General features: G+C 57.4%; 314 protein-coding genes, 5 tRNA genes and 1 pseudogene (1 of these 320 cut by a window edge). 160 read left to right on the top strand and 160 right to left on the bottom strand.

Annotated features, from left to right (window positions below; all coding sequences use genetic code 11):
• The 3 genes from ACGY09_RS14910 to ACGY09_RS14900 form a co-directional block, all read right to left on the bottom strand.
• Nucleotides 1-1,529, bottom strand: the 5' portion of a protein-coding gene (locus ACGY09_RS14910) for an AAA family ATPase (protein WP_397568348.1). The gene continues 88 nt to the left of window position 1, outside the view; the window shows 1,529 of its 1,617 coding nt (coding positions 1-1,529); its start codon is at nucleotides 1,527-1,529; its stop codon lies off the left edge, out of view.
• A gap of 496 nt (nucleotides 1,530-2,025) precedes the next feature.
• A complete protein-coding gene (locus tag ACGY09_RS14905; protein WP_397568347.1) occupies nucleotides 2,026-2,964 on the bottom strand; it encodes a hypothetical protein in 939 nt (312 codons plus the stop codon).
• Between the two features lie 178 nt (nucleotides 2,965-3,142).
• Nucleotides 3,143-3,769, bottom strand: coding sequence for a DUF1016 N-terminal domain-containing protein (locus tag ACGY09_RS14900; RefSeq protein WP_397568346.1), 627 nt, complete (start codon nucleotides 3,767-3,769; stop codon nucleotides 3,143-3,145).
• A gap of 2,715 nt (nucleotides 3,770-6,484) precedes the next feature.
• On the opposite strand from ACGY09_RS14900, the gene ACGY09_RS14895 reads away from it, so the two are divergent.
• Nucleotides 6,485-7,003 (top strand): hypothetical protein, encoded by a 519-nt coding sequence (locus tag ACGY09_RS14895; RefSeq protein ID WP_397568345.1) that lies wholly within the window; start codon nucleotides 6,485-6,487, stop codon nucleotides 7,001-7,003.
• Between the two features lie 167 nt (nucleotides 7,004-7,170).
• On the opposite strand, the gene ACGY09_RS14890 is transcribed toward ACGY09_RS14895, so the two are convergent.
• On the bottom strand, nucleotides 7,171-7,497 hold the full coding sequence (locus tag ACGY09_RS14890) for a hypothetical protein (RefSeq protein ID WP_373649452.1): 327 nt from the start codon (nucleotides 7,495-7,497) through the stop codon (nucleotides 7,171-7,173).
• A 529-nt stretch (nucleotides 7,498-8,026) separates the two neighbouring features.
• Between ACGY09_RS14890 and ACGY09_RS14885 the strand changes: the two genes are divergently transcribed.
• From ACGY09_RS14885 to ACGY09_RS14845, 9 genes are all read left to right on the top strand, one after another.
• The gene (locus ACGY09_RS14885; RefSeq protein WP_397568344.1) at nucleotides 8,027-11,206 is read left to right on the top strand and encodes a DUF1553 domain-containing protein; all 3,180 of its coding nucleotides are present in this window, start codon (nucleotides 8,027-8,029) and stop codon (nucleotides 11,204-11,206) included.
• On the top strand, nucleotides 11,203-12,648 hold the full coding sequence (locus tag ACGY09_RS14880; RefSeq protein ID WP_397568343.1) for a DUF1501 domain-containing protein: 1,446 nt from the start codon (nucleotides 11,203-11,205) through the stop codon (nucleotides 12,646-12,648). The genes ACGY09_RS14885 and ACGY09_RS14880 overlap by 4 nt, the downstream gene beginning before the upstream one ends.
• 569 nt (nucleotides 12,649-13,217) lie before the next feature.
• Nucleotides 13,218-13,289, top strand: a tRNA-Phe gene (locus ACGY09_RS14875).
• Between the two features lie 127 nt (nucleotides 13,290-13,416).
• Nucleotides 13,417-13,501, top strand: a tRNA-Ser gene (locus ACGY09_RS14870).
• A 70-nt stretch (nucleotides 13,502-13,571) separates the two neighbouring features.
• A tRNA-Ser gene (locus tag ACGY09_RS14865) sits at nucleotides 13,572-13,657 on the top strand.
• Nucleotides 13,658-13,739: 82 nt separating this feature from the next.
• Nucleotides 13,740-13,829, top strand: a tRNA-Ser gene (locus ACGY09_RS14860).
• A gap of 480 nt (nucleotides 13,830-14,309) precedes the next feature.
• Complete coding sequence (locus tag ACGY09_RS14855) at nucleotides 14,310-14,903, top strand: HNH endonuclease (RefSeq protein WP_397568342.1); 594 nt, start codon at nucleotides 14,310-14,312, stop codon at nucleotides 14,901-14,903.
• Between the two features lie 123 nt (nucleotides 14,904-15,026).
• Entirely contained in the window at nucleotides 15,027-15,557 is a 531-nt protein-coding gene (locus tag ACGY09_RS14850; protein WP_397568341.1) for a GNAT family N-acetyltransferase, read from the top strand.
• Nucleotides 15,550-15,621: transfer RNA gene (locus tag ACGY09_RS14845), tRNA-Cys, on the top strand. Before ACGY09_RS14850 ends, ACGY09_RS14845 begins: the two co-directional genes overlap by 8 nt.
• A 199-nt stretch (nucleotides 15,622-15,820) precedes the next feature.
• Here the strand turns inward: ACGY09_RS14845 and ACGY09_RS14840 are convergent.
• Entirely contained in the window at nucleotides 15,821-16,123 is a 303-nt protein-coding gene (locus ACGY09_RS14840; protein ID WP_397568340.1) for a hypothetical protein, read from the bottom strand.
• 107 nt (nucleotides 16,124-16,230) lie between these two features.
• Between ACGY09_RS14840 and ACGY09_RS14835 the strand changes: the two genes are divergently transcribed.
• Nucleotides 16,231-17,337: a slipin family protein gene (locus tag ACGY09_RS14835; protein WP_397568339.1), complete on the top strand. Its 1,107-nt coding sequence runs from the start codon at nucleotides 16,231-16,233 to the stop codon at nucleotides 17,335-17,337.
• 189 nt (nucleotides 17,338-17,526) lie between these two features.
• Here ACGY09_RS14835 and ACGY09_RS14830 read toward each other — a convergent pair whose 3' ends face one another.
• The 3 genes from ACGY09_RS14830 to ACGY09_RS14820 form a co-directional block, all read right to left on the bottom strand.
• Complete coding sequence (locus tag ACGY09_RS14830) at nucleotides 17,527-18,030, bottom strand: carboxypeptidase regulatory-like domain-containing protein (protein ID WP_397568338.1); 504 nt, start codon at nucleotides 18,028-18,030, stop codon at nucleotides 17,527-17,529.
• A 217-nt stretch (nucleotides 18,031-18,247) separates the two neighbouring features.
• On the bottom strand, nucleotides 18,248-19,306 hold the full coding sequence (locus tag ACGY09_RS14825; protein ID WP_397568337.1) for a DUF1559 domain-containing protein: 1,059 nt from the start codon (nucleotides 19,304-19,306) through the stop codon (nucleotides 18,248-18,250).
• A gap of 1,215 nt (nucleotides 19,307-20,521) precedes the next feature.
• Nucleotides 20,522-24,691, bottom strand: a complete 4,170-nt coding sequence (locus ACGY09_RS14820; protein WP_397568336.1) for a protein kinase — start codon at nucleotides 24,689-24,691, stop codon at nucleotides 20,522-20,524.
• Between the two features lie 1,333 nt (nucleotides 24,692-26,024).
• On the opposite strand from ACGY09_RS14820, the gene ACGY09_RS14815 reads away from it, so the two are divergent.
• The gene (locus ACGY09_RS14815) at nucleotides 26,025-26,816 is read left to right on the top strand and encodes a WecB/TagA/CpsF family glycosyltransferase (protein WP_373649461.1); all 792 of its coding nucleotides are present in this window, start codon (nucleotides 26,025-26,027) and stop codon (nucleotides 26,814-26,816) included.
• Nucleotides 26,817-27,275: 459 nt separating this feature from the next.
• On the opposite strand, the gene ACGY09_RS14810 is transcribed toward ACGY09_RS14815, so the two are convergent.
• Complete coding sequence (locus tag ACGY09_RS14810) at nucleotides 27,276-28,202, bottom strand: glycosyltransferase family 2 protein (protein WP_373649462.1); 927 nt, start codon at nucleotides 28,200-28,202, stop codon at nucleotides 27,276-27,278.
• A gap of 451 nt (nucleotides 28,203-28,653) precedes the next feature.
• Between ACGY09_RS14810 and ACGY09_RS14805 the strand changes: the two genes are divergently transcribed.
• From ACGY09_RS14805 to ACGY09_RS14790, 4 genes are all read left to right on the top strand, one after another.
• Nucleotides 28,654-31,644 (top strand): DUF1553 domain-containing protein, encoded by a 2,991-nt coding sequence (locus tag ACGY09_RS14805; protein WP_397568335.1) that lies wholly within the window; start codon nucleotides 28,654-28,656, stop codon nucleotides 31,642-31,644.
• A gap of 189 nt (nucleotides 31,645-31,833) precedes the next feature.
• Entirely contained in the window at nucleotides 31,834-33,294 is a 1,461-nt protein-coding gene (locus tag ACGY09_RS14800; protein WP_397571879.1) for a DUF1501 domain-containing protein, read from the top strand.
• A 20-nt stretch (nucleotides 33,295-33,314) separates the two neighbouring features.
• Nucleotides 33,315-34,475, top strand: coding sequence for an ROK family protein (locus ACGY09_RS14795; RefSeq protein ID WP_397568334.1), 1,161 nt, complete (start codon nucleotides 33,315-33,317; stop codon nucleotides 34,473-34,475).
• Nucleotides 34,476-35,141: 666 nt separating this feature from the next.
• Nucleotides 35,142-35,591: a hypothetical protein gene (locus ACGY09_RS14790; protein ID WP_397568333.1), complete on the top strand. Its 450-nt coding sequence runs from the start codon at nucleotides 35,142-35,144 to the stop codon at nucleotides 35,589-35,591.
• Nucleotides 35,592-35,829: 238 nt separating this feature from the next.
• Here ACGY09_RS14790 and uvsE read toward each other — a convergent pair whose 3' ends face one another.
• Nucleotides 35,830-36,759: a UV DNA damage repair endonuclease UvsE gene (gene uvsE / locus ACGY09_RS14785; protein WP_397568332.1), complete on the bottom strand. Its 930-nt coding sequence runs from the start codon at nucleotides 36,757-36,759 to the stop codon at nucleotides 35,830-35,832.
• Between the two features lie 386 nt (nucleotides 36,760-37,145).
• Here uvsE and ACGY09_RS14780 point away from each other — a divergent pair, with 386 nt between their 5' ends.
• On the top strand, nucleotides 37,146-38,252 hold the full coding sequence (locus tag ACGY09_RS14780) for a hypothetical protein (RefSeq protein WP_373649468.1): 1,107 nt from the start codon (nucleotides 37,146-37,148) through the stop codon (nucleotides 38,250-38,252).
• Between the two features lie 185 nt (nucleotides 38,253-38,437).
• Nucleotides 38,438-38,896 carry an SET domain-containing protein gene (locus tag ACGY09_RS14775; RefSeq protein WP_373649469.1) on the top strand — a complete coding sequence of 153 codons (459 nt, stop codon included), beginning with the start codon at nucleotides 38,438-38,440 and terminating at the stop codon, nucleotides 38,894-38,896.
• A gap of 237 nt (nucleotides 38,897-39,133) precedes the next feature.
• Here ACGY09_RS14775 and ACGY09_RS14770 read toward each other — a convergent pair whose 3' ends face one another.
• The 4 genes from ACGY09_RS14770 to ACGY09_RS14755 all read right to left on the bottom strand — a co-directional run bounded on the left by ACGY09_RS14770 (nucleotide 39,134) and on the right by ACGY09_RS14755 (nucleotide 44,004).
• Nucleotides 39,134-39,658 carry a hypothetical protein gene (locus ACGY09_RS14770; RefSeq protein WP_373653833.1) on the bottom strand — a complete coding sequence of 175 codons (525 nt, stop codon included), beginning with the start codon at nucleotides 39,656-39,658 and terminating at the stop codon, nucleotides 39,134-39,136.
• 436 nt (nucleotides 39,659-40,094) lie between these two features.
• Nucleotides 40,095-41,237 (bottom strand): hypothetical protein, encoded by a 1,143-nt coding sequence (locus ACGY09_RS14765; protein ID WP_397568331.1) that lies wholly within the window; start codon nucleotides 41,235-41,237, stop codon nucleotides 40,095-40,097.
• Between the two features lie 108 nt (nucleotides 41,238-41,345).
• Nucleotides 41,346-42,443 (bottom strand): pyridoxal-phosphate dependent enzyme, encoded by a 1,098-nt coding sequence (locus ACGY09_RS14760; RefSeq protein ID WP_373649472.1) that lies wholly within the window; start codon nucleotides 42,441-42,443, stop codon nucleotides 41,346-41,348.
• A 148-nt stretch (nucleotides 42,444-42,591) separates the two neighbouring features.
• Complete coding sequence (locus ACGY09_RS14755) at nucleotides 42,592-44,004, bottom strand: dipeptidase (RefSeq protein WP_397568330.1); 1,413 nt, start codon at nucleotides 44,002-44,004, stop codon at nucleotides 42,592-42,594.
• A gap of 402 nt (nucleotides 44,005-44,406) precedes the next feature.
• Between ACGY09_RS14755 and ACGY09_RS14750 the strand changes: the two genes are divergently transcribed.
• Both ACGY09_RS14750 and xylA read left to right on the top strand, forming a co-directional pair.
• On the top strand, nucleotides 44,407-46,917 hold the full coding sequence (locus ACGY09_RS14750; protein WP_397568329.1) for a hypothetical protein: 2,511 nt from the start codon (nucleotides 44,407-44,409) through the stop codon (nucleotides 46,915-46,917).
• 458 nt (nucleotides 46,918-47,375) lie between these two features.
• On the top strand, nucleotides 47,376-48,686 hold the full coding sequence (gene xylA / locus ACGY09_RS14745) for a xylose isomerase (RefSeq protein ID WP_397568328.1): 1,311 nt from the start codon (nucleotides 47,376-47,378) through the stop codon (nucleotides 48,684-48,686).
• 305 nt (nucleotides 48,687-48,991) lie between these two features.
• Here xylA and ACGY09_RS14740 read toward each other — a convergent pair whose 3' ends face one another.
• From ACGY09_RS14740 to ACGY09_RS14730, 3 genes are all read right to left on the bottom strand, one after another.
• A complete protein-coding gene (locus tag ACGY09_RS14740) occupies nucleotides 48,992-49,990 on the bottom strand; it encodes a hypothetical protein (RefSeq protein WP_397568327.1) in 999 nt (332 codons plus the stop codon).
• Nucleotides 49,991-50,018: 28 nt separating this feature from the next.
• Entirely contained in the window at nucleotides 50,019-52,001 is a 1,983-nt protein-coding gene (locus ACGY09_RS14735) for a hypothetical protein (protein ID WP_397568326.1), read from the bottom strand.
• Between the two features lie 439 nt (nucleotides 52,002-52,440).
• Nucleotides 52,441-53,901: a DUF1501 domain-containing protein gene (locus ACGY09_RS14730; RefSeq protein WP_397568325.1), complete on the bottom strand. Its 1,461-nt coding sequence runs from the start codon at nucleotides 53,899-53,901 to the stop codon at nucleotides 52,441-52,443.
• Between the two features lie 481 nt (nucleotides 53,902-54,382).
• Between ACGY09_RS14730 and ACGY09_RS14725 the strand changes: the two genes are divergently transcribed.
• On the top strand, nucleotides 54,383-56,284 hold the full coding sequence (locus ACGY09_RS14725; RefSeq protein ID WP_397568324.1) for a M48 family metalloprotease: 1,902 nt from the start codon (nucleotides 54,383-54,385) through the stop codon (nucleotides 56,282-56,284).
• Between the two features lie 114 nt (nucleotides 56,285-56,398).
• Here ACGY09_RS14725 and ACGY09_RS14720 read toward each other — a convergent pair whose 3' ends face one another.
• Complete coding sequence (locus ACGY09_RS14720) at nucleotides 56,399-59,866, bottom strand: mechanosensitive ion channel domain-containing protein (RefSeq protein ID WP_397568323.1); 3,468 nt, start codon at nucleotides 59,864-59,866, stop codon at nucleotides 56,399-56,401.
• A 684-nt stretch (nucleotides 59,867-60,550) separates the two neighbouring features.
• Here ACGY09_RS14720 and ACGY09_RS14715 point away from each other — a divergent pair.
• Nucleotides 60,551-61,342, top strand: a complete 792-nt coding sequence (locus tag ACGY09_RS14715; RefSeq protein ID WP_373649483.1) for an MBL fold metallo-hydrolase — start codon at nucleotides 60,551-60,553, stop codon at nucleotides 61,340-61,342.
• Nucleotides 61,343-61,648: 306 nt separating this feature from the next.
• On the opposite strand, the gene nadC is transcribed toward ACGY09_RS14715, so the two are convergent.
• Complete coding sequence (nadC, locus tag ACGY09_RS14710; RefSeq protein WP_373649484.1) at nucleotides 61,649-62,542, bottom strand: carboxylating nicotinate-nucleotide diphosphorylase; 894 nt, start codon at nucleotides 62,540-62,542, stop codon at nucleotides 61,649-61,651.
• Nucleotides 62,542-63,171, bottom strand: a complete 630-nt coding sequence (locus ACGY09_RS14705; RefSeq protein ID WP_397568322.1) for a hypothetical protein — start codon at nucleotides 63,169-63,171, stop codon at nucleotides 62,542-62,544. Before ACGY09_RS14705 ends, nadC begins: the two co-directional genes overlap by 1 nt.
• 240 nt (nucleotides 63,172-63,411) lie before the next feature.
• Here ACGY09_RS14705 and ACGY09_RS14700 point away from each other — a divergent pair, with 240 nt between their 5' ends.
• From ACGY09_RS14700 to ACGY09_RS14690, 3 genes are all read left to right on the top strand, one after another.
• Entirely contained in the window at nucleotides 63,412-64,224 is an 813-nt protein-coding gene (locus tag ACGY09_RS14700) for a sugar phosphate isomerase/epimerase family protein (protein ID WP_397568321.1), read from the top strand.
• 455 nt (nucleotides 64,225-64,679) lie between these two features.
• Nucleotides 64,680-65,126 (top strand): transposase, encoded by a 447-nt coding sequence (locus ACGY09_RS14695; protein ID WP_397568161.1) that lies wholly within the window; start codon nucleotides 64,680-64,682, stop codon nucleotides 65,124-65,126.
• Nucleotides 65,120-65,518, top strand: coding sequence for a transposase (locus ACGY09_RS14690; protein WP_397568160.1), 399 nt, complete (start codon nucleotides 65,120-65,122; stop codon nucleotides 65,516-65,518). The genes ACGY09_RS14695 and ACGY09_RS14690 overlap by 7 nt, the downstream gene beginning before the upstream one ends.
• 1,044 nt (nucleotides 65,519-66,562) lie before the next feature.
• Here ACGY09_RS14690 and ACGY09_RS14685 read toward each other — a convergent pair.
• On the bottom strand, nucleotides 66,563-66,985 hold the full coding sequence (locus ACGY09_RS14685) for a DUF2784 domain-containing protein (protein ID WP_397568320.1): 423 nt from the start codon (nucleotides 66,983-66,985) through the stop codon (nucleotides 66,563-66,565).
• Between the two features lie 173 nt (nucleotides 66,986-67,158).
• Nucleotides 67,159-70,710, bottom strand: coding sequence for a DNA polymerase III subunit alpha (gene dnaE / locus ACGY09_RS14680; RefSeq protein WP_397568319.1), 3,552 nt, complete (start codon nucleotides 70,708-70,710; stop codon nucleotides 67,159-67,161).
• Between the two features lie 683 nt (nucleotides 70,711-71,393).
• Between dnaE and ACGY09_RS14675 the strand changes: the two genes are divergently transcribed.
• From ACGY09_RS14675 to ACGY09_RS14655, 5 genes are all read left to right on the top strand, one after another.
• The gene (locus tag ACGY09_RS14675) at nucleotides 71,394-71,909 is read left to right on the top strand and encodes a sigma-70 family RNA polymerase sigma factor (RefSeq protein WP_397568318.1); all 516 of its coding nucleotides are present in this window, start codon (nucleotides 71,394-71,396) and stop codon (nucleotides 71,907-71,909) included.
• Nucleotides 71,906-72,886, top strand: coding sequence for a hypothetical protein (locus tag ACGY09_RS14670; RefSeq protein ID WP_397568317.1), 981 nt, complete (start codon nucleotides 71,906-71,908; stop codon nucleotides 72,884-72,886). The genes ACGY09_RS14675 and ACGY09_RS14670 overlap by 4 nt, the downstream gene beginning before the upstream one ends.
• Nucleotides 72,887-72,969: 83 nt before the next feature.
• Nucleotides 72,970-74,379, top strand: a complete 1,410-nt coding sequence (locus tag ACGY09_RS14665) for an efflux RND transporter periplasmic adaptor subunit (protein WP_397568316.1) — start codon at nucleotides 72,970-72,972, stop codon at nucleotides 74,377-74,379.
• A gap of 42 nt (nucleotides 74,380-74,421) precedes the next feature.
• Nucleotides 74,422-77,934 (top strand): efflux RND transporter permease subunit, encoded by a 3,513-nt coding sequence (locus ACGY09_RS14660; protein ID WP_397568315.1) that lies wholly within the window; start codon nucleotides 74,422-74,424, stop codon nucleotides 77,932-77,934.
• 285 nt (nucleotides 77,935-78,219) lie between these two features.
• On the top strand, nucleotides 78,220-79,794 hold the full coding sequence (locus ACGY09_RS14655) for a TolC family protein (protein WP_397568314.1): 1,575 nt from the start codon (nucleotides 78,220-78,222) through the stop codon (nucleotides 79,792-79,794).
• A gap of 282 nt (nucleotides 79,795-80,076) precedes the next feature.
• Here ACGY09_RS14655 and ACGY09_RS14650 read toward each other — a convergent pair whose 3' ends face one another.
• From ACGY09_RS14650 to ACGY09_RS14640, 3 genes are all read right to left on the bottom strand, one after another.
• Nucleotides 80,077-82,521, bottom strand: coding sequence for a DUF1549 and DUF1553 domain-containing protein (locus tag ACGY09_RS14650; RefSeq protein WP_373649494.1), 2,445 nt, complete (start codon nucleotides 82,519-82,521; stop codon nucleotides 80,077-80,079).
• Nucleotides 82,522-82,711: 190 nt separating this feature from the next.
• The gene (locus ACGY09_RS14645; protein ID WP_373649495.1) at nucleotides 82,712-85,012 is read right to left on the bottom strand and encodes a PPC domain-containing protein; all 2,301 of its coding nucleotides are present in this window, start codon (nucleotides 85,010-85,012) and stop codon (nucleotides 82,712-82,714) included.
• A 377-nt stretch (nucleotides 85,013-85,389) separates the two neighbouring features.
• Nucleotides 85,390-85,536, bottom strand: coding sequence for a hypothetical protein (locus ACGY09_RS14640; RefSeq protein WP_397568313.1), 147 nt, complete (start codon nucleotides 85,534-85,536; stop codon nucleotides 85,390-85,392).
• On the opposite strand from ACGY09_RS14640, the gene ACGY09_RS14635 reads away from it, so the two are divergent.
• The 6 genes and pseudogenes from ACGY09_RS14635 (at nucleotide 85,523) to ACGY09_RS14610 (ending at nucleotide 90,993) form a co-directional block, all read left to right on the top strand.
• Entirely contained in the window at nucleotides 85,523-86,122 is a 600-nt protein-coding gene (locus ACGY09_RS14635; RefSeq protein WP_397568312.1) for a Uma2 family endonuclease, read from the top strand. The genes ACGY09_RS14640 and ACGY09_RS14635 overlap by 14 nt on opposite strands.
• A 147-nt stretch (nucleotides 86,123-86,269) precedes the next feature.
• A complete protein-coding gene (locus tag ACGY09_RS14630) occupies nucleotides 86,270-86,740 on the top strand; it encodes a MarR family winged helix-turn-helix transcriptional regulator (protein WP_397568311.1) in 471 nt (156 codons plus the stop codon).
• Between the two features lie 403 nt (nucleotides 86,741-87,143).
• The gene (locus tag ACGY09_RS14625) at nucleotides 87,144-87,554 is read left to right on the top strand and encodes a DoxX family protein (RefSeq protein WP_397568310.1); all 411 of its coding nucleotides are present in this window, start codon (nucleotides 87,144-87,146) and stop codon (nucleotides 87,552-87,554) included.
• Between the two features lie 390 nt (nucleotides 87,555-87,944).
• On the top strand, nucleotides 87,945-89,726 hold the full coding sequence (locus ACGY09_RS14620; RefSeq protein ID WP_397568309.1) for an amidohydrolase: 1,782 nt from the start codon (nucleotides 87,945-87,947) through the stop codon (nucleotides 89,724-89,726).
• A gap of 180 nt (nucleotides 89,727-89,906) precedes the next feature.
• Nucleotides 89,907-90,332: pseudogene (locus ACGY09_RS14615) on the top strand (endonuclease/exonuclease/phosphatase family protein); the annotation flags it as partial.
• Between the two features lie 106 nt (nucleotides 90,333-90,438).
• Entirely contained in the window at nucleotides 90,439-90,993 is a 555-nt protein-coding gene (locus tag ACGY09_RS14610) for an endonuclease/exonuclease/phosphatase family protein (protein ID WP_397568308.1), read from the top strand.
• Nucleotides 90,994-91,273: 280 nt separating this feature from the next.
• Here the strand turns inward: ACGY09_RS14610 and ACGY09_RS14605 are convergent, their stop codons facing one another.
• Together ACGY09_RS14605 and ACGY09_RS14600 are read right to left on the bottom strand one after the other, a co-directional pair.
• Complete coding sequence (locus ACGY09_RS14605; protein ID WP_397568307.1) at nucleotides 91,274-91,843, bottom strand: putative toxin-antitoxin system toxin component, PIN family; 570 nt, start codon at nucleotides 91,841-91,843, stop codon at nucleotides 91,274-91,276.
• Nucleotide 91,844: 1 nt separating this feature from the next.
• On the bottom strand, nucleotides 91,845-92,318 hold the full coding sequence (locus ACGY09_RS14600) for an excisionase family DNA-binding protein (RefSeq protein WP_397568306.1): 474 nt from the start codon (nucleotides 92,316-92,318) through the stop codon (nucleotides 91,845-91,847).
• Nucleotides 92,319-92,598: 280 nt separating this feature from the next.
• Here ACGY09_RS14600 and ACGY09_RS14595 point away from each other — a divergent pair, with 280 nt between their 5' ends.
• From ACGY09_RS14595 to ACGY09_RS14580, 4 genes are all read left to right on the top strand, one after another.
• On the top strand, nucleotides 92,599-93,942 hold the full coding sequence (locus tag ACGY09_RS14595) for an MFS transporter (protein ID WP_373649500.1): 1,344 nt from the start codon (nucleotides 92,599-92,601) through the stop codon (nucleotides 93,940-93,942).
• A complete protein-coding gene (locus tag ACGY09_RS14590) occupies nucleotides 93,939-94,514 on the top strand; it encodes a peroxiredoxin family protein (protein WP_373649501.1) in 576 nt (191 codons plus the stop codon). Before ACGY09_RS14595 ends, ACGY09_RS14590 begins: the two co-directional genes overlap by 4 nt.
• Nucleotides 94,515-94,775: 261 nt before the next feature.
• Entirely contained in the window at nucleotides 94,776-95,780 is a 1,005-nt protein-coding gene (locus tag ACGY09_RS14585) for an LLM class flavin-dependent oxidoreductase (RefSeq protein WP_397568305.1), read from the top strand.
• 109 nt (nucleotides 95,781-95,889) lie between these two features.
• Nucleotides 95,890-96,312 carry an EamA family transporter gene (locus ACGY09_RS14580; protein ID WP_373649503.1) on the top strand — a complete coding sequence of 141 codons (423 nt, stop codon included), beginning with the start codon at nucleotides 95,890-95,892 and terminating at the stop codon, nucleotides 96,310-96,312.
• Between the two features lie 70 nt (nucleotides 96,313-96,382).
• Here ACGY09_RS14580 and ACGY09_RS14575 read toward each other — a convergent pair whose 3' ends face one another.
• Both ACGY09_RS14575 and ACGY09_RS14570 read right to left on the bottom strand, forming a co-directional pair.
• The gene (locus tag ACGY09_RS14575) at nucleotides 96,383-96,964 is read right to left on the bottom strand and encodes a cob(I)yrinic acid a,c-diamide adenosyltransferase (RefSeq protein ID WP_397568304.1); all 582 of its coding nucleotides are present in this window, start codon (nucleotides 96,962-96,964) and stop codon (nucleotides 96,383-96,385) included.
• Between the two features lie 52 nt (nucleotides 96,965-97,016).
• Nucleotides 97,017-98,234, bottom strand: a complete 1,218-nt coding sequence (locus tag ACGY09_RS14570) for a cyanophycinase (protein WP_397568303.1) — start codon at nucleotides 98,232-98,234, stop codon at nucleotides 97,017-97,019.
• A gap of 792 nt (nucleotides 98,235-99,026) precedes the next feature.
• On the opposite strand from ACGY09_RS14570, the gene ACGY09_RS14565 reads away from it, so the two are divergent.
• Nucleotides 99,027-100,589, top strand: coding sequence for an FHA domain-containing protein (locus ACGY09_RS14565; RefSeq protein WP_397568302.1), 1,563 nt, complete (start codon nucleotides 99,027-99,029; stop codon nucleotides 100,587-100,589).
• Between the two features lie 245 nt (nucleotides 100,590-100,834).
• Here ACGY09_RS14565 and pheT read toward each other — a convergent pair whose 3' ends face one another.
• Nucleotides 100,835-102,859, bottom strand: a complete 2,025-nt coding sequence (pheT, locus tag ACGY09_RS14560) for a phenylalanine--tRNA ligase subunit beta (protein ID WP_397568301.1) — start codon at nucleotides 102,857-102,859, stop codon at nucleotides 100,835-100,837.
• A gap of 600 nt (nucleotides 102,860-103,459) precedes the next feature.
• Between pheT and ACGY09_RS14555 the strand changes: the two genes are divergently transcribed.
• From ACGY09_RS14555 to ACGY09_RS14545, 3 genes are all read left to right on the top strand, one after another.
• Nucleotides 103,460-106,030 carry a PQQ-binding-like beta-propeller repeat protein gene (locus tag ACGY09_RS14555; protein ID WP_397568300.1) on the top strand — a complete coding sequence of 857 codons (2,571 nt, stop codon included), beginning with the start codon at nucleotides 103,460-103,462 and terminating at the stop codon, nucleotides 106,028-106,030.
• Nucleotides 106,031-106,238: 208 nt separating this feature from the next.
• Nucleotides 106,239-107,954: a PQQ-binding-like beta-propeller repeat protein gene (locus ACGY09_RS14550; protein WP_397568299.1), complete on the top strand. Its 1,716-nt coding sequence runs from the start codon at nucleotides 106,239-106,241 to the stop codon at nucleotides 107,952-107,954.
• Between the two features lie 323 nt (nucleotides 107,955-108,277).
• On the top strand, nucleotides 108,278-108,760 hold the full coding sequence (locus tag ACGY09_RS14545) for a VOC family protein (protein WP_397568298.1): 483 nt from the start codon (nucleotides 108,278-108,280) through the stop codon (nucleotides 108,758-108,760).
• A gap of 54 nt (nucleotides 108,761-108,814) precedes the next feature.
• Here the strand turns inward: ACGY09_RS14545 and ACGY09_RS14540 are convergent, their stop codons facing one another.
• From ACGY09_RS14540 to trpC, 3 genes are all read right to left on the bottom strand, one after another.
• A complete protein-coding gene (locus tag ACGY09_RS14540) occupies nucleotides 108,815-109,420 on the bottom strand; it encodes a DUF6940 family protein (protein WP_397568297.1) in 606 nt (201 codons plus the stop codon).
• Between the two features lie 242 nt (nucleotides 109,421-109,662).
• Nucleotides 109,663-112,065 (bottom strand): zinc-ribbon domain-containing protein, encoded by a 2,403-nt coding sequence (locus ACGY09_RS14535; protein WP_397568296.1) that lies wholly within the window; start codon nucleotides 112,063-112,065, stop codon nucleotides 109,663-109,665.
• Nucleotides 112,066-112,095: 30 nt separating this feature from the next.
• Nucleotides 112,096-112,893 carry an indole-3-glycerol phosphate synthase TrpC gene (gene trpC, locus ACGY09_RS14530; RefSeq protein ID WP_397568295.1) on the bottom strand — a complete coding sequence of 266 codons (798 nt, stop codon included), beginning with the start codon at nucleotides 112,891-112,893 and terminating at the stop codon, nucleotides 112,096-112,098.
• A 492-nt stretch (nucleotides 112,894-113,385) separates the two neighbouring features.
• Between trpC and ACGY09_RS14525 the strand changes: the two genes are divergently transcribed.
• Together ACGY09_RS14525 and ACGY09_RS14520 are read left to right on the top strand one after the other, a co-directional pair.
• Nucleotides 113,386-114,537: an SMP-30/gluconolactonase/LRE family protein gene (locus ACGY09_RS14525; RefSeq protein WP_397568294.1), complete on the top strand. Its 1,152-nt coding sequence runs from the start codon at nucleotides 113,386-113,388 to the stop codon at nucleotides 114,535-114,537.
• Between the two features lie 278 nt (nucleotides 114,538-114,815).
• A complete protein-coding gene (locus ACGY09_RS14520) occupies nucleotides 114,816-115,538 on the top strand; it encodes a pyridoxine 5'-phosphate synthase (RefSeq protein ID WP_397568293.1) in 723 nt (240 codons plus the stop codon).
• A 196-nt stretch (nucleotides 115,539-115,734) separates the two neighbouring features.
• On the opposite strand, the gene ACGY09_RS14515 is transcribed toward ACGY09_RS14520, so the two are convergent.
• Nucleotides 115,735-116,955: an aspartate carbamoyltransferase gene (locus ACGY09_RS14515; RefSeq protein WP_373649516.1), complete on the bottom strand. Its 1,221-nt coding sequence runs from the start codon at nucleotides 116,953-116,955 to the stop codon at nucleotides 115,735-115,737.
• A 516-nt stretch (nucleotides 116,956-117,471) separates the two neighbouring features.
• Here ACGY09_RS14515 and ACGY09_RS14510 point away from each other — a divergent pair.
• The 4 genes from ACGY09_RS14510 to ACGY09_RS14495 all read left to right on the top strand — a co-directional run bounded on the left by ACGY09_RS14510 (nucleotide 117,472) and on the right by ACGY09_RS14495 (nucleotide 120,843).
• The gene (locus ACGY09_RS14510; RefSeq protein ID WP_373649517.1) at nucleotides 117,472-118,056 is read left to right on the top strand and encodes an RNA polymerase sigma factor; all 585 of its coding nucleotides are present in this window, start codon (nucleotides 117,472-117,474) and stop codon (nucleotides 118,054-118,056) included.
• 287 nt (nucleotides 118,057-118,343) lie between these two features.
• Nucleotides 118,344-119,045 (top strand): 5-oxoprolinase subunit PxpB, encoded by a 702-nt coding sequence (pxpB, locus tag ACGY09_RS14505; RefSeq protein ID WP_397568292.1) that lies wholly within the window; start codon nucleotides 118,344-118,346, stop codon nucleotides 119,043-119,045.
• Nucleotides 119,042-120,043, top strand: coding sequence for a biotin-dependent carboxyltransferase family protein (locus ACGY09_RS14500; RefSeq protein ID WP_397568291.1), 1,002 nt, complete (start codon nucleotides 119,042-119,044; stop codon nucleotides 120,041-120,043). The genes pxpB and ACGY09_RS14500 overlap by 4 nt, the downstream gene beginning before the upstream one ends.
• 26 nt (nucleotides 120,044-120,069) lie before the next feature.
• Nucleotides 120,070-120,843: a LamB/YcsF family protein gene (locus ACGY09_RS14495; protein WP_397568290.1), complete on the top strand. Its 774-nt coding sequence runs from the start codon at nucleotides 120,070-120,072 to the stop codon at nucleotides 120,841-120,843.
• A gap of 97 nt (nucleotides 120,844-120,940) precedes the next feature.
• Here the strand turns inward: ACGY09_RS14495 and ACGY09_RS14490 are convergent, their stop codons facing one another.
• The 4 genes from ACGY09_RS14490 to ACGY09_RS14475 all read right to left on the bottom strand — a co-directional run bounded on the left by ACGY09_RS14490 (nucleotide 120,941) and on the right by ACGY09_RS14475 (nucleotide 125,863).
• The gene (locus tag ACGY09_RS14490) at nucleotides 120,941-122,344 is read right to left on the bottom strand and encodes an MFS transporter (protein WP_397568289.1); all 1,404 of its coding nucleotides are present in this window, start codon (nucleotides 122,342-122,344) and stop codon (nucleotides 120,941-120,943) included.
• A 171-nt stretch (nucleotides 122,345-122,515) separates the two neighbouring features.
• Entirely contained in the window at nucleotides 122,516-123,715 is a 1,200-nt protein-coding gene (locus tag ACGY09_RS14485; RefSeq protein WP_397568288.1) for an amidohydrolase family protein, read from the bottom strand.
• Nucleotides 123,712-124,923: an aminotransferase class V-fold PLP-dependent enzyme gene (locus tag ACGY09_RS14480; RefSeq protein ID WP_397568287.1), complete on the bottom strand. Its 1,212-nt coding sequence runs from the start codon at nucleotides 124,921-124,923 to the stop codon at nucleotides 123,712-123,714. The genes ACGY09_RS14485 and ACGY09_RS14480 overlap by 4 nt, the downstream gene beginning before the upstream one ends.
• Nucleotides 124,913-125,863 carry a phosphotriesterase gene (locus tag ACGY09_RS14475; RefSeq protein ID WP_397568286.1) on the bottom strand — a complete coding sequence of 317 codons (951 nt, stop codon included), beginning with the start codon at nucleotides 125,861-125,863 and terminating at the stop codon, nucleotides 124,913-124,915. The genes ACGY09_RS14480 and ACGY09_RS14475 overlap by 11 nt, the downstream gene beginning before the upstream one ends.
• A 405-nt stretch (nucleotides 125,864-126,268) precedes the next feature.
• Between ACGY09_RS14475 and ACGY09_RS14470 the strand changes: the two genes are divergently transcribed.
• The 3 genes from ACGY09_RS14470 to ACGY09_RS14460 all read left to right on the top strand — a co-directional run bounded on the left by ACGY09_RS14470 (nucleotide 126,269) and on the right by ACGY09_RS14460 (nucleotide 131,297).
• On the top strand, nucleotides 126,269-127,204 hold the full coding sequence (locus ACGY09_RS14470) for a LysR family transcriptional regulator (RefSeq protein WP_397568285.1): 936 nt from the start codon (nucleotides 126,269-126,271) through the stop codon (nucleotides 127,202-127,204).
• A gap of 212 nt (nucleotides 127,205-127,416) precedes the next feature.
• Nucleotides 127,417-129,642, top strand: coding sequence for an aminotransferase class I/II-fold pyridoxal phosphate-dependent enzyme (locus ACGY09_RS14465; protein WP_397568284.1), 2,226 nt, complete (start codon nucleotides 127,417-127,419; stop codon nucleotides 129,640-129,642).
• A gap of 245 nt (nucleotides 129,643-129,887) precedes the next feature.
• On the top strand, nucleotides 129,888-131,297 hold the full coding sequence (locus tag ACGY09_RS14460; protein WP_373649526.1) for a DUF1501 domain-containing protein: 1,410 nt from the start codon (nucleotides 129,888-129,890) through the stop codon (nucleotides 131,295-131,297).
• A gap of 210 nt (nucleotides 131,298-131,507) precedes the next feature.
• Here ACGY09_RS14460 and ACGY09_RS14455 read toward each other — a convergent pair whose 3' ends face one another.
• The 3 genes from ACGY09_RS14455 to ACGY09_RS14445 all read right to left on the bottom strand — a co-directional run bounded on the left by ACGY09_RS14455 (nucleotide 131,508) and on the right by ACGY09_RS14445 (nucleotide 134,501).
• A complete protein-coding gene (locus tag ACGY09_RS14455) occupies nucleotides 131,508-132,593 on the bottom strand; it encodes a serine/threonine protein phosphatase (protein WP_397568283.1) in 1,086 nt (361 codons plus the stop codon).
• Nucleotides 132,594-132,607: 14 nt separating this feature from the next.
• Nucleotides 132,608-133,060: a hypothetical protein gene (locus tag ACGY09_RS14450; RefSeq protein ID WP_397568282.1), complete on the bottom strand. Its 453-nt coding sequence runs from the start codon at nucleotides 133,058-133,060 to the stop codon at nucleotides 132,608-132,610.
• Between the two features lie 325 nt (nucleotides 133,061-133,385).
• Nucleotides 133,386-134,501 (bottom strand): DUF1559 domain-containing protein, encoded by a 1,116-nt coding sequence (locus tag ACGY09_RS14445; protein WP_373649529.1) that lies wholly within the window; start codon nucleotides 134,499-134,501, stop codon nucleotides 133,386-133,388.
• Between the two features lie 490 nt (nucleotides 134,502-134,991).
• On the opposite strand from ACGY09_RS14445, the gene ACGY09_RS14440 reads away from it, so the two are divergent.
• From ACGY09_RS14440 to ACGY09_RS14425, 4 genes are all read left to right on the top strand, one after another.
• The gene (locus ACGY09_RS14440; protein WP_397568281.1) at nucleotides 134,992-135,606 is read left to right on the top strand and encodes a hypothetical protein; all 615 of its coding nucleotides are present in this window, start codon (nucleotides 134,992-134,994) and stop codon (nucleotides 135,604-135,606) included.
• Nucleotides 135,593-135,982: a transcriptional regulator gene (locus tag ACGY09_RS14435; RefSeq protein WP_373649531.1), complete on the top strand. Its 390-nt coding sequence runs from the start codon at nucleotides 135,593-135,595 to the stop codon at nucleotides 135,980-135,982. The genes ACGY09_RS14440 and ACGY09_RS14435 overlap by 14 nt, the downstream gene beginning before the upstream one ends.
• A gap of 315 nt (nucleotides 135,983-136,297) precedes the next feature.
• Nucleotides 136,298-136,600: an indolepyruvate ferredoxin oxidoreductase subunit alpha gene (locus ACGY09_RS14430; protein WP_397568280.1), complete on the top strand. Its 303-nt coding sequence runs from the start codon at nucleotides 136,298-136,300 to the stop codon at nucleotides 136,598-136,600.
• 54 nt (nucleotides 136,601-136,654) lie between these two features.
• Entirely contained in the window at nucleotides 136,655-136,870 is a 216-nt protein-coding gene (locus ACGY09_RS14425; RefSeq protein ID WP_397568279.1) for a hypothetical protein, read from the top strand.
• 62 nt (nucleotides 136,871-136,932) lie between these two features.
• Here the strand turns inward: ACGY09_RS14425 and ACGY09_RS14420 are convergent, their stop codons facing one another.
• The gene (locus ACGY09_RS14420) at nucleotides 136,933-137,949 is read right to left on the bottom strand and encodes a cell division protein FtsQ/DivIB (protein ID WP_397568278.1); all 1,017 of its coding nucleotides are present in this window, start codon (nucleotides 137,947-137,949) and stop codon (nucleotides 136,933-136,935) included.
• Nucleotides 137,950-138,554: 605 nt separating this feature from the next.
• On the opposite strand from ACGY09_RS14420, the gene ACGY09_RS14415 reads away from it, so the two are divergent.
• The gene (locus ACGY09_RS14415; protein ID WP_397568277.1) at nucleotides 138,555-139,385 is read left to right on the top strand and encodes an LCCL domain-containing protein; all 831 of its coding nucleotides are present in this window, start codon (nucleotides 138,555-138,557) and stop codon (nucleotides 139,383-139,385) included.
• 105 nt (nucleotides 139,386-139,490) lie between these two features.
• Here the strand turns inward: ACGY09_RS14415 and ACGY09_RS14410 are convergent, their stop codons facing one another.
• Complete coding sequence (locus ACGY09_RS14410) at nucleotides 139,491-140,123, bottom strand: nucleoside 2-deoxyribosyltransferase (RefSeq protein WP_397568276.1); 633 nt, start codon at nucleotides 140,121-140,123, stop codon at nucleotides 139,491-139,493.
• 534 nt (nucleotides 140,124-140,657) lie between these two features.
• Here ACGY09_RS14410 and ACGY09_RS14405 point away from each other — a divergent pair.
• From ACGY09_RS14405 to ACGY09_RS14395, 3 genes are all read left to right on the top strand, one after another.
• On the top strand, nucleotides 140,658-141,101 hold the full coding sequence (locus ACGY09_RS14405) for a hypothetical protein (protein WP_397568275.1): 444 nt from the start codon (nucleotides 140,658-140,660) through the stop codon (nucleotides 141,099-141,101).
• A 140-nt stretch (nucleotides 141,102-141,241) separates the two neighbouring features.
• Nucleotides 141,242-141,688: a hypothetical protein gene (locus ACGY09_RS14400; protein WP_373649538.1), complete on the top strand. Its 447-nt coding sequence runs from the start codon at nucleotides 141,242-141,244 to the stop codon at nucleotides 141,686-141,688.
• Between the two features lie 341 nt (nucleotides 141,689-142,029).
• Nucleotides 142,030-145,089 carry a WD40 repeat domain-containing protein gene (locus ACGY09_RS14395; protein ID WP_397568274.1) on the top strand — a complete coding sequence of 1,020 codons (3,060 nt, stop codon included), beginning with the start codon at nucleotides 142,030-142,032 and terminating at the stop codon, nucleotides 145,087-145,089.
• A gap of 564 nt (nucleotides 145,090-145,653) precedes the next feature.
• Here the strand turns inward: ACGY09_RS14395 and ACGY09_RS14390 are convergent.
• The 4 genes from ACGY09_RS14390 to ACGY09_RS14375 form a co-directional block, all read right to left on the bottom strand.
• Nucleotides 145,654-146,055, bottom strand: coding sequence for a hypothetical protein (locus ACGY09_RS14390; RefSeq protein ID WP_373649541.1), 402 nt, complete (start codon nucleotides 146,053-146,055; stop codon nucleotides 145,654-145,656).
• Between the two features lie 281 nt (nucleotides 146,056-146,336).
• Nucleotides 146,337-147,116 carry an amidohydrolase family protein gene (locus tag ACGY09_RS14385; protein ID WP_397568273.1) on the bottom strand — a complete coding sequence of 260 codons (780 nt, stop codon included), beginning with the start codon at nucleotides 147,114-147,116 and terminating at the stop codon, nucleotides 146,337-146,339.
• Between the two features lie 16 nt (nucleotides 147,117-147,132).
• A complete protein-coding gene (locus ACGY09_RS14380; protein WP_397568272.1) occupies nucleotides 147,133-147,927 on the bottom strand; it encodes an amidohydrolase family protein in 795 nt (264 codons plus the stop codon).
• Nucleotides 147,927-152,480 (bottom strand): PVC-type heme-binding CxxCH protein, encoded by a 4,554-nt coding sequence (locus ACGY09_RS14375; protein WP_397568271.1) that lies wholly within the window; start codon nucleotides 152,478-152,480, stop codon nucleotides 147,927-147,929. Before ACGY09_RS14375 ends, ACGY09_RS14380 begins: the two co-directional genes overlap by 1 nt.
• A 64-nt stretch (nucleotides 152,481-152,544) precedes the next feature.
• Between ACGY09_RS14375 and ACGY09_RS14370 the strand changes: the two genes are divergently transcribed.
• From ACGY09_RS14370 to ACGY09_RS14360, 3 genes are all read left to right on the top strand, one after another.
• Nucleotides 152,545-152,784 (top strand): hypothetical protein, encoded by a 240-nt coding sequence (locus tag ACGY09_RS14370; protein ID WP_397568270.1) that lies wholly within the window; start codon nucleotides 152,545-152,547, stop codon nucleotides 152,782-152,784.
• Between the two features lie 67 nt (nucleotides 152,785-152,851).
• Nucleotides 152,852-153,490, top strand: a complete 639-nt coding sequence (locus tag ACGY09_RS14365) for a hypothetical protein (RefSeq protein ID WP_397568269.1) — start codon at nucleotides 152,852-152,854, stop codon at nucleotides 153,488-153,490.
• Nucleotides 153,491-154,139: 649 nt separating this feature from the next.
• Complete coding sequence (locus ACGY09_RS14360; protein ID WP_397568268.1) at nucleotides 154,140-157,391, top strand: spermidine synthase; 3,252 nt, start codon at nucleotides 154,140-154,142, stop codon at nucleotides 157,389-157,391.
• Nucleotides 157,392-157,417: 26 nt separating this feature from the next.
• On the opposite strand, the gene ACGY09_RS14355 is transcribed toward ACGY09_RS14360, so the two are convergent.
• Complete coding sequence (locus ACGY09_RS14355; RefSeq protein WP_397568267.1) at nucleotides 157,418-157,837, bottom strand: hypothetical protein; 420 nt, start codon at nucleotides 157,835-157,837, stop codon at nucleotides 157,418-157,420.
• 473 nt (nucleotides 157,838-158,310) lie between these two features.
• Here ACGY09_RS14355 and ACGY09_RS14350 point away from each other — a divergent pair, with 473 nt between their 5' ends.
• Nucleotides 158,311-160,224, top strand: a complete 1,914-nt coding sequence (locus ACGY09_RS14350) for an ABC transporter ATP-binding protein (protein WP_397568266.1) — start codon at nucleotides 158,311-158,313, stop codon at nucleotides 160,222-160,224.
• A 228-nt stretch (nucleotides 160,225-160,452) separates the two neighbouring features.
• Nucleotides 160,453-160,749, top strand: coding sequence for a zinc-ribbon domain containing protein (locus ACGY09_RS14345; protein ID WP_397571878.1), 297 nt, complete (start codon nucleotides 160,453-160,455; stop codon nucleotides 160,747-160,749).
• Nucleotides 160,750-160,859: 110 nt separating this feature from the next.
• Here ACGY09_RS14345 and asnS read toward each other — a convergent pair whose 3' ends face one another.
• The 6 genes from asnS to ACGY09_RS14315 all read right to left on the bottom strand — a co-directional run bounded on the left by asnS (nucleotide 160,860) and on the right by ACGY09_RS14315 (nucleotide 169,015).
• On the bottom strand, nucleotides 160,860-162,251 hold the full coding sequence (gene asnS, locus ACGY09_RS14340; protein ID WP_397568265.1) for an asparagine--tRNA ligase: 1,392 nt from the start codon (nucleotides 162,249-162,251) through the stop codon (nucleotides 160,860-160,862).
• 162 nt (nucleotides 162,252-162,413) lie between these two features.
• Nucleotides 162,414-163,676: a twin-arginine translocation signal domain-containing protein gene (locus ACGY09_RS14335; protein WP_397568264.1), complete on the bottom strand. Its 1,263-nt coding sequence runs from the start codon at nucleotides 163,674-163,676 to the stop codon at nucleotides 162,414-162,416.
• A gap of 89 nt (nucleotides 163,677-163,765) precedes the next feature.
• Entirely contained in the window at nucleotides 163,766-166,729 is a 2,964-nt protein-coding gene (locus tag ACGY09_RS14330) for a PQQ-dependent sugar dehydrogenase (protein WP_397568263.1), read from the bottom strand.
• Nucleotides 166,730-166,923: 194 nt separating this feature from the next.
• Nucleotides 166,924-168,072, bottom strand: a complete 1,149-nt coding sequence (locus ACGY09_RS14325; protein ID WP_397568262.1) for a PKD domain-containing protein — start codon at nucleotides 168,070-168,072, stop codon at nucleotides 166,924-166,926.
• 279 nt (nucleotides 168,073-168,351) lie between these two features.
• Nucleotides 168,352-168,840, bottom strand: a complete 489-nt coding sequence (locus ACGY09_RS14320; RefSeq protein ID WP_397568261.1) for a hypothetical protein — start codon at nucleotides 168,838-168,840, stop codon at nucleotides 168,352-168,354.
• A 16-nt stretch (nucleotides 168,841-168,856) separates the two neighbouring features.
• The gene (locus tag ACGY09_RS14315) at nucleotides 168,857-169,015 is read right to left on the bottom strand and encodes a hypothetical protein (protein ID WP_397568260.1); all 159 of its coding nucleotides are present in this window, start codon (nucleotides 169,013-169,015) and stop codon (nucleotides 168,857-168,859) included.
• Nucleotides 169,016-169,368: 353 nt separating this feature from the next.
• Here ACGY09_RS14315 and ACGY09_RS14310 point away from each other — a divergent pair, with 353 nt between their 5' ends.
• On the top strand, nucleotides 169,369-169,746 hold the full coding sequence (locus tag ACGY09_RS14310) for a hypothetical protein (RefSeq protein WP_397568259.1): 378 nt from the start codon (nucleotides 169,369-169,371) through the stop codon (nucleotides 169,744-169,746).
• A 129-nt stretch (nucleotides 169,747-169,875) separates the two neighbouring features.
• Nucleotides 169,876-170,748, top strand: coding sequence for a WD40 repeat domain-containing protein (locus ACGY09_RS14305; protein ID WP_397568258.1), 873 nt, complete (start codon nucleotides 169,876-169,878; stop codon nucleotides 170,746-170,748).
• A gap of 151 nt (nucleotides 170,749-170,899) precedes the next feature.
• On the opposite strand, the gene ACGY09_RS14300 is transcribed toward ACGY09_RS14305, so the two are convergent.
• From ACGY09_RS14300 to ACGY09_RS14285, 4 genes are all read right to left on the bottom strand, one after another.
• A complete protein-coding gene (locus ACGY09_RS14300; protein WP_397568257.1) occupies nucleotides 170,900-171,757 on the bottom strand; it encodes an SDR family NAD(P)-dependent oxidoreductase in 858 nt (285 codons plus the stop codon).
• A gap of 103 nt (nucleotides 171,758-171,860) precedes the next feature.
• Nucleotides 171,861-173,219 (bottom strand): hypothetical protein, encoded by a 1,359-nt coding sequence (locus tag ACGY09_RS14295; protein WP_397568256.1) that lies wholly within the window; start codon nucleotides 173,217-173,219, stop codon nucleotides 171,861-171,863.
• A gap of 142 nt (nucleotides 173,220-173,361) precedes the next feature.
• Entirely contained in the window at nucleotides 173,362-174,339 is a 978-nt protein-coding gene (locus tag ACGY09_RS14290) for an RluA family pseudouridine synthase (RefSeq protein WP_373649558.1), read from the bottom strand.
• A 115-nt stretch (nucleotides 174,340-174,454) separates the two neighbouring features.
• The gene (locus ACGY09_RS14285; RefSeq protein WP_397568255.1) at nucleotides 174,455-177,571 is read right to left on the bottom strand and encodes a hypothetical protein; all 3,117 of its coding nucleotides are present in this window, start codon (nucleotides 177,569-177,571) and stop codon (nucleotides 174,455-174,457) included.
• Between the two features lie 44 nt (nucleotides 177,572-177,615).
• Between ACGY09_RS14285 and ACGY09_RS14280 the strand changes: the two genes are divergently transcribed.
• Nucleotides 177,616-177,894, top strand: coding sequence for a hypothetical protein (locus tag ACGY09_RS14280; RefSeq protein ID WP_373649560.1), 279 nt, complete (start codon nucleotides 177,616-177,618; stop codon nucleotides 177,892-177,894).
• On the opposite strand, the gene ACGY09_RS14275 is transcribed toward ACGY09_RS14280, so the two are convergent.
• Nucleotides 177,888-179,048, bottom strand: coding sequence for a hypothetical protein (locus tag ACGY09_RS14275; protein ID WP_397568254.1), 1,161 nt, complete (start codon nucleotides 179,046-179,048; stop codon nucleotides 177,888-177,890). The genes ACGY09_RS14280 and ACGY09_RS14275 overlap by 7 nt on opposite strands.
• A gap of 195 nt (nucleotides 179,049-179,243) precedes the next feature.
• Between ACGY09_RS14275 and gltX the strand changes: the two genes are divergently transcribed.
• The gene (gene gltX / locus ACGY09_RS14270) at nucleotides 179,244-180,809 is read left to right on the top strand and encodes a glutamate--tRNA ligase (RefSeq protein ID WP_397568253.1); all 1,566 of its coding nucleotides are present in this window, start codon (nucleotides 179,244-179,246) and stop codon (nucleotides 180,807-180,809) included.
• A gap of 292 nt (nucleotides 180,810-181,101) precedes the next feature.
• Here gltX and ACGY09_RS14265 read toward each other — a convergent pair whose 3' ends face one another.
• Nucleotides 181,102-182,166 (bottom strand): helix-turn-helix domain-containing protein, encoded by a 1,065-nt coding sequence (locus ACGY09_RS14265; RefSeq protein WP_397568252.1) that lies wholly within the window; start codon nucleotides 182,164-182,166, stop codon nucleotides 181,102-181,104.
• A 604-nt stretch (nucleotides 182,167-182,770) separates the two neighbouring features.
• On the opposite strand from ACGY09_RS14265, the gene ACGY09_RS14260 reads away from it, so the two are divergent.
• Nucleotides 182,771-183,055, top strand: a complete 285-nt coding sequence (locus ACGY09_RS14260) for an antibiotic biosynthesis monooxygenase (RefSeq protein WP_373649564.1) — start codon at nucleotides 182,771-182,773, stop codon at nucleotides 183,053-183,055.
• A gap of 48 nt (nucleotides 183,056-183,103) precedes the next feature.
• Here the strand turns inward: ACGY09_RS14260 and ACGY09_RS14255 are convergent, their stop codons facing one another.
• A complete protein-coding gene (locus ACGY09_RS14255) occupies nucleotides 183,104-184,579 on the bottom strand; it encodes a DUF1570 domain-containing protein (RefSeq protein ID WP_373649565.1) in 1,476 nt (491 codons plus the stop codon).
• Between the two features lie 55 nt (nucleotides 184,580-184,634).
• A complete protein-coding gene (locus ACGY09_RS14250) occupies nucleotides 184,635-185,927 on the bottom strand; it encodes a hypothetical protein (RefSeq protein ID WP_397568251.1) in 1,293 nt (430 codons plus the stop codon).
• A gap of 419 nt (nucleotides 185,928-186,346) precedes the next feature.
• Between ACGY09_RS14250 and ACGY09_RS14245 the strand changes: the two genes are divergently transcribed.
• Both ACGY09_RS14245 and lipA read left to right on the top strand, forming a co-directional pair.
• On the top strand, nucleotides 186,347-187,051 hold the full coding sequence (locus ACGY09_RS14245; RefSeq protein ID WP_397568250.1) for a lipoyl(octanoyl) transferase LipB: 705 nt from the start codon (nucleotides 186,347-186,349) through the stop codon (nucleotides 187,049-187,051).
• A gap of 252 nt (nucleotides 187,052-187,303) precedes the next feature.
• On the top strand, nucleotides 187,304-188,215 hold the full coding sequence (gene lipA, locus ACGY09_RS14240; RefSeq protein WP_373649568.1) for a lipoyl synthase: 912 nt from the start codon (nucleotides 187,304-187,306) through the stop codon (nucleotides 188,213-188,215).
• Nucleotides 188,216-188,428: 213 nt separating this feature from the next.
• On the opposite strand, the gene ACGY09_RS14235 is transcribed toward lipA, so the two are convergent.
• The 4 genes from ACGY09_RS14235 to ACGY09_RS14220 form a co-directional block, all read right to left on the bottom strand.
• Nucleotides 188,429-189,355 (bottom strand): sugar nucleotide-binding protein, encoded by a 927-nt coding sequence (locus ACGY09_RS14235; protein ID WP_397568249.1) that lies wholly within the window; start codon nucleotides 189,353-189,355, stop codon nucleotides 188,429-188,431.
• Between the two features lie 331 nt (nucleotides 189,356-189,686).
• On the bottom strand, nucleotides 189,687-190,259 hold the full coding sequence (locus ACGY09_RS14230) for an HD domain-containing protein (RefSeq protein ID WP_397568248.1): 573 nt from the start codon (nucleotides 190,257-190,259) through the stop codon (nucleotides 189,687-189,689).
• Nucleotides 190,260-190,485: 226 nt separating this feature from the next.
• Nucleotides 190,486-192,252, bottom strand: a complete 1,767-nt coding sequence (locus ACGY09_RS14225; protein ID WP_397568247.1) for a cation acetate symporter — start codon at nucleotides 192,250-192,252, stop codon at nucleotides 190,486-190,488.
• Nucleotides 192,253-192,340: 88 nt separating this feature from the next.
• Complete coding sequence (locus ACGY09_RS14220) at nucleotides 192,341-192,643, bottom strand: DUF485 domain-containing protein (RefSeq protein WP_397568246.1); 303 nt, start codon at nucleotides 192,641-192,643, stop codon at nucleotides 192,341-192,343.
• A 209-nt stretch (nucleotides 192,644-192,852) separates the two neighbouring features.
• Here ACGY09_RS14220 and ACGY09_RS14215 point away from each other — a divergent pair, with 209 nt between their 5' ends.
• From ACGY09_RS14215 to ACGY09_RS14175, 9 genes are all read left to right on the top strand, one after another.
• Nucleotides 192,853-194,226 carry a DUF1501 domain-containing protein gene (locus ACGY09_RS14215; RefSeq protein ID WP_397568245.1) on the top strand — a complete coding sequence of 458 codons (1,374 nt, stop codon included), beginning with the start codon at nucleotides 192,853-192,855 and terminating at the stop codon, nucleotides 194,224-194,226.
• 85 nt (nucleotides 194,227-194,311) lie between these two features.
• The gene (locus tag ACGY09_RS14210; protein ID WP_373649574.1) at nucleotides 194,312-194,695 is read left to right on the top strand and encodes an NUDIX domain-containing protein; all 384 of its coding nucleotides are present in this window, start codon (nucleotides 194,312-194,314) and stop codon (nucleotides 194,693-194,695) included.
• Nucleotides 194,696-194,862: 167 nt separating this feature from the next.
• A complete protein-coding gene (locus ACGY09_RS14205) occupies nucleotides 194,863-195,309 on the top strand; it encodes a hypothetical protein (protein ID WP_397568244.1) in 447 nt (148 codons plus the stop codon).
• A 378-nt stretch (nucleotides 195,310-195,687) separates the two neighbouring features.
• Nucleotides 195,688-197,172, top strand: a complete 1,485-nt coding sequence (locus ACGY09_RS14200) for an efflux RND transporter periplasmic adaptor subunit (RefSeq protein ID WP_397568243.1) — start codon at nucleotides 195,688-195,690, stop codon at nucleotides 197,170-197,172.
• 196 nt (nucleotides 197,173-197,368) lie between these two features.
• Nucleotides 197,369-200,533, top strand: coding sequence for an efflux RND transporter permease subunit (locus ACGY09_RS14195; RefSeq protein ID WP_397568242.1), 3,165 nt, complete (start codon nucleotides 197,369-197,371; stop codon nucleotides 200,531-200,533).
• Nucleotides 200,534-200,940: 407 nt separating this feature from the next.
• The gene (locus ACGY09_RS14190) at nucleotides 200,941-202,074 is read left to right on the top strand and encodes a tetratricopeptide repeat protein (RefSeq protein WP_397568241.1); all 1,134 of its coding nucleotides are present in this window, start codon (nucleotides 200,941-200,943) and stop codon (nucleotides 202,072-202,074) included.
• Nucleotides 202,075-202,293: 219 nt separating this feature from the next.
• Nucleotides 202,294-203,049: a class I SAM-dependent methyltransferase gene (locus ACGY09_RS14185; protein WP_397568240.1), complete on the top strand. Its 756-nt coding sequence runs from the start codon at nucleotides 202,294-202,296 to the stop codon at nucleotides 203,047-203,049.
• Between the two features lie 63 nt (nucleotides 203,050-203,112).
• The gene (locus ACGY09_RS14180) at nucleotides 203,113-204,399 is read left to right on the top strand and encodes an ArnT family glycosyltransferase (RefSeq protein WP_397568239.1); all 1,287 of its coding nucleotides are present in this window, start codon (nucleotides 203,113-203,115) and stop codon (nucleotides 204,397-204,399) included.
• 14 nt (nucleotides 204,400-204,413) lie between these two features.
• Complete coding sequence (locus ACGY09_RS14175) at nucleotides 204,414-207,704, top strand: hypothetical protein (RefSeq protein ID WP_397568238.1); 3,291 nt, start codon at nucleotides 204,414-204,416, stop codon at nucleotides 207,702-207,704.
• Between the two features lie 20 nt (nucleotides 207,705-207,724).
• Here the strand turns inward: ACGY09_RS14175 and ACGY09_RS14170 are convergent, their stop codons facing one another.
• Together ACGY09_RS14170 and ACGY09_RS14165 are read right to left on the bottom strand one after the other, a co-directional pair.
• Nucleotides 207,725-208,507 carry a glycosyltransferase family 2 protein gene (locus ACGY09_RS14170; RefSeq protein WP_397568237.1) on the bottom strand — a complete coding sequence of 261 codons (783 nt, stop codon included), beginning with the start codon at nucleotides 208,505-208,507 and terminating at the stop codon, nucleotides 207,725-207,727.
• 350 nt (nucleotides 208,508-208,857) lie between these two features.
• A complete protein-coding gene (locus ACGY09_RS14165) occupies nucleotides 208,858-210,999 on the bottom strand; it encodes a BatA domain-containing protein (protein ID WP_397568236.1) in 2,142 nt (713 codons plus the stop codon).
• Between the two features lie 392 nt (nucleotides 211,000-211,391).
• On the opposite strand from ACGY09_RS14165, the gene ACGY09_RS14160 reads away from it, so the two are divergent.
• Complete coding sequence (locus ACGY09_RS14160) at nucleotides 211,392-212,228, top strand: sugar phosphate isomerase/epimerase family protein (RefSeq protein ID WP_397568235.1); 837 nt, start codon at nucleotides 211,392-211,394, stop codon at nucleotides 212,226-212,228.
• Between the two features lie 51 nt (nucleotides 212,229-212,279).
• On the opposite strand, the gene ACGY09_RS14155 is transcribed toward ACGY09_RS14160, so the two are convergent.
• The 7 genes from ACGY09_RS14155 to ACGY09_RS14125 all read right to left on the bottom strand — a co-directional run bounded on the left by ACGY09_RS14155 (nucleotide 212,280) and on the right by ACGY09_RS14125 (nucleotide 221,404).
• Nucleotides 212,280-214,445 carry a carboxypeptidase regulatory-like domain-containing protein gene (locus ACGY09_RS14155; RefSeq protein ID WP_397568234.1) on the bottom strand — a complete coding sequence of 722 codons (2,166 nt, stop codon included), beginning with the start codon at nucleotides 214,443-214,445 and terminating at the stop codon, nucleotides 212,280-212,282.
• 320 nt (nucleotides 214,446-214,765) lie between these two features.
• Nucleotides 214,766-215,209, bottom strand: coding sequence for a hypothetical protein (locus tag ACGY09_RS14150; RefSeq protein ID WP_397568233.1), 444 nt, complete (start codon nucleotides 215,207-215,209; stop codon nucleotides 214,766-214,768).
• On the bottom strand, nucleotides 215,199-216,104 hold the full coding sequence (locus tag ACGY09_RS14145; protein ID WP_397568232.1) for a DUF1559 domain-containing protein: 906 nt from the start codon (nucleotides 216,102-216,104) through the stop codon (nucleotides 215,199-215,201). The genes ACGY09_RS14150 and ACGY09_RS14145 overlap by 11 nt, the downstream gene beginning before the upstream one ends.
• Nucleotides 216,105-216,568: 464 nt before the next feature.
• Nucleotides 216,569-217,555, bottom strand: a complete 987-nt coding sequence (locus ACGY09_RS14140; RefSeq protein WP_397568231.1) for a DUF1559 domain-containing protein — start codon at nucleotides 217,553-217,555, stop codon at nucleotides 216,569-216,571.
• Nucleotides 217,556-217,727: 172 nt separating this feature from the next.
• Nucleotides 217,728-218,123, bottom strand: coding sequence for a hypothetical protein (locus ACGY09_RS14135; RefSeq protein WP_397568230.1), 396 nt, complete (start codon nucleotides 218,121-218,123; stop codon nucleotides 217,728-217,730).
• A 297-nt stretch (nucleotides 218,124-218,420) separates the two neighbouring features.
• Nucleotides 218,421-219,488: a tRNA preQ1(34) S-adenosylmethionine ribosyltransferase-isomerase QueA gene (gene queA, locus ACGY09_RS14130; RefSeq protein WP_397568229.1), complete on the bottom strand. Its 1,068-nt coding sequence runs from the start codon at nucleotides 219,486-219,488 to the stop codon at nucleotides 218,421-218,423.
• Nucleotides 219,489-219,811: 323 nt separating this feature from the next.
• Nucleotides 219,812-221,404: a sensor histidine kinase gene (locus ACGY09_RS14125; protein ID WP_397568228.1), complete on the bottom strand. Its 1,593-nt coding sequence runs from the start codon at nucleotides 221,402-221,404 to the stop codon at nucleotides 219,812-219,814.
• Nucleotides 221,405-221,628: 224 nt separating this feature from the next.
• Between ACGY09_RS14125 and ACGY09_RS14120 the strand changes: the two genes are divergently transcribed.
• Nucleotides 221,629-224,367: a M16 family metallopeptidase gene (locus tag ACGY09_RS14120; protein WP_397568227.1), complete on the top strand. Its 2,739-nt coding sequence runs from the start codon at nucleotides 221,629-221,631 to the stop codon at nucleotides 224,365-224,367.
• Nucleotides 224,368-224,558: 191 nt separating this feature from the next.
• Here ACGY09_RS14120 and eboE read toward each other — a convergent pair whose 3' ends face one another.
• The 4 genes from eboE to ACGY09_RS14100 all read right to left on the bottom strand — a co-directional run bounded on the left by eboE (nucleotide 224,559) and on the right by ACGY09_RS14100 (nucleotide 230,211).
• Entirely contained in the window at nucleotides 224,559-225,722 is a 1,164-nt protein-coding gene (gene eboE, locus ACGY09_RS14115; RefSeq protein WP_397568226.1) for a metabolite traffic protein EboE, read from the bottom strand.
• Between the two features lie 110 nt (nucleotides 225,723-225,832).
• The gene (locus ACGY09_RS14110) at nucleotides 225,833-227,680 is read right to left on the bottom strand and encodes a cytochrome b N-terminal domain-containing protein (protein ID WP_397568225.1); all 1,848 of its coding nucleotides are present in this window, start codon (nucleotides 227,678-227,680) and stop codon (nucleotides 225,833-225,835) included.
• Nucleotides 227,681-227,682: 2 nt separating this feature from the next.
• Nucleotides 227,683-228,249 carry a ubiquinol-cytochrome c reductase iron-sulfur subunit gene (locus ACGY09_RS14105; protein WP_373649600.1) on the bottom strand — a complete coding sequence of 189 codons (567 nt, stop codon included), beginning with the start codon at nucleotides 228,247-228,249 and terminating at the stop codon, nucleotides 227,683-227,685.
• A gap of 678 nt (nucleotides 228,250-228,927) precedes the next feature.
• Nucleotides 228,928-230,211: an MFS transporter gene (locus ACGY09_RS14100; RefSeq protein WP_397568224.1), complete on the bottom strand. Its 1,284-nt coding sequence runs from the start codon at nucleotides 230,209-230,211 to the stop codon at nucleotides 228,928-228,930.
• Between the two features lie 662 nt (nucleotides 230,212-230,873).
• On the opposite strand from ACGY09_RS14100, the gene rpsT reads away from it, so the two are divergent.
• Nucleotides 230,874-231,167 carry a 30S ribosomal protein S20 gene (gene rpsT / locus ACGY09_RS14095; protein ID WP_375314943.1) on the top strand — a complete coding sequence of 98 codons (294 nt, stop codon included), beginning with the start codon at nucleotides 230,874-230,876 and terminating at the stop codon, nucleotides 231,165-231,167.
• Between the two features lie 419 nt (nucleotides 231,168-231,586).
• Here rpsT and ACGY09_RS14090 read toward each other — a convergent pair whose 3' ends face one another.
• From ACGY09_RS14090 to ACGY09_RS14080, 3 genes are all read right to left on the bottom strand, one after another.
• Nucleotides 231,587-231,796, bottom strand: coding sequence for a hypothetical protein (locus ACGY09_RS14090; RefSeq protein WP_373649603.1), 210 nt, complete (start codon nucleotides 231,794-231,796; stop codon nucleotides 231,587-231,589).
• Between the two features lie 12 nt (nucleotides 231,797-231,808).
• On the bottom strand, nucleotides 231,809-232,699 hold the full coding sequence (locus ACGY09_RS14085) for a DUF6677 family protein (RefSeq protein ID WP_397568223.1): 891 nt from the start codon (nucleotides 232,697-232,699) through the stop codon (nucleotides 231,809-231,811).
• Between the two features lie 336 nt (nucleotides 232,700-233,035).
• Entirely contained in the window at nucleotides 233,036-234,085 is a 1,050-nt protein-coding gene (locus ACGY09_RS14080; protein WP_397568222.1) for a DUF6655 family protein, read from the bottom strand.
• Between the two features lie 292 nt (nucleotides 234,086-234,377).
• On the opposite strand from ACGY09_RS14080, the gene ACGY09_RS14075 reads away from it, so the two are divergent.
• Nucleotides 234,378-234,617 (top strand): GlsB/YeaQ/YmgE family stress response membrane protein, encoded by a 240-nt coding sequence (locus ACGY09_RS14075; protein WP_373649606.1) that lies wholly within the window; start codon nucleotides 234,378-234,380, stop codon nucleotides 234,615-234,617.
• A 172-nt stretch (nucleotides 234,618-234,789) separates the two neighbouring features.
• On the opposite strand, the gene ACGY09_RS14070 is transcribed toward ACGY09_RS14075, so the two are convergent.
• Nucleotides 234,790-237,219: a helicase HerA domain-containing protein gene (locus ACGY09_RS14070; protein ID WP_397568221.1), complete on the bottom strand. Its 2,430-nt coding sequence runs from the start codon at nucleotides 237,217-237,219 to the stop codon at nucleotides 234,790-234,792.
• Between the two features lie 504 nt (nucleotides 237,220-237,723).
• Here ACGY09_RS14070 and ACGY09_RS14065 point away from each other — a divergent pair.
• Nucleotides 237,724-240,981: a DEAD/DEAH box helicase gene (locus ACGY09_RS14065; RefSeq protein ID WP_397568220.1), complete on the top strand. Its 3,258-nt coding sequence runs from the start codon at nucleotides 237,724-237,726 to the stop codon at nucleotides 240,979-240,981.
• Between the two features lie 30 nt (nucleotides 240,982-241,011).
• Here the strand turns inward: ACGY09_RS14065 and ACGY09_RS14060 are convergent, their stop codons facing one another.
• Entirely contained in the window at nucleotides 241,012-241,866 is an 855-nt protein-coding gene (locus ACGY09_RS14060) for a CPBP family intramembrane glutamic endopeptidase (protein WP_373649609.1), read from the bottom strand.
• A 687-nt stretch (nucleotides 241,867-242,553) separates the two neighbouring features.
• On the opposite strand from ACGY09_RS14060, the gene ACGY09_RS14055 reads away from it, so the two are divergent.
• The 7 genes from ACGY09_RS14055 to ACGY09_RS14025 all read left to right on the top strand — a co-directional run bounded on the left by ACGY09_RS14055 (nucleotide 242,554) and on the right by ACGY09_RS14025 (nucleotide 250,626).
• Entirely contained in the window at nucleotides 242,554-243,486 is a 933-nt protein-coding gene (locus ACGY09_RS14055) for a serine acetyltransferase (protein WP_373649610.1), read from the top strand.
• Nucleotides 243,487-243,896: 410 nt separating this feature from the next.
• Nucleotides 243,897-245,336, top strand: a complete 1,440-nt coding sequence (locus tag ACGY09_RS14050) for a DUF1501 domain-containing protein (protein WP_397568219.1) — start codon at nucleotides 243,897-243,899, stop codon at nucleotides 245,334-245,336.
• Between the two features lie 16 nt (nucleotides 245,337-245,352).
• Complete coding sequence (locus ACGY09_RS14045) at nucleotides 245,353-245,616, top strand: hypothetical protein (RefSeq protein ID WP_373649612.1); 264 nt, start codon at nucleotides 245,353-245,355, stop codon at nucleotides 245,614-245,616.
• A 255-nt stretch (nucleotides 245,617-245,871) separates the two neighbouring features.
• Complete coding sequence (locus tag ACGY09_RS14040) at nucleotides 245,872-246,816, top strand: protein-signal peptide and transmembrane prediction (protein WP_397568218.1); 945 nt, start codon at nucleotides 245,872-245,874, stop codon at nucleotides 246,814-246,816.
• Nucleotides 246,817-246,959: 143 nt separating this feature from the next.
• Nucleotides 246,960-247,550, top strand: a complete 591-nt coding sequence (locus tag ACGY09_RS14035; RefSeq protein ID WP_397568217.1) for a DJ-1/PfpI family protein — start codon at nucleotides 246,960-246,962, stop codon at nucleotides 247,548-247,550.
• Complete coding sequence (locus ACGY09_RS14030) at nucleotides 247,547-248,749, top strand: lysostaphin resistance A-like protein (protein WP_397568216.1); 1,203 nt, start codon at nucleotides 247,547-247,549, stop codon at nucleotides 248,747-248,749. Before ACGY09_RS14035 ends, ACGY09_RS14030 begins: the two co-directional genes overlap by 4 nt.
• 338 nt (nucleotides 248,750-249,087) lie before the next feature.
• Nucleotides 249,088-250,626 (top strand): hypothetical protein, encoded by a 1,539-nt coding sequence (locus tag ACGY09_RS14025; RefSeq protein ID WP_397568215.1) that lies wholly within the window; start codon nucleotides 249,088-249,090, stop codon nucleotides 250,624-250,626.
• A gap of 201 nt (nucleotides 250,627-250,827) precedes the next feature.
• On the opposite strand, the gene ACGY09_RS14020 is transcribed toward ACGY09_RS14025, so the two are convergent.
• Nucleotides 250,828-252,825: a hypothetical protein gene (locus ACGY09_RS14020; protein ID WP_397568214.1), complete on the bottom strand. Its 1,998-nt coding sequence runs from the start codon at nucleotides 252,823-252,825 to the stop codon at nucleotides 250,828-250,830.
• Between the two features lie 356 nt (nucleotides 252,826-253,181).
• Here ACGY09_RS14020 and ACGY09_RS14015 point away from each other — a divergent pair, with 356 nt between their 5' ends.
• The 3 genes from ACGY09_RS14015 to ACGY09_RS14005 all read left to right on the top strand — a co-directional run bounded on the left by ACGY09_RS14015 (nucleotide 253,182) and on the right by ACGY09_RS14005 (nucleotide 255,492).
• Nucleotides 253,182-253,469: a 4Fe-4S binding protein gene (locus ACGY09_RS14015; protein WP_373649618.1), complete on the top strand. Its 288-nt coding sequence runs from the start codon at nucleotides 253,182-253,184 to the stop codon at nucleotides 253,467-253,469.
• Between the two features lie 393 nt (nucleotides 253,470-253,862).
• Nucleotides 253,863-254,777: a sugar phosphate isomerase/epimerase family protein gene (locus ACGY09_RS14010; protein WP_373649619.1), complete on the top strand. Its 915-nt coding sequence runs from the start codon at nucleotides 253,863-253,865 to the stop codon at nucleotides 254,775-254,777.
• A 214-nt stretch (nucleotides 254,778-254,991) separates the two neighbouring features.
• A complete protein-coding gene (locus ACGY09_RS14005) occupies nucleotides 254,992-255,492 on the top strand; it encodes an NUDIX domain-containing protein (RefSeq protein WP_397568213.1) in 501 nt (166 codons plus the stop codon).
• Nucleotides 255,493-255,569: 77 nt separating this feature from the next.
• On the opposite strand, the gene ACGY09_RS14000 is transcribed toward ACGY09_RS14005, so the two are convergent.
• The 3 genes from ACGY09_RS14000 to ACGY09_RS13990 all read right to left on the bottom strand — a co-directional run bounded on the left by ACGY09_RS14000 (nucleotide 255,570) and on the right by ACGY09_RS13990 (nucleotide 259,148).
• On the bottom strand, nucleotides 255,570-257,033 hold the full coding sequence (locus ACGY09_RS14000; RefSeq protein ID WP_397568212.1) for a sodium:solute symporter family protein: 1,464 nt from the start codon (nucleotides 257,031-257,033) through the stop codon (nucleotides 255,570-255,572).
• Between the two features lie 111 nt (nucleotides 257,034-257,144).
• Nucleotides 257,145-258,593: a cation:proton antiporter gene (locus ACGY09_RS13995; protein ID WP_397568211.1), complete on the bottom strand. Its 1,449-nt coding sequence runs from the start codon at nucleotides 258,591-258,593 to the stop codon at nucleotides 257,145-257,147.
• 204 nt (nucleotides 258,594-258,797) lie between these two features.
• Entirely contained in the window at nucleotides 258,798-259,148 is a 351-nt protein-coding gene (locus ACGY09_RS13990) for a hypothetical protein (RefSeq protein WP_397568210.1), read from the bottom strand.
• 264 nt (nucleotides 259,149-259,412) lie between these two features.
• Between ACGY09_RS13990 and nhaR the strand changes: the two genes are divergently transcribed.
• On the top strand, nucleotides 259,413-260,312 hold the full coding sequence (gene nhaR, locus ACGY09_RS13985) for a transcriptional activator NhaR (protein ID WP_397568209.1): 900 nt from the start codon (nucleotides 259,413-259,415) through the stop codon (nucleotides 260,310-260,312).
• Between the two features lie 98 nt (nucleotides 260,313-260,410).
• Here the strand turns inward: nhaR and glnA are convergent, their stop codons facing one another.
• Together glnA and ACGY09_RS13975 are read right to left on the bottom strand one after the other, a co-directional pair.
• On the bottom strand, nucleotides 260,411-261,823 hold the full coding sequence (glnA, locus tag ACGY09_RS13980; protein WP_373653837.1) for a type I glutamate--ammonia ligase: 1,413 nt from the start codon (nucleotides 261,821-261,823) through the stop codon (nucleotides 260,411-260,413).
• Nucleotides 261,824-262,019: 196 nt separating this feature from the next.
• Complete coding sequence (locus tag ACGY09_RS13975; RefSeq protein ID WP_397568208.1) at nucleotides 262,020-263,003, bottom strand: hypothetical protein; 984 nt, start codon at nucleotides 263,001-263,003, stop codon at nucleotides 262,020-262,022.
• A 507-nt stretch (nucleotides 263,004-263,510) separates the two neighbouring features.
• On the opposite strand from ACGY09_RS13975, the gene ACGY09_RS13970 reads away from it, so the two are divergent.
• The 10 genes from ACGY09_RS13970 (at nucleotide 263,511) to ACGY09_RS13925 (ending at nucleotide 276,504) form a co-directional block, all read left to right on the top strand.
• A complete protein-coding gene (locus tag ACGY09_RS13970; RefSeq protein WP_397568207.1) occupies nucleotides 263,511-266,420 on the top strand; it encodes an Hsp70 family protein in 2,910 nt (969 codons plus the stop codon).
• Nucleotides 266,421-266,479: 59 nt separating this feature from the next.
• Entirely contained in the window at nucleotides 266,480-266,722 is a 243-nt protein-coding gene (locus ACGY09_RS13965) for a MoaD/ThiS family protein (RefSeq protein WP_397568206.1), read from the top strand.
• Between the two features lie 65 nt (nucleotides 266,723-266,787).
• On the top strand, nucleotides 266,788-267,216 hold the full coding sequence (locus tag ACGY09_RS13960; protein ID WP_397568205.1) for a molybdenum cofactor biosynthesis protein MoaE: 429 nt from the start codon (nucleotides 266,788-266,790) through the stop codon (nucleotides 267,214-267,216).
• 149 nt (nucleotides 267,217-267,365) lie between these two features.
• Entirely contained in the window at nucleotides 267,366-268,376 is a 1,011-nt protein-coding gene (gene moaA / locus ACGY09_RS13955) for a GTP 3',8-cyclase MoaA (protein ID WP_373649629.1), read from the top strand.
• A gap of 101 nt (nucleotides 268,377-268,477) precedes the next feature.
• The gene (locus tag ACGY09_RS13950) at nucleotides 268,478-270,907 is read left to right on the top strand and encodes a carboxypeptidase-like regulatory domain-containing protein (RefSeq protein ID WP_397568204.1); all 2,430 of its coding nucleotides are present in this window, start codon (nucleotides 268,478-268,480) and stop codon (nucleotides 270,905-270,907) included.
• A 42-nt stretch (nucleotides 270,908-270,949) separates the two neighbouring features.
• Nucleotides 270,950-271,708 carry an SDR family NAD(P)-dependent oxidoreductase gene (locus ACGY09_RS13945; RefSeq protein ID WP_397568203.1) on the top strand — a complete coding sequence of 253 codons (759 nt, stop codon included), beginning with the start codon at nucleotides 270,950-270,952 and terminating at the stop codon, nucleotides 271,706-271,708.
• Between the two features lie 179 nt (nucleotides 271,709-271,887).
• Nucleotides 271,888-273,243, top strand: a complete 1,356-nt coding sequence (locus ACGY09_RS13940) for a DUF1501 domain-containing protein (protein ID WP_397568202.1) — start codon at nucleotides 271,888-271,890, stop codon at nucleotides 273,241-273,243.
• A gap of 626 nt (nucleotides 273,244-273,869) precedes the next feature.
• Entirely contained in the window at nucleotides 273,870-274,313 is a 444-nt protein-coding gene (locus ACGY09_RS13935; RefSeq protein WP_397568201.1) for a hypothetical protein, read from the top strand.
• Between the two features lie 355 nt (nucleotides 274,314-274,668).
• Entirely contained in the window at nucleotides 274,669-275,796 is a 1,128-nt protein-coding gene (locus ACGY09_RS13930) for a DUF3592 domain-containing protein (RefSeq protein ID WP_397568200.1), read from the top strand.
• Between the two features lie 240 nt (nucleotides 275,797-276,036).
• Nucleotides 276,037-276,504 carry a hypothetical protein gene (locus ACGY09_RS13925; protein WP_397568199.1) on the top strand — a complete coding sequence of 156 codons (468 nt, stop codon included), beginning with the start codon at nucleotides 276,037-276,039 and terminating at the stop codon, nucleotides 276,502-276,504.
• A 1,127-nt stretch (nucleotides 276,505-277,631) separates the two neighbouring features.
• On the opposite strand, the gene ACGY09_RS13920 is transcribed toward ACGY09_RS13925, so the two are convergent.
• Complete coding sequence (locus tag ACGY09_RS13920) at nucleotides 277,632-278,435, bottom strand: hypothetical protein (RefSeq protein ID WP_397568198.1); 804 nt, start codon at nucleotides 278,433-278,435, stop codon at nucleotides 277,632-277,634.
• Nucleotides 278,436-278,693: 258 nt separating this feature from the next.
• Here ACGY09_RS13920 and ACGY09_RS13915 point away from each other — a divergent pair, with 258 nt between their 5' ends.
• Nucleotides 278,694-279,698 (top strand): DUF1559 domain-containing protein, encoded by a 1,005-nt coding sequence (locus tag ACGY09_RS13915; protein ID WP_397568197.1) that lies wholly within the window; start codon nucleotides 278,694-278,696, stop codon nucleotides 279,696-279,698.
• 193 nt (nucleotides 279,699-279,891) lie between these two features.
• Here the strand turns inward: ACGY09_RS13915 and ACGY09_RS13910 are convergent, their stop codons facing one another.
• The 3 genes from ACGY09_RS13910 to ACGY09_RS13900 form a co-directional block, all read right to left on the bottom strand.
• Nucleotides 279,892-280,932, bottom strand: a complete 1,041-nt coding sequence (locus ACGY09_RS13910) for a hypothetical protein (protein WP_397568196.1) — start codon at nucleotides 280,930-280,932, stop codon at nucleotides 279,892-279,894.
• A gap of 74 nt (nucleotides 280,933-281,006) precedes the next feature.
• Nucleotides 281,007-282,095 carry a DUF1559 domain-containing protein gene (locus tag ACGY09_RS13905; protein WP_397568195.1) on the bottom strand — a complete coding sequence of 363 codons (1,089 nt, stop codon included), beginning with the start codon at nucleotides 282,093-282,095 and terminating at the stop codon, nucleotides 281,007-281,009.
• Nucleotides 282,096-282,380: 285 nt separating this feature from the next.
• Nucleotides 282,381-282,998, bottom strand: coding sequence for a hypothetical protein (locus tag ACGY09_RS13900; RefSeq protein WP_397568194.1), 618 nt, complete (start codon nucleotides 282,996-282,998; stop codon nucleotides 282,381-282,383).
• A 430-nt stretch (nucleotides 282,999-283,428) separates the two neighbouring features.
• Here ACGY09_RS13900 and ACGY09_RS13895 point away from each other — a divergent pair, with 430 nt between their 5' ends.
• From ACGY09_RS13895 to ACGY09_RS13880, 4 genes are all read left to right on the top strand, one after another.
• Nucleotides 283,429-283,575, top strand: coding sequence for a hypothetical protein (locus ACGY09_RS13895; RefSeq protein ID WP_397568193.1), 147 nt, complete (start codon nucleotides 283,429-283,431; stop codon nucleotides 283,573-283,575).
• 334 nt (nucleotides 283,576-283,909) lie between these two features.
• A complete protein-coding gene (locus ACGY09_RS13890) occupies nucleotides 283,910-284,803 on the top strand; it encodes a ThuA domain-containing protein (protein WP_397568192.1) in 894 nt (297 codons plus the stop codon).
• Between the two features lie 192 nt (nucleotides 284,804-284,995).
• On the top strand, nucleotides 284,996-286,645 hold the full coding sequence (locus ACGY09_RS13885) for an NAD(P)/FAD-dependent oxidoreductase (protein ID WP_397568191.1): 1,650 nt from the start codon (nucleotides 284,996-284,998) through the stop codon (nucleotides 286,643-286,645).
• 273 nt (nucleotides 286,646-286,918) lie between these two features.
• Complete coding sequence (locus tag ACGY09_RS13880; RefSeq protein ID WP_397568190.1) at nucleotides 286,919-291,475, top strand: PQQ-binding-like beta-propeller repeat protein; 4,557 nt, start codon at nucleotides 286,919-286,921, stop codon at nucleotides 291,473-291,475.
• Between the two features lie 58 nt (nucleotides 291,476-291,533).
• Here ACGY09_RS13880 and ACGY09_RS13875 read toward each other — a convergent pair whose 3' ends face one another.
• From ACGY09_RS13875 to lysS, 5 genes are all read right to left on the bottom strand, one after another.
• Nucleotides 291,534-292,913: a hypothetical protein gene (locus ACGY09_RS13875; RefSeq protein ID WP_397568189.1), complete on the bottom strand. Its 1,380-nt coding sequence runs from the start codon at nucleotides 292,911-292,913 to the stop codon at nucleotides 291,534-291,536.
• Nucleotides 292,914-293,104: 191 nt separating this feature from the next.
• Nucleotides 293,105-293,968 carry a branched-chain-amino-acid transaminase gene (ilvE, locus tag ACGY09_RS13870; protein ID WP_397568188.1) on the bottom strand — a complete coding sequence of 288 codons (864 nt, stop codon included), beginning with the start codon at nucleotides 293,966-293,968 and terminating at the stop codon, nucleotides 293,105-293,107.
• Nucleotides 293,969-294,064: 96 nt separating this feature from the next.
• Nucleotides 294,065-294,775, bottom strand: a complete 711-nt coding sequence (locus tag ACGY09_RS13865) for an ABC transporter ATP-binding protein (protein ID WP_373653838.1) — start codon at nucleotides 294,773-294,775, stop codon at nucleotides 294,065-294,067.
• A 193-nt stretch (nucleotides 294,776-294,968) separates the two neighbouring features.
• Nucleotides 294,969-296,483 (bottom strand): ABC transporter permease, encoded by a 1,515-nt coding sequence (locus ACGY09_RS13860; protein WP_373649650.1) that lies wholly within the window; start codon nucleotides 296,481-296,483, stop codon nucleotides 294,969-294,971.
• A gap of 43 nt (nucleotides 296,484-296,526) precedes the next feature.
• Entirely contained in the window at nucleotides 296,527-297,984 is a 1,458-nt protein-coding gene (gene lysS, locus ACGY09_RS13855) for a lysine--tRNA ligase (protein WP_373649651.1), read from the bottom strand.
• A 483-nt stretch (nucleotides 297,985-298,467) separates the two neighbouring features.
• Between lysS and ACGY09_RS13850 the strand changes: the two genes are divergently transcribed.
• Complete coding sequence (locus tag ACGY09_RS13850) at nucleotides 298,468-298,800, top strand: ArsR/SmtB family transcription factor (protein WP_397568187.1); 333 nt, start codon at nucleotides 298,468-298,470, stop codon at nucleotides 298,798-298,800.
• A 116-nt stretch (nucleotides 298,801-298,916) separates the two neighbouring features.
• On the opposite strand, the gene ACGY09_RS13845 is transcribed toward ACGY09_RS13850, so the two are convergent.
• The 7 genes from ACGY09_RS13845 to ACGY09_RS13815 all read right to left on the bottom strand — a co-directional run bounded on the left by ACGY09_RS13845 (nucleotide 298,917) and on the right by ACGY09_RS13815 (nucleotide 307,670).
• Nucleotides 298,917-299,777, bottom strand: a complete 861-nt coding sequence (locus ACGY09_RS13845) for an endonuclease/exonuclease/phosphatase family protein (protein ID WP_397568186.1) — start codon at nucleotides 299,775-299,777, stop codon at nucleotides 298,917-298,919.
• Nucleotides 299,778-300,062: 285 nt separating this feature from the next.
• A complete protein-coding gene (locus tag ACGY09_RS13840; protein WP_397568185.1) occupies nucleotides 300,063-300,743 on the bottom strand; it encodes a hypothetical protein in 681 nt (226 codons plus the stop codon).
• A gap of 1,005 nt (nucleotides 300,744-301,748) precedes the next feature.
• On the bottom strand, nucleotides 301,749-303,299 hold the full coding sequence (locus tag ACGY09_RS13835; RefSeq protein ID WP_397568184.1) for a metallophosphoesterase: 1,551 nt from the start codon (nucleotides 303,297-303,299) through the stop codon (nucleotides 301,749-301,751).
• A gap of 270 nt (nucleotides 303,300-303,569) precedes the next feature.
• The gene (locus ACGY09_RS13830) at nucleotides 303,570-304,010 is read right to left on the bottom strand and encodes a hypothetical protein (RefSeq protein ID WP_373649656.1); all 441 of its coding nucleotides are present in this window, start codon (nucleotides 304,008-304,010) and stop codon (nucleotides 303,570-303,572) included.
• Nucleotides 304,011-304,114: 104 nt separating this feature from the next.
• Nucleotides 304,115-305,158, bottom strand: coding sequence for a DUF1559 domain-containing protein (locus tag ACGY09_RS13825; RefSeq protein WP_373649657.1), 1,044 nt, complete (start codon nucleotides 305,156-305,158; stop codon nucleotides 304,115-304,117).
• Nucleotides 305,159-306,354: 1,196 nt separating this feature from the next.
• Nucleotides 306,355-307,140 (bottom strand): hypothetical protein, encoded by a 786-nt coding sequence (locus tag ACGY09_RS13820; RefSeq protein ID WP_397568183.1) that lies wholly within the window; start codon nucleotides 307,138-307,140, stop codon nucleotides 306,355-306,357.
• Nucleotides 307,137-307,670, bottom strand: coding sequence for an RNA polymerase sigma factor (locus tag ACGY09_RS13815; protein ID WP_397568182.1), 534 nt, complete (start codon nucleotides 307,668-307,670; stop codon nucleotides 307,137-307,139). The genes ACGY09_RS13820 and ACGY09_RS13815 overlap by 4 nt, the downstream gene beginning before the upstream one ends.
• A 361-nt stretch (nucleotides 307,671-308,031) precedes the next feature.
• Between ACGY09_RS13815 and ACGY09_RS13810 the strand changes: the two genes are divergently transcribed.
• Nucleotides 308,032-309,525: a DUF1501 domain-containing protein gene (locus tag ACGY09_RS13810; RefSeq protein ID WP_397568181.1), complete on the top strand. Its 1,494-nt coding sequence runs from the start codon at nucleotides 308,032-308,034 to the stop codon at nucleotides 309,523-309,525.
• Between the two features lie 144 nt (nucleotides 309,526-309,669).
• Here the strand turns inward: ACGY09_RS13810 and ACGY09_RS13805 are convergent, their stop codons facing one another.
• A complete protein-coding gene (locus tag ACGY09_RS13805; protein ID WP_397568180.1) occupies nucleotides 309,670-311,859 on the bottom strand; it encodes an Hsp70 family protein in 2,190 nt (729 codons plus the stop codon).
• A gap of 215 nt (nucleotides 311,860-312,074) precedes the next feature.
• On the opposite strand from ACGY09_RS13805, the gene ACGY09_RS13800 reads away from it, so the two are divergent.
• Nucleotides 312,075-313,259 (top strand): hypothetical protein, encoded by a 1,185-nt coding sequence (locus ACGY09_RS13800; RefSeq protein ID WP_397568179.1) that lies wholly within the window; start codon nucleotides 312,075-312,077, stop codon nucleotides 313,257-313,259.
• 180 nt (nucleotides 313,260-313,439) lie between these two features.
• On the opposite strand, the gene ACGY09_RS13795 is transcribed toward ACGY09_RS13800, so the two are convergent.
• From ACGY09_RS13795 to ACGY09_RS13780, 4 genes are all read right to left on the bottom strand, one after another.
• Nucleotides 313,440-313,835, bottom strand: a complete 396-nt coding sequence (locus ACGY09_RS13795) for a hypothetical protein (RefSeq protein ID WP_373649663.1) — start codon at nucleotides 313,833-313,835, stop codon at nucleotides 313,440-313,442.
• Nucleotides 313,836-314,049: 214 nt separating this feature from the next.
• Entirely contained in the window at nucleotides 314,050-314,838 is a 789-nt protein-coding gene (locus tag ACGY09_RS13790; RefSeq protein WP_397568178.1) for a glutamine amidotransferase, read from the bottom strand.
• 62 nt (nucleotides 314,839-314,900) lie between these two features.
• On the bottom strand, nucleotides 314,901-315,083 hold the full coding sequence (locus ACGY09_RS13785; protein ID WP_397568177.1) for a hypothetical protein: 183 nt from the start codon (nucleotides 315,081-315,083) through the stop codon (nucleotides 314,901-314,903).
• A gap of 44 nt (nucleotides 315,084-315,127) precedes the next feature.
• Nucleotides 315,128-316,633 (bottom strand): sodium:solute symporter, encoded by a 1,506-nt coding sequence (locus ACGY09_RS13780; protein ID WP_397568176.1) that lies wholly within the window; start codon nucleotides 316,631-316,633, stop codon nucleotides 315,128-315,130.
• 525 nt (nucleotides 316,634-317,158) lie between these two features.
• Between ACGY09_RS13780 and ACGY09_RS13775 the strand changes: the two genes are divergently transcribed.
• Nucleotides 317,159-320,575 carry a PD-(D/E)XK nuclease family protein gene (locus tag ACGY09_RS13775; RefSeq protein WP_397568175.1) on the top strand — a complete coding sequence of 1,139 codons (3,417 nt, stop codon included), beginning with the start codon at nucleotides 317,159-317,161 and terminating at the stop codon, nucleotides 320,573-320,575.
• 11 nt (nucleotides 320,576-320,586) lie between these two features.
• Here ACGY09_RS13775 and ACGY09_RS13770 read toward each other — a convergent pair whose 3' ends face one another.
• The 3 genes from ACGY09_RS13770 to ACGY09_RS13760 form a co-directional block, all read right to left on the bottom strand.
• Nucleotides 320,587-320,970: a hypothetical protein gene (locus ACGY09_RS13770; protein ID WP_397568174.1), complete on the bottom strand. Its 384-nt coding sequence runs from the start codon at nucleotides 320,968-320,970 to the stop codon at nucleotides 320,587-320,589.
• A 57-nt stretch (nucleotides 320,971-321,027) separates the two neighbouring features.
• Nucleotides 321,028-322,086, bottom strand: coding sequence for an AAA family ATPase (locus ACGY09_RS13765; RefSeq protein ID WP_397568173.1), 1,059 nt, complete (start codon nucleotides 322,084-322,086; stop codon nucleotides 321,028-321,030).
• Nucleotides 322,087-322,240: 154 nt separating this feature from the next.
• Nucleotides 322,241-323,497, bottom strand: a complete 1,257-nt coding sequence (locus ACGY09_RS13760; RefSeq protein WP_373649669.1) for a sorbosone dehydrogenase family protein — start codon at nucleotides 323,495-323,497, stop codon at nucleotides 322,241-322,243.
• A gap of 237 nt (nucleotides 323,498-323,734) precedes the next feature.
• Between ACGY09_RS13760 and ACGY09_RS13755 the strand changes: the two genes are divergently transcribed.
• A complete protein-coding gene (locus ACGY09_RS13755; RefSeq protein ID WP_373649670.1) occupies nucleotides 323,735-324,553 on the top strand; it encodes an HAD family hydrolase in 819 nt (272 codons plus the stop codon).
• Nucleotides 324,554-324,793: 240 nt separating this feature from the next.
• Here ACGY09_RS13755 and ACGY09_RS13750 read toward each other — a convergent pair whose 3' ends face one another.
• From ACGY09_RS13750 to hpnH, 4 genes are all read right to left on the bottom strand, one after another.
• Nucleotides 324,794-326,830, bottom strand: a complete 2,037-nt coding sequence (locus ACGY09_RS13750) for a hypothetical protein (RefSeq protein ID WP_397568172.1) — start codon at nucleotides 326,828-326,830, stop codon at nucleotides 324,794-324,796.
• Nucleotides 326,831-327,349: 519 nt separating this feature from the next.
• Nucleotides 327,350-328,165, bottom strand: a complete 816-nt coding sequence (locus ACGY09_RS13745; RefSeq protein WP_397568171.1) for a hypothetical protein — start codon at nucleotides 328,163-328,165, stop codon at nucleotides 327,350-327,352.
• A 179-nt stretch (nucleotides 328,166-328,344) separates the two neighbouring features.
• Nucleotides 328,345-328,821 (bottom strand): tRNA (cytidine(34)-2'-O)-methyltransferase, encoded by a 477-nt coding sequence (locus tag ACGY09_RS13740; protein ID WP_397568170.1) that lies wholly within the window; start codon nucleotides 328,819-328,821, stop codon nucleotides 328,345-328,347.
• Complete coding sequence (gene hpnH, locus ACGY09_RS13735) at nucleotides 328,821-329,933, bottom strand: adenosyl-hopene transferase HpnH (RefSeq protein ID WP_397568169.1); 1,113 nt, start codon at nucleotides 329,931-329,933, stop codon at nucleotides 328,821-328,823. The genes ACGY09_RS13740 and hpnH overlap by 1 nt, the downstream gene beginning before the upstream one ends.
• A gap of 582 nt (nucleotides 329,934-330,515) precedes the next feature.
• On the opposite strand from hpnH, the gene ACGY09_RS13730 reads away from it, so the two are divergent.
• Together ACGY09_RS13730 and ACGY09_RS13725 are read left to right on the top strand one after the other, a co-directional pair.
• Nucleotides 330,516-331,397, top strand: a complete 882-nt coding sequence (locus ACGY09_RS13730) for an endonuclease/exonuclease/phosphatase family protein (RefSeq protein ID WP_397568168.1) — start codon at nucleotides 330,516-330,518, stop codon at nucleotides 331,395-331,397.
• Between the two features lie 156 nt (nucleotides 331,398-331,553).
• Nucleotides 331,554-333,533: a GDSL-type esterase/lipase family protein gene (locus ACGY09_RS13725; protein ID WP_397568167.1), complete on the top strand. Its 1,980-nt coding sequence runs from the start codon at nucleotides 331,554-331,556 to the stop codon at nucleotides 333,531-333,533.
• 17 nt (nucleotides 333,534-333,550) lie between these two features.
• Here the strand turns inward: ACGY09_RS13725 and ACGY09_RS13720 are convergent, their stop codons facing one another.
• From ACGY09_RS13720 to ACGY09_RS13710, 3 genes are all read right to left on the bottom strand, one after another.
• Nucleotides 333,551-334,477, bottom strand: a complete 927-nt coding sequence (locus ACGY09_RS13720; RefSeq protein WP_397568166.1) for a phosphatidate cytidylyltransferase — start codon at nucleotides 334,475-334,477, stop codon at nucleotides 333,551-333,553.
• 7 nt (nucleotides 334,478-334,484) lie between these two features.
• Nucleotides 334,485-335,294 (bottom strand): isoprenyl transferase, encoded by an 810-nt coding sequence (locus ACGY09_RS13715; protein ID WP_397568165.1) that lies wholly within the window; start codon nucleotides 335,292-335,294, stop codon nucleotides 334,485-334,487.
• A 63-nt stretch (nucleotides 335,295-335,357) separates the two neighbouring features.
• The gene (locus ACGY09_RS13710) at nucleotides 335,358-335,600 is read right to left on the bottom strand and encodes a carbon storage regulator (protein WP_373649678.1); all 243 of its coding nucleotides are present in this window, start codon (nucleotides 335,598-335,600) and stop codon (nucleotides 335,358-335,360) included.
• Between the two features lie 223 nt (nucleotides 335,601-335,823).
• Between ACGY09_RS13710 and ACGY09_RS13705 the strand changes: the two genes are divergently transcribed.
• Nucleotides 335,824-336,825, top strand: coding sequence for a D-2-hydroxyacid dehydrogenase (locus ACGY09_RS13705; RefSeq protein WP_397568164.1), 1,002 nt, complete (start codon nucleotides 335,824-335,826; stop codon nucleotides 336,823-336,825).
• A 40-nt stretch (nucleotides 336,826-336,865) separates the two neighbouring features.
• Here ACGY09_RS13705 and ACGY09_RS13700 read toward each other — a convergent pair whose 3' ends face one another.
• Together ACGY09_RS13700 and ACGY09_RS13695 are read right to left on the bottom strand one after the other, a co-directional pair.
• Nucleotides 336,866-337,519, bottom strand: coding sequence for a metallophosphoesterase family protein (locus ACGY09_RS13700; RefSeq protein ID WP_397568163.1), 654 nt, complete (start codon nucleotides 337,517-337,519; stop codon nucleotides 336,866-336,868).
• Nucleotides 337,520-337,625: 106 nt separating this feature from the next.
• Complete coding sequence (locus tag ACGY09_RS13695; protein WP_397568162.1) at nucleotides 337,626-338,234, bottom strand: nitroreductase family protein; 609 nt, start codon at nucleotides 338,232-338,234, stop codon at nucleotides 337,626-337,628.
• A 154-nt stretch (nucleotides 338,235-338,388) separates the two neighbouring features.
• On the opposite strand from ACGY09_RS13695, the gene ACGY09_RS13690 reads away from it, so the two are divergent.
• The 3 genes from ACGY09_RS13690 (at nucleotide 338,389) to ACGY09_RS13680 (ending at nucleotide 340,783) form a co-directional block, all read left to right on the top strand.
• Entirely contained in the window at nucleotides 338,389-338,835 is a 447-nt protein-coding gene (locus tag ACGY09_RS13690; RefSeq protein WP_397568161.1) for a transposase, read from the top strand.
• Nucleotides 338,829-339,227, top strand: a complete 399-nt coding sequence (locus ACGY09_RS13685) for a transposase (protein WP_397568160.1) — start codon at nucleotides 338,829-338,831, stop codon at nucleotides 339,225-339,227. The genes ACGY09_RS13690 and ACGY09_RS13685 overlap by 7 nt, the downstream gene beginning before the upstream one ends.
• Nucleotides 339,228-339,550: 323 nt before the next feature.
• Nucleotides 339,551-340,783, top strand: coding sequence for a M16 family metallopeptidase (locus tag ACGY09_RS13680; protein ID WP_397568159.1), 1,233 nt, complete (start codon nucleotides 339,551-339,553; stop codon nucleotides 340,781-340,783).
• 185 nt (nucleotides 340,784-340,968) lie between these two features.
• Here the strand turns inward: ACGY09_RS13680 and ACGY09_RS13675 are convergent, their stop codons facing one another.
• Nucleotides 340,969-342,243, bottom strand: coding sequence for a hypothetical protein (locus ACGY09_RS13675; protein WP_397568158.1), 1,275 nt, complete (start codon nucleotides 342,241-342,243; stop codon nucleotides 340,969-340,971).
• A 255-nt stretch (nucleotides 342,244-342,498) separates the two neighbouring features.
• Entirely contained in the window at nucleotides 342,499-344,862 is a 2,364-nt protein-coding gene (locus tag ACGY09_RS13670; protein ID WP_397568157.1) for an alpha/beta hydrolase family protein, read from the bottom strand.
• A gap of 504 nt (nucleotides 344,863-345,366) precedes the next feature.
• Between ACGY09_RS13670 and ACGY09_RS13665 the strand changes: the two genes are divergently transcribed.
• Both ACGY09_RS13665 and ACGY09_RS13660 read left to right on the top strand, forming a co-directional pair.
• Nucleotides 345,367-347,625 carry an RND family transporter gene (locus ACGY09_RS13665; RefSeq protein WP_397568156.1) on the top strand — a complete coding sequence of 753 codons (2,259 nt, stop codon included), beginning with the start codon at nucleotides 345,367-345,369 and terminating at the stop codon, nucleotides 347,623-347,625.
• A gap of 314 nt (nucleotides 347,626-347,939) precedes the next feature.
• The gene (locus ACGY09_RS13660; RefSeq protein WP_397568155.1) at nucleotides 347,940-349,085 is read left to right on the top strand and encodes a sensor histidine kinase; all 1,146 of its coding nucleotides are present in this window, start codon (nucleotides 347,940-347,942) and stop codon (nucleotides 349,083-349,085) included.
• Nucleotides 349,086-349,198: 113 nt separating this feature from the next.
• Here the strand turns inward: ACGY09_RS13660 and speB are convergent, their stop codons facing one another.
• The 6 genes from speB to ACGY09_RS13630 form a co-directional block, all read right to left on the bottom strand.
• On the bottom strand, nucleotides 349,199-350,131 hold the full coding sequence (gene speB / locus ACGY09_RS13655) for an agmatinase (protein WP_397568154.1): 933 nt from the start codon (nucleotides 350,129-350,131) through the stop codon (nucleotides 349,199-349,201).
• A gap of 142 nt (nucleotides 350,132-350,273) precedes the next feature.
• Entirely contained in the window at nucleotides 350,274-351,341 is a 1,068-nt protein-coding gene (gene mtnA, locus ACGY09_RS13650; protein ID WP_397568153.1) for an S-methyl-5-thioribose-1-phosphate isomerase, read from the bottom strand.
• Between the two features lie 21 nt (nucleotides 351,342-351,362).
• A complete protein-coding gene (locus tag ACGY09_RS13645) occupies nucleotides 351,363-351,806 on the bottom strand; it encodes an NIPSNAP family protein (RefSeq protein ID WP_373649689.1) in 444 nt (147 codons plus the stop codon).
• A 199-nt stretch (nucleotides 351,807-352,005) separates the two neighbouring features.
• On the bottom strand, nucleotides 352,006-353,562 hold the full coding sequence (locus ACGY09_RS13640; RefSeq protein ID WP_397568152.1) for a hypothetical protein: 1,557 nt from the start codon (nucleotides 353,560-353,562) through the stop codon (nucleotides 352,006-352,008).
• Nucleotides 353,523-356,243: an ABC transporter substrate-binding protein gene (locus ACGY09_RS13635; RefSeq protein WP_397568151.1), complete on the bottom strand. Its 2,721-nt coding sequence runs from the start codon at nucleotides 356,241-356,243 to the stop codon at nucleotides 353,523-353,525. The genes ACGY09_RS13640 and ACGY09_RS13635 overlap by 40 nt, the downstream gene beginning before the upstream one ends.
• A 327-nt stretch (nucleotides 356,244-356,570) precedes the next feature.
• On the bottom strand, nucleotides 356,571-358,772 hold the full coding sequence (locus ACGY09_RS13630; RefSeq protein ID WP_397568150.1) for a glutamine synthetase III: 2,202 nt from the start codon (nucleotides 358,770-358,772) through the stop codon (nucleotides 356,571-356,573).
• Nucleotides 358,773-359,182: 410 nt separating this feature from the next.
• On the opposite strand from ACGY09_RS13630, the gene ACGY09_RS13625 reads away from it, so the two are divergent.
• Entirely contained in the window at nucleotides 359,183-360,250 is a 1,068-nt protein-coding gene (locus ACGY09_RS13625) for an Mrp/NBP35 family ATP-binding protein (RefSeq protein WP_397568149.1), read from the top strand.
• A gap of 154 nt (nucleotides 360,251-360,404) precedes the next feature.
• Here the strand turns inward: ACGY09_RS13625 and ACGY09_RS13620 are convergent, their stop codons facing one another.
• From ACGY09_RS13620 to ACGY09_RS13590, 7 genes are all read right to left on the bottom strand, one after another.
• The gene (locus ACGY09_RS13620) at nucleotides 360,405-361,628 is read right to left on the bottom strand and encodes a GspE/PulE family protein (RefSeq protein ID WP_397568148.1); all 1,224 of its coding nucleotides are present in this window, start codon (nucleotides 361,626-361,628) and stop codon (nucleotides 360,405-360,407) included.
• Nucleotides 361,629-361,985: an STAS domain-containing protein gene (locus ACGY09_RS13615; protein WP_373649695.1), complete on the bottom strand. Its 357-nt coding sequence runs from the start codon at nucleotides 361,983-361,985 to the stop codon at nucleotides 361,629-361,631.
• 580 nt (nucleotides 361,986-362,565) lie between these two features.
• Nucleotides 362,566-363,015: a DoxX family protein gene (locus tag ACGY09_RS13610; protein ID WP_397568147.1), complete on the bottom strand. Its 450-nt coding sequence runs from the start codon at nucleotides 363,013-363,015 to the stop codon at nucleotides 362,566-362,568.
• Between the two features lie 38 nt (nucleotides 363,016-363,053).
• Complete coding sequence (locus ACGY09_RS13605) at nucleotides 363,054-363,752, bottom strand: pirin family protein (RefSeq protein WP_397568146.1); 699 nt, start codon at nucleotides 363,750-363,752, stop codon at nucleotides 363,054-363,056.
• Between the two features lie 427 nt (nucleotides 363,753-364,179).
• Nucleotides 364,180-365,646 carry a cation:proton antiporter gene (locus tag ACGY09_RS13600; RefSeq protein ID WP_373649698.1) on the bottom strand — a complete coding sequence of 489 codons (1,467 nt, stop codon included), beginning with the start codon at nucleotides 365,644-365,646 and terminating at the stop codon, nucleotides 364,180-364,182.
• A gap of 165 nt (nucleotides 365,647-365,811) precedes the next feature.
• Entirely contained in the window at nucleotides 365,812-368,646 is a 2,835-nt protein-coding gene (locus ACGY09_RS13595) for an FG-GAP-like repeat-containing protein (RefSeq protein ID WP_397568145.1), read from the bottom strand.
• Nucleotides 368,647-369,227: 581 nt separating this feature from the next.
• Nucleotides 369,228-370,271, bottom strand: a complete 1,044-nt coding sequence (locus ACGY09_RS13590; protein ID WP_397568144.1) for a DUF1559 domain-containing protein — start codon at nucleotides 370,269-370,271, stop codon at nucleotides 369,228-369,230.
• A gap of 508 nt (nucleotides 370,272-370,779) precedes the next feature.
• Between ACGY09_RS13590 and ACGY09_RS13585 the strand changes: the two genes are divergently transcribed.
• Together ACGY09_RS13585 and ACGY09_RS13580 are read left to right on the top strand one after the other, a co-directional pair.
• Nucleotides 370,780-374,043 (top strand): PSD1 and planctomycete cytochrome C domain-containing protein, encoded by a 3,264-nt coding sequence (locus tag ACGY09_RS13585; protein WP_397568143.1) that lies wholly within the window; start codon nucleotides 370,780-370,782, stop codon nucleotides 374,041-374,043.
• Between the two features lie 68 nt (nucleotides 374,044-374,111).
• Nucleotides 374,112-375,581, top strand: a complete 1,470-nt coding sequence (locus ACGY09_RS13580; RefSeq protein WP_397568142.1) for a DUF1501 domain-containing protein — start codon at nucleotides 374,112-374,114, stop codon at nucleotides 375,579-375,581.
• Between the two features lie 571 nt (nucleotides 375,582-376,152).
• Here ACGY09_RS13580 and ACGY09_RS13575 read toward each other — a convergent pair.
• Entirely contained in the window at nucleotides 376,153-377,244 is a 1,092-nt protein-coding gene (locus ACGY09_RS13575) for a hypothetical protein (protein ID WP_397568141.1), read from the bottom strand.
• Between the two features lie 445 nt (nucleotides 377,245-377,689).
• On the opposite strand from ACGY09_RS13575, the gene ACGY09_RS13570 reads away from it, so the two are divergent.
• The 4 genes from ACGY09_RS13570 to arsA all read left to right on the top strand — a co-directional run bounded on the left by ACGY09_RS13570 (nucleotide 377,690) and on the right by arsA (nucleotide 382,832).
• Nucleotides 377,690-379,402 (top strand): thioredoxin family protein, encoded by a 1,713-nt coding sequence (locus ACGY09_RS13570; protein WP_397568140.1) that lies wholly within the window; start codon nucleotides 377,690-377,692, stop codon nucleotides 379,400-379,402.
• Nucleotides 379,403-380,104: 702 nt separating this feature from the next.
• Nucleotides 380,105-380,431, top strand: coding sequence for an ArsR/SmtB family transcription factor (locus ACGY09_RS13565; RefSeq protein ID WP_373649707.1), 327 nt, complete (start codon nucleotides 380,105-380,107; stop codon nucleotides 380,429-380,431).
• Between the two features lie 155 nt (nucleotides 380,432-380,586).
• Complete coding sequence (arsD, locus tag ACGY09_RS13560) at nucleotides 380,587-381,024, top strand: arsenite efflux transporter metallochaperone ArsD (RefSeq protein WP_397568139.1); 438 nt, start codon at nucleotides 380,587-380,589, stop codon at nucleotides 381,022-381,024.
• A 14-nt stretch (nucleotides 381,025-381,038) separates the two neighbouring features.
• Nucleotides 381,039-382,832 carry an arsenical pump-driving ATPase gene (gene arsA, locus ACGY09_RS13555; RefSeq protein WP_397568138.1) on the top strand — a complete coding sequence of 598 codons (1,794 nt, stop codon included), beginning with the start codon at nucleotides 381,039-381,041 and terminating at the stop codon, nucleotides 382,830-382,832.
• A 304-nt stretch (nucleotides 382,833-383,136) separates the two neighbouring features.
• On the opposite strand, the gene ACGY09_RS13550 is transcribed toward arsA, so the two are convergent.
• The 6 genes from ACGY09_RS13550 to ACGY09_RS13525 all read right to left on the bottom strand — a co-directional run bounded on the left by ACGY09_RS13550 (nucleotide 383,137) and on the right by ACGY09_RS13525 (nucleotide 395,641).
• Nucleotides 383,137-383,958, bottom strand: coding sequence for a hypothetical protein (locus ACGY09_RS13550; protein ID WP_397568137.1), 822 nt, complete (start codon nucleotides 383,956-383,958; stop codon nucleotides 383,137-383,139).
• 101 nt (nucleotides 383,959-384,059) lie between these two features.
• Nucleotides 384,060-385,757 (bottom strand): ATP-binding protein, encoded by a 1,698-nt coding sequence (locus ACGY09_RS13545; RefSeq protein WP_397568136.1) that lies wholly within the window; start codon nucleotides 385,755-385,757, stop codon nucleotides 384,060-384,062.
• Nucleotides 385,758-385,896: 139 nt separating this feature from the next.
• Nucleotides 385,897-386,553, bottom strand: coding sequence for a response regulator transcription factor (locus ACGY09_RS13540; protein ID WP_373649712.1), 657 nt, complete (start codon nucleotides 386,551-386,553; stop codon nucleotides 385,897-385,899).
• An 828-nt stretch (nucleotides 386,554-387,381) separates the two neighbouring features.
• Nucleotides 387,382-388,410 (bottom strand): hypothetical protein, encoded by a 1,029-nt coding sequence (locus tag ACGY09_RS13535; protein WP_397568135.1) that lies wholly within the window; start codon nucleotides 388,408-388,410, stop codon nucleotides 387,382-387,384.
• Nucleotides 388,411-388,458: 48 nt separating this feature from the next.
• Entirely contained in the window at nucleotides 388,459-392,775 is a 4,317-nt protein-coding gene (locus ACGY09_RS13530; protein WP_397568134.1) for a secretin N-terminal domain-containing protein, read from the bottom strand.
• A gap of 496 nt (nucleotides 392,776-393,271) precedes the next feature.
• Entirely contained in the window at nucleotides 393,272-395,641 is a 2,370-nt protein-coding gene (locus ACGY09_RS13525; protein ID WP_397568133.1) for a hypothetical protein, read from the bottom strand.
• Nucleotides 395,642-396,221: 580 nt separating this feature from the next.
• Between ACGY09_RS13525 and ACGY09_RS13520 the strand changes: the two genes are divergently transcribed.
• Together ACGY09_RS13520 and ACGY09_RS13515 are read left to right on the top strand one after the other, a co-directional pair.
• Complete coding sequence (locus ACGY09_RS13520) at nucleotides 396,222-397,376, top strand: lactonase family protein (RefSeq protein WP_397568132.1); 1,155 nt, start codon at nucleotides 396,222-396,224, stop codon at nucleotides 397,374-397,376.
• A 378-nt stretch (nucleotides 397,377-397,754) separates the two neighbouring features.
• Nucleotides 397,755-398,699 carry a hypothetical protein gene (locus tag ACGY09_RS13515; protein WP_397568131.1) on the top strand — a complete coding sequence of 315 codons (945 nt, stop codon included), beginning with the start codon at nucleotides 397,755-397,757 and terminating at the stop codon, nucleotides 398,697-398,699.
• A gap of 134 nt (nucleotides 398,700-398,833) precedes the next feature.
• Here the strand turns inward: ACGY09_RS13515 and ACGY09_RS13510 are convergent, their stop codons facing one another.
• Complete coding sequence (locus ACGY09_RS13510) at nucleotides 398,834-399,286, bottom strand: low molecular weight phosphatase family protein (protein WP_397568130.1); 453 nt, start codon at nucleotides 399,284-399,286, stop codon at nucleotides 398,834-398,836.
• A gap of 406 nt (nucleotides 399,287-399,692) precedes the next feature.
• Here ACGY09_RS13510 and ACGY09_RS13505 point away from each other — a divergent pair, with 406 nt between their 5' ends.
• The 4 genes from ACGY09_RS13505 to ACGY09_RS13490 all read left to right on the top strand — a co-directional run bounded on the left by ACGY09_RS13505 (nucleotide 399,693) and on the right by ACGY09_RS13490 (nucleotide 406,411).
• The gene (locus ACGY09_RS13505) at nucleotides 399,693-402,128 is read left to right on the top strand and encodes a trypsin-like peptidase domain-containing protein (protein WP_397568129.1); all 2,436 of its coding nucleotides are present in this window, start codon (nucleotides 399,693-399,695) and stop codon (nucleotides 402,126-402,128) included.
• Nucleotides 402,129-402,602: 474 nt separating this feature from the next.
• On the top strand, nucleotides 402,603-403,205 hold the full coding sequence (locus tag ACGY09_RS13500) for a peroxiredoxin (RefSeq protein ID WP_397568128.1): 603 nt from the start codon (nucleotides 402,603-402,605) through the stop codon (nucleotides 403,203-403,205).
• Nucleotides 403,206-403,872: 667 nt separating this feature from the next.
• A complete protein-coding gene (locus ACGY09_RS13495) occupies nucleotides 403,873-405,114 on the top strand; it encodes a type II secretion system F family protein (RefSeq protein WP_397568127.1) in 1,242 nt (413 codons plus the stop codon).
• A 223-nt stretch (nucleotides 405,115-405,337) separates the two neighbouring features.
• Complete coding sequence (locus tag ACGY09_RS13490) at nucleotides 405,338-406,411, top strand: hypothetical protein (RefSeq protein WP_397568126.1); 1,074 nt, start codon at nucleotides 405,338-405,340, stop codon at nucleotides 406,409-406,411.
• A 523-nt stretch (nucleotides 406,412-406,934) separates the two neighbouring features.
• Here the strand turns inward: ACGY09_RS13490 and ACGY09_RS13485 are convergent.
• The 3 genes from ACGY09_RS13485 to ACGY09_RS13475 form a co-directional block, all read right to left on the bottom strand.
• Complete coding sequence (locus ACGY09_RS13485; RefSeq protein WP_397568125.1) at nucleotides 406,935-407,810, bottom strand: AAA family ATPase; 876 nt, start codon at nucleotides 407,808-407,810, stop codon at nucleotides 406,935-406,937.
• Between the two features lie 369 nt (nucleotides 407,811-408,179).
• A complete protein-coding gene (locus tag ACGY09_RS13480) occupies nucleotides 408,180-409,286 on the bottom strand; it encodes a DUF444 family protein (protein WP_373649731.1) in 1,107 nt (368 codons plus the stop codon).
• A gap of 226 nt (nucleotides 409,287-409,512) precedes the next feature.
• Complete coding sequence (locus ACGY09_RS13475) at nucleotides 409,513-411,561, bottom strand: PrkA family serine protein kinase (protein ID WP_373649732.1); 2,049 nt, start codon at nucleotides 411,559-411,561, stop codon at nucleotides 409,513-409,515.
• A gap of 508 nt (nucleotides 411,562-412,069) precedes the next feature.
• Here ACGY09_RS13475 and ACGY09_RS13470 point away from each other — a divergent pair.
• The 5 genes from ACGY09_RS13470 to ACGY09_RS13450 all read left to right on the top strand — a co-directional run bounded on the left by ACGY09_RS13470 (nucleotide 412,070) and on the right by ACGY09_RS13450 (nucleotide 419,762).
• The gene (locus ACGY09_RS13470) at nucleotides 412,070-414,430 is read left to right on the top strand and encodes an ABC transporter permease subunit/CPBP intramembrane protease (RefSeq protein WP_397568124.1); all 2,361 of its coding nucleotides are present in this window, start codon (nucleotides 412,070-412,072) and stop codon (nucleotides 414,428-414,430) included.
• Between the two features lie 934 nt (nucleotides 414,431-415,364).
• Nucleotides 415,365-416,714, top strand: coding sequence for a DUF1501 domain-containing protein (locus tag ACGY09_RS13465; RefSeq protein ID WP_373649734.1), 1,350 nt, complete (start codon nucleotides 415,365-415,367; stop codon nucleotides 416,712-416,714).
• A gap of 342 nt (nucleotides 416,715-417,056) precedes the next feature.
• Nucleotides 417,057-417,806 (top strand): ribonuclease III, encoded by a 750-nt coding sequence (rnc, locus tag ACGY09_RS13460; protein ID WP_375314948.1) that lies wholly within the window; start codon nucleotides 417,057-417,059, stop codon nucleotides 417,804-417,806.
• Between the two features lie 196 nt (nucleotides 417,807-418,002).
• Nucleotides 418,003-418,389 carry a hypothetical protein gene (locus tag ACGY09_RS13455; protein ID WP_397568123.1) on the top strand — a complete coding sequence of 129 codons (387 nt, stop codon included), beginning with the start codon at nucleotides 418,003-418,005 and terminating at the stop codon, nucleotides 418,387-418,389.
• Nucleotides 418,390-418,436: 47 nt separating this feature from the next.
• Nucleotides 418,437-419,762, top strand: coding sequence for an ArnT family glycosyltransferase (locus tag ACGY09_RS13450; protein WP_397568122.1), 1,326 nt, complete (start codon nucleotides 418,437-418,439; stop codon nucleotides 419,760-419,762).
• Between the two features lie 114 nt (nucleotides 419,763-419,876).
• On the opposite strand, the gene ACGY09_RS13445 is transcribed toward ACGY09_RS13450, so the two are convergent.
• From ACGY09_RS13445 to ilvB, 4 genes are all read right to left on the bottom strand, one after another.
• Nucleotides 419,877-420,605: a CvpA family protein gene (locus ACGY09_RS13445; RefSeq protein WP_373649738.1), complete on the bottom strand. Its 729-nt coding sequence runs from the start codon at nucleotides 420,603-420,605 to the stop codon at nucleotides 419,877-419,879.
• Nucleotides 420,606-420,692: 87 nt separating this feature from the next.
• A complete protein-coding gene (locus tag ACGY09_RS13440; RefSeq protein WP_397568121.1) occupies nucleotides 420,693-422,516 on the bottom strand; it encodes a GspE/PulE family protein in 1,824 nt (607 codons plus the stop codon).
• Between the two features lie 200 nt (nucleotides 422,517-422,716).
• Nucleotides 422,717-423,103 carry a hypothetical protein gene (locus tag ACGY09_RS13435; protein ID WP_397568120.1) on the bottom strand — a complete coding sequence of 129 codons (387 nt, stop codon included), beginning with the start codon at nucleotides 423,101-423,103 and terminating at the stop codon, nucleotides 422,717-422,719.
• Nucleotides 423,104-423,318: 215 nt separating this feature from the next.
• Nucleotides 423,319-425,109: a biosynthetic-type acetolactate synthase large subunit gene (gene ilvB, locus ACGY09_RS13430; protein ID WP_373649741.1), complete on the bottom strand. Its 1,791-nt coding sequence runs from the start codon at nucleotides 425,107-425,109 to the stop codon at nucleotides 423,319-423,321.
• 507 nt (nucleotides 425,110-425,616) lie between these two features.
• Between ilvB and ACGY09_RS13425 the strand changes: the two genes are divergently transcribed.
• Nucleotides 425,617-426,087, top strand: coding sequence for a hypothetical protein (locus ACGY09_RS13425; protein WP_373649742.1), 471 nt, complete (start codon nucleotides 425,617-425,619; stop codon nucleotides 426,085-426,087).
• A 100-nt stretch (nucleotides 426,088-426,187) separates the two neighbouring features.
• On the opposite strand, the gene rpmA is transcribed toward ACGY09_RS13425, so the two are convergent.
• Nucleotides 426,188-426,457, bottom strand: coding sequence for a 50S ribosomal protein L27 (rpmA, locus tag ACGY09_RS13420; RefSeq protein ID WP_373649743.1), 270 nt, complete (start codon nucleotides 426,455-426,457; stop codon nucleotides 426,188-426,190).
• A 159-nt stretch (nucleotides 426,458-426,616) separates the two neighbouring features.
• Complete coding sequence (locus ACGY09_RS13415) at nucleotides 426,617-428,632, bottom strand: TolC family protein (RefSeq protein ID WP_397568119.1); 2,016 nt, start codon at nucleotides 428,630-428,632, stop codon at nucleotides 426,617-426,619.
• Nucleotides 428,633-429,056: 424 nt separating this feature from the next.
• Here ACGY09_RS13415 and sppA point away from each other — a divergent pair, with 424 nt between their 5' ends.
• Complete coding sequence (gene sppA, locus ACGY09_RS13410) at nucleotides 429,057-430,088, top strand: signal peptide peptidase SppA (RefSeq protein WP_373649745.1); 1,032 nt, start codon at nucleotides 429,057-429,059, stop codon at nucleotides 430,086-430,088.
• A gap of 87 nt (nucleotides 430,089-430,175) precedes the next feature.
• Here the strand turns inward: sppA and ACGY09_RS13405 are convergent, their stop codons facing one another.
• Nucleotides 430,176-430,889 carry an endonuclease/exonuclease/phosphatase family protein gene (locus tag ACGY09_RS13405; protein ID WP_373649746.1) on the bottom strand — a complete coding sequence of 238 codons (714 nt, stop codon included), beginning with the start codon at nucleotides 430,887-430,889 and terminating at the stop codon, nucleotides 430,176-430,178.
• Nucleotides 430,890-431,162: 273 nt separating this feature from the next.
• Between ACGY09_RS13405 and ACGY09_RS13400 the strand changes: the two genes are divergently transcribed.
• Nucleotides 431,163-433,673, top strand: a complete 2,511-nt coding sequence (locus tag ACGY09_RS13400; protein WP_397568118.1) for a ComEC/Rec2 family competence protein — start codon at nucleotides 431,163-431,165, stop codon at nucleotides 433,671-433,673.
• Nucleotides 433,674-433,782: 109 nt separating this feature from the next.
• On the opposite strand, the gene ACGY09_RS13395 is transcribed toward ACGY09_RS13400, so the two are convergent.
• Together ACGY09_RS13395 and ACGY09_RS13390 are read right to left on the bottom strand one after the other, a co-directional pair.
• Nucleotides 433,783-435,291 (bottom strand): DUF1501 domain-containing protein, encoded by a 1,509-nt coding sequence (locus tag ACGY09_RS13395; RefSeq protein ID WP_397568117.1) that lies wholly within the window; start codon nucleotides 435,289-435,291, stop codon nucleotides 433,783-433,785.
• Between the two features lie 400 nt (nucleotides 435,292-435,691).
• Complete coding sequence (locus ACGY09_RS13390; RefSeq protein ID WP_397568116.1) at nucleotides 435,692-438,217, bottom strand: hypothetical protein; 2,526 nt, start codon at nucleotides 438,215-438,217, stop codon at nucleotides 435,692-435,694.
• Between the two features lie 474 nt (nucleotides 438,218-438,691).
• On the opposite strand from ACGY09_RS13390, the gene ACGY09_RS13385 reads away from it, so the two are divergent.
• Complete coding sequence (locus ACGY09_RS13385; RefSeq protein ID WP_397568115.1) at nucleotides 438,692-439,150, top strand: SRPBCC family protein; 459 nt, start codon at nucleotides 438,692-438,694, stop codon at nucleotides 439,148-439,150.
• Nucleotides 439,151-439,527: 377 nt separating this feature from the next.
• Here the strand turns inward: ACGY09_RS13385 and ACGY09_RS13380 are convergent, their stop codons facing one another.
• On the bottom strand, nucleotides 439,528-439,677 hold the full coding sequence (locus tag ACGY09_RS13380; protein ID WP_397571877.1) for a PEP-CTERM sorting domain-containing protein: 150 nt from the start codon (nucleotides 439,675-439,677) through the stop codon (nucleotides 439,528-439,530).
• A 59-nt stretch (nucleotides 439,678-439,736) separates the two neighbouring features.
• Between ACGY09_RS13380 and ACGY09_RS13375 the strand changes: the two genes are divergently transcribed.
• Entirely contained in the window at nucleotides 439,737-440,909 is a 1,173-nt protein-coding gene (locus tag ACGY09_RS13375; protein WP_397568114.1) for an ISAs1 family transposase, read from the top strand.
• On the opposite strand, the gene ACGY09_RS13370 is transcribed toward ACGY09_RS13375, so the two are convergent.
• A complete protein-coding gene (locus ACGY09_RS13370) occupies nucleotides 440,889-441,734 on the bottom strand; it encodes a hypothetical protein (protein ID WP_397568113.1) in 846 nt (281 codons plus the stop codon). The two genes, ACGY09_RS13375 and ACGY09_RS13370, sit on opposite strands and share 21 nt — an antisense overlap.
• 1,451 nt (nucleotides 441,735-443,185) lie before the next feature.
• Between ACGY09_RS13370 and ACGY09_RS13365 the strand changes: the two genes are divergently transcribed.
• From ACGY09_RS13365 to ACGY09_RS13315, 11 genes are all read left to right on the top strand, one after another.
• Nucleotides 443,186-445,444 carry an ATP-binding protein gene (locus ACGY09_RS13365; protein WP_397568112.1) on the top strand — a complete coding sequence of 753 codons (2,259 nt, stop codon included), beginning with the start codon at nucleotides 443,186-443,188 and terminating at the stop codon, nucleotides 445,442-445,444.
• A gap of 15 nt (nucleotides 445,445-445,459) precedes the next feature.
• A complete protein-coding gene (locus ACGY09_RS13360) occupies nucleotides 445,460-445,924 on the top strand; it encodes a response regulator (RefSeq protein WP_397568111.1) in 465 nt (154 codons plus the stop codon).
• Between the two features lie 33 nt (nucleotides 445,925-445,957).
• Nucleotides 445,958-449,590: a response regulator gene (locus ACGY09_RS13355; RefSeq protein WP_397568110.1), complete on the top strand. Its 3,633-nt coding sequence runs from the start codon at nucleotides 445,958-445,960 to the stop codon at nucleotides 449,588-449,590.
• A gap of 83 nt (nucleotides 449,591-449,673) precedes the next feature.
• A complete protein-coding gene (locus tag ACGY09_RS13350) occupies nucleotides 449,674-450,186 on the top strand; it encodes a PRC-barrel domain-containing protein (protein WP_397568109.1) in 513 nt (170 codons plus the stop codon).
• 823 nt (nucleotides 450,187-451,009) lie between these two features.
• Nucleotides 451,010-451,282: an SDR family NAD(P)-dependent oxidoreductase gene (locus tag ACGY09_RS13345; RefSeq protein ID WP_397568108.1), complete on the top strand. Its 273-nt coding sequence runs from the start codon at nucleotides 451,010-451,012 to the stop codon at nucleotides 451,280-451,282.
• Nucleotides 451,283-451,460: 178 nt separating this feature from the next.
• On the top strand, nucleotides 451,461-454,448 hold the full coding sequence (locus ACGY09_RS13340; protein WP_397568107.1) for a thioredoxin-like domain-containing protein: 2,988 nt from the start codon (nucleotides 451,461-451,463) through the stop codon (nucleotides 454,446-454,448).
• 581 nt (nucleotides 454,449-455,029) lie between these two features.
• Nucleotides 455,030-455,779 carry a hypothetical protein gene (locus ACGY09_RS13335; protein WP_397568106.1) on the top strand — a complete coding sequence of 250 codons (750 nt, stop codon included), beginning with the start codon at nucleotides 455,030-455,032 and terminating at the stop codon, nucleotides 455,777-455,779.
• A gap of 826 nt (nucleotides 455,780-456,605) precedes the next feature.
• Nucleotides 456,606-457,136, top strand: coding sequence for a hypothetical protein (locus tag ACGY09_RS13330; protein ID WP_397568105.1), 531 nt, complete (start codon nucleotides 456,606-456,608; stop codon nucleotides 457,134-457,136).
• Nucleotides 457,137-457,235: 99 nt separating this feature from the next.
• A complete protein-coding gene (locus ACGY09_RS13325; RefSeq protein ID WP_397568104.1) occupies nucleotides 457,236-457,676 on the top strand; it encodes a hypothetical protein in 441 nt (146 codons plus the stop codon).
• A gap of 63 nt (nucleotides 457,677-457,739) precedes the next feature.
• Nucleotides 457,740-459,131: a hypothetical protein gene (locus ACGY09_RS13320; RefSeq protein WP_397568103.1), complete on the top strand. Its 1,392-nt coding sequence runs from the start codon at nucleotides 457,740-457,742 to the stop codon at nucleotides 459,129-459,131.
• A 440-nt stretch (nucleotides 459,132-459,571) separates the two neighbouring features.
• Entirely contained in the window at nucleotides 459,572-460,717 is a 1,146-nt protein-coding gene (locus ACGY09_RS13315) for a leucine-rich repeat domain-containing protein (protein ID WP_397568102.1), read from the top strand.
• Nucleotides 460,718-461,373: the final 656 nt, after the last annotated feature.

The following is a 461,373-nucleotide window of genomic DNA, read 5'->3' as shown; positions in this document are numbered from 1 at the left end:
ACAGCAGCTTCGTATTGGGCACGATTCGCGAAAGAAAGCGTTCTAACGATGGCATCAATCGCGGGTGACTCTCTAATTGGATACCGCTTCAGAACTCCAACAAAGTCGGATGCGTCTATCAACGTTTGTAAGCGGGTGGCTTCTTCTTCTGCGATTTTCTGAAAATCAAGCACAACGGTGCGTTCTCTCCCCGCACCAATTTCGCCCTTCTTTGGGAGAAGCGAAAAAACCTGCGCTCGTGCCGCCTTCTCGGCGATCCGGTTACTGAGATGTCCAGCATTTTGTCGAATCGCTTGCATTGCAGCATCGTTTGCATGCCTGAGTTTCTCAATCACATCGCCACCGATCACGGTTGCGTGTTTTTCGGCGACTAGTCTCTGCACGTCAGGATGGAAATAAATGGATTCTACGGAATAGACATTGAGTGGAATCACACCTTTGGCTTGAAGATCCGCGATCCTCTCAGGTTCGGAAGAATCGTTGTCGACAAGGCCGAATGGCTTCACCCAATGAAGTTCTGACGTGCCTTTGATGCCAACAACCGCGTTTTCCACGTCTCGGCAGCTAGCCTTCGCGACAATTGATGCGTTGGGGAACAGTAGGCTGTAGAGTGGTTTATCGAGACTGTGCTCGACTCCTTCGACGAATACGATTTTTCGGCGTTCTCCAAGAATCGTTCGTTTCAGATCGTCGTCAATTGCGTCGGTGCTGTCCAGCAAGTCGATGTCGTATGAAGTGGCACTGTCGCCCTCATATACACAACCTCGCGTCAACAAGACCCTCGATTTCGGATTATCTACAGGAAGCAGTGGTTCGTGAGTGGACACAACGAAGGCGCAATCTTGTCTTTCTTTAAGCAGAAGCGACAGAAGTGGCGAGACAATTGAGCGATGCAGATGCCGTTCCGGCTCGTCTATTAAAAGAAGCGTTCCCGGAGGTATGGTCAGCACATTTGCGGCAATGAGGATCGCATTGCGCTCACCGTCAGATAGTTTCGCGATACTGTAAGGCTTGCTGTTGCTCCGGACAGCCATGATCTGGTCGTTGGCTTCGACAGATAAAGCGATGCCCAGATTGGCAAGCCGCAACATTCGATTCATCACTTTGAATGCGCCCTCTCGTTCAGCCAAATTGGCGACGTCCTCTTTTCTTCCCTCATCCACGGCGCGTGTAATATCGCGAGCACGCACGTTCTCAGAATTGACCAGATCGTAGATCGCCATCTGAGCGCGTTGCGGTGCGTAATCGTCCATCCACCTTGCGTTTGCATGGCGGTCGTAACTAACAACGCTCCGCTCATAGTCTTGACGCTGCTGGCCGGTAAACTCGGGTGACCCCGATCGAAACCATGTTTGTCGATGCGCGGCGATCCGCCTCGTGTTCTCTGGGCTCGCTGACGAGAATCCCTGCATCAGGCTAGATTTGCCAGTTCCATTCGCACCGAGAATGAACAGCATTTCCCCGACGGCTACGGTCAAGTTTAAAGCCCCGTTCGGTTCACCACGCGGAATCGACAATGAAAATGCCATATAATGATTTCACGACCCTAGACGATTTGGAGAAAGCCACCCCGAAATGCCCTTATAGACTTCTGCCATCTTATGGGCAAACAAATCATCCTCGCCAGTTTGCTAGACGCGGGATTTCCGGACGGGGCTGTTGCAATGACTCGTTCCAAGTTTCGTGACGCAGATGAGAAACCTGTGAGCGTTGTCAGGAGTGACGAAAACCCTGTGAAACAAGATTTTTCTTCGAACTCCTTCGACTTTTGACTACTGGCCTACGGAACAGAAGGTTGCGAGGTCGCACCCAGGTGGAGTCTTCTTAAGAAAACGAAAAAAGGGCTGGCTTCGTCTGCGGAGCTAATCCCTTTTTTTCGTCTTCGCATCAGGCTTCCCGAGTCTTCCCCATTCTACCTCATATTCAGATTACGCTGCCCCTGGGTCCGCAGACTCGACACCAAGCCGTAACGCGTCCGATGTCCTTGCCCGCCAATCCGAGTCGGCAACGACTGCCCGGACTTTGTCATTCCTCGGCTTCCTTCACGAGGCTGTGGGGGTAGTCGGTTACGGTTTCCCAGGCCAGTTCTTGTAATGCGTGGTTGAACTTGTCGTTCCATGCTTCGCGCTTGGCGTTTTTCAGCATTTCCGGCAGGGGCAAGCCTACGGGGCTCTTTCCGTAGAGCACGGCGAAGTGGAGATAGGAATTCAGGGCTTCCAGTGGCGCGGACGGGTGGACCGGGTCTACGAATAGCTCACTTTGTTTGGTCAGGCCGGGCCATTGCTGCTCGGCGATTTTGCTTCGTAGCGTCACCATCGCTTGAACGCTGGGGACGAGGGCGAGAATTTTCTTGCCGTTACCAAACTTCTCGTTGATGGCGTCGGCCTGAGCTTCCCCCGCCTTGATGTTTCTCTGGTTGTATCGCTTGAGCTGCTCCGTTGTTTTTTCTTTGTCGACGTTGTCGAAGGCCCCGTTGGGGAAGTCCTGGTTATCGATGTCGCCACCGCCCCAGGAGAGCTGGACGATGAATCGCATGTGGGGATTATGTTCCAACCCCAGCTTGACGAAATTCTCGATCCCTTCATCGGGGAACGAAATGGGCGACATCACGAAAACATCGACTTCGCCGGTTTTCAGAGCCTTTTTGGCATCATTCTTGTCGTCGGCCAGGTTCCAGTGCTGAAGGGTCCGGGATGCACCGAGGGATTGCAGCCCGACCAGTTGATGGCCCTCGATCCCTGCCGCTTCAGCCATCTCTCCCAGAGGTTTCGGAACGTACCACATCAAGCTGTGCGAAGCATAGAAAACACGCAAGCCCTTCGGTGCCGCCGCTGGCGGATCTTGCTGGGTAACTCGTTCACTGCTTCCCACCTGCGCTGACAGTGGGCCGGGCAGCGTGGCTGTCCACCCGATGAGGGCGAACGCCGCGAAGACGCCCTGAGTGAGTCGGTTGAACTTCTTCATTCCGTTCCCCAATTGTGCAGGTTTCAGGATTGTTGTTCGCTGCTATGCTATGAATCCATCTCACTGAGGAACAGGATTCGGAAGGAATTCGCTGAGACGCATTTTCCCGGTCGGCTGCTGCGGCTCGGATTTCGGCCTGATACCAAAAGTACCCGTACCCCGTGCATTACTCAGGATTTCAGGTCCTCGCGTTGCCGATGGAGTGCGGCAGTGGTCGGTCAAGAAACTTCACAAGGTAGCTGTCTTTGAAAACTGTCGCAGCATCTGGATGGATTTCTCTCAGCGGTGCTGAGAGTTTTGTCGGCGTAAGAACGACACGTTCGAACAAAGCACCCGCAAACTGTCGCTCGAGTTCCCGACTGGACCACTTTTGCTCGCAAGCCATCTGGAGATAAAACTCACGTTCCTCTGCCCGCTTCGACTTTGACAGAATCAACAGATTGTGAGTCCAGGACAATTCTCTCAGCAGTGTCGCAACTTTCGGTCGGTGGCGATATGTCTCATAGAATTGTCGCATTCTCCAAAGATTTTGGGGCGAGTATCCCCGTTGCGTGGGATAGCGTTTCTTGATTGCTTCGGCGAGGTTTTCAACGGTTCCCTTGCCCCAGCCGTCTTCATCAGTTTTGCGACTGATATATTGACCGATCGTCCAGTAGAGTTCGATAAGAGTTGTGTTAACGACGGAAGTTGCACGGAGCCGTGCAGCATCGATCCACTGCATCACCTCATCGAAATCGACAGTGAGGCGAGCGTTGGAATTGGACCCCACCGTGGATTTACGGAGTCGATTCGCGGCCTTCTTCAACTGACCCTCCGTGGCGATGGGGCCTGTCTTGAGCGGGATGGGACAAGCATTTCACGGGGCTCCAAGTGGTGATTCAATAGTGTCTAACTCGACTGCTGCGACACTGTCAACGTTGTGATCAGTGGAAATGGAAGTCACATTCAAGTCAGGTGCCGGGGCCTGAGCCGTTGGTCGTATGGCACGCCCGGTCCAGAATGCTTTTCTACCTCAAGCCACTTTCTTGATCTGAAGGGGTGTGACCGCACTTCCGGAGGGTTATGCAGCGATGGCGCAGTTTTGTCGGAGGAATTTCTGGAAGTCGTCCCCGAGACACCGGCCGGGGGACATCTCAGATCCTGTTGCACTCAATGCGGTTCAGCATTTGATTCTGATGCCTGAAAGGCATCCACAAGCCAGCCCAGGGCAGAGCGCCGCGGCAAAGCCGCAAGCGCCGCCCTGGGTTAGTGGCATGATTTGTTGCCAGCCCTGTTCAGGGTGACACATTCTTTCGCGGCCTGTCTGCGTGTCGGGAGCAGGGGCTTTCAGTCCGAACGTCTTGTTTGTGGGATTCGGTGGCGTGACGTTTGAATGGTTGTTGTGCCCTTAACAGGGCGGAGGAGACGCAACTCTTCGCCAACCCAGGGCGGCGCTTTGCGGCTTCGCCGCAGCGCTCTGCCCTGGGCTGATCTCTGATGGCCTTTCAGGCCGGGGCTAGGCGGTGCGCTCGGGTCCGGGGGACACAGCAGATCCAAGTTCATACGCTCGGGGGTGGGTCCGGCTGGGGTAACCTCTTGCAACTGACGCCGACAAACGGGTTGCACCGGTTGACCGGTCTTCCGGGCTACCAGTGTGCGCAGCACAAGAGGTTTTTCCCAACACGACCGAATGCTGCAGAAAGACATTTCGCTCGGGGGGTGGGTTCGGCTGGGGCAACCTCTTGCGGCTGACGCCGGCAAACGGGTTGCACCGGTTGACCGGTCTTCCGGGCTACCAGTGTGCGCAGCACAAGAGGTTTTTCCCAACACGACCGAATGCTGCAGAAAGACATTTCGCTCGGGGGGTGGGTTCGGCTGGGGCAACCTCTTGCGGCTGACGCCGGCAAACGGGTTGCACCGGTTGACCGGTCTTCCGGGCTACCGGTGTGCGCAGCACAAGAGGTTTTTCCCAACACGACCGAATGCTGCAGAAAGACATTTCGCTCGGGGGTGGGTTCGGCTGGGACAACCTCTTGCGGCTGACGCCGGCGAACGGGTTGCACCGGTTGACCGGTCTTCCGGGCTACCGGGCTACCGGTGTGCGCAGCACAAGAGGTTTTTCCCAACACGACCGAATGCTGCAGAAAGACATTTCGCTCAGGGGTGGGTTCGGCTGGGGCAACCTCTTGCGGCTGACGCCGCCCCGGTAGCCGCGAAGCCCCGGCAACCGGGGCTACCCGGTGCGCTCGGGGCCGGGGAACACAGCAGATCTAGCTCTGGTGGCCTTTCAGGCCGGGAAAGAGGCTGGCAAAGAAGCTGGGGGCGGGTCCATTGTCCGCACTTGTCCCTTATTCCAAACGTCTGGATGTTTGGGCTCGTCGGGTTGCTGTCGGTGATTGAAACTACCCGCATTCCAAATCCGACATGGAATGGCGACGAGACCAGAGCGAGGGGATTCAAAATTGAAGAACTTTTTTCGTCAGCGATTTCGGTCAGCGAATAAGGGCGAAGCCCAGCGAGGCGTGGTTCGTCTGGCGGACGCTGCACCTCGTCGTCGAGACTCGAGTGGCGAGGGTACAGAGCGTCCATTATTGCGCGAGGTCTTGGGGATCTGGGGCAGGGAGACACAATTCTTGCGACAGGGCGACGTGTCTGCGTGCGGAGCGATCGGGACGTGGGATGATTGCAAGATTGCTGGGGACGACTTGTGTCGAAGCGTTGTTTCGAGCAGCGAGGGGACGTTTGCCGCGACGGGAACTTTCAACGGGATTTTTCAACCCTGTTCAGGGCCTGCTGGGGGGCACTCAGGAAGACGATTCGGGGTGCTGCCGGAGGGGGACGGGGGGGGCGGGGCTGGCCAGGCTGGCCAGCCCTTGGCCAGTCGGTGGCCAGTCCCATGTGTTATCGCGATCACGGGTTACGTATTTTTGAGGGACTGGCCAGAGTGGCCAAGGGATTTCTGCTGAGGGCCTTTTCCGCCACTTCACGCGTTGATGAGCGAAAACGCTGAATGAGCGGGGATCACAGCACACAGCGGCATCTTGAGAGCCGCAGGCCGGATCGATGGATTGACTGATCTTTGACAATTCGGAGCAAGAACGCGTCGTACCAAAAGCGGGGCTTCATGTGGAACCGGCATTCTGCCGGTTTCTGGGGACTTTGTGGGTCCGCGTGAAAGGGGGGGGAGCCTTGGAATTGGCCGGACTGGGGAACGGAACCGGCAGGATGCCGGTTCCACGGGAGCTGTCATGCTCATCGTCGGCCTCCTTGCCGTTAATGCCATGGGTCTACTCTCTACCCAAAGCATGGCATAGAGGCCGCTTTCTTGCACCGTCAGTTTCTTACTCAGACAATTCCGGAAGTCCGGTCACACCCGATCTGAAGAGTGCTCTGGGGGGTGAGCACCCAACTTGATATTGCTCAAAATCGGGCGGGGGACTTCAATGCGGCGCCTTGCGAGCGACTGTCTTAACTATTTGAGGCTTGGGCTGGCCGTGGCGGTCTTACTCGACGGGCGATTCCCCTTTCAGGTGTGCGTAACATGAGTTTTCGAATTTCTCGGTGGGCGACGGGTGGCCTGGCCCTCGTGGCTGTCCTGGTGATGGCGGGACTTGGTTGGTCGCATTTTTATGACCTGGGGCCTTCCAAGGACGAGTGGGGGCTGAAGTATGAGGCGGAGGTCGTCCCGCAGGGGGACGTGCTGAATGTCTCGTTCACTCTGGCCGATCAGGGACGGCTGAAACCGATCTACTCCGTCAGCGTGGTGGCGTTCAGCGATCCCAGACCGGGGGGAGGACGAGCTTACCTCTTGAATGCCACGATCGATCTGAAGCCGACCGCAGATGGGAAGCTGGCAGGAACGCTGCAGGTCGATAAGAAATTTGCCGATCGGGCTCTTCTGCGGATCATGACGCTCACCTTCGACGGCAAGCCGCAACGAGATGGGGCGCGGTACTACCAGATGCCGCTGAAACAGTTCACCAAGAAGACACCCGCCTTGGCGATTGGTCCCAAACCGACGGCTCTCGCCGCTCCCATTCCATCGAAGGTTGCGCGGTAAAAGAGACAGGTCGTCCTGCGTCGCTGCGGCCAGCCGCCATGGCGACGTGCACTGCGAAACAGCGGTGACGGGCGGAATGAGAGACGGGCCAGGAAACCGCTGGTGGCGAGCGCCACGCAGTCCCCGCGCGGAGACGTCAATCGGGGATATCGGTTGGCTGGCAGTCTTTAGACGGGCTTCTGATTTTGCGGGTCTGATTCCTTCGGAGGGGCGGACATCAGGTCGGTGGCGTGCTTTGAGAGATGAATTCCTCGTTGCTTTGACGTCTTGACCAGTCCCATTTCTTCGAGCGTGGAGACAAGGGATTCCAGTTTCGGTCCCAGGTCCGCGAGACGAGCTTCCAGATCCTGCAAGGAGAGTGGTGTGTCTGGGTTGTGGGCGAGAAACATCAGCAGATTGAGGCTGTCCACGCGGTTGAAGGTGGGATCGGCTGGCAGGGCGTCCTTCAACGCCTGACGAATTCTGCCCCAATCTCGTTTTCCTGACTTAGCCATTCCGGTTTCCCGCCATCCACGGTGCCTGACGTCTTTCGTATCCCCACTCGGTTCAACTGCGCCCGCAATGTTATGCGAACCCGGAGGAATGTCCACCAGCAATTTGCGAGTGGCAGAATGTGAGGATCGCACTGAGAATTCATTCTGAGAATTCGCTTCACGGACCCAGCCCCTGACCCAGCCCCTGACACAGCCCCTCAAACAGCCCTTGTGCCGAGGTCAGACCGATCAGGCATCGATGTCGGAAACGAGGTAACGAACCGGGCGAACCACTCAGACGGGATCAGGTCAGGTCCTCGCGATGGCATGCGGTGACTTGCCACGTTTTCCGAAACGTGCCACAGTCGAGAGGCTCGACGTGTCCAAATTTCTCGAACGGGTTTCTCTCGCAGTTGGTTTCTCTGTTTAGCGGCACTGTTGAGACGATCGCCGAGAGACGGACGCCGGGCAGATCTGTGAGCGTCGACGCCGTTGCGGGTGACTGGTTTCGGATGGGGTTGCTCGGAGGCTTCTCAAAGCGAGTTCCTCGATGATGTTAACGATGCGAGCCTGGTTCATTGTCTGGATGATTACTTGTTTGAGTTTCATCACAGCCGGGTTCGCTGGGGCAGCGTCGGCCGACGAAGCAGCAGACTCAAGGGGTCTCGCTGCCCCGCTCGCAGATCAGGAAATCGACTTTAACCGGGATATCCGCCCGCTCCTCTCGAAGAACTGCTTTCAATGTCATGGATTTGATGAGCAGGGACGGCAGGGGGGATTGCGACTGGATCGAGCCGACGGAGCGACGGCCGTCACGGATTCCGGGTCCCGGGCGATCGTGCCGGGGAAGCCGGACGAGAGTGTGCTGCTGCAACGGCTGCGGAGCACGGATCCGCAGTTGAGGATGCCACCCGAGTCGAGCGGAAAGAGTCTCTCCGGTGCACAGATCTCCCTGCTACAGCGTTGGATCGAAGCCGGGGGACGCTATGCCGATCACTGGGCGTTTATCCCCCCTGCCCGGCCGAAGGTGCCGGACACGGCACGTGACGACTGGTCGCGGAACGCCATCGATCGATTCGTGCTTCACAGGTTGCGGCAGGAACGGTTGCAGCCGACCGTGGAGGCAGACCCGGCCCGCCTGTTGCGGCGGGTTTCTCTCGATCTGGTAGGACTGCCGCCAACTTCCGAAGAATTGGACGAGTACCTGAATCAGGCTCAGGAGGATCCCGATGCCGCTTATGAGCAAGCGGTGGATCGCTTGTTGAATTCACCTCATTTTGGGGAACGAATGGCGATCGACTGGCTGGATGCGGCGCGGTACGCGGACACCAACGGCTACTTCGGAGATCGACCACGGCAAGCCTGGCCCTGGCGGGACTGGGTGATTGCTGCGTTCAATGCGAATCTTCCGTTTGATCAGTTCACGATCGAGCAATTAGGAGGAGACCTGTTGCCCGCAGCCACGCGCGAGCAGCGCGTTGCGACAGGATTCCACCGTAACTCGATGGCGAACAACGAAACCGGTATCACGGATGAAGAATACCGTGTTGAAGCCGTAGCGGATCGCGTCGAGACTACGGCGAGTGTCTGGCTGGGAATGACGGTCGGGTGTGCTCAGTGCCACGATCATAAGTACGACCCGGTCTCGCAGCAGGAGTATTATCAGCTCTTCGCTTATTTCAATAATTCGGTCGAGCCGGGACTGATCTATGCTGATTCTCCCCCACCGACGGTCGAGGTCCCGACGGTCGAACAGGTCGACGAACTGGCACGCCGGCAGCAACGACTGACCGAACTGGAAGCGAGGTTCTCGAGCTTCGCGAGTAATCTGGAGAGTGAGTTGAACCAATGGCAGCAGTCGGCATTGAACGAGCTGCGTCCGCCGGTTGAAGGTTCGGCTCTGTCCTGCGACTTTGATCAGGCTCACAAGAATGCGCTCTCGATCGGCACAGCGATCAAAAAGCAGCCGGGAATTCGAGGCGAAGCGGGTCAGTTCGACGCCACGCAGCATGTTGAGGTGCCGCTCGACTTTCAGGCCGACGCCCCGTGGACAATCTCTGTCTGGTTTAAGTCGACCGGCTCGGTCGGCTGCCTGATTTCAAAGATTGAACCGGTCGGGCGACGTCGGGGGCTGGAGGTACTCTGGCAGAAGGGACAGCTGCATCTCCACCTGGTCTATCAATGGGGTGTTGATGAGATTGTGGCAGTCACGCAAGAGAAGTTCTCGCAACATGAATGGCACCACGCCGTGATCCAGTATGATGGATCTCATCAATCGACGGGGCTGCGGCTGATTCTCGACGGCCACCCCGCTCCGTTGACGATTCGTCGAGATCACCTGACCGGGAGTATCGAGTGTGCCGAACCTCTGAGGATCGGGCGACGCGATCCGGGTCTGGGATTCTACGGATTACTTGATCAGATCACCGTCGTCCCGTCGCTCGTCAGCGAAGGGGACGCGGAGACGTGGTACGACAACGAACGACTGCGAGGAATTCTCGAACGCCCTGTCGAAAAACGGGTCGCCGCAGAGACGAACTTTCTCAAGCAGTACTACATCGACCATCGAGCGGCTCCGGAAATCAAGACGGCCCATGTCGACTTGCAGCGGGGGCGGGAGAGTGTTGCAGCGCTGCGTCGTCAGATTCCAACAACGCTGGTCATGGAAGACCGCAAGGAACTCCGCCCGACCCACGTCCTGCTGCGAGGTCAATATGATCAGCCGGGAGCGGAAGTGCATGCGGGAGTTCCTGCGATCTTCCCCCCGGTCGAGGCAGACGCGCCACGGAGCCGGCTGACGCTGGCGAAGTGGCTGGTCTCCGGACGGCATCCGCTCACGGCGCGCGTCACGGTGAATCGGCTGTGGCAGCAATTGTTCGGTGAGGGACTGGTGCGGACCGTGAATGATTTCGGCTCACAGGGAGATCTACCGACTCACCCCGAACTGCTGGACTTTCTGGCAGTGGAGTTCGTCGACAGCGGCTGGGACATCAAGCGGATGTTGCGGTTGATCGTGACCAGCGCCACGTATCGGCAGTCGTCGAACGGGACTGAGGAACTGCTGCAGCGTGATCCGGAGAATCGACTGCTGGCGCATGGCCCCCGGTTTCGTCTCCCTGCGGAACTGCTCCGTGATCAGGCTCTGGCAGCCGCAGGACTGCTGACGCGAACGCTGGGTGGCCCCAGCGTCAAGCCGTATCAACCGGAAGGACTGTGGGAGGAAGTCTCTTACAACGGAGACGATTCGTATGTCGAAGAGACCGGCGACAACTTGTGGCGGCGCAGTCTTTATACCTACCACAAACGACAGGCACCGCCCCCGGCGCAGTTAACCTTTGATGCGGGGACGCGGGAGAAGTGTCAGGTGCGACGATTGAGGACCAACACACCGCTGCAGGCGCTGCTCACGTTAAACGATCCGACCTGGATTGAGGCTTCACGGGTGCTGGCGGAAGCGGCGACGGCCAGTTCGCGTGATGACCTGCGACGGCTGAGCTCGCTGTTCCGACGGATTGTTTCCCGGAGCCCGGATTCTCAAGAGATCCCGTTGCTGATCGGCCTGCTGGAACGACAGCGTGCTCGCTTCGGAGATGATCTGCCAGCCGCGGAGCAGCTCGTTCGCGTCGGCACGGCGCCCGGAAATTCCCAGCTTGATGCCCGGGAAGTGGCGGCCTGGACGATCGTGGTACACACACTTTTCAATCTCGATGAAGTGATCACACGCCGATGAACAGACTCGATGAATTCCTGCCACGTCGCGAGCTTCTCAGACGCGCCTGTCTCGGGGCGTGCGGGGTCAACCTGGGTGGAATGGCCCTCGCGTCTCTGTTGGGCAATGAAGCACGGGTGGTCACGGAACGGCAGTCAGGCCCGCACCCGGTCGCAAAAGCCAAACACATCATCTATCTGTTCATGCATGGAGGCCCATCGCAACTGGACCTGTTTGATCACAAGCCGGATCTGAAACAACTGCATGGGCAGGAGCTTCCGGCGTCGGTGCGGGGAACTCAGCGACTGACGGGGATGACCAGTGGTCAGGCGTCGTTTCCTGTGACATCCTCGCTCTTCTCGTTTGAACGTCAGGGTCAATGCGGAATGTGGGTCAGTGATGCCCTGCCCCGCACGGCCCAGATCGTCGACCAGCTTTGCTTTATCCGGTCGATGCATACCGAAGCGATTAATCACGATCCGGCAGTGACGCTGCTTCAAACGGGGCATCAGCAACCGGGCCGCCCGAGTTTTGGTTCCTGGTTAAGCTACGGGCTGGGAAGTGAGAATCAGAATCTTCCCGTGTTCATGGTGCTGCTTTCACGCGGGAGCGCCGCACGTCCAGCAGACCCGCTCTATGCCCGGCTCTGGGGATCTGGCTTCCTTCCCTCCAATCATCAAGGGGTCGCCCTGCGGAGTTCCCGCGATCCGGTGCTGTACCTGAACAACCCGCCGGGAGTCGATCAGGAGGTTCGGCAAGATCAGTTGGAAACGCTGGCGGCACTGAATCGAAAGGCCAACCTGGCCGCCGTCGATCCCGAGATTGACACACGCATCGCTCAATACGAGATGGCGTTTCGGATGCAGTCTTCTGTCCCCGATCTGATCGATCTGAAAGGAGAATCTCAGGAGGTACTGAAGTCCTATGGACCGCAAGTTCACCAGCCAGGCTCATTCGCGGCGAACTGCCTGCTGGCCCGCCGCATGGTGGAACGGGGAGTTCGATTCATCCAGCTCTATCATCGAGGCTGGGACCAGCACTACAACCTTCCCAGCGATCTACGGCTTCAGGCGGGCGATGTCGATCAGCCGTGTGCCGCCTTGATTCAGGACCTGAAGCAACGAGGATCGCTCGACGAGACACTGGTGGTCTGGGGAGGCGAGTTCGGCAGGACGACCTACTCCCAAGGGAGCCTGGAAGCGACGAACTATGGCCGCGATCACCATGGGCGCTGCTTCACCATGTGGCTGGCGGGGGCTGGGATTAAGCCGGGGACCATCTACGGGGCAACCGATGACTTCAGTTACAACGTCGTCGATCGCCCGGTCCACGTGCATGACCTGAATGCGACGCTGCTGCATCTGCTGGGGATCGACCACCAGCGACTGACGTTTCACAATCAGGGTCGAGATTATCGCTTGACCGATGTCAGTGGCGAAGTGGTGTCGGGGATCCTTGCCTAGCGACTGCAGATCACAGCAGCTCACTGGAAGTAATTCCATCGTACCCGGTCCGTGGGGCGCGCCGCTGACGACGGGGATTCACGGCTGACCGGCAGCCGATGACGGTCGCTTTGGAATTCAACAAAAAATTCTGCGAACCTTCTACTGCTCGACGGGTCCTTGTCGATGGCGGTGATCGAGTTGATCATCGTGTCACTGGTGTTCGTGAAGGAACACCGACTCGGTCTGGCGGAAGATCATGCTTTCCACACTGAAGTACGAAATCAACCTCAGCAACCCTTTGGGAGTGGGCGGTTCCATAAGTGGTTCCGTGGCAGGCTCCCTGCATCTTGTGTCCAGCAAGCCCTTTGCCGGCATCGGCCACACCCGTCTGGGAAGGGCGTTGATCAGTATCGAGGAGACCGGATCTCGAAGTAGCGAGTCGTCGTTTCCCTTGCGCACGTGACAGAGGCGGTATGCTGCCATCAGCAGAAAGCCCGGTGTCACACCCAGACACCGGGCTTTCTTTTTTTGAGGGTTCAATTACCCGCGGAAGCCCTCCCGGACGAATTCACGGAGGGCCGAGGTAAGGGCTGGTAGCTGAGACGGTTTAGCGCCTGGCTGAAGACCAGGAGAGAAGGATTCGAGCGCCTTCCAGCCCACATCCTGTCTTGGAGTGTGCCACAAAGACATCTTCATCGAGGACGAAGAGTTGACGTGCTCGTGGGTCGATTTCGGGACGACTTCGCGCCAGTCCCCGTTCTCTAACTAACTATGTAATAACCGGAAGGAAGTCACCCGGCTGGATCAGGGACCTGTCTTGAAAACAGGCGGCGGGGAAACCCGCTTGTGGGTTCGAGTCCCACGGCTTCCGCTGACCATGGAATGACGGAAACAAGTGATCGAGGATTGCGCAAGCGCCCGATCGGTCGCGTGTGAGATGAGGAAGGTAGCCGGATAGGGTTTGCCGGGCCGGTTTGCTAAACCGTGCGGCCTTCGGGTCGTGAGGGTTCGAATCCCTTGCCTTCCGCCTGGAAAAGTTGACTTGGGGTCGGTGCCTGATGTCACCGTTCCAAGATCCGACGGAATTTCTAAACTGGACAAGTCACAAAGGAAGGGCCACCCGAATGGCGACGGGAGCCGGTTGGAAGCCGGTCGAGTATTTTTTGAATGCCTTGCGGGTTCAACTCCCGCCCCTTCCGCTGAGTGAACGAAACGGGATTACACACGGACAGATATCTATGACAGGGAGGTGAATTGCTTGTTTGTGGTATTAAGCGCGCTTCAAAGATAAGAATAAGGGAGACTGAGAAACTCCCCGAGAATAGATTCTCGTGTTCGCCTTTGCTTTCGGCGATGGGGGGTTCGGTCCGGCGGTTGTTGCGGTTGCGGGAAACCTCTTGCGGCTGTTGCCGCCCCGGTAGCCGCGAGGACGCGTCAACCGGGGCTATCAGTGAATGCGTAGCAACTCCTTAAATTCGCTTCTGGTGATTTCGTAATGAATCGGGATGGATTGAGTTGCGACCGAACGTATTGTTTCTTTGAGTGAATTCTTGCTTTTTGCGATTCCTGTGATTTAGTGGATAGATTGTGGCTTAGCTGTCCGGCTTTCCTGCCGTGGTTTGGCGGAGTTACTTTGATGATTCCGTTTACGCTCCCGGATCGAAACGAAGGAGGTTGTTGTGGTCGCTGTGTTGAGTCGGCAAACGCTGGTGCTGAACCGCAACTGGCAGCCGGTGGGCGTGGCTTCGGTCGCTCGTTCACTGACGCTCGTCGTTGCGGAGCGGGCTCGGATTGTCGACCCGGCCAACTTCCAGCTTTACACCTGGTCTGACTGGTCGCGACTGATCCCGCACGACGATGAGCTGTTCGTGCAATCCGTCGCGTTCCGGATTCGCGTTCCTGAGGTGATCACGCTGACGGAATATGACCGCGTTCCCGTGAATGTGGTGACATTCAGTCGACGGAACATTTATAAGCGGGACCGGTACACCTGTCAGTACTGCGGAGTGAAACCCGGAAGCGAGGAACTAACACTCGACCACGTCCTGCCTCGTTCGCGAGGGGGAACCAGCTCCTGGGAGAACTGTGTCCTGGCTTGCCTGGCCTGTAACAACCGGAAGGCGGACCGGACCCCGGGCGAGGCCGCAATGCCTCTGCGAAAAGCCCCGGTCCGGCCGGCCTGGAAGCCTCTGTACGCTCAGCAGGCTGTCCGGATCGAAAACTGGTCTAAGTTCCTCAGCGAAGCCTACTGGACTGTGGAACTCTCCGAATGATGTTCTTGTCCGTCGCTTGAGGAAGTGGCTTCGCAGCGACTCACTCAAGCGACGCTCGTGGATCGAAGATGTTGTCGTTGCTGTCGATAGAGAACAAGGATGGTCTGCGAGGTGGAGGTCAAAATGAAGACGCCGGTCCGGATTCGAACCTATCGGCCCGAGGATGTGGAAGGAATCTACTCGGCCGTGATGGCGTCGCGGCGTGAGCTGTCTGAGTGGATGCCCTGGTGCCATGAGACATATTCCCGTCAGGATACGACGGGGTGGGTGTCGAGCCGTACGTCCGCCTGGGAACGGAATGTAGAATGGAGTTTTCTGATCATTGACGGGGATGAGACGGTCGTGGGGGGCTGCGGCCTTCATCGTCTGGACTTGAAGAATGGAGTTGCTGAACTGGGCTATTGGGTCAGGACGGAATCGACTGGTCAGGGAGTTGCCACGGAAGCAACAAGACAGCTTTGCCAATGGGCATTTCAAGACGGGGGTCTTGAGCGAATCGAGATACTCGCGTCTGTCGACAATCGTGCCAGTCAGCGTGTCGCGGAGAAAGTGGGAGGGGTTCGCGAAGGAGTGCTCAGGCGACGCATCCGACTGGGGGGACGATCGCACGACTGCATTTTGTATTCGATCCTGAAAAAGGATCTACGACACTGATGTCGCTCGGAGTGGCGGCGGCCTGCAAAACCGCCCTCAGTGGGTTCGACTCCCACCAGTGTCACTTTGAAGGAAAGCATTGTTGCCGGGTCCAGCGGCGGTTGGGTCACTCAGTCGAGTTTGGCCTCAACTGTTCCGAACATGGGTTCTGACGAATGGCAATCAATGTCGATAGCTCAACGGACAGAGCACCAGCCTACCAAGCTGGAGGTTGCGGGTTCGATTCCCGTTCCTCGTTGGTCAAACCCAACGCTGGCAGGTCGTCAGACCTGTCCCACATGACCAAGGAAGGTGAGCGATTGTTTGATCGGCCATGGCAGTGGTTTTCCACCGCCATGACAACCTGCGAAGTCACCCTGCAGGACATGGATTCCGCCAAGGTTGCCCACCAGGCAACGGTGCGAGAACAGGAGGACTGAGGAATTCAGAAGTTCGCTTCTGAATGAAGGTCCCCCGTCGCTCGCATCGACGCCCGGCCCGGCCCCTGACGGAAGTGTCTCTCCGTGGCTTTCCGGGTGATCGGCAAACGCTTCACCTTCTGCGGACTTTTTTGTTTTCCGTTTCATTTTTCATTCTGAAGTCATTGCGTCTGCGATGAGCCGGTCGGAAGCCGTCTCTGCGGGGTGACCCGGTGCAGACTGATCTGGTTGATCCTCCAGAAAGGAGGTACGTCGTGTTTCCGTTTAAGCGTTATCAGATTCGTTCCTATGAGGTAGGCCTGCTGTTCCGTGAGGAAGAGTTCCAGGGATTGCTCAAGGCGGGAACTTACACGTTCTTTGACCCGCTGGGAAAAGTCTCCGTGGATGTTGTCTCACAGCGTGAGCCTCGCCTGGACCATGAAAAGCTGGACCTGATGATCCGATCGGGTGCACTGGCCGATCAGGCGATCGTGCTGGACTTGAAGGACAATGAACGGGGACTTGTCTGGATCGAAAACCGGTTCAGTCACATCCTGCCGCCGGGACAGTACGCCTTCTGGACGACACAGAAGCAGGTCCGTGTCGAGATCGTCGATACGCGGACGGTTCGTTTCGAGCACGACCAGTTTAAGACGATCGTCCGTTCCAAACTGGCTCCTCTCACCCTGAATGTCACGACTGTGCGACGTGATCAGGTGGGGGTCCTGTTTATCGACGGTCGGTATGTCGATTCACTGCCACCTGGCGAATACGCCTTCTGGAAGGATGCGGCGGAAGCCAAGGTCGTGGAAGTCGACATGCGTGAAACGATCGTTGATGTGGGTGGTCAGGAAATTATGACGGCCGACAAGGTCACTTTGCGGTTGAACGCCGTGGTGACTTACAAGGTCGTTGACGCACGAAAGACGGTGAGTCAGACGGACGATGTCCGGCAGGCTCTTTACCGAGACACCCAGCTTGTGTTGCGGAGTGTCGTGGGAGCCCGCGAACTTGACGCTTTCCTGACGGACAAGGATGCCGTCGCGAAGGACATCAAGGACAGCGTTCGACGCCGTGCCACGGAACTGGGTCTGGAACTTGCGTCTGTGGGGATCCGCGACGTCATCCTGCCTGGTGACATGAAAGAACTGATGAACAAGGTGACCGAAGCGCATAAGGCGGCCGAGGCCAACCTGATCTCCCGACGTGAAGAGACGGCGGCGATCCGTAGTCAGGCCAACACCGCGAAGTTGCTGGCGGACAACCCGACGCTCATGCGACTGCGTGAGCTCGAAGTCCTGGAAAAGATCGCGGCCTCTGGAAAGCTCAATATCATCGTGGGTGATAAAGGGCTGTCAGACAAAGTGATCAATCTGTTGTAACGCGACCGTGTCCCCTTCCCTCAATCGCGAGGGAAGGGTTTGACCCCGTCATGCTGTGTGGATTCCTCTAGGACTGAAGGCCCCTCACCTGATTTTTCAGGGCGAGGGGCCTTTTGCGTTCAGCCTCTGATCCCGACAGAAGGACCCGTGCGCACCTGCCTGAGGCAGGAGAAAGGGAGATCAATTCCCTTACATCCGACGGGTGACGGTATGGGATTTGGCCGCCCTCAGCGTGGGCCGCTTGGGGAGGGGACCGACCTTGGAATCGAGTTCAAAGTCGACCACAGCCACCTTTCCTTTCACGGTCTTCTTCATGACAGCAGTCTCTTCTGCCTTGTCGTTGTAAGCCGCAGGAACTTTCTCATCGCTGCCCGGGCTGGTGGTCTTTCCGTCATCGACCGGCGGCGACCATGTCGAGATTCGGACCAGGTGATCACCCTCCAGACTTCCGGAACGATCCTGGGTGAACTTCAGACTATAATTCCCACTCGCATCCGTGATGCCATAGGACGGACGGCTGCCGGAAACGGGGTGGAACGTGACCTGCGCCCCCGCTAGCGGCTTGCCGTCGAGTTTGATCGATCCCTTCACATCCGTGAGCGATGGACCGCTTTTCCCGCACCCGGTGACCACAAAGCCGGTCACGAGAAGAGCCATCACTCGTACAGAATTCGTCATTCGCAAAAACTTCATTTCATAAAATCCTTTCGTTTCTGAGCGACGGTCATGGAGGATGCCCCACTGACCTCGGGGAACAGATGACTGCAACACCCGCGGTGACTTCCCAGCAACTGAATTTGCAGTGAGAGATCTCGCTCTGATCATCCAGAGGGGGGTCACAAGAACAACTCTTCACGCAGGGATGCAGCTTGGCCGGGAGGTACGTCCTGCATACGCGCCAATTTCCGATTCAGAACTCGCCCACGGACTGGCGGTCGTCACGGATACCGAGCTTGTTGTAGACACCGAGGTTCTTCCAGATTCGTCCGCAGACGTCGCCACTGTTGAATTCAATATTGTCGCTGATGAATCGGACGGTGCCGTCGCCGAACAGGAAATGAGCACCCCCTGTGTGCTGACTTCCCAACCCTTGCGAGCAGTTGTTCTGGCGCTGTGCGACGGTGGTCCAGGGTGCGTTCAGGGGCGCGGCGTTGCCGGTCGCTCCTCCCCCACAGGTGGTCGCATCACCGACGCGGGCGAGCGTATAGTACTGTCCCCACATCCCCGTTCCCGGTGGATTGCGATTTCCGACCCACGAACCCGCATTGCACAGCCAGGACCGCTCTCCCACGAGGAAGGTATTACTCAGTCCATCGGGGAAGTCCGACATCCGGGTCCCTTCATTGTTCATGAAGGCCCCTTCCTCGACACGATCTCCCGTGCTGAGCCACCAGTTCCAGGCGCGCGACTGCCGGTTCCCATGGATCCCAACATAGTTTGATGTCGCTGTGTATTCGGCGGGCCAGTTTGTGCCCTGGAAGTGGCGGTCGTCCGGGGTCCCCTGCAGAGTGTTCTTCGATCCCGTGTCAGAAGGGCAACGGAAGACTTTCAGTACCGTTCGCGTGAGTGGACGCAAGTTTTCATAGGCCGGAGATCCATACTCACTCAGTCGAATCGTGTTCGGACTAAGCTGATTGAACAGCGGCCCCTGCTCAAGTTGCGGCAGAATGAACGTCGGCCACCCCCATTGAGGTCCAGGGTCGACGAAGGGGACATTATTATTCCAGTTCGCCGAGTAATCCATATTGCCCGGCGGGAACGCATTATAAACATCGTGGTAGTTATGGAGCGCGAGTCCAATCTGTTTGAGATTACTCTTACATTGCGTTCGACGGGCGGCTTCTCGCGCTTGTTGTACGGCGGGTAAAAGCAGCGAGATCAGGATGGCAATAATCGCAATCACCACCAGCAATTCAATAAGTGTAAATCCATAACTGATTCGACGTCTGCGACCTGATTGATTTGGCACGGGACTCCCCTTACGAACAAAACCTTCTCATAGAAACGAACTGTGTACGAAGACACGCCGGGTACGCTGTGCGCAGAGCCTGGGCAGCAGCCCCCCTGCTTGTCCTGAGCGGCAAAATGCGAACTGTGGTGTGTGCAGTAGCAGAGTTGTCACGGTGACAACGGATCACGAGCGCAAGCCGTTCCGCTGCGCTGGTTGACAGTCAGGACTGCGAGCATGCTTCGTTTACGAGCGATGACGTCAACAAACCTGTGTGCGGCCTATGGCCTGCAACTGTTGAAAGAACCGCACAGGGGTCACGACCAAATGCGGTGACATCCGTACGGCGTGCTGCCGCCCCATGCATGAGGTAAACAGCATGATGAGACCGGGCATGCTGTGTGATGCCCTACGCAAGGGTGCAACAGGACACTTGCGTGAGCACACACGGAGATCGCATTCTCCTGTAGGAGCGGAGACCTGATGCCGGTCCAGAGTTTTCGAGAAGCACTTTAGTACGAGTTAGCCACCACAACAGCGCGTCACGACCCTCAGATCCTGAATGAGCATCTGACAACGCTCGCATGGGAATCGGTCAACTGTGCCGTTAAGAGCATTCAACCCGGAGTAGTTCATGAGACCTCCATGGCCTCGGCAGCCGCCTCCAGTGACAAATGGTCAGCGCTGCAATGACAAAACGGTTGATGGGCTTCAGGCCGCATTCATATATCACCTATTCGGTGCGGATTTATCTTCGTCATTCAGGCCGGTTCCGTCAATGGAATTTCAAGGCAACACCTGAATTTCTCATTAACGGGAACTGCGGTGATCGATTCATTGCGGACGAGCGACTTCACCGGGTCTGCGAAGAAGTCCCATGGATGGACGAAGGACGGCAAAAAGGATCGAGGGTCGAAACAAGTCTTTCGGTCACTTCATCAGATGCAATACTTCGGAGACGGTGCCCGGGATTTTCGTCGGTACGGGCATCGTCATTTGCGCATCCGAAATGCCGGGGACGAGTCGATTCATGACCTGCATGCCGCCGGTCAGCAGAACTTCTACGTGTTCTTTCTGGAAAATCCTTTGCGCCCCGAATCTGCGAACAGCCTGTCTCATTCAACACGGCTGACCCGGGGAAAATCACCATTGAGAACGCGCACGGTCAACATGGCGAACCATAACACCGCAGAGAACGAATGCGTGCGTGCCACCCGACGGTGCCGCTTGAGCGACTCATGCAAGCGCATCCTGTTCCAGAAAAGCTCTCGCCCGAATCAGATCGGTCGTGGTGTGCCCTTCTGTGAAAGAAGTGTAAACTGGCGCGAGCATCTGCCGGGCTTCCTCCATATTTCCTTGAGATTTTTTGAGCTCGGCCAGACTGATCGTCGCGCGAAGTTCCCAGGATCGAGTTCCCTGCAGCCGCGCGACGTCCACCGCGTTCTGCAGATACTCTTCGCCCGCAGCAAGGTGATCCTCGGCGATCGCGACCAGTCCCTGCAGTCGATAGAACTCACTCTCTTTACGCCGCAGGTTCAGATCATTGATTAGTTCAAACCCGCGGCGCAGCCATTCATGAGCGTCTTCCAGAAGCCCTGCCTCCAGATAAGCCTGTGCAACCATGCTGAAGGGATGGTCCATCGACAAATGTCCGCCGGTGGTCTTCAGCGTGGCCAGTCCATGTTGAAAATACTTGCGGGCTTCATCGGTTCTCCCTTGTTTCAGTGACCGGATTCCCCGCCCCAGGATGGAATGAACACCCACAAACGTGAAGCCGTTCTCCTGGCACAGTCGGTATTCCTCGTCCAGTGCCCTGTGAGCTTGATCCGTGAATCCGCAGTAATCCAAGACCTGCCTGCGGAAGAAGAGGGCCATCGCGTAAGTGAAGGGGTGGTTCTGGGCCTTTGCTATCCGCACCGCTTCTTCTGAGCGTCGCAGGGCCTGATCGGGGAACCCCAGTTCCCACAGCGCTAAAGCGGAATGGGTACGACACATGGTGCCACAGCGCTGTCCGGTCTTCAGTGAGTGAGTGCGATCCTTCTCCTCGTCGAACAGTTTCAGCCCCTGGTCGAGCATCTTCAGACCGGACTGGGTTTGACCTCGATAGTATGCCGTGCAACCGACCGTCCAGTATGCCTCCGGCAGCAAGCCCGAATCGGCCGGAGCAATCCCTGCCAATTCAACCAGTTCTGCGGCGAGTGGAGTCGCAAAGTCCATCTCTGCTCGAATGAGTCGCCAGCTCCACAAGCCCCACTCAACAAAGAACCGATCTTCGATCGATTCGAACCGGGCTACCAGTTGACTGGCTCGCTGGATCGCGGTGCCGACCTCGGAATTTGACCAGCCGCGTGCCGCCATCAGGACGGGGGCCAGAACCTGCTGGAAGTTCAGTTCCCGCTGATCCCGCTCGGGTGATTCCGGAATCGACGCGAGGACGATTAGTCCACGATTCAAGTGATTAATCGCTTCAATATTGGCGAACTGGGCCTGCGACTTTCTCCCGGCCTTCAGCCAGTACTCCGCCCCCTTTTCCGGCATATCGGCTTCCGTGAAATGGTGAGCGACCAGTTCCGGCTGGTGCTGGGCGAGATCGGGGAAATGGGCTTCAATCGCCGCCCCGATCGACGCGTGAACGGCGCACCGACGTTTTTTAATCATCAAGCTATAAGCGGCATCCTGTAACAAGGCGTGTTTGAAGAGGAAGCTCGCATCCGGAAAATTCCCTTTTTGAAACAGCACTTCGGCCGTGACAAGCTTGATCAGTTCTGCCTGAAGATCCTGTGGCGACATTGACGTCGCCGCGGAAAGTAGTGAGTAGCTGAATTCGCGTCCGATCGCCGCGGCCAGTTGAATGACACTCGGGTCGCTCGCCATGCGGTCCAGCCGCGCCATGAGCAAGTCTTGCAGCGATTCCGGGATGGCCTGACCAAGCGACGATCGGGAGCTGGTGGTCTCCTGCAGCGATCCACTTTCCTCGAGCAGCTTCGAGAATTCTTCGATGAACAGAGGGATGCCGTCCGTTCGCTGGACCAACTGTTCAACAAGACGTGTGGGAAGATCTTGTCGGTGGAGCCGCCGATGAAGCATGTCCCGGATCTGGCGGTGATTCAGGCGATTCAAAGCGATTTGCGTTTGATGCGGCTTACTTCTCCAGGGCGTTTCAAACTCGGGTCGGAACGTAAAGATGCTCAGCGTGCGATGTTGATCAAAATTCTCAACAATGGCTGTCAGCAGATCCAGCAGCGTTGGATCCACCCAGTGCAGGTCCTCAACGATGAACAGCACCGGCCTGAGAATGGCTCTGCTTTTTAACACAGACAGCAGCAAAGCCGTCGTCAGTTCGCGTTTCTTACGACCATTCCCTTCCAAAGGGGCCAGCTGGGGGGCATCAACCTCAAGCAGTCGGGCCAACAGGATTCGGTTCAAGTCCGTCAAGAGGTTCAGAGATTGCAGATAGCGATCAATGGCCTGCAGCCGTGACTCGGCCGAAACGTGTCTGTCGAACTGCAACAGATGCGTCAGATGCTCAATCATCGGGTGCAATCCCGTCGACTGATGATTCTGCGAACAGCGCAATTCAATGATGTCGGGATTCACGCTCAGGGCCGTGACGCCTTCGCGAATTTCGCGAATCAGGCGTGACTTGCCTAATCCTGCCTCACCGATCAGCAGGACGATCTGGCCCATCCCCTCCACCGCCTGTTCCCAGCGGTCTTTCAGAATCGCGACCTCGGTGTCTCTCCCGACGAGCGGTGTCAGATTGACCAGATCGACCAGTTCGACACGATTGAGCGTAACGGGGGCTTCTTTGATGACCCGGTACAGCGAAAGTGGTTCTGCCAGATTCGGGACGGGAACAGCCCCCAGCGAATCCTGCTGGAAGTAGACACGGCTGGATCGGTGCACACCTTCCGTTACCGTCACTTCAGCAGACGGGACCACTTGCAGCAGGCCTTTCAGAATTTTCCCCGGCTCGCCCAGTATCTCGATCCCATCCACCGTTTCTTCCGCCACAGCGAACCCGGAATGAACGGCAATTCGCAGCTGGTGTCGCTGCGGAAACACTTCAATCCCTTCTCCGAGCTTCAGAATCTGCATCCCACAGCGAATCCCCCGTAAGAGACTGTCTTCGTAAGCCACCGGGAACCCGAAACAGAGGATGATTTCGAATTCCGAGCAACTGCTGATGCACCCGCCAGCCTTTTCCGCAACAGCAGCGACAGCGGGGGTAAACCCCCTGAGAAATTCCAGTTGAGTGCCGGGCTTTCGATTCTGCTTTCCGAGACTCAGCCGAACACCGACAAGTGTCACAAGCCGGAACTGGGCTTCCTTCAGGGGGCGTAACGGGGAGGAATCTCGAGCGAAATTGCTGGGAGGAATCAGAGGCGCCGTCAGGGGGCCGCCAGCAGAGGGATTCGTGTCCGGTTTCCGCAGAAGACTCTCTGGTGCGAACACCGCTTTTCTGGTGCCGATAACACTACGCAGCGCTTCTGCCAGTTCGTCCGCCGTCGAAAATCGATCTTCCCGTCTCTTGTTCAGTGCCTTCCGACAAATCGACTCAACCGTGACCGGAACCAGCGGATTCCATCTGCGAATTGGTACGGGGTCTTCTTCCTGGATCTTGCGGAACAAGGCTTTTCGGTCGGGAGAAGTAAATGGCTGTCGACCGGTAAGCAGTTCGTACAGGATCACACCGAGAGAGAAAATATCAGACCTGCCATCAATCTGATGCGACTCACCCCGGATCTGTTCCGGCGACATGTAAGAGGGAGTCCCGGCGATTTCCGATCGACTCGGCTCCAGATCATGTACAGCCAGTCCGAAATCCAGCAGCACGCATCGTCCGTCGACCGTCAGCATGATGTTGGACGGCTTGATGTCGCGGTGCATGATCCCCCGGGAATGGGCATGCCCCAGAGCATCGGCCAGGTGACTGACAATTTCGACACAGCGCTGCCAGGGAGCGGGGCTGCCTCCCGGCTGGACATCAAGGATCTGCCCCTCCAGAAACTCGGTCACGATGTAGCAACGGTCGTCAACTCGCCCGATATCGTAGACTGCGACGATACCCGGATGCTGCAACTGAGCCAGCCGTTGCGCTTCGCCCAGGAACGTCTGAAGAGCGGCCTCAGAGAGCGAGTCTTTGGGATACTTAATCGCTACGAAGCGTTTAAGAGTGGCGTCAAACCCCAGAAAGACGTCACCAAATCCCCCCGTCCCCAATTGTTTGCGAATTTCAAAACGCCCAAGCTGCACCGGAACGGGGGAGGTAGGTTGGGGGGCCGCCTGTGCCAAATTCGCGGGAAGTGACACAACTTCTGAAACGAGATTGCGAGGAGTTCCCTCAACGGATTGCGAAGGGGGCGTCGTGCTCTGAGTGCCATCGATGTCTTTTGCGTTTGACACTTCCTCATCGCCCGCTGAACTATGCTGCTGAAACCTGGCGGTCGAACTTTGCGGCGTCGATCCCGTGAGTCGCTGACTCGTGAATACGGATGCGCCCCAGGCCCTTTTCATCAGACGAAACGAAATCCGTACAGGCCATCAACAGCAGCAAATCGTCGCGTGACGTCCGATCCGTTTTTACTCCATGTGGTGACAGACTTTTGTCACCACGCGGCTGATCAAGAACTACCCGAACTCCAACGACCTCAGATAAATCTGATCCGCGCCTGACGTTCAACCGGTTGCATTGAACTGAAGTCACATTTGAGATCGTTCCAGACGTAAATGCAACCCTGCTAAAATCGTCGAGCCGCCGGGAATTGCTGGGACAGCAGAGACAAAACGGAGAAATCTCGGTCCCTCGGCTCCCACTTCGCGTCCGCAATTAAGGGGCATTCCCCGACATCTGCCGTCGCGAGCAGGGAGATGTCGGTTGCAAAACCGGGCCGCCCATCTACCAAAAAAGCTCGACGAAGTAGCCACTCGCCAACATATTGCAACATTTTCGTACAAACAGATTGACTACCCCAAGCGGGAACAGCCGATAACACCTCGACTGTACACTATTCCCATTCCATGCGATGCATACCGCATCATCCATACATACCCCTGCCCGCTCCACCTTCGCAAACCCATTACCGCTGAACTTTGGGACGTAGCCGTGTCGGCAATCCGCACCCATTAAGGAAGAGAGCCATCAATCGCTACCAGAACAAATCGCTCTCTTGCATTCCCTTAACTTGAGAAGATTTAAGTCAACGTAGCGCGCTGCACTCAACGGTGGGGACTTCCATTTTTCCCTTGATTCTGTGGTCCGAAAGGTCTTCGGGGACGCTCCCTGGCAGCAGGTTCGTCTTTGTCGCCGGCGAAAAAAATTTGTGATTGAAAGTTAGAAGTACCCCGCCTATCATAGAACAGAAGTACACGATACACCCGTATTGTCTGCGGCAAACTTTCGTGTACATGACTTTGTGAACACAGAGCAGCTTCCATGTTAGCTCGATTCTGGCTACCCGGCTCGATGACCCAAATCCTCTTCACCAGCAGAACCGGGTGTCACAATTTGTCACATTGGTTTCTGCCACACATATTCTGGCATTTTCCGGGGCAGGCTCAGCATTCGGAAAGCGTTCGATCTTTCTCCCGTCCCCTAGGCGGACCTGGGCGTCAATGACCCCAGCATTGGGACCAATAAAGATAGCCCAGCAACGCTCAGCCTGGCTGCTTTACCGCAGTACACACACGCACAGATTACGTCCGTACCGGCAGCGGCTTTCTACAGGAGGCATGCCCCATGCTTCACACATTTGACGACTATGACATTACGCAGTTTCTGGACGTTGTTGCCTCTTTCGGCGATAGCCGGTACGGGTTCGTCGTAACCCCCAATACGGATCATCTGATCCGCCTGAATGACGACGAAGCGTTTCTCACGCTTTGCCAGAACGCGACGTACCTGCTGCTTGACAGCCGCTTTCTGTCACTCGCATTCTTCCTGACGAAGGGAATGCACATCCCCGTTTGCCCGGGAAGCGACCTGACCGAATCGCTGTTCGAAAAGGTGATCAAGCCCGACGATCCCGTCCTGATCGTTGGCGCGACCCCTGAACAGGCCCGCTTTCTGGAAAACAAATACAGTCTCACGAATCTGTCACAGTACACCCCCCCAATGGGGTTTATTAAGTCGGAAGAAGAAGTTCTGAAGTGCCTCGAATTCGTCGAAGCACACAGCCCCTTCCGCTACTGCCTTATCGCTCTGGGATCACCCCAGCAGGAAATCCTCGCGAGTCGATTAGCAGAACGGGGGGTTGCCCGAGGACTGGCCCTGTGTATCGGTGCTTCGGTCAACTTCCTCACCGGGACCGAACAACGCGCACCGGTGTGGATGCGGGCCATGTGTTCGGAGTGGATGTACCGCCTGCTTCAGAACCCCCGCCGCATGTGGTGGCGTTATCTTGTCCGCGGCCCCCGAATCTTCTGGCTGATGACAAATCTGCAGATCAAACTTCGGACATCAAGTCCACCGACACCGAAAGTCGCGCGCAGACCTGACTCGGGCAGTATTGCCGTCTACGACCACGTTTGATCGACACACCCGTCTCGACCCCAAGCAGGCTCGGACACCCATCCGCCCGCTCGGCGAGCGAGAACTCGGATGGCGGCGAGAGCTTGAGCAGTTACGTTCAGACACCTGCCAATGCAGGTACCCTCGAGGCCGGATGGGGGTCGCAACGAATCGACAGCCAAAACACCGACTCTTAAGAGAGGGGCCCGCAGGGCTGCCAAGCTGTGATTGCACGGAGATTTGCGGAGGCGAACGCGAGCTTCAGCGTTCAGCCCCGCAGGGGCCGCTGCCTGAGCCGGACCTTCACCCTGTCCTGATTCGCACCGCGTTCATTTTCGGAGTTCCGGCGCGTCCGCAGATTCTTCAAGCCCTTCTCACACCCACACCTCGCCCACATCCCTCTCAGCGCCAACACCTTTCCCGCCGACGCGCCTCGATGAAGGCTCCGGACGGAGCTCACTCACACACGACGGCATGCGGTCACGAGCGATTGTTCGCGTGAAAGCCCCACCACCATTTTCCCGGCATAAAGACGACCGGCGCATAGGCCTCCACGAGATTTCTCGGCCACTTTTTTCCCGTAAAGGGAAAGGCCGCGACCCCAATCGCGACTCGAATCAGTCCATGCAGCCAGGTGAGAAACCCGGCCAGCCAGACTTTGGGAAGCGCCCAATACTTGCGGATGAAATGCATTCGAGAAGTCGTCAGTAACCGGACTCGCCGCGGTGTATTCCCCTGCCCTCCGGCGTCCAGGTGAATCACCTGGGCTTGAGGGGTCATGATAATGGACCAGCCGAGTCCCCGTAGACGATAGCAAAGATCCATTTCCTCGGAATACATAAAGAAGCTGGGATCAAAGCCACCAATCTCTTTCCAGACATCGACCCGGACGAGCATGAATGCGCCGGACAAAGTTTCCACTTCCCGGGCTTTCACTTCCCCCTCTTTCAAAGCACCATTGAGGAACCTCGCCCCTCCCAGAGCGGTCACCAGAATCCGAGAAATTGTCGGTAAAAACTGGCGGCAGCCGGGATCTCGTTGCCCGTTCGGTAACTGATTCCAGCCCCCGACGGCCCCGGCACGGGGCATCGCGATGGCAGTTCGATAAAGCTCACCGACTGCGTCGTCAGAAATGATCACGTCGGGATTCAACAGAAGGATGTACTTGCCGCTCGCATGCGCTGCGAGAACATTGTTCCCCAGTCCATAACCAAGGTTCTGATCATTATCAATAATAATCGCCTTGGGATACTCCTGCCGCACGAGATCCATCGTGCCGTCGTTCGAGCAATCGAGCAGCAGGACCTCGTAGTCGACTCCTGTCGTGTGGTTGTAGACCCCATCCAGACACTGGCGAATGAGGTCCTTCGATTTATAGCACACGATCAGAATGCTCACTTCGGCCATGCAAAATTTCTCCGCAGTTTCAATCGGCTTTGCGCATGCGACCACTGCCGCAGCGATCCACTCCCGGACCTGATGAGAGATGCGTGGCCGGAGCTGGTTGAGAAAACCATGGTCGTATCGTACCCGCCCCTTGAGAGAGGGGTCAACACACTTGTACAGGTCGCCCACGACTGTGAAATCGCAGCCAAAATCATCCCGGAACCGAGCTTCGATTGGGCCTTCATCCCCCTGCCGTTCGGCACCCTGAAGAGCGTGGAGCGGGCCACCCATCGTCGCGGTGTGAAATCGGATTGCTCGCCACTCCGGACAAACTCTCTCATTGCCACCTCCGTCGTAACCGGCAGTTCAGCTCACAGAAACTCTGCGCATCACTGGGGCGTTGACTTTAATTTCTAAACTTTCTTAAATATATCCCTCTTGAGTTTCCCGCACGCTTGATGAGGCTCCCATCATGTCGCCGCTCTCTGATTTTCGTGGGCTTTCGGGCCGTTTCAGGTGGCTCTTCCTGTCTGCCCTCCTGTTCGTGCTGACGGGCTTGAGCGGTCAGGGCGAATTGAAGGGGGCGTCCGAATCGTTTGAGAAAGTCGCGGATGTCCTCGTCCGACGATGTCTCGAATGTCATTCTGATCACGATAGTTCAGGATCGCTCTCGCTGACGAAACTGGGAAACATCGTGAAAGGGGGCGATAGCGGTCCCGCATTCGAACCGGGACTTCCGATTGAAGAGAATCTCATTCTGAGTCGTGTCCGCAGCGGCGAAATGCCTCCTCCCTTAAAAGGTCAGCCCCGCCCGCTGCCGCCGGAGGAAATCGAGATTCTGACCGCCTGGATTTCGTCGGGCGCCGCGTGGCCCGAAGGACGTGTCCTCGACCCGTACGAACGGACGACGGACGTGCGAGGGGGGCGTGACTTCTGGTCACTCCAACCCGTCCGTCGACCGTCAATTCCCGGCGTCAAAGCCCCGCACTGGGTTGCGAATCCCGTCGATGCATTCATCCTGGCCCGCCTGGAGGCAGCCTCCTTCTCTCCCGCTCCCCCTGCGCCGCGTGCCGTTCTGATTCGCCGACTCTACTTCGACCTCATCGGTCTTCCCCCCACGGCGGAAGAAATTACGGACTATGTCGAAGACCCTCGTTCAGACGGGGTCGTTAAAGCCGAGCTTGTCGAACGACTGCTCAACTCGCCCCATTTCGGTGAGCGGTGGGCCCGTCAATGGCTGGATCTGGCCCGCTACGCAGAAACGTCGGGCTACGAACGGGACCAGGAGAAGCCGGGTGCGTGGAAGTACCGGGACTGGGTCGTCAACGCAGCGAACGCAGACATGCCCTACGATCGCTTCATCCTCGAACAGATCGCCGGGGATGAGATTCCCGACCGAACCGAGTCATCGGTTATCGCCACCGGTTTCCTGCGCCTAGGGACCTGGAACGACGAGCCGAATGATCCTGAAGAGTACAAATATGATCGGCTCGAAGACCTGGTCAATGTGACCTGTACCTCGTTCATCGGACTGACGGTCAAGTGTGCCCGCTGCCACGACCACAAGTTTGATCCCATCCTGCAGTCAGACTACTACAAGGTCGCTGCCGCATTCTGGGCAGGGCCAATCGAAGCCCGGCAGCGGGAACTTCTGGGAGGCCCCTCGAAGGAGGAACTGGGGTTTGATGTACTCGGGTGGACCGACGTGACGGCAACGCCGTCTGACTTGTGGATGCTGAAGAAGGGGGACCCCAAGCGGCCCATGGCGGTCGTCAGCCCTGGAACACCCGCTATCGTTGCCTCACTCACTTCAGCAGTTCCGACGCCCCGCCCGACAGAAAACTCATCGCAGCGCCGACGGCAACTGGCCCAGTGGATCACGGATCCAGCGCACCCCTTAACGGCGCGTGTGTTCGTAAATCGCCTCTGGCAGTCTCATTTTGGAAAAGGGCTGGTCCGAACGTCGGACAACTTCGGATTCACCGGCGATCTTCCCAGCCACCCCGAACTGCTGGACTGGTTAGCCAGTGAATTCCAGCAGGAAGGCTGGAGGCCGAAGCACATTCATCGACTGCTGGTCCTGTCGAACACCTATGGACAATCGTCCCTTCATCCAGCAGCCCAACAGATCGAATCAGCTGACGCCGGTAACCGACTCTGGTGGCGGTTCGATCGTCACCGGTTAGACGCGGAACAGATTCGCGACCGAATGCTCGCGGTGAGTGGTGCGATCGACTTGCGAATGGGGGGCCCCAGCTTCAAGCCGACCGTAAGTGCCGAAGCGTTGGAAGGACTTTCGATGAAGTCGAATGCCTGGAACGCGTCCCCCCCGGACGAGCAGCGTCGGCGAAGTCTGTACATGTATTCCAAGCGGGGCCTGCTACCCCCGCTGATGACAACATTCGATTTTGTCGAAACGACGCTTCCCTGTGGCCAGCGAGACGTCAGCACCGTCGCACCACAGGCCCTTGCGCTCATGAACAACGAATTCGTGCACGAGCAAAGTCGCCTGCTGTCCAAACGGATCGAAGGCCTGGCGGGACCGGACGATCAGGCGAGAATCCAAGCCGCCTGGCAGACAACCCTCGGACGGCTCCCCTCCCCCACGGAAATCGCGGCCGCTCAAGCGCATCTGACGAAGCAGCTCGAGCGATTTTCCCATCTGCCGAAACCGAAGAAGACAGAACCGGTCGACATCCAGCAGCGGGGTGTCACCCTGCATTTGCAAGCCAGTGCAGGAATCGAGCGAGATGCAAGTGGACGAGTCATTCGCTGGAAGGACGACTCGGAAGGAAACCACAATGCCACTCAACCAGACCCGGATCGCCGTCCCCAGTGGGTGGCCGATGGGATCAACGGAAAACCCGTAATCCGATTCGATGGACGACGGCAGTTCCTGCATCTCGAGGGACAAGTAGTGACGTCACAGCAGTTCACCCTCGTGGCGGTTGCCCGTGACCAGGGGACTGAGGGTCACCGCACGTTATTCTCGAACTGGAACGGGGGTGCCGGCAACTCTGGGACGTCGCTGTTTTTCGGTACCACCTCAAAGTCAGCCGTTCGACTCAGCGATGATTTTTCGGGAGTCGGTCAACTCCGTTCGGGCAAAGAACCCTTCCTGCTGATCGGCCAGTCGAATGCAAACGATGCCCGCATCTTCGAGAATCTGACGGAACTGGCCAGCCGGTCGACTCCCCTCGCCCCGCGCAACCTCGGCACGAACTACGTGCTGGGTCAGCAGGGTAACATCGATGGGGAATACTGGCAGGGGGATCTGGCAGAGATCATCGTCTTCGATCGATCGTTGTCGGATGAAGAACGGATCGCCCTGACACGCGAACTGTCCAAACGGCACGAGATTCCCCTCTCTGCAGCACCGGCAGAGCCTTCGCCCCACGAGCTGGCCCTGGCCTCGCTCTGTCACGTCCTGCTGAACAGTAATGAGTTTATCTATGTGGACTAAAGCAGCTGCACGATGGGCGGCATCTTATCCCGTTGGAGCCCCTCACCCATTCGTGGTTAATCGCAGCGAAATTAAATGAGTGGCACCTGCCTCGTTGCGATCGTCGCTCCCGCAGACAAGTTCGCTCAAACCTTACATTCGATGACAGGTCAATTCGCCCTTCCCGATGTCAGATCCGGAGACACACCGATGACACACCCGCAGAACCCCTTTCCATGCCAACTGACGCGACGCGAGTTTGTCTGGGAGATGGGAGGCGGTTTCGCGGGCCTGGCTCTGGCGGGTCTCATGCACGAGAACCGTGTGTTCGGCAACGGCGCGGTTTTTCCCGCACCGTCGGCCAACCCTCTCTCCCCGCGACCGCAGCAGCTTCCGGCGAAAGCTAAGAGCGTCATTTTTCTGATGATGAACGGGGGGCCCAGTCAGGTCGATACGTTCGACTACAAGCCTGTACTTCAGAAGTACGCGGGCCAGCCACTGCCTGAAGGAAAAACCTTTATTAACTCCGGCGGCCGAAAAGTGGGCTTTCTGACGCCCTCCTTCCGCCCCTTCCGACCAGGTGGCGAAAGCGGGCTTTTGATCTCGGACTTTTTTCCGAAAGTGCGTGAGCACGCAGACAAGCTGGCCGTGATCCGTTCGTGCCATACCGACAGCCATGCGCACGGTTCGGCGCTGGTCGCCATGAACACCGGCAAGACCTTCATCGGACGCCCCTCGCTGGGAAGCTGGGCCGTTTATGGTCTGGGGTCGGAAAACCAGAACATGCCCGGCTATGTCGTGATTCTCGACAAACGGGGCGGTCCGATCGGGGGCCAGCCGAACTGGTCCAGCGGCTTCATCCCCAGTTCTTACGCCGGGACCTTGTTCCGGTCTGTCGGTGACCCCATGTTTGACCTCCGTGGCCCGGGGTACATGGACCTGGCGGCACAGCGTGAGCAACTCGATCTGCTCGCAAAGATCAATCAGGAACACATGGATGCCAGACCGGGTGGACAAGATCTGGCAGCGCGGATCAACTCGTTTGAGCTGGCCTATCGCATGCAGGCAGAAGCACCTGCAGCTGTCGATCTTTCAGAAGAGACGCCCCAGACACTGGCGATGTACGGTGTGGGACAGCATCCGACCGACGAGTACGGCCGCAACTGTCTGGTCGCTCGCCGACTTGTCGAAAGAGGTGTTCGGTTCGTTCAACTTTACTCAGGCGGCGGTCATCTCGAAGAGACCTGGGACGCTCACAAGAGTATCGAGACCAATCATGGGCAGCATGCTGCCGAAGTCGACCAGCCCATCGCCGCCCTGCTGACAGACCTTGAGCAACGCGGTTTGCTCGAATCAACGCTCGTCGTGTGGGGGGGAGAATTTGGGCGAATGCCATTCAGTGAAGGTCCCGGCGAACCGGGACGAAACCATAACCCGTACGGGTTTTCGATGTGGATGGCGGGCGGGGGTGTGAAAGGGGGAACGGCCTATGGCGAGACGGACGACTTCGGGTTTGAGGCGGTCGTTAATAAGGCCCATCTCCACGACATCCACGCGACGATTCTGCACCTGATCGGTCTGGATCACGAGCTGCTGACCTACTTCCACCAGGGCCGCGACGAGAGCCTGACCGACGTCGACGGACATGTCATTCGCGCTATTCTCGCTTAAGCAGGAAACCGACCGAACCGATGTCTCCGCTGATTCAGCCTCAATTATTGCGCCGAATGAATGTCCGTCGGCTGTTGGAACACCTGCAGAAGAGTGGCCCGTCGACACGCGCCGACCTGACGCGACGAACAGGCAGCAGTGGCCCGACCGTTTCCAAAGCGATCGCCGCCCTGCTTGAGTCGGGCCTGGTCGAAGAAGGGGAATCGCACGCCGTGGCCCTCGGCCGCCCCGGAACGGTTCTGAGGCTCGCACGAAATGCCGCGCAAGTCATCGGCGTGGTGATCGACGCCCGGCAATGTCAGGTCGTGGCTGCGGGACTGGATGGCGTTAATCACGATGAGGCGATGGAGACATTCGCGACACCACGCACCTACTCGTTACTCATCGACCAGCTTGCTCACGCCGTCAATCGCCTGATGCGACGGTCCGCCCGGACATTGTCGATCGGCATCAGTGCACCGGGTCTGATCAACCGGCGTGAGCAGAAGTGTACGTTTTCCCCCAACTTTCATGTCACGGATGGCCATTCCCCCACGCGAGATCTTTTCGAACGAGTCGGTGTGGAATGTGTTCTTTATCAGGAAACGCAGGCGCTCTGCCTCAGCGAACGAATGTTTGGCGGGCCGGAATCGCTGGATGACTTCGTCGTGCTGGAGACAAGCACTGGGCTCGGTTTGGGGGTCTACAGTTCCGGCCGTCTGGTGGAAGGGCATAGCGGCCTGGCAGGAGAACTGGGCCACGTGACCGTCGTTCCCGATGGTCGAATCTGTGGTTGCGGCAATCGCGGCTGCCTGGAAACCGTGGCAACCGATTCGTCCTTTGCGCAGTTGATTTCCGAACAGACAGGCCGCGCCGTCGATATCAAAGAGGCGGTCCAGCTGATCCGTAGCGGCCAACTGGAAAGCGAACGGCAGCTTCGCACGACCATCGAGTCGCTGGCGATCGCCATGGCGGCCGCGATCAATATCTTCAACCCCGCCCACCTGTTCGTTCATGGTCGGCTGTTCGATGCTCAGGATGGCCTGTTTGAGCTGACGTGTGAATTAACGCGACGTCGTGCACTGGCCCCCTCACTGGCAGACTGCCACATCCGCCGTTCACGCTTCAGCAAAGCACAAGGAGCGACGGCCGCGGCCATTCATGCTCTTTTTACTTCATTCGGCCCCACTTTCGGGGACTAGCCAACGAAGGGTCATCACTTGCAAGCACCGGGAGGGTGACTCACGGCGCTTCGCCCCGGCACATCTCGAGTGAATCCAGAAAAGCGATTCTCTGATGCCGGCAGAGAACGCCGCGATAGCATTCGACTCTTCTCTCAAACAACGTGCACACACCAACCACGACAAACAGCCCAAAGCATTCCTATCTTCTAACATTCAAATATGCTAACAACATGCTAGCATCCAGACATCCCATCTAATACAATTAGCACTCATTATGACATCGGCAATCTCCGCCGATGGAGTTCCGACTTGTATATAAACAAGTCCAAGGAACGAGGCCAGTCATAGGACGTTCCGCGCCAACAGCTCGCGACAGTGTCACCTGGAGTTGACACCTACATTCCGTCCCGCAGAGCAACGGTTTTTGGTGGGATCGGCAATAGCTGCCGTCAATTCCCGTTGACAGTGTGCAAAAGCGGCACACCGGCAGAGACGACAATTCTGTAGCGCTGCAACTCTTTTTCTGCCAGCAGCTTGGGAGTCGGGCGCGGCTTCCGTTCTCCACTTCCGTGGGTGTGGCACGGTACCTGCGAAACTAGTTCCTCGCATCCGAGTCAGACTTGTGTCGTATCGCGGTCACAAGGAGAAGATCCCCACTATAGCCAGACGGAAGGTATTACTACAATGAGAGCAATCAAATTTAGCAGAACGATCCGTATTGCCGCCGCTGTGGCTCTGGCAACCTCTCTCTTCCCATTAGTTTCTGTTCGAGCGGGCGATTACCGCCGTGTCTATCGAGGACCGGTTCGGACCGTGCAGCAGACTCAACATATTCACTCCGTTCCCGTACAGGCTCAGACTCATATCCAGTCTGTCGTGCCATCAGCGATTCCCGCAGGAACTCCAGTAACCTCACAGGCCCCGCAACCTGTGACAACGCCGGTGGCGCCGTCGAATGTTGTTCCCGGCCCCATTGTGTCCCCGGTGCAGACTGTTCCAAACTCAACGGTGATCGGTACTCCTGTTTCGCCGTCGGGGTCGCACTACCGGGGAACGCTGCGTCACGAGGCCAATCACCCCGTCCCCAACCTGTTCCGTGCGGACAGTAAGATTCGCGGACTTCGACGCAACTAGTTCAGCGAGCCGTGGGCGCGCATTCCATTGCACCCTGCGGTTCTGAATGCCGATAATGCACGAGCCCCCTGCGATCTCGATCGCGGGGGGTTATTTTTTGTTCCCTGCAAGCCCGCCCGCTTCCAGCCCCTGGAACAGTCCACGTGCGGACGAGTTGGCTTCGTCACTCGCGCGGGGAATTTCGCGGGCAGAACGGAACCCAGCAATTCCGATCGTTTATCAACGGCCAGTGAGGCGCTCACGCGCCGGGAACCGGGATCCCCACCCCAACCCCCAACCTGCGCAAGTCCAAGGCCAGTTGCACGACAGCCGGTTCCTTCGCCTTGGCTTCCACTTCCACCGTGATTCGCTGATCTCTCCAGCAGTCGGGGAAATCTTTCACGTCGATGAAGTCGTGGTGACGCTCGGGCTTGGGACCCTCCCAGCCTTCCAGGGGGCTTGAGAGGTGAAACATGGGTTCGCGGTCCCACGTCGCGAGCGCCTGACGGGTCGCTTCTTCCACCGTCAGACCGTCCGGATTGCAACGGTGATGATGCACGTCATAGACCAGTGGGATGCCGGTCGCCCTGCAAACGGGAAGCAGGTCCTGCGGCGTATAGGTGCGATCGTCATTCTCCAGTGTGAGTCGTTTTCTGGCCCTTAATGACAGACGATCGAAGTTCCGTACAAAATCGGCCATCGCTCTGGACTTATCGCCGAAAGCACCACCGCCGTGGATATTGACGACATCCGCAGCAACCCACTCCGCGACCATCGCCTGGTACTCAAGCTCCTGGAGAGAGGCCTCAACCACGTCGGGCCGTTGTGAATTGAGCACCACGAACTGGTCCGGATGGAAACAGGTCCTCAGCCCATGCTGCCGGACAAATTCTCCGCACGCCTGAAACCCGCGAACGATTTCTTCCGCACGGGGAAGTTCCTCAATCTGGTAGCCATAAGTCGGATGCGTTTTCAGAGGGAGGATCTGGCTGTTGACGCGAAAGCACCCGATGCCGGTCTCTGCGCAAAACTGCAGGGCGCGCAATAACGATTCCGCGTTAGAGAGGCAGAGCCCGGCCAACTTCGCCAGAGCCCCGGGCCTGTCCATTTTACCAATCGAAGCGGCGGTCGTCGTCGAGAACTTGATGGGTTGGTCCCGAAAGATACAGCAGAGGCCGAGTCGAATCACGAAGTCGCCTTCATTGAAGTCGTATCGCGATCCCTGTCCCACCGAGGCCACGAAAGCGAACGAAACATTATCCTGCTACAGCATAGGCAGCCATTTCTGATGTGCCAACCACCCCTCCGCAGCTCATTCGCCGAACCCACATTGAAAACACGACTTACGTCTAGACTGCACTTCTCCCTTGGGCAGTGAAGGACGAAGCCGGATGGCGATTCCGACCTCACGAATCCACTCAAGCGGGGGTGTCGAATTCCGCCAAAAATCGGTCTGTTCGCATTCGGAATCTTTCGTTAGGATCCGCCCCTCACCGGGCCGGACAGCTGTCCGATTGCGGTTTGTGCGTCGATCATGGATGACTCACGCTCCCGTTCAGGATGAACGCCCCCATCATGCGACAGATTAATCAATTCACACTCGTGCTGTTGGCTGCATGCCCACTCATGGGTCTTCCCGTGGAAGTGTCAGCTCAGCAATCGAAGCGACCTGCTGCGACGGCACAGACAACTCCACCGGCCAATAAGGCGGGCGCTCCCAGAGAAGCGGGCAAACACGCTCCCGTCGACAATCAGGTACGCCAGGCCTCGGACAAGCGGGCACGCCCCGAGCCGAAAGAGCTGCAACTTGACCCGCTCGACCCTCGACTGGTCGAGATTCTCGACGAGTGGGAAGCACACTCAGCGAAGATCAAATCCCTGCACGGCAAACATACCCGACGGGAATTCAACAAGACGTTCGAAGTCGAAAAAGTCTCTGAGGGTGAGTTCTTCCTGGAAACGCCCGACAAAGGCCGTATCGACATCATGGCCAAACAGATTAAGAAGGGTGAGGTCAGCACGCGGAAAGGCCCGACAGGAACACCGTTTCAACTGCAGCCTGGCGAGTCCGAAAGGTGGGTCTGCACTGGCGAAGAGATTCTCTCGTTCAACATGGAGCGCAAGGAATACACGCGCGACGAAATTCCCGCTTCACTACGAGGCAAGAATATCGTCCACAGTCCTTTGCCGTTTCTTTTCGGGATGAAAGCGGACGAGGCCCGACAGCGCTTTAATCTGACCCTCGAAGGAGAAGGAAAAGACGGGTCCGTCAAAATCAAGGCGATTCCCCGGATGGACACGGACCGCCAGAACTACAGAGAGGCGTGGATCATCCTCGATACCAAACGGTATATCCCCACTCACGTCCGCCTGATTGATCCCAGCGGCCTCGACACGATCTACGCGTTCGAGCAAGTCGAAATCAACGACACCGGCTTCCTGCGAAAACTGAAAGATCGGTTCCAGGACCCGTACCACCCCAGCCTGAAGGGATTCACGTTGGCCATGCCAAATGATATCCAGCAGGAGGGCGCTCGGATCGCTGGAGAAGAAAACCCCGCACGGGCGGGCAATGCAGTGAACCCCGCCAACCACCAGAAGAACACGTCTGGTCTCCGCTCGACCAAACAACCGGCACCATCGCGGACGACCAACTCCCCTTCTTCGACCCGAAAGCAGTAAACTCTCGCTACAACGGCCCCCTGACCTTGGCCATCGTCCGAAAGGCCTCCCTCAACGGTTGACGGTGCGGTCTCGATCGTTAATCTTGCACTCACCGAATCGATCCATCTATTCCCACGGGATTGATTTGAGTGAGCCAAACGCGGGAAAACGTTCACGATCGCGATCGTGTGGAGGCCATGGACATGACGTCTGTCGCACAAGCCTGGGTACGTGTGGGAAAAGTTCCGTTCGGCAAAGGCGTTTTCGCCCGTCGAGACATCCCCAAAGGGACCGTGCTGGGAGAAGTGGACGGACGGGTCATCGATGACGCCAACTACGCCACCTCGTACTGCATCGATCTGGGTGGCACCTTGTCACTCGAACCGCGGGCACCGTTCCGTTTTCTCAACCACTGCTGCACGCCGAACAGCACGCTGTGCATTGCCGACGTGACCTATGAAGATGGCTCGCCCGCACCGTCAGAAGTGACGGTGGAAGCGCTGGAGGACATTCCCAAAGGGGCAGAAGTCACCATCGACTATCGGTGGGCCGCCTATGGAGCCATCAAATGTCTGTGCGGCAGCCCCAAGTGCCGAGGCTGGGTTGTGGCTGAGGAAGAATTGCCCAAGCTGCTTCGATCGCTCAAACGCAAAGCCAAGTAACCTAACCCCCTTGGGTCACACGCGAATCGGGATCGCCTGCTGGTGCGGTTTCGCACGCCCGCAGGCCAGGCAAAAGGGGGCAAACCCACGACCTGATCTGGTCATGGAAGCCTCGTTGCTGACCTCTGCTTCACGCCGCCGTCGGACACCATCAAGCCACGCAACAATCAGACTCCTCTCCCCGCAGCATCGTGAAGCGAGAAGAGGAGTCTAAAATCACCCGACGTCTGCGGCAGATCAGTTCTTGGGATCGAACGGCAAGGCCGACTTGTGAACACACAATCGCAGCTTGCCATCTTTGCCTCGTCGGAAAACGAATGTCTTGTCGACCATGATCTCATTGCCCGTGCTGTCGGTCAGGTAGACATTCCCCATCGTGATGGCGATATCCCCGTGAATCTGCATCCCGTTCTCGGAAGCATTGTTGTCGTAACGAACCTTGGTCCAACCTTTGAGAGCGAACCCGCTGTCATCCGGAAAGTCCTTGCTTCCACCAACAAAGTACGACAACGCCCCTTCCCGGGTCGGGCGGAAGGTGTTCTTACCGAAAGCTAATGTCGGTTTGAAGAACACCTTACCTTCCTTGTAGTCATATAAGTTATCGATGACCTGAATAGCAGCGCTGCGATAATCGCCACCCTCTTTGTGGACCTTTGAGATCTTCACCAGCCCGTCACACCACGCCTGCTGTGCGGCGTCCACTTCAGCTGCGGTGATTGGTTCTGCAGCAAAAGACACGTTCAGACACGCAAGCGACCCCATCAACGCCACCAAGAATCCAGCCAGATGCCGACGCGACGCGAAAGGAAACAAGGACATGATGCAGACTCCAGACAGAGGAACGAACCCGGAACAGGAAAGTGCGATCGAAACGATAACGCGACCAAGACAAGCCTATCAATCAGCTTTCGAACTTTTCCGTAATTTCCATTTTAAATACGAAAACGTCGCAGGAATAACACAACTCACAGGCTCACACTCCAATAACAGCGACGGCAACTAACAAGCGAGGATCCCAGGATGATCCGACAAAGATCTTCATGGAGATCGCCATCATGGACGACATCGGGCGCCTGCGATGCCTCCCGCCAGATCCCTTCCGCACACTCAGAACGAGTACCACGACTTCGGGTAGTAAGGGACTTTCAGCGGGAACCTCTCAAGATGACGTCACCAGCGACGGACGTCGCGAGTTTCGCTACCTGATCTGTTGCTGACGATCGAACAGGGCCTGGATCTGATCCTTCTCGGTCTCCAGAGGCTGATAGCCGAGAGCAAGATAGGCGTCATAGTTCGTCCAGAGGTAAGCAGACCGGCTGTTCAACTGCAGCACGGAAACAGGGGGATCCCCCTTGGGTGGCGAGATCTGCTCTAACTGGGCGGCAAAAATCACGCGAGGTCTCTCGGCCGCCTCTTCAGCCTCCATCGCTCGCTTGAGCACCGCCGAATCAATTTCAATCCGGACGGTCACGCCATCGATCCGCATCGGAGCGTCAAGCATCACTCGGCTGGCCCCCTCCGCAGCAGGGAGCAGGTGCGAGTCAAAAACGACCCATGCGTCTTGATCGAGACTGGCCATGTGCAGCGGATCAGACTGCCCGGGCTTCGCGGATGCGATGGCGGCCTCGAGGATGTCGATCAGAGAACTGGACGCGAGATTCGCGAGGGTCGTTGCCTCCTGACTTCGCCGCCGGATGTTCTCTGCCTCGGGATCCTTCCGTTTCAGCAAATCAACAGCCTGTTGAGCTTTCTTCAGTTCGACCGCGGCCAGTGCGAATTCGCCATTCTTCAGCGCCGTCAGCCCTGCTTCCGCAGCGGTGGCCGCCGTCGCTTTCGCGGCTTCAAACTGCTGGCGATACCACAGCCCCGTCGCGGTCAATCCGCTGATGAGAACAATTGCCACACCGATCAATCGAAGGGGCGTCACCAGCGGCGAGCGAGGCTCTTGCGGCAGTAAGGGCTCGGGCGTCTCTGGCGTGCCAACCTTCCGGTCCCTGCGCCCCCCTTTTTTTGAACCCCCTTTTGATGACGACGCTGCGGTGGAAGTGGAACTGCCAGCCTCGTCGATCACCAGATTCGGTGACGTTCTGCCCCCTTTCGTCTCTTGGGTCGACCGGGGCGTCAACGCCTTTGATTTGGCTCTGACGACAGGGCGAGGGTACACGTTCGCAGGCAGCACGAAGACGGGACGTTCACAGACTGGACAAAGAGGCTTTTGAAAGGTTGGAGTTCGTTGCCCTGTAACTTTGCCACCGCAATCGCATTCCACCTCGAAAGGTTCCGGCTGCGATTGCGGCTTCTTCTGAAAGAGTGACGTCGTTCGACTCAACCATCCAGCCATGCGTCCACCGTACGTACGAAGGTGCCCGGTCCAACCTCACCATTATGGATGCGAGATTAACAAAGTGCAAAGAATCTCCGGCCGGGACACCAGATCCGACATCACCTGTCAGACTTCTTTCTCGACGCGCGCCTCGAGATCAGACAATGCGATCATGGGACAATGTGAGTTCCGGGTCATGGCTTCGAGCGAATTGGGATCCTTGAACGCAGATCCGCTGATCACACAGACAATGTTCGCGTTGGGATCGAGCAGCCCCTCTCGAGCGGCCTTGAGGACTCCGGCCACAGCCGTCGAACCGGCTGGCTCGGCAAAGAGACCTTCTTCCCTGGCCAGACGCGACTGCACCTCATAGATCCACTCATCGGTAACGAGGTGTCCGGTCCCGCCACTTTGACGGCACGCCTCGATCACCAGATCCCCGTCGATCACCTGAGGTACCTGCAGACCACTGATGCGACTGGTGCACTCGACGGGAACCGCCGCTTTCGAACCCGCTTTCAGGGGCCCTGCGATGGTGTCGTTTCCTTCTGGCTGTACACACTCGATGCGAGGAGTTCGCTCGATTCGCCCTGATTTCACAAGCTGCTGAAATCCGCGTGCGATGGCCAGCACGAAGCCCCCACCCCCGGCCATGCAGAAGACATGGTCGATGGGCCCGTCGATCTGCTCGGCCATCTCGTGAGAGATCCCGTACACACCGCTCATGCCGACCGGGCTGAACGCAAATGCGCTGATCTGCATCTGCGCCTGAGGTCGTGAGCTGAGCTTTTTCAAGCAGTCAACCACGCGATCGGACGTCTCGCTGTCGACTCCAAAATTCTTCACGCGGTACAGCTTCGCGCCGTAAGCCAGCATCTGACGCAGCTTACCTTCAGGCGCTTTTTCGACAATCGCAATCTCGCAGGTGATTCCCGCCAATGCACAATAGGCCGCCAGTGCCGCGCCGGTATTCCCGCTCGACGTGGCAATGCATTCGGTCTTGCCGTTAGCCACCATGTCGGAAACAGCCGCACACGCAAATCGGTCTTTGTAAGACCCGGTCGGATTCGTGAACTCCAGTTTGAAGAAAAGATTCTTCAGTCCGGCGGCGGGTCCGAGTCGGCGGGATCGAACGAGCGGCGTCCCCCCTTCGCCCAACGTCAATCGAGCCGCGGGGGGAACGGGTTCCATCCAGTCTGCGTAGCGCCACAATCCCTGATTCATCTTTTCTCCTGTTCGTTTCTCAAGCGGTTGGTTGAAGCCCCTGAATTCGCTTCCCGGTTCACATCCGGGATGAACTTGCAACGAGATCGGAGGCAGGTCTGTGACGCACGTTCAACGGGAAGAAGATCGATTTTTGACAGTGGCCGTCTCAGCAGATGTTGTGAACAGAAGAGTCCGGTCGATTCTGCATTTCTGCCAGCTTTTGCCACAGATTGGCACTCGCCCTGATACCGCGATGGAAGTCCGCAACGGAGAAATGTTCGTCGGGACTATGAAGGTTGTCGGTATTCTGCCCCCATCCCAGCAACAACGTGTCCAGGCCCAGTACGTCTTTGAACGTCTGAACAACCGGGATCGAGCCTCCTTCGCGAATCAGACGAACCTGATCAACGGCCCACGCTTCCTGGATGGCTGACTTCGCGGCTTCAATGTACGGGCTGTTCGGATCGAACACGAAGCCGGGACAGCCATGGTAGCTGGTGAATTCAAACTTCAGCGAAGGTGGGCATTGGGACTTCAAATACTGATGCAGAGCTTCCGTCAGCTTTTCGGGGTTTTGATCCGGAACGAGTCGACAGGTGATCTTCACGGTCGCTTTGGACGGCACGATCGTTTTGGGCCCCGCCCCTGTGTAGCCACTGAACAGACCATTGACCTCGCACGTGGGTCGGGCCCAGCGCCGCTCCAGGGTCGAGAAGCCTTCTTCCCCTGCGACTTCGGTGATCCCCAGTTCTGCCTTGAAGGCCCCTTCATCGAAGTGCAGTTCGCTGAACAACTGCCGTTCCGAGGGCGTCAGCGGTTTGACGTCATCGTAGAATCCGGGAATACGCACTCGCCCCTGATCGTCGTGCAACGAAGCAATCAAACGGGCGATCCCCGTGGCCGGGTTCGCCACAGCCCCTCCGAAGACACCCGAATGCAGGTCTTTTGACGGCCCGGTCAAACTGATCTCGACCGCCACAATCCCTCGCAGACCGTAGGTAATAGCGGGCTGGTTGGGACCGTACTGACTGGTGTCGCTCACCACCGCCACATCGGCCTGAAGCCGGTCGCGGCGTGCATTGAGGAAATCTTCCAGGTTCCGGCTGCCAACCTCTTCTTCCCCCTCGATCACGTACTTCAGATTGACCGGAAGCTTTCCGATGGTTCGCAGCCACGCTTCGGCCGATTTGATGTGAGTAAACATCTGCCCTTTGTCGTCCGTTGCCCCACGTGCATAGAGGCAGCCGTGCCGCAGTGTTGGCTCAAAGGGAGGTGTCGTCCAGAGATCCAGAGGATCTGCTGGCTGAACGTCATAATGCCCGTAGACCAGAACCGTTGGCGCTCCTGGCGACTTGAGCCATTCGCCGTAAACAATGGGATGACCGGCTGTGGGGACAATTTCTGCTGTACAACCGAGATTGGCGAGTTGCCGATGGACGAACTCCGCCCCGCGCTGCAAGTGAGGTTTGCATTCCGGATCAGCGCTCACAGTGGGGATTCGCAGAAATTCCTTCAGCTCTTCGACGAAGCGTTCCTCATTCTGCGTCAAATACTCAGAGACTTGTGCATTTGTTGCCAAAATTCACTCCTTGATAACTGCTGCAGGGTGTCTGCGAATGTCCTGAGAACGGTGCCGTCGACTTCACGAAATTGCCTGCTGCCCAATCCTGGCCGATACGACGACGTGAGCCACGGTGAGTCCATCGAAAACAGAGGAACGATTGAAGACACCTGATCCAGGTGTCTCGAAGAGTTCGGGGGAGGATACAGGGATTAGAGGATTCGAGGAAGGAACGGATTGCGGCATTTTTTCGGCTGATTTAATGCCAATGTTTGTCCCTCCCTTGCGTCTTCCGATAGAATACTGTCTCACACGCGATTCGGAATTGGCAGTAACAACCTTCACTGCTCTAATCCGATTGCCTTCATGATTCACTTCGGTGCATTTCGTCAGCGATCATCCTCGGCAGGAACCAGTGATATGGATTTTCCGGTATGTCCCTCGTGTCGTCAGTCAGTCATTGATGATGATGCTGTGGACTGTCCCTTCTGTGGAGCCTCGATGAAGGCCAAGCCGGGAGCGAAGGCCAGCCCCAAGCCTGCCGCTGCGGCTCCGGCAAAAGGGACTGCTGCGGCACCGAAAGCGGGTGCCGCCAAACCGGCGACCACGAAACCGACCCTGCCTGGTGACGACCTTCCTTTTGAATCGGAGCTGACCGCTGGCGCCACGGCAATCCCGGCATTGCCCAGTCCGACAAAACAGCGGACGCTGAAAGTCATCTGTCCGATGTGCGACACGCCGGGATATCTGCCCCCCTCTGCGGCAGGCAAGGATGTTCGCTGTGCCAACGCCAAGTGCGTGATGCCCGTGTTCACCGCACCTGCAGAAAAGAAAGAAGCCCCACCCCCGCCACCCGCACCTCCCAAGCCCAGCAAGCTCCCTTTGATCGGAGGGATCACGCTGGCGGTCGTGCTGCTGTTTGGAGTCGGCCTGTACTTCGCCTTCTTCTCCACTGGTAAGCCGAAGACCAAAGAACTGACCGAAGAAGAAAAACAGCTCATCGCCGAGATGGCTGCGGGAGGTTCGGCAAAGCTCCCGACCAAGGGGACTTCCCCCGCGAACGTCGGGCCGATTACCGGGCAGAAGAACCCCAAGACCAAAGACCAGAATCAAGCAGCCGCTCTGGGCGCGTCCAGAGACGAACTCATCAATTCAGTACTGAAGCAGATGAAAGATTCGTCGCTGGCCTCGGACCGTCAGCGCAGTAAACCTTTCTGTCGACAGCTTGCCGCCGAAGCGAACGCCGTGACGGGCAACCCCGGCGCGGCCAGCGAACATCTGGACCAGTTGGTCAAGGTCGGTTCCGCTGTCACGTACTATCGCATTATCCCGCTGCTCGACCTCTTCTGGGCCGACTTCGCCGCGGGTGACAAGAAAGCGGCCACGACCCGACTCAACAACGCGCTTTCCGAGGTTCCCAAGATCCCCAAGTTTGGTCGGACCCGACTCGAAATCGTCGGCCGGCTGATTGCCGCTCAGGTGGCTGCAGGGCGAATCCCGGACGCACTGAACATGTTGTCGACATTCCAGTCTTCCGAGAGCGAAGCGCAATTGGCCGCGCGACTGCAAATTGCGATGGACGGACGAGTCTCTCGGTTGTCTGACGCATTCTTCATCCTGCCCTGGGAATTCCCGCAGGCGGTGGCCGCCACCGCGTCGCTGTTGAATCGTGGAGAAATGGATGCTGCGATTGCCTGGGCCAGTGCGCAGAAAACCGACGAAGCCAAAGCCGAATGCCTGGCCATCTGGGCCGAACACATCGCCCGCACCACGGCGTCGAAGGGTGAAGTGGATCCGAACGGAGTAATCGCCAAAGCCATCGAGGGCCTGCCACCTTCGTTTGCAGCCCGCGTCTGGGCACGGGCCGGTTGCGGACGTGTCCTGGCGAAGGATCAGGAAGGGGCCGCGGCAGCCGTGAAGCTGGCTCTGGAAAAACTGTCAACGGTCACGCCACCACCAGAACCGACGATGCCGAATGTGAAAAACACGCAGCGATTTGCTCGCGATCTGCCTCCCCCCGACCCGTTGATTCAGGCAGCGATCGCGGCGACGCAAATCGCATTCGTGCAGGCTCAGTCGGCCGACACCGTTGCGGATGCAGAACAGTCACTCGATCTGGCCCTGACGTACATTCGCGCGACGGCTCCCACGTTCGCCGCAGCACAGCAGCGACAGGAAGAGACCGATCGCATGGGTAATACTGGACTGCAAAGCTTCCTCAAATCGGAACTTCGACTGAAGTCCGATGATGAAGCACGGACAACAGCCAGTAACTACAAGCGTGCACTCGCCGAGATCGTGCGCGCCGCCGAACAGAAACTTCAAACCGAAACAACCCTGCTCTCTCGACTGTGTGGCGCAGGAGTCGGGCTCTATCACAAAGTGTGGGTTGTCGTCAGCACACGGTCGACGGCAGACGATGTGAATCGTCGTGAGAACCTGTTCGCGACCCAACTGCCCGGTGAATTGATCGAAGGGCTGAAGGGGACCCCGGAAGAGAAAGCCATTCTCGGCGCCTGGGGACTCCGTTCCAACCAGCCCGTCCCACCCCGCCCCCCTTTCATTGAGTTCAATGAACTCCTGAAAACGGACGTCAACCGTGCGGTCCAGTTTGTACAAACCATTGATAACCGGAACAGTCGCCGAGAAGACATTCTGCTTCGGACGGCGTCGCTGCTCCCGACAATGGACAACCTGCCTCTCGCTTTCCAGTTTATCTCCAAGCTGGACGATATGGTGATCCGCGAAGAGTGCTACCGCCTGGCAGCCGCACTGGGAGCTCAGAATGGTCAGGCAGATCTGATCTGGAGCCAGATCTCACAGGTGCCCCAGAACACGGAAAAAACTTCGCTCTGCCGCGGCCTGATCGCCGGTCTGGTCAGTTCTCAGAAATCAGAGGCCGAATTCCCGGAACCATCCCCCGGTTCCTGATGGCCCCTGTCCGATTGCCATCGGCAAGCGCATCGGTTACCGCGGAAGTTCAGTCACGCCAGCTTCCGAGAACGGATGCAAAGCGGTAGGGATGCCGTGCGAGGAAGTCTGAGGGGGAATCCTCCGTCTCGAGCGACAGGACGATTCCCCCCTGCGCCGACATATTCGGCGTTGCAGGGGGCCGCCGTCAGAGTTTCATACATCGCCCCCGTCGGACAGTCGCGGCTTCGCGGCGATGGAGCACGCCCGCGTAAAGACCCCTGAAATACGAATGGCAGTGCCAGTCGCACCTTTTCCGCAGACGCGCAACTTTCCCCCAGACGCGTAATGAGAGAGTCAACAGACATGGCCAGCGAGATTCGTCCGGGGTCGGCCTTTGCGAGCTTCTTTCGGCTTCGATACACTGCGGGGCAATTCTCCTGTTTCCAATCAACCTTCCCGATCGAGCGTGTGAAACCATGGCCTATTTTCCAGATGTTCCCAAGATCGAATACGAAGGCCCAACCAGCCGGAACCCGCTCGCTTACAAGCACTACAACCCGGAAGAGGTCGTCGAAGGCCAGAAGCTGGAAGACCTGCTGCGTTATACCGTTTGCTACTGGCATACTTTCCGCGGCACGGGAAGCGATCCGTTCGGCTCGGCCACATTGCAGCGTCCCTGGGACGATGGTTCGGATTCGGTCGAGAACGCCGTGAAGCGGGTCGACGTCGCTTTCGAGTTCATCGAAAAGCTCGGCTGCCCCTTCTATGCCTTCCATGATCGGGACGTCGCACCGGAAGGAGCTACGCTCGCCCAGTCCAACAAGAATCTGGACATCGTTGCCAAGGCACTGAAAGAGGCACAAGAGCGAACCGGCATCAAGCTGTTGTGGGGAACAGCGAACATGTTCTCACACCCGCGCTTCATGCACGGCGCCGCGACCACCTGCAACGCAGACGTCTTCGCCTACGCGGCAGCACAGGTGAAGAAAGCGATGGAAGTCACCCATGAACTGGGTGGTGCGAACTATGTCTTCTGGGGTGGCCGCGAGGGTTACCACAACCTGTTCAACACCGACATGAAGCGAGAACTGGATCACCTGGCCAGATTCATGCACATGGCGGTCGACTACGCCAAACAGATCGGCTTCAAAGGACAGTTCCTGTTCGAGCCCAAGCCGAAAGAGCCGACAAAGCATCAGTACGACTTCGACGCGGCCGCGTGCCTGAACTTCTGTCGTTCGTACGGACTGCTCGATCACGTCAAACTGAACATCGAAACGAACCATGCCACACTGGCTGGCCATACCATGATGCACGAACTCGAATACGCCCGTATTCAGGGTGCACTGGGAAGCATCGATGCCAACACAGGAGATATGCTGCTGGGCTGGGATACCGACCAGTTCCCCACCGATATCTACCTGACAACGCAGTGTATGCTGGTCATTCTGGAGCAAGGTGGAATCGCTCCGGGTGGCGTCAACTTTGATGCCAAAGTCCGGCGGGAAAGCTTCGAACCCGTCGATCTCTTCCACGCTCACATCGGCGCGATCGACGCGTTTGCACGCGGGGCCAAAATTGCGGCAGCGATCCGCAAGGACGGGGCTCTGAAAGACTTCGTCAAGAACCGCTACCGCAGCTTCGATTCAGGAATCGGGGCCGAGATCGAAGCAGGAAAAGCCAGCTTCGAATCGCTCGAAAAATACGTGCTGGGCAAGGACAAGCTCGAACCGAACGAGTCAGGCCGACAGGAACTGCTGGAAAACATCATCAATCAGTTCATCTGATCGAACGAAGCGATTGGCATCACCATTGTAAAACTGCCCCTGTTTCGGAGTCTTCTCCGAAGCAGGGCTCTTTTCCATATGTCCCTCTGGGGGGCTGCCACGAATGAGATCAATCCTTTTCGGGGCACTTCACATCCTGACTCGATAATCCTGAGTTCGGGTTGTGAGCCTCTGGGGCTTCACACACGAGGCCCGGAGAGCTGTGCAACCTATCCGGGCAACCCCTGAAGACTTTGATCACGCTCGTCCTTGCCTGGGATGCAATTCCTCTTTCCGGGCACCCGAGCGCAATCGAGCACGCTCATCTAGAAATCACCGCTGACGACAATCAACGTCTTTCCATCATGCGTCCATGTGGAATCGGTGTTATTCCGGGTTTCATCCTGTCCCTTCACCAGTTGGGGAGGATCGTCCTTCTCGGGATTGAAGTCGTACAGCTGCGTCACGCCCCGTTCGGGGCAGAAGATCGCACAGACGATACGATCCCCTTTCGGATGCCACGCAAAGTCAGGGTGAACTTCCACATTCACGGAATGATGAACTTTCAGGACGGGCTTACCGCCCACGCTTCGTAAGGTCGCGATCTCTTCCGTCCCGTCGGGCTTGACCCCTTTCAGACAGATCTGCTCTGAATCGGGTGACCAGGCCATGTTAAAGAAAACGCGCCGGTAAGGGCTTTGCCCGGCTTCGAGGATCGTTTGAAACTCATCTTTGACGATATCGAAAACTGTTACGGCCGCACCCTCACTGAAGGCGATCTTGCGACCATCCGGAGACCATTGAGCCCCCCATCCCGTGCAGAGATGCTCCCGTTCTTCGCCGTCGATTTCGATGAGCCACACACCGCGAACGGGTTCATACCGTGAGCAAGTCAGAAACCGCCCCTCTTTCGACCACGTCGGCATCATGCCCGAACAGAGTTTCCGGGGTTCCCCCCCTTCCAGTTCCTTAATATAGATGGAAGATTCTCGCATCTTCTCCCCCGGCCAGGAATCGAACGCAATCGCTTTCCCATCTGGTGACACACTGACAGAGCCATTCGCGTTGCCCCCCGGGAATCGATAGAGCGATTTCCAGCCCGTGCCATCTTCGTTCAACACGAAGAATTCGTTGGGAATTTTCTGAGGCTTCTCTTGAGCGACCGCGCTTGTCGCACAGAGCGCGCAGATCAGAAATAAAGTTCCCCGCGACAACAGCTTCGAGCCTGGCGACCAGCGATACATAAGAGCCTCTTGCCGAGTTGAGAATTCGCCCATCGTTTCAACAACTTGATTGACGATGACCCGTCCTGCAAACGTTGTCAATCGCGTATCAGTGGGGTGCTGGAGACGACTAATAATCACCACTAACGACGATCAGCTTCTTTCCGTCGGGCGTCCAGCAACTATCGCTATTATTGCGAGTTTCATCCTGCCCCTTCAGCAGAACCGGAGGATCGTCCTTTCCCGGATTAAATTCATAGAGCTGCGTATGTCCCCGTTCCTTACAGAACATCGCGAAGACAACTCGATCTCCACGCGGGTGCCAGGCGAAATCCGCATTCACAGCGGTCCCTTTCACCGAGTGATGAACTTTGATTGCAGGCTTGTCATCAACGGTGCTGACCGTTGCAACCTCCTGCGTACCATCCGGCTTGACTCCTTTAAAACAGAGCCGCTCACCGTCGGGCGACCAAGCCATATTCCAGTAAATCTGCTGATAGCCGTTCTCCTCACCATTAACGATGTTCCGAAAATCATCCTTAATGATATCGAACGCTTTAATCGTCGTCCCTTCGCTGAAGGCGATCGACTTCCCATCAGGTGACCATTGAGCCCCCCATCCCTGGCAAAGGTGCTCTCGCTGGTCCCCGGTGACCTCAAGAATCCAGACTCCGTAGGTCGGCTCGTTTCGAGAACAGGTGAGAAACCTGCCATCCTTTGACCAGGTCGGCATCATTCCTGAAACGATCATCCGCGGCTCGCCCCCCTGCAGTTCCTTCACAAAGATCGCCGATCCGGCCTGATTAATGTCCGGCCAGGAATCGAAGGCCATCCATTTGCCATCCGGCGAGACTGCAACAGAACCACAGGCAAAATGCCCTTCGAACCGAAAAAGCGACTCCCACCCGGTTCCGTCCTCATTCAACACAAAGAATTCGTCAGGAGTCTTGCGCCGATAGATGTACTCCTTTGGATCCAGTTTTCCGTCCGAGTTCAGGTCCAGCAGATGGAAACAGGTAAACCGCAGCAGCGGGAACTGAGTCTGGTCATAAGCCGGAAAGGTCGCGGGGGCGAATTGAAATTCCGCTAATGACAGGAAGCCGTCTCCGTCCTTGTCATCCATTCCCCAATCCCAGGGAAGGACCATGTTGGCCTGAGGAGTCAATTGATACTCGGAGAGCGAAAGCTGCCCGTCTTTATCCAGATCAAACGCCGGCAAAGCGTTCTCTGCAATTTTCCTCTGCCATTCGGGGGTCCCGACGAGCAACTCTTCTTTGCTCAGCAAGGCATCGAGGTTGGTATCCCACACCCGAAATTCGTAAATCGGATCAAACACTCCCCGACCGGGGACCAGCTTGAATTCGTCAAATGAAAGATGATCGTCTCCATTCTTGTTGGCAGCATCAAACTCTTTGCTCGCAACGTCTGCGGTGACAAACGTCCGCGATACAAACTCGTTTCGCTCGATCCGATCATTCTTGTTTTCGTCAGCATGGAGAAAAAGAATATAGTTAAACAGTCGGCCATCGGGCAGACGCAAGAACTTGCCGTCACCTCGGCGGATTCCCAACTCCATTTCGATAAAGCGGCGCACTTCCGCCCGACTCACTTTACCATTTCGATCTTCATCGAGATTGATCGGGTTTCTCTGCAGGCCCGCCGAAACGAGTTGAGACTGGATGACCTCAGCCATTCGATCCGCTTTAATTTCGACCGTCGGCTGCTCTTTCCACACACCAACCGCTTTATCAATTTTTGAGATAATCTCGTCACAGAGAATCAGCACAGGATGATAATTCGACTCCGGCTCGACCCCCGGGACAATGCCCGGAATCGTCGCGAACTCATCCCGGACCAGACGACCGTCCCGATTGCGGTCGAACAGGCGGAAGTCGCGCTTCGTGACGGCTGAAGCTCCGACAAGCCCCTGAAACTCTTCCAGCGACAACTGGCCATCACCATCCTTGTCCGCATTGGACAAGGTCTCGGCAAACGGATCCTGCTTCACCCCAGGTGACTCGTCCGCAAGCACGATGCGTTGCTGAAAGAGGAAACTGAGAGAGAAGACCGTAGCGAGAACCAGACTTGTCCGACGCAAGTAATAGGAAATCATCTCGCACCCTGATCAATGGAGCCGCGATGGAGTGAACTGGGATAGGAGAGACTCAACAATGGTCCCGGGAAGCAAGAATGTCAACGACTTGCCCGGCAGCGCGGATTACGTCCGCAGATCGGTTTCAGCGAATGGAGGCTCTTCACAGAGGAAGGGACGCAGACTTCGCGGAGTAAGTTCCCCGAAACCTCTCAGATCCAGGTTGATGACGCGGGACGGACTTTCTATCCGCGGTTTTCTCTCCGCAGTGAAGAGAAATCGAAGGAGGAAATTTCTCTCAGTCACATCGATCGAGCACGTCATGAGCAACTCTTGTCGCGCCAAGCCATCAAGGGGACCCAGAAGGTCGCCGCCATCCTTTTTTTCGCGACAGGCCATCGCGGGGGGCCGGATTGCCCCTCATGAGAAATCGAGGCCTCTGTTAATAAGGCGCGACCCGTCAGCCAAAGAGTTCGAGAATGGGCTTTCCATCTTCTACCAGCCCCACCGGACGACCTTGACCATCCGGTAACCGGATTTCGGGATCGATTCCCAGGGCATGGTAAATCGTCGCCGCGAAATCCTCTGGCTTATACGGAGGTGTCAGTGCATAGGCGGCGTCCTTGTCGCTTTGTCCCAGGACAATGCCGCCCCTTACACCTGCACCCGCGACGACGGCGGGAAACAGCGTGCTCCAGTGATCACGGCCCCAGTTGGCGTTCGCGAGAGGGGTCCGCCCCATTTCGCCCAGGCAGACAACCAGCGTTTCGTCGAGTAACCCACGCTCTTCAAGATCGATCAGTAAAGCCGAGAATGTCTGGTCAAAGCCAGGCATGAGATGATCGCCCACGTCTTTGCTGTTGAGATGCGAGTCCCAGCCATATCCGTCGGGCGCATCCCAGTGTACGGTCACATACCGAACCCCGGCCTCGACCAGTCGTCGGGCCATCAGCGTTGATTGACCGAACAGGTGGCGTCCGTAGCGATCCCGGACGTTGTCTGACTCTTGTCGCAAATCCATGGCTTTACGAGTTTTCTCGGATGCGACCAGAGAGAGAGCCCGCTGCTGAAACCGGTCATAGGCCGTCAGGGACTTCTGGGCATCCCGCTGCCGCAACTTCTGATCGAACTGGGCGAGTAGCGATTGTCGCCCTCCCAACCGGTCCAGTGTCATGGCGTCCTGAGAAATCAGTCCGTCGATCTGAAACGTCAGTTCTTCGTCAGAGCAAATGCGGTAGTAGGGATTATCCTTGGCATCCTTCTTATCGACGGATGTCGTGATCGGATCATAACCTCGTCCCAGCCACCCGCCGTACTCACCGGGTCTCTGCAGCAGCACACTATGGGTCTGGATTTTTCCCAGGCTGTTGGGAACAACAACATAGTTAGGCAGACCCTCTTCGCGTGCTCTCGGCTGTGAAAACTGGTGCTGCTTGTGCTGCGAAAGGTACTCCACGACGGAACCGATTGATGGCCAGTCCTGGGGTGTCGCATTAAACCCGGCGCCGATGGGGATATGCCAGCGTTTCCCCGTCTGAACATAATGGCCCCCCCCGCTATGGTCATTGAACGAATGCGACAACGTTCGTACGACCGCAAATTTGTCCGAGATCGCCGCACACTGTTCGAGCTTTTCCGAGATCAACAGGTCAGGAGTGCGTGAGGCAATCGGCAGATAGGGACCCCGAATCTTGTTTGGAGCCTTGGGCTTTAAATCAAACGTTTCCAGTTGGCTCGGGCCGCCAAAAAGATAGAGAAAGATCACACTTTTAGCGCGAGGAGCAACCGGCGAGTGTGACTCCTCCGCATGTAAGAGCCGGGGCAAAGACATCCCGAACAGGCCAGCACCTGCGACTTGCAGAAGTTCCCGACGTGACACGCCTCCACAGACTGTTTGAGGTCGCCCGAGAATGTTCAGCATGCAAACCCTTCCGATACATGAGGACTTGTGAATGAGTGTAGCGAGGAACCCATCGGTCGTGACAGATGGATTCCAGAATTCTCGCTCGAATTCGTCCCTCCGGAGTCCCCCCCCCCTGCCCCGAGTGAAACTCCGTCAACGACATGTTTCCTGGCAACAGCCCCGAAACGTTGGCCCGATCAGACTTGTCATTTGTTCAAAAAAACTGAACAACTAAGACATTGCATTCACGATAAACTGAAATTTCCCTTCGTGTTGCGTGTAGAGTCCCGTGGTCCGTAAGCGACTTCCCTTCCTTAAACCGATCGAAACACGCAGAATTTTCGGGCCGTAGGGCCTGCAGCCGACGTCCTGCGGGGCAGAGATGGTACATACCCCCAGACTCTGTTGCGTTTTGCATCACTACATGTCTATCATCGTTGGGCATCCTCACGCCCGCCGTGACATCCCAGGCAGTGCCGAACTGTCATGAGACTGAAGAATGTCCCGTCGACTAGCACTTATCATTGCGATGGTCTGCCTTTCGTTGTCACTTGCAGTTCCGGCTTTCGGTCAGCATGCGGCAACCCGAAGCTCGCCCACGCCCCCCCCGGAGGCGAACGAACTCAAGCGGCTTTGGAACGAGAAGAAATCCCGCGCCAGTGATCAGTACGCTCAGGCAAAACCCCAGCCGATCGAGCTTGAGGAAGCAGTTCAGGCTTTCCTGAACAAGGACTATGAGCTGGCAACGATCAAGTTCCGGCAGGCCTGGAGCAAGGACCCGGATAACCTCGAGATTGCCCAGGGCCTGATGTATTCACAATTGCGTTCCATCAGACCTCGTCCCTCCGAATCCACCTCAAAGCCGCTCGTCGCTGAATTTGCAACCATTCTCAAACGCTTTCCGGACGACCCGGATCTCAACGTGGGGTATGGGATGGCTCTTGCGTATGCGGGTGATCCCGTGGGGGCACAGCAAGCATTCCATCGCGCGAAGACATTCGGGGCAGACCTGGAGAGAGCCGTCGGACGGAGTCAGCTCGATCGAATTTCCCGCCTCGCCAAGGAGAAGCAAGAGCAGCAGGCGGTTGATGAAAATTTTCGCCTCGGCACGATCCTGGGGGCCGTCCTGCTGGGAGGCCTCGTCCTCTGGATCGTGGTGATGTTTGGCACCGGATGGCTGCTTGCGATCAGTATTCCCAGAACCCCCGAAACGGCCGACGCCTTTGCGACGCTGCGGAGTTCACGCGAAACCTGGATCGAGCGTTTCTATCTGTTCATGTTAAGCGTCAGCCTGATCATCTTTTATCTGTCCGTCCCGTTTGTCATCGCCGGAATCATCGCCGTTTCTCTGCTCTTGTTCGCGATCCTGCTGATGTTACGGGTGCTTCACATCGGCGTCTTATATCGCGGATGCTGGGCGGTCTGGCACATGATACGCCTCGTCTTTTTCGGCTCAGGCGGCGAGCGCGACGGCATTGAGATCACCGCCGAACAGCAACCCAAACTGTTTGGCGAACTCCATTCCGTGGCCAGACAACTCGACACGGAAGTTGTGGACCGGGTCTATCTCGTGCCGGGTCCGCAGGTCTCGGTCAGCCAAAACGGCGCGGGACCGTTTGGGCTTTTCGGACGGCGTGATCGAGTATTGCACCTGGGCATTTCCGTGCTTCCCTGGCTGACCGTCAACGAGTTTCGCTCGATCCTGGCTCATGAATACGCTCACTTCAGTCACCGCGACACGTTCTATGCGCGATTCATCTTTCAGGTGACTGCTTCGCTGGCAAACTCGCTGGCCGTCATGCAGGCGGCAGCGGGGATTTTGAACTACATCAATCCCTTTTACGGCCTTTACTGGCTCTACCTGCGGGGTTACGCCCTGTTGTCCTCGGGCTATTCCCGGTCGCGTGAGTTCCTGGCTGATCGCCGGGCGGTGGTCGCTTATGGACGCCAACCGTTTGTGGCGGGGCTGACCAAGATCTATCAGGAGAGTCCGTTATTCGAACTGTTCGCGGTGCGAAAGACGCAACAACTGCTTAGCAGAGATAATGCGTTTCTGAACGTGTTCGATTCCTATCGCGACTATCGATCGCAACCCGGCGCAGTCGAACTGCGAAGCAAACTGCTGGATGAGGAACGTCACCGAAAGCCCAGTTGGTTCGACTCACATCCGACCTACGAAGAACGACTGGCCGCAGTTGCGTCGTTCCCCCTGGCGCAAGATCCCGCCCACTCCGTCTCCGCTCTCGACCTCATCCACAACTTCAAAGAACTGGAAGAGTCGCTGACCCGAATGCTGACCGATCATATCCGGGAAGTGCTCGGCCCCGCCGAGGTCGTGCCCTCTTCCGATGATGACGAACTCCTTGCTGGCATTTTGAAAGAAGAGAGCAACCGGCAGTAATGCCGTTTCTGACAAGGTCGTCCTCGATCTCGCATCCCAGCAGGCTCTCCAGTTCGCAAGTCCGTGACGTTGCACGTCCGCAGACGGAAGTCACGCAATGCGGTTCACGGCTCGTTACCAGCCTTTCAGCGAAACACCAGACAGGGGCTGGTGCGGTGGCGGCGGTGACGGGTGCGATTCCCGCTCGTCGGTTCGCACAAAGACTTCGTGGCGGGTCTGGACCATCTCGATGTTCTCTTCCGCAAAGCGGCTCTGAATCGCTGTGTACAGCTCACTGATAATGAGCAATCGACCATCGAGTTGGGGGAGGAAGGCCCGTAGCACGAATGTCAGATTCCCGTTGATCTCATCCAGCGTCGCAAAAGGAGCCGGGTCTTTCAGCAGGCTGGGATGCTTATCCGCGACGTCCAGAAGAATCCGGGTGATTCGTGCCGGATCGTTATGCGGTCCGACAATGACTCGAATGGCGATGCGATTCACCTGATCGCTGAGAGTCCAATTCAACACTTTGCCGGTGATGAACTCTTTGTTCGGAACGATCAGTTCCTTCCGGTCTCCGTCAAGAATGGTGGTCGCCCGTATCTGAATTCGTGACACCTTTCCGGTCGTGTCGCCGACAGTGATCACATCACCAACCCGCATCGGTCGTTCAAACAGCAGAATGATCCCCGATACGAAATTGGCGAAAATCTCCTGCAGGCCAAAACCAAGACCGACGGACGCCGCCGCGACAAGCCATTGGACGTTGTTCCAACCGATACGGATCTGGGCAAATGCCATGCAGACGCCCACGACAAAAATAGTATACCGTACCAGACAGGTCACGGCGAAACGGGCTCCGGCGTCGACGGCGAGATGCTGGTGCAGAACCACTTCCACCAGACCGGGAACATTGCGACCGGCGAGTTGAGCAATAAAGAAAACCACCATCGCCAGGCAGAGATCGGCTGCGGTGACCGGCAGCATCTGTTTGACTGTCTTCCCCGGCGAGCCGACTTGAGAGTCATTTTCCAGTGCCATGACTTCAACACTGGTATTCCACAGGACGTACTGGTCGAGGATGTTCAGCGCGGGTGTCACATCGGCCCAGACAATCCACAGCCCGACCACCAGCAGCGCGATCAACCCGGTATCCAGCAGACTGCGCATCTGCGTCACGATCTGTGTCAGGTTGAGTCGAAAATCGGGCCAGTTCCAGCGGGAAAACAGCGAGCCATGCGTGGAAGCTCCCCCCTGCGGTCGCCCCGGTTCCGACATCTCCGTCGGATCGACTCCCTGTAGCGCGGCCATCCGACGTTGTTCGAGTGCGATCCAGCGTCGCAGGGTCGCCCGCAGCAGCAACAGTCCCACAAGGAACCACATCGTCCGCTGCAGCCGCCACATTAACTGGGTCGCGGTGTAGAAAAATCCCGTCCAGCCCAGTCCCAGCAGAACGAACGACGCCAGCAGCATCAACGAGGGGGCAAATTGCCAGAATCGTTCAGACCACGGATCTTCTTCGGTCGCAGGTTCGTCGACCGAGTCATCAGTGATCGCAAACGCGGGAATCCGCCGGACCGTCAGTCGACAGAAGATCGTCGAAACCGCGGCGAATGTCAGAAAGACAAATCGCCCAAATGTATCCAGTCGCTGCTCGTTCGCCATCGATTCCGTCATCCCGATGAGGGCAATCAGCACTACCCCGAGAGGGATGAACCATGTCAGATGTCGACGCCAGGTATTGACGTATCGTTCAGGCCAGTTGAAATGTTCCTGACCCAGTCCCCCGCGCATGCAGACAATCCGCAGAATCTCCAGCGGAAGTGCGAACACGGCGGCCCTGATCAATCCCGCAGCGACCGCGTGGACGAACGGGTATTGCGAGGCGGTGTGATCCAACTGCCAGCCAGTAAACAGCAGCAGCAAAGGCCAACCGCAGGCGATGGCCAGGGTCAGCGCGAGTGACTGCAGCGTTGGTGCGAGATCGTGGCAACCCGCGGCTTTCGCGACCACTCCTTTCCGTTTCAGCAGGATCTGCATCACGGGCCGCGTACAGAACCACGTCAGAAACAACAAGGTTGCCAGAATCCAGACGAGCGGCGTCCGTTCCATGTTCATGCGGACGGCTTCCAGCACGGGCTGCCACGCAGCCGGGTCGGTCAGCCAGCCCATGGAGGTCGCGGCCTTCTTCACATGTTCGGAACCAAAGGTTTGTCCGGTCCGAATCCACAATACCCGTTCGTCAACGTAGTCGGCGTATCTGGTTGTCAGATTCAGTAACCGACGTTCGACATTATCCATGTCGACCAGTTGCTGGAAATAACGTGTGTAGTCTGCATCGAGACCATTCACCAGTTGACGCCGATCGCTCAATAATTGCTTGAGTCCCGCCAGTGCCGTCTTGCGCTTGCCAGTGACGAGAAGTTCCGCAGCCCGCTTGGCAATCGCCGAGTCGAGATCGATCAGGGCGGCATGTTCAGCATCGAGCTGGAACAGGCGCATGCGGGCTTCGCGGATCACGTCATTACGATGAAGCAGACTGGACTTCATCCCACGGGGATTCTGCAAACGGGCTCGTTGCTGACGCAGCAGCAGGCCGATCGAATCGGTCAGCCCGACATCGTTCACCATCTTCTGCGTGCGGTCGAATTCTTTTTCCAGTTCCCCCAGCAGTGCATTACTCGCCTTCTGACGATGATCCAGATCGACCAGCTTGTCGGTGATATCGTGACGCTCTCTGGCAAATCCCAGATTTTCTTCGGCAAGCGTCTTCAGTTCGGGAATGACATTTTGCAGGGCCTGTTCGGCGAGACGTACCCGCTCGTCGGCTTCATTTCCCCTGCGTTTGGCTTGTTCTTTCTTGAGAATCTCCAGTTCTGCCAGCTTGACGGAAAGCTCCCGGATGCCGAGTTCCCGCTGAAGCTGCAGCAGTTCCGCCGCTTCTGCCGACTGGTACCAGGCCGCTTCCGCGAGCAGCGCCCGGTGTTCAGTTTCTGCCCGTTGATGACGCGCGCGGAGAAAGATCAGGCGCGCCTGCAGCAGTTCTCGCGGATCGTTGGACGTGTCGAGTGATTTGATTTCTTCATCGATCTCTCGAAACCGGTCTTCGACTGCGGCGATCTCGTTGACCAGTTCTTCCGGGCGGACGCGACGCAGCTTCGATTCGGCTTCGAGTCGGGCGACCCGCTCACGCAATCCGTCGCTGGTATCGTCAAGTTGTTTCGTCCGTTGTTCGACCATCTTGTCGAGCACGGCCAGATCATCAACGTCGGCAATCTCGGGATCAGGTCCCTTGGGGAGATCAGCCAGTCGCTCGGCCGTCAGGCGCGCCTGTTCGCCGACCTGTCGCAGGCTCTGTTCGTAATCTTTCGCCTTCTGACTATTCTCTTGAGCGATCTCGAGTCTCTCGGCAGCCTCTTTCAGATATTCGAGGGTTTTCTGCTGAGTTGCATCGGCGGGATTCAGATTGGCTTCGATCTCCTTGATCCGCTTCTGGATATTGCTGATCGTCACCTTTTCCGCCTTGGGGGCGGTCTGAGCCATCGCGGCGGATCCGCACAGCAGGGTGCAGATACCCACGATCATCGAGATTCGCCAAGCCATGATTGCTTCCCTGCTCTTTCACAGACTTTTTGAAATGGAGCCTGTTCTTCAGCCCGCTTTCGGTGCGGTACGACGCCGGAGTGTCGGCATGGTTGTGACGCTCACTTCCCCGAGCGAATTTGGAGACAGAGCCACCGGCCCGCCTGCGATTCATTCTTTGAAACACTCAATCGCTATTGCTCACATCCATTCGGGGAGCACCGGAGTTTCATCACACACCACCTTGAGGACGATCGTTTTGACTTCCCTGTTCGCGCGCATTCTCGCGCAGAGCGGATGTATGGCAGAAATTGCCGATGTGTGTCAACACGATTCGGCGGCCACGGCAAGGTGCAGCAGGGTCAGATAGGAATGTGCCGATTCGTCGATCGATGTATCCGGAACACCGCGTCCCACTCTGGAAACGTGCTCGATCGGGCGGCGTTCTTCTGTACACGGCAGCGTTCCAAAAGGCAGGAAAAATTACGCTTTTCGTGGATTTCATGGGCCGCAAGACATAACTTACATTCTGTTTATTGTTGTTCGCGACCGACATAAGTATTCCGCCCCGTGATCCGCTCGCCCCCCGCTGACCGTAACGGGCGAGTTGTTCGACATGCAGGCGAGACCTAGAATCTGTCTTTGAGCGGCTGTTTACGCCTCTGCCCCTATCCGTCCCTCCGCCGTTCCCTGGAAAGATCCGCCATGCTGGCCCGTCGTGAAGTGTTTCCGCATGTCATCGAGATGAACTATCAGGCCCGACAACGATTGGGTTGCTGTGTCTACCTCGTGCATGACTCCGAAGAATGGATGCTGGTCGACATCGGTTTTGAAGATTCGACCGATGAAATCATTGATATGATTCGGCAGATGGATTTTGCCCTGGCAAAGTGCAAGTACCTCGTCGCGACACACGCAGACGTCGATCACATTCAGGGTTTGAAGCGAGCAAAGGAACTGCTTCCTCAAGCCATCATCGTCGGACACCCCGAATGTCAGCAGTTGCTTGCGTCGCAGGACCGCATCGTGACCTACGCCGAAATCGCCGCGCAAGGCATTTCGATCGATCTTCCCGAAATCAAGGTCGAACAGACAATCAATGAAGGGGATACCCTCAGCGTGGGTGGATTGACGCTGGAGGTCTGGAACACACCCGGACATACTCCCAGCCAGCTCGCATTCCGTCTGGGCGATCTCTTACTGTCGGGGGACAATATCTACCGTGATGGTGGCGTCGGTAATATCGATGCCCACCACGGCTCGGACATCCCCGATTTCATCAAGTCGCTGGAACGAATTCGCGACTCTGACGTGAAATGGCTGCTCCCCAGTCACGGCCCCATCTTCCGCAAGGATAACGCACACATCCAGAAAACCATCGACCGACTCACGCAGTATCTGCATATGGCCGACTTCGGTACGTGCGCAATCGACTGGCCACTGCTGGATGAGTGGGAAGAAGAAATCATCCGGGGCTTTGATCCCGAAAAGGCCTGACGCGGGCTGTTCAACTTCTCGGCCTCTCCGCCGCTCGAACGGATTCCCCCCTGCGGGCCGGACTGCAAGGCCCGCGAACTCGGGGTCGCGGCAGTGCATCCCCCACAGGCCACCTGCGGCGGCGGAATGGCCAGACAAGTGACGTCACGGCATCGCTTTACCTGAAGGGTCGCCCGGCACCGTATGGCCTGCTCCACTGGTGTGCGAGCAGGCTCGGCCGGAATTCGCGGCGAGCGGCGGGGGTTGCCTCATCCCGCCGAAGGGGTGGCGTCCGTCCATGAGGCGTGAGGAAACCCCGATCCCCGTTCAACGCAGGGCCGGGAAACTGGCCGGCCAGTCAAACGCCAGGTCCAGAGCGGGGGCAGAGTGTGTGAGCGCACCCACGCTGATTCGTTCGACACCGGTACTCGCAATCTCGGCGACTGTCGCCAGTGTCACCCCGCCGGACGCCTCCAGTTTGACGGCCGGGGCCAGCGAATTACGCAGCGCCACGGCCTCGCGCAAGGTCTCGACCGACATATTGTCTAGCAGGACGATGTCTGGATTTCCCTTGAGTGCATCCTTGAGTTGCTCAAGCGAATCGACTTCCACTTCGATGGAGACTCCTTCGGGTGACTTCGAGCGGGCTGTCTGCACCGCGGAGGCGATGCTCGACGACTCGGTCCATGCTGCAAGGTGGTTGTCCTTAATCAGCACCCCGTCATACAGCCCCATCCGGTGGTTGGTTCCACCACCACAGCGAACGGCGTATTTCTCAAGAACTCGCCAGCCCGGGAGCGTTTTTCGGGTATCCAGAATCTGAGCCTGCGTCCCTTTGACGGCATCGACAAATTTCCGGGTCAACGTGGCGATGCCGCTGAGGTGCGTCATAAAGTTGAGCATTGTTCGCTCACCAATCAGCAGCGTCGCCAGGGGACCGGTCACGCGAGCCACAATCGTCCCCGCCGAGAGCCGCGTCCCATCCGGCCACAGTTCCTCCCACTGGACCGAGGCATCCAGCTTGGCAAAAACCATGCGACCCACGGTCGCCCCCGCCAGCACGCCCGGCTGCCGGGCCGCCACGAGGACTGTCGCGGTCTGGTCTTCGCTGATGAGCGCCTGACAGGTCAAATCACCGAGCGAGGAAAGGTCTTCCGAAAGCGCCATCTCAATGAGCTGTCGTGCGACCGCCTGTTCGCCACTGGCAAACGTTTCATGCATTATCTTTGTGCCAATCGTGTTTCCGCCCGTTTTGATCCGTATTTCGCCGCCATCTGCCAATGGAGCTTCGCGACCCCTGCCTTACCCGCTTTTTCGGCCTTGATTGCCAAGTCCTCAAACCGGGCCGCCTTCGCAGCCTGATCCACAGAACGATCAGTCGTTGCCGAGGTTGGAACGTGGTCCGCGTCTCGGCGGGCTTTCAGGCGGGTCGCCAGGCTGGACGCGTGCGTCCCTGGTGAAATCGCTGTCTCGGGTGCGACGGGTGAAGAGGAATTGAGAATCGCTTCATCCATGGCCTGCAGGTCGTGGATGAAGACCCTTGCCGACATTGAGGTGGCCTGTCGCGAGAAGCCACGGGAGGTGACCGTCGGCAGGGGTCCGTTCTGGATCCGGCCGGATTGGGCCGAAGAAACCCCGCCCAGAAAAACTTCGCCGCGGTCAGGGACGGAAACGACGGTGCCGACCCCCGTCTCGCTGACGACCGGCTGCTGCACGGCCAGTTGCGCAGAGGCCGTTCGAGCGACGAACAGTCCGATCGCCAGAAAACACCATAAACGCATGAATCGCCCTCCCGTTGCCAGTTTCCAGCAAAATTCTACAGCCATCATTCCTTCGGTGACAATCCACATTCAGTAATCGGCAGAAACGATTCTGCTCGCGAGCTGCCTCCTTGAGGTAATCAGAGGATCTCCGAAGTGCGAAACAGTCCCGCGCGCGGCTCGTGTGGAATGGAAAGGACGTGCCGATGACGGGAGTTTGGTCCGCTCCTGAATCGGTGACGTCGCTCACGATTCCCGCCCTGTTTGGTTATCTTTACGCCACGTTATCCAATCGAAGGCAGCATTCGTCACTTCAACAAGGAATCCACCATGGCTGCGTTTCAATACTGTCTGAATGCCAGCACGATTCGACCGACACCGATTCTGGACAAGATTCGTATCGCCGGAGAGGTGGGCTACTCTGCAATTGAACTCTGGCATGATGACATCGAGTCGTATGTCTCATCTGGCGGGAAACTGTCGGATATCAAAAAGGCACTCGCCGACCAGAATCTCGCACTTCCCACCACGATCTACCTGCGTGGCTGGTGTGATACGACCGGTGCAGAACACGTTGCGGGTCTCGACGAATGTAAAAAGCGTCTTGAGGATGCCGCCGCTCTCGGCGCGATCTATTCGATCGCCAGTCCGGCTGGGGGGAAAGTCGATGTCGCGCTCGCGGCGCGGAACTACGCCGAACTGCTCAACCTGGGCAAATCATTCGGCGTGAAGCCGGCCATGGAATATCTCGGCTTCGTCGAACAGATCAATACGATCGAATCGGCTCTGGAGATCATGACGCTGTCGCAGCATCCAGACGCGACCATCATTGTCGATCCCTTCCACAATTTCCGCGGCGGGGGCGAATTCAGTTCTCTCAGTCTCCTGCGAGGTGATCAGATCGCAATCAGTCACTTCAACGACACCCCCGCCAGCCCACCTCGCGAACAGCAGCATGACCACAGTCGCGTCCTCCCTGGCGAAGGCCATCTCGATCTCAAGCAGTGGCTCAGCCTGCTGAAGCAGCAAGGCTATTCCCGTTGGTTGTCGCTGGAACTCTTCCGGGAAGATCTCTGGACCCGTGATCCGAAAGAAGTCGCGCGGATCGGTCTCGAATCGATGAAGGCCGTCGTGGAAGGTTGATCAAGGTTTGACGGAACCGGCATTCAACGTTGCTGTCACACACTCGAGCCACGGTTCACTTACGCGTCGAACCGTGGCTCGGTGGTAAGCGCACGGGGAAGTAGGGCCACGGGGACACTGCACACAGGCCATTTTTTGAATGAGAAATTGCCAGATCGTGTAAAGAAAGCTGCAGGGTGACAGGGATGTGGAAGAACCTATTCTGGATCTATTTGTGCATGTCATGTCTATTGCTCGGATGCGTAGTGGTCCCAAAGGCGAATCTTGGTAATTTTCCTGCTACAGTGAAGGCTGAAATAACGCCCGGTACCAGCCTAAGCTCTGCAGAATCGCAATTGAAAATGTTAGGATGCAAACTAACCAGAACAACTAGAGGCAGTTTCAAAACCCCTTTATTGCAATAACGATTCTGGCAGGCAATTTGCATACCGGTAAGGGAGAAAGGAGTCCCTTACATGCGAATTACCCTGTCCATGTGGCCCCAGCGACGGCGGCCGAATACGACAGGGTCCAGGACGGTCCCGAAGCCTTTTCTTGATGATGCCCAGTGGAATTCCATCAAAGATCTGTTTGCAAACCCTCTTCCATCCCCACTGGGAGGCCGACCACGAGTCGAGCCTCGACCCTGTCTGGAAGGAATTTTGTGGGTCCTGAAGAGCGGAGGACGATGGCAAGATTTACCAGAGCGATACCCGTCTCCTGCAACATGCTGGCGAAGGCTCAAGGAGTGGACGGAGAGAGGAATCATGGTCAAAACGTGGGAACGTCTCCTGAAGTCCCTTGATCGACAGAAACAGCTGAACTGGTCGCAGGCAATGGGTGATGGCACCTTTTCGCCTGCAAAAAAGGGGGCGCCGAGGTTGGTAAGACCAAGAAAGGTAAAGGAACGAAACTCATGCTGATGACGGACGGTAACGGCGTCCCCATCTCGGGGTTCACCATTTCTGCACAGGTCGCCGAAGTCAACACGATCGAGACGCTGGTCGACATTCAAGTTGCTGGCCAGAAACCCGAGAGGCTGCTGTACGATAAAGCGGCTGATGCCGATTGGATTCGTGATACGCTCAAACTGAGAGGCATTGAGCAAATCACACCCCACCGAAAAGGCCGGAAGAAGCCGTCTCGACAAGACGGGCGAAGCCTGAAGAGATATGCGAGTCGCTGGAAAGTGGAACGCACGATCAGTTGGCTAGGCTATCAAAGAAGGCTTCTTGTCCGGCATGAATACTACCCACATCTCTTCGAAGGCTTTTTCCACCTCGCCTGCGTAATGATATGCTTGAACCGGTTTTGAAACTGCCTCTAGAGAAAGAACAGTTGTAAAAGACAAAAGCGGCGATGAACCGATTACGATTGAATTATTCGGTGACCTGTATCGCACCTACTCCCGGCAAGACAGCGATGCAATCGTCAAGACGATTTCGATAGCAGTGTTAGTAGTTGATGAAAGCGACTGCGTTTCTCATATCTATGCATGGCAAGAGCATGTCGGGCCTTGACGTCTCGCGATGACCAAAGGGGGCACAGCGAATACTGTCCGGCGCGAATAGGCAGGCATGGACACTGCCTATTTCTATTTCGGCGGAGGGCACGAAGCCCAGTCCTACGCTTTCAACCAGAATGGCTCTGTACCCAATTTATCCTCTGAAGTCACCAGCAATATGTGGACGACGACGCTTAATGCGCAGTTCATTTGAGGCTTTGGGAAAGCGCCGACACAGGAACCACAGGGCCATGGGGACACTGCACACAAGGCCATTTTGGGGTGAGTGGCACGCATCCATCGCCACTCCTCAAGTCAATGACAACATCCGCAGATGGCGCAGATTCCAGGAACAGAAATTTCATCTGCGAAAATCCGCGAAATCTGCGGACCAAACTCTGGACACAGCATATTCTGTTGCGGCAATCTGCCTAGAACCTTACGGCCTAACTTAGCGCCATTCATCCATGTCCCCTCAACTTGGGCACACTGGAAAACGTGGCACCGGCTTCCAACCGGTGGGTGCTGGGGTAGATGGGAGTCGGATCGAGCAGCCAACGGTCAGCGGTTGGAAGCCACTGCCACGGAGATTGCGATTTGACGTGGTGCCCATCTGCGGGCAAGAAACAGGGAGAAGTCCAATCTCAACGCTTTTGTTGTTTCGTCATTACTTCCGAGTCGGCCGCGTGCGCGGTGAGCGCTCGGTGATGATTCCCGGCCTCAGCCTTTGGGAATGTAGCGTAATCGACGTCGGCGTCTGTCTCGATCAACGCCGGTGGTCCTGTGCCTGACTCTGTCAGACTTGAACGCGACGCGATTCAGCGCCGTGATGGCGAGAGCCAATAGGGGAAAACCTCAAGACGCTTCGGCAGGCACCTTCCCCCGCCCCGGCCAGCGGGGTGGGGCAACGACGAAGGAAAAGAAGACGAGCAAGCCAAACAGCGAGTAGACCGTCGTGAAGGCCCACTGCGGTGCTTCGTAGAACAGCCAGTTGTGGACAAGATTCGCAATAAAATCGCCCGAGTAGGTTTGTTCCCCGGCCAGCGACCTCAGATTCCGCTCCCAGACCGTCAGCGGGCAGGGAATACCCGCCCAGGCTTCCGCCACCACGATCCCGATCATCGCGAGATGGCCACAGCGCCACCAGAAATTTCGTACCCATTGCTGCCCTCGCAAGATGCCGATCCAGGTCAGCGGCAACCCGAGTACGACAGTCAGCGCGTAGGCCATATGAAACAGCACAACAGCGTCAGCGGCGAATCGATACAAGAGTGACATAAGATTAAAGACGCGCGCCGATGTGACTTTATTCCCGACGACTATTCCCGGCGGTTCAAAACCCGGGGCCGCTTGGGCCAGTCTGGCCCCGCGCCGGCGCCCCGTGATTAAAGCACTTGTCCACCCCTTTCGAGGTTGTCGATTTGCTGGATCCGACGGCCCGATGCAAGCCGTTAGCGACCCACACTCTGTCCGACCGCTTTCTTCTTCAGGTCGGCGACGAAGCGGATGTTCTCTTCCCCCAGTGTCTCGGTCAGTTCCCGACGCATCTCACGGTTCACGCTGATCTTCTGCTCCAGCGGCTTGTGTGTCACGTAGCGGCAGCGACTTTTTCCTTCTTCCTTGGCGTCCACGACCAGCACAATTTCGGCTTTGCCGGGCGTCTTCTGGATGATATCACGAACCCGTTCGATGACGCGGAGATCGTGCAGCCCCTTCTGGAACTTGATCAGAACCTGCTTTGTGAATTCCTTCTCGACTTCTTCGAGTGTCCACATCGCATCCACGATCACGTTCGGTTCACGGCTGCGTTTGTCGACTTTCCCCCGCACGAACCGAACTTGCTCCTGTTCGACTTTTTCCCCCAGTCGGGCAAATTCTTCCGGCCACATAATGCACCGGACCACGCCGGTCGGATCTTCAAAATCGAAGTTCACATACTTGGTGTGACCGTTGCGACTCGGCTTCTTCGTCTGAGCCTTCTTGATTGCCGAAACCATCCCGCCGAGGATCACTTCTTCGTTCTCCCCCGCATCGATCAACTCTTTCACCTGATGAGTCGAGAACTGTTTGATCGTGAACGCCATCTCAGCCAGGGGATGTGATGTCAGGAAGAAACCGAGCGCCTCTTTCTCGAAGGCCAGCATCTCCCGTTTGGACCATTCCGGAACTTCCGGCATCGTCGAAGGTGCCGCACCGGGGGCCGTGACTTCTTCGTCGTCATCTCCGCCGAAGAGGTTTTTCTGTCCTCGCTGCTTGTCACGCTGAATGGCCGCAGCACCCTGGACCGCCCGTTCAATCACCGCAAACTGTTGTGCACGGTGTCCTCCCAGACAATCGAGCGCACCCGCTTTGACAAGAAGTTCCAGCACCCCCTTCGTCACCTGCTTGGAATCACAGCGTTCTGCGATCGAGAAGACGTCTTTGTAGGGGCCATTCTGATTCCGCTCGGCGATAATAGCACCGATCGCCCCTTCCCCGACCCCTTTGATCGCTCCCAGACCGAAGGTGAGCTTGTCCCCCAGCACCGAGAACTCAACGTCACCGACATTAATATCGGGGGGCAGGATGGTGATCCCCATGCGACGGCAGTCATCGACGTGTTCGACCAGCTTGTCGGTTTCGCCCAGTTCGCACGACAGCAGTGCGGCCATGAACTCCTGGGGATAATGTGCTTTCAGATAGGCCGTCTGATAAGCCACCGCCCCGTAGGCCGTACTGTGACTTTTGTTGAAACCGTAGCCGGCGAACTTTTCGATCATTTCGAACAGTTCAACGGCTTTATCTGAGGCCAGATTGTTTTGACTGGCCCCTTCCAGGAACTGGGCGCGATACTTGGCAATCGTTTCCAGCTTTTTCTTACTGATCGCCTTAATACACTGATACGACTGGGGTAGTTCGATGCCCCCCAGTCGGTTCAGGATCCGCATCACCTGCTCCTGGTAAACCATGACGCCATAGGTTTCATCCAGAATGGCGTCGATGATCGGATGCAGTCGAGGCAGTGGTTGCCGTTTGTGCTTGACCTCCACATACGTCATCACCATCCCCCCTTCCAGGGGACCGGGACGATACAGCGCCGAGGTCGCGATGATATCGGCAAACTTATCCGGCTTCATCTTGGTGAGCAGGTCACGCATCCCGCCGGATTCGAGCTGGAAGATCCCTTTGGTTTCTCCCCGCTGCAGCAGGGCAAAGGTCGCCTTGTCATCCAGCGGCAGTTTCACCGGGTCGATCTCGACACCGCGGTGCTTTTTCACATTCTTCACCGCCTTGTCGAGAATGGTCAGGTTCCGCAGACCCAGGAAGTCCATCTTGAGCAGACCGGCCTTTTCGACGGTCGGACCTTCCCACTGCGTAATGACGTCGGTCTTGCCACTGATCGTTTGCAGAGGAATGTACTGGGAAATCGGCTGATCAGAGACCACGACCCCTGCCGCATGGGTTCCCGCACTGCGCGCCAGCCCTTCGATCTGCTTTGCCAGATCCAGTACTTCGCGAATCTTGGGATCGCTGTTGTATAGTTCCTTGAGCTCAGCACTTTCCGCGATGGCTTCATCGAGAGTGATGTTCAGCGTTTCCGGAACCATCTTCGCAATGACGTCAACATCCTTCGGGGGGATGGACAGAACGCGAGCGACGTCGCGGATCGCCGCCTTCGCCTTCAGCGTTCCGAAGGTTCCAATCTGCGAAACGTTGGCCGAACCATACTTTTGTTTGGTGTAGTCGATCACCAGCTGCCGACGATCGCGGCAGAAGTCGATATCGATATCGGGCGGTTCGGTTCGGCTGGGGTCCAGGAATCGTTCAAACAGCAAGTCGTATTCGAGCGGGCAGACGTGGCTCAGCCTGAGTACATACGCGACCAATGCTCCACACGCCGATCCACGGGCACTGCAGGGAATCCCCTGTTCCACGGCGAATCGCACGAAGTCCCAGACGATCAGGAAGTAGCTCGCATAGCCCATCTTCTCGATCACAGCCAACTCGAACTCGGCCCGCTCGCGATGGGCGTCCGTGATCCCATCTTTGCCGTATCGGAACTCCATCCCTTCGTAGACAAGTTCACGCAGGTATTCGATGTCGCGTTTGCCGCCGGGTGGCTGGAAGACCGGATAGTGACGCGACTTCAGGTCGAGCTGAATATCAATTCGATTGGCGATCTCCTGCGAGCGGGCGACCGCATCTTCGAACCCGGGAAACGCCGCGTACATTTCTTCCGGAGTACGGACGAACAACTGGTCGGTGTCCATCTTCATCCTTGAGATGTCAGACCGTTCAACCTTCGTATTGACGCACAGCAGCACGTCGTGCATCGCAGCATCAGACTGGTTCAGATAGTGAGCGTCGTTGGTCGCGACGAGGGGCAGCCCCATCCGGTTCGCGAGATCGACTGTCATATCCATACACTGCTTCTGAATGGCGAAGCCGGCGTTCTGGATCTCCATGTAAAGCCGATCGCCAAAGACCTTGGAGTACCAGGCCGTTAACCGCTCGGCTTCCTCATCCTTACCAGCCAGCAGCAACTGCGAAAGCTCACCTGCGGCGCAACCGGACAGCAGAATCAGTCCTTCGCTGTGCGCTTCGAGAATTTCCTTATCGATACGAGGGCGATGATAAAAGCCTTCGAGGAACGCCGCCGAAGAGAGCTTCACAAGGTTCTGAAACCCCACTGCGTTCATGGCCAGCAGAGTCAAATGGTAACAGGCATCCTTGACCCCTCGCGCCCCCGATTTATCAAAGCGGGACCCTGGAGCGATGTACGCTTCCAGACCCAGGATCGGATTGATACTCGCGCCACGGCACTCGTTATAAAACTCCAGCGCCCCATACAGGTTTCCGTGGTCGGTGATCGCGAGCGCATTCATCCCCGCGTTCTTCACCTTTTTGACCACCTGATCAACACGATTCGCCCCATCCAGCAAGCTGTAGTGAGTATGGCAGTGCAGATGTGCGAACTGTAAAGACGGGGCAGGAGAAGCAAGGGCGGGCGAGGCGTCGGACATGAGGGGCTTTCATTCCGCAGGGCAGAAATCGGAATTCGTGGTCGATCGACACCGGAGTCGTCTCCGGACTGTCGTGTCTAAAACTGTGTTGTCTAAAATCGAGAAGTCGGCAATTGTAACTTGAACCTGCTCAGGACAAAGCGAACGACTTTCGGGTCATTCCGGAAGAATTCTCTCCCCGGAAATTTTCTCGTCGGAGAAGTTGCGGGAAATCGACCGCTCGCGTCATCGCGCGTTCTCAGCGACGCTGAGGGGACGTTCTGCGGTGGCAGCAAATTCAGAGCGTTCCCTGACCTTGCCACACCCTCTCCGAAAATGCAAGCCGGCTCCGAAAATGCAAGCCGGCTGAATTTTCCCATTGCTCCTGCAGCAACGCACAGACGCCTGAACGTCGCCTCTGCCCCTCGCGACGACCGGGACCGGCGGCTCCCAACGAAGTTCATTGATGGAACGGGACACCACCAACGTCTCCGCCCGAAACTGACAGTTCCTTCAAGTCTTTGACTACCCTTGAGTTACCCCAAGGCGCAGTCGATATGATGTAGACGGATGCCCCCTACAGGATCCGCGGAACCTGGCCTCCGACCCTTTCTCCTCCAACCGATTCGAGCATTCTTTTCCATTCACAAAAATTTTTGCGTGAGATTCCGGTTCTAGCGGACATTGTTTCTGTGGGAGGTTTTGTGAATCGGAACGAGGAATTTATCAAACTTCTCACGTCATCTCAGTCGGCGTTGTACGCCTGCATTCTTGCGCTGCTTCCCGACCGGGTCGCCGCTCAGGACATCCTGCAGGAGACCAATCTGACATTGTGGCGAAAGATGGACGAGTTTGAGATCGGCACGAACTTCATGGCATGGGCGACCCGCATTGCGAGATACCATATTCTGAACTACCGCCGCCGGCTCTCTCGTGATCGACGCGTATTTGATGAACCGCTTTTTGAGGACCTGTGTGAGATTCAATCCGATCGGTGCGACGATGCGAACGCGTACTCAGACGCGCTGCGGCGATGCCTGGCGCGACTCCCTGCTGACCAGCGGGAACTTCTGATGAGCCGATATTCATCAGGGGGCTCCGTCAAGCAGATCGCCGAATCGCGTCAACAATCCGTGGGTGCCATATCTCAGGCCCTCTATCGAATCCGGGAAACTCTGGTGAACTGCGTTTCCCAGCAGGTTCAAGGGAGAGAATCGTGACAGACTCCAATTCCACTCCGTTGCGTGAACTTCTGTCAAAATTGACAGACGAATCCCTGGCGGTCGACGAAGTCGAACAGCTCAACACGCTGCTGAAACACGATCCGATCTCACAACAGCAGTACCTGGACCACATGCTCATTCATGGTCTGTTACAACGGGAGTTCCAGCAGCCGGAAACAGGCGTGATTCAGTCTGGTGAGTTCCTCTCCGCCCCTGAGCCACTCCCGGCAGCGACGGACGGGACAACGGTTGTACCTCCTGCCAGACAAATCGCCCGTCCCCTCGGATGGCGACGTGTCGTGGAACTCGGGACGCCGCTCTCACTTGCCGCCATGGTGCTGCTTGTCATCGGCTGGTCCTTCTGGCAGCCGTCCGCCAACACGGATTCGCACCAGTCCCTGCAGATGACCGATCCCGGGTTTGAGCAGGGTCTGGTCTCGGATATTCGTGTGCAGCCGAATATCTGGTATGGAGACGATGTTGACGTCGTCGAACGGCACTCGGACATCGTCCCCCTGGAAGGGAACCAGATGTTGCGCTTCGTAAAATCGACATCCGCACCCGAGCGCGGGTGTGAGATTTATCAGATCATTCCCCTCGACTCGCTCGATCTGAAACGGGAGCCGCGGCTGATTGAAGCCTCGGCATTCTTCAATGCGACCGACGACGATCTCGAAGAGAACAAGTTTGCTTTTGAAATCGCGCTGTTCGCTCTCGCTGCCGATCCATCGCAGCATTCGCATACCTGGCCGATGCAAAAAGGAAATGCATTGATGTTCGGCGGTTCGCAGTTGCCAGCCGACACCGACTCGAAGTCCTGGCAGCAGTTGAAGACCCAGCTCTCATTGCCACCAGAAACGCGGTATCTGGTGGTCCAGCTCGCGGTCATTTGTACGGACGAAGATGAAGAGCTGGGTGAGTTCCCCGGCCAGTTTGTGGATGATGTGAAGGTGAATCTTGTGAGTTTGCGATAGCGTGCGGGTCGTTCCCCCCGCCAGGATGTTGGAGCCGTCTCAGCGTGCAGCACGGTGAAATTCAACCAGAGGTCGAATCAGAGATGAAGTCATTCGTTACAGGGATGGGACTGGGTGCAACACTGGTGGCGGTCGCCCTCGGTGTGGGGATCTCTTTGCATTATGTTCAGTTCTCCGCTGGTCAATCCCACAAGGCAAACCCACACAGCCCGTCGGGTTCACCTCTCCCCACCTCGGAAGAAACCCCTCTGGTGACCAGAACCGGTGCGGATGAACTGCACGTCCCTGCGGAAATCGCGAACAAAATGGGAATGGACACTGCCGTGGTCGCCGATGCCGCAAGTCCCATCGCACTTCCCAGCTTTCAGGGGGTGCTGGCGCTCGACAATGACCATCTCTCACGCGTGCACGCCAGGTTTGGCGGCGAGGTCGTCGAGATTGGCAAATCGACCGATGGCTCTGACCCGACTCTGCGAGTGGGCGAACGAGTCCGCAAGGGTGATCTCCTGGCGGTCGTCTGGAGTACCGACCTGGGCCAGAAGAAAAGTGATCTGGTCGACTCGATGACCAAGCTTCGCGCGGAAGAAGAACTGAGGGACCGACTGAAAAAGCTGTTCGACACCGGTGCCGGTGCCGGACGGAATTACCGCGACGCGGAAAAAGATGTCCAGATTCGGCTGGTCGAAATCGCCAGTCTCGAACGTACGCTGCGAACCTGGCGCGTGACCGACGACGACTTCGCCGAGATTCGTGCAGAGACAAATCGAGTCGCCAAGGCGGACGAACTGCACGAGACGACCATGCCCGTTTCCGAAGCGCGAGAGTGGGCCCGAGTCGAAGTCCGTGCTCCGATCAGTGGCGTCATTCTTGAAAAGAACGCCGTCGTCGGGGATATCGTGGGAACCGACACTGACCTGTTCAAGATCGGCGACATCTCGCACCTGGCCGTCTGGGTCCACGTTTACGAGGAAGATCTGCCCATCCTTGAAAAACTCCCCCGGCCGATCCAGTGGACGGTCGAACTCCCCTCTCAACCCGGCAAGGCGTTCGCGGGAACGCTCGAGAAAGTCGGAGCGGTCATCGACCCTACTCAGCATACGGCACTTGCCACGGGCCGCGTCGAAAACACAGATGGCAAACTGAAGATCGGTCAGTTCGTGACGGTGAAGATCCAGATGCCCGCCCCCGAACATGAACTCGAGCTTCCCTCCACATCGGTCGTCGAAAGTGGACGTGACAGCTTTGTCTTTGTACGCCAGGGAAACAACGACGAACTCTACGCGCGCAAGCCGGTCAGGGTCGTCCGCCGCTTCCGCGACAGGGTCTATATCGATCGTGATGAAAAAGGGATTCAGGATGGCGACATCGTCATCACTTCGGGTGCCCTGATGCTGCAGAACGTGATGGACCAGCTTCCCAATCCCGCCGAGATGCCGTCGCAAGGTCTGGTCATCGCGGCACCCGGGACGGTTCCGGACAGAAAACTGCAGTAACCCGGAAACGAGTCCCTCACACGAGCCGATGAAAAACCGTTCATGATCCAGAAACTACTTGATTGGTCCGTTGCCAATCCCCTGATTGTCATGATTCTGACTGCCGGTCTGATCATCGGCGGGGGTTATGCATTTACGCACGTCAATGTCGAGGCGTACCCTGACCCCACACCGGCCATCATTGACGTCGTCGCGCAATTTCCGGGTGCGGGTGCCGAACTGGTCGAACGACAGGTGACCATCCCCCTCGAAGTGGCCCTCGCCGGGATCCCGGGTCTGGAAACAACCCGCAGCCAGTCACAGTTCGGGCTCTGCTTCATCCGGAACCAGTTCCGCTTCGGCAAAGAATATCACGCAGCCCGACAGGACGTATTGAACCGTCTCTCGACAGTCTCGCTGCCCGCAGGTGTCGAAGCCGGTATTTCGCCCGCGTCCGTGATCGGAGAAGTGCTGCGGTACACACTCCGGGGCCCCGCGGATCCCATCACAGGAGCCCCCGTCTACACGCTGAACGACCTGCAGGCTCTCCAGGACTTTGTCGTTGAACGCGAATTGAAACGGGTTCCCGGTGTCGCTGGCGTTAGCGGCGTCGGGGGCAGTGTGAAGCGTTACGAGGTCCAGCCCGACCCGCAGCGATTGCGACAATACGGGGTCACATTGGAGCAGATCCAGCACGCCCTGGAGCACGCCAACGGCTCAGGAAGCGGCGACAACGTCGTCATGGGCGAACAGACCAGCGTAGTAATGTCGATGGGCCTGCTGGGACAAGGACAGGATCCTCACCAGCGCGTCCTGGAACAGCCCGACCCGACAGTCGCCGCACGGGTTCTCGCCGCGGAAGCGGCACGCCGGTGCCTGGAACTGCGTCAGGTGGTGGTCAAGGCCGTCAATAATGTTCCGGTGCGTATCGATCAGCTGGTCGATGGCGGACCGCTGCTGAACTCGGATGGAACCTCGCGCGTCGACGACCGGATGCTCGCCTCGCGCGGCGTTGTCGTATCACACGTGACGCGACTCGGACAGGCATCGATTAGCTATCCCAAAGTTCACCCCGATGGAAGCCGGGTGGTCAATCAGGACGGGACGCTCGCCTGGCAGGACGAGGACGACGTCATTCAGGGGATCGTCCTGCTGACCAAAGGGGAAGAATCCCTCCCCGCACTGAAACGGGTCTTCGCCAGAATCGATACGCTGCATGAATCAGGCAAGCTGCTGCCGGGAGTCAGGATCGATACGTACTACGACCGCACCACACTCATCGATCGCACGACAAAAACCGTGAATGAGAACCTGCTGGTCGGCATGGCGCTCGTCACGACGATCCTGCTGATGTTTCTGGGGAATGTCCGCGCGGCACTGATCGCCGCGATTAACATCCCTCTGGCGCTGCTGTTCGCCTTCAGCGTCCTGTTCATGCGAGGAAAATCGGCAAACCTCCTCTCGATCGGGGCCGTCGACTTCGGCATCATCGTCGATTCGACGGTGATCATCGTCGAGAGCATCTATCGCCAGCTGTCGCGTGGCGAACATGCGGACCTTCCCCTGGCTCGGCGGATCAGCATGGCAGCGGGAGCCGTCCAGCGCAGCCTGGTCTATGCGACGGCCGTCATGGTCTGTGCCCTGCTCCCCCTGTTTGCAATGACGGGTCCCGAGGGCCAGATTTTTGGTCCCATGGCCGACACCTACGCATTCTCACTCGCCGGAGCCCTGGTGCTGGCGATTACGGTTTCTCCCGTGCTCTGCCTGTTGCTGCTGCGGAACGTGCGTCCCAAACCCGAGAACCGCCTCGCACGTGGACTGCAGTGGCTCTATACGATCCAGCTTCAGGCAGCCCTGAAGTTCCGGTGGCTGGTGCTGGGCGGATTTCTCGCCGCGGCGGGACTGACGGGGATCGTCGCCGCCCAGATGGGACGGGAATTCATGCCCGAACTGGAAGAAGGAAGCATCCTGATTCGAGGAGTCTTCCCGATTAACATTTCCTTCGATGAAGTCGTTTCCCGCAGCCGCAAGGCACGCCAGCTCCTCCAGCGCTTTTCCGAAGTGAGCGTCGTACCGACCACGATCGGTCGACCGAACGACGGGATGGATACCGGGGGGTACTACCTGCTTCAGGCGAACCTCCCCTTGCGGTCCCAGCATGACTGGCCCATCGACCCCGCTCGCGGACGGCACCGCACCAAGCCCGAACTGATCGCCGACATGAAGCAGACACTGGAACAGCACTTCCCCGGTGTCGAGTGGGATTTCTCGCAAATCATCCGTGACAACGTGCTGGAAGCACTCTCGGGAGTCAAAGGGGCAAACTCCATCAAGATCTTCGGTCCCGACCTGGCTTTGCTCGAAGAAACCGCAATGAAGGTCCGGGACAAACTGAATACGGTCCCCGGAGTCGTCAATGCGGGGATCTTCCGAAATCAGGGGCAGTCCAATCTGGAACTGCCCGTTGATCGCCAGAAATGTGCCCGCTGGAATGTCTCTGCCGCCGATGTGCAGGCGGTCATTCAGTCGGCCGTCGGTGGACGGAAGGTAACGGAAATGATCGAGGGGGAAAAAACCTTCGATGTGACAATTCGCTGGCCCGAACAACTCCGTGCGGACGAACAGGCCATTCTGAATATCCCGGTCCCGGTCGGCAACAACATTACCCAGGACCTGCAGATCGCTCTTTCCAAGACCCCCGTCAGTGGAAGCGCCGTTGGCCTGACGGCCATCGGAACGACCATGCCCTTCCCTTCGGCCACCGGCAGCAGCTTTAACGCGGCCTCGGTCGCGGTCGGGGTTCCCACCCGAAGACTCGGAGATCTGGTCACCCCGCGGGATGCTGAAGGACATCTCGACCCCTCGGGTAGCTTCCTGCGGCCCGGCGCTTCGACCATTTACCGCGAACAGGGCGAGCGACTGATTGCGATTAAATTCGACGTGGTCGGAAGAGACCTCGCCAGTGCCGTCGCCGAAGCCCGTCGAGTGGTTGAACCGACAATCCAACGTCCCTACCGTGCAGAGTGGAGCGGCGAATTCCAGCAGATGGAAGCAGCCGAACAGCGAATGCTTCAAATGTTCGCCTTGTCCATGACTCTGATCTGCATCATGCTGTATCTCGCCTTCCGATCGTTCCTCGACGCTGCCGTCGTGCTGGCGAACGTACTTGCGATGGGAGTGGGAGGAGTCTGGGCACTGAAAGTCGCGGGGCTCTATTTCAACATCTCTGCAGCGGTTGGTTTTATCTCGATTCTCGGGGTGGCGGTCATGAACGGCCTGCTGCTGATTTCCACCTTCAACGGGATGCGGTCCCACGGCGTCGAACTGCGTGAGGCTCTCGTAAAAGGGACAGGGCAACTCGTCCGCCCGATTCTCATGACGGCACTGGCTGCCATGCTGGGGTTGCTGCCTGCGGCAATCTCGACCGAGATGGGGTCAGAATGCCAGAAGCCCCTGGCGGTTGTCGTGGTGGGTGGAATGCTGTGTACCATCCTGTGCCTCAACCTCGTCCCGGTTCTCTACAGCTTCTACGGGAATCGGACGCCCCCTGAAGGAGGGGCTTCTGTTAGCCACTAGCGGGCTGAACCACCATCCGGTTCGCCATCGAAACGGGTTTTCCAACTGAGGGCCCTCACGCGCATCGCGTTCCGCGCGGCCCATCCCATTCGCCACAATCTCCTATGTGGCAATACCTTAATGAACCCATCAGCAGAACGCCGATAATACCGACAAGGGAGAATCTTCCCAAATGGAGGCGCATTCTCCCGCTGCCCTACCAAGGAAAGAGACACTCACCCGAACTGCAATCAGCCGAACCGGTTGATGCAGATCCCAGCGCAGTCAAAGTCAAGGAACGACGCGATGCCAAGCCACTTGAACTCATTGACTCGCCTGCCCCTCTTCATCGCCTCGGCCTGCCTCATCGGCTGCCAGAGCGCCCAGAAACCCACGCGACTCGACTACGGAGTGTCGCGCGAAAAACAACGGGGGCGCGTTGAGCAATCATTCGCCGCGACCCCTCCCGGGAAATCAGGCTCCTCAGCCCGTTCGGCAGAATCAGCTGATCGAAAAGGCGCTGCCGGGGAGTCGTCATTGTCCGAGATGGAAGGGGAGGTGTCGGCGGCAGAGGTGAAACCGGTCTCGTGGGAAGAACCTCCCGCCCCCGTCTCCGACAACGACAGGACGAGTCTCGCAGCGGACATTGCTGCCACCACCGGACAGCCCCTGACGCTGGATGAACTGCAGCAACTGGCACTCGCAGGTAACCCGACATTGCGTCAGGCCGGTTCCATGCTGCAGCAGGCTGAAGGAAACTGGTTGCAGGTCGGTCTCTATCCCAACCCGGTCGCCGGATATGACGGCACCGGTAACAACGGGCCGTTTGACCAGCAGGGTGCGTTCCTCTCACAGAACATCGTCACGGCCAACAAGCTGCAACTGAATCGCGCCGTGGCGGCTCACGATATGGAACGAGCTCGCTGGGACGTCGAGACTCAGACGCTGCGCGTGATCAACGAAATTCAGATCCGGTACGTTGCTGCGCTGGCCGCTCAGAAGCAGGTGGCGGTCGCCGAGGAACTGCTGCGAGTTGCCGAAGAGGGAATTCGGATCTCGGAACAGTTACGTGAAGGAGAAGCCGTTTCGCGAGCCGACGTGCTCCAGGCACGTCTGCAGTACAGCCAGACCCAGATCCTGCTTCAGAACGCCCATTATCATGCGGCAGCCACCTGGAAACAGTTGGGCAACGTCATCGGCTGGCCCGACCTGCCACAGCGCCCTCTCGAGGGAAATCTGACCGACGAGGTCCCTGAACTCGATTGGGAGACCGCCTGGTCGCAAACCCTCTGCAACAGCCCGCAACTCCACGCGGCTCAATCTCGAATGGCGGCCGCCGTGGTGCAGGTGCAGCGTGAAAAGGTGCAGATGATTCCCGACCTGCGTGTTTCAGGAAACGCCTGGTACGACACGATCAGCCCCCCGACGCTCATGCTCGGCGTGAATGTCGGCGTCGCCGTCCCCATCTTCGACCGGAATCAGGGAAACATCAACGCCGCCGTCGGCCAGCTGAACGCGGCCCGAGCCGAAGTCACACGGCTGGAACTGGTCTTGCGCGATCGACTGGCCCAAGCCTTCGCCCGCTACGAATCAGCCCGCAACCAGGTGCACACGTACAAAGAAACGATTCTTCCTACCGCCGAAGAGAACCTGTCACTCACCGTCAAAAACTATGAGGAAGGTGAGTTCGACTTCCTTCGCGTGCTGACCGCCCGACGCTATCTGTTCGATGCCAACGTCAACTACGTCTCTGCCCTGTCAGAACTGAAAACCTCGGCCATCGAAATTCAGGGGATGCTGCTGACCGGCGGACTCGATCCCCTCGAATCCGACCCCACCCCGGCCAATCAGGCTGGCCAGACCGGCGGACCCGGAAACTGACGAGATCGTCGGGGAAGCCTGAGGGGGCTCCAACACCGGGAAGCGGCAACGCGCCACACCGCGGCTGAATGGACGCTTACTGCATCCGAAACACGGACCAGACCACCCGAAAAACGGGTCCAGTGCGGTCGCCTCATCTTGTTGACGCACTCTCAAAAACCAAACGGGCGATGAGTCCAGGGGATTCATCGCCCGTTCGCAGGCAATTCGTGCGGTGATCCGTTTTCACGGACAGAGGAACCGCGGCAGCATCGCCACTTTTCTGACTGTGACGGTCAAAACTCAGTGCTGGAACAGGAATTCCTTCGAGTTCAGAATGGCCCAACCCACGTCTTCAAACGCCTGACGCCGATCCTGCTGGCCAGCGATGTGCTGCTTGGAGGCGGCCATCTCTTCCGGAGAAGGAACTCGAGCCAGAGCAGCCAGATACAGCGAGGTGATGATCTCTTCTTCCGACTTGTTCTCTTTCAGCATCGTTGCGATGCGACCATTGTCGGCACGCAGTTTGTTATGGACAACCGGTCCGTTGATCATCTGCAAGGCCTGGGACAGGTTGGATTCGCTGGACCGCTCACACTGGCAAGCCATTTCCCGTTGTGGCTGACCGAACACCTTTAGGAAGTAATGGTCGGTTGGGGGATCAGCCAGTTCGCACGCCCGGGTTCCGAGTGGCATTCCAGGGAACTGTTCGGGAACGCTGGTCACAGCACAGATCCCGTCGAGCAACTGTTCTGCCGACAGCAACCGCGTATTCGCGTGTGAGCAGTAGATCTCGTCGTCTTTATTGAACTGGTTCTTACGTGAGCTGAGCTGATAAGTCCGGCTGTTGCAGATCGTGCGAATGGCCCACTTCTGGCTGAAGTTGTTGGCCGCGAACTGCGTCGACAATTCCTCCAGCAGACGTGCGTTCGACGGTGGGTTCGAATCACGGAAGTCATCGATTGGATCGACAATACCCCGGCCCAGCAGGTGACCCCAGATTCGGTTCGAAACGCTCTTGGCGAAGAAGGGATTTTCCGGTGCCGTCAACCACTCGGCGAAGACCACCCGGCGATCCTGATCCGCAGGAACGTCGACGTCCCCTTTCAGCAGCAGGTGTACCTTCATCTGCTTGTTGGTACGTGGCTGGGTCACTTCCCCGCCATTCTGCGAGAAGATGACTTCTTCTTCGGTATCAACCGAGTTCTTGCGGCCCACACGAACGAACGCGGCGGCAATCCCGTAGTAGTTATCCTGTGTCCATCGTTCGAAGGGATGGTTGTGACATTTCGCACACTGAATTCGCACGCCCAAGAAGAGCTGAGCGGTTGTTTCCGTGGCGTCCTGAGGATCACGGCTGGCACGCCAGAAGTTGGCCGGAGGATTTTCGAAGACACTGCCGTTGGCCGTCAGCAGTTCGCGAGCGAACTGATCGAGCGGCTTATCGTTGAGCATCGCTTCGTAGATCCACTGACGGAATTTATGGACGCCGGCGACCTTCAGCTTTTTGCTGTTGGAGCGAAGCACATCTCCCCACTTCAAGGCCCAGAACGAGGCGTATTCGGGACTGTCGAGCAATTGATCGACCAGAATGGTCCGCTTCGATGGGCTGGTCTCGGCAAGGAAGGCTTTTGCTTCTTCCGCAGTCGGCAGACGCCCGGTCAGATCGAGTGTCACGCGACGCAGAAATTCGTCATCCGTGCAAAGCTCGGATGGCAGAATCTGAAGCTGCTTCAGTTTCTCGAAAACCGCCGTATCAACGAAGTTGTTTTCGGGGGGATTGTTCCAGACAAAGCCGGGAACGTCTTCCAGGAACGTCATGTACGTCGTGGACATCTTATCGAGATAGCGAGCCAGGACGGCGGTTTCACCACGTCCGTTCTTGGTCACCAGGCCCAGCGAGTTGACCGCTCCGACGCTTTCATTCGAAGACGAGAAGTCTGCCAGTTCGGTCAGATCCCGGACAGAGCCATCGCTGAAGTGTCCCAGAACTATGATCTGCTGACGTGCGGCGGGCTGACGCAGGACTCGTTTGGCGGGAACCGTTTCAATCTTGACCAGGTCAGGTTCCGACGGGGCATCCAGTCGCATCCCTTCGGCGATCCATTGTTCGAGAGTCTTATGAGCGGCATCGCCCTTCTTCAGTCGCTTTCCACCACCATGGGCCACTTCCATCAGGGGCTTCTGGAGCAGCAGGCTCTGACCTGGTTCCATGATGTTTGTCCGACGTCCGAAGAATTCGGACCGGACAGTCATGATGTCGAGTTCGGAATCGTACGCCCGCAGCGACAAACGGAAGCCCCCTTTGCCCGAGGGAGACCCGTGACAGGCCCCCATGTTGCAGCCCGCTTTGGTCAGGGCCATCTGAGTTTCATTTTTGAAACTGATCGGTGCAGGTGCCTCGAGGTTTTTCACCACGACGGGAACCGAGAAGGTCTGACCACCGACACTGGCCGTAATTGTTGCTTCACCGTTGGCTCGAGGGTAAGCGATCGAATTCTCGATGGCGACGATTTCGGGATGAGATGACGTGAACGTCGCAGCGGGGGTCAGATCCCGGACGTCATTCCCCGAGTAGTTCCCCGTGACGATCAGTTGCTGTCGAGCACGCTTTCCCAGTAACTCGAACCGGGTAGGTTCCAGCACGATCGAGGAAGGTTGACCGACATCAACCGGCGAATCGGCCCGGACGAAACTCGGGACAACGACGATCGTGCATAGTGAAAGCCAACGGATTACAGCATTCATTCTCATCGTCCTCATTCTCCGTCCGGGTAATCGTCTTCTCGTGGCAATGCTTGTGTCGTTACTTGATGCGTCGATGTCGACTTTCAGTTTTCAGAGTCCAGTCATCTGGACTGCCCTATCCCGGAAACGACGTCAGTCATTCTGCTCGTCGTTCACACTTGTAACCTCATCCACTCAATTCCGTCCACTGCTATTCGACGGCGACGGTGACCGCCGCCGACATTGCTTCCAGCTTCGCAGCCCCGGCCATGGCGTCCGCTTTTGCGGTGACATTGGCGGCACTGGCTGCTGCCGCATCCGCAGCGGCCGTCAATTTGATCTCGACTTCGGATTGCTCTGCCGCGATCGTCGCCGGTGCGGCGGTGACCCCCGCAGGCAAGTTCTGCAGCGTCACGGTGACCGGCCCCATGAAAGCGGGGTTGCGTTCCACGATGGCCTTGACGGTTGCTTCTCCACCTTTGGTCAGTTTCGCATTGGCCGGTTCCAGCTTCAGCGTCATCGGTGCTGTCAGATTCAGCCGGATGGCCATGCCCTGCACTGCAGTCTTGTCACCTTGCTTCAGGGTTCCGGTCAAACCTGCGGTGAACTCGCCCAGGGGAGCCTGATTATTGGCAGAGATCACGATCTCGGCTTCTGTCTGCCCCTTGTCGATGTTCTTGACAGCGACGGTGACTCCGGCGGGAAGTCCGTTCTGCGGGGGCGTGATGGCCACAACCACCCCCTCTTCAAAGCCGGCGGCGCGTGTCGCAATCAGTTTGACCTTGGTCGACAAATCCTTACCGAAGACCGCCACCTCAGGCTCAACCCGCCAGGAAAATCCGGGAGCCGTCGTCGCAGAGGCTGCGACTGATTTGCTGAGGAGCGACGGAGTCCACCGCATTGCATTGTTGCGTGCCTTGAGGACACCGTTGATCTCGGCCGGTACGACAACATTGGCTTCGCCAATCCGGGCGGTCCCGATGACGGAGATCCCATGCAGTTCACCCGGCACGAATTCCGGAGCCGCCTGCAGTGTCAGTACGGCATCGTTACGTCCGACACCAATCACCGACTTGCTGGCCGTAACCCCGGGAGGCAGGTTCGCAACGCCCAGTTCGATCTGACCGCCGTAGCCGGTCCTCACCGCCGTGACCGTCGCCATGACTGAACCGCCGGCAGGAATATTGAACGTATCCAGAGAGGTCGCCAGCGAGAACTGAGGAGGTGTGGTCGTTACCTCGATCCGATAAGCGTGCTCACTGCCGCCACGCTGAGTCAAATCTTCGACAAACAGATAGTAGTCGCCGTCGGCAGGGAACTTGTACGAAACCGAGCCCTCGTTGATACCACTGTCCTCAGCCACGGCAAGCTGACCACCGTCCTTGTTGAGGATCTTGAAGTTGAGGTCGGTCGGCGATCCCTGCTGCCGAGTGATTCCGAAAAAGCTGACCGTCTGGTCCTTCTTGGCTGTGAAAACAAAGCGATCGACATCGCCCGGCTGCTCGAGCCGACCATTGATGTCATGCCCGAGCTCCACCCGATTGGCCTGTTCCGGTGCGTTGTTCGGTTCCTGCTCCAGAAACTGAGGGGTCGAGACGACTTCCACAGTACTGTATCCGCTGGCGCCATTCGGCCGCTTCAGACTCACGTTGAGCCATTCCGTTGTCTGGTCAGGAGCGACGGTCACGGGGACAGGTGTCAATCCGTCAACACCGAAACCCGCCAGCGTGACATTCGTGGTGACGCCCCGCTGAACCGCCAGAGGGTAGGCCACCGTCGCGACGGGGAAATCGCCGATTCGCAAGCGGTAGGCCCCCGCACCGTATTTAATATCTCGCAGTTCGATGACATATTCACCCGCCGCCTTAAAGGTATATACCAGCGACGCGTCGCCGCTCAGTCCTGGTGTATCGTCGTTGTAAGCCAGCTCACGCCCTTTGGCGTCCAGCAGCCGCAGCATGGGATCCAGCGAAGACCCGATCCGGCGAGCCACCACTTCAATCGCCAGTCGCTGACCCGCCTGGGCCGAAAATTTGAAGTACTGCCAGCTCAAGCCCGCCACCGCACCGTCAATCGCGGTCGGTGTCGTGACGACCTGTGCCGACGCAAGCTGCACATTCGAACCGACCGAAGCGATCGAAGGGAGATCGTCAACGAACAGGAACCGCAGGGGCGAAACACCTTTGTCCGTCAGTACGCGCATTCCTTGAATGCCGCAAGGCGTTTCAGGGGGGACGCTGATCCGGTAGGTGACCTGAGCCGGATTCTCGCCATTCTTGTCGATTCCTTCCGCCAGCACCGCTTCCGCCGGAAAGCTGAGCCACAGCTTCTTCGCCGGTGCGAGGTTGCCACCATTAATCTGTAACGGAAGCGAAGTTCCCGGAGCGATCGCCCCTGGAACCGTACCGTTGACCACTGGTTCCTGCGCCGCGGCGTCGTTCGCCGGGGAGGCGTTCAGGCTGGCCAGAGCAATGACAAGTGACAGTCTCTTCGTGAAGCGAGCAACCAGCATGCGGCTTGACTCCATCGGGGGTCATCAGGCGGTGGGACATCAGGCGGGTCAAATATCAGCTTTCGCTGATGGCAACATCATAGGGGTCTCGAATCACGGTCGTCAATTTGAAACCGGATCAATCCCGCGCAATCAAATGTTTTTACGCCAGCATCGGATACTCGACAAAACCTCTCCCCGGGATGATTCCCGCCGCCTAAAATAAAGGGGCGCTGAGAATTCTCGACGGGATGGAGGGATCACGCAGGGAACCCAGACAGGGAATCCGACACGAGACTCAAAGCAAGAACCACCGAAGCAGTCCCTACAATCACCACCTTCTTCATAACGAAAGAGACGGTCGACAAGCTGGGGTTCACTGCTTAATTTTCCGTCTCTCAAACAAGGCAGGTGACAATCCGTATGGTGGGACCACCCCGTGTCAGCACCAGGACGGGCTTGAAACCGGCAACTTCGAACGTAACAAGCGAGCCCTTCACGAAGGGGAACGTCTCTGCCAGGAACAGATCGATGCGAGAACCCAAAGCCCCCATTTCGATGAATCTGGACGAGTTTGAACAGCGCCTGCTGGACGGGGATCGCTGGATTGAACTGGTCGACGGTCGCTTTACCCGTCTCGAGCCGCCCGACGAAGCTCACGGAGATGTCGTAAGAAATCTGTCCAAGTCGCTCGCGACGGTCCTCAAAAAATCGCCTGATACTTACGCCTGCTTTGAGCTGCCGCTGATCCTGAAACGCGAACAGCCGACCGTCCGGTGTCCGGCCATTTCCTGTTTTCGCTTCGAAGAAGGGAATCGCTTCGCCGAAACTGACAAGCTGATGACCGAGACACTGCCGGTCCTGACCGTCGAAGTCGCTTCTACTAACGACCGCCGGGAATCAATGGCCGCACGGGTCGAAGCATATCTTCAGTGGGGCGTCGCGGGGGTCTGGATCATCGACCCCGTGACGCGTCACATCCACCAGTTCATCGGCCGCAGTTCGCGCCAGATGTTGAAGGAGCCACAGGTCATCACCGGTCACCCTCACCTCCCCGGCTTCGCCATGCCCGTCGCAGACATCTTCAATCCCCCGAAATGGGTGAAAACCGAATCCCCGGCGTTCGAGTGAGTGGTACTGTATTCCGTATTAACAGACCGTCCCCGGAGACGCTGGTCCAGGGGAAGGGCGGACTTTGGTTTTCACAGATATTTCCGCTTGACAGCAGAAAATTTACATGTAAACTATTCTCCGTCAGACGACATCCGGGAATGAGATATGACTTCAACGCTTCGCGATGAATTGAAGAAGCGAGGCCCTTTTGCTTCGATCGAGCAGGAAGCCATGCTGGCCATACTGCGAACGAGTGATCTGCTGGAAAACCGCATGGCCCGACTCATGCGCGAGTACGGCCTGACGCTGTCTCAATACAACGTGCTGCGGATTCTTCGTGGCGAGGGCAAACCGATGCCCTGCCTCGAAATCGCCGAGCGAATGATTCAGGTCGCTCCTGCGATTACCCGTGTCATCGATCAATTACTCGCTCTGGACCTCATCACAAAAACTCAGTCCGAAGTCGATCGACGTATCTTCGTCGTGGAACCGAAGCCGGCGGCACTCCAGCTTCTCAATCGTCTCGATCAGCCCGTGCTGGACCTCCACGCCCTCCTCATGAAGGGGGTCAGCAAGTCACAACTGACAGTGCTCGTGCAAACTCTCGATGCAATCCGGGGGGCAATTCCCGGCTGATTTTAAGAATTTTATTTACATGTAAACTGACAGGAGTGATATCATGTCCTCAAGCCTCCCGCCCTCCTGTCATCAGAGCAAAGGGACACCACCGGGTTCAGCTGAATTCCGGCAAGCAGATAAAACAATCATCGGTTCACGGCGGGCGATGTCTCCGCCAAATCAGTCATACCACGCTTCCCGAAGTGACCTTCCCGGCCGCTTCATGAGTCCTCGTTCGATTTCCTGACGCCACTCGCAGCATCCAGAACGGGTGATTCTGCTCATTCCGCAGTGAACGAGAGATCGAGCTTCAGAAAAATTCAGAATCAGAATTGTTCGCGAACACTGACAGTCCTGCGTGGACGTTGGTCTTCCGTGTTGTTGGTTCCGTGGAAACACGGGTTTTATGAGAGGAACAGAAATGCCTTTTAAACACCAATTGACCTCGCTGGGATTGCTAGTCCTACGAGTGGCGATCGGCTGCCTGATGCTAGTTCATGGTTTGCAGAAAATTTCCAATTTCGAGACCCTCAAAACCCAGTTTCCCGATCCACTCGGGATGGGAAATCAACTCAGTCTGATGTCCGCCATTGGTGCAGAAGCAGGTTGCTCTGTCCTCTTGATCCTTGGCCTGGGAACGCGACTGGCGGCGATCCCGCTCGCCTTCACGATGATGGTCGCGTTCTTCATCGTACATGCGAAAGACCCCTGGAACGTCAAGGAACTGGCCTGCGCTTACCTGTTCATCTACATCACGTTGATCCTCACCGGTCCGGGAAGTTTTTCATTAGATCACTTGTGGACAAAACGAAAGAGCTCCTCTCCCAACTGACAAACGTCTGTCACACGTCGGGGTTTTTCTCCCGACGTCACTGCACCAGTACGACGTTCATCAGAAACGCGACTCTCAGATTACTTGTCACCGGCGATTTGCTCGCGGCAGATCGCCGGCATTTCCTGAATAGCCCATCGGCTCACGTCGCATCCCCGTGAGTCATTGCACTCAGCCCGTACTGAGCACGAACTGAGACCGCCCGCCACGTGCCTCATACCGGTTCCGCTGTCTGCTTTGGCAAGCCCCCCCTTCTTTGGGTACCAGAGTCGTCGTCGACGAAGGCGATCCCCTTCTCGCGAACGGCTCGTGATGTCGCTGTTGATTCGCACTCGGCGGGTTGTGGCCAACCCGTCCCCAGGGAAATCTTACGCCTCCGGAGAATCTGACATGGTGCCGCAGCAAGTCCTCTACAACGGCAAAATCACCACTCTTTACTCAAAGAAGCCGGAGGTCACCGCATTATCCGTCACCGACGGCGTCATCTCCGCGATCGGCAGCGACGACGAGATCCTGGCCACCGCCGACCAGCACACGGAAAAAATTGACCTGCAGGGCCGCCGAGTCATTCCGGGACTGAATGATTCTCATCTGCATGTCATTCGCGCCGGACTGTTCTACAACCTGGAACTCCGCTGGGATGGCGTTCCCAGCTTGTCCCAGGCTCTTGCCCAACTCAAGGAGCAGGCAGATAACACGCCGCCCCCGCAGTGGGTTCGCGTCATCGGGGGCTGGAACGAGTTTCAATTCGTCGAAGGTCGCATGCCGACCCTGGACGAAATCAATAAAGCCGCTCCCCACACGCCGGTCTTTGTCCTGCATCTCTACGACTCAGCGTTGCTCAATCAGGCGGCCCTGCGGCAGCTTGGCTTCGACCGCGATACCCCTAACCCACCGGGGGGACTGATTGCGCGCGACAGCCGGGGAAATCCGACAGGACTCCTGATTGCCGAACCGAGCGCGCTGATACTTTATTCCACGATTGCGAACGCCCCGAAACTCTCGTTTGAGGACCAGCTCAATTCGACTCGCTTCTATCTGCGCGAGTTGAACCGCTTTGGGATCACCAGCGTGTCCGATGCCGGGGGTGGCGGTCAGAACTATCCCGAAGACTATGCAGTCGTCAAGAATTTGAATGACAACGGGCAACTGACTGTTCGGATTGCCTACAGCCTTTTTGCGCAAAAGCCCGGACAGGAATTGAACGACTACTCCCGCTGGCTCGGCATGACAGCACCGGGAGACGGGGACCACCTGTTACGGGTGAACGGCGCCGGTGAGAATCTGGTCTGGAGTGCGGCTGACTTCGAAAACTTTCTGCAGCCTCGTCCAGACCTGCGTCCCGTGATGGAGCAGGAACTGGAAGCGGTCGTCAGCAAGCTCGCCGAAGCACGCTGGCCCTGGCGAATCCATGCGACCTACGACGAATCGATCGGACGATTCCTCGACATTTTCGAACGCGTGCACCGACAGCATCCGATTAACGACCTTCGCTGGTTCATCGATCACGCCGAGACCGTCTCCGAGAGGAACCTGGAACGAATTCAGGCACTGGGTGGCGGAATCGCAACTCAGCACCGCATGGCCTATCAGGGGGAATACTACATTCGACGGTACGGCCGGGAATCCGCCCGCCGAAAACCACCTCTGCGACAGATGCTGAAGATGGGACTGCCCGTCGGCGCGGGAACCGACGGGACGCGTGTCGCCAGTTATCACCCCTGGACCTGTCTCTGGTGGATGGTGACGTCGAAAACCGTCGGTGGGACTGTGCTGCACGAGGAAGCCGATCGGCTGACCCGCGAGGAAGCCCTGCGACTGTACACGCACGGAAGTGCCTGGTTCAGTCACGAGGACCACTGCAAGGGGACTCTGGAACCGGGCCGCTTTGCGGATCTGGCAGTCCTGAGCGACGATTACTTCCGCATCGACCCGGATGAAATCCGTGGACTGGAAAGTCTCCTGACGATGGTCGGAGGGAAGGTCGTCTACGGGACGGGCGACTTTGCGAGACTCTCCCCTCCCCTCCCTCCGGTCAGTCCGGACTGGTCCCCGGTGGCACGATTCGGCGGATATGACTCACGCAGTCCCGTTCCCCCGGCTCACCACCACACTCCCATTATGGCAGCAGACGGCCGCGTCTGGGAAACCGGTTGTGGCTGCGGCGTCTGAACTCGATCGACTCCGGTTCGCAGTTGCGTCGTCAGCGCAGTCGTCAGGACCGGCCGCGCTGACGACGCATGATATGAGTCATTGCCGATCAACAGACCAGCGACATTGAACGCCTGCGGCGAACCACTTACGATCAGAACCGTGGCCAACCGCCAGTTGACGACATTGTTAAGGGGTGGAATGCTCGACATGCCGAATGCCCTGACCGAGCGAGTCATCGCATCTCGTGATCTCCGAACGCGACAAGGCCCCATGAACAGCACTTCATTTCCGAGCCCTCTTGTGCATCGTCACTCTCCACTTCGCAGTGTTGGTTTACTGCGGCGGGTCCGCCTGCTTCTGGTTCTCGTCGTTGCCATACTCGCCTCGTCCGCCCGCGTTGATGCCGACGAAGTCGTTCGAGTGATGAGCTTCAACATGTGGGTCGGCGGTGATGCCGGCCGTCAGCCGTTTGAACGGACGGTCGAAGTCGTTCGGGCAGCGAAAGCGGACATCGTCGGCCTGCAGGAAACTGGTGGCATCGCACCGCAGGACCAACCCCGGCCTGACCACGCGAGACGACTCGCGGAAGCACTCGGATGGTCCTACCACGAGCAGGGATCTTCCACCGGGATGGCCCGCATCGGAATCATCAGCCGCTATCCGATCACCGGTTCCGTCGGCAAACCCGCCATCGGTGCGACGGTTTCGCTTCCGTCAGGCCGGACCGTCGATGTCTTTAACATCCACATGGCCCATGCCCCCTATTCAGCCCTATCAGTTGCTCAACATCCCGTATGCCGGTGCCCCCTTTCTGAAGACAGCCGAAGAAGCGGTCGCCTCAGCCAACGAGGCCCGGCGCGCTCAAGTCAACGAGGTCCTGCAGGCCCTGAAAAGCTCGAAGTCCTCGCAGCAATTCATCACGGGGGACTTTAATGAACCCTCTTACCTTGACTGGACCGAGGAAGCGGTGCAGGCACTTCACCATCCGCTCGTCGTGGAATGGCCTGCCACAAAAGCTTTTGCCGAGGCGGGATTCCGCGATTCCTACCGCGTCCTCTTTCCGGACCCGGTCAAGCACCCCGGCTTCACCTGGACGACCCTCACCAAGCGAGACAACCCCAAGGACCACCACGACCGGATCGACTTCGTCCTGTCACACGGCCCGGCCACGATTAAAGCGACAGAAATCGTAGGGGACTCGCAGGAAAGCGCCGACATCGTCGTCACCCCCTACCCGTCCGACCATCGCGCCGTCGTGTCAACATTCGTGCTTGAGGGCAAGTAGCATCATCCATCAACGACGATGACGGTCGCGGGAGCAATGTCGCCCGGCGGTGTAGGTCGATTTCGAAAACTTGAAGCTGTCGGATTGAACCGATTGCACGACGTTGTAAGAGAGGCCCTCGCAACAAGAAACTTCCTTCACGCTCTGGCCGATGCGATTCCGGCCTGATCTCGTCGAGATAACAGGACCTCCTTGGAAATCGCGGGCAAACGGGTTGCGAGTCGACACTCCCTGCGACGAACAGGGGGCGAAGTAACATTGCCAAGGGACTAAAATCAGGTCAAATCAATTCGGCAAATCTTCGTAGACTCGACACGGTTTGTGCCAGTCCCTGAGCTTCGAGTGTGGCGAGGTATTCGCCAACGTTTTTAGAAGGGTTCTTGAGACTTTCCCTGTGCCGCTTGGCGACTGCACAGACGATATTGGGCGCCAAGTCGAGTTGGAATGTCAGGAATTCGTCGGGATGCTGGGCCTGGATGCCGTAGGGCTTCAAGTGCTTCTCGGGAAAATCCTTGAGATTGAACGTTACGATCAGGTCCGCTCCAGCGCGAATTGCCGCCGACAGAACATGTCGATCGTCTGGGTCTGGCAGAGTGACTGCATTAATGAGCGTCTCATAGCCGGTCACGAGGCAGTCTCGAACATGAGCGTTCATCAGGTCACGGGTCCTTTTGAGCTGTTCGGGCCTCAAATCCGGACGGTTTTTAAGGACGTTTCTGATCCACTCGTCGTGAATGGCATCCGTCCATTTGGCGCGGTACAGATCCGTGACCGCGAGATGCATCAGCAAATCGCGCAGTGGCGCGGGATAGAAGACGCATGCGTCAAACAAAACCGTGAAATTGTTCACGTCAATAACCCATGTCGAGTTCCTGAGCCTGGGACGCCAATTCGTCTAGCGCCTTCAACCGGTTGCGATCCATTTCCTCCTTGTAACGCATCAAGTCCTTGAAAAGGATACGGCGATGGGTCCCCACCTTACGGAATGGAATCACATTCTTTTCCAACTGCTCGACGAGGAATGGGCGTGAGACATTCAAAATATCGGCGGCCTGTTGCGTCGTGAGTTCAGCATGAACAGGGATCAACGTGACAGCGTTTCCCTTAGCCATCTGCGTGAGAATATCATTCAGCAGGCGGAATGCGGACTCGGGAATTGAGACAGTTTCTTCAGGCGCGTCTTCAGGTTGAATTCTAAACTGCAGAGGCTTCTTTTGATTCCTTGCGATGAACCGTGTCAGCCGTCGACTGCTCTCCTGGGCGAGAAGTGCATCATCAGGCGTTGGCGTTACGGTTTCCGGAAAATCACTTAATAGTGTCACCATGTCATTTGTTCCCTCCAGCGCAATGATTTCATATAGCCGCAGCAAATGCAACATTCGAAATAAACGAAAATCTATTATCACTGAACAAATCAGCCCTAATTCCCCATCGAAAACCTGGGCGACACGTTCGCTGCCCCTTCACGCTTCGTTCAGAACTCGGCGCGGAGAAATGACGTGAGTTGATCCTTCCCTGGCGCCCCATTTCTGCCCCTTGACCCGCCCCATTTAGTTGCATATACATCTTCATGGCGGGGCTCTGCGACAGGGATTTGGGGATTTCATGGATTCGACGAAACGACGGGTGCACTATGCGTGGATCATTGCGGGACTGACTTTCCTGGTGGTGATCTGTTCGGCCGGTGTCCGTTCCGCCCCCAGTGTGCTGATCGTCCCGCTGGAAACGGAGTTTGGCTGGGATCGCGCGACCATCTCGGCGGCGATTTCCATTAATCTCATGCTGTACGGTCTCATCGGCCCCTTTGCGGCGGCGCTGATGGAATGGATCGGTGTCAAGAAGACCATCCTGATCTCACTGACAATCATTGCGACGGGAGTTGCTCTGACCGCCACCATGTCGGCTCCGTGGCAGTTGATGCTGCTGTGGGGAGTCGTCGTCGGCACCGGATCCGGGATGACGGCTCTGGTGCTCGCCGCGACGGTGGTAAACCGCTGGTTTGTCACGCAGCGCGGTCTGGTGCTGGGGTTGCTGACGGCCGGCACGGCCACCGGTCAACTGATCTTTCTGCCGATCATGGCGTGGATCATCAAACAGTCAGGCTGGCGTCCGGCCGTGTTGCTGATTGCGGGAACGATGGCGCTGCTGATTCCGCTGCTCATGCTGCTGTTCAAGGAACGGCCTTCCGAGGTCGGTCTGCTTCCCGTGGGCGATTTTTTGTCCGAAACCACTTCTGCCGAGGCCGCAGGGTCCTCGACCGTGCGGGTATCGAACCCGGTACAAGAGGCGATTGCGGCACTGCGGGACGGCTTCCGTTCGCGGAACTTCTGGCTGCTGGCGGGGAGTTTCTACGTCTGCGGGGCCAGTACGAATGGACTCGTTGGAACCCATCTGATTCCCGCCTGTCTGGATGTCGGCATGCCGGAAGTCCGCGCGGCAGGCCTCCTGGCGATGATGGGAATTTTTGATCTGGTCGGAACGACCGCTTCGGGCTGGATGTCCGATCGTATGGACAACCGGGTGCTGCTGAGCTGGTACTACGGGCTGCGAGGGTTGTCGCTGATCTTCCTTCCTTTCGCGCTGGTGGAAGGGACGTGGGGTCTGACGCTGTTTGCGGTCTTCTTCGGTCTCGACTGGATCGCCACCGTCCCACCGACGGTGCGACTGACGGCCGATACGTTCGGGCGTGCGCGAGCCGGGATCATGTTCGGCTGGATTGTCGCCGCCCATCAACTGGGTGCCGCCTCGGCCGCGTTTGGAGCAGGTGCCATTCGGTCATGGAGCGGCAGCTACGAACGGGCATTCCTCATTTCCGGAGGTCTGTGCCTGTTGACTGCGGCAATGGTCCTCCAAATCCGGAAGGTCTCGACTCACACACCAAACGAGGACGCAGTGGAAGCCCCCCGTCCCGCACCGGATGCCCACTGGAAACTGGAATCGTCGTCATGAAACACTTCGTTACATGGTGCCTGGTCGTTGGTGGCGTCACAGCACTGGTGGCGGCCGTCGCGATTCCTTTCAAATCCGGACATCCCGTCACGCGCTACATGCAGGATGCGGCCGATGCCGTGGCGGGAAAAACAGTGGTGCCGGCACTCGAATCGGATGACGTTCGACCGCAAGTCATCATCTTCATCCTGCCCGATTGTCCGTGCAGCGAAGACTACGAACCCTTCACCCATGAACTGTTCCGAGCTTACGGCGATCATGTCGATTTCCAGGGAATTGTGGCGGGAACAGACGACGAAGCCCGCGCCTGGCGAGAAAAGCACAAGACCCCCTTCCCTGTTGTGGCGGACCCCGAGGGGGAGATCGCAGCGAAGTACGACGCCAAGCGATCCGCGTACACGGCGCTCGTCGTGGACAGAACTATCGTCCAGAAACTGTGGCCCGGTTATTCGAGCGACATGCTCGAGGAGGTCGGCACGCTTGCCGCAGCGGCGGCGCAGGTTCCGCCTGTCCCGTTTAACACCACCGGAGCCCCCGCGAAACTGACATCCGGCTGCTACATCGGTCCTTGATCTCGTGACCGGCGTGGTAATGATTGATCTCTCATACGGAACTCGGAAGAAGTCTTCTTCACCCACTCAATTGCCGGCAATGTGAGCGACGATACGGATTCTCTGCGTGAGTAAGGCATGCCGGTCCTGTGAGCTGGACGAGTTTCGGACACATTGCGGTGCCGTTTCGATTGAGATGCGCAATGGCGGACCGGCACACGCTTCGCGACAGACCGTCAAAGACAGGTTGATCACAGCCGAAGAGATACTTAAGGCATTCCCATGAAGTCACTTTCACAGATTCCTTTCTCGATCCTCGATCTCGCCCCGATTCGTCTAGGAGGCACGGCGGCCGAATCATTCCGGGAATCACTCGACCTGGCTCAGCACGGCGAACGTTGGGGCTACCACCGCTACTGGCTGGCCGAGCATCACAGTCTGCCCGGGATCGCCAGTGCCGCAACCTCGGTCGTGATTGGCTATATCGCCGGAGGAACATCCCGCATCCGTGTCGGTTCGGGGGGAATCATGCTGCCGAACCATGCGCCGCTGGTCATCGCGGAACAGTTCGGTACGCTCGCTTCGCTTTATCCCGGTCGCATCGACCTGGGGATCGGACGCGCGCCGGGTGGCGATCAGCGAACGGCCCGAGCACTCGGCCGGTCAGCGACTCGGAATGGTGAAACGTTTCCACGGGACCTGGAGGAACTGCGTGGCTACTTCCAGCCGGGGGGGCCCGGAAATGGAGTCCATGCGGTACCAGGTGAAGGTCTCGACGTGCCAATCTGGCTACTGGGTTCCAGCGACTTCAGCGCGCGACTTGCCGGGGAACTGGGGCTCCCCTTTGCTTTCGCCTCGCACTTTGCTCCCGAGTACCTGTTGCCTGCGCTCGCGTTGTATCGCGCCTGTTTCGAACCATCAGATGCGTTGCAGGAACCGCGCGTTGCCGTGGCCGTCAACACGGTCGCGGCAGACACCGATGAGGAAGCAACTCGTCTGTTCACAACACTGCAGCAGGCGTTTCTGAATCTGGTTCGCGGAACACCGGGCCTGTTTCCTCCTGCGGTCGATTCGATGCAGGGTCGCTGGAATCCGCTGGAGCGGGAACAGGTCAAACAAATGACGCGCTACTCAGCCGTCGGGGGGCTCGAACGAGTCACCGACAAATTGAACGAGATTGTTGCCTCGACGGACGCGGACGAACTGATTCTCGTTGGACCGATCGAGAATCATGCCGCCCGTCTGCGGTCGTTCGAGATCGTGGCCGGGTTACAACGTCAGTCGTAACGCGATAGGACGTCTCAACGTGCAGGCGAGGTATTATTCAAACCGCGTGGTCCCGTAGATCTTTTCACTGATCAGGGAACTATCCCCAATTCCTGAGCGGGTGGCAGGCATGTCTGGTTGGCAATATTTTGCGATCGCCTCTGCGTTTTTTGCAGGATTGACGGCCCTGTTCGGCAAGCTGGGCGTCGCACAGATCAACTCCAATCTGGCGACCCTGATTCGGACCGCCGTCATTCTTGGAATGACGACGCTCATCGTTGCCTGGCGGGATGAGTGGGAACCGCTGAGCAAGCTGTCGCTGCGATCGGTGACGTTCCTCGTCCTGTCTGCCGTCGCCACGGGTCTATCGTGGCTGTGTTATTACCGGGCGCTCCAACTGGGCCCCGCATCTCAGGTCGCGCCCGTGGATAAGTTGAGTCTCGTCTTCGTCATCATCCTCGCGTGGTTGTTTCTGGGCGAAGCACTGACGTGGAGAACGGCCGCAGGCGGCCTGCTGGTGCTCAGCGGGGTGCTACTGCTCGCGAAATCGTGACCCCTGATTTCGTGACTCATCCATCCTGACTTTGGGTCACTGCGTTGGACTTCGGAGCAGTGTGCCGGGTTCAATCCAGCTTCTTCCGGTTCGCTCCGGGAACCCACAAGACGTCCCCTTTTCCCTCGTCGTTGGCAGAGCGAGCCAGGACGAACAGCAAGTCCGACAATCGATTGAGGTAAATCAGAATCTGCGTGTTGATCGATTCCACCTCCATCAGTCGCAGGACTTCAATTTCTGCCCGCCGGCAAATCGTGCGCGAGACGTGCAACTGGGCTGACGCGGGTGTTCCCCCGGGCAGGATGAAACTCGTCAATGGTTCCAGTCGGGTATTGGCGCGGTCGATCCAGCTTTCAAGTTGTTCAACCTGGTCCGCTGTGACACGGAGCGGGGTGTAGGCGAGAGGAGTCTCGGATTCGGGGACACACAGGTCCGCCCCGACATCAAACAAGTCGTTCTGAATCAACGTCAGCATCGACGTAATTTCGGTCGACGGACTGGCACACAATGCCACACCGAGCGACGAATTCAGTTCATCAACGGTCCCATAAGCGACGATTCGGGGATCGGTCTTGCGCACCCGGCGACCATCCCCCAGAGAGGTCTCACCAGTGTCGCCCGTTTTCGTATAGATGCGATTCAAATAGACCATGTCAGAGCGTCACTGAAAAAAGGCGTACGGCGAGAATAGACGTAGAGCGAAGTTACTCTTCGCGATCGTAGAGCGGACCGGAGATCCGGATCGGGCGAATATCCAGACGGATATTGACCACCGTGTAATCATCACCGCCGTAACTTTCTGTGTACCACGCGACGCTCTCGTCATCGCGAGAAAACTTGAACTCAAAGCCGTCAACGGGATGTTTGCGAGCGGCATATCCGTCGAAGGCCAGCCCCGTCGCAATGGGACTGACACTCTCCATCAGACGTCCCATCATGTCGATAATGGTCGTGTTCGCCAGAATATCGTTGTAGAACAGCGGACGTCGCAGACCCGGCCGATATTCGGGCGACTTCGGATCCAGCTTTTCATCGTCCAGCTTTTCCTGAGCGGGAATGACTTCCATGGTTTTCAGGTCGAAGCGATCACCCCGATCCAGATACGTCAGTCGCGCGTTTTTCAGATTGAAACGACCTAGTGAGGGATCGTGTTCGGCTTGAGAGAGATCCAGGACAAGTGCCCCCTTGTAGCCAATGACACGAACGTCCTTTCCATTTGTGACGATGATGGCTGAATTCTCGTCGACGCCAATCCCGAACTTGAAACCCTGGTCCTGCATGGCGACCAGCGTCCGCGCGAATCGCCCCCGCACGAACAGGTGCTGATCGACGAACCATTCACCGTCGAGGAACCCCAGTCCCCGGTCGATCTCTTTGCCCCACTGAACCCCTTTCAGCATGGTATCCAGGACCGACTCGGCATCGCGGTACATGACGCGGCTCATCACGGCGGCCCCGGCACTGGTTCCTGCTATGACGCCGCCGCGGCGATAGACTTCCCACATCGCGTCCAGCATCGGGGTGTGCTGACCGTCAGCGGTGAAGAGCGCTTTGACGATCTTGTCCTGCTCTCCCCCAATCAGAAATATGCCGGTCGCCTCGCGGACCTGGGCGACAAGATCGGGATCCGATACGGCTTCAACGGGCTTGATCGGGATCTTTCGCCAGGCGACGGGGACCAGAAAGGCATCGGCACCCGCATTGTTCAGCGCCGTAATGACCCAGCCCCCTTTCTGGACAGGGTCACCGCTCGCGGTCGGAAACACGGCGATCCGTGCCCCGGGCCCGCCCGCCAGTTCCACGATCTCGTCCCAGTACTCGCGGTGATTGAATCGTTCCGATCCCCCCAGGATGACCAGGGAGCCCTTAATCTGCGTTTCGGGGGGACTGCTGACTTCCTCTGACCATCCAGCGCGTGACAAGGTGCACACTGCCAGACAGACGAATGCGATGCATCTCAGCGGCACGCCCAGAAAAGAGAGCGAACATAGAGAAAGTTTGCGGGGGCGAATGGAGACGGATCGCGAGGCCGCAGCTGCAGATCGAAGGAGGGGAGCTACACGTCTGAGTGGCGGGCTCGCCTTCAGGCAGTCCACGAACACAAACCTCCCTGACGTTAGGCAATTGGATGGCGACAGAATAATCCTGCTACTCCTGTGGCTCATGCTCTTCACATCCCTGTGGCTGGCAACCACTCCGCTCGGTGCCCAAGTCCCGCTCAGTCACGACCGGTGCCGAACCTGATTCTCAATCCCGGCGGACACAACTGGATCATTTGAGTCAGTTCATCCTCGATCCAGCCATCTCAAATTATACGCTGCCGGGCCGGAAATCGACTACAGTGGATCGTCAGCCCCTTGTCAATGCAAAGTGATCAGGCGTCACAGGCCCCCAGCAGCGGACAGCTTCTCCCTTTCACCGGGATCATTCATGGAAAAATAGTGCGATCAGGAAGACCCGAAGGTCAGAAGATCGGATTTCCGCAGAACGGAGAATTGTCATTACTCCACCCTTTTTTCCGGGTTGAAGAGATTTTCAGCGACATCGGCCCGTCGAGGAGCTAAAATTGGTGTAGTAGATTTCGGAAGCAGATTGCCGTAAAACGGAACACAAGTTTCTGGACAGATGTTATTGAACGTCCTTCCAGCCTCGGGTGACGTTCAACCAGCCGAAAGGTACTCGAGTTTTCGGAGGTTCAGGTTGAGGGACGTAACATGCGCGAATTGAGGAACACGCAACGCCGTCGACGCCTGAGGATTATCAAGGCGAAAGACGCTCGTTCAGAAGAGCGTATCCGCAGCGTCGGCTCGTCATCCGAGAATCCCGCAAACTTAACGAGATCACGCGAGACCGCCGAGCAGAATCGAAAACGACTCGCGGCCGATTGCCAGGCTCAAATTCCCGTTCGGCTGCGCATCGAACACCCTGCGCAGGAGTCGCTGCAAATGCAGATGGGCCGGGCCCATCTGTTGATCGGCAGTGATCCCAGTTGTGACATTCAGCTCGACCACGCGGCCGTTCATCCACAACATGCTGCGCTGCAGTGGATCGACGGGCATCTCTTTTACTTGGATCTTTCCCCAAAAACGGCGAATGACGCACACGCAAGATCTGCGGGGCACTGGGTTGACCACCGTCCCATCTCGATCGGTCCCTTTCAGCTGTTCCGCGAGGATCTTCAGGTTCCGACCCCTCCCGTCGCTTCACCACTGGAGCGTTCTCCGGTTCTGACCTCGCACGTTCCTCAACTCGCATTGCAGTTCCTCGGCGTCGAGCAGAGCGATAACAAGTGGCCCATCAACCGGCTGTTGACCATGGTCGGTCGGGGGTCGCAGTGCAAGCTTCGGCTCAATCACCCGTCCATGCCGCACGTGCAGGCGTGTCTGATCCGCACCGAGCAGAGTTGCTGGCTGATCGATGTTGTGCGCGCCGGTACCACCGGGGTGAATGGTCGAGCCATTCGCCTCGCCCCGATCAGCGTCGGCGATGTACTGCAGCTGGGACCCTTTCGGGTGGAAGTGGTCGAAACGACCTTTGCTCCGCTCCCCGCCCCGCCGCCGCCCGTTGTGAAGGAAGAAACCCCTCCGCGGAACAAAGTAAAGCTCTTCGCTCCAGGTAATTCTGACCTCGCACTCCCGCAGCGTGCGGGTGCCCGCAAAACAGCGACGCCCCCCAAATCCGCTTCCCTGGTCGACTCATCCGATTCCGGTTCGGCAATCACAGAAATCTCGCGGAACAGCTCGCCTGCTAACGGTGCCGCGAAGCGTGCGATTCCGGCCACAACCATCCTGGAAACAGGGCGGTCTGCTCAACTGAAAATGCCCAGCCGTGGGATCGATCCTCCCCACACGCATCACACTCCAGAGAAAACCGAAACAGGGTCATCCGATTCTCTTGAGAATGCGTCGATCCCCTTTCCGCAGGAGTCGCCGCGAGCGGAAGAGAAGTCGGCGTCCAGAATGGAAGAGCGGACAAGTCCACACGTCCTGGACGAGACCCCTTCGGATGTCGGTCCAGCCATCAGCCCGGTCGTCAGTCCCACCGACACCACGTCCCTTACGGACAATGTCGACGAATTCCTGCGGGGACATCTGTCACAACTGGCTCAACTCCAGTCAAACCTGGATCGCCTGAAGCAGGTCTGCACAAGGCCTTCACGCCGCGCCATGTCCAAACGGGTCCGTGCTCAACTGGAAACATCGCTCCAGGAAACCATCCAGACCCAGCAACAGTTGCAGGAATCCGTTTCAAACTTCGCAAAATCGCTGAAGCAGTGATCCTGCCGCAAGTTTGGCAGTCCCCCCGGGTGGCAGACTTCGCCGTAACGCTGAGCGCACTGATTCCTATCGCCGCTCGTTGATTGTGAGCAACGCCCCCTCACGGGCATTCGCGCAAGGGCGAAACACACGTTGGTTGCCGTGCTTATTCAGCGACGCCAAGCGTCGAGTCAGTTCATCCTGACTCGACCGCTTCCGCCATCGATGACCGAGACCTTCGGTTCTGTTGTTCCCCCCTGACCAGCTCAGCCACGCAGGGTGGCGGCGAGTTGGCTGGAACAGGCGGAAATCACCGACTGTTGTGCCGCTTCGATCTCTTCGCTGGTGAGCGTTCGATCAGAGCGATACCCAACCGTGACAACGTAGGACTTTTTCCCTTCGGGAATCTGCTTCCCGCGATACTGTCCCCCGAACGAAACAGACGCGAGCAGTGGTCCCGCCGCCTTGCGGACGGTCTCTTCCAGGTTCGCCCACGTCACCGGTTCATCCAGAACGAAGTTCAGGTCACGCACCGAAAGCTGTTGCGTGGGGAGGTCACGGAACTGGGGAATCAGGTCCGCGTGGGCCTCAAGGACAGCCAGATCCAGTTCCGCAATTGAAACCGTATCACGCAGGTCGAGCTGGTCGGTGACGGAGCGGTCGAGTTCCCCCATCCAACCCCACAAGTCTCCGTTCAGATAAACTTCGGCACCGCGTCCGGGGACGTACTGCGGCCCATCCGTCGGCCGGACAGTCAGATCGATCGAAGGATTCACACGGCTGGCGACCTGTTCGATCACTCCTTTCAATTCCTGGAACGATCGACCACTGACACAGCCCAGCATTCGGGGCTCGGCCTGCTGTTCAGGAATCGACTTATCCGTTGAAAGGTAGACGCGGGCAATCTCGAACAATTGCGCATTGAACTGACCATGACGCTCGTTCTCGCGCCGTGAAACCAGCAGACTGGGAATCAGACTCTGACGCAACCGACTGAACTCGGGGAAGTCCGAATGCTCGATCGTGAGTGAGGGGAGTTCCCCACGCGGAGTGAACAGTTTTCGCTCCGTCTCATTGACGAGTGACACGGTGAGCGCTTCGTAGAATCCCGACGCGGTCAGCGTCTCGCGGACTCGATCACTCACCCGGTCCTGGAATCGCTTTTTGCTGGCACACAGCGGGACAGCCGCATCGGCAGGAATCTGATCGTAGCCGTAGATCCGAATCACTTCCTCGATCAGATCCACTTCCCGGGTCAGATCCAGACGATGCGAGGGAACGTGGAACAAGGCGGACTGATCACCATCTCGCGACTGCAGCTTCAGTCCCAGGTCTTCCAAGATGCGGACTGCTTCCTCAGCAGGGATGTCGATTCCCAGAATGCGCCGCAACTGAGGGAAGCGGAACAACACCGGTTCACGCTGCGCGGCAGGGGCCGTTCCCGCGAAGACCGGTTCCGCAAGCAGTTCACCCCCGGCGAGTTCCAGAATCAGTTCGCAGCAGCGGCGGCTGGCCCAATCGGGTCCGTGCGGATCGAGGGCTCGTTCGAATCGATAAGACGAATCGCTGCGCAGCTTCAATTTGCGGGAAGCGTTGCGGATCGCCAACGGTGAAAACAGAGCCGCCTCAATCAGCACATTGCGAGTCGCCGTCGTAATCTCGGTCTCGGCCCCTCCCATGACTCCCGCGATGGCAACGGGTCGTTCCGCATCGGCAATCACGCACATCTCAGGAGTCAAAACGTACTCTTTGTGATCGATTGCCTGAAGCTTTTCATTGGGACGAGCCCGCCGGACAACGATCTTCTGTCCTTTCAGCTTGTCGAAATCGAATGCATGCAAAGGCTGCCCGCATTCCATCAGGACATAATTGGTAATGTCGACGATGTTGTTGATGGAGGCGATTCCAACGGTCTGCAGCCTCGAAACCAGCCATGCGGGACTGGGACCGACTTTGACTCCCCGGATCACGCGAGCGTGATACTGCGAACAGAGGTCAGCGGCCTCGATGGCGACGGAGGTGACCGATGCGGTCGTGGTGGTCCCAGCGCGTGGCGCGGCGGCGGGTACCTTGAGCGGCTTCTGGTAAAGCACGGCCGCTTCCCGTGCCACACCGAGATGGCCGAGACAGTCAGGACGATTACTGGTTACTTCCAGGTCGATGCAGAAATCTCCGTCCACCTCGTGAAACTCTTCGAGGTTCAGCCCGGACATCGTCAGACGGTCGGACAGTTCCCCAACCGCAACACCAGGCGAGACATATTCCTGCAACCAGTTCCAGCTAATCAGCATTTCTCTTCACCATCTTCCACAACACGGATACCACAATCCGCGAAGGTTCTCAGTTACACAGATCAAACGGGTGCCCAATTTAAGGGGGAAGCGTGTCACATTAGCCACAGACAGTCAAGATGCGCGATTGTTCGAGCAAATTGCCAGACGTGAATGGAGGCCTCGATCGAACCGGAAACTCTCCACCACCCGAGGCCATGTTGACGCACCCTCGCCGACGAGATCCCTCTGCGGCCCGATCGGGTGCCTTGCCAGAAGGAAACCTCTGTGTGTTACCCCTGTCCCCGAACGCCTGTGACCGATGTCTCCGGGGCAGACAGAGGACGGTCATGCAGTGGCATGCGACGTGGATTCTCGACCGATCAGGGGTGGCCCCTCGTCGCGGGGACTGAAATGAAGACCCTCAGAGCTCCGGATCATAGAACCGGGACACCTTAATGTCTGTTAATCATGATCGGCGCCGGCAAACACGTGACTGCCTGCACATTTGCCCCTCCTTGCCCGACAGTTTCTGTTTGGTTATGGTTAACTACATCGCTTGACGCCCCGCCTTGTCGTCCCGCCAGCCGACCCTTGAGTCTGAAGCACAGGATATTCACCATGCCGATGCAATCTTGGTTTGCCTGCCTCTTTGGCCTCTTCTTAGCCATCCCACTGGGACTGTTCGGCCAGGAAAAAAAAGCGGCTGATCCGCTCGACTGGCCTTACTGGCGTGGTCCTGAGATGAACGGCATCTCCCGCGAGAAGGATCTGCCGGATTCGTGGAGTCCCGAAGGGGAAAACTTGCTGTGGAGCAAGGCCGAACTCGGTACCCGTTCGACGCCCATCGTCATGAACGGCAAGCTCTATACACTGGTCCGACACAATCCAGGCACCACCAAAGAAGCGGAAAAAGTCGTCTGTGCCGATGCCGCCACGGGCGAAATCAAGTGGGAAAACGTCTTCAACGTCTTTCTGACAGACGTCCCCGACACACGCGTGGGCTGGTCCAGTGTCGTTGGTGATCCCGCAACCGGAAACGTCATCGCACTCGGTGTCTGCGGCTACTTCGTCTGTATCGACGGCGAAACCGGAAAAACACTCTGGTCCCGCTCGCTGAGCGAAGAATACGGCATGCTCAGCACCTACGGGGGCCGAACAAACTTCCCGATCATTTACGAGAATCTCGCCATCATCAGCGGCGTCGTGATCGGCTGGGGTGAAATGGCTCGCCCTGCTCACCGAATTATCGCGTTCGACAAACGGAATGGTCAGGCCGTGTGGTTCCAGAGTACCCGTCCTGCACCGGAAGATACGACCTATAGCTCTCCGGCACTGACAGTCATCAACGGACAAGCTCAGTTAATCCTGGGCTGCGGAGACGGCAGTGTCTATGGCCTGCAGCCGCGCACCGGCAAGATCATCTGGAGCTATGACGCTTCACTTCGCGGGATTAACACCGCTCCGACGGTTGTCGGCAACACGGTCCTGTGTGGTCACAGTGAAGAAAACCTGGACGACACGGCAATGGGGGCACTCTTCGCGATTGACGCCTCCAAGACAGGAAACATCACCAAGACCGGAGAAATCTGGCGCAACAAGGAACAGTTCGTCGGCAAGACGGCCCCGCTTGTACTGAACGATCGCATTTACTCGATCGACGACGGTGGAGTCTTCTTCGTGAACGACCTGAAGACCGGCGAACAGATCGGGAAGGCCAAGATCGGGACGATCGGTCGAGCCAGTCCCGTTTACGGCGATGGAAAGATCTATGTCGTCGACGGAAATGGTCGGGCATTCATCTTCGCCCCGGACGAGAAAAAAGGCCTGAAGAAGCTTCATCAGTTGCGGTTGGAGCAAGGTGACGTCAATGCGTCGCCCATCATCTCGCACGGTCGCGTTTACATCACCTGTGAAACGATGATGTACTGCATCGGAAAAGCGGACGTAAAACCATCGGCCGATCCGATTCCGAAGATTGAACCTGAAGCCTCAGTTCAAAAGGATCAGACCCCCGCGACAGCACTGGTCGTTCCGGTGGAATCACTGCTGAAACCAACCAACAAACAGCAGTACTCGGTCTATCTGTACAACGCCAACGGACAGTATCTGAAGAAAGCGGATCCGAAAGATGTGAAGTACTCGATCCAGGGTCCAGGAGCGATTGACGCAGCGGGACTTTACGCAGGACCAGGTGGCGCAACGAACGCCCCCGTCATCGTCAACGCGGAAGTGGGCGAACTGAAAGGTCAGGCCCGTATCCGAGTGATCCCCGAAATCACTGCAGAAACTCCGTGGCTCTTCACGTTCGACGATGGCCTGGTTCCCATTACGGGTGTCGGAATTCGCTATCGACACATCGCAGTGGATTATGACTTCTTCAAAGCGTTGAAGGAAAAAGACCCTCTCGCTGCGAAGCTGTATATCTATCTTTCCACACAATTCACAAACGTTCCCGCCCCCAAGGCGACGTATGACGACTCAACCCCGGCTCAGGCCTTTACCGCATTCAAACGATATCTGGGACTGATTGAAGCCATCACCAATCAGGATCAGGGCAAAGAGAAACTCGATGCCTCGTTGAAGTTGCTGCAGGATGAAGGGGTGATCTCGGAGTGGGCCTGGACCGGCAACGACCAGATCCCGATTCAACTGGTCGTGACGAAAGGTCCGCGAAAGGTCACGGGCAATGGCGTGATGTGCAAGATTACCACGATTCCGAAGGGGACCCGCAGTCAGGGCTGGATGGGACACCCGGGCTCAAAGAACTATGTCGTTCAGGCGGACGTCCTGGCGAACCAGGTCGAAGCCGGGGCCGATGCTGATCCGAAAGCCAAAATGCCGGATATCGGCGTCACGAACCAGCGGTACCGTTTTGAGATGATGGGTGCCGCCCAGAAACTGAAAGTCTATTCCTGGGTCCCTCACGATCAGAAGGTGCACGAAGTCGACTTCCAGTGGGAACCGGAAGTCTGGTACACGATGAAGTTCATCGTCAACAACGAAGATCGCGATGGTGAGCGGGTGTCTGTTTGCCGTGGTAAAGCGTGGAAACGTGACGAACCGGAACCCGCGGAATGGTCGATTGAATGGGCGGACAGCCCCTGCAACGAGACCGGCAGCCCAGGCCTGGTCGGTAACGCCAAAGACGCCGAAATCTTCATCGACAACGTCAGGGTTGTACCCCAATAGGGAACGCCCCTGTAGTCTTAGACTCACGGAAGTCGGACGAGTCAGCCTGATGGAGCTCGTCCGATCAAAGTGAGGTTGGCAGACCTGGCACGAACAACAGACGGATCATTGCTGGCAGGTGAGCGACTTGCTTGCGTAAGCCGATCACCCGAACCACTTGAACCAATGAACCATCACTCAACGATGAATTGGCGCTAAGGAACCGAACATGAATTCTCGTTCAATGACGACTGTGATGTCGGCACTCTGGCTGATCTCAGGCCTGGCAGTAGCAGCCGATAAGTTTGATCCAACGGAAGACGCGCTGAACTTCATCAGCAAGATGAAAGTCGGCAAATATGACTGGCCGCAGTGGGGTGGATCGCCTCATCGCAACAACACCCCTCCCGGGAAGAACATCCCTTTCGAATGGAACCTGGAAACGGGCGAGAACGTCCTCTGGGCGGCTCCTCTGGGTTCGCAGACTTACGGCAACCCCGTCATTGCCAACGGTAAAGTGTTCGTCGGCACCAATAATACCCACGGCTACCTGAAGCGTTACCCCTCGAAAATTGACTTAGGTGTGCTGCTCGCGTTTGAAGAAAAGACCGGAAAGTTCCTCTGGCAGGCATCGTCGCCCAAGTTGCCAACAGGCCGCGTTCATGACTGGCCTCAGCAGGGGATCTGCTCAACCGTTTTCTGCGATGACACGCGGTTGTGGTACAACACCAGCCGTGGTGAAGTGGTCTGTCTCGACGTGGAAGGATTTCATGACGGCGAGAATGACGGCCCCTACAAGGCTGAGCCGAACCAGAACAAGGACGAAGCCGACATCATCTGGCGTTACGACATGATGGGCGACCTGGGTGTTTCCCAGCACAACATGTGTTCCTGTTCGATCACCTGCGTCGGCGACAAGTGCTTCGTGATCACTGGCAACGGTGTGGACGAAGGGCATATCAATATCCCTGCCCCGAACGCCCCGAGCTTCATCTGTCTTGATAAGAACACGGGCAAGCTGCTGTGGACGGACAAGTCACCCGGCATCAACGTGCTGCACGGTCAATGGTCCAGCCCCTGCGTGTTTGAAGCAGGTGGTCGTCAGCAAGTTGTCATGGGGGGCGGCGACGGCTGGCTTTACAGTTTCGATCCCGAAGGGGACGGCAAAGGTAACGCCAAGCTGCTCTGGAAGTTCGACGGCAACCCCAAAGAGTCACTCTATGTTCTCGGTGGTCGCTCGACTCGCAACCATCTGATCAGCACTCCCGTGTTCTATGATGGATACGTCTACGTCGGGATGGGGGAAGACCCCGAGCACGGCGAAGGAAACGGACACCTCTACTGTATCGACCCCACCAAGGATGGAGACATCAGTCTTGAACTGGCCGTGGACGACAAAGGAAAAGAAATCCCGCACCGACGCCTGCGAGCTGTCGACACGACCAAGGGTGAGAAAGCCATTCCCAATCCCAACGCGGGAGCGATCTGGCACTATGACGTCGTCGACCGCAACAAGAACGGCAAGAAAGAATTCGAAGAAACCATGCACCGCACGATGGGTAGCGTCGCCATCAAGAACGACCTGCTGTTCGTGACCGATATCGGTGGTCTGGTTCACTGTGTCGATGCGAAGAAGGTCGAAGACGGCAAGCCCGTCGTCTACTGGACCCACGATATGTTCTCTGCCGCCTGGGGATCCGTTCTGATCGTCGATGACAAGGTGTATGTTGGTGACGAAGATGGAGACATCACGGTCTTCGAACTCTCTAACAAGCTGAATGTTCTCGCTGAGAACAATATGATCAACTCGCTCTACACCACTCCCGTGGTTGCGAATGACACCTTGTTCATCGCAAACAAGAGCACCCTGATCGCCATCAAGGAAGGTGCCAAGTTGAAGGGTGGAGTCAAGCAAGGTTCAACCGAAGACGGCGGAAGCGAATAACCCGCTTTCACCCAGAACGCTTTCCTGCAAAACCTGCCTCGCCCACCCGGTGAGGCAGGTTTTTTCGTTGGGTCGCCCCCATGGAGAGTGTCCCCGCTGCACAGGCGAACGAACGTCCGTGCAACTGCCTGGCGCTCGTCCCCGGTGTTTTGGCACGGCCGCGAAAGAGGCGACCTTGAGACGGCGAAAAGAAAACTCCTGCACTGACAGAGTTCTTCGTGCCGTTTCTGAAATAGCGTCGTCTCTGGTTGTGAGCGGTCAGACTTCGTAAATTCGACGTTCGACGCGGGCCCAGTTCAGGCCATTCCGCCCAAGGAGTTCCCATGACGCTTCCATCCGTTCCCGCTGGTCGGCAAACCGTCTCTGCTTACCTGGTCAGCCGAAATGCCCTCAAAGCTCTGGACTACTACCGCGACGTCTTCGGCGCAACGGAAGCCTACCGACTGATGATGCCCGATGGCCGATTGGGTCACGCCGAATTCCGCATCGGTAACAGCACCGTCATGATCTCCGACGAGTTTCTGGAGTACGGCTGCAAGTCCCCTTCAACACTGGGCGGTTCCCCGATCACGATGCACATCTATGTGGACGATGTCGATGCCGTCTTCCAGAAGGCGCTCGACGCCGGAGCGAAAGAGCGCACCCCCGTCATGGATCAGTTCTACGGTGACCGCTCCGGACAGATCGAAGACCCCTTCGGTCATATCTGGTGTATTGCCACCCATAAACAGGACATCAGCCCGGAAGAGATGCAGCGTCACATCAGGGAAAGCTCGGGCCCAAACGAACCTCAGAATCCCTCGTGAAACTCAGGGGGGCTGAACCTGGAGTGACAGGCCAATCAAATGAGTCACGGGTTCTCAGATAACGGGGGGGTTCTGGTCGAAGTTTCGATAAGGTTCGTACCGGTAATACTTGGGGCGATCATCCAACCGGACATGCAACCACGCGATGCCCGCTCCTGCTGTGCTGAGCCAGACGGGGCGGGCGTCGAGACGCTGTTCCATGGCGGTTCCCACCCGTTGCCAAAGGGACTGCCGTTGCGACTCGGGTGCTTCACGAACAAACGCACCCAGGTGGCAGTAGGCCGTCGCGGCAGCAACGGGACGGGGAACGATCAGGACCGCGTCGTGACCCAGGTTCGCAAACTCAACAACATCCTCGTGCCCGCTGCCTCCGAAGTGCTGCTGAAAAGGAGTCGGATCAGGAGTTCGAGCCAGCCCGGGACTTTCAACGAGTACAAACTCAAAGGGCTGAAGCGCTGTCTCTCGGGTCACCGGCGGCGTTTCCCAGCGGAACTCTGGAAAAGGCGACGTGGCCAGAACGTCATTGAAGTACGACCGAAACTCCGAGTCGACCTGCCACGCTCGAATGACAGCAAGGAATGTCATTGGAAGGAGGTCGCCGTCGAGACCGATCCGGACAAGACGACCGCCGTCGAATGATTGGCTTCGATAGGTCCACATGAATCGGATCACCCGATGATCAGAGAACGGACAGACGAAAGCCACGATAACGCCTCACGCAGTGAGGGGCAAAGGGGAAGTTTCACCGCTCATCTGGTGGAAGGCGATTTGAGTAACCGAAGACGCCAACAACTGAACCCATCATCAGTACGAACGTGCGGTACGGCAGGAATTTCAACGTACTGCTACCGCTCGTTCTCGTCTTCGTACTTGGGTGTCCTTTGCAAGGCCTCTCTTCCGCATCATTGCTCTGGGGGAACACCAATCGCCTGCTGAGACGCGTCAAGTCGGACACTTTGCTCGGGCAGTGGTACATTCTCGAAGCGGAAGTTGACTGTCTGCTCCTTCACGTTTTCGTAGAGCTTGAACGCCACTTCGAATTCCTCAGGAAACTTGCCGTCGGGATGTCGCGAATAGAGCCGCTGAATTGTGGCTCCTCGTTCAACTTCTGTCACACTGACGATATCACCGGGCTGACCTTGGACGATACTCAGGAAATGGTCCTTGCCACACTGCAGCTTGATCGTTTGCGGCACCACATCCTTGAGACTTCGGATCATCTTCAATCCTGCCGCCTTGAAATCCGGTTCCGTCAGTGGAGTCTTGGCACGCTGGGGAACATTCTCGATCGTCACCTCTTTCGTACTGTCTGCGGTGAGGTATTTGAACGAGCCCTCAAGAACGTCAATTTGTGCCGGCATCTTGGCAGGGGTATCAACGAACATTCGAACCCGAAGTGTCATCGGAGGATGGCCCGTGGGAAGCGTACTGGTGACGTCAAACGGGAGGAACGTTTTCTGCGGATCGATGCCACTCGGGGGAACTCGCTTGGAACGCTTGAGCGTGCCGCCCCCCTGGGTGGTGATTGTTTTTGAGGTGGCTCCCGTCGCCCCACAAATCCCCTCCAGACCCTCACCCTGCACGTCGATCAGAATTTCAAGGACCTCTGCTCCTGGAGATGAACTTGAAAGAGACGCCGCGCTCCAGGCCGATTTGGCCGTCAGAGTCAGCCCCTCGGGAAGCCCGTCCACGGACGATGCGGAGACCGCTTCGGTCTCACCCAGCAATGCGTCGAGTTCTCCGCCTACAACCGGTGTATTCCCACCGAAAAGGCCGAGATCCATCCCCGTTCCCGGAACACCAGCCCCGCCACTCAATCCCCCCGTCATCGCCATCATCATGACGACTGCCGGCAATTGCTCGAGTTGCTGCTGCGCCGAATCAGGGACGCTGGTCGACACCTTGACCACTGAGTTGTTGACATCCACCTTCAGGTTCGTCAGCAGCATCTCGCCAATCTCGGCAATCAGCGGAGGAGCGAACTGCTTGAACCCGTCAAACTGTGTCCTAAGTTGACCCAACTGTGTGTCGAGGTCTTCCTTGACCTTCTGCGTCCCCTCGGGGGTGCTGCTGAGTGCAGAAACCTGCAAGTCAAAGCCTCCCTTCACCGTCAGACCAAGCCGCCCTCCAATCAGGCCATATCGCTCATTCGCCTTCATTGCCTGAGAAAGAAAATCGGGTGATGAAGGAGCATTTTCCGAAGGGGCCGCGGTCGAAGTTTCGGCGTTCCGATTCAGCCCGGCGATAACCAGCTGCGGGGTTGCATCGATGTCGCTGAACTCTTTCCTCGGGATGACTGTCTCTCCCCGGTCCATCGTGACGAGTAACTCGGCCATGGTTCCTACGATCAGCGTATCTGGAGCAGGTGACCAGCCACCAAAACTCCCCTTCTGCCCCTCCTTGGGTGGAACCTCGAAGTAAGTCTTGCCCGCTTTCTCAACCAGAGTACTCGTCGGTTCTGTCTGAGCGATGGCCTTCAGGTCGATGGGCTTTTTCGACTTAACGACGATGACCAGGTGACCGTCGTCCAGGGACGTCGCAGGAACTGCCGGACCCGGCATCCCCGCTCCCCCCATTCGCGTTGCGGCTTCACGGGCTTTCTGGACGGTCCCCATCAGATCGACCACTCCGATCGAGAGACTCTCGATATCGGCCGGTGCCATCCCCAGTTGCTTCTCAAGATCCTGCAACGCGGTCTGTGCGGCCGGCTGGCGGAGTGGTCCCTGCAGCAAAGGTGCCTGCAGGATGTCAGCGACTTTTGCATGCACCAGCAGATCAATTTCCGCCGGCATCCAGCGTAAGGCCAGGGTCTTCTCAGCAGGCGAAATCTGCTCGGCGACAGCAGGCTGCTGCGCCGGAGGGGGCGTGGGAACATGAGCGGGTGGCATCGCCGACATGGGCATACCATTCATCGGCATCGTGGTCACGGGAGGAGGTGCCGCAGGAGGCTGCTGATTCAGAACGCCCGAAGCGAAAATCCCGACACCGATCAGTGCCACCACGGCGATGGAACCGCCGATGATGAGTGGCAGCGAAGACCCCCCTTCTGCGGAGCTCCCCTTTTTCGCACCCTTCTTCACCCCTTTGGCAGGAGCCCGACCGCTACCCCCACTACCGGAAGAACGCTTTTTACCCGAGGACGACCTGGATCCTTCGTCGACGTCGTCGTCAAAGTCATCGTCGAGTGGCTCTGGCTGGAAGACTTCGGCGCACTTGGGGCACCGGACCTTCTTGCCGAGTTTGTCGTCTGACAAATTCAATTTTGCCGTACAGGCTGGACATTCAACGGCAACTTTTCCGGCCATGAAGCGTCAACTCCAGATAGAGACGAGAAACTATCGCGCCAGCAATGCATCGACGGCAGAACCGATGTCGGGACTCTTCATCAGGGTTTCCCCCACAAGGATGGCCCGGGCTCCACCTGCCTTCACGCGGTCAATGTCAGCTCGCGTTTTTATGCCACTCTCGCTGACCAGAAGGGTCTCGGCGGGAATGTGGCGGGCGAGCGCAGACGTGCGATCAAGATCGGTTACGAAGGTCCGCAAATCACGGTTGTTGATCCCCATTAGTGCTGGCTCGAGCTTGAGCACCCGGTCGAGATTCTCAACATCGTAAAGCTCAATCAGCGATTCCATGCCAAGCTCTGCAGCATAGAAATAGAGGTCTCGCAACTGGCAATCGCCCAGGCATTCCGCAATCAGCAGAATGCAGTCGGCCCCTGCAGCCCGTGCCTCGAGTACCTGATAGCGATCAATCAGGAAGTCTTTCCGCAGCACCGGGATCCCGACGACCGACCGAATGGCCGTCAGATAATCGAGATGCCCGAGAAAGAAATGCTCATCCGTCAGCACACTCAAACACGACGCACCATGTGCCTCATAAATCCGAGCGATCGCAACGGGATCGAAGTCCGCCCGAATCACCCCTGCGGACGGCGACCCTTTCTTTACTTCTGCGATCAGACCGATATCCGACGCGGCCCGCAGAGCCCCTGCAAAATCACGGACAGGTGGCGCCGATTTGACTCGATCAATCAGCAATTCCTCAGGTCGCAGCCGCCGCGCCTCGGCGACTTCGTTCCGCTTGTGATCGATAATCTCGTTCAGAATATTCGGCGATTTTGAGGGCGTCATGGGGCGGTCAGATTCGTTTCATGAAAAGTGTTCTCAGACTCGTATCTTATCGCTGGGCTTGATGACGCGAAACCATGGCCTGGGGTTTCGTCCACTCCTTCACTCCTTGAGGGGCATTCGTCCGGCAAGCACAGAACGGATTGAGACACGGCCAACGAGATTCGTTCACGCTTGGCCCGTCCGGCATGAACGCGAGTTATTCGTCGCAGAGACATGCGGGCAGTTTGCCGGTTCGCTCAAAAGGGGGACCACCCCGCCAGGGATCTGTCTCTCGGTCAGGATGAATCTGCCATCGGCGAATGACGGTAGGGAAACATCTCTCCACGTCCCCCTCTCGTTATCATTCAGTCGTTTCATTCACATGTACAGATGCGTTCTGTTTCGCAGGCCACAGAGGTTTGATACCGTGGGCACTCTTCCTGATCATCCTGTGATGGTTCCGCAAGTTCACGCGGGGCCTTCGTCGTCCCCTTCCAGATTATGGAGCCGCCCATGATTGACCCGATCGCAAACGCACCTGCTGCTGAAGCCTCTTCCCCGCAGTTTGCCCGCCGTTCTTTTCTGGCCGCTGCGGCTGGCGCCGTGGGGCTCGCCGCATCGAAGGGACTCGCCCGTGACTTCGGCCCGCATGCGGCCCCGGTCCGCTATCCTGACCCGGACATCGTCACACTCGACCCCCGGTTCAAAAAGTATGCCCTGGGTAACACCCCCATCCAGCGACTTTACCATAGTCCTGACATGCTGTGGGCCGAAGGGCCGGCATGGAACGGCGTCGGCCGCTACCTGCTCTGGAGCGATATCCCCAATAACGTGCAGATGCGCTGGCTGGAAGAAGATGGCCATGTCACCACCTTCCGCCATCCCGCCGGCAACAGCAACGGGAACACGTTCGATTTTCAAGGACGCCAGATCTCGTTTGAGCACGGCAATCGACGTGTTGTCCGGTACGAGCACGACGGCACCATCACCGTGCTGGCGGACAAGTTCGACGGCAAACCACTCAACGCGCCCAACGACGGTGTCGTCCATCCCAACGGGGATATCTGGTTTACCGATCCCGGCTACGGAGCGCTGATGAACTACGAAGGCGAAAAATCGCCCAACGACTCCAAGCAGCCTAATCAGAAAGAAGCGGTTTACCGGATCGACGGCAAGACATTGAAGATCGAAAAGCTGACGGAGGAAATCTACAAGCCGAACGGAATCTGCTTCTCACCCGACTACAAGAAGGTCTACGTCGCCGACACCGGGGCATCTCATTACGACGAGGCACCGAAGAACATCAAGGTCTGGGACATTATTGATGAAAAGAAACTCGGCAAAGGGAAAGAGTTCGCATCGATGAAATTCAAGCGGCCCAGTCCCGCCAATCCCCAGACAACGGAAGAGCCTGCCGGTTTCGCCGACGGCATCCGGGCAGACATCGACGGGAATATCTGGGCAAGTGCCGGTTGGGTTGGTGATGGCTACGACGGAGTACACGTCTTCGAGCCCAAGGAAGGGGTTCGCATCGGACATATCCGCCTGCCGGAAATCTGCAGCAACGTCTGCTTCGGCGGTTCGAAGAGAAACCGACTCTTCATGACGGCCAGCACCTCCTTGTATGCTGTCTACGTCGAAACCAAAGGTGCCCATATCACCTGATCGGGTTTCGTGTGACCGACGCAGAAGAGACTCGCCCCCGCTTGTCCTGATCCGGCAGGTGGGGGTGCTTTTTTGGATGTTCACGCCGCGGTCCGAGAAATTCGATGACACCTTTCTCCGGAACGGGTGTCACTTCCGGTAACGCCGGATCGAAAGGGACTCAGCCGGTAGAAAGCCCTTCCGGTTTGTGGCACAGCGCATCAACATTTGCGGGGCGATCAGGTATGATCGGCGAGTGTGGGGTCGTGTATTTCAAGTATTGAGCTGGTGAATCAGATATGGCCACTTTGGGTGTAAACATCGATCACGTTGCAACGGTGCGGCAGGCGCGAAGAACGATTGAACCGGACCCTGTCTGGGCGGCGGCGCTCGCGGAGCTCGGGGGTGCCGACGTCATTACCGTTCATCTGCGCGAAGATCGACGGCACATCCAGGACCGCGATGTTCGCGTCCTGAAACAGACCGTCCAGGTGAAGCTCAATCTCGAAATGGCCGCCGAACAAGCCATAACCGACTTTGCTCTGGAAGTCCTTCCGCAACAGGCGACGCTCGTTCCGGAAAAGCGTGAGGAAGTGACGACCGAGGGGGGGCTAGATGTCGTCGGCAACTTCGACCGGGTCCGTCGCTGTGTCGATCAACTGCACGCGGCCGGGATCATCGTCAGCCTGTTCATTGACCCCTCGGAAAAGCAGATTGAAGCGACCAGGTCTCTCGGTTGCGCCGCGGTCGAACTCCACACGGGTCGTTACGCTGACGCTCCCAGCCCCGCCGCACAGGCAGAGGAACTGGAGCAACTTCGTCGTGCCGGTCAATTCGCGCGCGACTGCGGACTGGTCCTGCATTTCGGACACGGCCTGACTTATCGCAACGTCCAACCGGTCGCAGCGATCCCCGGCGCGGGGGAATTGAATATCGGCCACAGCATCGTCGGTCGCGCAATCATGGTCGGCTTCACACAAGCTGTGAGGGAAATGCGAGAGCTCATTGTCACCGCAAAGTGATCACCAGTTCGAAATATGACCGAATTCATGCCACTGCTTCGCAGTCTTCGAAGAAGCAGTGTCTTCAATCCTCAACAACTCAAGCAAAACGGTAGCAGCCTGAACCTGCGGAATCCATTCCGAACCACACCTGAACTGCCAAACCCGCGAGAGCACTGTACGACCGAAGACGGTCGTACAGTGGCATTCGAGTCATTTACTGCGGTGAGATCTGCATTTCGCTGTTGTACTGTTCGTAGTAGTCGTTGATCTCGCCGTCGACGTCGAAGATGTGGGCGACCAGTGCAGCGCGGGCCCACATGCCGTTGCGTGCCTGGCGGAAGTAGAACGCCCGTTCGTCTTCATCGATCGAAGGGGGGATCTCGCCGAACTCTTTGTCGCGGGGGAACGGATGCAGGATCGCCGCGTAGGGCTTCATGCGTGCGACCAGCGACTTCGTCAGTTTGAAGTGCGAATAATCGAGCTCATTCAGTTCCTGTTCCTCGGTACCCGAATTGTGTTCGCGCTGAATGCGGGTCATGTAGAGGGCGTCGAACTGTTCGATGACCGGTTTTCCGTCGAGCTGATCTTCCAGCGAGTGACATTCACGAACATCCACCTTGGCGTCGATCAGTTTGTCTTTCATATCGCGGGGGAGCGCCAGCGCCGGATGCGGCGGCGAAATGAAAACCAGCCGGACCTGTTCGTGCAGCGCCAGCAACTGAGCCAGTGAGCGGACCGTTCGACCACGTCGAATATCTCCACAGAATCCGATCGTCTTCCCGGCAATCCCCTTCCTCAATCCGGGAAACTGCTGACGCAATTCGTCGTAGCGGGTCCACTGACGGGAATCTTTGGGGTGAGTAAAACTGAAAGCGCGCTGAATCGTGTAGATGTCGAGCAGCGCTTGCGTGGGATGTTCGTCTGATCCCGCCCCGGCGTTGATGATGGGGACACTGCGACGCTGGCTGTCGGCCAGGGTATTCATCATGTAGCCGCAGCATTCAGCAAACTTGGGAATGTGACTGCGCATGATGATCAGGTCGAAGTAGCTGCTGAACATCCGGATGGAATCGAAAGGGGATTCCCCCTTTGCCTCGGACGAGACCGACAAGTCGCGCACTTCGTTGCAGGTCATCCCCAAAATCTGACATGCCGCGGCAAACGACATGAATGTTCGGGTTGAGGGCTGCGTGAAGTACAACATTGCTCGCTTGTGTGAGAGCAATGTGTTCAGAAAGCGATGCCCTTCTTTTGATTTCGCCAGCAAACGAATCTTGTCGGCCAGACGACAAAGCTTATCCAGCAGAGGCCGGGTGAACTGGCCCGAGAAAATCAGGTGACGCAGTCGGTCACCCGCGAAGAAATCCGGTGATTTGGCCTTGATCGAGCGATCGAGGCGACTTTCATAATCCGCAAAACTCAGGTCGTCGGACATGCGGTCTTTCAAATTGTAGTCGTGTCATCAGGAATGATCGGACACGGGCCAGCCAGGTAACAGACCGATTTCTACGGCAAAGATCGTTCGCGTTTCACCTGCACGCCCGCAGCCGCCCGTCGCTCCGTAAAAATGGGTCCGTTCCCACCCGTGACCTCAGACCTCAAGGGATCTGCGCAACTGCTATTCTAGCTCACACCTAGAAGTCCGCAATAAGTTTCTCGTCACATGGAGAAACACTTTCCTGTTCCATTCAATCTCCCTGATCCACACAGAACCCCACGACAATAAGATCTTGCACAAACGGAGTTTATTTCACCGATTTCACGCAAGTGCTCCAATTTCAGCCACCGCATCCCCGAACTGAAGGCATACTGAATTGTGCGGCCCCAAGGTTTCCCCACCTTGACCTCACCGGGATAATGTCCTTGCGGGGCGGCACGGGTCCCTTGTAAGCTCCAAAGACAGATTGTCACCCTTCCGTCATTCATCCGGTCCAAAAGATTCAGGTGCAACGTGGCACTCACCGACCGCGATCGTAATCTTCTCGAACGCTGCCTTGCGCGGGACAGCAGTGGCTGGCGTGACTTCGTTGATCGATTCTCTGGCCTGTTTGTCCACGTCATTCATCACACGGCCGAGGCCCGCAGCGTCAAGCTCAGCCCCAGTGATGTGGACGATCTTTGTGCTGAGATCTTCCTGGCTTTTCTCGCGAATGATTTTGCCATTCTGCGGCGATTCAAAGGGGAAAGTTCGCTCGCCACTTATCTGGCGGTGATTTCCCGACGGATCGTCGTTCGCGAAGTGATTTCCCGCCGCATGGCTGAGGCCATGGGACACGTGAAGTCTCAGACGGCCAACGTCGAGATGGCCCATGCCGGCTTGAACGAGTTCACACGAATCGAGAATCGCGAGTTAGTCCAGCGCATGCTCGAGGGACTTCCCGAACGAGAGGCAAACATCATCCGACAGTTTCATCTGGAAGGTCGGACTTATCGTGAAATCGGTGAGCGACTTGGCATTCCGGAAAACTCCATCGGCCCGACTCTGGCCCGCGCACGGGAAAAACTGAGACACAATCTCTCGGGCAGCATCAACTAGATCATCCTGCGCGAATTCCGCCACGGGTGCTGCGTCCCACTTCTCCAGACGATCACTCGAAGCTCCGCATCGGTTAACCGCCTCTCAATCCTGGCAGCGCGTTCGCAGGGAAGATGATCCCGCGACAGCATCTCCGTTCCTCGTTAACCTGTGATCGACACAGACTCGCTTGGCCGCCGCCGTCTCATGCCTGCCCGGCGGCGAGCGACGTTCACCGAGTCAGTCGATCAAGTTGCCCGTCGTTTGAAAGGCGGTGTGGTAGCACACCGGATCCAACAGGTACCTGCTTGTCCCCGTCGCACCACTTCGCTGAGATTATCCCGCTGGGAGACTCTGCCGCGGTTGTGCGATTCGGCGACTCCATCGACCTTTCCACGCACCAATCCGTCCGAGCCCTGTACAACAGCCTGTCCACGTCTCCGCCGCGCGGATCGCTGGAACTGGTCCCCGCGTACGCCACGGTCACTGTCTATTACGATCCACTCAAGAGCACATTTGAAGAAATTCGCCAGGATCTGCAGCGCGCCGTGGAGTTGCTCGAGACCCTGCCGGATTCGCCCCCGGAGACGGTCGAAATTCCCGTCTGCTACGGAGGTGACTTTGGTCCCGATCTGGAGCATGTCGCCGAGTTTAATCGTCTGTCCTGCGACGAGGTGATCGAGATTCATTCGAGTCCCGTGTATCTGGTCTATATGCTCGGCTTCACACCAGGGTTTCCCTACCTGGGCGGGTTGTCCGAGCGAATCGCCACCCCCCGGCGGACGTCACCTCGCCTGCAGATTCCCGCCGGATCGGTGGGGATCGCTGGGAATCAGACGGGCATCTATCCCCTGCAGACACCGGGTGGCTGGCAGTTGATCGGGCGAACTCCCCTCGCTCTGTTCCGTCCTGACAGATCGCCATCGACCATCCTGCGGGCCGGTGATCAGGTGCGGTTCCGTCCCGTGAAGACGTTCTCCGAGGCCCTGGATGGGATGCAAATACCATGAGCGTGCGTGTCATCCACCCCGGCCTCTTAACCACCGTCCAAGACCTGGGACGATTCGGTCACCAGCAGTATGGCGTTAGTGTCGGCGGTGCCATGGACTCGGTCAGCCTGCGGATTGCGAACCTGCTGGTGGGGAATGCATCCGGAAGTGCCGCACTGGAAATCACGCTGGCAGGGCCTGTCCTGTCGTTTGACCATGACGCCCTGATTGCAATCTGCGGCGCCGACCTCTCGCCGCGTGTCGATGGGACCCCGATCGCCTCTTGGCGACCGGTCTGGGTCCGGCAGCAAAGTCGACTTGAATTCGGGCCCCCCGTCCGAGGTTGCCGCGCCTATCTGGCCATCGCAGGGGGCTTCGATGTTCCTTCTGTGCTCAACAGTCAAAGCACCTACCTGCGTGCGAATCTGGGCGGGTTCCAGGGGCGGGCTTTGCAGGCGGGGGACCTGCTCAAGACCGGCCCGATCTCGGACTGGGGTCAAGCAATGATCGCAGAACTCTCGGCCCTGGCGGGAAATCAGGGGCGATCCGAAGCAAACTGGTTTGCGGGAGCGGATCTGTGCGAACTGGACCTCACCCGCCCGGTCCGCGTGCTTGCCGGAGGTCAGTTTGACTGGTTCACACGGGCAAGTCAGCAGGCATTCTTTGGCGAAGTCTTCACCGTGACGAACCAGTCAGATCGCATGGGGTACCGACTGGAGGGTCCGCCGCTGGAACTCGTCCACTCGCGGGAATTGATTTCAGAAGGTGTGACGATGGGATCGATTCAGGTCCCGGCAGGGGGACAGCCGATTGTCCTGATGGCGGACCGACCGACAACCGGTGGCTACCCGAAGATCGCTCAGGTCTCCACCGTCGACCTTGCTCGTCTGGCCCAGGCCCGCCCTCATGACAAAATCCGCTTTACACCCATTTCCGTGGACGAGGCCCAGCAGGCTCTCCGAACACAAGACGCGACGATGCAGAGACTGACGTCCGGCCTTGTTCTCATGGTTCGTTAACACCTTTCGATCGAAAGCCTGATGGGATGAAGCGCCTCGTCGATTTGAACTGCGATATTGGCGAAAGTTTCGGCGCCTATACCCTGGGACAGGACGCCGAAGTCCTTGAGTTCGTGACATCCGCCAGCATCGCCTGCGGCTTCCATGCAGGCGATCCCGCTACGATGCGCCGAACTGTCCGTCTGGCACTCGAGAAAGGGGTTGCAATCGGAGCCCATCCGGGACTGCCTGATCTGGTTGGGTTCGGGCGCCGGGCCATGAAGATTACGCCGCAGGAAGCAAGCGATCTGATCACCTATCAGGTTGGTGCTCTTGCAGCGTTCGTCACGGCGGAAGGTGGCACCATGCAGCACGTCAAACCACATGGTGCCTTGTACAACATGGCAGCGCGAGACCCCGCACTGGCAGATGCCATTGCCCAGGCAATCAGCAGTGTGAACCCGGGCCTGATTCTGTTTGGTCAATCGGGGAGCGAACTGATCGCGGCGGGTTTGCGGGCGGGACTGCGCACGGCGAGTGAAGTATTTGCCGACCGGTCCTATGAAGAAGATGGTTCCCTCACACCGCGAGACCTTCCCGGAGCGGTCATCGCCGATGCGGAAACCGCTGTGCGGCAGGTACTCACGATGCTGCAATCGGGAACGGTGACGTCTCGACAGGGAACCACAGTCCCGGTCGACGCCGAGACTATCTGCCTGCACGGCGACAGCCCAGAGACTCTGGAATTTACCAGACGCATCCGCAACTCGCTGGAAGCCGCTGGCATCACCGTCAGCGCATTCAGCTCAGCGCGAAACTAAGAACTCGCCATGCTGCTTTGTCGGTCCGCTTCGCTTCGTGAAGGGCTGAGCGAAAACCGAACCCTGCCGGAAGAGTTGTCCTTCAGCGGCCCGTTCCTCAGTCTGCAATCGACTTCGTCGAATCGAGGACCAGTGCGCAACACCCAGAAAGGAAGAACATTCCCGCACAGGTGGCGAACAGCCAGTTCCAGTCATTGAGGGCGGGTGACTCACCCAGGACGAAGTTGTAGATCAGCGGAGCGAGTGCGGCTCCAAAGTTTCCGAACATGTTTGACCACCCCATCACCGACGCCGTGTAACGGCCTCCGACATCCTGTGAGTAGGCCCACAGAGCGGGCACACCCAGGTCACAACTGAAGGTCGAAAAGCTCATCCCTGCAATCATGGCCCAAGGCAGCCAGCGGGTCGACGATTCCGGCGAATAGTAAAGGCTGAGAGCCAGACAGAAGACGTAGCCTCCTGCGGCGAGGAAGCGAGTCGACATCACCGGGAGGCGGCGACCCCATTTCACGCCAAAGTGCCGGGCAGCAAAGTCCGTCCAGCCACCGCCACAGAACATGCCGACAATCCCCGCGAAGGTGGGAGCGGCCGTCATCAGCGCCTGCTCGGCCAAGGGAATGCCGTGTACATCCCCCAGATATCGGGGCAGCCATGTGACCACGAATATCCAGCCAATGTTGGTGAACATCTGCGTCAGACAGTTTCCCCAAAGACTGAGATTGGTCAGCACGACCATCCACGGGAACGACTCCCCCGCCCCGTCCGTAAGAACACCAGTCTGTTTCGCATCCGACGCGGGAACCGCCGAAGGAGCAACTTTATGTAAGGAATCTTCGCGAAACTTTGTGCCACGGATGAGGTCTCGTTCGGCAAGATTACACCACGGGTGGCCATAGGGAGTATCCCGGCAGATCCAGGCGAGCGCCACCGCGATGACAACCCCGACGATGCCATAGACCATCAGCACGGGGCGCCAGTTCCCGGAAAACTGCGCCATCAAAGCGGCGGTCAGTATGGGAGCGAGGACGGCTCCTGATCGCCCCCCCAGAGCCACGATCGAACTGGCGGAGCCGCGCTGCTTCTCGGGAAACCACGTCCGGATCAGCCCGGTGCAGACGGGATAGGCCCCCGCTTGCGTCGCTCCGCACCAGAGCCGCAACTGCAGGATCTGCCACACCTGTGTCGCGCCCCCCATCAGGCCGGTGAAGACCGACCATCCCAGAACGTAGGTCGTCAGCATTCGCCGCGGGCCGAAGCGGTCACTGAGCCAGCCAGCGGGAACCTGACAGAGTGCATAAGACCAGAAGAACAGGCTGATGAACCAGCTCATTTGCGTCTGGGTCATCGCGAGATCCGCGCGAATTTGCTCGGCCGCAATTCCCACAGCGTAACGGTCGAGATACAGCAGACACGCCATCAGTGTCAGGATACCCGCCACCCCCAGGCGGACTCGCGTTGGCGGGGCCTCGCTCGCTGGATCGTCCGTCGCTGACTCGATCAAGATGCCTGATCTCCTCTCAACACCTATTCACCTCGCCCCTGTTCAACCGAGTGACGGGTTCGCCCGGATGAGACGAACGCTTCCATCACCGCTAAGTCAACTCTGACGGCCGCAACGCCGTCCCCGCAGAGCTTCTGTGTTCGCTCTATGGATCGGGTCCATCACAGCCCGTTACCTCGCGCCGCAGTCGTGGACATATTCTTCTCTTGCGCGACCGCATGGGACCCAGTGTCCCTGCTTGCAGACAGAAACAGGAACCAGCTTTTGATTCGTGGTTCGCGTCTGACCTTCCGTATCGGTCAGTGTGAATCGTCCCTCTTCGAGTTTCAGCAGCACCACGTCCGCCTGACGACCGACGGCGAGTGTACCGATCCGGTCCTGAACTCGCATGGCAGCTGCCGGTGCAGAAGTCGATGCCCGAATCACCTGCTCCAGCGGCATCCCCAGGTAAAGGAACTTGGTCATCGTCGTGGGCAGATCAACGACTGGTCCATGCAGGTTGAACTGATGAATATCGGTACTGATGGTGTCAGGCCAGAACTCGAACTCGCGGCAGGCAGGTTCGGCAACACGCCAGACGAACGCCCCGACCCCGTGCCCCACATCAAAAATAACGCCCCGATCACGTGCTTCCAGCAGAGCTTCCAGTGGAGCCCCCCGCTCGTCAAACGGATGATCAGGATGAGGGTTATACAGGTGGGTGTAGGTATCCCCGGCTCTCAGAGCCTGCAGGACCGTGTTCGTCGGAATGCGTGACGCGGCATGGTGGATCATGCAGGGGCGCCCGGTCTGATCCGCCGCCTCGAAGACGCCGTGGAATCCGGCCCACTCGTTCTTCTCTTCGAAATTCGCCAGCCCCGAGGTCAGCCTGACCTTCATCCCGACAATCCGCTGCGGAAATCGCTCGACGCAGGCCACAGCCGAAGGAACGTGCGCGTGGCGACCGTCGTTCAAGTCACCCATGAACGGAGGAAATTCGGGATGTCCCTGAATCGCGCCGATCATCGAAATATTCAGCAGCGCGAAGATGTCCTCGTCCGCTCGCGAAAGAATGAACCGGTCGAAGTTGGGATACGTCAGCGAACCGGCCGTCCCCGTGTCGAGCATCGATGTCACTCCGGTACGCAACCCGGCATCCACCGGATCAACCGAGTACAGTCCCACACCGCTGAAGACGTGTGTGTGCAAGTCGATCAGACCGGGGGAAACAATCAGGCCCGTGGCATCAATCACAGTCTCGTCTGTCGCCCGCAGATCCGGACCGATCTCGATGATCTGGCCATCGCGAATTCGCAGATCGACCTGCTGTGGCGCATTTCCCAGACCGTCAAAGACGCGACCATTCCTGACGAGACTGCTGGCATGATTCATCGAGAAACCCGATCAGCATGAGACACGAGAATCTGACGAAGAGAGGCCAGTGTGTATTCCAGGTCCCCCGGTTGGAAGCACTGGGTATACAAGAACGCCCGATCGACAGACTGTTCATCTTCTGCGAGAATGATTTTTCGCGGCAACGCGCGCAGTGCCAGCAGCAATTCACGCACCGACATCGCCCCGGGGCCAGTGCCGGAATCGATCTGCAGCAGTGGGTACGGCTGACCGTTCAGCGCCTGCTTCAAATAAGTTATCTGCAGACCCGGCAGATCCTTCAATCCCTCATACAGCACGTCGGTGCTCTGCTTCCATTGAGCGTACTCGGCAGCATGATCCCGCTGACCATAACGCTCAAGGGCTTTCATCAGCCCGACGATCGACTCTTTGCTGACTTTCATCGAGCGTCCGATTCCGTGCCGGGGTGAGCGGGAAATCCAGCCTGCGTCGACCCAGTGCTGCAGGGACCACGTTCCCGACCGAACGTCCATGTCGACCATCTGCACCCACGCGCTGCGAATCAGATCGGCCCGACCGCACAGGATGCCCGACGCTTGCGGGCCCCCCAGATGTTTACCACCGCTGTAAGCAATCAGATCAAAGCCACAGCGGCTGAAGCGCGTCAGGTTCTCTGCCGGGGGCATCGAGAACGCAGCGTCGATGATCGCCGGAAGATGATGACGATGGGCCAGTTCGACCAGTTTGTTCAGGTCAACGCGATCGTCAAGTCCATACCAGACATAACCAATGGCGGCCGTGCGGGGGTTGATCGCCTTTTCAATTTTCTCCAGGGCGTCTGCGTCCCGGTACTCGATCGAGACCAGCTTTGCCCCGGACAGGCGAATGGCGTGATCGTAGTCAAAGGGACCCGCAGCGGGGTAAATGATCTCGTCGCGCGGACAGTTCGAAACGTCCGGCAACTGATCCATGATTTCCGGCCGGTTTCCCGCCAGACAGGCGGCCGCCGCCAGTGTGAGTGCCGCGCCAGCTCCCGCCGTGATGATCCCCGTCTCAGCGCCGGTGCACTTATGAATCAGCTTACCGGCCGCCTCGATCAGATCATCCAGTTCGACATACTGCGCACTCGCCGCCGCCATCGCAGCGATGACATCGGGATGCGGGGAACTTCCCGTCACGCGAGACGCATACCCCACCGCATTCACAATCGGGGTCACGCCGAAATGTTCGTAGATATTACTTGGCATGAGGTACTTTCCGGGAAAAGACGCGGGCGGGATTGGTCACCAGCACCTGATGGATCTGCTCGTCGGTGATCCCTCGCTCACGCAGCAGGGGGATGAAGACTTCCAGCAGATAACCATACCCTTTACCCCCGACATACTTCAGATGCTTCAGCGTGCAAATGTCTTCGGAAAGCAGAACCCGGTCACCAAACCCGGCCTTGATGAGCTCCGCAGCATTGTCTGCCCGAACGTACTCGGGCTGATAATCGAGGTAACCGATATTATCGATTTCGAGATAGACCCCTTTCTCGGCAATCGGCAGCAGATGATGCACGCCAATTCGATCACCCAGATGACCGATGATGACGCGTGAGAGATCCGCTCCGAACTCTTCCAGCATGGCGATCTGTTCCATCGCCAGCGTTCCCCAGCGGGTGGTATGCGTGGTGATTGCAACGCCGGTTCGCTGTTGAGCCAGTGCTGACGCCCGGAAGACACGCTCTTCGCCCGGCTTGATGAAATGCCGTCCCGTACCGATTTCCCCAATAAAACCCGCCCGGATGCCCGTATCACCAACACCGACTTCGATCTCACGAACCAGCACGTCGGCCAGTTCACGACTGGTTAGCTCTTCGACGATTTTCGGATAGCCGAACTCGCGATACCAGCCACATCCCATCAGGATGTTCATCCCGACCCGTTTGGAAAGCCGGGCCAGCGCCTGCGGATTACGACCAATCTCGTCCAGCGTCACATCACAGATCGTCCGACCACCCCGGCTGAGAAATTCCTGCACTTCCCGAGCGATCAGGTCTTCGTCATCGATCACATATTCGTAACCGAAGTAATGATCCATGGCGTCGAGAAATAAGTGCTCGTGGGTTTGGGTAATTCCCATTTCCTCAGGTCGTATCGTCCCCAGGACGGTAATGACCTCACGCTCTTGCAGGTCGCTGTTCATGAAGCTCTCGCTGATCAGACGGGTGGTGTTGCGGCGCGGTCTCAAACGCGAGCGGAGTATACAGTCGGTGCCATCAACCAGACTCGCGACTTTCGAGAGATGAGAATTCGACGTGGTCGAATTCTCATCTCTCGAATCCCGTCTGATCCCTCAACCCAGCACTGTTACAATCTTGCTTCCGCCGGGCAGACAGGTGGTCGACGCATGCGAAGTGGATGTGTCTTTGATGCCGGGTTTGAGTAAGCTGTGCCGCTGCTTTTGCATCTTTCGCCCCGTATCGCTCGCGGGACGAAAGCCGATGGCGAGGGTCATCATGGCGCTGTTTCGACGAGAGCTGGGGGAGACAGACCCTCCAGTGCGATCGAATTGTTCCGACAGTCCCTTCTTTATTATTGAATTCCCTGAATGGCTCGCACTTACCGATATAAGGATATGCAGCTCGCGCAGCTTCGGAGTTTTTGCCTGACTGCGCGCGAGCGAAATTTCACGCTCGCGGCCCGACAACTTGGTGTATCGGCATCGACCGTCTGGGAACAATTGCGGGCACTGGAACGGACGCTTGATTGTTCGCTGCTGCGGCGCGAAGGGCGTTCGATCGAGCTCACCCCCGAAGGCCATGTCCTGCTGGAAATCATCCAGCCGCACGTCGAAGCGATCGACTCACTCAAACGCCTGTTCGATGTGGGACGTGCCCAGCTTGCTCCCCACCTGTCGATTGCGTCGTCCCAGTACCTGCTGCGTTTCCACTTGCCAGAGCCCATTCAGGAATTTACGACGACGTTCCCAAACGTCCAGCTTCAGATCCAGCTCCCTTCTGCCCAGCATCTGGTCTCGGTCGTGGAACAACGAACGGCGGACATCGCCATCTGTGCCTTTGAACCGGAAGAACCGCGCAGCGATGTGCTGACCTATGAGCCGATTCTGGAACTCCCGCTGCAATTACTGACATCGAAGAAACACCCGCTGGCGCGCAAGAAGGTCGTCGAGTTAGCCGACCTGGCCCAATACCCTGTCATTCTTCCGGCAGGGGGAGCAATCGCGCGGAAGCTTATCGATCGCCTGCTGAGACGTCATAATCTAACGGGACGGCTGCAGATTGTGATGGAAGCCCCCATGTTTGACATCACCCAGCAATATGTCGAAATGGGGGTGGGTGTGGGGCTGATGCACATCAAGGTTCCGCCCAAGACACTCGATCATCTTCACTCACGGGAAATGCACGAGTCTCAAACGCCGTTATCCATCGCAATGGTCGTACGCCGCCACGGAAACCTGCCCCAAACCGTTCTCGACTTCCAGCAGATCGTCCGGAAAACGTTCGCCCGAAACGATCACCCTTAAAAGCCGTCAGTCTCTCGGAATGCTGACGTGGGCGATCACCGACAACCTGTCCTGCATCCTCACGGCCCTGCGCGACCTTCTTGCGTCATCCCGTTCGTGTCGCTGACAAAGTAATCCCGCTACGATCTGAAAAGCCTTGGCCCAAGTTCCTCTGCGTCCGCGGACTCGTCGAGAAGGGGCAAAGCCTGGCGAAATGACTGGAGCGAGCGGCGATGCAGGAATTTACACGGCAACAGAATCCGAAGTTTCTGGCGTTCAAGGAGGAAGCGGCCCGCGCGCTCGCCGTAACTCCGACACTGACCCGTCTCGACTGTCTCAATCCCGTTAAAGCTGTCTCGCACACCTTCGACACATCACCCGTGGGCATTGGAGCGGACGCCGCTTGGGAAGCTTACCTTGGTCACTCGGTTGAGCACCGCATCCATACACGCGGCGTGCGTGACTCTCTTTTTGTTCTGTTTGAATGGCTGGCCGCACATGGTCGCTCGGTGGCCATGCCGTCGGATGTATACCCGGTTTACAGACAAATTGCAGATAAGGCCGGCATCCGTTTCACGACTTACCCTACCTTGCCCCTTTTCAATATCACGTCCGCCCTCGCGTCGGCTGCCGACGATTGCCTGCTGTTGACAGCCCCCCTCTCGCCCCTCGGGCGCGACCTGACGGATACAGAAGTTACAATCCTTGAGGAATGGCTCGGCGAACACCCCGAACGATTTCTGATCCTCGACCGTGTCTACGACTACGGCGGTGGGACGGATCTCCGGCGGTTAATCGCGACCAATCAGGTTGCCGTCTGCTGGTCTCTCTCAAAGTCATTCCTGTCACCCCTTGTGATGGGATTCACCGCAGTCCCTCGACAACTGACCCACCTGCACGGGCAAGAGCCGCAGCTTGAAGAGGCGGCCGCCATTCTCACGAGGCATTGTGATTTCCCTGCAGAACAGACTTCCATCTTCCGGTATCGCTGGCAAAAGCTCACACCACTCTTGTCGTCGCTCGACCCGAACTGGCTGCCGCCGAGAACCGGATATCTCTCCGTGCTGCGGGTCCCCCATTCAGACTTACTCGCGCGCGGGATCCTCGCCGTGCCTGGTCCGATCTACGAAGCAGACGACGAGATTTCTGTTGTCTCGTGCCTGCACGAAACCGTGGCTTTCGACGACCTGAAAACGGTGATCCGATTCCACGCGACTGTACTCTCCAACTTCGCCCGAGGCTACGACAAGTATGCTCGTACCTACGACAAGAACGGCATTCCCGAGTCACGTTTTCCGAACCAGTTTTACCTTTTGAAAGAGGCAGACCTGGGAATAGGAATCGCCAGGGCAAACCAGTTACGGGACAAGCTCGGTGGTGGTCGAATCATTGTCCTGCGGACGTGCGTGACCAATCATGCCCTGCAGCCGAACGAGCGAACCGGACTGGGTGATTGGGTCCCCGGCAGTCGGATCGAGGTGGATGGCGTTTATGATGAGCGACTCAATCCACTGGAGATCGAGGACGTCTACGCCGACTCGCTTGAGGCGCACGGCGGCTTGCGACCGTGGTCCAGCGTCGTGCCGAGATCACTGTCTGTCCTGCCGATCGCGAGCGCCTGCCAGGCGAAGTGTGCGTTCTGTTTTTCACACTCGTCGGTTTCGCTGGATCAGACGCAGGGACTGCTGACGATACCCAGAGTCGCGGAGATGTCCGCGCGGGCGGCAGCAGCGGGTGCGTCCCGGTTTGTTATCACCGGAGGTGGCGAACCGACACTGCTCGCTTCCGGTAAGCTGCTGGATCTGATCCGAGTTGGTGCCCGTCATTTTTCCAAAGTCGTGCTGATCACGAACGGAATGCTTCTCGGAAATTCCTCCGAAGAAGAACGAGTGCGCACCTTACGAGAGTACCGCGACGCAGGACTGGATGTCTTATCCGTTTCTCGGCACGATGCTGATCACAATTTTGCCATCATGGGGGTCGAAACCTGCTCGGAGCGCATCGCAACGTCGATCCGTGACGTAGAGGGACTCACTCTGCGCTGGGTCTGCGTGCTTCAGAAGCAGGGGGTAGGGAACGAAGCACGGTTACGGCGCTACCTTGACTGGGTAACGGAAACGGGAGCCGACGAAGTCTGCTTCAAAGAGCTGTACGTCGCTGTATCGAAGGAGTCGATCTACTCGCACACGGACTACAATTCCTGGAGTCGCGAACAGCAGGTTCCAATGAGCCTTGTGACTCGCTTCCTGGAGCAGCAAGGGGCCGCGCCGCACGGCAAGTTGCCGTGGGGAGCCCCAATCTATCGCCTGCTCTGGAAGGGTCGATCGATCAGAGTCGCAGTCTACACAGAACCCAGCGTCTTCTGGGAAAGAAGTCACGGGATCTGCCGAAGCTGGAATTTAATGGCGGACGGAAGATGCCTGGCCAATCTAGAGACCGCTTCGAGCCTGGTCGTGTAGCGGGCTGCAATTTTCAAAGACCGGCCCCTCGCCTGGAGGGCCATATTGAACGATCGGGCGGTCAAAAAGAGCGACTTTCGCTGGTGTCGAAAGCGACTCTTTCATCTGCCGGTTTCTAGAATCCGATGTTCTCTGATAGTGTATGGAGGTAAACTGAATCCCGTCAGGGTGCTGGCCGGCGCAACCGGAATCCGATGATGAAGAGTTTCTGTCACTGAAGCAGAAATCACTTGAAGGGCTCATGCATGATTCACCGACGTGACGCAATGCTGCGGATGGGAATGGCCGCTGGTGGTGCGCTGACACTTCCGGGATTGCTGGCTCATGAAAAGGCCCAGGCCAGCCAATCACCTTCCCCCTCCGCTCGATCCTGTATTTTCCTGTTCATGTGGGGCGGACAGCCCCAACAGGATATGTGGGATATGAAGCCTGATGCCCCGTCAGGCGTGCGAAGTCCGTTTCAGCCGATTCCGACCGTAACACCGGGAATCTTTCTCGGCGATCAGTTACCGAATACAGCGCGGCACGCGGACAAGTTTTCGATCGTCCGCTCAATCAACCATACTGCGACGGATCACGGCGTTTCGGTCTTTCACGCGATGACCGGTCGCGCAATGGTTCCTCCCCGCACGTTCCCCGCGAATGACCGCCGCCGCACCGACTTTCCGTCCATCGGTTCGATGTTTTCGTACCTGGGCGAAAAGTCTGCAATTCCCGCCAGCTTCTCGATCCCTCGACCCGTCGCACATGACGGGCTGCGCTATGCGGGGACGCACGCAGGCTTTCTCGGTTCACTTCACGACCCGGTCGAACTTGGCCAGGTCTACAACCACGTCGAAGTCGGCCCACGGCTCGACGAAGCCAAGTCGGCGATCCCCCTGACGCTGCCCGATGATATTTCCGTTGCCCGCCTGCAGGCCCGCACCGGTTTGCTGAAGCTGCTGGAGCAGCAGGACCGGGCCATGCAGCAAAATAGCGGGATGCGAGCTTACGGCGGTGTCTACGAAGACGCCTACCGTCTGCTGAACTCGACGGCGGTGAAACAGGCACTCGATCTGGAACGTGTCCCCGCCGCGACCCGCGATCGCTATGGACGCAATGAGTACGGTGAAAGCTTCCTCACCGCCCGGCGACTTGTCGAAGCGGGTGTCCGCATGGTGACCGTCAACTGGATGTTCATTACCCCCGCCGCCAAAGTCTATAACGTCTGGGACGCACACGGTGGCCTGGGTGACCTGGAATACGGCGCGACCGGCTATGGGATGCTGAAAGCGCATTACTGCCTTCCCGCCTTCGATAAAGCCTATGCGGCCCTGCTGGATGATCTGTCCGAAAGCGGCCTGCTCGACGAAACCCTCGTTTCATGCGTGGGCGAATTCGGCCGCACCCCTCAGATTAACGGCGCGAATGGCCGAGACCACTGGCCGTTCTGCTATTCCGGAGTGCTGGCTGGAGGGGGTATCAAAGGGGGAACGATCTACGGGGCTAGCGATAAGGTCGCCGCTTATGTCAAAGAAAATCCGGTGACTCCCGGTGACTACCTGGCCACGGTCTGCCAAGCGTGTGGTCTGGACCCCGCCCGCGAAGTCCACGATCTCGAAGGCCGCCCCTTCAAAATCTGCGACGGCGAACCGATCACCGACATCCTGAGCTGACGTCGGTTGAGAACAGGATTCTTAAAACTGGGCTGACGGCTGGATGAATTGCTCATCCAACCGGTCTCGCGCCACCGCAATCCCGAAAGGCCCCAGGTTTGAACATCACCGTCGCTGTGAGTTCAAACCGTTATGAGTTCAAACCCGGGTAACGGAAGCGAGTCGGCAGCCCTGTCCGGAATTGACCGACAGGGCTGCGAGAGTCTGGCATTACTTGTCCGACTGCCGCCGTAGCGAACTGAGAGGAACCTCGAAGCTGAACTGGTGCTCGCTGCGGGCGGGCACAATCTTGGTCCCTTCGCACAGTTCTTCCGTTGTCGGGTTGAATGTCATCGCCTCAACCCGATTTTCGGTTGGAAGAAATCGATAGAGTCGCAACCAGCCACTGCCATAGTCCTGTAACAGCTCATGCACCACGTTGCCATGGTCTCCGGCCGTTGCCGCCCGAAAAGCCTGCGTTCGACTCTGGTCTCCCGAAAAGACCGCCACCAGATTGGCGTGCTTGCGATAGCACTTCTCCCAGATCTGCTGCGGTGAGTTCCCCCGCTTGCCGTGAATCTTGCTCCATAGCATACGGCCCTTCTCCGCCGTGAAGTAATCTTCGTCTTTCTTCGGCTTGTCGCGCGGTCCCCAGCCCATGTGACACGTGATCAGAACACGACGATCGGCGTATTTCTCGAGCACGCTGTCGGCCCAGGCCAGCACGTCGTCGGGTGCATTGCACTCCAGGTGCAGGAACACCCAATCGATTCCTCCCGCCGTGAACAACTGAAAACTGTTGGCGTTGTTGCCAGAGATTTGAGGCCCCTGCTCGTTGCCCGAGTAACAGCCGCCGTACCAGTCAAAACCTTCGAATCGCGATTTTGGGAAGAACTGCTGGAAGAGAGTCGAATCCCCGGCACTGGTCATGTCATGATTGCCGACAGAGATTCCGTACGGAACTTTACCATGAATCACATCCATGCAGTCCCGGGCAACCTGCCATTGGCGGGGCTCGTCGATATCGACAATGTCTCCGACGTGACTGACAAAGACAATCTTCTGCTTCTCAAGATTTGCCGCGATCCAGTTGGTATGAGCCCGGAAGATAGAGTTCGTGACGGGGTCCGAATTGGCTTTGGTTCCCTTCGTCCCTTCCCCCTTGTAAGCCTGAGTGTCGGGAATCAGAACGATACTGAAAGAACCGGCCGGCGCCGCTGGCAGAGGTTCTGCCGCAATGGCTGCCGCCCCATTCCCTTGAACCAGTCCAAGACTGAGCAGGGCCATTCGGCAAAGACGGCTGAGTGATTGATGCATAAGGATAGCCCAGTTCAGTTTGCAGGAAGTTTTGGTTGTTCAATCCCGGAAGCGGGAATGGTCAATTCCAGGGTAAGCTCATTAGGACCTCGATCTTCCACGGTGGCAGTCAAGCCGCTCTTCGCCGGATCTCGGTACATGGCGGGAAGATAGTGAGTCTCAGTCACAGACCCGTTGGGATGTTCGATCACGATAAAGTTGGACGCGATTATCTTGTAGCTGCCGGGAACAGCTCCATCGTTGGCAGCGAAGGTCTGCAATTGAAACCGCCCCTCCGCATCGGTCACCCCTGCTGCGGCATACTGGTGGTCGTCCGGAGAGAAAACAACCCTCGTCCCTTCGAGGGGTTCACCGTCAACCAGCACATAGCCTGTCACAGGAACCGGTCGGGGCCGACCGTCACGTGAACCACTGCAACCGGTCAGCAGCAGTACTCCCCAGCACACCAGGGAGACGATTCTCTTCATCGTTATGACCCTCGATTGCGATGGATTCCATAGTCTCAGGATCACTTGTCTCTACTTCCTTTATTAAAACGAATTCACTGTTCCGGTCGTCTCATCGTCACAACCCCCTGTCAGATCGCTGACCAGACTGGACACCGGGTGGCGCGATACCAGCGGGCGTGGTGAGAAACCCGGAAATACACAATTGGTTCGCCCGGGGTTGAAGCTCAGACACACGGTTCGGTGGCGAACGAGGGAACAGAAGGTTCTTTTGTTGTGATCATCGGGCCGTTGGCATCCCATGGGAACGCCACGGCCCGGGTCCTGTTTTTCCGCACGTCACCTGTCAGAATTCGCCGACGGCCTCTCCGCCGATGATCGATCCCAGTGCTCCCCAGACGCCGTACGGACTGGGTCCAGTCCGTACGTCCGGCACGGATTGATTACCGACATCGATATTCTCACTGATGAAACGAGCCGACCCATCTGCCATCAGGACAGAAACGCCGCCGACATGCATACTGCTGGCCGGAGCCTGGCCGTCCGAATGATCATTACTGCTCTGCAGACAGTGGGGCGAGTTGGGTGGCAGTACCGTGCTGACGCCGGTGTAGGCAGTGATCCCGTTAGCCCAGCCGTTTCCTCGGAGGTTGCGGTTGGTCCCCGGAGTCAATTTGCCCGTGGCGCGATTTCCTTCCAACTGGCAGAGGATCGGGCTGTCGTAGGCGGGCCCTGTCCCGCGCGAGTTGGCGACACCCCCGCGAATCGAGTTTCCATCGTTCGATGTTGCGATCTCGGCCATGGCAATCGTATTACTCGAACCATCCGTGAGATCGCGCATGTTACGAGAGGACTGCAATCCGAACATCCCACGCATTTCTCGACGGACTGCCTGTCGCGTACTGACACTTTCCGACCCGGTAATCCGCCGCGTGTTGTCACCCCAGCAGAACGCATAGTTCGTCTGACCACCATACTTATTGGTCGTAATCACTTCGGCACTCGGACACATTAATGTCGGGATTGTCGCCATGAACGGGGGATAGTCGAATGCGGGAGTCGCCGTCGTCACTCCTCGCGGCCGTGGTCCTGCTGGCTGGAACGTCATGCCACCAAATGTCTGCACTGACGAAATCGTGTTCCACAAAGGTCCCTGATCGAGGTAGGGCAACAACAGGATGAAACCACTCGCTCGAGTGTAGTTGTTTGTCAGGGGATCACTGGTCCCCCCATCGGGATGCCCCGTCCCACCACGGCCATAAGGAAAACGATTGAACGCATCATGATAGTTATGAAGAGCCAGTCCGATCTGCTTCAGTGAATTACGGCACTGGACTCGTCGAGCCGCTTCGCGGGCCTGCTGCACCGCGGGAAGCAAGAGAGCAACCAGAACCGCGATGATGGCAATCACCACCAGTAACTCAATCAGCGTAAAACCCCCACGACGAACCTTAAGAAACATGACTTTCAATCCTCTGCGAAATCGGGCGGAACGACCCCACCTCGGCCAACAAAGACAAAGGGGCCAGGCTGTCGTTCCAGGTCGGGAATAATCAATTCGTAGCTGCGGTGGTCAGTAACAAAAGCTTTCCGAATAACACGCGATGAAGGCTGACTACCGTGAAGAGAGATGTAATTTCCGACTGCAAAGAATCGATGAAGAAACTACGAATTCTTCGTAAGACAAGCTTTTAGGAGATTGCGTACGAGCCTCCGAGACGGGGACGCGACAAGGCTCGCACAAGGAAACCAGCGCTGCGCTGAGCGATCAACGGCCTGGCAAGTGCAGGCAGGCGGACCGGGCAAGAGTGAGCTCCGGGGATCGTAAGTTCCTCCTTCTTCGGCGAGCAGCAATGCGACCGGTTGCCATCCCGATCTTGACGAACGCGCTTCCCGACACGATACTTTGCCTTGCAAAGTGAAGGACCGTTCAGCAGGTGAGAGGCGGGAAAATGGAATATCGCGAAGCGGCCGCACAGATCGATCTGATCTGGACACAGATTGTTCGGACGGAACGTTTCCGCGGTTATCGTCCCACCACGGTCGCTGCGACGGGCCTGCTGGGATTGATCGCCGCAGCAGTGCAGCCGTGGCTGGTCCCCGTCCCTGAACAGCATCCTGATGCTTACATTCAGTTGTGGTCTTCCATCGCTGTTGCCAGCCTGTCGCTGATGTTGCTGGAAGTGGGCCTCAGCTACCTGCGGAGCGAATCCCGGATAGAACGTCGGCTGACGTGTCAGGCACTTCAGCAATTCTTTCCCAGCCTGCTGGGTGGCGGCATCATGACTTGGGGGATCTCTCAGTTTCATCCGGAAAGCATTCCGCTGTTACCAGGAATCTGGGCGATCCTCTTCGCGCTCGGTATTTTTGCCTCAATCCCCTTCGTCACATCGTCCGTGATCTGGGTGGCCTGCTATTATCTGGGTGCCGGAATGATGGCACTGATGTCCGGCAGCGACGCTGCTCCATTGAGTCCCTGGCAGATGGGAGCCACCTTCGGCGGCGGGCAACTGCTGATGGCCTGTGTGCTTTATTTTTCGGAGTCACGACGACATGCCGAAGCGTAGTCCCAAATCGAATGAACCTCAGACGGGCCGCTTCGCTTATGAAGGGCTCGAGCGTTCGATGCATGAAAAGGCGAGGTTGGGGATCATGACTTCGCTGCTGACTCATCGTGAAGGTCTGACGTTCGTCGACCTGAAGCAACTGTGTGAACTTACGGATGGAAACCTGAGTCGCCATCTCGATGTGCTGCAGGAAGAAGGCCTGATCATCCAGCAGAAACAAACGGGACCCGGACGCGCTACGACACTTTGCCAGTTGTCTCCGCTGGGCCGCAAACGCTTCCTCGAATATATCGAGGCGCTGCAGCGTGTGGTGGCCGATGCTTCGGAAGCAGCGAAAAAACACGCAGCAACCGCCTCACGCCTTGGCTTCTCGTGAAACGGTTATTTTTTTGCCCCTCCACTTTGCACTGCAAAGTTCAGGAGCACCACAGATGGAAACCAGGAACCTCCCCCGAGATGCCGGGGTCGCCGTGACCGACCCTCGTTTCGGCCAAGGCCGATGGCGCGAGGGATCGTCGCTGGGGTCGAATTCGTTCTCCAAGAAACCTCAGCGAGTGTGAGACAAAAGCGGGAACTGCAACGACACCGCAGGCATCGAATGCGTCTGGAGAAACAGGTCGTCCCGCCACGCACGGAAGCGTCGTGACGTTTGTCGTCTGAATTGAGTGCGAGAATATCAAGGATCGAAAATATGCCAATGGTCGTTACCCAGCTTTGCCATGGCTGCAAAGCAAAGGACTGCGTTGCGGTCTGTCCTGCAGACTGCTTTCACGAAGGTGAGTTCATGCTCTACATCCACCCCGATAAGTGCATCGATTGTGGCCTGTGTGCACCGGAATGCCCGCAGCAGGCAATCTATTACGACGATCGCCTGCCACCCGAGTTCCGGAATGACCTGAGCCTGAATCGCCAGATGAGCCAGTGTTGCCCGGGCATCACGGCTGCCAGTCTGCATCAGGCACATTCGTCCCCGTCCGTTCCACATCCGTCATGATCACCTGACACGACGGAAGAACGGAGCGAGTTCCACTTTCGAAAGGATCATCACATGCAAACTCTGACGACAGTCATCGTGAGTTCGCTACTGATTGCCGCTGCCGGCGCGGGACTGGGATTCATGCTCATTGGCAGCCTCCACGAAGGTGCGTTCCTCATGGTCCTGCTCGGCAGCGTGGGAGCCATCGTCGGAGCCATCGTCGGAGCCGTGGCGGGGGCCGCGCAAGAGATTTCTCACGCGGTCCAGCAAAAGCGCAACTGCGAATGACCTGCTTCGCAACCCGAACCGCCAGACATCCGATCGCGGCTCGCCCCCAATCGCTTCAGCGGTCAGCGAATCCTTACCGGTTCCGGAATCCCCGCTTCACGCAGTCGGGGGGCGGGTTCACTGCGCGGCTTGATTTCCGACCGGGCGGGCTTGGCCGGTTTGACCTGCACCTGTTCAGTACTCAGTCGGCGACGGGAAATTTCCTGCCAATGTCGAATATCAATCTCGTAGGGTCCATTCGGCTGCGCATAGTCGCCGAATTCCGCCAGATACTTTTCGAGACGGCGAATCTTCTGCGATGCTTCCAGTTCGCCGGGATGATCGCTGCCAGGCGGGCGGCCCCAGACGATGTGCGAGCCCCCCTGTCCCACGAGTTCCAGAAGGACGTCGTGAGGTTCCGTCGCAGGATCGACTTCCCGTGGGATCGAGATCGCCTCGAACTTGAGCGACTGCCACTTATCAGCCAAGGTCTCCGCCAGCCGGGCCGCCGCCAGAATCGCAGGATCACTCCAGACCATCCCCGCCCGGACCCTGGGAAGGGCCGACACGCTTCGCAGGATCGGATAGTTCATCGTATCGGTGGGCGAAAAATCGGCCGTCGGAAGGACGATCCCATCGGCATCGAGCGGGACTTGGCCACCGGGGACATTGGCCAGCAGCACCGGTCGGCGGTACTTCAGCTCGATCGTGACCGATGCGGGGAACGATTTTCGGACCTGGACCACTTCGGCGACCCACGGGTGGCGACCAAAGGCCGCGGCCAGATCATCCGTCAGTGAATTCTCCAGCAGAGACAATTCGTCCGGCAGTCCGGACTGCTCGGCAACCTGGTCAATCAGATTCAACGGCACCGGTGCTGCGGGTGGAGGAACGAGCTGAACCTGCGACAACGCGATCCGGTACTCCGAACGCTGGGACAGATCCGGGAGTTTCTCGACGACGTACGGGGACGCCGCTGCAACACCCGCAAGAAGAGCCACCCGCAGCAATCTCAAAGGCTGAAACAGCCACCGAAGCCAGGGCCTGCTGCCGGAGGCGGGCTTAACCTGCGCGTTGTTCGTCTTCCTGGCACGAGCCATTTGATTGCCGCAATTAAACTGATTAACCGACGAACGTTCTCAATCTGCCGGAACTTCTGCACGTCCGTCCCTGAAACAGCGAAGGACGGCATCGCCATTCAAGGAAAGCCCCGTGCTGCGGGAACAAGTATTCGTCTCATCGGATCTCCAGCAAGCGGCAGTTGATGCCGATATCCCCCCTGTGTCTGAGTTTCCGGCGTCTCGAGGTGCACATCCGGCAAATGCGCCACAGCAGGCGCGGCAGCAGCAGGCCCATCGCCGAAGCGCAAGCGACCGAAAGACTGCTCTCTGCATGATCTGCAGCAATAACACTTCGATACAAAACGACTTCAGCCAAAATTCAGTTGACAGCCGGGGTATCATAGAAGTGGTGCAATGGCAGAAATTCTCTGTCAGCGAATCAGTCCCTGCTGTTATTATCCGCAGGAACCGGACGAGGTAGAGCTGCTGGCATCGACACCGTAAGAAGCGAATCAGGTCGACTTCTCCCCTTCTCAAGAGCGGGACAAAGCCGACGGCGAGAGCGCCCCAACTGGTTCTCAGACCCGGTTTCCGGTGATTCTTCTGGCGGCCGGGGAAGTGACTTTGAGGATTGAGGAACAGGCATGTTTCGATTCTGGACATCTGCGGTTCTGTGCACCCTGATCGCAGGGGTGGCCATCGCCAAGGAAGAAATCCCCACCAACGTCATTGCCGGTAAACAGGTCCCCGCCGACGCCAAAGTAAAAGTCGGCACCAGGCTGGTCGGGATCTGGGACAAGAAGAACTACATCGTCGAAGTGATCGAACTGAAACGCGATGGACAGATTCGGATTCACTGGGTCGGCTTCGACAAAAGTGATGATGTCGATGTTTCACCCAATGAGCTCTATTTCATCGCGGACACCACCCCGACACGCAAATCAAAGACGTCCGCGCTTCCCAAAGAGTTTCAGGCGTACGACAAAAACGGCGATGGGCAGATTGGCCTGTACGAATGGGATCGAGCCCGCTTCACCGAATTCCGGAAGCTCGACAAGAACAACGACCACTTCCTGACACCTCAGGAACTTGCCAGTAAGTCGACCCCCGTCAGTACGGAAGCGGTCGCAACCACGAAGGAAGTGACCCCGGCTGCTACCAAACCGACTGCAGCGGGTGCGACCGAGGCGGCAGAAGACCCCGGAAATCTTGAGCAGTATATCGGGATGATTGACCAGACCTTTCAGTTCAATCTCGTCGGCAAAACAGACGGCCGCGTCTTCGGGACCGGCACCTACACCACCAGCAGTGACCTGGCCACCGCCGCAGTCCACGCCGGGGTGCTGAAGGAAGGGGAAAAAGGGACCGTCAGCGTTAGTATTATCAAGTCGCCGGAAATGTTCGAAGGGTCCACCGCCAACGGTGTCACCAGCAGCGATGGTTCGGAATACACCGCTGCCTATACGATCAAGTGACACCGACGGTCAGCCGGATACGGGATTGATTCGCTCCGCTGATCGGCAGCGACATGCTCACGCGGCGACCGGTACCACTCTTCTCGAGTTGTCGTCGGCCGGTGTTCACGCGGCCCCGGGAGCGAACAGAGTCGTCACACATTCGGCGATGATCCGATTCTCGCCATAGGCACTTTCTTTTCGCAGGGCGTTCCAGAGTTCGGCCCCTCGTGCCACGGCCGTCCTTACCCGCTTGGGAAGGTGTTCCAGATCGAACTTACGGGGTGGGAACTGCCGACATTCGGCGTGCAGAGCTGCAGGAATCTCATGAATTTGCTGCACGGAGGTGAAGTCGACCAGGCCCACAAGAAGCGGATTCATGCGGCCTGCGATCATGGACCGCACATCATCCTGATAAGCGATCATCGGCTTACCGAGCGTCCACGCCATCGCCGCTTCAGAGACCGCCCCCTCGTCAGGAACACGTCCATTCAGATTCCAGACAACGGCATCGCAGGCCACGACCAACTGGTAGACATCCAGGGCGAAGATCGCCTCATGCAGGAACTGCCCTGCCAGGGCGGCTTCCCAGCCTTGTTCGATCAAGACTTCACGCACCAGACGAAATTCCATCCCGTCTCGATGAGGCAAATAGACGGAATGCCCCGCTTCCACCAGCACATCGGCAATCGCCGTCATTTCCGTCCGCTCGGATTGGTTGAAAAGAGGTCCGGCACAGTAGACGCAGAGTGATTGCATGCGAGCGAGATTCCGTCAACAAATTGCGGGTGTTACGCCACCGTCCGGCGAAGGGTTAGTCTAGCGAGTCAGCCAGCACGTCGAAAATGTCATGTTCGGACGAAATCCAGCGACTCCGTCAATCTCTTTGTCAGCTTGGACCAGTCATGTGAGTGAGACCGGTTCCCAAGGAGAACGCAAAAAAACTGATCGCCTGTCCGTCGCCTTCCCGTCTCATTCCGTGCTGGCTGACGAAAGCATTCTCAGCGACAAGGCTTCGCTGATCTCCGCGATCAGCAATTCACACAAACATCTATGGTATATGACTTTAAAGCAAATTGCAGAACGCAAAACGGCGTAAACCCATATATACCTGAGACTTACACATACCCCTCAGGTCGCTAGCAGAATTTGCTGAAGAAACAGAAAATGCGCCTGTTTGGACAAGAATACGAATGAGCGGGCCACCACAAAGAATTCCTCTATCTGTCGACACAGGTCTTCGATATCATAACGGAGATCGTTTCTCCGACACTCATCAGGCTGAACGTTTTGATGTGGATCGTGCGACTGGTTTCGATGCTGGCTCTGGCGGTAGCACTGTTGCTGCCGGCACCGCTGTTTCGGGACTGTTGCTGCGCCAAACGGGCCGAATCAACGCACGTCACTCAGCCAAAACTCAGCCCCTGCTGTCAGGCTCGGCTCGCCGCACAGAAAGCGGCAAAGCCCAAGCGTCCAGTCACGCGAGCTGTGACACACACGCCGACCGGAACCGGATTATCTCGCCCCGATTGCCAGTGTCAGTCTGCCGAGGCGGTTCCCGCCATCGTGTCGGCTCATGAGCCGTCGGCACCCCTGGGTTCGAATTCCCTGCTGGTCGGCACCCTTGAGTGGGCCCCTTCTTTCACGGAATCGGGAACTTCTCAGACCGCGCAGCGCGATCTTTCGCGTGCTTCGGGGCCACCGCTCCGTAAGCTGCTCTGCCGTTGGGTGATCTAACACCCTTCTCTCTTCTCTGTGCCTCTGTCTGTTCAGACGTCTTCTGTGTGTCGGTGCGCCAGTCCTGAGACTGGCACGACAAATCCGGTTCAAGTTTTGATTGGTTCACGAACCACATCTCATTGCAAGAAGGAAATTCCATGTCGATCCAAAAACTCGGTACCATGCTCTGCTGTCTGTTGGCCGTTGGTGTGATGGCATTCGCTGCCGATGAAAAAGCCAAGCCATTCAAGGCCACCTGCCCCGTCTCCGGCCAGCCGGCCAAGGAAGACAAGACTGTCGATTACAAAGGTGGCAAGGTTTACTTCTGCTGCGGCGAATGCCCAGGCGCCTTCAAGAAGGACACCGCCAAGTTTGCGACCAAGGCCAATCATCAGCTCGCCGCAACTGGCCAGACCACTCAGACCAAATGCCCGCTGTCCGGTGCAAAGCTCAATCCAAATGCCAATGTCGAAGTTGGCGGTGTGAAGGTCGGATTCTGCTGCGAAAAATGCCAGGCCAAAGTCAGTGAAGCGAAAGGCGATGCCCAGGCGGAACTCGTCTTCGCCGATGCTCCCTTCGCCAAAGGCTTCGAAGTCAAGAAGTAAGATCAACTGAATCAACGGTCGATCGTTCGAAGGCAGGCAGGTCTCACAAAGACCTGTCTGCCTTTTTTCGTTGCCGTGCACTTCCCCCGCGCCAGACAGACTCCCGTCTGTGACTGCATCTTCGCCGTCCGACAGCGAGTGCTCGGTCCCTCGGTTTGTCTGGCTGCACACTTCCCCCGACGGATGCCACCTGGCGGTTTGCGTCATCGCGGCCTGTTACCGCTGAGGGAGTGAGAGAATCGCGTCACATGGTAATGCACTAGCGATCCCGAACCATCTTGGACATAATATTACAGACATCACGTCTACATTGCGGTCAGGGTCAGAGAGAGGCGCGGATCATGAGTACACAGGTTCGGGTTGTCGCGTTTGCCTGTCTGGCATGGATGCATCTGTATCACAGCTCTTTCGCGCAAGAGCCCCCTGCCTCACCGGGGCCTGAAAGCGAGCCCATCGAGTTCATCGATAATTCCCGTCCTCCTCAAACGGAAGTGTCGAATCCTCGACCGACGGAGACCGTCCCCACGGGCTGGGGGTTCGCCACATTCTCACCCGACAGCAAGTCGGTCGCCACGGTCTCAGTGCCCGAGGGTGCCGATGCCAAAGGGGAAGTCCTGATCTGGAATCTTGACGATCTGAAAGCCCCTCTCCGGATCGAGCTTCCCGGTAAGATCGCGATCGTCTCGTTTTCTCCTGATGGAAAGTGGCTGGCCATCGGACCGAATGAGCCCCGGGCGGGTGTCCAACTGGTCGACACCAAAACCGGCAAGGTCGGAATGACGCTGCCCGGTCCCGTGGCCAAAACCAACGTCATCACCTGGTCTCCCGACGGAACAGAACTCGTCCTGGGAAGTACCACCGATAAGACGGTTCGCGTCTGGAATGTCACGAAAAAAGAGTTTGTGCGGACTTACGAGCCGGAGGCATCCAAACTGCTGGCGATTGACCTGTCCGGCTCCGGTCGTCTGCTGGCGGCCATCATTCCCGCCAAAGATCCCGAAGGACTGGCCCTCTATGACGTGTTCGCGGGTACGGTCGAGAAATCGCTGAAAGGCCATAAACAGCAGATCGAGGGGGCTGCTTTCACAGGGGCAGGCAAACAACTGGCAACCGTCGGCTGGGATGCGGTGGTCCGGGTCTGGGACATCGACTCGGGAGAAGAAACGGCCGTGATCAAAGGCCACAAGAAAGGGATTCGCTCGATCGCCACCTCCACCAACGGCAAGCGGCTCGCTTCGTGCAACGATCGCAGCGAGCTGAAGCTGTGGGATGGCGAAAAGCACGAACTGCTGTCCGATCTGGGTGGCGAGAATGGCAGCGCCAAATTTGTCTCGATGTCACCCGATGGGGCGTGGCTGGTTTCGATCACCCGCGACGGCACCGCCACCTTGTGGGACCTCGAAAAGCAATCGGAAAAGGCAACGCTCAATCGTGAGACACAAACGGCTGACACGGTGAATTCCAGTAACGAGTCCACCTCAGCCAGCAACAGCGGTTCGACACCCTCTTCGAGCGATGCACCAGAACCGGAAGCAATTCAGTCCCTTGCGTATTCGCCCGACGGGAAATGGATTGCACTGGCTCGCGAGGATGGACGCATCTCACTGCGCAATGCCGAGGACGGCAAGGTCGTCCGAGAAATGGACGCCTTTCCCGACGTGGCCTCATGCGTCACCTTCAGTCCGGACAGCAAACAGGTCGCCGCGGGGAGTTTTGATAAGACCATCAAGGTCTGGGACGTCGACACGGGAGAACAGTCGGCCGAATTCACGGGCCACACAAACTGGGTTTTCGCCGTCGCCTTTTCTCCTGATGGAAAGACGCTCGCTTCAGGCAGCTATGACAAAGTCATCAAGCTCTGGAATCTTGCGGACAAAAAAGAAGCCGCCACCCTTTCTGGCCATACCGCCGGTGTCCGCTCGGTCGTCTTCACACATGATAGTGCGCTGCTGATTTCGGGAAGTGCCGACCGGACCGCCATTGTCTGGACGCTGGCCGACCTTGAGCCCGTCACCACACTCAAAGGGCATACCGCAGCCATTCGGGCCGTCGCGATCTCACCCGACGGCGGTACCTTGGCGACCGCCAGCGAAGATGCGACGGTGAAGTTATGGAAAACCTCCGACTGGACAGAACGGGCATCGCTGCCGGGGACGGAAGGTGTCATGTTCTGGTCGCTCGCCTTTTCTCCTGCCGGCCGGACGCTGGCGGCGGGGGCGTTTGACGGAACGGTCAAGTTATTTGACCCCCGCGACGGCAAGGAACGTCAGCTGCTGCGGGGTCCGACAGAAGCCATCACGGCGGTGGCATTCGGACCCAACGCCGACGAAGTGATCGCGGGGAGTGTCGACAAGTCACTGCGCCGCTGGAAAGCCAAATCCGCCGTCGCAGCCGCCAGCTCAAACTCCAGTAAACCCATTCGCTCCAGCGAGAAAAGCTCGGAAGGGGATGCGAACGAATCGATCACCGTGGTGACGGCCGCGACTCTCGGTGTGGAACAGGTGGTCTCAAGCCTCTGCTACAGCCGTGACGGAACGCAGCTCGCCGTAGGGGGGGGTGCCTATCGCACTGCCGGAAAGCTGCAGCTCTGGGACGTCACCAGGCGTGAGAGAAAATGGGAAAGCGACGAGTTCCGGTTCGGACTTCCCGCTGTCGCCTTCAGCAGTGACGAAAAGCGAATCGCTGTCGGCAACTTTGCGGACAACTTTCTGCGCACGTTCGACAGCTCCACGGGGAAGCAGCTGAAAGAGATTCGTGGCCACCGTGCCAAGATCCACGGCATCGCCAACTCACCCGACGGCAAGTTCTTCGCCACCGCGTCGCTTGACCGCGACCTGAAGCTTTGGGACGCAACCACCTACAAAGAAGCCCGGACCTACGTTGGGCACAGCGATTTTGTCTTCTCGGTCCAGTTCTCACCCGACGGCCGCCGCTTGCTCAGCGGCAGCGCGGACCGCACGGCCCGGCTGTGGGACGTCACCAGCGGCAAGGAACTGATTCAGCTCAAGGGGCATCAGGGCGCTGTCCAGCAAGCCATCTTCTCGAAAGACGGGCAGCTGATCGCCACTGCCAGCAGCGACGGCACTGTTCGGATTTACCAGAGTCAAACCGGCAACTTCCTGCTCACGCTGCGAGGTCACCGGAACAAAATCGACACCGTCGCCTATTCGCCCGACGGTAAGCTGATCGCCACCGGCTCTGCCGACAAATCCATCCGACTCTGGGACCCCGGCAGCGGGCTGGAGCTGATCAAACTGCAGCAGGAAGGTCCCATCCGGGCACTCGTCTTCTCACCCGACGGAAAGCATCTCGCATCCGGCTGCGACGACAAAACCGTGAGGCTGTGGGAAATCACCCGCTCGGAAGGCAAGAAAACTGTCCTTGAAACGGCCGTGCAATAACGAACGACAAGAAGTCGGGTCATCCATGAGGAATCCCCAAAAGTGAGTTCCTCAATCGTCTGCCACCGCTTGAACGTCCACGGTAGAGCAGTGCTCTTTCAGCAAGAGAAGACGCTGTCGTTCCACGTCAAATGTCATCGAGCGGCTACACCTCGGGCCCCCACGACAGATGAAGCTCGTTCCCTTTCAAGCCGCGGCGACAGGGTCAAAACCTGTGTCTGCAATCACCATAAATCTCAACTGCGAAAAGCATTGCAACACTTCCTCAATTAAGATAAAGCGACTTTACCTCTTTTTGATAAGCTCGCTTTATCTTATGCTGCCGGATGGCAAACTGGAAATTTTACGGACGCACTGAGCAGCTGTCAGATCTGGAGCGAATGCTGTCGCGCCAGCGGTGGTTTTTCGCCCAGGTCACTGGGCGCCGTCGGATCGGAAAGACTGCCCTGATTCAACAGGCCATGCGTGAGGTGGGAATCAAACGGCCTGTTTTCTATGTCCAGATTCCTGACTCGGAATCGGCGGGTGTCCTCTCCGAATGATGCAGTCATCCTTGTTACTTAATCAAATGCCGACGGGGAAGGAGCTCACAACAACGCTGCAGTTGAGGGCACGAACGATATCAAGAAAATCTCCGCCAATCGCGATCGTTCGCGCATAGACATCATGAGAACCGACTGAAGCAGCGATCAGCACAAATCCGGTGATGTCTGCAGTTTCACATAAGTAGGGTTTCAAGTCTGCAGAATGAGTTACCAACTGGTTCAATGATGCCGCTAAGTTCTCACGTGTGTTTTCGATCTCTGACAGTCGTAATTGAATTCTGATTAACCGTCGTCTTCCTCGATTTTCGGGTGCTTTGTCGGCATACACCGAATACACAGTTAGATGCTTTGAAACTGCACGACGAATCTTTGTAAGCGTTGCAGGAGATTCTGATTCAATAACGAGGTCCGTTTCCATCATCAGTGCAGACGCTTTCTTAAAATCGCGGCCGGGTGACTCAGTAACAAGACAAGGGTTGGGTGACCAGCGGTTCGGAAATGTCTTGATCGCTGCGCTATCCTGCGTGATTTCAAGTCAGTTCCTGGAAGGACCAGAGAAGCCATCTCCTGCAAATTCCCTGCTGTAGCCTGACTCACGATGATGCGTCTCGTCGTGCTTAACCTCTTGCTGCATTTGCAACCCAGCGGCCAGGCGACATCGGAGTTATTCCCAGATACGGAATTATCTCTGGAAACTCCATTTCAGTTCGCGGTGGGAAAGCGGGTCAGTTCTTGGGCGTTTGTTTGCCGGATCAGTTCGATGATCTGGGTCGGCAGGGTGGTTTCCTGCAGCTTGAGGACAGCCGATTCGACGTAGAAAAGAGGGGCGTGGGAACCGAGTAGAATTCTCTGAGGGCTGACTTTGCTGGCGAGGGCCCCCAACCGGTCGACCCCTTCTAACATGGCGATGTCAAACCAGACCTGCCCTGCGGCGGCAAGTTTGCCTGCCTCCTCCAGCGACAGTTTGCGAAACGCGTTCAGAACCACCAGACGGAGCGAGGGATGCTGTTTGACGAGGGCCGCCAGCGGAGTGAGATTGACCGACGGTACCTGAAACACGGGATGCTGTGTTCGTTCGTCTTCCATCGTCGCAACGAGCTGCACGATCAGACCTCGCTCCGCCGACTCCTTCAAAAGCTGCTCAAAGGCGGGCAGTCCCAGGTCGTATCCGTGGAAACCGGGGTGCAGGCGGATCCCATGAAACTGATGGATCTCGGCGCAGCGACGTAAGTCTTCCTGCCAGGCAGGGAGCACTGGATTGACCGTGCCGAAAGGGACCAGCAGCCCCGGCGCCGTCTGCCGGCAAGCTGTCGCCAGCCGCTCGTTCACTCCCGCAACATCCCGATCGAACAGGCCCTCCAGACTGCCCGTCCAGGCCTGTGTGATGCCGTTCCGTTGCAGCCGGGCAGTCAATCGGGCAAGGTCAGTTCCTTCGAGTTTGCGGAAGGGCCAGGGACCAATGGAGACGTTCGTGTCGATCATCAGACGAAGAATCCTCTCAATCGAATCGCATCCCTTTGGCTCGCACGATCGGAGCCAGCAGGCGTCGCAGATTTCCCGACAGAATCAGAGCCCGGTCGATATCCGAGATGTCAGCGCCAAGCACTTTGGAAAGCTGGGAAGCGTAACTTCGCCCCCCTGCATCGCTGCCGAAGAGCACTCGTTCGGCACCCAGTTCGCGGACGGCCATCTCGACCATCCCCGCTGTCGGATCGAAACCCGCCGTCTCGACGGACACATTCGGCAGGTCGCGGACGGCGCGAATCCCCAGCTCCCATGTCCCCCCGGTGTGACCACAGACAAAGTTCCCCTCGGGGAATCGGCGGGCCAGAGCGGCCAGCCCTTCGGGTGTCGATTCACCCGCTAACTGGCTTCCGTCGGTTTTGACCCAGGTGTGCTGAAAGACCAGTGCCTTGTGCTTGATCGTCCGTTCGACGATCGCGTTGAGTGCTTCGTCTTCCGCACGTTTGGCGACCCAGAGCTTAATCCCCACCATCGGACCATTTTCGATGCAACGGTCAATCTCGCGCAGGCTGGCTTCGACATGTTCGCCGCTGACGTAACAAAACCCGAAGGCCCGATCGTGGTAATGAGACAATGCGGCAATCACTTCGTCGTTCTGTTGTCGCAGATCGTCTGGTCCGGGGTGATGCAGAAACTGCATTCCCATATAGACGCACACCCTTTCAATGCCCATACGCGAGGCGTACGACAGCAGCGTCGTCATCCGTTCTTCCGGCGTTCGGCCTTCCGTCCCGACCAGGTGACAATGCAGGTCCCAGATGCGGGGCATTACTTGCTCCTCAGCAGATAGGACAGCAGGTCAGCCATCTCTTGCGGCGAGATCTGCTTTTCCAGCCCTTCAGGCATGATCGATTTGCCGGTACTGGAGAGTTCTTCGATATCACTTCGCAGGATCGTTTCCGAAGCCCCCTCGGCCCGTCGCAAGGTAATGCTTGTCGGTGTCTCAGACGCAATCACGCCCGACGTCGTCGTCCCATTCTTCAGGATCACAACATACTCCAGAAAGTTGGGCGAGACTTCGCGATTGGGATCCAGCACATGCAGCAGCACTTCGCCGGGTGAGCGATGCCGGATCGTTTCCAGGGCGGGACCGACATCGCGACCTTGTCCTCCCAGCCGATGACATGTCTGACAAATCTTCTGCGAGACTTTCTGGCCTCGCTCGCGGTCCCCGGCCAGACTGAGGGCCGACTGATACTGTTCGACGACAGACTGCCGACTGCTCAGTGATTCGCGGCTGAAAATCGCCTGCGACCGCTTCCGGACCGCCTCGTCTGCGTGCCGCAAGAGTGTGGCTCGTCGTCCAAACGGGATATCACCGATCGACAGGGTCTTATCGTCAATCGCGTCGAGAATCGACACGACCCAGGCGCCGCGTGACAGCAACTGGTGGACAACTTCATTACGGAGTGCAGGAGTCATTCCCCGGTACTGGGCGAGCAACTTCTGGGGCAGATCCGGCTGACTGTGAAGGACCAGGGCACGCACCGCGGCAAGCTGCACTTCCTGCGGCTCTTTGAGATCCAGTAGACCAAGCAGCACCGGTTCCGCATCTGCCTTGGCTCCCTGCCCCATCAGAGTGATTGCCTGCACGCGAGCGTCCGTCGAAGCAGACTCATTCAGAGCCAGTTCACGCGCCTCCGTGACCAGTTCGGCAATCCATGCCGACGCACCTGGTTCGAGTCTCGCAGCAACTTCGGTAAGGACAAGGTTATGAGCACTGAGACCTTCGCTCAGTCCCAGAACCACTTCTCGCCGGACCAGTCGACGCGAGGCCCCTCCGGGACCGGGATTGGTCTTAGGCGTCAACGCGACGAGGACTCGCCGCAGATCGTCTTCGTGGTTTCGCTTTCCGACCAGCATGGCCAGCGAACGAATGGTGGCCAGTGGCAGGCTTTGCGCCGCGGCATCCGTTCCCGCGGTCTCCGCATTCGCAGACTCGGTTGCGGCAGACGCGCCGGACTGATGTGCGATGACCTGGAATGAGTTTTCTGTAACCGCGATCAACAGATCGTCAGAAATTTCCGGCACGGCACTCAAGACAACTGTTCGCACCCAGGGATCGTGCGGATCACGCATCGCGACATTCGCCAGCAGGGTCACCCCCTCGGGCGCGTGTCCATTTCCGGCGATGAAGGCGGCGCGGCAACGGACGCGCAAATCCGCGTCGGTGGTCATCTCCATGACCTTCCTGGCGAGGGTCTCAGACGATGTAATACGAGACTCAGCCAGTTTGATCGCGTTCTCACGTACACCTGGAACCGCGTCGTTCAGGGCTAGCAGCAGGTCTTCTTCCCGCAGCGCTTTCAGTCCTTCCAGTGACCACAGTGCGTGCAGGCGTCCCAGGGCGGTCACCGGTGGTACCGCCGTAACGCTGTCCGGTGATCGCTTCCGCAAAAGGGCCTGCAACAGAGGAACAGCGGCAGGATCCTGCCGTTCATACAACAGCCGATGTGCCGTTTCACGCCACCACGAGTTCGGATTTTCCAGTGACGCGACCAGTTCGGCTGTGGTGGCCTGGCCAAGTCGCGGAGGCGGGGTCGGTTTGAAATTAGGTGGGGTCAGCCGATAGATCCGGCCCCGATCGCGACCACTTTCCAGATCGAGTCGGGCTTTGATGTCGTCGGGAATCGACCATGGATGCTCGATCGTTTCGCGATACATATCCAGCACGTGCAGCGTGCCATCGGGGGCGTTGACGAAATTGACCGGACGGAACCAGTTGTCGGTCGATGTCAGAAACTCTTCCTGCTCATCAATGCGCTGTGCCCGGAACGTCAGACTGTCGGGAGTCAGTCGCTGACGGTGGATCAGGTTGGCGGCGACTTCGCCGAGGAAGACCGTGCCGTAGTATTCGGGTGGATACGCGGCCCCGCGGTAGACAGTGATGCCGCACGTCGATGTCACGTAACCGGCTGCAACAGATTCACTGCGCGGTGAGATGACAGTCGGGTCCGAAGCGAGTCGCTGAGCATTGATCACGCGCCACGGTTCCGGCGGACTTGTCCGATAGACCGCAAGCGTATCCCCTGCTTCGGCCGCATCGTGCATCGGCGAGACTACCGGATGCAGCGGATTCCGCGACACGTAGCGATCATCGATGACGGCATGCCGTACCGGATTACGGATGTTGCAGATGAAGCGGTTTCCCCAGTCATCGAACGTCTGCCCGAATCGAGCCCCCCCGGAAATCAGTTCAAACTGTTCGTGATGAGGATCGAACCAGAAATCGTTGGTCGCCATCTTGCGCGGCTTCGCCTCGCCATCGGCAACACGGATGATGGAACCACCGTTCGTTCCACCGGCCCCGTAGATTCTGTGGTCAAGTCCCATTCGCAGGTTGTTAATCACCGCCTGAACGTTGAACTTGTGGAACCCTGTGAAGACCTTGCGTCGGATATCTGCCTTGCCGTCACCATCGGTATCCTTGAAGTACCACAGGTCGGGGGTCGCACTGACATAGATTCCTCCCTGCCAGATGGCGAGCCCTGTTGGCCAGGACAAGTCCGCCGCGAAGATCGTACTCTTGTCGAACTTGCCATCCCCATCATGGTCTTCCAGCAGGCGGACCCGGCCAATTGGCAGGTCCGCAGTTTTTTCCGTGAAGGGTTTGTCTTTCGTCTTGTCCGTGTAAGGATAGTCGCTCATCTCAATGACATAGGCCCGTCCGTTCTCATCGTATTCCATCGCGATGGGATCCGTCGTCAGAGGCTCAGCCGCAAGCAGGTCGAGTCGAAATCCGTCGACCGCGCGGAATGTCTGTTGAGCTTCAAACGGTTCGTGAGGGGGGATTCTGAGACTCGGGAGCGTTTCGGCAGGAATGGTTGCCGCCGCGACCACGGTCGACTTGGATTCGGCCGCCGGAGCAGCGTCTTTGACGGGAGGTGTGTCGAGCTTCAGATTGATCCGCTGATCTGGATTGGGCGACTTGGTCGGGGGCTCGGCTTCGTCTCGGGTGGCGGGCCGATGACGCAGGAGCTGGGCTTTGAAATCGCCAATATTCCCCCAGATGGTTGGCTGATCCAGATCCACCTCGGCGATTGCGACGGTTCCCCATTCGGTGGCCTGAGCGAGGATCTCGCCCTCGTGTCCGAAGATGCCTGTGATGATCCAGTTTCGCTTCACATCGCAATAGCAGCTACTGACGATGTAGACGTGATTTTCGCAGGCGCGGGCCGCGACCAGTTTCGGGTTACAGCCAGCTACGGGGAACGCGATGACTTCCGCCCCATTGTTCGACAGTTCACGAGCGACTTCCGGGAAGAATCCGTCGTAGCAGATCATCATCCCGACCTTCCCGAACCGTGTCTGGAAGACAGGGTACTCGGATCCGGGGGTGATCCCCATTTCCACTTCGGTACGGGGCAGACAGACCTTACGGTACTTCCCAAGGATCTCGCCGTCCGGATCAATCAGGACAGCCACGTTGTAGACGACGTGCTCAACACGTTCGAGCAATCCCACGACAAGGTGCACTTTGTGCTCTTTCGCGAGTGTCGAGAAGTAATCAGTCGAGGGACCCGGAATCGGTTCGGCAGCCTCGGCGTAGGTCAGTCCGGTACCCGTATGAGTCAAGGTCTCGGGAAGAACGATCAGGTCGGCCTTCTTACTCGCGGCATCGGCAACCAGAGGAGCGAACTGCCGGCAGTTGTCAGCAGGAGAAACTTTGCCGGTGGGAATGTAGTGAATGGTGGCGAGACGAACTTTGCGGCCGGGGGGAGGTTCGGTCTTCTCGAGTGAAACAGAACTCCATTCGACCTCTCCTTCCGGGGCCCACTCAAGGTGCAGCTCGATCGACATTTTTCGAGCAGAGGCGGGAGCACGGAAGACTCCAGAGACTTCGGTCCATCCGTTTGCGTCCGTTTCGCGATCGGGAGGGAATTCTCCCGTTGAAAGATCAGGCTGACCGGGGGGGTGGTAAGGTCCCACGACCGGTAAGTCCCGTAAGGCAATCTTTCCTTTTTCGTCGAGCCAGTTGAGCCGAACGCTGGCGGCTCGGCGGGGATTCGCGACGTTCTTGCATCTGCGGAACGCCTGAAACTTGTAGTACGTCGCCCCTTCGACGGGGACGGTTTTCTCCCACCAGCCCATCAGGCCTTCGCGTTTATCCCCGTTGATGACCAGCACCCCTGACCCATCCGGGCCGCCACTTTTAACAAGTGAAAAGTCGGGCTGGATTTCATCACGGGGGGCGAGCGTCTTCCAGCCTTCCAGATCGATCAGCCCCTCACGTTCCCTGGCAGAGACCGACGCGGCCATGGCAAGTGACGTAAGCAAGATCAGGACGCAACCGGACCAACGGCGACTGGCAGGAAAGATCATTGTGTAGTCCCACTGAAATGAGAGTCTCGCTGTCTTGTCCGATCATAGTTCCAAGGGGAAGCAAATGTCTAATTCAGCGTCAGTGATCAACACACAGATGTGGCCATCCGAACGGATTCAGTTCATCGATCTGTTCCCCATGGGCCCTGCCACCGATCCACACAGCCTGATCGGTGGAAGAGAACTGCAACCCCTATTTTCAATGCAAATCACCTATGACTCACGGTCCGTCGGGGACCTTGCCGGCCAGCAGCGGATGAGTTTTCCAATTGTGACCGGTTATCCGGCCCACATAAAAAAATGAACCCCCTCACCACCATTTTCTGACAGATTTTCTTGTGTTCAGTCAGGGGACGGGGCATCTTCATTTCATGCTCAAAATCTGCCAATCGCCGCTGCCTCAATCGACGCTCAGTTACGTCGCTTTTCGAGTCGCTTTTCGTCAAACCTTCGACGAAATTCTGGCTCAGCACGAGGCCGTGGGGACGTCAGACAACTCCCGGGGCTACTTGCGGGAAGTCTCGTTTCTTCAGGAAGTGGCTCCCGCCGTTCAGCTGGAACTGCTCGCTTCAACCTGGCACAAACATGTGAGCCGCGAGATCCATCAATCAGATCTGGTGGACGAAAGCGTGATCTATTCCGCCTGTGAAACGACAGCGCGGCTGGTGGAATCTCGACGCGAATATGTGATTGAAGCGCTGGCGGGTGGCCCGCTGGATCTGACCCTGCCGCTGGATGCGTACTTTGCCCGCGAACTGCGACTGCTCTATCTGGAACTGCCCAGTCAGGGGGACTTCCTGCTCGTCAATCAGTTCCTCGATCTCGATCCCGAAATGGCAATCGATTGCAAATTGCAAATGGGAATTGATCCCCAACGGATGACTCCCCTGTTCGATGCGCTGGGACGCTGGCGAATCTCACCACAGATGTCGAAATGGCTACGGGGGCTGCTGACCCAGACGGAGACGGCCCTCGTCACTTCAAACCTGAGTCGCTATCTCGCGCGCTGAACGCTGCAGAGGGTCACTGCTTCAGACCCCGGCATCGAAATCTCGATCGTGTTGGTGCTGATCCGCTTTCTGCGGAAACAGGCGTGGGTGAGATCATCGCGGCCTCTCTGCTCTTCGACGTCAAATACTCTTGACGCATTTTCACGTTCCCGTAAAATAAAAGTGATGAAAAATTCGGCAGGAATTCCAGCCGACTGCTGAACGCCGTACCCCAGTTGGCCCGCTCGGCGGACCTCAAGGTACCCTCCCGTCTCACCGGGCCTGGAAAACACGAAAGAAAATTTCGGGGGTCACCTCTCCGATTCCGCATCAGCACGTGTCAAACTGAACACAAACAGCGAGGTCGTACTGGTGACACTGAAGTTGCTCAACCTGCTCAATTTGCGCAACATGAGCAACTTCGTTTCGTCCCTGTAAAATAGGGGTTTGGCTTGAAGTTGCTCAACTTGCTCAAACAGACAATTTTCCCGCCGCTTCCTCGAATCAGAAGTGGCCAACCACCTTCACAGCGCCTGCAGCGGGATCAGTGTCGGGAGAGGTCAAGGTCGGTCTTGCTGTCAATCGCTGAATTCCGGTAAAAACCGCCGATGGACAACTCGCTGGATGGGATCCGCGCGAGAGAGATCGCCTTACAAATGGCAGGGACGTCATGTTTGCAGGCAAGACTTTGTTGGCGCTGGTAGATACACGACGTGCGGCATTTTCCGCCGTTCGTTTCGCATTAGGGGTGTTCCTGGGGGTCACAGCTGTCTCGATGTGGCAGCAGTTCAGCCTGACCTTCGGTTTCGATCCGGTGGTTCAACTGGCCGTCGGCCTCGTGATGTCCGGCATGTTATGGTACGCCGCCTCATGGCGTCCGGCCCCGGACGATGTCCCTCAAACGGTCACTCTTTCGTCCCTGATCTGGTGTCTGTGTGCGTGGACGATGCTGCATCCGCTGTGGATGGACAGCATGAGCATGCTGATGGGTCATGTCCCGCTCGCCTGGCTCGAATTCTCGCTGACCAAATCCTTCGTCTCGCTGGCTCTTGCCTTGGGTGCGTGGGTGATTCCCGGCATCCTCTGGTCTTCCGTTCTTGTATACACTGCCAGCGAAAACTCCTCTTCCCGACAGTCGCTCCCCCTGGTCTTACTGGGGGTGACCTGCGGATTGCTGCTGAACGGAGTCATGCTGGCTCACTGGCTGGGTGTCTTCGCCCCTGCGATTGCCGCGACGGTGATGGCAGCGGTCATCGGAATCTGCCTGCTGATGATGCCTACCCTTTCGGAGCAATCGACGGCGGGATCCTCCGCGATCACCGCCACCCCGCACGATGCTTCATTCCTGCTGCGAGCGGGAACCTTGTTCGTCCTAGGAATCCTGTTGTCGTGCCATCAGCGACTGGCAAACCAACTGATGCCCCATGGCAGCTACGTCATCATGACTCAGGTGGCGGGGACCATCGCCGGCGTTGCCGGTGGACTTGCGCTGCTGCCGCGTCGTTTTCGGACTTCGGAACGTGTGGCCTGGTGTGGACTTTTTGCGGCGGCGACGGCCAGTCTGCTGCTGGCAGTCCAGCCGCACATCGTTGATCTCTCCCTCTGGATGAACGCCCGTCTGACGAACGTCACCTGGCTGGTGGCCGGTCGAGTCGCACTGCTGGTGCTGCTCGCGGTCCCTTTCGGCACTCTTCTGGGTGTGATGGCCGCTCCGAGCCATCAACCCCGCACCTGTGCGAACATTGGCTGGGGGGCTCCCTTTCTGTGCGGGCACGCCATCGCCGGTTACCTGCTGGGGGGAACCATGAGTGTGTTTGCTCTCATGGGGATTGGGATCATCGCGCTGCTCTGCACCGCCATCGCTTCTCAAATGAAGTCCTGGAGAGAAAGCGTTTCGTGGAGACCCGCCGCAGTCGCGATCAGCCTGACTGCGATCTCCCTGTCGCTTCCTGCCTGGCAAAGCCATGACGATGCCTCACGTACAGCAAAAATCCTGTTCTCGACCCCCGCGTTTGTGGCTTATCGTTCGGGCTGGGACCGGCAACACCTGACGGGTCTGGATGACTTGCGGTTGATTCATCGTCAGGAAGGCCCGTCGGGCTCGCTGACACTCTGGCGCGGACGGGTCGCTGAGCTGTATCTGCGCGAAGCGGGAATCCCGCGATCGATTGTCACCCAGAACGCCGACGTCGTTCCCCAGTTTGCCCCGGAAGTCCTGCAGGCTGTTTATTCGATGGTCCTGTCGGAGCGACCGGGCCGAGTGATGTTTCTTGGACTTTCGTCCGGAGTTCCCCTTGCGACGTGTCTGAATTTCCCAATTCGCGAAGCGGTCTGCGTCGAGGGGAATTCCAGTTTGATTGAACTGGTTCGCGGCCCTCTGGCGAATCAGACAGGAATGAATCCGCTGTCGGATGACCGTGTGGTGGTGCAGAACGTCAGTCCGGAACTGGCACTGATGGCGGATTCTTCGGAACCGTTTGACGTCATTCTCAGTACCCCGTCGTCCTCGTCGCTGGCAGCGTCTGCGGCGGAATTCACGTCTGAGTTCTATCAACGTGCCTCCCACCGTTTGTCCGAAGGAGGACTCTTCTGTCAGCGATTTGAATGTCTCGATTATGGCCCGGAACCACTGCGGATTGTGCTGAAGTCGATGCGTCAGGCGTTTTCCCAGACGATCGCCATTGAGACCGCTGCGGGCGAATTCCTGCTGTTCGGTGCCAACTCGGAAGAGGTCTTCATTCCGGGCGAACTTGCCTCGCGGCTGGAAACTCCGCACGTGCTACGCATTCTCGGACGCAGTGCACTCGACTGGTCTGCACTGCTCAATCAGCCCGCTTACGATCACGATGCGCTGGGAGAAATTTGTGCGGAATCCAACCAATCCGCCAATTCCGCCCTGAACGGCCTGTTGGGATCTCAGACGCCGTTCGAAGTGATGCGGTGGGGTAACAAGCATCAGGAAGTTCAGACCGTCCTGACCCGAACACGATTGACGAAGGCCCCTTTCTGGACACAACCGTCCAGCGAACCACAAGAACTGGATAGCGAGATCGTGCTCAGCCGACGGTCGCGACTGGTCGAATGGCTGGGGGACACCCAAGTCTCACTGGAACTGCTGCGCCGATTGGGGGAAGTTTCGACCCAGCAGAAGCTGGTTCACGAAAATCCTGACGCGCACTGGTGGGAATACCGTAATGTCCTGCGACGGCAACTGCAGGACCGTCCCCGCACGGTGGTGCAGCAGGTGAAGGCCATTGATGAGAAACCAACACTGCATCCCGAAGATGTTCGTCGTCGCGACTACTTCATCGCGCTGGGAAATGCAGTCAACCTGAAGAAGAGGCCCACACGGCAGGAAATCGCCGCTGTCGAAACTTTTCTGGAACCGAATGATCCGCTGCTGAGCTATTTCGCCCGCCAGGAAATCGCTGACCTGTTAGCACGTTGCGATGAAGATGCAGCGCGGGAACTGGCCTATCGTCTCCACGTGATTTACTTCGCTCCGACGCTGGATGCCTCTGTCCGGAACGTCGCTGTCGCCCTGGAAACGACGGTTAAGCACCCCGAGGCGATTCCCGATGCTTCCGTGCGCTATGACGTGCTGAATGGTCTGATCCAGACCCTGCGAACGAGATGGGAAAGCCGTCAATTCATCAACCAGACATCGACAAAAAAGGTGCTGGAAGACGTGGACCAGAGCTTGATCGCGGTCGAGAAAGGGGTCGACGCCATGTCGACAATCGCGGCCGAGGCGGGTGTTTCGGAAACGGACTGGCAGGTTCGCAAGCAGGTCATCGAACGCCTGATGCTGCGACCTTTGCGGTCCTATCGTTCCGAGCTGAAATCCCGCCAGGAACGAAGTCAGATGCAAGCGCGAGCGATTTTCGAGAACCTCGATCGACCTGCCCCCACCTCGAAGTAGGGGCAGATTCGACGGATTGTACAGACTTAAGAACGACGGGATGGTGTGAGCGACGGAGGCGGGACGCGGATCTCCAATTGTCGGCGACAGATTCTGGCCAGGGACTCTCCCCCCACCAGTTCGGGCAGATAAACGGTGACTCCCGCTTCTCGCAGCAGCCATTCCAGCCCACCCGTCTCGGCGGAGCCCAGGGCGATCAGTTGGGTCTCCCGGGGATAGTTGGCGAAGTCCTCGGCCAGCCAGGTGAGGCAATCCGCGAGCCCGGCCGAGAGTTCCAGGATCACCAGTGCCCGTTCGACATCGGAGATGGAAGGAATCAGATCGCGAACCGATCGACATTCTCGCACGGTGACACCGGTGTTCTGAAACTGACGTTGTAGTTCCGGCCCCCAGTAGGGCTGTGCTTCGAAAACGATGATCGCCGTTTCAAGATATTTGTCAGCCATCACGACCACCTTGCAGAGACCCGAATTACAGAGCGGGGCTGGAGTTGACCCTGCGGTCCCGATCCGACCACGTGATCGACGACCGTGCCACGCAGGATGACGGACTTCAGTCATCATCCGTCACCGAGAACGATTCCCCGATCCCTGTTGCTGATCGCCGACATCATTTTCGCTGTCGGGGGCTCGGCGAATCCAGTATCGCAATCGGAAAATTTCCAGACAGCTTGTGATCCCGAACGGAGACCCTCCCTCCAGTGAGGGGGGGCTGGTCAGATCCGTGAGATGGTGAACCGTTCCCCACCGCTGCTTGCAAGTCACAAAAGGTTCGATCTACAACTGGGACAGCGAGAATCCTTGAACGACAGCAGGGCCGCATCGGTCCTTGTTCGCAGTCCGAACAGAGCATTCTGTGAGAGTGCGTTCCGACTGCGGCTAGGGGCATTCACCACGATCCATATTGAGTCTGCTGCCCTATGAGCCTTTCCGCATCGAACTCATCTGCGCCGACTGCTCCTCCGCAGTCTCCAGGCATTCCCGGTGCGGAAACTCGTTCGTCGACGACGGTCCCCACGGAACTGACCCGGATCGGCCGTCGGGATGACGATGACTATCTCGAGACGCGCCCGCTGGATCTTCGTTTGATCTCACGGCTGATGGGTTTCATGCGACCCTACGCCACTCAGCGAAACTGGTTGCTGGTTTCGGCCCTGCTGCGGTCGTTTCAGCTACCCGGGCTGACCTATGTCCTGGCCGCGGTAATCAATGGCCCCATCGAACAGGGCGATCCGAACGGGGTCATGTGGGGAGCGATCGCCTTCGGCGTGCTGGCGATTTTCACTCAAATCACGATGCACTTTCGGCAGCGACTGGCCCTGGAACTGGGTGAGGCCGTCGTCTTCGATTTGCGGAATGCGATTTTCGCTCATCTGCAGCGGATGCCAATGAGCTATTTCCATAAGACCAAGGTCGGCCGCATTATTGGACGAATGGTTTCCGATATCGAAGATGTTCGTATCGGTGTCCAGGAAGTGATGTTCGTCAGCCTGGTGGCCCTGGGGCAGATGCTGGTCGCGGCCATCTGCATGTTGTGGTTTGATGCGGGACTGTTTTTGATTGTGCTGGGGCTGGCTCCCGTGCTGTGGGGAATCAACCGTTACTTTCACAACAAGCTGAGCATCGTCTTGAGGCAGGCGCGTGAGTCCTTCAGTCGAGTCACGGCGACACTGGTTGAATCCGTTATCGGGATCCGCGTGACCCAGGGATTTGTCCGCCAGAAAGAGAACGCGCGGCTGTTCGGAGAACTGGTCAAGGACCATTCTCGCTACAACACTGCAGTCCAGCATACGCACGGCCTCTTCCTTCCTCTGCTGGAACTGAACACACAGGTCTTTATCTCGCTGCTGCTGGTGATTGGTGGATGGCGCGTACTCAACCCGGACAGCAGTACGAACGTAGGAGAGCTGGTCGGGTTCTTCTTTATGGCAAACGTCTTCTTCTCACCACTCACGATCCTCGGAAACCAGTACAACCAGGCGATGACCGCAATGGCGGGTGCCGAACGCCTGTTCGTGCTGTTGGATCTCGAGCCGGAGTGGAAGGATGCCCCGGACGCGGTCGCGCTTTCCGAGATCTCCGGTCGCGTGGTCTTTGAGAATGTGACGTTCGGCTACGATCCCGCTCGCCCTGTCCTGCGCGATATCACGTTCTCTGCGGAACCGGGCCAGACGATTGCACTCGTCGGGCCGACGGGAAGCGGCAAGTCGTCGATCATCAATCTGCTTTCCAAGTTCTACCTGCCGCAAAGTGGTCGAATTCTGATTGACGATCGCGATCTGCTGACGGTTCAGGGGGAATCACTGCATCGCAAGTTTGGCATCGTCCTGCAGCAGAACTTTCTGTTTCAGGGGACCGTCGCCCAGAACATTCGCTTCTCACAACCAGATGCAACCGACGACGATCTCAGAACCGTCTGCCACCGCCTTGACTGCCTCGACCTGATCGAAAGCCTGCCGAAAGGCTTCGAAACGAAAGTGGGTGAGCGAGGCAATCAACTTTCGCTGGGCCAGCGGCAGATGGTCTGCTTTGCGAGAGCCCTGCTCGCCGATCCCCGTCTGCTGATTCTCGACGAAGCAACCAGCAGCATCGACGTGAAGACAGAGCGGCGCTTGCAGACGGCACTGTCTGTTCTCCTGAAAGGGAGAACCAGCTTTGTGGTCGCTCACCGACTCAGCACGATTCGTAACGCGGACCTCGTCCTGGTGCTGGACCACGGCCGCATCATCGAACGCGGAACCCATGACGAACTGATTGCTCAGCACGGCTTTTATGCTCAACTGTTCGAACGATTCTCCCGTGCGAGTAGCGGAGCCCCGCGGCTACCCCGGTAACGTAGCAGCGAACCCGATCCGCCATGACCGTGTGCCATGACGTTGCCTGGCAACCATCAGACAATGGCCGGTTTGACGAACAAACCCGCCAATCCGAGCTTCAAACGCGAACAGAGGACAAAGGTGCCGGGGCCTGCGCGCGCCGTCAGTCGTGTCTGGAAGGATCCTGACGCTGCGAGAGAAAGGTGAGCACGTGGCAAAACGAAATCGGAAAAGCCCCGGTACCAGATTGAGGAAGAATTCAAGAAGCGAATCCCGGTTACCTTTCTGGATCCCTCGGCAGAACACTCACCCTTTGGACGAAGGTTCATCGAATATTACGAGGACACCCGCTTCCAATGCATCGACTGCGGTCTGTTCTCAATCTGGACAGCGAAGCAGCAACAGTGGTGGTATGAAGTTGCCAAGGGCTCCATGTATTCAATCGCGGTCCGGTGCCGGGAGTGTCGCGAGAAGCTTCGAGATCGACACGGAGGGACTCCTCGTCGATCTCATCTGGAACGTCGCCGGACCATTTCCCCCTGACGCAGCATCACTGTGGTCTACGCACAAGACCAGAAGTAAAAGCAGACTCGGTCAGCCGCACACGATGAACACTCCCTGAGTCCGCTCACTTTGGAAGAGAAGAGACCCGATCAGAAGTCTGCACTCTTGGGGGTTCTGGGAAAGGGAATGCAATCGCGGATATTCGTCATCCCTGTCACCAGTTGGACCGTACGCTCCAGGCCTAACCCGAAACCGCTATGGGGGACGGTGCCGTACTGGCGCAGTTCCAGATACCACCAGTAATCTTCGGGGACGAGTCCCGATTCCTTCATTCGCTCGATGAGAACATCGTGACGTTCTTCGCGCTGGCTCCCACCGATGATCTCGCCGATTCGCGGGACGAGTACGTCCATTGCGCGGACGGTCTTCCCATCTTCGTTGCACCGCATGTAGAACGATTTGATCGCCCGGGGATAGTCCGTCAGGATCACGGGTTGTTTAAAGTGCTTTTCCGTCAGGTAGCGTTCGTGTTCCGATTGCATGTCATGGCCCCAGGCAATCGGGAATTCGAACTTCTGCCCGGACTCTTCCAGAATCTTGATCGCTTCGGTGTAGGTCAGACGAATGAAATCGTTTTCGACGATATTCTGCAGCGATGCGAGCAAAGTCGGCTCGATCCGCTCGTTGAAAAACTCCAGATCCTCGCTGCACTTGTTCATCACGTCTTTGATGATCGACCGAACGAACGATTCGGCCAGATCCATGTTTTCTTCAAGTTCATAGAAGGGCATTTCGGGCTCAACCATCCAGAACTCCGCCAGATGGCGCGTGGTATTCGAGTTTTCTGCCCGAAACGTCGGTCCAAACGTGTAAACGTCACCGACGGCTGTGGCAAAGATTTCTCCTTCAAGCTGGCCACTGACCGTGAGTCCCGCCTTCTTGCCAAAGAAGTCTTGCGAGTAATCCAGCGGGCCCTTGCTCTGCTGAAGTCTGGCCAGATCAAGGGTCGTCACCTGAAAGACCTGCCCTGCTCCTTCGCAGTCGCTGGTGGTGATGATCGGCGTCTGAACGTAGAGGAATTCGCGTTCCTGGAAGAAGTTGTGAATCGCCGCACACAGGGCGTTACGAACACGAGCGATAGCGCCGAACGTGTTGGTGCGGGGCCGCAGGTGAGCTTTTTCTCGCAGAAACTCGAAGCTATGCCCCTTTTTCTGCAGTGGGTACGTCGCCGGGTCGGCCGTTCCCAGGACCTTCAGGGATTGGGCGTGAACCTCAACCCGCTGCCCTTTTCCGAGAGACTCTTTGATTGTCCCGATGACTGCGACGCTCGCCCCGGTCTGAATCTGTTTGATCAGGGTCAAGTAATCCGGAATCCTGGCGTCGACCACCACCTGAAGGTTCTTCATGCACGAGCCGTCGTTCAGCTCAAGAAACGCGAAGTCCTGTTTAGACTCACGCTTCGTTCGAACCCAGCCTCGAACATCAACGGTGGTCTCAGGTTGGCCAGTCTTGAGAATATGAGCCACTCGAGTACGAGTCATTTTTCCAATCCGTGGAGATACGGTTTCTCACTGCAACGTGACAATCGACGACCGACTGCGGTTCGCCTCGCTCGTGAGTGCAGCGAGACTCCGCAGGATTGTATAACCGATGCCGCAGAAATCGAAAAGAACGGGTGTCACCCCTCCCTCAGCCGAGACCGTTCAACCCCCCACAGGGCTGGAAGTCAGTTCCGGAAAGGGAGCATGCGGATAGTCGACCGGTGCGTAACGAATTTCAAGTTCGGGCGTCACGAGACGTTCCTGATTGAGGAGCCGGGACGTGAGAGCACGATCGAGGATGCCGCTGGTCAACAGCGTTCGCTCTACGGGATAGCTCGGCTTCCCGGTGTGGATCATTCGCTCGATCCCCTTCAGCAGGTAGGCAAAGTGGGGATGTCGCGGTTGGGTTCGTTCTTCAAATCGCGTTGCCAGCAACTGCTGCTGACCTTTCACCTTGAGAGCGATCGCCGTTCCGGTGGCGAAGCCAGGCAACATGAAGAGCGTTCCCAGCAGGCCGTCCCGATACTGGAACAGGAACAGCGAAGCATCCTTGCTCTGGCGAACCCCCTCGGGGCTGGCCGCAACAAGGGCCAGAGCGGCGTGGAAGATTTCCGAGGAGACTCGACCATCATCAATGGCCTTCCACATGGCGTCCCCTTGCAGGAACTGCACCCATTCCACACCCTTCTCTGCACCTCGACGACGTTCCACCAGGCACTGAAATACTTCCAGTGCGTGTGCCGCGTAGATATCCAGCCCGGAATAGCCGATCGCCACCGCCGCTTCGATGTCACTCCCCATGGGAAGATTCAGTTCAGGATCGCGGTATGTCACGACGAGCGACGACCCGGCCATGAAGGGGACTTTCAGTTCCTGAGCCCGGTCGTACATCCATTTGGCATCGTCCCATTGGGGACCCAGGTGCTTGTCATTAAAGACAGGAACCACGCGACCATATTTACGGAAGGTGTCAGTAATCTCACTGAAAAATCGGCGACGAGGATACAGATGCTGTTCCTTGTCGTTATAGGGATAGTCGCCGTGTTCGCCGACGCTGATCACACCATCAACCGGAATACGGTTTCCGCCGACCGTGACCGCCCCTTCGATGGTATCGAACAGCGGAACGTTGTACTTCTCGGCCAACCCGCGCGCCAGATCACCGGGGCCGTACTGGTCGACGTACATCGAAGCCAGTTTCAGAGCCGGTCCGGTCCCCCCGTCCTGCTTCCACCCTTCCATGATCTTTCCGATCAGGACGTCGGCGTGCAGGCCTTTCTCGTACCGGGTCACAACGGCAGCAACCGACTTGGGAGCAACCGAATCCGCTCCCTGAAGCGACATTGGCAGTGTCAGGCAACCCCCTGCTGCTGCCGCGGCCCCCTTCAACAAGTCACGTCGAGAAATCACTGTTGGTGGATTCAATGTTGAACCTTTCACGTTGCTGTTTCTACCTGGGGGGAAGCTTGTCGAAGCGTTAATCATGATTTTACGACCCGTGGAATAACGTCACTTTATTTCAATGACCCAAGGTATTCCAACAAGTCTGCAACCTGCTGCGCCGTCATGTCACGCAGCAGCAGATCCGGCATCAGCGACTGCTGCTGTGGAACGAGCTGTTCAACATCGGCCATCGGAAGGCGAATCTCATGATCCTGAGCGTCCTTGAGCACCACTTCGCGATCATCGCGACTAATCAAAAGCCCCGTCACGAGCCGCCCGTCGGCTGTCTCGGCCAGGTACGTCACATACTTGGGATCGATCCGCTTGGAAGGTTCCATGAGACTCTCGAGCAGTTGCTCGCGAGTGTGCTTCTTCCCAATCGTGGTCAGTTCGGGCCCAATCTCTTTGCCCACCTTTTCGATCCGGTGGCAGTTCTTGCAGTTGACGCTAGCCGTCTCGAAAAACAGTTGTCGACCGCGATGGACGTCACCGGTGAGCGACAAAATCTGACGCGGCTCAATGACACTTCCTAACCGTTTCACCCGTTGATCAGGACTCACGAAACGTTCGAATAGGTCTCGCACGCTGGCATCCGGATGCATTGTGCCGCGTTCAATCACGAGCGGGGTCAATTCTCGGGGAAGTTCGTGTCGATCGAACGCGTTCAGCAGCATTAACGTTCCACCCGTGGTCGACAGCAATTGATCGACCAGGGCCGTTTCCCTGGTGGCGGTACTCGACTGACGCAGTCGATTGATCGCCTCGCTGTCGTCTTGTTTCTGCTTCAGCGCGGCTTCGTGTCCTGTTTGATCAGGGGCGAGGTCGGGTGAGAGTTGTTCGATCCAGTCATGGATCAACTGGATCCCGGCGCGATCCGGCTCGGAGGAACCGATGTAAGGCATGCGCCCCCCGCCGAGTTTCGACATCCGATAATACAAGACCGAGCGATAAGGGTTCCCGGGGGCAATGACCTGGGCCCCATGAATCCCGAATGTTCCTTGCGTCGGCCGGACACCAAGCATGTTGGTCTTGTCGAGCGTCAAGTCGTAATGCATTTGAGACAGGACCGCTCCGCCGGCATGCATCCGGTGGCAATGAGCGCAATTGACCTGCAAATAAGCCCGCGCCCGCGAATCCAAGCCCGCGTTCACATCGTACGGATTCGCCAGTTCGGGTTGTCCTTCGCTGGGAATCGTACGATCCAGAATGCCGATCGCCGCCAGCGTCTGCAGTTGTGAACTGGGACTGCGATCTCGATCTGCCTTATTCAGTTGAGGGATGTCAAAAGCGAGAGGGGGACCTGACCATCTGTTATGACAGCGCTGACATTCCGCACGACCAGCGAACCGCCAGGTTTGCTGTCGAGTCGTCCCCTCTTCACGGTCGTTGGCCCCCTTCGCATCGACGATTGTGAAGACGCGTTCCGCCCCCGCGGCAGCCACCAGGGTGGCATCCGTCTGTTCGTCGTTCCACTGGTAGGTGTAGGGCATCCATTCAATCCCATCAAAATGCAGGAGCTGCGTTTCGATCGCCTTGCGACTCGAAGGATCGCCTGACTTCAGTTCCAGAGACAGCGTTTTGACGAGAACCGTATTCAGGGGGTATGTCCACGGGGTCGTTGTCGTGGTTACGGCAAGCTGATCGGGGATGGCAATCCATCGTTCAGCAGTCGCGTAGTCAGCCCAAGACTCGGCATTGATCGAGTAAGCGACGACGCCCGATGCGACCTTTCCTTCCTTCACTGATGTAAACAGCCCTGTCTCTTTGAGTGAGCGGGGAAATGATTTTGAGAGGTCTTCCTGCGGATTGGGAACCAGTCGGTGAATTGTCCCGGCGGTGTGATCCAGGATATAGAATTCGCCGGAGTGGTCTTCTCCAAACCCGACGACACGGTGAGTCGTGTCGGCCAGCTCGCGATGATCCACGACCCGCCCGTTCTCATACCGAAAGCCCCAGAACTTCCCGGTGTCGTAGTCACTGTAGATATGAACCCCTTGCAGCTCTTTCAGCCGCGAGCCGTAGTAGGTCAAGCCTTCGGTAATCGACGAAGATTCATTGTGCGAGTGATCGATGACGGGGGGCAGGAACGGCGAGGGTCCGCGGGGCCATTCGGGATGCGTAGACTGACGCCCTTCCATCACTGCCCAGCCGTAGTTGCCACCCCGTTCAATCCGGAAGAGCATCTCCCACAATTCCCACCCGACGTCTCCGACCCACAGGTCTCCCGTCTTTTGATCGAAGCTCATCCGCCAAGGGTTGCGCAGTCCATAGCACCAGACTTCTCCGCGAGCATTGGGCTGTCCCACAAAAGGGTTATCAGCAGGAATGCGATAGTTCCGCCCCTCGTCAGCATGGTCGACATCAATCCGCAGGATGGACGAAAGCAGGTCGCTGATATCCTGACCCGTTTTGAAAATGTCAGGAGGATTGGCGGGACCCGCATCTCCCGTCGAAATGTAAAGGTACCCATCAGGACCAAACTTGAGACAACAGCCGTTATGTCCGCCAGAACGCCAGGTAATCAGCGGGGTTTCGGTGGAAACATCAATCGTCGGAGGATTCGTATCCGAGACCTGAAAGCGTGAGACGTGGGTTCCCTCGGGCAGATCGGGTGCTTCCAGGTAACAGATGTAACAGTAGCGATTCCGTTTGAAATCAGGATGAAACGCCAGAGCATAGCTATCCCTGACACCGGGAATCTGTGCGGCCAGATCCACGACCAGATCCGCTTTGCTGACATCAGGTTGATCGACGAACGAAAAGATCTTCCCCGATTGCTCGACAACGAACAGTCGGTCGGTTCCTGGCGCGGCAACCAGATCGAGCACGTTATTGAATTTCAGTGCCGGAAACGCCCGCTCGGTCACATAGGGCAAAGGTGGTTCGGGCGAGCCCACGACGCGCGAGGTCGTCAACGCCGGTCTCTGTTGGGGACGGGGTGAATCCTCCCGAGCGGACAGCGGATTCAGCAGGACCATGGCGGTGATGGCCAGACTGCTCGAGACAACGCATCTTCGAAATTGATTCGTCACCATGAGGACTGCGATTCCTTCGATCTAAAAATCCGGTCGAACGTGTGGGCCATATCAGGAAACAGTCGTGACTGAGGACTGCGGCGGAGGTGGCTTTGAGGGTCTCAGTTCCACATTCTGAACAGCAGAATAAAAACGTCGCCGGTCTGCCAGGGATTGTTGATCGAGCGGCGATGTTCTTCACGGGGTGGACGGTTTCAGGGGAGTGTCACGTCCCAGATCCTGGTCCGTTTACCTTTGCCTTCGGGACCTTCCACTTTCAGCGTGACGATGAACTCGCCAGGTTCCTTATACCGATGCTGGGGGTGTTGCTCACGGGAATGACTTCCATCACCAAAGTCCCAGTACCAGGAGGTGACTTTGCCGACAGAACGGTCGTGGAAAGCAACGAGCCTTGCGACCGGATCAACAACTTGAAATGACCAGTCGACCTCCAGCGGCTTTCGGATCGTTTTTTCGAGGGGCATCAGTCGAAATGCAATCAGGTCGGAAGCATCGCCGTACATGGTCGTTTTATGCGACAGATTCCAGAATCCGCGGTACTGAGCCGCGTTGACATCGTCGTAATCGAGGATGGCCCACGACATGCCGATGATGGAATCTTCCACCAACCGGGAAGGAATGGCTCGTGCAGGATCTTTCGGAGCGTAGTCGAAGGGTGTAACGAAGAACTCGAGGACCAGCTTACCACCTTCGCCCGGCTTGAAGTTGTACTGATCAGCCGCGTTGGCATACGGAAGGTCTTTAATCCACGGCTGCCCTCCCCAGACCATGCACCAGTCCTTCCCTTCCGCAGGTGTGAAGATGTGATAGTTCTGGGCATGGACGCCGTGAAACTGAAAGTGAGTCTCCAGCTTCTCTCGCAACGTCACGTCGGGATGCATCTGCCGAATGAAGGGCCCCCCCGAACGGTCGGCATCAATCACGACTTCAAAGATGTCATTGTGCAGATCATCGTGGGAGAAGTCCCAGTAGTTGTCGGTCGCTTCGTAGAGAAAATAGAGCTGGTTCAGCCCTTTGACCCAGCCCACTTTCACCGTGACATCGAGATCGGTCGGATCATGTTGATCGATGCCTTTCACCGTTTCGCGAAGCTGATCTGTCCCAATGGCGTAGTCCGCAGGGACAATCGACCAGTCTTCAGACGAACCATCAATTCGAGGTATCTTGTTTGCAGGAAACTGAAAGATTTTGAACTCGACGTCAGGTCGCTCGAGGCCCCGCTTTCCCGCAGACGGCTCCTCATCGGCAGCCTGCAGGAGGGTCGTCGATTCAGGGCCAGACCAGAGGGCGAAGGCCGATAACATCAGCACGATGAGTATGCTGGGCTTGTGTATTTTCTGCATCGGGACGACTCGCTCTTTCCAGAGAGATCGAAAGGGTTCTGCATCGAGTTCGTTCACCTCGCCACCGTCTCACGAGGGAGACTTTGACTCTAGCGTGCCCGGCAGTTGATTCCCATAGAACGGGTCGGCGGGTTTGGGGAGGACGCACTGCTCCTTTCCAGTGGAAACGAACAGGCAGTAGGACAAAGTGAGTAAGTCTCCATCCTCAGCGCGCAGAGACGTTATCGTTGCAGACGAAAGGGGCGATGGAATCACGCTTCGTCGAGTCGTGGCGATTCGCTAAGTATGCGAAGAGGTCTGCTGAAGAAGCAGCTTCTGAAGCTCGTGGCCCGAACAGGTCCCGCAGGCGGCTACCAGTGGAGCCAGATTTAAGGTCGCCACAGACAGGGTGAACTTCTGCACGGTGTCACCCAGTTCGGGACCAGGACGGAGTCCGGCAAACTCACCGACGCAAAAGCCGCATACGAACCAGAACAGACAGAAACCAAAGTGCCGGCGGACGGTCACTCCGCAGACGACGCCAATGAGTGTGGCGAAAACCACAGCCTGCCCGGCAGAGGCAAACGTCAGCTCACTGACGAATTGCCAGGACATGATCTCTCCGCTCACCAGACCCAGCAGCGCCGCTGTCGTGGCCAGCAGCCCATCAGCAAACGAGAAATCAGAGTGGATCCACGCACGGCTGCTCATCTGGCTGGTCCTTACAGAGTGGGCGGCGACCGGCTCGACCTGTGGCATCGGCCAGCGGGTTGCTCGATCGCTCGCCACTGTGAACTCTCCGTAGTCAGTCCCGATCGGAAGTTCTCCGACCTGTTTTTTGAGGATGCTTCACCATGTCCAGCGTCGCCTTTTTGGCTTTCTGAACAGCGGTTGGGGAGTCATTCGATGACGCGGCAGTACTTTTCTTCGAAGCATCGGTGGACTTCTTGGATTGATTACCCATGATCACGTTCCTTAGTGAAAGTCGTTTTCGTGGCCCCTGGGAAAATCCGTCGCAGATCACGTGCCGCAGGAGCGAGACCGAGGAAAGAGCCACGTTCCGTGACCTGTCTCACCCCTTGCTGCTCCCGAGGATCGCGCTGCAAAGCGGATTTGAGAAAACGTTCAGCTCGAACAAGTCGCCTAGTTTCCCCAAGGAATCGCTTCCGTCCCGGCCGACATCGACCCTGATGTGGTCGACGTGAAATTCACTTCCATTCGGTTAGAAATTGTCTTTTGATTTACTGATCATCCATTACACTCGCTGGAAAGAAGAGAGACGCTCATTCGACAGAAGATTCAGAGGCAGTTTGCAGCGTGACCACCCCAGCAGGATCAGGCCACCTCGATCAGAACGAGCGGTGCTTCCAGGAGAATCCTGCCGAAGCAACGACATCCACACTGCACCTGGGGAATCAGGCACGCTTAACATCCCTCAAGCGTGGCCAGGAGAAGACGCTTACAGGCCGCCTGCCATCACATATCGCCATCGGCGGGCTGTGGGGGGAATTAGAAATCTGGAGACTTCAAGCAGCTGTCCGAGTACGAAGATGGCGGCTGGTCGAGAAATTAAACGAACTCTCATTTTCACCTGACGGCGAGTTTCTCGCTGTCGCGGAACGATCGGGCGCGATTCACATCGTGGAATGGAAGAACGCCGATAAGCCCGTGATCAATGAAAACCTTCACGCATAGACTCATTGGGCCGCTCACTCTCGGCCCGCCCGCAGCGTGGTCTTTACCGCCAACAGTCGACACATCATTTCGACAGGTTTCGACGGTCATGTCATCAAATGGCCTCGAGTCCAAAAATCCACAGCCCGAATGACGATTCAGGAGGAACCTCAGAACCTGTTGACCCTGTCGTCGATGAGGGCATTAGCCTCTATCCGTGAAGGGAAATTGCGACTCGATTCACTTGATGACTTGAGACCCGTCACGGAAATCACATTGGCGCAGGAATATGGTCCGATCTTCCAGACAGTGGCGCCCGCGTCGGGAAGCCGGGTGGCAGTCAGCACCCGGTCGAAAGCAATTCTGGCAGGCAAGGCGGAACCCCACCTGAAGCTTCTGCCGATCGCCAATGAGACTTCACAAGGCCAGTATCCCCCCATCCTGTCATTTCTCTCAGACGAGGTGACGCTGGTCGGAATCGATACCATTCCGGAGTTGCGAGTGCGGGCGTGGAACAGTGAGAACCAGCAACCTGCCTTTGCCTATTCTCTTTCAAACATAGTGCCAAACCGCCTCGCGTTCGACACCTGCAACGACACCATGTGGACCGTGACGGGTTCCCGACTGTTACAGATTCAGCTCAGGACAGGCGACATTCTGAGTAAGCATCCGATTCCGGGCCGTGACGTGGGATGCATCGCCGTCTCGAACGATGGGCAAATGCTGGCGGTCGCTTATGGCGACCGACGCATTGAACTCGTTAATGCCCATTCCAACAAACTTCAGTCGACCATCTTCGGACATGTCGGAACGGTGGAAAAACTCCTCTTCACGAATGAAGGGAAAACGCTGATTGCGCTGGATGCCGGTCACAACCTGCGGTTCTGGAATGTCCGCACCGGCACCGAACTATTGAGCTGGCATGTCCCGGTCAAAGCGTTCGATCTGTCTTCTGACAACCAAACCTTCACGATCCACTATGAGGATCAGTTCGAGAGATTCGATCTGACGTCGCGAGAATAGGGAGGGTCCTACCTACCCTCAGACCGTCGATCAGACTCCGCTGACCTCCGGCCTGCCACAGGTCCTGTGACGTTACGTGACATTTCAAATTGGGAATGCCCTGCAATCCACTTTTTACACGACCAGTGACTTTCTGACGTGATCTACCGAATCATGCAGCCCGCTTGAGCGAGGCATTTTCTTTCGGTTGGGATTCTGTGGGATTGGAAGCAACGCGTTTTTTCCGGCGGAAGTGATTGAGAAAATCGAGAAATCCGGGGGCAATCCACTTCATATTCCACAGAAAGTGAGCCAGCAGCCCGACGAGGGGCATGCGGTGATTGTACCTGATCGCTCTGATCGCCTTCCGGGCAACGGCATCCACAGTGGTGCAGACCCACTGGGGTGGTTCGGGAACCGTCTTCCGTTCCTTGCTGGTGGCACACTTACGGTACAGATCTGTTTTGACGGGGCCGGGACACAGCGACGTGACGTGCAGCCCGCGGCGTCCGTACTCGGCTCGCAGCGATTCCGAGAATCCAATCAAACCAAATTTGCTGGTGTGATAGCCGGCGAAGCGGCCTCCTGCCACGAGGCCCGCGATACTGCAAACATTCAGAATATGTCCTTCCGGACGTTCCAGCAAAGACGGCAGTAACTCTCGGGTAATCTGAATCGGAGCGAGCAGATTAATTCCCATTAACCATTCCCACTGCTCGGCGGTCATCGTGTGCGTCGGACCGTAGAAAGCGACGCCCGCGTTGTTCACAAGAATATCGACACCGCCCCACTCTTCTGTCAGTGCCGTGACGGCTGCCGTAATCTCGGCTGGCTTCGTCAGATCGACCTTTCGTGAGGCAGAACTCACACCCAGGGCGCGAATTTCGTCGCCGACGGCGGCCATCCCCTCTGCGTTCACGTCCCACAGGTAGACGTCGGCACCCTCACGAGCCAGCGCGAGTGCGATTCCACGACCGAGGCCCGACGCACCACCCGTGACCAATGCCTGTTTGCCTCGAATTGATTTCATCAATCTCGTTCCGAATGAGGAGCCATGTAAGCCGTTCAACTGCAATTCTTCGACGCTACTCGCGTCTGTCTGCGGACATCCCATGTCCGCCGCCCGGTCTTCCTCACGACAGCAGTTTGAGGATGGCCTGCTTGACGTAGTCTTCCATCTGATCCCATTCCCTGATCATCTTCTGGATCTGCGGCGGCAGATTCGCCGGTACCGTGGGACCGTTCGTCGGCGGTGGATTATCAGGCGTGTTGTTCGCCGGGGGTGGCTGAGTCCCGTGGGGGTATTCGATCGGGCCTTCAGGTCCGTGGACGGCGTTCGAATACATCAACTGAATCGGTGCCGTGCCACTTCCATCCGCCAGGGGGATTTCTCGAAAGGCGACAGCCAGATCGACCGCTTCCGAAATCGGATAGTCGGCGATCTCATCACCATTGTCCGAGGTCCATCCCAGGAAGCCCTTCCCATTGGGACTTTCAAGTGCATCATCGACATCCGGATCGGTTCGTACTTCCTGCAACTGGTGATAGAACGTCGCGACAACATTCTTCCAGCTGGCGTCAAAGACCGGAATTCCGTTGGTTCGACCACCAGAGAGGCGTTCCGAGTAGACACCGACGGCGTAATAGATCGTGTTGTCGTCAGGCCGGACAGAACCGTGGTAGCCCGCCAGCCCCGCTGTGGAATCCTCGGACGATCCACCGTTGGGATCTGCCAGAACACATCCTTTGGGCAACATGAAGTTCACCACAGTGTTGGCAAGATCGCGTCCGTTAAACAGTTTCTGGCGGTAAAGGCTTTCAATCTGCGCTTCCAGTTCGGCCTTCGTTACACGCTGCGGTTTCCAACCTGTCAGAAAGAACGAGCCCACGAACTGTGACGAGATCGGCTTGTTATCAAAGTATTGCACAAGCACATTGTTCAGTCGTCGATCCGCCATCGCTGCAGCCAGCTTTTTGTCGATACTTCGCCAGTCACTGGAATCCCATGCTTCGGAGTCCCCGACATAGATATTCATGTACTTGAGATCGCGGATGGTTCGCCCACCTCGGTACTTCAGGTCCTGGGCGGGAGCCGGTGCGACACCATCCGCGATGGCTGCGGCCGAAGCGGACGAGGCCATCTGGTAAGGAGCTCCCGCGTACCCCATGCCTGGTCGGCCATTCATCACAGGCATTGCCCGACCGTCGAACTGGCCACCAGCACTGGCCAGCAGCGGATAATTCCCCGCTGCGGGTCGCGTATGAGCCATTTGAGAGACCGCGGCACCCGGTAGAATGCCAAACTGGCCCGCTCTGGCAGCTTGAGCAAGCTGCGGCGGTTGACCCGCAATCGGAGGATTGGAGATCGAACGTGTATTGGTCGGCGGGACGACGCGGTCACGATATGACGAACGCAGGCCCATGGGATCACTGCTGGTGCAGCCAGTGACCCAGGTCATCAATATCATCAGAAATACGGACTTCCGTGCCATTTCATGCGTCCTTCGCAAGAACCGTCTCAGAAAGAAACGGCGATTTCGGCCGCTAGATAGCAAAACGGCCAATTTCTGAATAGGCATCTTCTGCCGGAGCAGAAGCCGGGATCATCCGTTCCCTCAACTCAGCAACCGCTGATCAGATGGCACGCACGAGATCCAGAGCCTGCTCGAAGTCCGGAGGAAGAGGGGCCGTGAAGGTGTGCCATTCGCTCGTCATGGGGTGTGCGAACGACAGTTCGGCGGCGTGGAGGGCCTGCCGGGGAATATACGGTGACATGGGGGCAAGTTCGGGCCCGCCGGCGACAGGTCGAACACGATCGGGTTTCAGTTCCCCGAACGGTCCGTAGAAATCGTCCCCGACGACGGGGTGGCCGATGGTCGACAAGTGGACGCGAATCTGGTGCAGCCGCCCCGTGCGGGGCTTAGCCTTCACCAGAGTATGTCGGGAAAACCGCTCAATCACCTCGAAGCTCGTCTTTGACGCCTTGGCATCAATGGCGTCGGCCTGGCAGGACATCAATGCGCTGGCACCGCTGCGAGCACGCCCAATCGGCAGATCGATCGTCCCGGAATCCTCTTTTAGCACTCCGTCTACGAGTGCCAGATACGATTTCGAAATTCGCTCTCGCTGAAACTGCATGGAGAGCAGCCGATGCGAAAGATGATCTTTGGCCAGAGCGACAACACCACTGGTATCCCGATCCAGCCGATGTACGACCCCCGGCTTGAACTGGCCGGGAAACTGGGCATTCTGATCGAGATAATGCTGGACTGCGTTTGTGAGCGTGCCGGAAGGGTTCTGCCCCGTCGGATGGACAATCAAGCCCGCAGGCTTGTTAACGATGAGCAGCCACTGGTCTTCAAACACGACACCGAACGAAATCTCTTCGGCCGGCATCAGGTTGTCGGGGGGCTCGAGCAGCCGAACCGTAACCACTTCATTGGTAAAGACACGACGTTCCGGGGCAGCCACGACCCCTTCCACGGTGACCTGCCCGGCACGGACCATCCGGTGCATTCGCCACGCGGTGTAGCTGCGAAAATGCTTCACCAGAAATGTGTCGACGCGACATCCCGATAAATAACTTTCAACAACCAGTGTCGCAGAGTGCATGCGGCTGCATATCGCCTGTTTACGTTTTCGTGAATCAGCCGTTCCGACGACGGCTCGGAAGGCTATCTTAGCGGTTCTTGCCAAATGTGCTGCACTGCACGCGTCTCGTCAATCCTCATTTCTGGGGCGATTCCGTCTTCTCTTTGCTCTCGGCCGAGTCTGTCGGGGGAGATTCCACGAGATCATCGACTTCTTCCACGTCTGCAGCAGGGGGTTCGAGCTCCACTTGTTCCCCCGTCAGACATTCCAGATAAAACCGCAGAATGGGTCGCAGTGGCGTCGCAGGATTCGTCTGCAATGCCTGACGGATCGACTTGCCAGCATCTTCAACCAGGCCCGCTTCCATCTGCACCAGGGCGATCTGGTAAGTCAGATTGGCCCCTTCGAAACGGAGCCCCTGAACCAGTCCGGCGTTCGCATTGATTGATGACGACGGATAGGAATCGGGTCCCATCCACAGCGGGTTCAGCGTAAGGAACGGGAGCGTGTACAAGGCCAGGGGGACGGGCTGCGTTGCCACGGCGCTCCGCTGATCGGTCCACAGTTTGATCGTACGGACATGATTCGCGAGGCAGAGTGCCGTGATCGCCGCGGAATCACGCCACCCGGTCAGCGACGTATCGGTGGCAAAGCCCTCGAGACTTTCGAGCAGGCCCTCGGCATCCACTCCCTGCCCGACTTCCAGCAACCAACTGGCAAGAGCCAGTTTCGCTGGAGGATTCCGTTCGAGATAGATCGCGTCCTCTTCCAGGATTTTAATCGCACTCAGCAAATACCCCATCTGGTAGGCACCACTGGCGACCTGGAACCGGTCAGAACCGTCGTCCAGTCGCTTCGAGATAGCGGATTCGATCTGCGCCATCGGCTCACTCAACTGATCGATCGCGTCGATAATCGCTTCCCGCTCCTGTCGCTGTTCGGTGGTCATCGACTTCGAGTAGGGTCTTAACACCTTGAGCTTATTCAAGAGATTGAGCTGCACATCTCGCTTATCCATCATCTGGTACTGACGCAGCAGCATCTGCAGCGTTCCCGCGTCATCCGGTTCGAGGGTAGCAGCCTGCCGCAGTGCGACGATCGTCTGGTAGTATCTCAACAGGTTGGAACCGCCCGGGGCGTCTCCCTGATTCACGATCATCGTTTCGAGTTGCCCCAGCAGCGAATAGCTCATCCCCAGGACGCGATAGCCCTCAGCCGAGTTAGGCTCTTCACGCAGACCTTCATTCGCGTGTCGAATCGCCAGCAGCGCACAGGCAGCACGGGCCGAGTTGGGCATCCCCCCCGTCAGTGTTCCCAGTTGGATGAAGTGCTGACCTGCCTGGACCCCGGCCGGAATCGTCGGTCGCCGCAGCGAGAACAGGTTGTCGTAGGTCGTCGCCGGTTTTGACCACTCTCGAGTCAGATCTTCCGTGCTCACCGCGGGGGTACGAAAACCCCACTTTACAAGGTCGAATGGGTGATCTTTGCGATAATTCGTCGTCAAAGGGTCAGTCGTATCGGTCCGAACGAAGATCGCGGTGGCCGACTTCAAACTGGCCAGCTCGAATTCGTCGGACGACAACAGTGAGAAAAATGTGGGATAGTCAGGGGGTGGAACAGGTCCGTTCAGACGTGGCCAGGCCTGGCGAAGTTGATATTTGTCGAACGTCGCTTTCCAGACCTCCGGTTCACCGCTTCCAATCACATTATCCTGCTTCTGTCGCAGTGCCTTACGTGTCCGGTTGTGCAGATCGAGTAAATTGCTGGTTCCCTTGCCGAAATACAGTCCTGCCCGGCTGTCCACGAATGGCTTCACGCCACCCCAGATCATCAGGTCACCCTGCCGCAACGAGAAGTTAAAGGGGGTCTGGTCGACCAGATCCGCAGTGATGTCCTGATACTCGGACATGGCCGCGGCGAGATGGCTGTCGAATCCCATGCCGGTCCGTTTGCCCGCCGGGCCGTCCAGCCGGCCGCTCAGAATCAGCCAGGCAAACGCAAAGAAACTGAGAACGGTTACCGCCCGCCCACCACGAGAAAACAAGAGCTCTCGCCAGTCGATGGAATAGACCTGGCCGAATCGATCGCGGTACCACTCCTGGGCGTTCACCGTACAGATGACGCAGTTGACCAGACTGGCGACGGCCAGCTCGTGCATCGCGAACAGGCTGAGCACATTGACGCTCAGAAACGCCAGATAGTGGGAGACACGCACACGGGACCTGTTCAACAGCATCGTCACGATCGTCATGCCAAACAGCACCAGCGTGGCGATGGAACGGTGATTGATCGTTCGCCAGAAGAAGGGCTTGACGAGGGGATGATAAATCTGATCCGCCACAGAAGGTTGCGGGTAGGCAAACCGGAAGGCGGGATACTCGGTCGAGTACAACCGCAGCGGGGCCAGCCAGACTTCATAGGTGAAGGGATGAACGGCCATCACAATGAAGCTGGCGGCAGTGACCTGCGTGAGTCGACGGCGTAATCCCGTCCCCGAAGCACTATCCGAAAGCCATTCACCCGCCGTCCAGGCAAGAATCAACAGGAATCCAATCCAGGCACGCGGGTCGAGCTGAGCCCAGACCAGCAGCGTTGGCACGAGTAACCAGACGCGGCCTGATTCTTCGCTCTCTTCCGATTTGACCAGTATCCACAGAACCAGACTGACACCCAGCAGGGTGACCAGTTCGGGCTGGATCGTGAACTGGGGATAGCAAACCAGAAGTGCCAGCGCGGCACACAGCGAACCCCACCATGTGCGAATATTCATCCGCAACGCGTGAACCAGCAGACCGAACGTCAAAGCGGCCAGCAGGCCCTGGACGACAGAAAGCCCGATTCCACCACCGATGGCGTAGAAACCGGCACTGACGACGTCGAACAACCACGAGAGATTCACCCAGCGTCGCTCGCTGGCCGTATACGAGAAGACATCTTTGGCCGGCGGCAGCAAACCGTTTTGCAGGAGATACTGACCCGTTTTCAGATGGACCAGCGTCCGGGTCTCGCTGATCTGCGAAATTCCCAAAAGCAGCGCCAAACCGACGACGACCCAGCGCAACACGAAATCGCCACGGATCGCTTCGTCTTCCACAAGTTCCGGCGTTAGCGGTTCCCATTCGGGCAAACCGTCATCGGCTAACGGATCTTCGGGTGACGGGACTGCGGAGGACTCTGCAGGTGAGGTTGCAGTTTCCGGCAAGGGGTCCGGAGTCGATTTAGGATCAATCGTTTCGTCAGATGATTCGATCACGTTGTCACTCTTGGAAGTGTCGCCACGGACGCCGAAAGATATCGATGGTACGCAGACCGTTTTTCGCGGGTCAACCATCGGGTCCAAAGCGGGCCTACGCCGCCCTGATCGAATTCGTTGGAAGCGATTCCCCGCAACCCGAAATCAGTCCCGCAGAAAATGTTGCTGCTTCGTCAAAGACCAAGAATGTGGTCCCTTCGCATCCGCTGCGGCGACGAGTGAGAAGTCACTTCCCCTCACTCCAGATCGCCCCGAATGGGATACTGTCAGAGAGCCACGTCGGCGAGCCCGCGGCATGGCTGACGAAGACCGGAAATCAGTAACGGACGCCCAGCGAAATAATGGCTGAATCGGCCAGCGTGAAGTTGGGAGAGGGTCCGTTGAATTTGGTCTGCCGGTCGAACACATATCCGACCTCGGCATTGAACGAGTATCGCTGGTGGTCCCAGCGGATGCCGGCCGTCAGACGCTGATCGATGAACTGAGCCCGTTCACTGAGCGTCGGGTCCGAAAGGACAGTCTGCCACGATTCGGCCGTGTACTCATACTGACCATAGACCCAGAAATCGGCTCTGGCCCAGTTTCCCAGGAAATAACTGATTTTCGACGTCGGAAACAGAGCTCGTACTTCCCAACGGTCATCCGGGGTCCAGATGAGTCCCGCGTGTGGCACGAACAGGGTATCGACACGGTCCCAGATGGCGAGTCCCAGCACGACTTTCCAGTGTTCACAGGCAGAATAGGTCAGGATCGCTCTTCCGTCGAAGTTGTAGGCGTTGGCATCCAGGGATGCTCCGTAAGTCTTTACGATCTGTGGATGAAAGGCGATCTGGGCACTCCACGGACCGTCATCGTAGAAACCCAGCATCAGATCACTGGAGAGTTGATCGACGTGCGGGGGAAGTGAAATTCCCCCCGGGCCTTCCCACCAGTGCGCACTGAACCACAACGTGGCGTCGAACAGCAGGCCGGGTGTCAGGACCCTCGCGTACTTGGCGTTGGAATTCCACTCGGTCATCTGCATGGCACCGGTCGTTCCAGATGCCGTGGACGAAGGGAGAAAACTGAACTCGTTGAACGTCGTCCAGCCGAGCCGGTAAGGCTGTGGTCCGTAAGATCCCGTCAGCATCTGCCAGCCGTACGGGTCAAAGTAGTTTTCAAGTATCGGATATTTGTACGGGGAAAGCGGATTCATCTCCGACAACCGCTTCTGGATCCAGGGGTCCTGCCAGACAGCATCGATCGGATAGAAGACCGGAGGGCCCTGTGGATAGCCGTAGACCGGTTGGCCGGTATAGATGGGCTGACCGGGCGACACCTGTTGCCCCTGCGGAAACCCATACGACGGATCTGCATAGGCTTCAGGGACCAGCGGCTGCCCCGTCACCGAATCTGCGATCTGGGCGTGCTCGTGCTCAAAGACGACGTAGGGGTCGGCAGCAGAAATTGCAACGGCGAGAATCAGTGACGTGAGCATAACAGGCGATTTGTAACCGGAATCGCAAAACCGGTAGAGATGAATTTTTGGGCTCAACCCTCGCCGTCGGTGAATCCGAATCCATAGAATCGCTGCATTCCATCGCATTCCCGCTCAAACTGCCCTCCAATCCGGGCCACAAGTTATTTAATTAAAATAACTTAATGTAAACCAAATTCAGTGAGATCTGCTGCAATGTCGACTCCCGTTCGAACTCGTTTCGCTCCCAGTCCCACCGGCTACATGCACATTGGAGGGATGCGGACGGCTCTGTTTGCCTGGCTTTGGACTCGTCACACCGGGGGAACGTTCATCCTCAGAATCGATGACACCGACCAGGAACGGAACGTCGAAGCGGCCCTGGGACCGATCTTTCGAGCGTTCGAATGGCTGGGACTGAACTGGGATGAAGGTCCCAAAGCAGGAGGTCCCCACGAGCCTTACTATCAGTCACAACGGAGTCACCTCTACAAGGCCGCAGTCGAACAACTGCTCAAAGAGGGAAAGGCATTCAAGGATTTTGATCCCCCGGAACTGATTGCCGAAGATCGAAAGCAGGCTGAAGCGGCCAAGAAGACTTACATCAATGTCCGACGATCGCTGGAACTGTCAGAAGCCGAACGGCAGGAGTTCGAAGCGAGCGGCAAGCCCTTCACCGTTCGATTCCTGGTTCCACGCGACCAGAAGATCGCCATCGACGACGCAGTTCGAGGCCACGTCGAATGGGACTGCTCACTGATGCCGGACCCGGTCATCATGCGCAGCAATGGCACCTGCCTTTATAACTTTGCAACCGTGGTCGACGACGTCCAGATGGGAATCACACACATCATCCGGGCCGAAGAGCACCTGGCGAATACTCCGGTCCAGGCTTTGATTCATCTGGCTCTGGGAAATCCCTTGCCAGTCTTTGCTCATATCCCCTTCATCACCGCTCCTGGTTCGACGAAGAAGCTAAGTAAACGGGATGTGGAAAAACTGAGAAACAGTCCTCAGTTGAAGAAGATGTTCGACCGTGCCGATGAAGTCTTTCCGCAACTGGGGATCGGCGATTCCAAGTCACTGAACCCTGTGATGGTCGAGTATTACGAGAAACTCGGCTATCTCCCCGCCGGGATTCTGAACGCGCTGTCTCGCCTGGGCTGGTCTCTGGATGGCTCGACCGAGTTCATGTCACTGGAGGAAGTTGTCAAGAACTTCACTCTCGAGCGAATCGTAAAGGCGTCAGCCGGTTTTGATCCGGAGAAACTGCAGAGCTATCAGCAGCACTGGATGAATCAGCTCTCGCTGGAAGAGAAAGTCGCCGGTTCGCTGCCGTTCCTGATCCAGTCAAAGCTGATCTCTGCCGAACCGGATGAGGCGACAAAGCACATGGTGTCTCGGGTGATTGCGGCCCTGGGAGATCGACTGCGCGTCTTCAGTGACATCCTCGATTACAAAGAATTCTTCGTGGCGGATGAAGAACTGGTCTACGAGGACAAACCTTTTCAGCAACGTCTGCGAGACGTTCCCGAATCAGTTGGGTTTGTCCGTTCACTCCGCGAAGAGATTCTCGCGGTGGAACCCTTCGATGCGGCATCGGTCGACAAGCTGGTACATGACTTCGTCGAGAAGCAGGGAATCAAGATTGGGCAGGTGGTGAACGCTCTGCGAGTTGCCATCACGGGCAAGTCGGCGGGGGTGGGCCTGTTCGATGCCTTTGCTCTGCTCGGACGAGACCGCTCGATCCGGCGGATTGACCGGGCCTTGAGTCGAGTGTGAACACACTCCGGGCTCTTCGTCTTTCCTCTTCCTTCTGAAATAGTCTCTCGTATAAGTCTTATTAGAGCACCCGTGATTTTGTGGATTGTTGATTCGCACTTCGACGTAAGTGTTTTTTCTCCAATCGATTGCGTTCCATAATCCACAGAAAACGGATGTTGATAACCTGACGACGGGATATCGAAAACCGTGCGGAAAACCTGCTCAAATTCGGGTGGGTTTTCCACATGGCTTCCGGGAGGGAGGGGCCGATTGTGGATAACTCATTTAAGTCGTTCTTGTTTGTCGCAAGTTATGCACAATCTTCCATGGGGAATTCTTTGAGTCGCCGCCGCAGTTTCTGGATCTGCTGGCGAAGCGAGGGAACGGTCGGTAAGAGCTCTCCCAGTCTCGACAGACTGTGCGAAACGGTCGTGTGCGAGCGATCAAAGTAAGCGCCGATCTGCTCCAGCGGTCGACCGGTGAGGTCACGGACCAGCCACATCGCCGCCTGTCGGGGGATCGCGAGCGACTGCTGGCGCGAGCGTGAACGGAGTTCGTCCGGCTCCACGCCAAACTCATTTGCAACTTGAATCAGGATCGAATCGAACGACAGTTGCGGACCACGGCGCGATTTCGAGAGCCATCTCTGCAGATACGCCACGTCAATGGCAGCGGGCTTCCGCGACTGAAGCTCGGACAGGTCTTGAACAGCGCGCTTCAGGTCACGAGGGGAAACAGGGAGGCGTTCGGCGAGGAACTGGGCCGAAGCGGACATCGGTTTCAGAATCGGCAGCTTCCATTCCTGGAACCAGTGCTGCAGCAGTTTGACCCGGCTGTCGACCCCCGCCAAAGGGAGCAGAACGCAAAGTCCTCCGTGGCAGCGACTGACGATTCGCTGGTCGAGCCACCGGATTTCACCGGGCGATCTCCGTGACGTCATGAGGATCTGGGTCGAGCTCGCTTCAAGGGATTCGATCAGCATCAGGAACCACGGCTGAAGGTGGGGGGCCGTCTCCAGCCAGTGCAGGTCTTCGCAGACAAGGACTTCGAGTTCCTGACACTGTTCAACAAATTCGGCGAGAGACTGGCGTTCATCCGCCAGTTGCATCAGCTCACAGAGATCCTGCACCGTGGTCGAGACGAATCGCAGCCGAGGCCGTGAACGGAGAAGTTCTTTCAATCTCCAGCGGGCAAGATGAGTTTTGCCGGCGCCTGCCGCACCGTAGACGACCGTGATCGTGCCGGAAATGGTTGAGCCAGGCGCGGTGCGAAGACGCGTCACCGCGGCCCGGGCGAGCTGATTTTCATCCAGCGGTAGATACGTATCGACACTGCTGAGTGTCGAGTGGCTCGTGGCGAGCAACTCTTCGAACATCTTGCACCGACCTTACAGGCAGTCATGTTCGCAAGTGTCCATTTGCAGAGAGTCTTCCGTGCCAACGTGATTCAACGCAATTAACCCGATCATATACCGTAATAAGAAAATTATCCCAGGATTATGTAACCAGACTTGATTTTTTCAGCAGAGTTCGCCCACGTGTCCTAAATGTGCTGGTAAAGTCCGGTGAAGTGGAAGTTTACGGGATTGAGGGATTTTACTTACGGCGGGCTGTGTAACAGGAATGTCCGTTACAGGCGGTTGCTCCTGACAGACGGTTGAGGCGGTTTCGAGGCTAATGTCTTCACGTAAGAACACATCTCATCTGATCAGAAGATCGCATGTCGGTAAAACTGGTGTGTTCGCTCTTTAAGATGAATTGATTCGGGTGGAAGATTCGCGCCGTAAGGGTGCTTTGCCCACTCCCATTTTTTGATGGTCGGATGTGATCAGACCGGCGAGCGGACGAAACGAGGAACCTCAGGCTATGCCCGCTGCGCCGGGGACTCTACTATGCTCATCCGAACAGTCTGAACAACGCGTTACCCCGTGCTTCAGATCGAAGATTTCAGCTCCTCACTCAATTGCGGAAAGAGTCCCCATGGTCACAGTTGGAATGAACTATCACGTCCTGCCTGGCAAGCAGCAGGATTTCGAAGAGAAGTTTGCCGCCGTCATCGGTGCGTTGCGGGCGGCCCCCGGACACACGAACTCGACGTTGTGGAAAGATGTCAGCGACGATGCCTCGTACCTGATCACCAGCGAATGGTCGGATGAAGCGGCCTTCCAGACATTCATCCGCAGCGATGAATTTCGCGCTGTCACCACCTGGGGTAAGGAACAGATCCTCTCAGGCCGTCCTCAGCACAAAGTCTACAAGCACTAATCCCACTGGCCGGTCAGGTTTGCCTGTCGGCACGAAGAAGTGTGCGCATCAGTTTTCGGTCCATTCCGGAACCGGAAACTTGCCTCTCTGCCAGAGCCGCCCTGCCTCACTCTCCGGGATGGCGGCTCTGACTTTGATTCGAAACGTCTGTGCCGGACCTCCGGGGCTCCCTTTCATCTCCTTATCCGTCGATTGCCTGGGGAGCGGAGAAATTTTCTGCGGCGGGACATTCGGCAGATACCACTCGGCGTAGGTCCCCGCATTTGTCTCAATCGTGATGAGAAAGCTCATTGGTCGAATCTGTGACATATTGCGCATGCGTCCTTCCACGACGGGGATACTGGATGTGGAATTCGTCAGTGCTGTCATCTCGACCTCAGCCAGATTGAGCTGCGTCAGCGAATGGCCCACGCGAGGTTTTTCATCAAGGAAAACTCGCTGTTTCTTCGCCGTCTGTTCGAGTGCGACGCGAAACTCGGCCTGCAAATCACCTACGGGCTTTCCGAAGGTGTTCGCAAAGTCGGCCAGTCGGGTGGCCGAGTCATCGACCCCGAGTGTCGGTTTCTGGCCCAGCAATTTCAGATACTCGACATACTGCTGCCGATAGCGGGTGACCAGAAACCAGTGGATACTCCAGGCATGAGCGTAGGCTTCTCCCGCGAGCACGTCGCCTCGGAAAGCCTTGTCGTCGGACACGACTTCGTCCCAATCCACCGTCGTGGCTTTGAGGGCCGCTCGCGCATAGCGGGCACTCACCCGCAGGGGGCCACCGTTAATTTTATCGCCGTTTCCTTCGAAGCCGGTCGCGATCCCTTCATTGAACCAGACCGGAGCAGCAGACAGCCGTTGCATCAGCCCACGGTTGTAGACCTGCTGGTGAATCGCCTCGTGCAGCGGAGTCTCAAACGTGTGACATTCGCTCATGCGAATGACCAGGCGATTCGTCAGACCACTGTAGTACCCCAGAATGGATTTCGCCGAGAGGCCCCTGCCCCCGGATTCTTCTGCCGTAAATCGGACAAAGTCGTCGTCGGTTTCAAAGATCAGCAGGACTAAAGGATACCGTGGCTTTTCGGTTTCGATCTTCAGGTCGTTGACGAAATTGAGAAACACACGTTCGACCGTGGACATGAACGCAGCCCCTTTTTTCAGGCAGGCCGCAGCTTTCGCTTCATACTGTTTCGGCAGAGGGGCTGACAGCACCAGTCCGATGACAAACGGGGCGTCCGTGTAGACACGGAACTTGTCGGCACCAAATCTTTCGGTCAGTCGGCGGGCCATTTCGGTGCAGGAGATCGGTTCGGGATCAGGACCCGCTTCACGCTTCAGAATCTGATGCTGCGGGATCACTTCGATCCGGCCATCGGTCCGCTCGATGGCCACAGAGCCCTGTCCTTCACCGACCCAGCGTGCTTCAACCGAAGCCAGATTGCCGTCATCTTCGCGGACTGTGAACGTATCCGCGAACGCCGGATGGACGAGTAGCAGCAAACCGCCGATGTACAGCAGACTTCGGTTTGGCATATCGATTTCACAAGCCGTGGAGTCGAAGAAGGGTTCCCTGTTGATCTACTGAGCGTCACCCGGCATCGACATAGGGTCCTCGGAAGAACCCGCTGTCCTGAGGTGCAGCATATTTTACGCTGAGTGCCGGATCCAGAATCAATCGTCCCCCGGCATGAATCGATTGCATCGCAAGGTCTGTCATGGTGCTGGTGAGCAGCGTTCGCTCAACCGGATAGGGTGGTGTCCCTGACGCGAAAAATTTTTCGATGTTGTACGTGAGCGGATCGAAGAAACGTGCGCCGGGCGGCGAGGGAAGAAAGAAGCAGGACGAAATCGGATCGGACCACCCTTCGATCGTCGCTGCAAAACCGAAGTCAGACGTTTGCTCGTACAGATTCAGGATCGTCCCTTGTGTTCCATCTTCGTATTCGATGAGCATCGCCTGCGGATTGAGGACATTCTCTCGCACGGGTCCCGTATTCCGGCTCGGGCAACGGGCGAGTGCGGCATCCAGCAATCGCCACGACCATCGACCCTCGTCACCGGCGGCCCAGACGGCATCACCTTCGAGGAACTGGATCGATTTGACCCCCGTTTCGCCCCCCTTGCGGCGTTCCAGCATACACTGAAGGACTTCCAGGGCGTGGAAAAGATAGATCTCGACCGTTTTGCGGTCGTAGCCGAAACAGACGAGTGCCTCCTTAAAAGGAGTCCCGACGGTCGGTTCGATTTCAGGACGGCGCCAGGTGACCGGCAGTGAGGAACCGGCCATCAGACCAAACTTCATGTCACGTGCCGCCTGTACCATCCTGGCGGCCAGACGGTGGTCGTACGAAAGATGTTTGTCGACGAAGACCGGCACTGAGCGGCCGGTTTTCTGAAAGACTTCAACAATCTGCTGGAAGAAGTCATACCGTGGATACAGGATCTGATTCCGCTCGTTCTGGGGATAGTCGCCGTGTTCGATAATCAGCAGAATCGCATCGATATCCAGACCCTGTTTTTCGCCAAGTGCCTGCGGAATCGACTTGCAGAGTTCGATGCCATGCTGTTCGCAGACACTGGGACCTAAGTCGGCAGGGGGTTGCTGATGGTTCCACATCCTTACCAGCTCAAACGGGGGCTGATGATGAAACCCGTTCCGCGTGTATCCATGGATGAATCGTCCCGCAATGTGATAAGCGTGGGATCGCAACCGGTAGACGGAATTGATCGCGGCCACACGCGGCTTTCGCTTCAGTCCGGCCTCTGCCGGAGAGCCCGGTTCAGAGGGGCCTTGTCCCCACAGCAGGCTCGAGGACGCGAATCCGGCGGCGGTCGCACCCAGAAAAGAACGCCGGGTGAGCTCGGTTTCGATTCGATTCATTGTTGATGGCTCCGTTTCAGCGGACCTGTTCACGCTATTCGACCCCAGTTCACGTTGTCGACAAGGGGGAACGATGAAGAGCACCTCGTATGAAGAGGTTCGAAGTGGATGAGAATGAAGTTCTTCAAATCACAACGCTTCGAGGGAACAGACTCAAGTCCTAAAGTACGTCAAAATAGGTGATTCGCTGACGAATGTCGCCGCGACACCTGTAAACATGAACATAGTTGGCAAAGGCTTTGAGAAAAGTGTTGCATTTCAGTGCAGTTCTGCGGAAGGCCGACACTGGCGGAGGCTCGTGTTGCCGGTCGATGGACGCCTCCTGTAAACTGAATGAGTCGACGTCCTGTTTTCAGCTGCGGGTTTGATTCGTTTTCATGAATGTTCCATCGACTGATCGCCGCGAGATTCCCGAGAGAATGTCCACTCTGGACGTTTTTCTATTGGGGACGGTCGACCTTGCGTCTGCGATGGAACTACAGGAACGATTGCGGGCCGATGTCGCTGCGGGAACAGGTTCGCGTGGAGCGATTCTGCTCTGCGAGCACCCCCCCTGCGTGACGATCGGTCGCGACGGAAGTTTCGCGGATGTGCTGGTCGAGCGCGAGGAACTGACCGCGCGTCGAATGGACGTCCGCTGGCTCAATCGCGGCGGTGGAACCTTCGTCCATCTTCCCGGTCAACTGGCTGTCTACACGATCTTGCCGCTGGAACGGATGGGGATGGGACTTCTGCAGTTTCGGACGGCACTGGAAAGGAGCCTCATCGCCACGGCCGCCGACCTGAAAGTTCCCGCCGAGCGTGCCTTGGACTCGCCGGGTGCACTGTGTCGCTGCGGGCAGTTTGCCTTCATTGGTGCGGCCGTCCGCGACTGGGTCTCGCATGGTGGGATGTTTATCAACGTCTCGTTGCCGCAGGAAGCACTCGATCTGATCCGCTGGACTCATACAGAGACACGGGTGACGACGCTGGCTGCCCAACGGACGCGTCCGACCGCCATGTCGACCGTGCGGGAAAGCCTGGCCCGGAACCTGGCCACCGCGCTCGGCAGTGACAGCTATCATGTCTACACCGGGCATCCGTTCCTGCACCGGACTACACAGAAGGTTTATGTCTATGCATAGCGTCTTCGCCTCGTCGAGATTCGGGAAACGTCCACCGCTGGTGGTCGTGATCCGAGAAGGTTGAGGCCTGTCGAATGGGTGGGAATTTCGAGACGGTCGGTTTCGCAGAGTGCCGCTCTCAAGAAAACTCCATGGTTATGCCACGATACGTGTTCTAGAATCGAAGGATGGACTGACAAATCAGATGCTGGACTAACTGTCCACAACAGGCCTGAAGCAAAAGTGTCAGACACCGCAACGCGAGAGAATCCTATGTCGACGAATCTTCTGAATATCCTGCCGAACGACGAGCCCGAAGTCAGTCGGGGCCGCCAGCGACTTCCCAAGTGGCTGAAGCGTCCGCTGCCGCAGGCGGGAATGCAGTTCACCACCAACGTCATCGCCGACTTGCGGCTGGAAACCGTTTGTGAAAGCGCCAAGTGCCCCAATCAGACGGAATGCTGGTCGCAGAAGACAGCAACATTCATGATTCTCGGAAACGTCTGTACGCGTCCGTGCGGCTTTTGTTCTGTGCTCAAGGGGAAGACCGAAACAGTGCAGGCGGACGAACCCGCCCGCGTTGCCGAAGCGGCAGAACGGCTCGGACTGAAGTACGTGGTCATCACCTCGGTGACCCGCGACGACCTGCCTGATGGGGGTGCCGAACACTTCTATCAATGTGTGCTGGCCGTGCGCGAGCGAACCGGGGCCCGGGTCGAAGTGCTGACGCCCGATTTCCGGGGTGACCGTGATGCCATCCATCGCGTCATCGAATCACAGCCTGACGTCTTCAATCACAACACGGAAACAGTCCCTCGGCTGTATCATCGGGTCCGTCGCAATGCCAGGTATCAGCGGACCCTGGACCTGCTGAAGCAGATCAAGGACGAAGCACCCCAGATGGTCACGAAAAGCGGTCTCATGCTGGGACTGGGTGAGACACGTGACGAACTGCTCGAAGTCTGTACCGACCTGCGCAATGTCGGTGTCGACATGCTGACGCTGGGTCAGTATCTGCAGCCGACTCCTGAGCATCTTCCGGTTGAACGATATGTTCCGCCCGAAGAATTCGACGAAATCGGACAGCAGATGCGGCAACTGGGCTTCACGATGGTTGCCAGCGGACCATTTGTTCGATCCAGCTATCACGCGGGGGAAATGGCGGACGATCTCCAGGTTCATTAGATCCAGAATCACCGGGTTTTGTTCGCCTGAAACGCTCGCGAACTGCACGAGGGTTGCCGACGGGCATAACCTGTCACGTCGGCAACGGGGCGGAAATGATGTCCTGTGGTGGCAGTCAAAGCCTGCTGAAGGACTGGCGAGTGAGCGCACGCGCCAGTTGAACCCGGCAGAAATCGTCTCGTCGATCTGAAAACAACTTGGCTGGCGTCCCCGTCAGGCAACGCGGCGGATAGCGCTCTGGCCACTCAAACGAGCCCGATAGCCGTTCTGGTGTTGCTGATAGAGGCGGTCCAGGCTTTCATCCAGCAGGGGCATGGGAATGCCGAGTGCCCGACGGATCTTGCGCGTCTGCAGCGACGTTTCTCCGCAACCGAATCCCACGGTCCGGTCGGCCAGCGAACCTGCGATCGGACATGCAGGCGTTGGCAGGCGGAAATGAGCCGCCAGTCGCAGGGCGAACTTGCGAGGGCTGACGCGTTCGGCTCCCGCAATGTGATGGGTGCCGACCAGACCCGACTCCCAGCTCTTGGTCAGAACGTCTGCCAGGTCCGTTGCCAGCATCGGTGTCCCGTGACGGGCAAAGTCGACCGAGCCGACCGAGCCTCGTTCCAGTTCCTGAAGCAGAGTCTCTAACCAGCCGAAAGTCGACCCGGACTGCCAGCCGATGGCATGGGTTCGCACGATCAGCGAGTCCGCAGAGGTGGCAGCCGCGTGCTGTTCAATCTGCTGCAGCAGCACCGATTCAGGACTGGGGCAGATCGAATGGCTGTTCTCTGCATGAAACATCCAGGGACCCGTAAAGATGGCATCCGACGAGATGAGCGTCAGGCGACATCCGGTTGCATGGGCTGCATCAATCCAGGCCTTGGCGCGAGCCAGGTCGGAGGCAACGGGTCGCCGACTTTCGTCCCAGCTTGAATCGGCACCTGCACCGCAAAGAATCACCCGACCCGGTTGCACTCGCTCAAGCAGTTCGCGAATGGCAGCGGGCTTACGGGACGTTTCGGTTTCCACTTCGCAGGAAGGAAGTTGAACCCGGGAATCGAACGAAACACCAACCACGGAGTGCTGTTCTGACAGGGCCTCGGCCAAATTGGCCCCAACTACCGAATTGACCCCAGCCACTAGAATCTTGTCCACGCGGTGCCTCCATGCTCGAGCGTGTAAATAACGAAAGCTAGCCGCAAGCTGCGGCAATGGCCTTATACTTTTCGGAAGATTTTGGGCCAACCCCAATTTCGGTCCGGGCTGTTGCAGTGAACGCATTCTGAACGTCTGTGGGGCGATTGACGGCCAGTCTACCAAGGCAGTTGCGCGGGTAGACTGAATTCGTTTTCGGACCACCGAAGAATGCACGAGATCTGTGTGCGTCCGCTCCCACTTCCGTGAACCGGGGACGACTCCGGAACGGGACACGGACTTGCGGTTGCTGGCTCAGGTCCCGATTGAGACTCCGTGATTGGGAAATGAGTCAGGAGAGGTCGCTGGACGGCAGCAACCCCAGATCTGCGGCGACGGGCTGCAGCGCGGCGATGCAGAACGCAATGTGCTCGTCGAGTTCGACTCCCAGATCGGCCGCGCCGCGGGTGATGTCCTCACGGTGAATCGAGGCGGCAAACGACAACTGCTTCAGTTTCTTCTTGACGCTCGAGGGAGTGAGGCCTTCCAGTCGGCCGGGACGAACGAGTGCACAGGCGGTGATGAACCCGCACAATTCGTCGCAGGCATACAGCGTCTTGTCGAGCAGCGAGACACGGGGGCAGTCGGTCAGATAATCGGCGTGCGATTTGATCGCATAGATGATCTCGTCCGAGTAGCACTGCTCTTTCAGGATGGCGGCTCCCTTGAGCGGATGATCAGGAGGGTCAGGCCAGCGCTGGTAGTCAAAGTCGTGCAGCAGTCCGACGGTACCCCATTTCTCTTCGTCCTCACCGAACTTGCGGGCGTACGCTCGACAGGCGGCTTCGACCGCCAGCATATGTTTGATCAGACTGTCACTGTCTGTGTATTGGTTAAGAAGGGCCAGATCATCTTCGCGTGACATGTGGCGGTCTCCATCAGACTTCGTGATCAAGTTGCTTCAAACGGGGCGATTGCCTGCCTCGCTGACACATTCGCGAGTGGATTGCCACCCGTTGATTCCGGCATTACAAGCCACTGCTTCGGAGTCCCCGGAGTCGCTGTCTCTTCTTGTTTCTGATGCGGGACATGGCACTGCATGACCGGGGACGTTCCTACTGTGACGGCGAATTCTCATTCTTAACGAAGTCCTACGCGGCGTCCGCCTGATTGTTCCGCTTTCCACTCGTTATCAGCGACACGACAATCAGTGTCAGGAAGCCAAGAGGAATGGTGACGATACCTGGCTGACTGAACGGGACGCGGGCCAGGGCGGCGGACTGTTCGGCCGTGTATCCATAGACCTTCTGGAAGGTATCGGCACTCAGAAGAATCCATCCCAGGGAGCTGAATAGCCCGACAAAGATCGCTGCGGTAATCCCCTGCTTGGTGGTGCGGGACCAGAACAGCAACATCACCAGCGAAGGGAGATTCGCGGACGCGGCCACACTGAACGCCCATCCGACCAGGAAGCCCGCGTTCATATCCTTGAACAGGATCCCGAGGACGATCGCGATGATTCCCACGATGACCGCAGCCAGTTTTCCGATTCGAACTTTGTCATGATCGCGCATGTCCCATTGCAGGACACTCGACAACAGATCATGAACAACTGCCCCGCTCGCGGCGACGATCAGGCCGCTGACCGTTCCCAGCACGGTCGTAAAGGCAATGGCCGAGATGACGGCGAAGAGAGTTTCTCCAAAGCTCTTGGCCAGCAAAGGGGCTGCCATGTTGGAATCCGTCAGGTCAAGCGTCCCGCTGGTCATGGCTCCCAGACCCAGGAACAAGGTCAGGACATAAAAGATGCCGATGGTGCCGATCCCGACCACGGTGCTCAGTCGTGCGGCTGCCTGATTCTTGACGGTGTAGTAGCGAATCAGAATATGCGGCAGCGAAGCGGTGCCGCAGAAGAGGGCCAGCATCAGCGAGATAAAGTCGAGTCGGGCGAACAGTTCGTCTTTCTGCAGACCTTTGAACAACGGGCTGTTCCCCGGTCGCAACACTTTGGCACCGGGTGTCGGCTGGGGCGACCAAGTGATCGTCTTGTCACCGTTTTCCGATGTGGATTCTTTCTTCGGCCAGAGCACCACTTCGCTGTGCTGAAGCGTGGCAAGGTATGAAATGGGATTCAGCGGGCCGGTTTCCATTTTCCCGTCGGGAAGCTTGCTGATGTGCCCGACCGGTCGCAGGTCCGCCTGACCTTCTTTCACTCCATGAGGAAGTCCGTTCACCCGCTTTGTGCCATCCGCCTGAATGACCATGGTCTGTGGCGAGTTCGCGGCCTCGCTGTTGTCGACTTTCAAGCCGCGGTTCAGAATCATGACGGTCAGGATGCCACTGAACAGAACCAGCAGCGAACCCTTGATGAACTGCACGTAGGTCGTGCTGACCATACCGGCCGTAGCGACGATCAGTACCACGACGATCCCGACCATGACGACGCCCACTTCGTGCGGGAATCCCAGCAGCGGCTTGATCAGTGAGCCCGCCCCGACCATCTGGGGAATCAGATAGAAGATGCTGACAACGAGCGTACTGATGCCTGCCGCCAGAGTGATTCCACGGGACTGATACTGACTGTTCAGTGCGTCGGCGAAAGTATATTTCCCCAGCCGCTTCAGGGGTTCGGCGACGACAAAGAGCGCCACGGCCCATCCAGCCAGAAAGCCAATCGAGTAGAGAAACCCGTCGTACCCGAAGAAGGCGATTGTCCCGCAAATCCCCAGAAAAGACGCCGCCGACAGGTAGTCACCGGCAAACGCGATCCCGTTCACGAACCAGTGAATCTGGCCTCCTGCGGCGAAGTAACCCGCGGCCGATTTCGTCTTTGCAGCGAAGTAAAAGCTTAATCCCAACGTGACGGCGACAAAGATCCCGAAGACGACGACCGACAGGAAGGACGGATTGTGAATCATGAACGGGCTTTCGCAGAGGAACGACGCTCGTCAGCGCAGGTGTTAAAACAGAACAGAAGCAGCAACGGAGAAGGTCGAGCAGACCGTTTCAGCCGTTGGTGGGCCTGGCGCGACAGAGCCAGCAGTAGGCGAGAGCCAGGATCATCGCGATCACAATCAGAGCCAGACCATACAGGATGGCCAGATTGAGTCCCCATGCAGGGGTCCAGTCCATCAGGTCGGGGCGGAAGGCGTTGAGTCCGACAAATCCTCCATAGATGGCCAGATAAAGCAGGAACAACACCATTCCATAACGCGCGTTCCGCGCGGCGATGGCCGGATCTTCGACTTCTTTCGGGTGCATCGAGCCATGATCGAGACCTGCCATAAACGCAACCCTGTTATAGAGCACAGACCATCCTGTTCAGATGGCCGGTAGGATTTGTGGGGGGATATATGAAGCAGCAGAAATATCACGCGGCTCAAGACGCCGCAACCATCTGTCCTGTCTGAATGGAATTCAGCCAGCTCCCGCGAAACGCCATCCGCTTTGGTGATTCGGGTCGATATTTTGTAGCATGCAGCGATCTCATGTTTCTGGGCCGACAGAGGAACTACCGCGTGCAAAACCACCAACATCGTGCCGGTGTGACACGACGAGAGCTGATTCAGGCTGGTTATTCGGGCCTGCTGGGGGTCGGTTTGACGTCTGTTCTGGGACGTCGAGCTCAGGCGGCTCCCGCTTCGCATACCGAGGCTGGTCGATCACCCAAGTCCATCATCATCGTGTTTCTCACCGGGGCATGCAGTCATCACGATACGTTTGACATGAAGCCGGACGCCCCAGCCGAGATCCGGGGTGAATTCCGGCCGATTGCCACGACGGTCCCCGGTTATTCCATCTGCGAGCACCTGCCGCTACTGGCTGCCCGTGCCGGGAAGTATGCCGTCATCCGGACATTATCACACGAAGACAACAATCATCTGATGTCCACGCATCACGTGCTGACCGGCCAGAAGCAACCGGGCGGCTTCTTCGACAAAGTGGCGTCACGCGATGACTGGCCCTGCTATTCGTCCGCGCTTTCCTTTCTGCGTCGTCGTGATGACGGTCTTCCTTCGGGCGTGAACCTGCCGACATTTCTGCGGGAAGGCCCCTTAACCTGGCCCGGTCAGCATGCCGGCTTTCTCGGTCAAAGCTATGATCCGTGGCAGATCACCGGGGATCCGAACAAACCTGATTTCCGCGTCGACGCGCTCACGCTCGTTCAGGGAATGGACGTTCATCATCTGGGCCAGCGCAAACTCCTGCTGGAAGAACTGAACCGCAAGCAGGAACAGTTTGCAGAGGTCGCTCAGTCGCTGCGGCTGCAGAAGGACCAGCAACTGGCGCTGAACCTGCTGACCTCCAGCCGGCTCGGTCAGGCGTTTGAACTGCACCGCGAAAGCGACGGGGTTCGTGATGCTTATGGCCGGACGACACAGGGGCAGTCGCTGCTGGCCGCACGACGACTTGTCGAGGCCGGTGTCCCGATCGTGCAGGTCAATATGGGCCGCGTTCAGAACTGGGACCATCACGGGGGGATCTTCCCGACTCTGAAACAGCGAATGCTGCCGGCGCTGGATCAATGTGTCTCGGCACTGCTGGACGACCTCGAGTCGCGAGGCATGTTGCAGGAGACGCTGGTGATGATGCTGGGGGAATTCGGTCGGACCCCCAAGATCAACAAAGACGCGGGGCGAGATCATTGGGGCCCCTGCTTTTTTGGTCTGTTTGCCGGCGCCGGTGTTCAAGGGGGACAGGTCATCGGCCGATCAGACGTGACGGGTTCTTATCCGGCGACACGCGGATTTTCTCCAGACGATGTCGGTGCTACGGTGTATCATTTACTGGGGCTGCCCGCAGAGGTCGAAGTGGAAGATCGTCTGGGCCGGCGTGTCTTGCTCAATCGGGGGGACGTTATCGAGTCCTTGTTCAACGGCACTTCCGTCTAGCCTCGTGTCTGGCCCGGCGAGGCCCGCCTGCAGCCCCGACCGCTCCTACCGTGAATCCGTTCTCCTCAGTGGAAATCCCCTTCCGATGACTACTGCTAAACGAATCGGGATCGCCGTCGTCGAACATCATTCCCGTTACCTGGTCGGGATCCGGGGACCCGGATCCGTGCTGGAAGGCTACGCGGAGTTCCCGGGCGGCAAGTGTGAGGAGGATGAGTCTCCCATTGAATGTGCAGTGCGCGAATGTTTTGAAGAGAGCGGTCTGGTCGTAATCCCCGAACGATTGCTCCAGCGACGTCAGTTCGAGTACCCCCATGGGCGCGTCGAGCTCTACTTCGTGCTGTGCCATCCTGTGGGTCTGGTCGATGCACTGGCCCAGCACCAGGGTTTTCGGTGGGAAACACTCGATGACCTTCGGCTGCTCAATTTTCCGGAAGGCAATTCCGAGGTGCTCAACCTGTTGAGCTGAGGCCGTAGCGAATCCTCGTCCGGACTTCGGGGGATGCCAGCGAAATCAGGACTCGGTGGTATTGTCGCACCCGAAGCGGGATCGTCGATGGTCGACGCGGAAACGATCGCTGTTGACAGTGATCGGGCCTGTCGTGCACACTTGCAGAGGTTCTTGAAGGAAAGATTGTGGATCGCTTTGTTGCTGCCTTTTTCGTCCTCAGCTTCCTCTCGCAGCAGTTCGCCTGTTGCGGAGTGGGGATCTGTGCGACGGTATGTGGCAGCGAATCTCAGGCGAGCCAGCAGGCAAAACCTGCGGGACAAGTGGCAAAGAAGCCTGCTTGTCCCTGCCCGCACCACGGGCATCCCTCCCGCGAGAAATCGGGTTCACCAGCCCCGCAGCGAGTGCCCCATCAGCACCACGTCTGTGTCGGGACACATCTTTTTTACGTCACAGCAGATCGCTTCGATCTGGCGGAACTTGCCAGTCAGACTGTCCTGCTGAGTGGACCTCTTTGTAACAGCCTGAACTTTTTGACATCTCACTGCATGCTGGCCGTAACGGCTCTGACACAGGGGGATTCTCTCCAGACGTTGGGCCCAGAGCGGTCTGTGCTGTGCATTTATCGCATCTAACAGCCCAAGTGTCCTCTGAATCCGTGTCCCGAATCGACAGTGTGACTCAGCAGGAACATCGCCCCGGCACGATCAAGCTCGCTGGTGATTGTTCTGCCTTCCTTCCGCGACCGTGTCACAAACCGTGTCACAACGGGAAGGGAATTCCGTTACGGAGCAATCAGCCTGCGGCACATGCCGATCTCCGATGCCAATTTCAGACAGTTGTGGGAAGGACACAGTCGCCCGGTTCTCTAGGCGGCGTGACCAGGGATGAGTCCCCTGCCCGGCGTGAGAGGCAGGTCAAACGCACGATGAAACGAGACGCGCAGCAGCATGAGTTCCTCTGGATCCCGACTTGCTGCGCGGATCGAGTTCTCTATGAGAGGTCTCTATCAAATGATGAAACGATATGGACGAAGTCTGTCCTGGCTGATGGGGCTGGTCCTGCTGGCAGGTCTGGGAGGGATGGCGCTCCTCAACCGGGATGTGCAGGAATGGATTCGCGTTCGGCTCTTGCAGGCGGCGAAGGGTTCTTCCGGGGAAGACGCGAATCACGAATCAGACGCGCATCAGCACGCGGCCGCGAAAGGCCTAATGCTGAGTGATCGAGCGCGACAGAACCTGGGGCTGAAGCTGGGTAAGGTCGAAATGACGGACTGGTGGCGGTCGGTCAACGTTCCCGCAGAAGTGATCGAAGAGCCGGGACACAGCAAGTATGCGGTCCCCTCCACGATCCAGGGAGTTGTTCTGAAGATTCACGCGTTCCCCGGTCAAACCGTCCGGGCAGGAGATCCCCTCGTCGATATTCAGCCGACAGGCGATCTGCTCGCAACGGCGGAATCGACGCTGCTACGGACCATCCAGGAAATTGCACTCGTCAAACTGCAGCTCGAACGGCTGATTCCCACGGTCGATTCGGGTGCCACCCCGATCATGCGCCGCCTGGAAAAAGAGTACGAACTGACCCGCCTCGAATCGCAACGGCTGGTCCAGACCCAGGAGCTGTTGGTGAGGGGACTGACTTCCTCGCAGATCGACGAGATTATCTCGACCAAAACCCTGATTCGCAGCGTCACCATCAGGGCACCTGCCGGAGACCTGCCGGGTGACGATGTTGAACCCGCCGATGCAGCAGAGGAAGGGATAGAGGGGAAAGAGGGAAGCAGCAGCGACCATGACAAGGGGGTGCCGCATGCGAAACACGAACATGGATCGGTTTACACGGTTGAATCGCTGAATACCTACCTCGGTCAGCTTGTGCAGCAGGGGGGCGAGGTCTGCCTGCTGTCGCGTCATTCCCATCTCTTGCTGGCAGGACGGGCCTTCGAGCGGGAAGCTCACCTGATCGCGCGCGCCATCGAGCAGGGCTGGCCCGTCAAAGCGACCTTCGAAACGTCGAGCGATGAACCCCTCATCCGGGACAATCTCTCGATTCTGTACGCGGACAGCGTGATCAATCCCGACACGAATACCATCCGGTTCTATCTCCCGCTGGATAATGAGATCCTGCGGGATAGCACAGGAGCGAATGGATTGGCCTATCGCTCATGGCGTTTCCGGCCGGGTCAGAAAGCCCAGCTTTTCGTTCCGGTACAGCAACTGAGTCGACGGATCGTGCTCCCTGCGGATGCCGTCGTGCGCGAAGGGGCCGAGGCTTACGTATTCCGGGCGAATGGCAACCTGCTGGAACGCGTTGCCGTTCATGTGGAATCACTCGATTCACGCGACGCAGTTCTGGCGAACGATCGAGCTCTGTTTCCCGGCGATGTGGTCGCGTTGAATCAGGCCTACCAACTGGATCTGGCATTCAAAAAGTCGCAGCAAGGTTCCAGCCAGGGACACGGGCACGAAGGTCATAGTCACGAAGGTCACAGTCACTGACACGACCTGTGAACGAGGCTTGTCAGATGTCAGTCGGGGAGGCTGCGCGCTCTGGCTGATCATTGAGGCAGCGACACGAGGTCTCACGCACGACTTCTGACCCATCAGTCCGGGACGCGGACGATCGCACAAAATTCCTACTCACTCACTCGCTGCCGCCCCCGTGCTCGCACGTGTGAATCGGAGAAGACTTGTTATGAACGCACTGATTCGATTTGCCCTTCACAATCGCCTGCTGATCATCTGCCTTTCGCTGGTCACGCTGGTGCTGGGGGCACTGACGATGGCCAATCTTCCGATCGATATTTTTCCGAGTCTGACCAGACCGAGAGTGGTCGTCATGACCGAGTGTCCCGGACTGGCTCCCGAAGAAGTTGAAACGCTGGTCACACTGCCGCTGGAGACCGCGTTGAACGGCTCTACGGGAGTTCAGACCGTCCGGAGCTCGTCCGGGATCGGGTTGTCGGTGATCTATGTCGAGTTCGGCTGGAACTCCGATGTCTATCTGGCGCGGCAGATCGTCAACGAACGCATCGCGACCGTACTGAATCGCATGCCCGCCGGTGTGAAACCGGAACTGGCCCCGATCAGTTCGATCATGGGTCAGATCGTGATGGTGGGACTGTACAGCCGGGATGGCACAACACCACCCATGCAGATCCGCACGTTCGCCGAGTGGGTGGTTCGGCCACGGTTACTGACCATTCCCGGAGTCTCGCAAGTCATTCCGATGGGGGGTGGGCGCAAGCAGTTTCAGGTGCTGGTCGATCCGGTTCGACTGGCGGCGAGGAACGTCACGCTGACAGAAGTCGAGCTGGCTCTGGGCGAGTCGAATCAGAATGCAACCGGGGGTTACCTGGAACGGGGTTCAATGGAGTACCTGGTACGGGGACTGGGCCGGGTCAAAACAAAAGACGATCTGGAACTGTCGGTGATTCGAAGTTCCAGCGAGCGGCCGATTCTGTTGCGGGATGTGGCCGATGTCGAAGAGCGGCCTCAACTGAAACGAGGCGATGCGTCGGTGAATGGACACCCTGCTGTGGTGCTCACGATTGGCAAACAGCCCACGGCAGATACGCGACAACTGACGGAAGAAATCACAAAAACCTTTGAGAGCCTGCGCGGATCGCTGCCCAAAGACGTGGAACTGGTCACCGAGCTCTATCAGCAGCGTGAGTTCATCGATCGGGGCATTCACAACGTGCTGGAAGCCCTGCGTGACGGTGCCATCCTGGTCCTGATCATTCTGTTTCTGTTCCTGATGAACTTTCGTACCACCTTTATCACCCTGACCGCGATTCCACTTTCGATTGTGATTACGGGACTTGTCTTCTACTGGTTTGGCGTCTCGATCAACGTGATGACGCTCGGGGGACTCGCCGTCGCAATGGGCGAACTGGTCGACGATGCGATCGTGGATATCGAGAATGTCTTTCGCCGGCTGAACGAGAACGCACGGCTTTCTCAGCCTAAGCCTGTGCTGGAGGTGGTGTATCACGCGAGTCTCGAGATCCGCAGTTCGATCGTTTTCGGCACGATGCTGGTGATCCTGGTCTTCATCCCGCTGTTTGCACTGTCAGGGATCGAAGGCCGGCTCTTCACGCCACTGGGTCTTGCTTACATTGTTTCCATTCTGGCGTCGCTGCTGGTGTCTCTGACGGTCACGCCCGTGCTGGGAAGTTTGCTGCTGGCGCCAAAGGCCAACGGGCACTCAGATCATGAGGTCGACAGCCCGCTGTTACGATTCCTGAAACGGATGGTCACACCCGTTATCAAGACAAGTCTGTCACGTTCCGGCTTGACGACGATTCTCGCCGTCGTAACCACCGCCATCGCGGCAAGTATCGTGCTGGTCTTCCGCCTTGGAACCGATTTTCTTCCCGCGTTTGACGAGGGGGCCGCCCAGATCAACTTCGTATTGCCACCTGGTTCATCGCTCGAAGCATCCAACCGGGCCAGCACGATGGTGGATGCGGCCCTGGCCCAGCATCTGCGATCGGAAGAGAAGAATCCGCGTGGCTTGGTAACGGGTTTCGTCCGTCGCAGCGGCCGTGCGGAAATGGATGAACATGCTGAAGGAGTGAACGTGACCGAGTACATCGTCTCGATGAATCCGGACAGTGGTCTCTCCCGTGCCCAGGCTCTCGACACGCTCCGCAAGGAACTCGACGAGATCCCCGGGATCGAGTACGAAGTCGAACAACCTCTGGCACACATGATCAGTCACATGCTGTCCGGGGTGACCGCACAGATCGCCATCAAGATCTTCGGCGACGATCTGGATGTGCTCAGGCAGAAGGCAGAACAGATTAAGGTGGCACTCGCCGATGTCCCGGGACTGTTGCCCCCTGTGGTGGAAGCGCAGCAGTTGATTCCTCAACTGCGGATTGAACTGAAGCGGGAGCAACTGGCGCTTTACGGTCTTTCCGTCGGACAGGTGAATGAGTTCATCGAAACGGCGATGAACGGCCGAGTGGTCTCGTCCATCCTGGATGGTCAGCGCACCTTCGATCTGCTCGTCCGGCTGAATGATGTTTCCCGAACGGACCTGGACGCGATTGAACGACTGACTCTGGTCCTGCCGACCGGCGGACGGATTCCTCTCTCGGCGGTGGCCAAAATCTACGAGGCAGGTGGTCCCAACACGATCAATCATGAACGGACGCGGCGTCGAATCGCCATTCGCGCGAACGCTGCGGGTCGAGATCTTGGCAGCGTGGTGGCCGACATTCGTCGAGTCATTTCCGGGATCGACATGCCGGAAGGTTATTTCGTCGAATACGGCGGCCAGTTCGAAGCGCAACAGGAAGCCACACAGCAGATCGCCATCATGAGTATCGTGTCGCTGGTGGGGGTGTTCCTTGTCCTCTACACCTTGTTCCCTTCGACCAAGATCGTCCTGCAGATCATGTTTGCGCTGCCCATCGCGTTTGTGGGGGGAGCATGGGGGTTGTGGATGACCGGTCAGACGTTGACGGTGGCGAGTCTGGTCGGCTTCATCTCGCTGGGGGGGATCGCGGCGCGTAACGGCATTCTGCTCGTTTCTCACTATGTGCATCTCATGCGGGAAGAAGGAGAAGGATTTACCGAAGCGATGATTGTGCGAGGAAGCCTCGAACGGCTGGCGCCGGTGCTGATGACGGCGCTCACGGCGGGGATCGGGCTGGTTCCGCTGGTCCTGGGTGGTCAGCAACCGGGCAAGGAAATTCTCTATCCGGTCGCCACCGTTATTCTCGGCGGGCTGATTACCTCCACCATCTGTGAATATGTTGTGCATCCCGGTCTATTCTGGCGGTTGAGCGGTTCGTCAGCGGAAAAGCTGGCTCATCGCCAGCCCTCAATTCGATCGGAAGAGCAATGACAACCTGAATTGGCAGGGACGGTTCGACGTACGAGACCGTCCCTGCCCGTGGTTTCCTGATCCATCTCAGGGTGTCAGCCCCGCATTCCTGCTCGTCCTGACTTGCCACGTCGCAACGGACGTCTTGCGTTCACCAGGCTCTTCATCCATCTCAAGTTATCACCGGACGAGTGGCCCACCGGCAGATTTGACCGCACATCAAACGCGCAGCCTGCAATTCGCGAGATAATCACCGGGAAACGGGAGTTCGGCAAAAGTTATCTTGTCGCACTTGAACATCTGAACTATGTTGCCCCCCTCCATTCCCCCTATTCAAATCTCGACGACAACGTCACTCCACTCCCTGAATAAACCTTCAGTGGGAGCCTGTGACGATTAATCTCCCGAATATCAGGAGCTGCGGAATCATGTCTAAGGACGGCTTTTTTTCGCCGACCGGCTTGTCTCGCTCTATCTTGCTCGGCCTGATTCTGGCTACGGCAGGTTGCCATGCCACTAGCGGTTACACCCAGAACCGTTCGGGGATGAAGCACTACAACCGTGGAAATTATGCCGAGGCACGGCAGCGGTTCGCACGAGCCGTCGCCGATGATCCGTACAATCCTGACTACAGATACAACCTTGCCATGGCGCTGCAGAAGCAGGGAGACATTGGCGGGGCTGAAAAGATCATGCGTCATAACCTGACAATTGATGCGATGCACCAGCCCACCTATCACTCGCTGGCTCAAGTTCTGAACAATCAGGGACGGGTTGACGAAGCTCAGGATCTGGTCGCCGGGTGGGCTGAAACCCAGCCGTATGTTGCTGAATCCAATCTTGAACTGGCCTTCCTGCAGCGGGAATCGGGTAACGTCACCGGTGCGGAACAGTCCCTCCGCAACGCTTTGCGTGCCCAGCCAACCCACCCCACGGCATTGGCCCATCTGGGACAGATTTACCAGGAATCCGGCCGACCGGATCTGGCTGCGGCTTATTATCAACGTTCTCTCGCTGCGAAGTGGGACCAGCCAGAAGTGAAGTCCCGTCTGGCGACTCTGACTGGATCGACGCCATCACAGCGTGGCAATCGCCGATCAGCCATGATGCAGAATTCACTGGAGTCAACCATGATGGCGGGTGGTCCAGTCATGACGTCGTCACCATCAATGGTGGTCAACGAACGGTTTACCAGTGATGTCCAGGCCCTCACCTATGAAGATGGCGATCAACCTCAACGGTCTCGATCGCGACGGCGCGGCCGGGGTCAGCAGGATGGCCAGGTCATTGCCGCTTATCCGCTTCCCAACTTTGACTCCCCCGAATTTCCGGGTGTCCCCGCGACGACCGTTGTCTCGGGCCAGTCGAATGAGGTCTTCCTGCCCCCGGTTGTCACAAGCGATCCGAACGCGATGCCTCAGATGCCGGTCCCCGACATGTCGACGACGCAGCTTCCGCTGCCAGGAAACGCTCCGCCGTTGATCCCGCAGGCCGATCCCGCGCACGCCATGGAACCAGTTCCAGAGATGACGGCTGCCATCCCGGTGGTGGATCCTCACTAAGGGGGATTGCTGGAGTCCTGCTTGCGTAGAGGTCATTCCGAACCGCGCGGCCGCTTTCTCCCGTCGGTGTGATGCGAGTACGACGTGACACGTTGCAGTCCGGATTGACGCTCCCAAGCTTGTGGTGGTGCGTCTCGCGCAACTAAGTTGAAGGGCCAGCCACAGCGCGCAAGGCCGTTGACGTGGCTGGTTCCTACTTCCTTGAGCTGTTTGGATCCAATGCCCGAATCTGTACCGTCCACTGCGGACATGCGTGAAATTCGCGAACTGCCTCCGGCGATCGTCAATCAACCCGAAGAGTTACCCCGCATTCCCGGAGGCTGGACAGAACGGGAATGGACCATCGAAGGTCAAGTCTTCCGACTGACCCAGCCCGCCGCCCCGGACCTCTTTCTCGAAGATCCCGATGTCCATGCGGCGTTTGATCGGGATGAGTACATGCCGTACTGGGCCTACCTGTGGCCTTCGGCATTGAAGATGGTCGCCACGATCCTGAAGTCGGACTGGCCAGAGAATGCCGAAGTCCTGGAGATCGGGGCCGGAATCGGCATCGTGGGTCTGGCGGGACTGGCTCGTGGCTTGCGCGTGACGATCAGCGACTATGAGCCCAAAGCGGTCGAACTGGCGATGTACAATGCTCGCAAAAGCGGCTACACGAAAGCGAGTGGTCTGGTACTGGATTGGAGAACGCCTCCCGCACGACAGTTCCCCATCCTTTGGGGCTGCGAACTGCTTTACGAGGACCGCCATCACGAACCGCTCCTCGAACTGACGCGCCGCATGCTGACGCAGGATGGTGTCGCCTGGTTCGTCGATGGAGGTCGGATGCGGGCCGAACGCTTCTGCAAAATGATTCCGGAGTACGGGCTAACCGGTCAGCTCTTCGATGAGAATCTGCAACGACTTTCCTCCCCCCGGGTCGGACAGTATCAGTTGATCGAGGTGCGGCACCAGAGTGTCCGGAATCCATCTTGACCCATTTTGCCAGTTCGCCCTACCATCCGCCCCCTAATCAGGTTTCCGGGGGGATTGACCGTCATGGCATGGGCGGCAGGGTGGCATCGCTGGTTGTTCTTGACGCTATTCGTGGCTTTCGGATTGCGTCTTGGATTGGCATTGGCCGTTCAATACGAAGTCTCAAAAACACCGGGACGATTGTGCCTGATCTCCGGGGATGCAGAAGGCTATTGGGAGCTTGCGGGTAAGGTGGCTGCGGGCGAAGCTTATTCCATCTACGACCCGCCACGACGCCTGCTTCGCATGCCCGGCTTCCCTGCGCTTCTGGCCCTTCCTCGTCTCGTGTTTGGAGACAATCCGTTCGCTGCACGACTGCTGCTCGTGGTGGTGGGAACTCTTGCTTGCGGTTTGACCTATTGGCTCGGTTATGAACTGTCTGGCCATGCCGTGGGGTTGCTGGCAGCAATCTACACAGCGGTCTCCCCCACCATGGCGCTGTTCAGTGTCCTGTTCCTGAGTGAAACGGCGTTCGCGGCCACCATGCTGGCCAGCCTGATCGCCGCGGCCAGGTTCTTGCGAAAGTACGAGCAGGCGGCTCCTTCTGATCCGCCGACTGTGGGACATGCCGTGGCTGTCGGGGGGCTCGCGGGACTGGCGACCTACATGAGGCCGACCTGGCTTCTGGTGGGACCGGGACTGGCGATGCTGACATTGATGACCGGCCGAAGTCCCCTCGGGCAACGGGCAATCCTTGCAGGAATCATCTGCCTGTCACTCGCAGTAGTACTGTTTCCGTGGACAGTTCGGAATGCCGCCCTGACGGGGCACTGGATTCCGACGACGCTTTGGGTCGGCCCCAGTCTGTATGACGGACTGAATCCCACCGCCACGGGGGACAGCGATATGGAGTTCTTCGAACAGGACCGGCTGCTTCAGTCGATGAGCGAATACGAGATGGATCGAGAATACCGGCGCCGAGCCTGGAAGTTCGCTGCCGAGAATCCCGCGCGCGTCATCTCACTGGCCCTGGTCAAGCAGAGTCGTTACTGGAGCCCCGCACCGAATACGCCTCAATTCCGTCATCCATTAATCCACCTGGTGGCGTGGCTGTCGTTCGCCCCGCTCATGATCTTCGCCTTGATCGGTGTCTGGCAGGCGCGGAATGATCCTTACCTGATCATTCTGACGGCGGGACCCGTGCTTTACTTTGCTGCTTTGCATTTGTTGTTTGTCGGCTCGCTCCGGTACCGGCTCCCCGCAGAGTTCCCGTTGTCCGTCCTTGCGGCGGTGGGAATGGTACGGCTTTTCGCGGGAAGTCGTGCAGCCCAGCATGCTTCGAGTCCTTCAAGTCAGGTCCTGCTTAACTAACGAGTTCCGCTGTCGTGTTTGCAATCCTCAGATGGATGTTCGTCCTGGTGCTGCTGATCGCAGTTGTGGGGGGCGGTGCGGCCTATTGCCTGTACATGCAGAGCGACGAAGGCTTGCGGCAGATGTCGTTGGCACAGCTCCAGTCTGTTTTTCCCAACGCGAAGCTGGATATCGCGAAGGCCCAGTGGGACCTGATCGGCCGAGTCCATATGCATGGAGTGACGATTCAGCTGCCGGAAGATGATGAAGAACGACCGAGTATCGAAATTCCCGAAGTCATCGCGACACTGGAATCCACCGCCCTCACGGATCTCAAGGATGTCGTGGTACAGAGTCTGCGAGTGATCAATCCCAAGGTGCGGGTCATCCGGCTACCAGCGGGTGAGTGGAATCTTCAGCAACTGAAGTATCAATCGACACCGGGAACCCCACTTCCCGATGTTGAGGTTGTCCACGGCACGATTCATGTCGAAATTCAGCTCACTGACCGACATCCACGGCGTCTGAAGCTGCAGAATTTTAACGTCACCGCGACTCCCCGGGATGCCCGTCGACTTTCCGTTCAGGTTGCGACGCTGCTTGAACCATCCGGCCCGCTGGCACTGGATGTGGAAGTCGATCTTGATGGGCCGAAATGGGAATGTGTCACGCGTGAAGCCTGGCAGGTCCCCGTCGACTCCGCGTTGCTGCACTTGCTGAGCGACATCTCGCCGGCGCTGGAAGGTCAGCTCGACAAGGCCAGCGACTGGATCGCGGGCGTGAAGGCAAAGCAGAAGACGGGGCAGCGAGCCGTTCCACCCGACGACGATCCTGAAGCGAACGATCCGGACTCGGATGACCGTCCGACTCCTCCCGAGTTCGGAGTGAACTTTGATTGTGATCTGACCTTCCGCATCGCGCAGGAAAGGCCCGGTGAAACACCTGTGTTCCGGGTGCTCGCGGCAATTCAGAACGGGCAGATCGAAAATGAACTGCTGCCTGTTCCGGTGCAGGATCTGCGTGGGAAAATTCTGGTCGATAACCGGCAGATTATTGTGAGTGACTTTCAGGGATCCAACGGCGGCATGCAGGTGTCGTTCGACGGCGACATCATTCCCAGCAAGCCGACACAGGGAAGTATCAAGCTGCGAGGGGTCGAACTGACCGAGACGATTAAACAGCGCCTTCCCGAGAATTTGCGTGAGATTATCCAGAAGCTGGGGGTCACCGGGTTTTGCGATATTGATGCGAATCTGTCATTTGAACGTGGTGTGTGGAAACACGATCTCGATCTACGGCTGTTCCGAGGCACCATCACGGACAAACGGTTTCCCGTGACTGTTCGCAATGTCGAAGGAGAGCTCCATTGCCAGAATCATCTGGTGACGTTCAACGGGATGGGGAAATACGCCGGTCAACCGGTCGTTGTAACCGGAACGATCAAAAACCCGGGGCCGGAACACCAGGCCGAGATTATTCTGAAGAGCAAGAATCTGCCCCTCGATGATGAATCGATTGCCGCCTGTCCCCCGGACGTCAAGCGGACGATTGAGGCCCTTAAACTCACCGGGCGTCACGACGTTACGTTGAAGCTGACGAAAGCAGCCGGGGTCGGGCAGAAATACAAACCAGAACTGATCGACCGGATTTACAACGGTAGTTTGAACTTTCGCGGATTCCCCGTCCTGGTGACACAGTTACAGGGAAATCTCAAATGGAATGGCGATGAAGTTGTCTTCACCCAGGTCACAGGTATGCACGAAGGTGCCTCCCTGGCCGCGGAAGGAACTTTCAACTGCCGGCCCGGGGCACGCAAGCTGGATCTCAGGATCGACGCCAAAGACGCCACCTTTTATCGATCTCTGAAGGCGGCCCTTCCCGTACAGCTTCGCAAGGTGTGGGATGACTTCCAGCCGCAGGGTTATTTCGACGCGACCACCAAGGTTTCGTGGGTACCGGGCGGCCAATGCGTCGTCATCCTTCCGACAGTGAAAGTCCGCAATGGCGAAGTCAACATCGCCAGTTTTCCGTGGGCGCTCAAAAATCTGAACGGAGAGTTCTCGTTCAACACCGAGCCCGGGAAGCTGGAGATCAAGAACTTCCAGACTGAACATGATGAAACCCGGATCGCGGGTCAGGGAATGGGCTGGTTCGCGAATCAGAAACCGTGGCAGCTCAAGTTCAATAATCTGACTGTAGATCATCTGATTCCCAACGCAACGTTCCGGAATGCGTTACCGGCAGGCGTTAAAAAGGTCTATGATGTCCTGCGTCCGACGGGTGATTTCTCGTTCTCCGGGCCGGTCGAGTTCTTCTCGCCCCCTCGTGGCGGGGAGGGAATTGGTGCCACGTGGGATCTGACCACGGAACTTTCGAGTTGTGCCATCAATACGGGAACGCGCGTCGATGACATTAGCGGGATCGTTTATCTGAAAGGTCGTTGGGACGGCGTTCAGGCCGATCTGGACGGCGAGCTGGATCTGAATTCAGTATCAGTCTTTCGCCAGGATGCCCGTCGGGCGTACAAAGTCCTGGACGTTCGCGGCCCCTTCGCCTACCACGGCAAAGAGTTCGTGGCAGGCTCAAAACTCGCACTGCCGCGAGGCAAAATTCCACCAGCACCTCAGGACCGCATCCGTGGAAAAGCGATCGGCGGAACCATCTTCGTCGACGCGGCAGTCGATCTCGAAGAGGAAGAGCCGGGATACAAGGTCTACATCGAACTCGACAAAGGTTTGCTCGAGCAGTACGCGAAGCAATACCTTACGGGGAATGCCAGCCTGGCCGGGATGATGAATGGCTGGATCTTCCTGTACGGTCGCGGCACTGATCCGCAGGAAACGATGAAGGGGGAAGGAAAGCTGCGAATCGCCCCGGCAGCTCTTTACGAACTGCCCCTGTTCGTGCAGATGTTCCAGATGCCTCAACTGCGGGTCCCCGACAGAACGGCATTTGCGCAGGCTGACCTGCGATACACCGTCAGTAACGGTCGTTTCGACTTTCAGTCGATCGATCTACTGGGGGATGCGATGAGCCTGCGAGGGCGAGGCTATGTTCGGTTTGATGGCGGACTGGCCCTCGACTTTGGATCTTTGCCGGGGCGTGGACCGCGCAGGATGCTGCAGAGTCTGTTCATGGGAGGAGACTGGGTTGCCATTCGCGTTTCAGGCAACGTAAGCAACCCCACCGTCAAATATGTCCCGTTCCCCGAAGTGGATGAGGCCTGGAGACAGTTTCTCGGCTCGTTCAATCCCCTCCAGGCGACGGGAGGGGGATCGCAACCGATTCCTCGAACGGGTAACAATCCGGGTGAGCCGGTTCGATAAGGTCATTTGAGTCAGACGTATCAGCCCCCGCAGCAGGCCAGTGGTCGATGCCCCGAGGCGGGAGTCGATTCGCAATTGGGCGTCTTGGCCAGCTGTAGTGAGTCCATTTCCCGGTCGAGGACTTCCTGGTAGTAGGCCAGTCGCTTCGCAGCGATGTCCAGAGAACCACCGAAGGATCGTTCTTCTTCCAGATAGACCAGCGGAACGGCGAATTCCACAATCTTCATCTTCTGTGCGGCTGCCTGCACCCACAGTTGCAGCGGCATCGCATAGCCCAGTTCTGTGATCCGGAATCGGGCAAGGCAATCGACTCGATACGCCTTGAACCCGCAGAAGGCGTCCGTCAGATTCAGGCCGAACTGATGATTCAGCCATTCCGTAATCTGAATGTTGATACGTCGGCGTTCAATCGGCGGCTGGCTGGCGCCCTCAAAAACCTTGAGGTATCGACTGCCGGAAACAATGTCTGCGGGGCAGTCCTGCTGATTAAATAACGCCGCCGCGAGTTCAGGGATCAGCACCGGTTGATGCTGGCCATCGCAATCGATTGTGACCAGCGCGTCATATTGACCGGCAAGGGCATAGGTGAATGCGGTTCGAAGTGCGGCGCCGTAGCCCTGATTCTGCTGATGCCGAATGACGTGCACGCCTTCGATCGTTTTCAGCAATTCAGGGGTGTTGTCAGAAGAACCGTCGTCGACGACCAGGATGTCATTGGAGTACTTTCGTACCTCAGCAAGGACTTCCACGACGTGGCGTTCTTCATTGAAAACAGGCAACGCCGTCAAAACACGCAGGGACATATGCGACTCCTCGACAGAACAATTGAGCCTCGGTCAGCTTCCCTGCGCCGGTTGCTGATTCTAGATCGCAGCAACCAAGAGTCAAACCGGAGATCGTCGCCAAACGCTGTCGCACCCCCCTGAGACGTGAGAGCGGGCGGTTCAATGCTTGCAATTCTCAGGCCCATCTGAATCGGAAAACTCGGCCCAATTCCCTTTCCTGCGGACGAAGTCTCGGATGTGGACGATTCTGAGCTTTGCCATAATCCGCAGTCGGGCAACGAGTTCGGCTAACCGTATGCGGGGTTCAATCGAAATTCGTTTCCCGGGGAGAACGAAATTTCCTGAAAAGTGGGCGATTATTGACGTCGTTATGTCGTCGGTGACGGATGGACCCCCGCCTGAACTGCTCGACTGCGGGACCAACCACTGGCGAGCGTTTCGATCAGCAGCAGGACGATCACGGCCAGCAGCACCCGTTGCCAGAGTTTCTGCGAGTTCTCGAGCTCGACCAGTTGCAATTGCTGCTCGCGCTGTCGTCTCGCTGCGGGATCTTCGGAAGGTGAACGGCCGCTGAGTGCCAGTCCGAACCCTTCCAGTTGTTCCACATTCAGGGGGGACGTACGGCTTTCCTCGGGAGCAAGATTCACGGCGACCTGTTCGGCCCGGCCTGGCACGATGAGTGTGTACAGGCCCGGCGTCGGTGTCTCAGAGAATGGTTCTTCCATCGGCAGCGAGTCGATTTCGGTTCCGTCCGGAAGCTGGACTCGCCCACCCGTCGCCGACTCCGCACGTGATGTGCTGGGCCAGGCCAGCGCACTGCCCACAATTTGATTTCCAGACCGTGCGGTGATTCCACCCGAATGCTCAAGTAATCGAAACATGAGCATCGGAAATTTCGACGAACGAGCGAACTGGCTGTCGGCAGGCTGCCATCCCGCAGCAAACACAATTACTTTCCCTTGCTGGGCCGGGAACTCGACGATTGCCGGATCTCCATCATCAAAACGGGCGAGGACCCGGTCACGGTTTTCCGTATCACTCGGATGGTCGTCGCCCGACTTCGGTGCCGCTTCCTTCAGTCCTCTCAGTTGGCGATGCTGCCAGAAGCGAATCCCGGTGAAGTCACTGAACTGTGCTTCGGCAAATGGGGCGAAGAGCGGGTTCTCGAAATCAATCTCACCCAGCATGGCATACTTGGAAACATTCGCTTCAGACACGAGCAGATCGTCTCGCCCGCACAGCGCCAGACACCCACGCATTCCCTCGGACGTCGGTGAAACGATCAGTATAGTCCCACCCTGGCTGAGATGCCGGCTGATCAATCCCTTCGTCTGGGGATCAGGGTCGGTCAAAACGACGAGTGCCGGTTGCGAATCAGCCGAGGCCATATTCGCAGAGTCGGGCTCCCGCAGCTCAATCTGAATTTGCTTTGATGCGGAAAACAGGCGATCGAGGTAGAAGCGGGCCCCCGTGGTGTCGTCCGGCTTTTCCGAGCCGCAGTACAGGACGAGCCGGGTTTCGGGTGTCCGGTTTGCAAAGACCACCCGATTGTCGAAGTCGTCATCGTCACCGGACAGCACGACCGAAGTGGCGGCGATTCCGGCGGGAAGTTTGGGAGGGACGATGATACGACTCTGGCCGGGGGGGACGTAGACCGGAAGTTCGGGGGATTGGGGCGTGTCCCACCTGATCACAAACTGCTCTTTCTGTGAGTCGGTGGCGTTGGTGACCCGGACCCGCAGGACGTCGTCCGCCCCTTCCTGATTCGGTTCCACCACTTGCAATCCAGCATTTGACGGGGATGTCGGGCGGGCAACGATCAGTTCTAACGAGAGATCGTCGGGCCACTCATAACCCTGAAGCGATACGGTCTCGGCACCACTTTGCAGGTCGCTTGCGAGACAGATTTTTTGAGGGACCGGCCGAGAGAATTCGGACTGGAGATCCTGCAAACGGCTGGCGACTTCGACAAGGGCTTCACCCAGACGGGTCGCTTGCCATGTGGGTCTCAGTTCCCTGAGTCGTGCCAGGATCAACTCCCGGGCTGCGGCAGGTTCCAGCGACTTAAGTTCTGCAAAATCGGCGACGGGTACCATGTTCCGGTCGAATCGGTACAGTGCCACGCGCATCTGCGGCGGAACCGTGCTCAGTCGCTCTTCAATCTGCCGGATCAGGTCATTCCAGACCCCTTCCCTGCGCATACTGGCACTGGTGTCGACGAGAATCGCCAGTTGCTGCTCCTGACTCCCTTGCTCGGGTTCGCTGATCGGGACTCGCCACAGCGGTCGAGTGAACGCGAATGCCAGCAGCGCCAGCGCGGCCACACGCAGCAGCATCAGTAACCAGTTCTCGATCCGGCTGCGGCTGGTGATGCGGGGGGGTGAGGGCGAGAGAAACATCAACGTGGAAAAAGGACGCTCACCCCGTGGCATGCGCCGCCACATATGAAAGATCACCGGACCAGCGGCTGCCAGTGCACCCAGCCAATACAACGAATAAAGCCACGTCATGAAAGAACCACCGTCTCAATCCCGTGTTCATACCGGTCCCGAAATCATCCCCCGTCATCATAGCTGGGCCACACGACTCGCCCCAGTCGATGGCCCAAGTTTACGCAAGGAAGAGACGCTAAGTCGCCAGTGGCGGGCTATGCGAGTCGGCGGGACGAAGCGAGCACGCCACAGGTTGGAAAGACCTGCGACGTCGCAGGTCTTATTCCAAAGTCGCTGCCCCTCGCAGCACACGCAGCCCGATTGACGTGGCGGCCATTATTCCGATTGAGGAGCGTCTTTTCCGTGGACTCGCGAGCCACTATTCTGGGCTCGCGAACCTGCCGGGGCGGCTCTCTGTTCCGCCGCACGCTGTCGCTTTTCCCAGCCTTCTCAACATGGGATCCTGCACCATGCGTCTTGGATATAACACGAACGGCACGACCGGACATCGCTGGGAACAGGCCATCGAACTGATGGCCGAAATGGGTTACCGGTCCGTCGCTCTGACGGTCGACCATTACTGCCTCAATCCATTCTCACCGGATCTTGCCGGGGAAATTTCACGGATGCGCACGGTCCTGGACCGATTCGAGATGGCGTCTGTCATCGAAACAGGAGCGAGGTTCCTGCTGGATCCCCGCCAGAAACATGAACCGACACTGGTGTCGGCGGCCCCCGAGGGACGCGCCGTTCGTGTCAACTTTCTCAAGCGGTGTGTCGAGATCGCCAAAGAACTGAATTCCGAAGCGGTCTCGTTCTGGGGTGGTGTGGTGCGCGATGCTGCAGCGCCGGAAGAGACGATGCAGCGGCTGGCGGCGGGATGCCGTCAGGTGCTGGACTTCGCCGAACCGCTCGGGGTGAAGCTGGCGTTTGAACCCGAACCCGGAATGCGAATCCAGACGTTTGATGACTACCGCGAGCTACTGACGCTTGTCGATGGACCCGGTTTCGGTTTGACGGTGGATATTGGTCACGTGCACTGTCTGGAACCTTTGCCGATCTCGAGTTATCTCACAGCCTGGCGCGACCGCATTTATACGATTCACATCGAGGACATGTGCCGGGGAGTGCATGATCACCTTCGCTTCGGCGAAGGGACCATCGACTTTGTTCCCGTGATGAAGACACTGAAGGAAATCGAGTACTCCGGCAGTGTGAACGTCGAACTGAGTCGTCACAGTCACATGGCCCCCGAGGTGATGCGGGAATCGTATGAATTTTTGAGGGACTTTTTCGAGGTCCGCTGAACTGTGTCATAAACTTGAAATGCGGCCCAGTTTCCAAGGACGACGGGACTGTTACTCAGGTGACTGTCTGAAGAGGAGTTTCCGGAGAATCTCCAGTTTGTATCCGCGAAGACTTGGATGGGGGATGGTACGGTCATCCAGCAAGACATTTCCTTCGGGATCAATCAAAACATAACTGGGGAAACCTTCCACGAGTCGATGTGATTGAAACGCCCGGACCGTTCTCCCATCGGGATGATCAACGGCAATCGGATACGGCAGTCCGATCTTCTGGACATGTTGCCGAACTTTTTCTGGTGGATCATTGTTATTGTGGACACCAATGACGATCAGTCCCCTGTCGTGGTAGAGCTCATGCAGCATCTTGACCACAGGAAATTCGGCATGGCACGGGCCGCAGCCGATAAACCAGAAATCAAGCAGAACGTAGTGGCCTCGAAATTTTGCCCGATCGAGTGGTTCGCTATTAATCCATTCGACAAAGTCGAGTTCAGGAATCGGTTGACCGCGGAGTGAGTGGGCGTCGTTTTCCGCGGCTTTTTCTGCAGTGATGTTCCCTCGTTCCCATTCGGAAAGCTCGCCCTCAAACTCTGTCAGCGGCCAATCAAAGTCATGAGGCTCAAGCCACAGCTCGATGGGTTTCGACTCATCCAGCTTCACCTCGGCTCGTCCCGAAAACGGGCGGAATGGGTCAAAGGCCACGACTGAATAATCGAGCTGACGTTGGTTGGTCTGATCATTTCTCAAGACGTACGTAGGCTGAATCTCGAATCGACCCCGGTCATCCGTAAGCACCGGATCTGCGATGTTTTTGCTGCCGCGAACCTGACCCCGGACACGGACGACGACCCGCGCAGCAGGCATGCCATCCTGGTCACGGACGACGCCATGCAGCTTCGGGATAGATCGAACTTTGATATCGGGAATGACCATCGCATGATCGGCAGTAACGTCGAAGTCAATAAACTCCGTATCCGACAGATAGTTGGTCCCGTGGAACTCAATTCGCATTCGTCCTTTCGCGACTGGGACAGTGAATTCACCTTGAGCGTTTGACTCGCCCCAGCCGGTGAAATTGAATTCGGTTTGATCTTGTTCGTCCGAGGAGACGCCTGTCAGAATTTTCCCGATTAACGATTGCTCAGCAACGGGTTCGCTCGATTCCGCGTCGATCACACGACCTTTTGCGACAAGGCGACGGTGAACTTCAAAACGTAGTTCGACATTCCTCCCTGCGTCGAAGTGGAGCGGGTGGTTTGGATTCAGCTTGCCGTGTCGCGCGTGCAACGTCGGTGTCAGATAGAAATCATCGTGCTGCAACCGAAGAAACTCGTAGTCACCAGGCTCAATCGTCACGGAGCCCTTCCCCGACGAATCGAAGTCAACTTCGTACGAAAGTATCGTTGAGGGGGATTCAAAGTTTGAGTGTCGGAGGTCAAGCACGGCGTTTTCGATCCGTTCCTCCGACTCGTCCGCGTGTCGCTGAAATGTCAACACCACTCCAGGCTTCATCACAGCGCTGGCCAAAACTCCGTTCGTGACTTTCAGATCTTCGATCACGATGGGTGCAAAGTTGGGATGCGCAATGGTGAGTCGCAGGGTTTCATTCTGAGGAAAGTCCGCCAGGACGATCCTGCCCTCCTTGTTGCTGGCCGGGACGTTGAAGTTCAAATCACGCAAGAGCATTTGAGTCGCATGAATCGACCCATTCATCCCGCTTCTGTTGAATGAGCGAATCCAGGCTCCTTCAATCGGTTGTCCAGCTTCGTCTTTCAGATCAATGGCAACGGCTACAGGTAACTGCATTCGGACGTCAGCTGTCGAAGTGGTAGGTCCTTCATTGATGGCTCGCGTGGAATGCGAATGTGCGTATCCCTCCGCTTGAACAGCGATGAGGTAGTAACCATCCGCCAGATTTTCAAATCGAAAGATTCCGGACATGTCGGTCGTTGCCGGGGGGGCCGCAGGGACGAAGTGGCCGAATCGCTGACTGGGAGAGTGGAAGCGATACAAAGAGACGACCGCCTCACTCAGAGGTTTGTTCTCGTGATTGAGCACATGACCTGAGATCGTACTCGCCGATTCTTGAGCTTCGGGCTGATCTTCTGACGCGTTCACGTCGCAACTCGCTGACGTACGCGATATCGACTCGATGAATGTCGGCAACAGGAAAACGAGTGCTACCCAGTAGAGGACCGACATGCTCAGACTCTTCATGGATCGCTCCCTGGTACTCGCTGACGGGACGTGATTTGATGCCTGGTCCACCTGGGAGAGAAGACCATTCCCACTCAGAGCCTACCCAGCCCGCCGACCTGGATCAATAGACAAAACGTCTTTGAAGGGGGCGAGCAATTTGAGGGACATCGCGACGAAGGGGGTTCGAATACGAAAACGACGGTGCGGAACTGCGGCACGTGCTACGAACTTTTGCGGACTTGACCTGAATGAAATAGGGGCATCGCAACGATCGCACGATGCCCCTATCCACAAAGTACTTCGTCAGGCCCTCCGTGGCACAGTCGTCGGTGAGGCTGTCACCGGCTGGTCAGATCGATCTTAATCTGATTTGTGTCGTCTTCAGAGAGTGACACGCGAATCGTACCTTTTCTTGCCACCGCCGCCAGAAACTGGTCTCGTTGCAGGAGCGCTTGCCTTTTCTGTTCCCGGATCCGGACAAACAATTCTTCCGAATCGTCTTCGATCGGCTTGAGAATGATTTCATACTCTCCCGGCGGTGGTCCCTGATCCCTGGGAAACTCAAATTCGCCGTCGATGACTTCGGCCGTGTAGGTTCCCCTCATACGGGAGTCGCCGGTTTTGGCCGAAAGGTAGACGACGGCCTCGTCGACGGGCTTGCCGTCCAGAGAGACCTCACCGAATAACTCTGTATGAGGGATTGGCGACGTACCGCATCCCGGCAACAACAACGCCAGGAATCCGAGGCATCCCGCCAGAACGATCTGTAGTTTAGAATTCACCGAGAATCTCCCCCTTGGCCTTGGTGGCCAAAGCCGTGTAGCTGGTGAAGTCGATGTTCTCACTGATGAAGCGAACCGTCCCGTCCATGAGCAGGGCCTGAATTCCGCCGACATGCTGGCTCGAGAAACCTGTCGGCGATCCTGCAAAGTTATTCATTTTCGAAGCAGTATTACCCAGACCTGTGTTGGGGTACCCGACACCCCAGCGAGCGGTACCCCAGCGGATGGTCCCCGCGGCAGAAGCACAGGTGGACGCGGTATAGAGATAGTTTTTGAAGTTGTACGAGGTCTCCGCCGCTGCCAGCGTGTTGGACGTGCCGTCGGTGATATCGCTGAACCGTGTGCAGCGGTTAGGAGAACCATAAGAAGGCAGGACGAGCGGGAACACGCCCTGTGCCGGATACTGGTACGAAGCTGTCCCTTCGGAAAGCAGATAACTGGTGGGACCGCCAATCTCGTTGCAGGGAGTATTCGGAACCGCTCGATTAATGACCATCGAGGGGCATAAGAAGGCGGGGATCTTTTGACTTACGACGGCCTTGTTCTGGGTTGAACCATAGTGCTCGTTAAAGTTATAGGTGTTATAAAGGTTCGATTGTTCGATATAGGGCAGGATTAATGCAAATCCGCTCGCGCCAATCCCGGTTGTACCTGCGTTCGTATCCTCGATACCCCCGGCGGGAAAAACCGAAAACGTGCTTTCGTAGTTATGCAGAGAAAGGCCTAGCTGCTTCAGATTATTCTTGCACTGAGTTCTGCGAGCTGCCTCGCGCGCTTGCTGGACGGCCGGCAGCAGGAGAGCAATCAAAACGGCAATGATTGAGATGACAACCAGCAGCTCGATTAAGGTAAATCCGCGAACGGGTCGACGCGCTTTCTCAGAATGTCTCAGCATGACGATACTCCAGCGAAACCATGGAAGCTGAACCACCACTCGACAGTCGAGTGTTAGTACAAGGCACAGTGCTCGCTGGCTGGAAAGCTGGCTGGCATGCAGCAGAAGCGACTCCAGTCCGCGTCAGTGGCGGAGGGAGGGCAACTCGATTGAGACGATCAGTCCCTTTGAAACACATCCGGTCAGAGCAGCTGCGCGGAGGCTGTCTCGGTGTTGAGACTGAGTCTCAGTGTCATAAGGATACCAGCCACCCGAATGGATGCAAGCGAATTTCATTATTTCTTCCGGGTTCGGGAGACGCTTTGTCGCTTGCGAGAGCGCCTTCGGTTCACTCTGGTTGTCCGGCGAAGAGCGGGGCCGCCGGTAGACAATCGTCTTGGTGGCTGGGTCAGGCGGTGGTTCCGAGTTGACTCTGCAAGAGTGAAATCGTGACCCGTAGATCAGTCACCTTTGTGCTGACATTGCTAAAACTCTCCGACGATTTCTCCGCCCGCGCGAGTGGAAAGATGTTTCAGCACCTCCATGTCGATATTCTCACTCAGGAAGCGGACGCTGCCGTCGACGAGGGCCACATGAGCTCCCCCCGTATGCTGACTGCCGAACGCGTTGAGTCGCTGAATGGACTCCAGCGATGCATCGAATGTGGCAGCACTGCTGATGCTGCCGGGGCGGTTCGTGAAGTCGAACGGGATGCGGTAGTTGACCGGCGCAAAACTGCTGAGTGTGACGTCTGTCAAACCGAGTTGCCCACCTGAAGGTGCCCAGAATCCCCAGCCGTTCATGGGGTTCGTCGCGAAGTCATTGGCGAAGAACGAGTCGTAGTTTCGATCCGTATGACTCCGTTCCCCCAGCAGCAGGGTGCTCGACGTACCATCGGTCGCATCCCGGATCCGCACCACTCCATGCTGGAGGGTCATCGGCGTTGTAATCAATGGGCCGCATCCCGCGAACATGCCGTCTCCACGTGTCGCGGCCGGAGGATGTGACTGAGTTCCCCCGTTTCCACCGTAACTCGTCAGGGCATAGCGCGAACCGCTGGGCTTGGTGTACGGGTTCTGGCTGATGGTGGCGGAAGGACACACAAGTACGGGAAGGACAATCGCCGTGTTTTCTTCGGCCTCGTTTGCGAGAGGATTTGCAAAGTTCCAGTCGTTATAGAGCGGTGCCTGATCAAAGTAGGGAAGAAGCTGGACGAACATCGACCAGCCTCGCACGCGAGGTTGCGATGAGAACGGGATTCGGATCTGGCCCGGCGGAAAGCAGAGGTGGGAACTTTCATAGTTGTGGATGGCCAGCCCGATCTGCTTCAACTGATTCTTGCATTGAGCCCGCCGCGCTGCTTCTCGCGCCTGCTGGACTGCAGGGAGTAACAGGGCAATCAGGACCGCGATAATGGCGATCACGACCAGCAGTTCGATCAATGTGAAGGCACGACGGGGGGACGAGTTCACCGGGTTTCCTTGATTCTTACGACCTGAATGACGTGCAGAAGCTGCGTTCGTGTTCGCGACGGTTGTCTGTGAGCTCTCTGTGTCGAATCTTGAGGGGATTCGCCTGTCCCCTTGAAACAGAGTGGGATGAGCGAGTCGTTCGTGTGCAGGCCAGCGAGATTGCGTCTGGGCATCATTTGGCAAGGTCGATCTGATCGGCGTCGTCGACCTTGATGTAGACGCGGTCTTCTTCGAGGACCACCTCGCCCTGGACGCGAATGGACTTGCCACGGTAGTACTCGGCCGGCAATTCGACCTGACGCTTTTGCTTCAGGTCGTTGATACCGCGCTCTGAGATGGCGATCCCCAGGTTGGCCTCGTCACGGAAATTGTCGGTGGAGTCGAGGTAGGCTATCTTACGTTTCTCGGAGTGCTTCGCCCCCTTGACTTCAAACACGACCGCAACCCTCTTCCCCACATGCTGTCGTGCCACTTCCGGCTTAATCAGCGGCAACGTCTCTTCGGCACCCTCAGCCCACGTTCCCAGAACCAATAAAGACAGCAAAAGGACACCTGCCCGAGCTCGCATGGCGATTCTCCCAAAAGGCACGATCATGACGGTGAAAGGCAGTATCATGCCAGAATGGTTTTGACGCAATGGAATCGTCCGAGGCCGCTTCGATGAGGGCTTGGTATGGTCGTGACATGACGGGAGGGCTTATCCCCTTGACCACTGTTCGCACGCATCTGACTCGAAGCGACGATTCACGCGCTGCGTGACAACGTGAACGAGTCAGCGGACGCACCGCACGGGAAGGTCGGGGCGCAGGGGGAGGAGCGGCGGGGTTCGGTCAATCCGTACCGCATCGGGACGGAGAAGAGAAACTCAGAGGATCAACATCGCGTCGCCATAACTGAAGAAGCGGTATCTCTCCGCAATCGCGACCCGGTAAGCTTCCATGACGAAATCGAACCCGCCGAAGGCAGCGATCAGCATCAGCAGGGTCGATTTGGGTAAGTGGAAGTTCGTCAGCAGCACGTCGGTCGAGAAGAACGTGTAGGGAGGGCGAATAAACAGATTCGTTTCTCCTCGCCATTCGTGAAACGCGGGAGGATGCTCTGGTCCTCGCGCATGGCAGGCCGATTCGAGTGTCCGCAGGCTGGTCGTCCCCACAGCCACGACGCGACCCCCTTCGGCCCGGACGCTGGTGAGTCGCTCTGCCGTACTTGCAGGGAGTTCGCACCATTCCGAGTGCATCCGATGTTCTGCCAGGTTTTCGACCGAGACCGGACGGAATGTTCCGATACCGACGTGCAGTGTGACTTCTGCACGGCGAATCCCCTTTTGCTGACAGCGATCCAGGAGTTCCGGGGTGAAGTGAAGTCCGGCCGTGGGTGCGGCGACAGAACCGGGATGCTGAGCAAACGTCGTCTGGTAACGTTCCCAGTCTGCCTCGGTGGCGACCTTGCGATCCATATAGGGGGGGAGTGGAACAGTGCCGAAACGTGGCAGCGATTCGATGGCACAGCCTGTTGACGCTTCGAACTGGCAGACGCCGTCCGCTTCTTTCTCGATCAGCTTCAGCAGCAGCTTTTCGCCCACGGGATTGGTGATCGTGACTGTCTCACCTGTTCTCAGGTAGCCGCGTGTCTGACCAATCAGTCGCCACAGCCCGTTGGCCGTTGAGCCCAGATAGAGGCCTTCCCACTTTCCCCCTGTCGCCGTCCGCAGGCCGAACAGTCGGGCCGGAAGGACGCGGGTATTGTTCAGTACCAGAGCATCGCCTGTCTTCAGCAGTTCGGGCAGGTCCCGGATCGTTCGATGATCAATCGAACCTTGACGACGGTCAAGCACCATCAAGCGAGATGCATCGCGCGATTCCAGCGGGACTTTCGCGATCAATTCCTCGGGCAAAGGATAGTCGTATGAGGAAAGTTGATCTTCGCGAGACATCAGACTGTTTTCTTCGGGAACGAGGAGAAGTCGATCAGGGGACGGCATCTCAGTGTTGTCTGTGCCACCTGGCGTGCCACAGACGAGTTTCTCTCTTCGAGAGGCACTCATCGTGATGCAGGCCTTCGCACCAAGATTAGGTGCTTTGGTCGGAAGAAGCCAGACGGCTGGAGATTGATTGCAGGAGGGTTCTGACCAGATTGAGCCGCGATCGACGAGGCGGTTCATCGGCACAGACAATCGGACAGGCCAGTTCCGGCGTTTCGATTTCGCTGAGCTTCAGTCCGACTGCCGGGTCAGCAGCTTGTTGCACACAGCAGAGATCACGCCGCAGAGATCTGGGCCCCCTTGGCACAGCGGGGCAGATGGACACGGAACGTGCTTCCCAGCCCTCGTCCTTCGCTGGTGGCTTCGATGCGTCCCCCATGGTCCCTGACGATGCGATGCGTGATCGAAAGGCCCAGACCGGTCCCTTTTCCATTCGACTTTTCGGTGAAGAAGGGTTCGTAAAGGTTCGCGATCATCTCGGCGGTCATTCCGCATCCCTGATCGGCGATGGACAGTACTACCTCATCGACCAGTTCGACAATTTCAATTGTCATCGTTCCCGAACCTTCCATGGCTTCGAGGCCGTTGGCAATCAGGTTCAGTACGACCTGTTTCATTTCGGCGGGATTGATATCCAGCAGGTGCGACTTGCCGCGATCGAAGTTGATGACGTAGTTGTCGAACTTGCTCATGTGCGACACCATGTCCAGAACTTCATTGACGATTTTGGTCAGGTCCTGCCGTGATTTCGGTCCATTGGTGCCGCGGGCGAAATCGAGGACGCGTGACGTGATCTGCTGACAGCGCGTCGATTCCCGTTCGATCATCCCGAGATAGGTCGAGAGTAATTCACGATCCTCGGGGGGCATCTGGCCTCCCAGGGAGCCATCCCGGATGCGATCCGTCAACGATTCTGCCGCCGCTCCGATCGCCTGTAGCGGGTTGTTAATTTCGTGCGAGATTCCCGAGGCGAAGAAGCCGATCCCGGCCAGACGCTCGTTCCGCAGGATCTGGCGACTGCGCTGTTCCACTTCCAGAGCCAGTTTGTCCTTATCCGTTTGGAAGCGATCCGTCATCTTGTTAAACATTTCGGCCAGTTCGACCATTTCGTCCTTGCCGCGCAGCTTCAGGCGATAGGAATAATCGCCATTGGCAACGCGGGAAGCGGCCTCGTGCAGTTTCCTGATCGGAATCAGAATCCAGCGATAGCAGAAGTAGATCAGGCTGAAGAACAACGCGACGACGATCGCCGTCGGGCAGCCGATCAGCCAGAAACGCCAGGTAAGCTCGTTCTGAGAGGCTTGAATGGTTTTTTCAATGCCGCTTTCCAGGTCGGGGATCTGGAGTGCCAGTGACTGAAGATCCATCACCGTCAACAGCAGTTGCTGGTGGAGACGCGAATCCGGGTTGTCCACGGACTGGCTGTTCTTTTCGAGGTAGATCAACTTGTCATTGATCTGGTAAAGCGTGGGCTGAGTGAAAAAGTTCCGGATGCGGGCATCCGACTTGGAAAGATCCGAACAGCGTCGATAGAACTCTTTGTATTCCTCACGAGCCTTATGCCGTCGTTCCTCCCACAGGGGACCGTTGAAAGTTTCGACAACGGTATAGACTCCAGGCCGCATCGGGATCTGAAGCGGATTGACTCGCTCGGGCAGGCGAATGATCAGCGGTTCGGCGAGGCCTTGCAGTGCGGCCGCCAAAGCCGTCTGTTGCGGTTCTTTTTCGCGGGAAAACTGCAAGTCGTCAACGAGACTCCAGTACGCATACAGTGCCGACAGACCTGCCACGGACAGGAAGAGAAGCATGGCGAATACGAGCGATAGCACGATCACCAGTTTGCGTCGAATAGAGCGCGTCAGAAACACTCGACTTCCTTGTCAGCAACCCAACAGCTCAAGACCGGCCATAGGCGGTGCGGAACCCCTCCTCTCAAGCGATCAGTGAAGTTAGCTTGATTCTGTGAATGTCTCAATATCGGACACACAGTATTCCCCCTGATTCTCTGGAGGAATCCCGTTCTGGCGGGTAGCCTGTGTCGGTCCCTCTTTTTCAACGGATGTAGATTTGCTGCAAAGCAGGAGTGCAGGTAATGCTAATTCGACGGTTCGTGGCTGGTCTGGCCCTCTGCTGTCTGGGGATGAATCTGGTCGCGGCTGCTGAGCCTCGCAAGATCGGCTCGGTCGAAGGGTTGACAGAATATCAGCTCGACAACGGCCTGCGAGTGGTCATCTTTCCCGAGCCGTCCAATGAAAAGATCACCGTCAACATGACGGTCCTTGTCGGTTCACGGCACGAAGGATACGGCGAAGCGGGGATGGCTCACCTGCTGGAGCACATGCTGTTCAAGCCGACCAGCAAGCACCCGCGACCGGATCAGGATCTGCAGTCGCGCGGCGCCGACTACAATGGAACGACGTGGTTCGATCGGACGAACTACTACGAGACACTTCCTGCGGGTGACGACAATCTCGAATGGGCGATCGAATATGAAGCCGATCGACTGATCAATTGCCCGATCAACGCGGCGGATCTGACCAGCGAAATGACCGTGGTGCGGAATGAGTTCGAGATGGGGGAAAACAGCCCCAAGTCGATTCTGGAACAACGCGTCTTCGCGTCTGCCTTTGAGTGGCACAACTACGGTAAATCGACGATCGGTAATCGGGCAGATATCGAGCGGGTTCCCGTCGATAATCTCCGAGCCTTCTATAAGAAATACTATCGCCCGGATAACGTCATCCTGTTTATCGGTGGTCGCCTGGACGAAGCCAAAACGCTGGAACTCGTGCAGAAGCACTTCGGTCCCATCGAGCGTCCTGCGGAACCGATTCGTGCCACCTATACTGAAGAACCGGCTCAGGATGGAGAACGCCTCGTCACGCTGAGGCGTGTGGGGAATGTTGCTGTCGTGGGGGTTGCCTATCACATTCCTGCTGCCGCCGATGCCGAGTTCCCCGCAGTCGCACTGCTGGAGGCGATCCTTACCGCTGATAAAACAGGTCGTCTCTACAAGGCTCTTGTCGAACGTCGCCGTGCGGCCAAGGTTCAGGGGATGGCCTATGCCCTGCACGATCCCGGTGCGATCTTCATTTCGGCCGAAGTGGCTCAGGGGAACGAACCTGACAGCGTCGCCGAAGACATGCTCGAGGCGATCAATGAAGTCGTGAAAGATGGAATCACGGAAGTCGAACTGGTCCGGGCGAAACGGCAGTTCCGCAAGTATCTCGACCAGCTCGCCGCAGAGACACCGAAATTACTCATTGAACTGGCGGAGTCGGCTGCCGCCGGTGACTGGCGACTGTTCTTCCTTAACCGGGATCGGCTTGAGGATGTCACCGTCGACGATGTGAATCGAGTCGCTCGGAAGTACCTGGTGCCGAACAACCGGACAGTGGGGATGTATATCCCCAGCCAGCAGCCACAGCGGACTCCGATTGCGGCTGTGCCCGACGTCAGCAAACTGGTCGAAAACTACAAGGGCCGATCCGATTTCTCGACCGGCGAGGCATTTGATCCTTCTCCCGCCGCGATCGAAGCCCGCGTGAAGCGGTCGCAGATCGAAGGGGTGAAAGTGGCCCTGCTGTCGAAAAAGAATCGCGGGGGGATCGTCTCGCTGCAGTTACGACTTCGATACGGTTCGGCAAAGTCGTTGTTCGGGAAAGCCCCCGTCTGCGACGTTCTGCCGAGTCTGATGGCCCGGGCGACACGCCACCTGAACAGTGAGCAACTGGCTGACAAGCTGGACGAATTGCAGAGCACGCTGCATGCGTCGGGTGGACCCGGCGAGGCGGCCTTCGTCATTCAGTCGAAACGCGAACATCTGAGCGAAGTAATTGATGTCTTGCGACAGATTCTGCGTGAGCCCGCTTTTCCCCAGGAAGAACTGGACATTCTGAAGCAGCGCCGTGCTGCAGAGCTGGAAGAACAGATGACGCAGCCGCAGGCGCTGGCCCCCCGGGTGGTCTCGCAGAAGCTGAATCCCTATCCGGTCGGTGACGTGCGGTATCAGCCTAATCTGTCAGACGAACTGAAACAGATTCAGGGATTGGAACTGGCCAGCCTGAAGAAACTTTACGAAGACTTTCTGTCGGCCCAGGCGGGTGAACTGGCGATCGTCGGTGATTTTGACGAGGCTGAGACAGTTGCCGCCCTGCAGAAAGCGTTGAAAGACTGGAAGGCGAAGAGCCCCTACGAGCGAATCAGCCGGTCTGCCGAGAATCCTCCCAAGCCAGAAACGATTCGCATTGAAACTCCGGACAAGGCCAATGCGATGTACTTTGCAGGCCTGCTGCTGGCATTGCGGGATGATCATCCCGACTATCCTGCTCTGGTGGTCGGCAACGAGATCCTCGGTGGCAGCGGCTTCGCATCACGTCTGATGGGCCGCATCCGTGAGAAGGAAGGTCTTTCGTACGGCGTGGGTTCATCATTCCGCTCGAACTCGCTCGACCCCCGTTCGACGTTCTCGATCTACGCCATCTGCAATCCGGAGAATGTCGAGAAGGTGGTGGCACTCGCCAAAGAAGAGGTTGAAATTCTGCTGAAAGAGGGGCTCAAAGAAGAAGAGCTCGCGGAATCGCAGCAGGGCTGGATCAAGGGTCAGGAAGCTGACCGGGGTGAAGACGGCAAACTGGCGTCGATCCTGGCCAATGCGCTGTTCGTCGGAAGAACTTTGGAGTACCAGGCCAAGCTGGAATCCCGCGTCAGCCAACTCACCGCCGATGCGGTCGTGGCAGCACTTCGTCGGCATGTGAATCCCGAACAGCTCGTCAACGCCATCGCTGGCGACTTCCCCGAGAAGCCCGCTCAAGAGAGCAAACAGAAGTAGTCCGGGACCAGCCCGGGACAGAACTTCGATCGACAGAGAAGTTTCCTCGCCCCTGCTTTCCTCGACCGCGAGTTGTTGGAAGCAGGGGTGATCGCTTTAATCCGGTCGTCGCACGAGCTATTCGACGCTTGTTCGCAGTGCCTGATGTTCGACGTGGATGCTCTGACTCAACCGAACTCTGTCGCAACAGGTCAGGACTCAAGTAACGCCTTGGTGGCCAGCAGTTCTCGCGAGAATCCTTCGATCAGATTCGGCTTGCCCCCGTCCGGCAGAACTTCCCAGGTGTAGGTTTCCACCTCCAGATGCGGGGCGTAGTCGAGTTCCGGGATGATCGACAGGGCCGTCTTCAGTTCATTACGGGTCGTTCCCAGGGGACCGAGTTGTTCCGCGTCGACGGGGACGTGAAAGTGGACTCGCCACATCTCCGCGTCTCGAAATTCCGGACTTGGCTGCTGCGTCATCTGCTCATCCAGATCGACGTATTTGGCGATCGATCCGCTGGCGGTTCGGGCGAACGTCTGATGGAGATAACGGGGCTCGACATACCGCGAAAGAGCGACGAGCGCCTCGGGGTTGCTGGCTGGGTTGAGCACTTCGACAGCACACGTGATGTGCAGTTTATTGATTCGAATCCCCGCAGCGGTCAGCGCGCGGATGGACGCGGCGATGTCTTCAAATTCGACGGCCTGATGGCAGACGTCGTAGCAGACACCCAGGTGTTTTTCGACGACTTCGAGTGCTCCGGAGTCCGCAGCACGGCTGCGGAGCCGGCCAAAAAACTCAATCGTCTCACTGGTCGTTTCGAGGACGCAGAACGGTTCTGGTTCGATGGCCAGGCGAATCATGCCGCCGGTTTCGCTCCAGACCCGGTTCAGACTGTGTGCAAGTTCGATGAGCTGGTCGGCACAACGGTCTGCGAAGTCGGCCGGGTGCTCGAACGGTTTGAATCCGAGCGGAACTGTCGAGATGCTCCCCTCGACCCCCCGGGGCAGAAGTGCGGCCAGCAGTCGGGCACAACCAACCGTGTACTCCAGTCGATCCGGTTGCGTCCAGTCAGGCAGGTAGACGTTTTCCTTGACTCGGGCAGAGTGAAAATCGCCATACGGAAAGGCATTGAGCGTGTAGCAACTGAGGCCCCGCAGATGCAGCCGTTCGGCGAACTTCTTCGCTTCGTCCGGCGATGCATTCAGCTCGCGGATGACGCTCGCGGCCAGCCAGAGACCTGCCGCGAGGTCCGAGCCATAGTTCTGCCGGATGGGCAGAGTGAACTGGTCGAGTCCATCTTCGACTTCCGCAACGGTCCGACCGGGATGGACGTTGGTGCAATAGCTCAGTGGCAGCGTACTGATTGTCATCGTAGTGAGATCAGGGGAAGTGCCAGCCGGCCCGTCCCTGCTTCCTCAGGAGTACGATTCAACAGCGTGGCGGGCGATGACCCGCCACGTGGTGTTGAATTCAAGGGGCTTTACTTCTTACGAAAGTAATCTCCTACCATCCAGTCAACAAGCAACTTCAGTTCCTTGTCGCTGATCTTCCCTTCAAAGCCGGGCATCAGGTTTCGCTCGGAACCGTAGAACCCGTCATGGGCAGGGTTCTTGATGAACTCGGTGAGCCAGACCTTGCCGGCGTAGCCGGTCAGAGTCGGATATCCGGGACCGGCCCCTTCACCGACGGAGGCGAGCGTGTGACAGTCCGCACAGTTCGAGGTGAACGAACCGTTCGCGAGTTGACCCGACTTGAAGATTGCCTTTCCGGCTTCGACCAGCGCGGGGTCGAATGGCTGCAGTTCTTCCCGGCCCCCTTCGGCAACCAGAAATTCGACCAGACTCTTCAGGGAGTCGGCGTTTTCGGGTTTCTTCAGTGTCTCCGCATTTTCCTTGACCCATTCGGCCATTTCGCCCTGGAGGAATCGTTCCCCCCGTTCACCCGAGTTCTTCAACGGGGCAAATGTGGTGTGGTAGTCGGTGAGGACCTTCGTGATCCAGTTGCGTGAACCGAACTCACCCAGGTCTGCCGCGGTGGCCAGTTCCTCGACCTGCTTCTTTTCACCGTTCTCTTCGACTTCGCGCATCGGAACCTGGTCGAGCCCATTGTGTCCGTTGTAGCGATGGCAACTGGCACAGTGGCGAGCGAACAGCTTCGGTCCCTGGATCAGGGCATCGTCCTTCAGGAGACTCAGGGCTCCCGTCGAAGGAATCCCGAATTCCCGGGCCAGCTCGACCGCGCGATGGCCCTCGAATTCGGCCATGTGGACGGCTGCCTGATAGTTCTTGTCAGCGCTGTCTTCCTTCAGTGCGATGGCGGTCAGGAACGCCGCTCCGGCAAGAAGTGCGAAGGTGAAGGCGATGTTGAATCGGTGGCCCAGTTTCCATTTACCGATGAAGGGCATCAAAGCGATGACGCCCATGATCGCTCCAGGGACGTAGAGTGCCCCGAAGACCAGTCCGAGTTTGTCGACTTCTTCAAACTTCAGGAACCGGAACAGGAACAGGAAGTACCATTCGGGACGGGCCGCCGAATAGGCTTCGGAAGCGTCCGCAGGCCCCGTCAATTCTGCACCCTTCCAGACGGTGAAGAAGAGGATCGTCGCCAGCACTCCCAGACAGGCCACGGCGTCCATCAGAACCTGATCAGGCCAGAACTTGCCAATCGGCTTTTTCTGATCGGCTTCGGAAACTGTGATGCCATGTCGGCGGAAAACGTAGATGTGCAGAGCAAGGAATCCGACCAGCAATGCGGGCAGGACACCTGCGTGCAGAGCGAAGAAGCGGGTCAGTGTGTGATGGCCGTACGTCGTTCCCCCCTGAGCGATCTGCTGCAGTTGAGGGCCGATGACGGGGGTCACGCCGACGATGTTGGTGGCCACCTTCGTGGCGTAATAGCCCTTCTGGTCCCATGGCAGCAGGTATCCGGTCAGCGAAAGACCCAGCACAATCTGCAGCAGGACCAGTCCCAGCCAGAAGTTGACTTCGCGCGGAGCCCGGTAGGCCCCTGCAATGACGACCTGCATAAAGTGCAGACCGAGCAGTACCATCATGGCCTGTGCGGCGAAGTGGTGGATGCCGCGGACCAGCCAGCCGAAGCTCATGACATGCTGAATGTAGTAAACACTTTCCCAGGCGGTCAGGGTGCTGGGGCTGTAAGCGCTCCACAGGAAGAAACCGGTGATTACCTGGACCGCGAAGACGAAGGTCAGGGTGCTGCCCCAGACGTACTTCCATTTCGCTCCGCCCGGAATCGGTTCGTTCAACGCTTCGTGAACAAGAGCTTTGTAACCCGTGCGAACGTCCAGCCAGTCGAGTAGAGAATTCATAATTAGACGGCCCCCTTCTTCTCAACACCGCACTGAAAGTCCTGGTACTTGACCCAGACTTTTCCGTTCGAATCCGTTTTGACTTCCAGGGTGTCCAGATTTCGAGGAGGAATATGGTTCATCCGCTCGCCATCGAGTTTGAAGGCGCTGGCGTGACAAGGACACAGAAACGTCTGGCTCGCTTCCTGGTAATCCACCTTACATCCCAGGTGCGGACAGGTGTCGTTAAAAGCAATGACCTGATTGCCTTCGAACTTCCGCAGGTAGACCGTGCCGATCGATTGATTCTTGAACTGATTCCAGGCATCGACTTTATCTGCCAGCAGAGCGAACCGCAGCGGAGTTCCGTCGTCAGGAAGTTCGCTCAGAGTGGTGACCGGCAGGAAGCCGTCCGCGTCTCCCCCTTTGAACGTCTCTTTCTTGCGGAGAACCGGGTCGAGGAAGAAGGCCAGCCCCGCCATGAGCGGTGTCAGACTGACAATGGCCCCCGCGACGAGCGAGCCGGCGACTGCCAGAAAGTTTCTTCGAGCTGTGGGCTGATCGGGCGGCAAAGACGAAGAAGGTTCCACAAGCGGGTTCTCCGGGTAGGAAGTCGTATGAGGATGGTTCGCAAGCGAGGCGAAATCTGGGCAGGTTGGTCGATGCGGTATTCCAGGCGGGATAGTCATGGCGATCGAGTCAAACACGCTTCAGCACCACCCGGTGGGTGGAAAACGCAGGATTAAACACGACCTCGATCGCTTTCTTAGCATAATAACCGGCAGCATTTAGGCAAACCAACCAATCTCGTGTAAATCTGTACTTTCCGAAGCAGGGAGGGGCCACCCCGGGGGCTCCCACACACAAACGCTGCTGAATACGTCACTCACTCGTATCGATCGATGTTGAATTGTGCTCGTGTGGTGTCGTCCTGTCATTTTGCGAGCAATGGCAGGGCAATGATCACGGCGTCGTCACATAATTGACACGATTTATGTGTTGCCGACGGGACGCGGCCCTCAAATGGGACGCAGTTCCGTTGTCCCCGTCGGTCCCTGTAGTGCAGCAGGTTGCAGCGTCTGGTCTGAAATCGGATCTGAACAAGCGAATAGTGCTTGTCCCAGAAACGGAATCGCCGGGTATTCGTTCGCTCGAGCGGATTTTTGGGGAAGACCTGCAGAAGAAAACGTACGGCGGAAGGTGAGTCCCTTCCCCAGACCCGCCGTCGTGACGGAGCCTAGCGCGTGTCGGCCCCGGTACCTTTCCGGTCAACTTTCGATGGGGGTGATGGCAGAGACGGGTTTCGGCAGGATTCCTGCCGCTTCGTAAATAGGGCGAACCAGCTTTCTCATGCGAGGAATCTGCAGTCCGAAGGCGATGCCGGCCGCAATACAGCATGTTCCACACAACCGGACCGTGGCGGGGGCACCGATTTGAGCGGCCATGGCTCCTCCGAACAGGCTTCCCAGCGGAGCGACACCCGTGAAGGCCATCGCGTACAGGCTCATCACCCGGCCTCGCTTGTCTTCTTCCGTGATGGTTTGAATCAGCGTGTTCGTCGAGGCCATCTGCAGCATCATGCAAAAGCCAGAGAGCGCCATGATGGGAAGCGACAGTGGCAGCCGATCCGAAAACGAGAATGCGATCTGGCTGACACCGTAACAGACCGTGGCCAGCAGGATGGCACGTCCCAGTCCGAGCACCGACTTTCGTGACGCCAGGTAAAGTGCGGCTGCCAGGGCACCAATCCCGTTAGCGCCCATGAGAAATCCTTGCGTTCGTGCTCCCCCCTGCAGGATATCTCGGGCGAAAACCGGAATCAGCACGCTGGTCGACATGGCCATGAAACTGACGACCGCCAGCAGCATCAGCAGCACGCGCAACGGGGCAAACCGGAAGGCATAGGACATGCCGACCTGCAACCTCTCCAGAGCCGAACCATGATGAACGTGCTGGCGTATCGGCAAGTCACGCATCGCCAGCAGCGCCCCCAGGACCGCGACGTAGCTGACGGCATTCAGCAGAAAGCAGACAGATTCTCCCCAGGCGGCGATGATCAGTCCGGCCAGCGACGGCCCGACCAGACGGGCCCCGTTGACGATTGACGAATTCAAGGCGATCGCGTTGGAGAGATGCTGTCGGTCGGGAACCATTTCGACCAGAAACGATTGCCGCAACGGCATGTCAAAGGCATTGATCACGCCCAGCAGGAAACCCAGGCCGACCAGTTTCCAGACGAGATCTCCCCCGGAATAAACCACGATGACGACCAGAGTCGCCTGAACCATCGCCAGCACCTGTGTCACGAGCAACGCGCGATGACGATTCCAGCGATCGGCCGCGACACCGGCGAGCGGCGACAGAATGAGGCTCGGAATCTGGGTGGTAAAGCTGATCATCCCCAGGAGCGCGGGCGAATCCGTCAGTCGATAAAGCATCCACGACAAAGCCACCTGCTGCATCCACGTCCCGATCAGCGAGATTCCCTGACCGAGCAGGAAGAGGCGGTAATTGCGGTGGACCAACGCTCGACCGAGCGACTCAGCAGCCATCTGACGAAATTCCCTCTGAAGTTCGCGAACGTTCTGGAATGGAGTCGCTCGAACAATAACAGATCCCCTTCAGTCCCCAGTGGGAAACATGACGGAGGCAGGAACGAAGCTGCGAGACGCATTCGCGACAAACCGTGTGCCGCGGAATTGTATCACGTTGATTCCTGCAAAAAATTCAGCCGGACTCAGGTCGGCACGTCTCCGAGGAACGGACGGCCATCGTCCGCGCGTGCCGAAGCGACGAGTGTATCATGCCTGGACGAGAGGAGTTGCAACGCAACCTGGCATCCCGGTGACGAGGGACGGGGAGCCTGTGCCGCCATCGTGAGACTTCCGAATTGTCTCGTGAGCAAGTTGTGACGACGGTCGACCCTTCGACAACCGGCGTCGATTTCGTGTGGCAATCGCGAAAGAGTTGGCCGATAAAATGACGATGGTGATCGTTGAACGAGTAAAGGGTCGAACACGCCAGAAACCGGGCATTGCAGAGAAACTGAAAAGCAATGGTCGGACTTTGCGGATTCCGTAGAAAATTACGCCGCAAAACAGACTGGAAACTTCCTCGTGCTTCGTTTATGCTCTCTCTCCCTTCGCGGGTCGTGGCGCGCGGAAGGGGTTTCTGGTGAACGCTACAGTCAGTCCAACCTTGTGGTTACGATTCAATGCCGAATACAGACAGTGCCAGACGCGCTCTTCGAAAAATGCAAACCCGTCGGTTGAAGAACCGAAATGACCGTTCCGCTCTGCGAACGTCGGTCAAGAAGGTTCGCACCGCCGCTGCTGCGGTTACAACCGGCGCTGTCAAAGTCGAAGACGCACAGGCTGTGCTGAAGCTCGCGATCAAGAAGCTGGATCAATCGGCTGCGAAGCACCTGATCCATCCAAACAAGGCCTCACGCGATAAGTCACGTCTGACCCGCTTGATCAACAAGTTGTCTGCTCCTGCATCCAACTAGTTTTGATCCCGGCAGCCATGTAATGGCGGCCTGTGGTGTCAGTGACTGAAAATACCGAAACCAGCCTCATTCGTGAGAGCTGGTTTTTGGCTTTTGATGTCACCCGACTAGATGGTCGCTGTCGCTCAGCAACAAAGCGGGCCCGGATCCTGCGTCGCAGTCGCAACCGGCATCCCGGACACGTCGCGGGAAGTCCCCTGCATTACCAGTCTTGAGCCGGGTTTCCCGTCCGCTCGAGCGAAGGGTGAATTGAACACCGCAATCGACTTTCGCACTCGCTCGTAGTGTTGAGAGCGGGGCGGATGGTGGTTGGCCCGCACCTGTGGAATATCTCTTGCGGCCGCTTTCAGCCCGGTCCCTGCGATGATGGGTCATCCGGGCTTCCCTTGCGCTGAACCGAGCGGTTCGTGCGAGGTGATTCAGAGCTTGTAGGACAGGATCCAGAGCAGGACAAAGACCGCTCCCATGAACCCCAGGATCTGCAGGAAGAGCCACGTTGCACGACGCAGGATGCGATCCGGCAACTCGAACCGGCTTGTGCTGTAGACCAGGCTGATCACCATCGCCAGCGGAACCAGGTACCAGGTCACGTTGGTCGATTGAGCCAAAAGTAGTGTGGTCAGTGTCATTGAACAGTTTACTCAAGCGGTGGGCGTGGGATTGGTGGCGGGAACAGGAGCTGGTGGACTGGCGGGGTCCTTTTCCGGTTCGTTCTTCGTCCAGGTTTCGTCACCAAAGCCATAAGCGGGTCCCTGAACGCAATCCCAGATGGCCAGTATGTTCAAGAGACCTGCAATCCAGGTGAAGACCAGAGCCAGTTCGTGCTGCTTGCCCAGCCGTCCCGTCACTTCCTGTAACTGGTCCGGGTCGGGAGGGACGCCGTAGGAGTTCACGAGCGAGCGTGGAATAAAACCGGTGATCATCGTACCGGGACTCGATCCGTCTTCTGTCGCGGCAGCGACGTTGCATTTCAGCGTTCTGCGAAAACCAGCCGCAATCGGGGGATCCAGGTAGAAGCTCCCTTCGAGCGGAAGTTCAATCGGTTTACCCTCCAGGGTTCCGGTGAAGACGCCCGCCGTTTCCGCCCCATACTCCCCTTTGGTCGGTTCCAGCTTCACGGTGCCGATCAGATGACCTTCCACTTTTTCGCTGGTCATGTTGATCAGGTGACCCGAGAATTTCGCGGAGAGGGGGCGTTCCAACTGGCGGACCGCATGGTTGTCCTTGGCCATTCGTCTTGTCTGCCACAAAGCCGGATACGAGACGGCCCCTGCTCCCAACTGAGCAGCATAGTGCAGCGTGATCTGACGTGTGGCACCCCGTTCCGGAAGGTTGTAGACGACGATTCCCTCGCCCAGCACAACGCCCCACAGGAACAGGCCCAGGATTCCGAAGAGATAAATCAGACCCTTGATCGTCCGACCCTGGTAGAGATGTCCCAATCCCGGGATCAGAACCGCCAGAACGAGCGACGCGAAGACATTATGTTCTTCCCAGGGTTTGCGACGTTCGTCTTGAGATACAGTCGACATGCGGTGACTTTCGAGGCGAATCAGTGGATACACCGCACGACACGGCACAAGAAGGAATCTCGAGGAGGGCCAGGAGGGAAATCCTGATCCTCTGCGGCCCCGCAAAGGGAGTACGATTGTAGCACAGCACTGACTTCACAGACTAGAGAAGTCTAACAGACCGCCCAGCGCAAATCTTCCCGGTCTCAGGGGAGGGTCCCTGCCCCGCTGCGACATTGGCCCGTCATCGCAAATTACCTCTTCGGCTCCTCTTCCCCATCGCACTCAGCAAGGCAGGACACGTTCGTTGTTTCACGCGTGGAAGGGGGTACGTCCCGGGCCGCTTCGCCGCTGAGCCTACTCGACCGGCTTCGTCGAGTTCTTGAAGATCAGCAGCCCCGCACTGGCGGCCGCGGCATTGCCACCTGACGATCCATTCGAGGGCTGTCCTCCGGTGATGTTGAACATGCTGGAGGCACCGAATCCGGTGGTGGCCGCAGGGGCTGAGGAGGGGTTTGGAATAGGTGACGGAGCGCGTCCTGGCTGAGGCTGGCTCGGTGGAACTGCCGGAGTGAAAAGCGCTGGTGTCGCTTTGTTCTCGGCTTTCTTTTCTGCCAGCAACTTCGGCGACGGTGGAACGACATCCGGATCTTCGTCAAACGTCTGAGCCACGTTGACGGGGATCCCCTTGGCAGGTGGACGCGAGGCAATCGCCTTGTCGGTATTCCACCCGGGGACACGCTGACCGGCAAAACTGGCACCGGCGTAGATGGAACCCCGCTGGAACGGGCCTGTACCAAAAATCCAGGTGTCGCGGGCGTCGGCCGTGATGGGCGTGGCGCCAGACTGCCACAGGGCCTGACCGGTCGTCTGGTTATAGGCAAACACGGCGATCTTCGCGACACCCTTCTGGTGAGTCTTCTTCGCAAAGGGAATTTCGGGGATGACTGAAGGAATCCCCGCCGTCAGGGCACCGGTTGGAAGGCTGGTCTGTGGGATACCGATCAGGACATCCTGGCGGTTCGTTCCCACGGCCCCCGCCCGTGCTTCAACGACGTAAGTCGCTTCGTCCCTCACCGACTTGAGAAACACCCCCTCGGCAAGCAGCCGTTGTCGGATGGTACTGACGATATACCCCTCATCCGATACACCACGCAGATACTGTGGGTCGAAGTAAACGTCTTTTCCGCTGAGCTCTGAAAAATCCATCTCGCTGATACAGCGGTCGATCGCGGCCGAGAGCAGGATTTGCTCTGTTCCCGTTCGCAGGGTGTCAGACATTCGCGTCGTGCCGCAACCCGTTAACTGAGACAGCACAAGGAAAAGAAAGAATGTCGCACTGACGCATCGAAGCGATGCGCTGGTGCGGAGGGTCCAAACGCAGCGGAAATACCTCAAGCGGAGCATGAATGTTAGCTTGCCAAAAGGCGGACATCATCACGAATGGAACGAGGAGGAGGTCCGAAATGTACAGCATTTGGCGTGATCCACCAAGATGAATTTTCAGTTCTCCCCTTGGCATGAAAACGGTTTGATAGGCTTTCCGCCGTATTTCCCACGCCTTAAGATCATGCGACGTACACGCTACATACGTCGATCGAAGAGACGGAGTGAGTGTGCGAATAGACGAATCGTGATGCGATCGAAATCTTCTGCGCGGGACGGTTGTTTACGACTTCAGATGGATTGAGAACCCAACATGAGCATTATCTGGTCGTTATTGGTCGGGATCGCCGCGGGCTGGCTGAGCGGTCAGATTATGAAGGGCCGGGGCTTTGGAGTCCTTGGTAATCTCATCATCGGAGTCATCGGTTCGTTCGTCGGCAGTGCTCTCTTCGCCGTGGTCGGCCTGTCTGCCTACGGCATCATCGGCAATCTGCTGATGTCGACAGTCGGGGCCGTCGCATTGATCTACATTCTGACACGCATCCGCACCTGAAAGCCTTGGGAGCCAAGTCCCAGCCGCGGGGCCCTAAGTTGTCCGTCCAGGAGGCGGCGTGGGCCGAACGGGCAGTCGTCGGGTGAGCACCCGAAGCCGAACCGGTGCTGTGATCGTGGTGCTGTGATCGTGGTACTGGAGGAACCGACCTGAGCACAAAGGGGATCTCGTTCTACCAGGCTTGTTCCGCATTCCCTTTGCCATCGACGATCCAGGGCGTCCAGCAAAGTGCAAACTGGTCGATAGTGACATCGGTCTTCTTCGGGGCAACGCTGGTCTCCTGCAACTTAATGTTCTCGGGAGCAGCGCTTTCGAGTAGCGCTGTCGCTTCCGCTTCAAACTGTTCGTTCAGTTTGTCGTAGCGTGCCTGAATTGCTTCGACCGACTCTTCCGCTAGAGCGACATCCTGTTTCTGAGCACCCATTCGGCCAGCCGCTCGCGCCCCGGTGGCGATACGGCCCATGTTGGTCACGGATGTCGCCTTTCTCCCGAAGACGGCCCCCAGGATTGAGGTCACCACTGTCACACCTGCCTGCATAGTCTGATTGCGGGATTCCAGTTTCTCTTTCTCGACCTTCTGCAAAGCCTTGCGCAACTGTTCCTGAATGGTCGCGAGTTTCGAGCTGTACTTCGACCGTAGTTTTTCCACCGCTAGGTCTCGCTCTTCTTTCAGGCGATGGGCCATACGGACACGGAAGTCCCCTTCACTTTCCCCTTCTTTCGACGTCTCTTTCAGTTCCGCGAACTTCCACAGGGACAGTTTCTGGGTCTTGTAGATATGGTCCTTCAATGCGGTCTTCAAACCTTCGAACGTCTTCTGCTGATTCAACGCCGTGGGGAGGTCGGCGAATGTCGCCCCGGCTTCGGCCTGCTCCTGCAACGAATATCCTGCGTCGGTCGTGACCTCGGCGGCGTCGTAAATCGTGGGCGAAATCTGTTCGATGGCGGGAAGGAAGACGGTCAGATCCTGTTGAGTGTCGATCCCTGCGGACGCCTGAACGAACCGCACACGGACGCTGGCGTGGATTCCCGGTCGATAGAGCAACTTTGCATCGCCCAGCAGGCTGGTTTCTCCCGTCAGGAAGACTTCCTTGGTCTCTGGGGGGAGGACGGGATGCTGGCCTCCTGCCGCGTTGAGACCCAGGACGGCAACCGCCTGCACCGAAGAGGCCGCTCGCGTTTCTTTCTTTTCGGCCATCAGTTTCGCGATCTGGCTGCGGTCCACCGGGCCTCGCAGGAACGACAGGGCCCAACGGCTCTGGAACACGATGGGGTGCGTTTCGTGGACGTTGTTCATCAGGAACACACGATTCCCCAACCCCGACAGGATCTTTTCCATTTCACGACGATCAAACAATGCTCCCGCCGCGGCCGAGGCTCCTTCCAGGCCTTCAAGGACTCGCGCTTTGTCACGTTCGGTCTGCAGTCGGCCCAGGAACCAGGTTCCGGCATTGGAAAGGCCTTTGTAGTCCAGGTCCACGGGGTTCTGCGTGGCCAGAACCACACCCAGTCCGAACGCGCGAGCCTGCTTCAGCAGCGTCAGCATTGGCGTCTTGGAGGGGGGATTGGTGGTGGGGGGGAAGTAGCCGAAAATTTCATCCATATACAGGATGGCCCGTAGACTCGAGGTTCCGGTCTGCGACCGCATCCAGCTCACCATTTCATTCAGCAGGATGGTCACAAAGAACATTCGCTCGCTGTCGCTCAGGTGAGCGATCGAAATGATGGTCAGACGGGGCTTCCCTTCAGGCGTATAAAGCAGTCGCTGAATATCGAGAGATTCACCTTCGAGCCATGCCTGAAAGCCAGGCGAGGCGATCAGGTTGTTCAGCTTCATGGCGAATGCAATTCGTTCCTTGGCAGGGTAGAAACTTTCGATATCCATCACCCCGACCTTGGTGAAGTTGGGCTTCTGGATCAGGCGGATCAATAACCCCAGGTCGATATCCTTCTTGTCTCTCCAGGAGCGGTCCAGAATGGTTGAAAGCAGGATATGTTCTTTGCTCTGCAGCGGGTCAGCGTCGACGCCCAGCAGGGCGAGCAGACCAGACGCGGCCGAAGCGACCCGTTCGCGCATCGCTTCGGAATCGTCCAGGATCTTGTCATTCGGAACTGCGAACGATTTCATCACGGTCAGCGGCAGACCCGCGTTACTGGCCGGTGTGTAGATCGAGATATCCACGGCATCGCGGAATCGTTTGATCCGTTCGGGGGGTTGTCCCCAGCTTGCCAGTCCCTCTTTCCAGGTCTTCGCCATTTTTGCAGCGTAGTCATCAGGCGAGAGGCCGGCGCGGGTGGCGTCTGCAGGGTCGATCCAGGGCCGGAAGTCTTCGGGCAGCAGGTTGGGAAAGGTGAGCAGCAGGTTGCCCAGATCCCCTTTGGGATCAATGCAGATCGACGGGATATTGTCGATGGCGGCCTCTTCCAGCAGCGACAAACACAGACCCGTTTTTCCGCTGCCGGTCATCCCCACACAGACGGCATGGGTGGTCAGATCCTTCGCGTCATACAGGACGGGGGAATCACTTTTGACCTCACGCGTTTTCATGTTGAACAGTTTGCCGAGATAAAAGACGCCCAGCTTTTCGTAGTCTTGCATCATCCGTCCTTCGAAACTGTTCGCATTGAACTTCGTACTGATCGGGGTGCCGTGAGATTGCGGGAAGCGGCAGGAAATGGGGCGGCACGCGCCGAATTGTCGAGCGACTCGACCGTATGGACCTGAGGCAAAACTATAAGCCAACGCAGACTGATCGAGAAGTCCCCGTCACGCGAAACTGACGCCGCCGGGAGCACGGAAATTCGATGTAGGGACTGAGCCAGTGATGGGACTTCGGGCTCAGACTTCGCAGTGAAGACGGTCAGGACGAGTCTGATGGTCACCCCCGACGGTCTGCTTCATCAGGGAAATTGCCGCGCTGTGAATCGCAGTTCGTACGGGTGTGCCGTGAAGTGTCAGCAGTGAGAAAGCATTCCCGGTCGCGGAGAAAATCTTTCGCCGACAAAATTTTTCTGAGTGAAGTGACTCAGTGAGCCATTCCCACTAATTTCAGTGTCTGAACAGAGGTGACAGGAAGATTTCTTTTTCTCAGGCAGGATGCCAGCAATGCATTCGAATCGTGGAGCTCTGGCAGAATCCGCATCAGACGATGTGCCCGCGAAATCCGCGGTGAGGGATGAGGCTGCTCAACAGATTCTGGATCAGATTCAAACGCTCATCAAACGCCACAGTCGGCGCGCGGAGAAGGCAGGATCTCGCTGGGTCGGTCGGATTGCTGGTCCGACGTACGATCCCGAAATTTCGTTCTTCTATTTTGAATGCTCTGTTCGCGGCGTGATGCGTGCGCTGGTGCTGGTCAAGCAAGAGAGTACGAAAGGCAATCAGTCCCGACTGATCCCGAGTTGCTCGTGCGAGAACTTCAATGGCCTGTTTTGTGAACACACCTTTGCCGCATTGACCGTTCTGCTTCAGAAACTCTCGGAACCTGGTTCGGCGATGCTGAAGGAGGTGCTGAATTCCAGCAAACCTGTGTGGTCCGTCGCCCTTCGCAATCTGGATCAGTTTCTTCACGCCGCTGACGCGCCTAAACCACAAGTCCCCTCGGTCCCCCGATCGCGACTGGCCTGGCGCCTGATGATCGGTCCCTATTCCACGCTCACCATGGAACCGGTGGAACAGACGCCCAGTAAACGGGGAGGATGGAATAAGGGTCGCGCGATCGACTGGGATCAACTTCATTACGACACCAGTATCGAACTGCTTCCCGCGGATCTCGAGGTGCTGCAAGCATCACGATCATCGCGTTTCGCCTACTGGCTTCCGACGACCGACCAGATCGGGACCCTGTGCGAAAAACTAGTGGGGCATCCTCAGGTCTTTTTCGAAACCACGAAAATGGAGGTGGTGAAAGGGCAACTTGGCCTTCGGATCGAGGAGAAGGGTGAAAATTGGGAACTGATTCCCTCGATCAGCGGTCGCGAGGTCTCTCAGTTCGCTCATTTCTATCCCTGCAATCACATTTGCGGGATTGCCATCGATATGGATGCTGCCCAGATCCACGTGATCAGGGCGGAAGTCGAACTCTGGAAGCTGATTCTTTCTCTCTTCGAACACAGTCCGGCGATTCCCCCGGAAGCACAGCCCCATTTTCTGCAAAGGCTCCCCGCACTCGAAGCAAAGCTCCCGGTCGGTCTACCCGTCTCGTTAAAAGGGGAACTGGTCGACGCACAGCAGCGATTGTTTCTCCGTGTGACTCCGCACGCCCTGGTGGGAGCGACGATTCAGTTAGAGGTTCAACCTGCGCCCGAAGGACCTTACTTCACGCCAGGCGAAGGACCTGACGAGGTCGCCGGTCTGATCGAGGAAAAGCGTGTGCAGGTCCAGCGAGATCCCGCAGCAGAACGCCGCGACGCTCAGCAGTTGGCAAACGACCTGTTCCTGAATCGATTCACCGCACAAGGGCTGTTCCACTGGCAGGTCGCAACGGATGATGATGTGCTTGACCTGCTGGATGCGCTTCGCTCCCGCCCCGAGGGTGACCCCACAGTTCTGTGGCCGGACGATTCGCAACGGCAAATGAACGTGGTGGGTGAGATTACGCCCGCTGCTCTGCGAGTCGAGATCAAGGATCATCACGACTGGTTCGGACTATCGGGATCGATCACGCTGGGGGGCCAGCAATTTCCTTTGGCCACACTGCTGACGGCTCTTCGTGGCGGCAGGCGGTATCTGGATCTCGGCAAAGGACAGTTCGCTGTGATCTCCAAGGAGTTTCGAGATCGCCTCGCCAATCTGGCTGACATGGTGCACTCCAACCGGGGAAAGCTGGAGATCAACGCGACAGCCGCTCCTCTGCTGTCAGACGTGCTTGACGATCAGGTGACGCTCAAGGCGAGCAAAAAGTGGAAGGAATCACTGAAACGCCTGCACCTGGCCACGAATCTGGAACCGGTTGTTCCTTCGACCCTGCAGGCCGATCTGCGCGACTATCAGGTCGAAGGCTACAAGTGGCTGAGGCGGCTGGCCGAATGGGGGGTCGGAGGGTGTCTGGCCGACGACATGGGTCTGGGGAAGACTGTTCAGACGGTGGCCGTCCTGCTTGATCGGCGCGAGAAGGGACCGACGTTGATCGTGGCGCCCGTGTCCGTCGGTTTTAACTGGATGCGTGAAGTCGAACGCTTTGCCCCCACCCTGCGACCGATCCTGTATCGCGATACGGACCGGGTCGATTTTCTCAAGACGCTGACCAAGGGTGATCTGCTCATCACCAGCTATCACCTGCTGCAGCAGCATGTTTCCGAACTGAGCACCATTCAGTGGGGGACGCTGGTGCTGGACGAAGCGCAGGCCGTGAAGAATAGCCAGACCAAAACAGCAGCGGCCGTACGCGAGATTCAGGCCGACTGGAAACTGGCTCTGACAGGGACGCCGGCCGAAAATCACCTGGGCGATCTGTGGAGCGTTTTCCGAGCCGTTTCTCCCGGCCTGTTTGGCAGCTGGGAACGTTTTCGTGACGTCTTTGCGGAACCCATTGAGAAGAGCAAAGACCCGGAACGCAAACAGGCGCTCTCGCGTGTCATCCGTCCATTTATCTTGCGGCGGACCAAAAGCGAAGTCCTTTCAGAACTCCCCGCACGGACCGAGATTCAGTTAACGGCGGAACTCTCGTCGGAAGAGCGGCGAATCTACGAAGATGCCCGGCTGTGGGCGGTGAAGAATCTCACGAATCTGATCGATGGCCAGGAGAAAGATCAGCGGTTTGTTGTGCTGGCCGCTCTGACAAGGCTGCGTCAGCTCGCCTGCCACCCCCGCCTGGTCGACAAGAAGTGGAAGCACTCGTCGGCCAAGCTGGATCTGTTTCTGGAAACGGTCGACGAACTGCGCGAGGGACGACACCGGGCGCTGGTCTTCAGTCAGTTCACGCAGCATCTGGCACTGGTGCGCGAGGCACTCGATCTGCGAAAGATTGAGTACCAGTATCTCGATGGATCGACTCCGGCCAAAAAACGTCAGCAGGCGGTTGAGGCGTTTCAGCGGGGCGAGGGTGATTTGTTCCTGATCTCGCTCAAGGCGGGAGGAACAGGACTGAATCTGACCGGTGCCGATTATGTGCTGCACCTGGATCCCTGGTGGAATCCGGCGGTCGAGGACCAGGCCACCGATCGTGCTCACCGGATTGGTCAGACTCGTCCCGTCACGGTCTACCGGTTCGTCTCGAAGGAAACCATCGAAGAGCAGATCTTGAAACTGCACGCCGATAAGCGCGGACTGGTGGCGGGAATTCTGGAAGGGACCGATGCGGCGGCGAAGATGTCGACGGCCGAACTGGTCGACCTGATCCGGCTGGGTGGATCTTCGACGTAATTCGCCCCCGGTCGTTCGCTACGGCCGTGATCAGAGCTCGTTAATCAGGACAATGCCGACGAAGACGTCGTAGGCGGCGTGTGCACCGACCGCAATCCCGAAGCCGCGGAAGAAGTACAATCCTGCAAAGAAGATCCCCGCCAGCGTGCGGAAGACGAATCCGAACCACAGTTCAGGACGGGATTTCACCCGCCCGATGGCGTCGATGACTAACTGCAGCAGGGAACCATCCGTCGAAGGTCCGAGGTAATGCGCCAGTGAAAACACGACGCTCGAGATCACCACGGTTCCGAGCAAAGCCCAGTGACGCGGAATCATCAGCAGTCGGATGGCCCCGTACAGAGCGGGTAGCAGGCAGAGCCGAAACAGAAATTCTTCGTAGATCCCGGCCCCCATATACGTCACCAGCCGGATCAGGAAGCCGTTCGCAACATAATCATCCTCGAGCTGCAGTTGCTGCAGGTCCGGTTGCACGGTGAGCGATGATGCGTATCGAAAACCGTAGTCCGTCAACTGGCCCAGCATGATCAGGACGAACGCGTAGAGCAGGCTTTCCGCCATCATGCCCCCCAGCGTCTCCCACTTCATTCTCCAGGGTTGTCGTACGGTCAGGTGCCAGGCGAGCAGGACGCTCAGCAGCAGCAAAGGCAACAGCCAGAAAAGATCAATTCCCGCTCGCAACAGCCAGTGGCGCATCCAGGCATCGGCGCCATTCCGAATGGAATTTCCGTCGAATCCACCCGTCAGCAGCACGCCCGCTTCGTAAACGACAAGCAGCGGGAAAAGGAAGATCAGGTTGCAGAATGGACGCCGGGTCTCCAGCCAGTAATCCACTGGACGGCCTTCCGAGGGTGCGGTCCGCTCCTGCGAATCGGACAACAGCATGGGGCATCCCTAATTGGTGAGTCAGGAACGAAAGCGTTGCTGCGGCGCTGGTCATCCCAGGCCGCTTTACGTCTTGCAAGAAACGTCCACCGGCACAGCCGCTGAAGGCGGTTTCCCTGAGAGCATCGCTACGTCGCACACAGCAGCTATTGCCGGCAACGTCGACACCTTTCGTCATCGTCGTCATCGTTTGGTCCGCGACACAATTGGGTCTAGAGCCCGCAAAGTCTGGCTGGCGGGAATCCTCGCGCAGCTTCGCCCAAGTGGCTCGGTCATACCTCAACGGCCTGTCGGTCTTCCTCGATCCTGGAAATCCGGCTGAGACTCGTCGGCGGGCGAGGCAACGGCTGAACGGTCTCTTCGCTCGGGCGGAGTTTGGCGTTTGGGCAAAATCGAGAGTCTCTCTTGCGTTGACCGGGTACTTGATAAGCTGGATAGAATCCGGTGACTTTATTCAAAATTCCGTTCGTTGCTTCGTTGCGAATGATTCAATCTGTGCGGAAAGTGGGATTCTGTGAACCGTCTACGAATGATCCGCCGATTCCTGTCACACGGTGTGTGGATCAGCGGAAACAGTCAGCGATCCAGAACGGAATCGATTCGATTGCCGTAACACAATTGCTGCCGGAACCGGATTTGATATTCAGAAATTGGCTCGGGAATCAGCAGTAAATTAAGGAATGGCTTATGGCCACTGACATTCGTCTTAAGGAACGACTTCCCGAGCTGACCGATCGGATCGTGGATACTTATCACGAGATCGAGACGATCAATCATTTGGGTCACTGTCCGCTCCCCAGCGTCGACATGGTGATCGAAATTGCAGAGGACCTGAAAGAGATCCTCTATCCCGGCTACCGGAAACGGCAGAATCTGCATCTGGGCAATGTGACCTATCACATTGGCGACCTGATCGACAGTCTGCACGATCGCTTGACACAGCAGTTTGCCCGCGCGTTGCGGCACGATTATCGACGCAAGAATAAACTGACGTGCGAGGACGTCCAGCCCGATTTCGAGGCGCTGGGACAGGAACGGGCGATCGAATTCCTGTCGGCGCTGCCGTCGATTCGTCGTGTCCTGGCGACCGACGTCCAGGCCGCTTTCGACGGCGATCCGGCGGCCGGAAGTCTCGATGAAATCATCTTCTGCTATCCCGGGCTGGAAGCCATTACGATCTATCGTCTGGCACATGAAATCGACCGTCTGAAGATTCCTCTGATTCCGCGGATGATTTCCGAGTGGGCGCATGGCAGAACGGGGATTGATATTCATCCGAGCGCAACCATCGGCCCGTCGTTCTTCATTGATCACGGCACCGGTGTCGTCATTGGTGCGACCTGTGAGATTGCCAGCCACGTGAAGCTGTACCAGGGAGTGACGCTGGGGGCGTTGAGCTTCGTGCGGGACGACGCGGGAAATCTGGTGCGGACGCTTAAACGTCATCCCACCATCGAAGATCACGTCGTCGTCTATGCCAACGCCACAGTGCTGGGGGGATCGACCACGATCGGGCGAAACTCGGTCATCGGAGCGGGTGCCTCGGTCTATGAAAGCGTGCCCCCGAATACTGTCGTCACACTCGAAAAGCCCACGCTGCGGATGCGCCATGCCTCGTAGTTGAGTGTCCCGGTTCAGCAGCCTGTTCTTTCCGCCACTGTTGGGAGCCACAGACGGAGGCTGCGACTTGCAAGGAAGTCGCGACGCCCGAAAGGAAGCCGACGGGGACGTCGGCGATCCCGGGACCGCCGACGTCCCCGTCGGCACGAACAACCAACCTTGTTGGAACTCGACAGGAACCCATTGAGTTCAGTGTGACCGACGATTGCAACAGAAGGCTCTATCGCTGTTCAAGATGCCTGCCGCTAAGCAGTGCCGCTAAGCAGCGTCTCCGTGCTGTGTCCTTGCGGCGCTGGCAGCACGCCGAAGTGAGGAATGAACACCTGCCCGGAATTGTGGTTACAATTCCGTGGTGACGTTGTATGCTCCGAGAGGTTTCTGCCGTGTAACTCTCTTCCGGTGACGTGGAAATGCTCCGAGCCTTCACACCTCTGTCGCGTCGGACGTGTCTTCAGGTGGGGGGACTGTCGGCATTGGGGCTTTCACTCTCGCAGTTGCGTGCGAATCGGGCTGACGCGAGGGAAACGCAGGTTGCCGCGACGACGCAGCCGAAGGGAGCTGTCAGAACCTCGCCGACTGGAACCGCGCGAGCCTGTATCATGCTCTATATGCTGGGTGGGGCACCCCAGCAGGAAACGTTCGATATGAAGCCGGAAGCACCCGGCCCTGCCCGCAGTCTGTTCCCCACAATTTCGACCAACGTACCGGGGATCGACATTTGTGGATTGCTGCCCAATCTGGCCCACCAGGCCGATCGACTGGCGATCATTCGTTCGGTCTATCACGGGGGTAACGCACTCTTTCATGGGGCCGGGGTCCATTACAACCTCACGGGATTTCCGAACGTCCCCCGTGAAGGTGAGCCGTTTCTGGATCGGCGGGACTATCCGGCTGTAGGCGCTGTGCTCAATCAGTTGCGGGGCTCGCAGCGCGGACTTCCCGCCGCAGTTCAGTTACCGATGTGGATTACACAGGATGGTCCCGGCCGTGAATGGGCCGGCCAGAGCGCCGGTTTCCTCGGCCGAAAGTATGATCCGCTCGTGATGGACTATGGCTATTTCAAGCTCAACGAAGATTTCAATAACTCGCCGGGAAGTGGTGAAGCGAGTCTTCCGGGAATGATGCCCCCCGGTTTCCAGTTGCAGAAGGAACTCCTCGGGGGGCGTCTGGAACAGCGTCTGGAATTACAGAGCCGCCTGGGACAGCAGGAAATCGGCGCTGGTACCCCGTTGTTGCGGGACTGGATGCGGCAGCAAACACAGGCGCTGGATGTGCTGGGGGCCGAATCGACGTGGAAAGGCTTTGATATCGAGCACGAACCGGTGTCTCTCCGCGAGAAATACGGGAGTGACCGTCTGGGGCGCAGTTGCCTTGTTGCACGTCGGCTCGTGGAGGCGGGGGTCTCACTGGTCACCGTCATCTTCGGTGGGTGGGATACGCACTCGCACCACCTCGAACATACGCGAGATCGGTTACTCCCCCCGCTGAACCGGGCGTTCGGTACATTGCTTGACGATCTGGCAGATCGGGGTTTACTCGAGACCACGCTTGTCGCATGGACGGGTGATTTCGGCCGGACACCGGTCATCAACGGGAATAGTCCCCCCGGTCGCGATCACTGGGCGAATGTCTACAGCACTGTCCTGGCAGGGGGAGGGATCCAAGGGGGGCAGGTTTACGGCAAGAGCGACAAACTGGCCGCCGAACCGATTGATAATCCGGTTCCCGTCGGCGATTTCGTGGCGACGATTTATCACGCCCTCGGATACGACGGGGATACGACCGTCGTCGATCCATTCGATCGTCCCCACCATGTGATGCCGGGACGTCCGCTGACCGGGTTGTTTTAGAACGGTGTGAGGCGTCATGGGCGACATCAAAGATCCCCGACTGCTGTACTTCAAGGGCCTGCTGTTTCTCCTGACCGGGCTCTTCGCGGTGACGTTGATTCTCTGGGAACATCGTGACTTGCGTCTGGCACTCCTTCTGGCGATTGCCATCTGGTCCTTCTGTCGAGCCTACTACTTTGCCTTTTACGTGATCGAACATTACGTCGATCCGTCCTTCCGGTTCGCCGGACTGGGTTCGTTTGTCAGTTATCTGTGGCGACGACGCAGGACGAATCCGTAACTCCGTTGCTCCTGCCCCTGCTCCCCCCCGACTCGGAATGCCCAGGCCGTACGCCGTGACTCGGTTCATGGGACGACTCGTTCTGGGACAAATTTTCTGTGCCGGTTGCGTGGTCTCTTTATGGCAGGCTCCCGCCTCGTTACACCAGTAAGAGACTGTACAATCGACAGGCATGCTCAGTTGTGGACACTACTGCCGAAGACGCTTTCATAATTCTGATCGTTCTGTCTCGCATCTTTTTGGGGAAATCACGCTATGCGACGAATGTGGTTGGCTGCGACGTTGGTCATCTGTTGTGTCGCGCTGAGAGAACTGACTGACGCTCCAGTGGTTCATGCGGAAGAGACGGCTGCTGCGGCAACCGTCAAACCCCTGGTCCTCAAGACACGGTCGCGCGTCGGGCAATCTCTGGAGGAACCCCTTTCAAAGGCGGTCGTGAAAGAGGCCACCGTGGAATGGGATCCTCGCAAGACGGCCCTGATCATCTGCGACATGTGGGATCAGCACTGGTGCAAAGGAGCGGCGGCGCGCGTCGAAGAGCTAGCCGGTCCGATGAACAAGGTCGTCCATGCAGCGCGTGATCGGGGTGTTTTCATCATCCACGCACCGAGCACCACAGTCGATTTTTACAAAGGGACGCCGCAGCGCCGGCTGGCTCAAACAGCCCCCTTCGTCAAAACGCGGTTTCCGCTGGCGACCGTCGAACGCTGGGGAACCGCCTGGTGCTACCCCGACGGCAAGCGCGAATCGGAACTGCCGATTGATGACACCGACATGGGCTGCGATTGCGAGACCAAGTGCGAGATCGTCCCTCCCTGGACTCGGCAGATCAATACGATCGACATCCTCGAAGGAGACGCCATCACCGATCACGGTCAGGAAACATTCAATCTGCTGGCGGATCGGGGAATCGATCATGTCATCATCATGGGTGTGCACCTCAACATGTGTGTCCTCGGTCGTCCCTTTGCGATTCGGCAACTGGTGACACAGGGAAAAGACGTGCTGCTGGTCCGGGACATGACCGACACGATGTATTGCTCCAAGAGCAAACCGTTCGTGAGCCATTTCGCGGGAACGGATCTCGTCATTTCGCATGTCGAAAAGCATTGGTGTCCGACCATCCTCAGTTCTGATCTTGTCGGCGGCAAGCCGTTCCGGTTTCGCGAAGACAAGCGTCAAGATGTGGTTGGAAGGTAACGCAGTTTTTGCAAAGGAGGGCTGGGTGGAACGGTCGTCCGACGCGAATGGCAAGCGTTATTTCGTCAGCAACCAGCCAGTCTCAATGGCGGTCTGCAGGAGCCAGACGGCCCGCCCTGTCGGCCGTGTTCAGGCAACGTTCGATGACTGCGGACACTCAAGAAGTACTCGTGGAGCCCATCGTGAAGCAGGTTTTGATCATTGTGGGAGACGCGACGGAAACGGTCGATACGCTTTATCCGTATTATCGATTGGTTGAAGCGGGGATGAGACCGGTGGTGGCGGGACCGGAACGCAAGCTCTATCAAATGGTGCTGCATGAGGTGAAACCGGGTTGGACGATCACCAGGGAGTGGGAAGGCTACTCGATTTTCGCCGAGGTGGCTTTCCGTGACATCGTCCCCGAAGACTATGCAGGGATTCTGTTCTCGGGGGGGCGAGCACCCGAGTATCTCCGTTATGACGAAGATCTGGTCCGGATCACAAAGCACTTCTTCGCAGCAAATAAGCCGATTGCGAGTGTCTGCCACGGAGTGGAAATCCCCGCTTACGCCGGCTGCGTAAAAGGGCGAAGAATGGCCACAGTCCCGAAATGCCGGTTTGACCTGGAGGTCTGTGGCGGTATCTTCGTGGATGAGCCGTGTGTCGTTGACGGAAACCTCGTCAGTGGCCGGACGTTTCATGACAATGGACATTACATCGGTCCCTGGATCCGGTTGTTGGAGGCAACGTGACAGAATCTGACCCGCCCGTTGTCCCCCACATCTCCGAAGCAATCACCCCGCCACCGATTTCCCGTGCAGACGCGAGTGGCCCGCCCAAGCGGACGGCGGTGCGGCCGGTACCACCCATGTCGTTCAGTCTCATAGAAGCGCGGATTCGGGACGAGATCTACTATGCCGATCCACCTCGGTCATGGTTCTGGGGACTTTTCGAAGCCGCAGTCTGGTGGTTTGGAACCCTCTGGGTTCATGTGATTGGCGGGATCGCGGTTGCCATACTGGTGATAACGTACAAAGTTCAGATGCAAGTTCCCAAGCCCTTCGATGTCACCGATCCAGCGTCGATGGCGTATCTGACGGGCGGGGAAATGCTGCTGTTCGTGCTCGCTGCCATCCTGGCGGTGGCCCTCCGTTATTGGGGATCTGCGCTTCGTGAACTGAACTTCAGCAAACCTGATCTTCGTCACATCGTGATTGTACTGGCGATGACCCTTCCTCTTTCGATGGCCGTCTCGGTCTTTAGCCTTCCCATTCAGATGGCCTGGCAGGCGTTGGGTGATGTCTTTCCGGTATTGAAGTTCATCGACGGACTGAACGTCATGGAGGCCGTTCAGGACATGTCCGACAACACCTCTCTGTCGACCATGATTTTCGTCATCGCTGTCCTCCCGGCGATCGGAGAAGAACTGGTCTTCCGCGGTGCCATTGGCCGAATTTTGATCTCGGACCTGGGTTTGTGGGGCGGAGTCCTGGTGACGTCATTCCTGTTCGGCTGGATGCACATTCACCCCGTGCACGCCATGGCCGTGATCCCGCTGGGAATTGTCATTCATGTCGTTTACTTGTGGACTCGCAGTTTCTGGATGCCCATGCTGTTGCACTTCGCCAACAACACGTGGGCCTCTGTTGCTGCCACTCTGAATACGCCTGATCCGATGGGTCAAATGCAGCAACTGGGTTTGTTCGATCTCCTGGAAATGGTGACGGGTGGTGTTGTGATCGGAGCACTGGCGACGTGCCTGTGGCAATCGCGAGTTCAGTTTTATCTTCCCGATGGGCAGATCTACGAGTCGTCTCGCTTCCCCGTCCGCGTCCCTGCGATTCCCGGAATCCAGTCTCTGGCGGGAACAATTTCCCCTGTCGTTTCGATCATCTCGGTCTTAAGCGTCGTCGTCTATTACCTGATCTTCTTCCTGAACTGGCCCGCGTGAAGTCGCCAGACCTGAGGTTGGGAGAACAGTCGATGGCACCAGCGACTCTCTAGTGCGGGTCTGGGGCCTGCCGTCCGATGACACTACGAAAATCAGATGCTCGTCCTGATGGGCAGCGTCGATAGGCGACCCCGTCGAGTTGTATACGCGACGAAAAGGGGGCTTTCATTTCCCTTCGTGTCTCCGAATTCTGTCTCGCAGGCAGGCAGAAGCGTCGTCGTGTGGAGTAGAATTCAGCCCGGAAACGGCTGGCTGAATCGCGGTACGTCCCCGACGACCGAAGAGAACCGAACCGCCATTCCATTTCGCCAGATGTCACACACGTGGAAGTGAGCCCGATGATGATTCGTAATTCCCTCCTGCTGTTGTGCCGCCTGCAGCGTTGTCTGCTACTGGGTTCCTTGTTGCTGGTCCCTGCGGCGAGTCGGGCGGACGAGTCCAAGTCGGCGCCGCTGCCCGAGGGGTTAGTCCTGAAGCAACCGGTGATGCCGGACAGCCTCAACGACACGATGCGATCTGTGAATGAACGACTGTCTCAGGACGTCGCACCAAGTGATAACGCGGCCGTGCTGCTGGTCCAGGTTTGCGGTGAGGATGTGTTCGATCCCGCCTTGAAAGCGGACTCGCTGGCGATGCTGGGAATCGCTTCGCTCGCACCGTCCCCTGCCCCCTTTGTTTATTTCCAGCAGTTCGCAGATTCCCTGGGCCCTGATGAAAAGGCGACTCTCGGCCACGACCTCGATGCCTTGCCTCTTCATCTCGCCACCGCGATTGTGCGACCCTGGAAACAAGACGAGTATCCGGCGCTCCTCCTCTTTCTCGAAGCCAACCGGCAGCCACTCGACATACTCGTCGAAGCGTCCAGAAAACCGAAATACTACGCCCCTATCCTCTCCGAAGCCGAACCACCGCAGCTTCTTTCCATGTCGGTCACGCTCGAACGACGGCTGCCGTTTCTGGTCCGCTGTCTGAGTGCCCGAGCCATGTTGCGAGTGACCGAGCAGAAGGGTGATCAGGCCATCGAAGACCTTGTCGCCTGCCAGCGACTCGCGGTGCTGCTGGCCACCGGTTCGCCCTTCGACGTTTCGGCAATCAAAGCCCATCAGATGGAGGGTGTTGCCTTCCAGGCCTCGACGACGGTGCTGCAGGCCGGTGGTTTTACCGGCGCGGAGGCCAAAAACTACCTGGCGAAGCTGAAGGAGATCAAACCACTTCCACCCGCCGCGATCGCAGCGGATGTCGGTGAGCGAGCGGTCCTGCAGCGACAAATCGAACTGCTCAAGCTCGAGGATTCGACGCTGGGGGCATTCTTCGAATTCCCGGACACTGCGAAGTTTCCAAAGCTGGAGCAGCTTCGTCTGTCTGTGGCGGACTGGGATCAGGTATTCGCTCGCGCCAACGAGGTTCAGGATGAAGTGGTCAAAGCCCTCTCGACAAAGGAGCGGGATGTTCAGAGTCAGTTGTTTATGGCACTCGATGAAGCGTACGCCGCTTGGGACGAACAGAATGCCGCGAATCGGATTACGACTGAGGACTTAAAGAAGCTGAGTCGCTTCATCGGCGAAACGATGGCAATGTCGCTACGTCCACGCTATCGACAACTGCGACAACTGGACGATCGGGCTCAGTTGCGACGTGATCTTCTGCTGCTGAGTCTGTCGGTTGTCAGCTACCGGGCGGATCATCAGGCTTATCCGGCGACACTGGCCGACCTGACTCCCGATTATCTGGAGATCGTCCCTCGCGATGCCAACGGAGAGCCTTTCCGATATGACCGGCTGTCAGCGGGTGGCGTTCGTCTTGTCAGCCTCGGCTCGAACCTCGAGAACGATGCAGGACTTTCCTTCAACGATGATATTGTGATCGCACTGCCGTAAGGATGGCGTTCACACGGACAATGAGGGCCACTGAAATTCGCGAGCAGGTTCCGTCGCTGGCAAGCGGGTGCAGACGGTGGGCAGGCACGGTGCCGCCTCAGGTTTGTGCAGCTGGGGTTCGTGCAGTTTCGGGTTCATGACGGCCAACGCCGCCCATTCCTGATACCGGGCTGACCTCGGTTGTCGGTCAGTTCATCGGGGTCAGTTCAACCAGGAATCAATGCGATTCGGCAGATCGATCGTCATTGAGACCCGCTGGCAGCAGCACTCTTCCACTTTTTGAAGGGGCAGAGTTCGTGGCTTGGCAGGGGGCGGTGGAGCGGGTTCAGAAGTCGAGCGGGTTTGCGTCACGGGTTCGCGTTCACGATCTCGCTTCGGCCGTTCGATCACTTGCAACGAGGTTTGTCCTCGTGCGTCGACTCGTTCCCGCGCATTGACGTGCAGGCGGTTGACAGCCTCCCCGGCTTGAATCGCTGCCAGCCTGACGACCGTCTGCTTTCTGGCATTGACCGGCAGATTTCCCGCTTCAAAGATAACCTTTCGCCCGTCTCGATGCGCCAACTGGTCAGGAACTTCAATCGCGACTTTGACCTGGTGTAAGGTCGTGTTCCCCGTATTGCGAACGACAATCTCGAGATCGATCTCGTCACCCATGTAGATTCGGTCGAGGTGAGCGACATCACATTCCAGTGCGGGAAAGTACTCGACTTGCTCGGGGGGGACCGATGGCATGGGCTGTTCGGCGGGTGGCCGCGTGACGCGGGTTAAGGTCGAGACTTCCGTGTGTGCGATCACTTGTGCCCGGTGGGTCTGCGAGAGGGGACCCTCAGGAACCCAGTCCAGGGTCAGATCGCGTTCTTCACCCGGCAACAGGGGTGGCAGTTCGCGATGAAGTACCTGTCGCCGGGATCCTGTCACAGGATCGACCATCGTTGCTGTCGTGGCATCTGGAGAGGCGCCGACGACGGTTTTCAGTTGGTCCGGGAATTCCCGCACTTCGAGGCGCGAGACCTGATCCTGACCTTCGTTCGTCACGTGCAATCGCGATCGCTGTGGAGCACCGGATGCGGCGAGTTCGGGGGTCTCGAGTTCGACGCGCAAAGCGATGTCCGCAACGGCCCGCAGGTTTTCGTCGTATTCGTCCCCATGGGGATGCTGATGAACATGGGGATCAAAGAGATCGATTCCTTCGTAGGGTCTGAGGCTGGACCCCTGACGCCGCGACGAAGGGCGTGACTCCCGCCACGGAGCAGAATTAAACTCGCTGGAAGCCAGACTGCGCGACGCGGGTTCTTCGATTTCGAACCGGCTGCGGTCCGAAGCTTCGACCATACGCGCGCCAGGTGGTACGGCCCCTTCTACCGAGAAATGGCGGGTCATGGCCATTTCAAAGGCCAGGTCGGGGGCGGTCTGCCGGGCCGGGACAGTAATCGGTTCGGGTTCTGGTTCGGGTTCAGGCAGCGGGACCCGAACCGGTTTGGTTCGCCGTGGTGGAGTGGGGACATATTCCCGGACGTTGCAGTCGGGGCCAAACTCCCACGCCGCCTGCACGAGCAACTGCGGGGCCTGAGCGCGTGTCTGTCCTTCCAGATCGTGGTCTCGACCGGTCATGTTCTGATCAGCGATCAGAAAGCCGGGGTCAAGCACGGTGCCGGCTGCGATGCGATTTCCCTGTTGAGCGATCCTGGGGCGACTCAGATCCAGTCGCACGTCCACGACATCTTTCGGGTTCGATCCATGGGTTGATGACACCTTGGTGGATCGACCGAACATGTCGGGCTGCGCGGCAGGCTCGGGTAGAGCACTCAGTCGACTATCAAGCTGAATGTCTTTGGGGCGCTGTCGGGGTTGATTGGCGACGAAGAAGTGGGCTACGCGCCAGTGATCCTGTGCAGCCCATTCGTTCAGCGCTTCCATGTCCTGGCGGGAAAGATTGGCCGCGGCACGCACCGGCGCAGTGTTCTTGCTGGTGCGTCCTGACGTCTGGTCAGCGACCGAAAGAAACATCATGAAAGTCAGGAAAACGGCGAGACAACCGATGGTGGTCATGAAGTACCAGGCGGGGGACTCGCGCATCCCTCTGGCAATCGCGCCGCCGGTTCGATCGATCCAGTCCAGGAAGTGCAGAATTTCTGCAACAATCCAGCGGAGAGGATTCGGCAATTCCCGCAGAATCAAAGATCGCAGACGAGATCGCACAATTCTGCCTTCCGTTGGCTCCCTGGCGGAATCCTGAGAGTTCCGACCCGCATCCACTTCCTGAAAACTCTGCCCGGCGGACTCTGTTAAGTTGAGTGCCAACCGTAGTTATTCTCCATCGCATTGAAACCATTATCAGATTTCAAAGAGCATTTAAAGAGAGGATTCTTGAGGTAGAGAATTCCCCAACTCATTTCTTGACGCAAATTTTCAGCCGCGCTAAGATTCTCTAACGGAATTGTCTGATATTCTCGACGGAAGTGTAAGAGGCGACCAGTTTTTCTGGCGGGCGACATTTCGTTGCCACCGATCCGCAGAACGTCAATTTCAACATCTATTGGGAAAGTGAGCCTTCGATGACACACGTGGTGGCAGAGCCCTGTTTTAACTGCAAGTACACTGATTGTGTAACCGTGTGCCCCGTAGAATGTTTTTACGAGGGAGAGGCGATGCTGTTCATCCATCCGGAAGAATGCATCGATTGCGAGGCTTGTGTTCCTGAATGTCCTCCCGCCGCCATCTTCCACGAAGATAATCTTCCGGCCGAATGGGCAGACTACACCGTTCTGAATGCGGAAATGGCTCCCACTTGCCCATCGATTACCGAGCGAAAAGACCCCATGGGTCCCCCAATCGAAAAGTAACAGGACCACCGCCGAAAAGTAACAGGACCACAGCGGGACCGCAGACCATCGGCTTCGCCAATCTCCAATTGGGTAGTCCGCTCGGCAAGCGAGTTCCGCTGAACAGCAACTGTCTGAAGAGCAGCTGAAGGACAGTATCTGAGGGACAAGAGTCTCAAAAATTGAAAACGCCGATGCGCCCTCCGGGATGTGTCGGCGTTTTCCTTTGGAATCGAAGATGGGCTGGCACTCCATCCCGTTACGACGCGAAGTGGTCCTCCGCGTTTCCCGTGACCATCGCGCTTCGGAGATGGGAATCTCTCTCGTCCACTCGCTCAGGAAGTACTGCACCGACCGTATGGAGATGCTAACATGCCAGCGTCCCATTTGCTGAACTCTTGATCGGAACGCACCATGCTTGAAACTCTTGACCGACGTGATTTCCTGAACCTTGCCGGTATCGCCGCCGCGACCGGACTTTTGTCGATGCCCTCTCGAGTTGTCGAAGCGGCCGACGAGAAGCTCGTTCTGCGGAAAGCTGTGAAGCTGAGCATGGTCGGCGGTAAAGGAACCCTGGTTGAAAAGTTCAAGATGGCCAAGGCGGCCGGGTTTGAAGGGATCGATGTTGATCAGGATCAACCGGTCGAAGAAGTCAAAAAGGCGATGCACGAATCCGGTTTGATCGTGCACGGCATGGTCGACTACGTTCACTGGGGTCAGCCTCTCAGCAGCGCAGACCCTGCTGTTCGTGCCAAAGGTGTTGAAGTCCTGCAGAAGTGTCTTCGTGAAACGAAGATTTATGGCGGCGACACGGTGCTGCTGGTGCCCGCTGTCGTCAACAAGGAAGTCTCGTACGAAGACGCCTATCACCGGTCACAGGCGGAAATCAAGAAGTGCCTGCCACTCGCCACCGAACTCGGTGTCAAGATTCTGTTCGAAAACGTCTGGAACAACTTCCTGCTCAGCCCGGTCGAGATGGCTCGCTATATCGATGAGTTCCAGAGCCCCATGGTCGGGTCGTACTTCGATGTCGGGAATATCGTCAATATCGGCTGGCCCGAGCACTGGATCGCGACGCTGGGTTCCCGCATCGGCAAGCTGGACATCAAGGAATTCAGCCGGAAACTCGCCGATACGAAAGGCAAAGGAGCCGGTTTCGGCGTCGAAATCGGTGAAGGGGATTGCGACTGGCCTGCCGTTCTCGCCGCTCTCAAGAAGATCAAGTACTCCGGCTGGGCCACGGCTGAAGTCCCCGGTGGTGGGCTTGAGCGTCTGACGGAAATTGCTCAGCGGATGGATCAGCACATCATCCAGCCGTACAGCGCCTGACGCTTTATGGTGGTGTCACGGGGTGTCAGTTGTCGAGCTGGCCCCCCTTGCCTGTGCCAGTTCGACAACCGTTGATGTGGGCTTGTCGTGCCGACATCGACGGGTTGCGTCACCCTGATCACAGGATTGTACTTCGTCGCCTCATGGCCCCGCTGACGTGGGGCCATGAGGCCATCGACGCCAGGTGGACGAGAGAGTCGGAGTCGTAAATCGCATGTCCGAAGAGCTGTTTGACGTTGTTGACCAGGAAGACCGTGTTCTGTTCCAGTCGCCACGATCGGTCGTCCACGCCAATCACTGGTTGCATCGTGCAGTCCATATCTTCGTCTTTAATAGTCGCGGCGAATTACTGATCCATCGGCGGTCGGCCACCAAGGATGAGGCACCCCTGAAGTACACGTCATCGGCATCAGGCCACCTGAGTGCCGGCGAAGACTACGCAACGGCAGCCGTTCGTGAACTGGAAGAAGAATTGGGTCTGAAAGCGGACGTCGAATATCTGGGGATCTTCCCCGCGATGGGAGCCTCCACCTCATACGAGCACAGTGGTTTGTACCGGGCGATAACGGACGAGACACCGACGTTTGATCCCGAAGAAATTCTGTCAGGCGAGTTCCGCCCCCTCAGCGAAATCCAGTCCATGATCGAACGCGATCCGGACGACTTCACTCATTGTTTCCGCGCCCTGTTTCGCTGGTACCTCGAGCGATTCTGAGCAACGTCGGACTGATTGCATGAAGTCTCTTCGTCAGCGTCCCTGCTCTCGCTCGCGAAAGTGATGACGCGTCGAAATCACTCCACCGCAGGGTCGCTCACCCCTTGTACCGGGGGCCCCGGAATGATTGCTGGTGTCAGTGATCCGACCAGCATCCCGAGGACTGCGGCCGCAAGCCCGAGGAAGTGGGTGGGAACCGATCGGAGTGACGGCCAGGGGATTTGCTCGTGGAAGGACTCTGCGGCAATCCAGACCGAGCTGGCCAGGACGATCGAACAAAGCGCCCCCTGCGTTGTCGCGCGGCGCCAGTAGATGCCGCAGCAAAGAGGCACAAAGGCCACGACAAGCGCGGTCCGAACCCCCGCGACGAGGATGTCGGAGGGGGATCCTTTTGCAGCCATCGCCAGCGACGTTGTCACGACCGCGAACGCCAGCAGCACGTAGCGTGCGATCCAGACACGTTCGGATGGGGCGATGTTCCTGGTGAAGGGGAACAGGACATTCTCTGTCAGCAGGCTGGCCGAGGCGAGCAGCGTGCCGCTGGCAGTCGACAGAATCGCGGCCAGGATCGCTCCTGTCAGCAGAACGCGTCCCGCAGCAGGCAACTCATTCAGCAGGCGGGGGACCAGACTCGGTTGAAGTACCGCTCTCGTGTCCGCTGGCGAAGGGGAATGGGAATTATCCAGCAGGTTCTGACCGGCGGCGGCGATCAGGATCAGCAGGTATGCCATGCAGCTGTAGCCGACGGTCCCCGCGAGTGTGCCAATCAGCGCGATCCGCTCGTTTTTCGCGCTGGTGATTCGTTGGAAGGCATCCTGCTGGGGAATGAAGCCAAGGGCTACCGTGATGAACGTCACCAGCGACGTCAGCCACCCGGAGGGACTGGACGGAATCATCAGGCCGAGTGTCTTGCGCGGGTTCGTGTGCAGCGCGAACTCGCTTCCGTCCCCTGCTCTTCCCATCAGAGCCGCGACACCCAGCAGTCCCCCCAGAATGACAAGGGATTGCAGCAGGTTCGTCAGGCTGATCGCCCACATCCCGCCAAAGAGAGTATAGCTGGTGACGATCACGGCCCCGAGCAGGACCGCCTGGTGCAGCATCACGTCGGGGATGAACGCTTCAATGACAATCCCCAGAGCCAGAAACTGAGCGGCCATCCATCCCACATACGATCCTGTCAGGCTGATCGACGTGATCCACTCGACCGTTCTGCCATACCGAATCTTGAAGTAGTCGCCGATGGTCCCGAGCTGCCGCTGGTAGAACGCAGGCCGGAAAAAGAACGCGAACAGCAAGAGCGAGGTGGCGGTCCCCAGTGAGGCCGCTGCAGTCGCCGGAAAGTGGGTCGAAGACGAGGTTGACGAAAACAGACGAACTGCGTCGGTCCCAATCCAGCCCATGAAGACGCAGGCCACGCTCAAGAAAAAGGGAAGCGATCGACCGGCGATCGTAAAGTCTTTCACCTGTTGGACGCGTGTCGAGGCGTAGCCTCCCAGCACGAAAGTAATTGCTGCGAAGGTCAGTAGAGCGACAAGCTGCATTCTCAACTCCATTCCTGTTGACAGCGGATGTCACTGGCCTGTGGCCCTTACTTCATGGGGCATCGCTCACGAGTGATAAACGCTGCCACCAGGGATGCAGAGACAGCGGCATCATTGAGTTGGTGTGACCGTGGGTCCCTGATGGCGTAACAAAGACCAGTTCAGGAGTGGTGGCGCCAGGAACGTTGTCACCATCACCATGACCACGACGGCCGAGTAGACTCCGGCGTCGATGATCGGGATGCCGTTCGAGACCAGTCCTTGACCGATCGCGGCGAAGATCAGTCCGACTTCCCCCCGAGGGATCATGCCGAATCCGACGCTCAGTCGATCGATCCCCCGTTCGAGAACTCCGGCCGCACAGGCCATTTTTCCGAGAATGGCTGCGATCGTGATGCCCGCGGCCAGACCCAGTGTGCCCGGGTTCAGGAAGCTGCGCAGGTCGACTTGAAAACCCATCATCACAAAGAAAATGGGGACCAGAAGCGTGGTCACGGGCAAGACCCATTCTTCCAGCGAACGTTCGTCCGGTCGCTGTAATGCTCGGTAGTGCTTTTCGTCCAGGATCATTCCTGCGGCGAATGCCCCGACAATCGGAGCCAGTCCCATCTGACTGGAAAGCCACGAAAGTCCGAAGCAGAAGGCGAGCCCCGTGATCATCAGCATGCCGTTCACCCGCAGCAAGGCAGCGACCCGGAAAAGATAAGGACTGAGCCAGTCACCCAGAATCACGCTGCCGAACAGGAAAACCAGGGCCTTGCCGACGATCAGAGCGACTTCGGACAGATTGGCCGATCCCTGCACGATCACCGCCTGCACGACAGCCAGCAGGACCAGACCCAGCACGTCGTCGATGACCGCTGCACCCAGTACAACCTTGGCGACCTTCGTGTCACTTTTTCCCAGGTCTTTGAACACCCGCGCCGTAATGCCGACGCTCGTCGCCGACAGGGTCGCTCCCAGAAACATGTGGACGTGCCATGAGTGATCCGGCAGCAGTAGTTGTCCCGCGAACCAGCCGAGTCCAAACGGTGCGACGACACCCAGGACTGCCACGGCCAGAGAGGACCAGCCGACCGTCAGCATCTGACCGACACTCGATTCCAGTCCCACTTCGAACAACAACAGAATCACGCCGATCCGTGCCAGCATGTCCATGGTCGTCGCCACGAGATTGGTTGAGTGTGAATCCCCTGCGTGGACTGCGACCGGGCGCAAGAACTCCAGTTGATCCCAACCGACAAGAATCAGGTTTCCCAGCAGGACCCCGACCAGCAGTTCCCCCAGAACCGCAGGTTGCTTCAGACGTGTTGCCAGCGCTCCCGCCAGTTTGGCGGTGACGAGCACAAGCAACAGACCCAGCAGCATCGGGGTGACGGGGTCTTCGTGTGATGCCCCATGAGCCTGTGCTGCGGTCCCCTCTTCCGTAGCGTGAGTTTCCCCGGATGCTGCCGCCGGCACGGGGACGGAACCTTCCGCCAGACTCGTCCGACCGGCTGCCGCCAGGATCAGTGCACACAACAACAGAAAGACAAAGCTGGAACAGAAACGGGGAAGCATGGGCAGGCTTTCGACGATGGGGCGTGGCAGAGGCAGTCAATCCCGGAACGCAATCACGCTCGGGACGACGTGGGGGGCGGCAGACCTGCGGAGCGAAAAAAATGTCAGGGGTGGTTCTGCTTACAGAATGACACCCCTCCCGGTTGCCCAATGTAAAGAGGGCAACGAAGTGACGTATGCAGGAACCCGACACAGGACCTTCCATTAACGGAGGTGGTTCCCGACCATGTTCGCTAGGATCCAGACGACGACACCACCGGTCAGAAAGCTGAACGAATAAGTTCGTAATTGTGCTTCTGTCGTTGGCTCACCGTTGGAGTTCGACGTATCACCCGCGTTGTAGGTCAACCACCGCGCACCGACCGTCCCTGCCAGGACGATCAGAAACGCGAGATCGGTCCCTGCGATCCAGCCGTCACGTCGCTGCAGGATCGACATGACAAGGAATCCCAGTACGACGGGGCCGGCGAACAGCCAGGCAACGCGGCCAGTCAGCACCCAAAGTGAGGTGATAGGGCGGATCGCGCCATTCGGCGTTTGGATCTTTTCGGCCATTTCTGTGTACCTTGTCTCGAGCAGATGAATGATTTCGCGTTCGACCCAGCGGGATCACTGGGACGAACACGTTCAATGAATGGGATGAGCCGATCGGATGGGAGCGGCCCGGACATGGTTCAGATGCCCTGCAGCGACAACGAATCCGCATCTCAACGTCGCGTCGACGACATTCACCTCGAATCTTATGTTGATTGCAGAAGTAACGTCTAATCGATATGAGTCGATCGAAAGATAGAAAAAATCTATGTAAGCACCGGTGCGATGAATCAGCTTAACTACCAGCATCTGTTCTATTTCTGGACCGTGGCTCGCGAAGGGACCATCTCCAAAGCCTGTAAGGTGCTGTTCCTGACCCAGCCGACGATCAGCGCCCAGCTCAGGTCACTGGAACGTGCAGCAGGTGCCAAGTTGTTCGATCGTGTGGGGCGGCATCTGGTCCTCACCGAAACTGGGCACGTCGTCTACCGTTATGCGGAAGAGATCTTCTCGCTGGGACGCGAACTGCAGGACACACTCAAGGGAAAGGTACCGGGGCAGGCTCGTCGACTAGTGGTCGGCATCGCGGATGTCCTGCCCCGACTGATTGCGTATCAACTGCTCGAACCGGTACTCAGCCTGCCGGAACCTGTGCAGTTGATTTGTCACGATGACAAGACAGAGAAGTTGCTTGCACGCCTGGCGATTAACGAACTCGACGTGGTCCTCTCGGATGTTCCGGCCAGCCCATTTGTGAATGTGCGAGCATTCAATCATTCGCTGGGTGAATGCGGTGTCTCACTGATGGCCTCGGCCGACCTGGCCTCCAGGTTCCGTCGTGGTTTCCCCAGGTCGCTCAACGGTGCGCCGTTCCTGTTGCCGATGGAGGGAAGTTCGCTCCGCCGCTCGCTGGAGCAATGGTTTGATGAACAGGAAATTCGTCCCACGATTCGGGGGCAGTTTGGCGATTGCGACTTATTCGAGGTGTTCGGCGCGGTCGGGATGGGGATCTTTGCGGTCCCGTCGGTGGTGGAAAAGCATGTGATTGAGCAGCACCACGTCAAAGTGCTCGCCCGCATTGCCTCGATCAAGGAGCGATTCTTCGCGATCTCGCTTGAGAAACGGCTGAAACACGCGGCCGTGGTGGCGATCACCGACAGTGCCCGCAGGCGACTGTCGGACTGACGCCCGAGGTCGTTGTCAATTGCGGTACCGCCCGCGCGATTCACGCACCTGGGGGGACTGACTGGCGTTGGCCGGTCCCTGAAACGGAATCCATCCCGTCAGATGTCGTAGTACATGGCGAATTCGAAGGGATGCGGCCGCTGTCGTAGTGCTTCGACTTCTTTCTCTGTCTTGTACCAGATCCAGGTATCGATCACGTCTTCCGTGAAGACATCTCCCCGTAACAGGAATTCGTGGTCGCGGCGCAGGGCGTCCAGAGCCTCTTCCAGAGAAGCCGGTGTTTTCGGCACATCCTTCAGTTCGTCGGGTGCGAGATCGTAGATGTCCTTGTCGAGCGGCCGACCGGGATCAATCCGCCGCTGAATTCCGTCGATCGCCGCCATCAGCATCGCTGACATCGCCAGATAGCCGTTCGAAGAGGAATCCGGACAGCGGAATTCAAATCGCTTGTTTTCGGGACTGGGGGTATGGACGGGGATACGAATCGCGGCCGACCGGTTACGGCTGCTGTAGGTCAGGTTGATCGGCGCTTCAAACCCGGGAATCAGTCGCTTGTAGCTGTTCGTCGTCGGGCAACAGATGGCCATCAGCGCGGCAGCATGCTTCAGGATGCCGCCGATGGCGTGCATGGCGATGTCAGAGAGCCCGGCGTAACCCGATCCAGCGAAAAGGTTTGTGCCGTTCTTCCAGAGTGAGAAGTGCAGATGCAGTCCCGAACCGTTGTCGTTCCAGAGCGGCTTGGGCATGAACGTCGCCGATTTCCCGTGTCGTGCAGCGACATTTTTGACAATGTATTTGTAGAGCAGCAGGTTATCGGCCGTGTTGATGAGCGATGCGTATTTCATGTCGATTTCGCATTGCCCACCCGAGGCGACCTCGTGGTGCTGCGCTTCGACTTCAACGCCGCAATCCTGCAGCATCAGCATCATTTCCGTGCGGACGTTCTGAAGAGTGTCCGTCGGCGGAACGGGAAAATACCCCTCTTTGTGACGGATCTTGTAGCCCTTGTTACCGGACGGCTCCTGCCGCCCCCGGTTCCACTGCCCCTCGATGCTGTCGACGTGGTAGTAGGCTTCGTGTTCGTTCTGGTCAAAGCGAACATCGTCAAAAATAAAGAACTCTGCCTCGGGGCCGAAGAAGGCGGCATCCGCCAGGCCCGTCAGCTTCATGTAGTTTTCTGCTTTTCGGGCAACATTGCGCGGATCTTTGGCATAATCTTCCCGAGTGATCGGATCCTGAATGTTGCAGGTCATGACCAGCGTCTGCGGCATGAACGGATCGACGAATGCGGTCGCTGCTGCTGGAACAACGAGCATGTCGCTTTCGTTGATCGACTGCCAGCCCCGGATGGACGAGCCGTCGAAACTGAACCCCTCTTCGAACGACTTTTCGCTCAGTGCCGTTACGGGAATCGTGAAATGCTTCTGCGTTCCGGGGAAGTCCATGAACCGCAGGTCCACGGCGCGAAGGTCTTTCTGGCGACACAGTGCCAGCACTTCTCGAGGGGTCAACACATGCACGAGGGAAATCTCCGCAGAGCGAGCGCGGGTCTCAAAATCACACTTCCTGCCACACTATGCAAACCCGATGCCGACGGCAAGACGCTTCGTAACACAAATCCCAGAGATGATTTTGGGAAGGACGCCGCGATCGTGCCAAGTTTATGAACACAAGTGCCGCGTTTGCAGTCATTTGCGGACTGAATCGCTAGGCGGCCCGCCGCAAAGCCGTGGCCGTTGCGGTAAATCCGACACAACAGGAACAGGTGCCGTCTGGCGTGAGTGGCCCCGGAGCGTTCAGCGTGCGTCGGACCGTCAGCCGGGCTCCAAACGGAAAGGTGGCAGCGACCCGGATTTCCAGTCCGAGACCATCCAGATCCTCGGTGACCACGTCGGGAACGCCTTGAAATGCGGGGCAGAACGAGAGATGGACGATCACATCCCGCTCGCCCGGTGCGAATTCGACCCGAACTCCGCCAGCAATCTGGTCGTAGTCGCTCGTTCGGGATCTCCGGAGCCACTGGACCACGTCCCGCGAGACTTCTTCCTCGCCCATTTCTTCGACTTCCTCGTCATCCAGATCCGGATGGGAGGGAGCCAGAATCGACGGCAGGGTTCCGGCGAACGGGGGCTCGGCCGAACTGTCCGGGGCGACTTCCTCCGCCGTTTTCCGGGTGGCTTCTGCGGGAACAGACGGGGGAGCAGTCATCGGTTTCCCAATCGGGTCTGCCGTGCAGTTCTGATCAGTTTGACCTGCCTGCGTGCTGAGAATCTGAGTGCGGAGATCCTGATCGGCAGGAATCGTGGATCGCCCCTGGAAAGCGAAGCCGGTTCCGCTGGAACGGGCCATCGCCACGAATCCCGGTGCGGTCACACTCACTGCCGCCATCAGCGTTCTGATCGCCGGGGCATCCCACGCGGTCAGCCGCAGCGACCAGAGCAGAGGAATGATCAGCGCGATCGAGATGGCCATGCCGGTGAAGTACGGCGTGGCCGGTACCTGACGGGAGTTCCGCTGGTTGACCAGCAGCAGCATCAGTCCGCTGAGCAGCGAGATGACAATAATCAGGCCGAACGAAACGACGAAAGGGAGCGTCGCGTCGCCCAGACAGATCCCGGCCAGGAGCGACGACCAGACCCCAACGGCCAATGTCCGTCGCGAGTCTTTCTGTCCCAGTCCGCTTGAATCCATTTCCACCTGTCCGATTTCCCCACGTCCCATCCGGAATGTTGCGGCAGGATTCTAGCGGAAAAACGCCTCTTCCGGCGAGATGAGTCTTGGAGAGCGATTCAATGGGTGCTGATGCGGGAACGTCATTTCGAGGCCCCCTTCCCTGTCGCGGTTTATTCTCTTCAGACCGAACGTTTCCCGCATGGAAACGGGGCGGCGACCTGAAAAAAGAGGGGAATCGTGGACCCCTTCCAGCCGTTCCTGTCAGTTTGGGGCTTGTGTGGAAATCTGCCGAGGCGCTATGTGATCGGAAAAGTGTGAGAACTGTGAGAGCGAAACCGTGAGGACAAAGACGCGGACAGGTGGTCCGGCACCGGCAGGCATGGGACGCGATCCGCACAAATCTCGCTGGGGAACCACGCGGGAAAACCGTTCTGAAGAGCGGTTTTGGAAAGAATGGGAGTCCGTCTTTTGGTACAAACGGGTCTGAAAATTGATTGAACTGTCCAAACGAAGGCCTACCGTCACGTGAATTCAGCCGAACCGTCTCAATCCAGCCGCTTTGTCGTCGGGCTCGACCTTGGGACCACGAACTCTGCTCTGGCGTTCGTCGACACACAAGACAAGACTCGACGTATTCAGACACTCCTCGTCCCTCAGGTGGTCGCGCCGGGTGTCATTGAGCCGCGAGAGACTCTGCCGTCTTTCCTCTATCAGCCGGCGACGGGCGAGTTCACGGCCGAATCGCTTCGTCTTCCCTGGGGAGAAAGTCCGGCGGAAATTGTGGGACAGTTTGCACGGGACCATGGGACACTGGTTCCCGGTCGCTTGATTTCGTCGGCCAAGTCGTGGCTGTGTCATAACGGAGTCGATCGGACGGCCGACCTGCTCCCCTGGCAGGGGGCCGAGGACGTCCAGCGAATGTCACCTGTCACGGTGAGTTCCCGGTATCTCGAACATTTCCGTCAGGCCTGGGATGCCCAGTTCCCGGAGTATCCGCTCGCCGATCAGGATTTCGTGCTGACGATTCCCGCTTCGTTTGACGAGGTGGCCCGCGAACTGACGATCCGGGCTGCACGGCAGGCGGGACTGCAGCGCGTCGTGTTGATCGAAGAACCGCAGGCCGCCTTTTATGCATGGATCGACAAAAATTCGCAGACCTGGAATCAGCTTGTCACACCGGGCCAGAACATCCTGATCTGCGACGTGGGTGGGGGGACGACCGACTTCACGTTGATCCGTGTCCGTAGCGGACGAGACGGGCTGGTTCAGTTTCACCGCGTGGCGGTCGGCGAACACCTGATCCTTGGCGGTGACAATTTCGACCTGGCCCTGGCCCATCACCTGGAACAGCGGCTGAAGCCGGGAGGCCAACTGGAACCGCGGCAATGGAGCGTTCTCGTGCGGAGTTGTCGTCAGCTCAAAGAGGTGCTGATGGGTGACAACGCCCCTGACAGTTGGACGCTGACGCTGCCGGGCAGCGGCTCGAAACTCATCGGTGGGTCGATTCAGGTCCCGGTACAACGGAGCGAAGCGGAATCGATTCTGGCAGAGGGTTTCTTTCCCGAAGTTCCCTTCGATGCAAAGCCGGTTGCCTCGGCATCCGGGTTTCAGGAGTTCGGTCTCCCCTACGCTCCCGATCCGGCGATCACCAAGTATCTGGCGACGTTCCTTTCGTCGCACAGGTTTGAGAGCGATGGCGAGTCCCCCCCCACGACGGATGAAGTACCTTCCGGAGGCCAGGCCTCGCACCCACCGGAAGCAGAGCCCCCACTGGCGATTCTCTTCAACGGCGGCGTCTTTGGTTCACCGCTACTCCGTCGACGCCTGATTCAGTCGCTGGAACAGTGGTTCCGTCGGCCCGGTTCCCACTGGTCTCCCACGGAACTTGAGAACGACCGGCTGGACCTGGCCGTCGCGCGGGGGGCTGCGTACTACGGAATGGTTCGCCGCGGCGAAGGGGTTCGCATTGCGGCAGGACTCGCACGCACATACTACATCGGGGTCGAGCGAAGCGTCTCCGCACCAGCAGACGCCGCGCAAGCAAGTTCCAATCGCGAAAGTCCTCTCGCCGCACTCTGTCTGCTCCCTGCGGGCATTGAACCGGGCCAGGAAGTCGATCTGACGCACCACCAGTTTGAACTGCGTGTCTCGCAGCCGATCGAGTTTCCGTTGTACGTATCGAGTACCCGCCTGACGGATCGAGCGGGAGATCTGGTCGCCGTCGATCCCGAGCAGATCAAAGCCTTGCCACCGATTCGCACGGTACTGAAGACGGGGAAATCGAAAGAGGCCGATACGGTCACCGTCATTCTGAAAGCCCGCCTTACCGAGATCGGGACGCTCGATCTGTGGTGCAGCGAAGTCGACGGGAAGCGGACCTGGAAACTGCTGTTCGATGTCCGGTCCACAACCCAGACCGACCTGTCCGCTCACGACGCGGCGGGAGAACGTCAGGGACTGTTCGACGAAGAACTGGTGCAGTCCGCCAAAGCGGTGATCAGAAGCAGTTTCGGTCTCGATGCGTCCGATCAGCCGCGAAAAGACCCACCGGTGTCGAACGTGGCGAAACGTCTGGTCGAAGTCCTGAAACTGGAACGGGAGGAATGGCCGACTTCTCTTTTGCGGCAGCTTTGGGATGCCCTGATCGAAGCAGAAGGAGGTCGGCGGTTGAGTGCCGATCACGAAGCCCGATGGCTCAACCTGACAGGGTACGCTCTCCGTCCGGGATACGGACTGGCCGTGGATGACTGGCGATGTAATGAGACCTGGAAGCTGTTACAGGGAAAGCTCTTCTTCGCGACGACAGCGGTGCGGGCCGAGTGGTATATCCTGTGGCGGCGCGTGGCGGGAGGACTGACGGCCGGCCAGCAGCAATCGCTGGCCGCTCCCTTGATCAGTCAGATCCGACAAGCGGTCCGCAACCCCGCTGCCAAAAGCAAGTCGGCTGGATTCGGCACCAACACGCACGAATCGGCAGAACTGGTCAGACTTCTCGGAGCGTGCGAGTTACTGCCGGTCGCGCACAAGCGTGAACTGGGGGATCTGCTGCTCGAAATGCTCGGACGCCCTCGTTTCGCGGCGCTGGCGTCGGCAACCTACTGGGCGCTGGGACGAATTGGCGCACGTCGACCCGTCTATGGTCCTTTGAACTCGGTCGTTCCAGCGGATGTGGCGGCGCGCTGGTTGAAATCGCTGGCGGAACTCGATCTGACCGATAGTCTCGCGGCCTTTGCCGTGATGCAGATGGGACGCCGGACGGGCGACCGTTACCGAGACATCGACGAAGCGACCAGAACCTCGGTCCTGCAGACGCTGAAGCGAGCCGGAGTCCCACGCCACTATCGGGATCTCATCGCGGAAGTTGGCAATCTCGAGTCGGAAGAACAGGCACTGGTGATGGGCGATTCGCTGCCGAAGGGCCTGCGGATCCTCTAGACTGCACTGTAAACGACATTGTTGAGAACAGGTGTTTGAGTCGACGTACGAGGCGGGTGATGTTACGAGTGAAATTGTTTGCGCAGGCGAAGCAACTGGTGGGGAGTCCCCAGGTGGAACTCCCCTGGACCGATGGTCAGTCAGTAACCGAACTGAAACAGCAACTCGGCGAACAGTACCCTCAGCTTCAGCCGCTGCTCCCCCGCTTGCTGGTTGCGGTCAATAATGAATACGCCGGGAACGAACAGGCGATTACGACACGGGACGAAGTCGCCTGTTTCCCGCCGGTCAGCGGCGGCTAAACTGCAACTCCGCTGCGCCGGTACCGGAACCCCTTGCCACTGACCTCTGGATCGAACAACCCGACATGATCTCACTTACGCACGATCCCATCGATTATCACACTTTGACGGAATCGGTCCGGTCGACTCAATCGGGGGCCGTCGTCCTGTTTCTCGGCACCGTCCGCGAAATGACCCACGGTCGTCGGACGCTCGCGCTCGACTATGAAGGCTATCCCGAAATGGCTGAAGTGAAGCTCGCGGAACTGGAAACGGCAGCCCGGGCGAGATGGCCCGTAGATCGCGTGGCGATCGTTCACCGTCTGGGACGGCTTGAGCTGGGGGATATCAGTGTGGCGGTTGCCGTCAGTTGTCCGCACCGGAAAGCGGCGTTCGAAGCGGGCCAGTTTCTGATCGATGAACTGAAAGTCTCCGTCCCGATCTGGAAGCAGGAAAACTGGAGCGACGGGACGACGGAATGGGTTCATCCCTCCGGCAAGCCCCAGGAGTCCTGACGGACAGGACGCCGACACAAGGGGCGGCCAGCTCTGCGGTTCGGGGACTTCTCAGGAATTTCTTTCTTCCTGACGTAAAGTGGCATCCCAAGCGGTAGACTGGATGTATCCAGATCTCACGGAACGACGCTTTCTCGGTTAGTACGCCAATGTTGCCAGAGCTCCCCTTAATCGATTCCTTTGGCCGGTTGCACAACAACCTGCGGATCAGCGTCACCGATCGATGCAACATTCGCTGCTTCTATTGCATGCCGGCCGAAGACGTGCAGTTCATGGAGAAATCCGAGCTGCTGACGTTCGAAGAAATCGAGCGATTCGTGCGGATCGCCGTTCCCCTGGGGATCGACAAACTTCGTTTGACAGGGGGCGAACCACTCGTCCGGCGCGAACTGAAAGAGCTGGTGTCCCGTCTGGCGGCGATCGACGGGATCAAGGATATTGGTCTCACGACCAATGGGATCCTGCTCGCCGATCAGGCCGAAGGCTTGTACCAGGCGGGGCTCCGCAGGATTAACGTCAGTCTGGATGCCCTGACGCCGGAAAAGTTTAAGAAGTTCACTCGCCGCGAAGGCTTTGAACGAGTCATCGAAGGGATTCAAGCGGCACAGCAGGCCGGTTTCCAGCCGGTCAAGATCAACGCCGTCTCGGTACGGGGCATGACCGAGGAAGAACTGGTTCCGTTCGGGCACTTCGCCCGCGAGATGGGTGTCGAAGTCCGGTTCATCGAATACATGCCGCTCGACGCCGACAACGCCTGGGAACGAGGTAAGGTCCTGTACGCCCACGAAATCGTCGAACGACTGTCGGCGGAAATCATGCCCCTGCGTTCCCTCGATCCCGACGCAGGAGATGGCCATGGTGGACCTGCGACCGATTTCGTGTTCGAAGATGGGATTGGCCGAATCGGGTTCATCTCGTCCGTGAGCCAGCCCTTCTGCATGAGCTGTAACCGCATCCGCATCACGGCCGACGGCAAACTGCGCAACTGCCTGTTCAGTCTGGATGAAACCGACGTCCGGAGCCTGCTGCGGAGCGGTGCGGCCGATCAGCAGATCGTCGACGCCATCCGGGCCAGCGTCGCCGCTAAGAAAGAGGGGCACGAAATCAACACCGCCCGCTTCATCCAGCCAGCTCGCCCGATGCACTCCATCGGCGGTTGAATCTCCAGGATCTCGCTGAGTTCGTGGAGATTCCATTTCACCACTGAAGGAATCGTTCGATCAAAAACACCGTGCGGTGAACCACAACAGAAAGAGCCGTCATGAAGTTCGGAACGGGTTTCTTGATCGCCGGTCAATTCAGACGACGCACTTACTACAGACAACGAGCGGCAAGAGGCCGCTCGTTCGCTCTGAACCGCTGGGCGGCCCTCTACATTGTGGCCGCAGCGGTCTGGCTGTCGGCGGGACAGTTGAACGCTCAAGGCCCAGCAAGCACATCGCAAGCGAAGGCAGAACCGCTCGCTCCTCTGCAGCAGGAGTCCTCGCAAACGCCTGCCGACGATCCTCCCGTTCAGGCAGAAGCACCCGCAAGAGAAACCGATTGCAACGAAAAACCGCTGCCAGAGAAAGATCCATTTGATCGTGGTTTCGGCGAGGTCGAAGTACCGGGACGTGTGATTGATGCTCAGGGAAAACCCGTCGCGAAGGCACAGATTTTCTGGAAGAACTGGGGTGTTCGTGTGCCGGTGCGGAAAGCACTCTCCGATGAAGACGGCCACTTCGTGATCTCGACCTTCCGTCAGAATCCCGCGATCGGGGCGAATCGGCGACTTGATCCGGACGAGATCAACAAGAACAGACTGCTGAAAACGTCCATCATCGCAACGGCTCCAGGGTATGGCTTCGGCACCGTGATCGACGGGGACGGGATCACCATCCAACTCGTGCCCGACGATCCGATCGTGGGACGGGTTCTGAATGAAAGCGGGCAACCGGTCCGAGGAGCCAAAGTACGAGTCCGCGACGTTCTTTGGCCACGTCGAGACAATGATCCGATCGTCCAGTTGGAAAATCGTCAGGGAGACGGATCCGTTGTTCCTGTCCCTGCCGGTGAAGGTCTGGATCCCTGGCTTTCAGCCATTCGTCAAGCCGCGAATATGAACGATTATTTCGTTGCGCGTCAGTATGTGGTGGGACTGATCCAGGCGAATTTTCTGGGAAATCGACCCGCTGTTTACGCTCCGCTCGTCCCCCCGGTCGTCACAGACGACGAGGGCCATTTCGAACTCCGGGGCGTCGGTCGGGAACGAGTCGCCGAGCTCTACATCGATGGAGTGCCGGATCACGCGTCGGTATTGGTCCTGGTTGCCAATCGGTTGCTCGAATCGCCGATCGTTGTCGCTGCGCAAAGCGAGTCCGTGAAGAAACTCATTTCGAATCCCGGTCGTGACCTGACCGTTTTTGGAAGACAGCTCGAGCTGACGCTTCCGGCAGGACGGACGATCCAAGGGGTCGTGACCGACCGGGGAACGGGACTCCCTTTATCGGGGCTGCGCGTCGTCGGGCCGGCCGTGACGCGGATCGAGTATCCCGGCTACGACCGTTTCTTCACCACCACCGATCATGAAGGACGCTACCGAATCGAGAGCTTTCCCCTGACGCAGCAAGCGTTTTTCAAAGTCGAAGCCGGTCAGGACAGGGACCTCGAACCGATCGATCCGGAAGAATTGCCCTACTTCAGTCGTGAGATCACTTTGAACGTGGCCGCAGGCACTGGCGTCATTCAGGCGGATGTGCCGTTATCCCGGGGAATCTGGATCACTGGAAAGGTGGTCGATGATGTCTCTGGCGAGGGGCTGATGGACGCGACCGTCGAGTATCACGTCTTCAACGACAATCCTCATCTCAAAAGTGAGCTGGAACGGAATTCTCCTCCTGAATTCGAGACGGGGGTGCGCACGAAGGAGGATGGTTCATTTCGCTTGCGTGCGTTGCCCGGGCGAGGAATCGTGACGGCGAATGGCTTTCGCTATCTGGAAGGGATCGGTGCTGATGCGATCAAAGGGTTAAAGAACGACGAATATCGTGAAACCCTCTATCAACCGGGGGGATTCAGTCCCTACATCCGCAGTACGACAATCGAGGTCAACATCGACGATGAGACCGCGACGTACGAATGTGAGTTGCGGCTGGTCAAAGGGAAGAGCCGGGTTGTCACGGTCATCGATCCCTCGGGCGAGCCTCTGACGGATCTGGAAGCGAGCGGGTTGAATCATCAGGTCGAGAATCCGATCTCCAAAATCCAAGGCGACATGCTCGACATCACCAATCTCTATCCGGGTGAACGGCGAGAAGTCGTGGCTCGAAGTGTCTCCAGAAAATTGATGGGGATGGCCCTCGTGACGGACGAGGGTGACGATCCCATCACGTTGAAACTCCAGCATTGGGCCAGCGTGTCCGGTCGCCTGGTCGACGACGCAGGCGAACCCCGCTCAAGTGGATTACGCATTCAGCTCGACGACGGCAAACTGCCCATTCATACTCTTAATGGCCTGCAGTACGACAAGCAGGAATTTCTGATTGATGCGGAGGGAAAGTTTGAAATTGTCGGCATGGTACCAGGTGCAGCGTACCGGCTGTCCGTAATCGAGGGAGGAGTTCTCTGGCTTGGGAACGCCACGAACATTTTTAGCTTGAAGCCCGGCGAAGTCCGACAACTGGGTGACGTGAAGGTGATGAAACGAGAATAACGAGTGGTTGAAGCGACAGGGTAAATTGAGGGAGAGTATTTCTTGTTTGAGCGAATCGCGCGAACGTTCGAAGGCACGACAGCCGTCGTGATCGGAGCGGGTGGAATCGGCGCTGAAATTGTGCGTCAGCTGGTCGGCAACGTCGCCAAATTGGTGGTCGCCGACCAGAACGATCAACTGCTGTCATCTCTTCTGAGTCAACAGGGTGAGTCGAAGCTTTTTGTTCATAACCTCGACGTAGGCGACGCCTCTGCTGTGGCAACGTTCTTTGCCGAGTTAGACGCGACCGTGGGGGCACCTGATTTCCTGTTCTATACAGCAGGGATCCTCAATATCGAATCGCTGGCTGAGTTGTCAGCAGAGAAGTGGCAGAAGGCCGTGCAGGTAAACCTGAACGGTGCCTACTTCTGCGTGCAAGCCGCAGCGGATCGAATGCAGAAGCAGAAGCGCGGAAGCATCATCGTGCTTGGTTCGATCGCCGGCACGAAAGCCAGATCCGGCTCCCGCGTGAATCCGGTGTATAATGCAACCAAGGCCGCGCTGGCGGCGTTCGTCAACGGGGCCGCGATGCAGTTCCGTGCAGATGGAGTCAGAATTAACTGCATCTCACCCGGTCCCACGTCGACCCAAATGATGAGCCTGCAGCCAGCCCAAGTGCATTCAGCCGTCAATGAAATGACTCTGGATGGCCGAATGAACGACCCGGCAGAAGTCGCGGAACTGGCCCTCTTCATTGCCGGGCATGGACGATTTACGGGAGAAGAAATCTGTATGGGGGGCGGCGCGGGGTTGGGAGGGTGATCATCAGAAGTCATTTTATTGAAAAGACTTCTGGTGCGCTGATTCGGGGGATTTCGCTGCGTCGGACCGATTTGAGCTGAAATCGTCCGTCCCGCGAATTCTTTCCACATTGACGGGGACTGATGGCTGCCGATAGGGTCTTCGTTGGTCCCGCAATTTGAGATAGACAGGGTTTTTGAATGCTTCGAATCAATCAAGGTCAGTCCCGTCCCTTTTGTGACGGTGTCTCGCGACGACGATTTCTGGAGGTCGGCTCGCTGGGGGTGTTCGGATTGAGCCTGTCGTCGCTGCTGCGGAACGATGCCCGCGCGGCGGATGACTCCAGCCGATTCTCACGAACTTCGAAGCGTTCGGTGATCCTCATCTGGCAGCATGGGGGCCCGTCACAACTCGACACCTTCGATATGAAGCCGCTGGCTCCTGCCGAAATTCGAGGCCCCTATCGGTCGATCGCCTCCTCGTTGCCAGGACTCGATGTCAGCGAGCTTTGCCCCGAACAGGCAAAGGTGATGGATAAGTGCACGGTCATTCGCAGCTTCACTCACGGTGACGGCGATCACTGGGCGGCCGCCCACTGGATGTTGACCGGGCGAACTGGAGCCAACGGTTCGGACCGCGTTCCGCGTCAGCCCTCGATGTCGGCCGTCGCGTCGCACTTGCTGGGACCTCGACGCAGTGGTGTCTTGACGACCGTCAACATGAACGACGGGGGCTTTGGCTTTAACGGCGGGGCCTGGCTCGGCGTGGCGCACAATCCCTTCCGCTATGGGGAATTCAGTTACGGAGACGAAGCGGGTCGCCTCCCCTCGGGCGATCATCGCAGCTTTGCCCTGGTGGATGGTCTGACGGCCGATGCACTCAACGATCGAATCGGACTGCAGAAGCAACTCGACAGCCTGAGGAGGAAATTCGACCAGAACAGCACCTTCCGCCAATTGGATCAAGTCGATCAGCAGGCCCTGGATATTCTGCTGTCGGGACGGACTCGCGAAGCCTTCGACGTGTCGAAAGAGGATGCGAAGACGCGCGAACGGTACGGCGACGGCTGGGGTGAGCAGGCGCTGGTCGCACGACGGTTAATTGAAGCCGGTTCGCGGTTCGTGACCCTGAACACCGGCTACTGGGATGACCATGGACAACTGAAGCACGGTTTAGACTACAAGATGCCGCGCCACGACCGGGCTGTTGGCGTCCTGATCCAGGACCTGGCCGAACGGGGAATGCTCGAAGATACGCTGGTCGTATCGGCAGGTGAGTTTGGCCGCACTCCTGTCATCAATCGGGACGCGGGGCGTGACCATTGGCCGCAGGCCCAAAGCATCCTGATCGCCGGAGGCGGCTACCGCCACGGTCAGATCATCGGCAGTACCGACGCGAAAGCGGCGTATCCCACGTCTCGTCCGGTCGGCGTCGAAGACTTCTGCGCCATCATCTACAACGCGATTGGCCTGTCCGCGAACGACACGATCATCGACCACACCGGTCGCCCGATGCACCTGCTCCCCAGCGGAGAAGTCCCGAAAGAGCTTCTGTAAAGGACAGTCATCACTCAGGAAGCGGAAAGCCCGAAGAAGAGAAGGCCACCGTCTGCAGCGTGACTCTGCGACAAACCGTTGTTCGTCAGGACCATCATTTATCGACAGAAAGCCTTTGTCACTGCAACGGGCGCCTGTGCGAGTTTCCCCAGGGTAGCACGGGTTGCCTGGTCTTCCGGGCTACCCGTGTGCGAAGCACAAGAGGTCTCCCCCGAAACTCACAATCGTCCCGCCAGACGGCAACTTACCCCTGATCCGGAATTCTCCAGCTTGCATCCAGGTGATCGAACCCCGAGGAACTGTGTGGCCCTCGTCGGAGAAACACATTTCAGGAGGTCTGTCGATTGAAAACCGAGTCAGTGACCTGCGCCACCGCCAGTATTCCCTTGAATACAACGGCCCTCGCGCCAGTCCCCAATTCTTCAACACTCTGTCAGTGAGCGCTGAAACGGTACCAGTTGAGACAAAGGGGCTATTGTTTTCTGATCGTGAGATTTTCTGATCAGAAATTCACGAGTGCGACAACAATGGCTTATCAACTGAGTATGGACGAGTCATCATCGATTAAGACGTTTGCGTGAGAGCGGCTTGTCTGAGCGAGCGATTGCGCTGTCGCTTGGCGTATCGTGAAACTCTGTTCGGCGTCGTTTGGCGTTGAAACGGCCAAACGAGACCAAAGCGCCCACGGGTCTGCAGAGGCCGTGGAAGGGCTCGGTTCGTCTGTTTCCCGGAGTCGTTGCGAGCGATTTCGCGACATCATTTTGTCGAAGCTGGAGCAAGGCCTGGATGCGCAGCGGATTTGCCTGAACCTCGTCCAAGAGCACGGATCTGATGAAAAGTACGGGTCTGTTCATCGCTTCGTGAAGAGCCTGGGAATCTGGTATGCCGTGTCCCCGGGGGCGTTTTCCCAGGGGGGCAAGTACCGTCAACAGCAACCCGTTGACGCCGACGGAAATTTTGAGCCGCAGGGGAAGTTGTGCCTGACACAACCTCGTGCGGCTGACGCCGCCCCGGTAGCCGCGATGACGCGACAACCGGGGCTACCCTCCCAAGGGGCGATACCGAGTTGATTGAGGATCGTCGGACGAGGATGGACAGACGTGGCATCGACACTTCCAACTTCGAATTCGCTCAAACGCAGAAGAGTTGAATGGAAAAAACAGGGGATGCCAGATATGCAGTGTCTGCGGGTGCGTTGACTTTATGTAACGCGACTGCTCAGGCTGATCCAGCGCTAATCAATGGAGCGTGTCCCACCGGAACGCAGTCTCCAGCCGGTCGCGGCACTCGCTGGTTCCCTCACGCCCCTTCTGACTCTGGCCACCCCACCACCGACCATGCCCGTGCAACTTGAGTTCACTTCAAGTAACGTTTTACGACGATGTGCTGGGGAAAACGACGTCACTTCCTTCTGAAACAGGTCGTATGAACAGACTTATCGTGATGCTGACCGCAGCCGTTTGCCTTGTCGCGCGAGTCGCCGCGGCGGGGGTGGATTTGAGTCAGTCAACGGTCTCATCCGACTTGAAAACGGTTCCCGCCGGCACGGTGGTGACGGTTAATGTCGTTCTAAGGAACTCGGGCGACACTCCCTCCCGCCAGACCGATGTGCGAGTGCGGTTTCCGCACAATGGATTTCTCATCCGGATTGACGAGTTACCCCAACTGAAACGTGACGACCAAGAACGGGAAGTGACCGCCGTCGTCGAGATTCCCGCCAGGGGCGAGATTCCGTTTACGTTCGACCTGCTGGCCTCTCGCAAGGAGGCCCAGCACACGCTGTCAGCGCAGATCGAAGCCCGCAACTTTCTGGCGGACGCGCGGCTGGATACGGAGTTCTCGATCAAAATCAGCAGCGCCCCTTCGACGGCCGGAGTGGTCATCGGTGGGTTGAGGTTTCATCCGGCGGCGTTCTGGGTTCTGGGATGGATGGTCTGCGGCGGATTGTTCTTCGTCTGGTTGCGACTTCGCCTGCAGTGGCTCAGCGAACATCCGCTGTCTGGCCGCTTGCCATCGCAGATCAATCGCGTCCCGGCGCTGGGGCTGGTGGCCCTGATCATGCTTCCGCTGGCGTTTGTGATGGTCGGGGCGGGACTCGCGTGGCGCGATCTGCAAACACTCACCACCTGGAAAGAGGCGGAAGCCACAATCCTCGGCCGACGCGAAGTCATCAGGACACAGACACGAAACCAGGCCGGACGGCGGCGACAGACGAGTACCACCCGCACACCCGAATTCGCGCTGAAGTATCAGGCAGGCGACCGCGAAATGATCTCCACCGGCTTCGACACCGGCACCTCCCTGCACATCGGCGGCCAGGTGCTCGGGAAGCAGACGATGGACGAGTGGGTCACGGGCAAAACCATTCCCTGCTGGTACGATCCCACCGACCCCGCCAACGTCATCGTCCGCCGCGGCTTCGGCGGAGCCTACTTTTTCTTCCTGCTTCCACTCCCCATTCTCGTATTCGGTCTGTGGCAACTCCGAAAAGTCAGTCAGGCCGTCAGCCAGCTTGACGAACTCGAATGGAAATTGAGCGAGAACGCGACCTGAAGTCGTGATCAAGATCCACTGACAGTCGACCACGTCCGACGAAGGCCCATTTCGGATTACCTTTCTGTTCCAGCCATGTGTCGCAGTAGAATCGCCAAACAGCCTGTTGAAAAACGGGGATTGGCTCCGGACTCACCTTAGATTCACCGAAGAACGAGTATGATACGAGGTGCCTGTTTCGCTGTTTTCAACAAGCTGCTAAGGCCGAACCAGTTCGATGAACTAAACGGAATAACTATCATGTCGCGAACCGCCCGAATCGTCCTTGTCATCATTGCCGCGTTCGCCATTCCGGCTAGCTGCGCATTTGCATTAGGTTTCCGGCTCGGGGAATCAAAAGATGAGCTCAATCTTAAGTATGATCTCTCCGTCTACGACCACGACACGGGCCGCGTTACGGTCAAATTCACGCTCAAGGATGAAGGCCGACTCAAGCCCGTCACTTCTGTTGACTTGCATATCGCCAGCGATGAAAAAAATGAGAGAGGCGGCTTTAAATCTGATCTCACAATGTCGATGTCGCTCCGTGAAGTGGAAGGAAATCGGGTTGCGCAGATTCACATCCGTAAGGACTGGGCAGAAAGAGCCGAAATACAAATCAAAACGGGTCACCTCGACGGAAAGCAGGAGCCCCTCACCTGGTATTACCACGCGGTCCCGCTGAAAGATCTGGTGGCCCGCGCAGAACGATTCAAAACCGTGGAGTAGCAATACCACGAGATGGTGGCGACCGCACAGGGATTGCTCTGACAACGATTCTCGCTTTTCTATGGATTGTCGACGATTTTCTCCCCGGCCTGAAAGGCCGCCACATGTCAGCCCAGGGCACAGCGCCGCGGCGAGAGCCGCAAAGCGCCGCCCTGGGTAAGCAGAAGGGTTTTCTTCGCCCTTCGCCCTGTTAAGGGCACGACAATTCTCCGAAGGAACGGCGTCGAGATCGCCCGACGAGATGTTTGGGAAACGGGGTAGGAAACCAGAAATGCGGTGTCCCCGGGAGCGTTCGCCCGGGTGCGTTCATCCCATCGACTTATCGAATACATCTTCCACATTTGTTCAAGTATGCGAGACGGGGTGTAACTTTTGTTTCGGCTGTCACGTCAGCTTCGTTCTCAAAGCAAAGCAGTTCCGACCGGGATTTACGGCCCGATGGCAAACTGCCAGAAATCGTTTCGCAGTGTGCTAAGTGCTTCGTATACTTCCCACCGCGACGTTTGCGCATGTTTACAATAATTCCCATGGGGTTTGCCTTGAGCCAGTCTTGATACCTCGATTCCTCAAAGACTGTCTTGGTTGTGTCAAAAAACCTTCTCACCAGATTCACCCTTAAACGAACTGTGGGAACAAGAGATATTGACTCGTGGTTCTTGAGTCAACTTGTGGATATGGAGATAATCTGAGCCGTGATCTCAATATCAAGATATTGAAGAGATAAGACCCTCAGGGACACTGCCAAGCACGTTAAGCGGCACAAGTGGCGTCGACTGCAATCCCGTGATGGCGACGAAAACCTTGACCCGTACGGTAAGTCCCGCTGGACGGAAGGCTTGTGCGGCTGACGCCGCCCCGGTAGCCGCGATGACGCGACAACCGGGGCTATCCTTCCCAAGGTTCCCTGCCCCGCCCATGGGCGTCGCCCCCAGGGGGCGGCACCCAGTCGATCGAGAATTGTCGGACGAGGCCGGCCATCCGGTGGCATCCACACTTCCAATCTTAAATCTGCTCAAACAAAAAAGAGTTGTGTGGAGCAACATTGGGAGAACCAGATTTGCAGCGTTCCCCGGTGCCCTTCGAACTGAAGAAGCGATATTGTGTGTGTTGAACTGTCCGTGAAATCGTCAGCATCTCACTTCTGCATCCGTCCGTGCGTTGAGCTCCCTTACAATCATTCCGACGAGATTCGACACCGATTTGCGGTATGGTGTTAGGAGATCATGCAATTCTGACATATCTGGTAATACTTTCGGAGCACCATCGGGTTGGTCCAAGAAGGCGTCAGCAATTACATCTGCGAACTGCTTCATGGCATCACTGAGTTGTGCGAGATGTTGTGGAATATAGAAAGACACATGGCTAAGCGGCAGCAGGAATACCCTGATGGCATCTTGTATATCGTCGAATGTCGTCATCTCCTTCGGGATCGTGAACTGCGGAGCAGATTTCACGTCATGACTGCCTAAACCGATGTAGTTTAAGTGCAATTGAACCTTTGTTTCCAATGCAGTCATGCCATCGATGATGCTATTCAAAACTACCCAGATTCGCTCTCGTCTCTGATCCTCTAAGATACTTTTCTGGAGTCGGAATCCTTCAACAGTCAATCTCGCCTGCTCCAACTGCTGACTTCGCTCCTCGTTTCGTCTCTCACCCGATTCTCGAAGCTCTTTTATTTGCAGCATCAATGCCAGAATTGCCGCGAAAAATGCTAAGCTGGAAAACAGTGCGTTCACCGCACCGAACATATCGCCAATCTGCCCAAGTTTTTCAACTTTGGTGTTTGGGAATAGTTTGTCGACAAAATCCCAGATCGCAATCGGAACGCATAAACCGAAGAAGATCCAAACAAAGCCTGTCACGCTAATGCCCCAAACGATCCCACTCCGGGTGAGAGGAATTTCTATATCATGGTCGTCGTTCAGCATGTCGTCTATTTCCTTGCATCAACCCAAGCATGAAAAGAACTAGAGGTGGTTTCAAAACCTCGATTTGCAGATCACATTCGGCCTGGAAAACCAACTCCGACAGTAATTGCCGACAGGGATTTGAAACCGCCGCTACAATGCCTTCGCACAATCCGAAGAGTTTACGGAGTGTGGTGGAAGATCCGCTCAATGCACACCACTCCTGAATGGGCAACCAAGAGCCCAATCTCGATTAACCGCGGTTGCAAAGGGCTCGCGATGACAGCTAACTACAGGATACCCGGGGCACCTCTCAACCGTCGAGGAATGACCGTTGTTGAGCTGCTGGTCGCGATCGCGATGATTGGCTTGCTGCTCTGTATTCTCCTGCCCGCAGTGCAGATGGCGAGGAGCTCTTCGCGGCGTTTGCACTGTTCGAACAATCTTCGGCAGCTCGTCCTGGGCTGCGCTTTGTATCATGATTCCTTTTCGGTGTTTCCACCACTTCGACGGATCTCATCCGTCACTTCCTGCGGTGAAGCGACCGTCTTTTCGAGGCTTTTCCCCTACGTTGAGGTCCCAGACCTTTGTCAGTTAGAAGAATCGGAGACGCAGCACATTCCGCAGTTCGAATGCCCTGCCGACGGAGACTTGCGCTCTGCGCCGAAACCGCTGAGCTATACCGCGAACGCGAGTCCCGGTGATGGGTCTGGCAGTTCGCTCCGCAGCCCGTTCAACTCCTTTGAACTTGTCTCCGCACGAGACATCACGGATGGACTCAGCTCCACAGCAGGCATCTCGGAAGACATCGTTGTTCGGTCCAAAGGGACAAGATCGGAAGGAACGAGGCAGCCTGTGAAGCATGCCTGGTACGTGTCTGTTCCCGATGTGTCGGATGCAACACGGATGAACCCTGGAAGTCCTGCGGCCATCGCCGAACGAGCTGCTCAAACGGAGAGTTCCGTGCAGGGTTGTGTTTCAGGGCCCCGGGACTTCGTCAATCTGGGCTCACCGTCGATTGGGCGGTGGGCCGGTCATTGGGGAAGCGGCGCTCAATACAGCCATTGGCTGCCACCGAACGCACCCTATTGCATCGTGTCAGACTCGTTAAGCGACCCGAACGTGTTCCTGGTCCATAACCGACGCGCAGCCAGCAGTCATACGGGAGGAGTCAATGTGGGGTACATGGATGGTCACGTTCGGTTCATCAGCGACAAGATTGCTCAGGAGGCATGGCGTTCGATGGGAACTCGCAATGGAAACGAGACTGTGAACATCGATTAGCGGACTCCTCGACGGTCGGAGATTCGCAGTTTCGATGACCTCTCCTGAATTGTCCTGCAAACTTGCGGTCTCCCCGAGGTCGTTACCCGCACGCAAGCGTGCGGGTCTGTAGTCTTCACCCGTGGCCTCTCTTCGCAAACGGATCAGGACCCTCGAAGACCGCTTCGAGGCCTGCTGTCATAACGATGAGCAATCAGGCGGCGAGTAAGGCATGCATGCCGAAACCGAGTGCGGTTGCTAAAACGGCGCTGACCGCCAGTGCGACCAACCCCGCCTTACGAGTCGCCTTGATTTGCCACCACATGAAGAGCCCGGACACGCCCCAGAAACAGAGCGTCAGCGCGATGGCATCCACACCGACGGCCCAGAGCCACTTGATGTTCATTTCGCCGGGGTAGCCCCGAGTGAGGTGCATCCGCAACAGGAATGCTCGGAATGAGAGATCCCCAGACTCCGAACCGGGGACGCCCGAGACGGTGGTGGTGAGAGGGTTGAATGTCGCCGTCCAGATTTTGGCATCCGCTTCGACGGGAAATTTGATGTCGGGAGCCGTGGTCACCGTGACGTCCCCCGCAGGAAATCCCTTGCGTTTCAGCAGAACCGGAATGGCTGACTTGAGACGATCCGTCAATGAGTCGGAGACTTTGACACCGGTGTGATCATGTTTCATCGGCCCCATCATTCCCATCCCCCGCTGGCGGGGCGCATCCCCCTTGCCGGTCGCGAAGGGGGCGGGATCAACGGTCGCCAGCCTGGGGGTGGTTTCTCGGATCACGCCACTCGCCGTTCTGGGATCAAAAGTAACGAAGAAACTCCGCTGATCTGCCTTCACGGTGGCAATGAACGAGTCTCGCGTCGCATAACGGACTGTACCGTCGCCCAGTCGGAACGGGGTCATCGGTTGGTGCCGCTCGTTCAGAGCGGCAATGAGGGCATCAGCCTGTTCCGGGAGCGGTGGCAGCTTCTCCAGTGCTGTTCCTGCCAGATCACTCCGAACATAAGACGTGGTAGGGGCATCGGCCAGAATCGTGGGATGGTTAAACAGGAAGCCGGTGACTCCGTACAGAATCGCCCAGGGAAACAAGAGCAGGCCGACATACAGGTGCGTGCGACGGACAAACTGCATCACACGGCGAAGAATCGGTTTCGGCCTGGGTTGCAATGAAGTTGGCACACGCGGAATCGCTCGCTGAGCGATCGGTTTCTCGACTTTCAGGACAGTGACGGTTGTCATCAAAGAGTCTCACGCAATTGAAGTTTGGGAAGGCCACACGGGAACATCCCTGTTCCCCCGGGAAGAATGGAGAATCAGAACTCACCCTGGACTTCACCGCCGGCGCGGGTCCCCGCCGCTCGCCAGATGTTGAGGTCGACATTCTCACTGACAAAACGGACGGACCCATCGCACATCAACGTGTTGACGCCGCCGACGTGATAGCTGCGGGCTGCAAAGATCCCGTTTCCGCAGGTTCCCATGTCGGGCACGTTGCTGTTCGGGTTGTGGTAGTGATGGTAAGCGGTCCAGTATTCGCGCCCGTGCATCCATCCCGCACCCCGTTGTCCCGCCCAGCCACGGCTGATCGCCACGGCGGCCGCTTCCAACTGAGCCGGGTCATTCGGGGGCTGAAAGCCGTTGGCCAGTCCAGGTGTCGCAGGTGGAACGGTACTCGATGTCCAGACGCACGCCACGTTGATGTAGCTCCGTCGGCGATCATGGTTGCTGGTCGGGGCAGAGACAGTCTGTGCCGGGAATCCGAAGATCGACTCGGAAAAAGCGGCTGTGTTACTCAATCCATCGGTAATGTGGGCAAAGCGGACTTTTGAATTGGTCCAGACGAGGCCATCCGTCGGTGCCCGGCCATCGTAGTTCGTACCGAGTGCCGTGCCTTGATTGACGTGATAGTTCGTCCCTGCATAGGTAAATGTCGTCCCGGTAGCCCCACCCGTCGTCCCCGACGTGACACTGAACGTCACGGGTCCCGGATCGCTGGGACAGAGGTAAACGGAGAGCGGATTTTTGACCAGATTGACCATCGAAGAAGGAACATCACCCGGGCAACAGCCAATCTGGGGCTTTTGACCGAAGTCAATCAGTTGATGCAGCGATGACTGGTCCATGTAGGGGAGCAGTTGGGCCTGCACCGAATAGCTGCCCGAGTTTGCCTTTCCATACGAGTAAAAGCCGGGCAGCGTCGCATGGGTGCTTTCGTAGTTGTGAAGCGCCAACCCAATCTGCTTGAGATTGTTTCGGCACTGGGTCCGACGTGCTGCTTCACGGGCCTGTTGCACGGCGGGCAGCAGCAATGCGATCAGGACGGCGATGATCGCGATCACGACGAGCAATTCAATCAGCGTGAAACCCCTGGGGCGACGCGAAGGGGCGCTGGAAGTAGTCATGGAACTCTCCATTGGAAAATGGTCTGCGATAATGAATGGGGATGCCCTCAGGGCGCACCTTCAGCGCCGAGGTCTTGACCGTTGAGTCGAAGGATTGAGGTTCGCGCACGATGCGATACGTGCGGCGCATGGTGGCACGCTCACCACGGGTCCAATGACCAGCTGTTGTGGAGAGCGAGGCGAGGATCCGAGTGAGCGTGCGGCGATGCGCCGCGCGTTCCACCAGGCAACAATGGTGGCCGCACGTGGCGGGGACCATTGCGCAGTGATCGGCGCGAACCGGGTTTAGAGAACATCGCTCACAGTACGTGGCGGCGGGACCGGCGGTCGATCATTCAAGTCGACCGCGACCTCGGAACCAGGCAGGAGAAATTCACGGTGATGTGCCAGGACGGACGGCAGAATCACCGGATCCGGGAGAATGGACCAGGGGAGCGAGTTCCAGAGAGAACTTTGCCCCTGACATTCCTCCGCCAGCGCGATGATCACCACACCGCTTCGATTCTCGGCAGGAGCATTCGGTCGAGGATCAGGGTGCTTAGGGGTCTTTTCACCACACGAGTGCACTGACTTTGCAGACGTTGCTGGTTGTGTTTTGTCGCTGGCCACGCTGGCTTTCGAGGGCCGCTGGCAGCATGCTGCTGTTCCGCAGTTTTTGCTGGGCTGTTCTTTTTTCGCTGCTGCAACCACGTATTCAGGGGGGTGCACGCCGTTGGCTTTCGCCCACGCCAGTTTCTGAGCATTTGAGAAGCAGCAGCACTTTTTCCAGCACTGGTCGGCGGAGCGGCAGCCACAGGGGCGGTTCTGGCAGGGAAATGGTGCAGACCGATCCTTCTCGACTCCCGTGATCGGCGCAAGTGGGATCGGCAGAATCCGGATGCAAACGAAGAGAAACACGCTCAAAGCCACTGCTCTGCGTGCTTGCCGTCTCCAGATTGTTTTGAGCCGCGAGATCATGTTACCCACTGACGCCCGTAATCGGGCATAGCGACGTACGATGTCCTCGCTCTCCACGGGCCTATGGTAACCTCGTGAAGTCGCCCGCTCAAACGTCCCCGAAAGAATTCCAGGAACAGAGAAGCCGCCTGCTTGTCGGTCTCTTTCCGCACCAAAGCAAGGGGGAGTGAGGGTGGCCATGAGGGGCACAGGGAGGTGGCACCAGAGGCAATCGAGATTCCACCGCTCGGTCGCACGATGCTTCTTCTTCCGGCCCACTTCCAAAGGATTGGGTGTTTGGGCTCGCGGTGTTGCGGGTTGTTGCTGACACTGTCTGGATTCAGAACCATTTCACTCAGTTGATGAAATGCTGCCCCAATCGGGGGAGGAGGTCCCCATGGCAGAGCATCGGGATGCGGTGGGTGGCAGTGAGACTCGCCGGCCGGAAGTTCGTCTGACGAATGCGGGTCAAATGGAACGGGGTGGCCGGCTGGCCAAAGTTTGGCCAGTCGGTGGCCAGTCCCATGTGTTGCAGTGGAAATAGGTTAAGTGTTTTCGGCGGACTGGCCAGGCTGGCCAGCGATTGTGCAGAGTGGCTCACTTCCCCTTCCTGTGAGGTTGTCTGGTTCACGTAAAGGCCGCACCTTGCTCAAGCAAGGTGCTCAAGCATGAAGAATGCGGCGGGACGTCCCTTCTACGACGGTGACCGTGATTTGTGTGGCGATCATGCGCGCGGGATTCGTTCGGAACGGTTGTCGGTGTTCTGAATTTCCGCGATGCTTTTGGCGATGAGCGGGCCCCGTCGGTGTGGGCTGCTCGCGCGGGGATGTCCCGCTTCGGTGACGTAAGCGTTCGAGAAGTTTCAGGAGTTTCCCACCATGAAGTTGTCTCTTGTGTTGGCCTTGTCGGTCGTGGCAGGTGTCCTGTCCGCCGGTCTGGCCTCGGCAGCCGATAAAGCCAAAGTCCTGATGCTGACTCAAAGTCAGGGGTTCGTGCATGGGTCCGTGAATCGGAATCAGAAAGAGCTGGCTCCGGCGGAAATTTCCATGATCCAGCTGGGGAAGAAAACCGGGTTGTTCGACGTCACGTGCACTCAGGATGCGGCTGCGGACTTCACGAAAGAGAACCTGCAGAAGTTTGACATCGTGATGTTCTACACCACCGGAGACCTTCCGATTGCTGATGCCGACAAAGAGTATTTCTTCAAAGAGTGGCTGACGAAGAAAGGCCACGGCTTTGTCGGCTTTCACTCGGCCCTCGACACTTACCACAACTATCAGCCCTACTGGGACATGATTGGTGGTACGTTCGACGGGCATCCGTGGAATGCTGGCGAACTGGTGACGATTACTGTTCACGATCAGCAGCATCCCGCGATGAAACCCTTCGGCAACGAGTTTCAGATCAAAGACGAAATCTACTGGTACAAGAACTGGCAGCCCGAGAAAGTTCGGGTCCTGATGAGTCTGAACATTGAAAAATGTCCCACCAAGGGAGCGCGGACCAAGGTCAAGGAAGGGGATCAGGAAGTCGAAGTCCTGCAGACGCGGCATGTCCCGGTCTCGTGGGTGAAAAACTACGGGGATGGACGGGTCTTCGTGACGAACCTGGGTCACAACGAATCGACCTGGGTTGACCAGCGATTCCTGGACCATGTCACGGGGGGGATCAAGTGGATCCTCGGTCAGGCGGAAGGAGATGCAACTCCGAACCCCGAATTGTCGAAGCAGCAGGAAGCCAAGGCAAAGAAGGATGCCGGTCTGACGAAGTGATGGAGGCAACGACACCGAGTTGACCTTACCGAGTTGACCTTCTCTGCTGACGAGCACTGCTTGAGCCTTGTCGGTCCAGCAGTGCTCGTCCGGAAGTAGACTTGGCGGTGATGTCAAACCGCTGATGAGAAGGCTTCCGGTTCTGGCACGCTGGGCCGATGCGTTGATTTACTTGAATCGAAAAGAACGACTGTGATTGAGATCGAAGCGGACATCGCCGTGATGGGGGCCGGGTTTAGCGGCAGTCTGACGGCGATGCTGGTGCAGCGAATCGGGTTAAGGCCGGTCCTGATTGATCGGGGTGCGCATCCCCGGTTTGCGATCGGGGAATCCTCGACTCCGGTTGCCAATCTGGTGCTGGAGGGACTGGCCGGCCGGTATGATCTTCCCCGCATTGTTCCGCTCTCGAATTACGCGGCCTGGAAGAAAACTTACCCTCAAATTGTTTGTGGGCTGAAACGGGGCTTCAGCTATTTCCATCACCAGCTCGGGCACGACTTTCAGCCTCGATCTAATCGGGCGAATGAACTGCTGGTTGCGGCGAGTCTCACGGACGAAGACGCGGATACCCACTGGTTGAGGGCCGATTTCGACCAGTTTCTGGCAGAAGAAGCGGTCAGATTGGGTGTTCCTTATTTTCCCCATACGTCGATCGATCGACTCGAACCCCGAGGAGCGGGTTGGGAACTGAGCGGGAAGTGTCATGGTTTGCCACAGTGTATGCGAGAGGGTTCGTCGTCAGACTCTGCCGAGATTCGGGTCCGGGCCGACTTCATCATTGATGCTTCGGGAGAAGGTGGATTCCTGGCAAAGCAGCTCGGCATTTTGCCTCACCCTGCGGGATTGAAGACGCGGTCACGCGGGCTGTTCTCGCATTTTAAGAATGTCGCCCGCTGGTCGGATCTGTACGCCAAGCGGGGTGGAGACATTTCCGGTCACCCCTACCCTTGCGATGATGCCGCTCTGCATCATGTGTTTGACGGGGGATGGATGTGGGTCCTTCCGTTCGACAACGGCGTGACCAGTGCCGGTTTCGCACTGGATCCCGAGCGGTTTCCACTGGAATCAAGCGGCACACCTGCGGCGGAGTGGCAAGCCCTGCTGGCTCGATTGCCTGCCGTGGCCGAGCAGTTTGCGAACGCCGAGCCGCTCGTCCCCTGGCGACAATCCGGACGAATGCAGCGACGGGTCAGCCAGTCCGCAGGTCCGAACTGGGTCATGCTGCCGAACACGGCGGCCTTCCACGATCCACTACACAGTACGGGGAATACGTTCACGCTGATGGGGATTGAACGCCTGATCGGCATCCTGGAACGCTGCTGGAGCATTTCCGGCGACCGGGACAGTTCGAGTCCGTTCGGTGAGCTCGCTAACTCGTCAGGGAGGGAATCTTTGACCGCAAAACGGACTCGGGGCAGCTCACCTGAACCCCAGTGGACCAGGCTCGCCGACGAATTGCAGAACTATGATGCTCTGATTCAGCAGGAAGTGGAGTTCATCGATCTGGTGGTGAGTGGCAGTTATGCAGGCTTTCGGGAATTCGAACGCATGATTGCGATGTCAATGTTCTACTTTGCCACCGCGATCTGGTCGGAAGAGGAGCGGCGAGCGGGACGCGTGGCCCAGGGGGCGGCCTACTTGAGTGCCAATAACCCGCAACTCAAGTCGGCACTCAAGCAGGCGTATCGAGATCTGACGGATCCGAACATCTCCGGGGCTGAACTGACAGACAAAGTCCGTGCCGCCATCGCGCCATTCAATCGGGTCGGATTGTGTAACCCCGACCTGTGCAATATGTACCCTTACGAGTTCACTCCAGCCGCAACACCGAACGCGTCCTAAAATTCCGGGAATGGGGATGTCCGTTACCGGACCGCAGGGGGCTCCTTCCCGGCCGAGGTGCTGCACCAGGTGTCTGCTCGGCCCATCGGGCGATCTGGGTCGGCTGCGTCCTGCGACGGAAAGTCATGCAGCAATTGGCCGTTCAATCGGATATGATGGGGCCACGGAAGAAGTACGGCATTTCGGTTCCTGCCAAAGTGTGCCGGATCTCAAACCAGCGGATCGGGTTGAGACACTCGGGAAACGAAACTCGCCGAACATGCGAGGAGGACGATGATGCGGAGCGTGGTTTGGGTCGGGTTCGTGCTCGGGGGAATCCTTTGCCTCAGCTCTTCATTACACGCACAAAATCGTTCCCGGATCCTCTTTAATACAGAGTCTCGCCTCACGGCCGAGATGGATCGAAACGTGCAGCAGGCACTCGAAGAGGCCGGGGATCTGCTGCTCGAGAAGGAGTTTGGCCCCGCCGTGCTCCGGCTTCAATCCGTGCTTGATCATCCCGAAGACTATTTCGTCGAGAAGGATTTTCAATCCGGTGAGCAGCTCACCTCGAAAGGTGTGGCTCTGAAGGTTCTGGCGGATCTCCCTGCCGAGGGACGAGCCGCGTATGAACTTCAGGTGGGGACCGACGCTCGGGCCGAACTGGCCGATGCGATTGCCGCAGAGGACTACCTGCGCGTGTCCGAACTGGTCTCGCGCTATCAGATGACGGCGGCGGGATTCGAGGGGATGCAGCTTCTGGCCGCGCGGGCTCTTGACCGTAACCACCCCATGCAGGCGGCATTGATCTATGAAGCGATGCGTGAGCACCCGAATTCGCAGGGAGAATTCCGTGTCCCCCTGCTGCTTCAGACCGCTCTCGCATGGCATCTGGCCGACCAGCCGGAACGAGCCCGGATTGCTCTGGAAGGACTGGATAAGCTGAAGCAGGCGGGGCCCTGGCAAGTCGCGGGTCGCGCGGTGACGCCGTTTCCGAGCCTCGGTGAAGCACCCGCCTGGCTGCAGACCCAGTTCGGTCCGACAGCCCCGCAACCCCCTGCTGTCGTTGATCGCTGGGAACTCCCTCGAGGGGGCCTGACCGGCAATGAGTCTGCCGCCGCATCGTGTCCGGTGGGAGGTGGAGCGTGGAAAATCTCTTCCCGGCAACACCTGCGCTTGCACATGAGTGACGAAATTAATCAGCAGCGGATCAAAGGTTTCGACCAGATGATGGTGCAAACCGAACAGATGATGCGGGAGGGCAATCGACTTACCCAACCCGCAGCCATTCCGATTGTTGTCGGGGACGTCGTGGTCTACCGGACGATCAATGATCTGACGGCGGTCAGCTTGAAGACGGGCGATCTCTTGTGGCGCTCTGCCAAGACGGACGGAATGCTGACCTGGCTGTTTCAAAGCCCACTGGCTGCATCAGACGCGATTCCCCCGTCGTCACCACTGACGTTTCGTGGATACCTGCAATTCAAGATGTTTCGCGACCAGATCTCGGGATCTCTCTCGAGTGACGGTGACCGCGTCTACGCGGTGGAAGAGTCCGAATCGCAGTTCAGCAGTCTGTTGCCGCGCAGCCGTCTTCCCTTCGGGGCACAGATGATCATGGATCCTGTCAACAAGCTCTCGGCCTACGACGTCGCCGGGGGGCGACTGTTATGGGAAGTGGGGGGGCAGAACGGGACACCCCCGGCAGAGTTATCCGGCATGTACTTTGTCGGACCTCCTGTCCCCTGCGACGGTCGTCTTTACTGCCTTGCTGAGTCCAAGAATGAGCTGCGGCTGCTGTGCCTGATTCCGGAATCGAACACCGCCCGGCTGGAGTGGTACCAGACACTTGTCGCCACCGAGCGAGCCCCGTTTGGGGCGACGTTCCGTTTCGCGGGACTCATCCCGGCGACTGCGGAAGGCCTGATGGTCTGTCCGACGGCGAACGGGGCGATCGTCGCCTATGACATCGTGCGACGTCAGCTGCGCTGGGGCTATTCCTACGATTCCAAGTCACGTCGCAATTTTCAGGATAACTTCGAAAATCCCGTGATGCGTGAGCGTGTCGGCGGGGACGATGAAGAGTCGCGATGGCTGGACAGTGGCCCCGTGATCACGCGAGGCCGAGTCCTCGTGACGCCGCGAGATTCGCATGAGATCCATTGCATCAATCTGGTCGACGGAAGTCTGAACTGGAAGCGTTCGCAGGCACAGGGACTGTACCTGGCCTGTGTGAACGAAGACCAGGTTGTCGTGGTGGGACGCAACCAGATTGCGGCTTACTCTCTGGCCGACGGTTCCGAAGAGTGGACGCAGCCGACGGAGATTCCTGAACCGAGCGGACGGGGTGTCCGGGTGGGGAAGCAGTATCTCCTTCCCCTCTCGACGGGGGATATCGCGACACTCGATTTGACGACCGGCCGAATCCTGGGACGTTCCAAGTTGCCTCAGGCAGGCGTCCCCGGCAATCTGGCCGTTGGTGACGGAGCATTGGTTTCGGTCGGAACCCATGATGTCATTGGATTCCGGTCGCTGGGCGAAGTGGAAGATCAGGTTGCAGAGCAGCTCGCCAAGAATCCGGACGACGCCGAAGCCCTGGCGCTGCGGGGTGAATTGAAGCTGCATCGAGGCCAGGAACTGGAGGCGATCGAGGACCTGAGGAAATCACTCCGACAGCGACCTGATCTTGCGGTCAAACGTGTGCTTGCCGAGACGATGCTGAATCGGCTGAGGAACGATCCCAAGTCGATTCTCGCCGCAGCGACGGAACTCGAGGCATTGACCGAGGACCCGCTTCAACGTGTCGAGTTCCTGCGGTTGTATGCCAATTCGCTGAAAGAATCTGGCGATCGTGTCGGGGCGATTACGGAGTACTTCCGACTCGCTCTGACGACGACAATTCCCGACATGATGATCTCGGCGGGAACGGGACATTTTGTTTCGCTCGAACAGAGTGTCCGGGCTGAGCTGTTTGCGATTTACGATGCGGCCACAGCGAGTGAACGAACGGAGATGGAACGGGTTTTCAGCCGCGAGTTCGAGACGGCCGCGAAGTCGCCTGACCGGAACGATCGAATTCCGCACCTCATCAAACTGACTTCGGGGCATCCTGCGGCAGACGCGTTGCTGCTGAAACTGGCAGAGTCACCCGGTGCCATTGCTGACGAGTTCGCCCGACTCCAGTTGCTGGAACGCATCACGAGCTCTGCCAATCTTTCGGTGGCTGGTTCTGCCGCGGCATCCCTGGCCGCGTTGTACATCGCGGCGAATGCGCCGGAAGAGGCACGTCCCTGGATTGCCGAGCTGGGTGATCGGTTTGCGACGATCGTCTGTCGTGATGGGAAGACGGGACGACAGCTCTCAGACGAATGGTCGACGCAGAGATCGCTGGGCCAGGATGATTCCCGTTTTCAATGGCCGCAAGGGGCAATTGAAGTCGTTCGTACGGATCAGAGCATCACGCAGCCGACCTTTCCGGTTGAGGTGGTGACTCATGTGGGAAGCTTCTACAAAGGATGGTCGTTCGAAGTCGACGCTCTCATTACCACACTCACCGCACGTGATCCCCATTTGAACGTGGTATGGCGTGTGCCGCTGATCAACTCGGCAAATGATCTTCGGGACCAGCCCTGCCAATTGCACATCCGGGGTCGACGGCTCGCGCTGGCTTCGGGAACGTGGCTCGGGGTGATGGAAGCCGTCACAACTCAAATCGCTCCTGAAATCATCTTCGAACAGTCGTTGCGTCCGAACTCGTTTGTGGCTCCCCGATTGAGCACCACGCCGAATGAGCGTCGACTGTTGCCGAACGGACGACTCATTCAACTGAAGTCGGATGGCCGATCGACAGCAGGATACCTGGTTGGTCTTACCGACGATGCCGTGGTGTATCAGTTAGACAATCGGCTTTATGCGGCGGATCCCGAGTCTGGCAAACTGCTGTGGTCTCGCGTTGGGCCGGCGTTCGCCAAAGTCGATGCCACGGTCGACAGCAAGCTGATGCTCGCAACAGCAGGCAACGGTGCTCTGCTGTTGAGGATGCGTGATGGTGCGATCGAGCAGCAGCATAAAGGGAACCCCAACGACGTCCCGTTATGGTTTCGAGGTACGCGGCGGCTGACACAGCGGAATCAAGTTCCGGATCAGCGGGTGTTCGAAATGCATGATTTCGATGGGGATCGCGTCGTCTGGCAATCGCAACATCCTGTCGGCAGCAAGGCCTGTCTCATTCAAGATGAAGAACTGGCAATCCTTGAGCCCACCAGCAAGCTGACGATTCTGAAACTGGCGACGGGAGAGAAACAGCTCGAGACGGAATTACCGCTGAAACGCCCCTTGCGCGGGATGCTGGTTCTGTCGGTTCAGTCCACCCCCGATAACTATATCGTCGTCGCCGGGGTCTCCATCCGTAAGACCGAACTGCGAAGGATTGAGCCCATCAATTTCGGGATGCCCCCCGAGTTTGGTCTCCCTCGTGAACTGGGGACGCCATCGAACTCGGCGTTCTCTCTGGATGGGATGGTGTTCTACATTGACCGCAAAAGTGGTGAGGTGAAATGGTCGGTCCCCGTCAATGAACTGGCCTATGATGCCAATCAGCCTGCCAGTCTTCCGGTGCTGGTACTGGCGGCGTGGAACATTCATTTCGATCCCAATACCGGTTTCCCGCTCGACCCCAAGCTGTCGACGTTGATCCTCGACAAACGGACCGGTGACGTCGTTTACAAAAGTCAGGAACTGGCGACACCCGTGGGGCGAGGGCTTCAGTTCATCCCTTCGCACGAGACCAAGAAGCTGCTGATCGACTTCTACAGCTTTCAGCTCGAACTGAAGTTTCCAAAGCCGAAATAGGGGAGTCGGGTCAGGACTGTGGCACTGATCGCCAGACCACGGACTGCATGGCGCTGGCTCATGTCGAACGAACTGTTTGCTTTGGTTGCACGGACAATACCAGCAGTGTCGTAATGGCCATCTCCACGAAGAACACAGAGGCCACGAAAGGACTCGAAAAGTAGCTCGTAGACGAAATGTTGATTTTGGCTATGCCGCACGCAGTGGCGAGCCAGGTGACTCCAAGGAGGGCCGTCTGGGCCGAGAGCCGCCGGCGAGACTCAGCCCAGACGACGAGGATTACAATCGGTAAGGTGATGATCGCCACGGCGGCCCAGTGGTCATACGTTTTTTCCTGCCAGCCCTTCTCAACGCTCCAGCGAAGGAGGTCACGCAGGAAACCAGCGATCGTCAGACTGAGTGCGACGTGCCAGCTCAGTCGATTTGAAAAGAGCGACAAGAGGATGAGGCCGGCTGCAACAACCGTGAAAGAGGTCCGAATGGGAATCCCGAAATTCAAGAGGATCGCCGTAATTGCGACTGCAAGTCCGACGACTGTCATCAAGGGGTTGGGAAGCGCTGTGAGAGGATCGACGGATGTTCGTTCCGACGCCTGCTGATCTGCCCGTAGTAGATCATGCCTTAAGCTGAAAGCGATCGCGCCCAGTCCAAGTCCATACAGGGCTCCGAAAGTGAACTCCATCATCTTCCACCATTCCCAGCCAAAATAGGGCTTTGGCAGGGTCTGTCCCAACGCGATGAAGAGGCTTCCGAATCCGAATCCCGCAGCGCCGGCGACGAGGCCACCCAGGGCAAATGCGGTGGAGACCTGCTCGCGGTGGAGTCCCCACAGGTAGACCAGCAGACTGAAGGCTCCGAGCGTGATGGCAACCCAGGCTTCTTCGCGAGGTTTCTCCAACGGGTTCGAAAAGTAGAGGTACTTTGGCTTGTCGATCAGTTCACGGCAGAGCAACGTCACCCCGACCATGATCAACAGTCCCAGGGCAAGCTCCCACCAGCGGTATTTCGGATGCATGAATCCCAGACCGACCAGCACACCTCCCGAGATGCCCCACATGGCACCTTTGAGAGTCAGGCCAGACAGCCCCCATAGCACAGTGCCGGGATCGCGCAGGAAACCAATGGTTTGCCCATAGGTCTCTTGCCCTCCCAACCCAATTCCGACAGTCCCGATCGCAGCGACAATCGCCAGTGAACTTGTCCAACCCAGAAGGAGGGCCAGACTGAGCATCACGATCACTCCCGGGATCAATGCTCCGATGGGGCCGCCCCCGATGGTTCCCCGCAGTCCCCAGCCTAAGGACATCGCAATCGCAGGGAGGAGTAGAAACAGGATCAGTGAGTCGGTCGTCGATTGAGGCAGACCGTCCTGCAACGGAGGTACGGTGCTCTCAGTCGATGTCGATGTGCCGCCGGTCGAAGTCGAATGGGACGTCAAGATGGCGATTCCGGTTCTGGATCGAAAATCGGGCCCGTAAAGGAGCCCGACTCTATCCCTCCACCAGATACCAATCAAGACTGCATGCAAGACCTGTTAAGGAGTCGAACGAGTTGGCGTATCCCATCAATAAAAAAAGCGGATGCCGGGAATCAGTTCCTCCTGGCATCCGCCGTCTTCAGCGAGACAGCTTACGTTTCCGAGCGAGTCAGCTTCTGGAATCGTGCGAGCAGATCTTTGGTCACGGGACCTGGTTCACCCGATCCGATCTTGCGACCGTCGAGGCCGACCACAGCCACCACTTCGGCGGCTGTCCCCGTCAGAAACATTTCGTCAGCGATGTACAGGTCGTGCCGGGTGAGGGATGTTTCGCGAACTTCGTATCCCGCTTCGACGGCGAGCTCCATCACTGCGTTACGCGTGATTCCTTCGAGGATCCCGGCGTCCAGGCCGGGTGTCAGGAGCACACGATTCTTGACGATGAAGATGTTGTCGCCGGTGCATTCGGCAACTTCACCTTTGTGGTTCAGCATCAGAGCTTCGACCATGCCCGCATCCGTTCCTTCGATGCGTGCCAGGATGTTGTTCAAATAGTTCAACGACTTGATACGCGAGCTCAGTGCGCCAGGGTGATTGCGAATCGTGCTGGCGGTGACCAGTTGCATCCCCTTCGTGTACGTTTCGGGGGGATAGAGCGAGATCGTGTCGGCGATGATGATCACCTGGGGGTTGCTGGTTTTTCGAATATCCAGTCCCAGACTTCCCGCTCCGCGCGTAACAACCAGCCGCACATAGCCATCGTCGATGTTGTTGGCTTTCACGGTTTGTTCGACGGCCGCTTTCATGTCCGCTGGGGACAGGGGGATGACCAGCCGAATGGCCTTGGCACTCTCGTACAGGCGGTCAATGTGCTGCTGGTGCAGGAAGACGCGACCACTGTAAACGCGGATCCCTTCGAAGACACCGTCCCCGTAGAGGAGTCCGTGGTCGAACACACTTACTTTGGCATCGGCTTCGTCGACGAGTTTGTTGCCGAGAAAAATTTTTAGAGCCATCAGCCGCGGTTCCGGTAAAAGAAGCCCGTCCTCATAACGAGTCGGGCTTTACTCATGTTCATGAAAATCAGGGTAGCAAGAACGGCACGCGGATGTTCAGGCCGCGTCGCTCAGGGACTCAATTCGTCCTTCGCACAACCTGACTGTGCGATGTGCCTCAGCCGCGATGGATTTATCGTGAGTCACCATCATAATAGTCAGCTGTTCCCTCTCATTCAATCGGGACATCAGGTCGATAATCTCGCGGCCCGTTTTTGCGTCGAGGTTCCCGGTCGGTTCATCGGCGAGCAGAATTTCGGGCTGAGCCACCAGGGCGCGGGCGATGGCCGCACGCTGCATCTCGCCACCAGACAGTTCAGACGGTTTGTGAGCCAGACGATGGCCCAGGCCGACGCGGTCGATCATCGATTTCGCACGATCCTGGAATTCACGGCGGCGAGTCCAGTAGTTCCAGATCGAGTGCCGGATCATCAAGGGGGCCAGCACATTTTCCATCAGGCTGAGTTCCGGCAGCAGATGATAGAACTGGAAGACAAACCCGAACACGCGGTTACGCAGTTCATCCCGAGTCCGGGCCGGCAGGTCATCGATCCGCTGACCGTCGAGCTGGACTTCGCCGATATCGGGTGTGTCGAGCAAGCCGATCAGGTGCATCAGCGTGCTTTTTCCCGAACCCGACTGGCCGATGATCGACAGGAACTCACCCTTTCGAACGGAGATATCGACACCGTGCAGAACTGGAACGCTCTGTTCTCCCTTTCGGTAAGACTTCTGGACGGCCAAAGCAGCGACATGAGGCATGGGCATGTCAATGGACTCCGATGTCGTAGCATTCAGCGAAGGAGAGATGAGAGCTGGCATGGCTTCCGTTCCGTGAAAACGATGTTGTTATGTGTTTGCTGCCGTCCGAGCCAGTCGTATTGACGCAGAACCGGTTCCCTCTGTCTGTCGTCGTTAATTTGTTCCGAAGGCCGTATCAGGTTGACGATCACAGTCCGGGTCATTCATACCTGAGTGCCTGCACTGGTCGCAATCGGGCGGCCCGGCGTGCTGGCAGTACACTCGACAGAACGGCAATCGTCACGGCTCCGAAGGCGACCCAGCAAACGGTGAACGGGTCAACGTAGGTGGGAATATCCTTGAAGTAGTAGATCTGTTCGGGGAAGACTTCGCGTCCCGTCAAGAAGGAGATGACCTTTTCGATCTCGTTGATGTAGTGAACGAACAACAAGCCGACCACCACTCCGGCACCGGCACCGACCATCCCCAGCAGCAGGCCATAAGTCAGGAAGATCGACATCACGCCAGAAGAACTGGCCCCCAGTGCTTTCAGGATTCCGATGTCACGCGTCTTTTCCACCACGATCATGAAGAAGATGGCCAGGATTCCGAACCCCGCGACGGTAATGATGAGGAACAGCAGGATGTTCAGAATCGACGATTCCACATCGACCGCCGCCAGCAGCGGACCCTGTCGTTGTTCCCATGTATTCACGTTGAAAAATTCGGGACTGAAGTTCGCTTTCAGAATTTCCAGTACCTTGGGAGCGTCACGATAGTCCTTCAGCTTGATCTGGAGTGAGGTAAACGCCCGTGTCTGAGTACCATCCTCGTTCTGTCGCAGCATCCCCCGGACTTCCTGCAGCTCTTCCAGGTTGCAGTACACAAGATTCGAATCGTATTCGCTCATCTTGGTCTTAAACGTATCGACGACCGTCGCGATGAAGTACTTCGGAGCGGGGGTACCGGCCGAGTAGGTCGTGATCCGCACATCATCGCCCGGCTGAATCATGTTGTAAGTTTTGGGCTCTTTTGTTTCCGGATCGATTCCGAGATAAGTCGCCAGTCCGACACCGACGTAGAGTCGACCTTTCTGCGGCTGGCCAAGCGTGTCCTCTTCGACGGTAGGTTCTTTATCCAGAGCGAAAGGATCCTCGGATGAGGGTTCGTCCATCTCACGCTGTGCCCGCATCTGCGAACTCAGTCGTTTCATCTGACGGTAGTACTCGGCATTGGCTTCCCGGCGCTTCATTGCGGCGGGAGTCAGTTCCCAGCCCAGCGGTTCGTCTTTCGATCGCTCTGCAGGAATCTCTTTGTCATTCTCGACCTGGGCCTGGTAACTCTGAAGATACTCAGCCAGGGGGCTTACTTCCGATTTGCTCTCGGGCTCAATCCCGACCAGATTGACCGGGTGAGGTACGTAGTCTCCCAGCGATTTGTAGCTGAGGATGGCGTGCACTTCGACGGTCGCCGTGACACCCGAAATGTACTTCCCGACCAGCTCACGAACCCGCTGCTTATACCCTTCGGGATCGAACTCGCCGTTCATGCTGCGCGTTTCGATGATGACGTCGGACAGGATCCCCTGGATCCGATTCCGCATCTCACTGCCGAACCCGGCCATGACTGAATTGACCACGATCATCGTCGCCACCCCCAGGGTGACGCTGATGATGCTCGCCAGAGCGATGTAACGAGTCCGAAGGTATCGTTGGCAGAGAATCAGTTTGTACATTGCCAGTCCTTTGGCGTAGTCAGTTGGGATTCAGGCGTTTCGGCTATTGTTCGGGCTTGAGCAATGGGAAGAAGATCACGTCACGAATGCTGTTGGTGTTCGTCAGCAGCATGATCAGGCGGTCGATACCAATTCCCATTCCCCCTGCTGGCGGCATGCCAACCTTCAGGGCGCGAACAAAGTCGTGGTCCATCTTAGCCATTGAATCTTCTTCGGAAAGTCCGGCGAGCTGTGTCCGGAACAGTTCTTCCTGAAGCCGAGGGTCGTTCAGTTCGGTGTAGGCGTTGGCTACTTCCATACCGTCCACGAACATCTCGAACCGTTCTGCGATCGTCGGATCGTTACGCTTCCGCTTCGTCAGCGGGCACATTGAGGCCGGATAGTCGATAACGAAAACGGGTCCGATCAGTTTGTCTTCGACGGTTGCTTCAAACACGTCGTTGACGATGACGTCAGGATGGCGGCCTTCGGTGGGGATATGCAGCTTCTTCGCCACGGCAGCAACCGCTTCAGCGTCGTGCATGTCGCAGCCAGCGTGCTCACGGAACAGATCGCCGTAGCGGGCACGCTGGTAAGGTGGCGTGAAGTCGATGGTCTTTTCGCCCCAAGGGACGACAGCCGATCCATTGGCGGCGATCGCGGCCTGCGAAATCAATTTTTCGGCAAGGTCCATCATCGAGTTGTAGTCGCCATAGGCCTGGTACAACTCGATCATGGTGAATTCGGGGTTGTGAGTGCTGTCGACACCTTCGTTTCGGAAGACGCGGCCAATCTCATAAACGCGTTCAATACCGCCGACCATCAGCCGCTTGAGGTGCAGTTCAAGGGCAATCCGCAGGAAGAGCGGAATGTCGAGGGCATTGTGGTGCGTGATAAAGGGGCGTGCAGCCGCTCCCCCCGCGATCGAATGCAGGACGGGAGTTTCGACTTCGAAGAAGGTTTCGCCGCGCAGCGTCTGACGGATCGAATCGATGATCCGCAGCCGCTTGAACATCCGATCGAGAACGCCTTCCGAGTAGATCAGGTCGACGTAGCGCTGTCGCAGCAGTTGTTCTTTGTCTTGAAGTCCGTGGAACTTTTCCGGTGGCTGAGCGAGCGACTTGCACAGGATCACAAGCTGGGTCACAAAGATCGTCTTCTCGCCAGTATTCGTCAGGCGCAGTCGTCCTTCAACGCCGATCAGATCGCCCAGGTCCAGGCAGTCCAGCAAGGCCCACGTCTCCGGGGACGAGTCTTTCTGGGACAGCATCAATTGGATGCGGCCTGAGTAATCCTGGACGTGCAGAAAGTTCAGTTTGCCCGTCTTTGGCCACTTCATGATTCGGCCAGCTACGCGCACAGTCGCTCCGTCAATGCCACCTTCGGTGGGACATTGTTCCCGCGCTTGCTCGATGGTGATATGACCGTCGAAACGCTGGCCCCACGGATCAAGGCCGAGAGCCTCGATCTTCGCGAGCTTTTCCAATCGAGCGGCTTCCAAACGGTCGGGCGTCTCGGACATCGAGCAAACTTCTCTCTGAAAATGAGAAACAGCGAAAATGAGAAACAGCGGGGTCTAGGAAGGGTCGAACTATGCGGGAATCGGCAAAAAACGTCAATGGCAGCTCAAAACCTGCCGGAAATTGCTCTTGTAGTCCGCGACCGGTCTGAGTGTCCACAGGGGACATCCCGATTGCAATTGGAGGGCGTATTCCTTCCCCAATTTAAATTGGATGCGGACGGAAACCCCTCTCGGACTGGAGTGTTTTTCAACCATGCCGAGGACAATCATCCTCTTGCAGAATTCGTCCTCTCATATTCTAATCAATTTGGCAATGTTAGCGATTATGTCCCGGTGCAGGACGTCGCCCTCGCCCGCAGCGGGGGCACAGGACAGACAGCGCCGGGAACCTGATTGTTCGCAACTTTTAATGCGGTTGTCGGATCAGACCAGTCGCGTCGTGGAACCCGAGTCCTTCACATCGGTGGATAAGGTCGATTCTCGTTGGAAAACGACAACTTTCAATCCAGAGCCTGCGCGGATCAATTGAAGGCCCTCTCCGAGCCGATTCGGTTGAGGATCGTCGATGTTTTGCGCCATGGTGAAATGACTGTCGGGGATATCGCGGCATTTCTGGAAGTCGAACTGGTGACGGTTTCCCACCATCTCAAGATCCTCAAACACGCGGGGTTGCTTGAGGTCGAACGTGACGGTCGATTTATGGTTTACCGACTCCGGAAAGACTTGCTTCAGAAGGTCGCTCAAAGTCGAAAAGAGTTTCTGAACCTGGGGTGCTGTCGAATCGAGGTTCCCCCCGTGAAGAATGACAAGTCGTAACGCGTCGCTGCACGGATGGCGATGGGAAGAGACCTTTTTACATCCCCCTCAGCACTCTCCGGTCAGCCGCGCCGAGTGACTCGACATCGACTTTGGGGCACCTTCAAAACCGGGACTTATTCTGCACCCAGACGTAGTTCTGCAACGACGGGGAGATGGTCTGACGGAAATCGGCCTTCCTTCTGGTCATCAAGAATTCGGATCCGCAATGTTTTCACCGATTCCGTGGTGAAGACAAAATCGATTCGCTGTCCCGGCACGATCGCCGTGAATCCGTTCCAGGTCGAGTCGGGGCCTTCCGGCTTTTGCGCGGCATGGGCGTACGTGTCCCGAAAGACTGAGCGGCCTTCGATTTCTGCCCCGGTTATGGTGCGGTACGGCTCCGAATCGGGAGTGGTATTAAAGTCCCCCGTCAGGATGACGGGAAGGTCAGAAAACTTCGCCCGCACGTATTTCGCAATTAAGGCCGCGCTTTCCGCCCGGGCCTGGACCCCTCGATGATCAAAGTGGGTGTTCAGCACATAGAATTGCTTGCCCGACTGACGATCTTTCAGCTTGACCCAACTGGCGATTCGCGGGAGGGCGGCATCCCAGCCCTTGCTGCCAACTTCATCAGGAGTCGACGAGAGCCAGAATGTCGACTTTACTTGCAGTTCAAAACGGTCCCGGCGGTAGAAGATCGGCGAAAACTCCCCGGCCCCATTGCCGTCATCACGACCCACTCCGTACGCGTCCATGTCCTTGAGTCGTTCTTTCAGGTCCTCAAGCTGCCCGGCCAGAACCTCCTGAAACCCGGCGATATCGGTCTGGTTGTCAGCAACGATCCTGGCCAGCCAGTCCTTGCGGTTCGGCCAGGCGTTCACGCCATCGCGAGGAGTGTTGAGACGGATGTTCCACGACATCACCGTCACTGTTTGAGCGAAGCTCGTTTGCACCATCGTGGTCAGAACGATCAAAGCGAGCAGGAGCGCTTTCATGGAATGGGTTCCTTGTCTGCCCGCCGCGGAACCCAAAAAGGGCCGACGGCTAGTTGGTTTCTACGTCTCAACACTAGCAGATCGTATCGGGAGGACTTGGCGGTGTCGCCCGGGAAACGTGAATCAGAGAGTCGGCTGGAATTTTGGCTGGAGACGGATCGTCTGGCGACCGGTTGAGAACATGTATTTCACGACAAGCTCAATCGTTTGCTCCGTGAACTCGGGTTTGAACTGTTGGTCGGACAGTTGTGCCAGTCCTGCCTCGATTCCGAAACTCGCTGTATTTCACATCACCGTCCCACTTCGAGCGTCGACAGCGTATTCGATGAGTGAAGGATCGGCATCGACATTCTGGCGATAGCGAACCAGGAAAGCATCGATGCAGGCTTGTAGCCAATCCACCAGCTTTGAGTCGTGCTGCCCTTCACCGATTGAAATCCAATGACCAATCCCGTGCAATCCGCTGGTAACGCAAGCAACGCTTTTGCAGTTGATTGCCGCCCAAAGCACGCCGACACAATCGTCTTGGAATTCTGGATACGTCTGCAAAAGACTGATGCCGTCCATGTCCCACATCATGTAGACCGCACGGCAGAGTGGGTCTGTTTCTTGTGCGTCGTCCGACACGAAGATGCACATCGGGTCCAAGAGGTTCGTGTAGAGAGTTCCGATTGCACGTACACAGCGACGGCGAATGGAGTCAGGAACAGATGGGTTCATTGCATCATGCCATGAACCGTGAGGACCACAAATATTCCAGATGCCCGCTGCCAGCTGTTCTCGTGTGAATTTCATGGCCAGAAACTCAGGGGTCTCGAATAGCCGAGCGTAATACTCGGCCAAATCTTGACTGGATAATTGCCAGTCTTCGTCCTCATCCGAGAGCTCTTCACCTGACTCGATAAACCAGGACTCAACCCATTTTTCGAACTCGGGCAACGGACCTGATGCTTCAGTTTCAATCATGGTTGGCCGTCTGGGGTTCGGAGGCAGTATTTGCATTCGAACCGCCAAGAACATGTTTGGGGGAAGCTACCACTTTGAATCGCAGTTGAAGTCCTCGACGAATGTGGACTTGCAGGCGATCACATCGTTTCCAGGAAGTTGACAATTTAGCCACGCGGCTCACTCCCCTGCCACGAAGGACAGCAACTCGTTCTAGGACGACATAGGCGGCACCCGCGGACCCCATCATGGTTATCGTGGTTAATACTGTTGTCATGTCCGTCTGGGTGGGGGCCGCTGCTGAGTAACTGAGGTTGAGCTGTGGGGTCGATTCCAATCGCTTGGAAGTTTGGGATCGCGGTATTGCTGTTTGTTTCTGACACTCCTTGCTTGGGGGAATTTTCCGCAAAAGGTGAGAGAAGAAGTCGAACATGGTCGTCGGACTATCGAACGTCATTCGAGTCGAGTGGGACGGCACTGCGGAGGGGGCCTGCCCCGTTTTTTCAACAAACAGAAACGGGTTGGCCAGCTGGCCAACCCTTGGCCAGCCGGTGGCCAGTCCCATGTGCTGTAGTGGTTACACTTTAAGCGTTTCGAGCGGACTGGCCGGGCTGGCCACCGGATTCCGGCAAGCGGCATTTCCCCATTCGCGACATTGCTGACGCGGCAGATTGCTACTTCGTGGAATTCTGAGGATCAACTGAACCAGGAAGCGTGAAAAGGTCGGACACCCAAACGGGTTGAAACCTGGGACAGGCAACGCGGATGGAGAGAGTCCCCATTGTTCAGGGGGGGCTGTTTCTCCTTCCCGCCCGCCTGAGGCTGGGGAGCGGGGAGCCAAAACTTGAGAACCGTTCAGGGTCTCACGTTCCGCTCTTTAGAGGCGACAAGCGCTTCGATGGAAAAAGGGTTATTTGACAATCCGGAAAGAATCATGCCTCTTCCGTGGCTCATCGTATGGGGCGCGGGAAGAGGCGACCGCTGATGCTCAGCCGCTCGTTGGATTGTCGCGGTCGCTTGGCAGTTTCAGTCGTTCGAAGTGATTCTCACGACGTCGTCATAGACTCTGCGTTCCCAACCGGTGACGTTGCCTTCCGGATTCAACAACGGAAAGATCTGAACGGGTGAGAGTTCTACCTGCCAGCGTCCATTTGAATCGGGGGCCACATTGACCTCAAGGTGTCCGTAATGCTTTCCGCCCGAGATGAGCTGTCTGCCGTTCCAGGACTCTGGGGCATCCTCATGGGCCAGGAACTTCCGGTGCGGATTGTCAAACCCGACGGAAGGTCCGCGAAGACCATCACCGCCAATACCGACATCGTAAAAGTGGATCGTGTGAGGTCTGCTCGTCCCATCGGTCAGGGTTTCCACGCCGTTTGTCTGTGACCGTTCCAGCATTTCGTCATGGCCGGAAAAGACCACATCGACCCCGTAGCGGAAGAACAGTGGCTCGAGGACGCGCATCGGGATCCCTGCCTGACCTGAAAATTTTTCGTTGCCGAACGGGATGCTGTGCGGGCCGGATCCGTACATCGTGTGATGGAACTGCACGAAGGTAAAACGGCTTGTTTTCTGTGTTTCCGCCAGTTGTTGTTCGAGCCAGCGGTATTGTTCGGAGCCCGGATTGAAGTCGGGCGCGTTGCTCCCTTCGAGATTATGGTTCGTATCGGCCGCTGACTTATGCGGAAGGCCGTCGCTCGAATCAAGGGTGATAATCGAAATCGGGCCATAGTCGATACGGTAGTAGCGACCCGTATGTTTCGAGTTCGTCGCCTGATTGGAGGGGGCCTCAAAGTAGGTCAGGAACTTGTCGGTGGCGAAGTTGGCTCCTTCCGCCGAATAGCCTCCACCGGGACCGGCGAAGTTCTCGTGGTTTCCGATGGCGGGGATGAGCGGCACATTCGAAGCAATCGCTCCATAGTCTCCGGCGTTATGTCGCCAGAACTCGTCCCAGTCGCGTTGTTCGCCCCCTGTTTCGACCAGATCCCCTGTGACGAGAATCAGGTCTGGATTTCGGGCGGCCATGATCTGGATGTTCTGGCGATAGCCCGTCGTCTGATCGGTGACGTACTTCAGGATGTCTGTCGGGCGATTGCTGCGAGAGTTCACGGGCCAGTCGACAGGTGGGCTCGATGTTGATTCCGGCTCGGTTTCGGGGTCCGAATAGACCATGAATCGGACGGGATGATCTCTGTCAGGGGCCGTTTGAAACGTACCGGACCGCCGATCCGCTCCTTGAGTCACCTGGTAAGAATAACGGGTTCCCAATTTGAGACCGGTCACGCGAATACGGTGGATCCATGGCAGTCCGGGATGAGGGCCGCCCGGTTCTTCTGCGAAGGGGCTGTACGCGAGGGAATCGGCTTTGGTGGGCTGAGACACAAATCGCTTCAGGCCATCGGGGGTTTCCACCATCAACTCGCCGGGTGTTTCGTCTTCCGACAACCAGCGAATGGTCATGGCGTCCTTCGCAGGATTCTGAAGATACGGACGCACACGAAACGAGTCAGCTCGCAGATCGCCCTGTGTCAGTAATCCCAACGCCATTGCTGCAAGAAATACGTGTTGCTTGAACATCAGGGCGTTCGTCCCCATCTCGAATTGGTAGTAACGACAAAACCAGGGTGTGCTACCCTGGCTTTGATGAGCGTGTCGTGCTGAGCTTCGCGTCAGCGGATGCAGAGCGATGCTCGCCTGGGGGCGAGTATTCGATCAGAGTCAGTCTGCCACCGGTTCAATGAGTGGGAACCAGGGGCAACTTCGCCGTTTCACCGTCTACCCGCAAATGGGGCCCAGGTGGCAACGACCGATTGGACAACCCTACGGGAATGAACGAACGGGTTCTCGTCATTCAAGTGGGATGGCTTTCTCGGCTTTCTTCCTCTCTGCTTCGGTGAGCGGCTCCAGTTCGATGTCGAACGGATTGTTCCCTGCGACGACTTCGAGCTTCAGTTCCGAATTGGCCCCCGTATAGCGAGGTGGGATCGGGAACGGTGCTTCGTAGCCGAGAGGCCACTCGAGCAGGACGGTCGTGGGGCCGATTTTGGTTCCCGGCTCGCCTTTGACGTACTCAACTCGATAAAAGCCGTTTACGTCAGTCTTGGCCGTTGCGGCCCGACCAACTTCCGGCTTGAACAGCAGGATCAGGTTTTCGACGGGATCCCCTTCCATGGTCACCGTTCCGGTCACCTTGCCGAGAGGGGGCCGGTCGGCTCCCCCACAGCCGATCGTCGTGATGACACATCCGGCCCAGAGCAAGCCTAAAGCAAAAGTCTTCTGATTGAACATCGATTTTCCGCTGCAAAGTTTCAAAGGGCGGAAAGCACCGACGACGCTGGTCGATGCTTTCCGCCGACAGGACTAGAAGAACATTCGGGTACGAAATCTTTGCCTTAGAAGTCGCCCACGATTTGTCCATCGTTTCGTGCCGCCAGGCGGGCGAACGTCGTGGTCACACAGCCGAAAGGAACCGGCGCTGTGGCGGAGGAGAGCTTCAGGTAGTCGATGTTCTCGCTAATGAGTCGCACAGAACCATCAGCCAGAACGAAATGTGCTCCCCCGACGTGGTTGCTACTGAAACCGCGTCGATCGTGTTGGAGGCCGATGGTGGCATTGATGCCGTTATAGGTCAGCCCCAATACGTTCATGGCTGCCGATTTCACATTAGCGGAAGATCCCTGGTCAACGACGGCGGCCGAGAAGCCAAAGACGTTTGCTGCTCCAACGGTCATGCCCTTGTACTGCCAGGCACGTTCGCCAACCAGCAACGTGTTGCTACTGCCATCGGTGATATCCCGCAGCCCCACATTCCCATTCTGAAAACCGACTCCCAGTGGCTGATTCAACGACTGGGCCGGGTCACGAACTTGTGGAGTCGTACTGTCTCCTGGGCCAGCGACCATCACGTAGTTCGATACTGAAATGGGAACGAGATTGCCGTTCGCGTCTTGCAGGCTGGCGATATACCAGTTCGTCGTCGTTGCTCCCGTGGTCATCGTGTCGACGTAGTTATTCGTCTGTGGTCCAACGTCCGAAGCACATCGAAAAACAGCGAGCTTATTCTGGAGGACACTTGGATTGACCGCCAGTGCCGTTTCCAGCAGGTTGTTGCCGGCATTGAGCTGGCTGTACAGCGGTGCCTGATCGATGTAGGGGAGGATAAACGTACCCCAGCTCCATAGGCTGCGCTCGCCCGATGTAATGTTGAATGCCGTCTTGGCGATGTACCCTGGAGGGAACTGGTTGTAGGCATCGTGATAGTTGTGCATCGCGAGGCCAATTTGCTTGAGACTGTTTTTACACTGGGTTCTACGTGCTGCTTCCCGCGCCTGCTGCACCGCAGGCAGCAGGAGAGCGATCAGGACTGCGATGATCGCAATGACCACCAGCAATTCAATCAGAGTAAAACCATGTCGACCGCGCCGCTTTTCTCTCATCGAAATCTCCAGAACATAAAAGACAGGACTACAAACAGAACAAATTGACATGAATTGGCGACAGCAGGACGCCATCGAATGATTCGTACCGCTTTATGATTGAGATGACGCTGGACCAGAAAACGGACTCGGTCACAGCGTTGATGTATGGCGTTGGGGCTCCCGTTGGGGCTCAGGGACACGACGATGAAAAAGTCTGCTCGATCTCAGTCGCAGCGATGACGCCTTCGACCGCAATGACCGGCCAGGTTTCAAGAATGCAGAAACGATGTGAGTCACCCGATTATACGCATCCGGACTTCAGAAGCGGCAAGGGGGGACACAGTCAGTCGTTCTGCCCCGCAAGGAATTTACGTTCTCGCGATGGGCCACCACGCTGTAAGTGGCAGAAGTGTTGCAGGCTCGTTCATCGCGGAAAAACGGACCAGCGCCTCAGCCTGGAAATTAGAGTCCAGGGTTTGCGAAGGACGCGGCTCCCTAAAAATTAGCAGCATACCAATCCTCAGGCGACATTTGAGAAGCGTATCGGTAATCATCCGGAGTGGCGGATGGGTTGAACTGCAGAATTCCGACTCATTGGAACGGACAAGACAAATGAATTGCGTAAGGCGAAGTGTTTATTCAGCAACGCGCGACGATCAGATGATCGCCTGCAGGTGTAAGCCGACTGGAAATGAATTTCATCGCGAAGACAGGCAGGGAAAGCGATTGCGATACGACCGGCGGAAGAAGAAAACCCGAAAAGGCTCTTGCTCCGCCGCATCCAATTTCTGACCAGTCACTACCAGTCGTCGAATGATTCGAGCGTCTCATTCTCCGATTATCATCTGAACATTCATGGCCCAGTGGAATCGCTGTTCAGTACTATGACGCTAGCATTTTGAAGCTGAGGCCGCAACCCTCATGTTAATTTCTTCACGCGAACTTAATGAAACCCGAAGTTGCACTCGCGCACACTTCCTGTCAGGTAGTAGCCCCGTAATTGAAACGCTGTCACTCCAGGAGAATGGCCCGGTGAGATCAGGTGAAATCAGAGGGGTGACCGATGTCAAGCGATGGCCTCGATACTTCGCCGAGCGAGGAGAACGGGGCCGATCGTTTGAAAAACAGGGCGGGCCGAAGTGATTCTCCCCCAACCGGAGCGTCAGGTGTGGGGACCTTGAGTCAGTGTCGTGGAGCTCTGACCCAAGCCTACCTTAAAGCACGGTGTTATTGAGTTCTAACTGACGCTGAATCTGTTCGAGCGACTGGGGCGATCCGTCGACCGCCAGCACAAACACGTTGTCCCCTTCGTTCCACGCCATCCACACTCGTCGCGGGATATACTGAATCCGGGCGGCGGAAATCGGAGCCACGGGGGTGACTCCCCAGCTTGATTTAGGGACGACCATCAGCCACCCTTCTTCTGACGTGCCGCGCTTGGCACGGATTTCCAGTCGCTTTGCGGGAATCGTCAGCCGGGAGCTCGCCAGATGCACCTGCTGCCACGGGTGGTCGATGATCTGAGTCAGCGATGACCAGCTGCGAGGGAGTCGTGCTTCCGTATTTGACGGGCTTAGACTCTGGCGGTCCAGTTGTTCCCAAAGGGACGTGATATTCGCGGGTGTCAGAATCGGATTCGGGCGCTGTTGCTGACCCCACCAGAAGGCGGCAGCAAAAATGCACAGTGTGCAGACCACGGTGAATGTACGAAGCGGACTGAACCAACGCCGAATAGCTGCTGGGGTTGGTTTGGCCACGGTGGGTTCCGGGCTGTGGTCCTGAAGTACGGAGGTCAGGCGTTGTGCGAAGCCGGTTGGGATTTCGACCTGATTCATCGCAGGCCGAATCTGCGCGTCCCACTGCTCGATCGACTCAAAGGCGTGTCGGCAGGCCGGGCAGGTCGCCAGGTGCTTGTGAAGCTCACCTTGTGAGAAATCGTGTCCCCCATGATCGGGATGCGCGAGCAGATCGAGCAGGGACTCAACCTCGGCGCAGTTCATAGTGCGACCTTCTCTCGATGATTTCTGCCGCCGACTTCCGTCTCTTCCGAAAGACGCCGCCGCAGGAAAGCTTTCGCCCTGGAAAGGCGACTCATCACGGTTCCAATCGGAAGTTGCATCTGTTCCGCGATTTCCTGATAACTAAATTCTTCAAAGTAAAACAGGATCAGCGGAGAACGATGTTCTTCCGGTAATTCCATCAGCGCCCGTTGCAGTTCGTCAGGGTCCACGAGCGAATCGGGGGGATCCTGGAGCGAAAGTGAATCGACGACCCCTTCCAGAGGCTGCGTCCTTCCCCGTTGTCGTCGAGTCGTCAGGAAGGCGTTCCTCAGGATCGAACAGAGCCATCCTTTGGCCGCATTGCAGTCGCGAAGCTGATCGCACTTCTGCTGGGCCGTCAGGAATGTCTGCTGAGTCAAATCTTCTGCGTCGACTGCATTTCCTGTCAGGCGATACGCGTAGCGATAGAGCAATTCTGCGAATTGCTCGACCAACTCGGCAATCTGAACGGGACACGAGCCTTCAGACATAAGGGACCTCAACCTATCAGAGACGCTGTCGTGATCAAAAAATTCCCTGACCAGTTCAAAATTTTTCGCTAAGGGGGATTGATGGGGATGCGCCCTCCCCTTCCCGCGAAACGAGTGTCCGCCCTGACGACTGTATCCTAACACGACACGTTCCCCCGGGTTACCGTCAGCGGGTGGAATTGTACGCGCTTCAGAAACGGTCGTTGCACCCAATCTTGTTGCGGCCTGTTTTCCGACTTAGACTGGGATGCCGTTTGCGAATCGGAACGGGACCTTGGCGCATTGTCGTCGGCGTGACCACTTGTATCGCGGGCGTGTTATCTCGCATCCGGTTTGCGGCTTCCTGTGGAGATCATTCGCGATGTCTTCCGCTCTTATTTCCCGACGTGACCTCCTGTGGCAATACGGTGGTGGTCTGGGCGGAGTTGCTCTCGCCAGCCTGTGTGATCGAGAACTCGCTGCAAACTCCGGAAGTACGTTTGCCGTCACGGGGGCCCGTGCGAACCGGGGCGTTCTGGACGTTTTGCATGTTCCCCCCAAAGCGACTCGCGTTGTTCAGTTTTTTATGGCGGGGGCCGCCAGTCACATTGATCTGTATGACCATAAGCCCGAACTGGAAAAGCGAAACGGCCAGCCGTGGGACCCGGGCGAAAAAGTCGAGCTGTTCCAGAACGGACACGGAGCAACCTTCGCACCACCCTGGAAATGGAATTCCTACGGCGAGTGTGGAAAAGAACTGTCAGAGATCAGTGCGCCCCTGGGATCCGTGGTGGATGAGGTGGCCTTTATCCACAATCTGGTTGGCAAAACAGGAGTTCACAGTTCCGCGACGCTGCTGCAGGCAACAGGCTTTCAGATGCCCGGCTTCCCCGGAATGGGAGCGTGGGTCAGCTATGGCCTGGGAAGTATGAACGACAACCTGCCGACGTTTGTTGTGATGCCGGATCATCGTGGCTTCCCCTCAAACGGTCAGAAGAACTGGGATTCGGCATTCCTTCCCGCGCTGCACCAGGGGACACTGATTCGCCCCGGCGCGGTGAATCCGATCGAGGATCTGTTCCCGATCGAGGGGCTGGTGTCGAAAGAAGCAGACTCGGCTGGCCTGAGTGTCATGAACCGGCTCAATCGACTTCACGCAGAATCCAGGACGGGCGACTCAAGGCTGGAAGCGAGAATCAAGTCCTACGAGCTTGCTGCCCGTATGCAACTGGCCGCGCCCGAAGCTCTGGATATCACCAACGAACCTCAGCACATTCTGAGGATGTATGGTCTGGACCAGGGCGGGGGCGAGTTCCCCAAGGAGATCAACGTTCCGGAAGAGACGGACATCTTTGGGCGGAAATGCCTGATTGCCCGCAGGCTGCTCGAACGGGGTGTTCGGTTCGTTCAGATCTGGTCGGGCTGCGACAATGGATTTCCTCGCCGAAACTGGGATTCACACGAGGACGTCCCCCGAGATCACGGACCGTTGGCTCTGGGAATGTCACGCGGGGCAGCGGCGCTGATCGCCGATCTCAAACAGCGGGGCATGCTGGAAGACACCATCATTCACTGGACCACCGAATTTGGCCGCATGCCCTGTGCCCAGGGAGGTCTGGGACGCGATCACAATCCATTCGTCTTTACGAACTGGCTGGCGGGAGGGGGCATCAAAGGGGGAACCACCTACGGTGAAAGCGACGAATGGGGTTACAAGCCGCTGGACCGGGCGAATCCGACGCAAGTCTACGATATCCATGCCACGATGCTGCATCTGCTGGGGATCGACCATACGCGACTCACCCTTCGCCACAATGGAATCGATCGTCGACTGACCGACGTGCACGGGCACGTCATTCAGGAAATTCTGGCGTGATGCCCTGACGCCCTCCGGCCCCGCCGATCAGAGAACTCGCTGAATGCGTGCAAGCGGGGTTCGTCGTCATCGTCTGGCGGCGACTGTCCTGTGATCCTTGTCCCGCAAGTCATCTGTTTCGACAGGGATCGCCAGCCTTGAGCCCTAGGGATCGAATCTCTTCCAGAACTCGGCATCATCGTCCGGGGCGAGCGGTAGTGATTCCTGTATCTTCCTGGGTGAGCCAGACTTGGCTTGCGGTTGAGTCGGCGGTAGCGGCGGGGGCTTGATCTTCGGCTTCGCAGCCGAGGCAGCGACAGGTTTGTTGCCGTTGGCGATCAGTTCTTTTGAGTCTGCTGTGTCGCGAAGGAAGTCCAGAAGCTCCTGATCTTCCGTCACAGGAACGGCCGCCGACGAATTGCTCGCAGGCTTCGCGACTGCAGTTCCATTGTCGGGACGGGTTGCTGCCGGGGTGACGCTCTTTCTGGGTGCCGCAGTTAGCGGAGGTGCCGCCGGCTTGACCGTCGCCTTCTTATCCACGATTGCCGGAGACTGGCAATGTGGGCACTTGCCACCGGCGTCGATCGGGTCGCCGCACTGATTGCACAGGGGGATCGGGCGACTCGATTCCTCGAGTTTCGTCATGATCGATTCTGCCGGTCTGTTGATCCTCGGAAGTGGTGCAGGGGGCGCAGCGGGTTTTCGTTCTTCCGCGAGGGGACCGATGGGAAAATCGAGATTGATCGATTCGGCCGGGGCCTGATTTGTCGCCGCGACGGCTGTCTTCTCTGGTTCAAGGCGGATGATCTCGTCAACATCCTGATCCGCGTCATGCAGGGCTGATACAACCAGATTCTCGGGTCTGACGATCTCGGTCTGGGCCTCCTGTCCCGTCGCCTGCACCTTGGCGGCAACATGAACCCGGGCTTGCTCATCGTAGGAGATGGTGACTTCGATCTCTGTTCCTTCCGGTAGATTCTCGGGAAGCGGCTCAATCAGACAGTCGCCCAGTTCCACAAAATCGGAATCCGCCGCCGTGCCGCTTTCGACAATTCGCAGATGAACCCGTCGCTGGTTGTCTGACACCGTTCCATACGACTGCTTGACGGATGCGGGGAGTGGTGTGTGTGCCGGAAGAATGTAGTTCGGCACGCGCTGTCCCGTTTCCTGATCCCGAATCAGAACGCCGAGCGCTCGCGCGCTGGAACTTTTCTGTTTGAATTGGGCGAGTCGGTCGAAGGCCTGAGGCTTCAGAATCGATTTGGCGAAGGAATTGTTCGTCAGCAACATGCCTGCGTAGTACGTCGCTCCATGTGCGATGGACTGATCTGGAGACAACGAGGTATTGAGTGTTCGTCCGCTGAGATCCTTCAGCATCTTGCGAACCATCGGCATGCGCGACGACCCGCCTGTTGTCAGGACCACGTCGACCCGGGCCCAACCCATCTTTCGTTCTGCCAGAAGGTCCAGCGTCAGTTGCTTCATCCGTTCAACCAGGTCTTTGGTAAGACGCTCGAACTGTTCCACTTCGACCTGGTACGTTTTCCGCTGTCCTCCGGCGACCACCGTCATCGCGGCTTTCGGCCTCACAGAAAGACTTCTTTTGGTTTGCTCGGCCTCCATCGCCAAGGCCTGAGCACTCTCACGATCCTTCATGGGATCGACGCCGAATTCTTTGTGAAACTGCTTACCGATGGCCGTTTCCAGCGCGCGGTTCCAGTCGAGCCCTCCCAGATGCAAATCCCCGCCGCTGGCGATCACGCTGACTTCGTTCGGCTGATACTTGACCAGCGAAAGATCAAACGTGCCGCCGCCCAGATCGACCACCATGACGGTCTGACTGGTGGCGAGTTCCGTAAACCAGATTCCTTCGGTTCCGAGCACGAAGCACAAGGCGGCTGCAACGGGTTCGTTAATAATGTCGACGTGCGTCAGCCCGGCACGCTTCCCTGCTTCGGCGGTGGCCTGCCTCTGCACATCGCTGAACTGAGCGGGAACCGTAATGACGGCACTCGTGATATTGCCCAGTTTCTCGCGTGCAGCATCGAGCAGTGATTTTAGAATGAGCGTGCTGACATCGACGGGTGAGTAGCTTTTCCCGGCGATCTTCCAGCGGTGAGTGGGGCTGCCCATATACCGTTTGGCATGTACGATCACTCGATCGGGATGCCGGATGGAATTGCGCAGGGCTTCGGTGCCGACGATGGCCTCGTTACCGTCGAAGAAGACCGCCGAAGCAGTCGAAAGTTCGCCATCTTTATTGGGGATCGAAACCGGTTCGCCGTGCTCGTTCAAATAGGCAATACATGAGTATGTTGTACCCAAGTCGATGCCGACGGCGTGTGTCGGATTCATATGTCGCTGCTCTTCAAGATAGGGGCGTTCGGTGCTGGCGAAACTCGTCGGGCCGAGAAGTGCTCGTTCCGCTCAAGGATTTGATTTTACGCTGACCTAAGAGACCTGTTGGAAGGGATGTCGAATTTCAAAGGCTCCTCGCGGAACAGCGGCGCATCGAAATCGTCTGAAGTATGGTAACATTGCATTTTGGCGTCCGCTACAGGGGATTTTTCATGGAACGGCCACCGGAAACGCGAACGCTTCTTCTGATTCTTCCCGTGCTGCTTGTGCTGGTTGCCTCGGCATACGGTGAGACTGATTCGGCCGCGGGACTCACTTCGTCCGTCGAATGGCTCACGGGGGCCCGCTATCGACACGAGCTCGAACAGCCCTTTTCCGGTAGCTGGACGAGTGTGGAATATCGGGCGCTGCTGAAAGATATCGGTGCAGATCGGCAAATCGCCATTGTGATCGATCGCCGCGTCGATCCTTCCGTGGAACTGCCGATCGACGTGACCACCGCTTCTTTGCGAACGGGGCTGCTCAGTATTGCCCGGCACGCTGATGCGGACGTGTCGTTCCCCGATAATGTGGTCTACATCGGTCCCCGGCAGGCTGCCAGAAAGCTAAGAACTCTGATCGAACAGAGAGAACTTGAGGTGCAATCCAGGGAGAGCGGGATTGCTCGTGGGCGACGTTCGGAATTATTGAAACATCAAACCTTCACGTCGCGGGATCTTGAGACTCCGCGTGAGGTGCTCGACCGATTTTCGCAGAGTGCCAGGATCACGGTTTCTAACGCGGATCTGATTCCTCACGACCTGTGGGCCGGGATGACGCTGCCCGATGTCTCGGTTGTTGAGGCTCTCAGCGTCGTGCTGATCCAGTTCGATCTGACCTTCGGATGGCGTGAACAGGGGGCGAGTATCGAACTGTTGCCGGTCCCGGAAACCGTTGCCGTCGAACGCAAGCATCGGTCCCGGCAGAAGCGGGACGAAGCGCTGGAGATGATTCGTTCACAACTGCCGCGTGTCGATGCACAGCTCGTCAAAACGGACATTGTTGTCAAAGGGACTGTTGAGGATCAGGAAGCGGTCGCGGGGCTGCTCCGGGGTGAACCGGTTGGCGGCTCGACTCGCATTGAAGCTCCGAAGCCGCTGCGAGAGCAGCAATTCTCGCTGGAGGCTTCCGGGGTTCCCGTGCTCGCTCTCATGAAGAAGCTCGAGGAATCGGCGGTGACCTTCGAATACGATGAAGGCGAGTTCCTTGCTGCGGGGATTGATCTTCAGCAGAAGGTCGAGATCAAAGTGAGGAAGGTCTCGGCAGACGATTTCTTCAAGCAGATCTTCGAGCCCATCGGGGTGCAATTTCAGATCGAGCAACTCACTGTGAAGCTGAAACCCAAGCCGCCGCAATAAGTGAGCATTGACTGGGGGAGGTAAGCATTGGCTTGCAGACCGGATGAATTGCCGTGAGGGGGTGAACCTCTGGTTCGATTGCCCATCGTGCCCCTGAATGTTCATGGGGCGCTACGGGGAAAACAAAAACCACAGCTCCGGTGAGGGACGCTGTGGTTATGTTGTTCGTATCAGACGGGATCAGGACTTTTCTCGCTTGGCGACCCAGTCGCGCGTCTGGGTGGACCCGTTCCGTTCGTTTTCGGTCTTGCCGGTGATGGTGTCCCCTTCGAGTTTGCCCGAGTACTTCGTGGTGAACGAGTTACCGTTTCTCATTCGGGTCACGGAGAAAGAGACGACGCCGTCTTTGAACTTGCCGTCTTCGATGTTGACTTCGTTGTTGTTACGGCCGGGCATCGATCCGGTCAGCTTGTCTCCTTCGAGCTTCAGCTTCAAAGTCACGTCACGTGACTGATTGTTCTGGGGGTTGGTGAAGGACCATTTCCAGGTACCGGTAGGATCGGCGTCCGCGGCGTTTGCCTGACCCAGAAAGCCAAAAATCGCCAGGCTGAGAATCAGTAGATCACGTCGTTGCATCTGACATTCCTTGAATGGATACACCTGTTGAATCGTCTGCCTCACTAACGGCAGACCGTCATGCGCGGGCAAGAGTTTCGTAATGATTCATTACTTTCTTACCATCGGTTGTCGAGACGCGCATTTCAAGCACTAGTCGGCGGGAACTAGGTGAAATCCAGCTGAAGTCGATGCGATGCGACAGTGTGTATCAACTGGTCAAGGTGACGATCGTTCAGCGTACCCCGACGAGCCACTCGGCCACATTCAACCAGAAGCGGTTGTAATGTTCCCAGAAGACGAAGTTACAGCCCCAGTGCGGGGCTGGATCGGAGGTGTAGGCGATCGACCGACCTTTGCCGATCTGGCCGACGGCGAGCAGCGGGTCGGTCGTGCCGGCCCAGCGGGCGATGACCTGTCCTCCCTCTTTCGGCTTGACCTGATTGTATCCCAGGATCGGTGGGAGGGATGAAAAATCAATTCCTCTCAGGATCGGGTGGTCCGCATCGAGCACTTCCGCCGTGTAGCCTTCAGTGCTCTCGACGAGGTCTTCGTAGTCGAGGCAGGTGACGGGCAGGAGTTCACGCAGCCGGCAGCGTCCCCAGCCCCCCATGCCATGGTCTCCGCTGAAGCTTTGCCAGCCCCCGAGAAACATGACGCCCATCCCCGCTTCCACAGCTTCGATCGTCAGGCGAATCCGATCTGGAAACGTCAGGATCTGTTTGCCGAAGCCTTCCCGCTTGAAGAAGGCGGGGGCCAGTTGAAAGTTTCGAGCCTCGACATCGGAAAAGATCACGGCGTCGTAGGACGCGAGGATCTCTTCGTATTCCCCCGGCTTGAGCATGTAAAAGTCCCAACCGGGGACACTGGTCACCTGGTGCTCGCCGGTCGATTCAATCGCTTCTTTAAGCCACTTGCCATAGTTAAAGATTTCTGTCCCTTTCACGGAGTGGTGAAAAGGAGATTCGGCGTAGACCGGCCCCAGTTGAATGGCCCAGTCGCCCACGTAGTAAATCTTTGCCATGACGGTGTCGTTCCGAAAGCGTGTCTTGTCTGGATGAGTCAGAGAGGGGCGACTGCGGCGAGTTACTGCTCGTTTCCGGTGACCGGAGCTTCCGGCGCATCGGGGTTGAAGTCACCGCCGCTGAGTTTCTTCAGCATGTGCTGAATATCAAACACCCCTTTGTAAGCAACGAACAAAGTGATCGTGCTGTACCAGACGAGGGTAGCGATGGCCAGCAGACTCCAGAACCAGCGATATGTTTCCATGAATGTGCTTTCATCCAGGTTGATGAGCAAGCGAGGCGGCGACATCAGTTCTGTGCAGCGGGACGGGGCTTCAGCAGCGAGAAGAGAACCATGGACACTGCGGAAAGCGCGAAGGCAGAAATTTTGGCCCGGTCCTGCGTGAATCCGTAAGAATCATGCAAAGTCGTAGCCCCGCCGGGAATTGTCTTCTCCAAGACCAGATAACCGATGGGGAATACGGCACCGACGACAATCGCGGCCGCCGCGCCCCAGTTATTGGCCCCTTTCCAGTAACAGCAGGCGATCAGCAGCACTGACATGCTGGAAAGATAAACTGTTCCAGTAGTGGTCAGATAATCCCACAGGCCCCCTTCGAGTTTATAAAAGAGACCGTAGAAGAACAGAAATACCCCGATTGCGGCGACGATCATACGGTTAATCAGCAGACCTGTTGCTTCGGACGTTTTGTTTCGACGGAACGGGGCGAGGATGTCGTTATAGATGACTGCCGCCCAGGTAATCATGTAGGACGAGTCGGTCGACATATCTGCTGCCAGCATGGCCGCCACCAGCAATCCCATGAGACCGATCGGAACGAACGTGCTGAGGTAAATGGGCATCGCCTGCAACGTGGCGTTGGAGGGATCGGTTGCCCGCGACGCAAGAATGTCAGGGCTGAGCATCGCGAGTGCTGCGATCCCCCAGATACCGGGGATCAGAAAGCGGCAGACGAAGAAGAAGCTGGTGCCGATGTAGACCTTCTGTCCCGTCCACGTATCCTTTGCCGCCAGCAGTCTGGCAATTGTCGTTTGCCAGGTCAGCGTGGCTGCAATCTGAACAAACGCCTGAGCCAGCACATATTCAAAGCCGAGTTTGGGATGGATGAAAGGATTAAAGCCCCCTGCTCCGTGTGTCTGTTGCACGGTGTCAATAATCTTTGTCCAGCCGACATTCCACAGAATCAGGTAAGTCACCGCCAGCAGGCCAAGACTCATCACAATGAATTGCAGGAAGTCGGTCACCAGTACAGAGAGCATTCCTCCCAGAATGGTGTAGATCGCCACCATCAGCAGAAGTGCCGTCATTGAGATGACGAGATACTTCTCGTTCAACCCGCTGACAAGGACCAGGAACTCTCCGCCAACTCGCAGGAAGACCCCCATGTTCAGCAGGCCACCCAACACAATCACGACGCCGGAAAGCCAGCGGATGAAGGGTCCATAACGAACTTCGAATAATTCGGGGATCGTCATCACACCAGAGTCGCGCAGCGGCTTGACGCAGAATCCGGTGACACCAATTACCAGCATGGCGAGTGCCTGCAGGATTCCGGGCGTGGACCCTGCAAAGCCGTACTCATACCCCGACTGGGCTGTGTACATGCAGGTCACAATGCCGAACTCTGTGGCCGCCAGTGATGCGATCCCCAGATAGAGGTTCATTTCCCGGCCCGCAACCAGAAAGTGTTCTACCTTGCCGACATATTTCCGGACCATCAATCCGGCCGCCATCGTGACGACCAGATAGAGTCCGACAATGCTGCCATCCACCAACCAGGAAAAGTTAGTCACGTCGAATCCGTTGAAAAGAAAACAACTGAAATAACGAACTGTGGACGGATCGGAACCCGTGAGAACAGGACCAATCTTATAGCGCGCTCATTCGACTTTCGCCATCTTCAGAAGCGTCTCAATCCCCGGACCTGCGTCCTTCCGCAACCGCCTGGCAATCGTGAATCGTTCTGTTCGGATTCGGGTGTTATCTCCCGTGCCGGTGACGGGCTGGCCCGCCGCCACTTGAATGTCGCACTGATTGGAACAGGTCAATCAACAGGACATGACCTCCATGGACCTGTCGCGAGTTGATCGCGTCGATTGCGTTCGAATCACACGCAATGACTGGACGCACTGCACAGGCTCACGATGAATCTTGCCGGAGGTCTGATCGCCGATGGATGTGAGTGAACCGCATTCTGCAGAGGTCACCGGTGTCCGGACAGGGACAACAACTCGATCGAGCGACTCTCTCGCGACGATCTGGCTCGCGACGATACGCGTGTACTGGTTCCGTCGGCAGTGGGCATTTAGAATGCCGGTATGACTCAATTCACTATCATCGCGGGTTGCGCTGGAGCGGGGAAGACCGAGAGGCTGCTGAAGACTTATGGGGCCGCTCTGGAGCGGGCCCGGTCTGAGGGGCGGTTCGGGACCTGCTTGTGGCTTTCGCCGACGCAGCGAATTCAGAAATCGATCGTTCGGCAAGTTGTCGCCCGCCAGGGTGCGGTTTGCTTCTCACCGAATATTCTGACGTTCGATCAGTTCGCACGAAAGATTCTGGAATCGGAAGGCGTGCCGGACTCGCCGATCTCGCCGGTGATGAAGCGGCTCTTGATCCGCCGGATTGCCAGTGGCTTGCAGGATCAGGGCGAACTACGCTACTTCCGCCCGATCGCCGGGACGACCGGTTTTCTGGATATCGTTTCCAACTTCATCAGCGAACTGAAACGGGAAGAAATCTGGCCTGAGGAATTTGTCGCGGCCTGCCGGAAACGGAAATCCAGTTTCGCGCGTCGCGATCTGGAAATTGGACTGATTTACTCCCGCTATCAGGAACAACTTGCACAGCAGAACTGGTACGACAACGAAGGCCGCTTCTGGCTGGCTCGGAATGCGTTGGATCGGGGAGCTCGGGGTGAGTTTGCGAATGTCGGACAGGTGGTCGTCGACGGCTTCGCAGACTTCACGCAGACGCAGTATGAGATCCTGGGAATCCTGTCGAGGTGGATCGATCAGATCATTGTCGCCCTACCCGTCGAACCAACGACAACTCGTCCAAACCTGTTCTCTAAACCCTCTGCGGCAATCCAGCGGATCCGCGAGCAACTCGACGCCCAGGCGAAGTTTCAACTGGAATGGCTGGCTGCTTCAGCAGCCACAGCGGGCACAGTTGGTTCTGAGGTGGGTGCTGCTGATGCAGGAACAGGTCGACTGCAGCGGGCAAAATCGGTTCAAGTCATTGCTGACCGACTGTTCTCGAACCCCCGATTCCTCCAGCCTTCATCTGAAGCGGACGGGCTGGAGATCATCGCGGCGACGGGACCTGCATCGGAATGGGAAGGGGTTGCACACCGGATTAAGGCATTGCTCAGGTCCGGTCGTGAGGAATCGGGAACTGTCATCGATCACGGGGCCAATCCCGGTTCTGTCCAGCCGCAGGACATCGTGATCGGCCTGCGCACCATTACCGACGACGGCCCTCGACTGAGGGACTTCCTTCGGTCGGCAGGGCTTCCCGTCTGGTGTGAGACCGAAGTCCCGTTCACGGCAAGCCCGATGGTCCGCGCCGTCTCCTCGTTGCTTCAGTTAGAACTGGAAGACTGGCCTTACGAACGCCTGTTGTCGGTTTTGGATTCGAGTTTCTTTCAGCCGAACTGGCCTGAGCTGGCCTCGAACCGGGGTGTCCGCGTTGTCGCTGCTGTACTGCGTCAACTGCAGCTTGGTGGAGGACGCGAGACCATCCTGCGCGTGGTGGGACGAGCAGCCGGCGAACCCGCGTCCGACCCGGTTGCCGAAGAGCGCAGTGCCACTGCAGCGGCTCGCGTGGCTCTTCCCCTGCTGACGCGACTGTCACGAAGTCTCGACCAGTTACGGCGCTCGCACACACTTGCCGATTGGGCGGACGTCTTGGCGTCCATCGGTGAAGACCTCGGTTGGACGCGTCGTCACCTCAATGCAGATGACGCGCTTGCGGTGAGCGAATCGCGCGACTGGGACTTGCTCCAGCGGATCCTGCGAACGGCCGCCGAAGCCGATCAGAAGTTGTCAGAGGGAGGACGCGCTCGGTCGATGAAACTTCCTGAGTTCTGCGCGGAAATGAGTGACTTGCTCAGCCATGAGACGTTGAAGGCGGAAATCGAGCCGGGGGGGAGTATCCGGATCCTGGGAATGGAACAGATCCGAAATCTCGATATCCCGCACCTGTTCCTCCTGGGAATGACGGAGAACAGCTTCCCCATGAGTCGCAGCGACGACTGTCTTTTCAGCGAAGCAGAACGTCGCGAATTCAACGAACATGGCGTGATCCTGCGGCACCGGTCGAGTCATCAGGCGGACGAGATGTTCCTGTTCTACAGCGTTGTGACGCGAGCGCGAAAAAGCCTGACGCTGAGTTACCCGGCAGTCAATCTGAAGGGACAACCGGTCTTTTCGAGTCCCTATGTGACGGCGCTCACGACGTTGTTCACGAAAGGGGCGTTTGTCGAAACGTATGAAGGACAGCTGAATCCTGTACCCACCGTCGATCGAGCATTGACTCCGACCGATGTCCGACTGGCGGCGATGGTGCAGGCCCACACAGGGCATCCCGAGCTGTTCCGCGCCGTGCTGGAGTGGGAACCTTTGCGGAAGACCGCATTTAACAGTCTCGCGGCCTGCGATGTGGCCCATCACCGATTCCATCAGCACGGATTCACTCCGTACGAGGGGCGACTGGAGCTTCCCCAAAACCAGGCGCTGCTGCAGCACCGATTCGGGTCGCGACATCAATTCAGTGCAACGGAACTCGAAGCCTACGCGAAATGCCCTTTCCAGTTCTGGCTCTCGACCGTGCTGCGAATCGCGCCGGTCGATTCACCAGAGGAAGGGACCGATTTTGCGGCACGGGGTACCTTGCTCCACGATGTCCTGGCGGAATTGCTGAAAGAAGGATTCGCCGAAGATCGCGATGCCTTGCGCAGCCGATTCCACGAGCTGGTCAGCACACAACTCGATCGACGTATTCCCGATACGGAATTGCAACGGGCTTTGATTGAGGTCGAACGGCTGATTCTGTTGCGGTGGGGAGACGCGTTCGCGGAACAGCACACCAGCTATGCGGAACAGATTGGCAACGTGTTTCGCCGGATTGAATCGCTGCCTCCGGAAATTCCGTTCGGCCGGTTGCCCGATGCCCCTGTCTCAGACGATCAGTCGAACCCTGAAATCCGGTTCGGCAATGAAGAGACTGGCGTCAAGGTACGGGGCCGGATTGACCGAGTCGATTGCGGAACAATCGAAGGGCAGAACGCATTTTTGGTGATCGACTACAAGACCGGACAACGCCCCAGTCTGAAACGAGAAGATATGATCTCGGGGCGCTCGATCCAGCTTGCACTTTATCTGATCGCGGTCAGACGTCTGGGGCTGGTTGCACCGGACGCGGTCCCATTCCAGATGGGATACTGGGCACTCAAGGAAACGGGCTATAAACCGGGCCTCACGAAGAAACTCAAGAATTTCGCACCGCTGGAAGAGGCTGTCGTGAAGTCGCTGGATGTCCTGCTGGACGATCTCTTACCTCGGCTGGCAGAGGGAATCCGCTCAGGAAACTTCATCGTTGAAAACAATGACGATAACTGCACCGGGCACTGCCAGTACCGGACTGTCTGCCGCGTGAACCAGCTTCGTCCACTCGCTGAAGCGCTGGGGAAGCGATCGCCCGCGCCGGTCGATCCATGTCCCATCGCTGACGAATAGCTCGGGCGGTATCAAACGCCGTCGAGAAGTCCCGGATAGACCCGGAGATTGAAGATCATCACAAAGATGCTGACCCCAAGCATCAGGCAACTCGTCAAAGAGTTTGGCATTACCTGGTCAGTACAGCGGCAATAAACAGGGATTGTGACCACCGCAAGTACCGCGACGATTGGCCCCAGCAGTGTTGAGAACAGCACGACCAACGAAAGGAACTCGCAAAGCTCCTTGGTGAAGAACGCATTGAGTCCCAGACGGAAGAACGCGCTCGCAATGATGTTAACGCCACAATAGACCAGTTGAATCCGAATCAACCTGCCGTCAATCGCATTAAATGCAGCGGGCGACGGTTCCCCGTTCTTGATTACTTCTTCAAAAGGAGTCCGTGTCTTAAGCACTTCGTCGCTAATCCTGAAGCTTGAGCGGTCTGACCCGTGCTCGCAGTGACCGCTCCATTATGTTGTCTTAAAGACTTTCGGTAACAGCCGATCGACCGACCCGTCAGGGGGGATCAGTTCAGCCAGTTTTTTAACGATGTCGTCGGGGCGGATTCCCTCGGCCTCGGCGTTGAAGTTGGTCAAAATGCGATGACGCAGCACCGGGGCGGCGACCTTCTGTACGTCTTCAACACTGACGTAAGGACGTCCATGCAGAATCGCGCGGGCCTTGGCTCCCAGGATCAGGTACTGGCTCGCTCGCGGGCCGGCTCCCCAGCTCACGTATTGCTTCACAAAGTCAGGCTGGCCCGATCCGACACGCGTCAGGCGGGCGAACTGCATGGCATAGCGAATGACGGAATCGGCGACGGGAACTCGCCGCACCAGGGCTTGAAGGTTAAGCCACTCGTCGTACGACAGCACCTTTTCGACCGTAGCATGACTGGCGACGGTTGTCTGCCGGACGATCTCGAATTCTTCCTCTTCGGTGGGATAGTCCACGAGGATTTCGAACATGAAGCGGTCGAGCTGGGCTTCAGGGAGGGGATATGTCCCTTCCTGTTCGATGGGATTCTGCGTGGCCAGTACGAAGAACGGATCGGGCAGCTTGTGGCGTTTGCCTCCGGCTGTGACCTGATGTTCCTGCATGGCCTCCAGCAGAGCGGCTTGTGTTTTCGGTGGCGTTCGGTTGATTTCGTCCGCCAGCAGGACATTGGCAAACACGGGACCCGGAATGAACTTGAATTCACGTCCCCCTGTCGCTTTATCTTCCTGAATGACCTCAGTTCCGGTGATGTCCGCAGGCATCAGGTCAGGGGTAAACTGAATGCGGTTAAAGGATAGATTCAGAGTCTCGGACAGCGTTTTGACCATCAAGGTTTTGGCGAGCCCCGGGACGCCGACCAATAGCGCATGCCCCCCCGCCAGCATGGCGATCAGTAACTCTTCGACGACTCCGCGCTGACCGACGATGACTCGCCCTAACTGGTCGACGATCTGTCGGTACGCCACACCCAGTCGCTCGACGGCTGCAAGGTCCCCGTCGTGTGGTGGAAGATCCGAGGCTGGTTGTGTCACGCGTGAAACTCCGGACAGGAATCGCTGATTACAAAGGCCCACTGAACGACATCAATCATCTTCGCGGGAAACGCCATTGTCGATATCAAAGAGCAGCACCGCCCGAAACGAGCGGCGCTGCTTTCAGTACGCCATTTTTTCTGACGATGCCAGGTCATTTCGCAGACTTGAACGTGTAGATGCCACGTCCTGTCGGGCTGACGATGTTGAAGTAGGCTTCTCCCGCTTCGTCTTCCCCGAAGCTGATGACGGGGAGTGCCGCGCCCTGATATTGAATCGCGCGATTGGCGACAACCGCCTTCTTTGCTTCGTCGTATTTCAAGGCCCAGATTCGTCCCGTCACATAGTCGGCGTACAGGTAGTGACCAGCCAGTTCGGGAACTTTCTTGCCACGATAGACGTGTCCACCCGTGATCGACTTGCCGATATCATGGTGATATTCGTAAATCGGATCGATCAGACCCGGACCGGCACTGGTACTGTTCGGGGCGAACTCGTGCTTGGCCTCACGCAGATTCCAGCCATAGTTGCCCCCTTTCGTAATCAGGTTGATTTCTTCCCACAGGTTCTGTCCGACGTCTGCCGCCCAGAAGGCACCGGTCTGGCGATCAAACGACATCCGCCAGACGTTCCGCAACCCGTAGGCATAGATTTCCGGCAAGGCGATCGGCTGCTTGTTGGCGAGTTTGCCGATGAAAGGGTTGTCTTTGGGGATCGCGTAGTTCAGCCCGGGATCCTTGTGATCGACGTCAATTCGCAGGATCTTGCCCAGCAGCGTCTGCAGATTCTGGCCGTTTCCATGTGGATCGTTGCCAGCACCGCCGTCGCCAATGGCGATGTAAAGGAAACCGTCGGGACCGAAGCAGATCGTGCCCCCTTTGTGGTTCCAGTAAGGATGCTTCACGACCAGCAGCTGTTCTTCGCTGTCGGGATCAGCCTTGTTGGGATCGTCTTTGGAGACCTTGAAGCGGGAAACGACGGTGGTATGAGGAGATTCCTGCGTCGTGTAATAGACGAAGAATTCGCCATTGGATTTGTACTTGGGGTGGAAGGCCATCCCCAGGAAGCCTTCTTCGTTTTCTTTATCGATGTAGACAACCTTCTTGGACATATCCAGGAAGACGGTCGTCTCTTTTGAGTCGGGCTTGAAGACGTGAATGATCCCCTGCTGCTGCGGAACGAAGATCCGATTGGATCCGTCGCCAGCGTGCGTCAGCAGGATGGGGCGCAGCGGGCTAGCCAGGCCATCGTCGTTTTCGGGCTGCCAGCCAGTCCACTTGAGGTCACTAAAGGCGACGACGGGTTCGACTTTGAGAGGAGATTCATCAATCTGGGCGTGCAAGTTACCGAGCAGACACGCTTGAATCATTGCGGCAAACAACATGACGCGATTCACAAGGATGCATTTCACGGTGAAGAGATTCCTGCGAGAGTGAACTGCGAACGAAGCACCATCCGGGTTGGATGCCTCTGGAGATTCATTGAGATAACATCAGAACTGTCGGAAACGCAACCGTATTGGGAAAGTTGTATCCTTCCTGCCACACTGTCAAAGTCCCCCTCGACTTTGACTCTGCTGGTGTTCGCACGCTAAACCATCCGTTTCGCAACGTCCCCCTGCCATCCTATTTCTGGACATGCCACCCGAATGCCCGAATTTATCCGTCCGCTTCAGAATCATCGTACTCCGCGAATTGCCGTCATCGACTTTGACGGGACTTTAAGCCTGATTCGATCGGGGTGGGTTGAGATCATGGTCGACCTGATGTTTGCTAAGCTCAGGCCGCTGACTCCTGCCTCGGAATCCGACGCCGATTTGACGGCGTTCATCAGCAACTTCGTTCTGAACCTGAATGGCCGGCCGACAATCTATCAGATGGACTTCTTCGTCAAGACGCTCAAGGAGCGGGGTGGCGACGCGGAATCGCCCGAGTACTACACCCAGCAGTTCCTCGACGCGCTGATCCATAAAGCGGAACAGCGGATGGCGATGCTCGAGGCGGGGGAATGTTCGGCCGATGACCTGCTGGTCCCCGGCGCCCGAGCGTTTCTCGATGACCTTCGCGCACGTGGCGTGCAAATGACGCTCGCCAGCGGTACTGCCGTGGTGAATGTCCGTCACGAAGCAAAGGTTCTGGGAATCGATCACTACTTCGAAGGCCGCATCTACGGTCCCGGGGCCGATTCGCGTGATTTCTCTAAACTGGCAGTGATGAAGCAGGTTCTCGCCGATTCAGGCTCGCATGGTTCGGAACTGCTCGGCCTGGGCGACGGCTTCGTCGAAATCGAAAATGTGAAGGAACTCGGTGGAGTCGCAATCGGCTGTGCGACCGACGAGACTCACCGCAGTGGGCAGGTCGAAGACTGGAAGCGGACTCGACTGATCCAGGCGGGTGCCGACATCATCGTCCCCGACTACCGAAACTGGCACCACCTGACAGAGGTCTTGTTTCCCGCGTCGGCGTGATCGAGGCTATCAACCGTCGCACGCATGCGTCGTCGCCAGGCAGGAGATTCTCAGCAAGTCAGACCCCGGTCGCATTGTCGTCTGACTTTCTGCCGCCTGGCGTGTGGTTCGTGAAGTCTGTCACCCCAAAGTCGACGAAACATCCGGGCCAGTTCTTGTACCAAGGTACAGGAACCGGGCCTTGATGATGTTTATTTTACGTCGGCAACGCTCGCCGGTGCCGGTCGCTGCATCCCTCTCTCAGCCGATCCGCTGGGCTCGAATGGGTCTGGAGAACATGGACGTGGTGCCAGTTGGACCGGTTACCGTTGCGCTGATGAATCCGGCAGCTCGAGGCTGGGGATCGACCAGCCCAGTGATTTTGAACTGGGCATGGCCCCTGGCATCCGTCGTGACCTGCGTCGTACCGAGGGATATCTTTCCGTTACCTGGTTTCGCAGACGGATCAGCAAAAACTTCCACCAGGTAGGTCGTGCGAGGTCGTCCGATCAGCGTTCCGCGGACTTGAGTCGTTCCATTGCTTGCGATTTGGGCGGAGACAAGTCTTGGAGCAGGCGGGTTCGAGATACCGCATCCAATCAAATGGATTCCGAGTCGGCCATTCTGGTAGATCGAATTGCCAATGATGCTGTTCCCCGTTGCCCGATTGACCTGAACCCCATCGTGAGCGTTAAAGGCGATGATGTTTCGATCAAGGTGAGTCACCCCATTACCCGGCGTGGGACCGTTCAACGGCGAGCCAATCTGATTTCCAGAGCTGCCGACAATGTAAATGCCGTTTCGGCCATTGCCTGCCGGGTTGCTTCCGGAAATGTCCGTACCAATGAAACTGTTGATAATGGTCACGTTACTGACGTGCTGGCTGATAGAAATTCCGTTCCACCGATTTCCTGAGATCAGATTCGCTGCTTCGAAGAAGGGTTCTTCACCTTCAGGAAATTCGGATCCTCCGAGGACGGATGGCTCGAATCCTCCGAGGGCGATGTTCGATGCACGACCGCTGATCTCAATTCCATTTTTAAGATTGGGTTGTGCCGTCGCCCCATTGGTTTGCATCCCGATTACCGACTGGCTGATTTGAACGGCCGCAGCGTTACCGCTGATCTCGACGCCGTTAAGATGATTGCCCGAGAGCTGACTGGTAAGGATGATGGTACTGAATTCGGACGAACCGAAGAACTTTCCGCCCCCATTGGTCGTGATGAGGATCCCGTTCCCGTGATTTCCGACTTGAGCGGACGGATTAAAAGCCGCGATGCCGCCGAACGTATTCATCAGCAGCGTTCGCGAGGCGGTATCGCGGACTTCGACTCCGTTCAGGCCGTTAGCGGAGGCGACGTTTCCGAGTGGGATATTCAGTCCGAAGCGCGTCCCGTCAGAGTTTCCTTTGATGAGGACACCATTAAGGCGATTACCGACGGGAGTTCGGTTGTCTGCTCCAAGTCCGAAGAAGTTTGCGTAAATAATTGTGGAATCTGAATCGTCGACAACCAGCCCGTTTCCTTTATTACCGCTGATGACATTGTAGAAGACAAAGGGATTGTCCTGATCCGGCGGAGTTGTTCCGTACAGCTTGTTGTTGTCAGAGTTCTTGATCACCACCCCATCGCCACCGTTGCCACGGGCCTTCGTCCCGTTGATATCAGTACCGATGTAGTTTCCCTGAAACAGATTGTTATTGGCACCGTTCTCGACCAGGACGCCGTGGCGACCATTTCCCGAAATGACATTTCCCTGCGGCGGGCGTACGTATACGGGCGATGTTGTCGCGGGATCGGGCCGTGGTAGCGTGGTAATCCGGCCGGTAGGATTACTTCGCTGATTGTTCGCGTCGTATCCGACCTCGTCTCCACCGATCACATTGTTGGAGGAATGGATCAGGATCCCGTTGCCCGGGAAGTTGACGATCTCGAGCGCCATGATGATCGCATTGCCACCTTCCAGCGTCAGACCATTGGCTTCGCCTCCGAGGTGGCGACCATCCAGGGTCAGCATCAGGCCGGCAAGATTGTCGACTCCACCCGCGGTGGTTCCATCAACGGTGGCGACAGCCGTCAGTGCGGGCAAAGGGACGGCACCTGCGGCACCCCCTCCGACGAAGATGGTATGGTTGCCGGGAGTGAGAGTGACCCCCGAAAACTGAATCACGTCAGGCGTGCTGGGTGTTCCCGTATTGAGTTCATTCGCTCGATTAATGACGTAACGCAGATCTCCGGTGTTGCCGGTACCCACGTTGTTGTCACCCAGGCTGTTCACCGTGTAAGTGGTGAGCAGCATGCGGATTTCAAGCACTTCGGGTGACGTGAGTCTGCTCTGCTTTTTACGGGTCCGAAGACGTTGCCGATGGCGGTGATCCAGAACAAGCTCCCGGCATCGTCTGAACGCATGGGCGAGCACCTGCATATTTAAATTCCCGTAGCGGTGTGAGAGGGAGTATGGAGTGACTCTGTCGCGAAAAAGGAGAAATGTCGGTCACCGGCCCGTCGGGGGCTGACGAGTACTGACTGAATTGCAGCTTCGATAGAGGGTCTCGACGAAAGGCTGTGACCGGACTTGCTGCGGCCTTCAGACAAACTGCGGTGCTCTATTACAATTCTCTGGAGAACGCTTTCGCGATCACGATGGCACCAAACTGCTTGTCGGAGCGGGACGAAGCTCATCAAGAAACACGATGTCGACAGTGCTCTTGCGGCGAGGAGAGTTCGCTTCATGTTCTCACAGCGAGAGAGACGCGTGAAAGAATCGTTTTTCCGGACGATCGACGCCGACCATTCTGCTGAAGCGATACTTCGTGTATTACTCGTCTGGCATTGGGGAGGGGGCCGGGACGTCGGCGGCGTCGTCGGGACCGGCGTCGGCCGTAGCCAATGGCGTTTCGGGGGAGTCCGCGGTTGTGTAGAGGCTCATTCCGCTTTCGGTCTGCTTGAACTTGTAGTGGCCCGAGCCGAGTGTGTACTTGGTGGGCGTTCCATTTCCGAGCGTCACTTCGATGGTCCACGTCCGGTCGTTGGTGAATCGCTGCACCGTCCCGGGCTTCATGGTGTAGGTAGCTCCGTTCAGTGTGTACTGCACTTCCTGTTCGTTCGTTGGTGGACTGAAAATGACAACTTCTCCCTGATCAAAACTGGCATCCGTTTGCCGCAACGCGGTATTCGAAAGTGTCATGTTCTGAGCAGAAAGATTGGGCGTGGTGATTATGGGGGAACTGCCGCTGTAGGTCCGGCTGGGAGAGCCGAATTGTCGCAACAGGATCGCATCACCGTACGCAGGCACGGCCAGTGCGCGATTCGTGTACAGCGGCTGGCGGTAATAGTTGAAGTTGGGCTGATTGAATGACGTGTAAAGCGGTTGGGCGTAGCTGCCGTACCCGAAGTTATTCGTTCCGCTGTAGTAGCCCCCAGAGTATCCGTTGTACCCGCCATAGTAGCCTCCATAGCCACCCATGCCGTAGCCGCCGTAGCCCCCGAACCCGCCTCCGTAACCGGCGTAGTCACCTCCTGGTTGACCTCCACCCCACTGCGCAAATGCGCTTACATGGAGTGTCAGGCAGAAGAAGCACACCAGGACCCACAGGCATGGGTTCGACCGGGGAAATGCAAGCTTGAGCAACATCGAAAGACCTTTTCAACGATCGGCAGCGATTCCGCCGCAGAACTCATCAGATTCGGTCACGGTATGCCGTGCGGGTCAAACCGGAATCTGACACCGCGCGTAATCCGTCCGAACTTGCTCCACGATAGAAGCGAGCGGGGGGCGTCACAAGACGTTACGTTGAAATTTTTGTCGGTAGCCTATCGGGCCGGAATTCCGCCGAACTGGCGTACCGCTTCATAGACGACGGCGCAGACCGTGTTAGCGAGGTTCAAGCTTCGTACTTCGGGATACATCGGAAACTGCAGTGTGTGGCTGCGATACTGGTCCACCAGGCTGAGTGGCAGTCCGTTCGTTTCACGGCCGAACAACAGGATGTCACCGGGGGAGAAACTCGCCTGCCATACCGTCTTGGCGGCGGGATTCTCGATACACCACACCGTTCTGCCGGGAAGTCGCTGAAGAATCTCGTTCCAGCTATCCACGACTTCGTAATCGAGGAAAGGCCAATAGTCGAGACCCGCGCGACGAAGCTGACTTTCGTCGAGACTGAACCCGAGGGGACGGACGAGCCACAACTTCGCTCTCACGGCCACGCAGGTTCGACCGATGTTCCCGGTGTTGGGTGGAATCTCAGGTTGATAGAGGACGATATGCAGCAGCGGTTCGTGAGACATCAGGAGCTCAAGACAGGCAATTGGACCTTACGAATCCGCTCTTCGTCAGAGCCGGGCGTGTTTTCGGGGCCAGGCTCATCGGGAGGAAGTTTTTCCCGACCAGCACCGAGCAACGTCAATTTCACCACTTGTGAGAAGGCTTTGAGAGACCCGAAGGTGTCGGCAACTGCGGTCGCTTCGTAGCCACAGTGGACCATGCAGTCGGCACATTTGGGATTTCCGCTGGCGCGACCATACTGGGACCAGTCGGTCGTATCAAGAAGTTCCTGGAAGGTTTCGCAGTAGCCCTCGTTCAGCAGGTAGCACGGACGCTGCCAGCCGAAGAGGTTGTAGGCGGGCATCCCCCAAGGGGTACATTCGAGGTCCCAGTTTCCTTTGAGAAACTCGACGAACAAGGGAGACAGATTGAATCGCCAGCTTCGCTTGGCGTTTCCGACAATCCGTTTGAACAGGTTGGTGGTCTGGTTACGGTGCAGAAACAGATCCTGGCTCGGTGCTTTTTCGTACTGGTACCCTGGCGAGATCATCATCCCTTCGACACCAAGCCCCATCATGTTGTCGAACATTTCCCGCATCGAATCAGGGTTCGCATTATTGTAAACGGTGGTGTTGGTGGTGACCCGGAACCCCTTGGCAACCGCTGTCTTGATGGCCTGAATGGCAATGTCGTAAACGCCTTCGCGACAAACCGCGAAGTCGTGTTCTTCTTTCGGACCGTCGAGGTGGATCGAAAAGGAGAGGTACTTGGAAGGCTTGAACTGATGGATATGCTTTTCAAGCAGAATGGCGTTCGTGCACAGGTAGACGTACTTCTTGCGCGCCACCAGTCCTTCAACGATCTCGCCGATCTGGGGATGCAGTAGCGGCTCACCACCGGGAATGGAGACCATCGGTGCGCCACATTCGTCAACGGCCTTAAAGCACTGTTCGGGGGTGAGATGGCGTCGGAGAATATCGACGGGGTACTGAATCTTTCCGCAGCCCGCGCAGGCCAGGTTACAGCGAAACAGCGGTTCCAGCATCAGAACCAGGGGATAGCGCTTGACGCCCCGAAGCTTCTTGCCGAGGACATAACTTGCGACCGTCCACATTTGCGAAACCGGCACACCCATTCGAACAACTCCGTCATGCGGCCATCTTGGATCAGCGGCCAATGAAGCGAGAACGAAACCTTTCCCTGGTCTCGCTGGCAGGCAACCGATGGCGGGATTCGTCCGAAACGTCTCTCCACAGTTGACTTATCACTGGCTTATACCGCGAAGGTTTAGCAGTTTTTCCGTTCACTGTCAGCAGTAAACGCTCTTTGAACCGCAAGAAGAGGGGCTTCGGAGCGTCTGCTCAGGTCCGGTTGCCGTCGCAACGACCTTACATCCCGTGAGGCGTCTGACAGGTCAGAGAGCGTTTGCCAGTCGTTTCCGGCAGGCCTTGGTATCTCGAGGTGGGCTGTCAATTTCGGCTCGCAATCGGGGAGAAGGATGAACAGCGATTTCCGCCCTGGAAGGTGTTGATTGGATGGCCACTGCGAATTTGCAGCCTCTGGGTTACAATCCCCGTGACTTTTCTATCACTTTCTGATACGCCCCCCGTTAGTTGGGGCTCTGCCCCTCCCGTTTCCTTCGAAATCGCCCGGCCTCGCCGTTACCGACAACGCTGGCGCAACAGAGGTCCTCGAATTGGAGCCAGATCAATTCCTTATGGATCAAGCAAATAACTCGAGCGAGAGCTCACCGAGCAAAACTGAGTCGCGCTGGAAATGGATTGCGTTGGGCTGCTTCGTCGCGCTGGTGGGATTGATCCTCTGGGACGGCACGGACCGACGTGCGGCCGATGCAACAGCTCCCCTGCCGCACAGCCCCGCCTCGGCTGGGTCTGATCAGGCCCCCGCCACTTTGACGATTGCCAGCTTCAACATCCATGGTGGCAAAGGGACTGACGGTGTGCGCAGCGTGTCTCGCATTGCGGATCTTCTGGGAGGAGTCGACTACGCGGGGTTATATGAAGTTCGGGGAGCGGGGAGCCCCAACGAACCTAATCAGGCCGCCTCGGTGGCCGAACTGAATCGCAGTGGCTGGTTGTTTGCTGCGACCGAGCGGCGGTGGTGGTCTGATCATTTTGGGAATGGTCTCCTCTATCGTATTCCCATTCGCTCTGCCCTGCGAATTCCGCTCGTGAACACGCGGGGGAAAGCCTATCGAAATGCGATTCTGGCGACGGTCCCGCTTCAGCAGGGGGATGTTCGGGTTCTTTCCGTGCACATTGATCGAGAAAAGGACCGGGTACACCAACTCCAGGCGATGATTGACCTGTTTCTGGGCCTGCAACCCCCCTGCATCCTGATGGGGGATCTCAACACAATCGCCGGAGACCCGCTCCTCACGAGTCTGCTGGAACGCCCTGGGGTTCACAGTCCGCTGCACGAATCCTTGCCAGAGCGATTGTCCTCGCAGAATATCGACTGGATCTTCACGAGGGGCCTCGAAACGGTGAACGTCAGCCTTGTGCAGAACACGGCATCGGATCACCCCGTCGTGAAAGCCGAGTTCCGACTGGAAGGAACGAAGAATCAACCTGACTGATCGGACGGTATCGTCCACTGTCTCCACACGGTGGGCAGTTGCCGCCCATTTGAGTACGCTGCCAAGTCCCAGGATCGCCTCTTCCCGCCATCATTGGCTGACGGTGAGAGAGGATACTCTGGCTGCACGTTCTCACTTACGACAACAGGAACCGAGATGTCTCAGATCGTGTCACTTCGTTGGCTGGTGATGTTTCTGGTCGTCGCCTTGCCTCACTTCTCGTTACAGAGTGATTCGCTTTTCGGCGGTCAGTGGGAAGGGTATGAGAAGCGTGACATTCAAGTCGACGGACGAAACGGATTTCTGATCGTGCCCCGGCAGGCCGCGCCAGGGAAACCCTGGATCTGGAGAACGGAATTCTTCGGACACGAGCCACAGGCGGACCTCGCCCTGTTGCAGCATGGCTTTCATGTGGCCTACGTTGATGTGCAGAACCTGTACGGCGCACCCGTCGCCCTGGATGCGATGGACGCTTTCTACAGTCACGTCACGAAAGAATTTGGTCTGGCTCCGAAGACTGTGCTGGAAGGCTTCAGTCGCGGTGGGCTGTTCGCGCTGAACTGGGGGGCTCGGCATCCGGATCGGGTGGCGTGCATCTACAATGACGCCCCGGTGTGTGACTTCAAAAGCTGGCCCGGAGGCAAAGGCAAAAGTCCAGGCTCAACCGCTGACTGGGAGCGTTTGAAACAGGTCTATCAGTTCGCTGATGAAGCTGCTGCGCTGGCATACAAACTGAACCCGGTCGATAACTTGAAACCCCTCGCAGACGCGCGCATTCCTCTGCTGCATGTGTGTGGCGAGACCGATGATGTTGTGCCGATCGAAGAAAATTCTCTGCTGCTGGCCGAGCGATACCGCAAGCTGGGCGGGGCCATCACGCTGATCTCCAAGCCGCATTGCAACCACCACCCGCACAGCCTGAAAGACCCCTCGCACATCGTGAATTTCGTGTTGACGCACACAGGATTTCGCGATCAGGTTCAGCAGGCGGCCACACCCTACGGCTACGATTACTTTGAACTACGGGGAGGCTTAAAGAACAGTCAGGCGAAGTTCCTTAAGGAGAAGCAGGGACGGGTCGCCTTTCTGGGGGGATCGATCACTGCGGCACCGGGGTGGCGGGACAAGGTTTGCGAGGACCTGAAGCAGCGATACCCCGACACGCAGTTTGAGTTCATCAATGCGGGTATTCCGTCGCTCGGTTCGACCCCCGGGGCGTTTCGTTACAGCCGGGATGTTCTTGCAAAAGGTCCCGTGGACTTGCTGTTCGAAGAAGCTGCCGTGAATGATGACACGAACGGCTTCTCTGCCATTGAACAGATTCGGGGGATGGAAGGAATCGTTCGCCAGGCCAAACTTGCTAACCCTCACATCGACATCGCGCTGCTGCACTTCGTTGATCCCGGCAAGATCGATCAAATTCACCAGGGCCAGACTCCGGAAGTGATTGCCAGCCACGAGAAGGTGGCAGCTCACTATGCCCTTCCCTCAATCAATCTGGCCCGCGAAGTCACTGAACGGATTCATGCAGGCGAATTCACCTGGGAGAAAGACTTCCGTGATCTGCACCCGGCTCCGTTTGGGCACGAACTCTACGCCAGTTCCATTCGGCGCCTGCTGAATGCGGCATGGAAAGAGACTCCCACGGCCGACGTTCCCCCTGCGACAGAGTTACCTGCGCCGCTGGACCCCTTCAGCTACTTTCGTGGCCGGCTGGTGAGTCCCGCGGACGCGGTGGCTTCCCAGGCGCTGACGCTGGAGCACGGATGGAAGGTTATTCCCAAGTGGGAACCTGGGGATCGTGCGGGGACCAGACCCGGTTTTGTCAACGTTCCTGCCTTGGTGGCGGAAGAGCCGGGGGCGACATTCAAGTTCAAGTTCCGGGGAACCGGCGTGGGTGTTTTCGTTGCGTCAGGACCCGATACCGGAGCTGTCGAGTTTCGAGTCGATGGGGGGAACTGGAAGACGCAGGAACTCTTCACGCAGTGGAGTCCGCAACTGCATCTTCCGTGGGCAAAAATGCTCGCTGCGGAACTGGACTCGGGCGATCATGTGCTCGAACTGAAGGTAGCACCCGGTTCCAACCCGGCGAGCAAAGGGAGCGCCGTGCGTATCATCCACCTGCTGGTGAATTAACTCGGGGCACAGAGATCTCAGGTCGGATCGATCGGCAGCCATGTCGCGAGCGGAAGTGCTTTCCAGAGGACGTATGCTACGGGGCCGGCATAAAGGACGCTGTCCATCAGGTCGAGCAGTCCGCCAAAGCCCGGCAGCAGGCTGGAGGAATCCTTCTTGCCGACATCGCGTTTGATCAGCGATTCGCAGAGGTCACCGACCAGGCCGGTCGTTCCCAGGATCAGGCCGTAGACGGCAGATGACCACCATGCAGGTGCCTGCCAGGTGGCGCTCCCCGTGGGGGTGAACAACGGCGTGGCAAACGAGAGCCACAGGACGGCACCCAGCGCCGAACCAATCAGCGCACCGACGGCACCGGCCCAGGTCTTGCCCGGGGACAAATGCGGAACGAGTTTACGCCGACCAAAAAGGCGTCCCAGGGTATAGGCGCCGACGTCGCCCCCTTTCGTCACAATGATCAATGACCCAAGCACCAGATATCCGGCAGCACTACCCGCCACCCAGCGAAGTTGTGCGACCACGCCCAGCAGCACGCCGATGTAACTGACGATCATCAGTTCGGCACTGAGTGTCTCCATGCTGGCACCTGGTTCGCGATAGCGGTACGTCGCCAGAAGGAACAGCACCAGGATCGTCATGGCGTAGGCCAGCATGACTTGTGAAAGGGTATTGTCGTCCGAAGGGATCTTGATCGGCATATGACCGAATCGTCCCCACCATGCGGCCGCCGTAACGAGGACGCAGCAGGCAGAGACGATAAGTCGATTCGGCGTGAATGAGCGTGTCCAGAGCAGATCGACCATCTCGCGCGCACCGAAGATGGCGAGGAAGATGAACAAGGCTAAAAGGATCGGTGCGGACGCTCCCAGTCGCGAGTCGAGATAGAAAACTCCTGCGAAGAGAGGAATCAGTATTGCGGATACGAGAAGACGCCAGATGAGCATTCTTGCCTCAGTTTGACAAGCCTCCAAACCTCCGGTGCCGCTGCGCGAACTCACGCAGTGCTGCAAACAGTTCTTCCTGTCCAAAGTCGGGCCAGCATTTTTCGGTGACCCATAACTCTGCGTAACTGATCTGCCAGAGCAGATAATTACTGATCCGCATCTCGCCTGCTGTGCGGATCACCAGATCGGGATCAGGCATCCCCGCCGTATCCAGGTGTGCTTCCACTGTGGCTTCATCAATCGAGGCCGGATCGATCTCGCCTGCTGCGACTCGCCTGGCAATCCGTTGAACGGCATCGGCGATCTCGCCGCGGCTGCCATAGTTGATGGCCAGACACAGTCGCATGCCGGTGTTATCACGCGCACATTCGTAGGTGCGGTCGATTTCTCGATTGACGCTGTCACTCAGTGCGCTACGGCGTCCGATGACAGCAAAGCGAAGGTTCTGTCGTTCGATCTCAGCACGCTCTTCGATCAGATACTGTTCGAGAAGCTGCATCAGAAGCTTTTGTTCAAGCTGAGGGCGCTTCCAGTTTTCACTGCTGAAGCAGTAGAGCGTCAACTGCTGAAGGTTCAACCGTGAGCAACTTTCAATCACGGTTCGAACAGTGGCCACTCCGCGTCGATGTCCTTCGATTCGCGGCAGTCCTCGTGACTGAGCCCATCGACCGTTACCGTCCATGATAACTGCGATGTGCCTGGGCAGTCGATCAACGGTCAACCCGAATTCCGTGATCTGTTCCAGCGTGTAGGGATCATCAGCGGAACGTCTCGGCGGGGACGCTGGTGATTGTGATGTGGATGTCGTTGATACCATCTGCAAGAAACCTCCGCCCGATTGTGGCTGCGCGGTCAAGCGAATGGCAAGTCAACGGCGTTGTTACAGAGGCGCGGCGTAAGAATTGACCGGTTGAAACTCGATGGCTTCGAATTCTTCGTGAGCGACTTCCACCAGAACATCATCGTCTTCAGATTGGACGTAAAGAACTTCTTCGCGGTAACTGGGAGTCGCATGAGGATCGTGAATGCCCAGGAGGACCGAATCGTGCCGAACTTCCAGCACGTTGATAGTAACCGAACCGACAGTCAAACCTTCGTTCTCAGCTCGCATATAGCAACGCATCGAGCGACCTCATGAGGGACATGAATCGAGAGATGCCAGAAGGTTCCAAGGAACCAACACGGGGCGGTATTCTGTCGACAGATCATTCCAAGAGCAAGTCGAAATCACGATGTTTTCTAAAGTTGCAAATGTGCATATCGAGATGCTTGACACCGCTCATCCAATGTTCTCAGTTGAGATGAATTTGACGTCGTTGTTCTCTTTGCATTGAATGAGCCACAACTTGAAGCTGGTCATCTATCCCGCTGTCGATGTGGACCGGTTGTCTCGTATTTGCGAAGCCGCGTTACCGATGGATGTCATCAACGCGGGGACGCTCGAAATCGCGCTGAACGAAATGGAGAATGCTGACGCGTTCTTCGGTAAACTGACACCCGAGCTTCTACAGCGGGCCGCGACACTTCGATGGGTACAATCGCCGACCGCCAGTCTCGAGCACTTCGTCTTTCCGGAACTGATCAGCCATCCTTGTGTGCTAAGTAACATGCGGGGACTGTTCTCCGACGTTGTCGCAGATCATGTCCTGGGATTCATCCTCTGCTTTGCCCGAAACCTGCACATCTACGTTCGTCAGCAGCAACAGGGGCTCTGGTCACCTGTGGGGAATCAGTCCTACGTTGCCAACTTCGTAAATGCGCCGGGCACTGTCCTGCCCATGGATCGTGCGCATCAGCATCTTTCTGACTGCACCCTGGGGGTGATCGGTGTGGGAAGTATTGGCCAGGAAGTTCTCCGACGGGGTGCCGCATTCGGCATGTCGCTGGTGGGTGTGGATGCCCGAACGAAAACCCTTTCCGGAGTGCTGGACGATGTCTGGCCCGTGGAACGACTGCCTGATTTACTGCAGGTCGCCGACTATGTTTTCGTCGCTGCACCATTGACTCCCGTGACGAGGGGGCTGATTCGGCGACCTCAGTTGCGCATGATGAAGAAATCCGCGGTCCTCATTAACGTCGGACGTGGACCGATTGTCGATCTGGATGATCTGGTTCAGTCGCTCCAGGCACACGAGATCGGAGGAGCGGCACTTGATGTCACCGACCCGGAACCGCTACCTGCCGACCACCCGCTCTGGACAATCAGCAACGTGATCATCACACCGCACGTGGCAGCTGCGTCCCCGAAGATTGCGGAACGTCATCTGGAGACGTTGCTCGAGAACATCCGGTTGTTTGTCCAAGGGAAGCACCCGGCCACGCAGGTCGATAAAGCGGCCTGGTATTGAACTGGCCAGCAGCGAAGGGCTGAGATTGCTTCCCCCGGCGTTAATGACGGACTTCGCCGCTTTGCGATGTTTGCCAGACCTGACGTGTGGTTACTTCCATCGCCGTCAGCCACCCACCACGGCAGCAGCCTGTATCCAGACACAGAAGGTGCCCTTCATCGAGCACTTCGGGCTGAGGCGTATGTCCCAGGACGGCGATCTTGCCCGAGAAGTGGGGACCGGGAATCGAGTCACGCAGTGATCTCCAGCGAATGGTTTCGTCGTCCTGTTGATTCAGCGGAAGGTCAGGTCGGTAGTTCGCGTGCAGGAAGAAGTGCGTCTCGGTTTCAAAAGACGATCGGCACCCCTGCAGAAATTCAATGTGTCGGACAGGAATCTGATCAAACGAAAGAGGTAAGCCGTACGACCGCAATGTGGCGTCGCCTCCTTTGCTGAGAAAGCGATCGATGCTGGTCCCTTTCAGAGCTGCGTCGAGCAACATTTCATCGTGATTCCCCAGGATGGGGATCAGGTGGCAGCGCTGCATTGTTGTCAGCAGACAATCGAGGACTCCGTTGGAATCCGGGCCGCGGTTCACGTAGTCGCCCAAGGTGATCAGCGTGTCATCCGGTTGCAGATCAATCTGTTCGAGCAGACGTTGCAGTGCGCGTGCGCAGCCGTGGATGTCTCCGATGGCGATGGTTCTGCCCTGCATGATATGTCCTGAAGCTGAGTCATCCGTATCAGTGAAATCCAGAGAGAGGGCAGTTGTCCGGTAGTGGCGGGTTCGCGTGGTTCATCGAGCTTGAGATCGCGGGACGCTACTGCACCACTGTGGATTTCGTGCCCCATTGATCGCCAAAGACGAACTCGCTGAGCGGGCGTCGCTCGCGGGGTTTCAGGTCTCGTTCTCGAAACGCGGCCGACAGCGCTTCGGGGTCTGCGGCATAACCGATGGCAATTCCGGTCAGTGGCTGAACACCGTCGGGGACGCCGTACAAATCTCGGACCTTGTCTGGCAGAATGCCTCCCATCTGGTGCACTGACAGTCCTCGGGCTGTGGCTTCGCAGGTTAGGTTCGCGCTGGCCAACCCCAGATCGTGCAGAGCCGCCTTATTCGGCTGGCCATTGTGGGGGAAGAAGAGGTTCGCACAGCCGATGGCAAGGACCGGAGCGGAACTGGCCCATGTCTGGTTGCTTTCGACCAGGCACTGCAGCAGACGACTGAACGTTTCCGGCTCTTTTCGAGTCGCGACGATATACGACCAGGGCTGTGCATTGTACGACGAGGCAGCCCAGCGGGCCGCTTCAAAGATCGAGCGTAGATCCGCAGGAGAGACGGGCCGATCAGCGAATCCATAGGGGCTCCAACGTTGCGAGATGAAGTCGTGGACGGGGTGGTCCACGCGAGCTTGCTTCTGAGGATTCATACTGATCGTCCTGATGAAAATGGGATTCCGAATCACTTGGTGTGTGGAGGCACGGCCGAGAGGATTCACTAGAGGCAGTTTCAAAACCCCTTTATTGCAATAACGATTCTGGCAGGCAATTTGCATACCGGTAAGGGAGAAAGGAGTCCCTTACATGCGAATTACCCTGTCCATGTGGCCCCAGCGACGGCGGCCGAATACGACAGGGTCCAGGACGGTCCCGAAGCCTTTTCTTGATGATGCCCAGTGGAATTCCATCAAAGATCTGTTTGCAAACCCTCTTCCATCCCCACTGGGAGGCCGACCACGAGTCGAGCCTCGACCCTGTCTGGAAGGAATTTTGTGGGTCCTGAAGAGCGGAGGACGATGGCAAGATTTACCAGAGCGATACCCGTCTCCTGCAACATGCTGGCGAAGGCTCAAGGAGTGGACGGAGAGAGGAATCATGGTCAAAACGTGGGAACGTCTCCTGAAGTCCCTTGATCGACAGAAACAGCTGAACTGGTCGCAGGCAATGGGTGATGGCACCTTTTCGCCTGCAAAAAAGGGGGCGCCGAGGTTGGTAAGACCAAGAAAGGTAAAGGAACGAAACTCATGCTGATGACGGACGGTAACGGCGTCCCCATCTCGGGGTTCACCATTTCTGCACAGGTCGCCGAAGTCAACACGATCGAGACGCTGGTCGACATTCAAGTTGCTGGCCAGAAACCCGAGAGGCTGCTGTACGATAAAGCGGCTGATGCCGATTGGATTCGTGATACGCTCAAACTGAGAGGCATTGAGCAAATCACACCCCACCGAAAAGGCCGGAAGAAGCCGTCTCGACAAGACGGGCGAAGCCTGAAGAGATATGCGAGTCGCTGGAAAGTGGAACGCACGATCAGTTGGCTAGGCTATCAAAGAAGGCTTCTTGTCCGGCATGAATACTACCCACATCTCTTCGAAGGCTTTTTCCACCTCGCCTGCGTAATGATATGCTTGAACCGGTTTTGAAACTGCCTCTATGAGTTTCGGATCAGACGGAAGCAAGATCGACTTCGAAGTCGGAGGCAGGTCCTTCCTGCCAGCCGTCAACAGGGATCATCCCTCCCGGCGGTGTTCGCCGTGACAATACGAATCGGTGATCGCAGCCAGCCTGCGCAACCGGTCTTTGTGTAGATCGTGCGTTTTCGTGGGCGGAGAGACGGGGATTGCCGCAAGTCGTTGGCGCTGGTTGGGGCATCTGCAATACTCTTGTTTCACTCCCTGCAATTAAGAAGTAACGGAGTCGGATCGCCTTCCCCGTTACTGCTCAGCGTTATTACCAAAGCAGATTCATGACCGGTAACAAAATTGAACAAACGACCCTCAGCAATGGGCTGACGGTCCTCGTCGAGACCATGCCTGCGGTTCAGTCCGCGGCCTTCTCGCTGCTGATCCCCGCAGGGAGTGCTTACGATCCCCCCGGACAGAATGGCATTGCGAATGCGCTGGCCGACTGGATCACTCGGGGTGCCGGGGATCGTTCCAGCCGTGAACTGCTTTCGGCATTGGATCGACTGGGGATCCAGGCACACGAATCTGCGACGCTGAACCACTTGGCAATCGGCAGCACCTGTCTGGCAGGAAACCTCCCCACCTCCCTCAGCATTTACGCCGACGTGGTGAAGCATCCTCACTTCGACGAGGAAGACTTCGATGCGGTCATGGCAGGGGTCGAACAATCCTTGCTCGCGATTGAAGACGATCCGCGACAGAAGGTGATGTTCGAACTCGTTCGCCGCTGCTTTCCCTCACCGTGGGGGCAGTCGTCGGAAGGGACCTTGGAGGACCTGGAGCGGATCACGCCCGAATCGGTTCGCACGCAGTATCGCCGCTGTGTCCGTCCACAAGGAGCGATCCTCGGGATCGCCGGAAACGTGACACTGGAGCAGGTCCTACCGGTTCTGGAAACGGACTATGCCGACTGGTCGGGTGCCAATGAGATCACGCTCACCACGGGAGAACGGGGTGCTTATCGCGAGCATATACCCCATGAATCGACTCAGACACATATTGGTGTGGCCTATCCCGCGATTGCCTATGGTGCTGATGATTACTACCAGGGCTGGGCAGCAGTGAATGTGCTGAGTGGTGGCATGAGCAGTCGTCTGTTCACCGAAGTTCGCGAGAAGCGGGGTCTGTGCTATTCGGTCTACGCCTCGCTGAACGCTCTGAAGGATCAGGGGCAGGTCCTGTGCTACGCCGGAACGACCACAGAGCGGGCTCAGGAAACCCTGGACGTACTGGTCAAGGAACTGAAGCGACTTGGTGACGGGATCGAAGAGGCGGAACTGAACCGCTGCAAAGCACGCGCAAAAAGTTCGCTCATCATCGCTCAGGAATCGACATCGGGACGTGCCGGATCACTGGCCCGAAACTGGTTCTATCTCGGTCGCGTTGTCACGCTGGACGAAGTCCGCAGAAAGATCGAGGCCCTGACCACCAAAAGTGTTCTCGACTACGTCCACGCGCATCCCGCAGACGACCTGACTCTGCTAACGATTGGACAGGAACCTCTTGAGGGCTGACTCGCCAACACAGCGTCTCGTCTGTCTCTGTCTCTGTCTCTGTCTCTGGCTCTGGCTGCAGGGGGGCCCGTGATCGCAACGGATGGCGCCGTTGTGGCGTATGTAGAATCGCCTCTGTTGTTGGATGAGCATCGTCCAGCAACAGGCTCTCCACACCCGATCGCCGAATGGTCCTCTCAGGGTGATCAGTCGTTCGGCAGGTCGAGCTTCGAGTCAGGGTGGTTGGCGAAGGGCCATGCGGTGGGGGAGTAGGCGATGGCCAGCTCAGGCGTTTCGATCCGCTTGCCCTCCCCTGCCAAGCTCTGCATGACGCGATCCAGAATGCCGGTGGTGAGGAGTGTTCTTTCCACAGGATAGGGCGTTTTCTGCTGATGAACCATATCATCAATCGCATTGACCAGATGAGCGAAGTGTCCGAACGGGGGCCCTTCCTGCAGCTTAAACCATGTCACCACCGGTTCCTGCTGACCTTTGAGCTTGATCGCCGTGGCGAAGTAATTGCTCAGCCCGTTCGCCATGACGACGGTCGACTTCAGTCCATCACGATACTCGATGAGATAGGCCGCGGAATCGGTTTGTGGTTGCCATGCCGCTTTGCCGTCGAGCGATTGTGGCTTGGCACGCTGAGCTGCCTCGAAGAGTTCACGTGAAAAAGTTCCTGCCGCTTCTGCCTTCAGGATGGCATCACCGGTGATCGTGCGCACGGCCGCCACACCGGTCTCACCCCCTCGCCGTCGCTCAATCTGACATTGCTGTGCTTCGAGTGCATGAAAGCCATAATCTTCAAAGCCGCCGTAGCCAATCGTCAGCACTTCTTCAATTTCGCACTGATCCGGAAGTTCGTTCGCAGGCTGACGCCAGGCAACGGGAAGTGATGACCCGGCCAGCAGAGGAAACTTCATTGCGCGTGATGTTTCCACCATCGCCAGAGCGTCCTCCCAGCGGTAGTCCAGATGTTTGTCGTTAAACACCGGGACGACCTGGCCGCAGCGTTTGAATGTGGCCACGATCTCGTCGAAGAAACGGCGACGTGGATACATTCGCTGCCGGGTCACGTCCGTCAGTGGATACTCACCATGCTCAGCAATACTCAGCACGCCTGCGACCTGAATCCGATCCGTCCCCAGCGTCAGCGCGTCATCAATGGTCCTGGAAAGGCGAAATCCGTGTTTTCGTGCCAGATCACGACTGAGGTCATTCGCGGCGACCTGATCGGTGAAGAGTGACACGAGGCGCAGACGCGGGCCCGGACCACCGTACTGCTGATACCCCTCGAGAATTTTACCGAGGATGACATCCGCATGGCTGTTCTTCCGGTAAACGGTCGTCACACCAGCGACCGGCAACGGGTCACGAGTGTTGTCGCTGGCCAGACCCGGGACCGGAAGCAGTTTTGGCAAGGCACTTCCGAGAGCCAGCCCGAGACCAGACTTGATCAGTGATCGACGTGAAAAATCCATGGATGTCCTCATTGAGAAACAGGCCTTGCGGGGCAAAGGCCCTTGCGGTCACCGATTGTCGATCGTTGCCAGAAAACGTTCTCTCGCACCCAACGGCTTCGCCTTGCGAAAGGAAAGATGGCGTGGCGCCTGGGGCGACCGTGTTTCCGACACGGAAGAACGAGATCGGACGGCCGGGTGAATCTGAGTGTCACACAGGATGTCCACGGCCGAGGATCCCGTTTGGAACCGCCCGGCCGCGAGGTGCAACCAGATCTATTTCTTTGGCCAGTTCAGATGACGATGGAGGAAGTCATAGGTCCCCTTGCCATTGATCGTATGTGGGCCATTGAAGAACTCGATCTCTGTCTGCTCGGGGATTCCCAGCTTGGAGTAGTGCCGCCGGACTTTGGCATATTCAAAGCCCACCCACTCATCCAGCCCCACTCCGTCGTCATGACCACGTTCAACCATGAACGGACGTGGTGTCATCAGAATTGACAGTTCCGCGTAGTTGGCGACGTGTGCCATATTCCACTCGAAGATCTCGTACTCATTAGTGAAGACATAAGAGAACGGCAGATCGACGCTGGCGTTCTTGGTTACCCATTCATTGAAGTCAGCAGAACAGATCGACAGACAGTAGCCTGGTCGGCCTTCTTTTGATGTCAGCATCGGGGGCACCCGAACGGCCGTTTTCCCGCCGTACGACAGACCGTAAAAAGCCAGCCGGTTGGGATCCACGGCAGGCAGCGAAGCGAGCCATTTCAGCGTGACCTGATGCTGGGGAATGATGTAGCTGAAAAGAGACCGACCCACTGGGTTGGACTTTCTCTGAAGCGTCCGGAATCGGTCTTTTCCCCGGTAAGGATTCTGTGGTGAATAGGCGATGAAGCCACGACGTGCCAGTTCTGCGGCGAAGCCTTTGTAATAGTGGTAACCTTCTGTCCCCGGTCCGCTGATGGTGTCCATGGGGACCCCTTCCAGCCCATGCTGACAGACAACGACCGGGCGCTTTTCGTCTGCTTTGACGCCCTTAGGGTAGAGCAGGATTCCGGCTGCGATGACGTCGGGGTAGGTGTCGAGCACAACTTCGTAGCCGGTGTAGTCATCCGTTTCCAGGACTTTTCGGGTCCGGGGATTGAGCGGGACCGAAGGTTCGGGCAATTTCCCGATCAATTCGTTGTAGACATGGTCTCGCAATGGTTCGGCAGTCGATTCCCATTTCTCGACGGACGATCGATCGGCTTTGGCGAAAAGCTGGTCACGGACCTTGAAAGAATTTCGAAGCAGCTTCTGTGTGAAGTCGATGGCCTCACCGACCTGTCGTCCCTGAACCGAACGCCAATTCACAGCTTCCGTGAGCGGCACCGATTTGCCGCGGGCTTCTGGTTTGAAGTCGCGCCAATCCGACTTTTGGGCCAGCGCCATGATCGCTGCACTGGAAGCCGCTGGACCCCGCCCATCACTTCCGCTTTCCACCAGCACGATGTGGTTGCCAGGTTTCAGCTTTTCGTAGATGGCTTTGGCTCGGTCGAACTCGATTCGGACCTGGGCCAAGTCCGCCGTCTTGATCTGACCGGGGGCGGCGCCACCCCGTCGTCCCGCCTGGACGGGTAGTGGTCCGTCTGTTTCGGGGATCGCACACGCTTCGATGATCAGTGGCCGCGGAGCGATCATCCCGGCGATTTCTGCATCGCCGAACTCAACCAGTTGTCGCCAGACGTTTCGATCAATCGGTTCCTGCCAAACCCCTTCGCGCGGCTGGAAGTAACCACTGACGAGAACTGAAGCAGGTCGAGCATCAATCGCAGCCGAATACAGCGCGATCTGGCCTCCGTCGCCAATACCGACGAGGGAGATCGGCAAGTTCCACTTGGTCGACTGATTCAGGCCGTCGAGGGCATCAATCGCGGCAAGGACCTTTTGAACTTCGTACCCGATCACATGTCGTCCGACTTCGAACGCCGATCGATAGACCCATTCCCGGTTCGTCTGATTGGTCATCGCGATTAAAGGGTTGCCAGCGAATTCGTCGGTGCGATCGATCAGCGTCGGAATCACGACCAGGAAGCCGTTTTCGGCCAGCACCTGCGGGAGCTTCGACGACGGGGTCCCCTGCTCCGTCGCCCCGGCGAATACATCAGGAGACCAGCGGGAATCGGGAATGGCAATCACGATACCGCGTGGACTTTCAGCTCGTTGCGGGACGAGAATCAGTCCTTCGGCCGTCATCCCGGGCAAAACGGGCCAGCGCTGGAATTGGGGCTCATAGTGGGCCTGGGCAGGTTTCGTCTCGGCTGCTCTGAGACCCGTGAACTTGAGGGGGCGTTCAAACTGAATTCCCTGAACCCGTTGATCAACGGCCCCAATGTACGTCCGAAGTTTTTGACGATAAGGTTCCAGACTGCTCTGATAGGCTTGCGGGCTGCTGTAGTCCCTCTTCCAGAGGGATTCACGCTGCTGCCGGGCTTTGTCGAGTTCTTTGAGGCTGAATTGATCGATCCCTTCGACCATCAGGACGTCCAGCGGCTGTTCCGCCTTGAGTGGCTCAGTGCCCGGGAAAGTGGCGGGACTTTCCTGCGCCGCACTCAGCAGGGGAAAAAGGCTAATCGTCAGCAGGAGGAACGGGACACGCATTACAGTCTCCATGAAGTGTTCTCAAATCGCCTCGGTTCCGCGTCAAAAAACCGTCGAGTATCGCTGTCGATCGCGGGGTGTCGTCCTTGTCCCGGACTCGACCTGCAATCCCATGCCCCGGTCGGCTGTTTCCATTGTGTCAGGATCCCCTGAGACGCCCTCTTAAGGGTCCGTTCTCAGCGAGCGATCTCCACGTGCCGCTAACGACATTACTCGAACAGGGCGGGCTGAGCAGAAAGGGGATTTTCATTCCTCTTCTTTAAGTTCAGCAATCCGGTACGAAACGAAGTACAGGCCACAGGGGACGGTCTCTGAACACGCATCAGCAAACTATGATGTCAGGCGCCTCGTTTTGACAAGCCTTGGACGCTGGGAATCGCTCTGTTCGCGGCGAGCCAAATTGTCGTGGAACTATCGGTGACTTGGATTCTTGATTAGAGTCCAAGGACACGGCATCGGCATTGTTTGTCGATGACTTCTTAGATTGCCACAAGTTCATGAGTCATGATGACCGCTTCGACCCCGCCCTGGTTAGTCCGGTTGACAGATCTGTTGCTGGATTATCGTCGGTGGTGGCTCGCATTGGCGATCCTGCTGACTGTTGCGGCCTGGTTTCCCGCTTCACGACTTCAGTTTGAGCAGTCGATCGAATCGCTGTACGCGAAAGAGAATCAGCGACTGGCGGCATGGCGGGAAAGCAAGCAAACGTTTGGTGGTGATGAATTTGTGGTCGTCGCCTACACGGATCCGGAGCTGTTCGATCCAGATAGCGACCGTCTTTCGGATGCGGCACGAGACCGGATTGAAGCGCTGGTCGAACAGCTTCAGCAAGTGAAAGGTCTTCAGTCAGACAGTATCCAGTACTTGTCGGTTGCGCTCCAGGCACCGATTGGACGGTCGATCATCCGCAAGCTGATGGAAGGTGTGCTGGTCGGCACTGACTCGCAGACGACCGCCATCTTCTGCCGGCTTGAGCCGGAAGGGACGGCCGAGATTCCCCGCGCCAGGACTTATCAGCTCGTTCGCGAGATTGCGGATGCCCACAATCCTCCTGCCGCAGTCGTGGGAGAGCCCGTTCAAGTACACGACATGTTTCGGTACGTCGAGGAGGATGGGGCGACGCTGGGTTGGGCATCGGCCATTCTGCTCATGACTGTGATTTTCGTTCTGTTCCGCAGTATCCGCTGGATGCTGCTGCCGCTGATCGTGGTTCAGGTCACGCTGATCTGGACGAAGGCTATCCTGGTGCTGAGTGGCATGCAGCTCAGCATGGTCAGTTCCATGTTGAACTCGCTGGTCACGATCATCGGCATCGCGACCGTCATGCACATCACGCTGCGTTATCGTGAGTATCGCTTTTCGAAGACCCCGGTCGAAGCGCTCCGTCAGACGATGCTGGATCTGTCGATTCCAATCTTCTGGACGATCGCGACCACGGCCCTGGGTTTTTCTGCGGTCATGATCAGCAATATCGCACCGGTGGTCAGCTTTGGGATCATGATGACCCTGGCCACACTGCTTGTCCTGGTGACGTGTGCCCTGGTGCTGCCAGGCGCGATCCTGCTGGGGGGATCCGAGAAGGTCCCGGGGCGTGCCCCGGCCGAGGACAGCGTGACCAAAGTCCTGGGTGGATTAACCAAGTCGGTCGAGTCGCGTCCCGTGCTGGTCGGAGGGGCGATGTCGCTGCTGACCATCTTCTGTGCGGCTGGATTGTTTCGGCTGCAGGTCGAGACCGATTTCAGTAAGAACTTCCGCAGTTCGAGTCCGATCGTCAAATCACTCAATCTGTTTGAAGAACGTCTGGGGGGTGCAGGAACCTGGGAAGTCAACTTCCCCGCTCCCCCCGAACTGGACAGTGCGTTTCTGGCACAGGTCAGCGAATTCACGGCTCAACTGCGTCAGCTTGAAGATCCCCAGTCACCGGGCCGTCTCACCAAGGTGATTTCCCTTACCGATGGTCTGGATCTCATCGGGTTCCTCCCTTTGTCCTGGCGTATTTCGGCGTTGGAACGGATGCAGCCTGACTTCGTGACGGGGCTCTATAACCCGGAACAGGGGCGGATGCGGATCATGCTGCGTGCCCGCGAACGGCAGCCCTCCGCCTCGAAACTGGAATTGATTGCGAGTGTCGAGCAGCTTGCCGAACAACGATTTCCAGGTGCTCGTTGTACGGGTTTGTTTGTGCTGCTGACCTACCTGATCGAGAGCCTGATGGGGGACCAGTTGACCAGTTTTGTGGTGGCCGCGCTGGCCATCATGGTCTGTGTCTGGATTGCCTTTCGCAGTCTTCCACTGGCCCTGATAATATTAGTCCCCAATCTATTCCCGATTGTGCTGGTGATTGGCACGATGGGCTGGATCGGCTTACCGATCAATATCGCCACCGCGATGATTGCCAGCGTGTCCATGGGCCTGACGGTCGATTCCAGCATTCACTACGTCTCCGGCTATACGGAGGCCCGGCGTCGCGGCCTCTCATTTTCCCAGGCACTGCGGGAGACGCATCAAGGGGTGGGACTCGCGCTGGTCTTTGCCAATGTGGCCCTGGTGGCGGGCTTCTCGGTCCTGGCGCTGTCGCACTTCATTCCGCTGGTCTACTTTGGAATTTTGGTGAGTGTGGCGATGATCGGTGGTTTGCTGGGCAACTTGATCCTGCTCCCCTTGCTTCTTCGGCTGGTTGCTGGGGGGCACACGGTTGCCACAAATTCGGAAGCGATGCCGCAAGTGGTCGGAGAGAATGGCGAAGAGGTTGCTCAGGCTTAGTTTCGGGCTGACCGCAAATTTCGGTGCTCCGAAGTCATGAATCGTCCGCAAATCCGCTCGCCGATCATGAGAGCCGTCAGGCTCGCATTGGGACTTCAATGCAACTGATGACCTGCGTTGAGGTTGCTACCTTAAAATTCTGTCAACCAGGATCCGTGTAAAACACCCAATTGACGAAGCCGAGTTGCAGACTAGACTTATCGGGTCCCACAGGAATACGGCGCGAATGGATTTCCGTTAGGGCGATATCGGCTATCTCATCTTTACGATCGCCAACCCCTCCGACAAAAATAACCTGCGCAGTTGGAGGTTTGATGACGAGTGAAAATCTGGCAGTCCTGGCGACGCTCATCAAACAGCAGCGAAAGACCCTGCTGGCACAGTGGCGACAGCAAGTCCGAAAGCTCCCCTCTGCTCAAGGGTTAGACACCCCCACTCTCAACGATCACATTCCCGATCTGCTGGATGAGTTGGCGGCCGCGTTGATCGTTCAGGCCCGGCAGGGGGTTGGGGAACTGTGCAATGACAGCAGTCCTCGAATTCACGGATTGCAGCGGTTGAACGTCTCCTTCGAGCTCGAAGAGGTCGTGGCCGAGTACAATATTCTGCGAGGATGTCTTCATGATCTGGCCGATCAGAATGGTGTGATCCTGCAGGGAGAGCCATTTCATATCCTCAACCGCGTGTTCGATCGCGCCATTGGACTGGCTTTGTCGACATACACTGCGCAGCAGGCGATGGACGTACAGGAACGGCGACAGGAGTATCTGGCATTCGTGGCGCATGATCTCCGCACTCCGCTCAGTGCGATTTCCACCGCCGGTCGCGTGCTGGAAATGATGTTACCCCAACAGGTAATGAATGATCCCGATCTCGTTCAGTTGTTGAAAGCTCTGAACCGGAACGTGAAGCACCTGGAAAACTTAATCGGTAAAGTCATCGAAGAGAATACGCATTTGCAGACGGAAACAGGGATTCGACTTGAACGACGCGAGTTCGACTTGTGGCCCGTTGTCGAGTCGATCATCCTCGACTTCCGCCCGCTCGTTGAAGAGACCGGCACGAAACTGCTCAATCGTGTGCCCGATGAGACGGTTGTCTTTGCGGATGCCGGGTTGATTCGGCGCATCCTCCAGAACCTGATCGCAAATGCGATTCGCTATACCCCTGGCGGAACGATCGAGATTGGTGCAGAAAGACTGGAGACCTGCCCCGGGATTGCGAATTGCTGGGTCGCCGATAACGGATCAGGAATCCCTGCTGAGCAACTCTCCCAAGTTTTTGACAAGGGGGCAACGGACCCCGAGAACGAAGAGGGAGAAGGTTTGGGACTGGCGATCGTAAAAGCGTTCATTGAGGCTCATCAGGGGACTGTCAGCGTCGACAGCAAAGTTGGCGTCGGTACGACCTTTCGTTTTTCCTTGCCAGACCGGACGAATCCGACCACGACAGGTGCCTGACGTCGGAAGGAACCACTTCGTTGCTGCAACGTCGTCCCAAGGGAGGAACAGGTTACTCGGACGCAATGCGAGGGCGGCGTTGCTTCCTGTCTGCCTCGCCTGGTTGAGATTACTTACTTGCTGGCTTTGGCAATCAGTGACAGGAATTCGAACACCAGGTTGGCCGCGAGGATGGATGTGATGTTGGCGGAGTCGAACGGTGGCGAGACCTCCACCAGATCGAAGCCCACGAGGTTCAGCCCATGCAAGCCTCGCACCAGTTGCAGTATCTCGTAGCTGGTGATGCCCCCGACCTCAGGGGTTCCCGTTCCGGGAGCGAAGGCGGGGTCGACCGCGTCGATGTCCAGCGTCACGTAGGTCGGTCGCGCTCCGATCCGGGATTGGACTTCCGCCAGGACCGTCTCAACCCCGCTGCGACGGAATTCTTCCAGCGTGATCATACGGGTCCCGAGCTTGATCGCATCGAGGTAGTCTTCCGGACCATTGGTGGGGCCCCGAATTCCGATTTGAACGTAGGCGGCAGGATCGATCAATGATTCGTCCAGAGCCCGCCGGAATGGGGTGCCGTGACTGTACTTCTGGCCGGGATATTCCGAGTCCCATGTATCGGGATGAGCATCAAAATGGACAACCGCCACTGGGCCATACTTCTTCGCATGAGCCCGCAACAGGGGTAACGAGATGGAGTGATCGCCCCCCAGCGAGATCAGTTTGGGACCCGCAGCGAGAAACCGGGATGCCGCCCGCTCAATCTCGTGGTGAGTCGCAACGATATCGGGAGGGATCACGTCAATATCCCCCACGTCCGCAATCTTCAACGTCTTGAACGGGGCAACCTGCTGGACATTGTTATAACCCCACAGCAACAGCGACTGCTCGCGAATGGCCCGGGGACCAAAGCGGGTGCCGCTGCGGTACGAGACAGATCCATCATACGGGATCCCTGCGATCGCGACGTCATACCCTTGCGGATCGTTGATGATGGGACATCGACCGAATGAAGCGATCCCGGAATAGGGCTGAGCGGCGAAAGTCGGAGTCGTCATCAGTCTGTACCCCAGGAAGAGACGGTCGTGACAAGGGGGCACCGCCGCAGTGTGAGCGATAAACGTGCGAAATGACATTTGTCTCCGCAGGCTTATCGCGCACTCGACGGTGTTGTTACTCGGCGGTGGTGTTACTGTGGCCTTACTGTCCGTTGCCGGTCAGGACGGCGTGGATTCGTTCTTTCGTGACGGGCTGAATGACCCCTTTTTCCGTAATCAGTGCCGTGATGTGAGTCGCGGGTGCGACATCGAATGCCGGGTTGTAGGTCATGCACTGGTCAGGAGCCGTCTGCTTCCCGAACGCGTGCGTGATCTCGGCAGAGGCACGTTCTTCGATGGGGATCTCTTTTCCGCTTTCGATTGTCAGATCGAACGTGCTGGAGGGAGCCGCAACGTAGAACGGGATGTTGTGGGCCTTCGCCAGGATCGAGAGCGAATACGTACCGATCTTATTGGCAGAGTCACCATTTGCGGCAATGCGGTCTGCCCCGACAATGACAGCCTGGACGCGGCCTTCGTGCATGACCCAGCCGGCCATCGAGTCACAGATCAGCGTGGCAGAGACGCCGCGCTGCATCAGTTCCCACGCCGTCAGTCGAGCCCCTTGCAGCAGCGGCCGGGTTTCATCGGCGTAGACCTGGAGTTCGGGGTTCTGCCGTGCGGCGGCGAAGATCACCGCCAGGGCCGTCCCGTCACCTGCCGTTGCCAGTCCACCGGTATTACAGTGGGTCAAGACCCCCTTGCATTCGCTCAGTAAAGGAAGGCCGTGGCGAGCGATGGATGCACACATCTCTCGATCTTCGAGCTCGATCGCCTTGGCTTCTTCGAGCAGTCGATCGAGCATCTCGGCAGATCCCAGCGACGGCGAGGCATCGGCCACTCGCCGCATGCGATCCAGACCCCAGAAGAGGTTCACGGCAGTGGGACGACTCCCGGCGAGATACTGGACGACCGAGTCCAGCTTTGCGTTGAAATCCGCCCGGGTTGACTGAGCAACGGGCTGGCACCCGACCACGACGCCGTATGCGGCTGCAACACCGATGGCCGGAGCACCACGCACTCGTAGCGACTTGATGGCTTCCCACACCACTTCCGCCGTGGCGCAGCGGATTTCGCGGTATTCTACCGGTAGCAAAGTCTGATCAATCAGTTGAAGAGCGCCCGAAGGCGCGTCTCCTACCCAGGAAACAGCAGGTCGAGGATTATTCATAGTCGTCTCTTGAATCGCACCTTACTTCAAGGGCGAGTAGTCCGTAGGAACGTAGAAGATTGATTCCGGCGCGACAGCCAGAATCTTGCCATCTTTCTCAGACGCTTCGCGTGCGGCTTTCCAGTCAGGATCCTGCCGGAAGCTGTCGAACGAGGCTTTGGCGGCGTCCTGACTCTTGTGAGCCAGCAGATAGACCAGCTTGTTGTCGACCGGTTTTCCATCGGCATCAACGGGGGTCAGGTAAATGACATTTTTCATGCCGTGCTTTTCAAACAGCCGGACCGTGTGGTCGCGGAACCGGGCATGCAATGCCGGCAGTTTTCCTGGCTCGGTCGTGTAGGTCCGCAGTTCGTAGACGTGAGCGGGCTTTTCGGGTTCTGCCAGTACCGGCCGGATTGTCCAGCCGAGACCCATCCCCAAACCGACCAAAGCCAGCGACCCCATCAGAATTTTGAGCGAATTCATCACGATTTTTCCTCTGCTCAACAGGACCTGCCCGCGACGGACGTCACACTGTATGACCCGTTGCGGAATGTTGCGCGCAACGCAGACCTGTTTTATAGACGTAACCACCCACATGCTGCCACTGCTGGGAAGTCAGGGGGACTGACAATTCCGTCGCTCAGGCGGCTTTCCGCATCGCACCCGCGTCTGGCCAGCGAGATCACTGCGCGCTGTCAGAGTCTTTCTCCTGGGCTTGAAGTGCTTCCATTTCCTCGCTGAGTTGCCGAATCTTGTCGTCTGACAGATGCGTCTTGATCAGTGTCACCGCCTCATCACACATGCGGTTGATACGGGCCTGTGCCGATTTGTCCTTATTCGCCTGTGCTGCAGCCACTCCGGCGACACGAACAGCCAGCAGGCGTTCAATCAGTTTCGTCGAGCTCTCCTGCTGTTTGAGGAGTGCCAGTTTCTGATTGACCGTGGCCCAGTCGTCTTTGCTGGCGGCTGCGCGAATTGTGGAGATGGCCGTGTTCCGCAGAGCGACGGCGTCAATCACTTCCCCCTGAAGCATCTGCAGGTCGGCTTCGGCGGCGAACCGCGTGGAGTCGTCAGGAACTTCCAGCCGGGTATGCGCCGCGACTCCAGGAATGAACGGAACACGGGCCAGCAGATTCTGACCACTGTAGACAAACAACCAGACAAGCGTCTTTTCGGGAAAACGTGAAACCTCGAGGTAGCCCTGTCGATTGGTCAGCTCATCGGCCAGTAGAGTCGAACCGGGATCGACATCGGGGTCTTCGGGTGTCGCCCGGGGAATCATCGCCTCACTTCGCACTTCGACACGATGGGCCGCCAGAGGTAAGGGGGTTCGTCCTTGTGTGACCAGTTGAAGCTGCGTCTGTGAGAACTGAGGTCGAACGGCCACGACCAGGGTGTCGATCCGGCCCCGTTTTTTTCCTCCCAGCGCCAGTCTGAGGCCGCTTTCGACGGCCCCCCGGACCACCGAGCCATTAGCGTCCTTAACGGTGATATAAGTCCAGGGGATTGGCTGCAATTTCTCGATCACCTGTTCGCGATTGCGATAAGCCAGAAACGGAACCATGAGGTCACCGGGTTGCAGTTGGGCGAATGAGGGATCTGGAGGATTCAATTCTCCGCCACGCAGTCGAATTCGCACATCCTTGTTATCGACCTGCTCGACGATCCCCATCGGCCGCATCAGGGTCCTGCAGAGTTTCAAGATCTCGATCGGCAAGTCTCGGTCGTCCATGACATCGACCGAAGCAATTTCGGTCTGGAGCTGAACGTCAAACTGCCATGACCGAACACTGACTCGCTTTCCGACTGCCAGAGACTCCACGACGGCCGCGAACCAGACATCCGGGGCCCCCTCAGGGTGGTGTTGCGCCAGTGACCCCTTGTTGATCCGCTCCAACCCCGTCCGGCTGGGAAGGCTCAGCCATGAAACGGGAATCGTGGTCAGAGACCACAGTTCGCCGACACAGCGAAGGGCGGCCTGCTGGATCTCACGGACGGTGGTGTCCTGAACCGTGGCGCTTGCGGACAGAGGATCGCATGCCAGCAGCAGTCGCACCTCATAAGGCCGCCGTTCATATTCGACAGCATCGTGGGCGGATTTGACGGAGGGGCTCTCAGCCGCAGCGACGGAACGGGCGACGATGGCCATGCCGCTGCAGAGCAGGCAGAGAATTCGGCAGAACTGTGTGAGCGGAGCCATCAGGGAGTGTCCTGCGGGTACCAGGATTGAAGCGTCCATCGCTCGACATCCTGGAAGGGATGCATCAACCGCGCGGGCTGACCGTTCAGGTTACGGCGAGTGACGAAGTATTCATCGACTTCCCACAAGGGGATGAATCGGGTTTCGATCAGCAGCTCGGCTTCGATACGGTGTAATAGACCGGTTGCGGAGGTCCAGTCGTTGACACGCTCCAGTTCCAGTAGCTGCCGGCGAACACGTTCGGGAAGAGGCCTGAGCGCATCGACGCGCGTGTCAGAGTGCTGAGTCAGCAGCGGCCACAGATCAATCAGCGGTTCGATCACTCGCTCTGTCCGGTAGATCAGGTCGTAGTCATCGTGAGTTGCCGCGACGGTGCTCTCGTTCAATTGCACCGAGAGACCAACTCGCCGCCAGTGCTCGATCATCGACTGAACGCTGGCACGAATGCGGGAATCCGGAGGAGCCGCGATTCGCAACACGGGAAGCTCACTGCCACCCAGTTGCTTTTTGGCTGTCAGGACGAGCGCCGCAGCGCGCTGGGGATCGTACGGCGGACCTTCGAGTAAGCGATTGTGTCCGTAGCTGACGGTTGGAAACGGGGTCGCCGTTAAACGCGCGAGGCGTGCGTTGACACCGGCCAGAATCGATTGCTCGATTAATTGACTGCGGGGGATCGCCAGCGACATGGCGCGACGAAGCTGTGCATCACGCAGGACGGGTGTTGAGGGATTGAACATGATCATGTGAGAGATCGGCAGGGCATAAGGGGTGACGAGAAAACGATTATCATCCTGCAGCACTCTCACATCCTGCAGATCGGCGAACGGGATCCCGGTAATCTCTCCCCGCATCAGTCCCTGCAGGGCACGTTCCCAGTTGTCGTAGCGAACGTGGACGACCTCTTCCACGTGGCGGGCCTTCAACGTGGCAGGCTGGGGGCGTACCCGACGATAGGTGACCGATCGTGCGTCCCGTTCCGTCTCGAAAAAACGCTGGCGACCCGCCGAGGGGAGCGCCCCTGCGAACAGGTCCGGGTTCAGCGCCTGGGGATCTGCCAGAGAGACCGGGAACTGAAGCAGGGATTCGAGCCGCAGTGGCAGTCGCCGAAAATGGACGGTGAATTGAGAGGGTGACTGGGGAACGGCTTTGACGATCGCCCCAGCGAGCCGCGCGTCAAAGAGGGGGGACTGCGGATCCAGTTTCCGCGACAATTCGTCAACGATATCGAAAGAAGTGATCAGGGGTCGGGCTTCCCAGTCGGCTCGCCGCAGTCGGACCGTAAACTGAACCTGACGTCCCAGATCTTGTGGTTCCCAGGCTTCTACGATTTGCGAGCGGTAGCGGACACCCCGTTCATCAACCCGAGTCGGTTCAAACAGAGGTTGTGCCGTCAGGCTCGTGGCGAGTGTGTCGCTGGCCGTCGGGTAGGGATAGCTGGTGGCCTCACCCGGAAGTCGCAAGACTCCAAGACGGATGATCTGATGTCGCTCCGTCAGTTCTCGATGTGCTTCCCGCAGACCGGGTGTCTCGGGCCAGATCCGGGCAGCCCGATCGACCAGCCGTGCGCCAACGCCCGTGTTTCCTTCGGCGGAAGCTCGTCGAGCCTCTTCCATCATGGCGGTCGTCCGGCTGATCAGTTCCGCCTTCCACTTGAGTGCGATCGGATGCTGTGCTTCACGAGCCGTTAATCGCTTCAGGAAATAGCGGGCTTCGCGATAGCGTTCCTGGTCTCCGAGTTCATTGATCAGCAGATCAATCACCTGACCCAGCCGCAGGGAAAGTTCGGGGTAGGACGAGTTGCGGTCCCACAGGTCTTCTAACAGGCGAACGGCCCCTTCCCGATCCCCTCGCTGGTTCCGCAACTCGGCATCGGTCATCAACAGTTTCTGGTAGAGTTCGTCAAATTTCGGCCAGGTCGCACTGAGCTTTAAGGGGGGCGGTTCCGGGAGCGTAAAGCGTTCGCGTTCGTCGCCGGCCGCGATCTCGGCCTCCTCGCGGCGCATGGCCTGATACGCTTCTTTCAATCGCACGTTGTTCTCGCGATGACGCCTGTCGACCAGCAGCAGCAAGTCGTAGGCGAGTGGAACGTTTCGTTCATCGATGAGAAGACTGGCCCGACGCAGAACCAGATCTTCGAAGTAGTCGATCTTCAGGATTACCTTCGTTTCGAGAAGGTAATCAGGGTCTTGCTCTTCCCCCGGCTCCAGCAGAGTGATCGGCAGAGACTGAAAGCTTCTGCGGCGTTCGCCCAGACGATCATTTCCTTCCCGGAATCCCGCGCGTCCTTTCAGATGACGCTCATATTCCAGATTCATCGATGCGAGCGTGTCGGGGCGAAGCGGGACCGGTTCCACGATGAGGACTTCATTGGATTTCAGCACGATCCAGTCAAAGGGCTTGGATCGCAGCAATTCTTCTGCTGCGGGAAGCTCCATGTCCGTGTAAAGCGGTAGCGTGTCCGCAGTGCCCGGTTCGGCCTGTTGATCCGGCGCGACGGCGGGAGCGGGGGTCGACGGTTTTTTATCTTCTGCAGCCAGACACAACGCGGCGTCACTGCCCGGCAGGCTCAGGGCAACGAACAGCACGTACGCAACGCAGCGAATCACCGGTGTCCCGATTGCGTGCTGACGTTTTGTGTAGCGCGTTCCCGCAGGACCTGAATGTTGCAGACTCATGTACGAGAGACTGCGGTTTGCAGGCCGTACTCTACGCGAATTCATGATTCTCGGCGAAATGCCCATAACCGTCTTTTCGATGTGTGTCGGGGGTCAACAGGCCATCGGCGGCGGGCGCCAGACGAACGAGAGATCATAACCATCTGTGAGACGGAATTTCGACGGTAGAGGCGGAGGTTGAAAAGGATCTTGCTTCGCGAAAAGGAAAGACCCGGGACGTAAACGTCCCGGGTCTTTCTGGCTCAGCTCAATTTTATCGACCACAGGCCTGAGAGAGTTGCCTCAGACCTGTAGCAGTTTCTGCTCAACACCCTACAGAGACCGCGAGTTCACTCTGTGATTCCCGCAGTCGTTCAGGCCTGGCGACGAGGCTTACTTGATGAACAGCATTTCCTGGTAGGTCGGAAGTGGCCAGTAGTCGTCGGCGACGAGGGTTTCGAGTTCGTCGACGACTTCGCGAACGGCCTCCATCGCCGGCTTGACCTTCTTTGCACAACGTTCGGCGGCTTGCTTTGGATTTGCAACGCCGTGTCCACCATGGCAGCCCTCTTCGTTGAGGTGTTCCAAGACGGCGATCTTCTCGTTGAGCGACTTAATCAATCCACTCAGCTTCACCAGTAGCGAGGCATCGAAGTCGACACCCGCAGCCTTACAGTTGGCGGCGGTTGCGGCGAGTTCACTCTGGTAACGGACTGCAGCGGGATAGATGATCGTCTTGGCGATTTCGTGGGAGAGCCGTGCTTCCACGTTCAGCGTCAAGGCGTACTGTTCGAAGTAGATCTCTTCGCGGCTGGCCGCTTCGCGTGCTGAGAGAACCTTGTACTTTTCAAACATTTCGACCGTGGCTGGCAGGGTAATCGCGGGGAGCGCGTCGATCGTCTGCTTAAGGTTGGGCAGGCCTCGGCGGGCGGCTTCCGATTGCCATTCTTCGGAGTACCCATCGCCATTGAAGCAGACAGAGCCGTGTTCGTTAGCAATTGATTTGAGCAGGTTCTGGACAGCCCCGGGGAGCTTGGCTGGATCACCGCCGGTGGTCTTTTCCAATTCGGTGGCGATGTAGTCCAGCGATTCGGCCATGATGGTGTTGAGGGCCACCAGCGGACCGGACAGCGACTGGTTCGAACCAACAGCGCGGAACTCGAACTTGTTTCCGGTGAAGGCGAAGGGGCTGGTTCGGTTACGATCGCCTGCGTCCTTGGGCAGAGCTGGCAGGGTGTCGACACCGACGGTCATGACACCAGGCTGCTTGCTGGAGGAAGCAGAACCACTCTGCTTGATCTGCTCGAAGACGTCAGCAAGCTGCTCGCCGAGGAAGATCGAAATGATGGCGGGGGGAGCTTCGTTGGCACCGAGGCGATGATCGTTGCCAGCGTGAGCGACAACGGCACGCAAGAGTGAACTGTGTTTGTGGACGCCCCGGATGACAGCCGCACAGAACACCAGGAACTGCATGTTTTCGTGCGGTGTCTTGCCAGGTTCCAGCAGGTTCCCCTGAACGGGATTGCCGAGCGACCAGTTGCAGTGCTTGCCCGAACCGTTGACGCCAGCGAAGGGCTTTTCGTGCAGGAGGCACTCGAGACCGTACTTGGCGGCGACTCGCTTCAGCGTCATCATGATGAGCTGCTGATGGTCTGCAGCGACGTTGGCGTTTTCGTAGATCGGGGCGATCTCATACTGGCTTGGCGCCACTTCGTTGTGGCGAGTCTTGACGGGGACGCCGAGCTTGAAGAGTTCTCGCTCGCAGTCGAGCATGAAAGCGAGGACGCGGTCTGGGATGGCACCAAAGTACTGATCGCAGAACTCTTGACCCTTCGGTGGCTTGGCTCCGAACAGAGTGCGGCCGGCGCTGATCAGGTCAGGGCGAGCGAAGAAAAAGTTGCGATCGATCAGGAAGTATTCCTGTTCAGGACCGCACGAGGCGGTGACCAAAGGAACATTCTTGTGACCGAACAGCTTGAGCACACGCTGAGCGTGGATGTTCAGTGCCTTCATCGAACGCAGCAGTGGAGTCTTCTTGTCGAGAGCTTCACCGGTCCATGAGAAGAAGGCGGTCGGGATGACCAGCGTGGTGCCGTTGGGGTTTTCGAGAATGAAGGCAGGGCTGGTAACGTCCCAAGCGGTGTAACCACGGGCTTCGAACGTGGCGCGAATGCCCCCCGATGGGAAGCTGGATGCGTCTGGCTCGCCCTGGGTCAAAGCCGAACCGCTGAATTCGTTAACGGCTCCACCCAGGCCGTCCGGTGCCAGGAAGCTGTCGTGCTTCTCGGCGCTAATCCCGGTCAGGGGGTAGAACATGTGAGCGTAGTGGGTCGCACCCTTCTCGATCGCCCAGTCTTTCATCGCGGCGGCGACGGTATCAGCAACGCTTGGATCGAGTGGCTCGCCCATTTCAATGGTCTTCATCACCGATTTGAAGACGGTCTTTGGCAGGCGGTCTTTCATCACCTTGATGCTGAAGACGTTGGTTCCGAAGAGTTCACCGCTTGGAGTTTCGGCGAAATTCAGCGGGGCTGAAATGGGTTTGTAGTTCGTGACGGCCTGGATGGCCTGATAACGGGCGGTGCTACCACTCATTCGATGTACTTTCAGTCTGGGAACAGAAGAATAAGCGCTGAGAAGCCTCTGCTATGCAAGTTTCGGAAGCAATCAGGATGCCAAGTGAATCGATCTCACTGGGATTCCAACAATCGCCGGCTTTCTGTGGCATTGCCAGACAATCTTCGGAGAACTGAAGCGAAATGCTTGCCTCGTCGTTAGGCATGTTTGCGCGGTATGTGTGCATTTCGTCGTGTGGACGTACTGAGGCCAAAGACGGCTTACCCGACTGGGGGCCGGAGTTTATGGCGAAGCCTGCCGATCGCCGAATCCCGTCGGGAAACGCGTTGCGAACTCATCGCAGGCGGTGTGCCAGTGATTGCCCGGCGGTTGTCGCGCTGCTACAAATGAATGTGATTTCAATTCTTCTGAAGTATTGGGAAGTGGCTATGTTGTCGGAAGCAGAGGTGTTGCAGCGTGTCCGCAGCCTGAAAGACCCGGAAATTGGCCGGACTTTTGGTGAGCTGGACATGGTGAAAGCCGTTCAAACGACGGGATCTACGGTCCACGTCACAATTGAACTTCCGACCCCTGCTTATCCGGGGAAGCACCGGATTTCTGATGCCATCACCGCTGCGGTGAAAGAGGGGCAGCCCGATGTGACGGCGGTCGAGGTGAAATTCACTTCCGTCGTTCAAGGGAAAATGTCCGGTGGTGCGATTGGGCTTCGCGCCAAGAACGTCATCGCTGTCGGAAGCGGTAAAGGGGGCGTCGGCAAAAGTACCGTCGCCACTTCGCTGGCGTATGGTCTGAAGACGCTCGGTTGCAAAGTTGGTTTGATGGATGCGGACGTGTACGGGCCCAGTGTCCCTCACATGGTCGGGTCTGTGGATCGCCCTACCGCCATTAAAGTCAGGACGGAATCGGGTGAGGAGATCGAGCGGATTCAGCCTGTTGACGTTGATGGCCTGAAGGTCATCTCCATGGGCTACTTTCTGAAACCGGATCAGGCGGTGATCTGGCGAGGCCCCCTGCTTCACCGTGCGATCACCCAGTTTCTGAAAGATACCGACTGGGGTGATCTGGACTACCTGATCATCGACCTGCCTCCCGGTACCGGCGACATCTCGCTGACCCTTTCGCAGTTGCTCGGTCTTGCCGGAGCCGTCGTCGTCTGCTCACCTCAACAAGTGGCGCTGCTCGACGCGATCAAGGCGATCAGCATGTTCAATCAGGTCAAGATTCCTATTCTGGGCATTGTCGAAAACATGTCGGGCGAGATCTTCGGTCGAGGCGGAGCCAAGGCCATGGCGGAAGAATTGAACGTGCCGTTTCTGGGCGAACTTCCCATCGATTCAGGGATTCGAATTCGAGGCGACGCGGGGCGGATTTCGACCCTGTTCTCCGAAGAAAATCCGTCACGGGAACCGCTAGTTCAGATTTGCGAGCAGGTCGCCATTCAGGTGGCCAAGCAACTGCTGGTCGCACCCAAGATGCCGACACTGGAAATCCTGTAACGGCTTCAAGTCACGAACAGGACAGCGCTGGAGCGGGTCTCTGACCCGCTCTCAGTCGGTCTCACTCCCTCTATTGCGGCGCGCGGAGGCGTTGCTGGCGAACACTCTTGCTGCTCGTCACGTGCAGCCGTCATCCGAGACTTCGCCGGGCCGATCAATCGAGGCCCAGTTGATCCGTTGGCAGTTCTCGCATGATTTCTTCGGTGCTCGTAATCCCCATCGCGACTTTCACGAGAGCTGAACGTCGGAATTCCAGCATCCCCTGTTGAATGGCGAACGTCTGCAGTTCTTCGCTGCTGCAGCCGTTGGCCACCAGTTGACGCAGTGCCCGGTTGAAGACCATCAACTCGACGACGGCCGTTCGGCCGGCGTAGCCTTGATGCAGGCAGGCTTCGCAGGATCCGGGGCCGAAGATGAACGAGCCAAAGCCGGGTTCGAGGTATGGCTGGATATCGGCAAACGTTTCCGGTGATTCGCTGATGTCGTAAGCCACCCGGCACTTGGGGCAGAGCGTCCGCACCAGTCGCTGCGCGACAACGCCCAGCAGGCAGTTTGACAGGAAGTAGCGATTGACCCCCAGGGCGGCCATGCTTTGGACGGCGGCTGCCGCGACGGGTGAGTGCAGTGTCGACAAGACCACCGTTCCGCTGTTGGCGGCTCGGACGGCGGTCGCGGCCGTTTCTTCGTCTCTGATCTCGCCGATCATAATGACGTCAGGGGACTGTCGCAGTACGTTGCGGAGCAATTCCGGAAAATCCAGTCCAATCCGGGGATTCGCCTGGGACTGTCGCAGCCCTGCGACGGCGTACTCGACAGGATCCTCGAGCGTATTGATCTTTCTCGACCCGTCGTTCAGGCTCTGCACGGCCGCATAAAGTGTTGTTGTTTTCCCAGTTCCGGTCGGGCCGGTCACGAGGATCAGGCCGCTTGGATTGGCGAGCATCGCCTGGATCTTATTCAGTTCGATGCGGGTCAGGCCGATCTGGTCGAGGCTCTTCAGGCCGAACTTCCGGTCGAGCAAACGCGCGGTGACGTCCTCGCCGTGCAGCGTGGGGATGATATTGATTCGCAGGTCGACGACTCGATCACCAACTGTCTGAATCCGCCGACCCTCGTGCGGTCGGCGGCGGTCCCCCAGATCGATTCCCGCTTCTGCTTTGAGCAGAGTGATCACGCTACGTCCCACTTCGAGAGGCAACGCGGCGACTGTTTCCAATCCCCCCATCCGTCGGTAGGCGACGCGCACCCCCCCTTCTTCGCCTAGCAGAAACAAATCGCTGACGTGCAGTTCAGCCGCTCGTTCAATGATGGCTTCAAGGACTTCGGCCGACGATTTTTCAGTGAAAAAGTCGGGTGAGAAACGACCGTCGTAGGCCATCTAAGCCACCTCCCCGCGTGCGAGTTGAAGGGCTTTTTCCGAGTCGTCCGCCATCTGAAAGACGGTGTTCAATCGCAACAGCGAGATCACATTCGCGGCGACGGTGGGGAGTGAGTGGATGACCAGCTTCCCCCCCTGCTCACGAAATCGTTTGTGACAACTCAGCAGCCAACCGATGCAGAGTGAATCCAGATAACTCGAGTCCCGCATATCAAGCAGCACCGTCTTCTGATAGGCGCTGGGACCAAGCAAGGCACGAATGGGATCGATCGGAGGTGCGACGTCCTGCTGATTCAGACAGCCCTCAATCGAAACCTGGACGACGTCGTCTCGGTCTTCCTTGATTTTGAACTTCATGACAATGGGGCCCACGAGAACAACGGGTAACAAATGTGTCAGTGACCGATTGACATTTTTTTACTCTACCCCGTGACACGGACCCTCATCAAGCGCCATATCAAAACACTCTTGTGTTCTTGGTAGACAAATGGTTGCAATTCGATACATCGCCTTCGTTGAACTACGAATTTGGCTTCCTCCCGCGATAATGGGGATGGCAGGAACGTCGTTCCACAGGTCAAGTGAGGTTGCAGATCGAGGTGATGAAAGAGCGAGCGAAGCCCGGCTGGTTTCCTCCTTAAGGTATGTGAAGGAGCAGCTTGCGGGGCTGCAGAAACAAGACCGCAATAAGAGGTGAATACAGGCCTGAGTGTCTCTTGAAGACGAAAGCGTCCTCATAGCGCTCACCCGGACGGGAGCGCGAGACGAGAAAAAGGCCCGCTCGGACCTCGTGGTTCCGATGGGAACGAGTCGAGGTCCTCTGGTGGGAACGTGTGCAGGGAACACGTTTCCGGTCAAAACATGATTGGCGAGTGCGCCCAGGAGCCCCGGGCCGAATTTCGATCCTCCGGCACTGAAGGTCTGCGACTCGTTCCCCTCATTTTGCAGGCTTGGCCTTCGGTTTGGCCGAGGCTCCTTTGGATCCGCTCTTTTCCAGGCTCATCGGTCCTGAACCATTCGCCATGATAAACAGCATCGCACCCATCAAGCCAAGATTCTTCAGGAACTGAACCAGTTGTGACTGTTGATCGGGGCCGCGCAAGTTCCAGAAGTCATGGAAGTAGTATGTGACCGGAACGAGGAACAGGAACAGCATGGCTGCTCCGATCCGGGCCTTGTACCCCAGAATCAATGACACACTCCCCGCGATCATAAACAAGATGGCTCCCGCGAGTTGGACTTGAGGCTGAGGAATTCCACGAGACCCCATCGAGGCTGCGACACCGTCAAAGTCTCGCAGGTGGCCGCTGATGGCAGAGGTCAGGAAGATTGCCGCGATCATGATTCGGCCCAGGACAGTGGTAAGTCCTTGTAAAAGAGCCTTCATGGAAATCCTCGCTTTCGTGAACAATGACTGAGAGTGGTCTATGGAAGGTCGAACAGCATAATTTCGGCATTTTCGGCCGCTTGGATTGCTAATTCAGCTTCGTCACTTACCGCCACACCATCACTGGTTTCGAGATGCTGGCCATTCACTGTGACTGAGCCGCGTAATACTTGCAGCCATGCATGTCGGCCTGACGCGAATTGCTGGTGTATCTGGCTTTCTTTGTCGAGATTGCCCAAATAAATCCGGGCGTCCTGATGAATAAGTAGTGAACCGTGTTCTCCCGATGGCGAGGCAACCAATTGCAGTTTGTTGTGCCGGTCTGATTCCGGGAATCGGCGTTGTTCGTAACTTGGCTCAAGTCCCTTTTCCGAAGGGAACAGCCAAATCTGATAGAGGTGAACTGGTTCCGTTGGGGAGGGATTGAACTCACTGTGGGTAATTCCCGTTCCCGCCGTCATGCGCTGGAACTCACCCGGTCGAAGAACTTCGCCATTTCCCATCGAATCCTTGTGCTCCAGTGCCCCTTCGAGAACGTAGGTCACGATTTCCATATCCTGATGAGGATGTGTGCCAAAGCCCTGGCCGGGAGCGACCCAGTCTTCGTTCATCACGCGCAACGATCGAAATCCCATGTGACGCGGGTCACGGTAAGAAGCGAATGAAAAAGTGTGGTACGTGTTCAGCCAGCCATGATTGGCGTGACCGCGATCGTTGGATTTTCGGATCTGAAGCATGGGACTTCTCCTGACGAAAAGGGTTGTTGAGAGAGAGGCCAGTCGCAGTGATTGTTTACATGTCATGTAAATGGGCGAAGAAACGGTGGTTCGATTGAGAGATTCCTTAAGCTGACTTCCCGGCTCGTTCGATTCGAGCGGGCGCGACAGCCTTCATTCTCTGGTTCGGACGGTAGCCACTTCTGTCTAACCAAGTGATTGCCTCTTTCGGTGGATAGTTTACATGTGAAGTGTTTGGCAGTCAAGGGGCGGAGCCGATTCGCTCAAGTGGACAACCAGCATCACGCGCCTGTTATGCGTCAGGGGGCTGGCTCGATCAATGTTGCAGCGAGCTGAGTGAGTACCGATGAAGAGGTTGCGAACGGAGGCCTGAGCCGGTCAACAGAACGTCTCGTCGGTTCTCGAATGAGTTATCGAACCGAAGTGGTTACGGGGATTCGCTGCGGAAGGTGACAGACCCTTCTGCGCCGCTGGCCGAATGGGACAGCAGCTTGCGGAGGATTGGCGAGGTCGCAATTGTTGTGGCGACGGCCATGATCACCATCATCGCGAACAACTTCGGTGAGATGACTCCCAGCGACAATCCGATGTTCAGCACGATCAGCTCCATCAACCCCCGGGTGTTCATCAGGATTCCGAGCGCGGCGGAAGTGCGCCAGTCGATCCCGACCATTCGCGAAGCTGCGACCGTCCCCCCAAACTTGCCAACCGTGGCGACCAGGATCAGGGCCAGACAGATCAGGATGCCGTCCCAACCATTGATCAGACCGATGCGGGTATTCATCCCTGTCACAGCGAAGAAGGCCGGCAGCAGCAGGATCGTCACGACGTCGGTCAGTTTTGAAGTCAGCTGGTGGGCGATACGGCTGTCGTGAGGGATGATTGCCCCCAGCATGAAGGCTCCGAAAACGGCATGAATTCCAATCGCTTCCGTCGTGAGCGATGCGCAGAGCAGTGCAATCAATAACAGTGGAATCGTCTGTCGCTCTTGCTGATGTTGTTCGGCCCAATGGACCCATTTGACGATCAGCGGCCTGACCAGCAGAAACATCACGGCAATGAAGGCAATCGTGGCCACGGCGACCAGCATGGCTCCCCCCACCTGCGCCTGGACAACTCCCACGACGAAGGCCAGCAGGCACCATGCCGTCACGTCGTCGGTGGCCGCGCAACTCAGAGCGATCACGCCCAGGTCAGACTTCTCAAGTCGCTGGTCTGTCAAAATCCGAGCCAGCACGGGAAAGGCCGTGATCGACATGGCGACACCCAGGAACAAGGCAAAGCTGGTGAAGGGAACGCTGTCGGTGGACAGGATTGGATAGAGCCACAGTGCCGTGAACGATCCCAGCACAAACGGGAAGACGATACTCGCGTGAGAGATAGCGATGGCGGCTTTGGCCTGTCGTCCAACCTTCTGGGCATTCAGTTCCAGCCCCACGACGAACATATACAGAATTACGCCGATCTGCGCGATGGTCTTCAGGGAACCGAGCACCAGTTGATGCGGATCCGCTGACACGTCGGGAATCAGCAAGTGCATCGCCTGTGGAGAAATTGCCCCCAGGACAGAGGGGCCCAGCAGAATTCCGGCGATCACTTCACCAATCACGGCGGGTTGGTGCAGGCGTTTCAATACCCACGAGAGCACGTTTCCCAAGGCGATAACCGCCGCGAGTGTCGCCAGGACATGGACAACGACGTCGACACCCCCGGCATGAGTCCCCTTCGGCGCTGAAACCGTCGCAGTCCCCGGGGGGGCCTTCAGCCCCTGTCCGATCTGGCGGATCAACATAAAAGACGCTACTGCGGCCACGAGCAGCAAAGCATAGAACAGCAGGGAGACGACGGATTCCCGCTGCGTTGGCCGATCAGAAGAGGAAGAGATCGTGCTCATCGGAAACAGTTCATCAAAGTGAAACGGCTCGCCCTGGCCGCACGCTCGCCGGCCGCGTGAACGCCGATCGATAAAATATCTGTTGAAACAAGTGTCGTCAAGACGATTGTTTGGGTTGAGTCATTTTCTGTTGGCATCTTAAGGCTGAGAATCAGTACCCCCCAATCAGTGACTCTCCACCGTGATTTGCAGCAGTTGCTGATTTCCTTCGACGGCGATGAGGGGTTGAGTGGGGTTCTTGAGAGTAAAGGATTGAGTACTTCCCGAGATCCAGTGGATGTCGACGGTGATTTCTCCGGTGTCGTTTCCGAGTCCGAAGTCGAGCAGCCTCTGGTTGGATGCCTGATATCCATCTCCGGCAGTGAGCTGCCGTGTGAGGTGTTTCTGTCCGGCCTGCACGGTGACACGCGTGCCGATGGCGTCGCGTGAACTGTTTGTGGCGACAAGCTGGATCCGCAGTCCCCGCCCTGGTTGTGGAGATTTGTTGGTGAGCAGCGCGGCAGGGTCGCCGATGTGTGAGATGGCGAGGTCATCGAGCCCATCCCTGTTCCAGTCGATTCGTGCGACTCCTCGACCGAGCCTCGGAAGATGGAAGAAGTCGCCGATTTCGTCCGCGAATCGTTCCTGGAAGGAGTGAGCGATGTTGTGGAAGAACTGAGGTCTCATTTTGTAGGGGATCTGTTTGTAGGAGAAGTCGTCGACATGTCCGTTGACGAGAATCAGGTCTTCCAATCCGTCGTGGTCGGCATCGATGAACTGCGTGCCGAACCCGAGAAGAGACCAGCTGGGATCGCGGAGTCTCATGGTTCTGGCTCGGTCGGAGAAGGTACGGGCACCGAGGTTGATGTAGAGCGAGTTGGATTCGTTGTAGAAGTTGGTCACAAACAGATCGAGCCGTCCGTCGTTGTTGGGATCCCCTGCTGCGACCCCCATGCAGGCGAGCGCGGCACCTGCTTCGTCGTAGGCAAGTCCACTGACAAGCCCCAGTTCCTGCCAGGCGAGTTTTCCGTCTGATCGTCTTTGCGGAGCGAAGAAGAAGTTGGGGCGTCCATCGTTGGCAACGAAGAGACTGATGGTTTGCGATTCGTCGAAGTCAGCGGCGACGATCCCGAGTCCATCTCCATTCGGCGCATCAAATCCCCACTCCCGGGTCATCTCAATAAACGTCCCGTCTCCCTGATTCTGATAGACATGGTCCACCGCCGCGGGGAAGAGCGAAGGTGGGCACGACGCCAAAATGGTGTCATCTCCCTGACAGACACGAGTGTAGATCTCATCGCCGGTCAAGTAGGTGACGTCATAGACATCCGGGAGGGAGTCTCCGTCGAGGTCAGCGAGCAAACAGGAGCTCGTCCAGTGGGAATGGCGGGCCAGGCCTGAGCTGGAGGTGATATCAACGAACGTCCCGTCACCCTGGTTTTTGTAGAGCCGATTTCCGTCGATGTTGGCGACATAGAGATCGGGGAAACCATCGTTATCGAAGTCACCTGCAGCGACCCCCTGCCCGAACCCGGCATCATGGATACCGGCCAGATGGCTGACTTCGCTCATGCGAATCCCGGCCATATTCCGGAACAGGGCGTCGAGGAACTGAGAGTTGGCTGTATCCGGAGGCCAGATCGTCCCTTGTGTGAAGTAGAGGTCACACCAGCCGTCGAGGTCATAGTCGAAGGCGGCGACGCCACCCCCTGTGTATTCGAACATCCGTCTGCCGGGACTCGCCGAAATCTCGCCATTGAAGTAAGTGAACTGAAGGCCCAGCGCCGCAGCCTCATCGAGGAAAAGGATGTCGCTTGAGGATGCAGGATGACCTGATCGGGTGTGAGACGGGTCCATGCGCCGAGAGGTCAGATCTGGTAGCGGATAAGACGACAGATCGAACCGCTTTGCCAGATCTGCCTCGGGCAGAAGGGCCGGGGTGTCTTCCCGCAGCAGCTTCCTGACTTGTGTGTTGATTTCCCTGACAACGGTCGGTCGGGCCTCGTCGGGAAGCAACTCGCACCACGCGCGGCATTCAGGAAGGCGACCCAATTCCAGGGTCAGACGAGCGCACGAGGCGATCTCGGTGGCTGAGCCTTTGCGATCGTACAGCTTTGCAGAGTGCTCTGTCAGTTCACTCAGTTTTCGGGCTCGGTCCAAGAACTGTTGTGCCTCATCCCCACGCTGTTCCGCTGCCAGAAGCTGACCAAGTTGATAGGTGGCTCGGTCGTAGTCCGGGCTGCGGCGAAGCGTTTCCCAGTAACACCGGATGGCGGCGCCGCTGTCCGTGGCGCTTTCGGCCCGTGTGGCTAAGAGCAGCCAATAGGCCGGGTGCTGCAATGCGGCGTCCGGAAGCTGCTTGAAGCACTGGAAAAAACTTGCTTCGTCGCCTGCCTCAACAAGCAGCGCGGCGAGTAACAATTGGGCTTCGAGTAGTTCTGGACTGCGAGACAGAGCTTCTCGTAGCAGGCTGGTGGCCTGCTCCTTTCGTCCAACGGACGAAGCGATCTTTGCGCAGCCCAACAGGGCCAGCGGGTCGCGAACCCGTAACATCTGGGCGAAGACAGCCTCGGGCGGAGCGGGCATCTCCGCGGGATTCGCCAGGGAAATGAGGGCCGCCAGATGGTTGCCGGAACCTTTCAGGGACCGATGCAGCGGGAGATTTGCTTCCCATTGACGTCCAGACAGGCTGAGAAGGGTTCCCCACAGGCCGTGCACTTCCGGAGACTGGCTGGTGGGTGCTCGAAGCGACTGTAGTTCGGTTTCGGCATCAGAAAGTCGTCCCTGCCGCATGAAGAGTGAGGCGATCGCGAGGGTCGCGGCGTTCCGGGAATGCGAACCAGCAGAGATCCGTCGGTAAGTATCCAGCGCGTCCGCCGGGCTGCCCAGATGCTCAAGCGCCTCGCCCAGCACAAGCATCATTTCGGAATCGGACGGTCGGGATTCGAGACACGAAACGGCCAGCGCCTCGGCTTCGCTCCATCGCTCTTCTGTTCTGGCAAGCAGGGCCGCAGCACGCATCGCGTTTTGCCTGTATTCAGAGACCTGCCAGGCGGAAACCAGCACCAATACCGAAATCAGAGTTCCGGCGCTGCATCTGGACCCTGTCTGGCGAATGTTTGCTCTCGAGGACACGACTTCACCGGACCCGTCCGTGGTCGCGCATTCTCTCTGCCGACCTCAGACATTTGCTGCTGGAAGTGGACGTGGAAGGGGAAGAAATGGTCATCTGGAATGTCGAATTCGCGTCATTCATTGGGGACCGGAACTCGGCCGCTGACGGAGTCACCCGCGTGCGGCCGGATCGTCCGGAACAACGAATCGTCTGAGTCCTTCCGAATACCGGCCGTCAGCCTCTGGCCCGTGGAGGCTGACGGCGCTCGTTGCGAAGGGAATGGAGTCATCCGGGGACGACTTCAAGTCTCCTCTGCTCAGCATCCTCGGAGTACGCACCCCGAGCCCGGCCGGATTTTGTGAAAAGTCGACCAGAACGGAGTGCGAATGTTCGAGACCTGACCCAGGTTGGACAAACAGGAGAGAGACTTCAGACTTGGCAGGCGAACTTACGTCGGTTCGACGTTCTCAGGGGACGCCGAACGAGGTTACCAATCGCCGATGGATTCGCTGCCGGCACGTGTGCCCACACCACGCCAGATCAGGCGATCAATGCTGCTGCTGGCGTTTCTGACCGATCCGTCGGCCATGAGCACCTGAACCAGCCCCGTGTGTCGGCTCGAGGCGGAGATTATGTTGTGATTACGATCCCACCCGGCATCCATACACGAAGGCCCGTTGGGAGGAATCAACGTGCTGAAACCGACGTAGAAGTACCCGCCATCAACCCAGCGCTGGCCCGGAATTTCAGAGTTGTAGTATGACGTGTAGACCCCATTCGAAACGACCGAATTGCAAATCGTGGCCAATTGGTCCATGTGCGCCTGATTTCCGGGAACTAACGGATCAATTACACCGTCATTCAGGGGAGGGGTTCCGATTCCGCTGATCAACTCGTCCCGGCGATCCTGAATCCCCTGACATCGTTCGGACATCATCACAGTATTCGAAGAGCCATCCAGGACCATTGCCATGCTGATCTTGGAGTCGACTCCGAACATGCCTCGAATCGGATTTTCCCCGCCCCAGTTGAGGGCATCACGAGCCTCACGATGACGTTTTCCAAAGTCGCCAGCACTGAAACGATAATTGTTACGTCCCCCGGCGACGCCGCCAACCGGAATGTCGGACGGACAAATGTAGGCCGGAATATCCTGAGCGTAGAGAATATTTCCGTCCCAGGCGCGGGCGGAAGAGGGGAGTGCCATGATCGCAGTATAACGCGGCGCCTGATCAATAAAGGGCAATAACAGACCCAATCCGCTGAGATTGGAGATGAAGACCTGGTCGAAATTATTGATGTCGTCTGTACCACCACCCGAGCGGAAGGGGAAGACCTTGTGGGTGTCATGATAATTGTGCAGCGACAGGCCAAGCTGCTTCAGATTGTTCTTGCACTGAGTGCGTCGAGCCGATTCGCGGGCCTGCTGTACAGCGGGTAACAGCAGTGCAATCAAGACTGCGATAATCGCAATCACGACCAGGAGTTCAATCAGGGTGAATCCAATCTTTCGCGCAATGTAACGTGGCATTTGATCGTCCTCTGAAGATGGGAGATGGGAAGAGGAAAGACAAGGAAAATGCTCCATCGCTACGAGGTGGGGTGAGACTCGCAAGAAATGACAGACGTGGCCCAGAAAGAGCAAGAATTTTTCTGTCGAGAGATAGGTCAATTACGCAACAGTCAGTCTAGAAGTCTCAGTAGCTTGAATACAAGAAAATTCCTGCTCTTTACCTTAATCTTTGCTGAAATGTTGGAAATCGGATTGGTCCTCTCTATTCGGATCATCACCTCCTGATTCCCGGCGCGTCTCCGATTCAGGATCCAGTGATGGATTTCTGAACGGTATGAGCTTCCACTTTTCCGTACTCTGTAAATGCGTATCGCTTGACATAGAGGACATCATGGGAATGGGGTATCAGATCGCTAATTGACTTTTGCTGATGAATCGGTTGATATTGATCAACGGTACTGTACCGCCCACCGGATCTCCCTCCGCTGTGTTTTCATCCCGCCTGTATTCTCGAGGATCTCCTCGTATGTCCCGCAATGCTCTCTGTGTGGTGACAGTTTCCGCCACGGGTGTAGACGTGAAGCACGACCTCTGTGGTGCATCGCCCCGGCGTCAATCTCATCGACCCGAATATTCTGCGGGGATGGCGCGCTCCGCACGATCTCGCAGTCTCACCACGTTCGTCTGCGCGGCGACGCTCTCAACGTTGGTGCTCGGTTCCGTCTCATCGGTATCGGGGGCCGATCGCAAAATTGAGTTCAATCGAGACATCCGGCCCATTCTGTCGAACAACTGCTACCTCTGCCACGGCCCGGATAAGAACCAGCTCCAGGCCGGTTTGAGGCTCGACAAGCCCGAAACCGCGGTTGCGAAACTGGAATCGGGGAACACCGGGATCGTGCCGGGTGATGTCTCGGCGAGTGCGATCATTGAGCGGATCACGACCAGTGATCCGAATCTGAAGATGCCCCCCGCGGAGAGCGGCAAAAGTGTCTCAGAGAGCGAGATCGAAACGCTGAAGGCCTGGATCCGGCAAGGGGCCGAGTATCAGGGGCATTGGTCGTTTATTACTGCTGTTCGTCCCGAACCTCCCGCCACCCGCTTCTCGAATCATGTGCGCAACGAGATTGATCAGTTCATTCTCAGCCGACTGGAAGCCGAAGGACTGGAACCATCCCCCGAAGCGGACAAGGTGACCTTGATTCGTCGCGCGACGATCGATCTCACCGGGCTTCCACCCACCCCTGCCGAAGTTGACGCCTTTCTTGCTGATGAATCCTCACAAGCATACGAGCGGTTGATTGATCGTCTGCTGATGTCACCCCGTTACGGTGAACACCAGGGACGAATCTGGCTGGATGCCGCACGCTATGGTGATACGCACGGACTGCATCTGGATAACGAGCGATCGATGTGGCCGTACCGCGAGTACGTCATCAATGCGTTCAATCAGAACATGCCCTTCAACCGGTTTACGGTCGAGCAACTGGCGGGCGACCTGATCCCTGACGCGACCGTCGATCAGAAGGTGGCCTCGGGATTCAACCGCTGTAACGTGACGACAGGCGAAGGTGGCTCCATCGACGAAGAGGTTCTGGTCCGTTACGCGGTGGACCGGACGGAGGCTCTTTCGACCGTCTTCCTGGGACTGACACTGCAGTGCGCCGTTTGCCACACGCACAAGTTTGATCCGATTTCGCAGAAGGAATTCTACTCGCTTTATTCGTATTTCTATTCGATGGCCGATGCCGCCATGGACGGCAACGCGCTGTTGCCTCCTCCGATCCTGAAGCTTCCCTCAACCGAACACACCAAACGGCAGCAGGATCTGCTGAACGAGCTGGCCGCGTTGCAGCAATCGTCCGCCACCGCTCTCGCCGCAGCGACGGCCGCTTACGTGGATCCGCTGGCAGGGAAAGACTTGCCCGCTGATGCCCTTTCTGTGCTGCGTCTGGAGACCGTCTGGGTGGATGACGAGCTTCCTCCGGGGGCACAGCCTGCGGGTGATTCCCCCTGGCGGTTGATCACCAAGGGAGAAGGTCCCGTTTTTTCGGGAGAAAAGGCCTCCAGCCGCACCGCGACGGGTCTGTCGCAGCACTTCTTCACAGGCGCGAATCCCCCCTTGAAGATTGGCGAAGGGGACACGCTGTTCGCCTACGTTTATCTCGATCCGGCGAACCCGCCCCGCGCCATCATGCTTCAGTTTAATGATGGTAGCTGGGAACACCGGACCAACTGGGGGGACGAAGACGCCATCGGGTTTGGTGCCAAGAATACTCCAGCCAAACGAATTGCAGGTCCCCTGCCGAAGACGGGAGAATGGGTACGGCTGGAAGTGAATGCGGCCGATGTGGGACTTCCTGCGGGTGCTAATCTCAACGGCTGGGCGTTCACCCAGTTCGGCGGCACCTGCTACTGGGATAAAGCCGGAATCGTGTCCCGGGCCGCCCCCGCTCCTACCGATTTCCAGTCGCAGATTGCCTGGGAACAGGCGCAACAGCCGACGCCAAGCACGACGTATCCCGCGCCGATACAGGAGATTCTGAAGCTCGCTTCCGCTGCGAGAACACCGGAGCAACAGCAACAGTTGCGCGACTACTTCCTGCAGCACGTGAACGTTGACACGCGGGACACGTTTGCGAAGTTGCGAACCAGCATCGCCGAAAATGAAAAGCAGCGTGCCGATCTGGACGCGGCGATTCCGGCAACGATGGTCAGTGCGGACCTGCCGCAGCCACGCGAAGCCTTCATTCTGATCCGGGGTGCTTACGATAAAAAGGGGGAACGGGTCGAACGTGGTGTTCCTGCTGTGTTGCCACCATTACCCGAAGGTGTGCCCAACAATCGACTGGGACTGGCACAATGGCTGGTGGCTCCGGAACATCCACTGACGTCCCGCGTGGTCGTGAATCGCTACTGGCAACAGTTCTTCGGGACCGGCATCGTGAAAACGGCCGAAGACTTTGGGGCTCAGGGGACATGGCCTTCCCATCCTGAACTGCTCGACTGGCTCGCCACCGAGTTCATTCGCACCGGGTGGGATGTCAAACGCATGCACAAACTGATGCTGATGTCGGGCACGTACCGACAGTCGGCAAAGGTCTCGTCCGAACTGCTGAGTCGTGATCCGGAAAACGTCTTGCTGGCACGAGGCCCTCGTTTCCGATTTGATGCGGAAGTGATTCGTGACTCGATCCTGTTCGCCAGCGGCCTGTTGGTCGAGCGGGCCGGCGGAAAGAGTGTCAAACCGTACCAGCCAGAAGGAATCTGGGAGGCGGTGGCCTTTGTGGGCAGCAACACGCGTGAATTCAAACCGGATGCGGGGGAATCCCTGTACCGTCGCAGCCTTTACACATTCTGGAAGCGGACGGCACCACCTCCATCGATGTCGACCTTCGATGCCCCTTCGCGAGAGAACTGTACGGTGCGGCGTCCAAGGACGAATACGCCGCTGCAGGCGCTGGCGCTGATGAATGACAAGCAATACGTCGATGCGGCCCGCAAGCTGGCTGAGCGGATGTTGCGTGAAGGGGGCGAGACGCCTGAAGACCGACTGGTCTATGGCTTCCGCTGGGTGACTGCCCGTCGTCCGTCCGCACGGGAACTCGAAGTTCTCAAGGGGACGCTGGATAAGCAGCGGGCTCAATTCCAGGCCGACACCAAAGCTGCAGAGCAATTGCTTGCCTATGGCGATTCTCCCAGAGATCCCCATCTGGAGACCGCTGAGTACGCTGCCTGGACAATGCTCGCGAACCTGCTGATTAACCTTGATGAAACCATTACGAAGTAGTTTCCGTGGCTTCGACCACGATCCGCTTCCATGAACACCTGTCACGCCGAACTCAAGAGGATTCCATTATGGACCCTTTACTCGAATACAAACTGGCAATGACGCGTCGGCACTTTTTCAGTCGAACAGCAACAGGCTTGGGGGCTGCCGCATTGGCCTCCTGCATGAATCCCAGCATTTTCGCCAGTGATGTGGCCAGCGAGGGTGGTCGTGAGACTTTTGGTGTGATGCCGGCGATGCACCACGCTCCAAAGGCCAAGCGAGTCATCTGGCTGTTCATGGCAGATGGTCCTTCGCAACTGGATCTGTGGGACTACAAGCCGAAACTGGGTGAGTACTTCGATAAGGATCTTCCCGAGTCGGTTCGGAATGGTCAGCGAATCACCACGATGACCTCGGGGCAGACGCGGTTTCCTGTTGCCCCCTCGATGTTCAAGTTTTCCCAGCATGGTCAGAGCGGTGCGTGGATCAGCGAACTGCTGCCAGAAATGGCCACGGTCGCCGACGACATCAGCATCATCAAGTCAATGAATACCGACGCGATTAACCATGATCCGGCGATTACGTTCATGACGACCGGCAGTGAGATTTCAGGCCGTCCATCGCTGGGAGCCTGGTTGTCATACGGCATCGGCAGTCCGAACCAGGATTTGCCTTCGTTCGTCGTGCTGATCTCGCGACTCGCTTCGGGGGGGATGAACCAGGCGTTGTTCTCACGGATGTGGGCTTCGGGCTTTTTGCCCACCAAACATGCGGGGGTTTCGATGCGGTCCTCGGGTGATCCCGTGCTGTATCTGTCCAACCCTCCGGGGGTCAGTGGAGGAATCCGTCGCCAGATGCTGGACGGACTGGGGGAACTGAACCAGGAACGTCTGGCCGACGTGGGTGATCCGGAAATTGCTGCCCGCATCGCCCAGTACGAGATGGCTTACCGCATGCAGACCTCCGTCCCGGAACTGGCCGACATCTCGAAAGAACCGAAGCATGTGCTCGAGATGTACGGGCCTGAAGTCACTCAGCCAGGTTCCTTCGCCTACAACTGTCTGCTGGCCCGACGACTGGCCGAACGAGGCGTTCGGTTTACCCAGGTCTTCCTCCGCGGTTGGGACCATCACGGCAGCTTGCCAGGACAGATTCGCCAACTGACGAAAGTTGCGGACCAACCCTGTGCAGCACTGATTAAGGACCTCAAGCAACGCGGGATGTTGGAAGATACCCTGCTGGTGTGGGGAGGCGAGTTCGGGCGTACCGTTTACAGCCAGGGGACCCTGACGAAAGACAACTACGGCCGCGACCATCACCCGCGAAACTTCACGATGTGGATGGCAGGTGGGGGTGTCAAAGGGGGCCTGGTGCACGGGGAGACCGACGACTTCAGCTACAACATTACGGAAAAACCCGTTCATGTACATGATCTGAATGCCACCATCCTGCACCTGCTGGGCATCAATCACGAGAAGCTGACCTACCGGGCACAGGGGCGGGATTTCCGTCTGACCGATGTCCATGGAAAGATCGTGACCGACATCCTGGCCTGATCCATTGGGGCCTGAAGGACGACAAACTCGGACCTCTCACATACTGAATCAGAAAGACCGGCGTGATGTGGAGTAAGGTCCCCAGTCATGCCGGTCTTTTCGGGCGAGGAATGTTTTTTCAAACGGCGCCGCGAACCGTTCAGTCGAACGTCCCGAGTGTCACCGTTCGACATCACCGCCGAAGGTGCTTGCCCCGCGGCCGGATGACAGGACGTAGGAATGCGAAGGCCCAGTTGGCGATGGTCCGCAAATCATCCGTCAAAGAGCAATCAACAGCGCATTCAACGAAAAGACCCAGGTCCTGCATCATTCCGATGAGGCCTGGGTGTTTTGACTTTAACCAGCCCGATGGTGCTCGGATTCCCCTTCAAATGGCCCGTGCTGAATCGGGTGATCCCTTTCTCGCCTGGACCACCAGAACCAAGTCGTCCGAGGTTGTTCACCTGGAGGAAACGTTTTGCGGCTGACGCCGTCCCGGTCGCTGTGATGACGGGGCAATCGGGGTTCGCCGAGAGCCTGGCCCGAACGTATTCGGACCTGGCGACCGAGCAGCGTGATTGTCTTGCGATGACTACTTGATCCGGGGGATTTCCATGAGTTCGGGAATCGGATCGAAGACCCACGTTTGCAGAGGGGGCAGTTTTGCGTTCGGGCGACTGTTGGGGTTCAGAAGGCTCAGCGACTTGCACTTCAGTTCATATTCGCCCGGGGCTGTTCCTTCATAGGTGGCGTGAAACATTTCGGCGAGGCGGCGAATTTCAGGATCGTTGGGCGAGTCGAAGCCGCCGATCGTCACGATCGACTGAAACTTGTCGTGATAGACATAAGACTCGAAACGTTCCCCCTTCAGGCATTCACGAATGGCATCGTTACTTTGTCGCAAGGCGTAGGTGAGTTGGGCGGCGTCTTCCCCTGCACGGACAAGATTGTAAGGGCCCGACTCTCCAATCATCTTATCGAAGCTGGCTTCCTGCCCTGTGAACTTGCTGTTACCCAGAGGAATGGCGGATTTGCCGGTGAAGGTGGCGACTTTGAGTGTGTACTTGCGGGGGACGTTCACCAGGGCATAGTCGATCCCTGAATTCAGGTACTTGGCCATGCTATCGGGTTTCTGACGGACCACGTCACCGGCCTGGCGAAGTGGGTTGATGGTGAGAAATGCCGAAGCAAAGGGACCTTTTGTTCCATCCGAGATTCGGACGACCGCGCCTGATTTGGGGTCTGACATGAATTTGGGTTTGAATTTCTTGATGTAAGCCAAGGTCTTTTGAGCCGGCTGATCATCGACTTTTTCATAATTACCCGCCAGAACGCAGATCATGTCTCGCTGAGCGGCAAAGACTCGCTTATCGGGATTCCCCAGGCGGTCATGTGTTTCAATTGTCTCTTTCTTGGCATCGCGCGAGAACGAATAGGCGGGGATCCCCTTGTCGCGAAGTTCGTGAACCAGTTTGCTGGCAGCCTCTTCGGCGGTCAGCCCTTCCTTCTTACGGTCTGCGTCATAAACATCGCGGAACGTGGCAACCATCACCATCCACGGGCCGTGTTTTTCCGTCAAGCGGTACTCTTTTGCGGGATCGTTTTCAATCGCGAGCAGGGACGAAAGAGGAACCAGTGTGAGGACAGAAAGGAACAGGATTCGAAGTGGGAATTGGGTAGGCACGACAGACTCCATTCTGACTGGATTGCACGTATCGACTTGAAATGAGAGGTGACAGACCTGATCGCGGTATCGTCGCAGCCCGTCGTATCTACGACACCGATCGTAGTAACAAAGTCCGCGACCAAAGAACTTGAGGGGAGATTTCAAATTCGTGTGGGCGGGAACGTATCAGCAACCATTTTTTGTGTCCAGAGGCAGTTTTTTCCGGTCTTGGCACGCCTCGTGCGTAATCCCCGTTTGACCAGTCTCAGTTGTAAAACGTTCTCATCTGACCTGGGTACAAGACACCATTTTGCCTCGTACCTTTCCGGCCAAATCAGATCGAATCAACTCGACAAAGGGAGAATTCTGCTGCCATGGATGGCTCAGCTCGTCCCTTTGTAAGAATGTCCGTCGGCTGGCGGCAGAAATTGGCAGATTTACAAAAGGCACGGAGGCCGAATACATGCAGCATCGAGTTTCTCTGCGCGGTCGTGCGACCGCTTCGCTCTGGACAATGCTCGTTGCAACTCTCCTGGTGGTGGTCGCGTGCAGTTGGATTACGGCGACCAGCATCTCTGCTCAGGCCGCAGACCCCAACAATATTCTCCTGGACTTCTCGGCCAAGTGGTGTGGCCCGTGTCAGCAGATGAGTCCCATCGTTTCCAAGCTTGAACGTCAGGGTTACTCCATCCGTCAGGTGGATATCGATGTGGAGAAGGGACTCGCAGAGAAATACCACATCGAGAGCATCCCCTGCTTCGTGCTGATTGCCAACGGCCGCGAGATCAGCCGTATCAATGGGATGACTGATGAGAAAAAGCTGAAAAGCATGCTCATGATGTTGCCCAAGCAGAATGGCGATGACGCCATGGCCAGCCTTCCCCCCTCCCGGAAGGGCCAGGCATTGCCCGAAACGAAGGGGGAATCCCGTTCAGGTGACGACAAGAAGCTGTTTCCAAAGATTGCTCCCCTGTTCTCTAAGTCCAAGGGCCCTAAGAAAGCTCCTGCAGATGAGCCCGAAACCTTTCGACTCCAGAACGCCGACGCCTCGCCGAAAATGGATCAGATTTCCCGTGAAGCGTTTGCTGCCAGTACGCGGATTCGGGTCCTGGACGGGTCGCACATCCACTACGGCTCAGGGACGGTGATTGAGAGCAAGCCCGGCCGGGCGATCATTCTTAGCTGCGGTCACATTCTGCGGAACCTGGGAAAGAAGGCGGTCATCGAAGTTGACCTGTTCCCCGAGCCCAACACCAAGCCGCAGGTCGCCGTGGCAGAAATCATAGATTATGACCTCGACGCGGATGTCGGTCTGCTGTCGATTCCCTGCGACAATCGTCTGCCCGTGGTCAAGCTCGGGTTTGGGCCCGGTGTTCCCCAGGTCGAAGACCGTGTCTTCAGCATCGGCTGTGGCGGTGGAAAGCTCCCCTCGCTGGAAGAGCACGTGGTGACCGGGATCAATAGTGTGGTGGGTCCTGACAACATTGAATGCACCGGGATACCAGAACAGGGTCGCTCGGGGGGAGGCTTGTTTCTGGGACGCGAGCAAGTCGGAATCTGTATCTTCGCCGATGCGAATTACAAACGAGGCATCTATGCCGGGATGAAACCGGTTGCCCAGATGCTGGCAAAGGCGAAGCTGGGGCATCTGGTACCGAAAGGCATGGCCAAAGAAGCAGAGGCACAGGAAGAGATCGCTGCCGTCGTTCCGGAAGACGAAGAGCCGCTCCTGGGAAGCCCTGAGGAGATTGAGTCGGAAGGGGCCGAGCACGAGGGGGATGTTGCCGGCGAGATGCTCGCCGAGGCACTGCGCGATTCTGCTCCCGGTTCCTCGTTACCGGGCGCAGCGGGTGACTATGTCGACGCCGAAATCGTATGCATCATTCGTCCCAAGCAGCCGGGAGTCGCCAGTCGGGTCGTCATCGTCAATCAGGCCAGCACCCGCTTCGTTGACGACCTGCTGCACGAATCGACCAGCAACCCCCGTCCGACGGCTGTTGCCGCCAGCAACAAGTCGAAGACCAAGGCCCCCATTCGAAGGACAAACGCTGTCGCTTCGAATACGGCATCGCAGCGTGCGACGACGCGAAAAGGGCCTGTCGCCACAGCAGACATGTCGCGGCCTCAGCGGAATTTTGAAACCTCATTCGAGGCTCGCAGAGGAAGCCGCAACTAAAGGTCGATCGCTCTACAACTCGAGACAACCCAACTCGAGACCGCACACCGACCGGCCACGGGTCTCGTAACGGATCTCTTGGAAGAGTTGGCGGTGACTCATCGGACGATTGACACCGTCTCTTCCGCAGCAGGTCGCTTTGAACGGCAAGTGGTGACACTTCCCCACGAATGTCAGGGTGTAGTGAGCGACGCTTCACACATCCGTGCAGTGAAACAAAACGAAACTCCCGTTCATGACGGACCTGGTTCACGACCGTTGAACGCGGAGAGGAATGGTTCGAACCGACTTTGGTCACGGACCCCGCGTATACGGCATCGCCACTGGCAAGTTGTGGCCTCGCAAATCTCCCGGTCGAAATCGCACCAGGAGATTCGCCACCGGGCTACTCAGCCCGGGCTACTCAGCCCGGGGCACTCAATACCGTGGCGGGGGCAATCGGTGTCGCCCGGGATGCGCGCCCCCCCCGGACGGAAGATGGCCGTTCTGATGTCCGTGTCCCATCCGGCTCACGATCAGGCGATCGGATGGAAGGTCATCGCCACTCTTCAAAGTCCCTCTCGGGATAATTCCGGCCGCTGCTCCCAGGCGGATATCGGAGCCAGGGAATCCCACCTCCACCAGCTCCTCGGCTGCCTCGAATTGACTTCAACCACCATCATGCCTATCGTTAAACGTCGATTTACGATTTAGGAGCGAGGTATGACGGGTCGAGATCTCCAGCGGACTTGTGAAACTGGCGACGTACCCTTGCCGGAGGACGCATCGGCGTCGCAGCTTGCGGGCCTTGCCTGGGCGATCGCTCATCCGGCACGGGTCCGGATTGTGCGATTGCTGGCCAGTCGCAAGTCGTGTGTCTGTGGCGAGATCGTCGATCAGCTTCCCCTCGCACAATCCACTGTGTCGCAGCATTTGAAAATTCTCAAAGCCTCGGGACTGATTGAGGGCGAAGTGGATGGCCCGAAGGTTTGCTACTGTATCAATCCCGCAAAGCTGGAGGAGCTGAAGTCCCTGGTCGGGAACCTTTGATTTCCCCCCGCACGACCTGCCGGTCAGAGGAACATGGCCTGCCGAGGAACATGGCCTGCCGAGGGACGGGGCCTTCCCGCTCGTTCCCTGTGAAAAGCGGGACCTGATGTCGAGTCTTCTTTTTCCTGACAGAAACATCCAACAGAAAGAACATCATGAAGGTCATTCAGGTTTACGACAAGCCGATGTGCTGTTCGACAGGTGTCTGCGGCCCTCAAGTGGACCCGGCACTCGCTCGATTTGCAGCGGATCTGGATTGGCTGAAATCGCAGGGACATCAGGTCGAGCGATTCAATCTGGGGCAGCAACCCCAGGCTTTCATTGATAACCCATCTGTCCATCAGGTTTTGTCGACAGAAGGGACCGAAAGCTTACCTCTGATCCTGATTGACGGACAGATCGTCAGTCGCGCCACCTTCCCCGATCGCCTCGTGCTGGCAGGCTGGACTGATTCCGCTGTGCCGGTAACCCAGTCAGGCAGTTGCTGTGGCGGTGCAGCGGCCTCGTCTGCGAGTTCCTGCTGTTCGGAACCGAAGTCGGCCAACCCATTGAACGTTCTGAGTTGTGGTGATACGGATTCGAAGTGCTGTTAAGGAAGTCAACGAGCATGACATTTCTCCAAGCGCCGACCCGCATCTTATTCTTCACCGGAAAAGGAGGAGTTGGCAAGACCACCTCGGCATGTGCTGCGGCGGTACGACTGGCCGATACAGGGAAACGCGTCCTGCTCGTTTCCACAGACCCGGCCTCCAATCTCGATGATGTGCTGGGCGTGTCCCTTCATCCGCGTCCCACTCCCGTGCCGGAAGTGCCGGGGTTGTCTGCGATGAACCTCGACCCACAGCAGTCCGCTGCCGAATATCGTGAGCGGATGGTGGGGCCCTATCGAAATCTGCTTCCCGCGGCTGCAATTACGAGCATGGAAGAGCAGTTCTCGGGATCATGCACGGTGGAGATTGCCGCCTTCGACGAGTTCGCTCGCCTGTTAGGTGATTCCCGCATGACGGCGGAGTTTGATCACGTCATTTTTGATACGGCCCCGACGGGTCATACGTTGCGATTGCTGACGCTTCCCTCCGCATGGTCTGGTTTCATGGATTCGAGCACGACGGGAACGTCATGCATCGGTCCCCTGGCGGGGCTCCAAGCACAGCAGCAACTTTACCGCGACACGGTCGACGCACTGGGTGACTCGACCACGACGACAATCGTACTGGTGACTCGACCGGAGCAAGCTGCGCTGAAGGAAGCGGCCCGCACGAGTGGGGAACTGGCTGCCCTCGGTGTCAGGAACCAGCGACTGCTGGTTAACGGGCTGTTCCAGGCTTCAGATTCCTCGGATCAACTCGCTCTTGCGTTGCAGCGGCGGGGTGAGTCCGCGATGGAGGAAATGCCTGCGGTCCTGCGCCAGCTACCTCAGACGGTCGTGCCGCTGGGATCGCAAGGGGTACTGGGTGTTGAGGCGCTCCGCCGCTTTGGAACCAGTCATCCGGGAGACGAGCGACTCGACGCACCCCCTGCTCTGGCGAAGGAGGTGCCGGTCGGACTGGGTGCCCTGACAGCGAGCCTGGCAGACGCGGGACATGGCGTCATTCTCACCATGGGAAAAGGGGGCGTCGGAAAAACGACGATTGCGGCGGCGATTGCCGTCAGTCTTGCAGAGCGGGGGCTGCGGGTCCACTTGACGACGACCGATCCCGCAGCCCACATTGCTGCGACGCTGGCCAGCGAATCGCTTGAAAACTTGACTGTCGGCCGGGTCGATCCCACTGCGGAGACTGCGCGTTATCAAGACGAGGTGATGCAGACCGCCGGTTCCAGTCTGGATGAACGAGGGAAAGAACTTCTTGCCGAGGATCTGCGGTCACCCTGTACAGAAGAAATCGCTGTCTTCCGTGCTTTCGCCGCAGCGGTGGCAGAAGGAACCGACCGATTCGTCGTTCTGGACACGGCTCCGACCGGTCACACTGTCTTGTTGCTGGATGCGGCCCTTGCTTACCACCGCGAGGTGCTGCGACAGGCCGATCAAATGCCAGAAGCGGTCCAGCAGCTTTTGCCCCGCTTGAGAGATCCCGCTTTCACGCGAGTCTTGATCGTGACTCTTCCCGAAGCCACGCCCGTGCATGAAGCGGCACAACTCCAGCACGATCTGCAACGCGCCCAGATCGAGCCCTTCGCCTGGGTCATCAATCAAAGCCTGCTGCCCCTCACTGTCACAGACCCGGTTTTGAGTCGTCGGCGGGCACATGAGACGACCTTTGTGAATGAAGTCATCACACGCCATAGCGAACGTGTGGTGCTCGTTCCCTGGCAGCAGCAGCCCCCGGTTGGAATCAGGGCACTCAGGGGACTGGCGGAGATGGGCCGGGTGTCCGCCGACGCCGGGCAACTGAAAGAGTGATGCTGTAGGAAGAACGCGACGGGACCGTTGCCTGGAAATCCTTGTCGGCCGGAGAGCCACTTTAAAAAATGGATGCAGCCATTCGGAGGATCTGAGCGACCGAAACCGTCACCTGACGAACCGACTCGGTGACGTCGATCGGGTCTGACCTCATCAACGAAAAACCCCTCGCTCTCGAGATGAGGAGCGAGGGGAAAGAAGACACCATTAGGGGGGATTGGAGAGCCCCCCCCCGGCAGCCTGTGGGATTCCTGCTGGACGCAGGTGCTGTCCCTCAAGAGCCGCAGTCCGCGTCGACGGAGACTTACTCGGCCTTGGGCTGAGGTCGTTTTGCACGTCCGCCGCCTGGGCCACCAGGTCCACCTGGACCGCGACCGCCAGGTCCACGGCCACCGGGGCCACCGAAGCCGCGGCGCAGGGCTGAAACGTCAAATTCTTTGCCCTTCAGTTTCGCGAACTCTTCCTGCTGGGTTTTGGTCAGGACGCCGAGAATCTTGGCGTCTCGTTCCTTTGTCAGTTCAGTGAATTTTTCGCGACCTTCAGCACCACCGCCACCAGGACCCTGTGAAAAGACTTCACGGAACTTTTCGCCATACTCCCGGTTCAGTTGAGCGATCTTGTCGGTTTCGTCCTTGGTGAGCGCCAGGGCCTTGACGACTTCGGGATCAGCCAGAGCACCGGTACCCATGACCTGCCAGTTGATTTGCTGGAGGCGAGTGTACTGATCCGCCGTCAGCGCTTCTTTCAGTTTGGGAACGTACTTCTCACTAACGGCCTTGCCGGCTTCGGCCATCTTGGCAAATGCCTTGTTGCGATCTTCTTCTGACATTTCACGGAAGTTGGGAGGAGGACCGCCCGACGAGAATGATTCCCGCATCGCGGCGCCGTATTCCTCACCCACTGTTTTCAGCTTCGCGGTGGTTTCGGAGTTGAGGTTCAGGTCCTTCTGGACTTCCTCGTTGTTCACCAGCATGAAAAGTCCGCCACCCCCACCAAACGGACCGCCGCCGCCAAAGCCCGCTCCGAAGCCTCCACCACGTCGTCCACCGCCCGGACCCTGAGCCTGGGCCGCCGTTGCAAATGCGAGGCAGGCCACCAGACATAACATCCATCGATTCGTTCTCATTGTCGTCTTCCTTCGCTGGTTCAATCTGATTCCCGCAAGGCCGAACGGAACATGGACGGCAGACAAGGCTTGCAGGAATCCCCCACCCAGATTCATCAGATTTACTTTGTTACCAAGGCCTCTTCGCATTCGTGGTTGGCCGTTCGGGAAAGGGCAGCAGGCTCGAGGATACGGGGTAATCGCACCTCGATTGTCGTACCCGCCCCGACCTGGCTGATGGCCCTGATCGTTCCCCCGTGTGCGTCGACGATCGTCTTACAGATCGACAAACCCAGACCACTGCTTCCTTCGGCCCGCGATCGCGCTTTATCGACCTGATAGAAACGATCGAAAATCTTCGACAACTGATCCCCGGCAATACCAACCCCGGAATCGATGACCGAGATCACTTCCCATTCCTGTTCGCTGCGTGTCGTCAGTCGCACGCAGCCTCCTTCGACGTTGTAGCGGATCGCATTGGTCAGCAGATTTGTAAAGACCTGTGACAGTCGATCCAGATCGCCACGAACGAAGCACGAGGTCGACAGGCATTCGATATGAATGTTGCGTTCCATCGCGAGCGTTTCGACCATTTCCACGCAGTCACGCAGCAGCGGATCCAGATCGATTCGCTCGAGTTTGATCGACGGAGTCCCTGAATCGAACCGCGCCAGGAGCAGCAGCGAGTCGATCAGCGACCTCATCCGCTGGGCGGCTCGCCGGCAGGTTTCGAGTGCCGTCCGGTAGTCCTCGCTGGAGCGAGGCCGGCATAACGCCAGTTCGGTATGCGCCGAGATGACCGACAGGGGAGTTCTCAATTCATGCGATGCGTCAGCGGTGAACTGGCTCTGCCGTTCGAAGGCCGCCTGCAGTCGATCGAACGTCCGGTTCAGCACGCTTGCCAGTTGCCCCAGTTCGCTGTCCGTTTCCTGGACGTCGATCCGCTGAGACAGATTCTGGGCCGAGATCGATTCCGCTGTCGCTGTCATCGCGGAAATGGGCAGGATGGCCCGGGCCGAAAGCCATCCACCCCCCAGGACCCCACCTGCCAGGATCACGAGACCCGCTACGGCCAGCAGCAGACCCGCTCGATGATGGGCGATGATGTCGTTCTTGAGTGACCGGCCCACCAGCAGGTTCATGTTCCACATGCCGGCATGGACTACCTCGCGGTAAAGGTGATGATCTCCCGGACGTGTGCGGAAAGCCCACCGGGGTAACCCATCGCTACCGACGTGCAGATCGGGGTACGGAATATCGGGGGCGCCTTCTGATTTCTGCAGAAGATCTCCATTTCCCCCCCAGATCACAAAGTACAGCCGCGAATCCTCGGTCCCCTGGAAGAGTTGCTGAAATTCTTCCGGCAGCGGTCCCGGGTCTGGGAAGTTACGTTCGCGGCGTGGTGATGGGGGCGGAGATACTGCAGGTTCGGTCCCGGCACCACGCGGTGACGAATCTGACTGCGTCGTAGCGCTCGGGGGAACTCCGTCTTGCACCTTGGCCACGTTCGCGGCCACCGCTGGATCGGGATTGGTCGCACCTGCAGGAAGCGATCCGGAATTCCCTTCATTGCGGGGTTCCGCTGGCCGATCGACAGGTGAGGGAGGACGTCGTCCTCCCTGCCAACCCCCAGAAGGGCGTGGCAACAGACGCCTGAGCTGTGACAGCACAAGCCCTCCGGTCCGGTCGAGTTCGGCATCGATCTGTTGCAACCGTGTTTGCCAGTGCAGGCTATGGACGATTCCTCCGAAGCTGGTCAAAACGGTCAACAGCACGATTGCGTGCCAGACCTGCAGTCGCCAGCGGAGTGATTTAAACATTGTCTTCTCGTGAATGCGCACGAAGTGATTTCGAAGAATCAATTCAGTCAGATTGGATCGGATTGAATCCGGAACAAGTGAGTTTTCAATAAGAACAATAAGAAACTGGATGAGCACGCATCAGTCGCGGGCGGGACGATTAGCCTTCAATGATGTAACCCATCCCGCGGCGAGTCGTAATCAGATCCCGTCCCACCTTGCGGCGAATGTTGGAGACATAGACGTCGACCAGGTTCGACAGCGACGCGTCGTACTCGTCGAACAGGTGGTCATAGATCTTTGTTCTGGTCACCAGTTCGCCTCGATGGATCGCCAGGAATTCCAGCAGGCAATACTCTTTTGCCGTCAGGGCTACCCCGTTCCCGTCGACGGAGACCGTGCGCGCAGTTGTATCGATCGAGACGTTGCCGATCTCGATCAGCGGTTGGGCCATTCCGGCCGACCGACGGATCAGGGCACGGACCCGAGCAGCGAGCTCTGACAGTTCAAACGGTTTAATCAGATAATCGTCGGCACCTGTATCCAGGCCCCGAACACGATCTTTCACGGCGTCGCGTGCCGTCAGCATCAGTACCGGCGTTGATTTACCCTGGCGACGAAGTTCCGCCAGGACAGACCAACCGTCCCGCTGAGGCAACATGACATCCAGCACAATCGCGTCATAGTCCCAGGTGACGGCCTTGAAGAGGCCGTCTTCGCCATTTTCGGCCGTATCAACGGAATAGCCCGACTCGCGCAGGTACATCGCCACTGCACGAATGACATCCGGTTCGTCTTCGACCACAAGCACTCGCATGCTTTCACTGCTCCGGCCTAAATCGAGCTTGCCAACCGATGCCGTTGTTCGGCCGGTTTCCATCATAGTTCGACTAACACCCAGGAATAGCTCAAAATGCGAATCGCTTGAGCGAGAATGGTGATCAGTCAACACTTACACAAGCCGCCTAGTGTACGGGGTGCACCTTAATCGGCGATGAAGACCTCCGCGAGAATTTCTCGTCGCAAAGTCCTGCCAGCCATCAGCAAAGCGGGCACCGGACGTCTGAAAACAAGAGACCCACCCGGTGGGTAACCAGGAGGAGTACCGCTGCGATCGCAGTCGGTCCTGTACGGCCCTCAGCCACCTGCACTCCGACCAGCGTCGAGACGAAGTCCACGGAGTAAAAAGGGACCCTCTCTGTACGGGGAGAAACGAAGCGCTGGCGTGCTCACTGCGCGTCTTGCTGCACCGGGCTCGAACAGAAAACGGGCCGGGCCGCACCATCAAGCGAGTGTCCCGGAACGCTGCGGCGCCAAGATCTGAGAAGCCTGCAGGAGGGCAAACGCCGAACGCCCATCCAGCAGTCCCGTGGGAAACGTCGGAAAGAGTCCCCCTCCGAACGTGCCGGTCGGCCCCCTCAACAGGAAGCACGGCCCACCCAACCCTCGCCATGCTGCAGAAGGCTTGTTTGTGTCGCGACCAGTCGGTTCGCCCCCCACTCAGCCTTTACGACGGGGGGGATTTCCCGGTGTAATCCCTTGAGCAGATGTCTACGTGCGGTATCTCACGATTTCGCCTCGCAGGCGCCAGCATGGACAAGTCGTCCCGGCGGTAAGGGGGCCGGTTAATTCCCCGACATCCCCCTCAATCTTCCAGAAGATGCTTTTGTCTTGCGGGGGTGGTGCGCTTCTTCGGTTCCTCCCCCTGGTCGTTTCTGGCGGGCGAGTTACGGGCTGTCATCCGAAGCCGGTCTGGTTTTGGTTTCTCGGGCTCGATTTTCTCCATGACGCTCGATAAATCCAGCACCTGAGGTGGAGCCGCTGGTTGAGCAGGAGATTGAGCTGCAGGTTGGGCGGCAGGAACCACCGGGGGGGCTGACTTCTGTTCCATCAACTGCTTGACCATTGCTTCGAGCTGGCGGATCCGCTTGGATTCCGCTGATTCTTTTGGGACCTCGGCCGGGACTTCATGCGACATCAACTGAATGGCACTCGTCGATTCAGGCTTCTTCGCGAGAGCCAGCGAATCGGTGACTTTGGGATTGGCACCCAGGGAGATCGTGGTCGTCCGGTGAAGTCGACTGGCCAGTTCGGCGGCTGCCTCGGTGTTCGTCTCCTCCTCTGAGAAGGGTTTTGCTTCCGGACCGGAAAGTGGCTTCTTGTTACCATTCAGCGGCATGTTGGAGAGGTCCGAGAAGACGAACTGTCCATAACTCGGCTTCAGGCGAACGCGAAGTGCACAGTTCGCGTCTTTCACCCCGCGCCGTACATACGGCACGAAGACGCTGTAAGTCGGTCCGAGCGACGTTTCCGTCAGATGGATTTTCCAGGATCCACTATCGAAATCAAATTGCCGCAGCGGCTTGGTCTGTTCTTCGGGCGTCCCCAGATCATCAAACAGGTAGATGCGGACGTCCCCTTCGCACTGCACGGGGGTTGCCGCTTTACTCGACAGAAACAGGATCTGTCCCGAGAAGCCCTTGCAGGGGTACCCATCGGGGTCGCGACCTTCAGCCTGCTGCCACAGACACAAAATCTGCACGACCGGGTCTGACGCCGAGGCCTTGGGTATCTTCTTGGAGAAAGGGATATGGAAAGTGGCACAGCCAGCGATCTGGCCGAGCATCACACCAAGGCAAACCAGTCGCGAGATGATTCGTGGTAAGCGAGTCATGAACTTCAAACTCCGGGCGAATTTACTGTCATCGCAATTGGGTTGGCTTTACTTGGTCGGCTTGGAAGCCCGCTTCGGGAAGAAGGATTTTTTCTTCGGCGCTGCGGGAGCCTGGTAGCTCGCCTTGGTAACCGTGCTCTCGGACAAATCTTCCTCCGTCGCCCGCAACCGCGAAGAGTTCAACCTTCCCAGTTCGGGGTCGGGTAGTGGCGGTGCGGGAGGGACACCCGGAGCCGGAGGGACGCCGGAACTGTCTCCTGCGGATGGGACGGGGGGAACGGTCGACGAGGGAGACGTGCCGGATGGCGGCGGCGGATAGTTCTCTGGAGTCCGTGCTGGAACCATCATGTATCTTTGTGAACCAGGAGCGGGCGGGATTTCGGTGGGGCCAACATTCTCGGGTGACGAGATGATCGGACGCTGTACCCATGGCAGGTTCTCTTCTTCGATATGGAACTCTTCAGGAGCAGCAATCGCCCGGAGTGGTCCGTGAGCTTCTTCTGCTTCGCTTTCGATAAAGTGAATGCGTCCCATTTCGATTTCCTTGAGACATTCTTCTTCTTCGATTCCGCTGATAATTCGCGGAGTCAGGAAGATCAGCAATTCGGTTCGGATCGATGTTCGCGAGTCAAAGCGGAACAGGCTTCCGACGACAGGAAGATCCCCCAGCAGCGGGGCCTTTCGAGTAAACGATTCGTCGCGGGAACTGATCATCCCCCCGATCACGATCGTACTGTTGGAAGGAACCAGCACGGTCGAACGGACGTTACTGAGGTCGGTGATTCGCTGGCCCACGGCCTGACCACGAGAGTCCGTCGTCACCGTGACGATTTCCTGGCTCAGCTGGCTGCGGTAGGCGTACATCTGGATGACCACGTTGCCGTCGTCATTGATACGTGGCGTCACCTGCATCCCGATCCCTGTTTCGCGCTGAGTGAGGATCGGAGAGAGAACGCCGGTCGTTGCATTCGTGTTAAAGGCTGTCACGGTCGGGATGGTCTGCCCTACGAACACTTCGGCCAACTGGCTGTCGAGTGCTCGAATCTGAGGTCGGCTGAGGATCGTCAGCTTACGATTCGCTGCCAGTGCCCGTAGCAGGACGTTGACCGCTTCCGAGCCGGCGGAAAGAACCAGGCCACCGTACCCGAGCTGGTTGTTGGTACGGCCCAGCGAGAAGTTGCTGAGGCTTTGCCCGCCGACAACACCGGGGCTGGAGGAGATATTATTCCCCAGCGGAAGGCCCGGGTTGTTGAAGTTAAAGCCGGGGGAACCTGTTTGTGACAAAATGGACTGAGTCGTCGTCTGTAAACCGGTGACCGCCGTGGTGGTCGTTGTCAGCACGACTGGATCATCCAGCACACTGCGTTGAAACAGCACGGGGCTTTGCAGACCGAGTTCGATCCCGAACTCGTCGGTATTGTTGAGCTGAACTTCGACAATCAGTGCTTGGATCACGACCTGCTTGGGAACCGCGTCCAGCTTGCGGATCATGGCTAGAATGTCGGGGAAGTAACGCGGAGTCGAACTGACCAGCAGGCTGTTTGAGATCGTGTCGGGGATGACAATGACTTCGCGTTCCAGTTGTTCGACGTTGCTGATCAGGTTGGGATCAGCCATCGCGAGGTCTCGTTGCTGCTGAAAGAACAGCGTCACCGCCTGGGCGATCTGGGCCGCAGGGCTGTTGTTCAAACGTACGACCGTATTTTTACGGGCTCGGAGGTCGCTCTCATCCAGACGCAGCATGATGGCTTCCACCACGCGCAGCGCATCACCACTTCCCACTGCGATTACACTGTTGGTACGCGTATCGACCGAGAACTTGAGTGGTACCAGGCTGCTGCTGGCGTCGTCGGCATTCGCCAGGTTCATTCCCAACTGGGGACGCTGGTTACCACCCAGTCCCTGCTGCTGACTGTTAAACAGTGCGTTTAACTGCTGGACCATCTGCTGGGCATCGGCATTTTCCAGCGTGAACACCTTGATCTCGGAAACCGTGTTCGTCGGTCGGTCGAGGTTCGAAATCAGGGCCTCGATGAGGTCCATGCTTTTTTCGGACGCCGTGACAATCAGCGAGTTTGAGTGTGCTTCTGGCGTGACACGAATTTCCGATAACACACCAGACTGCACTTCACGTGAGCCGTTCTTGTCGACAGAGAGGAACTGCAGGACGGCCGACTTGACGCTCTTGAACTGTTCTTCGACCTGCCCACTGCTCAACCCCTGCTGCTGTCCAAATCCACCCCCGCCCCCACCCGATTGGGTCGGTGGAGAAATCACGGACTGAATGGCCGAGTTGATCACCGCAGCCAGTTCCGCCGCGACCGCATTCTTCAGCGGAAAGATTCGGACCAGGCTGACCGCTTCGCCACCCTCACGATCCAGTCTGCGGATCAGAGACTGAATTTCATCCAGATCTCGTGCACGGGCCCGCACGATCAACGAGTTGGATCGAGGGTCGGCGATCACCATCACCTTGGCACCGAGCGACGTTCGGTCCTTGTAGAATTCGGTAATCAAGACCTCGATCTCGGACGCGATTGCAGCCTTGAGCGAGAAGACCTGAAATTCCGTTTCGGGATCGACCGGCTGGTCGAGTTCTTCGGCCAGGCCGAGGATGTTTTCCAGATCCGCCGCGGGAGCGACAATCAGTAACGAGTTGGGTTTCGTGACGGGAATGATCGCGACACTTTCGCGTGATTGCGTCCCCTTCCCCGGGAACTTCGTCAGCTTGTCGTAAACAGCGGTCAGCAGTTCCGCCAGAGATTCCGAGTCGACGTGCTTCAAATGCAGCAGCTCAACCCGCGGAGCGGTTGCCACCGCCAGTTGCTCAATCTGCTTGATGACCTGTTCGACCTGGGCGATATCCTTGTCGTTTCCTTCGATCAAAATGACATTCAGGTCTTCGATGACCTGAATATTAACCTGACCTTTGAAATTCCCCAGGATGCCGGTCAGCGTCCCCTCCGCATCCTCGTTCGGGGTGACCGGGATCATCTGCATGTCGTCTGATTCAGGATCGGGGGGATTCTGTGAATCGTCGTCCGCCTGGGCGAGACGCGATTGTGCATCCGTGTGTCTGACCTTGCGAATTCGCTCGATCTCCGCGGGCAGCTGTTCTGCGATTCCACAAACGTACTGAGTACTCGCCTTGATGGTCGTCGTCGTTTTTCCGTCCGCCGGTTGATCGAGGGCTTTGAGCAGCTTGATCACGGCTTCCACATTACGGGCATTGCCATCGATGAGCAGTTCGTCGTGGGCCTCATCAATCGAAATCATGAAGTGGACGGGTTCGACGGGATCCTTCTGGGAAGCCGATGAATCGTTGCTTCCCTTTCCTGGTTTGCTGGCGACGCGAAACGCGGGAAGTCCATTGCGACCGGAATCAATCAGTTCGGCCGACGATTTCATCGCTCGGTAAACGCGCTTCGACAAGTCCACCGCGCTGGTGTGGCGTGTTTTGAAGACCACAGCGGGAGCTGGTGCGCCGACGTTTTGAAGTCCCGTTGGAACCTTGGATTCGAAGGGGTGTGGCTGCCGGTTGCGAGCAGGCTGAGCCTCTTCTTCGAGGTCCTCGGTCTCGCCAACCGGCTCTTCATGTGCGGTTTGACGAACGACTCGTTTGGCAGGCGTCTTTTTCGCGGCGGTTTCTTTTTCCGTCGCAGTGGCAGGTTCGGCTTCCATCGGAAGTGGCTTGCCGTCGCGACCGGTGTAGCGGATGGACTTATGGACGATAATTTCTTCGTTCGCCGTGTTCTCACGAGGAGCGGTCATCGAATCGACACGAAAACTCCCTTGCTTCACGACCACGTCTTCTTTGGAATCGTCCGACGAGACGTTCGCATCCTGATGTTTGTCAGAACCGCGTGCGGGAAGAACGGCGGGAGGATACTGCGGTCGGGTGGTCGCGATCTCAAGCAGGATGAGGAACTGCCCCTTTTCAATCAACCGCAGTCCCTGTGGTTCAATCTCCTTATTGACGATGCGCAATGCGTCTTTGCGTGTGTACTCGTTACGATCCAGACGTGAGTACCGACCACGTGGAAGCTGATCGGCAATGATCTCCATGTCGCCTGTGGCTGCAAGGTCCTGGAAGACTTTTGCCCACGAGGCGGAATAGTAGTTCAGCCTGATTTTCTTCTCAGTCGTCTCCGCAACAACGGCCGGCTCGCCTGGCTTCGGTTTCGTCGCAGCCGAAATCATCGGCGTTGAAAGCATTGCAGGCAGACCCACCAGCCATGCCAGCAGCGAAAGACCCGAGGCCAGGGCCAGCCCGTTGCAGGTGTGCCGGAACGAGGAGCGACCGCTGCTGACAGCTCGCAGATCCGCGCGACCGTTCACTGATGAATCGGAATCGTGGGTATTCATGTAGTTTTATCGCCGATGTAAACTATTCAATCGCAGCCACAATCGATGACCAGTCGCGAGTGTGCTCGTCTCCGCTCCCCCCGGTGTCCCGGGAGAATTTTGCGGCATCATCATCCTGAACTTCTTGGCCCCACTTGAGCACAGTTGCGCACAGTCATTTAACCGTCATAATCGACAAGCTTTGACATTTGCTTGAAGTCAAAGCCTCGCCAGATGCTCCAAATTAAGGTTGGCTTAGGAGACGTCCCGGTCGCGCTTCAAACTGGATAAACTATCCCGCCTTTGATCGGCAGATTTTTCACCTGACACAGAAGTGAGGAAAGGAAAAGGAGGGGCTGTGGAGAATGGGGGTAAAGGGCGAAGACAAAAAAGAAAGGGTCGGGTGTTCCCCATTTCAAAATGACCGGGGGGAACAACCTGATATCCCCGGGGCCAGTTGGCCAGATTTGAAATGCGAACGCCCGACCCTGAATGGTCGACGTAAGGGGCCAGAACCCTACCGTGTGATCACGGCGAGTGGGAGCCGGTTCCGATCACCGCGCTGACGTAGTTCTTCAATGACGACTCCCGCATCCGGCTTCAGAAAGATGTTCTCGCTCTTCGACTGATTCCCGAGTTTCATGACGACTTTCTTATCGAAGTCAATCAACTCGGGTGAGAGTCGGACGGTGAACCCGGCCGCTGCCGATTTGACGATCAGTGTGTTACCCGGCGTGATCCGTGCATCGACTTCCATGGGGATCACCCGTTGAGCGGCCCCGGGAGGAGCGGGAAGTATGTAGTCCCGCGCCAGTCCGTTCGCTGTCACCCAGAAGAATCGATTATCCCCTTTTCGCAGCGTGCGAACTTCAAATTCTTTCGGCATGGGTCGACGGACGTGGGTGTCCATCCAGTCGAACAGTTTGCTGCATTCATCAAACAGGTTTTCGCCATTTCGGCCCAGATATTCGACGAGCATGAAATCAAAACGAGATCCACGGATCAACATATTGTCGAAGACCAGGTTACTGGAGGGGTCACGGTTGTCTTTTGAGTCGTAACCTTTTCCGACCACGTACCAGGCCGTATGACTGCCGTTCTGCCAGTTGTAGACGCAGTAATTGACGGCGTTCCCTCCAATCGGCAGAACTCCGGCGAATTCATCGGGATGGGACAGGCCGATATCAAACGCCGCATCGCCTCCCATGCCATGGCCTGTCAGAAAGACGTGGTCGCTGTCGACGGCGAATCGTTTTCTGGCATCGACGAGACAGTCCAGTACATATTGATGGGCGGGCGTTCCATACGTGTACTCATCCTGATTGGCATCAGCGTAGTCCGGGGCAATGACGATGTAGCCCCGCTGGCTCCCCAGATCAGGATCCTGCAAGTCCCCGGTCCAGGCCTGAACCGCCTGTTCAATCGTGCGTTGACGAGCTCGCAGTACAATCAGCAGCGGATAGGTGTGAAGGGGTGAGTATTCAGCGGGAAGAGCGACCGCGTAACTGCGGCCTTCAATTCCCGTTGTGGTGACCTGATGAATCGCGCCTGGCCGGATCTCACTGGCATCCAGAATCGGGGGAAGCTGGGCGACCAGCTTCAGCACTGTTTGAGGGCTGACGCTTTCGAGCTTCTTCAGTTGATCAATCTTATCCGCCTGGATGCCGATGTCGTCACTGCGCAGAGCGTCGATCGCAATATTACGTGCTTCCCAGATCCGTAGCGTCTGAGAGAGGTCTGGAGTGGCATTTGCCGATCCCAGGACCCAGCCTGAGTAGGCCAGGCCCAGACGCTGCGAGGGATCATATTGCTTGTCGTTCTCGGCCTTCAGAAAAGCATCCAGGCGGGGAAGCGTTCCCATGCTGAGTTGTTCGTTGATTTCGGATCGGAGCGGCTGAAGTTTTTCCGCTGTTTCTTCGTCGTTGAGTTTCGCTTGCCATTCGCTGAGTAACAGTTTGGCCTGATCGATCGTACGACGAGCCTGTTCATGCTCCTGGATGGTCTGTCTGACCTTCTGCATAACGGTTCCCGTCAGCGGTTGGCTCAGCAGCTTTCTGGCAAAGGCGTCCGCCAGTTCAAACTGACCCGCCCGTTTACGACGTTCGAGGCGGCGGAGAATTCGGTCACCGAAGTAATTCATCAACTCTTCGCGCGATTTGTCGACCAGCTCTTTTCGCTCGGGCAGGTCCTTTTCAATGGCGTCCAGTTCCGCGAATGCCTGGGGATAGTGTTCCGCCTGAGAATAGAACCGGACCAGCGCGAATCGTGCGACCGCATCGTCTCGCTTCACCTGCATCTTCAGCATCGGTTCCAGCGTTTCGATGGGGATGGTTTTGAGTGGAAGTCCAAGCTTCCAGTTGCAGTTCGTACTCTCAACCAGCACATGATCGGGATGAACTTCGGTGATGGACTGGAATACATCCATCATCTTTTTAGGAGTGACGATCTTCAGCCGACGCCGCCCGTATTCATCAAATGGCGTTACATCCGCGATCGAGCCAAACGTCGAAACCACCAGCCCCTGATCGGACCTTCTCGGCGGGGGCATTGGAATGGCCACAGGGTTCTGCGAAGCCAGTCCTGCCGCTTGTCCTCCGCTGGAAACATCTCGTTGCAGCAGGGGAAAATAGATCCGCTGCCAGCCGTTATCGATTCTGCCAATGTTGTGTGGCGTCGGGCCCCGGTCTTTCTCTCGTTTCAACTCCTCTTCGCTGGGGCGAAGCGCTTCCTCTCCGACCGCACGACCCCCGAGCGAACTCATCACCAGAAACTGTCCTCGGAGAGTCGTCCCATTCTTGAGTCGGATTTCGGCTCCGGTGATTGATGATCCAAAGACAGCACTGCCGACCAGTATTGCCAATCCGCCGATCCAGCTTCGCCTGAACATTCGCCACCTCATCTTTTCCTGCGCAACGCTCGAGCGGTTACATCAGCCGGAACCGCTTCACCGCGTCCCGTCCTGTCTCCCCCGCACTTGGCCCCTGTGAAAGTGTTTGCGGGGTGAAAGGTTATTGCTGGTAAGTCACCTCGTCTCACGTAGCGGATTCTCACATCGCTGAATCGGCCCGCTTGCGTGGCCCTCGATCCGCGACATGCTGGAACTGTGATCATTACTCATTGTAATCCGAAACCGGTCAAACGAAGGCCGTTCTATCGACTCTCTCATGTTTTCTGTTCGCGGCAAAGGTCTCACCGTGACGGGGGCCGTTTCGTACCTCATTCTGACGGATTCACCCTGCCTGAGACGCGATGGAGCCACTCGATGGGTCCGATTGCTTGGCGCTTGGCCCCGCGCGTTCTATTGTCTGAATTGTCTGCGGCAGGCCCTTTCGACGTGCAGGAACAGCAGTAAATGCCTCCCTCTCCTCCAAGGGAGAATCGTCCGCTTGGCAGAAACTTCATCACCTCAAACTCTCTCTGGCCCCGTCTCTTTCCCAGGAACCGATTCCTTATCAGGTAAGTGTCTCATGAATTGTCTAATTTCAAAGTGGCTGATCGTCATGACAACAGTTCTGGGTATGACCTCAGTGGCCAATTCTGCCGATCCCGAGAAATTTCGTGTTTACTTCGGCACGTATTCGGGTGAACTCAGCAAGGGGATTTATGTCAGTACCTTCGATGCCGCGACGGGAAAGCTGTCCGCACCCGAACTGGCCGCAGAAGTGAAGAACGCGTCGTTTCTGGCCATTCACCCCAGTCGCAAATACTTGTACGCCGTCAGCGAGATCGCCGACTTCGAGGGCAAGAAACAGGGTGGTGTCAGTGCGTTTGAGATCGATTCCGCCACCGGACGTTTGAAACTGCTGAACCAGCAATCCTCGGGAGGTGGGGGGCCGTGTCATCTGGTGACCGACGCCCAGGGGACGAACGTCCTCGTCGCCAACTATGGCGGAGGGAGTGTTTCCGTCCTGCCGATTCTGGCTGATGGAAGGCTTTCACCCGCGTCCTCCACGATTCAGCATCAGGGTTCCAGCGTAGACAAGCAGCGGCAGGAAGGTCCTCACGCTCATTCGATCAATCTCGATCCTGCGAACAAATTCGCGTTCGCGGCGGACCTGGGCCTGGATAAGGTCCTGGTCTACCGCTTTGACGGCAGCAAAGGGCTGCTGACGGCAAACGATCCTCCCGCCGGTGTGGTCGCACCCGGAAGCGGGCCTCGTCACTTTGCCTTTCATCCCAGCGGCAAGTATGCCTTCGTGAACAATGAAATGACTTCGACCATCACGTCGTTTGCCTACGATCCCGCCAAAGGATCGCTGAAAGAGATTCACACCCTGTCCACGATTCCGGAACCAACCCCGGGAAACTCGACCGCCGAGACGGTCGTTCATCCGTCCGGAAAATTCGTGTATGTTTCCAACCGCGGTCACAACAGCCTGGCGATCTATCAGTGCGATCCCGCGACCGGCCGACTGACGGCTCTGGGGCATCAATCCACCGGCGGCAAGACGCCGCGCAATTTCAACATCGATCCCACGGGAAGCTACGTGCTGGCCGCAAATCAGGACACCAACAATGTCACCGTCCTGAAAATTGATGCCGCGACGGGGAAGCTGTCCCCCACCGGGGCAGCCATCGAAGTCGGCATCCCCGTCTGTGTCAAATTTGTGCCTCTTCCTTGATGGGTTCCTTGATGAGGCGCTTGGATGGACTGCAGAGTTGAAGGGTCCGCAGGTAAGATGCTAAACACAGACACACAGCATTGGCGCAGGAAAGTGGGAATCGGCTGAGACCTTTTCATGTCATCCCGCGTTTCTCCTGTGTGTCTTCGGGATTGTCGGTGCGCGTCCGGTCAATGCCCCAAATGAGTTTCCTCGTCCCAAAGAGTTACTGGCCGCAGCGTCACGGGACGAGGAAACGTCGGAACAGAGTTCCGCATGGTCCCCGGTGCCGTGGCTTTGGGTGACGTGGCTTGGGCAAGATGCGGATCTGCGATTTGGCCCCGTTGAGAGTTCGTATCAAGTGGTTGTTTTTTTCGAAGCTGTCTCAAGGATGAACCCATGGCTCGCCTGATTGGCATGGACGAGGCGGGGCTCGGTCCTAACCTGGGGCCTTTCGTCGTCGCGGTGACCGTCTGGGACGTTCCTGGCTCGCCCACGGAATTTGATTTCTGGAAGACGTTCAAGACGGTTCTGACGAACACTCCCGAAGCGGGAGATGCACGGCTGCACGTCGCCGATTCGAAACAAGTGTTTCAGCCGAAGCGAGGATTTGCGGCGCTGGAGCGCGGGGTATTGGCCGCCCTGAAGATGATCGGTCATGAACCGGATTCCTTCGAAGCTCTGTGCGAGGCGCTCAGCACCCCCTGCCCTCTTATTCCTCCCGCCTCTTCAACCGTCCCGTGGTACTGTCATCTGCCCCAGCAACTCCCGTTTGAGCAGCACGATCTGGATGTGAGCGGCAAATGGCGGACCTGCTGTGAGCGCAAGGGAGTTCGCCTGGTTGCCATCAAGGTGGCCATCGTTGAAGCGCACGACTTTAACCGGCTGCTGCGGCTATACGACAACAAATCGCTGGTCGTCTCACGCGTTGCATTTCAGTTGTTACGCTCAGTCTGGAGTCCGGACGAGACCGAGACCTTCATTGTCGGCGACAAGCACGGGGGTCGGAATCGTTACGACCAGTTACTGTCCGAAGTGCTGGATGGAGACATGATCTTCCGACTGGCCGAGGGGGAAGAGCGGAGTGATTACCGAGTGGGAAAATCACTGCTTCGATTCCAGCCCCGCGCTGAGGAACACGGACCGGTGGCCCTGGCCTCAATGACCGCCAAGTACGTCCGCGAACTGGCGATGGCCCGCTTCAATTCCTTCTGGTCAAACCACCAGACCGGCCTGAAGCCAACCCAGGGCTACCCTCTCGACGCCAGACGCTTCCGCGACGACATCGCCGAAACCCAAAGAAAACTCGCCATCTCCGACGACATCCTCTGGCGCAGCCGCTAGATCAGCAGGTCCTCATGTCAGTCAATCTGTAAAGCCGCTGCTCAAGAGCGACATGTCGTTCAGTTGAGGGACCCGAATCGTCGGGTCTGTTGATCGGAATGTTTCGTTTGACAACCCCACGAGAGCCTGAAGCCTTATTGATTAGCTGCCGAGAGGCGGCCGAGGAGCCTGGTCACTTCCTTCTCAAGGTGAGGGAGCGCTTCTTCGGGTGACGCGCAGTCGATGTCGTGGACTTGCCAGAATTCGACTTTGTGCAACCAGTCGGGGAAGCGGGCTGTCATGAGGGGACGGTGCTCTGTCTCTTTCACTGCGACGACGTGATGAGCGGCCTCGAGGTCCTGGACTGTCAGGTCCTGGGGGAGCCTCTCATACTGAGTAAAAGGAATTTCGAGACGGCCAAGATGTCCGATGGTGTATCGCGACATGTGACCCAGGTTGGCGGAATCGAGGGCAAGTCCGCGAGACTCCGCACGCCAGGCCAGATTGTTCTGAGCCGCATGCCAGTTGAAGTAAATCTCGGCAAACCGGCTGCGGTAATAATTCCCTGTGCAGAGAAACAAAATCGTCTGGTGCGAGATCGCAGACACTCTATGGTCCTTGGGTCGAAAACGAATCGTCAGTTCAAACAGTCATCGATGCGGTGGGCTACCACTGTCGCAACCTTGAATCTAGTGGACGCGATTCGTCATCGCCATGTCTCCTCTGCATTGTCCCTGATTTTTTGGTTTTCTGCCGGTCTGAACTCTCTTGTCCAAGAATTTTCAGGCGAAGGAAGTCGCTCACTCCATCCCGAAATCTATCCTTGGCGGTCGGTTTAGCGCCTGGGAGGGGCTCGAAGCCGAGGCTTGACGTGGGTGCCTCAGCGGGATATTTGTTAAGTTCTTGTGTTGCAAAATAAATCAGTCGTCGGGGCTGAATTTCCCGCAATTCGAGATTAATAGCGGGCCAAAGCGTGCACACTGGCGGCCACCTTTTCCCTACGAACCATCTGTTATGACGACAAAAATTCGCTGTACTGAATGTGATACGTCCCTGCGAGTCGGAGAAAAGCACTACGGCCGGTCCGTCAAATGCCCCCGTTGTGGTGCCACGGTGAAGGTTCCGCAGCCTGAGTTTGCAGAGGGTGAGGATTTCGCACTCGATGATCAGGAGTTGAGTGATTTCGAAGAACAGCCACGTCGCAAGTCCACACGCAGCGCAAATCGACTTCCGTCGAAGTCGGCGCGGCGGGGAAAGAAACCGAACAAGCAATCCAGCAATCATCTGCCAGCAATCGTCGGTGCGGCAGCGATTGCAGGACTCCTGATTGTGGGTGGTATTTACTGGACGACCCGTCGCGGAGGGGACGCGGGAACTGTGAATCCTGGTCAGGTAACTGCCATTGTGCCACCTGTTCCCGCCGGCGTGGGGGCAGCACCGGCAGGTGCTGCTCAAATGACAACCAATTCGGGGCCGCTGGGCGCCGCAACGACTACTGGGGCAATGAACCAGCCCCAACTCGTTCCGGGTGGTACCCATTCATCAGGACCTGGCGTTGGATCCGCGCCCACGGGAGTTCAGCACGCGGTCGCGGGTACGGCACCTCCCCTCAGTGGGGGAGCGTCCCCGGAAGCCATCAATGCGGTCGTCACTTCACCACAGGCCCACGGAGTGGCGCCAGCCGGAAATCTCGATCTGAGCGTTCTAACGGATCGTGCCGGGCGGGGTTTGGTCCTGCTGCGTATCAAAGATAATAATGGTCAGAATCTCGGACTGGGAAGCGGATTTCTGATTAGTCGGGACGGCTTGGTCGCGACCAACTTTCACGTCATGAAAGAAGGGGCGACAGCCGAAGCCGAGTTCCGCGATGGTGTGCGGGTACCTGTCTCGGGGTATCGCGCTTTCGATTCAAAGCGGGATATCGCCATTGTTCAACTGGAATCAGTCCCCCCCGACGCGGTTCCTCTGGAATTAGCTCCGAGCCTGGATGTTCAGCAGGGGGCGTCAGTCGTAGCAATGGGACATCCCAGAGGTCTTCGGTTCACTGCAACAGAAGGGATTGTCAGTGCCATTCACAAGACGTCAGATCTGCCCGCAGATCTACGTCGTCAGATGGAGTGTCCTGACGACCAGATTTGGATTCAGACCAGTGCGACAATCTTCTCGGGAAACAGTGGCGGCCCCTTGCTTTCTCGTTCGGGCAAAGTCATTGGCATTAATTCGTGGATCACGAGGGACGTTGATTTCGGATTCGCGCTGGCGATTCAGCACCTGATCGAACTGACTTCGCAGGTCAAAGATTCTGTTCTGAGTCTTGCGGAAGTAAATCGGCAGGGTCGAGCTGATGACACTGTTTTCAGCTTGGGAGATCTCGATCCCAAAGTCAAAGTCATCCAAGATGAATATCAGCGCAGCTTCGAAGAGTTTGAGGTTCGACTGAAGACGGCTCAGACCGCGGAAGAGGTGCAGAAGATTATCACCTCGAATAACCCGGCGCGCCGAGATGTTCCGAGACTTATCAAGATTGCCAGTGAAAACCCGAAAACACCTGCCGCTTATCAAGCTCTCGTGCTGTCGCTGGCAATGCTGCGGCAATACTTCCCTGAGTCCACGGCCACGTCGCCCATGCAGCAGGTGACGACGCAACTCCTGCGAGATCACCTCGATGAAAAGTCGATTGTCACGGCGGTGGTACTGGCAGGGACGTTTGAGCTGGCCTCGACGAAAGCATTTCTTTCTGAAGTGATCAACCGAAGTACGGACAAAGACGTTCAAGGAATCGCCTGCCTGTTCCTCGCGAAATCTCTGATTGCCTCTGACAAGAGTGCTCCTAAGAAAGAAGGAGTTCGATTGCTGGAGCGAATCGTGAATGAATTCAGCGAGGTCATGATTCGTGACGTTCCGATCGTTGAAGACGCTCAACGAATGCTGTTCGCAGAATTGCATCTGTCGATCGGCGCTGAAGCCCCGGAAATCATCGGGAGGGATGCCGAGGGGAACGAGTTCAAACTGAGTGACTACCGGGGCAAGGTCGTGATGCTCGACTTCTTCGCAGACTGGTGTCCTCATTGCACCAAGATGTACCCTCTGGAACGGATCATGGTCGAGAAGCAGCGAGACAGGCCGTATATTCTGCTCGGCGTCAACTGCGACCGGGACGGTGTACTGCAGAAGTTGATCGAAGAGAAGAAAGTCACTTGGAAATGCTGGGCGGATGGTGAAGACGGCCCCATCGCCACTGAATGGCAACTCTCGGGTTTTCCCATGATTATTTTGATCGATCATCAGGGAATTATCCGGTATCAGTTCAATGGGGCTCCCGATCCCGAAGTGGTCGATCGAGCGCTCGCTCAGCTGGTGGGAAAAGTCGGCAGCGGCAAAACGAATTCGAACTCGAAAAAGCCAATCAGTGGCTCCCGCGCGAAGGGCCGTTCTTCCAGCAATCCTTGAGTTACGTGCTTGCTCGAAAGTTGACGATTCGGTGGGATCGTCAACTGGCTCAATCTGGGATCCGTCTAAAGGGGGGTAGCCGCAATTTTGCGAGTGGAGAGCCTTTGAGTCGCGTGGGGTTTCCTCGCGGCCGGATGCGTCTGTTGGCGAGGACAGGACCGTCACTCCTACTGCTTTCGCGGGTTGCGTCCAGCAAAGTCGATGTCCCGTCGGTGCTTCGTCCCTGTTTTCTGGTATCCCACCCCGTAGGTCCGTGTCCTTTAGGGGGCGGTTTGATCGGAATGGGGTAGCTGGTTCTGCGGAAAGCCGAATCTTCGCGCTGTCCATGACTCAAACGGAATCAGTGCAGGAACGTTGTGGTGATTTGCCGGGAACTGGTCAGGTCGCTACGCTCCCATGTCCTGCTTTTACTGCGTGCTGACTGCTTTTGGTGGTTGCGCGCTTGTTATTAACCCCGCTTTAAAGGAATTTCTTGTGGCCGTTCTCGTCGGTAAGCCAGCTCCAGATTTCACTGCCACCGCAGTGATGGGTAACAACGAAATCCGCGACTACTCCCTGTCCAAAGAGATCAAGGGAAAGTACGCGGTCATTTTCTTCTACCCGCTCGATTTCACCTTCGTCTGCCCTTCGGAACTGATCGCGTTTGATCACCGACTCAACGAGTTCAAGCAGCGTGGTGTCGAAGTCATCGGTGTGTCGATCGATTCTCAGTTCACACACCTCGCGTGGAAGAACACCCCCGTCAATGACGGTGGTATTGGTCAGGTTCAGTATCCGCTGATCGCTGACATCAAGCACGAAATCTGCCGTGCATATGATGTCGAGTTCAGCGATGCCGGTGTTGCCTTCCGCGGCTCGTTCCTGATCGACCAGCAGGGTGTCGTCCGTCACCAGGTCGTGAACGATCTGCCGCTCGGACGAAACGTCGATGAGATGCTGCGCATGATCGACGCGCTGCAGTTCACCGAACAGCATGGCGAAGTCTGCCCGGCGGGCTGGAGCAAGGGGAAACCCGGTATGAAGGCTTCCACCAGCGGAGTCGCTGAATACCTCGCTACACACGGGAAAGACCTGTAAGAATCGACTGACGCTCAAGCAGCGGGCTCTCCTTCACACGATAGCCCGCTGTCTGGGCGATGCCCCCTGTCCTTATGGGACTGCTGAGGGGAAGACGGGGAAACTCGTAGGCCAGTACTTTCGTACCGCGCCTTCAGGGGCCAAAATGCGGGTGGTTCCAGTGGATCCCGCAAACTCCAAGAGCGTGAGTGACGGAGCCTCGATTGCTCTTCACCAGGGTGTGATCCACGCCCAGTTTCCGTAGCTTCTTGGATCTCTCTGGGACGGCGCTTCTCGCCCGGCTCTGAGGGCCTGAGCAGTCCTGCATCGCAGGAGATCCTGCTCACCAAGATCTCACGGGAAGGCGTGTCAGCCGCCGGAACAGCAGCGATCGAACCCGCAACCGAATTCGAGAAGGCCTTGTCGTGAGTGCTACCCAGGCGGTTAAAGAAACACGGGCCAGAATGGCTCCCGGTGTGGACGACTCATCGTCTTGCAGGAGGTGTTTTGACGCTGGATTGCGGTTCCAAACTGAATCGCAGATGAAGGGGATCGAATTCTCGTGGCGACTCGCCGTTGCCGCCGCATTTCGATCTTGCGGGACAACTCGGCTGTTGGTCTATTGACGTTCGGCAGTCGATGCCAGGGATCTCGAGAATCGACCGCGTTTTAAAGAAGTCGTCATTCCATGGCAGAATTTCGCTATATCGCCCGTGAACTTTCAGGGGCCCAGGTCGTCGGGACACTTTCTGCGGCATCTGAGCGCGAGGCGCTGGGATCGCTGGCGGCGAAGAATCTGTTTCCGGTTTCGATTACTCTGGCCGAGGCGGCGCGGGCCCATCAGGCAAATAAGCGAAAGCGAGTCCCCGCGCGCATTCTGACCGTCTTTTACACTCAACTTGCCGACCTGCTGCGAGCGGGTGTTCCATTGCTCCGATCGCTTGATTTGCTCGTTCGGCAGACCCGTCATATGACATTGAAGATGGTGGTGCAGGAAGTGCGCGACCAGGTCGCTGACGGGACTCGTCTGGCGGAAGCCATGCGACAGCATCCCACGGTCTTCAATGATTTGACGATCAGCATGGTGCGCGCGGGTGAGGAAGGGAGCTTCATGGAAGAGTCGCTCCAGCGAATCGCCGACTTCACCGAGCATCAGGAAGAGTTAAAAGGTCGTGTGGTCGGGGCAATGGCCTATCCGGCATTTCTGGTGGTGGTCGGGGGATTGATCCTGGTCGGCATGCTGATCTTCTTTGTCCCCAAATTTGAACCTCTGTTTGAAACCATGCGAACCGAGGGGACGTTGCCCTCCGCCACGATCCTGTTGCTGGCGGCCAGTTCGTTCTTTCAGAAATACATCCTGGTCATGCTGGGAGTGATTGCGGTGGCGTTTCACTTTATTCGGCAGTACTTCTCGAATGACGCCGGAAGACTGCGATTGGACGAGTTCCGGTTGAAGACCGTCGGTGTGGGGCGGGTCATCCGCAGTCTGGCGGTGGCACGGTTCTGCCGCGTGCTGGGGACGCTGCTCAAGAATGGCGTGCCGATCCTGACCGCCCTGCACATCGCTAAAGACGCGACCGGGAATCGCGTGATCAGCACTGCGATTGCTCAGGCGGCGGATCACGTTTCCTCGGGACGTTCTCTGGCACAACCTCTGGCGGAATGTGGTCAGTTTCCACCCGACGTGCTTGAGATGATCGCGGTGGGGGAAGAAGCGAACAATCTGGAGTCAGTGCTGGTGGGGATCGCCGAAAAAATGGAGCGGCAGACCAACCGCCAGCTCGACATGGTGGTTCGACTGCTGGAGCCGCTGATGCTGGTCGTCATGGCGGGGGTCATTCTGTTTGTGTTGATGGCGCTGATGTTGCCGATCTTTAACAGTTCTTCGATGGCGGGTGTGGAATCGGCGATTGGGCAGTTCTTCTGCTGAAAAATTTTCACAGACTGTTCAGCAGGGTTTTCAGTGCATCGGCAGATTTTGCCATTGCTCGATGTCAATCTGCGTTAGATGCGGTTTACCCAGGCTCAACAGCCGATGTATCTCCTAAGTAGAACCACGGACGGTACCGCCGCCTCGGCTGACACGGGCACTCACAACCGATTTCTGCCGAACTCGGCCACTCAGGACGGGACAGTGAGGGAGAACCTTCTTTATGTTAAATAGCAGATTGACGCGACCCGAGAACACGACGGCCAAATCCCGTGGCAAGTTAACGCTGCTGTCCTGGCTGTTGGTTGTGACCTCTGCCGGGCAAGTGATCAACGCCGAGGATGAACTCCGGCCGTCGACTCGCATGCTGGAAGACTTGAAGCAGCGATCGGCGACTGAGCGGTGGCAGCGACTCAAACGGGCCTACCCCGCGGATACTCCGGGTGTTGCGGGGGGGATTCCTTCGCCGTTGCCCAACGAAACACCCCGTTCGGTCACGACTGAAGAAGTCCCACCGCTGACTTCCGAAGGGCAGTTGATCCCCCGTTTGACGGCCGTCCCACTGTCGGATAACTCGGACTGGGTGAAGCCAGGCCGCCCGCAAGAGGTCATTGAAGAAGTCATGGAACTTCCCGAGCTGTCGAATACAGCCCTTCCGGAAGAACGGAGCAAGCTGGTTCCAAGCCCAGCCGCGGATTCTCCCTTGCCCGTACGGATCGCTGTGGTCGATGTCGAAGAAGATCGGGAAATCGATGGGCGATCCTCCGAAGAGGGATCAGAATCGACTCCGAGCCCCAAATCCTCCACGCTTTCGAAGGATGGGGGGGGCTCGCCTCGGACGCCGATTGAGCGGCTGATCGGTTCGATCAATCCTCATTATGACCGTGATGAAGATGCCGATATTCGCAAGTACGCCCGGCAGCAGGCGAAAGAATTCAACATCACATTCACTCCGAAACCGGTTGAAGAGCGTGCATTTCCGCAGATTACACTCGCGTGGGAAGCCTCAAACTACTGGCACTACCCCTTGTATTTCGAAGACCCTGCATTGGAACGAACCGGTCACTCGCACCATCCAATCGTCCAACCCTTCGCATCAATCGGGCGGGCTGCAGTGCAGTTAGGACTGCTGCCATACCAGATGGTCATCGTTCCACCATGCAAGCATGAGTACCCCGTTGGGTGGTACCGACCCGGTGATTGTGCTCCCAAGTTGCACTATCAGATTCCCCTCAACGCCGAAGCGGCTCTCGTCGAGGCGGGTGTCGTGACCGGGTTGTACTTCGTGATTCCGTAATCTCTCTGCGACGAAACGACCATTCGTGGTGAGCGACAGAGAGTTCGTTCTCAAACTGAGCGGGGTGTCAGCAGGCTGACACCCCCGTTTTCCCATTCAAGGTGGCGGCGAATCGGATACTTCGATTCTGAGGAATCCACTTTCCCACGCCCTGCCGATTCTGGGAGGCCGGCCTGCGCGGGCCGTTGACGTCGTGCAGGACCGATTGCCGAATCGCCCGGTGATAACGATGTCTGCGTCGTGTTATCCACTGCTTCGGCCGTCGCAATGGCAGACGACACGCTCGCACCCGGAAGTGAGCCAATTCCAGAGGCGCGAAGACTGATTCCAAGGCGCCCGTCGTGCCAGGCAAGTGCCCAGGAGTGGCCAAGTCTGCCAGCGCCCCCTGCCTCTGCGAGTGGGCCGTTAGACACAGACGATCCCCGGGACAAAAAACCGGAACAAAAACAGAGAGCCGCAGCTCTGTTACCGGAGCTGCGGCTCTCTGTTTGATAGAAAAAGGTCTCGGAGTCGAGAGCTGTTCTTATCGGGTCAGCGCCGCGTAAGTCGCATGGCGGATCGAATGGCGGTGATCTCGACGGAGACCCGGCTTGTGCTGTGTCGGAGACATCTGTTGAGGCCAAAGCTCGGCGACCACAGCTTCAACGCACTCGTGTGTCACGTGAGTCTGGTCCTGACTTCGAGCGGCAAGCAGGCAGTGGCTGGTGAGGCAACAGATCGCCCAGGGGACCCCTTTTGTCAGATGATGGATCATCCTGACAGCATCTTCGCTGAACAGGGCTTGTCCGCAGCCGGCGTGGTGCACGGCTCGATTGATAAACAGCGCGGTGTCAGCGGGTGACCAGGCATTGATTTCGATCCGCAGTTCCACCAGTTCCTGCAGGGGGCCCGTAATCTGCTGTTCGCGCGTGGCGAGCAAGATTGTCAGTTTAAGCCCGACCGCGTCGGCGAGTTGATGCAGGCGCCAGACGGCCTGCTGACAACTCGGTTCGACCAGATCGAAATGATCGATCAGGATCACCATCGGCTGACGGATCAATCCCAGCGCTGCAAAACGGGCACGCAAGCTGTTCCAGATGCGTGCCGGGGGAGCGTCGATGTCCACCGCTGTCTGGCAGGACTGCGCGATCTGTCCGAGCAACTGATTGCCGTCCAATCCAGTGGCATCGCACCGAATTGTGATCCGTCCCAGCCGTTCTGTCCGGTTCTGAAGCAACTTCAGCAGAAAGCTTTTGCCGGTCCCGCCGGGCCCCGACACGATGCCGCAGCGACGCGATTCTTCGACAAGGAACAGCATGCGCGCGAGGGCCTCATCATGCTGCTGGCTGGCGTAGAAGCGATCTGCGGCGAAGGTGCGGTCAAAAGGCCAGTGACGAAAACCCCAAAAGGCAAGATCCATGGCGATAGCTCTCTTCCGTGAGCGGCGATTTGATCAGGTGAATGTCAGCGACAACAAGACAGGTCAAATTGGGAAACGAGATCGCTCGCTTCAGAATTGAGGCGAGAGGCGATCATGATCAAAGGTTGCTGATTCCGCTCCGAATTTCGGCTCATTGCGAGCCGCGTCTGTATTATCGGCAGAATCGAAGAAGTCACTTCACAGAAGTCTGGAGAAGAAAGCGGCAACTTCTGCCGCAGAACAATGGATCGATGTCGCCGTCAGGACAAAGTCGAACTCCGAGGGCAACCCTGTGCTGGGAACTCATGCGATGCCGAAGTCGAGCGGCGGGGCACAGCCGGGATGTGATTTGCTCACGGGTGCACCCCGCTACCGCCCTTTGCCGAGGAACGTGCGGATCGATTCGTAGATCGCTTCTTTGTCTTTGATGTTCGAGAGGATCAGGTTCTCGTACTTGCCAGCTACTTTGCGGAGTTCGCGTATGTAGTCTCCCGATCCGTAGGGACTTTCGACCTGACCGTAACAGAAGAGGTTGCAAATCGGCAGGAAGTCGTCCTGAATCGTCTTCAGGCAACTGGTGTTGTCTTCGCCCCAGTTATCGCCGTCGGAAAACTGAAAGATGTAGATGTTCCAGTCCGCCGGGGGAAAGTCGCGCTCGATGATCTTTTTGGATTCGGCATAGGCAGATGAAATACGTGTCCCGCCACTTTCGCGAACACGGTAGAAGGTCTCTTCATCCACTTCATGCGCAACGGCATCATGAACGACATAGCGTCGCTGCAAACCGTCGTACTGACTCTTCAGCCAGGTGTCGATCCAGAAAGATTCCGTGCGGACAATTTCCTTCTGGTCATCGGTCATGGAGCCTGAGACGTCCATGATGTAGATCACTGCGGCATTGGCATGCGGTAATGGGACCTCGGTCCACGACCGAAACCGTTCGTCCTCGCGCGTCGGAACGACGACAGGGCGGTTCGGGTTGTATTCGCTTGAGGAAATCAGCCGCCGCAACGCGCGCTTATACGTCCGTTTGAAATGCCGCAACGAGTCGGGACCGGTCTGACGAATGCTGTTGTACTTTGTTTTGACGGCCTTGATGGTGCTCTGCCCCTTTGGTTTGATCTCGGGCAGTTGCAGTTCGTCTCCCAGCATCTGAGCCAGTTCTTCGATGGTCAGCTCTGCCTCGCGGATGTGCTGCCCCGGATCTTCACCTGCCTGCCCCTGGCCATCACCTTCGTCTTCCCCTTTGCCAATCGGCTGCCCCGGATCTCCCTCTCCCTGACCCACGCCGCCTGAGCCCTTCTTTCCGTGACGGAAGTGAGGGATCTCGATGTTGGGGACGGGGATGCTGACGGTCTCCCGTCCTTTGCGGCCGAGGACTTCCCCATGCGTGATGTATTTCTTCAGGCCCTGGCGGACTTTGCCGCGGACAATTTCCTTGAATCGTTGATTGTCTCGATCGATGGAACGGGTCACGGCAGTTGTCCTTTACACAAAGGCCCGACGGACACAATTGCCGCGGTGCAGTCGATCTCGATCCAAGGGAAGTCATACCGTGAGGGACGAGCATCCCGGAGGGTTGCTGGGTCACTTCGGTCTAGGTTGTCGCGGTGTTCAGTCGCCGATCAACCCGGCCCAAAATGCACGAACAGGAAAAGATGTCGCAGTGGCGGGTAGAAAAGCCCCGCCACTGCAACGGTCATCAATCTCGTTTTGCATCTCCTCGGGCGAAGATACTGGCGACGTACTGCAGGACATCCGTGGCCGATTCATCGTTGTAGCCAAAGTTCTTGATCAGTCGTCCCTTCACCACATCGATCTTTTCCTGCGTATCCTTGTCGACGACGTTCGAGACCAGGCTCGTGAGCTTGATCGTGTCTTTCTGGTCTTCGAACAACTTCATTTCGAGCGCCTTATGCAATCGCTCGTTCGTTTTGTAGTCGAATTTCTTCCCGTCCAGCGAAAGCGCTCCGATGTAGTTCATGATTTCACGACGGAAATCATCCTTACGCGTTTCAGGAATATCGATTCGTTCTTCGATCGACCGCATCAGGCGTTCGTCCGGTTGCTCATCCTGACCCGTGAACTTGTTGCGGACTTTTTCCCTCTGGGTATAAGCCTTCACGTTGTCGATGTAGTTAGAGCAGAGCCGCATCAACGCTTCTTCGTCGGCGGCAATGGCCCGCTGAACTTCGTTCTTGACGACGTCGGTGTATTCGTCTTTGACCACCGAGATCAGCCGTCGGTAGCTTTCTCGCGTCTCTTCGTTGGGGATCAGCGAGTGATGCTGCAGGCCATTTTCGAGTTCGTTGAGAACCATGAACGGGTTGATGCAGGTCGATTCCGTATTGTTCACGAGCGCGTTGGAGATTTTGTCTTGAACGTATCGGGGTGAGATCCCCTGCAACCCTTCGTGCTTGGCTTCCTTTCTCAGTTGCTCGATGTTTTCTGTCGTGAATCCGGGAAGCGTTTTCCCGTTGTAAAGTTTCAACTTCTGCAGCACCGTGAGTCCGTGGTGCTTGGGTTCCTCGAGCCGGGTGAGTACCGCCCAGGTGGCGGCAACTTCCAGCGTGTGCGGAGCAATGTGTTTCCCGCGGACCCGGCGTTCGTTGTAATCCTTCTCGTAGATCCGCAGTTCATGACCCAGCTTGGTCACGTACGGGATATCAATTTTCACGGTACGGTCGCGGAGTGCCTCCATGAATTCATTCGACTGAAGTTTGCGGAACTCGGGTTCGTTCGTGTGACCGAGGATCACGGTATCGATATCGGTTTGTGCAAACTTCTTCGGCTTGATTTTGTGCTCTTGCGATGCACCCAGCAGGTCGTAGAGGAACGCCACGTCGAGCTTCAGGACTTCGATGAACTCAATCATTCCCCGATTTGCGACGTTGAATTCGCCGTCGAAGTTAAATGCGCGGGGATCGGATTCCGAGCCGAATTCCGCGATTTTGCGATAGTTGATATCCCCCGTCAGCTCGGTGCTGTCCTGGTTCTTTTCGTCCTTGGGCTGGAATGTACCGATGCCAATCCGGTCCTGTTCCGACAGGAAGAACCGTTTGACGACGATCCCCTGAAGGACCTTGGTCCAGTCGCCGTCGCACTTCTCAAGCCGCTGCTTGAAGATGAACCTGCTGAGTGGGCAGACGTCCCCGTGAATTTCGACGGTGTACTGATTGTTTGGATCGCGCCCTTCGTTCAGCGACGAGCAAACTTCATTTCGGAAGGCTTGCGGGATCAGTTGCAGCGGCTCGCTGTTCATGGGATCCCAGGTAATCGAGCCATCGTCTTCTTTCCAGCCAAAGGTGTAGAGGGCTCCTTCCGGCTTACGACTGTACCGTTGCAGCCCCTTCTTCAAGAGGCGGGCGATGGTGCTTTTCGAACTCCCCACGGGTCCGTGCAGCAGCAGCACACGCCGCTCGCTGCCGTACTTGAGTGCCGCAGAACGGAAGACGTGCACAAGTTGAGTTAACGGCTCAGTCAGACCAAAGATGGCATCTTCGCCACCGGTGTCCGGATCGTCGAAGAACCGGTAACGAACTAACCCCTCGCGCCGACCTTCGTCGACGGGGTAAGTTCCGTACGTCATGATCATGTCATACATCCGCTGGTGCGCAGTCCGTGTGACTTCGGGCTGCCTGCGGACGATATCGAGGTACTCGTCGAACGTTCCCTGCCAATGTTCCTGCCGGTAGGCGTCTGCGTTTTGGCGTGAAGAAAATTGCTGTAGCAAACTTTGCCCAGTGCCCATATTCACCGAATCCTTGTGTCAAAATTCGAGCATGAATCGGGCCGTGCGAAGTCGCTCGGATGAGGTTCACGCTCGCGACAGGCATGTGATCTGTTGCACTGCTCGGGACGTCTTGTTCGCGTCCGTCATTCGAGCTGCCAGATGACCGGCCCTGTCCTTGCAATTCAGAAAGTGGTAAAGAACAGCAAATTCATGCCGCCACGGCACCGTGTGCATCGAGGCGCTCGATCTGAGAACCCTGACTTCGCGAGTCATCCAATTCCCACCGCCGCTACCAACCGTTCGAGACTTTGCTCACCAATCCTCGCCCCTTTAAGGCGACCGGAAGTTGGTGACGGACTTCAATTGGGTGAACGCATTGGAATTATCACACCTCGACGGGTTCCGGCAAGACCAATGTTGGTACGTCGTCTTGCTTTGACCGGGATGTCTTCGGTTTTTGGAATTGCCACACGTACGATCTGATGCTCTTCTCGTCTGACCCCCGCCATTGGGAATTCTGTGCTTCATGAACTGGCGAAACGTTTTTCTGATCTTCCATCGTGAGGTACTCGATCAGCTTCGAGATCGGCGAACGTTGTTCATGGTCGCCGTTCTTCCGCTGTTGCTCTACCCCCTGCTGGGGATCGGCACGGCGCAAATGACCACGTTGTTCTCTGAGCAACCCCGACGTGTCGTCGTGCTGGGGGCGGACCAACTTCCGCCCGAATCACTCATCGATCAGGACCGGTTTTCGGTAAGGTGGTTTCGACAGCCGTCCGAGCAAAATACTTTGCACGTCATCACAGAGCCTGCGCTGGCATCGAAGCCCTCCGAAGAGGTTCCGCCCTCGGCGCGCGATGAGAACGAAATCAGTCTGGCCGAGGCCCGGCATCTGCGAGACCTGATTCGGGAACGGCAGGGCATTGAACGAGTACTTGTCGATCGTGATGAGTCCTCCGGTGCTGACGCGCGAACGTCCGACGCCGATCGACTCCGCGAACTGCAATCGCAAATTCGATCTGAGTTTACTCGCAGTGGAATCGATGTGCTGGTTCTGATTCCACCTGATTTCCGCCAGGCGCTGGAACAGCGCAGGCAGCGATTGATCGAGCGAACCGCCGCGATGGACGAGCCGGCCGAGTCGAAGTGCTATCTGGTTCTGGATAGTGCCAGTGACAAGTCACAGATCGCATCGCGGCGGGTTCTGGACGTCATGCAGGCCTGGGAGCAAGCGATCCTGAAACAGCAGCTTGAAGAGAGTCAGCTTCCCCCGGCGCTCACCACACCCCTTCGTCTGAGTGAGCTGGATATCGCTGACCGGAATCTGGTTTCGGCCAGTATCTGGGCCAAAATTTTTCCGGCGCTGCTGGTGATGATGACGCTGACGGGGGCCTTTCATCCGGCCGTCGACATGTGCGCGGGAGAGAAAGAACGGGGGACGATGGAAACCCTGCTGATCTCGCCCGCCCGGCGTACAGAAATTGTGATGGGGAAGTTCCTGTCCGTCCTGCTGTTCAGCATGACGACTGCGGTGTTGAACCTGGCGAGTATCGGGATGACGGCGGCCTACATGGCGTCACTGGCTGTCGGAGGGGCTTCCTCTCGGCTGGGGGGGCTGACATTTCCTCCTGTCAGTTCGCTCGCGTGGTCCGTCGTGGTTCTCATTCCACTGGCCACACTCTTCAGTGCGTTGTGTCTGTCCCTGGCAACGTTCGCTCGCAGCAGTAAGGAGGGGCAGTATTACCTGTCCCCCTTGCTGATGGTGACGCTCGGATTAACGACGTTCTGCATCTCTCCCGGGACGGAAATGCAGCCGTTCTTCAGCGTGATGCCCGTGATTGGTCCCGGGCTTCTGTTGAAAGGTCTGATGCAGGCGAACGGTCCCGACTACCAGACCTATCTGTATGCGGTTCCCGTGCTGGTGACCTCGGCGGGTTACAGTCTACTGGCCTTATGGTGGGCCATCGAACAGTTTCGCAGCGAAGAGATTCTGTTCGGTGAGGCCGAGCAGTTCAGCCTGGATCGCTGGTTCAGACAGGTGCTGCGTGACAGACAGCCCGTCCCGACGTTCTCGCAGGCGGTCATCTGTTTCGTGCTGATGCTGCTGGTTCAGTTTGCTTCGTGGAAAGCCATCCAGTCCACCCTCCTCGGTACCACGATCGAATATCAGGGGATGTTTCAGATTCGAATTCTGATGCTCCAGCAGGTCTTTCTGATTGCCGGGCCACCGTTGGTGATGGGGGGACTGCTGACCACCAGTCTGCGACAGACGTTCTCGTTGCGATGGCCCGGGATGACGCGGCTCGTGCTGGCCGCTGTTCTCGCCGTTTCGTTACATCCCCTTACATTAGAGCTGATGGCCCTGACTCAATGGTTCTTCCCCCCGCCTCCGCCGGGAGTCGTGGAGTTGATGAAGCAGTTGAAGGCGATGAACCCCGGTCTGACCCTGCTGGCTATGGCGGTCACCCCGGCGCTGTGCGAAGAAATTGCCTTTCGGGGTTATCTGCTGTCGGGCTTTCGCCGCAGCCAGCGTGCGGGGCTGGGAATCTTCCTCTCCAGCTTTGCTTTCGGTTTGATTCACATGATTCCTCAGCAGGTCTTCAACGCGTTTCTGCTGGGGCTTGTTCTCGGGCTGACCTGCGTCAGGACAGGCAGCTTGTATCCTGGAGTGGTCTTTCACTTTGTCTACAATTCGCTGGGTGTCCTGCATGATCGATGGGGCAGCAACGTGCCGACAAATCATCTGTGGGGGTACTTCTTTCGTGGGGAAGATCAATTGCTGAGGTACCAGCCGGCTCTGATCTGCCTGCTGGTTCCGACAGCCGCCCTGCTGCTGTACCTGCTGACGAGATCAGGAACGAATTCCGCGCAGGAGATTTCCTCGTGACAGGCATTCCATCAAGTCAGGAGGGGTTGGTACCGGAGTCGCCTGGCGTGAGCGAGTGTCCGGGTTGTCGCGCGAAGTTTGTCTGCGAGCTGACACAGGGCTGTCGCGCCTGCTGGTGTATGCAGCTTCCCGCAGTGATGCCCCTGAATCCGGCAACGAGTTGCTTGTGCCCTGATTGCCTGGGCAGGGCGATCTCGGCCCGGACATCACCCTCCGAGTCACCGCTGGTTGCCTCTCAGGCAGTCCCGTCGTCTCTGCCTCAAAAATGAGGTCGAGCTCTGATGTGCCACAATGGCGGCCCCTCCCGACCCTCGGCCAGTCCACGGAACGACCAGTCCCAAGCCAATCGAGCGAGGATCAGAAACGCGGGTTTGACATCGCACTTGGGGAAATGTCGGACTCACCCGAATCATCGTGATCTGGACGCGGCGATTGTGCGTTTAAATACATGGGTTTGACTGTGGGTACTCAATGGTTCTCTCGCGGGAGATTGTGATGTTGGTTTGTGAGGCTTACGGCAGCTTTGTCGGTTGCTGAGCCTCTTCTGTTCCGTGTCTCCATCCCGGGGGCGGACGGTGCGAAGGTCCTGATCCAGAATTCCCGATGTATAAACCGTGGTCGCCGGGTTGCGGCAGCAGAAATCCTGTTGACGCCGGAAATACCCCGTAATCGGTAGCAAGTCATTTTGAGTCAACGAACTATGTCGTTAATCGTCCTCACGGAAGGGGATTGCCCCCGCAGGTAGAATGGGGGAAACGGCAGAACGAAGGCGATTTGGAATTCGGAGCTTGACTGGTTCAATTTGAGTTTGTTAGGGTTATCGATAAGTCACCTTTGAAATCAAAGCGACCCGCCCTCCCCCCCGCCCGGCTGATTGCTGGCCGAGCGGAGAATCCCACCTAGGCAACAGTGAATTCGCGAAAGGAACGGCGTTATGCTCACACTTTTCGGTAAAACAGCTAAGTACTGTGATGGGGTGACTCGTCGTAGCTTTCTGAAGATTGGCGGTTTTGCGTTCGGTTCGGCCGCCTCGCTCTCTTTGGCAGATGTGCTGCGCGCTGAGCAGTCCAAAGGAACGCATTCCCCTCATAAAGCCGTCATCAACATTTTCCTGGGTGGCGGCGCGCCGCATCAGGACATGTGGGATGTGAAAGTCGATGCACCTCGCGAGATTCGAGGTGAATTCGACCCGATTCGGACGAATGTTCCGGGAATCGAGATTTGTGAGCTCTTCCCCAACATCGCATCGATGATGGACAAGTTCGCGATCATCCGCTCGGTCGTCGGAAACGACGGCGCGCACGATGCCTTCCAATGCAACACCGGTTGGCAGCGTAACAGCATTGCTTCGGTCGGTGGCCGGCCGAACATTGGTGCGGTTGTTGGAAAGCTGTTTGGTCCCACCGACCCCGGTGTTCCCCCCTCGGTGGCGCTGGCTGAAAAGACAGCACACGGGCCCTGGTCTGATCCTGGATCAGCAGGATATCTCGGCGCTGCTTATCAGGCCTTCAAACCACAGGGTGAAGGGACCTCTGATATGCGTCTGAACGGCATGTCTCTTGACCGATTGCAGGACCGCAAGTCGCTGCTGAACGGTCTTGATCTGCTGAAACGTGAAGTTGATGCATCGGGCATGCTGCGCGGGATGGACGCCTTCTCCGAAGCAGCCTTCGGCGTGTTGACGTCGAGCAAACTGGTCGACGCGCTCGATTTGAGTAAGGAAGATCCAAAGATCCGTGCACGCTATGGCGACGGCAAGCCTTACAAGTACCAGTACGACGGATCGCCGACGTGTAACGAACACCTGCTGATCGCCCGCAGACTGGTGGAAGCCGGGGTCCGTTGCGTGACACTTTCGTTTGGACGCTGGGACGCTCACTCGGCGAACTTTGACATGGTTCGCGATCATGGATCAAAGCTTGATCAGTGTGTCAGTGCTTTGGTTCAGGACCTGCACGAACGGGGCATGCTCGAAAATGTCACCGTGCTTGTGTGGGGCGAGTTCGGTCGAACACCACGCATCAATCCGCAGGCAGGTCGCGATCACTGGCCACAGGTGAACAGCGCGTTGCTGGCCGGCGGTGGTATGCGAACCGGACAGGTCATCGGATCGACGAACCGTCTTGGTGAGTACGCCAAGGATCGGCCCGTGGATGTCCAGGAAGTCATCGGGACGGTCTATCGTAATCTGGGGATCGATCCCATGACGACGACTCTGAAAGACCCGACCGGGCGTCCTCAGTTCCTCGTGGACCATCGCGATCCGATTATGGAACTCGTCTGACCTCATCTGGCTCTCGGGCCAGGCTGAGGACGAGCTTCCGCAGTAAACGAGCACCGGCAGTCTTCCCCGCAAGGGAAAGGCTGCCGGTTGCCTTTTCCGGCTGGAAAATGTTGTCCCCCTGCCGTCGATTCCCAACCCTCAGGGGGTGTTCTGATGGTCAGTGACTGCGAGATCTGATCGAGGACGGTTGTTCGAAAATCGAGCTTCCGATTGACAGCCATCCCGGCACGAAATATAGAAGACAAGGAGCTTGAGATCAGGGGTAGTACGGATTTTCTTCCGTCCCACCTCAGATCCCGCGCTGGACGGTATCGTCCGAACCATCCGCGGCGGGGAACATTCATGTCTATTACTTCTATAACTTCTGATTTGGAAGATACGCTTAGCGCTTGTGAAAGAGCCCTCGACTACGAATTTCGGGATCGCTCTTTGTTGCTGAGATGTCTCACACACTCGTCGATTGCCCGCACCCGGCTCGATTCCAACGAGCGACTGGAGTTTCTCGGCGACGCGATTCTGGGGACCGTTGTCTGTGAGCTCTTGTTCCGTCGGTTCCCGGAGAAGACGGAAGGCGAACTGACCCGCATTAAATCGGTGGTCGTTAGCCGAACGATCTGTGCCAAATTGAGTGGTGAGCTGCGGCTGGGTGAGTTTCTGCGCTTGGGGAAAGGGCTGTCGGAGTTCGAGAACATCCCTGTTTCCGTGCAGGCAGCGGTTTTCGAATCGATCGTGGCCGGATTGTATCTCGACGGCGGGATGGATGTCGTCAAACCGTTCCTGATCCGACTGCTTGAGCCTGAAATCGATCGCACGATCGAATCGTCCTACGGGCGCAATTACAAGAGCCTGCTGCAGCAACTGGTTCAGAAGAATCAGCGCGGAACTCCGATGTATCAGCTCCTTGATGAATGCGGTCCTGATCATCTGAAGTGTTTCAAGATTGCGGCCATCGTGGGAACGGACATCTTCCCTCCCGCCTGGGGACCCAACAAGAAAGAAGCCGAGCAGCGCGCGGCCGAGAATGCTTGGTGCCTGCTTCAGGGGGAGTCGGCTCCCTTCGCCGCGGATGACGGGCCCTATACCGTCCAATGAACTCGGTCCAATGAACACGGTTCGATGAAGACAGTTCAATCAAGACGTTCCATGAGCTCATTCCGTCATAAGCCGGGAAGAAAACTCCTTGGGTGCCGCTGATCGGTTCGTTCTTGCGACCGAAAATCGGTAGGCTGTAGCGGGTCGTTGCTTCCCGACGGTTGATGTGGACGGATCAGTCACTGGAGAGTTCGTAATGCATGCTTGTGGGTCATTTTTGATTCGTTGTCTGGTTCCCCTGTTGCTGGTCTCCGTCGCCCAGGCGGAACCGCTCACACCGGCTGAGGCAGCAAAAAAGATCAACGAGAAAGTCGTTCTGCGGATGGAAGTGAAGTCGACAGGAGGGCGTGGTAACCGCTATCTCAACTCGGAAGAGGACTTTAAGAACCCGGCAAACTTCACCATTTTTATCTCCAAAGATGACCTCGAAAAATTCAAGAAAGCGGGCATCGAAAAGCCGGAAGAGCACTTTAAGGGGAAAGTCGTCGAAGTGACGGGCACCGTCGTGCTGGAGATGGGAAAGCCTCAGATCAAGTTGAAGGAGCCTGAGCAGATCAAGGTGGTGGTGAAGGAGAATCCCTGAAGGCTCGTCGGTCGCATCCGGTTTTCCGATAAGAAAAGTAATTGTCCATGGATGCGTCTAAACAGCGTTCCCGCCCCGAAAGGTTGGGGCTCATCCTGCTTCTGATGCTGGCGGCGGGACTGCGTCTCGCCGTGATTTTGATGCATCCGGATGAACTGACACAAGACCGCGATGCCTACCTGGGGATCGCAACCGGCGTCGCACAAGGACGCGGATTCAGCAGTCCCGGTAGCACTCAACCGACAGCCTACCGGCCACCGCTCTACCCGCTGATGCTCGCTGCGGGACTGATGGCATTCCCCGCACCGATCGTAGTTGCCGGAATCAATCTGGTCGCGGGAGTGCTCGGGGTCTGGTTGACCGAGCGACTGGGAAATCTGCTGAAACTTGGTCGCAGTCGCTTCCTCGCCGCTGGGTTGGTGGCCATTGACCCGATGCTGCTGCGTTATGTCAGTCAGCCGATGACAGAATCCGTCTGCACCCTGCTGGCGGTCTTGTGGATGTGGTCTGCTTCTTTGGCTCTCACATCCCCGAAGGACCGAGCCTGCTGCCGTTGGCTCTTCAGCGGCCTGAGTTTTGGGTTGCTCGTCCTGTGCCGTCCGACATTCTGGCCCATCGTCCTCTTCTGGTACGGGGGCAGTTATCTCGTCCATCGACGGCAGCGGTCGGACAATCCTGGTTCCCCCTGGACCAGTCTGGCGTCGCAGTGGATTTGCTGTGCGACGGGAACGGCGCTGGTCGTTGGTCCCTGGCTGGTTCGGAACTGGTGGGTCCTGGGGGTCCCGATTCTGACGACCACCCATGGGGGATACACACTGTTCCTCAGCAACAATCCCGTGTTTTATCACGAAGTCGTTCAGCAGCCTTGGGGAACTGTCTGGCAGAACCAGAGCCTGACCGAATGGCAGGCGGATATCGAATCGCAGATTCAGCAACAACTGGGAGCCGAGGCGTCTGAAGTCGTACGAGACAAGTGGTATTCACAGCAGGGGCGAAAGACGATTGCGGCGGAACCACAATTATTCGCCAAAGCAACACTGCATCGCGTCCGCAGCCTGTGGAATACCGTTCCCCAAGGAGAAGCCGCTGAGCAGGTTTCAGGAAATCTGGTCTTGGCGATCGGCTGGTACTACGGGGCAATTCTGATTCTTGGATTCTGCGGAGCGATCCTGATCGGGGCCAGGCGAGGCTCGACGGCGTGGCTGCCGCTCTACGCGATGATCGTGACCGTGCAGTTGGCGCATCTGGTCTACTGGACGAATGCACGAATGCGTGCTCCGCTGACCCCGGCCATCTCACTCTTCGTTGCAGGAGCGGTGTCGCGGAGCGTTCGTCCTCGCGAAGTTTCGCCTCCCGACCACGGTACCGAATAGGCCCGCGATGGAAGCGAAAGTGGTCAACCTCGGGGGCCTTGATCGGACTCACCGGGGCCTGTTGTTCGGCGGACGAAACTCTCGGACGACGACGACTGGAAAGCAGACATCCTGCTAGAAGCCGGGATTGCTGACCCCGCCGGGGCCCGTGGGTGGAGTGATCTGCTGAACGGGGGGAGCGGGAGTCGAACCGGCTAAATGGTTGCCGATGCGCTCACGACGCTGAGCATAGCGGATGGGAAATGAGGACCAGATGCGGTTCGGATAGGGCCGGGCCGGGTCACCGATCTTTTCGTATCGGCCGTCAAACGCGTGAACGACGACAATGTCCTGGTTGCCGATCTTGTCTTTGAAAATGGCTCGAGCAAGCGGCTTTTCAGAAACGTACTGCACGAACCCCAGCCACTGCCGGTCAGGAGCATTGCCGAAGAAGTTATCCCGCTCTGGTTTGAAACCCAGAAACTCACGTGGAAGAGGGGCGGTGTGCAGGGCGGTCAGGAAGATGGCCACGGTGAGGTATCCGGTGATCGCTCCGAAACCCCACTTTCCCACGGTGTCGAGGATCGGGATGACCTGGATATAGCTGGGTGCCAAATGCTCCGTTCCCATTCGCAGCGCGAAGACGAGCGCCGTGAACAGTCCGAGCAGTGCGACCACATCGGCGTAGTCGTCACCGACGATGCCGCGGATGGCATTCGCCAGCGGTTCGAAAAAATTCATCGCCACAAGGCCTGCCAGCAAGGTACACAAAAAGGTCTGTGCCGCGCCCCAGATCCCTTCGCTCGACACGAGCCAGGTGACGACCCCAACGACAACCAGCAGTGCAATTTCAATCAAAGACATGATGTTTCAGACCTGTTGACGTTGAACAATGTCGCTGAGTTGTCCGGTTGTAACTCTTCGATGTCGCAGGAATTGCACGCGAGCGGTTTACTTGACCACTCGCTGAAGCTCTTCGATGGATGTGGTTCCTTTCACGACCAGTCGCAGACCTTCTTCTTTCATATACAGCATGCCGTTTTTACGGGCTTCGGCCTTGATGGCAGACATGTTAGGGGACTCGCGGATCAAATCCCGCAACCGGTCATTAATTACCAGCAGTTCAAAGACACCGACACGACCGACGTAACCGAGCCCATTGCAGGAAGGACAGGTCACTTGAGAGCGGGTGGGTGGCCGGAAAAACTTATCGACCTTGTCCGCGGGAAGTCCGATCTTCTGAAGCAGGTCGGCGGACGGCTTGTAGGCTTCCTTGCAGTCCTGGCACAGTTTCCGCACCAGTCGCTGACCAAGAATTGCCGAGATCGAACTGGCCAGCAGGAACGGCTCGACTTCAAGATCGATCAATCGGAAAAGTGCGGCAATGGTGTCGTTGGCGTGAATGGTCGAGAAAACCATGTGACCGGTGTTTGCGGCCTGGCACGAGATCTTGGCCGTTTCGCCGTCACGAATTTCCCCGATCATGACCACGTCAGGGTCCTGCCGCAGAATGCTTCTCAGTGCGGTGGCGAATGTCTGGCCCGCCTTGGAATTGATTTCAATCTGCGTGACATTCGGCATTCGGTATTCGACGGGGTCCTCAACCGTGATGATGTTGTTCTCATACGCGTTGATTTCCTGCAGGGCGGCGTAAAGGGTCGTCGACTTACCTGCACCGGTGGGACCACACGTCAGGAACATGCCGTGCGGCTGGCTGACGATGCTTTGCATCTGTTCGACAAGCTGCTTCCGCATTCCCAGGTCGACCAGCGTCTTCGCAGTGGCTCCCTTATCGAGAATACGGATCACCATCTTTTCGCCACCCTGCAGACCCTGGGTAGCGACGCGGAAGTCGATGGTCCGTCCTTCCATCTCGGCACGGAAGCTCCCGTCCTGCGGCTTGCGCCGTTCGGTGATGTCCATTGCGGACAGAACCTTGAAGATGTTGACGAGGGCATCCCCCGTGCTGCGATCGAATGGTTCAGCGGGATACATCACGCCATCGATTCGCAGACGGACGGACATTTCCCCTTCTTTGGGCTCCAGGTGGATGTCCGTGGTGCGACGCAGGATGGCGTCGTAGATCAGTTCTCGAGCCGCGATGTAGCCCGATGAGCTTTCGACCTGCCGCGATCGATCGACTTCGCCAGCCCCTTTTCCTGACTTTCCGATCAGGCGAATCGGCGGTCCTCCCGCAACGCTGCGTGCTTCCTTCGCATTCAGTTTGACCCCCAGTCGCGCCAGGGTTCGCAAGGCGACCGACTTGAGATGCCGTGGGGTCAGGATTTTTGCTGAATCCGGAACCCGTTTGTTTCGCTCAGAAGCGTAAATACCGAGCGGAATCCCGTAACCGGCGGTCATCGCCAGGAAGCTGAGGAGCCCACTGGGGGCACACAGCGCAAGGACGAATCCCGAAACCCCGGACAAGAGGACGACAGAGTTCCAAATGAGAGGACGAACTTTCAGGTCGTGAGCGTCCGTGTCGATCCAGTTCGCCGTCCAGACCCAAAGTACAAACAGCCCCAGCAGATAGACCAGCATCACATTGTGAAAATAGAACCCGCGCAGTTCCGGCCGCGAGGGATGGCTTCCGCGATAAAACCCGCCGGGGACAGGCGGGTAGGCATTCGCGTCTCGAACAGCGGTGCCGACCGGGGAGACGGCGGGTGCAGCTTCGGGCCCCTGAGCGAGCGCCTGACGCGAGCTGGTCAAACCGATCAGTGCTACCAGAATGAACAGGCAGATCGGTAGAAAAGCTGAGGGGGGTTTCATCATGGATCGCTGCTTGAACAGTATTCACTGAAAAACCGGATTCGAACACACCTTCAACGCTGCCACGCCCGTTCGCATCGTGCCCGAGGCCTCGATCACGCGAGCGGAATTTTGACACAAAGTCGTTTTAATATGCATCGAATACGGGAGTCACACCAAAGTTGCAACCCGATGAAGAAAAGTCCAATGTAAATCTCGCGGAATCATTCGGCTTCGCGGTGAAATTCTTCCCAGCGGCTCCAGGCGTAGGTCCACTCCATCCACATTCGCATCAGCGACCACAGCAGACGCATCTTGGACAAGTGAGTCGATGGAATGCGGCCCGTAGATTCCACGGCGCTCCGGGCAGCGTCGGCCAGGCCCCAGCGTGATCCGAGTGTGCGGCAGATACCGTCGGCCGAAAGATCCGGGTCAGAGTCGTCTTCGGTATACCCGGCCCCGTTCGCGGTCACGAACAGTTCGAAGAGCTCCTTCCGCAGCGGGTCGAGTTCCAGCGGCTTCGTTTCGCGTTCCGCCAGGAGGATGATTTCTTCGAGACGGTCGACAATCCTGGTGGCCAGATTGGAGGTTTCATTCAGAGAGGAGGACATGACCCGATCCTTAGCGGTGGAGAGACAAGGAATCCGGAATCGTCAGCTCGGCCTCTGGTCCCGCTCCGGCATGAATGGGGGCGACATTCGTCAGAGAGGTCGCAGAGTGGAAGCTCACGATCCGCAGAAATGCGCCCTTCTTGAGCGAGGGAATGCTCAAGAAGGGCGGAAAAGTGAGCTGGCAGTCATCGCAATGGTTGCGACGTGTCGGAACATTACTCGAGGATAATGTCCTTGACGGTCTTGCCACCGGGGATCATGGGCAGGACGTGCTCCTGGTAGGGGCAGATGACGTCCAGCACATAGGGGCCATCGTAATCCAGCATGGCCTTGAGAGCCGCCGGGAATTCCTTCTTGCTGCGAACCTGTGCGGCACCCAGTCCGAATCCCTTCGCGATCTGGACGAAGTTCGGGTAGGTCTCTTCGTAGTGTCCCCCCTCGCCTGCTCCGACCGCTTCCGGATGATCAACGGGTCCCAGGTAGGTGTGAGCACGATTTCCTTCGAGGAAACGGTCTTCCCACTGCATCACCATCCCCAGGTGCTGGTTGTTCAGCAACAGCGTCTTGACGGGCAGGTTTTCGCATTTCAGCGTCGCCAGTTCCTGCACGTTCATCAGCATGCAGCCATCGCCGTCGATGTCGACCACCAGTGAGTCCGGATGCGCGGCCTGAACACCCATGGCGGCTGGCAAACCGAAGCCCATGGTTCCCAAGCCTGAACTGCTCAGCCAGCGTCGAGGGCGATCAAATTTGTAGAACTGTGCCGCCCACATCTGGTGCTGACCCACGCCCACGGTGATGTACGTGTCGCGATCCTTGGTCTGACGCCACAATTCTTCGATTGCGTACTGAGGGATGATGTAGTCACCGCTGTCTTTCACGCGAAGCGGGTACTGCTTCTTCCAGCCATTGACCTTATCCCACCACTCGTCGATCTTGGGGACGTCATCGTCCGCGATCATCGCGTTCAGTCCCTGCAGCACTTCCTTGATGTTGGCGACCACGCCGATGTCGGCGACTTTGTTCTTGTGCAGTTCTGACGGATCGATATCGACGTGCACCACTTTGCCGTGCTGAGCGAACTCGCTGAGCTTCCCGGTCACGCGGTCATCAAAGCGAACACCAAACGCCAGCAGCAGGTCTGCTTCGTTGATTGCGTAGTTTGAGTACACCGTGCCGTGCATACCAAGCATATGCAGGGATTGGGGGTCGTCGCCGGGGAAACAGCCGATCCCCATCACGGTCGTGGCAACAGGGATTCCGGTCTTGCGAGCAAACTTCGTGAATTCTTCCGACGCGTTGGCCTGGATGATCCCGCCCCCGGCATAGAAGATCGGCTTCTTGGATTCCCGGATCATTTTCAGGATCGCGCGAATCTGGTTGGGATGAGCCCGTCGAACTTCCGGATGGTAGCCGGGCAAGTTCATTTCGGGATCATAGTCCACGTCCCAGGTCACCTTGTTGAGCTGAACGTCCTTGGGGACGTCGATCAACACAGGACCAGGTCGTCCCGTGCGGGCAATGTGGAATGCTTCCTTGATGACCCGGGGGATGTCTTCTGTTCTGGTCAGCAGATAGTGATGCTTGGTGATGGCCCGACAGATTTCGACCATCGGGGTTTCCTGAAAAGCGTCACTCCCGATCAGGTTGGTCGGAACCTGAGCCGAGATGGCCACCATGGGAATGCTGTCCATCTTGGCGTCGGCGATTGCCGTCACCAGATTCGTCGCCCCGGGACCACTGGTCCCCATGCAGACGCCCACGCGATCCGTGGTTCGCGACACGCCTTGTGCGGCGAACGCACCACCTTGTTCATGGCGTGGCAGGATGGTTCGAATCTCGGCGCTGCGATGCGTCAGCGACTGATGCAGAGGCATGCTGCAGCCGCCCGGATAGGCGAAAATGACGTCGGTTCCCTGTCGAATGAGGCACTCGACGAAGACATCGGCCCCGGTCAGCGTTTGCGTGGCGTTTGACAATGGCTGGCTGGCGGAGATAGTCGACACGATCAGTGTTCCTCAAACAAGCAGTTGGACATGGGAAACGTCGTTCCCTGAAGCAATAAAACAGGCCCGGCCGCGACCGCAACCTGACAATCAGTCTATACATGCAAATGGCGAGTTTCGAGTGCTCTTTTAGTGGCAGGGCGTTTTTGTCGGGAGAAAATGCTGTAACTCGTGTTTAATAAGTGACTAAGGGTGATTACGGGAGGCCGTTCAGCGGCTTCCCGCGAGACGGTCGAGTTTGCCCGAACGGAAGTCTTTGTCGCGGTAATGGCGGAGCGGAGTTTCGGAATCCCGTACAGCCGCGATCACGAAGTTGTCCTGACGACCTGAGGCCTGATTCCGCCCCCTCAATGGACGGTTTCAGGGATCTCCGACAGCAGAAAAGACAATCGTCGTACGAATCTTGTTATGATGAGCGTTTTGGGCCAACAAGGTTCGTCTGAGTCAGGTCCTGTCGCTGGCGGCGCACATTCGGATGAGGGTGCGGTACGAAAGAGCAGGTGAAGTATGGTCTGGGTTTGGACGCTGGCATTCCTGCTGTTGTGTCTCGTGGGCTTTGCATTCGCCGCGATCCCCCTGGCGGCACAGTGGCAGCGGCGCGACGCACGTCAGGCGGTTCAGTTGTTCCATCAGCGTCGCGAATTGCTTGAAGCCAAGTTCTTTGACCTGGCTCAGTCGGTGGGAAAGCCCCGCGGTTTACGTTGGGTCGACTGCGAATGGTCCGACGATGTGACGTTCGGTCGAGATAAAACAACTCGCCTGTTGACGGCATTCGTGGGCGTCAACATCCGGTTTGAAGCGATTGAAGGAGGTGATATGGAAGACGTTGCGGCTGTTTCGACAGTGCGTGATGCGACTGCCCTGTTTCACTTCCATCAGGGGGCCTGGGGGACCGGAGGAAAGGCGCTCTTCAATATGAATCCCAAAGACGCGCTGGAAAAGCTGGTCGCTCAGTTTGAGCCCGTCTCGGTGATTTGAAGTCGCTGGAGAGAGGGCAAAAAATAAGCCCTCACGGAAATCGGGTGACCGTGAGGGCTTATTTTTGATTGGGTGGATGGATGTTGTCCATCCCATTTCATCAGTTGTTTTCAGCAGCAGCAACTTCTTCTGGGCTGATGTTGATTCGGCGACCTTCCTGATCGAAGAAGATTCGTCCGCTGACGAGGGCGAACAGAGTGTAGTCGCGGCCCATGCCGACACCCTTGCCGGGGTGCCATTTGGTGCCGTTCTGACGGATCAGAATGTTGCCGGGAATCACGACCTGACCACCGAACTTCTTAACACCAAGTCGTTTTGCCTTGGAATCACGACCGTTACGGCTGGACCCTTGTCCCTTCTTATGTGCCATGCTGAATATCCTCCGATTCGACGAGCCTGTTTATTCCGCCATAGTCTACGAGTCATGCCGAAAGAGGCCGTCGCAGATTGTCTTGATATTTCGCGCTTTCTCGGCGCGGACCCGAATTGTGGTCGAAACAGGTTGAATTCGCAAGGTTATCCCGCAAATTCACTCTGGCGAGGGGGAAGACTCCTCTGATGAGGGAGATTCTTCCGCTTCCGCGGGGACCGAAACCTGGTAATGAGATGTCGAGGGAATCATGTTCCCTTCGCTGACGATGGGACCATGCGTCCAGGGAAGAGGGTGTGCTTCAGGTAGCCCGCGATGAGCTTCCCGATCTGCCGCATCTTCGTAAGCCTTGTCAGGCCAAGGCCCTTCATTCAGCGAGATGGCATTGTAATCCAGCAACGTCCCTTTTTCCAGTTGCACGTTCTTGATCGCCAACTGGTACTCGACCAGCGACCGGTAGAACGCCGTGTCGGCATCTGACTGGCGACGCTGAGCATCCAGGAGCGTATCCAGGGTCGCATTTTCTGCCTCGAACGCCGCTTTGACGGCGGCGAGCTGTTCTGCTGCCGCATTCCGGCGATTGAAGTTCGTTTCGACGACGGTATAGGCCCGTTCAACCTCGGAGATCGAGTTGCTGAGGTCGTAGACGATATATCGCTCCTGCTCGAACAGCAGTTGTCGTTCTCGTGCGAGTTGCAGTTCGGCATGCCGTACTGCGGCATACGCACGGCGGAAGCCGATCGGAAAGGTCAACTCGACCCCGGTCTGCCATTCCTGGAAATCGCCCGTCACGAGGTCGCCGACGGCGTTGTTGAACTGGCCTGATCCGCCGTTGGGGAACAGATCGTTACCAAAACCCCGCCAGCGATAGCGACCGGACAAATTCAGTTGCGGCAGCAGGAAATTCTTGTTGGCTTCCAGTTCCGCTTCTCGCTTTTTGATCTGCCACTTCTGACGGCGGAGTTCTGCACGTCGCGTCAGCGCCTCCATCAGGCTGCAATCCCAGTTGTATTCGATCCGGGCCCGCAGCGGTTCATCGCAGGGACGGATCAGACTTCCGTCGCTGATGGGCAGACCGATCAGCAGACGCAAGCGGCGTTCGGCGACAAAGACACCACCCGTTCCGCGGAAAGTTCCCCCGGAACTTCCGTTCACGTTTCGAGTTCCGTCCATCAGTTTTCCACTGAGGGCGTTCTGGGCATCTTCCTGGAAGCGGTAGTATTGTTCGCGTGCCTGCGCCTCTTTCTGTGCCTCGCCCCCTTTACGCGGACCGAGTGCCTCGATGGTTCGCCACGTCTCCAGGGCGGCATTTCGAGCGGCCACCTTGGCATCGAGATCACGATAGGCGAAGTACAAGTCCCAATAGGCGTTCTCGACATCGCTGATGAAGTTACGAACACCAATTTCGAAATCTGCCAATGCAACGTCGGTATTGATACGGGCAATCACGACCCCGTAGACGAAGCCGGGCACGGCGTTGGGACCTGCAATTCGGTTAAAGCGGGTTCCCGCACCCTGCAGCAGCGGGTGTTTGACTTCCATGTCCATCCAGGTTGTGAATGCACTGGGGAATGCGTTACCGGGGGCGTTGTTGGCGTCGTACTGAGTGTAGTTCTTGACGGCGAACTGAGTACCCGTCGCTGAAGTCTTTGACAGTTGAGTCTGCCAGACGGAAAAATCCTGCCGCAGCAGGCGCGTTCCCCCGCCGAAGAAGACGTTATTCAGTGCCCGGTTGTTGTGTTCGACCGAGGCGTTGGTGGTGAACTGAGCATCGAACGCACTGAGGGCCGCTTCGATACCATAACGTCCATCGGTTTCGACCAGCGAGGGGTCGTTCACAGATCGGGCCGTGTCCGGGGCTCGCAGAACAGTGGCCCCCAGGTCTTTCATTACCTTGGAGTTGGCGAGTGCATGCTGCATTGCCTCTTCGAGCGACATTTCCACATAACTCTGTGTCTCCAGGCTGGTCAGCGAAATCGGCTGAGGAGTGGAGTAGAGCGGATCATTCGTGTCCGTCCCCTCTGGGACTTCAATGTGATGTGCAAGATGAGCGTAGTGGACAGTGTCGACACCGGACGATGCCGCTGGTGTTTTGGCGTGGCGCATGCAGCCGCCGACGATCAGGCTGACACAGGTCAACCCTAAGCACGCTCTCCACGTCAAGCCCGGCCGCATTCTCGTCCTCCTTGACGAGCGAGTCTGATTTCAGACCCGGTCAAACACTTCCTGCTGCTGTTCCGCATCATCTCATCGGCACCCGTCTCGACAAAGAGGGCGTAAAATCGATTCAAACCGGCGGGTTTGAGGCGGTAGTTTCGTCACGAACGCGAATGTTTCTCTGTTTTGCCTATTGTGAATTGGTTCTCACGTGCACACCGCGTGGGACATCGATTCGCTCGGGCCGGCCGAAAGCGGGAATTGAATCAGCGCTGTGGCCTGATTCCTCTCTTATTCTCAAGCGGGAAGGGAATTCCCCAACCGGACGGTCTTGCGCAGCGTATTCCTTTCCCGTCCGCACTCTGGACTGGCTGCCATGCCGAGACTACGCTGCAGGAACCGCTTTGCAGCGGCCAATTGGACATCGGAGAATTTCTGAAACATGAACGACACCACGATCGTGACTCCCCCCGGCAAAGCGGGACAGCCGCAGACCATTCTCGTGCAGACCCAGGCACCGAGCATCTGGAGGGGCTGGCTGATCAAGTTTCTGCTGGCGGCTCTGGTGATGTCGCTGCTGTTCAATTTCGGCCTGTACTCGGCCTACCGCCAATACTTCTCTCAAGTCGATCCTCCCCGCGAACGGTTCCATTCGGGAAGCGAGACTGCCAGAGAGAAAGTGGCTGTCCTCAAGGCGGAAGGGACGATCATGCCTCCCTTCACCGAACGCCTGATCCAGCAGATCGAACATGTCACGAAAGATGACAACGTCAAGGCCGTCCTGCTGGTCATTGATAGCCCGGGGGGGTTGGTGGCTGACAGTCATCAAATTTACCATCGCCTGCAAAAACTGCGGGAAGTGAAGCCCGTTTATGTTCAAATGAAGCGGATGGCGGCTTCGGGCGGTTATTACATCGCGATGGGGGCCGGCCCTGAAGCGAAAATCTTTGCAGAGCCGACAACCTGGACCGGCTCGATCGGCGTCATCCTTCCCCGTTATGACTTCAGTAAGCTGGCGGACAAGTTCGGTGTCACGTCTGATTCCCTGAAGACGGGTCCCTTCAAGGATGCTTTGAACCCTTTCAAGCCGCTGGAGGAACCGGAACGAAAGCTCTGGGCGGATATCATTGATCAGTCCTACCAGAAGTTCATCTCGGTCATTGATGAGAACCGCGAACCGCTGGACCGGCAGGCGGTCGAAACCATTGCCACGGGGCAGATCTTCACCGCCGATGACGCTCTGAAGAACAGGATGATCGACGAGATCGGGTACGAGGAAGATGCACTGGAAGCGCTGCGGGCCAGGATTAATCTAAAGAACCCGCGCATCGTCAGCTACGAAACTCCTTCGTCCGTGGTCGATCTGTTGCTGGGGGGGAAAGCTCAGCAGTCGTCCGACCCGTGGAAGTCCTTCGTCGAATCGACGGTCCCTCGTGCGATGTATTATTGCTCGTGGCTGCCTCCCCTGCCCTGAGCCGATGTGACTGGGTTCAGTGATGTGACTGGGTTCAGTTAAGGAAACGCGTCATCCCCAGGGCGAGGTATCGGTCCCCCCGCGCCGTCAGCGAAGTTCAAAATCGACGATCAGCGGCAAGTGGTCGGACGCGTCCCGGGCGAGTTTCCGATGGGCAATATGGGCCGACAACCGCGCAAACGTCCCGCGCCAGAATACCTTGTCCAGGGCCCCCATCGGCAGGTAAGCCGGAAACGAACGGAAGCGAGACGGGGGCGACGTGAGCTGTTCAAATCGGTGAATCTGGAAGGGGCCTTTTGCCAGGGTATTCCGCCAGTCATTGGTATCCCCGATGATCAGTTGCGGCAGGTTTCCCCCCTCGCGGAACAGGTGATGTTCCAGCAGACGGCGACTCTGCCAGTGCCGTTCACGCTCGGCCAGTCCCAGATGCCAGTTCACCAGATGCAGTAACCCTTGAGGCGTCTCGATCAGGGCCATCTGCGCGCCGCGCGGCTTCTTCGTCTGCAGCGTCAGTTGAACTTGATGATGGCTCTGAAAGGGCCAGCGGGACAGCAGCAGATTACCGTACCCACCCGTCTTCGTATGCACATTCAACTGGTACAGTGAATGCGGAAGTTCCAGTTTCTCGGCGAACAGGGCGGGCTGGTTGTCAAACCGGCTTCGGCCGACGTTCCGATCCACTTCCTGCAGACAGACAATGTCGGGGGCTTCTGCCGCGACAACATCCATAATCCGCTGAATCCGATAGCGGCGATCGCGTCCGCCGATCCCTTTGTGAATGTTATAGCTCAAGACTCGCACGCACTTTGCTCCGCTTGATTGTCGATGTCTGCCCCAATGTATGCGATCGACCACTGGAATCTCAATTTCAACTTGTCACAAGCGACGATCTCCTCCCTCTCCCCAGCGCGGTTGCCCTTTGGCATGCGACGCGAGCATCCTCGCTCTGCTCTTCCCTGTGAGACAAAAAGTCGGCAGTATCTGGATCGCCTGCAGGGGTGTCGAGGTGCTCGATCAGGTCTTTCTTCAGGAGTTGACCCGCGTCCGTTCGGTGAGCCGACAAGAGGCATTCTGATGTCGCAAATCTTTGAACTGCCTGACAAACCGGCCGAGTCTCTGGAACGCCCGCGTGGTCCGGCGATCGTGATTGCTGTCACCGCCTCGCTCGGCATTCTGGCCGACCGTGCTTTTCCTTTGCCGCTCGACCTCTGGCTGGGGCTGACGTCCGCGTGTGCACTCTGCTGGCTCGGTCTGTATCGGGGGAGGTGTCGATGGCCTGCCGTGCTGATGCTCGTGCTGAGCTGGTTCTGTCTGGCCGCTGCCTGGCATCACTACCGATGGAACTGCCGGGCCGAGAATGACATTGCCAATTCCGCCACGAACGAACCGGCCGTGGCGTGTGTCGTGGGAAAGATCATTCAGGCCCCGTGGATTGTGCATCAACCCGCCTCCAATCTGACGAGTTGGCAGAACCCGGACCAGACGTGCTTTCTGCTGGAGTGTCGTTCGCTGGCCCTTAACGTCACCGATTCACTGACGGTATCGGGGACCCTGCGCGTCTCCGTGCAGGGAGCCATCACGACACTGGAACTGGGAGATCTCCTCAGAATGACGGGCAAGCTCGCACTGCCCCTCGAACCGTCCAATCCCGGTGACTTTGACCAGCGAAAATTTCTGCAGTCCCAGGGGGTGTTCAGCGTCTTCCGGACCGATCATGCGGATGGAGTCGAAGTCGTTGGTCGTGAACGCACCGTGTGGGACTGGCTGCTGGTTTTTCGAGGTGGCCTGCGAACGCGTGCCGAGACACTCATTGCCACATGGCTGACACCCGAAACGGCCCCCGTCGCCCAGGCAATGCTGCTAGGCAGTCGAGTTCAGATTGATGAAGAGACTCGTCGTGCCTTCCGGGAAAGCGGGATGCTGCACGTGCTGGCAATCTCGGGGATGAATGTCGGGCTGCTCTGGAGCTGGCTCTGGTCCCTCAGTCGCTGGCTGGGACGATCGGCAGCAACCTCCACATGGATTGTGCTCATCGCGCTTCCGGTCTACGCGATGGTGACCGATGCCAACCCGCCGATCGTTCGAGCCACCGTGGTCGCGGTGATCGTTGCGTTCGGCAAGCTGTTGGGGCGAAGCGGTTCCGTGGGCAATTCCCTGGCGCTGGCCGGGCTTTCGGTACTCGCCTGGAATCCGACCGATCTTTTCAATACCGGCGCCCAGCTTTCCTTCCTGGCGGTGTTTGCCATTCTGCACGCCATGCAGTGGCTCTCGCTGGTTCGGCAGCAGACCGAAGTCCTCAGTGAAGAGGCTCCGCTTCCAGAGTCGTACCTCACGGCGCTCGGAGGCAAGTTCCTGCGAGCGGCGATCGACGCGACGGTTGTGGGATTCGCTGTCTGGGGGCTGACATCACCCCTGATCGCGCGAGAATTCCATCTGGTCTCGCCCGTCGGTTCCCTGTTGACGGTGCTCCTGGTCTTGCCCATGACGATCATGTTCTGGGTCGGCTACTCGTTCCTGTTGTTAGGAGTCGTCTGGTCGAGTCTCTTCGGTTGGCTGGGGGTGATCTTTGATCAGTTCCTGCGTGGTTTCCTCTGGTCCGTTCACACGGGGGCTCGGATTGATGCCGGACACGTCTACGTCCCTTCCCCGCCGCTCTGGTGGCTGACCGGATTTTATGCACTGACACTGCTCCCGCTGGTCGTCATGAAACGATCACGCTGGGGGCCGGCACTCTCCGTGCGAGCCGGCTTGAGCTGGATTGTGATCGGCCTGACGTGGGAACTCGTCCGCCCTCCCGAACGGGGTGTCACCTGCACCTTTATTTCCGTGGGACATGGATTGAGCGTCCTGATCGAATGTCCGAATGGACGAACGGCACTCTACGACGCGGGAAGCATGGTCGGTGGAGCGTCCGTCGCGCGGACCATCTCACAGGCACTCTGGACCACCGGACGCTCGCGGCTGGACGCCATTATCGTCTCACACGCCGATGGAGATCACTGCAACGCGCTGCCGGAACTGAGTCGCATCGTGTCACCCGGAGGACTCTTCGTCCATCGTAGTTTTCTCGACTGGAGTCAGCCACCGGTCGCCGATGCGATCGAACAGACTTCTCGTTCCGGTGCATCCGTACGACTGCTGTCAGAAGGACAGTCTCTCGTTCTGGACCCCACGGTCAGCCTGAACGTCATCCACCCGCCCCGCGACTTTCGTTCATCGCAGGACAATCCCAATAGCATCATCCTGAGCGTCGAATACGCGGGGCGGCGAATTCTGTTAACGGGCGACCTCGAACTGGACGGGCTGGAACGGCTGTTGAGGTCACCACCGCTTCATGCGGACGTCATGCTGTCGCCCCATCATGGCAGCTTGAAAGCAAATCCGACGGACCTGGCGCGCTGGGCCACACCCGACTATCTGGTGATCAGTACCCCTGAGAGCGGCGCGGCTGACCGACTGACACAGCGCTATGGTCCAGAAACCCAGATCCTGACGACAGCCCGTCACGGTTCCATCCGCTTCCGCATCACTCCCGAAGGAGAGCTGGAAGTGGAAACGTTCAAGCAGACCAGACGGCATCGATGAAGTACCGGGGATCAGCGTAAGTAGGCCGAAAAGCTTCTCTGTGTCGAGATCTCACGTCGAAGGTGTCCCGGCGTCGGTCGCAAGCCTTCTCGCGTGGCGGTGGGGTCTGTCAGAACAATCCGGCGATCGGGGCACCCTCGAAGATATGCGTCGGCCGTTCCTGATCGTCATACCAGGCCGCCGTATCGGGAAGTCCCAAGGCAGAATAGATCGTGGCCGCCAGGTTTTCCGGCTTCTGCGCATCGTTGACCGGATAGGCCCCGATCTTGTCCGATGCACCGACGACGCGCCCCCCCTGCGTTCCACCTCCCGCAAAGAAGACCGACTGAACCGGGCCCCAGTGGTCACGCCCCGGCAGCTTGTAGTGCGCCGGCAGGTGCGTCACTTTCGGAGTTCGACCGAACTCTCCCGCCATCACGATCAAAGTCTCGTCCAGCAGACCACGATCCTGCAGATCATCCAGCAGGGCCGACAGTGATTTGTCCGTCGGCGGGAACAGATTGTCTTTCAGATGGGGGAAGGCCTCGCCGTGCGTGTCCCAAGTCTCGTTGTTCCCCAGGTTGACCTGAACGAGATTCACCCCCGCTTCGACCAGATTGCGGGCCATGATCAGAGACCAGCCGAATGAGTTCCGGCCGTAGCGGTCGAGCGTTTCGGGGCTCTCTTGGGTGACGTCCAGAATCTTTTTGACCTTGGGGTCGGTCAGCAGCGAAATGGCTCCTTGCCGCGAACGGTCGAAGGATTCCGAACCAGCGATGCGGTCAAGTTCCTTTCGCTGATTCTCGATCGACTCCAGCAGGCTCATTCGCCGGCCGAAGCGATCAAACGATAGCTCGGCAGGAAGGATCAGATCCGGAATCTGGAATTTGCGATCCTTCGAGAAGACTCCCGGTCGATTCTGATGGTCAAACGCCAGATCAGGATAGGCCCCGTAGCAGTACGGGTCGAACGGCGCTGCTTCGATGAACCAGGGGTCGCGATGACTTCCCATCAGGCCCCCGAACTGACCCGGAAGGACGCGGCGGGAATAATGTACCAGCCGTTCAGGAAGCACCGCTGCGGGAGGAAGATTGTTGCGGGGACGTGTGACCGAACGAGCGACTGCGGCAATCGAAGGCCAGTCTGTGCGTTTGGGGCCGTTCGGATCGAACCCGGGTGGCAGAATCGATTTGCCCGTCAGCATCATCAGATGCCCGGCGGTATGATCGTTCGTAGAGTGGGTGAGCGAACGACAGACCGACCACAGGTGGCTCCGTTGCGCCAGCAGCGGCAAGTGCTCGCAGATCTCCAGGCCCGGCGTCTGTGTGGCAATGGGTCGGAAGTCGCCCCGGATGTTATCAGGTGCCTCTGGCTTCATATCGAAGCTGTCGTGCTGTCCCAGTCCACCGGACAGAAAGATGTAAATCACCGACTTGGCCGTCTTTGGCGCGCGGTAAGTCGTGATGTCCGCAGCCTTCAGCGCCTCAACGTGGTTCATCCCCAGTCCGAGTAAACCAATTCCCCCGGCTTGCAGAGCGGCACGGCGACTGATCGAGGGATGAGAGAATGAGGGGTTCTGTGCAGGCATGTACTTCTCTCCACGCGGTGACTCACCGATCAACATCGATTGAATTGTCATATCGGATTAATCAGTCTGTCGCAATCAGAAACGTTTCCGCTTCAGCCACTTTCAGCCCACCAGATCCGCCGCAAACCGGGACGTTTCTGACGTTTGTAGGAGCTGGTTCGTTTTTGGGAAATTCCGGGAATTTCTGCTCGAATGCAGGCCCCGATGCCCGGGGGTTTCTCTCTTCCCCCCTCGGGGGAAGGCGACGAGTAGAGAGTCCCGCTTTCGGATGAGCGAAGTTCAGTCATCCGCGTCGAGAAATCCCGCTGCCGAACCGTCGAGCCGGTCTCATCGTGGCTGACCCGCAGCGGTCGCTCGTTCCCTTCCATTTTCACTTGATGAGGCACGCTGGCTTACAAGGTTGGCGTCAATGACCGAAGCCGCGCGTCGGAAGTCACTCCGACTCTTGCGATCAAATGCTTGTGGCCGGTTCCAGACGAATCGAATGATCGGCTGCGGCGATCAGTTCAGGGCTGTTGTCCGCCAGCACCACGGTGTGTCCGTTGGCGATCAGTTCGCGGAAGCAGGCGATTAACCGGACCACATCTCTGGGGTGCAATCCCGTCGTCGGTTCGTCACAGACGATCAGCGACGGTCCCTTGTTGGGCATCGCCAGTCGCGCCGCAAGCTTGAGCCGTTGTGCTTCACCCCCCGATAATGTTTCCGAGGGCTGTCCCAGGACGAGGTAGTCCAGGCCAATCTGTTTCAGCAACTGAAACCGATACTGGACCCGTGGTTGACTGCGGAAGAACGCCGCGGCATCCGAGACACTCATCGCCAGTACGTCTGCAATCGAACGTCCGCGATACTTGACCTCCCGGATCTCCCGCCGGTACCTCGTTCCCTGACATTCCGGGCAGGGCAATGTCACATCGGGCAGAAAGTTCATGTCCTGTTTCAGCAGGCCGCTCCCCAGGCAACTGCGGCAACGTCCTCCCTGAGCCGAATTGAAGCTGAAGCTCTGCGCGGTAAAGCCTTTCTGTTTGGCGTCCGCGGTCATGGCAAACGTCTGACGAATTTCATCAAAAACCTCCAGCCAGGTCGCCGGGTTGCTGCGCGATGATTTGGTTAAAGGAGATTGGTCGATCAAGACGGCATCGACCAGCTCGTCCCCCCCCTTCAGCTCGTACGAGTGATCGAGAGCTCCCGCCCCGGCAAGCCCCAGTCGACGACCGACGGCTGGAAACAAGAGCTGCGTGGTCAGTGAGGTCTTGCCACTTCCACCCGGTCCGGATACGACCGTGAGCCGCCGCAGCGGAAATTTGGCTTCCTTCAGTCTCAGATAGGGATGCTGGATTCGGGAGAGCCGTAGCGATCCTGACTTTGCGGAGGTTGGCTGGTGACCCGTGGAGTTCGGCTCCGTTGTGCCGGCGGTTGCGGGGCGTTCCTGGGGAGAACCCTGATAGACGATCGTTCCCCCACCCGGCCCGGCTGCCGGGCCCAGCTCGATGACATGGTCTGCCGCCTGCACGATCAAGGGAGAATGCTCGACAACGACGACGCTGTTCCGCAGCTCCTGCAGCCGACGAAGTGCGGCAATCATCCGCGGGATTTCTTCTTCGGCCAGTCCTGCGGAGAGTTCATCAATCACCATCAGCGTTCCGGTCACACCGGATCCGATTGTCGCCGCCAGCATCAAGCGCCGCGTCTCGCCACCCGACAAAGTGCTCGCGTCCCGGTTGAGCGTGACATATCCCATGCCCAACTGAATGACATCCCCCAGGCGACGAGTGATTTCTCGCCGGACCAGCAGCGTCGCTTGAGCCTCGACGGGACTGAGAGTCTCTCCCAGTCCTTCGATGACATTGATGAGTTCCGACGAAGAGAGCTGACACATGTCGGCAATCGATCGCCCGGCGACCTGCACTGCACGCGCTTCTTCTCGATACCGCGTCCCCAGGCACGCCGGACAGGGGGCCGGCGTCGGACCGTCCCCTGCCGTTCGTCCTGTACCTCGGCAGATGGTGCAGGACCCGGCAGAAAGATGGCTGAATAAACGAGGCTCGGTCGGTAGATAAAGTTTCCCGCAGGAGGTACACGTCAGACTGCGATGAAAGTGCCGCACGGTCCAGTTCCGGCCATCGACGATCTGGACTTCGCCGACTCTGGATTGCGCGTCGCTTTCCGGGAGAGACGTCTCAGACGAAGATGGATCAAGTGCAGATGGATCAGGGGAATTCTTTTCCGGACGGGATACTTCGGTCAGCAACACGCATTGTCCATTCCCTTCCCGATAAGCAACTTCCACGCTTTCCAGTAGCCGCTCTTCGGAAACCTTTCCCACGACGAGGCGATCGCTGATGATCCAGGGAGTCTCCGAGGCGGGCCAGGTTGAGTTTGCTCCCAGGTCCTGCGTGGCGCCACCCCAGATACCGCGAGCGAATCCGCGAGCCAGCCAGGCGGCTGGTGCCGGTCGACCTTGGATCTCGGGAAGAGCAAACCCCAGTTGGCAGCGCGTTCCGACAGGAAGTCCGAGGATCGTCCGGACGACGTCGAGCGTGGAATGGGATTTGACTTCGATCTGGCACTGCGGACAGAGGGTGTGACCCGCTCGGGAAAAGAGCATTCGCAGTCCGTCGAGCAGATCGGCAATAACGGCTACCGTCGTCCGGCTGTCAGCACGCTGACCCCGCGCGGAATCACTGCGAATCGCGATCGCCAGAGGAACATGAGCGATCCGGTCTGCGTCAGGCCGATCGATCCGTTCCAGATGCTGCCGTGCCGAGACCGAGAAGCTCTCGATATACCGCCGCTGTCCTTCGGCGAAGAGAGTGTCGAACGCCAGGCTGCTTTTCCCCGATCCGCTGACCCCCGACAGAACGACGAGTTTTCCGAGGGGAATATCGACATCAATGTTCTTCAAATTGTGAACCCGCACACCGCGCAGTTCCATCTGGCGCGTTGGGGTCTGAACATCCGGCAGCGTCGAAGCAGACATAGGTCGTAAACAGACTCTGAAGAAACAAGGGCGTCAGGCAACTGACGTCAGTGTCTCTGCATCCTCGAAAAAAAGCGACCGAACCCACCCCCTCGCAGCAACGGAGTCGGGAACGGAGCGATGGCGAAAATACAGCCCCGCGGGAAATGTCGTCATGACGCACCAGTAGCCATGCCCAAGTAGCCCTGACGCTCCGCGGCAGGAAAGCCGAATCGCCAATGCACTACAAATGCTCGCAGTCCCAAACAACCAAAACCCACCTGACTCTCCACTCCCCTCGATCCCCCAAAGCATAAGATCCCAGAAGGACCCACCCAATCCGTTCAAACTCCTGGCAAAAGTCAGTCCCCCTCCGTTCGACCAAAAAACGTTCTCAGAATTTCTTCGCGAGTGATCGAGTGATGTCGAATCCCCCCTCTCAGGTTCGACAAAATGACGTGCCGTCCTCCCACTCTCAAAAGGAAAACCATATCCATGGCGAATTCAAAAAACTCTGTGCGACTGCATCGCGTCCTGCGTGCTCCGGCAGAACGCGTCTACAAAGCTTTTCTCGATCCCGACGCTCTGTGCCGCTGGCTCCCACCCTATGGCTATTTAGGAAAGATCGACCGGATCGATCCTAAAGTAGGAGGTGGCTACCACATGTCGTTCACTAATTTCAGTACCGGCCACAGTCATTCGTTTCAGAGCAACTTCCTGGAACTCGTTCCCAGCGAACGAATCCGGATTGCCGACAAATTCGACGATCCGGGGTTTGCCTCTGGGATGACAAAAACCATTACGCTCCGGGAAGTCAGTTGCGGCACGGAGATCGAAGTCCTGCATGACGGACTTCCGTCTGCCATCCCCGCCGAAATGTGCTATCTCGGCTGGCAGGAATCCCTCCTTCAGCTCGCCTGCCTCGTCGAACCGGAGATTCCGGGCGGTCAATAGGCCTGAATGAGGCTTTCAGGATCGTCATTCAGAAGTGATCCGGATCATGCGTCGGGCGGTCGTGCGGCCGCCTATTGAAGCGATACCCCTAGAACCGGACTCTGGTCATGGCGGATCGATCTCGGTGGAATCGCACTGCACCAGCAACGCAAGCAGACATCCGATGCGCGCCGCACGAGATGTCCGCTTACAAATGAACCCCCCTCATTCCAAAGATGGAGTGCGTATGCGACCCCGACCCTGGCGTGACGGCTTCCTGTGAGCTGCCTCCCTGTCAGCTGAGCCAAGGATCAGTCATATTTAGGTGGGGGGCGACGCAGTTCGCTAGCTCGTCCAATCAGACTGACTCAGGTCGGGACCGTACTGTTGGCTGAAGCTCACGCAATGGATTGCCGCCTGCGCCACGAGGCTACAGTAAGCATTGTTCCGCCCAGTCCCGCGATGGCCAGCGTGGATGGTTCAGGCAGGGCCAGCGCGCACTCGGCGGTAAATAGGTAAGATGGGGTAACTTGCGCCAGGGGCTTCATCATCATACCTTGATGCGATTGTTTGCGACAAGAAGCGAGCTGTGGCATTGAGGTGGATCATGGCGAAGAAAGACTCTGGTGGCGTTCGTCTGAGCTTGGAGGAAATCATTCCGTATTTCGCGGAACTCGAGGATCCTCGTTCTTCCATCAATCAGAAGCATCCCCTCGTGAGTGTCATTGTGATCTCCATCATGGCCGTGCTGGGTGGTTGCAGTGGCCCTACGGGAATCGCGGAATGGGCAGAACTGAAGAAAGACTTTCTGCTGGGGTTGCTCGACTTGCCTCAGGGAATTCCTCGCAAGGATGTCTTTCGTCGAGTGCTGATGTCGTTGAACCCCGGCGCCTTTCAGGCGTGCTTCACGCAATGGCTGGAGGCCTTACGGGCCGCAGCGGCGGAGGTTCTGGATCATGATCAATTGCTGCTGGCGATTGACGGGAAAACATTACGCCGCAGCCATGACCGGAAGAAGGGGTTGGGGGCTCTGCATTCTGTCAGCATCTGGGCCAGCGAAATGGGCTTGAGCCTTGGGCAAGTCGCGACTGACGAGAAATCCAATGAAATCACGGCGATTCCCGAGGTTTTGAAACTCGTCGATCTGCGAGGCGCGATCATTACGATCGACGCCATGGGAACCCAGACAGCGATCGCCAAACAGATCATTGAGGCGAAGGCCGACTATGTTCTCGCTCTGAAAGGGAATCAAGGATCCTTGTACCAGGCAGCGACGGATTATCTCGAAGAACAGATGCAAACGGATTTCGCCGATGTGGACGCTCGTCGGCACACAACAACGGAGACCGGACATGGTCGCACCGAGACACGCACCTATGTGCAACTCCCCATTCCAGATGTCCTTGCGGGTGCTGATCGCTGGGCGTCACTGAAGACGTTAGGGGCGGTCATCTCGATGGTCGATCGTGGAGGCAAGGAAACCGTCGACATCCGGTATTTTATCAGTAGCCTCCCCTTGGGAGTGAAGTGCTTTGCCAAGGCCGTTCGCAGTCATTGGTCGATTGAAAACAGTTGCCACTGGACCTTGGATGTCACGTATCGAGAAGACGAGTCCCGCATCCGAGAAAAGCAACTTCGGGAGAACATGGCGTGGCTCAACCGACATACTCTTTCGCTGCTCAAGCAACAGCAAAACAAGAAAAGCGTCGCCATGAACCGCAGAAGATGTGGCTGGGATGATAACGTGATGCTCAAAACACTAATGGGAATCAAGAGTTAGTACGCGCTGGCCCTGATGGTTCAGGTACTGCTCGGATCGTAAGGAATAGAGACCTGCACCCAGGTCCTCGTCGTTGGCAGCAACGACAAGCCCGGCTGCTGTATGAATCGGATAGAGGGCCGAACGGCCATAGTTTTGCGTGAACTGGAGATTGTCTGGAAGAGGTAAGGGAATTGGTTCGCTGAGGTTGCCATTAAACGTCAGCCAGTGCGTAATTCCATTAATGCTCACGCTCAATGGTGGATCCCAGCTAAAATGCTCGATGATCAGATTCCCGTCCACGAACATGAGATTATCTGATCCGTCGATGAAGATATTCACCACCGTCTCTGTGCCCACGGGCTGAAACACATAACCTGGGATTCCTTCAAACTCCATTCTCCCCGGCATTGCAGCGTCCCCTTTGACGTACATCCAATCCGTGGTGTTGGCCTGGGGCTGGTCATAAAAGGCGAAGGTGTAGGCGTCTCCACCGTTAGGGTTATCGGCAATTGCGAGCGAATATCCATTCACATTCTGTACGGCGTAGCCCCCATCACGTCCCGTTGTTTTCTCGATCCAGAAGTCTCCTGAAATAGGGACGGAAATCGGTTGCGACGTATTTCCGTTCCATGAGAGCGGGTAAGCGACGCCATCAACCGTCAGATTGGTCGGAAAGGACCACGATAAATGTTCCACTACCAGCTGACCATCACGGATGTGGATCTCGTCTCGACCGTCAGAGAACAGTGAAACCGTATGTATTGGTCCAGCAAGTCCGGTCTGTTGCGGAACGACCATTAGCACTGCGGCGCAACAGATCAGAAAACGAACGAACGACGGCATGGAAACTCCTGTCTGGAAGGTTAGCCACCCAAAAACAGGCGACGATAAATAACTCGTCTCGATACGAGTTTCCAGTAATCGACGCAGAATTCAGCAACAATCCTAATTGATGAACGCACCGGACATATTTCGCTACTGAGGATCAATCGACCTTAAAAGCCTGTTGAAGAACCCGTCATCCCCGTCGCTGGGCGGACAAACTTGTCGAGCAGCACAGAGCGGTGACAAACAGCCGCCGTCGGCTGAACCGAGTGAAGTTAAAGCGGCTGTAGCGTATTCGCAGCGAGAAGGTGGAGCGGAGCTTCGCCCATGGCTGTCGGACCTGGGGATCTCAAAGGAGATGGCTGCGAGGCCTGACCAATATCAACAAGTGCTATGTAGTGGTGGCCGTCACCCGGAATCTGCAGTCCTGATGCTCAACCTGTTCGGCACGGGTAAACCGAGGAGGTTGCTCACGGCCCGGTCCGCCTCGGCGGCATCATTCGAGTCTATCGCTCGCGCAAAATCCCTCTCTGGAACGATTAAAGTCGGCTGTTTCCTTTGAGAGCTGCTTTACCTGCGTTGCGAATCAGTCCGGAGCCATCTTCCTCCAACGCGAAAATCAACTCAGCAATCCTGGATTGATGGGTCTTCAGCAGGCGGTAGGGCGCCAATGCCACGAGAATTTCTTGCTTACTGACAGGTCATCAATCTCGATCGAAGGTATTACGACAGGGCAACAAGTCTGTGGCCTGCTGCAAAGGAGCAGTCGTCCTGCGGTCGTCCGCCTGAACAGAAGTCCGAATGAGGTTAAGACGTGTCAGGTCCTTAAGGGACTGAGAAATGTACTTCAGGGAGCAATCTGGCGCGATTTTTGCGTGACATTCGTGCCGTTTCGAGAGGACTCTTTTAACCAGTAGTGGAATGCGGAATTTTGCGATGGTGCTCAAGGACATCAACGAGAAATTCCGGGCGTGCAAACGGAGAGCTCAGAGGTCGACCCAAAGGTTAACTGCCTGGTGCGGTGAGCTGATCAACTTTAAACCCGACTGCGGGACCCAGTTGCATTTTGGAAGATCAACGAACGTCGGTCGGCCACGCTTATTGAAATCGTTCAGCAATCGCATACACTTTTGTGTCAATTACATTTGCATTCTCGTTGATTCCATGTGCCAGCAGCAATTCTCCTTGTTCCGCATCGTCCCTCTAGCGCAACGCGTGTTACCCGCGCTCTCCGTGATTTTCGCACTCGATAACGCAAATCTGGAGAAAAGACTCTGTGACCGAGCTGGTTTGAGCAGCAATTTTCTCTCACAGCTGCGAAAACAGGCGAGAGGTTTCTGCGAAAAAATGGGAACGACCATCAACTTCTCGACCAGATTTGACATTGACGCACCGATGGTGGAACCCCTGCTTCGGGTAAACGCATTCCTTTGGATCAAGGAGTGGGTGGCGTGATGAAAGGAATCAGAGTGTCAGAAAATTCACCTCTGATAGAGCCGCAGCTCTCGGACTGTGAACGTGAACTAATCCGTGTCCCTGGAAGCATTCAACCGCACGGCGTCCTGCTGGCTTTGTCCGTGCCGGATCACCGAATTCTCCAGGCGAGCGAAAGCACTCTTCACCTACTGGGAAAACCCGCTGCCGAATTACTCCGTCGGCCGCTCAGTGATGCGATCGGAAACGCCTCCGCTGCTCAGCTTTCCTCAGGACTCGAATCTGCACCCGCGGGAACCCGCCCCGCACTTTTGCGGACGTTGTCCATTGTGACTGAAGGTCGCGAGAGGATGTTTCACGCACTGGCACATCGTGCAGATGGGGTAATCGTTCTCGAACTGGAGCTTTCCCTCGCTGACGATGTTGAAGTGCACCACACCCCTCAGAATTACTCGTTCATCGACGCGTTTACATTACGCGCGGAAGCGGCATGTTCCATCGATGAGTTGAGTCGGCTCACGTGCGAGGAGGTGCGACACTTGACCGACTTTGATCGTGCGCTCATTTATCGATTCGACGAGGAATGGAATGGTACGGTCATCGGCGAAGATGGAAGCGGGAGACTCCCCTCCTACTTGCATCATCGTTTTCCGGCCTCTGACATTCCCGCTCAGGCCCGAGAGCTCTACCGATTGAATCGTCTGCGCCTGATTCCGGATGCAAACTATCGACCTGTTCCCATCACGCCAGCATTGAACCCTATCACTGGCCGGACACTCGATCTGAGTTTTTCGGCACTGCGCAGTGTGTCTCCAGTTCATGTCGAGTACATGAAACACATGGAAACGGCCGCATCCATGTCTGTATCGATCCTCCGGGACGGTCGACTGTGGGGGCTAATTTCATGTCATCATCGCGAGCCAAAGTCGGTTTCCTTTCCGGTTCGCAGTACTTGCGACCTCATCGCGCGGGTATTCTCACTGAGGCTCTCAGCGTTGGAGCACTCCGATGAGTTTCAACGTCGAATCGAGGTTCGACACGTGTTCGCGAATCTCCTGGGGGCGATGGCGGATCGCGGTGATTTTGCACGCGCACTCGCCGAGCGTTCGCCTGACTTGTTGAAGTTTGTGAACGCCAGTGGTGCTGCAGTTCTGACCGACGGCGAGTGTCTCCTTTCTGGTGAGACGCCGAGCGAAGAACAGGTTCGCGAAATCGCAAGTTGGCTTTTCCAGAATGGGGGCAGGGAAGTTTTTCACACTGATAAGCTCGCGAGCGTCTATTCACCTGCACTCCATTTTAAGGACAAGGCAAGCGGCCTGATCGCGATTGCTGTTTCGAAACTACACCCGAGCTATGTCATCTGGTTCCGGCCGGAAGTAATCCAGACGATCCAATGGGGCGGAGACCCGACAAAACCCGCCGAGACGAACGGCGAGCAAATCAGACTTCATCCCCGCCGCTCGTTTGACACTTGGCGAGAGACGGTACGCGACCGCTCCATTTCCTGGCATCCGAGCGAGATTGAAGGGGCCGTTGAGCTTAGAAACGCGATCGTTGGCACAGTGCTCCGCAAAGCAGAAGAACTCGCCGAACTAAACGAAGAACTACTTCGTTCTAATAGCGAGCTTGAGGCGTTCTCGTACTCTGTCAGCCATGATCTCCGCGCACCCCTGCGGCACATCGTCGGCTACGCCGAAATGCTGCGTGAATCGAAGTCAGCTCAACACTCTGAAAAAGATCAACGCTGCATCAGTACGATCATCGAATCAAGTGAGTACGCCGGAAAATTGGTTGACAAACTACTCGGTTATTCGCGGCTCGGTCGTGCGGAGTTACAGCGGTCATGGGTCAACATGAACGCGCTGGTGGGCGAAATTCAGAATGACGTCATGCGGGATGCCGAGAGCCGAGCCATACAATGGAAACTGTCCGATTTGCCGGCGGTCTCGGCTGATTTGCCAATGCTGCGCATGGCAGTGAGGGACCTGCTTTCGAACGCGGTAAAATATACACGGAACTGCGATAACGCGGTCATTCAAGTCGGCTGTTCGGAGGAGCACGGGGAGTTTGTCTTTTTTGTCAAAGACAACGGAGTTGGCTTCGACATGGCTTACAAAGACAAGCTGTTCGGCGTTTTTCAGCGCCTCCACAAATGGGAAGACTACGAAGGGACTGGCATCGGCCTTGCCAATGTCCGACGGGTGATCGAACGTCACGGTGGCCGCACATGGGGGGAGGGAGAAGAAAACAAGGGAGCGACCTTTTACTTCACTCTGCCGAAACCATCGAACTAACTAGTGGAATTAGCGATGCTCAAGCCGATCTTACTCGTCGAAGACAATCCCAAAGACTTGGAACTTGCGCTTCTCGCTCTCGAAAAAAGCAACCTCGCCAACGAGGTCATTACGGTTCGCGATGGTGCTGAAGCCCTCGACTACCTGTTCCGTCGCGGTGCGTACAGCGACCGAGTCCTGGGAAATCCAGCAGTCGTTTTGCTGGACCTCAAGCTACCGAAGGTCGACGGCATCCAGGTTCTTGAGGCCGTGAAGTCCGAGCCATCTCTGCAAGCGGTACCTGTCGTGATGCTGACGACCTCCCGTGAAGAGAAAGACTTACTGAGGAGTTATCAACTTGGAGTGAACGCCTATGTCGTCAAGCCGGTTGCATTCAAGGAGTTCATCGACGCGATTCAGGAATTGGGCGTGTTCTGGGCAGTCCTCAACGAACCGCCACCCGGCTCGTTGAAACCTTCGCAACGCATGACATTTGACTGAACGACTGCCCCCGAGAGACGAGCAAGTGCGACTTTGAACTATGCAAAGATTCTCCATCTCGAAGACAGCTCCATCGATGCCGAGTTCGTGCGTGCACGACTCGAGCAGGCGAGCCTCGTCATCGTTCTCGATCAGGTCAGTGACCGCAAGTCTTATCTTGCCAAGTTACAATCGCAGAGTTACGACCTGATTCTCTCAGATTACCAGGTGCCGATGTTCGACGGTTTGGCCGCTCTCGAAATTGCAAAGGTGCACCTGCCCAACGTGCCATTCATTTTCGTTTCCGGAGCAATGGGTGAAGAGACGGCAGTCGAAGCACTCAGGCATGGTGCTACCGACTACGTCCTCAAGGACCGACTCGCACGGCTACCAGCGGCGATCGAGCGCGCGCTCGCCGAGGCAAAGGAGAAGTCGGAGCGCCAAAAGGCCGAAGCTCGCGCTCGGTCCATCCTTGAGAGCATGAATGAGTCCTTTCTGGTTCTCGATACGGATTGGCGAATCACTTATGTCAATGTGGCTTTCGAACGGATGAATTGCGTCGGTCGCGAGGAAGTCTTAGACCAAGACTTCTGGAAGTACTTCCCCGGGAAACTCGGAACGAGTGCGGAAATCGAATACCGACGCGTTATGTCCGACGGCGTGTCAGTCGAGTTTGAGAATCACGACGCAGAATCGAACCGCTGGTTTGATGTCAAAGCCTACCGCTCACCCGAAGGAGGGATTTGTGTCCAGGCACGAGAGGTCACAGAGCGGAAGCAGGCTGAACTTGCCTACGAGGAGACCAAGCGACGCTTCCGACTTGCACTCCAGGGCAGCCGGATGGGAACGTGGGATGTCGATCTTAACACGGGTGTGATGACGTGCTCCGATACCTGCAAGTTCAATTACGGTAGATCACGACTTGATTCATTCACCTATTCGGATCTGACCGAATCTGTTCATCAGGACGATCTACTTCGATGGCAGGCAATCGTTAACGAGGCAATCACCAACGGTAGTGACTTCGAGGTCGAGTATCGAGTTAACTGGCCGGACCTCTCGATCCACTGGGTAAATGTTCGGGGTGCTTGCATCCGCGACAGATCTGGAACAGTGACCGCCTTGTCAGGGCTTTCCATCGACATTACGGAACGGAAAGAAATTGAAGAATCGCTTCGAGCGAGCGAACGCCGTGTCGCTGAAGATGCGGCAGCACTTGCTCGACTCAACGAAGCAAGCTCTCAACTTTGGCGGAGGCCGAGTCTGGCAGAGGGTTTGGAACAGGTCTTGGATGCGACGATCGATCTGTTGGGCGCGAACATGGGCAACATCCGATTGCTCGAGGGGGGCTCTCTGCGGATGGTGGCCCAGCGAGGATTTCGGCCGGACGTTCTGGATCCCTTTGAAGAGATGACGGCAATCGATGGCTCGGCCTTCGGGCAAACTCTCCTCGCGAGAGTCATCGAAGATATTGAAACCGACCCTCTGTACGAGTCTCTTCGCCCGATGGCACGTTCGGCTGGTTATCGTGCTGTGTATAATACACCAATCATTGGGCGCGGCGGTGAGACCCTGGGGATCATTTCCACCCACTTTAGCGCCCCTCACAAACCAGATGAGCAGGATCTCCGCCGTCTGGACCTCTATGTTCGCCAGTCTGCCGACTTCATCGAACACTACCGAGCTGAGATGGCACTCCGGACGAGCGAAGAACGATTTCGCGCTCTCGTCACGGCCACATCAGACGTCGTTTTCAGGATGAGTCCCGATTGGACGGAAATGCTGCAGTTGAACAGCGGCGAATTTATGGGACAACCCAACCAGACGAGCCGTACATGGTTGGATGATCACCTTCCGCCTGATGACCAAGCCCTCGTGCTGGCAACAGTCAAAGACGCAATTCAAGCGAAAACGGTGTTTCAGTTAGAACACCGTTTTATTCAATCGGACGGAAAGATCAGTTGGGTCTTCTCACGAGCAATTCCGGTTCTGGATGCTGGAGGCAAAATTGCTGAGTGGTTTGGTATGGCCAGTGATGTCACCCGCCGCAAATTGGCGGAGGCGACACTTGAACAACTCTTGGTTGACGAAAAACGGCGTGCCGCACTGCTGGAACGAGTTGCAACTGCCTCGCGGTCTGTGAACGCTGTGCTTTCAGCGGAAAGCATCGCACGAATATTGACGGAAGAGGCACGTGATATCCTTGAGGCGACTCTTGCGGTTACGACGTTCACGACCAGCGAAGGCTGTCAGCAAGACATCCAATCAGCAGCGGTGGATCGAAGTGGCACCACAGTTTCCAACGACGAGCCTGCGATCGACAGAGCACTCGCAGCGAATGTCTGCAAGCAAAACCAGCCGATTCGCATTCCTCGCCGGAGCGATGAACCCCTCAGATGGGGACGGCTTGCTGCTCCCCTCATCGGCCACGGAGGGAAGAATTTGGGCGTTATCCAAGTTGCAGGCAAGTACGAATCTGACTTCACTTCAGCAGACGAGGCGGTTCTCGCCCAACTTGCGACCATCGCCGCGGTTGGGCTGGAAAATGCGCGCCTCTATGAGCAACTTCGAGAACAGGATCGGCGAAAAGATGAGTTTTTAGCAACACTGGCGCATGAACTTCGCAATCCTCTCGCGCCAGTCCGAAACGGCCTGCAAATTCTTCGCTTCTCCAATGACGAAACGACGACCGCGCCAATTAAGCAGATGATTGAGCGGCAAGTCGCGCATATGGTCCGCCTCATTGACGACCTTCTGGACGTCTCTCGCATCACTCGCGACAAGGTCGACCTCAAGAAAGAACTGGTCAATCTACGCGAGATCTTCAACTCGGCTCTAGAAGTCAGCCATCCGCTGATCCAAGCAGGAAGGCATGAGATCATCGTCGCTCACGCCAAGGAGACCCTCCTGCTCGATGCAGACCCGACCCGACTCGCTCAAGTTGTTACGAATCTCCTCAATAACGCCGCCAAGTACACCCCCGAAGGGGGCCGAATTGAATTGACGGCCGAGCGAGAGGGAAGAGAAGCCGTCATACGCGTACGTGATAACGGAGTTGGCATCCCTCGGGAAATGCTCCCGAAGGTCTTTGAAATCTTCACGCAGGTAGGAAGGACGCTCGACCGCTCGCAAGGGGGGCTTGGAATCGGCCTCGCGCTCGTGAATAGGCTGATAGACATGCATGGAGGGAGCATCACTGCCACAAGCGAAGGCCTGGGGCATGGGAGTACGTTTGTCGTCCGTCTGCCGCTTGCGATGAACGTACCTGAGTCGCAGGAGGGCGATCAAAGTGAACTTCCTCCTGTGGAGCGTTCACTCCCACTTCGCATTCTCGTGGTCGACGACAATTTCGACTCCGCAGCGAGTCTTGCAATGTTGTTGAAGCTCAATGGACATACAACTCAGACGGCTCACAACGGCCCGGATGCTCTCGCGGTCGCGGAAAGCTCTCGACCTCAGGTCGTATTTCTGGATATCGGTTTACCAGGAATGAATGGATACGAAGTCGCTCACCGGCTGCGCTCGAATACTGCGCTGGGGAAGCTATTCCTCGTCGCCCTGACGGGATGGGGGACTGAGGACGACAGGAGAATCGCGAAGGAGTCAGGCTTCGACCACCACTTCACCAAGCCAGTCGAAATGACCGCGATCGTCGACCTGCTGAGGGAACTTGGACGTCGTGCCTGACCGGTGGCGAGTGCTCGACCGTCATCGCCGCAATTTCGCTGGATCCGCGGTTCATAAATTGCATCAGGTCCTTCAAGCGATGAATGTTTCATCGCTTGAGTGAAGGTTTGAGAAAAGGAATACGTACGATGCATTACGCTCGAATGATGGCTTGTATCGCTGTACTAGGTTACTCGATGGTCGCATCCGCTGAGGACACGCCGCAAAAAAAAGCAGAGGCCAAATCGGTTGAAGGTTCAATCGTTCGCGCAAGTTCGATTGCCGGGATGGTCGTCCGCGGGCCCGACAACAAAGACTTGGGCAAAGTTGAAGATGTGGTAATTGATACGGAAACAGGCGCGGTTCGCTACGCTGCGATCAGTTTCGGTGGGTTCTTAGGAATTGGTAACAAACTGTTCGCTGTTCCATTCAAGGCTTTGCGAGTCAAACGTGAGCCAGGTTCCAAGGCGCCGCATTTTGAAATCAACATCACGAAGGACGCGCTCGAGAAAGCCGAAGGATTCGATAAGAACCATTGGCCAAATTTCGCGGACGCTGATTACGCCCGACAGAATGACCGACATTTCATCATCATTGAAGTGGAAAAGGTGAAGTGAGACAGGCTTGCCTGTTATCCGTACTGGATGGAGACGAGTGCCATGTCAGACATGGCGAAGTAACTTGAAAGGGCGTTGATTCAGCCGCCAAAAACATGCGCCGAGACCGCGGCGGACAACAGGGCGGCGGCAGGGCAGGAAATTAAGGATGCGGGTGAATAAGGCGAACGAGACTCACATAAAACCACTGGCTGCCCCAGTGGTTTTGTGCACGTTCCCCGCTTGTCTGAAGCGACTCCATTCGAGCAGATTAAAAAAATTGCACTTGTACAGAAGCCGAACGCGATTCATTCATCAAAACTTCTTTGCTAACGAATTGACTTACTGCTTTCTGACCTCACGAGTCACATCCACGTGCTTCGCACGGTAGGAACCGGTTGGTTGTCAATCGCTCGCGCTGCTCATGAACCAACCGACTGGACCGGTGGTGAAGGACTCTTCAGCTGAACACACTCTTCTCAACCCGCTCAATGCTGCAACGTCGCCTCGAACGATCCCTTTGCCCTCGACACATTGGAAAGGGCCATCGCAAGTGTCATCCTGATCGGGGAACAGAATTCTCTTCCTGAGCAGTCGTCCAAATTTGCCACTTACGGTGACAACGCTGCGACCGCGAACATTCAAACTGCGAGTTTGTCGATCGCGCATTGGCATTGGCGGAAGAGGGCCAGGTCGAGCAGGCGGATCGCCCGACATTGAAGCCAGTTTGACGACGCCGAACGGAACGCATGACGTGATGCGAAATCCCCGATGAATCCTTTCACCGACAGTTCAATCTGAAGTTGCTGGACTAATCCTGGTTGCACAGGAAGCGATCAAGCACATGCCGCGCGACAGAGGCGTGATCGTAAATACTGTCTCTGTTGTCAGCACACGCTCTCCACCGGTGATGGCGGTTTATAACGCGACAAAGTCAGCCGTTGACTACCTGACGACGACGTTCGCGAAAGAACCGGCGCCACGCAGCAGTCGCGTGAATTTGGTGAAGATCGGATTCATCGCCAAGGGAGTTGTCTTCCTCGCCTCAGACGACTTAATCAAGATGATCGGCCCGATGCTCTCTCTCACCGTCTCCGCCGGTGAGCATTTTCTTTGAGCTGGGAAGTCGAAAGTAGTAAGTTGGCTGAACATCGATGACGGCTAGCTTATTGTCGAACAATGAAAGATCTGGCCGGGTGATGCCGTGCAGTGCCGCTTGTGATCAGCATTGTTACAAGAGACAAGTTCCAGCGTTGACGAATAGCACTCCCTTATCCACGAGAAGCGGAAGCCAAATGCACCGTCACCAGCAGCGTATGCGACGTCACGATCGTGTTTCCCTCGACTCAGGCGACCCATTAATCCTTGCACGGCGGCGTTATAAGCGGATGAGAGATCGGGCGTTGGCGCGCGTGGCAGGTTGGTCTCGTACTGGCGTGTTGGTTGCGGCGATGATGGCAGGCGTCATCTCATGTGGAGTAAAGGATTCCAACGGAAGTGATTCCCCTGTCGAATCAATAACGTCGAAGCCTGCGGCTCAGGCCACCGCCATTGAGGAAAGTCGCACGATACAAGCAGCAGATCCGTCGGGTGGAACTGCCGGTGAGCTGGAAGTTGAGAAGCCTACCTGGCCTGAAGGTGCGACGGTCGAAGGGAGGGTCATCGATCACCGCGGGAACCCTGTCGCGAATGCCGAGGTGATCTTGCTCGGTGAAGAATGCATCTGTGTCGATTCCAATGCGACGAAGCGTTCCTGGTTCGTCCTGGAGAAGAAAGAGCTGCAGCCTCGATCTGCGATGACAGACGGAGATGGAACATTTTCTGTCAAACGTGAAAAAGGATCTGCCGATCGGATTGCGATCATCGCCGACGACCCCATACTGTGGATCGTCCTTCGCAAAAATCTCACTCGCAACACGGACCTCGAACTTCGGCTGCCGGAATCAGGGTCTGTGGTGATTCGTTACAATCTACCCGGAAAACCTGCGGAACAAAGCACGAGAGTTTGGATGCGTTCTCTGGATGGCGCGACATGGAATCAAGATTTCTTGCGGATTGAAGAATTTCAATTGGCCGTTAAGAACCCGGGTGAAAGAGTTCTCTCGAAGCTGCCACCGGGTCATTATGGTGCACAACGCATTATCATCACTCGGGAGGATGCTTCGTCACGTCTTATGACTCATGCAGATCGCAAGCTGTTTCAGGTTGTTTCCGCCCAGGAAGCAGGCGTTGACTTTGAGAGTAAGCCGGGAAAACGGCTCGAGGGACGGGTGACTGGACTCGAAAATGCAGACCTCAGGTCCGCCCGCCTGACGGTGAAATATCTTGGTCCGGAGGAAATACTCGGGCGAGATGGAAAACCAGGCCGAATGCTGGTTGCGCTAGACGTGCTCCCGATTTCGTCCGACGGACATTTCACGATCGACTCAATACCCCCTGGGAACTATGAAGCGTCCCTGTATGCCGTACTCAGAACGACGCCGCGTCAGTCGTCTCAGTCAGCGGATTTTAGCGGTCAGCTGTCATTCACTGTTCCCGAAGAGGGAGATCCAGCGCCGATTAAAGTCGTGGCGAAGGCGCAGGCCGCGCGAGATCTGGCGAGCGTCAAAGGGCGTCGATTGCGAGTGATTGACGAAGCAGGAAAGCCAGTACCTCAGTTCGACGCAATGGTCTATTCGGAGAAGTCCGGCTCATCGCCGTGGACCGCTGGTGGTAGTGGAATCGTGTTTCTCGACAGTGCGGCTTCCCGTTCCGATGCGGACAAATTTGATGTGACGGTTCATGCCGATGGTTTTGCTCCCAGATTGGTGAGTTTTTCCAGCGAACAGAATGAAAGCCTGGAGAAGGGGGAACAAGTCCTCACGCTTCGTCGCGGCCAGAAAGTTCAGTTGATATTCCATCTTCCTGCTGGGATGGCGCGGCCCAAGGGGATGCTCGCGCAAACTTATTTTGACAATTTCCAGGGAAGGGCGCGATCTCTGCGCCAACCGATGAATCACCAGATCGATCCGATATCAGCGACGGATGCTCTGAAGCTTCGCGAGATCGGGACAGGTCAATTTGAATTCTGGTATGGAGAGGAGTCCCCTCAATTCCACGTCGCGATCCACGAGCCCGGGTTTCTACGATATTTTGAAACAGGACCGTTCACTTACGCCGACTTTAAAGACGGGCAGATCCATATCGATGTGCCCCGCCCCGCAGGCTTCGACGTCTCGTTTGAACCAGGTGACCATGTGGATAAAATCCCTTCCTACAAGACGGTGACATTCAAAATCCATCGGACAATCCTGGGGAATCGGGTCCTGGTAGCCGATTCTCATGAGGTCGAAGGGAGAGCAGCCCAGTGGTCAATCACCGATCTAGCTCCGGGAAATTATACTGCCTATGTTCGAACGCAGCCCGAAAACAAAACCCTAACGAAAGAACCAGCGGTCAAACACGAAGGGAAATATAGTGATCGGAAAAATCTGGACCTGAAGCCGGGCGAGATAGAGCATGTCGTATTTCGATCGACTCCGTATGATCCGAACGCATACAGGGGTGACCGCACGGCAGTCTTACAGATTCTGACCCCTGACCGAACCCCGGCAGCGGCTCGGCAACTGAATGTGACTTACTATGACGGTCACTATGGATCTCTCGAAGTCTTCACAGGCTTGATTCCCGAATCGGGAAAAATTGAACTCGCGGGAATCACTGATCACGTCCCGTCTGGTTCGACGATGAAATCAGCCTACACAGTGCTCGTGGACGGGCGTCGGGTGGGAACGTTCGCGTTCAAGGGAACCTCCCTGGCAGAGACGTTTGAATTCCTGCTGGCTCCCGATGTGGGCGATCTGGCTCCTGACATCGAATTAAAACCCATCTCCTCCGATCAACCGATTCAACTTCACGATTTGCGGGGGAAAGTTGTCTTTCTGGAATTTTGGGCCACGTGGTGCGGTCCCTGCCAGGATCCCATGAGGAAGCTGAATGACATCGCCGCAAAACACCGAGATGCATGGAAGGACAAGATCGCGCTCGTACCGCTGAATGTCGATGACAACCAGGGAGTCGTTAACAAACATATCGCAGCAAACGGCTGGACTCAGCTTGACCATTACTGGGCAGGAGAAGACGGAGTTGGAGATGTTGAAACTCCAGCCGTCAAAGCGTTCGTCGTCTCCAGCTTCCCGACCGCTCTTCTGATCGGAGCAGATGGCCGAATCCTTTGGCGAGGCAGTCCCGCAAGAGAAGACAACATCTCCATCGAAAGCCGAATTGAAGCCGCGTTAAAGTAGGTCCTGAACGTAATAGAAAAATGCGGTATCACCACGCCCGGAAGCCGCGTTTTCTCGTGATATTGAAGTTTCGCGCGGCGCACCCGTCGAAGAGACTCGGTCGCGTCTGGTGAGATCAAAATGTCGTGCGAGAAATGCGATACGAGAGGCGTGTGATGCGAAATTGGGATGTGGTCTTGCGTGGCGCAGGAATCTTGCTGGTCGGGCTCTTGTTTGTAACACGATGGCCGATTCTGTACGCGACTATGTCCCTAATCTTTGCAATTTATGGATGTTACGTTATTAGACTCGGGTTAAAGGCGATGGCAAAGACTGAAGAGAATGACCCTGACCTTCGGGCGAAATACCGTGACTGGGGCACGAAAATAATTGTCCAAGGCTGTTTCTATCTGGTTTTTGCATTGATGTTTCTCGGAAACTATTGCAGTCCACCCGAGAATGTACGTTAAAACGGAAGGCTGGTTCGCAGTCATGAACACGATCTGTGTTCCCCGAGTTCACCCCTCGGAACGCGAAGCAAAAATGCGGCGTCACCACGCCCGGAAGCCTCTATTTGAGTTTTCATTGCCGAGACCAGAGAGATGAAAATTTATACTACAGAACGCTTCTCAGACTACTTTAAGTGGATGATAGGCGCGTTAATCTTTACAGCACTACTTATTCTCTTATCTGCGATCATTTTATTGTCACGCCTTGAGCACATCGCGGTATGGATGTGGTCACCAATTGATTCTGTGCCAGCGGTAGCTTTACGGCCAAGTAGTACTTCGGCTTTAAGCACAGTCACATTCCCTCAGGTTGAGTTTGAAATTCCCTCTCAGGTCGGAGGTCCGACAAATCAAGAGTCAATTGCCAAGGCGGGCTTTGTCGGCGATAGGCTGTCGTGGAGTACCGGAGAGTTAATAATTTCTCGACTCGGGCACAAGGACATCACGAGTTGGGAGTGGAAGCTTCAGGTGAGTGAAGACAAAACCTACGCCGAACGGGTGGCCCATTTGTACGGTTTTTCTTCCAGCAGGTTTAGCTTTTTGTTTAATCGTCAACAGCTTGCCGAGTATCGCTATCTTTACTGGTTGGCGAAGCTGTGCAGATATGGGGAAATTGAAAGAGTTGAAATCCATGACACTCCAGAGTTGAGCGCACTGGTTTGTGTTCCTTCCCAAGATGGTCAAAGGCACTGGGTGGTGGCAACGATGCTCTCGAGGGACGAGGAAATCTTCGAATGCTTGGTGCGGAGCGATAATGTGACGGAATCGGTTGAGATCGTCCGGGCTGTCGTAAGAACCTTCCGCGAAAAGGAAGGGCCACATGAGACAAAAGGCGGAATTTGAAGTTGTCGGGAATGGATGGACTAGAAATAGAGTTATGCAACAAAGTACGCTGTTTTTCCGTTAGTCTTCTCAAGGCCAGCGACCCCAGCCCCACCGCGATCGTCATTTGTTCCGGCCCAACGGGCCACCCGTTTCCCTAGCCCAGCCCATCGGGCTGGGATGTGATCCAACAAATGATCGTCATCCCATCTGGACATGGCAAACCCACATGGCGATGACGGTTTCGATTCAAATGAATGACCGCCCCTTCAGGCCTGAAACCATTGTGGCTTCCCTGAACCCCAGCCCGTTGGGCCGGGCTATGGGAACGGATGGCCCTTTGGGCCGGAAGAGACCGGAACACGCCACAGAGGCCATTGATGTCCATCGCGCGAATGAACGCTGGCCAATTCAAACCGACATTCGCAAATGCCAACATCGATCAAAACCCCACGGCAACCACGACCGCAACCCGCATCGTGACCACGACCACGACCACGACCACGACCACAAATACAAATGCAAGTGCAAATGCTGACCCCATCTCATCCGGCCCAAAGGGCCATCCATTCCCATAGCCCAGCCCATCGGGCTGGGATGTGGTCCGGGTAAAGACGACAAGGCCTGAAGGGCCGACCGTTCGAACGCATACCGAGCCGCAACCGAATCATTTCCAGCCACCGCTGCCCTACCCGTTATTGCGGCCCCTGTCCGGTCCATCGTATCTGGCTCATCTGCCTGCCCCTCAACAGCGTATGCTGCGTCCCAATACTGTTGGGATTGAGATTCTATGTATCCTCTGGCAGCATAAGTCGGGATCTCGTCCGTCATCACAAGAAGAGGTTGAATGAGTCGTCAGAAGCAATTAAAAGAAACAATGTTGACCCTGCCTTCAGTATCCCTTTTGGGCAAGCGATGCTGGTATGTAAGTATTGGGAGTGTCGATTCTACATTTCAATTGGCATTAGGGGAGAAAGTTCGGCGTGCCGAGCCGCTCCTCAACAGATTTCATTCAACAGATTACCGAATCTATGAGGGCGAAACGAATCTGCTGGTCTGGTGCACCTGGAGGTTGCGACAGAATCAGCGTTTGGTGACGAGTTCTGTAGATCTCGAGGATCGAGCGCAACGTCAGTTAAGGAAGCTGGTTGGTTGCCAGGTGCAAGAAGTCCACGTGACTGGCGTCTCATGGGATCTACGCATCGTGTTCGACGATAAACGAGTTCTGGAGGTGTTTTGTGACCGCTTGGCGCACCGTAGGTCTTCGGGTGACGATTGGGAACTCATAACAAAGCAAAAAGCGATGTACGTGGGCTCTGGTGGGAAAGTCACTGTTATGACCAGGGGTCCTGAAACTGGAGAAAATCCTGCGGAATGAACGCAGAGTTACCGTGAACGGTGGGCGGGAAACAGCATGTCATCAACTGGAGGGGCTGTGTCCTCGTGAGTCCGATCCCTTTCGACGGGGCTGCAGTTGATGCTTTCTGAGGACAAAGAATTGAAAGACATTCTTGCGACATTTTCGAGAAAATATGATCAGTTGTTCGACAGGTATAATGACCCGCGAAGCAGCTTAGGTGATGTTAAAGAGATTCAGTCTGAAGCACAGAAACTGGCATCTCAAATTGAGGATTCGCTTAGTGCATGTGACGAAGTTGAGAAGTTGCCACTGACCAGTTCATTGTGGAATTGTCTGAAATTCGCAGCAACGTGCGCGCAAAAGGTTGGAGATTTGAGTGAGTCGGTTTATTTGTACAGAGCCGCGATGGTTCATTTCCCCGAAATCGAAACTCGCGTCTCGTTGGTACTGGTCCTCTGCGAATCGAAACGTTGGACTGAGGCCTGTCTTCTTCTTAATTCGATCGACGGGCGGATTCTGAAATTGTCGGGAATTGTTCGACAAGAAATTGGGGTATGAGAAAGTCCGTGAATCGCTGTAAAGAGCGTTTACCACAACGTTTTTTCAGGGAGCGATTCACGGATGAACGCAGAATATCAACGACTGGAAGCGGAGGCGAGTGTCGTCGAAGCAGAACTGCGGGATTGGGGGATGACTGTCGATCTCCGCTCCGCTGCCGACGTGACGAAGTATGAGCAGCAGTACGCCGCCCTGGGCAGAAAGTTGGCATCGCTCCGCCTGGGTCTTCACTTAATTCGGGCAACTCACTCTTGCGAGCTGCGATTGAAGGAACGGCAGTTTATCAAGTCACTTCCAAGGACCTACCATTCTCAGGGAATACGCCAGAAGAAAGTTCATCTTCCAGGTGACGTCGCCGTAACACTCATGGTGACGTATTACCACCGTTGCCAATCGGGTGGGAACAGTCGTCGGGGTTTGTTTCCGATGCTGATGCTGCTGGGGATTGCCGGTCATTACACCCCACAAATCCGCACGCGGATGGCGAAAGCCGCGGCACTGCTGGGATCCTATGATGAGGCGGTGACGATGCTCGCCGAAGAAGGGATCAGCATCTCCGTCAACCAACTGCGAACGGTGACTGCGGGAATGGGCCAATTACTTCGGCGAATGACCGACCTCGGTTCAATGACCGCGACGGGAACAGTGTCGGGCCGACGGATTGTGGTGTCGATGGATGGGGGGCGTGTCCGTTTGCGGGAGCGACGTCGAGGCAAAACGAAGAAGGGGCGCAAGCGATTCTCACCGAAATGGCGTGAACCACGACTCTTCATCATCTATGCCGTGGATGAAGAGGGCCGGATGGCGAGCGACTTCGCCCCCGTCATTGACGGCACCATGGGTTCGTGTGACCAACTGTTCGCATTACTGCTGGCCTACCTGCGGGGGCTCGACTTGACGGAAGCCGCTCGCATCCTCTTCGTGGCGGATGGCGCCACTTGGATCTGGCGGCGGATCCCCAAGCTGATCAAGTCGCTGGGACTCCTTGAGGAAAAGGTCCAGCAATTGATCGACTTCTGGCACGCGATGGAATACCTGGGCAAGATTGCCGAGAGTAAGTCGCTCACGGGAAGTCGCAAGTCGCGCTGGCTGACGACTCAAAAGAAACGCCTCTGGCGGGGAGAGATCGGGGCAGTGGTCGATGAGATTCGATCGCTACTGGGCTCACACAGGACGAAAGACCAGAAGACCTGGTTGAACTATTTCATCACGAACGGACTGACCAATCGTCGCATGGACTATTCTCATGCGCGCGATCACCAGCTGCCGATCGGCAGTGGTGCCATCGAGAGCGCCGTTCGTCGCGTCATCAACCTGCGTGTCAAAAGCAATGCCGTCTACTGGCTACGGGAGAACGCGGAAACGATCATCCGAATCCGAGCATGGATCAAAGCGGGGAGAGCAGAAGAACTCTTCCATCAAACAACTTGCGTCACGCCCGAACTCGCTGCCTGATGCCTACGATTTTGAAATCCGCCCTCGATCGACGACGAACTCGTAATTAGCCGCATGCCTGAAGCAGCTGCTGAATTGCTTGAGTGGATATGCAGCGAGACGGTGCTCGCATGTGGTGTGAGCGAACGCGTCTTGCGCCTTTGCGTTTTGGCCGTGAATTCTCGCAGTCCTGTAAAAATTGTGTTTTGCGATTCGAGTCCTTAACCAAGCATACTTTCTTGGGTGAATTGCTGTTTTGGACGAAGAGACCGAAATCCTTTTGTGCCGAACAACATCGGCTATGTTCCCAGGCGTAGAACCCAGGGTTCGATCCATAGTTCATTTCTCGTTCAAACCCGTTGTGTTAAAGGCTGCATGGCGGAGTTCCTGGACAGAGCTTCTGATTTCGGTTCATTGCTTTGAGTATAAAAATTGTCGGTTCTCGGGTGCGAGGGGAGGAGATGAGTTTTATAAAACACTTGATGGCAGAGCGCAGGACGCGATTCGGATTAATCGTTGCAGGGTTCGTCCTTGCATACTTCGCGATAATATATTTTGAAGCTACTCGATCTAGGCTAAAAGTCTTCGATATACTTAGCGACTGGGGTACACCAGCGATTACTGTTCCAGAACCGTGGAGATCACTGGTTTCAGACAGGACGGCTTTCGGCCTGGGGTTATGTGGCATCGAGAAGGTTGAAGTCTCCAATGAGGATCTCTGTGGGCTAAAGATTTGGCGCGCGGGTCGGCTGGGCGACGCAACTGAGGTTAGGATGGATAACTGCGGTATCAGTGATTATTGTCTGTCTCAATTTCCCGCGATGCCGAATCTCGTTACCTTAAATCTGTCTTCCAATCCGCTGACGGATGTGGGTAGTAGTCTAATTGTCCTCTCGCAGGCACCAGACATTCGCCTTGTGTCGCTCAGCAACACTCGAATTAAGGATGCGACATCCTCAGTAATTCCGCAGCTGGCAAGAATCCAGTATATCAATTTGTCGGACACAGACGTGACCGCCAATGCCTTTGTTGGCGAGGGCTGGGTTGGAGCCCCTTACTACCTCAACATGTCGGGTATCGACCTGAGCGGAACAGAGATCCAGAACCTCCCTCTGACTCTTCAATCGCTTGAAATTTCGCGTTGCGGGGATATCACGGTTGCACTCCGAGATGTCGGCAAACTCCGACATTTGCGAAATTTTACCGCACGTAACACTCAGATTCGCGTCTCAGAAATCGAGTGGGAAGGGTTTCCTGGTGACCTTACCTCGTTGGATCTTGCCGGTGCAGGATTCGAGAGCACGGTTTTGGATCATGCTTCTGTCTTAAGGAGCATCAATGTGTTGAATGTATCTGAGTGCAAGATTGATGTAGCTGGGTGGCAAGCAATTGGTCGTATGGAAGGCCTGAAAGCATTGGAATGCGTCAGAACAGATGTATCGCCGTTGCTTAGCTCCCAGGTTGCTTGGCTGCCAAAATTGCAGGTAATTGCTCTCAGTGACGACACTCCCGGCCTGGAGGTGGCTCGGAAAATCAAGGAATTGACAAATGCTACCATGGTGATCGCTGTTAATTCGAAGAATGGTCATACCACAATACGAGAGTAATTCTTTAAACTGATCTTCGATCTTCAGCTCCGCTGCCGATGGGGCTGAGGAAGTGCGCAGGGACACTGCATCTGTCGTTGCCCTACTCGTTGAAGCTCACCGACGTCCGACGATTGGTTCGCTTGGAACTTTCCAATGGTTTGGAAGGTTGTGCTGTTCCCGTGGCTGCGTCTCTGGTAGGTAAGTTGGGTGGAGCATCTTGTAGGTGAGTTGAGATCGGCTTGTCTTGAGCAGGGCTACGGATCAGTGGCCGTGCAGTCCGTCGGCCGATGTTCGTCGTGTTGAAGGTACCGCTGTCAACTCCGTGCGGGAGGAGCGTCGTGGAGGTTCCGGGCGCAGAATTTGTTTACGGAGACGGATTGGCCAAGTTGGCCAGCCCCATGTCGTGCATGGATCGTGAGTTACGTGTTTTCGTAGGGGTCTGGCCAACTGGCCAGGCGATTTCGCGTTGAACTGGGATGGTCAAGTGTTTGTTGGTCCTCACATGAAATGCACTGTCCTGATTTCGTTCTGTCGCCCTTCAGGGTGTGAGGGCCGACGGCAACCTGTTCGTCTTTTGGCTGTTCCCGTTCGTGCGATTGCGGGTTGTTATCTTGTGGTGAACGACAAGATGTCGTGACGTTGAGATCTGCTTGCGATACGATCAGCGGCTGTTG

Source organism: Schlesneria sphaerica, assembly GCF_044336245.1.
GTDB lineage: Bacteria > Planctomycetota > Planctomycetia > Planctomycetales > Planctomycetaceae > Schlesneria > Schlesneria sphaerica.
This window is presented reverse-complemented; position numbering and strand designations above follow the sequence as displayed.

What these genes read in the sequence shown, in the direction of transcription:
- ACGY09_RS14890 (WP_373649452.1), bottom strand. Translation starts at nt 7,497, where the DNA reads ATGGCTAAGTCAGGAAAACGAGATTGGGGCAGAATTCGTCAGGCGTTG.
- ACGY09_RS14545 (WP_397568298.1), top strand. Translation starts at nt 108,278, where the DNA reads ATGACGCTTCCATCCGTTCCCGCTGGTCGGCAAACCGTCTCTGCTTAC.
- ACGY09_RS14085 (WP_397568223.1), bottom strand. Translation starts at nt 232,699, where the DNA reads ATGTCGACTGTATCTCAAGACGAACGTCGCAAACCCTGGGAAGAACAT.
- ACGY09_RS14400 (WP_373649538.1), top strand. Translation starts at nt 141,242, where the DNA reads ATGTCGATCCAAAAACTCGGTACCATGCTCTGCTGTCTGTTGGCCGTT.
- ACGY09_RS13715 (WP_397568165.1), bottom strand. Translation starts at nt 335,294, where the DNA reads ATGGTATCAACGACATCCACATCACAATCACCAGCGTCCCCGCCGAGA.
- ACGY09_RS14025 (WP_397568215.1), top strand. Translation starts at nt 249,088, where the DNA reads ATGATGATTCGTAATTCCCTCCTGCTGTTGTGCCGCCTGCAGCGTTGT.
- ACGY09_RS14325 (WP_397568262.1), bottom strand. Translation starts at nt 168,072, where the DNA reads ATGCAGAAAATACACAAGCCCAGCATACTCATCGTGCTGATGTTATCG.
- ACGY09_RS14655 (WP_397568314.1), top strand. Translation starts at nt 78,220, where the DNA reads ATGCCAAGCCACTTGAACTCATTGACTCGCCTGCCCCTCTTCATCGCC.
- ACGY09_RS14330 (WP_397568263.1), bottom strand. Translation starts at nt 166,729, where the DNA reads ATGGTGACGAATCAATTTCGAAGATGCGTTGTCTCGAGCAGTCTGGCC.
- lipA (WP_373649568.1), top strand. Translation starts at nt 187,304, where the DNA reads ATGTCGACGAATCTTCTGAATATCCTGCCGAACGACGAGCCCGAAGTC.
- speB (WP_397568154.1), bottom strand. Translation starts at nt 350,131, where the DNA reads ATGACGACTCCGACTTTCGCCGCTCAGCCCTATTCCGGGATCGCTTCA.
- ACGY09_RS14725 (WP_397568324.1), top strand. Translation starts at nt 54,383, where the DNA reads ATGTCCCGTCGACTAGCACTTATCATTGCGATGGTCTGCCTTTCGTTG.
- ACGY09_RS13665 (WP_397568156.1), top strand. Translation starts at nt 345,367, where the DNA reads ATGATGACCGCTTCGACCCCGCCCTGGTTAGTCCGGTTGACAGATCTG.
- ACGY09_RS14065 (WP_397568220.1), top strand. Translation starts at nt 237,724, where the DNA reads ATGCATTCGAATCGTGGAGCTCTGGCAGAATCCGCATCAGACGATGTG.
- ACGY09_RS13845 (WP_397568186.1), bottom strand. Translation starts at nt 299,777, where the DNA reads ATGAAAGCGCTCCTGCTCGCTTTGATCGTTCTGACCACGATGGTGCAA.
- ACGY09_RS13840 (WP_397568185.1), bottom strand. Translation starts at nt 300,743, where the DNA reads ATGATTGAAACTGAAGCATCAGGTCCGTTGCCCGAGTTCGAAAAATGG.
- ACGY09_RS14455 (WP_397568283.1), bottom strand. Translation starts at nt 132,593, where the DNA reads ATGCATCAATCACTCAGCCGTCTTTGCCGAATGGCCCTGCTCAGTCTT.
- ACGY09_RS14350 (WP_397568266.1), top strand. Translation starts at nt 158,311, where the DNA reads ATGAGCCTTTCCGCATCGAACTCATCTGCGCCGACTGCTCCTCCGCAG.
- ACGY09_RS14055 (WP_373649610.1), top strand. Translation starts at nt 242,554, where the DNA reads ATGGCCACTGACATTCGTCTTAAGGAACGACTTCCCGAGCTGACCGAT.
- ACGY09_RS14525 (WP_397568294.1), top strand. Translation starts at nt 113,386, where the DNA reads ATGATTGACCCGATCGCAAACGCACCTGCTGCTGAAGCCTCTTCCCCG.
- ACGY09_RS14190 (WP_397568241.1), top strand. Translation starts at nt 200,941, where the DNA reads ATGTCTAAGGACGGCTTTTTTTCGCCGACCGGCTTGTCTCGCTCTATC.
- ACGY09_RS14090 (WP_373649603.1), bottom strand. Translation starts at nt 231,796, where the DNA reads ATGACACTGACCACACTACTTTTGGCTCAATCGACCAACGTGACCTGG.
- ACGY09_RS14170 (WP_397568237.1), bottom strand. Translation starts at nt 208,507, where the DNA reads ATGTCCCTGCGTGTTTTGACGGCGTTGCCTGTTTTCAATGAAGAACGC.
- ACGY09_RS14160 (WP_397568235.1), top strand. Translation starts at nt 211,392, where the DNA reads ATGCGTCTTGGATATAACACGAACGGCACGACCGGACATCGCTGGGAA.
- ACGY09_RS13535 (WP_397568135.1), bottom strand. Translation starts at nt 388,410, where the DNA reads ATGACTCGCTTACCACGAATCATCTCGCGACTGGTTTGCCTTGGTGTG.
- ACGY09_RS13865 (WP_373653838.1), bottom strand. Translation starts at nt 294,775, where the DNA reads ATGCCCATGCCTCATGTCGCTGCTTTGGCCGTCCAGAAGTCTTACCGA.
- ACGY09_RS14450 (WP_397568282.1), bottom strand. Translation starts at nt 133,060, where the DNA reads ATGAAGAGAATCGTCTCCCTGGTGTGCTGGGGAGTACTGCTGCTGACC.
- ACGY09_RS14905 (WP_397568347.1), bottom strand. Translation starts at nt 2,964, where the DNA reads ATGAAGAAGTTCAACCGACTCACTCAGGGCGTCTTCGCGGCGTTCGCC.
- ACGY09_RS13380 (WP_397571877.1), bottom strand. Translation starts at nt 439,677, where the DNA reads ATGAAGCCCCTGGCGCAAGTTACCCCATCTTACCTATTTACCGCCGAG.
- ACGY09_RS14440 (WP_397568281.1), top strand. Translation starts at nt 134,992, where the DNA reads ATGGAATATCGCGAAGCGGCCGCACAGATCGATCTGATCTGGACACAG.
- rnc (WP_375314948.1), top strand. Translation starts at nt 417,057, where the DNA reads ATGTCTATTACTTCTATAACTTCTGATTTGGAAGATACGCTTAGCGCT.
- ACGY09_RS14880 (WP_397568343.1), top strand. Translation starts at nt 11,203, where the DNA reads ATGAACAGACTCGATGAATTCCTGCCACGTCGCGAGCTTCTCAGACGC.
- ACGY09_RS13950 (WP_397568204.1), top strand. Translation starts at nt 268,478, where the DNA reads ATGAAGTTCGGAACGGGTTTCTTGATCGCCGGTCAATTCAGACGACGC.
- ACGY09_RS13385 (WP_397568115.1), top strand. Translation starts at nt 438,692, where the DNA reads ATGGCGAATTCAAAAAACTCTGTGCGACTGCATCGCGTCCTGCGTGCT.
- trpC (WP_397568295.1), bottom strand. Translation starts at nt 112,893, where the DNA reads ATGACGCCCTCAAAATCGCCGAATATTCTGAACGAGATTATCGATCAC.
- ACGY09_RS14280 (WP_373649560.1), top strand. Translation starts at nt 177,616, where the DNA reads ATGGTACGCAGACCGTTTTTCGCGGGTCAACCATCGGGTCCAAAGCGG.
- ACGY09_RS13660 (WP_397568155.1), top strand. Translation starts at nt 347,940, where the DNA reads ATGACGAGTGAAAATCTGGCAGTCCTGGCGACGCTCATCAAACAGCAG.
- ACGY09_RS14145 (WP_397568232.1), bottom strand. Translation starts at nt 216,104, where the DNA reads ATGCTGAGACATTCTGAGAAAGCGCGTCGACCCGTTCGCGGATTTACC.
- ACGY09_RS13720 (WP_397568166.1), bottom strand. Translation starts at nt 334,477, where the DNA reads ATGCTCATCTGGCGTCTTCTCGTATCCGCAATACTGATTCCTCTCTTC.
- ACGY09_RS14040 (WP_397568218.1), top strand. Translation starts at nt 245,872, where the DNA reads ATGCGACGAATGTGGTTGGCTGCGACGTTGGTCATCTGTTGTGTCGCG.
- ACGY09_RS14300 (WP_397568257.1), bottom strand. Translation starts at nt 171,757, where the DNA reads ATGAAATCAATTCGAGGCAAACAGGCATTGGTCACGGGTGGTGCGTCG.
- ACGY09_RS14580 (WP_373649503.1), top strand. Translation starts at nt 95,890, where the DNA reads ATGTCTGGTTGGCAATATTTTGCGATCGCCTCTGCGTTTTTTGCAGGA.
- ACGY09_RS14120 (WP_397568227.1), top strand. Translation starts at nt 221,629, where the DNA reads ATGCTAATTCGACGGTTCGTGGCTGGTCTGGCCCTCTGCTGTCTGGGG.
- ACGY09_RS13580 (WP_397568142.1), top strand. Translation starts at nt 374,112, where the DNA reads ATGGACCCTTTACTCGAATACAAACTGGCAATGACGCGTCGGCACTTT.
- ACGY09_RS14315 (WP_397568260.1), bottom strand. Translation starts at nt 169,015, where the DNA reads ATGGGTAATCAATCCAAGAAGTCCACCGATGCTTCGAAGAAAAGTACT.
- ACGY09_RS13960 (WP_397568205.1), top strand. Translation starts at nt 266,788, where the DNA reads ATGATCTCACTTACGCACGATCCCATCGATTATCACACTTTGACGGAA.
- mtnA (WP_397568153.1), bottom strand. Translation starts at nt 351,341, where the DNA reads ATGAATAATCCTCGACCTGCTGTTTCCTGGGTAGGAGACGCGCCTTCG.
- hpnH (WP_397568169.1), bottom strand. Translation starts at nt 329,933, where the DNA reads ATGGGTGTGCCGGTTTCGCAAATGTGGACGGTCGCAAGTTATGTCCTC.
- ACGY09_RS13470 (WP_397568124.1), top strand. Translation starts at nt 412,070, where the DNA reads ATGAACTGGCGAAACGTTTTTCTGATCTTCCATCGTGAGGTACTCGAT.
- ACGY09_RS13445 (WP_373649738.1), bottom strand. Translation starts at nt 420,605, where the DNA reads ATGTCTTTGATTGAAATTGCACTGCTGGTTGTCGTTGGGGTCGTCACC.
- ACGY09_RS14685 (WP_397568320.1), bottom strand. Translation starts at nt 66,985, where the DNA reads ATGTCACTCTTGTATCGATTCGCCGCTGACGCTGTTGTGCTGTTTCAT.
- ACGY09_RS14565 (WP_397568302.1), top strand. Translation starts at nt 99,027, where the DNA reads ATGCGCGAATTGAGGAACACGCAACGCCGTCGACGCCTGAGGATTATC.
- ACGY09_RS14715 (WP_373649483.1), top strand. Translation starts at nt 60,551, where the DNA reads ATGCTGGCCCGTCGTGAAGTGTTTCCGCATGTCATCGAGATGAACTAT.
- ACGY09_RS14590 (WP_373649501.1), top strand. Translation starts at nt 93,939, where the DNA reads ATGAAACACTTCGTTACATGGTGCCTGGTCGTTGGTGGCGTCACAGCA.
- lysS (WP_373649651.1), bottom strand. Translation starts at nt 297,984, where the DNA reads ATGTCCGAGACGCCCGACCGTTTGGAAGCCGCTCGATTGGAAAAGCTC.
- ACGY09_RS13940 (WP_397568202.1), top strand. Translation starts at nt 271,888, where the DNA reads ATGCTTCGAATCAATCAAGGTCAGTCCCGTCCCTTTTGTGACGGTGTC.
- ACGY09_RS13495 (WP_397568127.1), top strand. Translation starts at nt 403,873, where the DNA reads ATGGCAGAATTTCGCTATATCGCCCGTGAACTTTCAGGGGCCCAGGTC.
- ACGY09_RS14815 (WP_373649461.1), top strand. Translation starts at nt 26,025, where the DNA reads ATGCTTCACACATTTGACGACTATGACATTACGCAGTTTCTGGACGTT.
- queA (WP_397568229.1), bottom strand. Translation starts at nt 219,488, where the DNA reads ATGTCTCGCGAAGATCAACTTTCCTCATACGACTATCCTTTGCCCGAG.
- ACGY09_RS13835 (WP_397568184.1), bottom strand. Translation starts at nt 303,299, where the DNA reads ATGTTCAAGCAACACGTATTTCTTGCAGCAATGGCGTTGGGATTACTG.
- ACGY09_RS14430 (WP_397568280.1), top strand. Translation starts at nt 136,298, where the DNA reads ATGCCAATGGTCGTTACCCAGCTTTGCCATGGCTGCAAAGCAAAGGAC.
- ACGY09_RS14405 (WP_397568275.1), top strand. Translation starts at nt 140,658, where the DNA reads ATGTGGATCGTGCGACTGGTTTCGATGCTGGCTCTGGCGGTAGCACTG.
- ACGY09_RS14415 (WP_397568277.1), top strand. Translation starts at nt 138,555, where the DNA reads ATGTTTCGATTCTGGACATCTGCGGTTCTGTGCACCCTGATCGCAGGG.
- ACGY09_RS14480 (WP_397568287.1), bottom strand. Translation starts at nt 124,923, where the DNA reads ATGCCAAGTAATATCTACGAACATTTCGGCGTGACCCCGATTGTGAAT.
- ACGY09_RS13995 (WP_397568211.1), bottom strand. Translation starts at nt 258,593, where the DNA reads ATGCTTCCCCGTTTCTGTTCCAGCTTTGTCTTTCTGTTGTTGTGTGCA.
- ACGY09_RS14000 (WP_397568212.1), bottom strand. Translation starts at nt 257,033, where the DNA reads ATGCAGCTTGTCGCTCTACTGACCTTCGCAGCAATTACTTTCGTGCTG.
- ACGY09_RS14750 (WP_397568329.1), top strand. Translation starts at nt 44,407, where the DNA reads ATGGATTTTCCGGTATGTCCCTCGTGTCGTCAGTCAGTCATTGATGAT.
- ACGY09_RS14375 (WP_397568271.1), bottom strand. Translation starts at nt 152,480, where the DNA reads ATGATCTTTCCTGCCAGTCGCCGTTGGTCCGGTTGCGTCCTGATCTTG.
- ACGY09_RS14075 (WP_373649606.1), top strand. Translation starts at nt 234,378, where the DNA reads ATGAGCATTATCTGGTCGTTATTGGTCGGGATCGCCGCGGGCTGGCTG.
- eboE (WP_397568226.1), bottom strand. Translation starts at nt 225,722, where the DNA reads ATGACAATCAGTACGCTGCCACTGAGCTATTGCACCAACGTCCATCCC.
- ACGY09_RS13330 (WP_397568105.1), top strand. Translation starts at nt 456,606, where the DNA reads ATGAGTCGTCAGAAGCAATTAAAAGAAACAATGTTGACCCTGCCTTCA.
- ACGY09_RS14420 (WP_397568278.1), bottom strand. Translation starts at nt 137,949, where the DNA reads ATGGCTCGTGCCAGGAAGACGAACAACGCGCAGGTTAAGCCCGCCTCC.
- ACGY09_RS14600 (WP_397568306.1), bottom strand. Translation starts at nt 92,318, where the DNA reads ATGGTGACACTATTAAGTGATTTTCCGGAAACCGTAACGCCAACGCCT.
- ACGY09_RS14360 (WP_397568268.1), top strand. Translation starts at nt 154,140, where the DNA reads ATGTTTGCAGGCAAGACTTTGTTGGCGCTGGTAGATACACGACGTGCG.
- ACGY09_RS14470 (WP_397568285.1), top strand. Translation starts at nt 126,269, where the DNA reads ATGGCTCGCACTTACCGATATAAGGATATGCAGCTCGCGCAGCTTCGG.
- rpsT (WP_375314943.1), top strand. Translation starts at nt 230,874, where the DNA reads ATGCCGAATACAGACAGTGCCAGACGCGCTCTTCGAAAAATGCAAACC.
- ACGY09_RS14795 (WP_397568334.1), top strand. Translation starts at nt 33,315, where the DNA reads ATGTCTCCGCTGATTCAGCCTCAATTATTGCGCCGAATGAATGTCCGT.
- ACGY09_RS14585 (WP_397568305.1), top strand. Translation starts at nt 94,776, where the DNA reads ATGAAGTCACTTTCACAGATTCCTTTCTCGATCCTCGATCTCGCCCCG.
- ACGY09_RS14165 (WP_397568236.1), bottom strand. Translation starts at nt 210,999, where the DNA reads ATGACGTGGCTTTATTCGTTGTATTGGCTGGGTGCACTGGCAGCCGCT.
- ACGY09_RS13690 (WP_397568161.1), top strand. Translation starts at nt 338,389, where the DNA reads ATGCGAATTACCCTGTCCATGTGGCCCCAGCGACGGCGGCCGAATACG.
- ACGY09_RS14050 (WP_397568219.1), top strand. Translation starts at nt 243,897, where the DNA reads ATGCTCCGAGCCTTCACACCTCTGTCGCGTCGGACGTGTCTTCAGGTG.
- ACGY09_RS13490 (WP_397568126.1), top strand. Translation starts at nt 405,338, where the DNA reads ATGTTAAATAGCAGATTGACGCGACCCGAGAACACGACGGCCAAATCC.
- ACGY09_RS14475 (WP_397568286.1), bottom strand. Translation starts at nt 125,863, where the DNA reads ATGAACAGCGACCTGCAAGAGCGTGAGGTCATTACCGTCCTGGGGACG.
- ACGY09_RS14660 (WP_397568315.1), top strand. Translation starts at nt 74,422, where the DNA reads ATGATCCAGAAACTACTTGATTGGTCCGTTGCCAATCCCCTGATTGTC.
- ACGY09_RS14575 (WP_397568304.1), bottom strand. Translation starts at nt 96,964, where the DNA reads ATGGTCTATTTGAATCGCATCTATACGAAAACGGGCGACACTGGTGAG.
- ACGY09_RS14010 (WP_373649619.1), top strand. Translation starts at nt 253,863, where the DNA reads ATGCTTGAAACTCTTGACCGACGTGATTTCCTGAACCTTGCCGGTATC.
- ACGY09_RS13815 (WP_397568182.1), bottom strand. Translation starts at nt 307,670, where the DNA reads ATGTCTGAAGGCTCGTGTCCCGTTCAGATTGCCGAGTTGGTCGAGCAA.
- ACGY09_RS14610 (WP_397568308.1), top strand. Translation starts at nt 90,439, where the DNA reads ATGTCTTTAACATCCACATGGCCCATGCCCCCTATTCAGCCCTATCAG.
- ACGY09_RS14810 (WP_373649462.1), bottom strand. Translation starts at nt 28,202, where the DNA reads ATGGCCGAAGTGAGCATTCTGATCGTGTGCTATAAATCGAAGGACCTC.
- ACGY09_RS14195 (WP_397568242.1), top strand. Translation starts at nt 197,369, where the DNA reads ATGAACGCACTGATTCGATTTGCCCTTCACAATCGCCTGCTGATCATC.
- ACGY09_RS14365 (WP_397568269.1), top strand. Translation starts at nt 152,852, where the DNA reads ATGCTCAAAATCTGCCAATCGCCGCTGCCTCAATCGACGCTCAGTTAC.
- ACGY09_RS14045 (WP_373649612.1), top strand. Translation starts at nt 245,353, where the DNA reads ATGGGCGACATCAAAGATCCCCGACTGCTGTACTTCAAGGGCCTGCTG.
- ACGY09_RS14395 (WP_397568274.1), top strand. Translation starts at nt 142,030, where the DNA reads ATGAGTACACAGGTTCGGGTTGTCGCGTTTGCCTGTCTGGCATGGATG.
- ACGY09_RS14060 (WP_373649609.1), bottom strand. Translation starts at nt 241,866, where the DNA reads ATGCTGTTGTCCGATTCGCAGGAGCGGACCGCACCCTCGGAAGGCCGT.
- ACGY09_RS13965 (WP_397568206.1), top strand. Translation starts at nt 266,480, where the DNA reads ATGTTACGAGTGAAATTGTTTGCGCAGGCGAAGCAACTGGTGGGGAGT.
- ACGY09_RS13450 (WP_397568122.1), top strand. Translation starts at nt 418,437, where the DNA reads ATGGATGCGTCTAAACAGCGTTCCCGCCCCGAAAGGTTGGGGCTCATC.
- ACGY09_RS14135 (WP_397568230.1), bottom strand. Translation starts at nt 218,123, where the DNA reads ATGCGAGCTCGGGCAGGTGTCCTTTTGCTGTCTTTATTGGTTCTGGGA.
- ACGY09_RS13320 (WP_397568103.1), top strand. Translation starts at nt 457,740, where the DNA reads ATGAACGCAGAATATCAACGACTGGAAGCGGAGGCGAGTGTCGTCGAA.
- ACGY09_RS13635 (WP_397568151.1), bottom strand. Translation starts at nt 356,243, where the DNA reads ATGAATTCGCGTAGAGTACGGCCTGCAAACCGCAGTCTCTCGTACATG.
- ACGY09_RS14295 (WP_397568256.1), bottom strand. Translation starts at nt 173,219, where the DNA reads ATGGCACGGAAGTCCGTATTTCTGATGATATTGATGACCTGGGTCACT.
- ACGY09_RS14720 (WP_397568323.1), bottom strand. Translation starts at nt 59,866, where the DNA reads ATGGCTTGGCGAATCTCGATGATCGTGGGTATCTGCACCCTGCTGTGC.
- ACGY09_RS13675 (WP_397568158.1), bottom strand. Translation starts at nt 342,243, where the DNA reads ATGGATTTTTCACGTCGATCACTGATCAAGTCTGGTCTCGGGCTGGCT.
- ACGY09_RS13360 (WP_397568111.1), top strand. Translation starts at nt 445,460, where the DNA reads ATGCTCAAGCCGATCTTACTCGTCGAAGACAATCCCAAAGACTTGGAA.
- ACGY09_RS14390 (WP_373649541.1), bottom strand. Translation starts at nt 146,055, where the DNA reads ATGATGGAAACGGACCTCGTTATTGAATCAGAATCTCCTGCAACGCTT.
- ACGY09_RS14555 (WP_397568300.1), top strand. Translation starts at nt 103,460, where the DNA reads ATGCCGATGCAATCTTGGTTTGCCTGCCTCTTTGGCCTCTTCTTAGCC.
- ACGY09_RS13565 (WP_373649707.1), top strand. Translation starts at nt 380,105, where the DNA reads ATGACGGGTCGAGATCTCCAGCGGACTTGTGAAACTGGCGACGTACCC.
- ACGY09_RS13920 (WP_397568198.1), bottom strand. Translation starts at nt 278,435, where the DNA reads ATGCTGAACGACGACCATGATATAGAAATTCCTCTCACCCGGAGTGGG.
- ACGY09_RS13335 (WP_397568106.1), top strand. Translation starts at nt 455,030, where the DNA reads ATGAAAATTTATACTACAGAACGCTTCTCAGACTACTTTAAGTGGATG.
- ACGY09_RS14015 (WP_373649618.1), top strand. Translation starts at nt 253,182, where the DNA reads ATGACACACGTGGTGGCAGAGCCCTGTTTTAACTGCAAGTACACTGAT.
- ACGY09_RS13395 (WP_397568117.1), bottom strand. Translation starts at nt 435,291, where the DNA reads ATGACAATTCAATCGATGTTGATCGGTGAGTCACCGCGTGGAGAGAAG.
- ACGY09_RS13695 (WP_397568162.1), bottom strand. Translation starts at nt 338,234, where the DNA reads ATGAATCCTCAGAAGCAAGCTCGCGTGGACCACCCCGTCCACGACTTC.
- nhaR (WP_397568209.1), top strand. Translation starts at nt 259,413, where the DNA reads ATGAATCAGCTTAACTACCAGCATCTGTTCTATTTCTGGACCGTGGCT.
- ACGY09_RS13485 (WP_397568125.1), bottom strand. Translation starts at nt 407,810, where the DNA reads ATGGATCTTGCCTTTTGGGGTTTTCGTCACTGGCCTTTTGACCGCACC.
- ACGY09_RS14635 (WP_397568312.1), top strand. Translation starts at nt 85,523, where the DNA reads ATGCGAGAACCCAAAGCCCCCATTTCGATGAATCTGGACGAGTTTGAA.
- ACGY09_RS14185 (WP_397568240.1), top strand. Translation starts at nt 202,294, where the DNA reads ATGCCCGAATCTGTACCGTCCACTGCGGACATGCGTGAAATTCGCGAA.
- ACGY09_RS14695 (WP_397568161.1), top strand. Translation starts at nt 64,680, where the DNA reads ATGCGAATTACCCTGTCCATGTGGCCCCAGCGACGGCGGCCGAATACG.
- ACGY09_RS13725 (WP_397568167.1), top strand. Translation starts at nt 331,554, where the DNA reads ATGTCTCAGATCGTGTCACTTCGTTGGCTGGTGATGTTTCTGGTCGTC.
- ACGY09_RS13750 (WP_397568172.1), bottom strand. Translation starts at nt 326,830, where the DNA reads ATGCTGCTCACCACTTACACGGTGAACAGCCTGGGTGACAACAACGTG.
- ACGY09_RS14500 (WP_397568291.1), top strand. Translation starts at nt 119,042, where the DNA reads ATGAGCGTGCGTGTCATCCACCCCGGCCTCTTAACCACCGTCCAAGAC.
- ACGY09_RS14620 (WP_397568309.1), top strand. Translation starts at nt 87,945, where the DNA reads ATGGTGCCGCAGCAAGTCCTCTACAACGGCAAAATCACCACTCTTTAC.
- ACGY09_RS13525 (WP_397568133.1), bottom strand. Translation starts at nt 395,641, where the DNA reads ATGTTCAGGCGAAGCTGGATCGGCGGATTGGCAATACTGGTCGGCAGT.
- ACGY09_RS13730 (WP_397568168.1), top strand. Translation starts at nt 330,516, where the DNA reads ATGGATCAAGCAAATAACTCGAGCGAGAGCTCACCGAGCAAAACTGAG.
- ACGY09_RS13930 (WP_397568200.1), top strand. Translation starts at nt 274,669, where the DNA reads ATGAACAGACTTATCGTGATGCTGACCGCAGCCGTTTGCCTTGTCGCG.
- ACGY09_RS13630 (WP_397568150.1), bottom strand. Translation starts at nt 358,772, where the DNA reads ATGAGTGGTAGCACCGCCCGTTATCAGGCCATCCAGGCCGTCACGAAC.
- ACGY09_RS13915 (WP_397568197.1), top strand. Translation starts at nt 278,694, where the DNA reads ATGACAGCTAACTACAGGATACCCGGGGCACCTCTCAACCGTCGAGGA.
- ACGY09_RS13465 (WP_373649734.1), top strand. Translation starts at nt 415,365, where the DNA reads ATGCTCACACTTTTCGGTAAAACAGCTAAGTACTGTGATGGGGTGACT.
- ACGY09_RS14690 (WP_397568160.1), top strand. Translation starts at nt 65,120, where the DNA reads ATGCTGATGACGGACGGTAACGGCGTCCCCATCTCGGGGTTCACCATT.
- ACGY09_RS14790 (WP_397568333.1), top strand. Translation starts at nt 35,142, where the DNA reads ATGAGAGCAATCAAATTTAGCAGAACGATCCGTATTGCCGCCGCTGTG.
- ACGY09_RS14080 (WP_397568222.1), bottom strand. Translation starts at nt 234,085, where the DNA reads ATGCTCCGCTTGAGGTATTTCCGCTGCGTTTGGACCCTCCGCACCAGC.
- ACGY09_RS13435 (WP_397568120.1), bottom strand. Translation starts at nt 423,103, where the DNA reads ATGTCCTCCTCTCTGAATGAAACCTCCAATCTGGCCACCAGGATTGTC.
- sppA (WP_373649745.1), top strand. Translation starts at nt 429,057, where the DNA reads ATGAACGACACCACGATCGTGACTCCCCCCGGCAAAGCGGGACAGCCG.
- pheT (WP_397568301.1), bottom strand. Translation starts at nt 102,859, where the DNA reads ATGCTGATTAGCTGGAACTGGTTGCAGGAATATGTCTCGCCTGGTGTT.
- ACGY09_RS13345 (WP_397568108.1), top strand. Translation starts at nt 451,010, where the DNA reads ATGCCGCGCGACAGAGGCGTGATCGTAAATACTGTCTCTGTTGTCAGC.
- ACGY09_RS14520 (WP_397568293.1), top strand. Translation starts at nt 114,816, where the DNA reads ATGGCCACTTTGGGTGTAAACATCGATCACGTTGCAACGGTGCGGCAG.
- ACGY09_RS14765 (WP_397568331.1), bottom strand. Translation starts at nt 41,237, where the DNA reads ATGGCTGGATGGTTGAGTCGAACGACGTCACTCTTTCAGAAGAAGCCG.
- ACGY09_RS14805 (WP_397568335.1), top strand. Translation starts at nt 28,654, where the DNA reads ATGTCGCCGCTCTCTGATTTTCGTGGGCTTTCGGGCCGTTTCAGGTGG.
- ACGY09_RS13605 (WP_397568146.1), bottom strand. Translation starts at nt 363,752, where the DNA reads ATGCTTCAGATCCGAAAATCCAACGATCGCGGTCACGCCAATCATGGC.
- ACGY09_RS14460 (WP_373649526.1), top strand. Translation starts at nt 129,888, where the DNA reads ATGATTCACCGACGTGACGCAATGCTGCGGATGGGAATGGCCGCTGGT.
- ACGY09_RS13475 (WP_373649732.1), bottom strand. Translation starts at nt 411,561, where the DNA reads ATGGGCACTGGGCAAAGTTTGCTACAGCAATTTTCTTCACGCCAAAAC.
- ACGY09_RS13700 (WP_397568163.1), bottom strand. Translation starts at nt 337,519, where the DNA reads ATGCAGGGCAGAACCATCGCCATCGGAGACATCCACGGCTGCGCACGC.
- arsA (WP_397568138.1), top strand. Translation starts at nt 381,039, where the DNA reads ATGACATTTCTCCAAGCGCCGACCCGCATCTTATTCTTCACCGGAAAA.
- ACGY09_RS13600 (WP_373649698.1), bottom strand. Translation starts at nt 365,646, where the DNA reads ATGAGCACGATCTCTTCCTCTTCTGATCGGCCAACGCAGCGGGAATCC.
- ACGY09_RS14445 (WP_373649529.1), bottom strand. Translation starts at nt 134,501, where the DNA reads ATGTTTCTTAAGGTTCGTCGTGGGGGTTTTACGCTGATTGAGTTACTG.
- ACGY09_RS14200 (WP_397568243.1), top strand. Translation starts at nt 195,688, where the DNA reads ATGATGAAACGATATGGACGAAGTCTGTCCTGGCTGATGGGGCTGGTC.
- ACGY09_RS14850 (WP_397568341.1), top strand. Translation starts at nt 15,027, where the DNA reads ATGAAGACGCCGGTCCGGATTCGAACCTATCGGCCCGAGGATGTGGAA.
- ACGY09_RS14005 (WP_397568213.1), top strand. Translation starts at nt 254,992, where the DNA reads ATGTCCGAAGAGCTGTTTGACGTTGTTGACCAGGAAGACCGTGTTCTG.
- ACGY09_RS14230 (WP_397568248.1), bottom strand. Translation starts at nt 190,259, where the DNA reads ATGTCACGCGAAGATGATCTGGCCCTTCTTAACCAATACACAGACAGT.
- ACGY09_RS14385 (WP_397568273.1), bottom strand. Translation starts at nt 147,116, where the DNA reads ATGATCGACACGAACGTCTCCATTGGTCCCTGGCCCTTCCGCAAACTC.
- ACGY09_RS13595 (WP_397568145.1), bottom strand. Translation starts at nt 368,646, where the DNA reads ATGCGTGCTGCGGCCCTGCTTGCCAGAACAGAAGAGCGATGGAGCGAA.
- ACGY09_RS13895 (WP_397568193.1), top strand. Translation starts at nt 283,429, where the DNA reads ATGGCAGAGCATCGGGATGCGGTGGGTGGCAGTGAGACTCGCCGGCCG.
- ACGY09_RS13745 (WP_397568171.1), bottom strand. Translation starts at nt 328,165, where the DNA reads ATGTTGCTCAAGCTTGCATTTCCCCGGTCGAACCCATGCCTGTGGGTC.
- ACGY09_RS14380 (WP_397568272.1), bottom strand. Translation starts at nt 147,927, where the DNA reads ATGCCCCGCATCTGGGACCTGCATTGTCACCTGGTCGGGACGGAAGGC.
- ACGY09_RS14485 (WP_397568288.1), bottom strand. Translation starts at nt 123,715, where the DNA reads ATGAATCATGCCAGCAGTCTCGTCAGGAATGGTCGCGTCTTTGACGGT.
- ACGY09_RS14260 (WP_373649564.1), top strand. Translation starts at nt 182,771, where the DNA reads ATGGTCACAGTTGGAATGAACTATCACGTCCTGCCTGGCAAGCAGCAG.
- ACGY09_RS14355 (WP_397568267.1), bottom strand. Translation starts at nt 157,837, where the DNA reads ATGGCTGACAAATATCTTGAAACGGCGATCATCGTTTTCGAAGCACAG.
- ACGY09_RS14700 (WP_397568321.1), top strand. Translation starts at nt 63,412, where the DNA reads ATGGCTGCGTTTCAATACTGTCTGAATGCCAGCACGATTCGACCGACA.
- ACGY09_RS13820 (WP_397568183.1), bottom strand. Translation starts at nt 307,140, where the DNA reads ATGAACTGCGCCGAGGTTGAGTCCCTGCTCGATCTGCTCGCGCATCCC.
- ACGY09_RS14895 (WP_397568345.1), top strand. Translation starts at nt 6,485, where the DNA reads ATGAGTTTTCGAATTTCTCGGTGGGCGACGGGTGGCCTGGCCCTCGTG.
- ACGY09_RS14290 (WP_373649558.1), bottom strand. Translation starts at nt 174,339, where the DNA reads ATGCACTCTGCGACACTGGTTGTTGAAAGTTATTTATCGGGATGTCGC.
- ACGY09_RS14180 (WP_397568239.1), top strand. Translation starts at nt 203,113, where the DNA reads ATGGCATGGGCGGCAGGGTGGCATCGCTGGTTGTTCTTGACGCTATTC.
- ACGY09_RS13425 (WP_373649742.1), top strand. Translation starts at nt 425,617, where the DNA reads ATGGTCTGGGTTTGGACGCTGGCATTCCTGCTGTTGTGTCTCGTGGGC.
- ACGY09_RS14645 (WP_373649495.1), bottom strand. Translation starts at nt 85,012, where the DNA reads ATGCTGGTTGCTCGCTTCACGAAGAGACTGTCACTTGTCATTGCTCTG.
- ACGY09_RS13805 (WP_397568180.1), bottom strand. Translation starts at nt 311,859, where the DNA reads ATGAATCCGACACACGCCGTCGGCATCGACTTGGGTACAACATACTCA.
- ACGY09_RS13515 (WP_397568131.1), top strand. Translation starts at nt 397,755, where the DNA reads ATGGCTCGCCTGATTGGCATGGACGAGGCGGGGCTCGGTCCTAACCTG.
- ACGY09_RS13415 (WP_397568119.1), bottom strand. Translation starts at nt 428,632, where the DNA reads ATGCGGCCGGGCTTGACGTGGAGAGCGTGCTTAGGGTTGACCTGTGTC.
- ACGY09_RS13795 (WP_373649663.1), bottom strand. Translation starts at nt 313,835, where the DNA reads ATGCAACGACGTGATCTACTGATTCTCAGCCTGGCGATTTTTGGCTTT.
- ACGY09_RS14255 (WP_373649565.1), bottom strand. Translation starts at nt 184,579, where the DNA reads ATGCCAAACCGAAGTCTGCTGTACATCGGCGGTTTGCTGCTACTCGTC.
- ACGY09_RS14770 (WP_373653833.1), bottom strand. Translation starts at nt 39,658, where the DNA reads ATGGGGTCGCTTGCGTGTCTGAACGTGTCTTTTGCTGCAGAACCAATC.
- ACGY09_RS13610 (WP_397568147.1), bottom strand. Translation starts at nt 363,015, where the DNA reads ATGAAGGCTCTTTTACAAGGACTTACCACTGTCCTGGGCCGAATCATG.
- ACGY09_RS13455 (WP_397568123.1), top strand. Translation starts at nt 418,003, where the DNA reads ATGCATGCTTGTGGGTCATTTTTGATTCGTTGTCTGGTTCCCCTGTTG.
- ACGY09_RS14155 (WP_397568234.1), bottom strand. Translation starts at nt 214,445, where the DNA reads ATGAAGAGTCTGAGCATGTCGGTCCTCTACTGGGTAGCACTCGTTTTC.
- ACGY09_RS14305 (WP_397568258.1), top strand. Translation starts at nt 169,876, where the DNA reads ATGACGATTCAGGAGGAACCTCAGAACCTGTTGACCCTGTCGTCGATG.
- ACGY09_RS13550 (WP_397568137.1), bottom strand. Translation starts at nt 383,958, where the DNA reads ATGAGAACGAATCGATGGATGTTATGTCTGGTGGCCTGCCTCGCATTT.
- ACGY09_RS14225 (WP_397568247.1), bottom strand. Translation starts at nt 192,252, where the DNA reads ATGATTCACAATCCGTCCTTCCTGTCGGTCGTCGTCTTCGGGATCTTT.
- ACGY09_RS13785 (WP_397568177.1), bottom strand. Translation starts at nt 315,083, where the DNA reads ATGGAAACATATCGCTGGTTCTGGAGTCTGCTGGCCATCGCTACCCTC.
- ACGY09_RS13890 (WP_397568192.1), top strand. Translation starts at nt 283,910, where the DNA reads ATGAAGTTGTCTCTTGTGTTGGCCTTGTCGGTCGTGGCAGGTGTCCTG.
- ACGY09_RS14775 (WP_373649469.1), top strand. Translation starts at nt 38,438, where the DNA reads ATGACGTCTGTCGCACAAGCCTGGGTACGTGTGGGAAAAGTTCCGTTC.
- ACGY09_RS13975 (WP_397568208.1), bottom strand. Translation starts at nt 263,003, where the DNA reads ATGGATTCAAGCGGACTGGGACAGAAAGACTCGCGACGGACATTGGCC.
- ACGY09_RS13375 (WP_397568114.1), top strand. Translation starts at nt 439,737, where the DNA reads ATGGCGAAGAAAGACTCTGGTGGCGTTCGTCTGAGCTTGGAGGAAATC.
- ACGY09_RS13685 (WP_397568160.1), top strand. Translation starts at nt 338,829, where the DNA reads ATGCTGATGACGGACGGTAACGGCGTCCCCATCTCGGGGTTCACCATT.
- ACGY09_RS14540 (WP_397568297.1), bottom strand. Translation starts at nt 109,420, where the DNA reads ATGTGGACCTATCGAAGCCAATCATTCGACGGCGGTCGTCTTGTCCGG.
- ACGY09_RS13350 (WP_397568109.1), top strand. Translation starts at nt 449,674, where the DNA reads ATGTTTCATCGCTTGAGTGAAGGTTTGAGAAAAGGAATACGTACGATG.
- moaA (WP_373649629.1), top strand. Translation starts at nt 267,366, where the DNA reads ATGTTGCCAGAGCTCCCCTTAATCGATTCCTTTGGCCGGTTGCACAAC.
- ACGY09_RS13645 (WP_373649689.1), bottom strand. Translation starts at nt 351,806, where the DNA reads ATGAATTCGCTCAAAATTCTGATGGGGTCGCTGGCTTTGGTCGGTTTG.
- ACGY09_RS14515 (WP_373649516.1), bottom strand. Translation starts at nt 116,955, where the DNA reads ATGTCCGACGACCTGAGTTTTGCGGATTATGAAAGTCGCCTCGATCGC.
- ACGY09_RS13775 (WP_397568175.1), top strand. Translation starts at nt 317,159, where the DNA reads ATGACTCAATTCACTATCATCGCGGGTTGCGCTGGAGCGGGGAAGACC.
- ACGY09_RS13830 (WP_373649656.1), bottom strand. Translation starts at nt 304,010, where the DNA reads ATGTTCAATCAGAAGACTTTTGCTTTAGGCTTGCTCTGGGCCGGATGT.
- ACGY09_RS14760 (WP_373649472.1), bottom strand. Translation starts at nt 42,443, where the DNA reads ATGAATCAGGGATTGTGGCGCTACGCAGACTGGATGGAACCCGTTCCC.
- dnaE (WP_397568319.1), bottom strand. Translation starts at nt 70,710, where the DNA reads ATGTCCGACGCCTCGCCCGCCCTTGCTTCTCCTGCCCCGTCTTTACAG.
- ACGY09_RS13755 (WP_373649670.1), top strand. Translation starts at nt 323,735, where the DNA reads ATGCCCGAATTTATCCGTCCGCTTCAGAATCATCGTACTCCGCGAATT.
- ACGY09_RS13740 (WP_397568170.1), bottom strand. Translation starts at nt 328,821, where the DNA reads ATGTCTCACGAACCGCTGCTGCATATCGTCCTCTATCAACCTGAGATT.
- ACGY09_RS14730 (WP_397568325.1), bottom strand. Translation starts at nt 53,901, where the DNA reads ATGCTGAACATTCTCGGGCGACCTCAAACAGTCTGTGGAGGCGTGTCA.
- rpmA (WP_373649743.1), bottom strand. Translation starts at nt 426,457, where the DNA reads ATGGCACATAAGAAGGGACAAGGGTCCAGCCGTAACGGTCGTGATTCC.
- ACGY09_RS13520 (WP_397568132.1), top strand. Translation starts at nt 396,222, where the DNA reads ATGAATTGTCTAATTTCAAAGTGGCTGATCGTCATGACAACAGTTCTG.
- ACGY09_RS13860 (WP_373649650.1), bottom strand. Translation starts at nt 296,483, where the DNA reads ATGTACAAACTGATTCTCTGCCAACGATACCTTCGGACTCGTTACATC.
- ACGY09_RS13615 (WP_373649695.1), bottom strand. Translation starts at nt 361,985, where the DNA reads ATGAAGTTCAAAATCAAGGAAGACCGAGACGACGTCGTCCAGGTTTCG.
- ACGY09_RS14465 (WP_397568284.1), top strand. Translation starts at nt 127,417, where the DNA reads ATGCAGGAATTTACACGGCAACAGAATCCGAAGTTTCTGGCGTTCAAG.
- ACGY09_RS14100 (WP_397568224.1), bottom strand. Translation starts at nt 230,211, where the DNA reads ATGGCTGCTGAGTCGCTCGGTCGAGCGTTGGTCCACCGCAATTACCGC.
- ACGY09_RS13925 (WP_397568199.1), top strand. Translation starts at nt 276,037, where the DNA reads ATGTCGCGAACCGCCCGAATCGTCCTTGTCATCATTGCCGCGTTCGCC.
- ACGY09_RS13570 (WP_397568140.1), top strand. Translation starts at nt 377,690, where the DNA reads ATGCAGCATCGAGTTTCTCTGCGCGGTCGTGCGACCGCTTCGCTCTGG.
- ACGY09_RS13825 (WP_373649657.1), bottom strand. Translation starts at nt 305,158, where the DNA reads ATGAGAGAAAAGCGGCGCGGTCGACATGGTTTTACTCTGATTGAATTG.
- ACGY09_RS13400 (WP_397568118.1), top strand. Translation starts at nt 431,163, where the DNA reads ATGTCGCAAATCTTTGAACTGCCTGACAAACCGGCCGAGTCTCTGGAA.
- ACGY09_RS14265 (WP_397568252.1), bottom strand. Translation starts at nt 182,166, where the DNA reads ATGTTCGAAGAGTTGCTCGCCACGAGCCACTCGACACTCAGCAGTGTC.
- ACGY09_RS13910 (WP_397568196.1), bottom strand. Translation starts at nt 280,932, where the DNA reads ATGACAACCGTCACTGTCCTGAAAGTCGAGAAACCGATCGCTCAGCGA.
- ACGY09_RS14495 (WP_397568290.1), top strand. Translation starts at nt 120,070, where the DNA reads ATGAAGCGCCTCGTCGATTTGAACTGCGATATTGGCGAAAGTTTCGGC.
- ACGY09_RS14665 (WP_397568316.1), top strand. Translation starts at nt 72,970, where the DNA reads ATGAAGTCATTCGTTACAGGGATGGGACTGGGTGCAACACTGGTGGCG.
- ACGY09_RS14435 (WP_373649531.1), top strand. Translation starts at nt 135,593, where the DNA reads ATGCCGAAGCGTAGTCCCAAATCGAATGAACCTCAGACGGGCCGCTTC.
- ACGY09_RS13880 (WP_397568190.1), top strand. Translation starts at nt 286,919, where the DNA reads ATGATGCGGAGCGTGGTTTGGGTCGGGTTCGTGCTCGGGGGAATCCTT.
- ACGY09_RS14425 (WP_397568279.1), top strand. Translation starts at nt 136,655, where the DNA reads ATGCAAACTCTGACGACAGTCATCGTGAGTTCGCTACTGATTGCCGCT.
- ACGY09_RS13680 (WP_397568159.1), top strand. Translation starts at nt 339,551, where the DNA reads ATGACCGGTAACAAAATTGAACAAACGACCCTCAGCAATGGGCTGACG.
- ACGY09_RS14070 (WP_397568221.1), bottom strand. Translation starts at nt 237,219, where the DNA reads ATGATGCAAGACTACGAAAAGCTGGGCGTCTTTTATCTCGGCAAACTG.
- ACGY09_RS13370 (WP_397568113.1), bottom strand. Translation starts at nt 441,734, where the DNA reads ATGCCGTCGTTCGTTCGTTTTCTGATCTGTTGCGCCGCAGTGCTAATG.
- ACGY09_RS13990 (WP_397568210.1), bottom strand. Translation starts at nt 259,148, where the DNA reads ATGGCCGAAAAGATCCAAACGCCGAATGGCGCGATCCGCCCTATCACC.
- ACGY09_RS13315 (WP_397568102.1), top strand. Translation starts at nt 459,572, where the DNA reads ATGAGTTTTATAAAACACTTGATGGCAGAGCGCAGGACGCGATTCGGA.
- gltX (WP_397568253.1), top strand. Translation starts at nt 179,244, where the DNA reads ATGTCGACTCCCGTTCGAACTCGTTTCGCTCCCAGTCCCACCGGCTAC.
- ACGY09_RS13800 (WP_397568179.1), top strand. Translation starts at nt 312,075, where the DNA reads ATGGAACGGCCACCGGAAACGCGAACGCTTCTTCTGATTCTTCCCGTG.
- asnS (WP_397568265.1), bottom strand. Translation starts at nt 162,251, where the DNA reads ATGACTCGTACTCGAGTGGCTCATATTCTCAAGACTGGCCAACCTGAG.
- ACGY09_RS14625 (WP_397568310.1), top strand. Translation starts at nt 87,144, where the DNA reads ATGCCTTTTAAACACCAATTGACCTCGCTGGGATTGCTAGTCCTACGA.
- ACGY09_RS14275 (WP_397568254.1), bottom strand. Translation starts at nt 179,048, where the DNA reads ATGCTCACGTCACTGATTCTCGCCGTTGCAATTTCTGCTGCCGACCCC.
- ACGY09_RS14800 (WP_397571879.1), top strand. Translation starts at nt 31,834, where the DNA reads ATGACACACCCGCAGAACCCCTTTCCATGCCAACTGACGCGACGCGAG.
- ACGY09_RS13340 (WP_397568107.1), top strand. Translation starts at nt 451,461, where the DNA reads ATGCACCGTCACCAGCAGCGTATGCGACGTCACGATCGTGTTTCCCTC.
- ACGY09_RS13905 (WP_397568195.1), bottom strand. Translation starts at nt 282,095, where the DNA reads ATGACTACTTCCAGCGCCCCTTCGCGTCGCCCCAGGGGTTTCACGCTG.
- ACGY09_RS13640 (WP_397568152.1), bottom strand. Translation starts at nt 353,562, where the DNA reads ATGGACGCTTCAATCCTGGTACCCGCAGGACACTCCCTGATGGCTCCG.
- ACGY09_RS13530 (WP_397568134.1), bottom strand. Translation starts at nt 392,775, where the DNA reads ATGAATACCCACGATTCCGATTCATCAGTGAACGGTCGCGCGGATCTG.
- ACGY09_RS14110 (WP_397568225.1), bottom strand. Translation starts at nt 227,680, where the DNA reads ATGAATTCTCTACTCGACTGGCTGGACGTTCGCACGGGTTACAAAGCT.
- nadC (WP_373649484.1), bottom strand. Translation starts at nt 62,542, where the DNA reads ATGCATGAAACGTTTGCCAGTGGCGAACAGGCGGTCGCACGACAGCTC.
- ACGY09_RS14630 (WP_397568311.1), top strand. Translation starts at nt 86,270, where the DNA reads ATGACTTCAACGCTTCGCGATGAATTGAAGAAGCGAGGCCCTTTTGCT.
- ACGY09_RS14250 (WP_397568251.1), bottom strand. Translation starts at nt 185,927, where the DNA reads ATGAATCGAATCGAAACCGAGCTCACCCGGCGTTCTTTTCTGGGTGCG.
- ACGY09_RS14650 (WP_373649494.1), bottom strand. Translation starts at nt 82,521, where the DNA reads ATGAATGCTGTAATCCGTTGGCTTTCACTATGCACGATCGTCGTTGTC.
- ACGY09_RS14245 (WP_397568250.1), top strand. Translation starts at nt 186,347, where the DNA reads ATGTCCACTCTGGACGTTTTTCTATTGGGGACGGTCGACCTTGCGTCT.
- ACGY09_RS14885 (WP_397568344.1), top strand. Translation starts at nt 8,027, where the DNA reads ATGATGTTAACGATGCGAGCCTGGTTCATTGTCTGGATGATTACTTGT.
- ACGY09_RS14370 (WP_397568270.1), top strand. Translation starts at nt 152,545, where the DNA reads ATGTCTAATTCAGCGTCAGTGATCAACACACAGATGTGGCCATCCGAA.
- ACGY09_RS14830 (WP_397568338.1), bottom strand. Translation starts at nt 18,030, where the DNA reads ATGAAGTTTTTGCGAATGACGAATTCTGTACGAGTGATGGCTCTTCTC.
- ACGY09_RS13790 (WP_397568178.1), bottom strand. Translation starts at nt 314,838, where the DNA reads ATGGCAAAGATTTACTACGTGGGCGACTGGGCCATTCAACTGGGGCCG.
- ACGY09_RS14550 (WP_397568299.1), top strand. Translation starts at nt 106,239, where the DNA reads ATGAATTCTCGTTCAATGACGACTGTGATGTCGGCACTCTGGCTGATC.
- ACGY09_RS13325 (WP_397568104.1), top strand. Translation starts at nt 457,236, where the DNA reads ATGCTTTCTGAGGACAAAGAATTGAAAGACATTCTTGCGACATTTTCG.
- arsD (WP_397568139.1), top strand. Translation starts at nt 380,587, where the DNA reads ATGAAGGTCATTCAGGTTTACGACAAGCCGATGTGCTGTTCGACAGGT.
- ACGY09_RS13625 (WP_397568149.1), top strand. Translation starts at nt 359,183, where the DNA reads ATGTTGTCGGAAGCAGAGGTGTTGCAGCGTGTCCGCAGCCTGAAAGAC.
- ACGY09_RS13590 (WP_397568144.1), bottom strand. Translation starts at nt 370,271, where the DNA reads ATGCCACGTTACATTGCGCGAAAGATTGGATTCACCCTGATTGAACTC.
- ACGY09_RS13505 (WP_397568129.1), top strand. Translation starts at nt 399,693, where the DNA reads ATGACGACAAAAATTCGCTGTACTGAATGTGATACGTCCCTGCGAGTC.
- ACGY09_RS14840 (WP_397568340.1), bottom strand. Translation starts at nt 16,123, where the DNA reads ATGAAACGGAAAACAAAAAAGTCCGCAGAAGGTGAAGCGTTTGCCGAT.
- ACGY09_RS14410 (WP_397568276.1), bottom strand. Translation starts at nt 140,123, where the DNA reads ATGCAATCACTCTGCGTCTACTGTGCCGGACCTCTTTTCAACCAATCC.
- xylA (WP_397568328.1), top strand. Translation starts at nt 47,376, where the DNA reads ATGGCCTATTTTCCAGATGTTCCCAAGATCGAATACGAAGGCCCAACC.
- ACGY09_RS14780 (WP_373649468.1), top strand. Translation starts at nt 37,146, where the DNA reads ATGCGACAGATTAATCAATTCACACTCGTGCTGTTGGCTGCATGCCCA.
- ACGY09_RS14035 (WP_397568217.1), top strand. Translation starts at nt 246,960, where the DNA reads ATGACTGCGGACACTCAAGAAGTACTCGTGGAGCCCATCGTGAAGCAG.
- ACGY09_RS14210 (WP_373649574.1), top strand. Translation starts at nt 194,312, where the DNA reads ATGACTACTGCTAAACGAATCGGGATCGCCGTCGTCGAACATCATTCC.
- ACGY09_RS13440 (WP_397568121.1), bottom strand. Translation starts at nt 422,516, where the DNA reads ATGATGAAACCCCCCTCAGCTTTTCTACCGATCTGCCTGTTCATTCTG.
- ACGY09_RS13710 (WP_373649678.1), bottom strand. Translation starts at nt 335,600, where the DNA reads ATGCGTTGCTATATGCGAGCTGAGAACGAAGGTTTGACTGTCGGTTCG.
- ACGY09_RS14705 (WP_397568322.1), bottom strand. Translation starts at nt 63,171, where the DNA reads ATGTGGATTGTCACCGAAGGAATGATGGCTGTAGAATTTTGCTGGAAA.
- ACGY09_RS13585 (WP_397568143.1), top strand. Translation starts at nt 370,780, where the DNA reads ATGTCCCGCAATGCTCTCTGTGTGGTGACAGTTTCCGCCACGGGTGTA.
- ACGY09_RS14535 (WP_397568296.1), bottom strand. Translation starts at nt 112,065, where the DNA reads ATGGCCGGAAAAGTTGCCGTTGAATGTCCAGCCTGTACGGCAAAATTG.
- ACGY09_RS14595 (WP_373649500.1), top strand. Translation starts at nt 92,599, where the DNA reads ATGGATTCGACGAAACGACGGGTGCACTATGCGTGGATCATTGCGGGA.
- ACGY09_RS13545 (WP_397568136.1), bottom strand. Translation starts at nt 385,757, where the DNA reads ATGTTTAAATCACTCCGCTGGCGACTGCAGGTCTGGCACGCAATCGTG.
- ACGY09_RS13540 (WP_373649712.1), bottom strand. Translation starts at nt 386,553, where the DNA reads ATGCGAGTGCTTGTGGTCGAAGACGAACCGGATGTCATTCGTGCAGTG.
- ACGY09_RS13390 (WP_397568116.1), bottom strand. Translation starts at nt 438,217, where the DNA reads ATGTCTGCTTCGACGCTGCCGGATGTTCAGACCCCAACGCGCCAGATG.
- ACGY09_RS14735 (WP_397568326.1), bottom strand. Translation starts at nt 52,001, where the DNA reads ATGATTTCCTATTACTTGCGTCGGACAAGTCTGGTTCTCGCTACGGTC.
- ACGY09_RS13670 (WP_397568157.1), bottom strand. Translation starts at nt 344,862, where the DNA reads ATGCGTGTCCCGTTCCTCCTGCTGACGATTAGCCTTTTTCCCCTGCTG.
- ACGY09_RS13810 (WP_397568181.1), top strand. Translation starts at nt 308,032, where the DNA reads ATGTCTTCCGCTCTTATTTCCCGACGTGACCTCCTGTGGCAATACGGT.
- ilvE (WP_397568188.1), bottom strand. Translation starts at nt 293,968, where the DNA reads ATGGCTCTAAAAATTTTTCTCGGCAACAAACTCGTCGACGAAGCCGAT.
- ACGY09_RS13620 (WP_397568148.1), bottom strand. Translation starts at nt 361,628, where the DNA reads ATGGCCTACGACGGTCGTTTCTCACCCGACTTTTTCACTGAAAAATCG.